The following is a 461,373-nucleotide window of genomic DNA, read 5'->3' on the forward strand; positions in this document are numbered from 1 at the left end:
CGGTTCGAATCCGGTATCCTCCACAATTCATGCGTAACAAATTGATTATCAATTTGTTACGCATTTTTGTTTTGTGACAATTTTGTCCAATATTTCAGACTGCTTATATTCAGAAATTACTACTGAGATTATACCTAATTAGCGTCTGATTTAATTTTTCTTTCCGCTTAGTCGCTCTTTGTGCTTCTACTAAGGAGACTCTGTAGTTTAATAGTTCATCCATCCTTACACCTAATGCAATTGCGTATATCTGAAGTCTAATTTCTGGGATAACGGCCTTATCAGTCATTTTGATATTCTTATCCCTGTAGTATGTGCTTCTCGCAATGCCCAACTCCTTTATAAAGCAAACTTCTTTTGTTATTAGTCCCTTGAGTTCTGTTTTCACCAGAGTACCAATTCGGTACTTATAGCCACTTCTTGATATTCTTATTATTTTGATGTTCTTCATAGTCATTTTTTATTCAATTACGAGTGAAATACTATTTGTTTATTGATGAAAGCGGAGACGCGAATATTCTTAACCCTGATCCAAAATTCGATGTATTCGTACTTTGCGGAGTACTTTTCAATTCTACTGACTACTTATGGTTTGATGCAAAATTCAAGGAACTGAAAAAGAATTTTTTTGGTACCGAGGGTATCGTTTTTCATTCTTATGAAATTAGACAGCTAAAGGGTCCTTTTGCAGCCTTATCCAGCTCTGAAATAAAAAGTAGATTCTATTCGGAAGTAGGAGAAGTCATAACTCAAAGTCGATATACTGTCTTTGCCTCGATAATTAAGAAGAAAGAGTATAGGGTTAAATACCGAGGAATTAATGAAGCTTATGAATCCTCACTTATGTTTCTTATTGAGAGAGCTCTTGGATTCATAAAGTTACAGCCGGGAAGACATCAACTCATTGTCTGTATTGAAAAGCGTAATGAACAGAAAAACAGGATTCTACTAGACTACTTTGAAGGGTTTGTTGATTACGGAACCGAATTTTATAGCTCAGATGATATGCAAGTCTGTAACAGAAGTATTGAATTTAGAGATAAAAAGGATCTTGTTACCGGCTTAGAGCTGGCTGATATTTGCGCTTATCCAATAGCTTGGAGAGAGTTGAACCAGGGAAGGAAACATCTTACGTTTGATTTGATAAAGAGCAAACTTTTCAGGAGTAAATATGGAAATGTCAATGGATATGGCATTAAAAGATTTCCCTAGCCCTTAATTGGTCAATAAAAAAGACTGCCTTTTGGACAGTCCCTAATTGTTTTCTAATTTCGCATGACCGCCAAGTCTAACGAAATAATATTTTATTGTTTAAGTGATGGCCTAAATATAGGCTAATTAAATCATTTAGCAATAATGATGTTATGCGAGATCCAGAAATAAGAAAGGTCTTGAGAAACTCGATTCTTAAAGACTACTTGTCAGACCCTAATTCTAAAGTGGTTGAGGAACTAAGGCTTAATCCAGCCTCCGCTCAAATTGACATAGCTGTCTTGAATGGAAGTATTCATGCCTTTGAGATAAAAAGTGCTTCAGATACCCTTAATAGACTTCCTTCTCAGTTAGAGGCATACTCTAAGGTTTGTGATTATATCTCTATAGTCACTGAAGTTAAATATGTTAAAAAAATCATGGCTATGGTTCCAGATTGGATTGGAGTTACTCAATGTGATGATACTGGTTGTCAAATAATGCGAAAACCTCAAAGGAACAGTTTGATTCAAGGTTTTTATTTAGCTCAACTACTACGTATTGATGAAATCAAACAACTTCTTGTTGCAAATGGGGTAGTATTTAACCACGGCAGGAGAAAATGGTATTTGAGCGAATTGCTTGCTAATAGCCTCGCTGTACAAGACTTGTCAAACCAAGTGAGATTAACCATGAAGTCAAGAGAAGGATGGAAAGAAGATTCATTGAATTTGGCTCATTAGGGTAATGTGATGGCTCAACGATATGTTAATCCATTTCTCACTTCCCCCAGCACTCGAATCTGGACCAATTTGAAACTTAGAGATTTTTAAAATTTCCTTATCACCCCAGCAAAATGACTTTCCAGGAAAGTATTGAGAATTAACGAGGTTGATGCTGTGCTCAATATATTGGCCAGTTCCCAATTCATGATTTTCACTCTTTTTACCACGATAGATTATATAGTTGCTTTCAGTGGAATACTTAATACTACAGGATGGTGTTGGAGCATCCTTTCCTGATTGGGGGAAATGATAGGGATGTCTTATACCATAATCTCCATATCTAATATTTAAGTGTGACTTCTCCTGAATTGAATTAAACAACTTCTGTTCCAACCTCTCCAGCAGGTGTGGCTCTGGTCTGTCTGTAAATTCATTTAAGTCTCTTGGGAAGACACCAGAAATTACTGCCACTTCGATCAGTTTTTCCGCATTATCAATCTCCTTAATAAGTCTAGGTACAGTGTATTCATAAGACAGGACTTCGATAGCTGTTATATGACCGCAGTCTACAATAAGCAAGACTTTGTCAATTGGAGTTTTGTACTCTTTCAGAAATTCATCAAAATCTGATAGGACCTCTTTTTCATTACTTTCATATAATTTAGCACGGAAGGCAACTTTTATTTTATTTGTTGTTAGTGTCTTAAATAACTCCTTTCTTTCCTTTGACATGTTTGGAGTAAAGACTGGTAGAGCATTGATCTTATAAACCTTTATAAGAGCTCTAAACAAATTATAGAGGTCTTCATTTGATTCCTTAAGTTCTGGATTTGAAAAATCTATCAGAATTTGATGATTTGGTTGGTTCCAATGAGTTTTTAAGCTCTCTACTAAATCACTCAAACTCATACCATCAGGAATAATCTCTAACACTGGAGAAATATTAGCCTTAACTTCTGGAGTAAGCTTTCTAAGCGACTTAAGCTCCGCTCTTTTTGTTATGAATGCAGGAAAGTACTTGTGCATGCTACATTTTTCTTAATGTAAATAATAAGAAATATAGCAATATTTTCCTTTTTCCTAGATTGACTCTTAATGCGCATAAAATAGGATACTTTTTGTCACAAAATTTGTCACACTTTTTGTATTAGACTTAAAAGATAGTCCTGACTATCAGGTAATTAGAAAATGGTTCGACTTGTCACAGGACTAATTACTAATTGTAACTAATTGATTATCAGAATGAAAGAAGATAAAAAGATCAGAATAGAAGAAATCCGGTATCCTCCACAGCATCAAAAGCCTTGCAGAAATGCAGGGCTTTTTTCTTTAAAGCACTGTTCTGAATCCTCCCTTATAATTATTAATCCGATAGACATCGGTACTGTCCATTATGCCAATGAGGCGATGCTATACATATAACGTGTAGTTTTCCCTTACCCCTAAAAGATCGTAGTGTATACAGAACCTTCTGAGTTGTAGAGAGTAACCAACGGCACTTTATATACAATTCTCCAGTTACTCATCACTATTCAAAGTTGAAGAGTAAAGAGAACTTATGCCGGGCAGAATTATTAAAAATCCTAAATACTTACTCTGTTGAACAGTAAAGCTTATTTTGCCAAAGGAACTTCTCACCTGGGACTATCAAAATCTGGCAATTTATAACCGAGAAGATTTGTAGTTTCTTTCTCCTCATCTAGAGCGATTAAAATCTCATCTGATTGGTTAACCGAAATAACCCTAGTATTCTTCTCCAAGCTTAGCAAGGCAAGAAAATTTCCATCCCAATCCAAAACATAAACGCTATTCCCAAGCAAGGCATCGTCACCATCTTTTTCATAAGAGCGACCGCTGTAGAGAAGATAGATAAAACTGTTGGTCACTTCTACATCTATAAATGCCATTTCATTTTTATCGGATACAGTAACCCCAACCAACTCGGCATCACCCGAAGCAAGTTTTCCCGAATTATCAAAAACCTTAGGCTCACGTACATGTATTTTTAAGAGAGAAGTGAGGTGCTCTGAGTACTCCATTAAATCAATATTTGGACCATACATTGAAGCAAATACGATCCTATTGTCCATTGGCCTTTTCTTCATTAACCCTTGATGGGTTAAGTTCCATAATTTCTCAGGTAAGGCTGTTTCCTTCTCAAAGGGATAGTCGATAGCTGATTCAATATGATTGCCAAATCGATCCACTACGTCAAACCTATTTCCAAAATCAATTACATATATTGAGTCAACATGGGCAAAATTAGATGGATTATAGCCCAACTCTGCTACTTTGTTTAAAGTGACATCTTTGTTTCTAAGTGATTTTAAATCCACTGAGTAAATTGCTCCACCGGCATTAGGGACAATAATTTCTAATATATCTGCATTCTTACTATTAAGGTTTGCATTAGAGTAATCAGGTAACTCTTCCGGTCCTTGGCCTTGTACGCCAAACTCAACTAACTTCTCTGCTGTTCGGATATTGTAAACAGAATAATAGAATGGGCCCGGGAAGATTTTATTAATGATCAATAGCGAGTCCTTTAATATAAGATCGCGAATGGGCGACAACTCGTTTCTTAAGAAATCCCAACTATTGTCAGGTGAGAGCTTGAACACTTTCGGCACCTCAATATCACTCTGATCAAAAAGAACCTTCTCTTCTTTACATCCAAAAAATAGTATTGCTATAAAAATATATGCCTTTTTCATAATATGACCCCCGCCTAAGACGGGGGTATGAGGTTTGATTTAAGTCTATTCAACGATCTCTTCCTCTTTCTTGATTTCTGTACCTGGTATTTTAATCTCGGTACTGCCATATTTAATAATGTGGCAAGTTGAAATTGATACTTTACATTCAGTCGTCCCAGGACCTTCCTCCTCTTGTGCAAGTATTATTGAGCTTAAAAGCAACAAAGCACTAAAGGACAAAATAAGTTTTTTAACTTTTTTCATTCTTTATTAATTAAAATTAAACATGATATAGATGGATTGCATCCTGAGTAGACCAGACAGCAATCGCATGTGTTTATCGTTCGTGAGCCTTATGGCGAGATGAACTTCCCTTGCTATTCTAGAAAAGCATATGACCTAAAAATCTATAATTATTTAATTAAAAACAATAAATAATTTTTTTAATAGAAAATTATTTAGATCACTAAGTATTTAAAAGTAATATATTATTTCATTTATCCTAAATAAACAATTGTAAATTAAGTTTGTCTGTAGACTTGAAAGGACTTCACCAAGAACCAGTTGGATGCCAGTAAATTCAGAGAACGTAATCGACTAATTATTAGACAACAGTGTTATTCCACACAAACTTTAAAACATGCGCCTTGCTCTCCTGAATTTCTCCAGATAATAAGGGGAATACAGGTTACTTTCAGTAACACCAAGTGAGGTAGAAGCATGAATAAACCAAACCTCAGAACGTCCGCCTACTCTACTTACAATACCCGCATGGTTTATTTGTCGTTTGCTTTTACCTGTGGCAAAAAACACCATGTCTCCAACCTTTAATTCATTCATTTTTACCTTCTTGCCTTGCTTGGCCTGGGCTTCTGAAGTACGAGGCAAACTAACTTTTACACTTCTAAAGGAATGATAAAGCAGTGCCGAACAGTCTATTCCCACTCGGGTGGTTCCTCCATACTTATATGGCGTACCAATGTATGAGCGGGCTGTTTGCACCACAGTCTCTACTTTTTTAGAACGGGCTAAATGACCGCTGCAACTCCACAACGAAAATAAGACAAGCAGAAACAGGGTTTTTGAAACAATTGATAAGCGCATGAAACTTATGAGGTATGTGGTCAAATTTAATTCTTTTCGTTTTAATTGGGCTTTTCAGCCAAGATCATCTGCGCATTCCTTAAATTAACAAGAGATAGCAAAAGCCGGAAAACCCCTCTGAACAATGAAGTCACTAACATACACATTTTGCATATCGCTGCTATTGGCCCTACCCTTAGAAAGTCATGCACAACGCAAGTGGAAAGAATCGCTGTATTCAGAGATTAATGACAGTAATTTTCGCGACTTTAAGTTATTTCAGAAGCGGCTTGATAAAGAGAAAGTAGACTACCCTTTACTGCAAGCGGCCCTATTTTATGTGACAAACGAAGCCCGTATAGAAAAAGGACTTAACCCTGTAAACCATCAGCCCAATTTGGAGATTATGGCCTATAATCATTCATATCATATGGCCAAAGACGATTTTTTCGATCATACTCACCCCAAAAACAAAAAACGCAGAACCCCGGAAGATCGGGCGGCCCTAGCCGGTATTAAAAACCCTAATATTGCGGAAAATATACATGCAGTTGGTGGCCGGCAGTTTGGTACATATATTGAATTGGCCGATCACATCGTTCAAAGTTGGATAGACTCGCCTCCTCATAGGGCCACTTTGTATTCCGAAAATGTGGTAGAACTCGGCTGTGGTATTTACTACTACGAGGGCAAATGGCAGAAATATAAGGATGTGTACAAACAAGGGAACGGTTTTTGGATAGCTACACAAAACTTCCAATTGTTCACAAAAGTGGAGAGTAAATCGTCAAAAGATAAAGGACCTAACTAAAGATGAAAAAAGTGATTTTGATAGGGCTGCTAACGGTATGTTCGGTGGCCCTGAGTGCGCAACAGTTAAACCCTAAAGATGCCTCGGCCATAGACTCTCAGGTATCTCAATTCCTGACTCTTATAAAGCAACGTAACTATACACAAGTGCTGGATTTTATGTATCCGCCTGTATTTGAGCACACCTCTAAAAAAGATATGTTTCAGGTTTTTGAGCTACTGGAGCAATCGGGTATTGAGCTGAAATTCAAAAATATGGAGGTACTCGATAAGAAAGCTCTACCAACAGTAAAAGAAAGTAAATACGCTCTTATTAAATACAACCTTGAGATGGAGCTTCCGCTAACAACAGATGATTTGAGAGGGATTGCTCCCTTGCTGGTACCTGCCCTGCAAAGCAATTTTGGCAAGGAAAACGTGGTTTATAATAAGTCTCAAAACTACATTAATGTGAAAGGCCAGAAGTTCCTAATGGGTATTCATGACCCCAAGTACAACAAGTGGCTGTTTCTTATATATGACGACAGCTTCAAGTCGGCTATTGAGAAAACTATTCCGGCAGAGGTTAACAAAAAAGCCGCTGCAGTTGCTTATTAAACCATTTTGAGCCAGGGACAAATAAAAAGACCATCCGTATGATGGTCTTTTAGCCAAACTCTATCTCAATATGAGAAATGAGTAAATCAGTTGATGGCCGGGCTCATTTGTACCCCTGCCAATTTCTTTGCCCTTACTTCCAATCGTTGTTCTTCCAAAGGCTCATGCAACTGCTCCAGAAGCCCCATAAGCTCAGGAGTATGAATTCCACTTCTTAAGGCCTTTAGGTCGTAATGCACGAATTTTGACCATAGAACTGCCTTAACCTGATCCATAGTCTCGTTGTACATAATCATCTCAGCCTGAACATGTTTTTCTGAAAAATCGATCAATTGACTCTGAATTTTCACAGACTCCATAACCAGAGCCGGTTTCATGTAAACTATTTCTGAGTGACCAACCACCCACGACTTCCCCTCTGTTCTGGCCATTCGGAAAATATCCAGATCGTATTCACGAATGAGATGATCTTCTCTGGCGTTGATCATATAGTCCAGGTATTTGGAGTTATTCAAGTGACCAAAAGGATCACAATCCTGAAATCGAATTATGGCTGAAGAAACAGGTTTTTTATTGTACATATGCATGGTCATAATTTACAGACCAGTCGGTCTATATTTGATGAAAAAAATATTACGAATTCAAAATCACTGCTATAAACTTTTTCTGTAATAGCAGATACTTCACATCCTTATGTGCTTTGCTGAGCACATAGGCACCTTCAAACATGGCATAGAGCTCTTCTGCCTTTTGTTGGGCATTATCTACCCCTCTTCGTTCGAGGTATCCGGCCAGATCGTTCTGCCAACCCACAAAGACTTTCGCACAAGCAGCCCTAATGTCATCGTCTATAGAGCCTGAGGCCATGGCCACAGCTGCAATTGGGCATGCATCCTCAAAATTAGATGCCGTTAGTTCTTCAACCATCACGTCAATCATGGCCGCCAGACCCTCTTCTGCAGGCTTTCCCCTCAGAGCATTGCCATACTTGTGCATTTGGCTTTCTCCTCCATAATAAACCGCCTCGCGAATAAGCTCGTCCTTACCATTTGGAAAATGATGGTACAAGCTGCCTTTAGGCACGGCTACCTGTTTAAGAATCTCATTGATTCCCGTACCAAAATAACCCTTCTTCCTAATCAAGTCGGAAGTAATACTAATCAGGCGTTCGCGGGTATTCATGTTGTAAATATATACAATTAGACCAAAAGGTCTATTTATCGTTTCAATTTCTTCATTGAAGTATGGCCTTTGAACCTGGGGGGTGCATCGGTTGTGTCTCTTTTTCAAAGCCAACTTGCAGGCAAAGACCAAACAAAAAACCCTGACTTCTTCCAAAGTCAGGGTTCAATCTATTGTTTATCGAGTAAAAAGGTTATTTCACCTCTTCATACTCTACATCGGATACATCGCCAGTTCCGCCTCCGGCACTACTATCTGCAGTTTGTTCGCCACCAGCCTGTTGCGCATCGCCTTGAGCTTGCTGAGAAGCAGCATACATTTCTTGAGAAGCTCCTTCCCAAGCCTTGTTCAGTGCTTCAACAGCTGGGTCAATAGCATCCAGGTCTTGTTTCTGGTGTACCTCCTTCAACTTGGCCAAAGCCTCTTCAATTGGCTTTTTGTTGCCTTCAGAAAGCTTATCGCCATATTCCTTCAACTGTTTCTCTGTCTGGAATATGAGGGCATCGGCAATGTTTAGTTTTTCAACCTTCTCTTTTTCTTTTTTATCTGCCTCGGCATTGGCTTCAGCCTCTTGCTTCATCTTTTGGATCTCCTCATCGGTAAGTCCGGAAGAAGCCTCAATTCTGATTTTTTGCTCTTTGCCTGTGCCTTTATCTTTGGCCGAAACGTTCATAATACCGTTGGCGTCAATATCGAAAGTTACTTCAATTTGAGGCACTCCTCTTGGGGCTGGTGGAATACCATCCAAGTGGAATCTACCAATGGTTCGGTTGTCTTTGGCCATAGGTCTTTCCCCCTGAAGCACATGAATTTCAACTGAAGGTTGGTTATCGGCCGCAGTAGAGAATACCTCCGATTTTTTAGCCGGAATGGTAGTGTTCGACTCAATAAGCTTAGTGAACACTCCGCCCATGGTTTCAATACCCAGTGAAAGTGGGGTAACATCGAGCAGAAGTACATCTTTTACCTCACCGGTTAAAACACCACCTTGAATAGCCGCACCAATGGCCACCACCTCATCGGGGTTAACCCCTTTAGAAGGCTTCTTTCCGAAGAATTTCTCAACTTCTTCCTGGATTTTAGGAATACGGGTAGAACCACCCACAAGAATTACCTCATCGATATCAGAAGTACTATAGCCAGCGTCTTCCAGAGCTTTCTTAACAGGCTCCATAGACCTCTTCACGAGGTTATCTGCCAACGCCTCGAATTTGGCTCTTGAAAGGGTTCTTACCAAGTGTTTCGGAATACCATCCACCGGCATAATGTATGGCAGGTTAATTTCTGTAGAGCTGGAAGAAGACAACTCAATTTTAGCCTTTTCGGCCGCCTCCTTGAGTCTTTGAAGAGCCATTGCGTCTTTTCTAAGATCTATGCCCTCATCTTTAAGGAACTCCTCGGCCAGCCAATCGATAATTACCTGATCAAAGTCATCACCACCCAGGTGTACATCACCGTTGGTAGACTTCACTTCAAATACACCATCGCCCAACTCAAGAATAGAGATATCGAAAGTACCGCCACCCAAATCGTAAACGGCAATTTTCTGATCCTTATCTTTTTTGTCTAAGCCATAAGCCAGAGCTGCGGCCGTTGGTTCGTTAATAATTCTCTTCACCTCCAAACCGGCAATCTGACCGGCCTCTTTGGTGGCCTGACGCTCTGCATCATTAAAATATGCCGGTACAGTAATTACTGCCTCTTTTACTTCTTGCCCTAAGAAATCTTCAGCTGTTGACTTCATTTTCTGAAGTATCATAGCCGAAATTTCCTGGGGAGTATATTTTCTGTCACCAATCTTTACCCGTACGGTGTCATTGCTTCCGGATTCAAGCTCGTAAGAAACGTTTTTTGTTTCTTCTCTCATTTCCGAAAACTTCTTACCCATAAATCGCTTCACTGAGCTGATTGTGTTTTTTGGGTTAGTGATGGCCTGGCGCTTGGCAGGATCACCCACTTTTCTCTCTCCATTACCATTATCCAAGAATGCCACAATTGATGGCGTGGTTCTTCTGCCTTCACTGTTTGGGATCACAACAGGCTCGTTACCTTCCATCACCGCAACACATGAATTGGTAGTACCTAAGTCTATTCCAATTATTTTTCCCATGATCTATCTATAAATATTTTCTAGTTCAAAAATCCGCCACGTATGGAACAAGGGTTATGCCAATTGATTTTTTGTGACAGACGGTGACACATTGACAGAAAATAGAGCCAGGTGCAGAAAGATATGCTGACAATGGTTAGTTTTGAACCCAAATGATGAGGCTCTTCTATTATCTGTTTTTAAAACCTGTCTCCTTACTACCCTGGCCACTGCTATATGCCTTCTCCGATTTTGCATATTTGTTACTCTTCCGTGTATTCAGGTACCGTTCTAAAATAGTAACCAACAATCTTAAACGCTCATTTCCGGGTATTTCCGAAGAAAAGCTAAAAGAAATAAGAAGTGGATTCTACCACCATTTCTTCGATGGTCTTTTCGAAACCTTCAAAACCTTCTCCATGACCAACGAGGAGGCACTGGCCCGTTTTAGGGTTATAAACCCCGATGTAGCAGACCGCTATCAGGCCGAAGGACGCAGTGTAATTATGGTAGGCGGACATTATAACAACTGGGAGTATTTGGCCATGTCAGTCAATGCCTGTATGGTCATGCAAACAGCCGGAATTTACCAGCGCATAAAAAGTAAATTCTTTGAGAAGAAGATTCTTGAAAGTCGCAAAAAATTTGGAATGCACCTGTTCTCCCGAAGCCAGGTACAACAGGGCGCACTGGACAACTGCTCCACTCCTTTGGCTATTTTCTTTGCCATAGACCAATCGCCAACCCTGGCTAAGAAGGTATACTGGACTACATTTTTAAATCAGGAAACGGCTGTGGCTTTTGGCCCGGAAAAATTTGCCCGGAAGCTCAACGCTCCAGTGGTTTATTTCCAAATAGACAAGATAAAGCGCGGCTACTATGAGGCCACTTTCAAACTTTTGACAGAAAACCCACTGGATGAGCCGCATGGCGCCATTACTGAAATGCATACTCAGGCACTGGAGCAAACCATATTGAACGAACCCAAATATTGGCTATGGAGCCATAAGCGCTGGAAAAGAAAGCGCAAACCCGGTGAATGACATTTCTTACTTCCTTGTGCCAAGCAGTATAATTTAAGTACTTTTGCACCTCAATTTCAACGAGATGAGTTTAGCGCAGGAGATAGAAAAACGGAGAACCTTCGGCATTATCAGTCACCCCGATGCGGGAAAGACCACTCTTACGGAAAAGCTGTTGCTTTTTGGAGGTGCCATTCAAAAAGCCGGAGCCGTAAAATCGAGCAAGATTGATATGCATGCCCGCTCCGACTGGATGGAGATTGAAAAACAGAGAGGTATATCTGTGGCCACCTCGGTAATGGCTTTTGAATACGAAGGCACTAAAATAAACCTGCTCGACACCCCCGGTCACCAAGACTTTGCTGAAGACACCTACAGAACCCTTACCGCAGTAGATTCTGTAATAATGGTGGTAGACTGTGTTAAAGGCGTGGAGATTCAGACTGAAAAACTTATGGAAGTATGCCGCATGCGAAGCACTCCCGTAATTTCTTTCATTAACAAACTAGACCGTGAAGGAAAAGACCCTTATGACCTGCTCGATGAAATTGAAGGCAAACTGAATATTGAGGTGCACCCACTAAGCTGGCCCATTGGTATGGGAAAAAGCTTTCAGGGTGTTTATAGCCTCTATGATAAAAGCCTAAGGCTGTTTAAAGGCGGGCAACAACTGCACGAAGAGGCCACCAAGTTCTCTGACATTAATTCGCCTGAACTGGAGAAAATTATTGGCGAACGCTATGCCCAACAGTTGAGAGAAGATGTTGAAATGCTCACCGAGCTTTACGGCCCACTGAATGTAGATGATTACCTGAGTGGTAAGGTGGCCCCCGTCTTTTTTGGCTCAGCTGTGAATAATTTTGGAGTGAAGGAATTGCTAGACACCTTTCTAAAGATTTCTCCTAATCCAAAACCGAGAAAATTAGATGACGAACTGGTAGAACCTACCGACAAAGAGTTTTCAGGTTTTGTGTTTAAGATACACGCCAACATGGATCCAAAACACCGAAACCGCATCGCCTTCTTGCGCATTTGCTCAGGTAAGTTTGAAAGAGGATCCAACTACTATCATACCCGGCAAGACAAGAAATTTCGCATATCGCAGGCCACTGCCTTTATGGCACAAGACAAAGAAACCATAGATGAGGCTTACCCGGGTGATATTATTGGTCTGTATGACACGGGTAACTTTAAGATTGGCGATACACTTACCAATGGCCGAAAAGGGGTTTACAGAGGCATACCTGCTTTTTCTCCCGAAATTTTCCGAGAGGTAATCAATAAAGACGCCATGAAAACCAAGCAGTTGGAAAAAGGACTCAACCAACTGATGGATGAAGGCGTAGCCCAGTTGTTCAACTTTGAACTGGGCTCAAGAAAAGCAGTAGGCGTGGTTGGACAACTTCAGTTCGAAGTAATTCAATACCGGCTAAAGCATGAATATGGGGCATCGGTAGAGTTTGCCCCCATGCAGCTCTATAAGGCTTGCTGGATTTCTTCCAAAGACCCGAAAAAGCTCAACGAGTTCATTAACTCCAAGCAAAGACACATTGCACGAGACAAAGACGGGAAACTCGTGTTTATGGCCGAATCTAAAGCATGGTTGCAAATGGTTCAGGATAATTTTCCCGATATTCAGTTCCACTTTACCAGCGAATTCTAATGGAAAAAATAGTACAACCATTATACGAAGACAATCACCTGCTGATTGTGAACAAACCGGCAGGCTATCTGGTACAAGGAGACAGTACCGGAGACAAAACCCTCTTAGACTATTGCAAAGAATACATTGCCGAAAAGTATAATAAACCAGGGGCGGTGTTTTTGCATCCTGTTCACCGGCTCGATCGTCCGGTTAGCGGGGTATTGGTTTTTGCCCGAACCTCCAAAGCACTGGAGAGGATGAATAAAATTTTTGCCAGCCGAAAAGTGCAAAAAACTTACTGGGCCGTGGTGAAAAAAAGACCCAGCCAAAATAAAGGCAAGCTGGTGAGTTGGCTAAAGAAAGACGGCCTGAAGAATACCGTTACGGCCTATGCTGAACCGGTAGAGGGATCGCAAAAGGCCGAAACTAATTTTAGGGTCATGGGCAAACTGAACAATCACTACCTCATAGAACTTGAACCTTTAACAGGCCGGCCACATCAGCTCAGGGTACATATGGCAGAGTTTGGTTGTCCCATTCGCGGAGATTTAAAGTATGGGTTCCCCAAACCCAATCCAGACAAAAGTATCAACCTGCATGCCCGAAGGCTCTACTTTGAACATCCGGTAAAAAAAGAACCACTTATTATTATGGCCGGGCTGCCCAACGATCAGTTCTGGGAGCAATTTCTTACGCTGGATGACGTAAAGGTGAAGGACAAATACATAAACAACATGTTTTCCTAAGCGGCTCCCTTTAGAGTATTCAATACCCAAGCAGGCGCTTTGGCAACACCTTCGCACACAGGGAAGCCCACCCACAGCTCATTGCCAAAATCTATCCTGAATAGGTTTTGGCAACCATGATGTTTCAAACATCCATTATCTTAGTTTCAAAAGCCCGAATGAAAAAGACTCTTCGTATAGCCAGCATTGCCTTTGTAGCCCTTATTGCCCTGCTTTTTGTTTTCTATCTCTTGAAAAACGAAAAAGAGCCTGAGGGGCAAACCGGTCCTGAGGCCGATGAGCTGGCTATGAAAATGATGGAGTCGTTGAATTATGAGGCCTGGCAAAATACTACCCACATTGGCTGGACTTTTAAAGGTATTCACCACTATGAATGGAACAGGCAAGAGCACATTGTGAATGTGCAGTGGGACGAGCACGAGGTGATACTAAACCCTACGGATAAATCGGGGATAGTACAGAGCGGTGAAAACTATTCTTCACAGCAGATCAACGAATTGATTGAAACGGCCTGGAATTTCTTTAACAACGACAGCTTCTGGCTTTGTGCTCCGTTTAAGGCTTTCGATCCCGGAACAGAAAGAAGTATAGTAACGCTCAAAGATGGAAGACAAGGCTTGAAAGTCACCTACACCTCAGGTGGCTCTACGCCTGGAGACTCCTATGTCTGGATTCTGGATGAAAACAATCGGCCAACATCAGTCAAAATGTGGGTTTCCATTTTGCCATTGGGTGGAATGGAGTTCACCTGGGAGAATTATAAGACTATTGCCCCTGGTGCTATGATTGCTCAGGATCATTTTCTGTATGGAAGTGTGAATATTACCATCGATAGTCTACGCTAAATCGGGGCAATTCAGAATCTTATGCCATCGATGTAGCCATAGCGTATGGCTTTTAGAATCAATCCAGCCATATTCTTTACCTGAAACTTAGCCAGTAACTTCTCGCGATGTCCCTCAACTGTTTTTTCGCTAATACACAGCTTCTCCGCAATCTGACGCGGGGTAAGCTCTTCGGCAATCAAATCAAGAACTTCCTTCTCTCGCCTACTCACGTCTATCACCGGTTTTTTTGTTGGGCTTTCGAATAAATCTTAGCCACAAGCTGTGATCTTCACAGCGTCTTTTAACAACCATTTGTGAAGACACAAATGGCCTCTATAAGGCACTAAGTCACTGTCGATTTCAATCACTCCGTTTAACCCTTCCCATGGTTATTCTTCAGAATCCCATTGGTGTGGAGCCCAGATCGGTAGGAGGAAATTCTGGCATGAGCTCCTGGCAACCTATTTAGCAAGAGGACTCACAACTGCAGGTAGGTAAATGGTTTTTAAATGGCCAGTTCCAACCAAAACTGGCAGAATAATTGTCTATCTCAAATAAAATTGAATCCTATGAAAAAGTATACAATAAGCCTAATACTCTTATTCGCGGCCTTTTTAGTACAGGCACAAGATTCCAAAAACTTTATTGACCAGAACTACATTGAAGTAACCGGAGTCGCTTTCAAAGAAATAACACCAGACGAAATTTACCTGTCTGTTCAACTCAACGAAAAGGACAACAAAGGCAAAGAATCGTTAGAAACTCTGGAAAGAAAAATGCTACGCACCCTGGAGAAATTAGGCATTGACCTAAAAGAACAAGTTACGCTCAAGGACCTCACCAGCAACTTCCAATTCTACTTTTTAAGACGAACCGATGTGTTTGCCTCAAAAGAATATACTGTACAAGTGAAAACAGCGGCCCAGGCCGGAGAAGTAATCAGCCATTTGGCCGATATCGGTATTTCTAATATTGGCCTTGAACGCGTGTCATATTCTAAAGAAGACGAATTGAAAATGGAGGTTAAACTGATGGCTCTTACAAATGCCCGGCAAAAGGCCTCCATGCTTGTAAACGCTCTAGACAGACAACTTGGCACTGTACTTCATATTCAGGACTACGACAACCCCGGCATTTCCAGACCAAGAGCATATGAAATGAAAATCGATGCAAATTCAGATGCTCTATACGGATCAAGAGCGGCCGATGCCATTGCCTTTGATAAGCTGAGGGTAGAAACCAGTATTCAAGTAAAATTCGCCATCGATTAGCATAAAAAGAGGCTGTCTCAAAAGCTACTATTTTCGTCATTCCCCGCTTGAATGGGAATCTCTTTCGGCCTACAGAGTTAGTTTGGGGAGATTCCCGATCGCTGTCGGGAATGACAGTTAGCTTTTGAGACAGCCTCACTTAATTAGTGGGCTTCTTCATCATGTGCCACACTTCCCAACAGAGCTATTCTGGCCGGTTTACCCGGTAAGTTAAGTTCTTTAGCAAGCTCCAACGTTTCCATATCATAAACACTCAGCTTACCTTCAATTCCATTGGTTATATATAGAAACTCCTCTGAGGCTGAAAAAACCGGGTTGCCCACAGAACCACTGGCCGGAAAATCGATAGGTAATACCTTTGAACTGAGCGTCTGAAACGACTGCCCATCAAGCACCTTCACTAAACCATCGGAGTAAATCACTACCAGCCGCTCCCCGTGCCAGTCATATGCAACTCCATAGAGTTTGCTACTTTCTTCTATGGTCTTTATTTCGCCTGCTTCGAGGTCAATTTCGTAGAGGCCAGTTCGGGAGCGCACCCCAATAAACTTACCACTTGCTTCGCCATAGAGAACCGTGCCAATCCATCCGGTTCCAAACGAAGCCGGGTTCGGAATAACCCGTTGCGCCCCATCATCATCTACCTGTAATATACCTTCTCTACAACCAAAAAGCACCGTTTCTCCATTTCCGGCCTCACCATGTATACCTCCTGTCTGAATGGTTGACGCATGAAGTAAATTACCCTGCATGTCTACAATCTTCACTCGCTCAGGCAAGGTGCCCGCCACGGAGCCATCTTTTTCCGTTACTGCAATTGTACCGTTCTTAAACAAAGCAGGAGCACCGTGATGTGCCACTCCAACGCTAAAGTTTCGGGTAGTAGGTGCCGTATGCAAGGTACTTTCTTTAGCGTGATCTATTGTGCCATCACCATCGTTGAAAATGAGCATATCATCTCCTCGGCCGTAAAAGTGAACCGGCCTTGAACCTTGAGCTTTGGTTAGAGCCCATTTAGGAGAGCCTTTAATGTGGGCATGATCGTCATGAGCCTCTACTCCGCTATCGAAAAAAGAAACCAAATTATCGTCTGTGTTAATTACAGCCGCGAAGCGCTTACCGGGGCTGGTATAAAGTCGACCGGCTGCAAACTGCCCGGCATGGACTTCAATTTTATTGGTTTTAGGGTTAAGAAAATAATAGTCCGGTTTATCCTGGTCGGAAAGTAACACTCTGATAAACGGACTCTCATCTACAATTGGATTCGGCTGCTCAGAATCATCGTCCTGACAGGCACTAAATACCAGAAAAAGGGCAGCTAAATAAAGAATAGGTTTTTTAAACATGTTGTTCTTAGGTTTTATAAATGCAACTATGTTGCAAACATAACTAAACAACACTAATGCAACTATGTTGCATTTAACAATTCGTCAAAAATTTATCCGAAAGGCCAATTCAGATCTGACCCGCTTGCTCATCGCAAAATTTTTTGGGACTAAACTGAGTGTAGAGGCAGAGTTTTGCCTGTATTAGTCAACTCTTCAAAGCTTGAATATTTCTACCAATTAGGATCAATGGGCGGCACTCCCTTAAATCGCACAACTTTATCTCCGTAAATGGGATCGTAATAATGGCCGTTATTCTGGTAGTCTTCATTCCAAACTTTACTCCCATCTGCATCGAACGTATAGATGAATGGAGAAAGAAGCAACCTTTCCAAGTGCCATCTTCCCTCTTTACCGGAAGGTATTTCTTCACCATTTCCGTAGAGCATCAGGCCGCCATCGGCATAAACTTCATGGCCCGGATGTGTTTCTCTATATTCATGGCTCACGTTCATGAGCTTATGGCCTAACTCATGGGCTATGGTTCTTCTACTGCGGTCTCCTCTAGAGAGGTTAGAAATGGTGATCACTCCTCTCAGATGGCGCGGCAGGTTTTTACCGTAGGAATAGGTTGGAAAAGACAGTCCCCCTGTGCGGACAGACTTCACTGTCCAGTTTCTCCCTTCCGACACCTCCAAAAACGGGTAGAAAACATCTTGAAGAGCGATGAGGTAAATGGTCCGGTCATTCTGTGAGTCGGGCTCTACAATAGCATCGAACGCTTCGCGGGCATGCCCGGTAAGCCTGGCCGGGTGTCGCTCCATATGTTCATAGGTATTTACATACTCAGTTACCGGCACCCCGGGAACTTCATTGGCTTGAATAGCCAAATAAGAAGGGTCTATTTCTCCGGTTTTTACAAACAACAGGTTTAACTGCAGGCCTGTTGGTTTGTAGATTTCTTTGGCAGCCAAAAAACTCTCCAGCATAGAGGCCATAGTCACCTTCTTATAATCGGGATCGAAATTAGAAGGAAAGTAAATCCCTACGTCTACGGTTGGTTTGCCCGCCTCAACATTCGCATTTATCCGATCTAACGACAGAGTGTCAAGTTCCTGCCACTTTACCAGTGACGCTATGGCCGGCCTGACCTCCTTAGTACCGGAGTCACCGGACTGGCAAGAAGATAAAGCCACGCAAATGATTAAAAGAAATAGGAGCGGAAGTTTTTTAGCATTCATTCTACCAAGTTAAAAACGCATCTGAAAATCCGAAATCTAAATTATCTATATGGCGGCCCTGCCAACCAAGCCACTACGGACTGTCTAAGACCTTGGGTGATTGGAGTTACTCTATGAAGTATAAAGGAGGGAAATATTACTACAGTTCCCTTAGTTCTGGGTACACTTACTGCATTCTGATTGATCATGAACTGAAGGTCTCCACCTTCATATTCCTCAGAACCGGATAACTGAACTGAAATACTCAACTTTCGATGCGAGATTTCACCGGCACCAAAATCCATGTGCCAATCAAAGAAGTCGCCAACACCGTATCTGGCCAGTTGGAGCTCATGGTGAAAGCCGAGCAAATCATACCCATATCGTTCATGGTTGCACCGTATGCCTAACTCTCCCAGCCTATGGTAAAGCCAAATACTATCTGGTTGTTCCTTAACAAAGGTTACCTTGGTCTTCCGTAGTGTGTCATCTGTTCCTTCCTTAGTTCCACTCAGCGTAGCCTTTTCCTCATTCTCAGAGTCCCACATGCTTTTTATTCTCTCTATGTCACTAGCGGTAAAGAACCCTTCATAATAGACAATCTCTGAAAAATTAGGTCTTGTGGGTTGGTTAAATGGAAATACTATGGGGTTCATGGTGCTTATAAAGTGTCCAAGCTATCTAATTTAAAACATTAGCAACCCACCATCCGGATTTATATCTCAACGGGTCGTCTTATAGGCCCTTGTTCGAACAAATCATAGGCAAACAGGCAATTAGTATTGGGCATTAAATCGTATGAGCACAAAAAAAGAGGCTGTCTCAAAAGCTTTAAAGCTTTTGAGACAGCCTCTTTTGCTCTAAATATTGCTTAAGTAATTACTCTTCGATTACTGATTCGGCCAGTACCACCACTTTGTTGTTGAGTACTTCAACCACTCCACCGTCAATAATAACTACATCTTCTTTGCCGGAGGCTTTAATTGTTAGTTTACCTCTGCCCAGTGCAGAAATCATTGGGGCGTGTCCGCTTAATACCTGAAACTCACCATCGCTTCCGGGAAAAGTTACCGCATTGGCTTCTCCTTCGAAAACCTTCTTATCGGGTGTTACAACTTCTAATAGCATAGCCACAATTATTTAGCAGCTTCGGCCAACAGTCTTTCTCCTTTAGCTCGGGCTTCTTCAATGGTACCTACCAGGTTGAAAGCCGCCTCAGGAAGATCATCGTGCTTACCATCGAGGATTTCGTTAAATCCTTTGATGGTATCTTTAATATCAACCAATACTCCTTTAAGACCGGTAAATTGCTCGGCTACGTGGAATGGTTGAGAAAGGAATCGCTGCACTCTTCTGGCTCTTGAAACTACAAGCTTATCTTCATCAGAAAGCTCGTCCATACCAAGAATAGCAATAATATCCTGAAGCTCTTTGTATCGCTGAAGAGTCTCTTTTACTCGCTGAGCACAGTTATAGTGATCTTCACCGAGAATATCCGGAGTCAGGATTCTTGACGTTGAATCGAGCGGATCTACCGCAGGATAAATTCCCAGCTCAGCAATTTTTCTTGAAAGTACCGTGGTAGCATCCAAGTGAGCAAAGGTAGTTGCCGGAGCAGGGTCAGTTAAGTCATCCGCAGGTACATAAACAGCCTGAACAGAAGTAATTGAACCATTCTTTGTGGAAGTAATTCGCTCCTGCATGGCACCCATTTCAGTGGCCAGTGTAGGCTGATATCCTACCGCAGAAGGCATACGACCAAGAAGGGCCGACACCTCAGAACCTGCCTGAGTGAAACGGAAAATATTATCGATAAAGAACAGAATATCTTTTCCTTGACCTTCGCCATCTCCATCACGGAAGTATTCGGCAATGGTTAGTCCGGAAAGGGCTACACGGGCTCTTGCACCCGGAGGCTCGTTCATCTGACCGAACACGAAGGTAGCTTTAGACTCTGCCAATTTTTCTTTGTCTACTTTGGTCAAATCCCATCCGCCTTCTTCCATAGAGTGCATAAAGTCTTCACCGTAGGTTACAATGCCAGACTCGATCATCTCACGAAGCAAGTCGTTTCCTTCCCTTGTTCTTTCACCCACACCGGCAAATACAGATAGTCCTGAGTATGCCTTTGCAATGTTATTGATAAGTTCCTGAATCAATACGGTTTTACCTACACCGGCACCACCGAACAATCCAATTTTACCACCTTTAGCATAAGGCTCAATCAGGTCGATTACCTTAATACCGGTGAAAAGTACTTCTGTAGATGTAGAAAGATCTTCGAATTTTGGAGCAGGTCTGTGAATAGGCAGCTTTTTGTCTCCTTTTGGCTGATCTATACCATCGATGGCCTGACCTACCACGTTGAACAGTCTACCTTTAATGTCATCGCCAATAGGCACTGCAATTGGTGAACCTGTATCTACAACGTCCATGCCTCGGGTTAAACCTTCAGATGAATCCATCGCAATGGTTCTCACTCTGTCTTCACCCAGGTGCTGCTGGCACTCCAACACCACTACCTGGCCGTTTTCTTTTGTTACTTCTAATGCATCAAGGATGTTTGGCAATTTGGCGCCTTCAGCATCGAAGCTAACGTCTACAACGGGGCCAATTACCTGCGTGATCTTTCCAATATTCGCCATCTGTTAATCTTTATAGAAAGGAAAAATGGGGTTATTTTTTCTGGGTGCAAAGGTAAGCGGATTAACTTTTAAACCAAAAGGTTATGTTGAAAATAGAGGGCTTAATTTGAGAGCTTTCTACGCCCTCAAAAGAATACGAAATGTAGTTCCAATATCTATCTGAGAGGACTTTACAAAAATCTTTCCCTGATGGTAATTTTCAATAATTCGCCTGGCTAGGGCCAGACCTAAACCCCATCCTCTCTTTTTGGTGGTATAACCCGGCTTAAACACATCGTTCAGCTTGCTTTTGGGTATGCCCTTTCCATTGTCTGAAATATCTACAAACACCTCATGAGTAGAATCGCGACCAATCACCACCTTAATTTGACCAATGCCACTCATAGCGTCTACTCCATTTTTCACTATGTTTTCTACCACCCATTCAAACAAAGGCTTGTTTATTTGGGCCATAAGGTTGGGTTCTTTTGCCTCTATGCTCATGTGCACCTTAGACGACAAACGGGGTTTAAGATACGCAAGGCAATGATCTATAACCTGCTCTACAGGCTCGGATTTTAAAACCGGCAAGGAGCCAATGTTAGAAAATCTGGCGGTTATTCGTTCCAGACGTTCAACATCTTTGTCCAATTCCTGCACAAGTTCTTGTTTGTCTTTCAGCTCGGGCATAGCTTTGAGGTATTCTAACCAGGCCATTAATGACGAAAGTGGCGTACCCAACTGGTGGGCCGTTTCTTTAGCCATTCCCACCCAAACCCTGTTCTGTTCGGCCCTGCGGCTATAAGAAAATGCCAAATAGGCGATAAACGCAAATATGGCAATCACACTCAGCTGTATGTACGGATAGGCTCTCAGCTGCCGCAAAATATAGGAGTTGCGGTAGTAAACGTATTGTATATCGGCCAGACTACCATCTGTGGCATTGCGAACCATAATAGGGAAAGGTTCATTTTCGCGCTTCATTTTCTCAAGCGTCTTCTCCAACTGCCGCTCTCGTTTATAGATAGAAGCCGTAGAATCAACAACATTTCTGGAGAGCAATATTTCTTGCGAGGCGGAGTCGACCAGTATCACAGGCAAGGTGTTGTCGGGGGTAATAATGTTGGAAGAGATGAAAGTAAGCGCAGATTCATCGACCAGAGAGGAGCCTGAAAACTCAACGGCCTCTGCCCAAAGCTTTATTTTTTCCTCCTCTCCTTTTTTTAGGCGATCTACCAACTCATTGGTGTATACTATTGAGCCTGTGCCAATAATAATGGCCACCAAAAGTATAAACCATTTGATTTTAGACTGATTGGTGTAAAAGTCGATCTTCAATGAACCTTTAAAAGGGTTATGCATACAGGAAAGTAATGAAAATATGCATTTCGAAAACGTTCAGGAGCAGGGCATGTTTTAAGAAGTAGCATTTTTAACAATCCCCAAATCGGTTTCAATTGATAAAACTTCAGCAAAACCTTGCTGGTCAGTGGCTATTAACTCACCTACGGCCTAAAAAAAGAAAGAGGCTGTCTCAAAGCTCCAAAATTTGCTATTCTAAACTTGTCTACCCGCAGACAGGCAAGTTCAGGGTGACGCTCAACCGGCTTCTGAGACAGCCTCTTTTTGATTATTCTGTTGAATTAGTTTCCTGAAGTGGCTGCCCTTATTGGAGTACCCTTGTAGGCATTAGGGTCTACATTTTTTAAGTCTCCTCCAAAAGTAGTTTCTAATGTTTCTATAAGTATCGAAGTCATTAGGGCATTTCCTCTTGGGTTAAGGTTTAGTCCATCGGCCGAAAATATGCCGAACTTGGAAATACCGGGAAAGAAATTCACCCCTTCAATATCTACTCCATTAGGCTTTCTGTTGAGCAATAGGTTGAGACCCTCATAGAGCTTCTCATAATAGGCATGTGTATCGATGAGAGCCAATCGGCCATTAGACTGAGCTACTTTGTTGGCTATTACCTGGTTATAGGCTGCAATTCGGTTGGTTATGAGTTCAATATCTTCTTCTTTAAGATACTCCTCCTCGCTAAGTGCATTGCCTGGCAAATGACCTTTGGTGGTTCTCAAAAAGTTTTCTGCGGGATAGAACACACGCTCTTCTCTCTTCAGATGCCTTACTTTAGGTATGGGCTGCCCATTAGAATAATACGCTTCCGGTAAGTCTTCATCGATAACCAAAATACCCCAATTGAACTCTCGGTCTGCTGCAAAATCCAAATAAGGTCTTCTGTCTTCAAACGGGATATTCGGATTCTGTCGATAATAATTATCAAGGCTCTGATTGTATTGGGAAGCCTCGCTTCTTATTCGGTTAAGTTTGGGCGTACCTTTCACGTATGGAGTAAGGTCGAACCTTAACTCTATGAAGTAGGGCAGCTTGAGCAGGTCGGGCAGATTGAAAACAGCCCCTTTGGTATTGGGGTTTGCCTGCAGGAAGGCATCTACCACCTCATTGAACTTACTTTCGAAAAGAGCTACGGAAGGCATGTCTCCCGGATTATAGTTGCTGGCGTCTGTCAACGATGCAGCCCCCTCTGCTCCCTTCATGGCGTAGGCCAATACATCTTCATAGCCCAGATTGAGTACAAAGAATGTAGGGTCTTGGGCTACGGCAGCCTGAACCACCGATGTATTGCCCACATTGAATGATGCGATGAACGGGTTGGAAGTATTGGTCTCTGTTAAATCCAGTAACTGTGCCTTAGGAAAAGAAAAGTTTAATATCTCTCCACCGGCATTGTTATAGGCAAAGGCCTCGCCTTCTGTAGTTGTCCGCTTAAAATCGGTAGTATCAGCAGTTGGGTAAAACAAGTCGTATTGCCCCACCGTTTCGCTCAAAAGTGTATTCTCATATATGTTAAATCCATTAGTGCTTTCTACGGCAGGCGAAAAGTTCTGCCAGTTGGCACTGCTGTTTCCCTCAAAATGATTTAGAAAAACCTGTGGCAAAGAGTATTGAGCAAATTCTGTGGTTAAGGCACCATTGTGTACACCACTCAGTAGAGTACCTCCTACAAAAACGGTTTTAGAAATGTCGGCACTCTCGAGCTGGCCAACGGTTTCTTCCGGAGGCTCAGGAAATTCATAGCTGCAACTACCCACTACCAAAAGCAAGGCTATAGCTGCTAAAATATTTCGGTTCATTTTAATTGTTCTCATTGCTCAGCACTTTAGAATGGATCAAACCCAAAAGACAAATAATAGAATGCGGTAATCTCCGGACCGCCAAATGCATTGAACTGTGCATTGTTGAGCACATTATTTCCACCAAAACGAATGGCCCCATAAATCTTCGGAATTCTGTAGGTCATCTGAAAATCGAAAGTATTGTAGCCCGGTATACGGCCGTCTACAAAGTTGCTTTCCCAATCGTAAGCCGAACGATACCTCCAGGAAACTTTGCCTCCGAAGTTCTTACTTATCCGGTCGTGACCAAGGGTGAGGTTAAGCTTGAAAGACGGTGTATTAAAACCGGGGGTAAGTGGGTCGTCAGTGTTCTGAATTATGTTGGCAAAAGTAGTATTGACCACAAAGTTGGTCCCTTCATCGCTGGTTACATCATAAACCAGTTCAAGCCCCTGAGTAATAATTGCGTTTCTGGAGTTGTCAGAAACATAGTATTGATCGCTTGTACCAGGGTTGTTGGCTTGCTCTGCCGCCAAAGTCAAGTCGGTAAGCGGACTGGTCCTTGGCTTAATTACCCGGGTAACTCCAATAAAATTACGGTAGTGGTTAACGTATAAAATAGCTTCGAACAAGCGTTTGGACTCTACCAAACTCCTGAAGCCTACCTCGAAACTGGTAATGGTTTCGGGCTTTATGCCATTGAACTGATCAGTACCTATAATTCCATCTTCCAGAATGCTCAGGTAGCGGTATTTCAGACTTTCTACATTGACCTGCCCATTGGGTTGAGCCAGTATTCTGTTAATCTCACTTCCTATGGCCTGATTGTATTTATTGAGTGCGCTTTCTAAAAAAGCATTGTTCTGTAGATCGTACTGATCGACTACCTCGGGCAAGCCTCCTACAATGGTGAGGTCTCCAAGGTTCTGGTTAAAGAACTGCTCGCGGATGTTTGGCAAACGTTGACCGCGCTGCAGGGAGCCACGCACAAAGGTATTGGGCTTAATTTCTCTTACTGCCGAAATACGCTGGCTGGTAATGATGTTAAAGTTCTCGTTTTTATCTACCCGCAAAGAAGCAGTAGCATCGGTGCGGCTGTCTATCTTATGGCTCATTTCTGCAAAGGCTCCATACTCAAAGTTAGTTACGTCATTGCCAATACTATCTGTAAAGATGGTCCCTCTCGACTCCGGGTCATACATTCTGGCACTGGCACCTACTTCGAAAGAATCGAAAAAGTCTTCCCAGGCATTGAGCTTAGCACTGGCCTCTACGTGATACAATCTTGACTTATCGAAAATCCTGGCTCCGTTTCGCGGATCAATGGAGTTAATGACTACCTGACGCAGCGAATCAAACCGCTCTGTACCCGGTTTGTACCGGCTCTCATAGCCACTGCCTCCGGGAAAACCCGAGTCTGCTATATTTCTCACGGTTTGGTAATTGCCTCTTCCGGCAATGTAAAGGTTTCTGTATTGGTTATACCAGGCAGCATCGGGTTTAGCTGTCTGAATCATTACTTCGGCCAGCCGCCCAACATTGTAGGTATTTCCGGCATCTTGCATGGTGGTATACCCTCTAATATTGAACTTCTCGTTGGTTACTTCCACCTTATGTTGCTGAATCTCAAAGTCACGCAGGGCTATTCGATCGTCTCCGGTAATCATGGTTGAAGCTTTGCCAAAAAAGGAAGCCATCACCAATTCAGTCTTAGGGGTAAGTTTAACGTGAAGTGAACCATTAAGCTTTATGTTCTGTGCGTTATAGTTCACCAGGTCTTCTTCTCTGTATCCTTTGCGGGTCACGAAAAAGGCCGTATCTCTTAAGGAAACCTGTGTAAGGCCATCCATATTGGGTGGGGTTACCCTCACTGGTACAACCAAAAGTGCCGCTCTATCGTCTCCATAATGGTTAACCACATTGATACTCTGGTTGCTTATGGAGTGGGTATCTTCAAATGCAGCTCCAGGGCCAATATTATCATAGTTCACAGCCTTAAAGTCTACCCCCGAAAGCACTGAGCCGTTCACTTTAAAGCCTACTTTGTTTTTTATAGCATTAGCATAGCGAAAGGATGCTTCTCCTAAAAAGTCGGTTCCAAGGCTAATAAAGCTCTGATCGTACGGATCAGAACCTAAAGTGGCTCCTTTCACCTCAAAACTCAACCCACGATAATCAAAAGGATTTCTGGTACGCATATCCAGCACACCGTTAAATGCTCCTGGACCATATTTAGAAGTGGTTGGGCCGGGAATAAGCTCTACCGACTCAATGTCCAGTCCACTGGGGCCCACAATATTGCCAAGCGAAAAGCCAAGCCCCGGTGCCTGACCATCAATTCCATCAGTAAACTGTCTGAAGCGAAGATTGGTATTGGAATTAAACCCTCGGGTATTAACGGTATTAATTACTATACTCTGAGTAGCCACATCCACACCTTTGAGGTTAACCACGGCATCATAAAAATTGAATGAGGCTGTATTGGTGAGCTCCTTCACGGTCAGCTTTTCAATTTGAATAGGAGACCGGAGCTCCTCTTCGGTTATTTTTTCGGCCGAAAAAACCATTTCTTGTAGCACCACATCGCCCGGCTCCAACTGAATAATGAGGTTTTGCTCGGCTTTCACCAGGTTTATCTGCTTAGGCAAATAACCTACTGAAGTAATTTCGAGAGTTACCGGAAACTTAGATATGGCCAGGGTAAATAAGCCGTTCTCATCGGCCGAAACACCAACTCTTCTATTGGCATATTCCGGCCCAATTAGCTTAATACTGGCGTAGGGCACAGAAGCCTTGGTCTCTTCGCTCACTACTTTGCCCGATACCAACTGCGCCCAGCTCTGGTTTTGCATGAGCAAACCACAAAAAAAGAGCGCAATACAAAGAGAGAAGCGAGAGGCAAACGGCAGTTTAAATTGCAGTAATTTCTTCACTTTAATTAGTTCTTAGTCTTAGGATAGTTGTTCAATATTGCTGAAAATTAGCGTATTAGATAAGATTATTGATGAGTTGCCAAATTTTAATTTAGGCGGAAACAGAGCGACTTTCTCATGGCACATATTCCTGAAGTTAAGCTGAGTTTTGGTTAATAATTATAGTACACAACGCACTTTCTGTGGTTTGAAACACAGGGAGTAAAAAAATTTGATCAACGGTTACTTAAGAACTCCTTCAGACACTGGTGCATTCACAAAAAGGAAAAGGCTATCGGGAGTAAATTTCTACTTCCCAGATAGCCTTTTCTTGGATGATACAATAAGGGGTGGTTACACCTTCATGGTAAACCACTTTTTCATAATCTTCCAGTTTACTTTTACTCCATACATCAGAATTCCAATTCTGTAAATTCTTCCTGCCACATAAATGGCACCTACAAAGCCGGCAATAAGCAGTACCATAGACAAAGCCAACTGCCAATCGGGAACACCAAATGGTATTCTGGCCATCATTATAATTGGTGAGGTAAACGGAATTAAAGAAAGGGTTATGGCCATTCCGCCATTGGGATCGTCTAGCACAAAGAACATGGCCATTATAGAGGCAATAATGGGTATTACTATTGGGAACATAAACTGCTGTGCATCTTGCAGGCTATCTACAGCAGAGCCCACTGCCGCATAAAGCGCTCCGTAGAGAAAGTATGCTCCAAGAAAATAAAAAAGAAAGCACAGTAGAATCTTGGTTACGGGCACCGTGGCAATCATGGCAGTTATTTTGGCAGCCATTTCCTGCTGTTGAGTAAGGGCCTCTTGAGGAACCTGCTGCGAAGCCGCCTCCATGAGCACATCACTGTTTCCCGCCAAAATACCCAAGCCTACCGTAGAAAGTGTAGCAATGAGCACTATCCAAATGAGCAACTGAGTGAAGCCCACAGCTCCCACTCCAAGTACCTTGCCCATCATAAGCTGAAAAGGTCTTACTGAAGAAACAATTACCTCAACAATACGGCTGGTTTTTTCATCAAGAACGGATTGCATAATCTGCGATCCGTAAACGAATATGAACATGTAAATGAGAAAGCCGGTACCATAGCCAATGGCAAAGCTTAAACCACTGTTACTTTCTTTGGCTTCCCCTTCTTCTGTAATGTTATATGTCGTAAGGTTAGCGTTTACCTGAAGCTTACTGATAATGTCCTGATCCAACCCTGATCTTTGAAGTTTCAGATCTTCCAGGCGGGTTTCAATAGAACGCTCCAGACGTTCCATGGTGCGAATGCTTGGATTGGTTTCTGAGTAAAACTGAAAACCTTCAAACCGAGTTACTGAAATGTCAGACAAATCGAGCGATGGAATGTAGAGCAACCCAAAAGCGCCCTCCGTCTGAAAGGTTTTCTTTCGCTCTTCAAGGTCTCCGGTAACATAGGTAAAATCATAGCCACTGGCATCGAATACCTCTGAGAAATAGCCGCTCTCATCTAATACCAAAATCTCATCGTGCCGGGAGTCTTTGTCTTTGGTTGAGAAATAGACAATGGCAAAAATTATGGTTGGCAATACCAGCGGTGTCAGAAGGGTGGCCAGAAGAAACGACTTCTTTTTAACCCGAGTTAAATACTCTCTTTTAAGTACTAAGAAAATCTGTTTCATGATTGACCTCCTTTTACAATGTTGATGAATATATCGTTGATTGATGGAATGATTTCCACGAAGGAGTGGACTTCTATTTTGTTGATGAGCTCTTTAAGCAATTCGTTGGGCGACTCTCCATTTTTAGATTCAATTATGGCCTTATTGAGCCCCATATCTGACACCTCCTCTTTGAGTACGGAAAGGCTAACACCCGACTGAAGGGTTCCTTTAAAGGTTACCTCATACTGATTGAGTTTATAGGAGTTTCGGATATCGTTCTTAGGACCATCCAGTATTTTCTGTGATTTATTGATAAGCGCAATATGGTCGCACAGCTGTTCAACAGATTCCATTCGGTGGGTGGAGAAGATTACGGTAGCACCTTTTTCTCTAAGCTCAAAAATTTCGTCTTTTATGAGATTGGCATTTACCGGGTCGAAACCTGAAAAGGGCTCATCTAAAATAAGTAATTGAGGCTCGTGCAACACAGTGGCTATAAACTGAATTTTTTGTGCCATACCTTTAGATAGGTCTTCTACCTTTTTGCCGGCCCAATCGTATAATCCGAGCTTATCGAGCCAGAATTTAATTCTCCTTTTTGCTTCAGGGGTAGACAACCCTTTGAGCTGAGCCAGATAGAGTAACTGCTCCCCTACCTTCATTTTTTTGTATAGCCCTCGCTCTTCGGGCAAATATCCTATTACGCCAATATGTTTGGGTTCAAGCTTTTCTCCGTTGATCAAAACCTGACCTTCATCGGCCATAATTATTTGGTTAACAATACGAATGAGGGTTGTTTTTCCTGCCCCATTGGGACCTAGCAAGCCGAATATTGACTGCTTAGGAATGCTAATGCTAACGTCATTGAGGGCAGTATGCTCTGCATACCGCTTGGTGACATGATTGGCCTCTAAGATGTTCAAAATTGTTGAGTTTTAGTTGGAATAAAAGTTAGTACCTTTTGAGTGCTTACCCTAAAAAGCCCAATCTAATTTGAACAAATAAGAAGAACTGACACAGATGAATAGCGTAAGCGGAATATCTTACCGCTTGGTGGCATATGGTGTTTGCGAATATCAGTCGTTGGTAAAGACCACACTGCCCATGGAGAGATCTATATTGAATGTAAGAATGTTTTGGGCTCCTGTATTATAGCCGGGGCTCACAAATACGTTTTCACGAACTTTTTCGTATCCTGAAGGAAGCTTAAGCTTTCTGTAGGAGGTATCTTTCATTCGAACAATTACTGGAACTTCGTTAGAAGGCAGGTTAATGGTTAGGCTTCCGGCCCCCACTCTGGCCCATATATCACTCGAAACCTGAGGTTGTTCTTCAAAGTCCAGTACCAACGAACCAAAACCCACTTCGGCCAGAATACTTCTTGCACGAGCCAAGTCAAGGCGTTCAATTTCAACATCTCCTAAGTCTACAGACACCATGAAAGTATCCATTTCCATACGGTTTTGAACTTTGGAGAGATAGCCAACTTTTACATGGGCATTACCGGAAGTAATACGGCAGTCTTCTACGGCAATATCGGAGAGGTCTATATATGCCTTACCTACGCCATAGTTCAAATCGAGCCTGTATGGCCTGAAATCGGTAAAGTAAATGTTCCAGTAGTTTTCCTCATCGGTAGTCTTCTTACCGAATATTTTGGAGAGTTTGGCACCAAAACCTTCGTTTCCGTTGTCTTTTAAGCTAAGCCAGGTGTGCAGGGTACTGCCCTCCATGCGCTGTCCGAAATCGGAAGAAATGTAGTCTTCATTGTGATGCCCCATAATATTTATGGGTAATTCACCCAGCCGGGTTCTTATTTCGCAGGTACCGGAAGATGCTTTGAGCAGAAAGTTAACTTTCTCGCACGCTGGGTTTGCTTCTACAGTAAAGTGTTTCTTTGTCTGTGCCAGCCCTTCAATTCCAACTGCTCCTATAATGGCCAACAGAAAAAGTATTTTTTGCATGCTCTTGCTTACGGTTTGTTTAAACGTTGGGTTGCAATCAATTACAAACCGAATAATACGGGAATTACCTGAAAATAGTTAGAAGTTTTTTGTGGGGCTAAAAAAAGCAACCTGTCATTCCTGAGTTGGAGGGAATCTACATAGAAAAGAGGCTGTCTCAAAAGCCGCAAAGCTCGTCATTCTGAACTTGTCTACCGACAGGCCAGTTCAGGGCGACACACACCTGGCCTTTGAGGCAGCCTCAATATAATACGTTAAAAGAACTCCTTAATCTTCTCGAAGAAGCCTTTTTCTCCTTTTCCCGGATTAGGCCTGAAGTTATCGGAGTGCCTTAGTTTTTCCAGAGTTTCCGTTTCCTCCTTCGATAGGTTTTTGGGAGTCCAAACATTTACATGAATGAGTTGGTCTCCTTTGCCGTAACCATTAATATCTTTTATCCCTTTGCCACGAAGACGTAAAATTTTGCCACTCTGAGTGCCCGGGTCTATTTTAATTCTCACTTTACCGTCAATTGTGGGCACCTCCATACTGCCACCGAGGGCAGCATCTATAAAGCTCACGTACAGGTCATAAACCACATTGTTGCCGTCTCTTTTGAGCTGCTCATCTTCTATTTCTTCAATTACAATGAGCAAGTCGCCCGGAGCTCCCCCACCGGGGGCCATATTTCCTTTGCCCGACATAGACAACTGCATGCCTTCGGCTACACCGGCCGGAATTTTAATAGGAATAACCTCCTCTTTCATTTCCAGTCCGGTACTATCTACACCCGGAGGTCTTTTATCGATGGTTTGTCCTGAACCGTTGCAGGTATGGCAAGTGCTGGCCGACACCATTTGGCCAAGCATAGTATTTACTACTTTCTTCATTTGGCCAGAGCCTCCACAGGTACTACAAGTTTTGTAGGTTACTCCTTCGGCATTGACCAAACGGTTTACTTTTATCTTCTTCTCAACACCGTTGGCTATTTCATCGAGGGTGAGCTTTAGTTTAATGCGCAGGTTGGTGCCTTTTCGCTGTCTTCGGCCTCCGCCTCCTCCAAAGAAACTTTCAAATGGACTTCCCCCGCCAAAGATATCTCCAAACTGGGAGAAGATATCTTCCATATTCATGCCGCCACCGGCTCCACCAAAGCCACCACGCATACCTTCATGGCCAAATCTGTCGTATTGAGCTCTCTTTTCTTTGTTGCTCAAGACTTCATAAGCTTCGGCAGCTTCTTTAAACTTTTCTTCCGCCTCTTTATCGTCCGGGTTTTTATCCGGGTGATATTTTATTGCCATCTTCCGATAGGCCTTCTTTAGCTCATCGTCAGTAGCATTTTTGCTTACGCCCAGTATTTCGTAGTAGTCTCTTTTTGCCATATTAAGCTCCTATCACCACTTTAGCGAAACGAATTACCTTGTCTCCCAGATAGTATCCTTTCTCTACCGTGTCTATAATTTTACCTTTCAATGATTCGTCTTCCACCGGAAACTGTGTTACTGCCTCATGTAAATCGGCATCGAAATCGGTTCCCTTTTCTGTCTCCATTACCTTCAACCCTTTAGACTCGAGGGCCTTAAAAAGCTTGGATGAAATAAGGTCGAAACCTTCTTTAAGCACTGCCACATCTTCCTGATTTTCGTTGGCCTTTTTCGCTCTTTCAAAATCATCTATTGTTGGCAGAAGTTCCTTAATAAGATCGGAAGAGGCCGTTGAAATTAACTCTATTCTTTCTTTGGCGCTTCTTCTTCTAAAGTTCTCGAACTCTGAATATAGCCTTAGGTATTTGTCTTTGGCTTCATCGAGTTCTATAGCGAGTTTCTCCTCTGCCGAAAGTTCTTGTTCCTGCTCATTTTCCTGTTCCTTCTCGGCTACAGCTTCTTCAGTGGCAGTTTGCTTTTCAGCTTCCAATACTTCGTTCTGTTCTTGCTTATTATTCGCTTTCTTTTCCTTTGCCATTGTTTACTTTGATAAACCGCGTGCGGTGGTACAATTTTTTTGCCAAGCCCGTGAAAGGTGTCAATATGGCATAAAGCCTTTATTAGGGCAAAGACTCCGTTGTCAGGTTAGGCATTAAGCCTCTTCCAGATGAGGTCTTTGAGCTGCTGTAATCCTTGCTGGGCCACTGAAGAAATGAACACACTTTCTATGTCTTTGGGGAGAAGCTCCTCCATTTCATTCATCATTTGCTCATCGAGCATATCGCATTTGGAAATGGCCAGTATTCTTTCTTTATCGAGCAGTTCGGGGTTGTACTTCTTCAGTTCGCCTAGCAGAATGTCATACTCCTTTTGAATGTCAGTGGCATCGGCAGGAACAAGGAAAAGAAGGATCGAATTTCGTTCTATATGTCGAAGGAAACGAATTCCCAGGCCTTTTCCTTCGGCTGCTCCTTCTATAATACCCGGAATGTCGGCCATCACAAAAGACTTATGGTCTCTGTAAGACACCACGCCCAGATTGGGCACGAGGGTAGTGAAAGGATAATCGGCAATTTCCGGCTTGGCCGCAGAAAGCACCGAAAGCAGTGTTGACTTTCCGGCATTGGGGAAGCCAACCAGTCCTACATCGGCCAGAAGTTTTAGCTCCAATACACAGAGAGCCTCTTCTCCCGCTTCTCCTGGCTGAGCAAAACGGGGGGTCTGATTGGTCGCTGTTTTGAAATTTTCGTTGCCCAGGCCTCCACGACCTCCCTGAAGAAGGATTCTTTCTTCTCCATCTTCGGTAATTTCGAACAGAACCTTTTCTTCCGGTTCTACAGTCTTGGCCACAGTACCCAGCGGTACATCGAGAATTATGTCGGCTCCATCGGCACCCGTACTTCTTTGTCCTCCTCCGGGCTGACCGTGTTCGGCAAATACATGTTTTTGATACCGCAAGTGAAGCAGGGTCCACATTTGCTTGTTGCCACGTAAAATAATATGGCCTCCCCGGCCTCCATTGCCGCCATCGGGGCCTCCCTTAGGAACGTGCTTTTCTCGTCTGAAATGTACCGAGCCGGCACCTCCATTGCCCGACTTACAATAAAGCCGTACGTGATCGATAAAATTGGAACCTGCCATTGATTGATTTATTCTAATATACAGACTTACTCTCAGATGCTCTAGGGGTACCTGCATTGCCCCTCATCACCCAAACGAGTAAGGTCTTTACTGCCTATCGAAGGGCCTCTATGGCTGACGATATCTCTTCAAAGATTCCGTCAATGGTGCCTACCCCATTTATTTTGCTGGCCTTACCTTGTTTTTCGTAGAATTCTGCAACCGGTAAAGTTTTGTTGAGATATTCCTGAATTCTTACGTTTATCTTTTCTTCATTCTGGTCGTCTGCCCGGCCAGAGGTTTTTCCTCTTTCCAACAATCTTCTCTTTAACTCATCTTCAGGCACATTCAGCATGATCATCTGATCGATCTTTGTGTTGCGGTTTTTCAAAAGCTCGTCAAGAGCCTCGGCCTGAGCCACAGTTCGGGGAAATCCATCAAAAATAAAGCCCTTAGCATCGCTATTGGCATTTAAGAAGTCATCGACCATACCAATTACAACCTCATCGGGCACAAGTTTTCCATTGTCCATATAAGACTGTGCTTTCTTACCAAGATCGGTCCCCTCGCCCAGATGTTTTCTGAATAAATCGCCTGTAGATATATGTTTAAGTTGGAAAGTATCAATGATTTTCTGACTCTGCGTTCCCTTACCCGCGCCCGGAGGGCCAAACAAAACTATGTTAATCATGAAGATTGGTTTTTTAGAAAGGCACAAATATAAAGCATAATCACTAGTCGAGCCTCAATTGATAGATATCTTTGAGATTTCTCCCTAAACCATCATAGTCGAGTCCGTAGCCAACCACAAATTTCTCAGGAATCTCAAACCCAACGTATTTAACGTCTACTTCTCTTTGTAAACATTCGGGTTTCAGTAAAAGCGATGCCACCTCTACACTGGCCACTCCGGCTTGCTCAAGTTGATGAATAATGCCTTCCATGGTAATACCGGAGTCTACAATATCTTCTACCACCACCACGTGTCGATCTTTTACGGACTGACTTAAGCCCAAAAGCTCTCTGGCTTTTCCGGTACTTTGCATACCGGCATAAGAGGCTACCTTTATAAAGGTGATTTCGGCCGGAATATTTACTTCTTTGAGCAAATCGGAGGCAAACATAAACGAGCCGTTTAACACTCCTATAAACAGGGGACATTTATCGGCATAGTCGGCCGATATGCGCTCTGCTAAATCGGCAATTTGACTTTGAATTTGATTGGAAGAAATAAACAGCTCAAACTGTTTGTCGTGAATGATCATTCGGGTGGTGGGTTTTACAGGCGTTTCATTAAAGTTGAATATAACTGAATCATGCTCACAATATCGCTTTTATGTACCAGTTCATCGGGACTGTGTACATTATCTTCTGGTGCGCCTACAAAGCACCAGTCGATGGGATAAGGCGAGGCTTGGAGCTCTTTGCCATCGCTGCCCCCGGCTCCTTCTACCTCTAACTGGTATGGAATACCCGATTCTTCGGCCAACTCGATGATACGATTGACAAAAGACCTTCTGGGAATACTGCGGTCTCGCATAGATATAGCCACTCCCTGGCCATGCTCTACTCCTTCGGTTATCCAGGTAATGTCTGAAATAAGGGCCTGAGTAACCCCCCACTTTTCAACCATATGCCTGGCCAAATAAGACACCGAACCTCCTCCGTGTTCTTCCCAACAGCTAAAAATTATGAGTCCGTCTTCTAGTGTTTCGGCAACCTTGAGTGCATTGAACACCCCGAGCCGGTTATCGAGATAGCACGATTGTACATATTCTTCTGACTCTCTAAAGTCGCACTTAAATACGAGTTCTGTACCGCGCTGTATACCCCTGGCAAATTTATAGTGCAGGTCTCCATCATTTTCTACCAGCTCACACTCAATTGGGCCAAGTGCATCTTCTCCAACCAGCTTATAGCCTGTTTCGGCCTTAGGCCCCCCAATAGGCACTAGCTGGTCTTGATAGCGAACCGTAAAGCCAATGCTATCCATATGGGCATATATGGCTGTTCTTGGTTTTCCAAACTTTAGAATAAGGCAATCTTGAAATTCCGGACCATGAATTATCTCCGGCTCTACTTTCCAGAAAGATTTATTTTTCTTCACGTATTTGAGAAGAAAGTCTTTCATGGCTATCTCATTGCCTGAAGGGGCATGTATCCGGCAGAGTTGGTGAAGCAAGGAATAATCGAGCTTATGCATGGTGCAAAATTAGGACTAGCCGTAAGATTATTGGTCTGACGCTGAATAAAAGTATAAATTGCCGCAGATTTTAGGCTCATGTTTATTCTAGACAGGCAAAACTCTATCGCCAACCAATATTTAGCCGAGATACGCCATGTAGGGAGTCAGAGCGATATGCTCCGCTTTCGCCATAACATGAAGCGCCTGGGGCAACTGCTGGCTTACGAAATTTCTAAAACACTTCTTTACGAAACCCGCCCCATTGAAACTCCTTTGGTGAAAAGCCAAGCTCATTTTTTGGCCGATCAGGTGGTGGTGATAAGCATTCTGAGGGCAGCCCTCCCCTTTAGCCAGGGTTTTCAAGATGTATTTGATTCGGCTGAATTTGGTTTTATTGGCGCGGCCCGAAAACCTCATTTGGCCAATGAACCGGTTGAGGTAGCTCTGGACTATTTGGCGGCTCCCGACCTCAACAATAAAGTAGTGGTAGTGGTTGATCCTATGTTGGCCACCGGAAAATCGATTGTAAAAAGCATAGACCATTTGTTGCAAAATGGCACACCTAAAAAGCTACACATTGCCACTATTATTGCAGCACCAGAAGGAGTGGACTATCTGCAGAGGGAACTCAACACTCCATACGACCTATGGTCATGTGCCCTTGATGAAAAACTCAACGAAAAGTATTATATCGTGCCCGGATTAGGAGATGCCGGAGACCTGGCCTTTGGCCGGAAACTGTGAGTTGAATGCTGTTGGATATTATTGTACTTGTTCTTGGTTTGGTACTGCTGATTGCGGGCGGAGACTTTCTGGTAAAGGGAGCATCGAGAATCGCACTCAGGTTTAACGTGAGTGCCATGGTTATTGGGCTCACTATTGTGGCCTTTAGCACTTCTGCCCCTGAGTTGCTGGTGAGTCTTAATGCTGCTCTCAAAGAGGCTCCTGATTTTGCCATGGGCAACGTGGTAGGCTCCAACATTTCTAACCTTGCCTTGGTGCTGGGCGTTGCCTGTCTGTTTGGCTATATACCCATTCACCGAGGAACAGCCACCAGAGACTGGCTCACAACCATGGTTGCCAGCATTTTACTCTATCTGTTTGTACTCGATCAGAAATTAACCTCATGGGAGGGTGGAATACTCTTTGGTTGCCTGGTGATTTACCTTATTGTTCTACTCATCAAAACCAAGAAAGATCAGGTGAAGCTGGATTATACCATTGAGCCGGACAAAGACACGACTTTTGAGAAATTTAAAGACCTTCTTTTATTAGCCATTGGAGGAGCCTGCCTCTACTTCGGCTCCAACTGGTTTATTGATGGTGCGGCAGACATAGCCACTGATCTTGGGGTTTCTCAGCGTATTATAGGACTCACCATATTGGCTATTGGCACAAGTTTACCGGAGCTTTTTACCTCGGTAATTGCTGCCAAAAAAGGAGAAACGGACTTGGCTCTGGGCAATTTACTTGGGTCCAATATCTTTAATATACTCTCCATTCTTGGTATCACAAGCATGATTCATCCGCTGGATGTTAACCAAATCATTATTTCTAGCGACATGCTGTGGATGCTCGCAATAAGCTTGGGTATTTTGCCGCTTATGCTACTTCGCAAAAGACTGGGAACACCTTCCGGCATCATCTTGTTGCTCTTTTACGTTACTTACCTGGTGACGATTTTGTAGTATGTTGGCAACCCTTATCAATTATTTGTGGCTTTACTTTCTGGCCTGCCTAAAATCCATTCTGCCCCCTTTGCTCGGGCCAGCCTTTGGGCTTAGCAACCTGGAAATTATTGTAATTACGGTAGCCGGATTGATGACCAGTGTGGTGCTTTTCAACTTTTTAGGAGAGCGGATTAAAGCTCAGGTTATCCCCATCTTTATTAAAAAGCCTAAGAAGTTTTCGCCAAAGAGCCGTAGAATGGTCAGAATATGGAGAAAGTATGGTATAGTTGGGGTGTGCTTTCTTACCCCACTTGTTCTTTCCCCACCGGGTGGGGCACTTCTTGTGGCCACGGTTGGAGCGCCACGCAGACAAGTATTTCTCTATATGCTAATCTTTGGGATTTTTTGGGCGGTTGTCTGGACCTTCTCGGTAGACTGGTTAATCCAAATTGGTTTGGTGGGTAAACGTTGAAAGGTTGCACGGTTGAGAAGCAATGAAATAGAGGGTTTAAAATAACCTGAGTTCGATGTAAGGAAGTAGTAAAATATTCCCTCTTAGGACGTCATTGCGGAATTTTCCTCTGAAAACTTCACATACGCAAAGGAAAATATCCGCAATCTCATTTGGGCTCTGTTCAGATACCGGATAAAACAGGCCTTTTTGAGAGCTTAAGACCTGTTTTTCCGGCATGACGTTCTTTTCTTACGTCAAATTCAGGTTAAAATAACAACCAAACAGATCTTACCCCTTGCAACTCTATTCCTGGTCTTCGTCAGGAAGCATCTCAATGTCTTGAATGAGTACTCTTTTGGAAATTGCCTGTCCGGTTGTTGTGGCCGCCAAGCCGCCCAAAGCGGTTTCCTTATAGCGGGTTTCCATGCTTTGCCCCACTTCCCCCATTGCTTCCACGCACTCATCTACAGGAATTACTCCGCTTACATCGGCCAAGGCTATTTGTGCCGAGCTATTGGCAATAGCAGCCGCACTGGCATTTCGAACCACACAAGGCACCTCAACAAGCCCCGCCACCGGATCGCAAATAAGGCCCAACATACACTGAATAGTAATGGCCACTGCATTGAACACCTGATCTACCGAACCACCCAGGCAATATACCATGGCTCCGGCCGCCATGGCGGCCGCACTACCGGTTTCGGCCTGGCACCCCCCCACCGCTCCGGCAATAGAGGCTCGCTTTTCCATAATGAGGGCAATTCCTGCACTCACCAGCAGCCCCTCGTGAATCTTACGATCATCTACTCCATGAAGCTCCTGAAAAGTGACCATAACCCCGGGTATTATACCAGAAGCTCCTGCTGTTGGGGCTGCAACAACGCGTCCCATGCAAGAGTTTACCTCTTTGGCCGCCAGAGCTCGTGAAATAAGTACCTGAAACTCTTTAGAAAGGAGAGGCTTAGGATAGTTGAAAACCTTCTTTGCACCATTGTTGATCATTCCCGAGCGAGAAGTCATGTCTTGAGTGAGACCGGTTTGCACGGCCTCTTTCATTACGGTATAGGCGTTGGCCAGGCCATCCCAAATTTTCTCTTCGCTGGCTTCTTTTTCAGATACTTCATACTCTATAACAGCCTGATGCAAGGGCATTTGGTGTTGCTCACAATACTGTTTCCAGCCTTTAAAATCTTCAAACAAAAAGCACATGGTTTCCTCCTTTGTCACAAAGCTAACGAATAGATAGCAAACGATTGAATAATGGGCACCCAGTCGGTCCCGGAGATTGTTCGCTAGCCGTCTTCCATAAGAAAAGATACAGTTCATTCACCAGCCCAACTGAGTATGACAGCAGGGGCTACTTACTATCGGAAACAGAGCATCCTTTTGGTTTTCCGTAAACCCATTCTCAAACACTGCCAACCAGACGCAACCCTATGGAAACGGTAAGCTCTACCAAGCATTGAAGAATTGAAAAACGCGGCTTTACTAGCGGAAACAATTTCTATCTTTGCGGCATGGAATTACAGAACGATCTACTGATCAGAGCGGCAAAGGGTGAAAAAGTTGAGCGGACACCGGTTTGGTTGATGCGTCAGGCAGGTAGAATCTTACCGGAATACAGAGCAGTACGCAACAAACTTAGCGGATTTATTGAGCTGGCTCAAACGCCCGAGCTCGCTGCGGAGGTAACCATTCAACCAGTAGATATTCTTGGTGTTGATGCTGCTATTATTTTCTCCGACATTCTGGTAATTCCGGAGGCCATGGGACTACCCTACGAAATGGTGGAAAAAAAGGGACCAAGGTTCCCCAAAACCATCTCTACCGATGAAGATCTAAAGGCGCTCAAAAAAGCTGATGCCAAAAGCGACTTAGGTTATGTGCTGGAAGCCATTAAAATCACCAAAAAAGAACTTAATGGCAGAGTGCCTTTAATCGGCTTTGCCGGTGCTCCATGGACAATTTTTTGTTACATGGTAGAAGGACACGGAAGTAAAACCTTCTCCAAAGCAAGGAGAATGCTCTATAACGATCCGCTAATGGCTGATCAGTTGTTGAAGCTAATAACCGACTCTACCATTGAATATTTGAAAGCCCAGATTGAAGCCGGGGCCGACCTTGTGCAGGTGTTCGACTCTTGGGCAGGCATACTGGGGCCAGAACAATACCAACGCTTCTCCATGAAGTACATTGCTGAAATTTGCGATGCGATTACCGAAGTGCCGGTTACGGTGTTTAGCAAAGGAGCGTACTTTGCCAGGTCTGAAATGCGTCACCTGAATTGTGAAACTATTGGGCTAGACTGGAACATGGACATTCAAAGCTCTCGCAGATTAATTGGCGAAAACAAAACCTTACAAGGTAACCTCGATCCGTGTGCTCTCTACGCTCCTGATATTGAGATTGAAAAGGCTACTAAGAAAATGCTCGATGAGTTTGGTACGGGCAGACACATTGCCAATCTAGGTCATGGGGTATATCCTGATATCGATCCGAACAAGGTAAAAGTCTTCATTAATACAGTGAAGGAATACAGTGCCAAGCTTAGGTCGGCTGAAATATGAGTGTCCTGAGCCTTCTGTTCATTACGATCCGTTAGCTTCTTCTGCCCAATTATTGAGCAGATAGAAGTCTCTGAATTAATTTCTGTCTTAGGCTTACTTGATTGTGGTAGTTGAATATGGTGCTTATGACGGCCGGAAAACCATCAACTATAAAATAACCCTAGACGAGGTATCAGTCCTCAATCCATAGTTTTCATCATCGAGAATTAAGTCCTATCTTCCTCATCAAAATTCCTTTTTATGAAGAAGATAATACCAGTCCTACTTTGCCTTTTAAGCTTATTCGCTACTTCAAATTCATTCTCTAACAACAACCCTGAGGAAAACGCTTTAGCCGATAAAGTACTGGAACTAGCAAAAAATGTTGAGCCTAAAGTGATTGAATGGAGACACTGGCTACACGAAAATGCAGAGCTTTCAAATCGTGAATTTAAAACCGCGGCTTATGTAGCCACACACCTCAAAAGCCTTGGGTTAGAGGTGCAAGAAGGGGTTGCCAAAACCGGAGTAATAGGTATTCTCAAAGGAGGAAAGCCCGGTCCGGTGATAGGGTTACGTGCCGACATGGATGGCCTTCCTGTAAAAGAACGGGTGGATTTGCCATGGGCTTCCAAGCAAATAGGAGAATATAATGGAGTGGAAGTTCCGGTAATGCATGCTTGCGGACATGATACCCATGTGGCTATTTTAATGGGAGTTGCAGAAGTGCTAAGCCAAGTGAAGAAAGATATTAAAGGCACTATCAAATTCATTTTTCAGCCTGCTGAAGAAGGAGCCCCTGCCGGAGAAGAAGGGGGTGCCGAACTCATGGTTAAAGAGGGCGTAGTCCAGGGTATGGATGTTATCTTTGGGTTACACATTAATGCACAAACCGAAGTAGGCAAAGTAAATTATCGCCCAAATGGAATTATGGCAGCCGTCAACAGTTTCGACTTACACATCAAAGGAAAACAAACTCATGGCTCCACTCCCTGGACAGGAGTTGATCCGATAGTAACGGCAGCACAAATCATTAATAATGCCCAAACTGTGGTGAGCCGAAGCCTGCCTCTTACCAAAGCAGCCGCAGTACTTAGCTTTGGCAAAATTGAAGGAGGTGTTAGAAATAACATTATTCCTGAAGAGGTGCATATGGTGGGTACTATTCGAACGCTCGATGCCCAAATGAGAGAAACACTGTTTGCTACCTTTGAGCGCATAGTAAAGAACACTGCAGCCAGCAATGGTGCTGAAGCTATCCTTACTATTAACAAAGGCTATCCGGTTACCTTCAACGACCCGGACTTAACGGCCCTTATGGCCGACACGTTTGTAGAAGTAGCCGGTGCCGAAAATGTGAATGCTTCTATGGATGCCATTACCGGAGCTGAAGACTTTTCTTTCTTTCAGGAACAAATACCGGGTTTGTACTTCTTTATTGGAGGAATGCCCAAAGGGCAAGATCCGGCCAAATCGGCACCTCACCATACACCGGACTTTTATGTAGACGACTCAGGTATGCTCACAGGCATACGACTTATGAGCCGTTTGGTGGTGGATTATGCGGAAAAGCAAAAGTAGCTTAGGGCTTACTTTTTACCCGTAACGCCCACTAAAGACTCTAAGTCGGCCAGCAGGCCAATGGTCAGGTTGCTATCGTCCAGATTGTTCACATCAACCTGGCCGTCACGATACTTGAACAAAGTCTTGAATGGCGATTTTGGTAACTCTACACCCAGGGCAACGCTGTAGTTGAGTCTGATTTTCTGCTCGGGATTGATTTTTTCGCTAAAGTCATAATAGGCGTTTGACTCCAGTATAATGGAATAATTGTCGAACACGGGAATGTTGTAATAAAGGTTGGCATAAACCTGACCAGAGAATTCATTTTCGCCATCGGCACCAATTCTCATGTTATCAAATTCCTTATAAATCTTTCCACCCACATTAAGCACAGGCTTCAGGCGTAATCGATTACTTCCGTAAGTCAGGTCTACCAAATTGTCGATTAGCTTTTCATAAGAAAAATTAAAGGCCATTCTCCCGCTTGTAAAGGTCTGGTTGCCCTCTACCCCAAACCGGGCCATCATTTGGGCATCGCTGGCTCCGGAAATATTGAAGTTGATCGGGTAAACATACAGGTAGTTCAACGAGTCTTTTGAGTTGGTACTTACTCTACCCTTTGCGTAAAAAACCAATGGTTTCTTATCGTTTCCTTTGCCTGAGCCAAGAGCATAACTCTGATGAAAACTGAAGTCGGCATTGAGTTCCAGCTTACCAATATCGCTTTCACTTTTAGGCGTAAAACTCCAGTTAAATGAGTTATTGGCATAGGCATATTCACCTCCCGAAGCAGCAAAGTACATATCCATAATACTCTCATTCATCTCGATTTTGCCTAATGATTGCTTCTCCAAATCGGGCTTGCTGATGGTATGCACACCGTTGGTCAGAATTAGTTTTATATCTGCTTTAGAACTCAGATACACATTGGCCTGAGTATTTTGAAGCAGAACGAGTTCATATTTGGAAATACCCGATATCTCTACTTGTATGTTTTTGTTCTGAAATCGTGTTTTCACCGCAATATCCGGATTCTGAAAAAGCTCCTTGCCATTGGCGTAGAATGCAAAGCTATTCTGAGTAGAATCGAAGTAGTGCAGCGTTTTTATTTGGTTGATATTAGCATCGATACCCAGATTGCCAATGAGAATATTGATTTTAGGTGGATTTGGAGTATCTACCACGGTTTGGAAAGTGTATTGTGCATGCGCCTGTACACACACAAACAACAGAAGTGCTATAAGCTTTTTCATGATTTACCTGGGGCCTGTGCTGTAATTATTAGAAACGTAGTCGATACAATCTTTCACCACAGACCAGCTTGCAAAGATGGTTGGGTTTAAGATGACATCGTACATGTATTGATGGTAGGTGGTGCCATCGTCCGTTACCGGAATAGCCTGAATATTGGACTTTATTTTATTGAGAAAGACACTTCTGTGAGTTGGCTGAAACCCATTGAAGCTAAAGTTTTCGAAATCACCGTCAAAGTCGCTCACAGCTTCCAATGCCGGCTTCACCACCTGGGATTTTACGATATCGCGTGTTAATGACATATGGTTGAAGTTTAATATTCTTTCAATTTAAGAAATAAAAGCAGAGTTATTGGCACAAGTTCTATACTCTCCAATGAAGCAGGAGGCTATATGGCTGCAGCTTCATTTTCCATGCGCCTGGCCACCAGGGTAGTCAGGCAACTGGCGCTGTTGAGCTGATCTTCCCAATACATACCATGTGCCCGAATGCCCGAAAGCATAATAAATCCAAGCAAGTTGAATCGCTTTTTAGGCAATACATTGAAGGGCAAGTTTTGTGGCAACAAGGCCTCAGCAGTTACCGATTGTTCGGCTTCTCCTTCCTGGTGGTCTTTTCTAAAATTTGAAGAGAGAATATCGGCTTGAGAATATATATTGTACCAGTGCCGAAGCGTAGTAGATTTAAACTCACGTTCTTGGTAATAGCTCTTCCAATAAAGCCTCACAAAATCGAAAGGACAGCCTATGGTTACCAAATGGGTCACCTTATCGGCAACTCTGAAGCTAGTAGCGCCCTTCATTGGAAAAAGTGTGTCCAAAGCCACCATAGTTCCAAAGCTATAGGCCATTACCGTCACCTGATCGTAGTTTTTATCTTCTTCGGCTACCTTTTCGAGAAGTTCTTCAAATTTACCCGTAAGGTTGAGCCGGTTATGTCCTGTGCTAAAGTATCGGATCATACACACCAGCTCGGTAGCCATTTCGGTTATGAACAATTTAAAATCGGGCATTACCAGATAAAAAAGTGCAAAAAACCCGATCAGGTATTCGGCTTTGCCGCGCATAACACCATATACCGAGTCTATAAACTGACCAAGCCTATTGTTCTCTATAAAGTCGTTGAATTGAGGTAGGGCTTTCAAGTCCACCATATCGCCAATGGCTACAGGAAATGAAGCCACCAACAGCAACCCAAAAGAGGCCAACAGGGCCAATATTGAAGCTGCATACAGAAATTGACCCGAGCTCCCTTCCGAAATACCACCTCTCCTTTTTACTATTCGCCTCAGTGTGTAATAAAACACTTTCGGCACATTTAAAAAGAGAATTGCGCTGAGTACAAAGGTTTTATGAATAAGACTGGTTTTCTTAAAACTGGCTGTTAGCTCTTCGATATAACTGAACTCGTAGATATCGATGACATGCCTACTTTCTTGTCCAAGTTGTTCGTGCACCGCAGCCACCTGCGCTTTGAGTCCACCATCAATACCAAAAGATTCTTCCCGAATTTTGATGGAGTACTTCTTTTTCTCGTTGGGCTCATTGATATCTACCGCTTTCACATATCGATGGGCAAAGCTTGCAAGTGACTGGTCGGTAAAGCTGGAACCCAAGCCCGGCATGTATATAATGGCCTCCATAATGAAAAAATTAGACCATAAATTAGGAAATTACCGTCAGGAAATACGCTGCGCCACCTTTATATTTTCGCACTTATCTACTGAAAATCAAAAGATTACCCGAATTAGGGTAGCGCTTACTATTTTAAAGCAACTACTGGTAGTCTTCTCTGGCCGGGCTAAAGACATCCAGTAATTGGCAGTCGGTTATGGCCCTTCCCGAATGTGTAGCATTAGAAGGTATAATGGCTACATCGCCTGCTTTCATTAGCTTGGTTTCCCCCTCAAGAGTTAGTTCAAACTCTCCTGAAATAACTTGTGCCGCCACTTGCTCGTGAACGTGTGAGTGTTCGGGCAATTCGCTCCCGGCCTTTATCTCCCAATAGGCCAAGGTCATGTTTTGAGTATGAATCATCTTGCCGGAAAAGCCGGGCAATAGTTCTTTAGATGGGATATCTTTTAGATTAATGAAGGGCATTAGCTGAAGATATTTTGTTCATTGGCCTCTTCCAGCAAATCGTCTTTATTGATTGGCACAACCCCTACATGTTCGCAAACCAAACCACCTCCAAGGTTGGCCAATGCGGCTGTTCTCCTGGCGTCTAATCCGGCTGCCAAGCCACAGGCCACAATGCTTATTACGGTGTCTCCGGCACCTGAAACATCCGATATCTGCCTAACATGGGCGGGTATCAGGTGGTTTTCTCCATTGTCTTTAATAAAAACTCCATGTTCTGAAAGGGTAACCATAATCATGTGTGCATTTAAGGCACTTTGGAGAGCCTGAGCGGCTGATTTAATGGAGTCAATGTCTTTGGGGTCTACATCTACTTTGAGCCCTTCTCTCAACTCCTTTAGGTTGGGTTTAAAGAGGGTAGCGCCCTTATAATCCAGAAAATTGCGCTTTTTAGGATCTACCACCGTTGGAATTCCCAACCGGTTGGCCTCACTAATGGTTTCGGCTATAATGGTCTTGTTAATGACTCCTTTGTCATAATCCTCAAAAATGACCACCTGGCACTCGGGCAAGAGATTTTTAATATGAGCTAAAAGGCTCTTCTGCTCAATCTCGCTCATGTCTTTGTCAGATTCCGTGTCTACCCGGAGCATTTGGTGAGAGCCGGCCAAAATTCGTTCTTTCACTGTAGTCACTCGTTCAGAACTGGTAATTACCCCTTTGTCGGGAATTCCCCTTTCCCGAAGTCGTTCTAAAAAGAACTCTCCATCGGGGTCATCTCCCACAATAGCGCAGGGAATGGGGGTGGCTCCTAAAGACTGCACGTTCAACGCTACATTGGCCGCGCCACCCAGTCGCTTTTCCTTACTTTTGGCCAATACCACCGGCACAGGTGCTTCAGGCGAAATGCGGCTTACCGAGCCCCAGATGTAGGAGTCTACCATAACATCGCCAATTACCAGTACCTTCAGTTTGCTGAAAGCTTCGAAAAGAGATTCTGCGCTATTAAAAGTCATTTATTGCAATTTAGCTAAAGTGGTTTTCATTCGGCTAATGGCCTCACGCAGCTCTTCTTCAGAAGCTGCATAGGAAAGTCGTATACAGTCAGGGTCGCCAAAGGCGCCTCCCGTTACCACAGAAACATGAGCATTTTCCAGAATGTACATGGCCAAATCATCGGCATCTTTTACCGTAGTTGTACCATCGCTCTTCCCAAAGTAGGCACTCACATCGGGAAAGAAGTAGAATGCTCCTTGCGGCATATTGGTTTTAAAGCCCGGTATTTGGTCTAAAAGTTCCTTCACCAGGTTTCTTCTTCTCAAATACTCTTTGGTCATTTGGCGGGTTGGCTCCAAATCGCTGGTAAGGGCAGTGAGTGCCGCACGCTGGGCTATTGAACAGTTGGCCGAGGTAAACTGCCCCTGGATTTTGTTACATGCTTTGGCCAGCCAGGTGGGAGCACCAATATAGCCCACTCTCCAGCCGGTCATGGCAAAACCTTTGGCCATACCATTTACTGTGGCGGTTCTCTCCAGCATTCCGGGCAGAGCTCCTATACTGGCATGGGCACCGGTATAGTTGATGTGTTCATAAATTTCGTCAGACACTACAACGAGGTTCTCGTGCTTGAGCACCACTTTGGCTATGGCCTCTAACTCGGGCTTGGTAAACACTGAGCCGGTGGGGTTGCAAGGCGAAGAAAAAATCATGGCCTTAGTTTTAGAGGTAATGGCTGCCTCGAATTGTTCGGCAGTTACCTTAAAATCGTTTTCTATTCCTCCTTTTACTAATACCGGCACACCTCCTGCCAGCTCAATCAGAGCCGAGTAACTTACCCAAAAGGGTGAAAAAACTACCACCTCATCGCCTTCATTGATGATGGCCTGAAAAATATTGGCTATAGACTGCTTGGCTCCATTGGAAACCACAATTTGGTCGGGCGTATAATTCAGTCCGTTTTCCTTCTTGAATTTCTCGGCAATTGCTTCGCGAAGATCCAGGTATCCATTTACGGGGGGGTATGCAAAATACTTTCCTTCATCGATGGCCTTTTTGGCTCCATCCTGAATATGCTGTGGTGTTTTAAAATCTGGCTCTCCCAAGCTAAGGCTAATTACATTGATACCCTTTGCTTTGTATTCTCTGGCCTTGGCTGCCATGGCCAACGTGGCCGACTCGGCCATGTTTTTAATGCGGTCTGAAACAATGTTCATGTCCTGTTCTAATCGTAAATGGTTCTTGTTAATATGCTGCGGCCCAGAGTTACCTCATCGGCATACTCCAGTTCGCCACCAATTGGTATTCCTCGTGCAATAGTAGTGACTTTTATGCCCAAAGCCTTCAACTTTTTGGTGATATAGAAGGCTGTTGTGTCTCCTTCCATAGTAGGACTCAATGCCAGTATTACTTCCTCCACTTTAGGATCGCTTTTTTCAATACGGGAAAAGAGGGAGTCTATGTGTAAATCTTCCGGCCCAATACCTTCGATTGGTGAAATTACCCCTCCCAAAACGTGGTACAGTCCCTTATATTGGTGGGTATTTTCTATGGCCATTACATCTGGCGTATCTTGTACCACACAAATAGTGGTAAGGTCGCGAGTAACGGTGCGACAGGTGCAATCGGTAGTATCTGAGATTATATGGCAGGTGCCGCAGTACTGAATATCTTCTCTAAGCTGCGTGAGGGCCGTAGTAAGGTTTTCGGTAGATTCTTTTTCTTGTTTCAGTAAATACAATACCAACCTCAAAGCTGTCTTTCTACCGATTCCGGGCAGCTTGGAGATTTCTTCTATGGCATTTTCTACAATTTTTGGGGGGAAGTTCAAGATAGTAGCGGGCAAAAATTACATAACTGTTGCGGTAATCCCCGCCTCTAAAATACTTTCACACATGGGTCTTAACTCTTTGAAGGTGCCATGTTTTACCGTGCACTTACCCTTGTAGTGAATCAGGAGTGTACACTGTTCGGCCTGTTCGGCAGAGTGCTTACACACCTTCATTAAGATATTGATTACATGCTCAAAAGTATTCACATCGTCATTGAAGACCACCAAATCGCACAGGTCTTCTTCAATCACCTCATCCAATACCTCTACGCTTTCTTGCTCTTGGTAGCTTAATCGCATATCTCTAAAATTTGGAACAAATTTAATGAAAATCATCTGCATAACCAGTTGGTGGCGATTGGTTAATCGGAAATCAGTAGTCTGGTTCTTCTCCGTCATTGCGTGGCAAGTGCGGCTGCGGCAGTCTCTACCATAAAGGTGCACCGTGTAAAACAAGTAGGTTGCTTTGTCGCAACCTGCTGCCAGTGCAAAGTTTGTTTCTCGCAACGATGCAACGGTTACAGCAATACCCCCGATTTCTGATGAACTGTTTTCTCATCACTGATATACTGATATCTTTACCCCATGAGTCCTACGCTTGTCATTGCCCTAATTGGTGGCTATTTTCTGATGTTGATCGTGATTGCCCGATTGACTTCCAGAGGTGCCAATACACAGACTTTCTTTACGGCCAACCGACAAAGCCCCTGGTATTTAGTGGCTTTCGGTATGATTGGAGCCTCACTTTCAGGAGTTACGTTTATCTCCGTTCCGGGGGAGGTGGGTAATAGTTTCTTCTCTTACTTTCAGGTGGTAATCGGTTACTTGCTGGGCTATTTTGTTATTGCCACAGTGCTTATGCCATTGTACTATCGCCTCAACCTGGTTTCTATTTATGGCTATTTGGAGCAACGCTTTGGCTTCTGGTCGTATAAAACCGGGTCAGGATTCTTCTTGCTTTCGAGGGTAGTAGGTGCAAGTTTTAGGCTGTTTCTGGTAGCTATAGTATTACAAACGGCCTTGTTCGATGCCTTTGGTGTACCTTTCTGGGTGAGTGTTATGGTGACCATACTGCTCATTTGGGTCTACACTTTCAAGGGTGGGATAAAGACTATTGTATGGACAGATACTCTGCAAACGCTGTTTATGCTCACCGCAGTGGTTGTTACCATTTTCATCATTACCAAAGAACTGGGCTGGTCTATTGGCGATGCCATTGCCCAAATTGAGGCAAGCGAAATGTCCAAAATCTTTTATTGGGACTGGAGTAGCGCCAGGTTCTTCCCTAAGCAGTTTATTTCGGGTGCCCTTATTGCTATTGTAATGACAGGGCTCGATCAGGACATGATGCAAAAGAATTTGACTTGTCGCAATCTTAAAGAGGCTCAAAAAAACGTATTTGGTTTTAGCGTGGTACTCATTTTTGCCAACCTACTCTTTCTTGGTATGGGCGCATTACTATTTATGTATGCCAATAACAAGGGAATTGAAATTCCTGCCAGGACCGACACCCTCTACCCACTTTTGGCCTTAAACCATTTAGGCACTTTTGCCGGAGTGGTCTTTTTACTTGGAATTATTGCCGCAGCATATTCCAGTGCAGACTCTGCACTCACTGCCCTTACCACGGCTTTTTGCGTAGACTTTCTGAACTTCAAAAAGAAGGAGGAAGAGGAGAAGAAAAGAACCCGCCTTAAGGTTCACATTGGTTTCTCGGTGCTTCTGTTTCTGGTCATTCTCATTTTCAACGCCATTAACGATGACAGTGTCATTAATTCCATTTTCAAAGCTGCTGGCTACACCTATGGCCCACTTCTAGGCCTTTTTAGCTTTGGACTTCTTACCAAAAGACAGGTGATAGATAAATATGTGCTTCCGGTTTGCCTGGCGGCTCCCTTGCTTTCTTACTTTATAGATTTAGCTAGCGGAAGCTGGTTTGGTTTCTTTATTCTGGCATTGAATGGAGCACTGACTTTCATTGGGTTGTTCTTCATTTCGAAAAAACCTTAGTGCCCCTGGTGGCCATTTGCCGCCAAGATAGGGCCAGCAATAGCCTACAGACTCATACCACTTCGGCCAATCACCCCAACCTGATCTGGAACAGGCAGATATTCCTTTAATCTAAGGCACAAACCTCTTATGCATGTATTGAAATTCTTAGACTCTAATGCTTTAACTTAAAGCCATATGAGAACTGCAGCACTAAGAATACCCGCCTTCCTTTTAGTTGCTTCGGGCATTATCTTCATTAGCCTATGGCTCATGACATCTCCGAATTTCATTAGCAACCGTTCTTTGCTGGCCGTTGGCAGTTCGATAGACATAGCTCTTATTATTCCTTTGATCTACTTTCTTTTTATCAGAAACAGTTCCTTTCCGAAAATCACGGTCGTCCCTGTTTTTATATTAAGTCTTATCATGGCCTTTCAGGTTATTCCAGACGACTACCATGCTACTCTCAATAGAATTAAAATGTTGGTAGCGCCTATTGAGTTGGGTGTTATTGGTTTTCTTATTTACAAAGTCATTCAGTTAAATAAGAACCTCAGCCAAACAAAGGGTGGACTTCGTAATTTTCCTGAACGAATGAAGGCAGTTTTGCTCGATATGAAGGCCAAACCGGTTCTTGCTAATATAGCCAGTTCAGAATGTTCACTTTTCTATTACACTTTTGCAGGATGGGCGAAACCCCAAGCATTGGCTTCCAATGAGTTTAGCTATTATCTCGAGTCAGGATACAAGTCGGTTTTTGTTTTGGTACTCTTTCTTTTGCCGGTAGAGACTTTCGTTTTGCATTATTGGTTAATGATCATAAGCCCAACACTGGCCTGGATTCTCACAGGCATAAGCATTTACAGCCTGTTCTTCATTTTCGGTGATAGAAACGCGATGAGACACAGACCCATTGTTTTGGATCAAGATTCGCTTTCAATCAACATTGGAATACGCTGGAGTTTTGAGCTACCCTATCACCTAATAGATAAAATTGAACTTAGAGAGGGCGATGCACACAGTGAAAAATTTGTCAACCTTAGTTCATTTGGACATGGCAATGTGGTTATCTCTTTAAGAGAAAAGCTACACGTTCAGGGAATCTACGGCATCAAAAAAAGCACCGATAAACTGGTGCTTTCTATAGATAGTGAAGACAAATTCTTTGCGTCTCTTTCCAAGAGAATTACTGCGTAATTTTCTTCCTCAGCTTAATTTTGGCTGCGTTTCTCCTTCTTCTCATGTTCAGTATTTCAACAGTAAGCGAGAAGAACACGGCAAAATAGATATAGCCCTTTTCTATGTGTTTGCCTATACCTTCCAACACCAGCATAAAGCCTATGAGAATGAGGAAAGACATGGCCAACATCTGAAGTGTTGGATGTTTGTTAATAAAGGCACTGATTTTACCGGCAAAGGTCATCATTACAATCATGGCCAACACCACGGCCACAATCATAATAATGATGTGTTCCGTAAGCCCTACAGCGGTGAGAATAGAGTCGAAAGAAAACACCATGTCAAGGGCCACTATTTGTAAAATAACCTTGCTCATAGTAGTAACGGTTTTGGTTTCCGACTCATGATCGGCTACCTCCAGCGACTCATGAATTTCAGTAGTACTTTTACCAATTAGAAAGAGACCACCCACAATTAGAATAATATCTTTTACGCTCACGGGGTGCTCCATTACGGTAAGCACGGGCTCGGTGAAACCAATAATCCAACTAATACCCAAAAGTAAACCCACGCGCATAAGAAGCGCCAGGGCCAAACCAAGGTTCCTGGCGGTTGCCTGCTGTTTCTCGGGCAATCGGTTAGAAATTATGGAAATAAAAATGATGTTATCGACCCCCAACACGATCTCCAAAAAGGTGAGGGTTAAAAGCGCTACTATTCCTTCAGAGCTTAAGAGTACTTCCATTGCGTTTATTCTTCTTTCTTAAATTTACTATCGCTGGCATAGGCCAGAATTGATTTATTAATGAATCGCCTAACCGGCTTTTCCAGGTCTTTCTGCCGCCTATCCAGTGTTACATGGAGTTTTATGACAATGGCATCTTTTTTTATGGAGTCTACTTTCAGGCTAAACTTCTCCAGGTTAATGTTCTTAAACTGTGCTTTTAGTGCCTCAATAAGGTAGCTTTCGAAATGGTCTATGTTGGGTAAGGCTTCCGGTAACAGCTCAAAATCAAAGCTCAGTTTTTTGAAATTTTTCTTTGAGCTATTGATAACATGCGATGAGGCCATGGTAGAATTGGGAATGTACACGATCTCATCATCATCGTTGAGCAACACAACATTCATAAGGGTAATGTCTGTTATGCGCCCGCTATCTTCGCCCACTTTAATGTAATCATTGATTGAAAACTGATTGGAAAACATCAGAATGAACCCATTAATCATATTTACCAGATACTCTCTAGAAATAATGGCAATAGCGGCTGCTACTATGCTAATGGAGGTAAAAAACTCATTTACCTCTATGTTGAAATAATATGGAATGGAAATAATAAGTATAACCCCATACAAAATGGACGCTATACGGTTGATACCCACAATATAATTGTCGCGAAAATCGCTCTCTTTGTTCTGTCGTTTTAGGTAAAGATATACCAGAGAGATTCGCCCAAAAGACACTAACAGCACACTGGTAAGATAAAAGAAGAGAGTAGGTAAAATACGTCCATCCAGTTTCAGTTGGTCATAACTATCAGGAAACCTGTATCGCCAAACCAAGCCAACCACAACCAGAATAAGCTTAATGAGAAAAAACAATCGCTTTTTCCCTTCTTGCCTGGCCCTGTCAAGGGGTCTGTTAATCTTACTTGCCTTTTTCAACAACTTCATGCTTACACGGGGCGAAATTACCGAATTTCGGCTAATCAAAGAGACAATTCAGCAGAGGGATCCCAAAACACCCTATCGAATTGCTGTATCTTATCGCCAATCACTTCTACGCCTTCGGCTTCCAGCCGTTCCTGCATTAGGCTAGGCGTTTCAAAATGATGCTTTCCGGTCAATATTCCTGTTCGATTCACCACCCTGTGAGCGGGCACATCGCTGAGCCCATGTGCTGCATTCATAGCCCATCCCACCATTCGGGCACTGCCTTTAGTCCCCAGGTAGTTGGCAATGGCTCCATAGCTGGTTACCCGGCCTCTGGGTATAAGCCTTACCACCTCATATACATCATTGAAAAAATTTGAATGGTCCTTTGCCATGGTTTGAAACTACAAAAAAGTCCTGCACATTGAGCACAGGACTTTCAAATTCGTAGGTATCAGTCTATGGGCTACCCTCCTCCGGCAAAAAAGCCCAAAAGGCCCATCATGTTGAGCAACACCAGTAAAATGGTGATGGGACAAACATAGCGGATAAAAAACACAAAGATGCTGGAAGCCAACGAGCCGGCCTTCCAGGTTGGAGACCCTGTATCCAGCTCGCTCACAATTTTATTCACAGGCATTTTCCAGGCCACATAAATGCAGGTAACCAAGGCTACCAACACTATAAAGAAAGTGCCAAAGAAAAAGTCTAGTATGTCTTGAAATCCCGTATACTGGTGTCCAAACATTACTATCTGCATTTTACTAAAGAAAGCGGAGCCGCCTTGAGAAAGTGCGGAAGGAATACCCACAATAAATAGCAGGATACCCACCACCCAAGCCGATTTGTTTCGGCTCCATTTCTTTTCATCCATAAAGTAAGAGGCGGGCACCTCAAGCATAGAAATGGAAGATGTAAGAGCCGCTACAGTGAGTAACAAAAAGAAAAAGGCTCCAATAATGGCACCACCGGGCATACTATTGAAAATCTCAGGCAATACCTGAAACACCAGTGTGGGCCCGGCTGCAGGGTCTTTTCCAAAAGCGAAAACGGCAGGGAAAATCATAAAGCCCGCCAACAAAGCCACTCCTGCATCCATTAGTCCCACCCATAGGCCTGAACTAATAATACTGGTCTGTTTTGGAAGGTACGAACCGTATGTAATCATAATTCCCCAACCAATGCTCATAGAAAAGAAGGCTTGCCCCAGTGCTACCAAAAAGGTATTGGCGCTTATTTTTGAGAAGTCAGGGTTTAGGTAAAAGTCTACGCCCTTCATGGCTCCCTCTAAAGTAAGCGACCGAATGGCCACTACTGCAATGAGCAAAAACAACATAGGCATAAGCACTTTAGCGGCTTTTTCTATGCCTCCGGAAATACCTCCCTTTACTATAAAAATGGTGACCAAAGTAAATAACCCCATCAGTGGAATGGTGTTCATTGGGTTAGAAGCAAACTCCTGAAAACTACCCGTATCGCCACTAACAGACTTGAAAATATAGCCTATGGTCCAACCGGCTATGTTTCCATAATAAGAAAGCACAAAGAAGCTGACGCAAAGTGCCAAAATAGCTCCAAGCCCCATAAACAGAGGGTTGGCCCCAGTGTCTTTAAACGCACCAATAGTGCCTTTTTTTGTCATTCGCCCAAACCCCATTTCTGTAAATAGCAAGGGCACGCCAATGAGCACTACGCAAAGCAAGTAAACCAAAACAAAGGCTCCGCCTCCATTTTGGCCCGTGATGAACGGAAAACGCCAAATATTACCCAAACCTACTGCCGAACCGGCAGCTGCCATGATAAATCCGAACTTGGATCCCCACTGACCGCGATTTCCATCGCTTAAATTAACGGCCATATAAAAAAGTTTACGTTGAGAATAGAAAAGTTTTAACAAAGAATATTCTCCATTTTCCACCTAAAAACCAAGCATATTTTATAGTAAGCCCTAAAACCAAAGAGAAAACTGTTTAAGACGACTGCAAACGGTTGCACATTATGACACCGATTCAATTAAAACTTGAGTTTCTGCTTAAAAAAATTAGTTTGTCCGGCTTCATAAGAATCAAAACTGAACAATCGCAAATACTAACAGTCAATTATATATGGCAGAAAAAAGAGAAGAATTTAGTAACCGGTGGGGAATAATTCTAGCCGCCCTGGGTATGGCTATTGGTGCCGGAAACCTCTGGCGGTTTCCAAGAATAGCCGGAGAACATGGGGGTACCTTCATTATTTTATGGATGTTTTTCCTGGTGATATGGTCTATTCCCTTGCTGATGGCCGAACTGGCCATTGGTAAGCACTACCGAAAAGGAACACTAGGGTCGCTGGGTTCTTTAAGCGGAAAAAAATTCAATTGGATGGGCACCTTCGTTACCCTGGTAACAGTAGGTATTGCCTTTTACTATTCGGTGGTTACAGGCTGGTCGTTGCGTTACTTTTTGCTCAATACACAAAACCTGGTAGACTACCTCTTTGGATCGGGCGCTATGAACGAAAAGTTTGCCGACCCCAGCGTAAACTTTATGGACAACTTCTGGGCAAGTCTTTCCAACTCCAGCTGGGAGGCAGTTTTATGCTATATGCTCACCATTACTATAGCCATTTGGGTTTTGGGCAAAGGCATTAAGAAAGGGCTCGAAAGAACCAATAAAATATTAATACCAACCTTATTTATTCTTTTGCTGGTGGTTGCTGCCTTTGCCATTCAAATGCCAGGTGGAGTGCAAGGCCTGGAATACCTCTTTACCATTGATGTAGAGAAGTTTAAAGATCCAATCATTTGGATTGAAGCCATTACCGACTCGGCCTGGAGTACCGGAGCCGGCTGGGGTCTGATGATTACCATTGGCTCTTTCTCGAGACAGAAAGAAGATGTAACCTTGAACACCTTCTTAGGTGCTTTTGGCAACAACACAGCCGCTCTTTTGGCAGCTATGGCCATTTTGCCGGCCGTTTTTGCCATGGCAGCTACGCCTACTGAAGCCATTGATTTCTTACATGGTGGAAATACAGCTTTGGTATTTACCATCTTACCACAGCTGTTTGCCCAAATGCCAGGAGGCCCATTCCTTTCATGGATATTCTTTGGGGCCTTTGCTATGGCCGCTTTCAGTTCCATTTTGCCAATGATGCAACTGATTATAAAAAACCTGACCGACTACGAAATACCCAAAAAGAAAGCGGCCATTATTGCTGGTGCGGCATGTTTTATTGTTGGATTCCCTTCGGCCTGGTGGCTCGACTTCTTCGAGAATCAGGATTGGGTTTGGGGCGTTGGCCTTTTGGTGAGTGGCATTTTTATATCCTTCCTCATTATCAGATATGGCCCCATGAAGTTCAAGAAAGACTTCATCGATCAGAATTCCGACTTCAAGGTATCTAAGCTATACTTTGCTGGCATGATCTACTTCAACTTTATAGCTGGCCTCTTTCTGGTTTATTGGTGGATGGATCAGGGCTACAGCGAATACCCGTGGTTTGATGCCGAAGGCAACTGGAACTTGTTCGACAGATTTAGCAATGCAACCATAGTTACGCAATGGGGAATAGCCCTGCTTATTGCTGTGGTGTTTAATGGATGGTTTTACAGAAAATTCGTGAAAAAATGAGTGGAGAAGCAATAATAGGAATGATTATATGCCTTTCGATTACCCTGGGGGGATTTTTAGTTTTTTTAAAAATTGCGCTCAGTGCCGATAAGAAAGAGAACGTTAAAAACGAAAATTGACGTTAACCCTGAATGCATTTCAGGGTCTACTAAGAAGATGCTGAAACAAATTCGGCCTGACAACGAAATGTTTTAATTCTTGATTTGATCGGCCACAATGGCAATCCCTTCATCGAAAGAATGAGGCTCGTACCCAAGCACGGTGCGGGCCTTTTCTATGAGCAGCCCGGTTTTTGGGGGCCTTTTGGCTGTTTGACTGAAGCTGCTGGCATCGGCACGCTGCATAGTACGCATATCGAGGTTAAAAAACTGTGCTGTTTTTACGGCCATTTCATAAGGATTGAGCAGATCTTTTCCACAAATGTTGAATATTCCGGAAGCTTTCTTTTTGGCAATAAGATAGCAGCCCATCGCTAAGTCCTCTGCAAGTGTAGGGCTCCGCAATTGGTCATCTACCACCTTAATCTCCTTGCCTTCTTCCAGGCTCTTTTTTACCCATAGAATAATATTGCTACGGCTCATATCGTGGGCAATACCATACACTAAAACGGTTCGGGCAATAGCATAGTCAATGGTAGAGTTCTCCAATAATTTTTCGGCTGCCAGTTTACTTTCGCCATAGTAGCTCACCGGATTGGGCACAGCCTCCTCATCATAGGGTCCATTTTCACCATCAAAGATAAAGTCGGTCGACAGGTGTAGTAAAAAGGCATTGTTATCTGCGCAAGCTTCAATTAGATATTTTACAGCATTTACATTCTGATCCCAGCAAGCCTCTTTTTCCAGTTCACATTGGTCTACGTTGGTCATGGCGGCCGTGTGAATAACTACCTCGGGGCGGTGCCTGGCTACAACTTCCCGTACTTGCTCACGGTTAGTTATATCCATTACATCAAACTGGTAGTCATCTTGTGCATAGGGAAGCCGATTGGCCCCGCGAGCAGTCGCAATAAGCTCATCTTCTCCACGGTCGAGTATCAGTTTTACGAGTTTTTGACCTAGCAACCCATTGGAACCGGTGATGAGTATTTTCATGATTTAATCTTTTTGTGGATATTCTATGCCGTATTTTTTGGTAACCTCCCTCTTGGGTAGTGTTATTACTTTCACATGCATGCGAATATCTTCCAGCGGCTTATCGCGCAAATTGGTTTTGGTAGCAGCAATTTTATCAATCACTTCCAACCCTTCTACCACCTGACCAAACACGGTATATTGTCCGTCAAGGTGAGGAGCCCCTCCTTCGGTAGCATACACTTCTTTGGCCCAGGCCGGATAACCCGGGTCAGTCTGGTCGCCAAATTCCTTCTCAATTACATCGATAGAATTGAAGATTAGTCGCTTATAGGCCAGTCCAAAATCATAGGTAGAATCGGTTTCGCTCAAACCTCTGTGATACTCCACCTTTTCCGTTAGTTCCGGAAAACGTTCCGAGCGTAGCATTCGCGCAAACAACCCACTGAGCTTAAGCTCCTGCCTTCGCTCTGCCCGGGCTTTCAACCCTTCTTCATCGAATATTTCGCCATCTACAATGTAAAACTGAGAGCCGCTCGATTTTTTCTCAGGGTTTACGGCATCGCCTGTTCGGGCAGCCGCCAAAGCACCTTTTCGGTGAATATATTTTTCAGGAAGAAATTCAGCCTCGAGTGAATAGTCTACCGATTCACCTGCTACTCCGGTCGAAACATCACCTGTTTGAATCATGAAGTTTTCAATAACCCTGTGAAAAATCACGGAGTCGTACTGACCGTTCTTAGCCAGCTTCAGAAAGTTTTGCTTGTGAATGGGGGTATCATCGTACAACACGGCCGTCATATCGCCATATGGTGTAGAAATAACCACCAGTTCATCTACTTCTTTGGGGGAGCACGCCAGAACGCTCAAAAGCAACAGACTTGCCCAAAAAGCTTTAATACTTGTTTTATTGTTGGTTGCTGTAGTCATAGCCATACTTTTCTGCAATTTCTTTCTTGGGCATTTCTTCCACCGATACGTACATCCGAACGTCATCTACCGGTCGGTCTCCGGGCTTGGTTTGAACCCCCGCAATGGAGTCGATTATGTCTAAACCGGAAATTACCTCGCCAAACACGGTATAGTCTCCATCCAGAAAAGGCGTACCTCCAATGGTTTTGTAGGCTCTCTTCTGTTCTTCAGACATTTCAGGTCTATTGAGTTTTCGGCCGGTGGCTTCTTCGAGTTGGTCTATGGTGGCCAATAGCTTCTTTTTCAACTCAGCGTCTCCTCCTTGCTCATAGGCCTGCTGATACTCTCTGTTCAGGTCGTGATCGGGTAAGGCAGAACGCAAGTATTGAGCTGCGCTGCCAATGGCTTGCAAGTTGGGGCCGCTAAATTGCCCGAGAGAGGCATCGTCTAGCACTTGTCCCTGAACCACAAAGAACTGGCTTCCGCTGGAGGCTTTTTCGGGGTTCACAAAATCGGGTTGCCTGGCGGCAGAAAGGGCTCCCTTCTTGTGAAAAAACTGAGGAACAAATTCGGCCGGAATAGTATAGCCGGGGCCGCCACTTCCCAAATTCTGGTCGGGAGCCGCATTTTTCGATTCGGGGTCTCCACACTGAATCATGAAGCCCTGAATAACCCGGTGAAATAAGAGGCTATCGTAGAATTTTTCTTGTGCGAGCTTAATAAAGTTTTCTTTGTGCTTGGGTGTTTTGTCATACAAAACAGCCTTCATTTCGCCAAAATTGGTTTTAATAGTCACCAGGTAGTCATTGCCTGAAAGGTCTGCGGCTTTGGTAGTTTCACTGCCCGACTTTTCTCCTGAAGAATCGCAGGCCATTGTCAATAGAAAAACGGCCACTACGGCTAAAAAAATCTTCTGTCTAATCATGGTTCATTGTTCGTTTAATCTCCTCTAAAATGGCTTTCCCTCCCGAAGATAATACTTCATTGGCAAGTTCGGAACCTAGCCTCTCGGGAGTAGAAGCGTGTGTTTGGTGTTGTTTCACAATTCTCTTTTGGCCATCGAGGCTGATTATGCCTCCGGACATTTTCAGGGAATTATTCTCCAAGGTTGCGTATCCGTAAACCGGTATGCTACACCCTCCGTCCATGGTTTTTAAATAAGCTCTTTCGGCCAATAGGCAAGTTTCTGTGTCTGGGTGGTTGAGCACCTCCCTTACCTTGGCGCGTTTTTCGGCAGACAGGGTACTGTGAATTTCTATGGCAACACTACCCTGACCCACCGCGGGAATAAACTCATTGACCGATAGCTTGTGCTTTATTTTATCGTCATACCCCATCCGATGCACTCCTGCATAGGCCAACAAAAGGGCATCGCAGGCACCTTCTTCCATCTTTCGGATTCTCGTTTGTAAATTTCCTCGAACGGCCACCGTTTCGATGCCCGGGTAAAAATGACGAAGAGTGGCTACTCTCCTTGTGCTGGAGGTTCCCAAAACCAACCCCGGACTACTCAGATCAACTGAGGGCTTGTGACTAATGATCACATCGTTCACTTCTTCTCGCTCCATAAAGGCAATGAGTTCAAAACCTGACGGGAGCTTTGATTGCATGTCTTTAGCACTATGAACGGCTATATCGATTCGGCCATCGGCCAATTGCTCTTCAATCTCTTCAGTGAACACCCCCTTGCTGCCAATCTTGGCAATGGAAACATCGAGTATTTTATCGCCTTTGGTTTCAATGGTCACTATTTCTGTTTCGAGCCCTGCAGCCTGAAGTTTTTCTTCCACGTGGTAGGCCTGCCAAAGTGCCAGTCTGCTTCCCCTCGTTCCTATCTTAATTTTCATCAGGCCTTGAGTTTAGAAATGGTGCCTTTCTTTTTGGGTTGGTTTCTTTCGATGTAAGCCACTATTTGCTCGGCAATGTCTACACCGGTTGCTCTTTCTATACCTTCGAGGCCGGGAGAACTGTTGACTTCCAAAATAAGTGGTCCGCGGCTCGACTGTAAAATATCTACTCCGGCTACGGAAAGCCCCATGGCATTGGCGGCTTTTACAGCTACCGATTTTTCTAAACGGCTAAGTTTCACCACCTCGGCTTTGCCACCCCGGTGCAAGTTGCTCCTAAATTCACCTTCCTGACCTGTGCGCTTCATGGCTCCTACTACCTTACCATCGACTACGAAAACGCGTAGGTCTGAGGCCTTGGCCTCTTTAATAAATTCTTGCACAATAATACGTGCTTTAAGTCCGTGGAAAGCTTCTATAACCGACTGAGCAGCTTTTCGGGTTTCGGCCAAAACTACACCCAGCCCCTGGGTTCCTTCCAGAAGTTTAATAATCACAGGTGCTCCGCCTACATGATCTACAAGGCTGCGTTCTTCTTTGGAGTAGTTGGTAAAAGCGGTACGAGGCATGGGCAAACCTGCTCCACTGAGCAACTGTAAGCTTCTTAGCTTATCGCGAGAGCGAACAATGGACTGGGAGTAGGTGGTACTGAAAACTCCCATCATTTCGAACTGACGAACAACAGCAGTACCGTAAAAGGTTACAGAAGCCCCAATTCGGGGTATTACGGCATCAATATCGTCCAGAACCTCACCCATATAGTGTACTTTTGGACCTGTGGGTTCAATGGTAAGGTCGCACTTGAGGTGGTCAATAACCCTGGCCTCATGCCCTTTTGCTTTGATAGCCTCCACCAGCCTGCGTGTGGAATACAGGTGGCTATTTCTTGAGAGTACTGCTATCTTCATTTTTGTATTTCTTTTGGTACGAAAGATTCTTTTTTCTTACATCTACAACAAACCCCATTCTCAGTAGTTTTCGGCCCAAAAGCACTGGATACTTCATTTTACTTCGGTCCGAAAGGGAAAACTCGGTTTGTATTTTATGGCCAAAAAGCTCTACCAGGGTAGTTACTACAAAGCGCTCTTCCATGGTGCCATTGGAGCTTCTGATCTTCTTCTTCTTAAAATTGGTGGTTGAAAATGTTCTTGCTCTCTTTTCCTGAAGCCTGTTACCCTGAATATTAAAGGTGAGAACTTTTTCTCCATTAATGGTTTTCACCTTCACCTTAGAACAGTTAATGGCCGATGTGTAGGCTCCGGTATCAACCTTGGCGTCTACATCAAACAGGCCAAAATCGGGTAAATCGATCTTATCGACACGGCCAATGGTCACCGAACGTTTGAACATTTAAAGATTTTTGGCTCTCGCAATTTGGGCAATGGAAAGCGATAAATCAAGGAAGAGAATTTTCGGATTGGCATTTCGCTCCACATGATACTGCGCTTCATCGAGCTTAGGGCTTAGTATGGCTATTTTCGGGGGTACAAATACAGCCGAAAACTTTTCTACAAAGCCGCGCTCGGTTTCGGGCAATCTGGAAATGGCCTCTGCGCTAACCCCTTTAAGGAGCGTTTCGCGCATAAAGCGACTGGCCACCGCAAAAAGGCCCACCTGAAATTCCTTGCCTTTTTTCTGAAAATCATCGGCCAACTGTATGAGCGACTCAAAGTTGTATGAAAAACACTGGCGCATCCAGTCTTTAAAGTAATCGGCCACTTCATTGCCGGTTCCGCCAATCTCCAGGAGGGCCTTGCGCATATTGCCTTCGGCTCTGTAAGCCAATTGGGCAATCTCCTCTTCCGAAAGGTCTGTTTTTTGAGCTAATACCTGCTTTATATCCTCATCGTCAAAGGCAGGAATACGTAGCTGCTGAGCCCTGGAAAGTATGGTGGTTAAGAGCTTGTTGGCATCGTTAGAGACGAGAAGGAAAAGCGTATTTTCAGGGGGTTCTTCCAGTATTTTCAGAATACCGTTGGCGGCATTCACGTTCATTAGTTCGGGCAACCAAATGATCATTACTTTGTACTTTCCCTCAAATGACTTTAAGGATAGGGCCCTGACTATATTGCGGCTTTCCTGTCGGGGAATCATGAGCAGCTTGTTTTCCCAACCAAAGTGATTGCTCCAGTCACTCACATTGCCGTAGGGATTTTGCTGCAAAAAGGCCCTCCACTCTACCAGAAACTTTTCGCTTGTAGCATCTTCTCTTTTCAGTTTTGGTGTGGCTGCCGAAGGGAATACAAAGTTTACATCGGGGTGAATGTATTTACTATTTTTTATGCATGAGGGGCAGTTACCGCAGGCGTCTTCGGCCCCAGAGTTTTCGCAGTTGACATAGGTGGTGAAGGCAAGTGCCATGGCTAAATTGGCAGAACCTTCGGCCCCTACAAATAACTGGGCATGTGCCACGTGGTTGCCCTGAACTGCCTCAATGAGCTGTTGTTTAGTATGCTTTAAGCCGGGTATGTCTTGAAACCTCATGATTTATCCCAGGTTCTATATGGTGCTGTTTCTTCAAAAACGTGAGCAATAATGGCCTGCTCAGTGGCATCGTAGGTTTTGCCGCGTCTTTGCATGGCAGCTTCGGCCACCTCGGCAAATTTATTGAGTCTGAAGGTAACTAAACCTCCGGTTCCGCCCCATGAAAATGAAGGAATGAAATTTTTGGGGAACCCCGCACCAAAAACATTGGCTCCAACACCAACCACTGTGCCGGTATTAAACATGGTGTTGATTCCGCACTTGGCATGGTCGGCCATCATTAAACCACAGAATTGGAGCCCTGTATCATCGAACCGGCCGGAACCATAATTCCAAAGCCGCACCTTTGCGTAATTGTTCTTAAGATTGGAGGTGTTGGTATCTGCCCCAAGGTTGCACCACTCACCAATAACAGAATTGCCCAAAAAGCCATCGTGCCCCTTGTTGCTGTAGCCAAAGATTACTGAGTTGCTCACCTCTCCGCCTACCTTAGAATATGGGCCAATGGTAGAGTCGCCTTTTATTTTGGCCCCCATATTTACGTGAGACCCTTCACAAAGGGCAAAAGCTCCGCTAATAATGGCCCCCTCGTGCACTTGTGCATTCTTACCAATATATACCGGCCCATTTTCAGCATTGATAATAGCCGCTTTTATGGAAGCTCCTTTTTCGATGAACAGGTTCGGAGGGTTATAGACTATGGTGTGCGGATCGGTCACCGGCTCGGAGTTGCGGCCCGAAGTGAGTAGCTCGAAATCGGCAATTATTTCATTTCGGTTTTCTGCAAAGATTTTCCAGGTACGATCGATGAGAGTGAACTCTCCTTCAAATTCTACCGGGCGGCCTCCGTCTCCGTTTCTGGCCAATACTTGTTTATTTGCCACCAATTCTTCACCGGGCTGCAGGGCACTTATGGCTTCAATAAGGGCCTTGTTGGCACATAAAGCACCGTTTACCTGCACAGCAGAGGAGGCTTGCGCAAATTTAGCGCCCAGGTACGGCAGTGTTGAGTAGCTGCAAGTAAAGCCTTGCACTCGCCACTTGTCGGCAAGGGTTAAAATTCCTACCCTTATTTCGGCCACCGGGCGAGTAAAGGTAAAGGGAAGTAATTGGGTTCTTATTTCGGGTGAATCGAAAAGCGCAATGTCCATGCACAAAAATAAAAAAGTCTCCATCTGAAAAAATGGAGACTCCAAATAATGCTTTATGTATTTTTAGCCGACTACTTTTTGTAACGCTTGTTGAATTTCTCAACACGTCCTGCAGTATCAACAAATAGCTTCTTACCGGTGTAGAAAGGGTGCGAAGCAGAAGAAACTTCCACTTTAATAACTGGGTAAGTGTTACCATCTTCCCACTCAATGGTTTCACTAGAGGTCATTGTAGACTTAGTCAAAAACTTGTGCTCACTAGATGTATCGTAAAATACAACGGTGTTATAATCAGGATGAATGTCTTTCTTCATGGCTTCAAAATTATATCTCCCTCAAAAAGGACTGCAAATGTAGCGACTTGCCATTTATTTCACAAACTTTTCAATTTAATAATCAGGCAGTTATTTACAACTTTTTAAAACAAAGCCCTGATAGTCTTACAACAAGGCCCGGGGTTTTGGGCTCAAAGGTCTTAAATTTTATTCATTACGGCCGATACTACCCGGTCGCAACGGCTATTGCCAAATTCAAAAACCGCGCTAGTCATAGACTGTTTGAGTAGGTCGTCTTTGAGCATTTTTTTAGCACGGTGCAAACGCACCTTCACATTACTGTCGCTCAAATCGAGCAAACGAGCAATTTCTTGCCTGGGAGTTCCCTCCAGTTCATGTAAAATAAACACCAGCCGATACTTCTCCGGCAATCTGTCTATTGTTTGTTCTAAAATAGCCCTGGTTTCTCCTCCAATTACCTTCTTTTCAGGGCCGGGTTCAGGGGCAACTATTTTGTGGGTATGATCTGTAGTACCAGCAGCCTCCATAAACATGGCCTGCTTCCTTTTTCTGAGTTTTTGAAGCGCTTCATTCATTCCAATTCTGATTAGCCAGGTAGAAAAAGCTGAGTTTCCTCTAAATTCATCGAGTTTTAGGTAGGCCTTCAGGTAAGCTTCCTGCATAATGTCTTCCACCTCACTTTCGGAGACTATATAGCCTCTTACCACCCGATAAAGAGTCTGATTGTACCTGCGCATGAGTATCTCAAACAATTCTTTTTCTCCGCTAAGTATTCTCCCTATTACTTCCGTGTCCGTCAGCTTTGCGGTGGTCTGTCGAGAAAAGGATATAGCTCTCATGGCTCTTTTGGGTTGTTTTCGGCCATTAGATGCCGGCAGTACAACTTGGTTACAAAATTTTGTAACGGATTAGTTCCTTTTTCATCTAAAAGGAAACTTCAAACAAAATTGAAATGACAACCCATCAAAATTTGAACTCCTTTGTAAAGATTCAACAATGGCTCAAATACACCTTTGGACTGGTGCCCATAGCTGCCGGAGCCGACAAGTTTGTAAACATACTGACCGACTGGACCCAATATGTGTCGGGAGGACTAGCCGATATACTGCCTGTGAGTGCCTCCACTTTTATGGTTGTTGTGGGTGTAATAGAGATAGTTGCAGGCTTGGTGGTACTTACCAAAACCGAAATTGGCAGCTATGTGGTAGCCGCCTGGCTAACACTTATTGCTTTGAGCCTCATTTTTTCAGGGCATTATATAGATGTGGCCGTGCGCGATATAGTGATGGCCATTGCAGCACTTTGCCTGGGCCAACTAACTCAAACCCTTGAACAAACGAAACAACAGGCTACCTAAAATACTCTCTCTAAGTGGTAGGTTCCGAAGGCTGTTTCGTGCACCGGAAGGCATGGTTCTGCTTTAGTCACAAATTATGGATAGCATGTTTCCGGTTTTACAGTTCTGCCAACAATTCCGATAATCTATGTAAGAATTGTATGCATTGAGACAGCCTTCTTACCTCCAACACTCACTAATCCCGAAATGACAAATCAAATGAAAATAATTTCGGACAAAATTGTCTTAAATAAAAACAGCCATTACATTTGGGCTAAAAGTAAGTCGCGAATGTTTTCAAAAGCATGTGAATACGGAATAAGGGCAACTCTATACATTGCTCAAAAGTCGCTAAACGGTCAAAGAGCAAGCCTTAAGGCCATAACTCACGAGATAGATTCACCAGAAGCTTTCACGGCCAAAATCCTTCAGCAACTCGCCAAAGCGCAGGTAGTTCGTTCGGTAAAAGGCCCACATGGTGGCTTCGAAATAGCGAGAGAAGACATTGATAGCATGCGGCTCAGCGAGATTGTTAATGCCATAGATGGCGACAACATTTACAAAGGCTGTGGCTTGGGCCTAAAGGCTTGTAATGCTCAAAAACCCTGCCCTGTACACCACAAGTTTACGGCCATTAGAAATGACCTTAAAACTATGTTGCAAGAAACACGCCTCCTGGAGTTAGCCACCAGCCTGGAAACCGGACTTACATTTTTGAAACGATAAAATTTAATTCAATAAAAGATATAAAGGTCTTAATATCTAAAATATGATTACATATGACTTATTATCAACTAACTGAAACCGCAAACGGCAAAGGCCTAATTCATCAATATCTGACTCCATGAGAACCATCATCAGCCTCATAGATATTCAGCTACTGGTAGATAGCTTCTATGAGAAAGTGCGTAAAGACACGCTTCTTGGGCCCATTTTCAACCGGCAGATTGAAGACCGCTGGCCTCAACATTTAGAACGGATGTATACTTTCTGGCAAACTGTGCTGTTGCAAGAACATACTTACCACGGCAGCCCATTTGCTCCACATATGCGTTTGCCCATTGGTGAACCACATTTTACCCGGTGGCTCCAATTATTTTACAAAACCATTGACGAGAATTTTGAAGGAAGCAAAGCCGAAGAGGCCAAATGGCGCGCTCAAAAAATGGCCGAGATGTTTGTGGTGAAAATAGATTACTATCAAACGAGAAACTCAAAACCCTTGCTATGAGTAGCAAAGTACAATCACCCGTTTCGGTAGCATCAGTCTTTCTGTGGATTGGTTTTGTCTGTGCCATCAGCTTTATGGAGGCCTGGCTCAAGTTTAGGGCACCGGGAATTACGCTGCCATTGGGTCTTGGTATAGGACGTCTGGTATTTGGCGCCCTCAACAAAGTGGAGTGGGTATTTGCTCTTTCGCTACTTTTCCCGCTCCTGTCAGGGCGCAAATTCATGAAAGCGAGCACCCTTTTGTATCTGCTAGCCATTATTATTCTCATTGTCCAAAGCCTATGGATGCTTCCTACCCTCGATGCCCGGGCAGAGATGTACATACAAGGAATTACCCCACCACGCTCTAACATACACTTTTACTACGTGGGAGCGGAGTTTGTAAAAGTGGCCTCTCTATTTATATATGCTATAACACTCTTTAAACAAAACCACTCAAGAACGCCTTTTACTCAGGAGAGTACTCAACGAACCTATTGAATGAAAAGAAAACCATTGAAGCGAACCCAGGCCCTACAGCCCCTTAGCCGGGAGCATCATCAAGGGCTATTGCTCTGTTGGAAGATTAGAAAAGGTCTTGGCACCGGAGTAGACCCTTGTCGAATAAAGGCCTACGTAGACTGGTTTTATGAAAATTACCTGTTCACTCATTTTCATCAGGAAGAGCAATTCGTTTTCCCACTACTGGGCAATGAACACGAGCTTGTAAGAAAGGCTCTGACCGAACACCGAAGGCTCAATCGGCTATTTTCGCAAAAGGAAGACCTTACAAGAAACCTTAGCCGTATAGAAGAAGAACTTGAACAACACATTCGATTTGAAGAACGAGTGCTCTTTGAAGAAATACAACGCACCGTTAGCACAGAGCAATTGCAATCGCTTGAACTAAGCCATCAAGAAACCGGATTTCAGGAAAATAACTCCGACCCCTTTTGGCTTTAAGGCCACGCTGTATTACAGCTGCACAAAGTCGGCCATCCAACACTTTTGCCATTCAATGCTGTAACCAAAACCTACTTTCTGTATCCAATGGTCACTTATAATAACAGAACAGACCATTATGAAAACACTTCTCAGATCACAAACAAGACTGCTGGCCATAGCCATTTTTCTCTGCATTGGTTTTGGCCTGAAGGCACAGGAAACACCAAAGCTAAACGACACTGAAATAGCCCATGTGGGTGTTGTGGCTAACCAAATTGACATTAGCTATGCAGAAATAGCCAAATCCAGATCCAGAAATAAAGCCATAGTGAACTTTGCTGAAACTATGGTTCGAGACCATAAGGCCTTCATTGAACAGGCCGAAAAGCTGGTTACTCGATTAGGGGTAAGCCCTCAAGACAATGCAGTAAGCCAGTCTCTGCTTGAAGGAGCCAAACAAACCCGCGAAATGCTGATGACCAAAAGCGGAAAAGCCTTCGACAAAGCCTACATCGATAATGAAGTGGCCTATCACAAAATTGTTATTGATGCCCTCAAAAACCTACTAGCCGCTCAGGCAAGCAACGATGAGCTTCGCTCTTTTCTTGAGGGCATAGTTCCTGCCCTTGAGGGGCACTTGAAGCATGCCGAAATGGTACAAAAGTCTATTTAAGACCCACTACTAACTGCTGGGGCTTCTCAGCCCATTGATTTCCAAGACCCGGTTCAGCTCCCAACCAACTACTCATCAAGTAGTTGTTCATTGAGAAAAGTGTCAACGAACCGCGTCCGCTTATCATAGCTGAGAGCCCCTCTTTTCTTTCTTAATCATAAACTCATATTTGCATGAAAACTTTGTTCAGCCTGGCAGCTATTGCCTTAATTAGCTATTGTAGCCTTTGGCCACAGGCCTCCCTAAAAAAGGGACAAACTCCTCAAAATCATACCGTTGAAATAAAGCAACTCAAATTCATACCTGATTATATTGAGGTTAATAAAGGAGATACTGTTACCTTTATTAACAGAGATTATGTTCAACACGATGTTACTGAAGAGAAAGCTAAGCGGTGGACTTCCGGGATTCTTAAAAAAGATGAAAGCTGGAAAACAGTTGTAAAAGGCGATGAAGACTACTTTTGCACTCTTCATGTCATCATGAAAGGGAAAATAAGAATTAAGAAATAGCACCAACTCACCCATGGAGCACGGTCGGACTGACACTTTTGACATAGAAGCCCAACCCTCACTTCACCTGCTGGAGACTGATTCTACAAGCAGGTCAGAACTATTGAGTGCCATAGTCAATTATGGAGAGGTTTTTCTAAACACGCTTCAAGAACGTAAGGCCTACGAGCACTCTGCTCACGAGCGTAAGGGAACGGACGACTTCTTTGAAATAGATCAGGCCAGATATTCTATAGAAGATATTTTGCCTTTTTTGGCTCAACGCCTCGATGTTCCCGGTATTAACACTGCCTCCGGGGGCCATATGGGTTACATTCCGGGGGGAGGTATTTACGAATCGGCCTTGGGAGATTATCTGGCGGCAGTAACCAACCGCTATGCGGGAGTATTTTTTGCATCGCCCGGAGCTGTGCGCATGGAAAACGCCCTAATTCGCTGGGCTGCAAGATTAATTGGCTATACGGACAGCTTTGCAGGTAACCTGACTTCTGGCGGAAGCATGGCCAACCTTATTGCCGTTTCTACCGCCCGAGAGGCTCAAAACATTAAAAGCCGACAGGTAGATCAGTCGGTTATTTACACCACCCAGCAGGCTCATCACAGCCTGCAAAAAGCCATTAGACTTTGCGGCTTAGAGGAATGTGTACTTCGCTTTGTTGAGCAAGATCTCCAATATAAAATGGTACCTCAGGCTCTTGAGGCACAAATTCAAGAAGATATAACCAACGGGCTGAAGCCATTTTTAATTATTGCCAATGCCGGTTCCACCGATATTGGTACCGTAGACCCACTAGACGATATTGCCCACATAGCTCGCAAATACAGCCTGTGGTTTCATGTAGATGCGGCTTATGGTGGCTTCTTTATGCTCACCGACTACGGCAGGCAAATTATGAAGGGTATAGAAAAAGCCGATTCGGTTATTCTCGACCCACATAAAGGACTATTCCTTCCATATGGTTCTGGAATTGTATTGGTTAAAGAACAGCGACACCTTGCTCAAGCCAACCGCTACGAGGCCAATTACATGCAAGACACCAAGGATTATCATGAAGAAACTTCTCCGGCAGAACTCTCACCAGAATTGAGCAAGCACTTTAGAGGTATGCGAATGTGGCTACCCCTAAAGCTGCATGGTACAGCCCCTTTTCGTAGCTGCCTTGAAGAAAAGCTGGATTTGGCACGTTACCTTCACGCTCGGCTAAAAGACCTCGGTTTTGAGGTAGGTCCTTATCCAACCCTTACCACCGTCATTTTCAGGCATGTTCCCAATGAGCAAAATGCCAATGCCTGTAACACTGCTCTGGTGAAGGCCATTCACAAAGACGGTCGTATTTTTGTTTCCTCAACTAGCCTGAAGGGCCATGTTTATCTCAGAGCTTCCATTCTCTCGTTCCGAACTCACCGAAGAGAGGTAGATCTTCTGATCCAAATTCTGGAAAAAGAAAGAGCGCTTCTTGAAACACAGCCTTAATTGAGAGCTTTATTCATTCAAAGCACTCCGCTTTGGTATATATCTTATATTTAGGTTGAATAGCAGTCGCAGGCCAGAATAGTGGACGAATTACCATTTTTGTGCTGTTTCGATTGGCTATACACCTAACTTCGCATCGATTATACGATATGAAAAAAACTCTTCTTTCAGCACTGTTCCTTTTTTTGGGCACCACCCTTTGGGCTCAGAACAATTATATTCCCTACAACCGCGATTACTACCACCTGATTGACCGGTTTCAAATTAAGTATGCTGAAAAGGGCAATCTGTTGCAAACAAGCTTTAAGCCCATTCGCAGAGCAGAACTGGCCACATTTCTAAAAAACATTAGCCCAAATGTGGAAGAAATGTCTTTGCAAGACCGGTTCAACTACGAATTTTTAATGAACGACAACTGGAGCCTTACGGCATCTGAATACAATGAAAACGATAAGCATTGGTGGAACCTGGCCTATGAACGAAAATCCGACCTGTATGTATTAAAGAGTCAGGACTTTACTCTTCGTATTAACCCCGCTCTTACCTTTAGCCTGGGCAAGGATTCTGAAGAAGACCAGACACTCTTTACAAACACTCGTGGTATTGAGGTACAGGGCGATATTGACGGGCGGCTAAGCTTTTACACCATGCTCACTACAACCCAGGCCCGCTTTCCGGACTATGTCTACGATTATATAAGGGGGAATAGGGCTTTTCCCAACGAGGGTTTTTGGAAAGATGGAGAAGGCAATACCCGAACCTGGGATTTTTTTCATGGTAGAGGATACCTCAACTTTAACCTGACTAAGAGTATTCACTTGCAGGCCGGCTACGACAAACAGTTTATCGGCAATGGCATACGGTCTATGGTATTGTCCGATTTTTCTAGCCCTTTCCTCTTTGGTAAAATAACAACCCGCCTGGGGCCTGTTAGGTACACCAACCTTTTCGCTGAACTCACAGAAGATATTGTTTTTGCCAACGCAAACCCCGGAGACGGTAGCTACCCAAAAAAATTCATGGCTTCACACAGGCTCGATGTAAACCTATTGCCCAACCTGGAGATTGGTGTGTTTGAAACTATTATGGCCGACAGTGCCAATATTAACTACTTCAATCCGGTAATTTTTTATCGCTATATAGAACAACAGCAAGGTAGCCCTGACAACTCTTTGGTAGGTCTGGATTTTAAACTGAACCTAAAGGGGCAATATCAACTCTATGGGCAGTTCATTCTCGATGAATTTGTAATCAGTGAACTACGTTCTGGCGATGGTAGCTGGCGAAACAAATTTGGTATTCAGTTGGGAGCTAAATACATCGATGCGTTCAACATTAGTAACCTGGACCTGCAAGCAGAGTACAACGTAGCTCGCCCTTATTTCTACGCCTACGAGCGCCCGGCACTCAGCTACTCGAACTATCGCAACCCATTGGCACACCCCCTGGGAGCCAATTTTAAGGAGATTATTTTGGCGGGTAGATATCAACCCCTGCCCCGGTTGTACGTGAGTGGAAAACTCATTTACAGCCAATATGGCGAAGACGGAAATGGCATGAACTATGGAGGAAACGTATTGGCCGACACGGACGATCGTATTGGAAACAACAACATTCGTATTGGCCAGGGTATTGGTACTAACCAAACCTACATAGACCTCACCGGAAGCTACATGCTATTGCATAATGTATTTGTTGACTTAAAAACCATTTACCGCAACAAGACCAGCGACCTGGCCTCGCGCTCATCCAATAGCTTCATAAGCTTGCTTTCTTTGCGCTGGAACCTGCCTCAAAGAGAACATGAGTTCTGAGAATGTCATTTATTGCCTAACTTGCCCGCCAATTAGCGCATGAGTACATACGGACGCATTATTTCATTTGCCAAACCCTACCATCGGTACTTTCCGCAGTATGTGGTACTGGCTCTTTTGGCTATTATTTTCAGTCTTACTAACCTGGCTCTTCTGGAGCCGCTGTTTATTGTAATCTTCGATACCAAAGGGGCAGAAGCAATGCAGGCTTTGGCAACGGTCGGAGAGTTTGAGGTAAGCATAAATTATGTTAAAAGCCTTTTCTACCATAAGCTTCTGGAAGTGAGAGAAGCTTATGGTAAAAGTAGTATGCTCATTTATGTGAGTATTGTTATTGGCATCTCTGCTTTTCTGTCCAACCTCTTCACATACCTTTCCAATGTAATTATGGGCTACCTCAGGGCAGAGGTCATCCAAAAAATTAGAGACAAGGTATTTCTGAACACTTCCGGTTTGCACATGGGCTTTTTTGCCGGTGAACGAAAGGGAGACATAATGTCGCGCATGACCAACGATGTGCAGGAAATTGAAGTCACTCTGGTGAGCTCCATTAAAGTATTTTTTAGAGAGCCAGCCACCATTATCGTCTATCTCATCTTCTTATTTGTCACCTCTGTAAAGCTTACTCTGTTCACACTGGTCTTTTTTCCGGTAATGGGTTTTGTGATCTCAGAAATAGTAAAAAAACTCAAAAAGAAAGCCATTATGAGCCAGGAGTCTCTGGCCCGAATTGTGAATCTAATGGATGAGGTTTTTGGAGGCATGCGGGTTATCAAAGCCTTTAATGCCAAGGCTTATGTGAATGACCTTTTTAATAAAGAAACCCACCAATACAAGCGCATTAGCATGTCTATGGCGCGCAAAAACGAATTGGCCTCTCCCATATCACAGTTTTTGGGCATTATTGTAGTAGCTACTTTGCTGGTAGTAGGCGGTAACCTCGTGCTCAGTGAAAAAAGCGATCTTGAGCCAGAGCAACTCCTTACCTATATTATAGTCTTTAGCCAAATTCTTAACCCGGCCAAAAGCATTTCTCAAAGCATAAGCAATATTCAAAGAGGCCTTGCTTCGGCAGAAAGGATTTTTAGGCTTATCGATGAAAAACCAAAAATTCAGAACCATCCGCAAGCCAAAATCCTCAACAGCTTCAACCAGGAAATCAGGTTTGACAATGTGAGCTTCACCTATGAAAAGGAGCCCGTACTTAAGAACATCAACCTAACCATTAAAAAAGGGGAAACTGTGGCACTGGTGGGCTCTTCTGGAGCCGGAAAATCTACGCTAGCCGATTTGGTACCGCGGTTCTACGACCCAACCGATGGGCAAATTACCATAGATGGTGTGCCGGTAAGTGAAATAAATATTAACTCGCTGAGAGACCTAATGGGTATTGTTACCCAGGAGTCTATACTCTTCAACGACTCAGTGGCCAAAAACATAGCTTTTGCCAAGCCCAATGCTCGCGAAGAAGATATTGTGCAGGCCGCTAAAATTGCCAATGCCCATCAATTCATTACGGAATTGGACGAAGGTTACCAAACCAGCATTGGTGAACGAGGTGGTAAGCTTTCAGGAGGCCAAAGGCAACGCATTAGCATTGCCCGGGCCATTATGAAAAATCCGCCCATTCTAATTTTGGACGAAGCTACTTCAGCACTCGATACTGAATCGGAAAAGCTGGTACAAGAGGCACTAACCAACCTCATGAAAAACCGAACGTCTTTGGTAATTGCTCACAGGTTAAGCACCATTCAACATGCCGATAAAATAGTGGTAATGGATAAAGGCCGTATTGTAGAACAAGGAACCCATCAGGAACTTATTGCTTTAAAGGGCATTTATCATAAGCTGATCAACATGCAGTCAGTTTAGATTAATTCAAGCATTTATTGGCTTATTATTGGCCAATTAAACTATATTAGAGAACCTTACACGAAATGGAGAATCAGGAACTTATTGTTAATGAGTTAAAGGAAGCCGCCAAAGTGCTGGACCAGTTTCTTTCTAACTCAACCAACATTGAGGCTATAGAAACGGCCGCACAACTCATGGCCGATGCTATATTGGAAGAAGGAAAAATATTTAGCTGTGGAAACGGAGGCTCTCACTGCGATGCCATGCATTTTGCCGAAGAGCTTACCGGACGGTATCGGGAAGACCGCAAGGCCCTTCCGGCCATTGCCATTTCAGACCCCAGCCACATATCATGCGTTTCTAATGATTTTGGCTATGACGCAATTTTCTCGCGCTATATAGAAGGCCTGGGCAAACCGGGCGATGTACTCTTAGCCATAAGCACCAGCGGCAACTCCAATAATATTTTACGGGCTGCCGCCATGGCCAAACAAAAGAAAATGAAAATTGTAGCCCTAACAGGCAAAAATGGAGGCGAACTGGCTGAACTGGCCGATGTGGAAATACGGGTTCCGCATTTTGGCTATGCCGATAGAATACAAGAAGTACACATTAAGGTAATACACATAATCATTCAGTTAATAGAAAAACACACCGTTGGAGTTATCTAAAGGATATGGAAGTGCCGTTTTCGGGGTCGATGCGCAAATCATTACCATCGAAGTTAATATAGTTGATGGCACTAAATTCTTTTTATCGGGTTTACCAGATAGTGCGGTTAAAGAAAGTGAACACCGTATAGAATCCGTATTTAAATACTTTGACTACCGCATGCCTCGCAAAAAGGTGGTGGTAAACATGGCTCCTGCCGACATTCGTAAAGAAGGCTCGTCTTACGATTTACCCATAGCCCTAGGGGTCCTTAAATCGTCAGGACAAATTGTAGCCGATGATCTGGAAAAGTATGTGGTTATGGGAGAACTCGCCCTCGATGGTACTCTACGCCCCATCAAAGGAGCCCTTCCTATAGCCATTGAGGCACGTAAACATGGCTTTAAGGGCTTTATTCTTCCTCAAGAAAACGCCAACGAAGCAGCTATAGTTAATAACTTGGATGTGATAGGTGTCCACAATCTTGTAGAAGCCATAGAGTTTCTGGACGGATCGCGGCCCATAGCCCCCATTATTTACGACACACGCGAGCACTTTTTTAATCAGCTTAACGACTATGAAGCAGACTTTGCTCATGTGCAGGGGCAAGAAAACATAAAGAGAGCCTTGGAAATTGCCGCTGCCGGGGGTCATAATGTAATAATGATTGGCCCTCCGGGAGCTGGTAAAACCATGCTTGCCAAGCGATTGCCTTCCATTCTACCTCCCTTAAATCTTCAAGAGGCACTGGAAACCACCAAAATCCATAGCGTGGCCGGAAAGTTAGGATCGAATGCTCAGCTAATCACTCAACGCCCTTTCAGAAGCCCTCACCATACGGTTTCTGATGTGGCTCTGGTGGGTGGCGGTGGAGTACCTCAGCCAGGAGAAATATCGTTGGCACACAACGGGGTGCTATTTCTGGACGAACTTCCTGAGTTTAAACGTACGGTTTTGGAAGTAATGCGTCAGCCCTTGGAAGAGCGAAGAGTAACCATTAGCCGGGCCAAGCTGTCAGTTGACTTTCCTGCCAATTTCATGCTCATAGCCAGTATGAACCCTTGCCCTTGTGGCTACTATAACCATCCGGAAAAAGAGTGTGTTTGTGGTTCTGGCCAGGTACAGCGCTACCTCAATAAAGTAAGCGGCCCCTTACTGGATCGCATAGATCTCCATGTTGAAGTAACTCCTGTCTCTTTCGATCAGATGACCCAAAATCGGAAATCAGAAAGTAGCGAAGAAATTCGACAACGTGTGATTGCCGCCAGAGACATACAACGTGAGCGGTTCAAAACCCTGGGTATTCACTCCAATGCCATGATGGGCAGCCAGATGGTTAAAGAAGTCTGCCAAATTAATGAGGCCGGAAAAACCCTGCTCAAAACAGCTATGGAAAGACTAGGCCTTTCGGCAAGAGCTTATGACAGAATATTGAAAGTGAGCCGCACTATTGCCGACCTTGACGGAAAAGAAAGCATTGGTATTGAACATTTGGCAGAAGCCATTCAATACCGCAGCCTCGACAGAGAAGGCTGGGCCGGGTAACCTAGCAAGCCAGGGAAGATACTGCTACAACGTATTTCAGGTTTCTTTGTACGGCCTTATTTGGAAATAAGCAATTAGAAAGCAAACAGTCTTCTTAAACCAGGCAAGACCTAAGTTAAGAAGACTGTTATCCAAATCGGCCCCAACTAACCTTGATTTATTTTCTTATTGAGAAAATAAGAAAATAGAAATCCTGACCCAAGCATTAAAAACAAACTTACAAAGTATGGTCCGGGATTATCTCCCCTTTTATCCATCCATCCTAAATCGTTCATCAGGGCTTCGAGGCCAAAACCTAACATAATACCCAAGGCTATACATATACACACAATACCCAACACTACTATAAAGAAGTAGTTTTTCTTTCTGGGTTCAATGTTAAACAGCTTGGCATCTGCCCCCTTTTCTATAAGTAGTACTCTCTCCTTATGCCGGGTGTGATAGTAGTAATAGATTAGAGCCACTGCCCCACCGATGGTTAATATCAGAAATACCGCAAACACTGTACTTGCTTCCATAATTGTTATTTTTCGTTCTGCCAGCTTTGATGCCGCTTCCGCTGAGTAGGTTACAGTTTGGGCCGGTATTTCTGCTCATGAAATAATTCGTAACTTCCACTTGTTCTGCCTGCAAACCTTATGGTGATTTCTTTTTAAATCGTAATGCACCCCCTGCTATCCCAGGGCTTATTTACCCAACTGTGTCAGGCAAACTTTTTAAAGAAACCCTAAAAATCTACTAGGCCTGTAACCTTATTCTTTCAAATGTAGTCAAACGCAGTAAAGTGAAAAGCCACAATGAATTATACGCAATGGAACTAATCATCGCTAGGGTAAAACAGGGCGATATGGTTGCATTCAATGCACTCATTGATGAGCACAAGGCAATGGCTTTTACTTTAGCTATAAAGCTTTTGAAAAACCGGGAAGATGCTGAGGAAGTAACTCAAGACGCATTTGTCAAAGCATATAAGAACATATCCCAGTTCGAAGGAAAATCTAAGTTTTCTACCTGGTTATATACCATAGTATACAACACTGCTCTTACAAGGCTGCGTAAAAAACAGATCAGCATACAAGAATTAGACTCGCATACCGTAGAAAATTCGGCTGAAGCCAGTGAATCATCTGCTTCCTGGAATACCTTACGAAAAGATGAAAGAAGCAGCTACATTCAGCAAGCGCTACACCGACTGGTTGAAGAGGATCAGGTGGTGATCACCTTGTTTTACCTTAATGAAAATTCACTGGTAGAGATTTGCGAAATCACAGGTTGGGAATTATCCAACGTTAAAGTTAGATTGCACAGAGCAAGAAAAAGGCTACTTGCTCAACTCGAAAAGCTATTAGATACAGAGGTTAGGTCATTATTATGAGTAAGTTCGAACTTTCAGATGAGCAGCTAAAGCAACTTCTTAGAAGCGAAGGGTTAGAAGAGCCTTCACTGAGCTTTAACCGTAAAGTATTGGAGCAAGTGCAGGTCTATGAGCGCGCCCGATCCATTCGTACGCCTATGTGGGTTAAGGTTCTCTTTGCCCTATTTATTGTTGTGCCAGTTGTACTCATCATTACAGTTGGCGGTGTTAATTACCAGCTAGGAGAAGGTAGCTTTTCGTTCAATACAATTCAACTACCCAGAATAAACATAGACCTAAATTATCTCTACTATTTTGCACTTCTTGTGGCTGCCTTGTGGTTATCGGTGGTCTTCTACAAAATTCTGGACAAGTCGAATCACAGGGTTAAAAACGGTTAATAGTTTTTCAGGAACAGGTCAATTATACAACTTGTGGTATTGTTCATGCCATGAGAACCTGCTACTCCCTAATTGTCATGTTGGCCACAACCCTGTTATTACAAGCACAGGAGAGCCAACCCTTGAGCGGTGTAGTATTAGATTCTAAAACTGGTTTCCCTGTGCCATACGCCAGTATTCTCATCAAGAATAAGCAGCAGGGAATGGGAGCCACAGGCAAGGGTACTTTTAGACTACATCTCTCGCTGGGAGATACCCTTCAAATATCTTCAATAGGCTATGAAACTCTCACTATTGGCCTCGACTCTTCAAACACCAATTTTTCGGAGGTAAGTATATTCAAACTCAACCCGGCAGTGTATGATCTTGACTCTTTAGAAATTTTTGAGCTAAGCGATCATTTCTACCTAAAGCGTCCAAAACGCGACACTTTAGACATTGGAGTGAGTCTACCCGCTGTACCAAGAGACTGGAGCCGCCCTCAAACACTACCTCTCACCACTGGTGAAGCAGGAGTTATTATTACCGGTTTTCTCAACAGTTTTGACAAAACACTTAAACAAAAACAGATTCTCAACGAGTTTAGCAAGGCCGATGCCTTTAGGAAACAAAGAGCAGCCGAAAGAGAAAAATACTTCAATAAAGAACTTGTAAAACGAGTAACACGCATAGACGACCGTGTAATTGACGAGTTTATGGAGTTTTGCAATTTTCTGGATGGGCAAATCATTGGTAAAACCGAATATGAAATTACACTTCTTATATTAGAAAGGTACAAGGCTTTTTTAAGAAGGTAATTAAAACAAAAGGCATTGCACTATAGTCAGCTTTAAGTTGCGTTCAGGTCACTCAGATTCCTCTAGCCTTATTTACCCCTTGGCTTTGGTACAATTTTCGTAATATCGAACATTAAAGAAAGAGCTTATGAAAGTTTTAATGTCTATGCTTTTCGGATTTCTGATGGTTTTGCCGCAGAGCAACGAATTGAACAAAGCAGCCGGAAATTGGGAAGGAACTATCACAGCACCTGGTGTAAGCCTCAAGATAGTCTTCCATATTGTCAATAGCGAAGGAAAGCTTAGTGCTACTATGGATAGCCCCGATCAGGATACCTACGGACTTAAAATGGATGAGGTAGTCTTTGCCAATAATAAAATTAAAATGACGATTCAACAGTATGGAGGCCAGTATGAAGGCGAGTTGAAGGACGACAAGTTTGTTGGAAAATGGTCTCAGGGAGGTCAATCCATAGACCTAAACTTAACCCGAATTAAAAAGAAGGGATCGAGCTGATACTCAGCTTAAATAAACAGTATTGTTAAAGGTTGGCGAAATCAATAAATTGAAATCGTCAACCTTTTATTTTATGAAGAAACTTACCTATGGGCTCACCTTTCTGGTTTTTGCCCTCTTTATTGCGCAACCACTTTTCTCCCAGATTGAGAAAGCTCCTCCCAGAGCGGAAGGAGAAGGCCCATTCAACAAACTTATCATTAGGGGTGTAACGCTCATCAATGGCAACGGAGCTCCTCCCACGGGACCGGTAGATATAGTAGTGGAGAAGAACATAATCAAGGGTATTTACAATGTAGGTTACCCTGGTCTGCCCATCAATGAGCGTGGTCGTCCTAAAGCAGCTCCGGGCGATAAAGAACTGGATGCCGAAGGCATGTACCTTCTTCCAGGGCTTATTGATATGCACGGACATATTGGTGGCACCGGACAGGGAACACCAGCCGAATATGTATTTAAGCTATGGCTCGCTCATGGCATTACAACCATTCGAGACCCTTCTGCAGGAAACGGATTAGATTGGGTGCTGGAGCACAAAAAGAAAAGCGCCAACAATGAAATAACCGCTCCTCGCATTTTTGCCTATACGGGCTTTGGCCAGGGAGCAAAAGAACCCATATCGACCCCCCAGCAAGCCAGAGAGTGGGTGCGGCAAAACGCTGCCAACGGAGCTGATGGCATTAAATTCTTTGGTGCTGCTCCAGACATTATGCAAGCTGCATTGGAAGAAAATAAAAAACTTGGGCTTCGGTCGGCCATGCATCATGCACAAATGGATGTAGTGCGTTGGAATGTCCTTAATTCTGCCAGGGCCGGACTTACCTCTATGGAACATTGGTATGGACTGCCCGAAGCGATGTTTACGGATAGGAAAATTCAGAATTACAGCCTGGATTATAACTACCGAAACGAGCAAGATCGTTTTGGAGAAGCGGGCAGGCTATGGAAACAAGCCGCTCCCCCGTATTCTGAAAAATGGAATGAGGTAATGAATGAACTTATTGCTTTGGACTTTACCCTGGATCCTACATTCAACATATATGAAGCCAGCCGTGATCTCATGAGAGCATATACGGCCGAGTGGCACCAGACCTACACTTTACCTTCGTTGTGGGATTTCTACCGCCCCAGCCGCAGGTCGCATGGTTCTTACTGGTTCTCATGGGGTACGGAACAGGAAGTGGCCTGGAAAGAAAATTACAGGCTTTGGATGACCTTTGTGAACGAATATAAAAATCGAGGTGGAAGGGTTACAGCCGGATCAGACTCAGGGTTCATTTACCAACTCTATGGCTTTGGCTTCATTCGCGAATTAGAGCTCCTGAGAGAAGCAGGTTTTCATCCTCTCGAAGTAATCATGTCGGCCACACTTAATGGAGCCGAAGCCTTAGGCGCAGACGATATGCTGGGTTCAGTAGAAATTGGAAAGTATGCCGACTTTGTGATTCTGGAAGAAAACCCACTCGAAAACCTGAAGATGCTCTATGGAACAGGCTTTATTAGGTTAAATGATAACAATGAGGTTGAAAGAGCCGGTGGAGTTAAATACACCATTAAAGACGGAATTATATACGATGCCAAGCAACTTCTGGAAGATGTAAAACGCATGGTAGATGAAAAAAAGAATGGAATGACCTTTAAACTTACTCACAAATAGATGAAAAAATATATTTCTACAGGGCTGATTGTATCAGCCTTTTTTTGTCTGGCATCCTGTAAACAATCCAAGCCGGAGGTTTACACTCCCGAACACTTTCAGGCTCTATCATTATTGGGAGACTCTCTCAAAATTCCTGAAAGGTCTGTAGAAGCAGAAGCCCGGCTCATGGCCAATTTAGATGAAGCCAAGGCCAATTACCTTGCAAATCCAACGGAAATGAATACCATTTGGCTTGGCCGAAGATATGCCTACCTGTCGGACTATAGAAAAGCCATAGAAGTGTTTAGTGAGGGTATCGAAGCTTTTCCTTCCTCTTATAAAATGTATCGTCATCGTGGCCACCGGTATGTGAGTCTTCGTGAGTTCGACAAAGCCATTAGTGATTTTGCCAAAGCTTATGAACTTATGCCCAAAGACACCATGGAAACGGAACCCGATGGGGCACCTAATGCGCTCAATATCCCGCTTTCTAATACACAGTTCAATATTTTATATCACTATGGCCTGGCCCACTATTTAAAAGGTGAGTTCGATAAAGCAGAGCCTATTTATAAAGAGTGTATGGAATACTCCGATAATCCTGACCTGAAAGTGGCTACTATGGATTGGCTTTACATGACCTTGAGAAGACAGGGTAAAACAGAAGAAGCCAATACCCTTTTGAATTCGCTGAACAGCGATTGGGAGATTATCGAAAATGACAGCTATATGAAAAGGCTGCTCATGTACAAAGGAGAGCTAAAGACAGAAGAACTATTTAAAACAGACAATGCCGATGTGGCTTTGAGTCTGGCTACTCAAGGGTACGGTGTTGCCAATTGGTATCTTTATGAAGGTGATACTGCTACTGCTAAGCGCATTTTTAAAGACGTTGTTAATGGTACAAGCTGGGCTGCGTTTGGCTATATAGCAGCAGAGGCCGATTTGAGCCGGTTGCAATAGTTATTATTGTAAAGAAGTGATAAAAAAGGAGGGTGTATTAACACCCTCCTTTTTTTATATCTAAAGTTTTAAGACTCAATTCTAGTTGCCATAACCGGTGTTCTGCACAAGACTAGGGTTTGCATCCATCTCTCGCTGTGGTATCGGGTATACCATTTCAGGAGCGTTATAGGCAAAGCCATCGGCTGTTCCTTGTAGTCTTTTCAAGTCGTGAATAGCCTGTCCTTCATGAGCCAATTCCAGCTTTCTTTCCAACAGAATATCTGGCAAAGTAACTACCAACAAACTAGGCAGGTTTACTCTGTTTCTGATTCTGTTAATATCAGCCAATGGAGTTGCACCTACATTGGTACCTTCTCTGAAGTTCGCTTCTGCACGGGTTAGGTACATTTCTGCCAATCTTACCATGGTTACATTACCAAACTGGTTGTTCCACTTACCACTTCGCATGGCTCCGTTACCCATATAGAATAAGTCAAGGCGATCATCTAGCGGATCGTACAAGTCTAAGTGGGCCTGTAGTATATCTACATCACCATCTCTACCACCAAAAGAAGGAATAGAGAAGAATGTATTCATACTGTTCACCCCATCCTGATTATTCACTTGAATAGCAAAAATATCTTCGCTGGAGTTATTGTCATTGTTAAATGCACCCGCATAGGTGTTGGTGAGCGAGTAGTTACCGCTGGTTATTACTCTATGCGCAGCATCTCTTGCATTCGCATAATCTCCCATTTGAAGATATACTCTCGAAAGTATGGCTGCAGCCGCAGCATCGGTAGCGTAAATGCCATTAGAAGAAGGCAACAGGCTTTCGGCCGTTGTAAGGTCACTTATTACCTGATTGTACACCTCCTGAACCGTGTTTCTAGGTACCTGGCTATCTTCACTGATGGCCCTTGTTGGCTCTAAAACCAGCGGAACACCAAGGTTGCTGTTCACATTACCGGCCGAGTAAGGCTGTGCATAAAACTTCACTAGTTCAAAGTATAGCACTCCTCTGATAAAGAGAGCCTCTCCCCGAACTCTGTCTCTATCGGCAGCATTTACCACATCAATAGCCGATAACACGTTGTTGGCGATGTTAATGGCGCTGTAAGCCTGAAGCCACTCACCTGTAACATCGGCATTATTCACGGTCATAGACTTGTTAAAGATTTCTCTTGGTCCGTTAAAAGTACCGGCCCATCTAATCTCTCCATTGGCCGCTAGCAATTCTGAATCTCTCAGAATATTGCCACCAAACAAACTTCCGTTACCCAGGTCGTTGTATGCACCCACGAGCACGGATTTCACGTTGCTATCAGTGGTAAGTGCCTGTCCTTCATCTATACTCTGTGCAGGAGACAAATCAAGTTTGTCATCGCACGAGGCCAGGCCAATAGCAATTACCAGTGCTAAAAATTTATGTATAACTGTCTTTTTCATTTTGTTTCTCTTTACGTCCATCATCTTAGAATCCAACATTAAGACCGAAAGTAAGTGTCTTAGCCTGAGGCGCAGAGTAGAAATCGTTACCCTGGTTGATGTTACTAGATCTGTAATCTGTGTTTACCTCTGGATCCCAACCGGAATAGTTGGTAAATGTAGCCAGGTTGATTCCTGTCATGTAAATTCTCAAGCTTCTGAGGTTAGCTTTCTCCAACACGCTTGAAGGCACATTGTAACCAAGTGTCACGTTTTTCAGGCGGAGATAATCACCGTCTTCCAAATAACGGCTTGAGGCCTGTACACCATTACCATACGCCAATCTGGCTTGTGGTACCATGGTGATGTCTCCCGGCTGTTGCCATCTGTTCAGCTGATCTCTGGTTTGGTTATCGAACCAGTCTCCATTAGCAGACTGGAACCCTCCACCACCATTATATATCTGGTTTCCGGTTACAAACTGAAGCAGAATGCTCAGATCGAAGTCTTTGAAGCGGAAGTTGTTGGTTAAACCACCAATCCAGTCTGGGTTAGGATCTCCCAAAACAACACGTGCTGCAGCGTTGAAGTCGTTGGTTGTTTCTCTTTCAGAACCCGGGGTATTGAGATACCAAAGGGCATCCCCATTGTCTGGGTCAGCACCGGCAAACTCTCTTCCATAGAACACACCAATTGACTCACCAACCTTTACAACGTTCAACCATCTTGAGCTACCTGAGTCAATCAGTTCCTGATCTCCATCGAGTGCTTTTACTCTGTTTCTGTTTCGGGCAATGTTGAAGCTGGTATTCCACTCAAAGTCAGTTGTTCTCACATTGGAGGTGTTCAATACAAACTCGAATCCTTTATTTTCCATTTCACCAATGTTCTGCAACTGGCTATTGAAACCTGAAGTACCAGGAACCGGTACGTTCAACAGAAGGTCTTCTGTGTTCTTCACGTAGTAATCAATCTCTCCCGAGATTCTATCTTCGAACAAACCGAAGTCGATACCTACGTTGAATTGTTTGGTAGTTTCCCAGGTAAGGTCAGGGTTAGGAATTTGGGTAGGCTGCAAGCCTGAATCGCCTGCATAGGCCGATCCTCCATAAAGACCCAAGTGACCAAAGTTACCGATACCGGCATTACCTGTAGCCCCATAACTGGCTCTCAATTTCATGAAACTAACGGCTGAAACATCACTTAAGAAAGACTCTTCAGAGAGTATCCATCCGGCCGAGGCTGCAGGGAAGAAACCGTATCTCTCGTTCTCACCAAATCGCGAAGAACCATCAACACGACCACTTACTGAGAAGAGGTATTTATTGTTGATTTTATAGTTTACTCTGGCAAAATAAGAGAGGAATGAGAACTGAGTTAGTGTTGAAGTACCGCCTGTAATTTCGGCCGCACTAGCCACTTTTTTCAGATCGTCTACGGCAAAACCTGTTCCGGTTACGCTGGTCACATCGGTACTTGAATACTGATACTCCGAACCTGCTGTTACACTTAGGTCGTGGCCATTGCTCAAAGATTTATCAAAATTGGCATAAACCTTAGAGGTATTGTTGAGCACTCGCACCCAACGAGAGAAGCCTTGACCATCTACCGATTGGCCGGTAAATGTTCTTTTTCCCCAGAATCTATCTTCGTTTTGATCCAGGAGGTCAATGCCATATTCGGCAGTCACCTTAAGACCCGGCATTACATTGTATGTGGCATACACGGCACCGATGTTTCTGAAAACAGTGGTAATAAACTCAGCGTCTTCGTTCTCAATTAACCCATTGTAATAGGTTGTGGTTGGCCTGTCGTATAATTGACCATTGAGGTCTCTTACAGGAGTAATTGGTGCCAAAGCAACCAACTGAAGCGGAGTGGCAAAAGCGTTGTCATCGGCAACCCTGTCGTTAATGGTTCTGGCCAAAGACAAGTTCATACCAAACTTAAGCTTATCGGTAGCCTGATGGTCCAGGTTAATTCGGCCAGAGGTTCTCTGGAAGTTGTTTCCTATAAGAATACCATCCTGATCTGAGTAGCTTCCGCTAATATAGAATGAGGTTTTGTCTGATCCTCCACTAGCCGACACATCGATGAGCGTGCTAGTAGCATCCTGGAAGGCAAGGTCTTGCCAATCTGTATCGGTTTCATTGTTTCTCCAGTCAGACCAACCGGAATAGCGGTCAAATCTACCTTCCGCAAATTGCAACCATGATCCGGGATAATCAGCCGGATTATTAATCGGGTCGAAGCCTTCCAACAAATCAGAATTATATGCTGCCTCGGTGAATAGCTCAATATACTCTTCAGCATTGAGCCAGTCCTTTTTACCGGTGGGGCGGCTAAACCCTTGTTGAATATTGAGGTTCACTCTTGTATTTCCGGCCTTACCTTTTTTGGTTGTAATAATTACTACTCCATTGGCACCTCTGGAACCATAAATTGCTGCTGCAGAAGCATCTTTCAGGATTTCAAGAGACTCGATATCATTGAAGTTGATATCGGCCAGCGGGCTGGTTTGAGAAGAAGATGAGGATTGGCTCTGGGTAGTTACTGGCACACCGTCAATTACATATAGCGGCTCGTTCGAACCTGTAATGGAGGTAGCCCCACGAATTCTCATCTTAATGCCCTGGCCTACTTTACCGTTTTCGCTTTCAATAAAAACGCCTGCGGTACGGCCCTGAATGGCCTGTTGAAAGTTGGGTACTGGTGTGTTTTCAATTTGCTCGGCCTTTAGAGATACAATGTTACCCGTAAGGTCTTGCTTAATTTGCGAACCATAACCCACTACAACCAGCTCACCGGCAGATGTTACACTTGGCATTAGCTGTATGTTAATGTTGGTTCTGTTTCCCACTTGGCTTTCTTGAGTAACAAAGCCCACAAAGCTGTAGACAAGAATTGACTCTGCACTTGGAACTGTTATACGGTATTGCCCATCGGCATCAGTAAATACCCCTTGGGACGTTCCCTTGATTTGAATGGTTACGCCAGGTAACCCTTCCCCCGTTTCATCGGTCACCTTTCCGGTGATCGCCCTACTCTGTGCCCAAAGCCCGGAGGCTATAAACACGAGAGCAAAAAACATCAGTAGTTTTCTCTTCATAATTCAGTGGTTAGTTTACATAAATGGTAAAGGCATCAGAACACTCTAGAAAAAAATGCCCTGAGGCGTTGTTCCATAACCTACAAGATTACAGAATTTTAAATAATTAGACATTGAAATAACAATTAATTTCCAATGTCCCCCGACTGGAATGTAAAATAAAATTTTATAAAAAAAATTAATGCAAACGGTTCCTTCTTGCTATAAACAAAAAAAGCGCCCTTCAGGCGCTTTATTTAAGTGGTTGGAAATTGTTTATCCTTTGCGTTTGGCCGCCTGAATTTGGTCGGCTAAAAGTCTTATGCTCTCTTTCAGATAGGGGTCTTTGATATCGTCCAACGAACGATCTTTTACCTTGTTGGCCTCCAGCTCGGTAAGAGAAGCACCAATCTTTACCTGGGAAGCTCTGCGTTTATCCAGATCTTCCTGTTCCTTCTTTCGCACCTCATAATTCAATGATACTTCAGTGCGTTTTCTATTCTTTTGAAGCTCCTGAATGTCGAACTGAAGATCGACCAGGGTTTGCTCTTCTTTGAGTCTCTTTTGATGTTGTCTTTTCAGAGCGGCTATCATGGCATCATTTACATAATTCATGGGCTTGTAATTGGCCGCTTCTATTTTATCCCACGGCAAGGCACTGGGTTGAGAGCTTTCTCCAAAGTCTTCAGCACTGTAGAGCGATGGAAACTCAATATCAGGAGTAACACCTCTGTGCTGTGTACTGCTACCTGTAACCCTATAAAACTTGGCAATCGTGAATTTTATAAGGCCCAGCTCCTCGTCTTCAGCTCCACGAATAAAATCGTTGAGACCGCGTACGTTTTGCACGGTTCCTTTTCCATAGCTCTGCTCACCTACTATTATACCTCGCTTATAGTCTTGAATGGCTCCTGCAAAAATCTCAGAAGCTGAAGCTGAAAAGCGGTTGATCATCACATTAAGAGGGCCATCATAGAACAATTCCGGATTTTCATCGTCCATTACCTCTTTACGGTTTTGAGGGTATTTAACCTGTACTACGGGGCCTTCCGGAATGAAAAGACCGGAAAGGTTTATGGCTTCGAACAGGGCTCCTCCTCCGTTGTTTCTCAAATCGAGCATTACACCATCTACTCCCTCCGCTTGTAGTTCTTTAATGAGGCGCTTTACATCGTTGGTGGTACTAGTGTAGTTATCAGGATTATCCGCCATTTCATCGGCATTCAGGTAGAAATCTGGTACAGTAATAATTCCCAGCGTAAATTTTTCTCCGTTTTCTGTGAGTTGAACTACCTGGCTTTTGGCCCTGGCATCGTCTAGATTTATCTTGTCCCTCACCAGGCTCACCACTTTGGTTTCGGCTCCGGGGCTGGCTCCGGCCGGAAGTAGTTCAAGTCTAACCAAGGTTCCTTTTGGTCCTCTTATCTGACCGGCCACTTCATCAGACCTCCAGCCAATTACATCAATCATTTCGCCATCGGCACCCTGGGCCACGCCAACCACACGATCGTCTTTGTTGACCTGGCCACTTAGAAACGCAGGGCCTCCTGGTCTCAGCTCTACAATCTTGGTGTAATCATTATCTTGCTGCAATGTGGCTCCAATACCCTCCAACGACTTTTTGCTCTGCATCTCAAAATCTTCGGCATTAAGGGGTGTATAGTAGTTGGTGTGCGGATCGAACGACTCGGTCACCGAGTTCATGAATATTTCAAACACATCATTACTGTTATACTTTTCTACATTGCTTTTAAAGCGTTCGTAGCGTGTTTTAAGTACTTCGGCAATTTTGGCATTGTCAGAACCCGAAAGTTTAAGGTTTAGGGCCTGATTTTTAAGTGTTTTTCTCCAAAGCTCGTCTAACTCGGCCTCCGTTTTGGCATAAGGCATATCGCTTCTGTCGAAGTGAAAAATTTCATTCTTCGAGAAGTCGAACTCATAACCGGTATTGGCCAAGGCATATTTAAGTCTTGACTCAACCCTATTCTTATATATATTGAATATGTAAAAGGCAGGAACGAGATTTCCTCTTTTCAGGTCGTCATCCAAGCTAAACCGGTATTTTTCAAACGATTTAATATCGCTGGCCAGAAAGTAATTTTTATTGCCATCGAGAGCCTCCAAATAGTTATCAAAAATGACTGACGAAAGGGAATCGTTAAGGTCTACATCGCGGTAGTGAAGGTAATCGAGAATCTGTATTATGATTCTCGCTTCTTTCATGTGCGACTGAGTAGGTTGTAAATACTTGGTGGAATCTATTTTTGCCCATGACACCTGGAGCAGTAAAAGCATTAGGCCGGACATCATCATCTTTCTCATCATCTTCATATCAACGCAGTTAGGTTTCAAACGTTTCCAAAGGCTTCCGTACAATGTATGAATTTCAACCGAAAACTAGGATTCATTTTTATGGAGTAGTACAATTATAATACCATTGAACATCTTAGGAGTTTCAGTGGAGAACTCCTAAGATGTTAAAATTTCTAAACTTACTGGCAACGAAGCGATTTAGAGGGGTTAACTGTCGCAGCCCTTACCGACTGGAAGGTAACTGTGAGCAGAGCAATGAGCAGGGCGGTTACTGCCGAGAGCACAAACCACATCCAATGAATGTCTACTCTATACTCAAAGTCTTTGAGCCACTCGTTCATCAAATAATAGGCGACTGGAATGGCCAGAACTATGGCTACTAAAATAAGTTGAGAAAACTGTCTGGATAGCAGCAGAACAATACCACCAACACTGGCTCCCAGTACTTTTCTAACTCCAATCTCCTTGGTTTTTTGCTCGGCAGTAAAGGCCGAAAGACCAAAAAGGCCAAGACAGGCAATAAATATGGCCAACCAGGTGAAGCTAAACACCAGGCGACCAAACTTTTCATCGGAGGCAAACTGCTGCCCGAATTCTTCATCGAAAAACTGATATTCGAGAGGGCTGTTGGGAAATACCTCTTCCCAAGCCGAACGAATGGCCCCTACAGCATCGCTGGTTTGGCTGGCATTGAATTTTATGGCCAGATTGCCTCCACTGTTAGGATTATAGAACATGGCCAGGGGCTCAATCTTATGCCGCATACCGGCAAAGTGAAAATCTTTGACGACTCCGATTACGGTTCTCTCCGTTTGGCCAAACGTTATTTTCTTACCGACCGGGTTGTCCCAGGCCAATTCTTTGGCCATGGCTTCATTAATAAGAATGGATTGTTGTTGGTCTGATGGCATCTCTCGGTTATATCCTCTGCCGCTTACTATTTCCATGCCCATTAACTCCATATACTTATCATCAAAACCAACGACCGAAATAATCCAGGTATCTTCCTGAGGCACTCCTTCGGGTCTTACACTATTTCTGCCAAAGGTTCTACCGGGCATATTCCCTGTTCGGGCTGTCCCCAAAATCTCAGGCCTCTGTTCGAGCGAATTCATGAGTACCGGCAACGACTGCTGCAGGCTGGGGTGACCCACATTTAGCGTAATAATTTGTTCGGTGTCGAAGCCCTTATCTATATTTCTTTGATGCTGCAACTGATCATATACAATGGTGGTACCAATAATCATGGCTATGGAAATGGCAAACTGAAAAATAACCAGCGACTTGCGTAGCACTACTCCTTTGGCACTTGTCTTAAATGAGCCTCTTAAAATAGCTATTGGGTGAAAGCCGGAAAGAAGCAAGGCCGGGTAGCTCCCGGAAAAAATCCCTAATACGAACACAAACAACAGGGCTCCTAGTATCCACTGGGGGGTGGTTATAAAGTGAATGGCTAAATTGCTTTCTATGGGCAGGTTGACAAACCCTCCTACCAGACCAACCAACACCAGTGCAATGAGAAAAGAAAGTACACAAAGCACAACGGATTCAATCATAAACTGACCTATAAGCTGGCCTCTAATTGCTCCAAAAACCTTGCGAACCCCAACTTCTTGTGCCCTATTGGCACTACGTGCCGTAGAAAGATTCATAAAATTAAAGGAGGCTATGAGCATAACAAAGAGGCCCACTGCGCCTAAAGTATAGACATAGCTAATGTCAGTTTTATTGAGGTTATAGTTTTCGAAGAGAATTCCGCTAGACTTGAGATGAACATCGGCTAAAGGCTGGAGGGTAACCTTAAAGTTTTCACCAACATCGTTAGCCCGAATAAGTTCCTCCATTTTCGCCTCTACGGTCTTCTCAGAATCCGGACTGGCCAGCTCTACATAGGTAACCATACTAATGCTTTGCCAGGACCTCAGAAACTGAGCAAAACCAGAAGTCGTATCGGCCTGTTGCATGGAAACCACTACATCGAAGTCGAGGTGAGAGTTATTGGGCACGTCTTGCATTATGCCCACAATCTCCAACCCGGTCTGATTGCCCACATCTATACGTTTGCCAATGGCCGGTTCGGAACCAAAGGTTTTCCTAGCCATAGACTCAGAAAAAACCACTGTGTTGGGCTCAGTGAGCACTTTCTCGGCATCACCATCCAGTAGCTTAAAATCGAACATTGTGAAAAGCGAAGGCTCTGCAAAGGCAAAGTTTTGAGTATAGTACCCTTGCTGTTCGTAGGTAATTAGCTGCCTTCCCTGAGGAATCATCCGAACTCGTTGTACTACTTCAGGGAAGTTTTCGTCCATGGCCTCACCCAGGGCAGGTAGGGTAATTCCCACCAGATTGCTACTCACTCCCAGAGCCTCATCTATAGTGAGTACACGAAAAATATTTTCTCCTTTGGAGTGGAACTTATCATAGCTAAGCTCATGCTGCACAAACAAAAAAATGATAATGCAACATGCCATACCAACCGATAGCCCCACTATGTTGATGACCGATGTGCCCTTGCTCTTGAGGAGACTTCTTAGGGCTATTTTGAGATAGTTTTTTAACATGACCTTTTATTTAAGAAAACAACTTGAAAATTACGCTTGTAGTAATATACTATATTTATGTAAGCGGTTACTTATTAACTTCCAAAGAAATGGCTTTTCTTGCTAAATCAATAGCTCTTTGCAAGGCTTCATCGGCTGGCACTTCAATGTGTGGCTTTACACCTGTTCCCTCCCAGTTTGTTTTTGTCACGGGGTTTATGGCTCTGCCCTGAGGCACGTTCACATAAAACCCACCCGTTATTACCATTGGACCTCCCGGATGGGCACCGCCTCCTGTCACTTCTCCAATAACAGTGGCTCTTTTTAAATGCTTCAGGTCATAAGCAAACTCTTCCGCAGCTGAAAATGTATAACTACTAGTGAGTATATAGATAGGAACATTAGGCCGTGTTTTGCTAACCATTCCCGGGTCTGACCAGGTTTCGGTAAAGGTATTGGAAGGCCTCCAATAAAACGTATTGAGATGAGTAGCCTCGCTGAAAAGGTAGCTGCAAATGAAACGAATCATAGATGGCGATCCGCCTCCATTCTTACGTAGATCAAAAATGATGGCATCGGCTTCAATGAGTTTTGCCATGGCCGGCAGAGCCACTTCTTCGGCAAACCGAATATCAGTAAAACCACGAAGATCCAGGTAGCCAATATTTCCTTCAAGCACCTTTACCTCTTCAAAACCATGATTTGCCAAAGGCTTTCTTCCTCCATAAGGGTCTCTATTGCGAATGGCTTCTACCCGTGTCGGATCATATGCCACTCGTAGGTGCTTGTCGTTCATTACCGAACGCAAATCTGCCTCAAGCGCCCGGCAAAGAGCCTTAGGGTCTGTTAGCTCACTGTAGATTCCTTTGTTAAGGTTACTCATGAGCAAGTCTTTCATGGCCGCCCCCTTTTCAGGGTAGACATAATTGTTGTACATAATATCTGCGAGGCGCTCCACTACGCTGTGCTTGTCAAAATCTTGACCATAGACTGACAAAGCAAAGCACATAAAAATGGTTGTTAGTTGAGTTTTCATATTGACACAATTAAGTAAGTGCTTACGTATTTTCGAGCAACAGGTTGGTTTTGGTAACAAACATTAACACAACGGAGTGTGGGAACACCAAACACTTTCCCTGTTGAGTGAAGCCGAAACATCTACACTACTTTTTTGAGCAGGGAAACTTAACCAAACCAACAGATCCTTCGGCAAGCTCAGGATGAAAAAAGGGCATCGAACACTTTCCGTGTTGAGCGAAGCCGAAACATCTACACTACTTTTTTGAGCAGGGAAACTTAACCAAACCAACAGATCCTTCGGCAAGCTCAGGATGAAAAAAGGGCACCGAACACTTTCCATGTTGAGCGAAGCCGAAACATCTACACCTTTTTTGTGAGCACGGAAAACTCAATGAAACCGACAGATCCTTCGGCAAGCTCAGGATGGGAAAGGGGCACCAAACACTTTCCCTGTTGAGCGAATCCGAAACATTTACACCACTTTTGCGAGTACGAAAAACTTTACGAAACCGACAGATCCTTCGGCAAGCTCAGGATGGGAAAGGGGCACCAAACACTTTTCTATGTTGAGCGAAGCCGAAACATCTATATCACTTTTTGAGCACGGAAAACTCAATGAAACCGACAGATCCTTCGACAAGCTCAGGATGGAAAAGGGGCACCAAACACTTTTCTATGTTGAGCGAAGCCGAAACATCTATATCACTTTTTGAGCACGGAAGCTTAACCAAACCGACAGATCCTTCGGCAAGCTCAGGATGGGAAAGGAGTACCAAACACTTTTCTATGTTGAGCGAAGCCAAAACATCTACACTACTTTTTTGAGCACGGAAACTTAACGAAACCAGCTGATCCTTCGGCAAGCTCAGGATGAAAAAAGGACACCAAACACTTTCCATGTTGAGCGAATCCGAAACATCTACACCACTTTTGCGAGTACAGAAGGCTCAATGAAACCCGGCAGATAAGTACACCTATAAAATCACTACTTCATTGGTCGTAGCCGCTCGTTAATTGACTTCTTATCCAAGGCCTGCTCAACAGCTTCGAGACTTGCGAGTATATCTTTCGATTCTCGGAGTAGTTCATCATTCGCGCGCTTAATCTTCTCCCAAAGTGGATCCATATCTTGAGCCAGCTTCCTGCCTTTTGCAGAGAGCTTCAACAACCGCTTCCGTTGATCCTGTGGGTCTTTCCGCTCATTTACCAAGCCTTTCTTAACCAGTATATTTGCCACTTGGTTTATGGCCGGATGGGTTTGCTGCAGCATGGTAGACAATTCTGTTACAGCCAGCTCCTGGCCATCTTTAAGCGCATAAAAAACGGCAAACCACCTGGGTTCAAAATCAAAGGCAGACTCTTTATATATCTGTGCTACATCGCGAGCAAGTCGCTCACTCAGGTTCTTAAGGCGGGTAGCCAGGGCCAGACTACCCAGTTCGTTGATTATATTTCTTTCCAATTACTTTTTCTTTTTGGGGGCAATAAACGGCACTCTTCTATCCCTTATCAATTGCATCAACTCGTTGAGCTTCTCATTTATACCGGCACCTTCAGACATAGCCACATCGGCCTCCTTCATTACATCTATGGCTCGCTTTTTCTGGCCATCCGTCACCGGGGGTTCAATGCCATCGATAGTACCATAGATATGCAAAAGTTGAGCTTCTACTTTATTTGGAAAATTAATTACATCCTGAAAAGTCTTTTGGTTGGGCTGAATGAGCTTTTCTTCCATAGCATCAATGTCTTCAATAAGTGCGTTCGCCAACTCATGAACATCGGCAAACTCTTCACTATCGATACGCTCTTTGAGATCGTTTACCTGAGCTCTCACCGACCTAATGTTAGTAGCCACCTCTTGCAGTTTGTCAATTTTTTCCCTCAAACTATTCAAAAGGCGTTGTTGCTCGCCATACTGGGCGGGGGTTGCTTCCCATCTTGGATCAGGCTCAACCACCAGCTCTTTTTTCACCACCTTATTTCCGTAGGTCATCACCATGGTATACTTACCCGGTGCCACCCGATGACCTCCTGCTCCAAGCCCCATAAACACCCCTTCTACTCCTTCCGGATTCAACACTGAAAGATTCCAGTTAAGCCGATTCATGCCCGATTTCTTACGGAGCTTCTCCTGATTTTTATCGGCATTGCTGGCGAAAGTTCTTACCACATTGCCTTCTGCATCGCTAAACTCAACCTGCAAATCGACAGTATCCTTATTGTCTCTGATATAGTACATAATAGAGAAGCCCGGATAAGGATTTTGGCCTATGCTGGCATTTCCTGTTCTGAAGGCATTGTCTCGAATGGCATTTTCCGGCTGATAAACGTAGAAGTCTGCACTTTTTGCCTTATCTAACTCATACAAAGGATTGAGATCGTCAAGCACCCAAAAAGCCCTGCCTTGGGTAGCCACAATCATGTCATTTTCCCTAATCATCAAATCTGTAATTGGAACAACCGGCAAGTTTAATTGAAACTTGCTCCAACTCAGTCCTCCATCGAAAGAGACATAAAGGCCTGTTTCTGTTCCTGCATATAGTAAGTCCTTTTTGTTAGGATCTTCACGAACAACACGCACGTGAGCATCTGGTTCAATACCTTTCACAAGCCGGGTCCAGGAGACTCCATAATCGGTAGACTTGAATATGTGTGGGGTGAAGTCATTGAACTTGTATCGGTTATAGGCAACATATACTGTTCCCGGTTCGTGAGGCGATACTTCAATCTGGTTGACCATACCTTCTTCTACATTCGGTATGCTAATGTTCTTCCAGTTCTTACCTCCGTCTGTGGTCACATGTAAAAGGCCATCATCTGCCCCTGTGTAGATTACATCTGGTGTATGAGGAGACTCCGCCACATAATATATGGTGTGGTAAATTTCTCCACCGGCACCCTCATTGGTAATTGGCCCACCTCCCCAGCTTATGTGGGTAGAATCATTTTTGGTAAGATCTGGGCTTATCTCCTCCCAGGTAATTCCTCGGTTACTGGTTTTTAGTAGTTTATTTCCGGCATGATAAATAACACCCGGGTTGTGCCTGGAGGCAATGATGGGCGCATTCCAATTGAATCTGTACTTAATATCGGCCGGATTGGTACCTAAGCCCTGAAAAGGGTAGGCCATAACATCTTTGGTTTGCCTGGTTTTGGCATTCCACTCATCGATAATGCCCTGGTAACAACCTGAATAAACATACTTAGGGTCGTCCGGATCGAAAGCTGAATATGCGCTCTCGCATCCACCAACTGCAAAGAAATCATTATTAGTAATACCTCCGCCATCTACACGAGAGGCAATGGATACGGAGCTATTGTCTTGCTGCCCACCATAGATTCTATATGGAAACTGGTTATCTACATTTACTCTATAAAACTGAGCAGTGGGCTGATTGCTTTGAGTAGACCAATTTTTTCCTCCATCAATGGAAACATTAGCACCACCATCGTTGGCGTTGACCATGTATTGAGGGTGTATGGGGTTAACCCATAATTGATGGTTGTCTCCATGGGGAGTATTGAGATTCACAAAAGTTCTACCGTTGTCAGTAGACTGTACTAGTGGTGCATTCATTATATACACACTTTCTTCATCGGTAGGGTGCGCCAAAATGTGCATATAGTACCACGATCGGGCTCTTAACAATCGGTCGGGATTAATCAGTCGCCAGTTTTTACCTCCGTTGTCCGATCGGTACAAGCCACCATTATCTGCTTCAATAATAGCCCACACTTTATTGGGGTTGGCTCGTGAAACAGAAACTCCAATTTTGCCCATAACGCCTTTGGGAAGACCTTCGGTAAGTTTACTCCAAGTAAGCCCCCCATCGGTAGACTTATAAATACCGCTGCCCGGCCCTCCGCTTTGCACTTTCCAGGGAAATCTTCTATGATCCCAATAAGCTGCATAAATAATTCTTGGGTTGGTCATGTCCATACTCAGGTCGCTAACACCCGAATTGGCATCTACATAATGTACTTTAGTCCAGGTTTTACCACCATCTGCCGAACGATAAATACCTCTGTCTTCTGTTGCCCCATATGGGCTGCCCTGCGCTCCAACAATTACTAAATCAGGATTTCTCGGGTCTACTACAATTTTTGAAATATGCAGGGTCTTCTCCAGCCCCATGTGTGTCCAGGTCTTTCCACCATCGGTAGATTTATACACCCCATCTCCATGGGAGGTCATAACACCTCTTACGGGAGCCTCACCCATTCCCACATAAACCACATTAGGGTCTGATTCTGCCACCGTAATAGCGCCAACCGAGGCAGTATTGAAAAATCCATCAGATACATTGAACCAGCTTTCACCAGCATTTTCAGTTTTCCAAACGCCACCCGTAGCACCCATAAAGTAGGTCATGGGGTCTTGAACAACTCCTGCTACGGCAGTTGCTCGCCCACCTCTAAAGGGACCAACCAAGCGAAACTCCATAGCGTTGTAGAGCTCAGATGCATACATTGGACCATCGGGTTCCGTTTTGTTCTTTTTTCTTTTCTGAGCCTGTCCATTAGTAGATAAACACAAGAGGCAAGCAATTAGCCACAAGAGAGGGCGTAAGGTTTTCATGATGAGTTTGTTTAAGGTTGAGCGTTTAAGTTAAGGATAGCGCTTCACATTTACCAAGCAGAAATTGCTGGCTTGTCTTTGTATATTGGTAAAAAAACTCATGAGGCTTAAAATCCTATTTCCACTCATTCTCAGCTTTGTTCTACCAGGCTGCTCTTCTCCACAACAGCAAACGTTATCTACTTCGGTCGAACGTTTTGAGCGCGAAGGATCTTCTATCTTAAAAGGTGTGAAAGTACCGGCAGGAGCCGATATGTATTTTGCCAGCGGTATTGTGGCCAACCCAAAAGATGCCAGCCTACCCAATGGCGATCCCAACAGGTTTGGCGACACCTACGAGCAAAGTGTGAGTGCTTTAAAGCGAATTGAAGCATATTTAGGCGAAGAGGGCCTAAGTCTGAAAGACGTGGTTGCTATGAAAGTTTATGTAGCACCCGATCCGCAGAATGACCATAAACCAGACTTTGACGGTTGGTTTAAGGCTTATGCCGAATTCTTCAACAATGAGACCAACCCCAACAAAGTGGCTCGGTCGACCATTGGGGTATATACTTTGGTGAACCCGGATATGTTGATTGAAATTGAGGTGAGGGCGGTTTATCATTAAGCAATTTGAAATATATGTTGAAAAGGACTCTTCTTTATATTCTACTCATAATAAGCTATTCTGGACATTCCTTAATGTCTCAAGATTTCACAAAAATAGATTGGATATATCTCCCTGAACCCACCGATGACATATCCTTTCCAGTTACTCTGAAGTTCAAAAATGATAGTCTCCATCTCTACAATTTCGGTTCAGATAGAGTATTCAGCATAGGTTGCCAAAGCCATTTTACTCAGTGTGTAGTTGAAACAGACTCTCTTCAAATCACCAATACCAAGGAAGAGCTTTTCATCCAATCGAAAGCTCTTAATTACAAGTTCAAACCCTTAGAAACCATCAAAAAACAGGTTGTTAGTGAGCCAAGCATAACAATGGATAATCTGATTAATCAATCATTCACTTATGGTACAGAAAGATTACAAATTGTCTTTATGGACTCTCTATTCGACCAAGGTATAGTAGGAGCTGAATACCGGAATTATGTAAAAAGCTACGTACTTTTTACCAAGAATGGTCATGGACTTACCTTTTATGATGACGGCATTTGGGCTATACATGAAAGATCTGGAATTAAAATACTAGTCCTTCAAGGAATGATGTTTCCAGTAGACTGGTACATACTAAAGACAATAAACTCGAATGGAATGAGCCTTTTGAAATCCAAAGATTCAACGGAAATCAATTTCAGCAAAACTGCTAATTCTCCTAATATTGATTTAAACAAAATATTAGATTCTGAATGGGTCATTTCATCTTTCGAAGAATATAAAAAAGAATTTCACACAATTTCCTATTCTTTTCAAGACCCTAACTCTCCTATTCCCATATCTCATTCTGACCTTATAGGGGCAAAAATTCAGCTAGAGTTTAAAAGGAATGGCAAATACTCAGTAACTCGACAACAGGAGTTACTCGATTATGGGGACTGGCTGACTGTTCCCGGAAACTCCAACTTGATTCAAATTATATCCAGAAATGACTCTCAAGTTGGAGGCATTCAATATTGTCGATTCATAAACATTAAGCACTCAAGCCAAGAAGAACTACAAATTTATACCGAATTGGGAATTCAAGTAAAGGATAACATTAAGCATATTCCAATGTTGCTTACCTTCAAAAAGAAATAAATAACTCAATATGAAAAAACTACTGCTTACCACTTTTCTAATTTCCTGCTTCACCAACTTCCTGTTGTCTCAGACCTACAACTTGTACGAAATTTCTTTTGACAACCGGGTTCATCATGAAGCCAGAATAAAGGCCAAATTTTTAAAGCTGGAGAATAAGGTTCTGGAAGTACGTATGAGCCGCAGCTCTCCCGGGCGTTATGCGGTGCATGAGTTTGCCAAGAACGTCTATTCCGTAAGGGCCACAGACAGTAAAGGCAATGAACTACCGGTAACAAGACCCAATCCGCACCAATGGAATGTATCGGGTCATGATGGTACAGTAGTTTTTGAATACACCCTTTATGCCAACCGGGCAGGTGGTACCTACTCAGGCATTGATGAAACTCATGCTCATCTAAACATTCCGGCTACGTTTGTTTGGGCAAGAAATATTCGCCATCGTCCGGTCCGGGTAAAATTCAATCTGCCCGAAGGTTCTAACTGGAAGGTAGCGACCCAAATGAAGGATCTGGGCAATAATACCTTTGAAGCAAAGGATACATATTACTTTATGGACAGCCCTGTAGAAGCTGCAGATCTTCATATGCGTGAGCGCAAAATAGATGGTCAAAACATCAGGTTAGCTTTGCACACTACTGCTACTGCTCAAGAAGTAGATGCTTATTTTGAAGAAGTAATGAAGATAGTGGAGCAACAAAAAGCTGTATTCGGTGAGCTTCCGCGGTTCGATTACGGTGAATATACTTTCCTTTCTTGCTATGTTCCCAATGCCAGTGGCGATGGCATGGAACACCGAAACTCCACCTTTGTAGTGAGTAGCAAACCCCACGATCGCCCATTGGGCAACACCTCTATGGGAACTATGTCTCACGAGTTTTTTCATGCCTGGAATGTGGAGCGCATTCGCCCTGCCTCGCTAGAGCCCTTTGATTTTGAAGATGCCAACATGAGTGGCGAACTTTGGTTTGCTGAGGGTTTCACCAGCTATTACACCAACCTTTTCCGAGCCCGGTCGGGCAACATGAGTGCCGAAGACTATGTAAACGGACTGGGAGGCGCGGTCAACTATGTGATGAATGCTCCGGGTAGAAAGTATTTTAACCCTATTGAAATGAGTTATAGAGCTCCTTTTGTGGATGCCGCTTCTTCTATAGACCCAGACAATAATGCCAATATTTTTATTTCATATTACACCTATGGTTCTGTACTTGGCTTGGCCTTAGACATGATGCTAAGAACCCAAGACAATGGCAAATCGCTCGATGGCTACATGAGGCATGTGTGGCAAACTCATGGTAAAACAGAGATAGGTTATAGCGTGCGAGACCTGGAAGCACGCCTGGAGGAATATGCTGGAGAGGCATTTGCTAAAAGCTTTTTTGCCCAATACATCTTTAAAAGCGAAATGCCGGACTACGCTGGTCTCTTCCATAGAATGGGAGTTATTTTCGAAGACCCCAACCCGAACAGCCCAACGCTTGGTGCCTTCGTACGAGTGAACAATGGTGTTGGTCGTATGGTACAAAATGCCATAGTAGGTAGCCCAATGTACGAGGCCGGTATTGAGAGCGAGGATGAGATAATTAGTATTGATGGCAAGCCTCTGGCCGATTTTAAAGGACGAAATATTGACGAACTAATTGGAGACAGAAAGCCGGGAGATGTGGTAGAGGTAGAAATAGACCGATGGGGTAAGCGAATGACAAAAAAAGTGACACTTGCCGCAGATAAAAACTTGCGCACCCGATGGGATAATAATGCCGATGCCGCTGCTCAAAAAAGAAGAGATGAGTGGTTAAAGGCTAAATAGTACAGAGTATTGGATACAAAGTACCCGGGACAAAGGCTCTGGAGTAATTCAGAGCTTTTTTTGTTATTCAATAATCTCCGCAGAAAATAAAAAAGCCGTCTGACCGCTTGGAGCGGCCGGACGGCTTCATTTAACTTCCATTGCAGAAGTAACGGGTCATTATGATGTTGTTCATGCTGAGCGAAGCCAAAGCATCAGCCAAGAATACCACCTGGCCGATCCCTCGGTTACACTCAGGATAGAAAAAGAGCGGACCCTAAAGCTCCTCCACCTTCTCAATATTTACAAACTCAATTTCCTTATCGGGGTTGAGTTCAACACTCACTACCGAATCTTTGGTAATCTTGCCGGCCAATATCTGCTTACTCAGCTCATTCAACACTTTTCGCTGAATCACTCGTTTCAATGGCCTGGCACCAAACTGTGGATCCCAACCGAGTTCTCCCAGATAATCAAGTACTTCATCAGTCGCCTCAATTTCAACTCCATTTTCATGTAACTGTTTTTGAATGAGTCCGAACTGGATTCTAACAATCTGACGGATATTGTCTTTGTTCAGTGGCATAAACATAATGGTCTCATCGATCCTATTGAGGAACTCCGGTCTCACTGATTTCTTCAGTAAGTCAAACACCTGAAGCTTGGTTTCATCGATAATGTCCAGCACATTCTCTTCATTAATCCTTTCAAAGTTTTCCTGAATAAGACCTGAACCAATATTGGTAGTCATAATGATGATGGTATTCTTAAAGTTCGCCACACGGCCTTTGTTATCCGTCAATCTTCCATCATCTAGCACCTGCAACAGAATATTGAAAGCGTCCGGGTGAGCTTTTTCAATCTCATCGAGCAGAATGACAGAGTATGGCTTTCTGCGCACGGCCTCTGTGAGCTGACCACCTTCATCGTAGCCTACATAGCCCGGAGGTGCTCCAATCAATCGCGATACGGCATGGCGCTCCTGATACTCTGACATATCGATTCGCACCATATTGTTCTCATCGTTGAACAGGTATTCCGCCAGTGCTTTGGCCAGCTCCGTTTTACCAACCCCTGTTGTGCCGAGAAATATAAAGGAACCAATCGGGCGTTTAGGGTCTTGCAATCCGGCACGGCTTCTTCGCACTGCATCAGACAGAGCGGCAATCGCCTCTTTCTGACCGGCTACTCTTTTGCCCAGTTCTTCCTCCAGGTGCAGTAATTTATCGCGCTCAGATTGAAGCATCTTAGAAACCGGAATGCCAGTCCACTTGGCAACTACTTCCGCAATATCTTCAGAATCTACCTCCTCTTTGAGCAGAGATTTTTCACCCTGCATTTCTTTCATCTTTTGTTTATACTCCTCGAGCTTTCGTTCGGCCTCAGTAATTTTACCATAGCGTATTTCGGCTACTCTGCCAAAGTCTCCTTCACGTTCGGCTTTCTCAGCTTCAGACTTATACCTGTCTATATTCTCCTTTTCGGCCCTAATGCCAACAATCACTTCTTTCTCATTCTCCCACTTGGCCTTGAGGCTATCGCGCTTTTCTGAAAGTTCGGCTATCTCTTTCGAGAGCACAGATTCTTTGTCTTTATTCTTCTCTCTGCGAATAGCCTCCCGCTCAATTTCCAACTGCATAATCTTGCGGTTCAGTTCATCCAGTTCTTCAGGAAGCGAGTCAATCTCAATTCTCAGTTTAGAGGCGGCCTCGTCCATCAGGTCAATGGCCTTGTCCGGAAGAAATCGGTCTGAAATATATCTGCTGGAAAGTTCCACCGCAGCGATCACCGCATCGTCCTGAATTCTCACCCCATGGTGAACCTCATATTTCTCTTTAATGCCTCGCAAGATAGAAATGGCGTCTTCCTGGTTGGGTTCATCTACAATTACCGACTGGAACCTTCGCTCAAGAGCCTTGTCTTTTTCGATATATTTCTGGTACTCTTTGAGTGTTGTGGCCCCAATAGCATGGAGTTCTCCCCTGGCCAAGGCGGGTTTTAACAAGTTGGCGGCATCCATGGCCCCTTCACCACCGCCTCCGGCACCAATCAAAGTATGAATCTCATCGATAAAAAGAATAATCTCTCCATCAGAATCCTGCACTTCCTTGATCACCGCTTTGAGCCTTTCTTCAAACTCTCCTTTATACTTGGCTCCTGCCACCAACAAACCCATATCCAGAGAAATCAGGGTTTTGCTTTTCAGATTTTCAGGCACGTCACCATCTACTATGCGCTGAGCCATACCTTCTACAATGGCGGTTTTACCAACTCCGGGTTCGCCCAGTAAAATAGGGTTGTTTTTGGTGCGTCTGGAAAGAATCTGCAGCACTCTTCTTATTTCCTCATCGCGGCCAATCACCGGATCGATTTTTCCGGAACGCGCCAATTCGTTCAAATTCTTAGAATACCTATTGAGTGACTGATATTTGGCTTCGGCATTAGGGTCTGTTACCGAATTGCCACCCCTCAGCTCTTTAATAGCCGCAACCAAGTGCTTTTCTGCAAAACCAAGCTCCTTGAGTAGAATACCTACTTTTTCCTTCCCTTTGAGCAGGCCAAGCATAATGTGCTCAATAGCTACAAACTCATCGCCAAACTCCTTCAAATGATCCAGAGCCTTAGTCAAAGCAGCGTGGGCATCGTTCGATAAGTAAGGCTGTTGACCACTCACTTTCGGGTAGCTATTAATTATCTCCTCAAGCCGAGCATCCAACTGCCCCTTGTTTACGCCTAACTTCTTTAATAAGAATGATACTACATTCTCATCGGTTAGCAGTATGGCCTTCAGAAGATGGCCTGGCTCAATGGCCTGCTGTTGATTTCCGCTGGCTATCTCTGCTGCCTTCTGAATGGCTTCCTGCGATTTGATTGTATATTTCTTAAAATCCATTGTTCTATTTTTTTCTCCTCCATGAGCATCTATGCTCGTGGGCACTGCATCAAATGATAATCCAAGCCAATAAATCGGAAATTATGACCGAAAAAATGGCCCCAAAGGCTCTAATTCGGCCATATTGTCTTAGATTCGCAGCAAAATAGTATTATGGCCCGAGTTAAAATTGAGCTACCCGACCGCTTCATTTTCAAGACCTCTATTCTGGTAAGAATTTCTGATATAAACTATGGTGGCCATTTGGGCAACGACAGAATATTGGCCATGATGCAAGAGGCTCGCTATCAATTCTTCAACTCTTTGGGTTATAAAGACGAGAAAAGTATTGAAGGCATGGGCACTATTCAGGCCGATGCGGCTGTGGTCTATAAAGGAGAGGCCTTTCATGGCGACCAAATAGACATCCAATTGGCTATTGACAACATTACAAGAAAGAGTTTTGATGTGTACTACCACCTTTGGTGTGGTGAGAAAGAAATTGCGCGAGCAAAAACAGGTATTGTAATGTTCGACTATGACCAGGGTAAGGTGTGTAATATACCCGAGGGCTTTCTGGCTAAGATTCAAAACTAGAGTGCTACCTTTGTAGCATGCAAACTCCCGCTAAGAAGCAAGACATACGCAAACTAAGCCTGGAAGAAATTCAAGACTTCTTTGTTTCTATTGGCGAAAAACCATTTCGTGCCAAGCAGGTATATGAATGGCTTTGGAAGAAATCGGCCAAAGATTTTGACCAAATGACCAACATTTCGCTTTCTATCCGGGAGCTACTCAAGGAGCGGTTCGAAATAAAGCATATTAAGGTAGATCAGATGCAGCGCAGTGCTGACGGCACCATTAAAAATGCTGTAAAACTGCACGATGATCTGATTGTTGAATCGGTACTTATTCCTACAGAAACCAGAATTACCGCCTGCATCTCTTCTCAGGTAGGCTGCAGTCTCGACTGTAACTTCTGTGCCACGGCCAGGCTAAAGAGAATGCGCAACCTGAGTGCCGATGAGATATACGACCAGGTGGTGGCCATTAAAGAAGAAGGAGAGCTGTACTTCGACCGTCCCCTGACCAACATTGTGTATATGGGCATGGGCGAGCCCCTGCTCAACTATAAAAATGTGCTGGAATCTATAGAAAAGATTACCTCTCCGGAGGGTCTGGGCATGTCTCCAAGAAGAATTACGCTTTCTACAGTTGGCATTCCAAAAATGATCAAGCAGTTGGCCGATGATGAAGTACGGTTTAACCTGGCGGTTTCATTGCACTCGGCCATTGATGAAACTCGTACCCGAATGATGCCTATTAATGAAAAAAGCAATTTGGCCGAGCTGGCTGAATCGCTTCAATACTGGTACAGCAAAACCAAGCGCAAAGTAACCTTTGAGTATGTGGTTTGGAAAAACATTAATGATGACGAAAAGCATGCCCGCGCTTTGGCAAAGTACTGCGGCAAAGTGGCTTCTAAGGTAAACATCATTGAGTATAACCCGATCGATGATGGAGAGTTTCAACAAGCAGACCCGGCCAGCCTGGACATGTACAAACGGATTTTGGAAGAGAAGGGAATCGTTGTAAATGTGCGCAGAAGCCGTGGAAAAGACATTGATGCGGCCTGTGGACAATTGGCAAATAAGAGTTAGAAGCAGGAAAGCCTGAAGCTCTACCTGGGAGGATGGTCTTTAGAAATTAGATAAACCAACGGTCAACCTATATCAGAACAAGACAAAGACTTCGATACCCGTTAGCCGATAACTATTAACTAGTCTTTGCTGGCATTAAAAAGCTTCTGTTTCTCTTCTTTGGTTAGAGCATCGTAGCCTTTTTCAGAGATTTTATCCAGAATAGCATCTATTTCTTCCTGTGCACTTTTAGACTTAGCCTTCTTCTCTGATTTACCCGAGGTTTTAGAGCTTGTACTTCGTCTGGTGTTTTTGTAGCTCACCTTAATTTTTGGCTGCGGTTTGAAGAGACTCTTCACCCATACCATAAAACTCACAATTGGCCTGCTCCAGTCATTGCCTCTTTGTAACTGCCTAACGCTTATATAACCTACCAGTGCGCCCCCTAAGTGAGCTATTTCTCCCCCTGCATTCGAACCGGTGCTTTGTATAAATGAAAGTAGAACTATTGCTGCCGCAATGTATTTTAGGCGAACGGGCCCGAGAAGTAACAAATGAACAGTATAGTCGGGGTAAAATGTGGCCGCACCAACCACTATTGCAATAACTCCTGCAGAAGCTCCCAGTAGATAGGAGCTGTCTACCACACTCTCAAAATATGGAAGAAAATTATAGGCGACTAGGTACAGAACACCTCCGCCAATACCGCCCCAAACATATAGACCTAGTAATTTATTCTGACCTATGTACTCACTTATGATTCTACCGAACCAGTACATACACAGCATATTCCAAAGAATGTGAAAAAACTGTTTGTGGAAGAAAAAGTAAGTAATTATGGTCCAGGGTTGTCTCCACAATTCATCGGTATTGGAGGGTAACATAAGGTGGTTCGATATTGCAAAGTAAGCTGATCGCTCTCCGACCAAGGTGAGCAATACCCCAAGCACCCCTACACCCACAAAAATCACCACATTAATGATGATAATCTGGTTAAGAATATTGCCCGACCTGAAGGCTATCTTAAAATCGTCTAAAATGCTATTCATGTTAGTAGAAATCTCTCCTCTGCTTTTTCCAATACCTCACCATAAAGAAGGCAATCAGTGCTCCTCCGATATGGGCCAAGTGAGCCACGTTGTCGCCCGGAGCCCGCTGTAACTCTGCAAAAACTTCGTAAAGAATATAGACAGTGACCAAATACTTGGCCTTGATGGGAAACGGTATAAACAATAAGAAAAGTTCGGTATTAGGAAAGAATAGGGCAAATGCAGCCAAAATTCCGAAAACCGCACCCGAGGCGCCTACCATACTATAGGTGCCAAACATTCGATAGATATCATATGCGTATTTCTTGGATTGCGCAATGATTTCATAGTTGTTTGGATTTCTCTCATAACTATCAGCATGGTTATAAAGCATTGACTTTGATTTTTCTGATAACCCATCTGCATGCTCACTAATAAAAATCACAAAGCCCCCGGGGCTTGGATTGGCAATGTATGATTCATAGTCACGCTCTAAGCCCCGAACTTCCCAGTAGTTAACCCCAGTATAAAATAGGCCTGCCCCTACTCCGGCAACCATATATAAAATCAAGAATTTCTTCTGCCCTAGAAACTGCTCAAGTAGTGGCCCAAAGATGAAAAGGGCAAACATGTTTCCGAAAATATGCCATAAATAAAGCCCTTTACCTGGAACGATTACTTGATGAAAAAACATGTAAGTCACAAATTGAAAGGGTTTGAAGGCTGGATCCCCAATATAATAGAGCCCAAACAAGTCGTTGAGAGAGATTCCCTTTCTAAGGAAGAAATAGCTTATGAAAAATAAGCCTATATTAATAATCAGTAAATTCTTTACCAGGGGTGTAAGTCTTCCAAACATAAGTTCTAGTTAAAAAACTGGTCTATCTTATCTAATTCCAGAATGAACGTTGTCTTTCTGCCATCGGGAGAATAATTAGGGCTTTTGCAGGCAAAAAGCTGGTCTATTATAGAGCTCATCTCTTCGGCACTGAGAGTACTACCTACCTTAATAGATGAACGCTTAGCAATAGCCCGGGCTATATTCTCATCATTTGATATACTCAATTCCGACTGGTTTAGTTTAAACTGCTCTATAAAGCCTTCGAACAACGCCTTTTCATTCACCGATTTTAAATCGGCCGGAACTCCATTTATTACTATGGAGTGGTCTCCAAAGTCGGCAAATTCAAAGCCAATCGCATTCAACTCTGCCTGAATGTCATGTACCAAGGCAAAGTCGGCCGCATTGAGCTTAAGGGTTTGCGGAAAAAGCGCCTGTTGTGACGCCCCGTTTCTTCTGGATATGTGATCTAAAAACTTTTCGTATAAAATGCGCTCATGGGCGGGTTGTTGGGCTATGAGCATAAGCCCCGATTTCACCTGAGTGGCAATATACTTTTTATGTATCTGAAAATAAGACTTCTCCGGTTTAGCCACAGGCGTACGCTCCGAAATCGAGTTGGCCGCACTGCCCAGAGTTATCGTACTTTGAGTCTCCGGGTGTATTTCCATTTGGCGGTTACTCTCCTCCTGTTGAGAAATTTCCGTTTTCAAACCTTCATAGAGCTTTTCCCAATGGCTGGCATTGGTCTTGCGCTCAAAGGTTTTGAACTGTGCATAGTCCCTCTCAGCGGCCTTCCCACTTTGTTCAGGAGGAGAATTTTGGGGCCGGAAGCTTGCAAAATTCACATCGTGTGAGAAGTCAATAGCCGGGGCAATGTTGTGGGTTCCCAACGCTTGCTTAACTGCCGCCCTCACCACAGCATAGACGGTGCGCTCATCGTCAAACTTAATTTCTGTTTTGGTAGGGTGTACATTGATATCGATATGCCTGGGGTCTATTTCAATAAATAGCGTATAAAATGGAAAGCTACCTTCGGACAATAACTGCTCAAAGGCTGTCATTACGGCATGGTTGAGATAGTTGCTTTTAATAAAGCGGTTATTAACAAAGAAGAACTGCTCTCCTCTTGTTTTCCTGGCAAATTCGGGTTTGCCCACATAGCCATGTACTCTCAGTAAGTCGGTGGTCTCCTCACAAGCAGCCATTTGGTCTTGATATTTTTTGCCGAATATGCCCACCACCCTTTTACTAAGCTTTCCTGCCGGCAGTTTATACACCTCCATATCGTTCTGATACAACGACATGGCCACCTCGGGGTTGGCCAAGGCTACCCGCTGAAACTCATCGACAATATGCCGCATTTCGACCGCATTCGACTTGAGAAAATTTCTACGGGCCGGCACATTAAAAAAGAGGTTTTTCACGCAGGTAGAAGTACCCACAGGCGTAGAAACCGGTTCCTGTTTTTTGATTTCAGAGGCTTCTATCTGTATGAGGGTACCCAATTCATCTTCTTGTCTTCTGGTTTTGAGCTCTACCTGACCCACGGCAGCTATCGATGCCATAGCCTCTCCCCTAAAACCCATGGTTTTAATAGCAAAAAGATCTTCGGTAGAGCGGATTTTTGAGGTAGCATGACGTTCAAAACACATGCGTGCATCAATGTGCGACATACCCACACCATTGTCTACTACCTGAATGAGCGCTTTTCCTGATTCCTTTATGATGAGCTTAATATCTGTTGCCTTGGCATCAATGGCATTCTCCAACAGTTCCTTCACTACAGAAGCAGGTCGCTGAACAACCTCTCCGGCAGCTATCTGATTGGCTATGTTATCAGGAAGTAATTTAATTATGTCGGACATCTATCGCAGGGCGTTATCGCTTAAAACGCCTCCAAAGATAGAACGGAATGGTTAGTAAGACCAGATAAAAGATTTCTATACCCACATAAACGTAGCCGGCAATCATCATCACCAATATTACCATTATGAGCAGACGGAGCATTACCGTTTGGTCTACACCACTGCCGGTGGCATGCTTCATGTTTTTTCGAAAAGAACCTTCTATTTTCGATTTATAGCCCGGGTCTATGGTTTCAGTATCGCTCAAACCCATCTCCGCTTTTATGCGGGCGGTACGGTTCTCGATGTCCTCTTTAATAGGATCGTAGTAACGCGGTTCGATGTGAAACCTCTGATATCTGGCTTTTTTGAAGAGTCCTGGTAAGTTCATTATAATCAATACTGCCCCCTCAGCGTTCTGTTAATACGTAAAAATATAGTTTATTTGTTCTTACTAAAAGCCTAACGCCTTCATGTTTAAAAAAGTTATTCTACACCTTTTTGTTTGTAGCCTCTCTGTAAGTGCGCTTTCGGCACAAAAATTTTATCATACCATAGACACTGTAGCACAACAGGCCTGGGCCGATAGTGTATTTCAGTCGCTTAGCCCGGAAGAACGCATTGGGCAGTTATTTATGGTAGCGGCCTATTCCAACAGAGATCAAAAGCACGTAGAAGAAATACGCGGGCTCATCGAAGAGTACAACATTGGCGGACTTATCTTCTTTCAAGGAGGGCCATACCGTCAGGCTAAACTTAGCAATGAGTACCAGGCACTGGCCAAGGTACCACTGGCAGTAGCCATGGATGCAGAATGGGGTGTTGGTATGCGACTGGACAGTGTGTATGACTTTCCTAAACAAATGACACTTGGTGCTATTCGGGACAGAAAGTGGATTTACGAAATGGGTAAAGAAGTAGCCAATCAGTTCAAAATCATGAACATGCACATCAATTTTGCTCCGGTGGTAGACGTCAATGTAAACCCCAAAAACCCGGTAATTGGCTATAGATCTTTTGGCGAGACTAAAGAAGAAGTGGCCCTCAAAGGCATTGAGTACATGAAAGGCCTGCAACACCATGGTATTATGGCCAATGCCAAGCACTTTCCCGGCCATGGCGATACGGAGGTAGACTCTCATTATGATTTGCCGGTGATCACCCATTCGAAAAACCGAATGAGCGAAACTGAACTCTATCCTTTCAAAGCCCTTATGAACGACAGTCTAATGAGCGTAATGGTAGCTCATTTGCAAGTTCCTGCCTACGATAGTTCGGAAAACACACCCACTACTCTTTCTAAAAATGTGGTAACCGACCTGCTAAAGGGGGAACTTGGCTTTGAAGGCCTGGCATTTACCGATGCCATGAACATGCAAGGGGTAGCTAAATATTACGATGCAGGCGAAGCCGATGTAAAGGCTCTTCAGGCCGGAAACGATGTAATTCTGTTTCCTCTCGATGTACCCAAAGCCATAAAGCAAATACAAAAAGCCTTGAAAAAGGGCACCCTCACTCAGGCCATGCTCGATGAGAGGGTAATGAAAATACTTAAAGCCAAGTATTGGTTTGGCTTAAATGAGTATAAGCCCATTGATACAACTAACCTTAGCAAACGCATAAATAACGATTATGCCATTGCTCTGAACAAATTGCTCTATCAAAAAGCCATAACAGTTGTAGACAATAGCGATTTACTCATACCCACTATAAGCGTAGACAAAAAGTCGTTTGCCAGCATAAGTATTGGAGAAACTAATGCCGATGTTTTCCAGAACATGCTGAACAGGTACACAAAGGTTACCCCTTTGAGTTTTGACTCGCTCAGCAACCAGGCCCTAGACTCGGCTGCCCAATTTAGCCAGGTAATTATCGCCTATCAGGGCATAACCAACTCGCCACGCAACCAACATGGTGTAGACACTCAGACAGTAGAATGGATAAAGGCCTTACAGAAAAAGACCAATGTAATTGTGGTAGTAATGGGCAATGCCTACTCCCTCCAATATTTTGAAGGGGTTAAAAACCTGATTTGTACCTATGAAAACAATGATATTACGCAACAAGTAGCCCCACAAATAATTTTTGGTGCTTTGAGGGCAGAGGGCAAGCTACCCATTACGGCAGGTTCTAGCTTTAAAGCAGGTACTGGCATCGAAACACTCACCACCGGCCGGTTGAGCTATGGCCTTCCGGAAGAAGCAGGCATGAGTTGGGACTCACTGCGCAAAATTGACGGCTTGATTGAGCAAGCCATTAAAAACAAGGCCACTCCGGGGGCTCAACTACTCATTGCCCGAAAGGGTAAGGTGGTTTATGAAAAACAGTACGGTTTTCAAACCTACAACGAAGAGCGGCCTGTTGACCAGCATACCATCTACGATATTGCCTCAGTAACCAAGGTGGCCGCCACTACCCAAATCTTAATGCGTTTATACGATGAAAAGAAGCTGGACATTAATAAACCGCTGGGTTACTATTTGAAAGAACTAAAAGGCACCAATAAAGAAGGGCTTATTATACGAGATGTTCTTGCCCATCAGGCCGGCCTTAAACCCTACATCCCCTTTTGGGAGAAAACGGTTACCAAAGGACAGCTCAATACCGATTATTTTACGGATGCCCGGGGGCCAAGCCATAACTATCGTATACAGGAACACAATCTGCCCGTTTCGCTCAACGACTCCATTTGGAAATGGACCGTAGAATCGAGCCTGCGCGAGCTCCCCAAAAAGAAAAAGAAATACGACTACCTCTATTCCGACCTGGGTTATACCCTCATTTTTCGCCTTGTGGAAAAGTTAATCGATGAGCCGGTAGAAGACTACCTCATGCGCGAGTTTTATGCCCCTTTGGGAATGAGCCGTACTATGTACCAACCCCGAAGCAAGGGGTATTATAAAGATGTAGCCCCTACGGAAGTAGACTCTTATTTTAGAAACACCATAGTTTGTGGCGATGTGCACGACCAAAACGCCACATTAATGGGTGGCATTGCAGGCCATGCAGGCCTCTTTAGTACGGCAAACGACCTGGCCATCTTGTTGCAAATGAACTTGCAAATGGGATATTATGCCGGCAAAAAATACTTTGAGCCCTGGACTATACCCATCTTCACCACTCCTCAAAGTGTAGAAAACCGCAGAGGCATGGGTTGGGACAAACCCATAACGGGTACAGAAGAAGGCCCTACCAGCAAATTTGCCTCTGCAAGTACCTTTGGTCATACAGGCTTTACCGGTGCTGCCATTTGGGCCGATCCGGCCGAAGAATTGGTTTTTGTCTTTCTGTGCAACAGAACATATCCGGACAGCTCTAATTTTAAACTGATAGAAGAAAATATACGCACCAGAATACAAGACATGGTCTATCAATCCATTTTGGAACCTTAGGCACACTTTGTGAGTTTAACCACCAACTGCTTAGAGAAACTTAATGAAAATCGGAATTGTATGTTACCCCACCTTTGGTGGTAGCGGGGTTGTAGCTACTGAACTGGGCAAAGGGCTGGCTAAAAAAGGGCATGAAGTACACTTCATTACCTACTCTCAACCCACTCGCCTTGATTTTTTCAACGAAAACCTGTTTTACCACGAGGTAAATATTCGTTCTTATCCACTCTTCAAATACCCCCCTTATGAGCTGGCTCTAGCCAGTAAGATGGTAGATGTGGTAAAATTCGAAAAACTGGATTTACTTCATGTGCACTACGCTATTCCGCACGCCTCGGCTGCCGTTTTGGCAAAGCAGATATTAAAATCTGAAGGCATTGAAATTCCCATAGTAACTACCTTACACGGGACCGACATAACCCTGGTGGGTAAAGACCCTTCTTATGAACCGGTGGTTACATACAGCATAAACCTCTCTGATGGTGTAACTGCGGTTTCTGACGACTTAAAAAAAGATACCTACAAACACTTTAATATTCAGAGAGAAATTAAGGTAATCCCCAACTTCATCGATCTGGAAAAATTTCAGCGGCAGCGAAAAGATCATTTTAAAATGGCCATTTGCCCCAACGGAGAGAAGTTGATTGTACACACATCCAACTTCAGAAAAGTAAAACGGGTTGATGATGTGGTGAGAATATTTAAAAAAGTATCCGAAACCGTTCCGGCTCGCTTGCTACTAGTGGGCGATGGGCCCGAAAGAGGCCATATAGAAGGGCTTTGTCGCGAACTCGGAATTTACGATGAAGTACGGTTTTTAGGAAAACTAGAGGCGGTAGAAGAAGTACTTTCTGTAGCCGACTTATTTTTAATGCCTTCTGAAAAAGAAAGCTTTGGTTTAGCAGCTCTCGAAGCCATGGCCTGTCAGGTTCCTGTTATTTCTTCTAATGCCGGAGGAATTCCTGAGTTGAACATAAACGGTCAAACGGGCTTTACCTCTAACATTGGCAACATAGAAGAAATGACCCAAAATGCCTTGCACGTGTTGAGCGAAGAACATCTGGAAACGTTTAAGCGAAATGCTTTAGAAAGAGCTAAAGAGTTCGACATTGTGAAAATACTCCCTATCTATGAAGAGTATTATAGTCACATTGCATCCACCGTGTTTTCTGCGGCAGGCCAATGAAGATAGGCATTATAGGTTGTGGTTGGCTGGGGCTTCCACTGGCAAAGCACCTGGTGGCCTCAGGCCACTCGGTAACAGGCAGCACTACCAGCCAAAACAAACTCCCGATACTGGCAGCAGAGGGCATAGAACCTGTCTTGTTAAAGCTTGACCCTATGCCAGTAGGCGAACATTTTCAGAAGCTGCTATTGGCTGATGCCCTCATTATTAATATTCCTCCGGGGAGAAAAAAGAATCCTCCTCACTTCTATGAGGAGCAGATAAAGTACCTGAAATACATGCTGGCCAATAGCCCGGTTGAGCAAGTACTGTTTATTAGCTCAACCTCCTTTTATCCAAACACCAACGGTACCGTAAGTACCCGTACAGCCCCAGACTTTGCAAGAGGCTCTTCCCTGGCCGTAGTCCAGGCCGAAAAACAAATACAACAAATTGGACAACGCCTAACCATTCTTAGATGTGGGGGGTTAATGGGAAATGATAGAATTCCGGGTAAGTGGTTTGCAGGGAAGCACACCACCGGTAGAGATACTCCGGTAAACTACGTGCTCCAACAAGACGTAATTCGAGTAGTTACGGCTATACTGAACAAAAGCATTTCCCACGACCCTATAATGAATCTGGTTTCTCCCGAGCATCCAACCCGAAGGCAGGTTCACGAAGCCATGGCTCGCAAATACAATTTTGCACCACCTGTTTGGGAAGAACCGCATACAATACCTTTCAAAAGGGTGGAGAGTAATTTCAGCAATTTTGGTTTAAAATCGCCTTTGGAGTTTTAAGCAGCTTCTATCAGCTTCAAAAAAGCCTCCCCTTTCTTTAACTGCTGACAAGCCTTAATTTGATTGAGCCTCCTCTTAATTTGTTCGTACCGATCGAACTCTTGAATAGCTTCCTGAAAACCTCTTTGGTACACCTTGGGGGAAAGTACCATTCTTTTACCATTGACTGCCATCGTTTCTTAACTAGAATAAGCTGCTGAAAGTTTTCCTAGGCACTCAACGAAAGATTGGCAAAAAAAGGTTCAAAAGGGAAAAATAAAATAAAGGCCACCTGCAATTCATCCGTTACAGATGGCCAAAGTACTTATTGCCAGGCCGCCAGTATAACACCAACTATGGTATAAGCCACAATATGATAGCCTGAATCGATAAACATAAGAGCAGCCGACTTTTGAGCAAATAAATAGTTCATACAAATAGTGGGCAATAGAAAGAAAATACCCGTCATAGCGCCATACATAGCACCGGTAGAAACGGTCATCGGGTTGTTAGGATCTGTGCCAAAACCAAAAAAGAATATGGCCATACCCACAGAAATTATGAGGGCCAAAACAAACGAGATTCCAAAGGTTTTGCCCATGTTGGCATTCTTTAGTTCCTCTTCAGAAAGGCCAACGCCTTTTTGCCAGGCCTTACCGAAAATTGGGCCATACCAGATAGCCCCCAAGGCGAAAAATGCAACGGCCGCTACTACAACAGCCAGCCAATTAATAGCAGAAAAATCCATAATGATATGATTTAGTTAAAGATGATTCACTTTTTAATTTGAACACCCGAGTAAAAGTCGTCTGACTTACCATCGGTGTCCCAATCCAGGAAGCCTTCAAACAGCCCCTTCCCATCTTTCCACTCAAAATAATAGCTGGTCGTTAAGCCTTGAGAGGTTAAAAAAAGCGAATCACCTTTCAATGCCCACTGACCAGAGGTTTTCTGCAATAAAGTACCATCCAATTCGGTGTAAACCGACTCATAGGTTCCATCTGCCTTGTAAGTTGTGCGTATTGGTTGAATCTGAAGAATCTCTTCCCATTGACCGGCCGGCACAGAAAAAATTGAATCAGGTGTTCCGTCCAGCGCATCGATATCCACTCGCAACGACTCATTGTACCATTCGCCCAATAAGTATTCTTCACGGTTGTTGCTCGAACAGGCCGCTAGAACCAATGCCAGCAACCCTAGAAATTTTGACCTTTGACCCATTTCTAAAAATTTAGGGAATATACGGATTTCAGCCGATTATACCCTATTTAGTCCGTTAGCATTTCAATTAAGTCGTTCGCTTCAAGAATTAGCAGAACATTCTTTGGGTACTCCAACTCTTCCATAAAGTAGGGATTCCCGCTAATGAGAATTTGCTTATCGCCAAACTTCTCGGAGAGTTCATAAATATAAGCCTGAGTATCTAGTTTAGATGCCGGGGCTTTTACAAACGTAAATAGCACATCCGGCTTTGTGATCTGAGCCACTTGCTGCAAATCTTTGAATGGAATATCGGCCCCGAGATAGATACACTGCTTGCCTCTGTTTTTGAGAATGTATGTAAAAAGTAGAATGAGCAAGTCGCTAAATTCCGATTTGGGCAAAAACAGCAAATACTTCTCAGAAGACTTAGAGCGCACAATCAGAGAGTCTATGGCCACTATAATTTTCTGCCTTATGAGCTGGTATATAAAGTGTTCCTGGGCTGTAGAAACTTCTCCAATTCGCCACATTACACCAATTCTTTTGAGAAACGGATATATCACCTTAATGAGCACCTCTTCAAAACTGCGCTGCAAAAGGCTACTACTCATTATTTTTTCGAAACGTTGCTCATCTAACTCCAACATGGCCAAAACCAATTCATTGACGGCCGCATTCAGCATGTTATCTTCTTTGGAGTTTAGCCCCTTCCCGGCTACTTCTTTCAAATGCGCATTAAACTCGGCTCCGGTCATGGCGCAGATTTGCGAAATTCTAAAACCATGTTCGAGCAGGAGAGTTACATTGAGCAGGTACTTGAGCTGGTCTTCATCGTAATAGCGAATATTGGTTTCCGTGCGTTTGGGGGTAAGCAATTGATAGCGCTGCTCCCAAATACGTATGGTATGGGCTTTTATGCCTGAAAATTTTTCTAAATCCTTGATTGAGTACTTGATCATAGGTAGCTCCCAAGTGACAATATAGACAGAAGTCTACCTATTTATCAAGAAAATGGTAGGTTAGAGAAGCCTTCTACTTAATTTCAAACTTAATGTCGATCTGAAAAAAGCCCTCCTGGGGTTTACCGTTGTAGCTGGCCGGCCTCCATTTTTTATAGGATCTAATTACGCGTATGGCCTCAGAATCAAAAGCTTTACCCAGCGACTCCAACACTTTGAAGTTTTCCGTCTGTCCTTCTTCATTCACTTTAAAAAGAAGTTTCACATAACCCTGAATGGAATCTCCCAAGTGCTGAATAGGATACTTCAGCTGGCTATGGATATGGCTCATTAGTGCATCGGTATCTGGCAAAGGGCTAGCCCTAATGAGTATGTTCTTATCCACCAAATGATTGTCGTTCTGTGTAGGGCTTTGTCTGGGTATTTTTTTATTGCTTCGTATATTAGTTGCGGCAGGTACTGATGATAAGGTATCGGCCAAAACAGAAGGCTGAACTCCCGAACTATCGACAACCACTGGTTCTTCGGTAGCTACCGTATCTGCAGGGATCACAAAAGGCGTTTCGGTCATTATCTCCGGTTCGGGGGTTGTTTTTTGAAACAGCTCCGGATAAACCACATAGGTTGAAGTAGCCACTACAGCCACAGAAACCGTACTTACTACAGCCGATTTAACAGCTGCCGTACCTTTGAGTACTGCAGAAGTGATTTTAGCTCCGGCCAAAACCTTGGAGTTCGCCACCACCTTACCAAAGTTCATGGTGCTTTTAATTTCAGCCGGACTCGGCATCTTAGCCTTACTTACAAACTTGTACTTCATCGTGTACCTTGTCTAAATAACTTTTTCATTCGCTTCAACACCCTGTAAGTTCTGGTTTTGGCATTGCCTTCCGTGATATCCAAAATAAAGGCAATCTCCGCAAAGCTCTTTCCTTCAAAAAACCTCATTTCCACAAGTTCAAGATCTTTGGGTTTAAGTTTTTCCAGAATATCGGGCAACAGGGTAAGCCAGAGTTCTTTGTCGTTTTCTTCCAGCTCTATTTCAAAAGCAATATCATGCGTGGTGTAATTCTCCAGGCTCACCATCCTATTTTTCTGCTTAGCCCTAAAGTAGTCATAACAACAGTTAATGGCTATTCGGGTAATCCAGGCAGAAAACGGATAGCCTTTATATTCGAACTTGTGAATATTGGCCAAGGTCTTGCTAAAAGCCTCCGAGGTAATCTCGCCAGTTAGCTCCACATCCTGAACCCTGGCAAAAACCAACCGAAAAATCTGCTCATAGTACTTCTCATACAAGGGCTTAAAGTAGGTCTTGTCTTCCTTCGACTTCTCTATCAGCTCTATTTCAGTAAGCTCAGAATATTTTGTTTTGGTCAATGTCTCGATCAGGGTAGTAGAGTCTTCGTTTGAGATTTTGCTAGAATAACGCCCGCGCCATTAAAAGAAACAGTCGGTAAATAACTAATTGAGGTTGGTATTGCAGCCCCATGTTAGTAATATATGTTCAAGTTAAACCAAAAATGTAAGAGTGGCGTTGTGTAAGAACTCGAAACCGGAGCAGCACCCCTGTGGCTGCTCAAACAACCAATAGCGAAGACTAAAACTCATGAAGGGATATCGGTTCTCAAAATACATTCCTCAAAAAGCTCAGGGAGAATCTGCTTTCGATAATCTGCTGAATATTTTTCTGCAGCTAGTCAGTATTACCGGTGGCGATGTGGCTGAAGCTCTGGCCTGGTTGACCAACCTGGACAAACAGTACAACCTGACGGATGGCCAATATGGAATGGGTGATTTTATTGAAGACCTGAAAGACAAGGGATATATTACCGAAGAAAATCAGGAGGGTAAGTTTGAGGTAACCGGAAAAACCGGACAACAGATTCGAAAATCGGCCTTGGAAGAGATCTTTGGTAAGCTTAAAAAATCGGGCAAGGGGCAACATAAAACTAACTTTTCGGGTACTGGTGATGAACTAGGCACGGACAGAAGGCCCTTTGAGTTTGGCGACTCACTTCAGCAAATTGCCATGACCGATTCCCTGAAGAACGCGCAGATCAACCATGGGTTCGGAGACTTTTTAATGACCGAAAACGATCTGGAGGTAGTAGAAACAGAGTATAAAACGCAGACATCTACCGTACTGATGATCGATATCTCTCACTCCATGATCCTTTATGGAGAAGATCGTATTACGCCCGCTAAAAAAACAGCCATGGCACTGGCCGAACTGATTACCACCAAGTATCCAAAAGATACGCTCGATGTAATAGTATTTGGTAATGATGCCTGGCAAATAGACATTAAAGACCTGCCCTACCTGCAAGTAGGGCCTTACCATACCAATACAATTGCCGGCCTTGAGCTGGCCATGGATATTTTGAGGAGAAGGAAAAATGCCAATAAGCAGATTTTTATGATTACCGATGGCAAGCCTACCTGCATGAAGGTGGGTATTAAGTATTACAAAAATGCTTTTGGCTTAGACCCAAAAATTTTAAACAAAACCCTAAACCTGGCTACGCAATGCCGAAGGTTACACATTCCTGTTACCACCTTTATGATTGCTTCAGACCCATATCTGAAAGAATTTGTACAGGAGTTTACCAAAACTAACAACGGCAACGCCTACTACAGCAGCCTGAAAGGTTTAGGACATTTGATTTTCGAAGACTACAAACGCAACCGTAGAAAAAATTTCTAGCATGAACTACAAAGCATTGACCCCAGATAAATTACTGAAAATAAAGACCCTGGGCGAATTGAAGGCCGCTGGCTACCGCAGCCAGTCGGTGAAAGAAGAGTTAAGAGATAACCTGATTGACAAGCTGAGAAAAAAGGAGCCTACGTTTGAGGGCATTTGGGGCTATGAAGACACCGTAATCCCGGATATTCAACGGGCAATTCTCTCCATGCACAACATGAACCTTCTGGGTCTCAGAGGGCAAGCTAAAACACGCATTGCCCGACAAATGACTGAACTTCTCAATGAATACATTCCCGTAATAAAAGGAGCTGAACTGAACGATGACCCACTAATGCCCATTAGTAAGTTTGGCCGTGAGCAGGTGCTGGCCAACGGAGACAACACCGAGATAGACTGGTTACACAGATCCGAACGATATGCCGAAAAGCTAGCCACTCCTGATGTATCCATTGCCGACTTAATTGGAGATGTCGACCCTATTAAAGCGGCCTCTCTCAAACTCCCCTATTCTGATGAGCGCGTGATTCATTACGGACTGGTGCCGCGTTCGCACCGGTGCATATTTGTGATTAACGAATTGCCCGATCTTCAGGCTAGAATTCAGGTGGCCCTTTTCAATATTCTGCAAGAAGGAGATATACAAATTCGAGGGTTTAAATTACATCTGCCTCTGGATATTCAGTTTGTGTTTACAGCCAACCCTGAAGATTACACCAACCGAGGCAGCATAGTAACACCCTTAAAAGATAGAATTGATAGTCAGATTATTACACACTACCCAAAATCGAGAGACATAGGCAAGCAAATTACCGTACAAGAGGCGCGCATAAAGGCTCTTCAGAAAGAAATAGTGGTGGTAAACGAGCTGTCGCAAGACCTTATCGAACAGGTGGCCATTGAGGCCAGAAGCAGCGAATACGTAGACGAAAAAAGTGGTGTTTCGGCAAGACTCACTATTTCTGCCTACGAAAACCTAATTAGTGCTGCCGAACGAAGGGCTCTCCTAAACAATGAGCCACAGACTTATGTAAGGGTTTCTGACTTCATAGGCATTATACCGGCCATAACAGGAAAGGTAGAACTTGTTTATGAAGGAGAACAAGAGGGAGCAGGCCTGGTGGCTCATAGCCTGGTGGGTAAAGCCGTTCGCACTTTGTTTACAGATTATTTTCCTAAACCGGACGATAAAAAAAAGGAACAAAAAAGTAATCCGTACAAGAGCATTATCGACTGGTTTGGAGAAGGTTACACACTAGACCTTCCCCATGATTTGAACCAAACAGAGTACGCAAAAGCCCTAAAGGCAATACCCGGCCTGCAGGAATTGGTAAAGAAACATCACCCTAAGGCAAACAAGCATGAACAACTTTTTCTAATGGAATTTGTGCTGCATGGTTTGGCCGAGTACAGTAAACTCAGCAAGTCTCCATTGGATACCGGCACACGATTCAAAGACCTGCTCAGCAGCATGTTTTCAATGCCCGATTTTGATGACTTTGACGAGGACGAAAACGATAACTAAGGCATTGGCATAAAACGAGGCTGCCTCAAAAGCTTCAAGACTCGTTATTCTGAACTTGTCTACCAACAGGCAAGCAAGTTGAGGATGACGCTCACATGGCTTTTGAGGTAGCCTCTTTCTTTTATTTACGGAGACATGGCCTTGTCTAGTCCCACTCCTCTTAGCTGTTGAATTTCATTGTAGATAATATCTCCTGAAGATGGCCGCGAAGCCTGGGAGTTAAAAATCCTTCCCTCTTTGTCTACAAGTATATACCTCGGAATGCCCTTGATTTTGTACAGGTCAGTGATAGACGTATCCCAACCCTCACCGCCAAAGAGGTTAACACCTTTGTCAATCTCATACTTTACCACATCTTTCTCCCACTTTTCCTTAGCTTTTGGGTCATCGATAGAGACATACAGCCAAACCACATCATCGGCATCTTTCAAGCGCTCTTTTAGTTTCTTGGAGCTGGGAAACTCGGCAATGCAAGGCCCACACCAGGTAGCCCAAACATCTATATACACCACTTTCCCTTTAAAATCGCTCAATGAAACCTCTTTGCCCTCTATGGAGGTATATGTAAAATCGGGAGCCGGCTGCCCCTTTCTGAGTGGCTCCCATGAAGCATAGAGAGGAATAATTTCATCAGCTACTTCTCCATTGGGATAATTGGCCAGAAACTCCTCTTTAACCTCCCAGGCCCCATCAATACCCAACGACATCAGCAATTGACTTACATAAGAGCCCAATATGTATTCTTTAAACTTAGGCGGAATTTCTGCATTATCGCGAGTGCGTTCGTAGAGTTTTACCCAGTTGGATTGGTCGCTATACCAAGGCACCTCCTCTGTCCCAAGATCGGCAGCGCTGTGAGTAACATACCCGGAAATAAGATTACCAAAAGTCAATGACACCACTGCGCCATCGTCCATTTTAAAGGCCTGTTCATATCGGTCTTCTATAGGAGCTTTAAATTCCGGATCCTCAGGTTTTTTAATTCTGTAATTATAGTAACTCTCAAAAGAGCCAAGTTGCATAATATATCTGGCCCAGGCATCGGCCATCATTGCTGTTTTAAATTCACCTGTCACCTCAGTACTCTCCGCAATCAGGTTTTCCTTTTTGACCTTCACTTCGTGCATTGCCGATTGAAACTCTTCCCATGGCAGAGAATATATACCATGCTCCAGCTCTTTTTCAGAGACCGCCTTTTTCAACGAATCGTCCAGAAGACTCATCTGATCCATTAGTTTCATAAAAACAGCTCCATCGCCATCATAGCTAAAGTCAAATTCGTCTTCTTGCTTATTCACTTTCAAAACCAGGTCTTTGCCCGGCTCTAAATACAAAACCTTAAAAAACTCACCTCCCAGCACAACCATTTTAGGGCCCTTCAGAGGTATGGAAATGTGCTGATCATTAGCTCCTTCCTCAAAATGAAACTTAATCTCCGGCTCGGCCATAAAGCTCGATGCCAGCCGCACATAGTATTCTTTTTTAGGGTCTGCTTCTTCTACCTGAATGATAAGTGTCATTTCATTCTTAGGTTTGTGCTGGCAGGCCGAAAAAATCAAAACGATCAGTATAAAAAATAGGTTTAGCTTAAACATAGGGATGTAATTGTGTGAAAACATTCTATAAGTTATTAATAATCAGGCACAAGAAAAACTCAAAAATCAAAATCCAAATGCTTTGAATCCAAAAGAATTGAGCATACTTGCCCGGCAGGGCGAAGGACAAAGTCTGGAGTTTAAAAAAAAGGCCAACCACCCCGATAAGATAGTGAGGGAGTTGGTAGCCTTTGCCAATTCTGCAGGAGGTGTATTGCTTTTGGGGGTAGATGACGATGGCACTCTCAGTGGAACGCGGGATATTGAGGATGAGGCATTTGTGATTGAGAAGGCTATTAAAGAGCTCATCAGGCCTCAACTTCCGTATGAGGTATCGCTTGTTGCTCTCACCGAAAAAAAGGGAGTGGCCGTATTTAAAATTCCGGAAAGTCGGAAGAAACCTCATTTTGTAAGGGAGCACCCCGGCACACGAAAAGGAGTGGCTTATGTGCGGGTGAAAGATGAGAGCATAAAGGCTAGTCGTGAAATGCGTGAGATTATGCAAAGGAGGCTGCGCAACAAAGACATTCAATTTACCTATGGCGAGCAGGAAAAAGTTCTGCTCAACTATTTGGCCGAGCATGAACACGTTAGCCTGATTGATTTCGTTAGGTTGGTGCGCGTGCCTAAATTTGTAGCCTCCAGAACTCTGGTACGGCTGGTATTGGCCAATGTTATTGACATTGTTCCTACCCCAAAAGGAGATATTTATATGGCTAAAACAACTTAAATCATGAGAAAGATTACTGTTTTAATTCTGGTTGTAGGCTTTTTTTTCTCGGCCCTTAACACCTCTGTGGCTCAGAGGAGAAAAAAGGAAAAATACGATGTAAAAGCGGCTGCAACTACCATAGCTGATTTTAAGAAAGCCGATGCGGGCATTGCGGCCTTCTTCAATAACTCCTATGGCTACGCGGTGTTTCCCTCTATTGGCAAAGGAGCCATAGGGGTTGGAGGCGCAGCCGGTAAGGGAGTTGTCTATCGCAATGGTGAAGTTACCGGAGGGGTGAACATGACCCAAATTTCTATAGGTTTTCAGTTTGGCGGACAAGCCTACAGTGAGGTGATCTTTTTTGAAGATGCTGATGCCTATACTCGATTCATTGAAAACGAGCTGCAATTGGCCGCCCAGGCATCGGCTGTTGCACTAAAATCCGGAATAAGTGCGAATGCCAAATATACGGATGGGGTAGCCGTGTTCACTATGGCTAAAGGAGGTCTGATGTATGAAGCCTCTATTGGTGGACAGAAGTTTAAGTTTATTCCGCTCGATAAAGTGAGATAAAATTGAGTCGTCCGACCGCTTTGAGAAGCAGAACGGCTCCATCCCAAAATAAAAGCCACTCTTTTCAGAGTGGCTTTACGGATAGAAAACACTTGTTAAACTAGACTATATCACAAGTTATTTTTCGTAAGTCACAGCCGTGCCGCTGGCGGTTACCATTAGCATGCTTGCGTTATGACCAATGGTCTCATAATCCAAATCAATGCCCACTACCGCATTGGCTCCTAAAGATTGAGCGTTGTATTGAAGCTCCTTAAGAGCCCCATCTTTTGCTTCTCTCAAAACCCGCTCGTAAGTGCCCGAACGCCCTCCTACCAAGTCCGTAATACTGGCAAAAATGTCTTTAAACAAGTTGGCACCTATTATGGCTTCGCCCGTTACTACTCCATGATATTTGGTAATGGTGTGTCCTTCTATAGAAGGGGTTGTAGATAAAATCATCTGTTAGCTATTTTGTTTACTTTCTGGGTTCTCTTTAGCAGAAAACTATGACTGATTATTCGTGAACCGGTCAATTAGGGTTTGATGCTGCGGATAAGCGGACGATAGTTCGGTGCGATCGGCCAATTCAAAATCTTCGAACTCAAAGCCGGGAGAAACAGTACAACCCACCAACACATAATCTGCCTCTATGACCTCTGCTGCAAACCAGGTGCCACGCGGAATTACCAACTGAAAGCTTTGCGACCTCTCCAGGTCAGGCCCCAACACGTGCTCAGAGGTAGTGCCATCCTTATGAATAAAATGCACCTTTACTGATCCTCCGAAATGATAATGCCAGATTTCATCTGACGCCAACCGATGAAAGTTAGAAACACTTTCTACGGTCAATAAAAAATAAATAGACGTACCAAATACCCTCCCTGTTTTGTACCGGTCCGGAAGCTTAGTTTCATGGAGTTTTTCTTTAGATCGATAGGTTTCTGCAAAAAAACCTCCTTCGGGATGCTTTTCAAGATTGAGTTTTTCAATCCAATACTGCGCGTTTTTCATCTATACATGAGTTGAGAGGCTTGAAAGATGCTAAATGAAACGCAGATTTGCTAGGCCATAGAAGAGGCCATCAGTTCCAAAATGGTCAGTTGGTTTCGGGCTCTGCTTAAGTTTTCCTTTTCGTGGCTCACTTTATAGTAAATATCTCCGTTGAGGTAGTCGGTTAAGAAACGAACGGCCATAATATAAGTCATATACAGACCACCAAAAGGAAGTGACTCTATCTCTATGGGTTTTAAAACCCCGCTGCACGCTTCCACAAAGGGGTTGACAATGGCATGAAAACGCTCCTTGCTAAAGGATAGACTTTCCAGGTTCTCCCTGTTTTCCGGCACATTAAAGAGCATAGACCTTAGCATATCTCCCAGGTCGAACAAGGCATATCCGGGGCCAACCGTATCGAGATCAACCACTTTTAAAAATCGGCTGTCGGGTTTAGAAAGCAGACAGTTGCCGGCCTTGGCATCATTATGACAAATCCTGAGGGGCAAGCCCTCATCCACCAGTTTATCGAAGCGGGCCGCAATCCAATTGAATTGTTGCACCTGCCCTACTTCGGCCAGTACGCTTTCCAATCGCCCTGCTGCATTAGCTTCTAGGGCTGCCTGCAATTGCCTCAAACGAAGGTGGAGGTCATGAAAATGCGGAATACTTTCTGTGTACTTTTCAAGGGGCTGGGAGCCAAACTGTGCGGTAAAGCATCCAAAACCTGTTGAAACCTCTCTCAACTCATTGGGTTGTAATTCATTGGGAGAATAGCTGTTGGGTACAAATTCCTGCAGGCGCCACCAGTGTTCTCCATCGAATTCATGATAGTTACCTCCGGTTCCCCGCAAATGTTTAGCAAAAAGTTCGGGGGCATGGGCTAGTAGGGCCCTCAGGTTGCCTTCAATCACCTGTGGTGTTTTAAAAACGCTGGTATTTAAACGCTGGAGCAAATATGACTTACCTTCTGCCTGAACCAAAAAAGAGTCGTTAATGTGCCCCAAACCAAAAGGAGCAATCGAATCGACTGCTCCTTGTAAGGCAAAGTATTGTAAGCCCTTTAGGGCATTTTCCATCATTTTATTTCTTTCGGGTATAGTCCATCGGCAATCATCTTGTTGATTCCCGCAACCACGTGTTCCTTATCTTCCTTGTAGGTCACGCCCAACCAGGAGGCCGTAGTTGGCACTACCTTCACCACAGCCTTGCCCTCTTTCATTAAGTTACCAACCTCTACGGGCATAAAGCATTCGGCTTTTGGGTCTTCATTGTTTTGCTGCACAAACTCAATAAACTTTTCTTCGAAGAGGGGCAAAACCGAAGGAGGAAACCCAAAGAAATTCATAGATACATAAGTGTTGGGGCTTAATTCATGCCGCTGGCCACCCTCCTGGTAAGAAATAACTCCATTTTCTTTACCAATTGCCAACGTCTCTTTAATACCAATGAGATGCATATTATCATCGACCTGACACACTCCACGGTTTACGGTGCCATGATCTGAAAGTGTGTTTTCCAATTTATAACCCATTATGAGGTACTCATTGTCCTTGAGGTTTTTCATGGCGTCCACTACCTCAGCAAAAGACTCTTGCCCATAGTAATCATCGGCATTAATTACCACAAAAGGTTCATTGATGAGGTGCCTGGCAGCCAACACCGCATGAGTAGTTCCCCATGGCTTTTTCCGATTGGCCTCATAAGCTGCCGTGTGCTTAGTATATTCATTCTGAAAGGCGTACTCCATTTTTATCTTGCCTTTGAACCTTTCCTTATAGTGGTTTTCAAAAGCTTCTTTCAGATCTGTTCTTATAATAAACACTACTTTGGTAAAGCCTGCCTCAATGGCATCGTGTATGGAGTAATCCATTATGATTTCACCATTTGGGCCAATACCGTCTAGCTGTTTGTTTCCTCCATAACGGCTACCCATACCTGCTGCTAATACCACTAGTGTTAAATCCATAATGTGCTGTTAAAAATTTCTATTATTGTTGGTTCGAAAATGAACAAAAACTTCAGACAAATCAATTTAAGCTTTGATAAAATCTGTCGGGGTTTTAATAAAATGAAGTTAATCTTGTAAGTTGAACACCGCCCAAGAGGAATTGAGGGGGCATACTCAGGTATTCCTTGTTTCTCAAAAGGCCAACCACTTTTTATTTGCAGCTATGAATATTTCCACCATCGACTGGATCATTATTGTTCTTTTCTTTCTTGTCTTTTTGGCCATTGGTTTAAAGGTCTCTCGCAAAGCCGGTTCGTCTTCTAAAGAGTTCTTTTTATCGGGCCGTAATATGCCGTGGTGGTTGCTGGGTGTTTCTATGGTAGCCACAACATTTTCGGCCGATACGCCTAATCTGGTGACAGATATTGTAAGACAAAACGGTGTGGCCGGCAACTGGACCTGGTGGGCCTTCCTTATTACCGGTATGCTCACGGTATTCATTTATGCAAAACTGTGGCGTAAATCTGGGGTTCTTACAGACCTGGAGTTTTACGAAAAACGCTATTCCGGCAAAGAAGCTGCCTTTTTAAGAGGCTTCAGAGCCATCTATCTAGGTGTATTCTTTAATGTAATGATTATGGCCTCAGTGTCTTTGGCGGCCATTAAAATAGGAGAAGTTATGTTTGGGCTGGAGCCCTGGAAAACAGTGGTATATGCCTCGGTAATCACAGTAGCCTACAGTTCTCTTGGCGGGCTTCGTGGGGTAATACTCACAGATTTCCTGCAATTTTTAGTGGCCATGGTGGGCTCGGTGGCGGCAGCCATTTACATTGTTAACCTACCTGAAGTTGGCGGCCTAACTGCCTTGTTGGAAAAACCGGAGGTTGCTTCTAAGCTCAACTTAATTCCAAGTTTTTCGAATCGTGAGCTCTTCATTACCCTCTTAGTAATTCCGCTGGCGGTTCAATGGTGGAGCGTGTGGTATCCCGGAGCTGAACCTGGCGGAGGAGGCTATATTGCTCAAAGAATGCTTTCGTCAAAAAATGAAAAGCATGCCGTTTCGGCTACCTTTCTGTTCAACATAACGCACTATGCCCTTAGGCCATGGCCTTGGATATTGATTGCCTTGGCCTCATTGGTAGTGTACCCCGATTTGGCCTCAATTCGAGAGGCCTTTCCCTCAATTAGTGAGGGGAAGATCGGACATGACCTAGGCTATTCGGCCATGTTGCTTACTTTACCCAAAGGACTTTTGGGTATTGTCATTGCTTCGCTTATTGCGGCCTATATGTCTACTATTTCAACCCACCTCAACTGGGGCTCTTCATATGTAGCTTTCGACTTTTATCAGAGGTTTGTAAAACCGGATGCGACAGAAAAGGAACTGGTAAATGTAGGGCGTATTTCTACTGTGGTGCTTATGGTTCTGGCGGGCCTTTTTGCTTTGGTACTCACCAGTGCCTACGATGCCTTCCAGATTCTCTTATCCATTGGTGCCGGTACCGGTTCTATTTTTATTTTACGCTGGTTTTGGTGGAGAATTAATGCCTATTCAGAAATTGCAGGAATGGTGGTTTCATTTATCCTGGCCCTGTTATTTAAGTTTGGCCCTGAGTCTCTTACCTCTATTCCCAGCGAATACCAGTTGCTGCTTAGCGTAGGCATTACTACTCTTGCCTGGGTGAGTGTAACACTACTTACCAAACCCACCGATTACCAAACCTTGTTACAATTCTTCAATTTGGTAAAACCCTACGGCATTGGCTGGAACGGGCTGAAAAAACAAGCCTTTGATAGAGGTGAGAAACCTGCTGAGGGCACCGGTAAATTTAGCGTAGACCTTTTGGCAATCTTCCTGGGAATTATCATCGTATATGCTGCTCTCTTCTCGGTTGGCATGTTCATTTATGGCGAAACCCTGAATGCCGTAGTGCTATTGATCATTGCTCTGGCAGCTACCCTGTTGTTAAGAAATGCCTGGAAGAAACTGAGCTTCTAGCCTCCACGAGCTCCTTAGCAAGGGAGGGTTAAAAAAAACGATAGGACATTGGCCTCCTGTTCAAGTTTAAGTTTGATTGTAAAAGTTGCGGAAGAACCTCTAAGACAAAACTCAAGGTGAGATCGAAGTTCTTACTTGAGCAGGAATTGGGCGATAGGTTAGAGTTGGTTTGTTCAAAGTGCCGTGAGAAACGGCCCGTTCGAATTAAGGCACTAAATGCTGTAATTGACCCTTTCTGGATGATTCTGTTCGTGAGCATATTCCTTCTTTCTGATTACCTTCTCGTGAGTTTCCTCTATGAAAATTATTGGAGACCAGATGTTCTCCTATTCAATAAATCCATCTCTCTATTGTTTTTTGGACTTCTATTACCCATTGTCTTACTGATTTTCATTTTAAAGAGAATCGCAAACTTCAAGGATTACTTAAACCGTCATAACTCAACCATCTCCTTGGTAAAGAAGACCATCAAATAACAGAATCAGAGATAAAGAATTGAAGGAGTTTGACTACCACCCTCTAAGGTCTAATAATCAACAGATTGAGTTTGAGATGGAAAACGCTATCAAAGAAATTCAAAACTATATCTCGTCATGAGTCTGGCCTCACGCAGCCAGCAGGCTGCAGGTATACAGGCTGGACGAGGTCAAATTATTTCTATGTTAATAGTGATCGATATGCTTGTTTGCTCCGAATATTTACTAATTTAAAACAACGTTCTATTCATTGTTGATTTCCAAATTGTAGTATGCCGAGAGCGAAGAAGACCGACCGGAAGATATTTGTTTTAGACACCTCCGTTATCCTTTACGAACACATTGCCATCATGAATTTTGAGGAGCACGACATTGGGCTCCCCATTACCGTGCTTGAAGAACTGGATCAGTTTAAAAAGGGAAACGACACCAAAAACTTTGAAGCCCGCGAGTTTACTCGTTTGCTCGACAAGCTGGCTAAAGACAAGTCGCTCCAGGACTGGATTCCTCTAAATGGAAAAACCCGCGGCAGTTTTAAGGTAGTAATGGAGGCCGGAAGCGGTGAAAGTGCCCTCGATGCTAATGTGATTTTTGGAGAAAAAAAGAACGACCACCGAATACTCAATGCAGCTTTGCGACTCAAGGAGGAACATCCGGACCGTAAGGTTATATTGGTATCTAAAGACATTAACCTGCGCATGAAGGCCAAGTCTATTGGCTTACCGGCCGAGGACTACGAAACCGGAAAAATTAAAAATGTCGATTCACTTCGCAAAGGCAAGATTGAAATTGAGAAGATCGACTCTGAACTCATCAATCATTTGTATGAAGATGGCACTTTAGCACCCAAAGAGGTTCTTAAATCTAAGAAGCCGCAGCCCAATCAGTATTTTATACTCAAGAGCGATAAAAACTCGGTATTGGCCTATTATAACTCAATGGAACAAACCATTGAGAAAGTAGATAAACGACCTGTATCCGGAATAAAGCCCAAAAATGCTGAGCAAACCTTTGCCATTCATGCCATTATGAACCCCGAAGTAAAGCTCGTTACTATTCAGGGAGTGGCGGGTACCGGTAAAACGTTGCTTACCCTTGCCGGAGCCCTGGAACAGCGCAGAGAGTACAAACAAATATATCTGGCCAGGCCCATAGTACCTTTGAGCAACAAAGATATAGGGTACCTGCCGGGAGACATTAAGTCTAAGCTGAACCCCTATATGGAGCCTCTTTGGGACAATCTAAAGTTTATTCAAAACCAGTATAAGGAAACGGACAAAGAGTTTAAGGCCATTACCGAAATGGTGAATAAGGAAAAGCTCTTGATTACCCCATTGGCTTATATTCGAGGTAGAAGCCTCTCGAATATCTTCTTTATAGTAGATGAGGCTCAAAACCTTACACCGCACGAAATCAAGACTATTATTACCCGGGCCGGTGAAAACACCAAAATTGTGTTTACCGGAGACGTTCATCAAATAGATACGCCCTATCTCGATTCTCAATCCAATGGGCTTTCATATCTCATTGACAGGGTACAAGACCACCCTTTATACGCTCATATTACACTTGAAAAAGGTGAGAGATCGGAGCTGGCCAACTTAGCGAATGAGTTACTCTAGGTTTATGAGGCTCTAAACAATCGGCTAAAAGGGTAGTTGGAATCTGAATAGTGCTGATTGCTCCTCTAAACCGACCGTGTCCTTTTCAACACAAAAAACCTAATGCCGTCACCTACAATTAGCCGGCCCACCCGGACAGTTGTGTACTATTTTCAACCAAAGGGTGTACGATAATCGTACACAATTTTTCGTTCACAATCGTACAATCATTTATTAAGCGTTGATTTTCAGTGACTTGCAAGTATTGGCACAGCGCTTGACTAAATAGTGGCATAGGTCAAAAAATGAAAAACAACATTAACAATACGGTCATGAATAGCTCAAAGGTCAATACTCAAAATAACTCAAGAAGAACAATCAAGAACATCAGCTCACTAATTGCAATGGCTTTAGCCATGGTCACTCTGTTTCAGGCAAGTGCTGATAAACCCGGTAAAGCAGACCTTAGAATGTCTGCACTGGAAAGCAGCACCTTGCTAGAAATTGAGGCTTCTTTCAATGAGGCAGAAGAGATGAGTCTGGAAGAAATTGTGTTGGAAGAACTTGCCTTAGAATCTACTGAAGGGGTGAAGGTTTTCGATAGCAATGGTGAACTTCTTGCCTCTGGCAATCCTACAACAGATTCTTCTTTGAGAGGCTTGGTGAACAAAGCTGACTACTTAGCCAGTTTTGGCAGCAAAAAATACTACCGCCTGGCGGAATAAAAAACACAGTTTTAGTTAGGGTTAATTTTGGTTGAAGCCAGTCTGCAAAGACTGGCTTTTCCTATTCTGATACCTCGAACAAATCGTGAGAGGGCCAGCTTTTCACTAGCTTTATTCCTTCCCGAATGGCCCATCGGCTGGTACCCGGAAAACTCCCTCTTCGTGGAGTAGTATTGGCCACAATTACCCATGAGTATCCTTTTTCATCGCGGGTAAGCAGGGCCGAGGTTCCGGAAAGTGTTCCGGTTCTCCACCAGTGCTCTCCTCTAGTGCTTCTCCAGCCAAGTGGCTGGTTTATGCCTCCTACTCCATTGACCATCTTGTTAATCAGATCTTTGCTAAGAATGTCTTTGTATCTTCTTGAATAACCGTCTACCAACACCAGCACCCTCATTAAGTCTACCGAGTTGGCCAACCAGCCACCTGCAGGTCCAAGCATCTCAATATCATCGGCACCATAGGGCTTATACACCATTTTACCGGAGCCGGTAAATGACAGTTGTTGGTTGTCTACACTGTAGTCGTAATACTTTACCTCGTTTTTCTTACGGTCTTTCTCAAAGTTGCCGGCAATGGCCATGTTTTTAATACCGTTGGGCTCCAAAATATGGTCAATTACCCATTCTTCATAGTCATCGCCTGTTACTTCCTCTATAACCCTGCCCAAAAGACAATAACCAAAATTGGAATAGTCGAAGCGTGTACCGGGCCTGTAAGGCAAATGTCTTGTGAGTACAAACCTTACCACATCATCGAACTCTATGGGGTAGCTCACCTTATCCATCTTGTGGATTTTATGGGGAATAAACATAGGGTCTCCGTAGGTGATGAGGCTCCAGCCCCCGGTATGATTGAGCAGGTGCTTTACTTTAATTTGATATACGTTCCGGTTCTGTATCTTATCGTAAGGTTTCCCCTTTAGAATTCCTTTTTCGCCAAACACATAGTCATCTAAGGAGAGTTTGCCTTCATCTACCAATTTGAGCACTGCAATGGCTGTAATAAGTTTGGAAACAGAGCCTATTCTAAACCGGTGATAGGGCTCAACTTTTACTTTATTTTCTTTATCGGCATATCCAAAACCTTTGGCATATACCAGTCGCTCGTCTTTAACCAGTGCTACCGTGGCTCCTTCAATACGCAGGTTTCGCATAACCCGGTTTACCATAGAGTCCATTGGAGCGAGAGCAGGAAGGCTGGAGTGCTTATTAGTGAGAGGCACCCGGGCAGGTGCTTCAGTGATTGATTCAGGCTTATACGGGGTATTGGGCTTTCTTTTTATTGCGGTGAACAGGAAAACCGCAACTAGTAAAAAGAGTGCTGAAATCAGCCATTTTTTGTTATGCATAGTTCGTTTCGACCTTTTCGAAAGCTACAATTATAAGAAATAAAAGCATGAAAAAAGACCGCAGGTCTTACGGTCTTTCTTAAACAATATATCACTCTACTTTCAACTATTTAATTTCATTTAGCGTCCAGTTATAATCCATATGATTTACATCGGCATCGGCATTTATTTTGGTCTTGGCGTATCGGTTCAAAAACTCTATCAGGCTTTGTCCTTTGGTAAAATCTCCTTTAAACCAGTTGAAAATTTGTGAGATAGTAACTTTGTCTTTAGCGATTTTGTTTCGCACCGAATCGTTGATGAACTGGCGAGCTTGTTCATCGAGTTGCCGGTCTATTTTTTCGGCCACAAAAGCTTCGTTTCTTAAGGGAGGGCAGGAAAAGGAAGCACAGTTCACTGCAAAGTGTATTCTTGGCTCTTCAAAGTCTTTTCTCAATATTTTGTGTTCTATTCTGTCCAGGCTAAAGTCTTCACCCCCAATTTGAAACCACTTTTTTGTCCACACTGTGTTTACGGTAGGTATGGCTAAGGTTGGGTTCAAATCTTTGATGCTTTCAATGGGGTAGTTGTCTACAATTAACTTCACCGTGAAGGCATTATAGGCGTTGATCCAATAGGCCAGTTTTTCTTTGTCGGTCCAGCTGGCAGATGGAGGGTTGTTGCTTAGTTCCCGGGTATAGGCGTTGAGTTTATCTTTGTCTTTCAACATGCCCTTATAGTTTACAAAACCTTCTTTATTCACGTGTTTTTGAAGTAAGTCGGTCCACAGGGAGTGATTGGGCTTTTGTTCGTTGGCGCTGGCAAAACTATTCTGCTTACCGGTGCAGGCCATTAACAGTATTATCACCAATAGAAGGAGTATATTCTTGTTTCTCATAACTCTCATTTGAAAGGATAACTGATATACGCAGTAAGTGGTTGCGACAGACTTAAATGCGACCAGTAAAGTGTCGGCTTATTGACCTCTAAGCTACAATGAAAAACGGTTGCCTGACTGCATACTACAAGACAGGAATCAGCTCTTGAAAGTAATATGTAGCTTTTTCGCCTATTTGTCGGTTGATGTCGTACGTTTTGGCCACTACCTCCTTCTTCTCGAAGGCAATGGGTTCTTTAAAAAGTGGGCCTTCAAATACAAAGGTGTGAAACTCTCCATTTTCTCCGCAAGGGTCTACGTTGGCGGGCAAATCATTCAGAAAGGATTCATTGAGCTCTCTGCCAACAAAAGAAGCATCAAGTTTGCGCCCGTCTACGGCTACCACGATTGTGCGAAAACCCAGACTCAGAAACTCACGGACTAGTGTAGGGGTATGATGTTGCCATAGAGGGAAATGAGCCTTCATGCCCTCCTGTTGCAATTTGTTTTCTCGATAGGTCTTTAAATCTTCTAAAAAAATGTCTCCAAAAACAGAAGTACTTATTCCCTCGGCTTTAAAAGCCTTGAGTTGCTGTTGCATGAGGGAATCATATTCATGCATAGTGGCTTGTGCCGATAATTCTACTATGCGAAGGGGTAGTCCTATGGCTTGGGCCTGAGTTTTCAATAGTTCATCTCTTACTCCATGCATAGAAATACGCCTGGTTTGAGCATTGACTGTAGTTAATAAAGCACTTATGTTTAGTTGAGGGTCTTGCAAGGCACGGTAGAGTGCCAGGGCACTGTCTTTTCCTCCACTCCAATTAAAAAAGGCTTTTATCTGCTCCATGTCTCGGGTTGTTCAGCTTATCTCTAAAAAGGCGTATCCATTATGGTATTCAACACCCCCTATGGTCAGCTCCATTTTACTGTTGTGCAAGGGGCCATTCACTACAAAGGTGTGATATTCTCCATTCTCCCCGCAGGCATCGATACCCAGCTGCCCAAATTTATTCAGCAGCTTATGGTCTATGGTTTTACCCAAAATAGCATCGGCCCATTGTTCCTGGCACGAGACTATAAGGCATTGCATATTCAGTTCGAGCATTTGCAGTACTAAATCTCTTCTGCCCTTTTTCCACAATGGTAAATAGGCCTGAAGCCCGGCCGCTTTAGAAACTTTTTCTTCCCAGCTTCTATGCTCCTCTATATCTATATCGCCATATACGGCATGGGTAAGATCATATTCGGATTTCACGGCTTGAAGCCTGGCCACAAACCTGCTCTCATAGTTTGTCCATTCTGTCTCAATAAAAGTTATAGGTAGCCCTATGTTCATGGCCTGCATTTGCAATAGCTCTCTGGGAATACCATGAGACCGCGAGCGTTTTCCTGATTCGTTGAGTACATTGAGCAATACTTTGGGGCAGCCCCCTGAGGTGAGCGCTTTGCAGTAGGCAAGGTAGCTGTCCTTTCCTCCACTCCATGAGCAGAGGAAAGGCCAGCTAGGGTTGGACGACAATCGGCTCACTTAAAACCGAGCGGTTACTCCCAACGAAAAATTAACCGGACGGGTAGTGAACCCATAGGTACCCACAAAATCTTCGTCCAGAAGGTTGTATACTGCTCCCGATAGGAGAACATCTCCACCAAATAATTCATGAGAAATGTTGAGGTCCAACATATTGAATGCCTCTAGTTCTACTAAAAAAGGATCGGAGAAAATAGCCGCCTGACGTTCGCCAAAACGATTGTAAACTACACCAACTCTGGTTCCTTGCTGAAAACGGTAGGTAGCACTGAGTCCGTACTTCTGACTGGGTATTCTGTAAAACTGCGAGGGGTCTCCAAAATTGTAGTCGGCATAGTGAGCTGAAACTTGTAATGGCTCAATTATTTGCCAGGTAATATCTGCTTCAAAACCATCAATTTTACGCTCTCCCGTCACATTTTCATAACCACCGCCAATGTAGTTGCCCTGATTGTCGAAGCGAGAAACAAAATCGATAGCGTTCTCTTCCGTTCTGTTGAAGTACTCCGCATTGAGTGTGAATTTATCTGACAAATAGAGAGAGATACCAAACTCTAACGATTCGGTAGATTCGGCTTCAAGATTTGGGTTTCCGTAAAAGTTGGCAAACAATTGAAACAGGCTGGGAGCAACAAAAGCTGTTGAGTAAGAACCAAAGAGCTTTAACTTGTTTTCCTGATCCAGATTGAAGGTATAAACAGGATTAATCATGTACACAAGGTTGCTTCCATATTCGCTGTTGTTGTTTAAGCGAAGACCGGCATTGAGAGTAAGCCGTTCAGTGAGGTCGGCTGAAGCGTTAACGTAAGGGTCTATATTTGACTGGCCGGGCTGTTCATCACCATTTTCGAATTCGTAAGACTGATACTGCACTCCGGCAATGGTTTTTATTTTACCTGCAATTACATACTGGTTGTTTAAGTCCATTTGCAGGTTTTTTCCTTTTGCTACTGAAGGAAAGGCCGAAATAAACTCTCTTCTGATTCGGTTGAAGTTGGCTTTGAGACTTATGGTACCTCCATCGTACTTGTATTCCGGATGAACCCCAAAACTCACCTGTCTAATATCGAAACGATTGTCTCCATCAGAAAACGCTCCGTTGTCATACTCCGCTTCCATGTTTTCATAGGCCAGATTGGCCTCTAGCTTAAAGGATTCATTGAACTGATAGCCTAATCTGGTGCGGCCGGAGTACCTGAAAAATCCGTCATTCCCAAACTCCAGATTGGGGTCATTATCCTCCGCAGCACTTATACCTTCGCTGGTTGAAATTCCCCCTGCGGCCAAATAACTAAGGTTCCCCTCTTTGCCCTGAACCGTAAGGTTGGAGTTTGCTGTACGGAAAGAACCTACATCGTGAGAAAGCGTAGCTTTTGGTGAGTCACCATTGGCCTCTTTTAGTTTGATATTAATCACACCCGCAGCAGCATTGGTACCATAAAGCGTACTGGCTCCTCCCTTGAGTACTTCTATGTATTCAATGGCGCTGGCATTGAGTAATCTGAGATCGTAGTCATTGGCAATTGAAGAGGCATCATTAATGGGCAACCCATCGATGAGCACTAGTGTATGGCGATTGCGGCCTCCTCTTATGCTATATTCCAGGTTGCTACCAGGAGTTCCAAAAACACCATTCACGTTGATCCCCGGAAGTGCATTAATGAGATCGGCTACGGTGCGGCCAGCCATGTGCTCAATATCTTTGGCAGTAATCTTATAAATTACTTTTCCGGATTTTTCGATTGGTGTCTCAAAACGATTGCCGGTTACCACAACCTCACCGAGGTCCTTGGCCTTGTTTTCCTGAGCAACCATGGTGTGGCCGGAAACTGCCAGTAGAGCGCCCAATCCGAGAATTTTAGTCCATTTCATTTCCATATAGATTATCTAGTTGTTTAAGTAGTTCTTCAACAGTTTTAAACGATTTTGCATCAAGAGTCCATGTCCATGTCTCTTTGTGCTTGTTTACCCTAATCACTATTTGGGCTTCGCCTTCGGCAATCTGATGACCTGCTCTTTGTAAGGCTCTCTTTGTCCAGGTAACACCGGGTTGAGCACCTTCTACCTCTACTTCCAGACCCGGTAAGACCAAAGGCTTTTCAAAACGTGCCAATTCATGATTAAAAACCAACCCTTCGCGGGCAAAGGCCTTTTCCAGCTTCCCTTTCAACACCAGGTCTTCGGGAGTACCTTCTTCTACCGAGTGGCTATGAACAAGCCATAGTCTGTCGGCATAACCAATGGCCGATTCGATGTCGTGTGTAGAAAGAAGAATTGCTTTATTGGCCTCTCTGGCCAGCGATTTGAGTAAATGAAAAATTTCTATTCGGTTAGGAGAGTCCAAATGAGCGGTGGGTTCGTCCAGAATAATCAGGTCGGTTTGCTGAGCCAATGCTCTGGCTATCATTACTTTTTGTCTTTCACCATCACTCAATTCGCCAATGTGCCTATCAGCAAAAGGTAGTGTTCCGGTCACCTCTAAAGCCCATCGAATTATTTTTTTGTCGCCTTCGGTAAGGTTGCCCATCCAACTGGTATATGGAAAGCGCCCAAGGGCAACCAGTGCATAGGAAGTGAGGTTACCAGGGCTAACCCTATCGGTAAGTACCAGCGCCAGTTGCCTGGCCAACTGTTTGGCCGACACCTCTAAAAGCCTTGCTCCGTTGAGCCAGGTTTCTCCTTCCAGCGGTTTTTGAATGTTGGCAATGGTTCTTATGAGCGTAGATTTGCCACTACCATTGGGACCCAAAAGGCAGGTAAGCTCTCCTCGGCCGAGCGTTAGATTCAGGTTTTCCAGAACCTTGCTTGTTTTTGCCTTGGAAGCATAGCCTACGCACAACTGCCGAGTACTTAGTATCTGCTCTTTCATTAAAAACTCGACTTTAGGTTTCTTCTTTTCACAATGATCCAGATGACTATTGGAGAACCAATCATAGCGGTGATTGCATTGACCGGTAGCACCGTAGAACTACCCGGCACCTGAGAAATAATGTCGCAAAGCAGCATAAGAATAGCACCAACCAATACACAACATGGCACCAGAACACGGTGGTCCGATGTGTTTAAGAAGCTTCTGGTTAAATGGGGAACCGCTATTCCTACAAAACCAATTGGTCCGCAAAAACCGGTTATAGCTCCTGCTAAAACACTGGTTACCGCAATAATGAGCATTCTGGAGATGCGCACATTAAGCCCCATACTTTGTGCATAGTCTTCTCCCAAAAGCAGCACATTGAGTGTTTTGGAAAGAAGAAAAGTGGCCACAATACCCAAAGCCACAATAAGGCTCAGAACACCAAGCTGGTGGTTAGTAACTCCTCCAAGACTACCGAAAGTCCAGAGTATATATTCCTGTATTTGTTCCGGATCGGAGAAGTACTGCCATATGCTTACTACCGCTATGGTAATGTTGGCCACCATGATACCGACAATGAGCATAACAACATTGTCACGAATTCTATAGGAGATGGCCAAAATGATGAGTAATACCAGAAAAGCACCTATGGATGCCGCCAGAACAACCAGCCAGCTTCCTCCGATACCGAGGGAACGAATGGCAAAAGCGGTAGTAGCACTGCCGGCCGCCAACATTATAGCCGCTACTCCCAGGCTGGCTCCTGCTGTTATTCCTAATACCGATGGTCCTGCCAGCGGATTTCTAAAGAGTGTCTGCATTTGAAGCCCACCAACCGAAAGCGCTGCTCCCACCAGCACTGCGGTGATTGTTCGTGGTAACCTGATTTTGAGGATAATATTTTGCCAGGCTTCATTGTCTACCTCAAACCCCAAAAGAATTCTCGCTACTTCAGTTACAGGTATAGACACTGAACCCAGAGCAAGATTGAGCAAAAAAAGACTTATCACTGCTGCCAGAAGCAGTAAGAAAGCCTTAAGGCTAACAAGGGGTTTGGAATACATCATAGGACTGGAAAAATTGACTAACGAAGTGGTGCGTAATAGACCAACTCATGGTTGGGTAGCAGCTGTGGATGAAAAATCTTTACGATATCCTTGAGTATGACGTGTGGCTGAACAATGCCTGACTCATAATAGTCGTTGCCTCCACCTTCTGTATATTTGCCATATACATTGTATACCTTGCCGGTTTTAAATGCTTTGAAGTCTGCATAGCGACTATCTCTTTGAAGCACCTCTCCGAGTGTTTTGGCATTGCTGGGCACCATCCAGTAGTCGGCTTTGAGACCATAGGCATATACCGTTTCAAAATCGAGCTTGATACTTCCCGTAGACTCATTGTTGCTCCACGGATAGGCTACCTTGGCGGTTTGCAACATTCTGTAGGTGAAGCTATTTCCTCCGGCTACATACCAGGCATCTCCGTTGGCAATTCCGGTAATGGTAAGGGGAGATTTTTCTACTTCATTCTCAACCAGGTTTAAGACGCTCTGGTACTCCTTTACTATTTCTTCAAAGTAGGCATTGGCCTCTTTCTCCTTGTTCAACAACACAGCCACCAGTTTTAACCATTCTGCCCTACCCAAAAGGTCTTTTTCCTGCCAATCGGCATTGAGCAACACGGGTATGCCCGCACTTTCTAACACCTGGTAGTTATCGTTCTGAGAGTTAGGATAACCCACTCCCAACAATGCCTGAATACCGGATGCAAGCACAATTTCTGTATTGAGCATGCCGGAAGGGGCTAGCTCTATGGCCTCTCCTTTGCTAACAAGTTGTTGAATCGTATTACTTGAAACATACTGCGCAGTTTCTACTCCTTTTAGGTGGTCCAAAGCATCTAGCACTTCAAACATGGCCAGATGGGTTGTTGAAAGTGACCCCAATTGCTGCACCGGAACCTCAAGGGTACGATTAGCCGCAAAGCCGGCTGGTGCCGGGGTGCCTCTCAGCACTAGGGCATAGACTATTGTATCGACAAAATCATTGTAGTGCCTAAAAAGCTGAAGCTCTTTCCAATGGCCATGGTATTGTACATCAAAGCCAATGGCATAGTCTATGGCTACTTTCTCAGGGAAATAATCTTTGTTCGGATCGAATAGGCCAGAAGCTTTAGAGTTCGAATCGCTCGAACCGCAGCTTAAGCATAACAGAAAAACGGCAAACCACGGCAAAGTATATACCGCCCTGCGGTGGTTCAGAATAGAGATCAGTTTTTTCATACTATAGGCTTTTCCTCAGAAAGCGTTTTAGTGAACATTCACAATGGCAGGTCTTCTGACTTTCCCTATTTTGTCGGCCTTCCCATCCCGATATATCGAGAAAGTGGCGTTTTCAACAAAACCTAAAAATGGGATTACAGCAGCTGGGACTGTTCAGGACTCTCACCTGATTCCCTTTTAATTCATACCGAAACCTTCAGCATGAAACCCTTGCGGTAATGCAAAGGTAGAGAAATATATTTTAGATTTGGAAATGCGATTAGTTACTCCCCTTACCCTACTGCTGATTTTTCTTGCCCTTAGCCCGGCATTGGCCCAAAAAACCGTGGAGCACTACCCCAGTGGAGAAAAAAAATACCAGGGCCGGATGGCCGATGGTAAAAAAATAGGCACACATACCTATTGGTATGAGAATGGCCAAAAAAAGAAACAAGAAAAGTACAACGAAAATGGAGTGCTCGTAAGACTGCGCGAATGGAATGAAAATGGGGAGCTGACTAAAGATGAAAAACCTGAAGAACTAATGGCAAAAATGAGGGTTGAGCAGTTTGCCAAAATGAACTGGATTGAACTCCAAGAAGGTGTTTCCTTCTACAAAATAAAAGGAAACAACTCGCCAAAAACCAGTAGCGACCTTACCAATTATATAGTGCATTACGCAATTTATTTAGAAGATGGAACTGAAATTGAAAGCTCACTATATTCTAATACGCCCATTCCGGTTAACCTGGAAAAACACAACATGATTGACGGGTTTGTGATTGGCCTGAAGCACTTTAACGAAGGCGACAATGGTTTTATAAAAATACCCCATCGGTTAGCCTATGGTTCTGAAGGCACCAAAAACATACCCGCTTACTCCACCCTTGTCTTTCAGGTTATTGTAATGAAGGCCGAATAGCAGAAACTAAAAGCCTTGTGAGGTTTGCCAATCAGAAATACTAATTCGCGCTTCGGAGTAGAGGTCATACACCGCAATAGTTACCGAACTGCCGTAGTCCTGCCCCCAAAAAGGATGCTTGTTGATAAGGTCTCTTGACTCTACATATTCCGGATGATAGGTTGCCTCCAGATCGTCCCAAACAATAAGCATATACTCATAACTCAGTTTGCTTTCACGGCCCTGTTCCAGCCATAGCTCAAACTGGCTTTCATCGAGAGAGGCAGGGTATTCTTTGCTTTCGAACATGATTAAATTTTAAAACACCTTGAACAGACCGCCAAACATAAGCATTTAATTTGGCCTACAGATTCTTAAGATTTCTCTTACGATAGGGAAGTCTAAAATCAATCTTCATACTCCAAGAAATAAAAAGTGCCCCCGCCAGGAGCCTGCAATCACCTATACATCAATCAGTTATCATAAATTTATAAAATAATATCGTCAACGATTCAATTCAATTAGACCACATCAGCCACAATACCAACTAATAGAAAGGTTTATTTTTATGTAAATATTCGTACTATAAGCACGGTTATATAAAATTTTATAAACTACCATTTAGCAATGGTTTAAAATAAACTATATATTCGTACTGTGAGTACTAGCAATGCATCTAAAATAAACCAACTTCTTAAAATACAACCTAGAGGCACTGTACTTCTTGCCTCATGGCTTGTGGATAGGGGATATAGTTTCGACCTACAAAGAAGATACAGAGCAAGTCAATGGTTAGAATCTATAGGATCAGGAGCAATGATACGTACCGGAGATCATGTAGATATATCTGGTGCTCTTTATTCGCTTCAAACTCAATTAGGCCTTTCTACACATTTTGGGGGGAAAACAGCCCTGGCCATGCAAGGTAAAGCACATTACTTAGAGCTTTCCAGTCAAAAGGTTTATCTGTTCGGTACCAAAGGAGAAAATATACCTACCTGGTTTCGCAAATATGACTGGGAAAGCCAAGTTAAATACTTCTCTACTGAATTTTTGGACAGTAAACATGGACTCATCGAGTTTCAAGTAAAAGAGTTTACTATAAAAGTCTCGAGCCCTGCGAGGGCAATTTTGGAGTGTCTATACCTTAGTCCGGAAAAGCAAGATCTGGTAGAATGCTACCAACTCATGGAGTCATTGAATAATCTGAGGCCTAAACAGGTGCAGCAACTGCTGGAAAGCTGCTCGTCTGTAAAGGTTAAACGTTTGTTCCTCTATTTAGCTGAAAAATCGGGACATAGTTGGTTCAATCATCTTCAGCTTGACAAAATAGATCTGGGAAAGGGTAAAAGAAGCCTGGTAAGGCATGGGGTCTACGTACCCAAGTATCAAATCACCGTACCACAAGCACTAGAAAATGAGGGATCAATATAAAAGACAAGTCGATCTTTTACTTCAGGTTCTTCCGGAGGTAGCCAAAGAAGACTGCTTCGCCCTACATGGTGGAACAGCCATCAATCTCTTTGTCCGGGAGATGCCCAGATTATCAGTTGACATAGACTTAACCTATATTCCTATTGAGGATAGACAAACCTCTCTGGAGAATATTTCAACCGCACTAATTAGGATAAAGGGCAATGTAGAAAAGGCTATTCCTAAAGCTTTTATAATACATCAAAGTGCCGATTCAAAACTTCAGATATCTAATCAAGGTGCACAAATCAAAATTGAAGTAAACTCCATCAACAGGGGTGTTCTCAATACTCCTGAAAAACGGATTCTATGTGATAGAGCCCAGGAGGAGTTTGATGCATTTTGCGAAGTACCAGTAGTTCCATTTAGCCAGCTTTATGGAGGCAAGATTTGTGCAGCTCTAGATAGGCAGCATCCAAGAGATATATTTGATATCAAACTACTTCTGGAAAATGAGGGGCTGACCGAGGAAATCAAACCTGGTTTAATTCTGACCATTCTTAGTAGTAAAAGACCAATCCATGAACTTCTTAACCCTAACCTGCTCGATCAACGGGCGGCAATGGCCAACCAATTTGAGGGCATGACTGCCGAGCTATTCCCCTATAATCAGTATGAAAGTACCAGGCAAAAGCTTATTGGCGCAATTCAACAAATTCTGGATGACCGGGACAAACAATTCCTACTAGGTTTCAGCAAAGGAGAGCCAGACTGGAGCATTTATAACTTTGAGCAATTTCCTTCTGTTCAGTGGAAATTGCAGAATCTAATAAGGCTTAAGGAAGATATTCCTAAGAAGCATCAAGAACAACACAACGCCTTACTCTCTCTATGGCCGTAAGAGTTCATGCGCTTTTTATCTAACTTTTAGGAAACCCTCTTTATGAAGATCGTTTAAGAAAAAGTAGCCCTGCTAGGAATCGAACCTAGATCTAAAGTTTAGGAAACTTCTATTCTATCCATTGAACTACAGGGCCAAAAGGACTTCAATTTTCTGCAATAGACCATCAAATTCCAAGACAACAAGCAAGAAATTCAGAGTTTCCTTAGTACCGCGCGTCTTTAAGGTAGTTAGGAAAAATGGTAAAGTGTCGCTTCTTCACCTTTTCCATTAGCACCTCTCTAAACTCCTCTATATTCGTTTTGTTAACTGCAGAAATAAATACAGAAGCATCTTCCCCTTTAGCTATATAGGTGCGCTTCAATTCGTCTAGTGTAGGCGGAGGGTTATCCATTTCTTCCCTCATCTCCTCATCAATAGTTTTGAACTGATCTATTTTATTGAAAACCAAAATGGTGGGTTTATCTGCCGCACCAATATCTACCAGCGTTTGGTTAACCGTAGCCATCTGATCTTCGAAGCCGGGGTGCGAAACATCTACTACGTGCAATAGAATATCGGACTCCATTACCTCAGCCAAGGTAGACTTAAAAGACTCTATAAGGTGTGTTGGTAGCTTTCTTATAAACCCAACGGTGTCGGACAAAAGGAAAGGAATCTGATCAATAACCACCTTTCTCACTGTAGAGTCAACCGTAGCAAAGAGCTTATTCTCGGCCAATACATCGGCTTTGGTCATTATCCTCATTAGGGTAGACTTCCCCACATTGGTATAGCCTACTAAAGCCACTCGTACAATGGTGCCTCTGGACTTGCGCTGCACCTCGTTTTGCTTTTCTATTTTCTCCAGTTTCTTTTTGAGAACTGCTATCTGATTTCGAATCATTCGCCTGTCAGTCTCAATTTCTTTTTCACCGGCTCCTCCTCTTGTTCCCGTACCTCCACGCTGCCTTTCAAGGTGAGTCCACATACGGGTAAGGCGGGGTAAAAGGTAGGTAGAACGAGCTAACTCCACTTGCGTTTTGGCCTGAGCCGTTTGAGCCCTTTCCAGAAAGATATCCAGTATGAGTAAGCTTCGGTCGTAGATTTTCACCTTCAGGTCTTTCTCCAGGTTCCGCAATTGCGATGGGGTAAGATCATCATCAAAAATCACTACCTGTACTTCTTCAGCAATCACGTAGGTTTTGATTTCTTCTAGCTTGCCTTTCCCGACAAACGATCGAATATCCGGTTTGTCCATCTTTTGAGTAAAAGACTTCACCACATTCAACCCTAGCGTTTCGGCCAAAAAAGCCAGTTCATCCAAATATTCTATCACGGTTTCTTCCGGCTGGTCCCTGTTCACCAGAGCTACCAGCACAGCTTTATCGTTTTCTTGCGGTCTTGTTTCGAATCCTCCCATAAATAATGCCGCAAGTTACCATTAATCGAATCATTTGTGAAACAGACCTTTAAAATCAGTCAGTGGTCGAAACAAAGGTTTAACTATAAAATTTGCACCTAACTTTATTTCTCTCTAAGCACATATTGAACATATTTGAGTTGATAATTCCGTTATGAAGATTATAGAAACCGGCTTTGATGGCTTATACGAACTAGAACCTAATATTTTTGGCGACAAAAGGGGTTATTTTTTTGAATCGTACCGAAGAGAACTTTATCAGGAGCTGGGTATTCGGGAAGATTTTGTTCAGGACAATGAGTCATTTTCCGTAAAAGGCACCCTTCGGGGACTCCATTTTCAGAAGCCACCACATGCTCAGGCCAAGTTGGTTAGAGTTATTCATGGTAAGGTGTTAGACATTGCTCTGGACATTCGCAAAGACTCGCCTACTTATGGAAAACATCACACGGTTTTACTTGAGGCCGAACGTCACAATATGTTCTTAATTCCTGCAGGGTTTGCCCACGGTTTTGTTGCGCTAGAAGACTCTGTCTTCTTTTACAAATGCTCCAACTATTACCACAAGGAGTCTGAAGGAGGCATTCTCTGGAATGACACATCCCTGGGAATTGACTGGGGAATCAGCAACCCTATAGTTTCAGAAAAGGATCAAGTTTTACCTAACTTTGCGGCCTATAAGCAAAGTCCTGCATTTTGAGCCTTTTTTCATTTTTGCGCAATAAGAAGTCTGCTCCCAACCTGGGCGGTATTACTACCGATGTGCACTCGCACCTCATTCCGGGCATAGATGATGGTATTCAAAGCATTGAAGAAGGCCTTGAAATTTTGCGTACTATGGAAGCTCTGGGATATAAAAAGGTGATTACCACCCCGCACACTATGTGGGGCACTTACGACAATACCCCAAAAAATATACGCTCAGGCCTTAAAACCATGCAAGAAGCTCTTGAGCAGGCAAATATCTCTATTGAACTTCAGGCGGCTTCTGAGTATTACCTGGACGAGCATTTTATGCAAAAGCTTTCGGCCGATGAAGAGCTGCTTACTTTTGGTAAAAACTATATACTGGTTGAAACCGGTTTTATAAATGAGCCCCCTGAGCTTAAAGAAGCAAGCTTTCATTTAACCATGAAAGGGTATAAAATGGTATTTGCTCATCCGGAGCGCTACCTCTATTTACTAGAAAAACCACAGCTTATTGAGGAACTTTTAGATCGGGATATCATTTTTCAGTTGAACGCCATTTCTTTAACCGGCTGTTATTCTAAACCTGTTCAGAAACTAGCCGAACGACTTATTGATATGAAGGCTATACGAATGGTTGGAACCGATTGTCATCAAATAGGACACATAGAACTACTAAAAACAGCTAGCACTACCAGGTATTGGAAAAAGCTGCTCGAGTTAGACTTATTAAATCACCAGCTATAGAATGAAAGTATTTGTAACGGGAGCTACCGGTTTGTTAGGAAGCTTTATATGCCGTGAGTTATTGCAAAAGGGGCACCAAATCAGAGCCGTAAAGCGTGCAGCAAGTCAAATGACTCTGCTAGAAGATATTGCGGGGCAAATTGAATGGGTAATTGGCGATATGAACGACACCGTATTTCTGGAAAGCGCTCTTACCGGTATAGATGCTGTTATTCACGGAGCCGCCATTATATCTTTCGACAAGCGGTTTGAAAGCAAAATGTACGAAACCAACGTTTTGGGTACTGCAGATTTAGTAAACACTTGTCTCAAATTAAATGTAAAAAGATTTTTACACGTGAGCTCTGTAGCCGCCATTGGCCGAAAGCCCAATCAACGTGAGATTACAGAAAAGGACCGTTGGGAAGGCACCAAATATGATTCCATTTATGCCCGTTCCAAGCACCTCCAAGAGCTGGAAGTTTGGAGAGGAGCCCAGGAAGGGCTCGAGGTCAAGATAATTAACCCCTCAGTAGTTTTAGGACCCGGTCTTTGGGGGCAGGGAGGCAGCACTTCGGTTTTTCATTATGCCTACAACGAAAAGGCCTTCCATCCGGCCGGACATGCCAATTTTGTTGATGTACGCGATGTAGCCGAAATAGCCGTTAAACTTTTGGAGTCTGACATTCACGGAGAACGGTTCATTCTCAATGCCGGGTCATTACCCTACAAAGAGTTTTTTGGCACCATTGCCAGAAGCTTCGGAAAGAAACCTCCGGCTAAAGAAGTGAAACCCTGGATGCTGCGCGTGGCTGTAGCTCTTGAGTTTGTACGCTCAAGAATAACCGGAAAAGAAGCAATGATTACTAAAGACACGGCCATTTTGAGCAGAAGCAGATTCCATTTCAGTAATCAAAAAATAAAAAAGACACTGGGCGTAGAATTTAGATCTTTCGAAGAATCGGTAGACTGGACCATTGCCGAACTCAAAAATCGCTATCAACTGTAAATCAAATAGTTGAACGGTTATCCCAATGAATTCGGGAAAATTTTAATCGTTCTGTATGGATTAAATGTGCCGTAATTCGTAGTTTAAGTAAACCAATTGACGTAATGCAGGAAGACTATCCGAGTAGAGAAGAGGAACGTGGGTTGATTAGCAAGTTTGAGGAGCTTCTCAAAAACAAAGGTTTTCATTTCTTCGACATCGAAGAATATGAGACCATCATTCATTATTACCTGGAACGACTACAGTTTGGAAAAGGGCTAAAGGCCGGACGAATGGCCCTTCAACAATACCCCTTCAGTTTAGAGATTAGCATCTTAATTTCTCAATGCCTTGTGGGCAAAGAAAAATATGACGAGGCCCTTAAGGTAATTGAAGAAGCCGAAAACCTTCATCCCAACGACCCGGAATTGCTGACCGTAAAAGGCAACATTTACTCTATTTTGGGTGAGTTTGAGAAGGCCGTTGAAATTCTGCTTTCTACGCTCGATGGAGCAGAAGATAAAGCAGAAGTTTACTACAACATAGGGCTCACCTATCAAACCAATGGCAAATACGAAGTCGCCATTGATTTTTATAAACAAGCCATAGAGACAGACATCAACCACGAATCGGCACTCTACGAATTGGCATACTGCCTGGACGTTACAGGTAAACTGGAAGATAGCGTAGCCTACTATAAAGAGTTTATCGACAGAGACCCCTATTCGGCTTATGCCTGGTATAATCTGGGCATTGTATATAATAAGCTAGAAAAGTTTGAAGAGGCCGTAAAGGCCTACGATTTTGCCCTGGTAATTGACGACACCTTCGCTTCTGCCTGGTTCAATCTGGGTAATTCATATATGAATCTGGAGCGTTACCAAGACGCACTGGAAGCTTATAAAAACACCCTCAGCAACGAGGGGCCATCTTCTGAGGTTTACTGTTGCATTGGGGCAGCCTACGAAAAAATGGAGCAATACGAATACGGAATTAAATATTACCGTAAAGCTTCTAAAATCGATCAGTTTTATGAAGATGCCTGGTATGGCATAGGTTGTTGCCTTTCGGCACAAGAAAAATACTTCGAGGCCATACACTTTTTAAACAAGGCCCTAAAGTTAGATCCAGAAAATGCTAACTACTGGATGGCCGTGGCCACTGCCGAGTATAACATTGGCAACGTAGTTTCGGCCATAGAGGCCTATCAGGAAGCGGCCATACTGGAGCCTGTAAATAATGAAATTTGGCTCGACTGGTCATTTATTCATTACGAGCAGGGCGAAATGAAAAAAGCTATCTCACTCATTGATAGAGCCTTGGAGGAGGTTCCTGACGATGCTGAGCTATTATACCGCATGGTGGTTTATCAAATCACGGCAGGTCATTACCGCGAAGCCTTTACTTATCTAGAAAATGCCTTAATTTTGGACTTCGAAAAACACGAAGTGCTCTTCGAATTTTTTCCTAAACTGGAAACGCAAAAAGCGTTATTCAAGATTATCGATCAATACAGAAGTAAGAATTAAATGCATTACTTTTTAACAGACGTGCCTGAAAGGGCACAAAAACCACGGGAGAAAGGTTTCACTATGGCTATGGACAAAGGCCTTAGCGTGAGACAGGCCGAGGATTTCATCAGCGTTTGCGGTGACTATGTAGATATTGTGAAGTTGGGCTGGGCCACCTCTTATGTGACACCTAATTTAGACGCTAAACTCAACGTATATAGAGAAGCAGGTATACCCTTCTATTTTGGAGGAACTCTGTTCGAAGCATTCATTGTGAGGAATCAATTTGATGATTACCGAAAAGTGCTCGACAAATACAATATGCCCTTTGCCGAAGTTTCTGATGGCTCCATTGAGCTGGACCATGATGTGAAATGCGAATACATAACCAAACTGGCAGAACAAGTAACCGTTCTTTCCGAAGTAGGCTCCAAGGATGCTGAAAAAATTATCCCTCCTTACAAGTGGATAGAACTGATGCAAAAAGAGCTGGATGCAGGAGCATGGAAGGTAATTGGCGAAGCCAGAGAAAGTGGCAATGTAGGCCTCTTTAGATCTACAGGCGAAGTAAGATCCGGCCTAGTACAGGAAATCCTTACCAAAATTCCTTTCGAAAAAATTATTTGGGAAGCACCTCAGAAAGCCCAACAGGTATATTTCATTAAACTAATGGGAGCCAACGTAAACCTCGGTAATATCGCTCCTGAGGAAGTTATCCCTTTAGAAACCCTGCGTTTGGGACTACGGGGCGACACGTTCGATCATTTTCTCGATCGCAAAGTTTAACCCATGAGCAAGCTCATAAATTACATTACCCTCTACCTCAAAGGACTAGCCATGGGGGGAGCAGATGTGGTTCCGGGAGTTTCCGGAGGCACCATAGCTTTCATCACAGGAATTTATGAGCAATTGCTCACTAGTATTAAAAGAGTAGATGCAACCGCGCTTGGCTACCTTAGACGGATGGACATTAAAGGGCTTTGGAAATACATAAACGGCTCTTTTTTGCTCACCCTGTTAGCTGGTATCTTCACCAGTGTAATCACCTTAGCCAAGGTTATTACGCATTTGCTTAGCGACAGTCCCATACAGGTATGGTCGTTCTTCTTCGGACTCATTGTTATTTCAGCCCTCATTATTCTGAGAGAAATAAAACAGTGGAGTTTTGGAGTGGCCATTGCCATCGTTATTGGTATTGGTATTGCCTATCTAATCACATCTTCTACCCCGGCTGAAACCCCTGAAGGAAAGTGGTTTTTATTCATAGCCGGTGCGGTGGCTATATGTGCCATGATTTTACCGGGAATTTCCGGATCATTTATTCTCTTGCTATTTGGCAAATATGAATATGTGCTCACGGCCATAAAGGAATTTAAGGTGGTAGACATTATCATCTTTGCCTTAGGTTGCATTGTTGGGCTCCTAAGCTTTGCACGCCTGGTAAGCTGGCTTTTTAATAAGTTTCACAACATTACGGTAGGCGTACTATCAGGCTTTATGATTGGTTCTCTCTATAAAGTCTGGCCATGGAAAAAAGCCGTAGAAACTTATGTAGACAGGCACGGTGAGATTAAACCGCTCTATGAAATAAACGTAATGCCTAACGACTATCTGTCCCAAACCGGTATGGAGCCTCACTTTGTTGAAGCTCTTGGCTTCGCAGCAGGTGGTTTTCTGCTTGTTTTGGCTATAGACAGAGTGGCAGCATATTTAAAACCCGGTAATTGATATGAAACGTTTTGGACTGATTGGCTATCCACTAGGTCATTCTTTCTCCAAAAAGTATTTCAGTGAAAAGTTTGAGAAAGAAGGCCTGCAAAACCTTGAGTATGAACTCTACCCCATAGAGTCAATTGAAGAGTTGCCTGAACTTATCAAATCGGAGAAAGGGCTTTCCGGCTTAAATGTTACCATTCCTTATAAAGAGCAGGTAATTGCATATTTGGACGAAATAGACCCAAAAGCCGAGCGAATAGGCGCTGTCAATTGCATTAAAATTCAAGGGAAAAAACTGATAGGTTATAACACCGACTATAGCGGCTTTAAAGAGTCACTTGTCAAATTTGTAGGCCCTAACCCAATACCTGAAAGAGCATTGATTCTGGGAACAGGCGGAGCATCTAAAGCAGTAAAAGCTGCTTTAGAAGACCTGGGCATCGAACACCAATTCGTGTCCCGAAATCCTAAGGAAGGCCAATTGAGCTATGACCTTCTCAATACTCAATACTCCATACTCCATACTACGAAGCTCATTATTAACACCACCCCACTGGGCATGGCCCCCAATACGGACACATTACCACCACTACCATACGAACAACTTACCAAAGAACACTTTCTATATGATCTGGTTTATAATCCGCTAAAAACTGCTTTTATGCAAAAAGGAATTGATGCCAAATGCTGGGTAAAAAACGGACTGGAAATGCTCCACGGACAGGCAGAAGCGGCTTGGGAGATTTGGAATTCCTAAGTATCTTCTGCCATGAAGAGAGCCCTACTTCTTACTCTATTTGGATTTCTGATTGAAAAAAATTCGACATGCCAAGAGACAAAGTATGAACAATTGGCATTGAACTATTTTTTCGAGAATATTATTGAGGAAGAGAACTATCAACAATTCAGGCTATTCCTAAACCCAACAACCTCAAAAGCTGATTTTGGTCTCTATGATTTTCCTAGATGCTTCAAGGACTATTTGAACGATGTAAAAACATCTAAAACTTACCAGAGTGAAACTGATATTTTCTTAGTCACTGAAGCTAGTTGGAATATTAAAACGAGTAGTTCAACTAAAATTTCTAAAAGGAAAAGATATATTGAAGTGTCTAGACATTTCACTTTAGTTAAAGGGAAAACCGTTGTTATCTTGAGTGTTTATAGGCCATCTGGTTGTGACAAATATTTTATTGAGTTCGACAATTACGGAAACTACCAAAGACACTGTCAGGGAGGGTATGTTTATTAACTAATATGGACTTCAAAATCACTTCTGAGTTTGAGCCAACTGGCGATCAGCCCAGGGCCATTGAACAATTGGTTACCAATGTAGAAGCGGGTGAGCCTTATCAGGTGTTGCTGGGGGCTACCGGCTCTGGTAAAACCTTTACCATTGCCAATGTTATCCAGCAAACACAAAGGCCTACACTCATTTTGAGCCATAATAAAACCCTGGCTGCACAACTCTATGGAGAATTCAAACAGTTCTTTCCTGAAAATGCCGTGGAGTACTTTATCTCCTACTACGACTATTATCAGCCGGAAGCCTTTATCCCTAACAGCAACCTCTACATAGAGAAAGATCTTTCCATCAATGATGAAATTGAAAAACTGAGACTGAGCGCCACCTCCTCATTGCTCACAGGCAGAAGAGATGTAATAGTGATTGCTTCGGTTTCCTGCATCTATGGTATTGGTAATCCGGATGAGTTTGGCAAAAACGTAGTTCGTCTTCAGGTGGGCGATGTGGTGGCCCGAAACCAGCTACTTTTTGCCTTGGTCGATATCCTCTACAGCAGGACCGAAGCAGAGTTCAAACGAGGCACCTTTCGGGTAAAAGGTGATACCGTAGACATTTTCATTGCCTATGGAGACTTCGCCTATCGCATCTACTTCTGGGGCGATGAAATTGAGGCCATTCAGCAGATTGACCCGGCTACCGGAAAGAAAATATCGGATGAAAAGATCATCACTATATTCCCCGCCAATCTATTCGTAACAGGCAAGGAGGTATTGCATACAGCCATTAAAGAAATACAAGATGACCTGGTAGAAAGGCTAGAACAGTACGAAAAGGAGAGACGTTTTCTTGAAGCCAAGCGATTGAAAGAGCGTACCGAATTTGACATTGAAATGATGCGTGAACTAGGCTATTGCTCAGGAGTAGAAAACTACTCCCGCTATTTCGATCGTAGGCAAAAAGGTCAGCGCCCCTTCTGTTTGCTCGATTATTTTCCGGATGACTACCTTTTGGTAATAGATGAGAGTCATGTAACCGTACCACAAGTTAGGGCCATGTGGGGAGGAGATCGTTCAAGAAAAGAAAATCTGGTAGAATACGGTTTCAGGCTTCCTTCAGCACTCGATAACCGCCCACTAAAGTTCGATGAGTTTGAAGCACTTACCAGCCAAGTGATATATGTATCGGCCACCCCCGGAGACTATGAGCTCAATAAAACAGAAGGAGAAGTGGTTGAACAAATTATTCGCCCCACCGGCCTACTTGACCCAATTATCGATGTTAGACCTAGTGTAAATCAAATCGATGATTTGCTAGAGGAAATTGATGACCGGGTGAAAAAAGAAGAACGCGTACTAGTGACTACCCTTACCAAACGTATGGCAGAAGAACTCACCAAGTACCTGGAGCGAGCCCGGGTAAAGGTTCGCTACATACACTCAGAAGTGAATCCGCTAGACCGGGTAGAGATATTGAGAGAACTTCGGTTGGGTATTTTTGACGTACTCGTAGGGGTGAACTTGCTACGCGAAGGGCTGGATCTGCCAGAAGTTTCTCTGGTGGCCATTTTAGATGCAGACAAAGAAGGCTTTCTGCGAAATCAGCGTTCGTTAATACAAACTATAGGAAGAGCCGCCCGAAACGAAAACGGAAGGGTAATTATGTATGCTGATGTGGTGACACAATCTATGCAAGAAGCTATTGACGAAACCAACAGAAGAAGAAGCATTCAGACAGAATACAACAAGGCTCATGGCATTACTCCAAAGACAGTTCGTAAGTCTAAAGAGGCCATTATGAACCAGACCAGTGTGGCTGATTCAAAGAAAAACAAGAAGAACTATTATGCTGAGCCTGAGGAACACTCCGTAGCAGCCGACCCCGTAGTGGCCTATATGAGCAAACCGGCTCTGGAAAAAATGATCGAAAAAACCCAAAAGTCCATGGAAAAGGCTGCTAAAGAACTAGACTTTATGGAAGCCGCCAGATTGAGAGATGAACTGAACGAACTGAAAAGTCTCTTAGAAAAAAAGTAGAATAATAAGTCACTATCTCCTGTGACCTTTCAAGACTCTTGCGTCCAATGCATGAATTTTGAATAGAAAATGAAAAAGTATCTGATCATCTCCTTACTGGCAATATCTGTATTGGCCTGTAACCAGGAGAAAAAGCAACTCTTATCTGAAAACACCACCTTGCTAACCAAGCTGGATAGTGTTTCCAGCGAGTTGGAGAGTGCTCAAAAAGCCTCGGCCACCCTTATGACTGCCATTAGCTTAATGGACTCTATTAACCTTAGCAGGCAAATGCTGAAAGTAACTCTTGAAAACTCCGATCAGCATGAGGATTTTCTGGAGCAGATGACCGACCTCAAAGACTACATTGAGCAAACAAGTTTGCAAATCAGCAAATTGGAAAAAACGGTGAAAGAGTCTCGCTCAGCTCAAAATGCATATTCGCAAACCATTAAAACCTTGAAAGCCGATTTGGAGCAACGTAAAGCAGAAATTACTACTTTAGAGGCTCAGTTGAAGACTGAAAAGGATAATAACCAAAAGTTGATGGTTCTGAACAATATGCAGAAAGAAACCATCAGCAATCAAGATGCGGAGATTGCCGCAAAAGCTTTGGAACTTGAAATGTTGAACCAGCAGATCGCTGATTTGAGAGCTAGCTTTAAAATTAGTGAGGCCGATGCCTTCTACACACAGGGCGAGGCTTATGCCTTGGCTGCACAAAGAACAAAGTTGGCTCCTTCCAAGAAAAAGAACAGCTATCAGCTGGCTTTAACGGCCTACCAAAAGGCTTATGACCTTGGTAGACAAGATGCCAAAGTGAAAATCGATGCCATAAAGACCAAGCTGAATTAATCGGCCGGTCAGGCATACAATTAACGTCATTCCGGGAAATGCTTCGGGGTTGGTCTTTCTCTCAGTAGAGAATGACAACATCCTCTGACGAAGCCCCCGGAATGACGTTTTCTTTTTTCCCCTTTTTCAAACGATTTACTGAATAGTTAAACGCACCGAACAAAAAACAACCTATTCATTATTATTTTTCGTCATACAGATATTTTTTGGTTCAAAAATGAACCATTAACTAATCATAAATTGGAAAATGATGAAAAAATGGCTTCCGGCATTCGCCCTCCTTATTTTACTGGCTCTTGTTTCACTTTTTGATAGTGGTACGCTCACAGGTTTTGACGACCCCAACATTAGCGGTGCCGATACGGCCTGGATGTTGGCCGCCACGGGCCTTGTGCTGCTCATGACTCCCGGGCTGTCATTCTTTTATGGTGGTATGGTGAGTCGCAAAAATGTGATCTCTACCATGCTTCAAAGTTTCATTTGCATGGGTATTATTACCCTTGTTTGGGTTTCGGTAGGGTTTAGCCTTGCTTTTGGAGACTCTATTGGTGGAGTTTTCGGAAACCCCATGACGTTTGCGTTTTTTAATGGAGTAGGAGCAGCTATCCATCCCGACCTTGCCCCTACCATTCCCTTTGTTTTGTTTGCCCTGTTTCAGATGAAGTTTGCCATCATAACTCCCGCATTAATAACTGGTAGTTTTGCCGAACGCGTTCGGTTCTCGGGTTTTTTACTGTTCATCATTCTGTTCAGCCTTTTTATCTACTGCCCTTTGGCTCATATGACATGGCACCCCGATGGACTATTGCGCAGGTGGGAGGTTCTTGATTTTGCAGGAGGAACAGTGGTGCACATGTCTGCCGGGTTTGCCGCCATTGCTGCAGCCATAATTTTAGGCAAGCGAAAAAGCCACGGAGTAGCACATAAGCCATACAATGTGCCATTTGTGCTTCTGGGAACAGGCCTTCTTTGGTTCGGTTGGTTCGGTTTCAATGCCGGTTCGGCATTGGGTGCCAACTCCTCAGCGGCACTAGCCTTTGCAACCACCACAGTGGCTTCGGCAGCGGCCATGTTGGCTTGGGTGTTATATGATGCGCTTATGGGTAGAAAAATATCCGGAATGGGTGCTTCGATTGGGGCAGTAGTGGGCCTCGTAGCTATTACTCCGGCAGCCGGCTTTGTTACCATTGGTCAAAGTGTTTTTATAGGGGTATGTGCGGCCATTGTCTCCAATATTGTAGTTTACTATAAGAACAAAACGGGGATTGACGATACACTCGATGTATTTCCTTGTCATGGCGTAGGTGGTATTGTGGGCATGATACTAACCGGAGTATTTGCTCAAGAGGTAGGCCTGGTCTATGGAGAAACCACTACTTTCTTACGTCACCTGGCTTCAGTATTTCTGGTAGGAGCCTTCACCTTTGGGCTTTCATACGCTTTTTTCAAGCTCACCAACCTGATAATTCCTATGCGCGTAAGTGAAAAGGCTGAAGAATATGGGCTAGATATTACACAGCATGCCGAAAGCCTTTCTAAAAGTACCACTACGGAGCAAATTACGGTTATGATTCGCGAAGCAGCACAACAATAGGCTTTAGAATTACTCTGCAACAAGGGTCAAAATCCTTGGCTGCAGAGTAATTAATAGTTGCTCTTAGGTGCTCCCAATTAGTCGTAACTAGATGAGCGCGTCTGAATATTCTTTGCAGAATTTTATTTTAGGGTTACTTACTTAAGTCGCAAGAAGTATATTTCTGAACCTTGCCTCCATTTGTGTCCTCACAAATGGCTGTTAAAAGACACTGTAAGGACACAGCTTGTGGCTAGTATACTGGATCTAACAAATGCGATCTAAATGAGTAACCATATTTTATTTTTAAATTATTGAGGAAAAATACACACTAAGCATTTTTTTAAGCAAAGGACAATCATGTTAATTGGCTCAGCCTTTTTGCTTACAGGATGTTTGGATGATTCATTAGAGATGACCAAATCACAGAAGGTTTAGTTTTAAGCCCAAGCTCAAATTATGGAGTTTTGCACAATGAAGCGATGAACAACGTAGAACAAAATATGTAGCGTAAGCTATTACGAAGAAGAAATACTACCCGCAATAGCTTTGAGAGTTGTTATCAACAATGTGATAGAGGCAATTGAAGGTGCTTTGACAACCGGTTTAGCGCATAGAATTATGACCAACGACTGGGATTGGGATACGGGAAAAATATCCGAAGATGAAGCACTTATTGGTATGCTCATCGGTGCTGTAACTGCGTCTGGAGGATTTCTCGGAAGAATGGCGGCACGTACCTTGCGCATATTGTAATATAAATCAAAGTTATGAAATGGTTAATTGTAATAGTAGGGGTTATCCTATTAGAGATGATAAGGATAACTGTTTTTAAGAATGAGCGGTCGAGCCAAAAATTAAAGCAAATACTAGTGTGCCTTCTTGCCATTCTTGCAGGAATTTTAACACCTTTCTTCATTGACAGCTTGACTTTAATACTCATAATAGAGGGGATGATAGTCTTATTGACAATATCCACCATTTATAAATTAAACATAAAAAAAGAGCAGGCTTGAGCCTGCTCTTTAATCATTCGCGAAGCAGCACAACAATAGGCTTTAGAATTACTCTGCAACAAGGGTCAAAATCCTTAGGCTGTAGAGTAATTAATAGTTGCTCTTAGGTGCTCCCAATTAGCACTAGTTTGGCCTTGTCCAGTTTAACTACGTCTCTCAAGAATGACCGGTAGTCTTCGTAGCGGTCCGGTGCATAGGTACCATCATTGAGTTGAAAATGCCTTACATAGGTAAGTTCATTCGTTTCATGGTCGAATGAGTACTGGGCTTTGTAATAACCAAACTCCGTTGTCAGGTCCTGGTCTTCTCCGGGAAACTCAAGCCTGTATCCTTCCGGAAGTTGAATTTTCACCGTATCGACCGTGAGCTGCCCACGTTGTATTCTCAATTCAGCTTTCCTGTTTTCACTCTTTGGAGGAGCTTCGTTCAGTCTGCTCAGAATATTTGGCGATATGAACATTCTTTTACCACTGGCTGCTCCAAATTTTCTAACCTGAAAATTTATTTTTTCAGTATACACAGGCTCCTCACCCATGCGATTGTCCTCTATCGAAAAATCTCCTAAATCGAATGTAGGAAGGTCAATGCTATTGAGCAGATACTTCCTCTGGTCTTCTTTGCCGTCCCTGGCGAGGTAAAACAAGTTTCCATAGTACACACCGGTGTAGTCTGTTTGGGCTTTCACCTGAGCATTACCATCGGTGTCCATGGTCACCCGTATAGTTCTGCTTATCAGGTTATCTTCTGCCGTATACTTTGGCGTCTTTACAATTTTACCTTTGCCTTCATCTGTTATCAAGAGGGCGTGTCTGTCATCTGTAAAATCCCCTAAGTAGTTAAACGGAGCCAATTGATTGGTGCACTCCAGCCACACAGTGTCTTTCTCAAAAGGCACCGCCAAAATCACATGATTAAATCTCGGGTTAGGAAAATCGACATGAATGTCTCTCTCGTTTTCTCCGGCCTTTATGATTACATAGTTCGATTTTATACCGGCATGTTTCAGCAAACTGTAAGTGTAATTAGTAAGTGCCTTACAGTCGCCATATCCCGTTCTAATGACCTCTTTGGCAGGAAACGGCTGATACCCTCCAATACCCAACTGAATACTTACATAGCGTGTATTACTTTGCATATATTGGTAGATTTTACGGGTCTTCTCCCTAGGGTCATCGATATTGGCAACCAACCGACTGATTTCTGCTTTCACTTCATCCGTCAGTTCATCTCTTCCCTTATTTAGTTTGGCCTGCCATTCTCCATAAGCCTCCCAACTGCTCATGTCGCCAGAGTAACCTTCCATCTGAAAAGTAGAGGGACTAATAAGGGCATGCGGAATCATTGAATTCAGGGTTGAGCTCATATATTCCTTTTTGAATGGCTCAAGGTTCCTAATCTCCCAAAGCATCTCTTTATTGCCTTTATCATTTATGGTAGAAACGGGTTCTTCGAGGCCATTAAAAAGCTTATAACGCAGCTCATACAGAGCCGGAACCACCGCTTTATAAGAAGCATACTCTACACCTATACGCTGCCCAAAAGAGGGTATAAAATTAGGAAACCACATGGTACTTGAGTATTCGAATTCAAACTCGTAGGCCATCGTAAAGGGGAAATCATAAGGTTCGGGCTCATAGTACTTCACCCGAGAATCATCCAGTTCACCCGAATCGGATCCGCTGAAGTCCTGTATTTCGTGGTTTTTAACTCGCTTTAGCAGCTTACCATTTTTGTCGTAGTAGTTAATGTTAATCCCCTTTATCTTCCTCAGTTTGTCATAGACCTCATAAAAATAGCCTAAACTAACAGCATCTTTATTGAAAATGGTAACCACAAATTCTTCTTTGTGATTTGCCGTTTTTTCATCTAAAATCTCTACTTCTATGCTTCTTTTTCGAATGACTGCATCTGAACCTTTGCGCAGGTTTTCGGGTATGCTCTCCACAGCATAATTCTGTGCATTGGCCTGCACCAGGCCAAGTAGAAAAAGTAAGGTAATCGCGAGCCTCATTCTGCCTTCTTTTTCAACACTATCTGCTGCTCTTGTTTCATCACAATTAGGTTGAAGAGTTCTTTCAACCCGGCATATTCTTGTGGTAAATAGACTGTTTTGGCCAACTGCAGCCTAATCATCACCTGAACTTCGTCTCCCTGAACCCCACTAATGAACATAAACTTTCCTCCGCCATCCGGCAATACAAGGTTTTGAGATTCTGGTAACTCTTCTACTTCAAACCCTTCGGGTAGCTTAAACTGAAAGAGGTAGGTATCCATTAAAGGCGCAGGCAGTTCAACAGGAAATTTCCTGTTTTCCAGTTTAAATGGGTTCTCCTTTACTGTCTTAATAATGAATGGGTTAAGGAAAATCTTGTCTCCAATCATATTCACATTGTCTTCAAGAGTGAAATCGTACTTAAGTACAAGCTCCTTTTCCGGGTTGGATTCGTTTTCCAATACTGCGTTTTCTATTTCCCCGGCCTCGTAGTCCTTAATTTCGTCTTCCTCCTCGGTCTTTTCATCTTCTTTTTCTTCGGTGGTGTTCTGCTTCTCCTTTTTCTCATACACAGACTTCCTTATTCGCGAAGCAGCCAACCCATAGAAATTCACCTCTACTTTTCCTTCCAACACATCATCTTCGTTGAGTCTAAATTGCCCCGATACAGTTTTGGAATCCATTTCATTATTGGTTCGAAGGTCAATCCATTCGAGACCTCCTTTTCGTACCATAAGTCCTTCACCATTTAGCGCTCTGGGAGGTAATACATTGTACGGTCGATATTTGTCGGTAGCATCCAGTAGAATACGCTCTCCATCCATATCAACACAAATAACCATGTAGTTGAACTGCTTAACAAGGGGTACGAACTGCTTCAAGTAGCCATGACCTCTTGTACTAAGAACTACAGGATAGACTTGAAAACCGGCTTTAGTTAAAAACTGGGCTAAGGTTACATTAATATCCGCGTTGTCTCCTTCAGCAGCTTCCCACAACTTTTTAGAACGGTCTACCACTCCGTAAGCAAAGCGTTGATTCCATTTAAAATGATCTCTTACGTAGTTGAATATCTCCACAAGACTTTCTTTGTTGGCTGTCCAGCCTTTTTCTTCCGGATAAATTTGGCGTAATGGCCCGGTGTTATACACTACATCTCCCAATTGACTGGACTCGTACAAGGTTTTGTTAATATCGTTCCAGTCGGTCATGTAGGTTTTATTGATGTAGCCGGGGATGTTAATCGACTTAATCTCATAGTCTATTTTAGACCTGTAGTTTTCCAGCGTAGAAATGTATGGTTCTCTTTTGAGAGCCGGAACATCTTTCATTACGATATGATTGACCCCTGAGGTATTGTTTACATAGGCAGCCGGATGGTATCCCTGAAAATTGGGTTGGTATATACCAAAAGAAGGAATGTCTATTTTGTATTCGGAGTATCTAACCGGAATATTGGTCTGAAATACCCATGCCGGAAGATTCACAATGTCTCCTGTTTTGCGGCTGTAGCTATACTCTATAATAGAGCCTACTTTAACATCGGGAAACGACAACTTCTTGAGCCTGCGATCATCATTGATGGTTTCATCTACCCAGTCTCTTCGTTTAATGTCTGTAGTCACCACTTTGCCATCTACCAGGTTGTGGGTTGCGGCCTTAAGTTTGGTGATTTCAGACTGTCCTCTCAAATAAGGAAGCGAAACGTTTCCGTATTCAAGACCTTCTTCTTTTAAGATTTTTATGCGCACATGCACCTCAAGCATCATGCTTAGGTCAGACTGTACCATAAACGCATAACCTTTATCGAGTAGATAAACGGCCACAGCCCCGGAGTCTTTCGGATAAACCGTCATGGCAAGATCTTCGACACTAACATCTCCAAACTCAAATTCTTCGATCTGCGCGTGTAAATTGAGGGTAAATAGGCCTGCAAAGGCCATTACCGCTAGTATTCTTTTAAGCATAGTTAAGATTAACTTATTATTGAAAAAATTAAATGGCTATCTAATGTAATTGAGATGACCATAAAAAAACAATTCTTTTTTAGGAAAAATAAAGGCCACACATTTTTGCGTGGCCTTTTGCACATCATTTAGTTGAGGTTATTTTCCCTCAGCATATCTTCGGCTCACTTCCTCCCAGTTTATTACATTGAAGAAAGCAGAGATATAATCTGGTCTTCTGTTCTGATAGTTGAGGTAGTATGCATGCTCCCAAACATCGAGTCCAAGAATTGGCAGACCACCACAGCCTACATTGGGCATGAGCGGGTTGTCCTGATTGGGCGATGAGCAAACTTCTACTTTTCCTCCCGAGTGTACACAAAGCCAAGCCCAGCCCGAACCAAAGCGAGTTGCTGCTGCTTTAGAAAAAGCGTCCTTAAACCCATCGAACGAGCCATAAGCCGAGTTGATTGCATCGGCTAGCTCACCAGAAGGTTCGCCTCCTCCATTGGGCGACATTACTGCCCAAAACAGGTTGTGATTGTAGAAACCTCCTCCGTTGTTTCTAATGGCCGCATTGTCGCTATGATTAGCCAAAAGGTCTTCAATGCTTTTGCCTTCCATGTCGGTTCCGGATACTGCATTGTTGAGGTTATTTGTATAGCCAGCATGGTGCTTGCCATGATGAATTTCCATTGTTCTTGCATCTATGTGCGGCTCTAGCGCATCATAGGCATAAGGTAATTTTGGTAGTTCAAATGCCATGTTGTGTAATTTTATGATTCAACAAAAATTTAACTTTTATCTCAGTTGAGCAAAAAACTGCTTAAGCAGGCTCTCGCTCTGGTTTTCTAACAAACCCCTCACCACTTCTGTTCGCGGGTGAAGTAAATTTTTAGGGTTCAGGGTAAATCCTCTTTTTTGATCGCTTGCACCAAATACCAATTTACCCAGTTGAGCCCAATACAAGGCTCCTGCACACATGTTGCATGGCTCTAAGGTAACATACAAAGTGCATTCATTCAGATATTTTCCACCTATGGCATCGAAAGCAGCCGTTATGGCCAGCATTTCCGCATGAGCCGTAACGTCCGTAAGCTGCTCTGTCATGTTATGCGCCCGGGCTATAATTCGGTTTTCGGCCACCACTACTGCACCCACAGGTACCTCCCCTTTTTCAAAGGCTATATTGGCCTGCTTTAAGGCTTGTTTCATAAAGTGTTCATCAGAGTGGACGCTCAATTCCATAGGCTTCGTTTTCAAGTCAATATTAAGCCCAAATGCTAAAACAATTACTAAATTTGCCACTCATTTTTAACAGAAGTCCATGCTGAGAACACATAACTGCGGAGAGCTTAGAATAGAACAGGTAGGAGAAGAAGTAACTTTAGCCGGTTGGGTACAAAAGGTTAGAGACAAGGGAGGCTTATTGTGGATCGACCTTCGCGACAGGTATGGTATTACTCAGCTAACGCTTGAGGAAGGGAGATCTTCGGCATCGGCCATGGAAACAGCCCGAAAACTGGGGAGAGAGTTTGTGGTGCAAGTTAAAGGCAAGGTGGTTGAACGCTACGCCAAGAATGACAAAATACCCACCGGAGCTATTGAAATTGATGTGCAGAGTCTCGAAATTTTGAATGCCGCCAAAACCCCTCCTTTTGTTATTGAAGATGAAACTGACGGAGGTGAAGACCTTCGAATGAAATACAGGTACCTCGATTTGAGAAGGGGCACAGTAAGAAGAAAACTGGAACTGAGAAGCCAAATGGCCATTGCTGTAAGAAACTACCTGGCCAATCAGCAGTTTGTAGAGGTTGAAACCCCAGTGCTGATTAAGTCTACGCCAGAAGGCGCCCGAGACTTTGTGGTTCCTTCACGCATTAATCCGGGTGAGTTTTATGCTTTGCCACAGTCACCTCAAACCTTTAAGCAATTGCTTATGGTTTCAGGGTTCGACCGATACTTTCAAATTGTAAAATGTTTTAGAGACGAAGATTTACGTGCCGATCGTCAGCCAGAGTTTACTCAGATAGACTGTGAAATGTCTTTTGTAGAACGTGATGACGTGCTCAACACGTTTGAAGGCATGACTCGCCACCTATTTAGCAGCATTAAAGGTGTAGAACTGGGAGAGTTTCCGCGCATGACTTATGCTGAAGCCATGAGCAGATATGGCAGCGACAAGCCAGACGTACGCTTTGGAATGGAGTTCGTTGAACTCAACGATGTAGCCCAAAACAAGGGGTTCAACGTATTTGACCAAGCCGAATTAGTGGTGGGCATATGCGCCAAGGGCTGTGCAGATTATACCCGCAAACAACTCGATGCACTCACCGATTTTGTGAAGAGACCTCAAATAGGTGCCAAGGGGCTGGTGTACGTGAAGTGTAACACCGATGGCACTTATAAGTCTTCTGTAGATAAGTTTTATTCACAACAAGATTTGGCAGAATGGGCTCAAAAGGCGGGAGCTCAACCGGGCGACCTACTGCTTGTGCTTTCGGGCCAAACGGCCAGTACACGAAAACAAATGAATGAACTGCGCCTACATATGGGCTCAGAGCTGGGACTAAGGAACCCCAATGAATTTAAGCCGCTTTGGGTTGTAGACTTCCCTCTACTGGAATGGGACGAGGAAACCGAAAGGTTCCATGCTATGCACCACCCTTTTACTTCTCCTCTCAAAGAAGACATTCAGTTGCTAGACACTGACCCGGGAAAAGTAAGAGCCAACGCCTACGATTTGGTGATTAACGGAGTAGAAATTGGGGGTGGATCTATTAGAATTCACGACAAAGCCACTCAGCAACTCATGTTCAAACATCTGGGCTTTAGCGATGACGAAGCAAGAGCACAATTTGGCTTTTTAATGGATGCATTTGAATATGGTGCCCCTCCCCATGGAGGAATCGCCTTTGGTTTCGATAGGCTTTGTGCAATGTTTGGTGGTTCAGAAACTATAAGAGATTACATTGCCTTCCCGAAAAATACATCAGGAAGAGATGTGATGATAGACTCACCGTCTGCCATAAACAGTGAGCAATTGGTCGAGTTAGGACTGACTTTACGCTAGAAGCCTATCAACTATCAACCGAATGGTATAATTTGTAACTTCGGTCGAAGTCATGTCAATTAACTTTAAACTCACTCCGAAGTTCTACATGCGCCTTAGTATGGTGCTGGCCATACTTCTGTGGCTTATAGCCTCGTTGATTGACGTTTTACAAGTATTTGCGATTAAAAATGGAGTAGAGTTGGGTATTTCGCCCAGCATCCCCCTCCTGCTGATGGACTTTTTCTATGTGTTCATCATTGTTTATTATAGGTTCAGAATACGAAAAGTAGATAGCGGCAACTTTGTAGATCTGCTTTGGAGAGTTTTTGCGATAGGCCTGGTTACCACCATCATCTCCCTGGCTTTTAGGCTGTTTTATGACTCCATTGCCGATACCGTATTGGCCAAAAACGAGTTTCTAAACGTTTTCATCACTAGTGTCAATACCGCCATCATTTCGGTATTTCTCATTTCTACTTTTACGGTTTGGAAAAAGCTCATTCTATATCAGAAGTCAAAAAGGCTGCTCTTTTACTGGCATGCGTTCGAACTACTTGTGGTTGGGTCTATATTCTTTAATCTAACCGGGCTAGAGCTGGAAGAAAGTCTGATTTTTAAAATAGTCTTTGCGGCCATGGCCCTCATGTCTATCATTCTCTCGGGAAACCTAAAGTGGGTAGCCTACCTTAATTTTAAGCAAAAGTGGAAGAGCATATTACTCATTGTGCTCATCACCATCTACATTTTCTACTTCTTTGCCGAACTCTATGTGCCTCCGGCCGAATCCATGGATTTCCTCAATCCCATCAAGAGTCTATTTGTAATTACACTATTCACCTTTTTGCTATTCTATAGTGTATTTTCGCTTCTGGTTATTCTCTTTAATCTGCCCACATCGTCTGTATTCGAGCGCAAAATGGAGGAAGCCATTAACTTCCAACGGCTCAGTCAATCCATTCAAAGTGGCGAAAATGAAGAGCAAATCTTCGATATTCTACTCACCTCATCGATGAACGCTGTATATGCCACAGCCGGCTGGATAGAAGTGAGTAAGGATGAAAGCACAGTGCATTTTATAAACAAAAACATTAGCCGTGAAAGCATTAACCGGGTGAAGGAACAGGTAATGAGCAGCAAGAGCCGCACCGTAATGAAAAACCCTCTTAGCAGCTCAAACACCGATACAGACCGCATTTTAGTAACTCTCAAAAAATCCAGTTACAAATCGGTATTTGTTGTGCCAATAACGGTACAAAATAAAGTAACCGGATTTATGTATCTGCTCAGCGAGGTGAGCGATGGCTTTAATAAGGAAATGATCAACATCATTAACACCTTTGCAAGCCAGGCCAGCATTTCTATCGAAAATTTTCGGCTCATGGGTGAGGCCATTTCTAATGAACGCTATAAAGAGGAGCTGGATATTGCCAAACGTGTGCAGCGAGCTCTACTACCGGAAAAGCTAGACCATGACGAAAACTTTAGTATTCACGCCTTTACCATTGCCGCTGCCGAAGTTGGGGGCGATTATTACGATACCTTCAGGCTGAGTGATCATAAGTTTGCCATAGTAATAGGAGACGTATCGGGCAAGGGAACCTCGGCTGCGTTTCACATGTCTCAGATGAAGGGCATCTTTCAATCGCTAGCCCAAATGGATCTGCCGGCCGATGAATTTTTATTTAGGGCCAACAAAGCTTTAAGTCAATGCCTGGAGCGAACCTCTTTCATTACGCTAACCTATTTTATTCTGGATACCCATAGCAAAACCATGCAGTTTTCGAGAGCCGGTCATTGCCCAACACTATACTATAGTAAAAGAGATAAAGTAGCGCAGTATTTCCAGAATAAAGGACTCGGACTCGGCATTTTGCGCAATGATAGCTTCCGAAAGTTTATTCATATTAATGAACTTGCCTTTGAAAAAGACGACATTTTGGTGCTTTACACAGACGGCATTTCAGAAGCCTCCAATGCCCAGGGCGAAGAGTTTGGTTATGACCGAATGAAGTCGCTTCTGGAGAAAAATGCACATTACGATCCGGTAATGATTCAAAAAATATTTATTGGCAAACTCTATGAGTTTTGCGGAACAAAAGACCTCAATGATGATTACACCATGGTAGTGATCAAGTTTAACTAATACACGTAGAATAAAAGGACATGATCAACATTAATCGAATAGAAGAAAACAATTATCTGCTCATAGCCGTAGAAGGAGATGCAGATGCCAGCTCGGCTATAAACCTTGACAAGGCCATAAGAGATGCATTTGACGAACACCACCAAAATATACTCATTGATTGTACCAATCTTAACTACATCTCTTCTGCAGGGCTTGGCGTGTTCATGTCTTATATAGAAGAAATATCAACCAACTCAGTCAACTTTATCTTATTTGGGCTTTCTGAGAAAGTCTTAAAGGTCTTTGCCATTTTAGGGTTAGACCAGTTATTAACGATAAAAGAAAATAAAGAAGAGGCACAAAAAGCACTCAATGGCATATAGTTTCGACATACCGAGTAGCAAAAACAAACTCAGGCTCATGCGCAAGTTTGTCACAGATGTGTTGTACTCGCACAACATACCTGAGATAGAAGTAAACATGATGGTTCTGGCTGTAGACGAGGTTTGCGCAAACATTATTATCCATGGGCTGCAATCGAACCCACTGGAAAGCGTTCGGCTAAACATTAAATTCGAGGCCTCCGGTGTGTGGTTTGAGATTGTAGATAAAGGAGACACCTTCGACATTGTGAATTACAACGAACCCAACCTGGAAGACCTTATTAAAAAGAAAAACAAAGGTGGTATTGGCATTATGCTCGTTAAAAAAATAATGGATGATATAGAACTCCAATCCACCAGCGATGGAAACAAATTAAGAATGTTTAAAAAACTGGAAGCATAAGTTTCTGTGGTATGCGTGTAGTTTTCACCTGTTTTCTGCTGGCATTTCCCTTTTTCTCCCTTAAAGCCCAGCAAAGCATTGTAGCAACAGTAGACGATGAAGCCATTTCGGCACAAGAGCTGCTCTATGCCTTTAACAAAAATCGTTCAAAAGCTCAGTCCATCGCTTACGATTCGCTCTACAACTACCTACAACAGTATATAAACTTTAAGCTGAAAGTACGAGCTGCGAGAAATGCAGGGCTAGATACCGCAACCGCCTTTCAGGAAGAGCTCAAAGGATATATAGCTCAAGTAAGAAAACCCTACTTAGACAACCCCGAGGCTGAAGAAGCACTATTAAAAGAAACCTACCGCAGAATGCAAACCGAAATTAACGCGGCACACATTCTGCTTAAATTATCGCCCACAGCCTCTCCAGCCGATACCCTCAAAGCCTATACCTTCCTGGATAGTTTAAGAAATACCATTGGTTCAGCGGCCGAATTTCAGGAAATGGCCAGAAGATTTTCAGAAGACGGGAGTGCTCCTACTGGCGGACAGTTGGGGTGGTTTGGAGCCATGCATATGGTTGCCCCATTCGAAGATGCCGCCTATGCTACAGAAAAAGGCAAAGTATCCAACGTGGTAAGATCCAACTTCGGTTACCACCTTGTATACGTAAACGATAAGAGACCCAACCGAGGAAGGGTAAAAACATCACACCTGTTCTTTTCAAAGCAAAGAGGTTCTGAAGCAGCTAAATCAAGGGCCGAAAGCATCTACGACTCCCTAAAAAACGGTGCTGACTGGAACGTGATGGCACGAAAATACTCCGATGACCAAGGCACCAAATTCGAAGGTGGTAAACTGCCTTGGGCGGGAAGCAGGCAATTGCCCGATGACTATTTGGACATTGCCTTTGAACTGAACACCCCAGGAGAATGGACAACACCCCAGGAAACCCAATTTGGCTGGCATATCGTGAGGCTCGATGATAAGCAGCCCCTAGAGCCATATGAAGTAAAAAAGGGAGAAATTAGCGTGCTGTTGAAACGCATGGGTCGCAGTGTGCTGGAAGAAGACAAGCTTTTAAAAAAACTGAAAAAAGCAAGCAACTTCACTCAGTCCAAAGACTCTCTGGAAATAATTTTTAACCAAATCAGTGGATTAGACAAAGAGCAGATACTGTCAACAGAAGTGGCAAACAAGCTCCTATTTACCCATGGCGGACGCCCGGCAACGGTTGCCCGGTTTGTAGATCAGCTCCCCGGTTTCAATGTGCGCTATACCAAAGACCAGTTCATTGAATCGTATTTCAGGTTCGAAAAAAACTTTATCATAGCCCATGAAGACTCCATAGCTCCAACTAAATATCCCGAATATGGCTTCTTACTCAAAGAATATGAAGAAGGGCTTTTGCTCTTCGAAATAATGCAGCAAAAGGTATGGAATAAAGCCGTTGGAGACAGCCTTGGATTAGAAGCCTATTATCAGAAACACAAAAAGAAATATAATATAGATGAACGCGTTCAGTGCCTAATCATCAGCAACTACGAAGCTTCTGCACTCCAACATATTTTATCTAAGAAAGTACCCGAAGAGGCACTGAAAAACCCTGAAGAGTTTCTCTCCCAACTTACCGAATCTGAAACAGAGGCGTTAAAATTTGCTAAAAGAAATCTATTGGTGAGCGAATTATCTAATTTTGATCCTGCGAAAAACCAACCTGGCGATTGGTTGATTTCAGAACAAAACAATGCCTGTCTTTATTTAAAACTATTGCCGGCAGGCCCTCAACCGCTCAATGAAATTAAGGGTTTAGTGATGTCGGACTATCAAGAACAACTGGATAAAGAATGGGTCAAAAAGTTAAGGCAAAATGCCAAAGTAAAAATTAACAAACAGGCTCTGAAAGCCTTGGTAAAATATTGAAAAACGCAACCTACATAGTACTAACGTCCTTGCTTGTGGTGCTCTCATGCGACTACTTTGTAAGCGATAGCCCAGGCACCGGCAATAGCCAAACATTGGTAGCCAGCGTAGGTAACTCTTTTCTTTTCGAAGCCGATATTGCCAACCTTATAGAACCCGGTATGTCGGCCGAAGATAGCGCTAGAATTACCGAGCAATATGTGAACAACTGGATCAAAAAAGAGCTCCTTATTAGAGAAGCCACTAGCAATGTTCGAATCGATCAGTCAGAAATAGAGAGAAAAGTGGCCGACTATCGCTACACCTTGCTTTCATATGAGTATCAGAAGCTAAGAGTACAGCAACTGCTAGATACAACTGTGACTGATGAGGAAATACTTGCCTACTATACCGAAAACCAGGAGAATTTTGCCCTGCGGCAAAACATTATCCGTGGCCGGTTTATGAAAGTGAACAAACAAGCCCCTAAAAAGGCCGACATTCGCAGATGGATAAAATCATCGAGACCCCAAGACCTGTCTGCCTTAAAAGATTATGCCTTTCAATTTGCAAACAATTATTCATTAGAAGACTCAACTTGGATTAGGTTTGATGATATTACTAAGAACACCCCTTTTTCCACACTCACCAACAAGATTCAGTTTCTGAAAAACACCCGATATACCGAAGAAACAGATTCTCTCTATCTTTACCTCCTCAAAATTGACGACTACAAAATTTCTGAGGAGATATCCCCGTTGGAGTTTGTGAAGCAAGACATCAAGAATATACTATTGAACAAGAGAAAAGTAGCGTTGGCCAAAACTCTGGAAAACGAAATTTTTCAAAAAGCTAAAGAAAATGAAGACTACAAGATATATCGCTAAGGTGGCGGTGTTGCTTTTGGCGTTCTCCATGAACCTCAAGGCACAAACAGGAGAGGTAGTGGATAAGATCATTGCCAAGGTAGACGATAAGATTATCTTGAAAAGTGAGCTGGAGTCAGCTTACCTCCAGTTTTTAAGCAGCCCAAATGCATTGCAATTCGATGGAGATGCCCGCTGCATGCTCCTTAAGGAAATGGTAGAAAGTAAAGTGATGCTGGCCATGTCCGAAATCGATTCAGTAGTTGTTGACGAATCTCGTCTGGATTATGAAATGCAGTCTCGAGCTCAGCAAATTATGCAACGCTTTGGGTCAGAAGATGCCATTCGGCAAGCCTACAACAAATCGCTAGACCAGATCATGAGCGAGTTGAGACCCGATATTCGCCAGCAGCTTTTAATCCAGGAACAAGAAGCCAATGTAGTTTCTGATGTGACAGTTACACCCAATGAGGTAAGAAAACTTTTCAACAGCATACCCAGAGACAGTTTGCCGCTTTACTCCATGGAGTATGAAGTGGGAGTGATAACCAAAAACCCTGAAGTAGACCGAGAGGAAATAGAAAAACTCAAGAAAAAATTATTGGGTATACGCGAAAGAATTCTGAAAGGCGAAAGCTTTGAAATTATGGCTACGCTGAACTCTCAAGGCCCCACAAGTGCCAATGGAGGCAACCTAGGCTTCAACCAGCGTGGCACTATGGATCCTGCTTTTGAAGCAGCAGCACTGGCACTTAAGCCGGGAGAAATAAGCATGCCCTTTGAATCTTCGTTTGGTGTCCATATCGTTCAACTTATTGAAAAACGCGGAAATGAATACAATAGCAGGCATATTATCTTAATTCCTAAGCCCACTCAAGACGATGTGAAAGAGGCCGTTCAATACCTCGATAGCCTAAGAGAGGAAATTCTCGCCAAAAAAATCACTTTTGAGGAAGCCGCAAAGCAATACTCAGACGATGATCAAACCAAAGTAAACGGGGGCTATTTTGCAGGCCAATTTGGCTCTTTGAGAGTGCCTGCCAACAGCCTGGATCCGGAGTTGTTCTTTGAAATAGATAAAATGAAGGAAGGAGAAATTTCTAAGGCTAGCACCGTTCAGGTGAGTGCCGATGAGCAAATTGCCCGTATAATTTATTTCAAAAAGAAAGTACCTCCACATAGGGCCAACCTAACTGACGACTACGAAAAACTGAAGGCTGCTACCACTCAAATGAAAAAAGCTCGAAAACGGCAAGAATACCTTCAGGACAAAATGAAAGAAGTATATATTGAAGTAGCTCCGGAATATAACCGCTGCGGTATAATAAAGAACCAGTAAATATGAGCAAGACTTCAGATGTGGCCCTGGCCGATAAGTTCTTCGAAGATTTTCAGAAGCTTAAATCAGAAATTTCAAAAATCATTATTGGACAAGAGGAGGTAGTGAATCTATTGCTAGCTTCCATCTTCTGTCAGGGGCACAGTCTCCTTGTTGGTGTTCCGGGTTTGGCCAAAACATTGCTCATTCAAACTATATCTTCTGCTTTAGACTTAAGTTTTAAGCGCATTCAGTTTACGCCAGATCTTATGCCATCTGATATTCTCGGAGCAGAAACCATAGACAAAGACAGGAATTTTAAGTTTATAAAAGGACCCGTATTTGCCAATATTATTTTGGCCGATGAGATTAACCGTACACCACCCAAAACTCAGGCCGCACTTTTGGAGGCCATGCAAGAATACTCTGTGACTGTTGCAGGACAGTATTTCCCATTAGACCGGCCATTCTTTGTGTTAGCTACACAAAATCCAATTGAGCAAGAAGGAACATACCCCCTGCCCGAGGCGCAGCTCGACCGCTTTCTGTTTAACATTACGTTGACCTACCCTAGCTTTCAGTCGGAGGTGGATATTGTGAAAAACACCACCAGTGACGATACCAAAACTGTAAATCATGTTCTTGGGGCTGAAGAAGTGATTAATTACCAACACTTGGTAAGGCGAGTGCCCGTTGCAGACAATGTGGTGGAATATGCAGTAAACCTTGTGCATAAAACCCGATTCGAAAGTGAAAGAGCACCTCAGATTACCAAAGACTATATTGAGTGGGGAGCTGGTCCCAGAGCTTCTCAGAGCCTTATAATTGCCGCTAAATGCAATGCATTAATCAATGGAAAGTATTCGCCCGATATTGAAGATGTAAAGGCCGTAGCAAAACCGATACTCAGACACAGGATTGTGCGAAACTTCAAGGCCGAAGCAGAAGGCCTGACCATTGACAAACTTATTGACCAACTGCTTTAATCAGTCGTAGAAATAAAATCCACGTTTTGTCTTTCGACCGTGATGGCCGGCATCTACCTTTTGTTGTTGAATTCTGGAAGGTCTAAACTTGGCATCCTGATGAAAGGCATTGAACATAGACTCTGTCACAGAGTAGTTGGTGTCAACACCAATAAGATCCATTAACCGAAACGGCCCCATTTTAAAGCCGCTGGCCTCCATGAGCCTGTCAATTCCTTCTACATCACTCACGCCTTCTTCCAAAACCTTGAGACCTTCCACATAAAAGTGTCTAGCCACTCGATTTACTATAAACCCAGGGGCATCTGCCGCTCTTACAGGCACCTTGCCAATTTTGATGGCTAGGTCGTATACAAGCCCAGCTACCTGAGCGTCAGTAGCAGCTCCTGAAATCACCTCCACCAACTTCATTATGTGTGCCGGATTAAAAAAATGCATACCCACTACATTTTGTGGCCGCTTTAGAACGGAGGCTATTCTCGTAATAGGAATAGAAGATGTATTGGTGGCCAGTATGGTTTGGTCGCTGTTTATTTCTTCCAGCGCACGAAATAATTGTTGCTTTACATCGAGTCTTTCAACGATTGCCTCAATGATTAGATCGGCCAATAAATCTGCCTGAGTATTTACGGTTTGAATTAGTGATAGGCAATTCGCTTTATCTTGAACTGATACCTTTCCTTTTTCAATGCCCTTATCCAGGTTTCTTTCTATCCCTTTTAATGCCTCGGGCAGCGAGTCTTCATTGACATCATATAAAAGTACCTCAAACCCTGCCATGGCACAAACTTGGGCAATTCCCTGCCCCATTGTCCCTGCTCCTACTACCGCTATCTTTTTTATTTGCTCCAGCTTCATTACAAGGCATTAAACTGACGAAGAAACCTGATATCGTTTTCTGTAAAAAGACGAAGGTCTTTAATTCCGTACCTGAGCATAGTAATACGTTCAATACCCATACCAAAGGCAAATCCGGAATATACCTTAGAGTCAATTCCACAGTTTTCCAACACATTCGGATCAACCATTCCCGAACCTCCAATTTCAACCCAACCGGTATGCTTACAAATATTGCAGCCATCGCCATGGCATATTTGGCAAGAGATATCTATCTCTGCACTAGGTTCGGTAAAAGGGAAAAAGCTTGGCCTAAAGCGAATTTGTGTTTCCTTACTGAACATTTCCTTGGCAAAGTGATAAAGCGTTTGCTTAAGATCGGCAAATGAAACCCCTTTATCTACATAGAGCCCTTCCATCTGATGAAACACGCAATGTGCCCTGGCCGAAATCGCTTCGTTCCTAAAAACACGCCCTGGAGATAGTGTCCTAATTGGAGGTTTTTCGGTTTCCATAACCCGTATCTGGACGCTGGATGTGTGCGTGCGCAGAGCAATATCAGGGTTCTTTTCGATAAAAAAAGTATCCTGCATTTCGCGTGCCGGATGATTCTCCGGAAAGTTTAGTGCAGTGAAGTTATGCCAGTCGTCTTCTATTTCCGGCCCGGTAGAAACATTAAATCCTATTCTTTCAAATATCTGTATGAATCTATTCCTTGTTGCCGAAAGAGGATGTATTGAGCCAAACTCTCCGGTTATTGGGGGTAATGTAAGATCCGGATACTCCTCCACTCCTCCACCTGAGTCGTTAAGGGCATCAATAAGTCGCTGAAACTTTTCTTTGGCCTGTGTTTTTAAATCATTTACAGCCTGCCCGAAAGCCTTCTTTTCCTCATTGGGAACATTTCTCATCTCCGCAAAAAGATCTGCGATTACATTCTTTCGTCCTATAAACTTTAATCTATATTCCTCCAGTTGTTCCTGGCTGGTTGCCACAAACGACTCAATTTCTTGTGAAAGCTGTTTTACTTTTTCATTCATAGGACCTCAGGCTCAATTTTCTCACAAAAATAACAGGACTTCATTACATACTGGTCTCGAAGGACTATTTTTGGGTTATGCAGACAAATATTCTAGTTACCGGAGGGGCCGGCTACATTGGTTCGCATGTTACAGTACGGCTCCATGAAGAAGGATTTAACCCGATTATTCTTGATGATTTTTCTAATTCTGATAAATCGGTTCTTGATCGATTGAAGAAAATAACCGGCAAGAGTTTTACCTGCTACGAAGGCAGCATTTTAGATGAGCCTCTGCTAAATAAGATTTTTTCAGAACACCAGATAGCCGGAGTGATTCATTTTGCTGCTAAAAAGGCTGTAGGCGAATCGGTAGAGAAACCATTGTTATACTACAGAATTAACGTTGCAGGGCTTGTTACGGTACTTGAAGCCATGCATGCGCACAACTGCAACAGTCTGGTTTTTTCCTCTTCATGCACTGTGTATGGCGAACCCGATAAACTACCAGTTACTGAAGAATCTCCCAAAAAGCCCGCCAGCAGCCCTTATGGCAACACCAAACAAATAGGTGAAGAAATTATCGAAGATGCCGTTAAAAGTGGCATGGCGCTGAAGTCTATTGCCCTTAGGTACTTCAACCCTATCGGGGCTCATCCTTCAGCCGAAATTGGAGAACTTCCTCTGGGAGTACCCAACAACCTGGTTCCGTTCATCACTCAAACTGCAGCTGGAATCAGAGAAAAGCTTACCGTTTTCGGTAACGATTATGACACGCCAGATGGTACGTGCATAAGAGATTATATTCATGTAATGGACTTGGCAGATGCTCACGTTCAGGCCATTGCACACCTCAACTCTATTGCTGAAACGAGTCACTTTGATGTTATCAATGTAGGTACAGGAAGAGGCAATACAGTATTGGAGGCCATAAAAGCTTTTGAAAATGTAACCGGCCTTTCCCTGAACTACACCATTGGTTCAAGAAGACCAGGCGATGTAGAGAAGGTATATGCAGAAGTAGAAAAATCAGCAAAAATCCTGAATTGGAAAACCAAGTACTCTTTGGAAGAGTCCATGCGCGATGCGTGGAACTGGCAAAAGAGGCTTTCAGGTCTTTAACCTATAAAGACTACCAGTAAACGATAAAAAATTGCTTTTAATCGAAGCCTAAAGCACTAATTTTGAGTAGATTTTAAGTTTGAATAAAATTTGAACCATGAAAATAACAATTGTTGGAACCGGATACGTGGGTCTTGTAACAGGAACTTGCTTCTCTGAAGTAGGTATCGATGTGACCTGTATAGATATCGATGAGAAAAAAATAGAAGGCTTAAAAAACGGGAAAATGCCCATTTACGAGCCCGGTCTGGAACCAATGGTTAGCAATAATCTTGAAAAGGGGAGGCTGCATTTTTCAACCAGCCTGAAGGATAATCTTAAAGATGCTGAAGCCGTGTTTATTGCCGTGGGTACACCTCCAGGAGAAGACGGAAGTGCAGACCTTAAATATGTGTTGGCTGTAGCTCGCGAAATTGGTCAGCATATGTCTGATTATCTTGTAGTGGTTACCAAGAGCACTGTGCCAGTTGGAACAGCCAAAAAAGTAAAAGACGCAGTACAATCAGAGTTAGATAAGCGAGGCGCCAACTTGTCCTTCGATGTAGCCTCAAATCCGGAGTTTTTAAAGGAAGGTGCCGCCATTCAAGACTTTTTAAAGCCCGACAGAATAGTGGTTGGGGTAGAGTCTGAAAGGGCTCGTAAAATTATGGAGAAACTCTATAAGCCTTTCCTACTGAACGGACACCCTACGATTTTTATGGACGTACCTTCTGCAGAAATGACCAAATATGCAGCCAACTCCATGCTAGCTACCAAAATTAGCTTTATGAATGACATCGCCAACTTGTGCGAAATCATGGGAGCCGATGTGAACATGGTAAGAAAAGGTATTGGAAGCGATTCTCGTATAGGCACTAAGTTTATATATCCTGGAGTAGGTTATGGTGGGTCATGTTTCCCAAAAGATGTAAAAGCATTGATAAAGACAGCTCAGGAAAATGGCTATAACATGCGGGTTCTTAAGGCTGTGGAAGATGTAAATGAAAATCAGAAATCAGTTCTGGTGTCTAAGGTAAAGAAACACTTTGGAAATGATTTGAGTGGAATGACCTTTGCCATTTGGGGGCTGTCTTTTAAACCCAAAACTGATGATATGCGGGAGGCTCCTTCTATAGTAATTATTAATCAGCTTCTCGAGGCCGGAGCAAAAGTCAAGGCATTTGACCCGGTGGCAATGGAAGAAGCCAAAAGAGATTTGGGGGACAAAATCACCTATGCGAAAGATGAGTACGACACGCTTGTAGATGCAGACGCACTTCTTTTAGTCACTGAGTGGCCCGAATTTAGAATACCAAATTTCAGTGTTGTAGGTAAGCTCTTAAAGAACAAAGTTGTCTTTGATGGCAGAAATATTTATGACCGTGAAGAGCTGAGAGAAATGGGCTACACCTACTACGGAATTGGAATACATTAAGTAAATAGAATTATGAAAAGAGTATTAGTTACAGGTGCCGCTGGTTTTCTTGGTTCACATTTATGTGACCGTTTCATCAAAGAAGGCTTTTATGTGATCGGAATGGACAACCTGATCACTGGAAACATGGAAAACATTGAGCATTTGATGCCTTTAGAGAACTTCGAGTTCTATCATCAGGATGTATCAAAATATGTCCACATTCCAGGTAACTTGGACTATATACTCCATTTTGCTTCGCCCGCCAGCCCTATAGACTACCTCAAAATACCTATACAAACACTCAAGGTTGGTTCATTGGGTACTCACAATTTGCTTGGGTTGGCGAGAGCCAAAAATGCTCGAATGCTAATAGCCTCTACCTCCGAAGTGTATGGCGATCCTTTGGTTCACCCTCAAACCGAAGAGTACTACGGCAATGTGAATCCCATAGGTCCTAGAGGAGTTTATGATGAGGCTAAAAGATTCCAAGAAGCAATGACTATGGCCTATCACACATTTCATGGTTTGGAAACTCGCATTGTGCGAATATTTAATACCTATGGGCCAAGAATGCGATTGAACGATGGTCGTGTACTTCCAGCCTTTATTGGCCAGGCACTTCGAGGAGAAGATTTAACGGTTTTCGGTGACGGTAGTCAAACCAGGTCTTTCTGTTATGTTGATGATCAGGTTGAAGGAATCTTCCGATTACTAATGTCAGATTACCCTTATCCTGTTAATATAGGCAACCCGGACGAAATCACGATTGCACAGTTTGCCGAAGAGATTATTAGTCTAACAGGAACCAGTCAAAAAGTGATATACAAGCCGCTTCCCAAAGATGACCCGATGCAACGAAAACCGGATATTACAAAAGCCAGAGAGATTTTAGGCTGGGAACCCAAAGTAGGTCGAAGTGAAGGCTTGAAAATTACCTATGATTACTTTAAGTCCCTTTCCATAGAAAAGCTTCACAAAAAAGAACACAAAGACTTCGCAAAATACATCAAGTGAAACAACCTTTAATGAACTTCTTGGGTCTCACCTATATGGTGAGACTTTTCCTATTCATTAGCCTTGGCACTTTATTGCCGGGTTTTATTCTTTTGGGACAAACGGACAGCTCAAAAAATGTAACTCAAACATTGAAGTTATCTGGCTCTGTACTTGTAAGCGGAGGAGAGTCCTTGCCATACTGGTGGGTCAACCAAAATTCGGGTAGGCTACAGAGAAACTCTTCCAACCAAATCCATAATCAACTTTGGTATTACGGAGAATATAAGCTGCCGCTGGACCTTTTATTTTTTTGGGATACAGAGGTTTCTACCAGCCTTGCCCAAGATATTAGGCCAAGCATTATTCAAAGCAATATTGGCTTTCGTTCTTCTTTTATCGAGCTCAAAGCCGGTTTAGACGAGGAGTTTTTTGGGGAATATCAACACCGCCTATCATTGGGAAACCTCATTAACAATACCAATGCCAGGCCAATTCCCAAAATCTCCATAGCCACGAATGGCTGGCAACCCTCTCCGCTCTTCCCTAGAAATATTTATTATAAAGCTTACTTGGCTCACGGATGGTTTGAGAAAGATCGTGTTCAAAGCGGAGCATTTCTGCACCATAAATCATTTCACCTGCAAAGTCGGTTAGCCAAAAACCGATTGAAACTTGGAGTTGGGTTAATTCATAACGCACAATGGGGAGGTAAAAATCTTACTACCGAATATTCTCAACCCACAGGATTTAAAAACTATACGAGAATATTTTTTGGACGCAACGGAGGTGAAGACGCCCTGCAAACAGACAGGCAAAATGCCCTTGGAAATCATCTAGGCACCTACGAGATAAACGGAAGTTATCAATTTAAAACCTTTACCCTTCGTAATTATTGGCAGTTCATGTGGGAAGACACTTCAGGACTAACTCCTTGGAATTGGCGCGATGGCCTGGTAGGAATAGAAGTAGATTTTTTGAATACTCCTTGGCTCAAACATGTATTGCTGGAAATAGTTCGCACTAACGACCAAGATGCTGTAAAGTTTGACAAGGGTGGTAACATGTTTTTTGAGCCCGATGATTTTCTGAACAATGGAGTATACCTCTCTGGGTGGACATATGCCGGTCAAGTTATTGGTAGCCCCCTCTTTATTCGTCAGCAACTGAGTTCCGGAGGCTACACTAGAATATTCAACATGTTGAATGCCTGGAATTTTGGAGTTTCTGGAGAAATAAAAAAAGTAGAATACCACGTGAAAGTAACTAACTTCTCGAATCAGGGAAGACGATTGGAACTCATTGACCCTCCTCTTAAACTTTGGTCAGTAGATCTTGCACTACTACGAAAACTAAACGAAAAATCCGAGCTAAGCGTAAAAATCAATTTTCAGGAAGGCAATATAGGAGGTGGTAAGAACCTGGCTGTTGGACTGAGTTATTCGTACCTTCTACTTCACTAGTAAGCCTTTTCTTGGCCTTTCGCTATTCCAAAAAGTGTAAGGAAAATAATTTTAATATCTAACATGAAAGACCAGTTCTGGAGATAAAACCTATCCAGTTTAACCCTTGAATTCATTTGAAAATAATCGGTTATTTCACCCCTGTATCCCATCGCTTGAGCTAAACCCGTTACACCGGGTTTTGATTCGTGCCGTTTGGCAAATTTGTAGACTTTATCCTTGTACTCGTTATTCAAAGACAGAGGGTGAGGTCTCGGTCCAACTACAGACATTTGTCCTAAAAAAACATTGATAAACTGCGGAAATTCATCTAATGATGTCTTACGCAAAAAAGAACCGAAAGAGGTAGTTCTTGGGTCATTCTTTGTTGCCCAAATATGATCAGCTTCTTTATTGATCACCATTGTTCTGAACTTTAAGCATACAAACTTTTCCCCTTGTTTTCCTTCCCTCCATTGCTTGAAGAACACTGATCCATTACTCTGTAGTTTGATAATCAATGCAAACAAGGGAATCATCCATGAAAGTACCAATATGATAATGGTAGTGGAGAAAACAACATCGAATAAACGCTTCACAAAGCGGTTGAAAGCTCGGTCTAACGGCAAGTTATTCACATCAATCACTGAGATTGACTCATACCTGCGAAGAACAAAAGTTTTAAGTATGTCGGTCTTTAATTCAGGTAGCAGTTTTACTTTTTTGGCATATTGATCGGCAGTTTGAATCACCTGATCTTTAACTACCTTGGGCAACCGGTCACTTAGGTATACGAAATCGTACTTTTCTAGCCTGTCTTCCAATAACCCCTCCAGTGAACCCAAAAAAGGATACTTAGTTCGTCTGCTAGGCACATCATGCACAGAGTAAATTCCCTCACACCTTATTCCGTAATGTGGCTTTCTTTTTAGTAAATCATATAGTCTAAACCCAAGTTTATCGTACCCAACTATGGCTGCATGACGAATATTTCCTCCAAAAGCCCTGTATCTGTCTAACACCAAGTGAACAAAAACCCGATATATTGTGAGCCACACGAATAGAAAAAGCACCAGAGCCATGATAAACTGCCGGTTAATTTCTTCTTCAGCCACAAACAGCCACAAAAGGGAAATGATTGAAACAAAAACGAATACACTTGTGAAGGCCTTCTTGAATGTGCTGTAATAGCTCACAGCTCTTCCAATCTTAAAGTCCCTGTTCAAATAAGAATATATTGGCCAGCCAAGAATATATATCAGAAAGGCATAGAAGTAGGTTTCTTCAAGCCTAAAAGAACCAAATGCGATAAAAAGCGCAATAAAGAAAATAGCACTTAATACTAATACTTCACCAGCAATGAACAGTGGAGGAAAGTACCGATGAAATCGCTTTTTCACAGTGTGTTTTTATGATATGCCAAGAACAAAAATAACAATCGAAAGATTGAAAGTAAGATGTCTTGAAAGATTTAATACGATTTTAATACAAAAGTCACTCCAAGTTCAATACCTAAATTATTGTAAAGCTCCCCTCTATCTACTGCTAAAAGTCCATTTATGAATACCGGTTTACCAAGTAACTTGGTTTCTTTTGAGGCTTCTATCATACTATAAAACTGCCACTTGCCTCCAAGGAACACATATTCAAAGTCATTATTTTCTATGATTCCGTTCCAGGCAAAGCGCCCTTCATATAAACCTGCATAAGTTCCAAAGTTTTCCGTGGCTGTAAGCATTACTCTCAGACTTAAGCTTTTGTCAGGCTCCAATATTGCACCGAAATGATAGGCCTTTAACCGGTTATTGATGATTTCATTCTCGTAGTTGGGAAACACTCCCAAAAACTGACCGCTCCAGGCATATGTTAGAAACAATGGATTAGAGATAATTCTTCCCTTGTGTGTCCAGCCTGACTGATACAGCCAATTATTGAAGTAATCATCGCGGCCTCCGAATTTATATCCGTGATTGTCCTCTATGGTTTGAACCTCATCCGTAGCGTCAGGTAAACCCGGGCCGCTCTGAGACATTGACCTTACCAGTTCGAAGTATATTTCGCTCACTAAAAACTTTGGTGGAAGCATTAATCTAACCCCTGCGAGAAAATCTTTGAAGCTGATGTATTGAATACTACCTAAATCTTCAAACGGCTTTTGGTAATTTAAACTTAATCGCCAATCGCCCAGCTTTTTATCTATGGTCCACTCAGTAGTTCCTAAGTGATTACCCAATCCATTGGCCTCGCCTCCGGTACCACCATGAGGATTAGGTATTCCGCTACCTAAGAACACTTTCTTAAAGTCTTTTAAACTGGAGGGTTGCTTTTCTCCTGAAGGATCTGTTCCTCCATATTGAGCAGAGTGAATCAACGATGAATAAATTTTCAGCCCAATATGTTCTTCCAAATCCAGAACAACTTCAAATTGCTTCTGATGAAGAAGGGGTTGGCTTATGTATCTGTCCTCTTCAAACCAACCGTGACTAACGAAACCACGAAACTTAAGATAACCGAAAGTCAAGGGGAGGTTGATGAAATCGCGAATTTCGAAGCCAATTGTTGGTAGAGGCAAAGCATTGTATCCGTTGGAAAGGCTACCTGTAGTCAACCGGTTGTTTTGAATTCCACCAATAATTCTAGGGTTTACGCCTGCCCATAGCGAAAACCTGCGAAAAGAAACACTTCCATAAGCCTTGTATACATCACTATTCCTTAATCCGACTCCAAAATTAGCAGACCAATAGTTGTTTATTCGTGTTCGGTAATTACCATCTACCTGTATAAAAGCGTCCTGTTTATTGGTAACAGTACCCCACCGATTGTGAACCAAGTAGAAAGGGTTAAATTCTTCTGTACTTAGGAGAACCCCAGTAGATGCCTTAAGTAAAAGTGAGTCAGCCGCTTCTTGCGCCTGCGCCAGAGTGAAGCAACTGAACCAAATTAGACCAATGTTTAAAAGAAAAGCACTTATACGTTTAATCAATTCTTTTTACTTTTAGTCGCAATATAATACGTCAAATATCTTAATCGGGTATGCGAGCAAGAGTCTATTCTATATTTGAAAAACAACCATGTTAATCAACCTTTCCAAAAGACTAATTTGTCTAACCTTTGGTTTGTTATTAATATTTAGTTGTAGCCCTGAAGAACTGCCGATTGAAATTCCATTCTACTTCTACGATTTCGAATCTGACTATACCAATATAGACAGTGTGTATGTTTCTGAATTCGATGGTGATAAAGTATTAGGCCCATTCAATAATTCTGGATTTTCAGTTCAATGGCAAGGCCTTCCCAAGCACGACTATGTCAAATTGACCTTTGATCTTTACATCCATGATACATGGGAAGGAAACTCTAATGACTCTGGTACTGGCTTACCTGATCATGATGCCTGGATCATTGAGTTTGATCCTCACAAGAATGTTAAGTCATCAGAAAAAATCTATTTTGAAACTACTTTTTCAAATGGTCCTTGTGAGCCTGGTTGGTGCTTTGGCCAGTCATACCCAAATGAATTTCCATTTTACCATGATGCAAGAACTGGGGCAGCAGTGAAATATATGCAGGGAAGATGTCTCTATGCTGATTCACCTTATGGTACATCTTTGTATAAAATTGAAAAGATATTCCCTCACCGAGAAAGCTCAATGGTAATTGCTTTCTATGACAGGCTCAAACAGGATGCCCCATTCCCACCTCTTTGTGAAGAGAGTTGGTCTCTTGACAACTTAAACATATCATTAATCAGAAGGTAAATTGATGAGAAAAAACATTTTCCTGATCCTTGTTGCTATCCACACTATTGCTTTTGTGAAAGCACAAACAATCCCCGTTGGCTCTCCTGTGATAGAATCCTACCTCAGGAGACAACAGCTCTTAGGCAAATTTGACTCATCATTTTCATTTAATTATAGGCCTATTAACCTTTCAAAAAATGGCTTGAGTATTGACACAGCGGTCTTTAATAAATACGACTACTTTAAAAAACTGCCGAACAGTAAGGGAGACACTCAAATAACTCTTCTACCTGCCAGTCTAAATCTGGCCTTCGACAGCGACCATCCTGATAGTAGAAATGATGGCGCAATGATCCGGTCCAGAGGTATACAAACATTAGTTTCTGGGGGAATTTATACTGAGGTTGGTCCACTGTCGATACAAATCAAACCTGAACTTGTCATTGCAGAAAATAGAAATTATCAGGGGTTCCCTTTATGGCCAAGGCATTACGAAAGTACCTGGCAAATCAGATATATATGGTTTAATAGTATAGATCAGCCAGAGCGATATGGCACAAATACATACACAAAACTAACCCCAGGCCAGTCAAGTATACGTCTTAATAAATGGGGGTTATCCCTTGGCATATCAACTGAAAATTTGTGGTGGGGACCTGCAATAAGAAACAGTATTATGATGAGTAATAATGCGGAAGGGTTTCCTCATTTCACTTTTAATACACAAAAGCCAATTAAGACTCAAATTGGCTCGTTTGAATGGCAATTTATAACAGGAAAGTTAGTTGGCTCTGGCTATAAGCCTCCTGCTCACGATGTTGTAATTAGAGGAAGAATTCTTTACAGCCCTAAGCCCGATGATTGGAGATATTTTCAAGCCCTTTCCCTTTCTTATGCTCCTAAATGGATAAAAGGTCTTTCATTGGGAATGACACGATGGGTGCAACAATATAATGAGAATGCAAAGTCAACTGGAAGTTACTTTCCTGTTTTCCAGAACCTTTTTCGTAAAAATGATAGAGAGGAATTTGGTTTCAATCTGGCACAGGATCAAGCTTTTGGCATCTTTGGAAGATGGATTTGGTTTGATTCTAATGCAGAGTTTTATTTTGAACTTGCCAAGAATGATGCGCCAATAAATTTTAGAGATTTATTGGTAGATACAGATCACTCAAGAGCGCTGACTGTTGGAGTAAGTAAGTTGTTTCCAACCATAAAAGAAAACGAGTTTTGGCAGTTTAATTTTGAGTGGACACAAACATCTCAAACTGAGAGTAGACTATTAAGAAACTCTTTGAGTTGGTATATCCATGGAAGGGTAAGACATGGCTATACGAACAATGGAGAAGTATTAGGGTCTGCCTTAGGCCCTGGGGGAAATGCTCAGTACTTAGAGGTTTCCAAGGTTAAGGGTTTCGATAGAGTTGGGGGGGCAATAGAGCGCTTTGTACACAACAATGACTTCAACGTATTTGCTTTTTCAGACAATTTTAGTTCAGCCACAATCAAAGATTTTACCAGATATTGGGTGGATTACAGTGTACATGCTTTTTATGAAAAGAGGTTTGACAGGTTCTTTCTAAACGCATCTCTGTTCTACACTTACTCTCTAAATTATCAATGGGAAGTGCTTTTTGATCCAAATGATCCACATGCATTTCCCGATACACCAGGAGTAGATAGGAATAACTGGAATCTAGATATTAAACTATCGTACTCGCTGTTTTAAGCGCTCTTGCCAAGAATCATAAATTTCTTGAAAGGTAGTTTTTAAGTCCTTGGTTATACTCCAGGCAGGGTAGTGCGATTTCATTTTAGATAAATCTGAGATGTAACAAATGTGGTCTCCTGACCTGTTTTGACTGCTATACACATAGTTCATAGCCTTACCAGAAATGGATTCAATAAGGGCGAAGGCCTCTAAAATAGAAACTGAGTTTTCTCTACCTCCTCCTAGATTATACACCTCCCCTTTTTTAGGGTTTTCCAAAAAGCACTCAATGAAGGTGGACACATCATGAGAATGAATATTGTCTCTTACCTGCTTTCCTTTATATCCAAAAATCGTGTATTGCTTACCAATGATATTGCACTTGATTAAATAGCTAAGGAAGCCATGAAGTTCCACTCCACTATGATTGGGGCCTGTTAAACAACCTCCACGTAGGCAACATGTAGGCATATCAAAGTATCTACCATACTCCTGAACCATTACATCAGCCGCCACTTTAGAAGCCCCAAAAATGCTGTGCTTTGATTGATCTATAGTAAAGTTCTCTTTAATGCCATTGAAGTATTCCTTATCTCCATAGTCCCAACGAGTCTCATGCTCAACCAAACTGAGATTATTGGGAGCATCGCCATACACTTTGTTAGTAGACATGTGTACAAACGGAATCTGAGTAGAGTATTTTCTGGTAGCCTCCAAAAGATTCATGGTGCCAACAGCATTAACATCAAAATCATCATAGGGCCGCGAAGCGGCCAAATCGTGACTTGGTTGGGCGGCCGTATGAACAATAGCATCAGGTCTTTGATCACCTATAAATTGTTCCAGATCTCCCCTATTTCTTATATCGATGTTAAAATGCTGATAATTCTTATACTTTGTTACCAACCTTTTCGCATTCCATTGTGTATCGCCTCCTTCACCAAAGAAATCTGCACGCATGTTATTGTCAATACCAACAACTTTCCAGCCTCTATGGGCAAAATGAGACACTACCTCACTACCTATTAAACCAGCCGAACCGGTGACTAATAATTTTTTCATTTAATTGAGTCGATATGGTTCTCGATAAAACAGCTTAAATTTTAAGTAGGTAAAAATAAATTGGCTGTTGGTTATGAAATATCTTTTTGCCAACCTTTTAGGTTCCATAAGCAAACGGAAAAACCATTCCAGACCATTTTTTTGCATCCAAGATGGCGCTTGCTTTAATGTACCAGCATGAAAATCGAATGCTGCCCCCACTGCCATCATAGCTGCGTTGACCTTTCCTTTGTGATTGGCAACCCAGAACTCCTGTCTTGGACAGCCTCTTCCAACCAAGACAATGTGTGCTCTACTATCATTGATTTTCTTAATATCTTCCTCATCCTCTTCATCAGTTGCCTCTCTAAAACGGTCTTGGTGTACTCCACAAATCACTACGGATGGAAATCTTCTTTCAATGAACCGTTGAAATTTATCCAAAGTGTCCCCTGTACTCCCAAAAAGGTAAACCCTAAGCCCTTTTTCATTGGCTTTTTCAAGAACTCGCAAGGTCAATTCGGGTCCATATACCCTATCCTTCATCCCCAACTTATAGAAGCTATTGAGTGCCCAACGAACCGGCTGGCCATCGGGAACAATCAGGTCAATCTTGTTAATGATTCTTTTTAGACTTTGGTTTTTTACACTTTCCATCAAACCATGCACAGCCAAAGCCGATACACCAAAGCTAGTTCTCTTTTCAGCCCAATATATTATAATGTCTGATGCTGAATCATAGTCAACATTGGCATACTCAGGCACAAAAAGCTTATGTTTTGTATAATGCTCTAACATTTACAGTGTCCAATTATAAGGTTAAACCCTTAGCTGTCTGCTCAAGAATCTTTCTGGTCTCTTTTGCCCATGAACTCCAATTGAGCTGAGATTCAAACTTCTTTCTGGCATTAATCGAAAAGCTCCTATACAACCTCTCATCACCAATAAGACTTTCGATTGTATCTACATAGTCACTAGTATCTGCGTTATGAGGGAGTAAAAAACCAGTTTTTCCATCTTCAACTATTGAGGAAACACCTCCTGTGTTTGTAGAAACAACGGGTAAACCAAAAGCCGCTGCTTCACAAAAGACTATACCGTATGTTTCGGCTCTTGTGGGCATAAAGTAAATATCAGCTTCTTCATACAACTGCCTCATCTTCTTTACATCTTCTTCAATATTTTTATTCAAAAATGGGATAACTTTCATATTGGGATGTTCATGGGGGGGAACACAACCACAAACGGTTAATGAAACTTTGTACCCTTTGTCCAATAAAGATTTAAAGGTCTTATATACAATTGCTCCTCCTTTCCTATTCCAGTCTACCCCTATGAATAATAAATTGATTTGGTCTTTTAATGATCTGGAATTCAAAGACAGATCATTATCCATGTCCATATTGGCTCCCAATTGTGTTACAAACACAGAATTTGCACCATAAAAATCCACAGCATATTGAGCCGCCCATTCCGAAGAAAAAACCTGAGAGGTTGAATTATCAATTGCCAACTGTTCAATTCTATTGCCCAGTTTTTTTACTAGTGGAGAAATTCCTTTTTCATCATGATAGTAGCTCCATAGCTGACCAAAGGTGGTATCTGAAAAATAGCAGATAGGAATGCTCGTTTTCAAGTAGGCAATCTCCAATGAAGCCACCGGAGCAAAAAGAACATCAACATTTAAATGTTCTAATTTCCGTTCAAAAAACCTTGAGTATGCTTTGCTTCTAGCCGGTAAATGAATGCTTTTTGTTTTAGTACCATATCGAAAAAGATGATAAACTTTGAACAGAAGAATACTCAGGTTCATTTTGACAGTGTCTATACGGTTTAGTCTAATTGGACCCAGAGCATTCACTTCCTCAAACTGTTCGTTTAGCGCCTGGTACATTCTATAATAAATGCCGGACCAACTTCTTTTATCTTCTGGATCAAGTGCTGTAATAAACCCAATACGTAAGTTACTTTTCAAGCTATTCTGATTTGACATCTATTTCTCTACTTCTGAGTCAATGCACTTTTTACCACTGTGTGAAATGTTTCGGCAAATCTATCTTTTGAAAAGGCCATAGCCCTTTTGCTACCCTTTTTTATCCAAGACTCCCGTGATTCTTCATTTTTTAATTGAAGCATACATTTAACGAGTGAGTCTACATCATCCATATCGAAAATCAAAGCAGAAGAATTTGCTACTTCCATTAGTGCACCTTGATTTGAAATTATAACCGGTATTTCTGACCTCATTGCCTCAATTACCGGAATTCCAAAGCCCTCCTCTCTGGAGGGAAATACATAGGCAAATGCATTTTTATATAAAGTACCCAATTGATGATCTGGCACAAACCCAGGCATCAACACTCTATTACCAATTTCCAACTCATGTATTACATTCAAAATCTTGGAATAGTCATCATGAAAAATTCCGACACCCCTACCTCCAGCCAAGACCAAATAGAAGTCTTTAAAGTATTCTTGCTTTATTAATTGACTGAATGCACGAACTAATACATCAATGTTCTTTCTGCTTTCAAAAATACCAACATGAAGAAAGTATTTTGCTCCTTCAGGTAGACCAGAGATATCGGGTTTTTCTTCTGACAGAGATAGCTCTTTAGGAGCCTGATAAACCACCTGGAGTTGATGTTCATCCGTGATAATCCTTTTTACCTTATCTCCAATATAGTTTGTTGTGACTACTATCCGTGTATCACCATCGAGTCCTGCTTTTACAGATTTCAAAAAATAAGTTCTCCACAGCGGGTTATAGTTTCCCTTCAATTCCCAATAAAATGTATCATGAAAAACGGTAATGCTTCGGGCTCCAAATTTCATATATGGCAAGAGATAATCTAGAGTTACCACCAGATCGACTCTTTTGAATAGGATTAGAGTAGGCAATACAACTTGCTTCCAAAGAAAGTATAAAACGTGGTTCAGGATTTTCTTCAGTGGATTAACCTTTCCGCGAAGAAAGGTTGTCCCATTGAGCTTCCTCCAATTAGGATAAATAATGTATTCGACCTCCGACTGGTCCAATTCCTCTAAACCAGCTAACAACTGAACTGTATAGGTTCTAATTCCTGTTAGTGCCTGGATTAAGTGAAAAGAATCTATAAGTACCCTGGGCCTATTCTTCATCTGCTCATCTCAAGTCTCCCAGTGCTCAAACCCTCTTCCCTAACTGGCCTTCTAAATTTTTGATATAGGGTCTCCGCATGACCTATTAGCCACCATGAAATTAGGGAAACATAGATATAAGCTTCTGCATTAGCCGTGAAGAGTGGCAATAGCATACCAAACTTAACAGAAGCCGCTACAAATGGGATAACCCCATCCCTTCTTGAAGGCGAAAGCCTGAATGCTCTCCACGAATTTCTAATACCATAATACAGCATACCGATATAGAGAAGCATACCAATGACTCCCATTTGCACACCATAGATCAGATATTGGTTTTCACCTCCAACTATCAGGTCCTTTTCAACCCCTCCTGCATTTCCACTCATAGCCAAACCAATACCCATAGGGTTTGAGATTATACTGTTTACTGCATTCAGCCAATCTACTATATGTGTGAGACTTGATGAGTTCTGGAATGTTAAGGTATCCACCACAAAATATAGAATATCATTCGCAGCAAAGAATACTATGTAGACACCAATGACGACTGATATGCTCAAAGCAACACCTATTAGCTTATAATATCTCAGCATCAGAGCCATAAACCCTAGCAAGAGAAAAAAGGAAGCAAATGATGCTCTTGAGTAGGCAAATAATAGACAAATAAATGCGCAAAAGAGGAAGCCCAAGTATTTGAACTTATTCGACCTATATGGCACCGAGACCAGATATATTACACCAATAGATGCCACAACTAACATAGAAGCAGCCAACTCTAATGGATGTGCAAAGAAGGCACCATACCTAGGCCGCCCTCCTTCAGCTTCAAAAGTCCAGGCCAAGCCGTAACTACCTTGTGGCTCCTCTCCAGTGAAAAAGGTATTGTACTTAGCATATCCAGCAATGGTATGAAAATGAGTGCCAATAACTTTTTCAAAAGTCACTAAAACGCATGCCAGAATAGTAGTAATGAATATGACCTTAACAACCTTATTCCACTCACTGAAACTGATATTGACATTACGCCCAAAACAGTAAAAAATACCGATTAGGAATATATTCTTAAGGTAAATAGCACGATTGGTTACTGTTGCCTCACCCAGGCCCAGAGCGAAAAAGAGTATTGCCAGCCCAATAAACGCCAGAAAAATTTTGTCCAAGCTCGAAATGTCCCATGTCTTATCCAGAAGTCTCTTTTGGCCAAAAATCCAAAGTCCAAAAGCACTAAAAATGATAACCTCCTTAGAATATTGAATCAGCTTAATTATCAGAGGTGATTCAAAAGCATCGAAATTGCTGGTTAGGAAAAGAGCATAAACCGGAAAGAAAGTGACGGCATACAAAAAGACACTTTGTAGATTCCCCCTTATTACCTGATGTATCGTATAGCCAAAAAAAGCTATATAAAGTATAAGAAGTATGGCGGCAACTAAAATCATCAGATCGACTCAGGCTAGAACCAAATTTATCAATAAATCAATGACTGAGCACTGAACTATAGATATTAAGTAGGTTCGAATATCCTTTATCCTTTGAATACTTTTCGAAATAAGACTTAAGAGCATTTTTTCCAAAAGATTCAACCAAATCTTCGTCTTTATCCAGTCGTTCTACGGCCTTGAGGAAATCCTGGGTATGGTCGTATTTCAAACCATTAAATTCATGCTCAATCATGGAAGACATGGCTCCTGTATTTCTGGCGACTACTGGCTTCTGATGAGAAAATGCTTCAAGTATTACCATAGGCATTCCCTCGTAATACTTAGAAGGGAACAATACTGCTTTACACTTTCTCATGTGTTCTAATACTACATCCCTCTCCTGTTCACCCAAATAATCCACATTCCGGAATTCTTTAAATATTGCAGGTTCCTCAGCCTTACCTATGAGTATGAACCGAGAGGTTTTGTTATGCTTAAATAGCTGCAGCAAATCCTGAAGACCTTTCGAATCATTGAGTCTTCCAACAAAAAGGAAGAATGAGCCATGCTCGATATTCGTTCCTGCCTGAGTTAAAAAGTTAGGTTTAACTACAGCTTTTGCCTCTGGTAGACCTCCCGATACTAGCTTCTGTTTCTGGAACTCGGTAAGGCAAATGTATTTGTCAATTAAATTGTCCCAGGTACCCTTATTTCTATGATGCTGAATAACATGTGCCTGAGCAGCAGTTGCCAGGTATGAACCCCGATAGCACTTGTACTGAATAGAGTGATAAAGACTCTTATTGATGCACAGCTCACAGACCTCACCTTTCTGGAATAGTAGACTGTTGGTGCATATCATTTTATAATTGTGCAGGGTTTGAACCACAGGGATTTTCCGTGACCTACATACCTCATAAACAACGGGGGTTATTATTGGGAATGTATTATGCACATGGCAGACATCAGGTTTTTCAGTATCGAGTAGTTGCCCAAATTCATCAGCAATCTTTGTTGAAGCATTCAGGGAAAGTAACATTCTAATCCTCTCAAGTTTCGAAAAGCTATCTAAATCGGAGTTATCCTTAATGAATTGGACTACTTCATGGCCATTTTCCTCCATGACTAATTTCTCTTCATTCAGTACGGCTTCTTCACCTGTTTTTCCCTGGTAGATATTATGAACCTGAACTATTTTCATTAGCTAAATCAAGTAGTCAGACCATCTCGGATACCCCTAATGACAAACTTAAGTTTAGTAAATCTCCCTTTTATGAGAAAATAGAGAGAAAATCCAGCGAGTTTTATTATCTGATACCCCCATGAACCAATCAGGTTAATTCCACGAGCATATCTTCGTATCATATAAAGCTGATTTCTGACATTCTGATAGTGAGAAAATGGAGAAACATTACCTTCACCATGCTTGTCTCTATTAGAGTCGGACATACCTGCCTCATGGTAAATTATAGAATTGGGTTCAAATGCCATTTTCATTCCCAAATTTCTAATTTTTAATGACCAATCAGCATCTTCATGATAAATGAAGAACTTATCATCTAGCAATCCGATTTTTCTGATTACATCTGCCCAAATAAGAAAACAACACCCGGTAATCCAGTCGGTATATAGCAAATGATCAAACTGGCCCTTATCCTTGACGCGTTCCCCCCTGGTTTTAGTCAAAGTGAAAAAGGAAACATATTTACCCCCTGCATTCCAAATAATGCTGCGGTCATAGTTGTACATTATTTTCGGTTGAATGGCAGCTAGGTTTTCAGAAATTAACCTATTTGTCAAATATCTAATGAACCATGGGGTAACCACAGTATCATTATTCAATAACATAACCAAATCATGGTCTACATCTAATGCGTACTGGATACCTAAGTTATTACCGCCAGTAAATCCTAAATTCTTACGGCTTTCTATTAAGGTAACTTCTGGAAACTTCTCCTTCAATCTGTTTCCGGATCCATCACTTGAACCATTATCTATTAGAATGATCTCAAATCTTGGATAATTTACCGTTTTAAGTGATTCTAGGCACTGAGCAGTTACATAAAAACTATTCCAATTAACAATAACTATGGCTATAGATAGAGTATCCATATTTATAGGCAGCCCATCCTGAAAAATATCTTGGTTAAATGAAAGCAGAAGATGAGCTAGTTAATTGGTAAAAATGAATAAAAATAGAAAGTAAATATATACATGACCAATTAAATCTCTTTCCTAAGAAGAGTTTATATATTATGCCTTATACAGCATTTTTATATATGTAAAAATTTAGATTTTTTATTCTTTTTCAAAATAATATAATGCTAATTGAATATAATTTAAACATAAAACAATTATACACATGAAAAAAATTATTTACTCATTTGTTGTTTTGAGCCTTTGTGCATTAAGCAATTCTTTATTTGCTCAAGACCATTGGTGCTGGACATGTAATCCGGCTACCTATGGCTATGTAAGAATTGGCGTAAATGCTCCATTTACAACCAAGCAACTTTATGTTCAAGCGAACAGTACAGATGCAATAGCAGCATTTGATAACATCAACCAGTTCGGAAATGGTGTTATGATTACAGCAGCAGAAGACCCACTACGGGTTAGTGGTTTCAACAACTATTCGGGAAATTACCTTATAGTCAAGAAAAATCCATCAATCCCTACTTCCGCAAATGTAGGAATAAACAAATCTAATCCTAGCACGCTCTTTTCTTTAGATATCGCTGGTTCAGTACAATCTTATGGGTATTTTACATCTTCTGATATCAGGTCTAAAAAGAATATATCATCAGATATAGCCAAATACCTTGATCTATATAAGATTAAAACTTATACGTATAGCTACAAAGATGATCCAAGCAATCGGTCTCATTTCGGATTAATGGCTCAAGAAGTCCTTAACACATATCCCAATTTGGTAGCAGGTAATGAACAGGAAGGGTATAGTGTAAATTATATTGAAATGATACCTCTCTTAATCAGAGGGCTACAAGACCAAAAGCAAACTATTGATATGCTCACCGAAGAGGTCAATTCTCTAAAAAAGAACCTCGTTTCTTTGCGGAAGGAAAACAGTATAGTGTTAGAAGAACAAAAGATGATCATCTATCCAAACCCTTCAAGTTCTTCAGTTAAAGTTACGTTCAATACTTCATTCGATGGGAACGCATCACATATAGAAGTTGTAAACCTCAACGGAGAAATTATTCGAACTATTGAGAGGGCTGGGAAAGATACTATTGAGATTACCAGCGAAAACTTTCAGAAAGGGGTTTATTTTGTGAGATATATCTCGAATGGTGAGCTTAAAGAAACCAAGAGATTACTAATAGAGAAATAAGAATAAAAAAGAGACAGGAATTTAGCCCCTGTCTCTTTTAATTTTATTCCCTTATCTAACAGGTCTATCAGATCTACCCTTTTTTCCAAAAATCGTAGATCCCACTATCCAGTTCATACTCCTTCCATACAAACCGCTCCCTATTGGGTTGCAACTTTGCCCAGTTCCACATTTCAGCCAACCCTTCTCTTAAACTGGTTTTGTCTTTAAACCCCAGAATTTGAACAGATTTCTGCCAACTCGGATGCGCATTTTTTACTTCATGCCGCTTCTGTAAGAATTGCACCTCACCACCTCCCATTACGTCAATTAAAATTTCAGCAGCCTCTTTGATGGTATATTCTATGGCAGAACCAAGGTTAATAATTTGTTGTGACGCTCTTTCGTTTACAGCCGCATTCCACAATGGTTCCACAAAATCATTGATACTGCTAAATGCTCTTCTTTGACTACCGTCTCCAAAAATTGTAAGAGGTTGATCGTTTAAACGTTGGTACATCCAGATTCCCAACACATTGCGATAGACGTCCCAGATATTCTGTTTGACTCCATAAACGTTGTGCGGTCTAATAATGCACCAATCCAGACCATGTTGCTCACCCGCTACCTGAATGTCCATCTCACAAGCATATTTAGCAATACCATAAGGGTCTATTGGTGCGGGCTGATGAGATTCCTCAAAAGGTGGTTTTCCATTACCATAAACGGCCATTGAACTAGTAAAAACTAACCTTTTTACACTATGTCGTATACACTCATTAATAATATTGGCTGTAGCCAGTAGGTTATTCTGATAGTTGTACTTTCGAATAAATGGTGAAAGCCCTTCTGCAGCGTAAGCAGCCAGGTGGAAAACGTATTCAGGTTTATGCTTTTCGAAAACCTGTTTTACCTCGGTAGACGAGCAGTCAAGTTCATAAAAGGTTACCTTATCAGATATATTCGATCGGTATCCGCCACTCAGGTTATCAATCCCTACTATCTCATATTCGGGTTTATTTTCAACTAGCCAGTCTGCCAATCGGCTTCCAATCAGACCTGCCACACCAGTGACCACAACACTCTTTTTCATTCAGATACTTTATCAAAGTATGGTATTAAACCAGAGAAAAGATTTGTCTTACTCTTTTCTACAAAACTTTCATGAAAATCTTAGTCAAAATCCGCAATAGCAAGCTAATCCAATTAAATTTGATTTTAGTGGTAGCCCCACACTAGTTTATGTTTTTATAAATCACTGAGTAATTTCCGTTTCATGCGTTTTGATATACCTAACACCAGTGGTTCTGACCTAGAGAAGTACTTCAATTCTAATGATAAAAGATTGATTCATAAATGGAGTCACTATTTCGATATCTATGAACGCCATTTTAGTCGGTTCAGAAACAAACCTATTGTGATCTTAGAAATTGGGGTTTTTCAGGGGGGCAGCCTCCAAATGTGGAAAGACTATTTTGGAAGTCAGGTAGAAATCCATGGAGTAGATATTAACCCCAACTGCAAGTCCTTAGAAGAAGAAAACATTCACATTCATATTGGCTCTCAGACAGATCGTGCTTTTCTTCAAAAGCTAAAAGCTCAAATTCCAATGATAGATATTTTAATTGACGATGGCGGACATACAATGAAACAACAACGCATTACTTTTGAAGAAATGTATACCCACGTGAAAGAGGAAGGGGTATATGTCTGCGAAGACTTGCACACTTCCTATTGGCTTGAATACGGAGGGGGGTTAAGAAGGCGAAAAACCTTCATTGAGTTCAGTAAAAGGCTTATAGACCAACTGAATGCTTATCATAGCAGACAAGCAGGGTTTAAGCCTGACTCTTTTACACGAACTACTGACTCAATGCACTTTTATGATAGTGTACTTGTTATTGAAAAACGCCAACGTCCCAAACCGATGGATCTAAAAAGTGGGGTAGAAAGTTACAGTCACAATTACCATAGCAACAAAGGTTCAGTACTCAAGCATAAGATTCTTACTCTTATAAACAAGATCCTTCGTTTTTTTAGGTTACCTGGTTTTATTTGGAAGTAAAATTGGATCTAACCTCTACCTTGCCAATTAAGTAGTGGTGTATCCAATAATTGAAAACTTCTGACACCATTAAAGCCAATGCCATACCCAAGCTACCATAAAAATAAGCTCCTGCCGTACTCAACAAGAGCATAACTAAAGCCGTAATCCAAATAGCCTGGGCCAATATTTGTTTTCTATCTGTTACAAGAATTTTAATCATATTAGGTATGTTTAGCATGCCCATAAATGGCAAAAATGACAAAATCCGAGTGAGTTTAATAGCTAATGTAACTCTGTTACCCGTAAGAAACTCAATGATCCATGGTGCCGAAACTGATACAATCACCCCAACTGCAAGTGTAATTAACATTCCGTTGAAACAACTACGTTTTACATATGATCTATATGCTCCCCTATCTGCTTCATATAGACGGGTTGCTTTCTGTAAAATAGATTGAGTGATAAAAACAGGGATCATGCGCAGCAATACTGAAATTCTTTGAGCAACCGCGTAATAACCAAGCTCCGTATTTGTAACAAAATTGCTAAGCAAAATAAAACCTCCATTTACCAGCACATAAGAAGCAATCGTGGAGGAAAAAAACTGAAAATTATCCAAGAGCCTAGAAAAAACGTTGGACAACTCAATCCATTGAAAACGAATGGACTCATATCGGTAAATGAAAGCAAGCAGAACCAGATTAACAGCTACTCCAGATACTCCCAAAATAAAATTAACCCATTTAGCATCATCTGAACCTTGAACCACTAATACAACGAGAATTAAATACAAAATTTTAGCAATAGCATTGCTCTTAGAAATCCACGACAGTCGGTCAAAACCCTGTAATATGAACATTGGATAAACAGCATCATTGAGCAACAACACGGCAGAAAACAGAAGTATGGTGGAGTATTCAGAGAAGAAGCCCAGTAATGTTGTTAAAACGTACATCAGTAGAACCAAGAGCAAGGACAAAACAAGCCTGGTAACGACTACTTCATTGATTATTCTTTGTTTACGTTCCCGGTCTTGCTGCACCAATGCCAACTGCTTAGGCACATTAAGTCCAAAACCATAGTTCACTATTATACCAAACAGCATGGTAACCGTAAGTGCGAGACTAATGAGTCCATATTGATCTTCCCCTATCCGCTTAAAAAGAAAAGGGGTTAGTATAATAGTCGTGAGGAGGTTAGCTCCTTGATTGAGAGAGAGGTGAAGAAAATTGGAGAAGGTATTTCCTCTAAGGATTAATGTGAAGCGATGTACTATCGAATTCAAACCTCTAATTATTTATTGCACCTCTTCTAGTGCGCTCATAAATATTTCTCTGGAAAGAACATAGGCAATCATTAGAAGACCTCCTAAAGCACCGCCAATGATTAGTGTCTTTAGAAGATTCCACCGGTTGTTGGGTAATGGATACCTTGGGCTATCTATAATTTGAATAAGAGGCATTTGGTTGCGATGAGCCACCTTAGCCAGTTCCAACTGTTTTACTATTTCCTGATAGATAGCACTATTGGCCTGTACATCGATCATTGCCTTTTGGTAGGGTACCTGATAAGTTTTATAAAGTGGGTTTGGGTTTGGAATATTTTCATCAACCTGGGCCAGTCTCATCAACGAAAGGTCCAACACGTTCTTAACACTATCGGCCTGGTACTGGAGAACTTTCAAATTGGCGGCACTCTTTTGCGTTTTAGTTTCCAAATAGAACTGGTTTACATTGGCCACATGTGTTTCCGTAAACACCTTTGCGAGTGTCTCATCTTGGTGCTTAAAACCCACCTCTAAAATGGCAGCTCTTCTATTGGGTTTACCTACAGTTAAAAAATTCTCACTGACAAGTTTCACTGATTCTCTGAGCAAACTGTCTTGCTTTCGACTAAAGGCTTCTCTTGGCACCTGAGAAAAATCCTTAATGTTTACTCCAATTTTCATCCACTTTTCGGTGAGCTTATTGGAGTGAGCAAATCTCTCGACTACTTGAACACGCTCTTCATCAATAGTAACTTCTGAAAGAAGGGTTTTTTCAATCATTCGCCTGGACAAGTATAACTCTTGAATATTATCCATTTGAAAGAGCACACTACCTTCAGTAAGGGCGCCAATGTTAACACCGGCCAATGAAGCAAGAGAGCCTAATTCTCCAATTCCTCCGCTACCATCTTTGTCCAACACAAAAGTTGTTCTAGCCGTATACACTTTCGGCTTAAGGTAGTTGTATGCGACTACCAGCAAAAGAATGCATACGGTTCCCACACCTATCTTAAGCCATTTAGATAGAACAAAGTTTGTCCAATAAACAAATCTTCTAATCAGGTAGCCCAAAGAAATCTTCGGCTCATCTAAATACTGATTTTCCGAGTTCATCTTAGTTGCTGATTTGATTTATGACTAAAGCTAGCGTTGCCAGGCTACTGGTTATAGCCAGAACATCCTGAACCCTCACGGGAACAGCCAATGGTTTCGTTGGTACAATAATCTCAGCTCCAGGAGCTGGTTTAGGATAAAACTTCATAAAGAGGAAGCTTCTTGTGCGAGCTACTTCGCCATTGGCATAAACCACATAAGTACCTTTCTTTTTGGCTCTAAAATCGAACCCTCCCGCACTATTGATGTAGTATTTGAGAGACTTCCCTTTTACAAACCTGGTAGTTGTAGGGTATAAAAGTTTACCTCTCAGCCTCACGGTTTCTGATTTTTTAGGAATGATCAGTACATCTCCATCCTCTAACAGCAAATCTGAGACAGAGCCTGGCTCATTAATGATTGACTGTAAATCAATTCCTATGGCCTCTGCTTGCTTCAGCTGAATATTGTCTGTAAGCGCATTTCTTTCAATAACCTCTTTCAGGCGCTCTCTTTTAGCAAAAGAGGAAAGGTTTTGATTAGATTCTCTCCTTTTCTCCAACTCTGCAATGTCCTCATTTATACTTTTTAGTAAAGACTGTTCGGCCTCAGTTAGTAAATCAGGAGTTTTCTGAAACTTAGCCTCCAGCTTGATGAGTTGATCAATTTGTTGCTCTATATCGGTTGGTTCTTCATAAAACTCGGTCTTACGGATGAGTGTTGCTCCTTCTACGAAGGCAAACGCATTTATTCCCCCGGCACGATTTACTAAATCGGAAATACGTTCGCCTTGTGTGCGAATGGCATATTGGCCTGGCGACCTTACCTGACCTTCAATTGTAACCAGCTGCTGCTTTTTGTAGTTAGGGTTTCTCCTCACATACACCTGATCGTAAGGCGAAAGAATGAACGATTCCGCCTCTGTTGCCAATCCGCTTTGATCTACTGTAAAAGCGAAGGTTTTAGAAATACCAAATCCATCAGAGTCGTCAGAATATAATCTTCTGGAAACTTCAATACTCCCTCCAAAGGCCGCATTAGAAAGCCCCCCGGCCATGAGTAAGGCATCTTTGAGCGATGTATTATCGGCAAAGCCGAGCACTCCGGGTTTATTTACTTCTCCCAACACTTCAATAAAGTGCTCCTCTTTTAATTCATTCTTAGAGAAAACGGTAACCACATCTTCTCTTTGCAGAATAACGGTTTGGCGGTTTTCCAACACATCGCGTAGATTGACGGAGATAGTTTCGAACGTCAAATCCTCTTTGGCGCGTCTAATAATTGCCCTATCGAGAAAAGCATCAGGCCTAAGGCCATCACTCTTTTTAATTAGATCGGCCAAACCAAGGTTATCGGTAATGGCGTAGTTTCCGGGACGGAAAACGGCTCCTTGGATAACCACCCGATTAGTATAGCGATTGAGGACTGTTTGAACGGTATATTCATCTCCGTTTTTAATGGTGAAAACTTCGTACTGATCGCTTAATATATCGGCCACCCGTTTTTGGCCATCACTAATACGTTTGAGTTTAATAGTGCCATTCAGAGCGTTCTCCGTAAAACCACCGGCATAATTCAACAAATCTGCAAGTGTTTCACTTTCCAAGAGTTCAAACTTACCTGAAACTTTGACTGCCCCAGTCAGGGTAACTCTATTTGTATAGGGAGGAACAAGAATTACATCTCCACTTTCCAAACGGTTATCACCTTCTGCATAACCTCTTTGCAGATAGTCGTAAATATCGATGGATGAAATCAGCTTGCCTTTTCTGAAATGCTTTACTTGTCTCAAAGAACCATTTTCCGTAATACCTCCTGCTGCATAAAGAGCATTAAACACCGTATTAAGCGCGCTAAGGTTGTATGTTCCAGGAATTTGAACTTGCCCAATAACATTGACGCCAACACTTCTAACCTGTCCAAGCGACAAACTTAGAAAAGTATTTGGCTGCTCACCTTTCATGCCTCCATAGACCGTTGCAAACCGTTGCCTAATTTTTCTTTCTGCCTGCTCAACGCTAAGACCATTGAGAGCAATAACTCCTAAATTTTCTAAAATAATTGTACCCTCTGGAGTAACCTGTGTTTGGTAATAACTCTCCGAGGCACCGTATATATCGATAAAGAGCTCGTCTCCCGGACCCAATACATAATCTTTGGGTGTTGGTTGGTTCAAATTGGTTTGAAAAGTCAAAAAGGAGCCTCTTCTAAAAATGTCTAAACCGTAAATACTTGTAGCGCCCTTATCTACCATCTGAAGTGAGTCTACGTATGGCTGCCTCATTCTTACATCTCCTACAGGATTTGCCTTTGCCTGGCTTGCCCTCATGGATTTCACCCGGCCAAATCGCTCATTGAGTAGAGCAAGGTCTTGAGCATTTACTCCCTGCGACTGCGCCAACGTAAGAATATCGGACTCACTGTAGCCCATGGCCTTTGCCTGTTTCATCAGGCTTTCAATCTGCTGGTCAGAAAGACTAGAAACTTTAATGGTAGAAAAATCAGGCAGGGTTTGTGCCATTAACCCGCTGAGGGAAATGAGTGCACATATTAAAAAAAGAAGTGGGCTGGATAAAAGACGTGATCTCATTCTTGCTTGTGAACTACATCGCAAGATAAGAGATTAGTTGATTTTGACAGGAAGGAATTGGGGTATTTGTAGCCCTCTAAGCAATAAGAAATGAAAAGGCGGTAAAATTGGATTACCCGGAATTGCGTATAGAAATAACTTTTGCCTCTTCTCTTGAAGCCCGGTTTCTTTCCCTAAGTTCTTCTTTACGTTTTTCAATCGCAGATTTAAAAATGAGGTCCAGTATGGTGCCTAAAGCAATCACGGTCACCAATATGGAGGGAATTACCACAGCATCGGAAAAGTCTTTAAGCACCAATGCCAATAGAACAAAAATAATATTTACCGTAACCAATATACCTGTAGCTTGGGCATGGTTGCAGCCTAACCTTAATAGAATGTGATGAACGTGTGTGCGATCCGGATGCATGGGTGATTTGCCTCGAAGCACTCTCTTCACAAACACTCTGAAAGTATCGGCCAATGGCAGTATTAAGACAGCTACTGCAGTACCAATAGAGCCACCGAATGCAAATTCGCTTCCAGCATTAGTATGGTTAAAGTCGATGAATCTGATGGTGAGAATAGACAAGAAAAAGCCGATGAATAAAGAGCCGGTATCGCCCATAAATATTTTTGACGGAGCCCAGTTATAATTCAAAAAGGCCAACAAAGCACCGCACAATGAAAGTGCAATTAAAGCAAAACCAATCTGTTCGTTGAGATAAAAATAAATACCAAAGAACAAGGTAGATATTATGCCCACCGAACCAGATAGACCATCAATACCATCAATTAAGTTATATGCATTCGTAATAACTATGACGGTGAACAACGAGAGAAGATAACTGACGGCAATGGGCACTTCAGTTATTCCGAAAAGATTATAAAGAGAGGTAAATCGAATATCACAAACGGCTATTATAATCATTGCCGCAGCGATTTGACCAATAAGCTTCTGGTAGGCCCGGAGATTAATTAAGTCGTCCCTAAACCCTATCACAAACATTATAGAAATGGCGCTTACTACATACTTAATATCTCTCAACACCTCAAAAGGCGCCCAAATTAGAATTGAGAGGGCAAACCCAACAAAGATGGGAAATCCACCCATTGCTGGTGTCTGAACCGTGTGAATCTTTCTCCCTCCCGGATCATCCAAAAAGTTTCTTCTCTTGAAAAACTTAATGAATACTGGAAACATTAAGAATGTTAAGAGGAAGGAAGTGCCAGTTATTAGTAATATCTGTTCCAATAGATTTTTAAATAATAACAGCGAAATTACTCAGAAAAGAATAAAATCTCATCATCCTTTTGTTTTGTAAACTCGTATTCAAGAGTTCTTTCTAATCCTTGTTTCAAAGAGAATGGTGCTCTAAACACGCTATGTACCTTTGAAGAATCAAATTGAGTAGTAGCGCAAAACTTCTTCACCCTGACGGAATTGATGGATAGTTTTTTGCTGCTTATAAACGCCATAAGGTCAAAGAAATATCCTCCAAGCATACCTAATGCATATGGAATTCTTTGTTTAGGAATGTCAATATTGAGTTTAGCCTCAATTAAAGACACCAACTCAGTCATGTTGAGGTCAGGTTTGTCTACATAATTATAAACGTTGTATCCGGAAGCTTTAGTGTCCAGACACTGTTTGATAAAACTCACCACATTGCCTACATAGGCCATAGACTTCTTGTTTTGCCCACTGCCAATCATCAGGAATCTTCCTGAGGCTATTTGTTTTAAGAGGTTATAAACGTTTCCCCTATTCCTTTCACCAAAGATCACAGTTGGCCGTATGATCGTCACCGACTTACCCTCAGGATTATCATCATACCACTTCTTTATCACTTGTTCGGCTCGCCATTTGCTTTTCCCATAGTGGTTAAAGGGGTCTTCAGGATGGTCTTCGGCAGGATTGTCTTTGTTAAGGCCATAAACAGCCACTGAACTAGTAAAAATCAATCTTTTGATCCCACACTTATCCATAAAATCAAGAACGTTTTTGGTCCCTTGGACATTAACATCATAATACACCGAAACTGGGCTTACATCATCCCTGTGTTCTGCCGCCAAAAGCACAACAGTATCAAAGTCTGAGTCGAGTGATGCTAAGTCTTCAACGTTGCGAATGTCACCGATGATGGTATGCTTATTAAAAAAAGGGCTAGGGTTTTTGTCAAAATTCTGTAGTGAATTGACACCTAACTCTTTAATTAAATAAGAGCCAACGAAACCCGACCCCCCCAATATTAATGTCTTACTCATTTACTATGTCTTTATATGTGGAGGTCAATTGCTCAATGAACTTGTCTCCATCATGATTTTTTAAATATCTGTTTCGAGACTCACGCCCCATCTTTACTCTTAACTCCTTATCCGAAAGGATCTCTAAATACGCTGCCAACATATCATCGTCTCCTACTTCAAACAGAAAACCGTTCACTTCATTGGCCACTAATTCGGGAATGCCACCAGTGTTTGATGCCACTACCGGCAACCCGGCACTCATTCCTTCAATAATCGACAAAGGTAATGCCTCAAAATTTGAAGACAACAATAAAACATCACACTGACTGTAAATCTGGCTCATGTCTGAAATACTCCCAAGAAACCTGACTGTCCTAATTTTTTCTCCCAGCAGACCAAGGGCCCGAGACCTGAAAGTATCAGAGTCGGTATCTTCACCGCAAAAGGTCAACTCAAGCTTGGAGGTATTCATTTTTGCCCAGGCCTTGATAACGGTATGGTGGTCCTTGGCATTGTCAATCCTAGCTGGCATAACGATCCTTACCTTGTCAGAATCTTCAGGTTTGGAGGAAAGGTAATAGTCATTAGCGGTGTTCAGTTGAACAATTGCCTTCTTACTTTTTCTGGTAATAAAGAATTGCTGCTTGACATCATCACACACACATATGAAGTGATTTCCTGATACCAGATACCCAAACACCTCCATTCCGTAAATCAATAAGCTCTTGAGAACCCCTTTGCCTCTCCAACCCCAACCATGAATGGTGTAAATGCACTTTTTTTTCTCAAGTGCTGCCGCTACTCTGCCAAGCAAGCCGGCTTTAGCGCTATGGCAGTGAATAAGATCCGGATTGAATTGCCTTATTATTCCACGGAGTACTCTGATATTCCTTAAATCAGATTTGACATTGAAGTCACTTCTCATGTTTTCAAGAAATACGCATTCCACATTACAGGCTTCAAAATGTTCTATAATGGGGCCATGATTCCCAAAGACTACCTGGATTTCGAACTGGACCTGCTCTAAGTTTTTTACAATATTGAGTACGTGAATCGGGACTCCGGCAAAATCGGCATTGGTGATTATAAATAGCAGCCTTATTTTTTTACTCATTCTATATCACTATTTCTGCGTCCAGAACCTTTCAATCAATCTGCTTGAGCTGAAAGAGTCCGCGTATTTTACTATGAGTACGAGGTTGATATTTTGGTACGATTATGAACTGGTATATTGGTCAAAAACTTTCTCGTATTGCTTGTGTACTTTACTCATCTCAAACCTTGAAGACACAGAATCATTTGACTCAGACCTGAAGGCATCAGATTGATAATAAGATTTATGTTCAATAATTTCTGTGATACAGCCGCTCAATGAGGCAGGATCATTGTCTATGATCTTTCCATATTTATCCAAAATGAGTACGCTGTCCCCGACATCAGTAGAAATACACGGAATCCCGGTCGTCATAGCTTCACATAGCACCATCGGGAAACTTTCACTTCGAGAGGTAAGCGCATAAAGGTCTAGGGCATGATACAGGTTCTCGATCTTTTTCACCTCATCCATGAGCATTGTTTGGTCCAGTAAATTGAACTCTTCAAGTAAAGCAACCAAGCCTTTGTTGTTCTCATTTACATCAGATCCAGCAAGGATTAGCTTTACACTTACCTCCGGGTTTTTTGATTTAAAATCAGCGATTCCTCCCACAAGTAGCTGATGATTTTTTATAGGATCAAATCTTCCAAAATTACCGATCACAAGAGCGTCCATGTCTATACCCAGAGACTGCCTTGCTTGGTCTCGGGAGTTTTTGGTCACCATACTGAAGCGGGTGAGGTCTACCCCGTTTGGGATAACCAAGGCGTTTTTCATTTTCAGACCAAACTTCTTGTGGTAATTATACCCACGGTTTGAAACGAAAATAAAATTCCTCATTAAGCCAAGGTTGGCTATCAGCTTAGTGAGCCTAATAGTCGCTTTTGTAAAGAATTTTTCGTTCTGATAATCTTGCAGGTTATGATGAATATGCCCGAAAACGTTCTTTTTGAAAGGGAACAGTAAGCCCCCTAGCACGATCGACTTGTAAAGCCAAAAATTGACCACATCTGGTTGTATCTTTTTAAAAAAGCTTTTTACCTCAAAAAGCCTGGAAAACAAGCTCAGGTTAGGTTCAAACTCAAATACAACTACATTGGAGTTTTCCCGAACCAAATGTCCATAGGCTACGGTCTTGGACAGCATAACGATGTACTGAGTATGGTCTTTAAGCTCTTTACTGTTATATAAATCAACCAAAACCCTTTCAGCTCCACCCTGCCCAAGGGACGCAATTACATGGACGATTTTCATTTTTGGCTGAACTGATTTTTCCAATCAGTGATTTTTTTTGCTGGCAAGGTAATATTCGTTTCAAAGCTCTGTATCATGCCATTCAGGTTCTGAAGGTTAGATCTGGAAATAGTAGGCAAACCAGTGTCCCTAGCAATTTCCTTGGCACGATTATCTATCTCTATGATTAAAGTTCTCACGTGGAATTCAAGGGCTAGTATACCAGCATGTAGTCTGGTCCCTATATAATCCAATTCGTCACCTTGCTTGTAATACGCTATGAGAGATTCCAGGTCTCTTTTGATAGACTTCCCTTTATAGCCCAGTGTCTCTACATATTTCTGGTCTCCCTTTCCTTGCGGCCAGAAAATTACGTTTTCAGGCCCATAGTTTTCCATCAAGGTCTTTATCAGGAATGAATCCTTTTCAGGGTCTTTGTCATAATCAGTAAGTGAGAAAACACACTTTTTACCCTTGGTTGAGCGGTATTTGTATTCTTCTCCTTCTACTAGAAACCAAAGAGTAGGGCAGACAGTATTGACGACATTTTCAAACCCAAGGTCTGTTTTTAGCTTATTCGCAGTCATTCTGTCTCTAGTAGAGTGATTGTGGTTTTTGCTCAAAATCTTATTAGCGATGTACTTCGACCAGAACCCTTTACTCCCCATTTCATAAGATCCCCATCCTACTCCAAACAGGACTAGATTTCGGTAGTACAGCATTCCTGTCAGACCCACCTTAAAAGAAGCAGGAGGAAACATCCTGAACCACAGCAGGTTACTACCTCCAACAAATACGTGATCCACTTTCTTGAACATACCTCTGTCAGACCACTTTAAGTAGCTGTGAGAAGACCGCCTGATGATTTCACAGCCTTCCCCAAAGATTGATTTAAGCTGTTTAACAACAGCTCGGGAGATTATTAGATCACCCACATTAGGACTATTTCCGTCATTATAAATTGACGGATCCAGCAACAGAACTTTGGTCATATTTTGATTCTGAATTTAACATGAAGACGAAGCCATAGAAAAACCAAAAGAAATAGGTTGTGAATAACTCCCTCTGAAAATTTATTGATACCCCAACTATGAGGATGGTAAGCATGACTTGGGCAAATGAAACAATTCCTTTTTTTCTTAGCGAAAACAGTACCTTAAAGAAGTTTAATAAAATCACTGCGAAAAAAGCAAAACCTACAAATCCGATTGTCGCCATTAAGTGGAAAATCAAACTATTGGCATTGTCGTCTTTGTAATAGTAGAGCCCCAGTATGTCACTCATTGAGTCATTTACCCTTTCAAAATTGCCTACGCCCACCCCAAAAACCGGATGTTCAGCTGCCATCAAAAATCCGCTATAAGATAGGCCAACCCGGGCACCTACACTACTTCCGCCACCCGCTGATTCTCCAAAGCCTGAAACGGCAATTTTCGATTCCAGCAATACAGTACCAAGCTTCCAAGCCGCTTGAAATTCTTCCGTTTGGGTAAGCCAGTATATACCAACCACCAGCACCAGAAATGCAGTCAGGCGCTTGTATAAGGACAGGTTAGTCAGGTACTTCCAGAAATGACTGAAGAAAACAATCTGGCAAACTACGAGCATTAACCAGGTAGCCTTTGAAAAGGTAAATAGTCCAATAACAAAGCAGGTAAAAAACTGAATTACGAGAATGCGTCTGATGGTTTTTCTCTTATCAATCTTTAGGCCGTAAATGCAGAACAGACTGGAGAAAACCAATATGTTTCCGATCACATTTGGGTTAAAAATCTGAATGGTGCCAATAAGGTCTGGGTTCATCGGGTTATTATAGGCCACGATTCCCGAGACAATCACCCCAAAGTTGAAAAATACAATGACCCAACCCCTGTAAAAGAGTGAATAATAGGCTGAAAACCATAAAATGAGGATGTAATAAAACACCCTTAATCCTTCGAACAAATCGACAAACTCAAGCCCATATCTCGAAGCATTCAGAAGTGATGACAAAACATGCCAGATTCCGATCAGCACCAGAGGTACATTCAATTTGGACCTGTAAACCTCATATAACTCAGGACGCTTGCTGATGATAACCTCAAACAGAAGGGCCAAAAGCAAAAAATCACCAAAGCTCAGGCCAAAGAAATAAAGGCCGTCATAAGGAAGGTTTTTACCTATCCCAATAAGGAAGAATGTAAGAAGTACCAGGACCTTCCTCAGCATTTGAGCTTTAGTTTTCGGTTTTGATGTATTTGAAATTCAATGTATTAAGATAATCAGACTTGTTGGTTAGCCAGCAATCGATATGTCCCCAACAACACCTCCTTATCCGACTCTCTGAGAAGCTCATACTTAGTACCATAAACACGGGAAGGAGAACCCTGTACCACTCTTGGTTTCAGATATGCGAGTGATTCAATGATCTGCTCATCCAGCTTACTCTTATCGAGCTTTAATTCGAGCACCTCCCTGATTTGATGCTTCAGACTTAGCGGAGATTTGCAAGGAAATATAGTGGGAAAATGATTGTAAAAGTTTTTGGCAAATACAATGGCTTTTCTACCGTATAAAGCCGCTTCGTAGGCAATGGTACCCGTCAAAGAGAATATCAATTCCGCTTTTTTCATAAGCAGCGGTGTTGGGTAGCTGTAATTGATTAACCTAACCCCGGGGATTGAACGTATTTCATTGTAGTAGTCAAGGCTCTTTCCGTCTACATCCGTAGGGTGTATTTTCACATACAGGTAGTAATCTGCAGGCAGGCTTCGGGCAATGATTCTTATAGTCTCGATTTGATTTGAGAAAAAAGATGCTTGAACGTCAATAGATGATTCCGGTTGGGTATGAAGTGCATACAAAGCAAACCTGGCTTCTGTATCCACTTTCTTGACATAAGGCTTTATTAACTTAAAAATGAACAGTCGATATCGCCTTCGCAGATACATGGTAAGAATCTGCAAGATCGTGTACCTGTTAAAATTATTTCCCCAGTCTGCAAACGATCTTCTCAAATTGTAATAGAATGCTCCTAGATGATTTGGAATTAACTTCAATACATCCATAAAGGATCTGGTGGCAATTTTAAGCTCTGCCTTTTCCTTCCCCTCACGAAACTCTTTCAAGAAGTCAGCAGCCCAGCTTTTGTCTTCTTCAACATTCTCACGCCTCAACTCAATAAGGTCGTCAGTATAAATGCTGGTAGAAAAACCATACAGGTCATTGGGTATTCTTATTCTCGTAGCAATGGTGCACTGGATACCTTTGGTTTTACATACCAATGATCCTAAAATCTGAGGTGCCGTATCCCGCCAGGTAGTAGCGATTCCCGGTTTGTGCTGATCAATGAAATCAGCGATTCGATGTTTTATGTGCCCGAGGTATTGAATACAAAAATCGTAAGATTTTGTTGAAAGGTTTCTGTCCATTAAGATGATGTCGTTGACCATAAGGTCCGACACTTTTTCCACTTCACTAAGCTCAAGTTTCAGTGAGCCAATGTCCTTGTTCTTCTCAAACTTAAAGCCCTCGTTTGCATAACAGATATTATCTTTATTGACGCCATTCTTTTTGAGAAATTCATAATCAGCATTGAGGAAAACAATCCATAACGTCTCAAGATCATTTTCTTCAAAATATAAGGCCAGGCTTAGAAAATACTCAGCAGGATACCCTATTAAAACAATTCTATTACTCATTCTTTTTTGTTGTGAAATAGGCTCTCTCTTGCTTGAACACAAATAGAAATGTCAAAAGCAAATACAATATGGAGCAGGTAAGTTGAACGTAAGCAGCTGTATAAATATCCCCCTGTTTTAATAGTAAAGAGTTCAAACCTACAGAACAAACGGCTGTAGAAAATGCAATTATAGTCATGTAAAAAGTTTGCTTCAAGTAAGTTCGATAGGTCAAATATATAGAACTCGATATTCTCAAAAATTCGCCAACTATGAGGATCGTAAAAACACCAGTGTACTCTAGGTATTTTCTTGCTCCAAGAAGAATATAAATGTAGTCTTTAAACCCGATCAACGAAAGTGTCATTATGAGGAGTATAGTAATAAAAGATGCCCTAAATTTCCTGATCGTAGCAAAGTTGGATTTTCTAGCCTCTTCAAAATAGAGCAGAGGATAATAAAGCAAAAACAAGGATGTAAAGGCCTTTATTAGTCTGAGTACCCTACCGGCAATGGAGTAGTTAGATAGATCAACTTCAGTAAAAAAGAGCTTTATAAATACCTGATCTGAATACTGAAGGGTCCAAGACAATATTTCCGTTAATGCTATAGGAACGGAATACTTTAACCAATCTTTTAATGTGATTGTCCGGTCTTTAAAGCCTAGATGAGATGACCTGCTAAAAGTCCCGTTGACTATATAAACAAGAGCATAACTAAACCCTATAAGCCCTAAGACTTTCTTATAATCGTTGTCTCCAACCTGAAAAAAAAGTAAAAGTGAAGCCAGCAAGATCAGTGCATAACCAACCTTGTAAAGGTTCATCGTCCTGATATTTTTCACAGAACGATAGAAATAGGTACGTTCATTGAACAGCACAAGAAATATGAGTGAAGAAGTATAGAAGTCGTTCAGCACCACACCTATCGCCAGATACAGGGCGAGGGTAACTCCCAAAAGATATTTACCGAGGTGTTTGCTTAGATGAGGAAGGGAGTTTAAGTTTTCATTGAACCTTAGGTAGCCATGATGCATCCCAAGGATAAGGACAGAAGATATTAAGGCAAATATATTCTGATAGTAAGAAAAAAGCCCTAATTGGTCCTTAGTAAGCTTGGTATTGATTATGAAGTTAACTACATAATTCAGTGCCAGGAATAAAACACCACCACCTATAAAATTTTTAAAATTTTTAAGGTGTGTACTGCTTTGAAACTTCTTTAGCAACAACACCATGTTATTAAACACAGAGGTTTTAGGCAACTGTCCAGCCTCCGTCCACTACAATATTGGCTCCTGTCATGTAGCTGGATTTATCAGAAATTAAAAACTCAATAGCACCGTTATAGTCGGTTCTGTCTGCCATACGGTTCAAAAAATTACGCTTTGCATAAGCACTCACAAATTCATCATCATGGTTGTCAAAAACCCCTCCGGGCGTAAGCGTATTGACTCTAATATTCTTGCCTCGGTAATAAGAAGCAAGATACCTGGTAAGGTGAAGTACCGCGGCCTTTGAAACGGCATACGACACCGGAGATGAAAACCTTTCATCGGGGTTGTAAATGTTCTTAACATTATCGTATAAGGACTGGTCTGCCGCCTTGAGGCCATAAATAGAAGCCACATTGATGATATTGCCCTTACCTTGTTTCAGAAAAATTTTACAGGCTTCTCTACACGACAAAGTCATTCCAACTGTATTCCCGTCAAGTACACTCATCAGAGTTTCTTTCGTATAATTTTCAAAAGAATCATAAAAGCCTGGCGGTTTTACCTGGGCGTTGTTAATGAGTGTATCAAGCTGCTTATAATTGTCTGCTATGACTTTAAAAAAGTTGACAATAGACCCTTCATCATAAAGATCGATTCGACATGTTTCTGGTCTTGCGTATCCCTCTTTTTCCATTTGATCAGCAAGGAGATTACATCTTGATATATTCTCATCTCCTATGATAAGTGTAACGTTATTCTTTGAAAGAAAATTAACGTATTCAGATCCTAAAATACCTGTTGAGCCTATCAGAGCTACTGTTTTTCCGGCAATACTCATGTCTAATAATTCCTAAATAATCTCAAATATTGTATTAGTGACCCTATCATTAAAGGGATCAGATATAGGGGTGTGATTTTTATCACCAAGCCTACCTATATAGTCTTTTAGCATGTCTAAATACATGTCGTTCCTCTCAAACGATCCAAAAGTAAAGTTTTGAATCGTTTTGTCATCAACACCAGTAGTTGAAATGGTGTTTTTGAATAAATCTGCCCTTATGTTACCCTTCTCACCCGATATCAGAATGTCTCTTTTATAGCCCCTGAATAAGTAGTCCAAGTGAATATTGACCAGTGTTCCGGAAGATGAAATGTAGGAGATCTCAGCCACGTCATCAGCATCTACCGTTACATTGCCAACCCGTTCTGAAATAAAGGCCAATTTACTCAAAGGTTCACCAAACAACAGATCGGCCATGTCTATTTCATGAACCAAATCTAACACTACCCCTCCTCCCTGTTCTTTATGAGCCGAGTACACTTCAAGATGGTTTTTTCCTGGTCTCCAGTCTGGGAGATACTGACCTACAAAAAACCTGGCAAAAAGGGTTCTGCCTACCGCTTGGTTATTCACAAGCTCCACTAGTTTTTTGACCACAGGATGAAACCTCATATTGTAACCAATCATAGCCAGTGAAGAATAGTCACCCGATCGTTCACGGAGCCGAGCCCAGTCTTCTTTTTTATGTACCAAGGGTTTCTCGCACAAAAAACTTATGTTATTGTCAATAAGAGTATTCAAAAGCGAGATGTGCTCTGAGGTAGGTGTCGCCACGATCACCGCATCTGGTTTCAGCTCGACCAATTCCTTGGGGTCAGTAATTTCCGGCAGATTGAATTCATTGCCTGCTGATTTCGTTCTCAACAGGTAAATATCATCAACACCTAAACTCAACAGATTTTGGGTATGCCTTCTACCTATAGAGCCAAAACCGGCTACTAAGACCCTCATTGATAGCTGCCATACTTTATCCAAGCTTCTGCCACATACCAATCCATCATGTCATCTATACATACGGACCTTTCAATTGGCATCACATATGGTACGATGTCCTCTCCATACATAACTCCTTTTTTGATATGTTCTCTCCTGAAAATGTAAACCGCTCCATTTCGCATATAAGCAGTTGGATCATAAAGTTGTCTGGGCACCCCTTCAGGCTCATTTCTCCAGATAGGCTTTAACAGTCCGTTCTCAATTTTCTTCATGAGAATTGGATGGAACTGGTTGGCCTCCTGTACACTTACTACCGAATCGGGATTTTTCTCAAAAAAGAGGTCGATACAGTTATCAATATCCTTGCTCAACCTCAAAGGATTGGGGGGTTCTAGGTAAACCACAAGGTCGTAAACGCACCCATCTTGCTCTTCGGCAAACTCAAGTGCATGCTGAATCACACCAATTGCCCTTGCTGTATCTGTAGCCAAATGATCCGGTCTAATGAATGGCACTTCGGCTCCCAATTCTTTACAAACTGTTGCAATCTCTTCGCTATCTGTAGAGACAATCAGCCTGTCGAGCTTATCAGTGCTTTTGGCAGCATCGATTGTATAAGAAATCAGAGGCTTACCGTTAAGATCTTTAATATTCTTACCAGGCACTCCCTTTGATCCTCCTCTCGCAGGAATCAGCCCAAGTAATTTCGGCTTGTCACTCACCACTCAATATTTTTAATGTCTTATTATATTCTTCCCACTGCCCGGTGTCAAACCATGAGTTTTCACTAATAGGATAGACACCTACTTTACCTCCCTTGGTCTTAACACTTTCCATCAAGTGGGTAATATGAAAAAACTCGCCATCCGGAATCAGGTCTAAAACGGACTTATTCAACACATACATTCCTGTAGAAATCAGGAAGTTGTATTCAGGCTTCTCACGTATCTCCAGCAGCTCACCACCCTTGTCGATTTCACAAATACCATACGGAATTTTGTAATGCATCATTGAAGAAACCAGGGTAACCTGATTATTACTTTCTTCATGTAACCTTACCAACTCGGCATAATCGGCATTGATAATGATGTCACAATTGCTAACGATAAACCGATCTGGTAAGTAATCCTGTAAAAGTTTCAGGCTACCGGCAGTACCTAGAGGTTTTGGTTCGTCAACAAACTGAATATTGTAGTCTTTCTCAATATCGTTGAAGTATGACCTGATAATCTTAGACTTGTGATTCAGTGTCATAAAATAATCCTTGATATCATGCGCCCTGAATTTGTCGATGATCTTCTCAACTATTGACTTATTGCCTATAGGAATAAGCGGCTTTGGCAGGATGGTGGTAAAAGGTTTGAGTCTCGTGCCGAATCCACCGGCCATAATGACCACCGGTAAGTCCAGCTTATCTTTTTTAATTGACTCTACTTCAGCCCCAAAAATGTCGGTCCAGAACAGTAGCTTTACTGGTTGTTTTGCATCATTGACAACCGGAATACAGGTAATCTTATGCTCAATCATTAAGGACTTAACATACTGAATATCATATCCCTCTTTGACCAGATGTGGTACCTTGTTACAAACCTCTGTCACTTCGGTATCCAAGCTTTTTCCTGCAAGTATCCACCTCCTGATATCGCCATCCGTTAGAGATCCGATCAGCTTTCCTTTCTGCGAAGTCACAAAAACAGATTTTTCTGAAGTTGCATTCAGTTTCTTCATTGCCTCCAGGGCACTCAAATTTGCTGCAACTATGAAATCCTCCATATTTCTTTTAGACACAGTTATTTCAATTGTGATTTTAAATAGTCTTCCAGATTTTCTTTAAATGAAAATTGATAATGTTGCTCTTCTGTTCGATCAAAACCTGCGATGTTTTCCCATGGCTTATCCTGGGTGAATATAGCGGGCAAGTGTTTTCCTGAGATTTTCTCACAAAGGCTGATCAATTGCTTGATTGTGTATTGATCATTGCTAAAGAGATTGAAAGTACCAGGTGTAAAATCATCTATGATCTGGTGAAAAACACTTGCAGCATCTTCAATATTCAGATAGTTTCTAATCATACTTCCATCGTTATTGAATGTCAGAGATTCGTCATTAAGAAACGACTTAACCAGATAATTTATGATGCCTTTAGGCTGAGAGCCACCGTAGAGGTTTGGAAATCTTAAAATAATCAGCCTGTTTTTATCCACTCTTTCATTGAGTTGCCATTCGGCAAACGCTTTACAGGCCCCGTAAACTGATTCAGGGTTCTGACGTTCGTTTACTTTTATGTTATGAGAGTAGCTTCCATAAACTGCTACACTGGATATGTGTATAAGTCTGGTTTCGTTACCCTCAATGGCTTCTGCCAAATATTTGATCCCTATGCTATTCAAATCAAAACACAATCCGGAAGGTCTAGAAACCTGGCCAGTGCAGTTAATTATGAAATCCAGTCTCCCTTCCCTGATTAAAGTTGATGATCGAGGATCAAGGAGATCATAATGTATAAACTCGATATCAGGATCAGCTGGTGGTTGAATATCGCCACAAATCAGTTTCAGGTCAGTATTGGCCTTCAGGTCTTCAATAATAAACCTTCCTAAAAAGCCGCTTCCACCTAAAACAAGAATGCGCGATTTACCCTTCATAGAATACTTTTTGAATCTTCCCTTCAAATGATACATTCTTCAGAATATCTACTATTCTTTTGGCCGAATCTCCTGTCCCATAAGGGTTTTCAATGCCGCTGACAAATTCTCTGAATTCTGTATCATAGAGTGCCTTTCTGATACCTGCCTCAATGGCTTCAGAGTTATTAGGAACGTCTATCACGTTTTCGGCTCTTTCTCTACCCATCTGTCTATTACCTATGTTGACGGCAGGAATTTTGAGGCTTGGAGTTTCGTGAATTCCTGAACTAGAATTTCCAACCAATGCCCAGGCGTTTCTGTACAGGTTTACAAATTTGACAGTTGGTAGGCTGGGATACCACTTTATACCCGAGGCTTTAACCTCTTCAATGATCTTGGAATACCCGGCATCATTGTTTGGCAGAAGGGCCACACATTGAATATCGAGGTTTTTAACCGCCTTAATCGTTTCTCTGATTTGCTGATGTGAAGAAAGACTCTCTGTAGTTACCGGATGTTGAATCATAAGCACAAAAGGCTTAGAAAAATCCAGGTCAAACTCCTCCTCCAATTCTTCTTTAGGCAAATGAGGTGTGCTCATGAGTACATCAATAGAAGGACAGCCTACAACATATATATCTTCAGGGTTCTCACCTAGTTTCACTAATCTGTCTCTGGCATCCTGAGTAGCAGGGAAGTGAATATGAGAAAACTTACTCATGGCATGTCTGATACTCTCATCGATACTACCAGTAACTTCACCACCCTGTATATGCGCCACAGGGATGTTCATATGTGCAGCAGCCACGGTAACAGCAAAGTTGCCACCTATGTCAAAGCCAGACAGCACTACATCGGGTTGTGCTTTCTCCAATTCATCTACTACAGCCGTCAATACCCTAGCCATTGCTTTCACCATTTCTCCACCAGAATCTTTGCCCTGAGGGTCAAACATATCAATGGTCGCATCGATCTTGAACCCATCATCTTCGATATAATTCAAGTCTTTTCCGTGAATGTCCAGTAGGCAAATTCCAGTTACTACCAGGTAAATTTCAAAGTAAGGATCAGCTTTCAGCTTTTCCAATATAGGCTTGTAGCGGCTATAATCCGCTCTCCGTTCAATGAGTACAAATACTTTTCTCATTTTATTTGGCTTTTTTTCAATAATGTATCGTTGGGAATGTCTTCGGTTGCTTCCTTTCCCAGAATATCCTCATAGTCTTCTGCAAGTATCTCACCAGTTCCAGGTCTCTTTACCCATAGGTTGTCTTTGGTAAATTTTTCACCTTTCCTTACATCCTTTATGGTTACTACACTTGCGTATGCAAAATCAATTGTGGCTTTTTCTTCATCTACCGGGCCTTTCTTGCCCCCCCTCATGCTTTTCATAATCCTAGATTGCTCAATCAGTTCATTACAGGCTTCAGGATCCATTGAACATACAATATCTGGTCCTATACGGTCCATACTGTCAGTAAAGTGCCGCTCCAGTATTGAGGCTCCTAAGGCAACTGCTCCCAGACAGGCCAAGTTACTAGTAGTATGATCTGATAGTCCATAAACAATTCCGGGAAAAGATTCGGCCAGTTCCTGCAAGGCTCCCAGCCGTACTATTTCAGGTGGTGTAGGATATACATTCGTGGTATGCAATACTGCGAATTGTACTCCTGCCTCACTAATAACATTTAGTGCCTTGGCCACGCTTTCGATTGTATTCATTCCAGTGCTGAGAATCATAGGCTTGCCAAATGATGCAATATGCTTAAGCAATGGGTAGTTATTGCATTCACCTGAACCGATCTTATAAGCGGGCACGTTCATACTGTTCAATCGATCTGCCGCAGCACGCGAAAAGGGAGTACTGATAAAAATCATTCCTTTTTCGATAGTATATCGTTGTAATTCACGCTCTTCTTCTTCATTCAGAGAGCAAGAATCCATAATCTCATAGATTGACTCCTTGGTATGTCCGGGAATCACATTCTTGGCAATGCTACTCATTTCGTCTGCCACAATGTGCGTCTGGTGCTTAACCATTTCAACTCCTGCGGAAGCTGCTGCATCCACCATTTCTTTGGCTACACTAAGAGATCCACCATGGTTAATACCAATCTCTGCTATCACAAGAGGGTCATAGTCATACCCAATTTTTCTTCCAGCAATTTCTATATAAGGGCTGCTCATGTCAGAATTGATTTAGATGTTATAAATATGAGCTTTGTACTTCTTGAGATTATCAGTTTTCGAGAACCATTCACAAGTCTGTTCTAATCCCATGCGAATAGAGAATTTAGGTTCAAAATCAGTCAGACTCTTAATCAGCGTATTGTCTCCCCATAGGCGAAAAACTTCAGATTTCCTGGGTCTCACCCTTTCTGAGTCCGTAATAAACTCAATGTCAGATCCCATTATATCCTTGATCATGGAAAGCGTGTCGATCATTGAAATCTCAGAGTTAGTAGAAATATTAACCTCTTTACCAATAGACTCATCAGATTGGGACAGGGCTAGGAAGCCCTGACAGGTATCTTTCACATAATTAAAATCTCGCGTAGGACTTAAATCACCCAGCTTCACTTGCTTTACACCATTTGCAATCTGTGTTATAATAGTTGGAATGATTGCTCTAGCCGATTGTCTAGGACCATAGGTGTTGAATGGTCTTGCAATGGTCACCGGAAGTTCAAATGAATTGAAAAAACTCATCGCCATACTATCGGCTCCGATCTTGGATGCAGAGTATGGCGATTGAGGTTGCTTAGGATGCTTCTCATCAATTGGTACATACTGTGCTGTTCCGTAAACCTCAGAGGTAGAGGTTACAATTACTCTTTTATTGCCCTGCTCTCTCGCAGCTTGACAAATATTCATTGTGCCCCTGACATTTGTATCGACATAACTGTCAGGGGAATGATAAGAATATGGTATTGCTATGAGCGCGGCCAAATGAAAAATTTCATCTACATCCTTACAAATCTCTTTGCAAAAATGTGGGTCTCTTATATCTCCAGATACAATCTCTAGGTTATCATTCGAATCTATATCTTCCAGCCAACCCCAATAGTTAAAAGAGTTATAATAGGCCAAGGCCTTTACTTTGTAGTTATTAGCTAAAAGTGTCTCAACCAAGTGCGAACCAATAAAACCATCGGCACCTGTCACTAATACTTTTTTCATATACTTAATATCAAATTATAGGCAAGAAAGTTAACGATATGATTTAAGGTCTAAATAAGTTGTTGATAATTGAGACTGCATTAGGTCGCTTTATAATCAAGTATGAAATGAGACTAAATATTGATTCATTTTCATTTCTCATACTCGATAATCCTATTTTTAGTCATAATAAATGGCTTTCGAAGAAGGACGATTCCTACAGCAAATACAAATCCTACAAAAGTACAACTTACAAGCAAAAGTGTTCTATTAGGGCCATATTTCTCATTTGGTACTCTTACAGGGTCAATTATTGAGAATACAGGCGTGTCTTTCTCAAGTTGCAACGCAACCTGCTCTTTTTGGCTAGATAATTCTATGTAAACTGAATTAAGAACATCGTAACGAGTTTCTAATCTCATTAGAATATTTTGAACAAATTTGGACTTTAAATTTTGATTTGACTCGTTAAATAAGGCGAGACTATCTTGAAGTTCATGTAATTCTTTTTGTCTTTTCTTCCATTGTTCTACTGTAAAATCATAAAGATTTTTTGACATTTCCGTCTTAAACAAAGTAATTCTTTTTTGCAATGCATTAACAGAGGCCAAAGCAAGCTGAGCTGCAACCATAGGGTTTCTTTCAGTTACCACTAACCTTACATAACCATCCTTTTTATTGTATTCTAAAGTTATTATATCCTCTAGCTTTTTAACCAATTCATTTTGCCGATTATCCAATAATAAAAAACTGTCAGAATAATTTAGTTTTTGATAGTCGGAATTTTCTGTTTCGGATTTGAAGGAGTCAATTATCAAACCAGGAAGGCCTAAAGAATAACTAATCACTTTTTCTACAACACTCTCTTTTCGTCTACTTAAATAATCACCATACAGAATGGTGTCTTCATGAACTGAGATATTACTATTCAATACTTCCAATCTATATGGCAAGGATGAAACGATTCTTGGATATAAGTCAGTAGGAATTTCATTTGCACCTGTTGCCGAGTTTAAATTGATCCCTGCCAAAGCGGCTAGTCCACCTATAGATCCTGAAGTTTCACTTTTTGTCTGTGGAACAAATGTTGAGCTTGACTGATACTCATTAGCAGAAAAAAGGGCTAAGAATAAGCCAAAGACCGAGGAAATTAGCGTAAACTTTAGAATGAATTTTCTTCTTTGCCAAAGAAGAGCCAACAAATTAATTATATCAATTTCTTGATTGGTTGAATTCAGTTCTTTCATTAATTAGATCTTATTTGTTGAACCAAGAAAACAATTGTTGCCAAACTTGAAGTTATCGCTAAAACCTCTTGCAGAGAGGTGGATCTTTTTTCAGCCTTTCTAGCCACAAATATCGTAGTCCCAGGCTCGATCTTGGGATAAAATTTAAAAATCAAGAACCTCTTTACACCTTTTCTTTCTCCATTGGGATATTGTACATAACTTCTTCCTCTTTTGGCAGAGACCTGAAAACCTCCCGATTGGTAAATGTAGTCTTTAAATGAATAGGAATCATCGTACCTTAAATTTAATGGCGATGTTACTTCACCTGCTACTCTTACCGTTTCGAGCCTTCCTGGGATGGAAATAACGTCACCAGGGCGCACTATGAAATCATATTTAGAACCCTTGTTGGCCAATATTTGATCTAGATCTAGGGCTACTGGTTCTTCATTCTTGATAGTTATATCTTTTACCAAAGAATCCTGCTTAGAAACGTCTTCGATGAGGTCTTTCTTTATTCTAGAACCTACAGCATCTGTTTCGGATGATATATTAGATCGATTTTCGATCTTATTTAATCTTTCTATCAATCTTTGTTGACTTATATTTTTCAACTCCGAGTCGCCACTTAATAATTTTGATCTAAGTTGCTGAAGGTATTCCTGTGAAATCTGATCGCTTGATTTGGAAGATGAAAATTCAGTTTTTCTCACCAAAATTGCTCCTTTTGGGTAAGCATATTGAGTCAACCCATGAGCTCTTTCAATAATATCTGAAATGCGTTCATCTTTTCTTGCAATTGAGTATATGCCAGGCGCCACAACTTCTCCCTCTATCGTTACTTGCTGTTGCACATTATAACCTGGGCTTTTTCTAATATATACTTGATCGAATGGTTGTAAGACTAAAGTACGATCTTCTTGATTTAAGGCTAATGACTTATCGATCTGTACATTAATGATCTCAGCCTGTGTATTGAGATTAGCATCTTTGTTTCTTCTAGATATCTCAATTATTGAGCCTGACGCTCCTTCTGTCAATCCACCAGCTAAAACGATCAAATCTTGAATCGTCATGGTATTGAAGTACTGATAAACACCTCCCTCGGCAACTTCACCTGAAATCTGTACATAATATTCTTCTTTGAGGTCGTAGATTGAACTAATGCGTACAAGGTCTTCTCTTTGCAAGTCAATATCAGGAATCTCTCCTGACATTAAAGCACCAAGATCAAAAGGAAACGCGTCTTGTGAAAAGTCTTCATTGGTTCTGTAGATAGTCGCTCTATTCAAGAAAGCGTCTCCTCTCAGTCCATCTGCCTTTTCAATCAGTTGCATTAAAGTTAAACCTTCAGTTAATTCATATTCCCCTTCTCTATAAACTGCTCCCTCGATCTGAACTCTATTTTTATAACGGTCTAGAATAGGAGTTACTTGAAAGACGTCTCCATCTTTTGGTTCAAAAGTAGAGAACTCGCTTTGATTAATATCAACCACTTCTCTTTCCTTTTCCCCATTTCTTCTGGCGGTGATTAGACTAGTATAAGCAGTATTTTTGAAGCCACCGGCATATTCCAGCACGTTCTCAAACGTCTCATTTGCCTTCAATTCAAAAAGTCCAGGTCTTTTGACTTCACCTTCCAACTCGACTCTTTTTTGATAAGGCTTGACAATAATTACATCTCCATTTCTCAACCTTTGATTGCCTTTTTGAATACCTGTATTTAAGAATTCATATACATCAATAGTAGATAATAATTGCCCGTTTCTAATGAGCTGGATATTTCTAAACGTACCTTGTTCAGTTGGTCCACCAACAGCATGCAAAGCAGTGTAAACAGTGGAAAGGGAGTTTAGTACATAGTTGCCCGGTGTTCTTACCTCACCCACAATGGTCACGTTAATGGTTCGTACATTTCCGACACTGATCTGTGAGAATATCTTACCCGGATCGTCAGGAGGTAAGACTAGTCCTCTATAAATCTGAGAAAGTCTTTCTGTAATTCTTTTTCTAGCATCAATAACAGTCAATCCATTGATATAGATAGGCCCTAAGTTTTCGGGTCTGATAAAGCCTTCAGGTGTGACATTCAAGGTCAAGTAAAGTTGGCTAGCTCCCCAAAGATCTATGATAATCTCATCTCCTGGTCCTATCACATAATCTTCTGGTGTTGGAATATTGAGGTTGGGAGCAAAAGTTAAATTATCGGTTTGAAATAGGTCGAACCCAAAGATCTTTCTTTGGGTTTCGGTCAATGTTTTTGAATTTTCAGAATTGGGCAGCTTTCCAAATACTTCAGTTTCATCAACAATGATTCCTTGTCTACCTCCAATTCGAGAATCTCCTTTAGTAGTAGATTGAAGTCCACCTGACCTTAAGCTTTCTACTCTTCTTCTGAGTTTAGCGATCTCTGATTCAGGCATTCCCCTTTGACGAGCCAATGCCTCCAATTGTTGTTCTGTGTATCCAGAACTCTGAGCTTGTTTGATATAGGCCTGGATCTGTGAATCAGATAGATCATCAACATTGATGGTTGTTAGATCTGTTCCAGCTAGGCCCTGTGCTTGAACATCAGGTTGAGCACCTAAAATGAGAACAAGTAATACTGTTAATAAAATATATCTCATATCAACTTGCTAATTTAACTTTTGATCTGGCCACTTCTGCCACCAAAGAAAAGCCTATGGATTCAATGGAAAGGATCAATTTATTTCCTTTGATCTTTAATAGCTCTCCTGCCTCTCCTTTTAGAGGCCCTTCGGTAATTTCAATTTTATCCCCCTCCTCAACCAAGGTATTCAAACCTTCAGAATCTGGAAATTCGTTTAAAAAATTAATGATCCCTTGAATTTCCTTATCTCTTATCACAACGGGTTTCCCTAACCAAAAAACAGAGTTGACTATTCCTTGATCCTGTAGAATTTCTTGACGCTCGATTTCTGTCACCTGAGCAAAAACGTATGATGTAAAGAGAGGTTCTTTCACCTTCTTCTTTCGGTCAGACCATTGTTTTAAAACCGTACGTGTGGGGCAATACATTTCAAAACCTCGATCTGACAAACGCTCTGCCACTTTCTTCTCATTCCGAGGCTTGGTGTAAAAAGCTGTCCAATATTTAATTGAATCGTTACTCATTCCAAAGGAGTAAATACTTTTCTTTTTCAAAGTCTAAAGATTGTGCTTCTTCTTCAGAATAGCACAAATATTGAATTTTCTTTTCGACCAACCTCTCAGCTTTGGCTGTTAATTCAGAGAGAAAAGCCCTATCTGGATTACCGATCAGCACCAAACTCACTACCTTTGATTGTTTCCCTCTTGCCAGTTCTCCTGTCAAATAAACTTTCTTAAGATTTCCCAATTCATGAATCACATGATCCAACACCTCATTGAGCCCAGTCTGCTTGAGAAGAATACTTCTTACCTCATCATACAAACTAAACTTTTGATTGGCCTTGTAATATTTTTTATTCCCAATCACTTCAGAATCTAACATCCCTGCTTCTTCAAACCTATTCAACTCGATTCGAACGGCATTGGTACTTTCATTAAACTCCTCGGCCAAACCTCTTAAATAGGATTTACTCTCCGGATTCAAAAAAAGCCTTAAAAGTAGTTTAATGCGAGTTTTGGATGAAATTAGGGCTTCTAACATTGTGGCTGGATACAGCTTCGCCCGGTCAGTCACAGGCGCAACCTAGCATTGAGTAGTAAAACTACTCAATATTAGATTTTCACAAAAATAAAGTAGAATATTTTTGATATCAACCATTAATCAGGCTCTCAATCCTTACCGAAAGCTTAAGACTTGCTCGATAATAGTATTTTGCTGTTCCTCAGACATTTCTGTATGAATGGGTAATGAAATTACCCGCGAGCAAAGATCCTCAGTGTTAGGCATATCTCCAGCCTTGTAACCGAAATATGAGTAGGCTCTCTGCAAATGGTTAGGAACAGGATAATAAATCATTGATGGGACTTCCTTTTCGGCTAAGTGCTCCACCAAACCATTCCTATCAACTCCATCGGCTAATTTTAAAGTATATTGATGGTAAACATGTGTGCTAAAATCGGACTCCACGGGAGTGGTTATCCAACCGACCTTGGAAAAAGCCTGAGAATACTTCTGAGCAACTCTATAACGAGCCTCGTTATAGCCATCCAAATATTTAAGCTTTACCTTAAGAATAGCTGCCTGAATACTATCTAAACGCGAGTTTACCCCTATCGAATCGTGATAATATCTTTTGCTCTGTCCATGATTAACTATCATTCGGAGCTTTGCGGCTAAATCATCGTCATTGGTCATTATAGCACCACCATCACCATAGGCTCCAAGATTTTTGGAAGGAAAGAATGACGTTGCACCAGCATCTCCCATTGTACCGGCCTTAGCTATTCGCCCATCCGAGAACGTAAATTGAGCACCAATTGCCTGAGCAGTATCTTCAAATACTTTTAAGTCATGGTTCTTAGCAACCTTTAAAATTCTCTCCATGTCTGCACACTGTCCATACAGATGTACAGGAACGACAGCTACCGACTTATCTGATATCTTCGCCTCCAGATCTTCAATGTCGATATTAAAGGTATCCGGATACACCTCTACAAATACTGGCTTAAGCCCCAGAAGTGCAATTACTTCCACCGTAGCTACATAAGTATAAGAAGGCACCAGAACTTCTGCCCCTTTTGGAAAGTCGTATGCCATCATGATCACCTGAAGGGCATCCGTACCATTGGCACAAGGAACAACGTTTTTTACGTGTAGATACTTCTCAAGATTACTTTGAAAGTCATGAACCGCAGGCCCATTTATGAATGCTGAGGAATCCAATACCTCCTCAACTTCTTTCTTTACCTCTTCCTTTATTTTCTCGTATTGCCCAACGAGATCTACCATTCTTATAGGCTGCATTAGACTTTATAAAATTCTCGATACCATTTAACAAACTGACTTACACCATACTCTAATGGTGTTTGAGGCTTATAACCAAGGTTATTGACTAAGTCTTGCACATCGGCATAGGTTGCCGAAACATCACCTGCCTGCATGGGCATAAAATTTTTCTTCGCTTCCATGTCTAGAGTCTCCTCAATAATCCTTACAAAATCCATTAGCTTTACTGGTGAGTTATTACCAATGTTATATACGGTGTAAGGAGCCTTTGCAGTCCCAGGGTCAGGGTCTGCCCCACTCCAGTTCGGGTTCCCTTTTGGAGGATTGTCATTAACCCTAATTACACCTTCTACAATATCATCTATGTAAGTAAAATCTCTCGACATTTCCCCATTATTGAAGATGTTAATGGGTTTTCCCTCAAGAATGGCCTTAGTAAATAAGAAAAGTGCCATATCGGGCCTTCCCCACGGACCATATACCGTAAAGAATCTTAAACCCGTAGTCGGTAAGCCAAAAAGATGGCTATATGTATGGGCCATGAGTTCATTGCTTTTCTTACTGGCCGCGTAAAGGCTTATTGGATGATCTACATTGTGATGTATTGAAAACGGCATGGTCTCGTTCAACCCATAGACCGAAGAACTACTCGCATATGACAGGTGCTTAACTTCATTGTGACGACAAGCTTCCAGAATATTCACAAAGCCTACAATATTGCTATCAATATAAGCTCTTGGGTTTTCAAGGCTATACCGCACGCCTGCCTGAGCAGCAAGGTTAATTACTGTATCAAATTTTTCAGTTGCAAAAAGTCCATTAAGATTTTGGTCATCTTCTAACTGAAGTTGGATAAAGCGGTAGTTGTCATGCTTAGCACTTTGTATAAGCTTTCCATACTCTATTTCATCAGCGTCAATACCTGTAATATTCAGACGCCCGTGTTTGACCCTTATGTCGTAATAATCATTTACAGAATCGAGCCCTACAACCTGATCACCTCTTTCTAATAACTTTTGAGCGAGGTGAAAACCAATAAATCCTGCCGTTCCTGTTATTAATACTTTAGCCATTATAATCGAGCGGTAACTTTTTCTTTGGGTAAACAGGACTTAACGTCATAGGTAAGAGGACTACCCTCTAGCCTTTCAATTAACTCTAATGAGAACTGCTTATGAGCTACGGCCAGAACTACTCCTTCGTAATGCTCAGTAGTAAGAGTCTTTTCGTCAATTAACTCTATGCCATATTCCTCTTGAACCTCTTCTTTGTTTGCCCATGGATCATAAACATCTACTGCGATGTCATAATCTTTTAATTCCTTAATAACATCTATTACCCTGGAATTACGAATATCAGGACAGTTCTCTTTAAAAGTAATTCCTAAAACCAGTACTTTAGACTTATTCACTACTCGACCAGCCTTCATAAGTAGTTTGACCATTTCGCTGGCCACGTAGGGGCCAATAGAATTGTTTAGCCTTCTACCTGCCAATAATATTTGAGGATAATAGCCTGCCTTTTTTGCTTTTTGAGCCAAATAATACGGATCTACACCAATACAATGTCCTCCTACTAAACCCGGCCGAAAAGGAAGAAAATTCCATTTTGTGCCGGCCGCTTCCAAGACATCTACAGTGTCTATGCCCAGCTTGTTAAAAATCATGGCCAGCTCATTTACAAAAGCAATATTGATATCTCTCTGAGAGTTCTCAATCACTTTAGCGGCCTCGGCTACTTTAATAGATGCAGCTTTGTAGGTTCCCGCTGTTATCACAGACTTGTATAGCTGGTCTACTCTTTCAGCAATTTCAGGAGTAGATCCCGAAGTTACTTTCAAAATCTTGGTAACGGTGTGTTCTTTATCACCCGGGTTGATTCTCTCGGGGGAATAACCACAGAAGAAATCTTTATTAAAGGTCAGGCCCGATACCTCCTCTAAAACTGGCACACAGTCTTCTTCTGTTGCACCAGGGTATACCGTTGATTCGTAGATAACTATGTCTCCTTTCTTAAGAACTTTACCTACGGTTTGAGATGCCTTTAAGAGTGGTGTCAAATCAGGGTTGTGATCGTCATCAATGGGAGTTGGAACCGTAACAATGTAGACGTTACAGCCCGCAATATCTTCCAATTCGCAAGTGTTGAAAAGCCCTTTGGCAGCCCCATAGCTGGACAGAACCGACTTAAGGTGATCACTTTCAACTTCTAACGTATGATCTTTACCCGAATTGAGTTCGTTTACCCTTTCTAAACTGATATCAAAACCAACAACCTTGTGCTTTTCTGCAAATGCAACTGCCAGGGGAAGACCAACATACCCGAGGCCAATTATTGCGATTTTGTCGTTCATGCGGAGTTTAAATCTTATTACAAATTAGAAACGTACACAACAGGTTGTTACTGTTCAATCTACGTTGCATGCAAATCTAGAAGAAAAATCCGGTCTCTTTAAGGAAGGAATCATAAATCATGATAGCAGTATTAAATCTGCTAACAGCTGTCTTACTTTGCTGAATAATTGTAAGGCTTAACAAATCATTCCAGCAGCCACTGTTTCGTTGGTATTTTCATCGACCAATATTAGAGCTCCCGTAGTTCGGTTTTCAGCGTACTTATCTGTTATCAAAGGTTTGTTTGTCCTGAGAGTAACGTTAATTATATCATTGACTGATACGGTATCGACACCTTCTCTCGTAAGTGAATTCACATCATACTTAAAGTTCAGGTTTTTAACCATAGCCTTAACCTCGTTGTTAGAGTGCATCAGGGTGTACCTAGACCGCGGCTGAGGGCCTTTTCTGGAAAACCAGCAAAGTGTGGCTTCAATATCCTGCTGAAGTTTGGGAGACCCGGTTATTCCTGTAATCATATCTCCACGGCTCACGTCAATATCATCGGCCAAGGAAACAACTACGCTCATTCCTGTAGTGGCTACAGAAAGCTCTTCATCCATTAAATGAATCTGTTTAACTGTCGAAGTTTCACCCGAAGGAAGGACTACAACACTATCCCCTACTGCAAGTTGACCACCTGCCACCCGTCCGGCATAGCCTCTATAGTCATGGTAAGTATCATTTTTAGGCCTAATGACAGTTTGAACAGGGAAACGAACCGCAGCAGAAGTGGTTTTAGAAACATCTATTTGTTCCAAAGTAGAAAGAAGGGTTTTCTCTTCATACCAAGGCATATTTTCAGAAGGGTTCACAACGTTATCCCCATGCAGTGCACTTATGGGTATGAACGAAATCCCTTTTACATTCAGTTTGCTGGCAAAACGCGCATACTCTAATTGTATGGATCGGAAAATCTCCTCGTCATAATTCACCAAATCCATCTTGTTGATACAGACTACCAAATGGGGAATTTGTAAAAGGCTAGCAATGTAGCTGTGCCTAAAAGTCTGCTCCACAAGTCCCTTTCGTGCATCGATTAAAATGAGAGCTACATTGGCAGTCGAAGCACCTGTAACCATGTTTCTGGTATACTGAATATGTCCGGGTGTGTCGGCAATGATAAACTTCCTTTTGGGAGTTGCAAAATATCTGTACGCCACGTCTATTGTAATACCTTGCTCCCTTTCATCTTTCAGGCCGTCTGTTAACAGCGCCAAATCTGTATGATCCAGACCACGCCTTTTACTGGAGTTTGCCACATGCTCTAACTGATCTTCAAAGATGGATTTACTATCATAAAGCAATCGGCCAATTAATGTGCTCTTACCATCATCTACACTACCTGCGGTTGTAAAGCGCAGTAACTCCATGTCCAAATACGAATTCTCCATTAGAAATATCCCTCCTTTTTTCTGTCTTCCATCGATGTTTCCGAGCGCTTATCGTCCGCTCTGTTCCCTCTCTCTGTTTGTCGTGCAGCAGCTACTTCCATAATCACTTTCTCCAGCGTATCTGCATCAGATTCAATGCCCCCTGTTATTGTTATGTCTCCTAAGGTCCTAAACCTCACTTTTTTGTTGTGTATGGTTTCTTCTTCTCCAACATGTAGATGCTCTGAAACAGGGAGCCAAGTATTGTTACGACAAATTACATCGCGATAATGGGCCAGGTATAGCGATGGTATTGCAATATTTTCCGCTAGTATGTATTGCCACACATCCATCTCTGTCCAGTTAGATATGGGAAAAACCCTGAAGTGTTCCCCCTTGTGTTTTTTCCCATTGAAAATATTCCAGAGTTCAGGCCTTTGATTTTTAGGATCCCATTGTCCAAAGTCATCTCTATGCGAAAAGAAGCGCTCTTTGGCTCGTGCCTTTTCTTCATCGCGCCTGGCTCCACCCATTAGCGCATCGAACTGATGTTCCTCAATGGTATCTAATAGAGTCGTTATCTGAAGCCAGTTCCTTGAAGCATCTTTGCCGGTTTCTTCTTTAACCCTGCCTTGATTAATGGATTGCTGGACAGAACCTATAATAAGGTCTACACCCAATTGCTCAACCAACTCATCTCTAAATTTTATGGTCTCAGGAAAGTTATGTCCGGTGTCGATGTGCACAAGTGGAAAGGGTATTTTAGCCGGCCAAAAAGCTTTTTTAGCCAAATGAGTAACTACAATTGAGTCTTTTCCTCCTGAAAAAAGTATGCCTGACTTTTCGAACTGAGAGAAAACCTCACGTATAACATAAATGGCCTCTGCCTCAAGCTCTTTCAAGTGATTGAAGTGCGAGGTACTCTCCTTAAGGCTTATTCTTTCTATTTGTTCTATATCTCCTACCATTTTTGTAGACTATTAGAGTCTGCAAACATAGTATATATTTGCAATCAATTGACAGTATGAGAGAAATTTTAACACTTGTATCTAAAGAATTTCGTTCTGAATGGCGGCAGAAGTATGCTCTGAACGGAATGATACTCTACCTGGCATCAACCATTTTTGTCTGTTACATGAGTTTTAGTCTAAAAACAGGCACTATTCATGCACTAAGCTGGAATGCTCTTTTCTGGATAATTATTCTCTTTACAGCGGTAAACTCTGTAGCAAAAAGCTTCATTCAGGAAGCCGATGGCCGAATGCTGTATTATTATTCTTTAGTAAAACCTGAGTCCATTATCCTATCTAAGATCATATACTACTCGCTATTAATGATGGGCCTCTCCTTAATTGGTTTATTCTTCTATTCGATGGTTATGGGCAACCCGGTAAATGACCTTGCTATGTTTTTGTTGACCATAGTGTTGGCCTCTTTTGGTTTAGCAACTGCCCTTACCATGCTTTCCGGAATAGCTTCTAAGGCCAGCAACAGCAGCACACTTATAGCGGTACTCAGCTTTCCGGTGATCATTCCCATGTTGCTGCTCATTATCCGATGCTCTAAAAATGCACTTGATGGAATTGAACGCTCTGTCTACACCGATCAGTTGCTTACTCTGATTGCCATAAATGCCATTGTTGTTGCGGTTTCCTACCTGTTATTCCCCTATCTTTGGCGATCATAAGCAAACGGTAGTTGACCATGAAAAAGAAGTGGTGGAAAGTACTCTGTATAGTTCTCCTTATCTACTCTATACTAGGCGCTCTTTTATTCGATGCCCCGCGACTGGCCATTCTAAATGAAACTATACGAAACCTACATTTTCATGTCACTATGTGGTTTGCCATGATTATTCTGTTGGTTACCTCGACCATTTATGCCATTAAGTATCTGCGCTCCAATCGGATTGACCACGACACTCTTTCGGCAGAGTTTGCCAATGCCGGAGTATTGTTTGGCATTCTAGGCATAGTAACTGGTGCTATTTGGGCCAATTTTACCTGGGGCGAACCTTGGAGTGGTGATGCCAAGCAAAACAGTAGTGCCATAGCATTACTCATCTACCTGGCTTATTTGGTACTTCGTAACTCCCTTGAAGATCAGCAGCAAAAGGCTCGGGTAAGTGCTATATATAATGTCTTTGCTTTTGCCGCCCTTATACCACTACTGTTTATTCTACCCCGTATGACAGACAGCTCCCTACATCCGGGCAATGGTGGCAATCCGGGCTTCAACGCTTATGATTTAGACAGCCGGCTCCGCATGGTTTTTTATCCGGCTATTCTGGGCTGGACCCTTCTGGGTGTTTGGCTTGTATCTCTCAGAGTGCGTATTAAAAGAATTAAAATGGCTTTAGAAGACTAAAATCATGAAAAAACACCTTGTAACCCTCTTCCTACTTATCTCTTTAAGTTCATTTGCTCAGAATGGAGCCTACAGTATTAACCCTGAAGACTACAACAATACCTCTGTAGAAATGGCAGATGTAATGCGGTCTAATGGAAAGATCTATGTAGTGGTGGCTGTAGTAATGACGGTCTTTCTGGGCCTTATTATTTACACCATCTCGGTAGACCGTAAAATCTCCCGTCTCGAAAAGGAGGTTTTCAGTGAAAAAGGTTAATTCTTAGGCGTTTGTGTTGTACTTTTGCGCCAGTTTAAGCAACCGAGGAGGAGATGAAAAAATCTAGTATAATTGGCCTGGTGGTTATTGCCATTGCTGTGGCTATAATTATTTCGACAGCAGGTGATGCCAGCTCTTACGTTACGTTCGATGAGGCCTATGCCATGGCCGCCAACGGAAAAGCCGAATCAATCCATGTAGTGGGGGAGCTCAAAAAAGCCCCTAACGGCCAGGTGGTTGGCGTTCAGCCAAGTGAAGACATGCTATCGGTAGAGTTTATTTTGGTTGATGATAACCAAAAAGAACAAACCGTTTACCTCAATCAGCCCATGCCTTCAGATCTGCTCAAGTCGGACAAAGTAGTGGTTATTGGAGGCTATAAGAACGATATGTTCATAGCCGATAAGGTATTGCTCAAGTGTCCTTCTAAGTACGAAGAGACTTCGCTCTAAGAACTGCCGAACACTGTAACCCATAGGCTATAATTTTCGTGGTCTATGCCGTCACTATCCCTCTTAAAAGGACATTGGTTCACAGAGAGGTGTTAAACCATAACTCCCAACAGATAACCCTAAACTTTAGCTCTTGATTTCAGCAACTGTTCATACCACTATCGGCAACATTGGTCACCTGTTGGTAATCGTCTCTTTTGTTGCCTCAATTATTGCGGCTTTTGCCTACGGAAAAGCCTCCCTAAACAATGAGATAGGCAATACTGACTGGATTAAATTTGGAAGAGCCTCTTTCTGGACTCACGGCTTGGCCGTTTTAGGAACAGCTGTTACTCTTTTTCTCATAATCTACAATAACTACTTTGAGTATCATTACGCCTGGTCTCACGCCTCTAAAGATCTCCCTGTTCATTATATGATTGCCTGTTTTTGGGAAGGACAGGAAGGAAGTTTTCTAATTTGGTCTGTATGGAATGCGCTTCTTGGCTTCATTCTCATAAAGACTAACAAAAAATGGGAAGCTCCAGTAATGACGGTGTTCGCCCTCGTTCAGGCATTCTTGGCTTCAATGATTTTAGGCGTGGTTATTGGCGACCTTAAAATCGGCTCATCACCTTTCTTGCTCCTTCGCGATGTAATGAATGAACCCGTATTTCTGGTTAACCCAAACTATGTTCCTGAAGACGGTACCGGCCTTAACCCATTGCTTCAAAACTACTGGATGGTAATACATCCACCAATGACTTTCCTCGGATTTGCCTGTACACTTATCCCTTTCTCTTTCTGTATTGCCGGGCTATGGAGAAAAGACTTTAAAGACTGGATAAGACCCGCTCTGCCCTGGACTATTTTCGGTGGAGTAATACTGGGTACGGCTATCGTTATGGGCGCCTACTGGGCTTATGAAACGCTCAATTTTGGAGGATATTGGAACTGGGACCCCGTAGAAAACGCAGTGTACGTACCCTGGCTAGTGTTGATAGCCAGCATGCACACTATGATTATCTTTAAAAAGAACCACACGGCTCTAAAAACTTCCATTGTCTTAGTGATTGCCACTTTTATACTTATTCTCTACGCCACCTTTTTGGTGAGAAGCGGTATACTTGGCAATACATCGGTACACTCTTTTACCGACCTGGGTCTTTCCGGCCAATTGCTCATATACCTGCTATTCTTTTTGGTGGCGTCTATTGCCATTGCTGCAAGAGTTTGGAGCCAGCTCCCAACCTCAGACAAAGAAGCCTCTGCTTACTCGCGAGAATTCTGGATCTTTATTGGGGCCCTGGTGCTTTGCCTGATGGCTTTCCAGGTTTTGGTACCTACCTCTTTTCCTGTATTCAACGCAATTGTAGAGTTCTTTGGCGGAGTATCTTCACTGGCCCCTCCTGCCAATCAGGTAGAGTTTTACTCCCAATGGCAGGTTTGGTTTGGGATAGGAATAGCCTTGCTTTCAGGTACCGGTCAATTCTTCTTCTGGAAGAAAATGGATAAGGAAAAGCTAAAATCAGCTATGACTTTCCCCGTGCTTATTTCCCTTGTTATTTCGGCACTCATTTTTGTTTTAGAAGACATTTACAACCCAGTATATATTGTTGTGCTTGTGGCCGGAGTATACTCCGTTGTTTCTAACCTTAAAATTATGCTCGATCTCGTGCGCTCCGGAAGTTATAAGCTCACAGGAGGATCAATAGCTCATATTGGTATTGCCATGATGTTGGTAGGCATCATGTTTTCCGAGGGCTACTCTCGTATAATTTCTAAAAACACCACCATTATCAGCCGTAATTTTACTGAAGAGCAAAACACCAACAACGTGGTGCTGTTCTTGAATGACCCCAAGCCCATGGGGGGATACTCTTTGCTCTACAAAAGTGAAGGACTCAAGGCCGAAGGCATTCCGGGTTATGTAAAAAAATCTTGGCTCGACAATACTGAAAATTCTCATTACAAGATTACCCGGGCTGACATTGTAGTAGATGGTACTACTTATGCCCAAAAAGGCGATACTTTATACTTCCGTACTCCGGAAAACACCTACCACGAGATTGAATACACCTCTCTGAATTCTGGCAAGAAATTCACGCTCTTTCCCAGAACGCAGGTAAACGATGAAATGGGACAAACCATTGTTTCTCCCGACATTAAAAAGCAGTGGAACAGAGACTTGTATACCTATGTAGCACTTCAGTCAGACTTTGACGATGAAAACACAGTGTGGAGTGAAAAAGACATACATACCATTCGCCCCGGAGAAAGGTTTTTCATAAATGACTATGTAGCCGTTTTTCAAGGGCTTGAACGACTGCCCCGAGTAAACTACTTAACTATGGGGCCTAATGATGCAGCAGTTAAAGCCAATATTGAGGTGTTTGTTGAAGAAGGAGAAAAACTCTATCTGGAGCCTAAGTTCATTATTAAAGATAAGAACGTGGGCCGGCCACCCGAAGTAAATCAAGAAATAGCCTCAAGGGTAACCTTGGAAAACATTAACCCGGAAGATGGTTCCATAGAACTGGGCATAGAAACTACTCAAAAGGACTGGATCATCCTTCAGGCTATTGAAAAGCCTCAGATTAACATTCTTTGGATAGGTACCATTGTGATGATTATTGGTTTTATTGTGGCTACCAGAAGAAGGTACATTGAGTTTGCCAAGATGCGCGATAAGGGTATGGCCTAATTTACCCAACCTTTTCTCGGTGTCAACAGGCTCTAGTCTTACCCGGTAATACGGGTGTTTTTTCTCATTCTTAAACTCAGAGACACTTAAAGCACTTGCTGTTTAAATAATGTCATTTCCGGTTGCTTCCATTTTTCTCTATTTTAAAAGAGCTAAATAGGGTTTATGAGCAACAGAAGATCATTTTTTCGAAAGACATTCCTTACGGCCGGAAGCCTGTCTCTGACTACATTTTTTCAGAAGTCATTGGCCGAAGACGTATCAGACGCATTAATAAGTCTCAATAACCTTTTGCCTGAAAGGGCTGCACAAGACGAAGAGCTCTGGAAACGTATTCAGCAAGCCTATACAACCTCAAGCAGCATTATTAATTTAAATAACGGAGGAGTGAGCCCGCAGCCTAAAGTTGTTCAAGAGGCTGCCAATAGATTTTACGCCTATTGCAATGAAGCCCCCTCGTATTATATGTGGCGCATACTCGACCAGGGAAGAGAACCCCTTCGAGCTAAACTTGCACACCTGGCCGGAACTGATGCCGATGAACTGGCCATCAACAGAAACACAACCGAAGCAATTAATACCGTCATTTTTGGACTTAATTTAAAACCGGGCGATGAAGTAATTCTCACTAAATATGATTACCCAAACATGATGAACGCCTGGAAACAGCGCGAAAAGCGAGACGGTATAGTGTTAAAATGGCTAGACTTTGATATTCCTATTGAAAGTGATGAAGAGGTTATTAAAAAGTATAGAGAAGCCATTACTCCAAAAACCAAAGTTCTACACATTACGCACATCATTAACTGGACAGGTCATATTATGCCCGCCAGGAAACTCTGCGATTTAGCCAGAGAAAACAACCTCTATTCTATAGTTGATGGTGCTCACTCTTTTGCTCATCTCGATTTCAAGATTGGCGACTTGGGTTGCGACTTCTTTGGTACAAGCCTGCACAAATGGCTATGCGCCCCCTTTGGTACCGGCCTCTTATACATCAACAAAAACAAGATCAAAGACGTATGGCCACTGCTCGGAGCACCAGAAGGGCAAGAAGATAACATCCGTAAGTTTGAAAACATTGGTACGCGCTCTTTCGCCATAGAGCAAGCTATTGGTTCAGCTCTAGACTTTCACCAGGCCATTGGTTCGGCCAGAAAGGAGGCCCGTCTTAAATATCTCAAACAGTATTGGGTAGATCAGGTTAAAGATGTAGACAAGGTAAGGTTCTACACCTCCGCCAAACCGCAGTTCAGTGGTGCCCTTTTCAACTTTGGTATTGATGGAAAAGATGCCGGGCCAGTGCATAATTCTCTATTCAATACGCATAAGGTGCATACCAGCCCGGTGAAGTATGAGAAAGTGAACGGACCAAGAATCACACCTCACATTTACACAACCAAATATGATCTGGATAGGCTGGTTGAGGCAATAAATGCGGCTACCATGTCGTAAAGAGCTAGTAATATTTTCGTTCTTATTTCGGAAATTAGTCTAGAAATACCCAACACACATTCAATGAATCAATTCAAACTCACGCTATTGGGGCTCTTTTTGAGCACTACACTCTGCCTTAAGGCGCAACAAGAGTTCATAATCCCTCTGAACAAAAGCATTAGTTCAGACAATGCCGCTGATGGAATAGATGTAGACATCTGCTATGAACTTTTAAACCGACATATAATTTTTCGAGAAGGAAAAGAATATCCAATTGTACCTCCGAACACCAATGCTCCCTTAGCTTATGGTCTCTCTGATTTTCGATATGCTGTTCAGGGAATTAAAAATCAATGGGTTTACTTAATCGAAAACTACGAATCAGATAATCCACTATTCTATTTTGACAGCAATAATAATCTGGATTTCACGGATGACGGTGAACCCAAGATGTTCGTCAAAGACAGTCTTCTCGTCCTAAAAGATGGTCGCCTCAAAGCAAGATTTGTCCCCTTTGAAATTCAAGGACAAAACCGACTGTTATTAAAATTACTCATTCAACAAAAAGAAGACATGTCAAAGAGTGTGATACTTGCTGAAAATGAAAAAGCCATCCACTCCAATTACTGGTATTACGAACTGGTTTCTGATTTGGCTAAAGGCAATTTTAACTATAAAGGGATCAGCTATTCGATTGAAGTGCATGATTTTGACGGAGATAATAAATTCGGAACAAAACAGGATCTGATATTGACCAAAGCCTCTTCAGGAACGGTAAAAGATTATTGGCATTACAACAAAGGAGAGTTCAGATTGGGAGAAACATCGTTTAAAATTAAATCCATTTCTCCAGATGCAAATTCCTTAGTGATTGTAGAAAATATAGAGAACTCGGCTCCTCAGAAGTACAATCTGGGAGATAAAATCGATAGACTCGAAGTTGAGACCTTAACTGGAAGAACGGAGTTGAAAAGTCTTTTTCAAGACTACCAATATACCCTCCTCGATTTTTGGGCAACATGGTGCAAACCTTGCATAGCCGCTATGCCAGAACTGGAAAAATTGAAAGAAGAGTTTCCCGATTTTGGTGTAATTGGATTTGCAGCAGATAAAAAGAAACTAGTAGCGCGGTTTGAAGAAAGGAATCCACACTCTTGGGTAAATATTATTGTACCAAGTGAGTTAGAGTTCCGGTTCAATATTAGAGGATTACCAACCTACTATATAATCAATAGTGAGGGTGAGATTGTACATTTCGCTAAGCATATTAATCAAATCAGAAGTTTTTTGAAAAACAACCTCAATTAGCCTACGGTTTAAACCATGGGCTAAATGGGGGATTCACATTTCCCAAAACCATTTCAATGGTTTTACTACAATGATTACCTTCGTCTTGTGGCATACAGAATTGCAATTCTAGGAACGGGCAATGTGGCGTGGCATTTAGCCAGAGCACTTGAAAACGCAGGTCACATTATTACGCACATTTATAACCGCGATGCAGAGAAAGCCAAGAAATTCGGTTTAGACTATTTCAGCGCATCTACCGGCAACTCTTTGAGTCTATCTAGCATCAATGCAGACATTTTCATTCTTGCAATTTCCGATGACTCAATAGAAGAAGTTGCCTCGAACGTTAGTCTGCCCGAAAACGCCATACTTTGTCACACTTCAGGTTCTAAACCTTTAAAGGTACTTGGCTATGCCCCTACTGAAAACATCGGAGTGTTCTACCCTCTTCAGACTTTCAGCAAAGGGAAGAAGGTAGATTTTAACAATATTCCGATTTGTCTAGAAGCTGAAAACCGGTTTACACTAGAAGCGCTGAGAGCCCTTGGTAATTCAATTAGTTCCAAAACTCAAGAAATCTCCAGCCAGCAGAGACAGGCAATTCATTTGGCTGCCGTGTTTGCCTGCAATTTTACCAACCACATGTTCACCGTAGCGCAAAGCATTTTGGAAAATCAGGAAATGAGTTTTGAAATCCTTAAGCCCCTGATTGTGGAAACCCTCAACAAATCTTTTGAAATTGGTCCGGAACGGGCTCAGACGGGCCCTGCTATCCGCCAAGACCTCAAAACTCTGGATCTTCAGTACGACTCTCTGAAAGCCGATCCTGAATTGGCCGAAATTTATCGGCTTATCTCCCAACATATTATCGATTACTACGCCAACTGAAATATCTTTGCTGCGTAAACAAGCGCAATGCAAGTCGCTAAGCTTTTCCGACCATCGTTTATCTACAACTACCTTAAACTCATTAGAGGAATTAACCTTCTCATTGTTGCGCTTACCCAATACCTTACGGCACTTTTTCTTTTGAGCAACAAGGGGCACTGGTGGGAAATACTAACGGATGCTAATTTTTTCCTGATGGTATCGGCCACCGTAATGATTACAAGTGCCGGATACCTCATAAACGATTATTACGACATAAAAATAGACTTTGTAAATAAGCCCGACAGGGTAGTAGTAGGGCGTGCGCTGAGAAGGCGTTGGGTAATTTTAGGTCATAGTGCCCTAAACATTTCGGCCATTGCCATTGGTTTTTACATATCCATTCCCATTGGCCTCATTATGTTCGGAGCAGCTTTTCTTCTCTGGCTATACTCCAACCAACTCAAAAGACTTCCTTTTGTAGGTAATTTTGTGGTGGCCATTCTTACCGGAACCACTCTGATTCTAGTTGCTGAATACTTCCACGAGAGAGCCTACATCATTGCCTGCTATGCCATTTTCTCAGCCTATATAACCTTGGTCCGGGAAATAATAAAAGACACTGAAGACATGAAAGGCGATGCCCGATTTGGTTGTAAAACCATCCCCATTGTACTTGGAGTGGCCAAAACCAAATGGATTATTTATGCCATAATGGTCGCCTTCGAAATCACAGTCATCATTCTACTTTGGAACTTGTCAGTGATTCTTCCGATCATTCTCGCAATTACTTTGCTACTTTTGGGGCTCGGTGTTCAGCGAGCCGATACCGTGAAACAATTTCATAACCTCAGCACTTACTGCAAAATCATTATGTTGCTTGGAGTGCTCAGCATGATCTGGATATGACAAAAAAAAGACTTTCAATTTTTGCCTCAGGCAGTGGTTCCAATGCCGAAAAATTCTTTGAGTACTTTCAAAATCATCCGCAGATCGAGATCGCTTCGGTTTTCACCAACAACAAGTCTGCAGGGGTTATAGAACGGGCTCAGCGGTTCAATATAAAGCACCATGTTTATAATCGCTCCTTTTGGCAAACCGGTGAAACTATTGTGGAGGTACTGGAAAGTGAAAAAATAGACTTCATAGTGCTTGCAGGCTTTATGCTACTTATCCCCAAGGCACTGGTTGCCAGATTCCCCAACCGCATATTCAACATACACCCGGCTCTACTTCCTAAGTTCGGGGGCCAGGGAATGTATGGTATGAATGTGCACAAGGCCGTGAAAGCCGCAGGCGAAACAGAAACCGGACTCACTATACATTATGTGAATGAGTACTATGACGAGGGAGCCATTATTTTTCAGGAAAGCTGCACCATAAACCCTACCGATTCGGCAGAAGAGATAGCCGCCAAAGTATTACGTTTAGAGCACAAAAATTATCCGAAAGTGGTAGAGCAAGAAGTTCTCAAATCGATATAAAATCCCTAGTTTTGCGACTTACTAAATCCCCCTTCGAAAATGTCGCAGGTAAAAATCCAATCCGCATTAATCTCAGTTTTTTACAAAGATAATCTGGCTCCTATTATAGAGCTTTTAAAAGCCAACGGTGTAACGATTTACTCCACCGGAGGAACTCAAAAATTTATTGAAGACCAGGGAGCAAAAGTCATCCCTGTTGAGGATTTAACCAGCTACCCATCCATTTTCGGAGGAAGAGTAAAGACCCTTCACCCAAAGGTTTTTGGAGGTATTTTACACCGAAGAGACAATGACGGAGACCTTGCTCAGGCTAAGGAATTCGAGATTCCTTCTATAGACTTGGTGATTGTAGACCTTTACCCCTTTGAGGAAACCGTAGCTTCAGGAGCAGCCGAACAGGACATAATCGAAAAGATTGATATCGGTGGGATTTCCCTGATTAGAGCAGCTGCTAAAAATTTCAAAGATGTATTAATCGTTTCCAGCAGAGAACAATACCCGGCTGTAGAGGCTCTCCTCAAAGAAAAGGAGTGTGCAACCGATTTGGCTGATCGAAGAAAATTTGCTGCTGAAGCCTTCGATATTTCTTCTCATTACGACTCGGCTATTTTCAACTACTTTAACCAGCAGGAAGGCCTTGCTAAGTTTAAGGTAAGCCAAAGAGAAGGAAGACAACTGCGCTATGGGGAAAACCCTCATCAGGAAGGGCACTTCTATGGTCCGCTCAACGAGCTTTTCGATCAGCTCAACGGTAAAGAGCTTTCTTATAACAATCTGGTAGATATTGACGCTGCCGTTTGCCTCATCGAAGAATTTGATAGTTCAGAAAATGCCTTCGCCATATTAAAGCACACAAATGCCTGTGGGGTGGCCATTGGCTCAGATGTAAAAGATGCTTATCTCAAGGCCTTTGCGGCCGATACTGTGAGTGCTTTTGGAGGCGTTTTGGTTTCTAATCAAACCATAGACCTTGCTGCTGCCGAAGAATTGAACAAACTTTTCTTCGAAGTACTAATTGCCCCGGGTTTCGAGCCGGAAGCTTTGGATTTATTGAAGGGCAAGAAGAACAGAATATTACTTGTTAAAAAGCAAAACCTAACAGCTAAAAAGCAATATAAGAGTTTGCTCAACGGTGTTATTGTGCAAGATAGAGACTTGGTAACTGATCAAGCGGTCGATTTTAAAACCGTAACTAAAAAGCAGGTAACCGAGGCGCAAAAAAGAGCTTTGGTATTTGCCTCCAAGGTTTGCAAGCACACCAAATCGAACACCATAATTCTGGCCACAGAGAATCAAATGTTGGCAAGTGGTGTTGGCCAAACATCCAGGGTTGATGCGCTCAAGCAGGCCATAGAGAAGGCCAAATCTTTTGGTTTTGAGCTTCAGGGAGCCGTAATGGCCTCAGATGCCTTCTTCCCTTTTCCCGACTGCGTGGAAATTGCCCATGGCGAAGGGATAGAAGCCGTAATTCAGCCCGGAGGCTCCATCAAAGACGAATTGTCGATAAATTTCTGCGATGAGCACAACATGGCCATGGTGTTTACAGGCACAAGACACTTTAAACACTAATTTTGATTAGGCTAGCTTTTAACGAATCATTACATTAGTCCAATTATTTAAACAAGAAGGAGACCAACTCAAATGGGTTTTTTCGATTTTCTAACCAGCGATATTGCCATAGACCTTGGAACAGCCAATACGCTTATTATTCACAGGGACAAGATAGTGGTAGACGAACCGTCTATCATTGCCATAGATAAGAACACCAATAAAGTTTTGGCCATTGGCAAAGAGGCCATGAACATGCACGAAAAGACGCATGAAAACATCAAGACCATCAGGCCTCTGAAAGACGGTGTGATTGCGGATTTCGAGGCAGCCGAAATGATGATCAAAGGGATGATCAAAATGATCGACCTGAAGAAAAGAAGCTTTATGCCTTCTTCTCACCGAATGGTCATTTGTATTCCTTCAGGCATTACCGAAGTAGAAAAACGTGCGGTTAGAGACTCTGCCGAACACGCCAACGCCAAAGAGGTATACATGATTTATGAACCTATTGCTGCGGCCATTGGTACAGGTATTAAAATAGATGAGCCGGTAGGCTCTATGATTGTTGATATCGGGGGAGGTACTACAGAGATTGCCGTTATCGCATTGAGCGGTATAGTGTGCGACCAGTCTATCCGTGTAGCGGGCGATACTTTTACCAAAGACATTTTGGACTACATGAGAAGGCAACACAACCTTCTTATTGGTGAGCGCAGTGCCGAAAAAGTAAAAATAGCTATAGGCTCTGCCCTAACCGAACTGGAAGATGCCCCAGAAGATTACGAGATCAGAGGTCGTGACTTGATGACGGGAATTCCGAAGGTAATTAAGATTTCCTACTCAGAAATTGCTTTCGCTCTGGATAAGTCCGTTTCAAAAATTGAAGAAGCAGTGCTCAAAGCTTTGGAGATTTCACCACCAGAACTCTCTGCCGACATTTACGACAGAGGTATCTATCTGACAGGTGGTGGTGCCATGCTGAAAGGGCTTGACAAGCGTTTAGCTTTGAAAACCAAGCTACCAATACACATTGCAGACGATCCGCTTAGAGCTGTAGTTCGTGGAACAGGCGAAGCCCTGAAAAACATCAATTCATACAGAGCAGTGTTAATGACATAATCTGAATGAATGGGTCAGCTACTTTCATTCCTATATCGGTTTAGGGCATTCTTTACATTTTTGCTCCTTGAGTTAATATGTATATGGCTAATTGTTCGGCATAACGATTACCAGCGAAGTAGCTTCAACAGCCTGATGTCGGCCACAGTAGGCACCATCAATGAGTCTACCGGCAACATTTCCGAATACTTTAGTCTAAAAAAAACAAACCAGCAGTTGGCTGAAGAAAACGCCCGACTGAGGTCCTTGCTGCTCTCTTTAGAGCCGCTGCCCACAGATTCGTTGGCGGGTAATCTCATACCGGTCGATTCAGCCGATACTACCGCTCTTTCTTTTGAGTTGATTACTGCCGAAATTATTCGAAACGATATTCGCAGTACTAAAAACTTCTTTATGATTAATAAAGGAGCCAAAGATGGCATTGAAGAGGGTATGGGAGTAATCAACTCACTGGGAGTAGTGGGTAAAATACGAGGAGTGAGCAAGGAGTTTTCAGAGGGTATTTCGTTACTCAACATTAAAAACCCAACCTCAGTAAAACACCAACCTTCAGGAAGAATGGGCACCGTGCTTTGGGAAGGGGTAAACCCTAAAACTGCCCGACTGCTCTACCTAACCCCCGATGTACCCGTAGAACCGGGCGACACCATTGTAACCTCCGGCTACAATGCCATTTTCCCAAAAGAAATTATGGTAGGTACGGTTAGAAGCAGTGAGCCTGATAAGAATAATACGTACCTGAATATTGAAATAGACCTAAGTGTAGACTTTGGTAGCCTTTCGTTTGTTTACATTATTAAAAACCATAAAAAGCCCGAACAGGATTCGCTCATAAACTTAAATCCCGAAATCATCAATGAGTAAGCACATTGTTCTACTTACGGTATCGTTTATACTGCTTATGCTGGTGCAAATACTGGTGTTCCGAAACTTTGTGCTCTTTCAGATTGGGTTTGCTTTTGTCTATCTCCTTTTCCTGCTTAGCTTACCCATGGAGGTGGGTTTTACGGCCGGTATGATATTGGGGCTCATTAGTGCCCTCATTCTTGACTTGTTCTACCAGTCGTTGGGTATTCATGCTTCGGCAGCAGTATTTATCATGTTTGTGCGTCCTACATGGCTAAAGGCCGTACTCCCTCGTGGAGGGTATGAACCAAACGACATGACCACCATTGGCACTTACGGATTACAGTGGTTTTTGGGCTATGCCACACCCTTAGTGCTGGTTTATTGCCTGGTAGTGTTTTTTGTAGAAGCCGGTACCGCACAATTGTTTTGGCATACCGTAACAAAAGCTCTGGTTTCTACGGTTATAACATTGGTATTTGTGGTATTTGCGCAGTATCTTTTTTATCCAAAAACCAATTAACCCATGCTCGAAAATAGAAGACTGGTTATTCAGGGTCTGTTTATTTTTGTAGGCTTGATTTTCCTCATCAAGCTCTTTGCTCTTCAGGTGGTAGATAAAACATACCAACTCAAAGCCGATCGCAATATTATTCATACCATAACCGAATACCCCTTCCGGGGGCTCATGTATGATCGTGAAAAAAGACTCATTGTTTATAATGAGCCTATTTATGATTTAATGGTGGTTCCGCGCGACCTTTACATTGGAGACACCGCAGAGTTTTGCCAACTCTTTGACATTACCGAAGAACAATTTCGTACTAACCTGCAGAAGGCCAAAGAATACTCCGGAGTTAAACCCTCTGCCCTACTCAAAAAAATACCGCACGAAAAATATGCCCAGATACAGGACCATATGTACAAGTACTCGGGGCTATATGTAAACCCCAGAACTGTAAGAAGATATACCAAGCCTATTTTGGCCACACAAGTAGGTTACATTGGAGAAGTGAGTCAGCGAGACCTGGACAGAGACACCACCAACTATTACAAGTCTGGCGACTACAAAGGGCTTACCGGCCTGGAACAGTACTATGAAAAGGCCTTACGAGGAGAAAGAGGAGAAAGCCGTAAGCTGGTGAATGTAAACGGTATAGAAAAAGGAAGCTACAAAAACGGTGAGCTGGACATCCCTTCCGTACCGGGCAAAAACCTCATCACCACCATCCATCTGGAACTTCAGAGCTATGCCGAAAAGCTAATGGCAGGTAAGCGTGGTAGTTTAGTAGCTATTGAACCCTCTACAGGAGAAATTCTTGCTATGGTTTCGGTGCCATCGTACGACCCCAATCAGCTGTCTGGCAAGAATTTTGGCAAGTACTTCGAGCAAATTAAAAATGACACAACAGGCCCTCTGCTCAACAGGGCTATTCAGGCCAAATACCCTCCGGGCTCCATATTTAAAACTGTGCAAGCACTGATTGCTCTCGATGAGGGAGTGATTAAACCTAATGAACCCATAATTGTTGACAGACTGCGACTGGGAGACCATGCACCGCTAGGCCCATACGATGTGGCTCGCGGTATAGAGTTCTCTTCTAACAACTACTTTTGGGAAGTAATGAGGCGAACTGTGAACCAGAACGTATCGAGCAGTAAGTTTACAGATACACACATAGGGCTGGACAAGTGGGCAGAAGCAGTAAGACGATTTGGCTTTGGCAGCCCTTTGGGGCTAGATATTCCTGGTGAAATTGGTGGTACAGTACCTGATGCTGAATTTTATCACAAAAAGTACCCTCGCGAAAAGGGAAGCTGGGCCTATAGCACCATCTACTCTCTTTCAATTGGGCAGGGAGAGCTGGAGGTAACTCCTCTTCAGGTGGCCAATCTGGCTGCCATAATTGCCAACCGTGGATATTATGTTACGCCCCATTTGGTGAAAGCTTATGAAGAAAATGGAGAAATCACAGAACTGGAATATGAGAAACACTATACCGGGCGTGGCGATGAGTACTACCCCGCCATTGTTGAGGGCATGGTTCGGGCTGTAAAGAAAACAGCCGGGCGGGCTGTAATCCCCGATATACCAATTGCCGGAAAGACTGGAACAGCCGAAAATGGGGTGAAGAATGAATCGCTTGATCACTCTGTATTTATGGCTTTTGCCCCTGCTGATAACCCCAAAATTGCCATTGCAGTATACACAGAAAATGCCGGATGGGGTGGAGGCGCCTCGGCAGTAACCGCCAGCCTGGTTATTGAAAAATACCTGCGAGGTTACATTAAAGAAACCTGGGCCAAGAGAGAAGATTATATCCTTAACAAAAAATACCTCATAGGCTTACAACAAGAGAATTGAGAAGAGAAGGCGGACTTTTTGGCGATTTAGACTGGCTGGTGGTCTTTCTTTACTTCACCCTGGTTGCACTGGGCTGGACAAACATATATGCCTCTGTATATGACCCGGTACAAGACCAGAACATTTTCGATCTGAGTCTGGAATCGGGCAAGCAGCTCCTTTGGATAGGTACATCAGTAATACTGATTGTTGTCATCTTGCTTCTCGATTTCCGTATTTATGAGTCGTTTGCTCCTATTCTTTACGTGTTCATGATCTTGCTCCTGGCCGGGGTTTTGGTTTTTGGTCGCGAGGTAAATGGAGCAAAGGCATGGTTCGAGATAGGTTCGTTTCGGTTGCAGCCTGCAGAGTTTACTAAACTGGCCACGGCTCTTTTTATGGGCCGATACATTGCCACAACCAATGTAAAACTCACCGACTTTAGTACCCAGGTGAAGGCTCTCCTTATGATTCTCATTCCCATAGGCCTCATACAGCTTCAGCCTGACACCGGTTCGGCTATGGTGTTCGCTGCACTGCTCATTCCACTATACAGAGAAGGTTTTCCTGCCATATATCTTATTCTGGGCATCTCTGCAGCCGTACTCTTTATTTTAACCCTTTTGGTTCCTCAGCCATATATTTTCATTGGTATAGGTTCGCTCACTCTCTTACTCATCCTTTTTCAGGAAAAAAGCCGTAAGAGAATACTGTCGACCATTGCCCTAATGCTGGTCATCAGCTCATTTGTTTTTGGAATAGACTATTTTCTCAATAACCTAATTAAGCCCTATCAGAGGAGCAGAATAGAAGCCATTTTTCGGCCCGAACTGGTGAACCCAAAGGCTGAAGGCTGGAACCTGGAGCAATCTAAAATTGCTATTGGTTCAGGCGGCTTTTCCGGTAAGGGTTTTTTAGAAGGCACCCAAACAAAATTTGGCTATGTACCCGAACAAAGCACCGACTTTATTTTTAGTACCCTGGCCGAAGAACATGGCTGGTTGGGCTGCGCTGTACTTATTTTCTTGTTCATAGCCTTGGTTATGCGCTTGGTTTTTATAGCCGAACGACAAAAGTCTAAATTTGCCCGGTTCTATGGCTATGCCGTTGCTGGTATTATATTCTTTCACTTTACCATCAACATTGCCATGACCATTGGTCTGTTTCCCGTTGTTGGAATCCCTCTGCCATTTATAAGTTATGGTGGGTCATCCCTATGGTCGTTTACCATTATGCTCTTTGTGCTGCTCAAAATAGATATGCACAGAGCACAGGTGCTTTCAAGACATTAGGGGAATGACAACATCCAAAGGACAAAAGTTATCTGAATTTGAAATTGAAAAGATTTTAGGGAAACCTATAAAGCCCGACATCAAGTCCAGAAAAGCATTGGGTAGCACATCTTTCTTTTTGAAGAAATTCGAGAGCCACACCAAAAAGAGTTCTCTTAAAGAAAACCATAAGTGTGCCTTCCAAAAATATGAGCAGGGCCTATTGGCACGTGTATTTCACTCTGGCAATGTAGAAAACCTCATCTTCAGATTTGATAGCGTTTCACAAGTACTATTAATCAAAGGAAAGGAGATCATTGATCCCAAATGGTATTCACCAATGGCTTGGCTTCTGAAACTAGGTGTTCCTTTAAGACTAGCACGCTACTTTACTGTAAATTCAACAGATTACTCTATTAATGAGATGACACTGATCATTAAATCTGAAGATCACCTATTGGAGATGACAACCAACGGGTGGTTTTATGAAGGTCAAAGAAGATTTTTTGAACCTCTCTTTTCCAAGGAGGTCTTTAAAGAGATTCATCTCTAGCTTGTAAGCTTCCCCAAAGTTTGTCTGGTTGAAAATAGAGTTTTACCCCAATTGTCCTAAAGCCAATGGCTTCTGCGGCATCACTTAGGCCCATCATGCTACTGCCCTCTCTTGTGGTTTCACACAGGTCACGGAGCCTTTGAATTGGGATTGTTTTTTTGTGGTGCTTGGCTACTATTTTAAGACATGTAGGGCCACAGTCCTTTTGATCTTTTTGTTTATAAATAGGAAAGTTCAAATTCAATTCTTAAGGTAACTATTAATCGTTTTATCCAATAAGTCTCCCTCCGGTCCGGGTGCATTCGGTTCAATTACTTTGCCTTGACTATCAAGAATGATATACCTAGGAATAAAGTCTATCCCTAAGTCCTTTATCAATTGTTGCTCCTCCGGGTTAATCAATAAATAGCTATGCTTGTATGTTTCCAAGCCATGACTTAAAGAAGCTGTCCTCCATTTTTGCTGGTCTCTATCCATCGATAGGTAAATGAACTGAACACCTTTGTCTTCGAAAAGAGCTCGTTTTTCTTCAGAGTATGGCATGGCTTTTCTACATGGGGCACACCAGCTTGCCCAAAAGTCTAAATAGAAGAGTGTTGAATCTCTAGCTTCTTGAATCAAATCAGATAAGCTAAACGTGGTACCTGCATTGGACATTAACACCAAATCAACAGTGGCATTCATCTGTTTATCGTAAGCCAATAGGAATCTGCTCTCGAAAGATTCTACAAATGCAGAGTCCTTATGTTCTTTCAAAAATTTTGAGAGGTAGCCCCTTACATTCAAATTCCCTTCTTCGTAAGAAACCATTTGTTCAAGGCAAATTTCACGGGCATATTTTAACAATTCACCCTCCAAGTAATTTGGCATTAGATCATAAGCCTTTTTGTAATTGACATAAGATTTATTTCCCGATCTAAGCTGTTCACCTTTTAGGACAAATTGATTTATTAAGAAGCTCAAATAATCGCGGGCAAATGGACTTTCTTTAAATAGACCTGTTTGGTAAAGATTTGAATCGAACATTTTGTCATAAATCTCAGGTCTATTAAACTGACTGGCAAGATACCTCAGTCTTAATTGTGCCTCATGTCTGTTAATTTCATACTTCAAACTTTGGATAGCTTCTAATTCGGGATCATGTATTTCTTCCAAAGTTGTAGGTGTGGCCTCCAATTCATAAATCAGGTTTTGAACTAATTTGTCATAAATTTCAGGATAACTCTCCAGAAGTGGTTTATTTACAGATACTCCAAATCTTTTGACAACGCTTAAGCCATGATCGACACCCTTAAAGGCTAAACTAGAGTCTACAGATATAAATAAGTTAAACAGTGAATCAGTCTCCAATAAACCCTGGCTTCTTTCTTCAATAATCTTTTGTGCATTCAATCTGTCCGTAGATTTGACTTTCAACTCAGAAGAATCCAAATCTATCCTTAGTGTGTCTCCATTCGAAATGAACTTAGTTTGTCGATAGTCAACTAATGAGTGAACAATGGCTCTTGTAGGTTGATTCAGTTTTAAAGAAATAGTATCGATACTTTCATAAGTTACGATCCAATTATCCGATTGATGCGCTACAGAATCTAACAGCTCAATCGAAATAGGAGACTCCGTTGAATTATTGACAATAACTATGGCTTGATTTGGTGACTCTACCAAATCAATTTCCGGAAGGTTCTTGTTCGGCTTTTTGTCACATCCTGTAAAAAATATCAGGAGAAGTAGGGGCAGAAGAAAAGCTTTCTTATTCATGTGTGTCTATGACACATCATTATAACTATTTTTTTAGTAGAAAGCTAAGCTAGTCCTCCAAAAGCAGAACATTGATCTGTATGCACCGCAACTTCCTCGGTGGATTCAGATGAACCACTTTCTTCAGTGGCCCTTTTAAGGAGACACTGAGGGAGATAGAATGTGTAGAAACCCTCCAAAAGTTGATATCCACCATTACTCGAAGGTCCATAGGCTCATTTTAACCTTTGTAAGTAAACTTTTGGAGGGGTGTTACACCGCGAAAGTCCCTATTCGATTTCTTTGCGTTTTATTTGATTAATCGAACCGAAGTTTATACTAAGGAGTAAGATGAATTCCGTTCAAACAATCCATGTCCTCTTCAGAAGACCCTGAGGATGGTTTACACCATTAACTGATTTCTAGTCAACTGATAACTGTCTTACGCAAACCTTCGCTCCAGCACGCCCATAAAAGCCTCCACTTCTTCGCTGTCCATATCCCAGCCATCATTAAAAGTATTGGCTATATTTAGCGCTTCCTGAAGGCTTTCTGCTTCATCGATAGCTGCAAAGGCCTGTTTCATTCGACTATTATCCCCATGAAAGAGGTTGTTCTGAAACATAAATTTCTCATTCAAAGTAAGGCTGGCCTCAATTGATTTATTCACCTTTCTCTGCAGCTTTTCCGCAAGAGTCTGGCTTTTATTACCTTTTTCAAATCTGTCGTTGAGCGTTGTCGCTGCTTTTTCTTCCTTCTTTTCAACGGCAAGCTCTTCCGCCACAACTTTGGAGGCTACATTAGCGGGAACTTCCGGCTCAGTAGGTTTTTCTGGCTTGGGTTCTTCTTTTTCATCAAACAGATTGTGTAGCAAATGACCAGCATTGAGCTTTTCCAGAAAAGCAGGTGCATTTACCTCTTCCTTATTCGATTGATTGAGCCCATCGTAGATCTGCAAAACACTGGCTTTTGTATCAAAATCACCCATCTGATCCACCAGCTTTTTAAAGAGTTCCCGGTTGTTCTTTATGTATTTAAACTGTCGTTTAAAATCCTGAGGTTTAGCCAATCGCTCCAGCACCGTTTCTAAAAACACCCTGGGTTCAAACACTATGAGCACGGTATCGGCAATTGCCTGATTAAGTATGGGTTCTAAATGCTTTCTATCAATACTGATGTGATTGGAAAGCACATTCATAAAATCCTTTAAGGCCGCCTGTACTTTCTCGTGCTTAAAATCGAAATACGGGCTTTCCAAGCGCTCTACCTCTTTGCGCCACTGATTAAAAAGCGATCGGATGATGAAAGAGTTGACTTGTCTTGAATTGGTGAGAGAAATCAACTGCTCTCCATCTATTTTTGTATAATTTTGAAAAGTTTTATCGCAGATAGATTCGCCAATTTTCTGGCTCACTGTTAGTACTTCTGACTGTTTTAGTTGATAAAGCATGTACGGCAGTTTTTCAAAGTTAAATTAAATCATAATGCCCAAAATCCTGATCCGAAATCTGAATAATAAACTGATTGATGTTCCCACTAGTAACGATTCAATCCTCAAAATTATTCATGACCATCAGATTGATTGGATGTTTGCTTGTGGTGCCAAAGGGAGGTGCACATCTTGCCGTATGGTCATTCATTCAGGCCAGGAGCACTTTTCTGCTCCTAATGAGGCCGAGCAAAAGTTGATAGATTTGGGTAGATTAAAAGAAAACGAGCGCTTGGCCTGTCAAAACACCCTAAATGGCGATATTGAGGTGAGTGTAGCTGAACAGAATAAGTTTCCACATTTAACCTATACGGACTGATATGTTTCTTGAGCCACAGACCAATATTTCCGGAGAGCATACCACGGGAAGCATAGAGGTAATATGCGGCTGTATGTTTTCAGGCAAAACGGAAGAACTAATCCGCAGGCTTAGAAGAGCCACCATTGCCCGCCAGAAAGTGGAAATTTTCAAACCGGCACTGGATACTCGTTACGATGAGCAAGATGTGGTTTCGCACAACAAAACAGCCATTCGCTCTACCCCCGTACAGTTTGCTTCAGACATTTTGCTGCTGGCTGGCGACAGCGATGTAATTGGTATTGACGAAGCTCAATTTTTTGACAAAGACATTGTAGATGTCTGCCGTAAACTAGCCAATGGAGGCAAAAGAGTAATTGTTGCAGGCCTTGACATGGACGCCAACGGGCAGCCTTTTGGACCTATGCCCTATCTCTTGGCTATTGCCGAGTTTGTAACTAAACTGCACGCCATTTGTGCTGTGAGCGGGTCTTTGGCTTCTTTCTCCTTTAAGCTTACCGATAGCGACAAAACTGTTGAACTGGGAGAAAAAGATATTTATCAGGCCCGAAACCGTAAATACTTCTACCAGGGACAAAAAGAAAAGCAGCACAAGAAAAAGTGAAAAGACTGGCTTTACTTATGGGTGCCTTTTGGCTGATAAGTCAGGTAATTTCTCTGGCTCAGAGTGCTATTCCTGTACTCGGTTGGCAAACACACTTTAGCTATACGCATGTAAAGCAAGTAGTGGTGGGATCAGAGGCCATTTTTGTGGCTACTGAACAGGCTATTTTTAGTATTGACAGGGAAGAGTTGAGCCTGACCAAGCTTAACAAACTAACCGGCTTATCCGATGTAGGCATAGGTGCCATTGGCCTGCTCTCCGATGAAAAAACATTGGTGATTGGCTATAAGAACGGCAACATCGATCTGGTAGGCCCGTCCTCTGTCCGTAATATTAATACGGTAAAAAACTTCCAGACCACCCTTTCTAAAAAATACCATTCCATAAAAGCCCACAATGGCAATATTTACCTGGCCGGAGATTTGGGTATTATAGTGTACAACCTAAGCCGGAATGAAATTAGCGAAGCCTATCAGAACCTGGGGCAAAACGGAAGCCCTCTGGCCATCTACGATCTGCATTTCGATAATGATAGTATATATGCCGCTACGGCCGATGGTCTGCTTTCGGCCAGCCTTGACAACGGTACCAACCGGCAAGACTTTAACAACTGGAAGAGGGCGCTCACAGGAATAGGTTTCGAAACCATTGCCGAGACCAATGATGGGCTTTTTGCCGGTAGTGAAACCGATTTGTTTCAGAAAACATCGGCTGGTTGGCAGTTTACAGAAAATTTCCCCTCCACCATTGTGCGCCTGGAAGGCACGAATGAAGAATTATGGATTACCACTCATGATCGAGTATATCAGCTCAATGGATCACAGCTTACCCAATCGGTGGCCGTTTCAGCATCGTCAGGCCGAGTAAATTATTCTGCGCAGAACCCGCCCTTTATCTGGCTGGCTACTTCCCAAAAAGGACTTTTGAGGGCTATTCCTTCCCAGTCAGATTTTGAACAGTTTATGCCGGCCGGGCCAATGGGCGATACTCTGCACAACGGTCAGTTTAACCAAGGAAAAATCGCTTTCAATAGCAGCTCTTTCAACAACTGGGTTTCCGGCCAAGGCTTCATAGGTGAGTTCGATGTCGAAACCAACCTTTGGGCCAATTATTCATTCATATGGAACAATGAACCAATCCAAAACATAGTAGATGTAGAAAGAATTGGCGAAACCTCATACGTGGTTTCGTTTGAACACGGGCTGCTAGAATGGACCGGAGTAAATGATGTTTCGCAACCGGGAACGAGTGCCCAGGCACCTCAGCCCAATGCCCAAAATGAATACAGAGCAACCGCGGTAACTTCAGACAACAACGGACTTTTATGGCTGACACTGCATGATCGAAGCCCCTCGCTCTTCTCATTCAACCCTTCTACCAATACCTGGCAAAGCTATACTCCGCCCCACGATTTGGCGCGTTATGCCATTGATGTTTTTGTGGGACCAACCGGACTCAAATGGCTTACCATAGACCCTGATTTTGGTGGAGGAATCGTAGTATACGATGATGAATCGGGGCGTTCCAGACATTTAAATCTCAACGGAGGGCAAGGCGGCTTGCCCAGCAATGAGATTACATCGATTCATTCAGATAATGACTTGTTTGTTTGGGTCACCACCAGTCAGGGCATGGCCTTCTTCACCAATCCGGGTGCTGTGTTAAACAATCAATCGCTTACGGCTTCAATACCGATATATCAAAACCGTCTGTTGCTTCGCAATGAGTACATTACCGATATGGTAGTTGACCCGGCCAACAGAAAGTGGTTTGCCACCAGAAGTAATGGTCTCTGGCTATTCTCCGAATCGGGCGATGAGCTGATCTATCATTTCACTATCAACAATAGTCCACTGCCTTCCAACCACATTGTTTCTCTGGCATTGGCGCCACAAACGGGCGAGTTGTTTATTGCCACTCCTTTGGGTATGGTTTCTTTTAGAAGTGACGCCACATTAGGTACCGATAGGCATGAAGATGTAGTGGCATACCCTAATCCTGTTAAGCCCGGGTTTGAAGGTTCAGTAGTAATAGAAGGTTTGGTGAATAATGCTTTTCTGAAAATTACAGATGTATCAGGAAAGCTGGTAAAAAACTTACAGGCCAATGGCAGTACAGCCATTTGGGATGTACGAGATGTAAACGGCACCAGGGTAAAAACCGGGGTCTATCTGGTGTTTAGTACCAATGAACTTGGAACAGAAACCTATGTAACTAAAATAGTGGTTATCTAATGCTATACCACACCAAAGGGCTTGTGCTGGGCACAATTAAGTACAGCGAAACCTCCATTATCGCGCGTATTTTTACGCAAAACTACGGGATGCAGTCCTACATAGTGAATGGCGTAAGGAGCCAAAAGGCCCGGGGCAAAACGGCCCTCTACCAACCGCTTTCTTTGCTCGACCTGGTGGTGTACCATAAACCCGGCAAAGACATTCAGCGCATTTCTGAGGCCCGCTTCTCTCTCAGCTATCAGCAATTGCCTTTCCATCCTACCAAAAGGGCAATAGGCATGTTTCTGACAGAAGTATTTGGTAAAGTGCTACGAAACGAATCGCCTAATGAAGAACTCTTTCTTTTTTTGGAACAGTCGCTAATACTATTCGACAACCAATCTGAATACCTCAACAATTTTCATTTGCAATTACTTCTTAAAGCCAGTGCATTTATGGGCTTTGGCCCCGCCAACGGAGCCGACCTTATTGACCAACTGGCTGAGGCCGGATATCATTTTAATTTAGTAACAGATGAGCTCGCTCTGCTCGACCAGCTCATGCATGAAAAAATGGGAACCCATATTGGTTTGAGTAATGCCTTGAGGCGCGATTTGCTCGACCATATTATTAAGTTTTACCAGGTTCATACAGATAGTCTGAAGGAAATAAAGTCGATAGACGTGTTGAAAACGATAATGAGTAGCTGAAATCGACACTTTATGTTTAATTTACAAGTCAAATATTATTCTCATGAGCTCAATTCTATATGATGAAGTGCCATCGCTAGACCTTGCACATTTTACTAATGGAAGCCCGGAACAAAAAGAGGCTTTCGTTCAAGATCTGGGAGCAGCCTATAACAACATTGGTTTCGTAGCCATTAAAAACCATGGCTTAACCAATGAAATGACCGAAAAACTCTATGCGGCCATTCAAAAGTTTTTTGCTCTGCCCGATGAAGTGAAGCAGAAATATGAAGTACCGGAACTAGCGGGCCAGAGAGGCTATATTGGCAAAGGAAAAGAACATGCGAAAGGCCGAAGCACTGGAGACCTGAAGGAGTTCTACCACATTGGTCAGGAGGTAACCGATGGTGACCCTATAAAAAATGAGTATCCGGACAATATATGGCCTGAAGAAGTGCCTGAAATGGAAGCCATTGGTAAGGAAGTGTACAAAACTTTGGAAAATGCCGGGGTAAAAATGCTTCAGGCTATTGCTCTTTATCTGGGTTTGGACGAACACTATTTTGACCAAAAAGTGCACAACGGAAATAGTATTTTAAGACCTATCCACTACTTCCCAATTGAAAATCCGGATGCGGTTCCGGCCGATGCAGTTCGTGCCGCTGAGCATGGCGACATTAACCTGATTACATTATTGATGGGAGCAAGTGCTGATGGTCTGCAAGTGCTCAGGAATGATGGTAAATGGATCCCTATTACTGCCCTACCAGACCAACTGGTAGTAAATGTTGGCGATATGCTTTCCAGACATACCAACAACAAGCTTAAGTCTACCATTCACAGAGTGGTTAACCCTCCGAAAGACAAAATGGGTACATCGCGGTACTCCATACCTTTCTTTATGCACCCAAGGTCTGAAATGGATCTTACTTGCCTGGAGAGCTGTATAGATGATGCACACCCTAAGTTGTATGACGATATTACTGCGGGCGAGTTCCTAGAGCAACGTTTGGCCGAGATTGGCCTTCGAAAAAAATAAGAGGAAGTGCCAGCGGTAAAACGCATTCGATACTTCATCTTTCTAAAAGATGTATTCATTTTGGCCATTAGCGCATTTGGTGGCCCACAGGCACATTTAGCCATGCTTCTTAAAATAATGGTTAAGAAGCGTGGCTATGTTTCTGAAGAAGAACTCATGGAGCTATATGCTCTCTGTCAGATATTACCAGGGCCTACCTCCACACAAACCATAACGGCTATTGGGTTTAGAATTGGTGGTGCCAACCTTGCCTACCTTACCTTGCTGGTTTGGATGTTACCTGCAGTAGCTATAATGACTACGGCAGCCATTTTAGTAGACAGGTATCAAACCAAGAACTTTAGCCTGGAATTTACCCGGTTTATACAACCTATGGCCGTTGGTTTCATAAGTTATGGAGCCTACGTTATTGCCTCAAAAATGGTGACGACCAAAACTGCCGGGGCTCTAATGGCACTCTCCGCTATAGTCACCTACTTTATTTCCAAACCTGCCGCCCTGCCAATTGTGTTGGTTTTTGCCGGTACGCTCACCGCCTTTAAGTATAAAAAACAAGAAATAGAAGTTAAGGAAAAGGTGAGAATAAAATGGGGCAACTTTACCCTTTGGGGTTTGGTACTCATTGCTGCCGCTTTGTTGGGTGCGTTCACTCAAGACCGTATAGTCCTACTGTTCGAAAATTTCTATCGAAACGGAAGTCTCATTTTTGGAGGTGGGCAGGTACTTATTCCATTTCTTAACAAGGAATTCGTAGAATTTAAAGGCTACCTGAGTTCAGAAGAGTTTCTTTCCGGGCTGGCCATGGTACAGGCGGTTCCCGGCCCTACTTTTTCGGTGAGTTCGTTTGTGGGGGCTCTCTCCGTTCGCGATCTCGGCATCGGAGGACAAATACTAGGTGGCTTTATAGCCGCCTGCGGCATATTTCTACCGGGTACTTTTCTCATTTTCTTTGTCATCCGCTTTTGGGACAGCCTCAAAAAATATAGAGTTGTGCGAGCATCGTTAGAAGGTATTCATGCTGCTAGTGCGGGCATGGTTGCTGCAGCAGCCTTCTTGCTGTTCGAGCCTATAGATAACTCGGTAATGAACGTTTCGGTAGTTATTGGAACCTTCCTTCTGCTCACCTATACAAAGGTGCCTCCTCCATTAATCATTCTGGCAGGATTACTGGCCGGTTTTCTAATATAAGCGTCCTATTTATAGTCCAGATATAGAATGCCTGACTCAACCGTCATTTGGACGGGAGCATTCATAAGTAGGGATATGTTTCTGTTTTCGTGTCCTCCGGGAAAACCAAAGGCCTTGGGTATGTTCAGGTTGTAGAAATATGAAGCGATGAGTGCATAGCAGTCTCTACTGAAATAACCTGCCGGATCGTTAATGTGGCTAAAGTCTCCTACAATAAGTCCGGCCAGTCGATCTAACTTACCCGTTCGCTTTAGTTTATTGAGCATACGGTCTACGGCATATAAGCTTTCTCCTACTTCTTCCAAAAATAGAATCTTTCCATCACAAACCATTTCATTGGCGGCCCCTATAGACTCATAAATAAGACTTAGGTTCCCTCCGGTAATGGCTGCCATGCACTTGCCTTCCGCTGAATGCCTCATAGGGTTCAGCTCAATGGCAAACTGCTGTTCCCCAAAAAGCAGATTTTTAAGGGCTACATCAGAAGCATCGTCTTGCCCAAGGGTGTAGGCCATGGGGCCGTGAACAGCCGCTATACCCAACGAAGCCATTTGCAACTGAAAACCGGTTAAGTCACTAAAACCAATTGTCCATTTCGGGTTCTGAGAAAAAGAGCTATAGTCTGCCTGATCTAAGATTCTTGTGGTTCCATACCCCCCTCTGGCAAAGCAAATAGCTTTAACATCAGGATTGTCCATAGCCCATTGTAAATCGGCCAGGCGATTGGCATCGCTCGCTGCAAAATACTCATCTGGGTCATTAAGAAACTGCCCTTTGCATACATCAAGGCCCCAGGAGGCTAATATTCCAAGCCCCGGTTCAATAGGCCTCTCTAGTCTCTTAGCTGTAGCTACAATGGCTATTTTGTCGCCTGGTTTTAAAGGGGCAGGTTTCATAGAATTGAAGGTAAAAAAAAGAGGCTGTCTTCTAAAAAACAGCCTCCATTATCATTTAAAATTTTATTCTAGTTATTTCCGGTAGGAGCCGCATTGCCACTTGGCTCTTCTTTTGGCATTGGCACACCTAATTTCTTAAACACCAACTCTGTGATGTTTAGAGACTCGTCAGCAGCCAAAACAATACCTGCCGAATTGGCTGCAACCCTTGAGTTTAAAATAAGAGCGAACCCGTTTTCTTTTCGAACAGCCTCAATGGCGTCCTGCACTTTTGCATATACAGGGTTCATTTTCTCAGCCTGCTTCATAGCAAAAGCCTGATCGGCCTGAGCTCTGAATTTTTGCAGTTGCTCCTGAAGGTTTATGAGTTCATTCTCCCTCTCTTGCAATACTACCTGATTGGCATTAGGCTGCTGAGCCATTTGCTGTAATTGAGCATATTTGGTTTGAATATCTTTCTGCTTAGCATCAATTTGGGCTCCCAACTGAGCTTCGTAGGTTTCTAATTCTGAAGAAATAGTTTCCATCTCAGGCATGTTGAATACTATATATTCAAGGAAGGTATATCCAATCTTAAATTCCTGAGCCTTTGCAACTGCCGCTACTGACAGAAAAGCAATCATCACTATTAGTTTACGCATCATAATCCTTATTTAATTTCTTTAATTTCTCTTTTTCTGTGCTCCCAGTTCTTCCAGTATAAATTCAGTATAGTCATGAACCGGGTTGCTGTAAATTATACCCACATCGGCTGCCTTATCAAAGATATAGTCCAGTCCGTGTTTTTTTCCAATCACCTCTACGGCCAGGTTCAGCCGGGTACGCAAAGGTGTTAGCAGTTCGTCTACCTTTTTGTAGTAGAGGCCATCAAATCCAAAAAGCTCTGTATTTTTTTGAAGCGCTTCCTGGCTTTTAGCTTCTATGGCCTTTTTTCGCTCTTCAATCATAGCCGGAGTGAGCAATACTTCATTGGCTCTTAGCTCGGCTCTCATCTTTTCGAGCTCATCGTACAAACTTCGTACCTCTTTGTCGTAAGTCTTTGCCAGAGCCTCCAGCTCCTTTTGTTTTTCTGCGTATTCAGGAAGCTGACTAAGAACGTATTCTGAATCGAAATGGCCAATTTTCTGCCCAAATCCGTTGCCTTGAGCCAGCGCAAAATTAGAGATTAATGTCAATAATGCTAGGGTGGAGAAAATTTTGTGCATGGGTTACCTAATTTGTTGTCCGATAGTAAAATGCACCTGCGACCCACCCAAAACGGCTGGCGATAGTGAATTGTCCTGATCGAAGCCATAGGCCCAGTCGATACCCAAAAGTCCGAAGGCCGGCAAGAATACTCTTGCACCAAATCCGGCAGATCGGAACAAGTCTCTTGGCGAGTATTCGCTAAAATCGATCCAGGTATTTCCGGCTTCTCCAAATGCCAAAAGGTAAATGGTAGAAGTTGGTGCCTTAGATACCGGGTATCTCAGTTCGGCCGTAAACTTGTTGTAGACAATACCTCCCCTAAAACCGGTTACAGGGTCAACAGGGTCTATTGAGTTATCCTCATACCCTCTTAACGCTATAATGTCCTGTCCAATTATAAAGTTGTTTGCCCCATTTAATCCATTACCCCCTAGGAAGAACCTTTCGAATGGTCCGGAGTCTGTTCTTTTGGAGTATGTGCCAATAAAGCCAAGATGAGCTCGGGCATTGATCACAAACTTTGGCCCGACAGGTATGAACATAGACCAATCGAACATCCACTTGTGGTATTCTACAAATTTATAGCGTCTACTTTCATCCGCCCCATCTACGTACCGGTCGGAATCGGGGTTAAGGATGGACCATGGGGGGGTGGCATTAATGGCCAGGGTAAATTGAGATCCATACGATGGGAAGGTGGGCTGGTCTATATTACCTCTTGAAATAACCGTATTAAAGGTTAAACTGTTGGATTGACCGCTTGAAAACCCGAGTGTATTCCCAAAGTTAGAAACCTCGTAGAACTGATACCTTATGCTATTTTGTATTTGAAAATAATCATCGGGCCACCTAAGTCTTCTTCCCAACCCTACCGAGAAACCTGAAGCTTTTAAGAAACCGTCAGTCTCATTGGTTCTAAAGTTGATGTTTCTATTAACTGTTCGGTTAAAGCTAATGGTGAAGTTGTTGGGTTTTCTTCCTCCCAACCATGGTTCAGAAAATACCAGACTGTAGTTTCTAAATCTTCGGCCATTGGACTGCAACTGAAGGGATAGTTTCTGCCCGTCTCCACTCGGATACGGCCTCCACTTGCTCCAGTCGTTTATGTTTTTTACTGAGAAGTTGTTGAGCGATAGCCCTACAGTACCTACAAAGCCAAACGGCCCTCCGAAACCTCCCGAAAGCTGAATTTGATCGGACGACTTCTCTACCAAATTAAAGACAATATCTACCGTACCATCCTGAATGTTGGGAATGGGTTGGGGATTAATTTGCTCCGGATCGAAATAGCCTAATTGACCCAGCTCTCTAATGGTTCTGATAAGTTCTCTACGGCTATACTTCTGCCCTGGTAGAGTTCTGATTTCTCTCAACACCACGTGGTCAGAGGTACGGTCGTTGCCTTTTAGTATAATGCGCTTAATTGTGGCTTGTTCTCCTTCGTACATACGCATCTCAAGGTCGATCGAATCGTTTTCTGCTCTTACCTCAACTACTTCTAACCTAAAGAACAAGTAGCCATCGTCTTGATAAAGAGAGAGTATATCATCACCACTATCGCTATCAAACTGGGTCCGTTTTTCAATCCGCTCTTTGTTGTAAACGTCTCCCTTCTTGATTCCCAATTTTTCAGTAAGAAATTCATCGGTATACTTAAAGTTGCCCACCCAGTCTATGTTCCGGATGTAGTACTTATTTCCTTCGTCTACCTTAATACGGAGGTCTATGTACTCATCGTTCAGGACAGTTACCTCATCTTCAATTACTTCTGCGTCTCTATAGCCTTTTGAATTGTAGAAGTTGATGAGCGACATTTTATCTTCCTTAAAGTCGGCCTCAATGAATTTGGAGCCCTTTAGAAAATTGAGCTTTACGTTTTCATTAATAAACTGCTTAAAGTCTTTGTTAGTCACTGTTTCGGTGCTGTCAACAAAGTTGCCAATGGTTTTTGGCGAGGTGTTGAACACTTGTTCGAAGAATCGGTTGATGAGCCAAAAACGGGGCTTTTCTTTCGTGTTTTTTAAAGCTTTTTTAAGGCGAGAGTCCTCAAAATCAGTGTTTCCTTCAAACTCTATTTTATTTATTTTGACTTTGCTTTTTCGGTCTACTACAAAGTTCAACTCAATACCATCATTCACTATGGAATCTAGTCTTTGCTCTGTTTTAACGGTGGCGTTGAGGTAGCCTTTTTCAACAAAGTATTTCTTTATAACCAGTTCTGAATTTTTGATGAGAGGGGCACTGGCTACTTTTCCATTTACATCGAGCTGGTCCTTCAGTTCAGACTTTTGTCCGGCACCAACACCCTCAATACTGAAACGCAGAATACGTGGGCGCTCTACAATTCTTACTTCTATGTAGGCCCTGTCTCCTTCTGTTTTGGTGAGCCAAAACTGCACATCGGCAATAATGCCTTGAGTCCAAAGTTTTTTGATGGCATCTGAAACCTGACGCCCCGGAATGGTAATCCGATCTCCCACTTTAATACCGGCAAACGAAACCAACGCTCTTTCGTCAAGCACATTGAGTCCGGTAAACTTTATTTCTGCTACTTCAAAAACCTTAGGGTTGGAATAGTCGATTTGTACACCTTCGCCAGCATTGACTCCATACCTTACCTGAGACAATGCACTGGACATGGCCAGAATCAGGAAGCTGGTAGCCACCAATATTTTTCTCATTCCCAAACTCACTTCTTTATTTGCTCGCTAATCTTTCCAAACCTTCTTTCTCTTTCTTGATAAGAAACTATGGCCTCATATAAGTCTTTTTTCCTGAAATCGGGCCACAACGTTTCTGTAATGAAAAACTCGGTATAGGCCATTTGCCAGAGCAAAAAGTTGCTAATACGAAGTTCTCCACTTGTTCTGATCAACAACTCAGGGTCTGGAATTCCCGCAGTTGCCAAATAGTTATTAATTATATCCTGATTTATGTTTTCAGCTTTCAGTTTTCCTTCTTCTACTTCGAGGGCTATTTTTTTCATGGCTTGGGCTATATCCCACCGACCGCTATAGCTCAGGGCCAAAATAAGTGTCATCCGGCTATTTCCACTGGTTTTGTCTATGGCTTCTTGTAGCTCTCTTTGGCATTTGGAGGGCAAGCTTGCCCTGTCTCCAATAGACTCAAGCCTGATGTCATTATCCATCAGCGTTTTAATCTCTGAGCTAAGGGTGGAAACCAACAACTCCATAAGGGCCGTAACTTCAAACTTTGGGCGATTCCAGTTTTCTGTAGAAAAGGCATAGAGCGTAAGGTATTTTACACCGAGCTCTGCGCAACCTTCTGTAACATCTCTTACAGACTTTACTGCACTCTTATGCCCAAACACCCGGGCAGCGCCTTGTTTTTTGGCCCAGCGGCCATTGCCGTCCATAATTACTGCAATATGCTCCGGAAGATTGTCTTGCCTGATTTTTTCTTTCATCTACACACCTCTAAAAAAATCAAGCGCGAAGGTACAAAATTGAAACAGCTTTCTAAAAGCTAATGTACTCTTTGTCAATCAGATTAGAAGAATGGCTTCCAACACACAATCTTATAGAAGGTATAACTGAGCGATATGGATGTATTAAACATCCAATCATTGTCGTTGGGGTTTCCTCCCCGGTAGTCTTTAATGTTCGGTGTGGCTTCAGATACATTGTCTAGCATATCTGAGCCAGTACTTATGGCCGAAGTGGCAATACCCAATACCCACCGCCTGTCTAATCGTAATTTTACTCCTACACCTACTGGTATGCGCAAATTAATACCTGTGTCGTAGTTATTGAGAAAATTATCTTGTCCTTCCATTCGGTAAAGGCCTGCCCCAAAAAACAAATAGGGAGTCCAGAACTGCTGAAGTTTTTCATTCCTGTAGTTAAGAAAATGATACTCAATGAGCAGGTCGGTTAGAAAGAAACTACCTTCAAACGAAGCTCTCCTGTTGGCTGAAAACACGTCAAATGCTTCATCATCTGCCCCTTTCAACTGACCAATTCCAGCCGAAATGCGGTAACTCACCCCCTCATTAAGGTGCTTTCTGATGAAGAACTGCCCACCCAAAGATCCATTGGAGAAATCGTATTTTCTCACCACATCGCCCAGGTAGTTATTTGTGCCCACTTCCAAACCAATTTCAGACAACTGAGCCTTGGCTGCGAAAGGGATAATAAAAAAGGCAATGATGAACAGATACCTTACAATGGACAGATTATCCGTACGATATGGCTGCAAGCTAGACAACTGATGAAATAGGTTTTAGATGAGTCGAGTTAAATATTGTTAAGTTAATTTCTGGCATCGAGGCCCCAATTTAGCTTTTGTCTGAGAGTGTCAAAATATCTTGTCTCCGGAAAGCGTACCAATTTGGCCTCAAACTCCTCTCTCTTAACGGTTATTTCCACCGAATCGTCTACACTCTGTGATCGGGAATCTAAAGAAACCATGAACTGACGAGATCTTCCTTCAATTTCAAAAGTTATCCGGCTTCTGTCGGATAGAATAATCGGTCGTACATTCAAATTGTGTGGACTAACGGGAGTAAGAATAAAGTTTTTCATGCTGGGGTGTACCAATGGCCCTCCGCAACTCAAAGAATATCCTGTAGATCCGGTGGGTGTGGCGATTATGAGACCATCGGCCCAGTAGCTGTTCAGGTAATCTCCGTCCACATATGTGTGCACCACAATCATGGATGAGGTTTCTCTTTTAACAATTGTCAGCTCGTTTAGCCCAAAGTTAAAGGGTTCAAAAAGCCCTTGATTAGATTCTACATGAATGAGCGACCGTGATTCGATATCGAAGGTGCCGGCTACGAGTTTTTGTAGGGCCTCTTGTACTTCATCGCGCGGGGTGGTAGATAAAAAGCCCAACCTCCCGAGGTTTATACCTACTATGGGGACTTCCCATCGGTCGGTGTAAGTTACCGTGTCCAAAATGGTACCGTCTCCCCCCAAACTCAACACAAAGTCGAAACCGGAGAGGTCTTCTCCTCTTCTGAATGATTTGACTGCGGGTAGTCTAAAATCTTTTTCTGCCAGATCGCTCAGGTACTCGGCAGAAACGCCAACCTCAATACCATCTTTGTTTAAAAAATCGATAATGTCTGAAATACAGCCCTGGGCTTCAGGCCCTGTGCTTTTTCCGTGAATGGCTATCTTCATAGTGGGTGTTAAATGTTGAGATACTTCATGAGAAGGTCGAACCGTTCTTTTTCGTTCGATTTAGATTCTTCTTCCTGAAATCTGCCTATGATTTTATATCCGAAACGTTCAAGAGAGGCAACAATGTGAGAAACTTCTGTCTGATTTATCTTTAACGTTACCCGAAACATACTGCTGTCGGCAATATCTCGGCTCACTGCAACACTCAACACTCTGGCATTTTCACCCTCCACCAGCCTAGAAATTTCCGCCAGAGAATAGTCGCGATAGTTAACGAGCAACACCAAAATAGCTCCCTGATCTTGCACGGCTGTTGAGCTAGCAATGGCACGAATGGTGTCTTCTATACCCACAACCCCCATAAAACTCCCAGCAGAAGATAATACCGCTACCATTTGAGAATCGAAATCGGAAGCCATCCGAATTACATCGTAAAAATGCTGATGCTCCAGCACCACGCAACCGGCATCTTCCAGGTCGTACTCGCTGATTGCCTTTTGAGGATCATTGTCTTCAAGAATAATATCTTCTGAAATGAAGCCTAGAAAACGGCCTTTCTCAATAACAGGCAGCTGGTTGGTACGTAGCTCTTCCATCCAAACAATGGCCTTGTTGCCATCGTCTGTCGGCTTTAGAGGAGGAATCATATGATTAATAAGATCTGCTGCTACCATGAGTTTTGGTTAGTTCAACAAGCCGTTCAGCACTAAAGTTCTGCTGTTAGAACACCGCGGTTCAAACAATATTATAAAATCTAACCCAATTTCTAAGCATCTGCAAACCGTATTCTGTCAGAATGGCCTCCGGGTGAAATTGAACGCCACAGGCCATTAGATTCAGGTTTTCCATGGCCATTAGCTCTCCTTCACTAGTGCGAGCAGTGGCTACAAAGCCTTTGGGCACCTCAGCAAGCACCAGCGAATGATAACGGACCACCGCTAGCTTTGAAGGCAACTGTCCGAACAAACCGGTGCCACTGTGTTGAATGCTGGAAATTTTGCCATGCATGGGCCTTATGGCCTTCACAAGTTGAGCACCATAGTGTATACCCAAAGCCTGATGCCCCAGACAAATTCCTAATACAGGACACTTACCTAGGTAATATTTAGTCAAAGCCATTAACTGACCGGCCGTTTGAGGCTTTTCGGGTCCGGGAGAAAGCACCACCCCCTGATACGTTTCTGATACTATTTCCTCGAACGGTTCATCGTTTCTCTTAACAACCACCTCAAGACCAAGCTGCCGGAAATAGTCTACCAGATTGTAGGTAAACGAATCGTAATTATCAATTAGTAAAATCACACCGGAGAAAGTAGTGCTTTTATTGAATCGAGCATTTCCTGAGCAAATGGCAACACCACATCCAGTGAGGCTATGAGTTTAGGGCCCAACTCAGTAAGAAACGGGTAAAGCACTAACTCTTCGTTTTGGCCAGGCAATTGAAGACCAAAATTACTGACTAACCACAGGAGAATGCTCACGCCAATCGCCCATTTTACAAGGCCTAGTATGGCTCCTGCAAACTTATCGAATCCACCCAAAATGGTCATGTCTATCATTTTTTTAAGCAACTTACCCAGCATGTTCACCAGAATAATAATGGCCAAAAAAATGACAAGAAAAGAGATGAAGGGCAGCAGCTGATCAAAGTCTTGCAAATACTCCGACAGATACACCATGCCTACTTCCATGAGTTTAAAGCCTCCTATAATAGCCAGCACAAAAGCCAACACACCTATTATTTCGAGCAGAAGCCCCTTCTTGAAGCCAAGAACAGCTCCAAAAATCAATGGAATGAGCAAGATGATGTCGAGGGTTTTCAACTATTGACTAAGCAAAGTTTTAACCATGGTAGAAATTGCCTTGCCTTCTGCGCGACCGGCCAAAGCCTTGGAGGCTACACCCATTACTTTGCCCATATCCTGTGGACCGGAAGCACCAACCTGAGCAATTATTTGTTCAAGTTCCTGCTTTAGTTCAGCTTCTGTTAGTTGTTTCGGAAGGTATCTTTCAATTACCTCGGCCTCAGCCATTTCTACAGCATACAAATCTTCTCTGCCCTGCTCTTTATAAATAGCTGCTGAGTCCTTTCTTTGCTTCACTGCTTTTGCCAATAGCTTCATCTCGGCATCGCCAGAGAGTTCACCGGAGCTACCCTTATCGGTTTCAGCCAACAAAATCATTGATTTAATGGCACGAAGAGCTTTTAGCTCGTCCTTATTCTTGGCCAACATAGCTTGCTTTATGTCGGCATCAATTTGCTGTTTTAGGCTCATGGCAAAATATTCTTGAGAGTTTTGAAATCATTAACTTGCGCGCAAAGTTATGCAATAAAGACAATTTGAATGACTAGACTAAGTGTGAACATCAATAAGGTAGCTACCATTCGCAACGCCAGGGGAGGAAACAACCCCAATGTGGTTCAAGTGGCCAAAGATGCAGAACGTTTTGGTGCTCAAGGAATTACAGTTCACCCAAGGCCAGACGAACGCCATATTACGACCCAAGATGTTTACGACTTAAAACAGGTAGTAACCACCGAATACAATATTGAAGGGTTTCCTGATGAACGCTACCTAAAACTCATAGAAGAAGTACGTCCCGAGCAAGCCACACTGGTACCGGATCCTCCTAATGTGCTTACTTCTAATGCTGGTTGGGACACTATTGGCCGAGCAGAGGAGCTCAAGCCTATCATCGACCACATAAAAGATCTTGGTGTGCGAGTGTCAATCTTTGTAGAACCGGAGATAGATATTATGGAAGGAGCTGCCAAACTTGGAACAGACCGCATTGAGCTTTACACAGAAATGTACGCTACAGCATACCGAAAGAACCCTGAACAGGCTATTGCAAAATACGCAGCTGCGTCCAAAAGAGCCCATGAGTTGGGCATTGGTATTAATGCTGGCCATGATCTGGATTTGGAAAATCTTAACTATCTGGTCAAGACTATACCCCATATAGATGAAGTATCCATTGGCCATGCGCTCATCTGTGATGCCCTGTACTATGGCTTGGAAAATACTATTCAACTTTACTTAAGAGAACTAAATATATGAGCACTCTCAACCACAAGATTCTGGGCGAAGGAGAGCCTTTGGTTATTCTTCATGGTCTTTTCGGCTCATTAGACAACTGGATGACTCTCGGAAAAAAATGGGCGGAGTACCAAAAGGTCATTCTGGTTGACCAAAGAAATCATGGCAATTCTTTTCACCACAATGAGTTTAACTATGGTGTAATGGCTCAGGATTTAAAGCAGCTTTTAAATGAGTTAAACATTACCAAATGTACATTACTGGGCCACTCCATGGGCGGTAAAACAGCTATGGAGTTTGCTGTGGCATTTCCCGAAATGGTTGAGCGTCTAATTGTAGCCGATATTGGACCAAAATCATACCCTGTTCACCATACAACCATTATAAAAGCGTTTTACTCAGTCCCACTCAAGAATCTGAGTTCCCGAAATGAGGCCGATGAGCTGCTTAAGGAGCAAATTCCGGACTTCGGCACTCGCCAATTTTTGCTCAAAAACCTGGCGAGGAGCAAGGAAGGCTTTAGCTGGAAAATGAATCTGGATATTATTGCTAAAAACATTGAAGAGGTAGGAAAGGGCCTTAATCAGAATGCTCGCTTCGAAAAACCCACATTGTTTATAAGAGGCTCTAAATCCGATTACGTTTTAAATGATGACCTTAATTTAATTCATTCCATTTTTACCAACTCAAAAGTAGAAACCATAGAAGGTGCTGGTCATTGGTTACATGCTGAAAAGCCTACAGAATTTTTTGAAATTGTAAATGCCTTTTTAGACTAACATGGCCACAGGAGTAGTATACTTAATTCCCAATATCATCTCGCAAAACACTCAAACAGAGGTGATCCCCGCGCAGGTACAAGATGCCATAAAAGCTACTGACATTTTTCTGGTAGAAGACCTAAGAACCGCCAGAAGATACGTGAGCAGCCTACAACTTGGCCTAACCATAGAGAATCTCGACTTCAGAATTTTAGATAAGAAAACCACCTTTGAACAGTGTTTCGAAATTGCCCAACTTGCCCTTGAGGGCAAAAATTTAGGCGTTATTTCGGAAAGCGGTTGTCCAGGAGTGGCAGACCCTGGCGCCAGACTGGTTCACATGGCACAGCAATTAGGAGTGGCTTGCAAACCATTGGTAGGGCCATCGTCAATTTTGATGGCGCTCATGGCCTCTGGTTTCAACGGCCAGTCTTTTGCCTTTCATGGCTACCTGCCCATAGATAGGAAAGCTCGCCAGCAAAAAATAAGGGAGTTGGAGAAGGAGTCCAGAGAAAAGGATCAGACACAAATATTTATGGATACCCCATATCGCAACGAGCCTCTCCTAATGGATATTCTTAAAGTAGCCCGGCCCGATTCGTTTCTTTGTATAGCTCGAGATATTACGGGCGAAAAGGAGCTTATTAAAACAAAACCCGTTGCCAAATGGAATGCGCGCGAGATAGAGCTCAAAAAAATTCCTACTATCTTTCTCCTATATGCCAACTAGAGAATTGTAAAAAGCTTTCACAGTTCTATACATACTCTTATTTTTGCAGCCTTAAAACATTCTAATATGCCATACCTATTTACCTCAGAATCAGTATCGGAAGGTCACCCAGACAAAGTAGCAGACCAAATCTCCGATGCGCTGATAGACAATTTTCTGGCTTTCGATCCGGACTCAAAGGTAGCTTGCGAAACATTGGTTACCACCGGTCAGGTAGTTTTGGCCGGAGAGGTAAAGTCCAACACCTATCTCGATGTGCAGAGAATTGCCAGAGATGTGATCGAAAAAATAGGTTACACTAAGGCAGAGTATCAATTCGACAGCAAATCTTGCGGTGTACTATCGGCTATTCATGAACAATCCGAAGACATTAACCGTGGGGTAGATAGAGCTTCAAAAGAACTGCAAGGCGCAGGCGACCAAGGCATGATGTTTGGCTACGCAACCAACGAAACGGAAAACTACATGCCTCTTGCTCTGGATTTGTCTCACAAGATACTGCAAGTGCTGGCAGACCTTAGAAGAGAAAACAAAGAAATTACTTACCTGAGACCCGATGCTAAATCGCAGGTTACTATAGAGTACAACGATGACAACACCCCTACTCGCATCGATGCTATTGTGGTGTCTACACAGCACGATGATTTTGACGAGGAGGAAGCTATGCTGGCCAAAATTAAATCTGACATCATCAACATTCTGATCCCACGAGTTAAAGCTCAATTGCCAGAAAGAATTCAGAAGCTGTTCAACGATGATATCAAATACCACATCAACCCTACAGGAAAGTTTGTTATTGGAGGGCCACATGGAGATACAGGTCTAACCGGGCGTAAAATTATTGTAGACACTTATGGCGGTAAGGGGGCTCATGGTGGCGGTGCATTTTCTGGTAAGGACCCCTCTAAAGTAGACCGGTCTGCGGCTTATGCAACGCGACATATTGCCAAAAACCTTGTGGCAGCCGGAGTAGCCGATGAAGTACTTGTTCAGGTGTCCTATGCCATTGGCGTAGTTGAGCCAATGGGCATTTATGTGAACACTTATGGTACTTCTAAAGTCCAAATGAACGATGGCGATATAGCCAGAAAGGTTTCCGAAATTTTCGATATGCGTCCTTACGCCATCGAAACCAGGCTCAATTTAAGAACACCCATGTATTCAGAAACAGCCGCCTATGGCCACATGGGAAGAAAAAACGAAGTAGTAAAGAAAGTATTCATCAATTCTAACAATCAGCCTCAGGAGTTTGAAGTAGAACTATTTACCTGGGAAAAATTAGATTATGTAGATAAGGTGAAAAAGGCATTCGGCCTGTAAAATAAAGAGGCTGTTTCAAAAGCTCTAAAACTCCCCATTCTGAATTCAATCAGAATCTATGAGTTCTATAATGAGCACTGTGAAGACCCTGCAACCTGCCTTTACATAAGGCAGGCAAGTTCAGGGTAACGCTCATTTAGCTTTTGAGACAGCTTCTTTCATTTTCTGTTATAGTTGGGCGACCTAGTGGGCTAGCATTTTTTCCTTATGCCGCTTTATCTGTCTTCTAAGTGCCTCCGTACAATGATCTGTGGCCGCCTCAAAAGAACCATTGGTTTTTTGGGCAAATAACTGTTCGCCCGGCACATTGAGCTTAATCTCTACAGTTTTGTTTTGTACACCCTCATTATTCAATCGAAGAATTACCTCGGCATCAATAGTCCTCTCATAAAAGGTATCCAGCTTGTCTAGTTTCTTTTGGATAAAATTGATCAACTTGATGTCTGCATCGAAGTGGAGTGATTGAACTTGTACTTTCATGATGATATAATTTTAAGGGTTAAACTTATGCCTTTGGGTGGGCCTGATCGAAAACCGACTTCAGCTTGTCCAAAGAATTATGTGTATAAACTTGAGTTGCTGCCAAACTACTGTGCCCCAACAAATCTTTCACCGCATTCAAATCGGCACCTTTGTTCAACAAATGTGTGGCAAAGGTATGGCGCAACGCATGAGGGCTCTTCTTATCCAATGACTGTACCTGACTAAGATACTTCTTCACTATTCGGTAGACCAGCATCGGATATGCCTGCCCTCCATTCTTGTTAACGATCAAAAACGAATCGCTATCGTGAGAAAAGGCATGATTTTTCTCAGTTATATAATTTTTTAACAAACTGTTCAATGAACGGGATATAGGAATTATACGCTCCTTATTTCTTTTACCCAAAACCTTTATGGTAGACTGGCCGGGGTTAAAGTCTGAAACCCTTAGACCTAAAAGTTCTGAGAGCCGAATGCCAGTTCCGTAGAGAAGCTCTAGCAACAGTTGCTCCATTTGGCCCTCCAGTGAATCGTCAAAAACTAACCTATTCAGAAAATCGGAAAACTCCTCCTCATTCGCAAAGCCGGGTAGTTCTTTTTTTACTTTTAACGACTTTATCTTGACAGTCGGATCTTGTGAAATAGTATCTCTCTTGAGCAGATACTTATAAAACGATTTAAGTGAAGCAATCTTTCTGTTTACACTTCGGGGAGAAGTACCGCCATCCATCAAAGACAAAACCCAGGCCCTAATCATTAATTGATTGGCTTCGGTTATGTTTTGAACTTTAAACTTACTTTGGCAGAAAAACTCGAATTGCTTTAAGTCGTTTTGGTAAGACTTAACAGTGTGTTGGCTGTAGCGCTTTTCGTAGGATATGTATCTAAGGAAGGAATCTACCATGCCAGTACTGCGTCATTACACACAGTACTAACATAGCAATTTATAACTACTAAAGAAATGGATTAGTAGTTTTCTTTGGCGTACATTTTTTGCTTGTAAGCCGCTTTGATTTTCTCGTTTCTGCGGGTGACAGAAGGCTTCTCGAAATTCGTTCTAGATCTCAATTCTCTTAGAACTCCGGTTCGCTCAAATTTCTTTTTGAAACGCTTGAGCGCCTTATCGATTGATTCGTTTTCTTTTACGTTGATAATGATCATAATCTAAACACCTCCTCTCAAATGGAGCGCAAAGTTAAAGAAAGGATTTACAGATTCCAAGGAAGGTAGAATGATTTACCGAAGTATCTGCCTAGAAATCACCAGTTTTTGAATTTCGGAGGTGCCTTCACCAATTGTACACAATTTGCTGTCTCTATAATACTTCTCTACCGGATAGTCCTTTGTATAGCCATATCCACCAAAAATCTGAACAGCCTCATTGGCAAAAGATACCGCACACTCAGAAGCATAGTACTTGGCCATGGCCGACTCTTTGGTTACCGGCTTGCCATTATTCTTTAAGTGAGCCGCCTGGTAGGTTAGTAGCTTGGCACATTCTAGTTTAGTAGCCATGTCGGCCAATTTGAACGATATGCCCTGAAAATTAAAGATTGGCTGATTAAACTGATGCCTTTCTTGTGAATAGGCCAAAGCAGCTTCAAAGGCTCCCTCAGCTATCCCCAAACTCAGGGCAGCAATGGAAATACGACCTCCGTCCAAAACCTTCATAGCCTGAACAAAGCCCTCTCCTTCTTTACCTAACATGTTTGTTTCAGGTATCCGGCAGTCTTCAAAAATCATCTCAGCCGTTTCAGAGGTTCGCATACCCAGCTTATCCTCCTTCTTACCCGCTTTAAAACCAGGGGTTCCTCTTTCTACCACAAAGGCAGTCATTCCATGCGAATCGCCAACTTCTCCGGTTCTCACAATGACCACAGCCACATCTCCAGACTTGCCATGTGTAATCCAGTTTTTTGTACCGTTAATTACCCACTCGTTGCCATCTTTTCTGGCCGTAGTTTTCATGTTGCCGGCATCTGAACCTGTGTTTGGCTCGGTCAACCCCCAGGCACCAATCCACTCAGCTGTAGCCAGCTTTGGTAGCCAACGTTGCTTTTGCTCTTCATTGCCAAACTGTAAAATGTGTCCGGTACACAAAGAGTTATGCGCAGCCACAGAAAGACCAATTCCCGGGTCGAGCTTAGCCACCTCAGAAACCACTGTAATGTATTCATCATAGGTAAAACCAGAACCACCATAGGCCTGGGGTACCAACACTCCCATTAGGCCCAACTCTCCAAACTTCTTGAAAATATGAACCGGAAACTCTTGCTTATCGTCCCACTCATTGCGAAAAGGGGCTATTTCTCTCTCTCCAAAGTCTTTGATCATATCAGCAATCAGTCGCTGATTCTCGTTCAATTCAAAATCCATTTCCCTTATAGTTTGTCGAAAATTACCAAATTTGAGTTACCAAACAAACGATCGTTAGGTAGAATAGTTTAACGATAATTTGGAGAGCTTTAACTTTGAAAATCAGACATTCAACTAAATTGCACCTGTAATTAAAACATACTCAATTAGCTTCGTGAAAAATCCTATCATGAAAAAAATATTGATCACGGGAGGGGCTGGGTTTATTGGCAGCCATGTAGTTCGGCTCTTCGTGAACAACTATCAAGACTATTATATCTTCAATCTGGATGCGCTCACCTATGCGGGTAATCTGGAAAACCTCAAGGATGTACAAGGGGCGTCTAATTATACCTTCTTAAAAGGTGATATTACAGACGCTGAATTTCTGGACGACTTGTTTGCTACCCATCGTTTCGATGGGGTCATACATCTGGCGGCAGAATCGCATGTAGACCGGTCTATTGCCGACCCCCTGGCTTTCGTTAAAACCAACATTATAGGTACGGTCAACTTGTTGAACGCTGCCAAAAAACACTGGGCAGACAACTTGGAGGGCAAAAGGTTTTATCACATTTCTACTGATGAGGTCTATGGATCGCTGGGTGAAACAGGATTCTTCTTAGAAAGTACTCCTTACGATCCTCAATCGCCCTACTCTGCCTCAAAAGCAGGGTCTGATCATTTTGTAAGGGCTTATGCAAATACCTACAAATTGCCCGTGGTTATTTCCAATTGTTCCAATAACTATGGCCCTAATCAGTTTCCGGAAAAATTGCTACCGCTTTGCATACACAATATCAAAAATAACAAGCCTCTACCCATTTATGGCAAAGGGGATAACATACGAGACTGGCTGTATGTGGTAGACCATGCCAGAGCCATCGATGTGATCTTTCACAGGGGTAGGCTGGGCGAAACTTATAACATTGGTGGGTTTAATGAGTGGAAGAACCTGGACATTGTAGAACTTCTCTGTGACGTAATGGACCGCAAGTTGGGCCGTACCTTGGGGCAGTCCAGAAAGCTTATCACTTTTGTGAAAGACCGGGCCGGCCACGACAAGCGTTATGCCATAGATGCTTCGAAAATTAAAGATGAACTGGGATGGCAGCCCTCGCTGCAGTTTGAAGAGGGTTTGGAGAAAACCGTAGATTGGTACCTGGCCAATGAAGAATGGTTGGATCATGTAACTTCGGGTGCGTACCAAAACTATTACCAAAAACAATATCAGATATGAAGGGAATCATTTTGGCCGGAGGTTCCGGCACCAGACTATATCCGCTTACATATACTGTAAGTAAGCAGCTAATGCCGGTTTATGATAAACCCATGATCTATTACCCTTTGTCTATACTCATGCTGGCGGGTATCAGAGAAATACTGATTATTTCAACCCCTCACGACTTGCCTAACTTCATTAAATTGTTAGGCGATGGTAGCCGCATTGGTTGCTCGTTTAGCTATGCGGAACAGCCCAAACCGGAAGGTTTGGCACAGGCTTTTACCATTGGAGAGGAATTCATTGGCAACGACAAAGTAGCCCTTATTCTGGGAGATAATATTTTCTATGGATCGGGTTTGCCAAAATTGCTGAAGGAAAATGCCGATCCGGAGGGAGGCATTGTTTATGCTTACCGCGTAAACGATCCGGAACGTTACGGAGTGGTGGAGTTTGATAAAGACATGAACGCCATTTCCATAGAAGAAAAACCACAAAACCCAAAGTCCAACTGGGCGGTACCGGGCTTGTACTTCTACGACAATCAGGTGGTTGACATTGCCAAAAACCTAAAACCCAGTGCCAGAGGTGAGCTGGAAATTACCGATGTAAACAAAACCTACCTGAATATGGGGCAGCTCAAGGTGAGCACTATGGACCGTGGAACGGCCTGGCTGGATACCGGAACGATTGATTCGCTGATGCAGGCGGGGCAGTTTGTTCAAATCCTGGAAAAAAGGCAGGGTATCAAAATCTCATGTATCGAAGAAATTGCCTACCGAATGGGTTATATCTCTTCAGAAAAACTAGCAGAAATTGCCCGGCCTCTTGAAAAGTCGGGATATGGCGAGTACCTACTCGGTTTACTAAAGCAGTAAACTACTCGTTGTAGAGTACAGTGAGTACCACATGTGCCACAGCACCCAATACGTCTTTTGAAATTACCGAAAGATTGTCTTCCTGTGTGTGGTGATATGGCCCAAAGTCATTGACATTTTTCCGATAATCAATAATGTCAATCATCGGTATGCGCGCATGTTCATTCACAAACTTATGATCGTCAATAATCAGTCCCATGCCCATCTCTTTGACAAACAGGTTGGAGTAACCCAGTTCATGGGCAATATCCCATGTTCGGGATAACACTCGGCCGGCATTCTGCTGCGAAACACCATCGTAGTAAAACGTAGATCCCTGAGCCCCTACCATATCCAGAAGAATACCGTAGTATGCCGTATAGTTTGGATTATGCTTGTTTTTGCTCCAATACTGAGACCCCAAACAATACCAAGACTCTTTACCATAGTCTCTGGGATTGGCCACATCGCTCATGTTTTCGTGTTGCCCCCAATCTTCCCCATCAAATAAAATCATATCAACTCCAACAGCAGGAGGGTTATCGCCACTCATTATTCGAGCTATTTCCAGTAACACGGCCACACCACTTCCGCCATCATTGGCACCATCTATCTTTATCATATCATTGTTTGGGTCCTTATCGCCAAACGGCCTGGTATCCCAGTGAGCTGCCAACAAGATTCTCTTTTTTGCACTAGGGTTAAACGAGGCGATAATATTCTTAAGCTGAACCTCCGTTCCGTCATAAACCCTGTCTTTGAATGCCTGCACAGTCACTTTACCACCATATCCTTCAAACTTATTTACAAACCAATTGGCTGCATGCTCATGAGCCTCGGTATTTGGCACTCTGGGGCCAAACTCCACCTGCTGCTCCACAAAAGCATACAGTGAATCCTTGTTGGGTCTGGGAGCCTCTTTTAAGTTCAGGCTTGCTTTTGCTACAGAAGTTTTGCTTCCCGTAGAGTCGCAAGAAAAAGTAATAGCGGCCAAAAATGCCAACAGCAGTAAACAGGCTTTTTTCATAACATCTTATTCTTGAGGTAAAAATAAAGGCATTTCTGGTTCTGAACGAATGAAAGAGCTATTTGATATGAAATAAAAAACCTCTATTTTTGCAACACTTAATGGTTACTTTCCAGAGGGGACAGCAAGTCCCCTCTTTCATTATTGACTATGAAAGAACTAACAGACCAAATAAAAACGCTTGCAGAAAGCCATTTGAAAGACGACAGCTACTTCATTGTAGATGTGATTTCCAAAGGTGTTTCGGGCAAAACAAAGATTTTGGTGCTGTTAGATGGAGACCAGGGAGTAACCATAGATGATTGTGCCGAATTGAGCAGAAATTTGGCTGAAGATATTGAACTGGAAGATCTTATAGATGTGGCCTATGTACTGGAAGTTTCTTCACCGGGTCTTGACCACCCGCTTGCATCGCTAAGACAGTTCAGGAAAAATGTAGGTCGCAAACTGAGGGTCAGACTGAAGTCAGGAAGCCAGATAGAAGGCAACCTTCAGGTAGTAAACGAAGCCGCCATAGTGTTGGCTGCAGAAAGTAAAGAGAAAAAAAAGAAAGTGGTAGAAGAGAAAGAGATTTCCTTCGCGGATATTGAAAAAGCCAATGTGTTAGTGTCATTTAAGTAAAGAAAATGGACAGTGGAATTTTAATTGAGTCTTTTGCAGATTTTGCAAAGCAGAAAAATGTCGATAGACCTACCATGATCAGAATTCTGGAAGATGTTTTCAGAACAATGATCCGCAAGAAATTCGAAGTAGACGATAATTTCGACATCATCATTAACGCAGACAAAGGAGACCTTGAAATATGGAGGTTTAGAGAAATCGTTGATGACGACTCTGAAGATATTTGGGACTATGATAAGATTAGTCTCACCGAGGCCAGAAAAATTGAGCCTGACTTTGAAATTGGCGAAGAAGTAGCTGAAGAAATCAAGCTGGAAGACTTTGGCCGAAGAGCTGTAATGACCGCTCGTCAGACACTAATTCAACGAATCAAAGACCTGGAGAAGGACATTCTGTACCAGAAATACAAAGACTTGGTTGGCGAAATTATTTCGGCCGAAGTTTATCAAATTCTGGGTAGAGAAGTATTGCTGGTAGATGGTGAAGGTAATGAGCTTTCACTGCCTAAGAACGAGCAAATTTCTAAAGACAGATTCCGTAAAGGAGACAACGTAAGAGCCATTGTAGATCGTGTTGAAATGATCAATGGCAACCCGAAAATTATCCTTTCCAGAACATCTGGTGAGTTCCTCGAAAGACTATTCGAAAGCGAAGTTCCGGAAGTATACGATGGCCTCATTACCATTAAGAAGGTGGTTCGTGAGCCCGGTGAAAGAGCAAAAGTAGCTGTTGAATCTTACGATGACAGAATAGACCCTGTAGGAGCTTGCGTGGGTATGAAAGGCTCCAGAATTCACTCCATTGTAAGAGAGTTGCAAAACGAGAATATTGATGTGATCAACTTTACCGACAACATGGAGCTCTACATTGCCAGAGCTTTGAGTCCGGCAAAGATATCGAGCATGAAAATACTGGGCGATGAGGGACGTGTATCTGTGTATCTCAAACCAGACCAGGTGTCTTTGGCCATCGGAAAAGGAGGCCAAAACATTAAACTCGCTTCTAAGCTGGTTGGCTTAGAAATAGATGTATTCAGAGAATTGAGCGACTACGAAGAAGAAGATGTTGATCTGGACGAATTTGCCGATGAGATTGACAGCTGGATTATCGATGAGCTCAAAAGAATTGGCCTTGATACTGCCAAAAGTGTTTTAGCCCTTGCTCAAGACGATATTGTAAGAAGAACTGAGCTGGAAGAAGAAACCGTAAAGTATCTATTCGAAATCCTTAATAAGGAGTTCGAGCAATAGTAGAATTTTATAAAACCTTAAAAAGAGGGATATTTGAGTATGTCAGAAGATAAAATGATGAGGCTAAGCCAGGTGGCAAGAAAACTAAACGTGGGTAGAAACACCATCGTAGATTTTCTTTCTGCTAAGGGCTTCGCGGTAGATAGCAGCCCTAACGCCAAGATATCTGGAGAGCAATATGATATGCTGGCCAAGGAGTTTGCTGCATCGGCCCATGAGAAAGAAGAGGCCTCTCATCTAACCATTGGGACGAAACATGTAGAAGACATGGTAATCGACTCCAGTGGTATAACGACAGAACCATTTAAAGAAAAGGAGCCTGCCAAAAAAGAAGAGCCTAAGAAGGCAGAGCCCAAAGCTGAGGAACCTAAAAAACCAGAGGCCAAGCCAGAAGCTGAAAAGCCTGCTGAAGAGGAAAAGCCGAAGGAAAAGCCGAAGGCCGAACCGGTAGCCGAAAAACCGAAGGTTACTGAACAACCCAAGGCAAAGGAGGAAGAGCAAGAGGAAGAAGAGCGAAAACCCGGACTACGGGTGCTAGGCAAAATCGACCTTGATGCCGGTAAGAAAAAGCCCGAACAAAAGGCTCCTGAGAAGAAAGAAGAACCTAAACCTGAGCCAAAGAAAGAGGAGGCTCCCAAGGTAGAAAAAGCTCCTGAAGCCCCTAAGAAGGAAAACGAGCTCATTGAAGCCAAAGCCGATTCACTAAGAGGACTGAAGGTACTGGGTAAAATAGAACTGCCGGTAGACAAGCCCAAGAAGTCGAAAGATGACGACAAACAAAATCAGGGCGAACACCGCGGCAAACGACCAAGAAAGCGAATTCAACAAACTAAAGTTGAGCGTGCTTCTAAAGGCGCCAATGACAACCGAAGAGGAGGCAACCAAAGAGGAGGCAAACGCCAGGCTCCGAAAGAAGAGCTTACCGATAAAGAAATTCAGGAACAAATTAAGGAAACACTTGCCCGTTTGAGCGGAGGTGGAAAAGGTGGAGGAAAAAGCCGCTCCAAGTACCGAAAGGAAAAGAGAAGTGCTGCTGCCGAAGCTGCCGAAGAGCAAATGCTCAAACAGCAAGAAGAAAGCAAAATTCTTAAGGTTACTGAGTTTATCTCAGCCAGCGATCTGGCCAGTTTAATGAACGTATCGGTAAACGATGTGATTTCCACCTGTATGTCTTTGGGAATGTTCGTTTCCATAAACCAGAGACTGGATGCAGAGGCCATAACCATTATTGCCGATGAGTTTGGCTACGATGTTCAGTTTACTTCGGCCGATGATGAAGTAGAAGTACTGGAAGAAGAAGACAGCCCGGAAGATCTGCAAGAAAGAGCACCAATTGTTACCATAATGGGTCACGTAGACCACGGTAAAACTTCATTGCTCGATTACATTAGAGACGCCAACGTAACTGCCGGTGAGGCGGGTGGAATTACCCAGCACATTGGTGCATATGATGTAGAAACCAAAGATGGTAAACGAATAGCATTTTTGGATACACCAGGTCACGAAGCCTTTACGGCCATGCGTGCTCGTGGAGCTAAAATCACTGACGTTGCCATTATTGTAGTGGCTGCAGACGACAACGTTATGCCTCAAACCAAAGAGGCCATAAATCACGCTCAGGTAGCGGAAGTACCTATTGTTATAGCCATTAACAAAGTAGATAAGCCCAACGCAAACCCTGACAAAATCAGAGAAGAACTAGCCAACCTGAATATTCTGGTTGAAGACTGGGGAGGAAAGTACCAATGCCAGGAAGTTTCGGCCAAAACGGGTCAGGGAATTGATGAGCTTCTCGAAAAAGTATTGCTCGAAGCAGAACTTCAGGAGCTAAAAGCCAACCCAAATAAGAATGCCGTAGGAACTGTGATAGAAGCCTCTCTCGATAAAGGTAGAGGATACCTCGCCACCCTTATGGTACAATCAGGCACAATGAAAATTGGCGATGTTGTGCTGGCAGGGTCGCACTATGGCAAAGTAAAGGCCATGTTCGATCACCGTGGCAACCGACTCAAAGAAGTTGGCCCTTCTACCCCGGTTCAAATGCTTGGTTTAGATGGCGCCCCTCAGGCCGGAGACAAGTTCAACGTAATGGACAGTGAGCGAGAAGCTCGCGAAATTGCCAACAAACGTGAGCAGATACTCAGAGAGCAAAGTGTAAGAACCAAAAAGCACATTACACTCGATGAGATTGGAAGACGTTTGGCCGTTGGAAACTTCAAAGAACTCAATGTAATTGTGAAGGGTGATGTGGACGGTTCTGTAGAAGCACTGAGTGATTCCTTGCTTAAGCTCTCTACAGATGAGGTTCAGGTAAACATCATTCACAAAGCCGTTGGTCAAATCTCAGAGTCCGATGTACTACTGGCCACCGCTTCAGATGCCATTATTCTGGGCTTCCAGGTGAGGCCATCGGGAGGAGCAAGAAAACTCGCTGAAACCGAAGAAATCGAAATCAGACTTTACTCCATCATCTACGATGCCATCAACGAGATCAAAGATGCTATGGAAGGCCTGCTGGAACCAACTGAAAAAGAAGTAATCACGGGTAATATCGAAGTCCGCGAAACCTTCAAAATATCTAAAGTGGGTACTGTGGCAGGATGTTATGTAACCGATGGTTATGTGAAACGAAATAATCAAATCCGACTAATCCGCGATGGTATTGTAGTATATACCGGAGACATCGGCCAACTGAAGCGTTTCAAAGACGATGTAGGTGAAGTAAAAGCCGGTTACGAATGCGGGTTGAGCATTAAAAACTTCAACGATATCAAAGTAGGAGATATAATTGAAGGCTTTGAAATTCAGGAAGTAAAAAGAACGCTCTAATTATAAATTAGGAGTTTCTACAACTGTCTCAAAAGCAAATTGGAACTTTGAACAATCGTCAAAGACCGGTGCTTTTGAGGCAGTTTTTTTTACTACTTCACCGCAGACCAGCTCAGAGAATCAATGAGATTGTGTATGGAGGCCTCAATAGCTTTAAGCCGTTCCGGTGCGCCATCATAATCGACCACCGTTTTCTTCTTGCCCCCATTGTAAAAGCTTACAGTAGTGGTTGGCAAATCCTTTCGACTGGATGTGTATTGGCTCTCCAATTCCATAAAGCGGTTTTCTACAAACAAACTTAGCAGCTCATCCAACCGTGCCTCAGGCAGCCGAGCCTCAAAGCTTCCTTCAAGAGGAAGAAACTTCCGGGCATTTAGTATCACCTTTCCTGAACTGAAAATTGAAATATCATAATCAGGGCAAGCACCCATGCAAGCTGTTTTCTTCATGAAAACAACAGGCAGTTCGCTTCCGCTATTTTCGGCCGATTTGCACCCAAATAAAATGAGCATTAAAAAAACAAAGTGCTTTTTCATAGAGAACCAGTTATAGTATTAACTTAATACAATGTATGTAGTTTATCAGTTTAAACGTCAAATTTTGAATCAGTTTCATACAGAGTGTACCGAATGATTCAATAGGCGTTTTTCTTAATAGCACTCAAGAAAGTTAATTGAACATTTGCCATGAGAAAAATATTTGTTCTGCTACTAAGTTTAGGGATACCTCAACTCAGCCTTGCCCAGCAAGCCGAAAGGCTAGATGTACAGATACCCGTTATTTGTTACGCTTCAGATGAGAGCCCCGGAACACGCATTTTTCATAACCCGGCTCACTATGCTCGCTTGCGCAATGCCCTGAACCATGGCAACAGCACCCGCCAAAGGGCCGATATTCGGGTAGAATACAACGGATTCAGTGAAGAAGCCAAAGCGGCTTTTCAGGCTGCCGTAGACATTTGGGCAGGGCTAATCTCCTCCCCGGTCCCTATTCGAATTAATGCCACCTGGCAGAGCCTCGATGAAGGTGTACTGGGATCGGCCATCTGGAATACCGCCTTTCGCAATTTCGATGGTGCCAAGCAACTAAACACCTGGTACCCGGTGGCACTGGCCGAAAAAATGGCCCGCCAAGAGCTCAACAGCCCCAACGAGCCCGACATTGTTGCCAATTTTAACAGTCGCGCACCCTGGTATCTCGGCACCGATGGAAACCCCGCCCCCAATCAGTTCGATCTGGTCACTGTAGTACTGCATGAGATTGGTCATGGTCTTGGTTTTGTAGATAGCTTCAATTACTCCGAAGACTCCGATCTGGGCTCGTACGGAATTCAGGAATTCCCTTTTATTTTCGACTTGAGTGTGGAAAACAGTGCCCGGGAGTCGCTCATACAAATGGGCAACAACACGGTGGCCTTAGGCAATGCACTCTCCAGCAATGCCGTGTATTTTAACTCACCCACTTCTGAAGCCAGTACAGGTACAAGACCAAGGCTATATGCACCAAACCCCTATGATGCCGGATCAAGCATAGCCCACCTTAATGAAAACACCTATGCCTCGGGAAATGCCAATTCACTAATGACTCCTCAAATTGGATTCAACGAGGTGATGCACGACCCGGGCCCCGTAACACTGGATATGTTTGGAGACATGGGCTGGGAACTCACTTATATAGACAGCATTGATAGGCCAAATACAGAAGACATTACCTCAGATACCTACACCATTACAGCCAAAGTTTTCAGCGATATCGGATTCAACCCCAATGAGGTTCGCCTGTTTTACTCAACGGATGGCTTTGTAGCCAACAGCAGTGAGGTTCAAATGACGAGTACCAACAACGCCAATGAATTTAGTGCGCAAATACAGTCGGCTAAAACAGAAGGCCAGGTGTACACTTACTATATCACCGCGGTTGACGATAAAGGCCGACAGTTTTCGAGACCCAGTGTGCTGGTTCCTGAACGATACCTTAGGTTTCAATCGGGAAATGATAGTGAAGCCCCCATAGTGTCGCACACTCCTCCCAATTTTATCCGAACCACCGATCAGGGGGTTACCCTGGAAACTACGGTAACAGACTTTTTACCGGTAGACGTAACCCTGGAGTACGCAGTAAATGGTGGGACTTTGCAAAGCGCAATATTCAGGCTGGCTAACCAAAATCAGAATTTATATCGTCTTTTCTTAGACCTCTCTTCACTTAACCTTGCCGATGGAGATTATATTGAATACCGAATAAAAGCTACTGACCAGGCCGCTGCGCGCAATGAAACTGTTTTTCCGGCAACAGGTTTTACCAAAGTAAATGTAGTAGCCACTGCAGAGCCCCGGCACTTCTATTTCAACGACTTTAACAACATCTCGGAAGCGGCCGAAGACTTTTTTACCAGCGCCAACTTCTCTATTCGTGAAGAAGCCACATTTGAAAACGGAGCCATTCATTCAGATCACCCCTATGCCGATGGCACCGGAAGCAACAACGAAAGCAATTACACCTTTGAGCTAAAAATACCCATTATTGTCAACGAACAGAATGCTAAAATGAGCTTCGATGAAGTAGTACTGGTGGAACCCGGGGAAGCCAATTCGGAGTTTGGCGACAACGGATTTTACGACTATGTAATAGTGGAAGCTTCTAAAAATGGAGGAGAAACTTGGCTACCCCTGCTTGATGGCTATGATAGCCGGGTGCGCTCCAACTGGTTTTCGCGTTACCAAAGTAGTTTAGTAGACAACAATTCTACCGCTGTTGGCGAGTCTTCCATATACGCCAAACGAGAAATTGACTTATTAGCCAGTGGCGATTTTGAGGGTGGAGACGAGCTTCTCATTCGTTTCAGGCTGTTTGCCGATGAAGCCGCTCACGGCTGGGGTTGGGCTATAGACAACCTGAACATTCAAATGGATGTGGTACCACCAACTCTGAGGCATCAACACTTCAACTACGCATCAGAAAGTAACAGTCTTAGTTTCGATGCCCTGGTAACTGACAATGTGGAGGTAGATAGTGTTGCTTTGTATAGCGAAGTGAACGGACAGCCACAACCAATCATTCAGATGACTCACCTGGGGAGCAATCTCTACCGGGCATTGGTAGATATTACCGCCTTAAACGAAGGTGATGTAATTGAATATAGAATTGCAGCTTTTGATAGCCGCTCTCCTATAAAGAATGCTTCATTCCTGCCCGGGCCGAACGAGTTCTTCTCAATACCCCTTATTAACTTTGGTAACCCCGTTACAACCTATTCCAATAATTTTAATGAGGCCTCTGAAGATTTTGTAGGCAATTTCTTTGGTATAGAAACGCCCAGTGGGTTCAGCAACGGAGCCATTCATAGCCGGCATCCCTACCCTTCCAATTTCGGATTGTCCGGCAGTACTACTTTTACATATACGCTCAAAAAACCAATTACAGTGAGCGCAACTATGCCATATATAGCCTATGACGAAATTGCCTTGGTAGACCCTGTGGCCGATTACGCGGCTTTGGAAGTTTCTAAAGATGGAGGACAAACATGGCTGGAACTCAGGCGATCTACAGCCAATACAGAGTCTTCGGTTTGGGGCAATGCATTTGCGGCCGGCACTCCTCCTGAGCCATCAATGTTTAGAACCCGGTTAGTAAAACTTACAGACAATGCCCAGGTAAATGCGGGTGACGAAATACTACTAAGGTTTAGGTTGGAAAGGCGCGGCACCAGAGAAGGCTGGGGTTGGGCCATTGACAATTTACAAGTTCAAAACGACCAGATTACGGCCATTGACAATACTGCATTTAATTTGGGCACCGAAATATTTCCTAACCCGGTAACCGGAGACCTGCTTTACATAAAGAGCATGGAAAGTAGTGGTTCGATTGATATTAGCCTTAAAACCATGAATGGCCTTGAAAAGCTGAGTGCCAAAGGTGTTGAACTAGATGATTCACGGCAAACGGCCATAGACATTTCAGGCTTGCCTTCGGGTCTTTACATTCTAAGGGTGGTACAGGGCAGAAGCTCCAAAGTATTTAAAGTGTTGAAACTGGAATAATCTGCTTTGGAAAGAATAACTTGAGCTCCGATTGTTTACTTGATTAGGGCTCAATGTTCGTTTTCTACTTTTTGGGTTGGCTCACAGCTATTGTATTCATTATGGGTATGATTAAACCGTGGTGGGTTCTTTGGTGGCTTGCCACTAAAAACCGCTACAAAGTTCTAGCCTACTACGGAACCCTATTGCTTGCCTTATGGCTACTTTACTTTTTCACACAATAACACTCTTTTGCCCTCTACATCTGTTAGAGCAAAAATGTAATGATTACCTCCGTCTTTAAGCCCCGTTTTTTTCCTGATGTCTTTGACAGAAAGAGGATAATTGCGAACAGAGATATTGGCTTTATACTCAGGCAAGCACTTCTTCAGTTGCTTCTTGTTCAGCGATATCTCTTCCTTTACCCTGAACACACGACCGGGAAAATTTTTCACCTCACTGTGGTGAGTATAGAGGTGGGTATTGGCATGAAGTTTAAGAAGGCCAAACTGCTGTGCACATGACTTAAAAGCTCCGGCCTTTAGAATGCTGGCATTTGGCTCATACAAAAACTGCCCAATGCTGCCCAATGCAACATCAGTCTGTTCTTCATCTTCATAGGTAAACTCAAGGGCTTCATTCTCATGCAAGCCTGACCGAAGGTTTATGGCCTTTATGTTTACCCGATCTCCCCCATTTTTATGCATTAGAAACAGTAGTTCCTTTACCTCGTTGTGAACAGCTACTACATGCACTTCTTTTACACAACCTAAATCGTTGACAGCCTTTTTAATGTCCAACATGGGAGAAACCTTTAAAAGCAATTGCTCACAACGGTTCATCAACTGCGGAAGCATTTCGACTACATTAGGACTGTAGTGCTCTAAAAAAACTACTTTTTGATCGTTTCCATCTCTTCGGGCGGGATCGAGATAAATGAGGTCCTGACTTTCTAGTTCATCAATGGCTTTTTCGGCCTGCTGCTGAAGGGTCACAATATGACTTCCTAAAACCCTGAAGTTATGCCTGACCAGCTCATGTAAATAGGCATTGCTTTCTACATGCACGGCATATTCAAAGTGCTGAGATATAAAGTAAGTATCTACACCAAACCCACCGGTCAGATCGGCCATACGCGTTCCCCTAACCAGCGAGGCCTTGTAACGGGCCGTTCTCTCTGAGGAACACTGCTCCATAGAAATGGCCGGAGGAAACAAAATACCCTCTTGAGCATACCAAGAGGGTATTTTATATTTAGCTTTTTGTCGTGAGGCTATTTGCTCCACCAAATCGCGCATGGCGATCTTGGGAAATGGGCTTTTTTTGAGCGATAACGATACCGGGTCTTCCGACAAATGCTCTTGAATAAAAGCCTGTACCTCCGCTAAAGCCAGCTGCTCTATCAAGCTATCTTGAGTTGTTTCTGAAGGTATTCTACAATCTGTACGGCATTGGTTGCCGCTCCCTTTCTAAGATTATCGGCCACAATCCAAAGGTTGAGCGTATTAGGTTGACTCTCATCTCTTCTAAGTCGGCCAACGAACACCTCATCTTTTTTATGAGCCGTAAGCGGCATGGGGTATACGTTGTGCTTAGGATCATCTTGCAAAACCACCCCTTCGGCACTATTCAATAAAGCTTTAACCTCTTCCATGTCAAAGTCTTCCTTAAACTCAACGTTCACCGACTCAGAGTGTCCTCCAACAGTGGGTATTCTCACCGTAGTAGATGTTATACCAATGGAGTAGTCATTAAAAATCTTGCGGGTTTCGTTCACCATCTTCATCTCCTCTTTGGTGTATCCATTGTCCAGAAATACATCAATATGAGGCAATGCATTCATGTCGATCTTATGAGCATAGCACATGGGCCCATCAATACCCTGCCGTTCGTTCATCATCTGATCTACAGCCGCTTTACCGGAGCCTGTAACCGACTGGTAAGTAGAAACAACAATACGCTTAAGGCCATAGCGCTTTCTCAGGGGTTCCAGTGCCACCACCATTTGAATGGTAGAACAATTGGGGTTGGCAATAATTTTATCTTCTGCTGTAAGCGTTGAGGCATTAATTTCCGGTACAATCAGCTTATGATCGGGGCTCATTCTCCAGGCCGAGGAGTTATCTACCACGGTTGTTCCGACAGCAGCAAACTTAGGAGCCCACTCCAAGGAGGTACTGCCTCCTGCAGAAAATATGGCAAAATCCGGAGCCTGAGCCACCGCATCTTCCATAGTGATTACAGTGTATTCCTTACCCTTAAAGGTTTTCTTTGTTCCGGCCGAACGGGCAGAAGCCACCAATAGCAGCTCATCAAATTGAACATTTCTTTCTTCTAGAACCTCCAGGATTTCCCCTCCCACAAGTCCGGTCGCACCTACAACTGCAATCTTCATAAAATCAATTCATTAACTATTTAGACTTAAAGTCGAAAAACGCGTCAAATTTACTACTTTAGTGTACCTGAGCACAAAAAATGAGAAATTGTTTTCTCCTTACTTTTCTACTCTGCACACAGTATGCTATTGGGCAGATAGGCAGTTTTCCCTATTCACAGGGATTCGAGAATGCATTTACCACCGGCAACAACGTAGAATTCATTACTGACTGGACAGGTAATGAGGTGTCTACCTCCAGCCGTATCTTTCAGGGAAGTGATGCACGAAGCGGCAGTTCCTCCCTACACATTATTCCAACATCTACTTTTAGTGGAGAAGTATTAATTACTCTCGACCTTACCGGAATTAGCAATCCGAAAGTCACTTTTTATGCCTATTCCAAACAAAATGGAGCCAGTTCCACACGACCGGTATTGCTTTCTTTTTCCACCTCTATTGATGGTGGAAACAACTACTTGGACAACACCAGTATAGGTGATGAGACCACCTTTCCTAACAATAACCTAACCAGCTACACTGCCTATGAATATGAACTACCTACGGCAGCAAACGGTGAAAACAATGTAATTGTACGCATAACGGCCAGCAGAGGAGACGGAAGCGGATCGGCTGCCGAACTCGTAATGGACGACTTTACCATTGAGGAGCAAGTGCTCCCTTTGGCCATTAGCAATACTACGGCCATTGACGCCAATACGGTGGAGGTAACTTTTAACCAGCCGGTGGAGCAGGTCACTGCCGAAACTGTCGGAAACTACGCCATAGACAATGGCGTGTCGGTAACCGCAGCTTCCAGAAGTTCTTCCCAAGTGGTAAGGCTTACTACTTCCGGCATGGTAAACAACAATTATACCCTTACCGTGAACGGTGTGGAAGATGAAGCAACTAACACGGCTGCCAATAACCTGCAGAGTAGCTTTAGTTATGTGGTTCCGCTGGCTATTGAGAGTATTAGCGTGGTAGATAAAAACACACTGCTGGTAGACTTTAATCTAAATGTAGAACAAACCACAGCAGAAACCCTTAGTAATTACGGTCTGGACAATGCCATGGGCAACCCAAGCTCCGCGGTAAGGAATAGTGTTTCTAATGATCTGGTAACCCTCACTTTTAGTACCGACCTGGCCGATGCCAGTTACACCCTAACCGTTGACAATGTCACAGATGAGTCTACACTAGCTACAGCCAATAACCTTACCGGTACATTCAGCTATCTCAACTTGGCTGTGGAATCGGTTACGGTCAACTCTTCTACTAGCATTACCATAGATTTCAATCAAAACTTGAACACTCTTTCGGCCGAGAACACCACCAACTATAGCGTTAATTTTGGAAGAGGGAATCCAACCAGCGTAGTACAAAGCATTACAGACGCCTCGATAGTTACCTTAACCGTATCTCCGGGCTTGGTGAATAATACCTATGAGATTACAATAAACAATGTGGCCAATGCAGCCGGCAACTCGGTGGCGACCAACCTTACGGCCAATGCTTCTTTTCAAACCCCCACTTCTACCAGGCAAATAGTAATTAATGAAATATATGCCGATCCCTCGGGAGCCAATGCCCCAAGTCCGGTGGTCCTACCCTCTGGTTCGTCAGAAGAGTTTGTCGAATTGTTCAATACAAGTAGCGAGGCCATAGACCTGACCGGCTTTGAGCTTTCGGGAGGCACCATTGGTAACCATGTGCTAAATGGAGGTGACTATGTAATACTTACCTCTTCCAGCAATGTGGCCAGTTTTCAACCATTTGGCAACGTGGTGGCTGTTTCTTCATGGAATGCCCTCACCAACACTGGCGAAGCTCTTGTGTTACGGGACAACCTGGGCAACCTAGTCGATAGCCTGACCTATGACCTGACCTGGTATAGAGACAACAACAAAGCCGATGGTGGCTGGAGTTTGGAGCAAATAGATCCGGAAAGACCCTGTAGCGATGTAGACAATTGGAACTCTTCCATAAGTGCGCAAGGAGGCACGCCAGGTACGATAAACTCCGTATTCGATAACACTCCTGATAACAGCGCTCCGGGTATAGTCAATGTGTTGGCTAACTCCAATCAAGAAATTGTGGTGTTGTTCGATGAGTTTATCGATCCGGCTTCCGTGAGTGGAGCAACGTTCGGGCTCAACCATGGAGCGGCCGTTTCTTCGGCCACACAAAACCTTCCGTACGGACGCAGCATTACCCTGAGCCTTAGTCCCGCGATGAACTCCGGCAATATTTTTACCCTTACAGTAAATGGGCTCACCGATTGCGCAGGAAACGCAGTGGTCAATGGCACTTTCGACTTTCTGTTCGACAATGAAGCACCTGTATTGAGCCGATTGGTCTATAAAACTCCTCAGCAAATAGACCTGATTTTCGATGAGCAACTCAATGAAAGCATTGCCGAAACAGAAACTAACTTTAGCATTAACCAGGGAATAGGCAACCCTTCGCAGGCTACTTTAAATAACACACAGCGCAACAGGGTTAGCCTAACCTTTGGCACTACCCTTACAGAAGGAGACTCTTACACCCTCTCCTATCAAAACCTGGCCGATACCTTAGGCAATACAATTACAAACAGCAACGAAGTGTTCGGCTTTGTGAACCAAATTGACACAGTGATAGTGGTGAGCAGCCAGCTTCTAGATGTGTATTTCGAGGCCGATCTGAATGAGTCGGCTGCGGAAACAGTAGGCAACTACCTGGTGAACAGAAGTATAGGAAACCCTATTAGCGCGGCTCTAGACAACAGCAACCCCAGGTTGGTGCATTTGGTTTTTGACAGCTCATTTCCCGAGAATACAACTACGGAAATATCTTTCGAGAACATACAAAACTCTGGTCTGGCCTACCTTCAGCTTTTCAATACTCCTTTTGTATATGACACAGACGACCCCGATATCGATTCGGTAGTGGTTGTAGACCAGAATACCTTACAGGTCTATTTTGATGAAATATTGGATGAAACCAGTGCTGAAACCATTAACAACTACTCCGCAAACAATGGCATTGGCACCCCTGCTCAGGCTATACTTCAACCAGGAGGCACTTCGGTGGTTTTAAATTTTGCAGTGGATTTTGAGCAGGAAGTCAAAAACGTACTTACCCTAACTGCTATAGAAGATTTAGCAGGAAACGCCATTTCAACCAACCGAAACTTTGATTTTACTTTCGACCGGTTGCCGCCAAGGCTTGTGGGGGTTGAACTGCTCTCTCCCGTGGTTTTGGCGGTTGAATTCTCAGAAGAGGTAGTCAAAGCGGTGGCAGAAAATGTGAACAATTACTCGGTCAATAATGGTATAGGAAACCCCATTCAGGCGGTTAGAACCGAAAAAAACACAAGTATTGTTGAACTAACCTTCAGCAACCTGGGCAACAATGCCAGCAACACGCTAACCATTTCTAATATCTCCGACCTGTTTAACAACGATCTGCCGACCAACCTTACGGCAAGTTTTTCTACTTTGCTACCCGAATTTGGTCGCTTCATTGTATTGAGCGACACAAGTATTCAAATTCAGTTCACAAAACCTCTTACAAAGGCAAGTGCCGAAAGAATCAGCAACTATGGATTCGATAGAGGTCTTGGCCCCTTTAGCCTGGTTCAAAGTAGCACAGATGCCTCCATTGTTACTCTCTATTTAACCACAAGGCTTGAAGAAAACCTCAACTACCGCTTAGTTATTAACAACCTTCAAGACCTTGACGGAAACACAGTGCCGCCAACCACTTTCGATTTTACATACAATGATCTTATTACACAGGTGAGCCTCATTAACGCCAACACTTTGGAGGTGCTCTTTGAAGTGGATGTGGATGAAACCCTTGCCGAAACCAGCACCAATTACTCCCTCAACAAAGGAATTGGCAACCCCTTGACTGCCGTTAGGAGTTCGACCAACAGCAAGCGGGTTACCTTGTTTTTCGATAAGGCCCTGACCGAATCGGCTACCTACCAACTTACCATACAACGCATAAGAGACATATACGGAGACGTGGTTCCGGCCAGCAGAACTACCCTGCTCTACGATGTAACTCCCCCGGCCATTAGCGCTGTAAACTCTACCTACAACAACGAAATAGATGTAATATTCAACGAACCACTCGACAGGGCAACAGCCACCAGCCTCAACCATTACTCCTTGAACAACGGGGTAGGGCAACCGGTAAGCATTCGTCTTTCAACCGATGCTACCACCGTAACACTCCGTTTTGCCAATAGCCTCGTAGACGGTTTGAACTATACACTCACCGTAGACCGGGTAGAAGACCTGCAAGGCAAAGCCATTACTGCCTCTACCTTCGACTTTACCTTTAGTTCCCCAATATCTCCGGCCTTCAGAGACCTGGTGATTAATGAAATCTATTTCGACACACATTTTACTTCGGGCATACCCAATTACGAGTTTATTGAGCTTTATAATAGAGGTACCGAAGCCATAGAGTTGAGAGACTTTGCCATAACCGATAAGCGAGATACGGCCTACCTGACCAGTTATGTACTTCAGCCCAATGCTTACCTTACAGTTTCTACTCAGGCCGGTAAAGTAAGCCTGCAAAACTTTGGTCCGGCCATGGGAGTAAATCGCTTTCCTTCACTTTCCAATACAGGGGAGACCATTGTTTTTCTGGACAGAGACAAGAATGTTGTCGACTCACTGAGCTACACAAAGGCCTTTTACAATGACAACACCAAATCATCTGGAGGATACACCGTAGAGCTCATTAACCCCAACAAACCCTGCTTTGACCAAACCAACTATGCGGCATCGGTTCACCCAAACAAAGGCACTCCCGGAGTCCAAAATTCGGTGTACGACACCACTCCCGATACTACGCCACCCTTATTGCAAAGTGTCTCTGTAGTTTCAGGCACCCAACTGCGCCTTACATTCAATGAATCAATGAATTTGGCCTCGCTTATACCGGCCAACTTCACGTTGGAAGATGGCATAACCGTAAGCTCCATAACACTCGAAAACACTTTTGGAAGTCAGATACTGCTCAACCTAAGTGCTCCTTTCCAAACCGGAATATCGCGTACCATCACACTCAGCAATATTCAGGACTGTACAGGAAACACTCTTTCCACACAAGGTACCTTCCTCAAAGGATCTACACCGGAGGCTAACGAGCTTTTGGTAACGGAAATAATGGCTACACCTGCCCCCAGCAACGGGCTTCCGGTAAGGGAATACTTTGAAATTTATAACAACAGTAGTGAGGTGATGGATTTGGGTCAGGTAATTTTTAAAGATGACAACGGCACCTACCGTCTAAGCAGTTTTAATCTGCAACCTGCCGAATACATTATTATAACCAGCAACTCCGGGGCTACCGACTTAGCCGTTTATGGACACGTCTTGGGAGTTAACTCCTTTCCTACCCTTACTGAAAAAGATCGCATACGGCTGGAAAACATCCATAACGAATTAATCTTTGAAGTTGAATACGACAAAACCTATTACCAAAACGACAGTAAAGACGATGGTGGGTTTAGTATAGAAATGATTAATCTGGCACCGGCCTGTTTCGATAAAGCCAATTGGATAGTGACCAACTCTTCTGTTGGGGGTACTCCTGGAGCTCAAAACTCTGTATATGACAATTCGCCAGATACTACGGCTCCAACCATTACGCAGTTCACAGTGGTTTCCTCAACTACTTTCGATATTCAGTTTAGCGAATCTATGAATGTGGCCACACTGGTTCCTGCCAACTTCACCTTTTCAGGAGGGCTCAGTTTAAGCAGCATTACTCAAACCGAAAAGTTCGGCCGAAAAATTAGGCTTACTCTTTCTACTGCCTTTGCCACCGGAACACCATATACACTTTCTGTTAATAACCTGAGCGATTGTGCTGGCAATACACTGCCACAGCAAATCCTTCAGTTCAGCCGGGGTGCCACACCTTCACCAGGCCAACTCATTATTACTGAAATAATGGCCAACCCCACTCCAGCTCAAGGCCTTCCGGAGGTAGAGTATCTTGAAATACTCAATGTTTCGAACCAAATACTATCGCTAACCGGAGTAATATTAGCCGATGCTACCAACTCAACCCTGTTGGGTAACATGAATATAAGCCCGGGAGAATACGTTCTACTGGCTCCATCTTCAACTGCCAGTCAACTCAATGGTTACGGAAAAGTTTTGCCAGTAACCAATTGGCCCAATCTCAATAATACTGCCGACCGCCCGACACTATATACGCCAGGCGGGGTAGAAATACACCAGGTAAACTACAATTCCAGCTGGTACAGAAGCAGCACCAAGGCCAATGGCGGATATTCTTTAGAAATGATAGACCCTGACTTTCCATGCCTTGAGGGAGCAAACTGGATAGCCTCAGACAACCCAAACGGAGGAACACCGGGAGCCTTAAACTCTGTTGATGGCGACAACCCCGACCTTACCGGCCCTAGTTTGCTGCAGGCCGTGGCTGTTACCAAAAGCGTAGTGCAATTAACCTTTAGCGAAAAGTTAGAATCATCCACCGTGGCCCTGGACCGCTTTAGTGCCGACAATGGTTTATCGTTTATCTCCGCGCAACTGGATGAAACCAAAAGAATTGTGACCCTGGTTACGGCCACAGATTTGGCCGATAATAGCCTTTACACCATTACGGCAGACAACATTACAGACTGCACGGGGAACCTTATACAAGCCAATGGCAAATCCGCCACGCTCATTATTCCGGCCAAAGCCGAACCACTAGACATAATCGTGAATGAGGTACTCTTTAATCCGGTAACCGGTGGTCATCGTTTTGTGGAATTCTATAATCGGTCTAACAAATACATTAACCTAAGAGGCTGGAAGATTGCCGGCCTTACGAACACCCGGGTAATTACAGACAAAGACCTGTTTATCCATCCGGGGTCCTACTTTGTGGTAACCTCAAACGGAGCAAACATTAAGAGCCAGTACCCCTCAGCCGATGAGTCTACCTTTATTGAAATTAGCTCAATGCCCAGCTTACCAACCAACGAGGGTACCGTGTTTATATACAATTTAAACAACCTGCAAATTGACCATTTCGCTTACAGTGAAGATTATCATTCTCCCTTGTTGGATGATGTGGATGGTGTATCGCTGGAAAGAATTCTGTTTTCGGGTGGTTCCAACGACAAAAACAATTGGTTCTCGGCCTCCTCGACAGAAAATTACGCTACACCCGGTTATGAAAATTCGCAGGCGCGCACCCCTCAAAACCAGATAGGGGCCGTGAGGGTAGATCCGCCAACCTTTGCCCCCGATGTAGCCGGAGCCAAAAACTTCACCACACTCAACTACGCCTTCGACACGCCCGGCAACACCCTGAACATTAGAATTATCGATGCCGAAGGACGCATAGTAAAAAGACTAACTCAAAACACTATTGTGGGCAAGGAAGGATTCTTTACCTGGGATGGCACCACCGAAGACGGAGGCAAGGCCAGAGTGGGATACTATATGGTGCTCATGGAGGTGATCTCAGCAGAGGGAAAAATCAGTTACATAAGAGACAAGGTAGCTATAGGTTCAAGACTTTAGTATAGCACAATTGACAAACTAACAATTGTTAGCCTAATGTTATGGATATTATAACAATGTTACCTATCTTTCTGTTAACCAACTAAATGAGACCACCAAAGAATCAACTAAATGAATTGCTTAATCAATGAGACTATCGATCGCTATATGCGAAAAGGTCGTAGAATGGACGTAATTGCCCGATACATACGGCTAAAGTACAAAGTAACCATCGAGAACTCCGCGTTATCCAAACGTTTAGATCTCATCAACTTAAATTACTAAAACTTAAAGGCTCATCACGAGCCTTTACTTTTGAAAAGTAATTTGGCCGAACCCGCCCATCACAGAATTAACACCCCAAAAAAGAGCAGTTCACCACACGAAAACTCAATTTTAGCTGTTTTTAAAAAACATATTTATTCTTTGTAAATGAGTTGGGTCAACTTATTTTAGCGCAAATTTTTTTCGACACTAATTCAATAACAATATGAGCCAGACGGAGAAAACAAGGTACTCAGAAAGTGAGCTAAAGGAATTTGAGGCGCTCATTCTTGATAAAATAGAAAAGGCCAAAAATGAACTGGCCGAATTGAAGAAAAGTCTTACCAAAAGTGGTGACACCGGTGAAGACATAACCAATAACTCTACAAAAGTATTGGAAGACGGTGCAGACACGCTGGAAAAAGAAAACCTTAACCAGTTGGCGGCACGTCAGCAAAAGTTCATTAACAACCTGGAAAATGCTCTTATTCGCATTAAGAACGGAACCTACGGTATATGTGTAGATACCGGCAAGCTAATTTCCAAAGAGCGTCTTAAGGCCGTTCCGCATACCATGCACTCCATTGAAGCCAAATTGGCTCAGCGCAGCTAGTGGACTTTTTGGCCAACCATATTGAAGCGCTCATTTTCTGTGCTCCCAAACCCATTAAGGCAGAAGACATACAGGCATGCCTAAGCGAAATGTTTGAGGCCGATGTTCCCATGGAAGATATCGATAAAACCATATCTTCCATACAGGAAAAGTACGCAGCCGATGCATATGCCTTTGAGGTAATTAAGAGCGGGGGAGGCTATCAGTTTCTTACCAAGCCGGCCTATCAGGCGAGTATTGGCATATTACTAAAGCAGCAGTCTAAAAGAAGACTCTCGGCCTCTGCTCTGGAAACCCTATCCATAATTGCCTATAAACAACCCGTCACTAAATCGGAAATAGAACAGATAAGGGGAGTTAACTGCGACTATACTGTGCAAAAACTGCTGGAAAAAGAGCTCATCGAAATCAAAGGCAAAGCCGAAAGCATAGGTCGACCAATGCTCTACGGTACCTCCGAGAAATTTATGGACTACTTTGGCATTAACGACCTGAAAGAACTACCCACCCCCAAAGATTTTGCCCAGAACGACAACGAAATAGGCAGCCCCGAAAAAGAAGAAGAGCCCAGCATAGAAGAAGATTAACTACCTTTGCCCAAAACTACAGTAGTGATACTGCACAAGAATTATGGGCAAAAAACCATTCAGACCAAAAGGCCACTCCGGCCTCAAACACAAAGCCTCAAGTAAACAAGCTGCTCCGGAAAAGAACGTGATGGAAGCTTTTCCTATGCGGCTCAATAAATACATTGCCAACTCCGGGCTATGCTCCAGAAGAGAAGCCGATAAACTCATTGAACAGGGAGAAATTACCGTAAATGGCAAAGCAATCACCGAAATGGGTTTTCAGGTGCAAAAAAATGATGTCGTGCGGCATGCAGGCAAGGTGCTAAAACCCGAGAAGCCCGTATACGTGCTTCTGAATAAACCCAAAGGCTATATTACTACAACCTCCGACCCGGAAGGCAGAAAAACCGTAATGGAGTTGGTAAAGAATGCCTGTACGGAGCAAATATTTCCTGTAGGAAGGCTAGACCGAACCACTACGGGCCTGCTTCTTTTTACCAACGATGGAGACTTGGCTAAGAAACTCACCCACCCCTCCGGTAACATTAGAAAAATATACCAGGTAACCTTAGACAAGCCCCTTACTAAAAACGACTTCATTGCTATTGTTGAAGGCTTTGAGTTAGAAGATGGCCCTGTGCGGGTTGACGACCTGGCCATATTAGACGCTACCAAAACGGTAATAGGCATTGAGATTCATATGGGCCGAAACCGAATTGTGAGAAGAATTTTCGAACACTTTGGCTATCGTGTAGAAAAACTCGATCGAACCGTTTTTGCGGGCCTCACTAAAAAAGACCTCCCCCGTGGAAAATGGAGGTTTTTGAGTGAAAAAGAATTGCGCTCGCTTAAATAAAAAATAGTATGCATGCATACTATTTTTTCGTGGTTTGTTATATTCGCAAAGATGTGCAAACGATTTCTATACCCATTAATAAAAAAAGCCTCACGAGGAGGCTTCTGGGTTGTGGTGCTGAGTGGATTCGAACCACCGACTCACGGATTTTCAGTCCGATGCTCTACCAACTGAGCTACAGCACCTGAATTGGAGGCACAAAAGTATACAAAAAGTTAAAGCGTGCAAAACATTTTCAATAAATTCAAAATTCAAACAGAATCGCCAACAAAGCCCATTTAAAACATGGAATACTTGCCACAAATTGCCTTTGTAGTAGTCATTGCGGTGGCTACCTACCTCCTCTACAAACGAATTACACAAATTCGTAAAAACATATTATTGGGTCGCAAAGAGAGTAGAACCGATCAGCGGCCGAAACGCTGGAAGACCATGTGGCTGGTAGCTTTTGGGCAAAAGAAGATGTTTAAAAGAATTGTCCCTGCCTTTTTACACCTGCTCATATATGTCGGCTTTCTGGTCATCAACCTGGAGGTGCTAGAGTTTGTAATAGACGGCCTGGCCGGAACTCACCGAATTTTTGCTCCGCTTTTGGGCGATTTCTACACGGTGCTTATCAACATCTTCGAGTTTCTGACTGTTGGCGTTCTGGTTTCCTGCATTGCCTTCTTAATCAGGCGCAACATACTCAAAGTAAAACGCTTCCATTCTCCGGAAATGAAGAAATGGCCAACACTTGATGCAAACCTGATTCTCGTCATCGAGATCATACTTATGTTTGCCATTCTTACCATGAATGCTACGGATATGCTCATTCAGGGACAAGATGAACACTATGCACAAACCGGTAAATTCTTCTTTAGCTCGTTTTTAACTCCCCTGTTCGAAGGCTTAAATGTATCCACACTTATTCTCATTGAGCGCTCGGCATGGTGGTTTCATATTGTAGGCATTTTGGCTTTTGCAGTGTATGTAACTTACTCTAAACACCTGCACATTGCCCTGGCCTTTCCAAACACCTGGTACTCCAACCTTAAAGCCAAAGGACACATGGAAAACATGCCTGTGGTAACCAATGAGGTGAAAATGATGCTGGGCATGCCTGTGGAAGGTGCAGAAAACCCGCCAACTGAAGTAGCCAGATTCGGAGCCAAAGATGTGAATGACTTGAGTTGGGTGAATATAATGAACGCTTACTCCTGCACCGAGTGCGGCCGTTGTAGCTCTGAATGCCCGGCCAACCAGACGGGCAAGAAGCTTTCTCCAAGAAAAATAATGATGGACACCCGCGACCGTGCAGAAGAGGTTGGAGCCAGTTTGGCCAAAGGTGGAAAAGGCCTGGAAGATGGCAAGTCACTCTTGGGTGACTACATCACCAAAGAAGAAATTAACGCCTGCACCAGTTGCAATGCTTGCGTAGAAGCCTGCCCGGTGAATATTGATCCACTTTCCATCATCCTTCAAATGAGAAGGTATGTAGCCATGGAAGAGTCGGGTTCGCCAGCCAGCTGGAACAGCATGTTCCAGAATGTTGAGACCAATTTCGCACCATGGAAGTTTGCACCAACCGATAGGTTCAAGTGGGCAAAAGATGTGAAGAATGATTAATCCTTTTAAAAGAGATACGACTACAACGAAGAAACAACAGTTCTTCAGCAGCACTGATGCCTGGGTATTTGCATCTCTTTGGGGTTATGATACCCAATTAAAGGATATAGACTTAAATGAAATTGCAGCCAGAGGTGATTTACTAAATCACTCCGTTCTTGAACTAGAAGAAATTGTTTTAGCGCTAAATAAGCTTCAACAAAAAGGCCTGATAGTTATCCAAAATGAAAAGCTAGCAATTACCAATGAAGGAATGTCGATCAAGGAAAGAATTGTCAAGAAAAGAGGCGGACTGTTTTCTATAATTCCAAATACAGAAAGCATCTTAAATTCTCCAAGAACAAAGCTTGAAAGCTATTCTGCTGAGAAAATTTCATCTTGCGAGTTCCTGCTCAGGCGTGAATATGCCTATGGAGTTAGAAAAGACTAAAATGATAGTAGCGATATTGAAAATAAACCAAATGGACCTCAAAGTCCTATCTCCTGACTTACTATGTTTCGCTTTATAAGCATATCGATCTTAGTTCTAAGCCTGTTCAAGCCTTGGCCTGAACAGCAGGAATCCTTTGCCCAAAGGCTTTCTGATGCAGCCTTAGCTTTGACTCAAGACCGTGTTGTTTATGATCCCTCTTATTTCAGCATTGATTATCCGAATGGCGATGTACCTGAAGGCAAAGGAGTTTGCACTGATGTGATCATTAGGGCTTACAGGAAATTGGGCATTGACCTACAGAAGGAGGTTCATGAAGACATGAAGGCCAACTTCAATCTTTATCCTAAAATCTGGGGTTTGAAAGGCACAGACAAGAATATAGACCATAGAAGAGTGCCAAATCTGATGACATTTTTTGAACGGCATGGCACTACCAAATCTATCAGCAACAATCCTGAAGATTATAAGGTTGGTGACATAGTTTGTTGGAACTTGGGAGGCGCCATAACACATATAGGCCTAGTGGTGGAGCCCACTTCGGCAAAAGACAACAACAGGCACTTGATTGTGCATAATATTGGAGGAGGACAAGAGCTTTCAGATTGCTTGTTCGATTATAAAATCATAGGACATTATCAATATACCGGTCCCAAAACAAATTGATTATGAGTGAGAATAACTTATCCGTGCCAACTATGGCCGAAATGACCGCCAAAGGTGAAACCCCTGAAGTTCTTTTCTGGGTGGGTTGTGCCGGTTCTTTCGATGACAGATATAAAAAGGTAACCATTGCCTTCATAAAAATTCTAGAAAAAGTGGGCATCTCTTATGCCGTTTTGGGCGAGGAAGAAACCTGTACAGGAGACCCGGCTAGAAGGGCCGGTAACGAATTCCTCTTTCAAATGCAGGCCATGGCCAACATTCAGGTACTGGATGGCTACGGGGTGAAAAAGATTGTAACCGCTTGCCCGCATTGCTTCAACACTTTGAAAAATGAATACCCCGACCTGGGCGGCAACTATGAGGTCATTCACCACTCCACCTTTCTTCAGCAATTAATCAATGAGGGCAAGGTGAAAATGAAAGGTGGTGGAGAATTTAAAGGGAAGAAAATTACCTACCACGACTCATGCTACTTGGGCAGAGCCAATAATATTTATGAGGCGCCACGAGAGGTGCTGCAAGCATTGGATGCCGAGTTGGTTGAAATGAAAAGATGCCGAACCAAAGGCCTTTGTTGTGGAGCTGGTGGGGCGCAAATGTTCAAAGATGCTGAGCCAGGCAATAAAGAAGTAAATATTGAAAGAACAGAAGATGCCTTGGCCACCGGTGCCAACATTATTGCGGCTGCTTGTCCTTTCTGTATGACCATGATGCGAGATGGTGTTAAAGGTAAAGAGAAAGAAGACAGTGTAGAGGTCTTGGATCTTGCAGAACTAATCGCAAAAAATGAGGGGCTTTAGTAAAAAAGAGAGGGGCGAAAGCCCCTCAACTATTTATTATTAAACTAAACTCACTCGCTTGAACGCTAGCCGTATGCCTGAACAAGGAATGAATCTCTTAAACTAGCGTTTTATGCCAACAGTACAAACTACAAAACTCTGTATGCATCTAATTACTGCTAGATGGTTAAATAGAGGCCTATAGAAAAGCTGGGGCTGGCCAATACCCTTCTTCCCGAGGCCGCAAAACCTACAGCAGTAGAAAGTCCAAAACTCTCTTTTATCCTGTAATTGAGTTCCGGAGTAATGGCCAGGTATTCAATATTGTTAGAGAAAATTCCATTGGAAGGAGTTTCTACATCGCTGCCATTGTTGAAGGTGTTGACACTATACACTTTTAAAGCTCCGGATAATCGGCTTGTAAGACTATGCCCCACCTCAACACCCCAGCGCCATTCATCGCTGAAATTGTTGCTCCTGTTATTAAACGCCAGTAAGGTGTTGACATAGCCCTTTCCCTGATTAATGCCCCGACTCGCCTCCAGGCTTATCATTGTATTAAACTCACCGTCTCCTGTTTGCAGCACCCCTGTTTGGCCCCCGGCATCGTTTCCAAAAGGCAGCCCGAAAGTAACCGAAGCACTCATTACAACAGGTTTATTAGTAATGAGACCATATTTGAAACTAATGTCCGTATCGCCAAACGAGTTTACCGCATCTCCGGGAGCTATTTGATTACCATTGGCATCTACCTGCTCATTGAGGGTAGCTCTTGAAAAGAAAGGCACATAACCAATCACGGTAAGCTTATCCGTCAATCCGTACTCTCCATACAAACTGGTAATGTACACACTAGCCGTGGCAATGTCTATTATCTCCCCATTAGGAGCATAATAGCTTCCTGAGCGAATGACATATTGGCTCCATTTAAAATACCCCTTTCCTTTTGGCGAAGGCCATCCGCCACCCGCAAAGCTCAATTGCACCAGCAACCCTAGCCCTATTATTAACACAATCTTCTTCATATCCACCTATTCAATTTTCTAATCGGCCTGCACCAAATACAGCCCCAAAGGGCTTACAATACACTAACACATGGTTGTATGAAAACAAGCGCACATTATCTATGCTGGTCTCATACACCTGCATACCGGAATTAGACTTTAGCCTACCCATCTCAAAGCCGCCCGTTACCGACCTTTCGTTATTCGATAAAAACACAAAAAGTCCGGGTCCGTTAGATGAACTAAAGTTTTGAAGAAAGGTAAGGCGCAGCTTATCATCTACCTCCTCCAACACAAACTGACCATTTACGCTGTAATCGTTTACCCCCATAAACCTACCCATGCGCTGGTTATTCCCAACTTGTGTTTCGGAAGCCGCTGCCACATCAATAGAATCGGCTGCGCCATTGTAGCTTGCTCTAATGCGCACGCTTCCCGGCATAATGGCTTCGGCAAGGCCCGTATCATCTACACTTATCACTTCAGGGTTACTGGAACTCCACGAAATCATTGAAGCTTCCATTTCTCCAAAACGATTAAAAAACTCAGCCATTAACTGATAAGATTCTCCAACCGCAATGCTCTGCAGTCGCGTATTAATGCTCACCCTTTCCGGCACCAATAGCTCATCTACCACATCGGTGCCCACACAGGCCGTCAGAAGCGTAGTACAACTGACGATTAAAAAAAGCTTTTTACTTTTCATGAACTGTTTAACCCAAACCGTGGAATTTTTGTGACAATCAATTGGTTGCAAATGACAACCGAACGACATTTGACAAGTTAAAACCACTAGCATCGTTTACCTATGACAACTGCTTTTGACCAACTGAACGACAACGCACGCATCTGGATATTCCAATCTTCGGCACCTATTGACCCAGGTATTGAGCAGGTTCTGCTGGATGAAATTGATGCCTTTTTGAAAAAATGGGCTGCTCATGGCGCTGATCTTATGGCTTCTGCCACCCTATTACACCGTCAGTTTATTGTGCTGGGCATCGATGAACAGTTCAACATGGCCAGCGGCTGTTCCATAGACAGTATGATGCGGTTTATGCAAGAACTAGCCGAAAAGCACAACCTGAACTTGTTCGACCGAACTCTGCTGGCCTTTCTGAAGCAGAACAAAGTGGAGACGGTAGAGTTAAAAGCACTAAAGTCGCTCATAGCACAAGGCTATTTTGAAAATGGTGTGTTATTTTTCAATAATACCGTTCAAACCAAAGGCGACTTACAAAAAAACTGGTTGGTAAAACCAGAGGAAAGTTGGCTCAAAAGATACTTTGATAGTGCAAAAAGCGTATTATAAGATAGCTTTTGGGAATTTTGCCCTAATTTACCACATATGAAGACGAAAAGCTTCTTGATGACTCTGGCCACGGTAATCGTATTGCTGGGCTGTAGTTCGAGTAAAAACTTTCTGGGAGTACAAGAAGAGCCTAAAAAGGTGGCTCCACGCCCTTCAAACCCTTCTGTAGGTCAGCCCCAGAATGCTGCCGATGTATTGGCCAAAGAACCGGAAAAAACCACTCCTAAAATTCTGCGAAGCTATGTTGAAGACCAGAATTACACACAGGCCATTAAAGAGTTTCAGGCGGCCCTGAGCCAAAATCCTGATGCCGCAGATATTAACTTCTACACAGCCGAATCGTATCGAAAACTTGGCGACCTCAGAGCCTCTACCCCCTATTATGAAAAGGCCATTGCCGGAGGTTTCGAAGATGAAGAATTGGAGCTAAACTATGCTCAGGCTCTGAAGGCCAGCGAAGAGTACGACAAAGCTCGTGAGGTACTAAGCAACTATCTTAACTATGCTTCTTTGGAAATTTACCGCGACAGAGCCCAAAGAGAACTAGCCAATTTGACCAAATTGGATAGTATCAGCCTGTATGTTCGAGATGTAGACCTCAAACCACTCGAATCCATCAACTCCGATCAATCTGAATACAGCCCGTTTTTCTACAACAACAAACTCTATTTTGTCAGTACCCGGGAGGCTACTACCTTCCAACGCTATGGCCTTCCTTTTAGCGATATATTTAGCGTAGACCTCGATGGCCTGAGTCCAAAAGCAGAAACGCTGAGCAAATTGCCCGACCTGTTTAACTCTGCTAATATTAACGAAGGTCCTATAGCCTTTTCACCCGATGGAAACACCGTTGTGTTCGCCAAAGGCAACCCTGAAGGCAAGAAAGAAAGAAGAAGTGTAGACTTATATGTGGCTACAAAACGCAATGGTGAGTGGTCTACCCCAGCTCCGATGCCCATTAACAACCCTCTGGCCTGGGATACCTCTCCTGCTTTTAATCAATCGGGTACAACTATTTATTTTGCCTCCGACAGACCCGGAGGCTACGGTGGCTCGGATATCTACAGAGCAACCATTAACGCTCGCGGCCGCTGGGCCGATGTTACCAACATGGGACCAGATATTAACACAGCCGGAGATGAAGTCTTTCCTTACGTTTCACCAGACAACAAACTCTATTTTGCCTCCAATGGACATGCCGGTTTCGGTATGCTCGACCTGTTTGTTGCTGAAAATAAAGGAGGCGTAATTACAGTAAAAAATATGGGGCCATCCTTCAACTCCAGTTCCGATGACTTTGGGCTTGTGTACAGCGACTTTCCGTTCGAAGGTTTCTTTAGTTCCAACAGGCCGGGAGGCAGTGGTGGAGACGATATTTATAGCTTCGTAGATAACTCAAGCGATTTAAAAACCATCACTTACACACTCAAAGGCACAACCTACCGCATTAATGAAGACAGCACACAAAGCATATTGGGTGATGTTCGTGTAAAGCTACTCGATGAAAATGAGCAACTGGTAGACGATGTACTTAGCAGTCGAGGAGGGTCATACAGTTTTAAAATTGACCCGGAAAAAAACTATACCATCATTGGCGAAAAGCAAGACTACTTCACCGCACGCAAGTTCTTTTCTACCGTAGGAGAAGGCATTCCACAAGAGGAGCTTGTTGAACGCTTCAATGAAAAAGTATTCAATGAAGATATTGCTCTGGATCCAATAATTCTCGAAAAGGCTATTGTGCTCCAAAATATTTACTACGACCTCAACCGTGCTGAAATCCGAAGTGATGCAGCGGTAGAGTTGGACAAATTGGTTCAGATATTAAAAGATAACCCGAACATACGTATTGAACTGAGCTCCCACACCGATGCCCGTTCAGATGACGACTACAACCTCGACCTCTCGCAACGCAGAGCACAAGCAGCGGTAGACTATATTGTTTCCAAAGGTATTTCGGCCGACCGTCTGATTGCCAAAGGCTATGGAGAGTCGCAGTTGGTAAATGGGTGTACCAATGAGCGAATTGATGAGTGTACGGAAGAGGAACATCAGCAAAACCGAAGAACAGAGTTTAAGGTAATAGAATACGAAAGAAACTAGCCTGACAGGTCACCCACTTCATGGTGTGGGTAGCTTTGGCCTGACCAATACGTATTCAAATACCGTTCGTTTGGAGCAAGCCTTCCCCTTTTCGTGGGAAAGACGATAAAATTTTACTTTTGAGGCAACCTCTTCTTATTTTTGAGCCACTAACCATTCGATAATGAGCGACAGATATATGCAAAGGGGCGTGTCAGCGTCTAAAGAAGATGTTCACAATGCCATCAAAAACCTCGACAAAGGCATTTTCCCCAATGCATTCTGCAAAGTGGTTCCCGATCTAATTGCCGGAGACCCCGATTATTGCAACATTATGCATGCTGATGGAGCCGGCACCAAGTCTTCACTTGCCTATTTATACTGGAAAGAAACCGGAGACCTAAACGTATGGAAAGGCATTGCCCAAGATGCCATAATCATGAACATAGACGACCTGCTTTGCGTAGGTGCCACCCAAAACATATTGCTCTCTTCTACCATTGGCCGTAACAAAAATCTGATTCCGGGAGAAGTCATATCCGCCATTATCAATGGCACTGAAGAGGTTCTTCAGATGATGAGAGACAATGGTGTAAACATAATATCGACCGGTGGAGAAACAGCGGATGTGGGCGATTTGGTGCGCACAATTATTGTAGACAGCACCGTAACGGCCCGTATGAAGCGAGCGGAGGTAATTACCAACGAAAATATTAACCCCGGGCAGGTTATTGTCGGCCTGGCCTCATACGGTCAGGCCAGTTATGAAGAGGAATACAACGGTGGAATGGGCTCAAACGGGTTAACTTCTGCCAGACATGATGTGTTCCACCACTCCATAGCCGAAAAATATCCGGAAAGCTTTGACCCCTATGTACCCAAAGAGTTGGTTTACTCGGGCTCAAAAAAACTTACCGACCCTGTGGAGGGCTCTCCCTTAGATGCCGGTAAGTTGGTCCTTTCTCCCACCAGAACCTATGCCCCTATAGTAGTAGAAATACTTAAAAACCTCCGCCAGGAGATTGGTGGAATGATACACTGTAGCGGTGGAGCTCAAACCAAAGTGCTTCACTTTGCCAAAAACGTACACATTGTTAAAAACAATCTTTTCCCCATACCTCCACTATTCAAGCTCATTCAATCAGAAAGTGGTACCGAATGGAAAGAAATGTACAAGGTTTTTAACATGGGCCACCGAATGGAAATCTATATTGATGAAAAACATGCCAACGACATTATAGCGATTAGCAAAAGCTATAATGTTGATGCAAAAATTATTGGCCATGTTGAAAGCTCTTCTTCCACCAGCTTAACCATTGAAAATCAGGGCCAAAAGTTCTCATATTAAGCCCTAAAATTATGGCAAACCGCAGTGTTTAGCTATATTTACAATTCTCGACCTAATGTTTAACATTTAGTCGTCACCTAAACACTACAGACTTGGTATTTGAATCTTTCAAAAGATTTCAGAGGCTTGCCTTTGCAAGTGTGCTTATATTGCTTTGCTATGTTGACGAGCTGTCAGGTCAAACGGCCATTACCAGCGCCACCTTCAACAATGTAACCACTGGCCTTACCACTTCCAGTTATACTGCCACTTCCCCTTCCGATGCCAGTGGAGGAATTTCTCCCAACACCACCTATACCGTTCGCTATGGTCAAACGCAAAACCAATTCATTACCAGCTATACACTAGGTACCACCACCTACAATAACTTTGTACTTCCTGATACGCTAATTATTCAGCGCACCGATGCCGGCAGGCAGCTCATCATCTTTTATGAATATGGCAGTTTAGATACCGGTCCAAATCCGGATGAAATAAACATTCAACCCGAACAGCAGGACAATGAAGAGGCTCTCTATCAAAGTGGCCTTTCCAATGCCGGATACGACAATATATTGGTAAACTCAGCCACCAACTTTGCCAATGTGGAGCGGGTAGATGTGATCTACTTTTCGGGCATTGTAACCTCTACTCCGGCCAACGCGGTTTTTCCCATAGTAGAGCGAGGAGGAAATGACGACATCCGCGTGGCAGCCATTAGAGGCTTAGATGCCAACGGGGTACCCAACGACTATTACCCAACAGTGGTTAGGGTGAGAGATAATGATGGAGACTGGGGTAGTCTTGGACAAAACCATACGTCTATTGTTATGCGAAGACAAGACGCCACGTCCAACCCACTACCACAAACCGTATTAGGGTCACAGGTACTCCATGGCACAGCCATAGACTTTACAGAGTTTGGTATTGGGGCTGACGAGATCGTTTACGGATACTCCATTTTTGGAGATGACGTCACAGTAACAGGCAGCGATCTGGTAGACTTCAGCAACGCAACCAACTACCCAACCAACACAGGTTCAGGTTCCGGACTAGACCTTATTGCCGGTATTTCTACAGCCGTGGCCAGTGACGATAATCTAAGAAAGGCCACCGGGCCGGGAGGCTACAAAGCAGCACTCAACACCTGGCTCAAAGCCAACGTAGGAGTTACCACTTCCACTGACGGAAGTAACGTAACCGACTGGCAAGATCAGTTCTTGGGCGACCATGACGCTACCACACTGGGGACCTCGCCAACTTACCGAGATGGCACAGCCAGTGCTCTTCAGGATATTAATTTTAACCCCACTATCGACTTTCTGTCGGCCACTGAAACCGGGCTTCAAATAGCCGATAATACAGACTTCAACACCGCAACCTCTTACGAAAGAAAGAGCATTAACATAGCCTTTCGTACGGGAGATGACGTAACCGTAAAGCAGCAAATATATGAGCAGGGAGGCGCTACCCGCGGGCTCAACGTTTACTTAAGAAGCGGTACCCTTTACGTTGGAGCCTGGAACGAAGCTTCTGACGGAGCAGGTTCCCCGTGGTCGTTCAATACCGTATCGTCTTCCATATCTACAGACACAGAATACATTGTCACTATAGAGCTAGATGGTAACAACACCACTACCGGCAGTATGAGGGTTTATCTAAACGGCCAATCGATAGGTACTCTTTCAGGAGTTGGTCTGCTTTATGCCCACGGTGACGACATCGGAATTGGCGATGTGGCCGGAGGCTCTCTTTATGATGATGGCACCACGGCAGCGGCATCGTTTTACGGTAGCATACCAGAAATTATTTATTGCAACGAGCCCAGTGGTTTCAGCAGTTCGCAGCGCAACCGAATCGAAAGCTATCTGGCACTGAAGTATGGCATAACCCTAGACCAAAGTACTCCTGTAAACTATGTAAACTCTGCAGGAAGCGTGATTTTCAACACCACTATCAACGCCTCATCGGGTGGATTCTTAGAATACAACAACGACATTGCAGGCATTGGCAGAGACGATGAGTCTGAGTTTATACAACTAAGCTCTCAGAGCGAGAATTCCGGCAGCATTGTACGCATGGATAGAAACAGCGCCATTGGTACGGACGATACCTGGCTCATTTGGGGTAACGATGGTGGATCTACAACACCAAGCAGAGCAGTGACCAAGCCCGATGTCATCAATGAGAGACTTCCACGTGTTTGGCGCGTGGCCGAAGAAAACTCTGTAGGTGTTACCGATGTATCGTTTGATTTGACAGGTCTTGGCTTAGGGACTAATGCAGATGATTTTTCGCTGCTGATAGCCGGAGCATCTTCGGGAGGAGATTTCTCCAGTGCTACGGTAGTTACAGGAGGCACATTCAGTGGCGATGTAATAACCTTTACTAACGTAAACCTCTCCGATCTTCAATACTTTACTTTGGGAACTCAGTTTTTTATCTGTACTCCCGGCAATGTGCAAGACGGACTCTCTCTTTGGCTAAAGGCCGATGCCGAAACCTACAACACCGGAACCACAGCCGCCACCAACGGCCAAACCGTAGAAACCTGGGGAGACCAAAGCAGAAATAATTTTGATGCGACCAACGATGGAGGCACAACTAACAGAGCACCAACCTGGGTAGAAACCGATGTAAACTTTAACCCGGGTCTAAACTGGGGAGCCGGTACCAACGATATAGGGTTCAACCTGGGGAGCAATTACATTTTTGCTCCGGCCGCCAATGGCGGAGCCCATATGTTTTCATCCGTTCAACCCGAGAATACGCTTACCGGGGGCGACCGAAACAACAAATGGATTGTTAACTTCGGAAGCGTCAATGCATCAGCATACGGAATAGCGGCCTATGCCGACCGGGGAAATATAGTCGCTGATGGTAAGGACAACTTCAACATTTCTCCGACAGCCAGCAACTTTATTGCTGAGGGAGACATCAATACCAATGCCGGAACTGCCGACACCAAAACCTATAAAGTAGATGGTTTTACAGAAAACACGAGCACTGGGGTAGATATAGATATAGACGACTCCGGCATATCAGAGGCCAGCACTCATGGCTCTAATCAGGGCCCTGTATCCATTGGTCGTCAATCTCAGTCCAACGGGCTCGATAACAACTCCGGACGTAGGTTCTTTGGAGACATGCAGGAGGTAATTGTATACAATGAAGATATCTCCGAACTGGATGCTCAAAAAATACGCAGTTACCTGGCCATTAAGTACGGAACAACCCTGACCAATGACAACGATGCCGATGCCGTAATCAACGAAACCATATCGGGAAGTGTGGTTGAGGGAGACTATGTAGCTTCCGATGGCAGCACCATTGTATTCGACTATAGCGATGACACGGGTTTTGTTTCAAATATAGCCGGCATAGGGCGTGATGATGACACCTGCCTGGAGCAAAAGCAGTCAAGATCTGTCAATAGTGATGCTATACTAACTGTAGGCTTGGGTGAAATAGCCACTAACAATGCCTCTAACCCTAACTCTTTTGCCAGTGACCTTAGTTTCTTTACCTGGGGCAGCGATGGAGCAAGCACCGAATATGCCAGCAGAACCACCAACGGAACTCCCGGCACGGTAACGGAGCGAATGCTCAGGGTATGGAGAGCACAAGAAACGGGTACTGTTGGGGCCACAGATATATCCTTCGACCTTACCGGACTAACCGGATACTCCACAGACGCTGGAGATTACCAACTCATTGTAGCCAATGGAGGCGACAACACCTCTTTAGAAGCAGGTTCAACCATTACGGGAGGAACATTCAACGGCACTGTATTAACCTTCAACAATGTGAACCTTAGCGATGGAGATTACTTTACCTTGGGAGTAGCCTCTGAGCAATGTGGCCCGGGAGGAGTTTCTACCAACCTCCAGCTCTGGCTTCGGGCCGACCAGGGTACCAATACCACTACCGATGCCTCAGATGTGACCAGTTGGGGAGACCAGTCGGGCAATTCTTTCAATGCCTCAGCTACTAACGCCCCGGTATACAACGAGAACAATTTAAACTTTAATCCATCCATTGACTTTACTGCGGCCAACTCAGACAACATGCAAATTGCTGACGGAACTAACCAAAGCCCCGATGAACAAGCTGTATTTCTGGTGGGCTCCATTGGGTCGGGCTCTGATAGCTGGGCACCGTTTGTGATGAAAACAGCCTCATTCGACTGGCCTAATGGTTGGGGACTTGCCAGAAACAACAACACTACCGAAATCTATTATCACAAAGACGATTACACCAGCAACAACAGCGGAACCGACTATGCCAGCAGGAGCATCACTTATGATCAAGCCAATATTCATGTGGCTTTTAAAGACGCTACCGACTACAACTACAGTCTTGATTTGGGTACAACCGACACAGACTTACCCGGTTCTACCTATCAAAGCTCAAACAATGTAATTTTCCTTGGGGCCTCTCCAAGTGGTTCCGGAACCTCCAACAACACTACACCAAATGCCTTTCTAGACGGTAGTATATCCGAGGTAATTATGTTTAATGATGAACTTACTGCCACGCAAAGACAGCAGGTGGCCAGCTACCTGGCCATTAAGTATGGTATTACACTAGATCAAACCACAGCTACCAACTACTTGTGGTCTGATGGAACTACGGTGATTTGGGATGCCACTACCAATGCCGGCTTTAACAATGACATTGCCGGTATAGGAAGAGACGACATAAGTTGCTTTAGCCAAAAACAATCGCGGAGCATTAATTCAGATGACATAATAGCCATTGGTTTAGGGTCTGTAGAAACTTTAAATGCCGATAACATTAATGTATTTGACGACAACGGAGACTACCTGGTATGGGGCAATGATGGTGGAACCACTGCCCAGGCTACTGCCGAAACTTCTGATGTACCCGCCACTATAGCCGAGCGCATGGAGCGCATTTGGAGAGTTGAAGACACGGGCAACGTAGGTGAAACCGAAATACAGTTCGACCTCAACGGATTGGGTTATGGCACTGATGCCTCGGACTTCCGTCTGCTCATTGCCGGGAGTGGAAGCGGAGGAACCATGTCTGGAGCCACGTTGGTTTCAGGAGGAACCTTCAATGGTACAACCTTAAGTTTTTCGGGCATTGATCTGGCCGATGGCGAGTATTTTACTTTGGGAGTGATAGAACAGTGTGGTCCGGGTGGAGTGAATACCAATCTGGCCCTTTGGTTAAGAGCCGATCAGGAAGTATACTCCGATGCCGGCACTACCCTTGCCTCCAATGGCGACAACACCTTGCAGTGGAACGATCAAACTACCTTCAACAGAAACGCTTCCGAAAACAATGGTGGTGGAGGATCTGTAATTGAACCAGTATATAACACCGAAGTAATCAACTACAACCCTGCCATATTCTTCTCTGACCAAAACACCACCAACAACTCCTATTTACAAACAGGCACATCGACCAACACTGTAGATGGCGACATGTCTTTGGTTGCCGTGTTTACCACCAACCAAAACCAGGGAACCAATGATCAGATTGATAACACCCCGGCTTTAATCGGGGCAGAAGACAATACCGCATCGGACGACTACGGGCTGGGGGTTTACCAGGGAGAGGTAGTATTTAATGCAGCCAACACCAACACATTCACTGCCCGAAGTACCACCACATATAATGATGGCGAGCCCTATATTGCTACCGGCACACGCGTGCAGGCAGCATCTGGTGCAGTAGCTCTTTATGTAAACAGTCTCAATGTAGGCAATGGCACTTCCGATGCCGTGGCCCTGGATGAACCAGATTCCTGGGCCATAGGAAATCAGAAAGACTATGACAATGAGGCTCAGTTTCAGGGTAACATTGCAGAGGTAATCGTGTTCTCATCGGTATTAACAGCCGAAGAGTTGGCTAGAGTAGAAAGCTACCTTGCGCTAAAGTATGGCATTACCCGAACCAACAACAACGATAACGATGGCACCACCAACGAAATCATTTCCGGTGCCATTCGGGAGGGTGACTATGTAGCGGCTGACGGTGGAGTTGTTTGGGACTATGCCGCCAGAGGAGCTACATACTTTAACGACATAGCCGGCATTGGGCGCGATGACCTTTCATGCTTTAATCAAACCCATTCAAAAAGCGAGAATAATGATGCCATTGTAGACATAGCCATTGCCTCGTTTGTCGACAACGACTCCTATTTTATTTGGGGAAATGACAACGCGCCCATCGAATCGCCCAATAACAACGAAAGGCCGGCCGGAATTAACAGCCGCCTCAACCGTGAATGGCAGGCCCAGGAAACCGGCACCGTGGGCACCGTATCCGTTACTTTCGATTTACAGGACATAACCGGCACACCACTGGGTGATAATAACCTCACTCAAGTGCGCCTGATGATCACTACCGATGGAGATTTTAGCTCTGGTGTAACATTGGTTTCTCCAGCGTCCATTGACGCAGTAAATGAAACAGTAACCTTCAATGTGGATTTTGATGGTACAACCGGTTATTACTTTACCTTAGGCTCTGAAGAAGTAGATGCTCTGCCAATAGAGCTCCTTCGCTTTGATGTGCGCAACCATGTAGATGGTGTAGAACTGAGCTGGATTACTACCTCAGAAACCAACAATGCTTACTTCACAGTTCAACGAAGCACTAATGGCCTTGATTTTGAAGACATTGAGCAAATAGAAGGAGCGGGCAGCTCAGAAGAAGTGAATCGATATAAATACCTGGACAATAATGTGAGGGCAGGGAAATATTTTTACCGACTGAAGCAAACTGATTTTGGAGGAACTTTTAGCTACAGCGAAATTCGAGGAGTTCTGGTGCCCGTTGAAAAAAACCTTACACTAACGATCTTCCCCAACCCTAATAGTAGCCGACTACTCAACTACCGATATAGCGTAGACTCTAACGCCACCAGGATACAAATCAGCATTTTTAATAGTCAGAGTCAGGTGGTTGTTGACCATACAGAATCGGTGACCGGAGAGACCCGTCAGCTCGATATTAGCGGATTGGCACCCGGCCTGTATTTTGTTCGTTTGAGAGCCGGAAGCCAAACACTGACCAAGCAGCTTATTGTAAGATAAAGCAACACGAGTAGTCGACCAAAACGACCAAAGAGTAGAAATATTACTTTGGGCTATTGTTATGTCTTGAAATTTACCCATCTTTACAGCCCTTTCACCGATAATTTTTTGCAGATCACCACTAATAATCTGCATTTCGACTCGACCCAAGAATTCAGACCACTTAATGAATAATAAACAAATGGTTGAAGACCATGGTGGGAAAACTACTCCCTATCCGTGGCCAAAAGGAGAAAAATGGCTACTAAGCTGTTCAAATACTACTTGCTTTCACTTTTCAATGCAACAAGGGTTTCTTTAGTCACTCTATTTGCACTGAGCGGCCTTTGCATATCTTTTGCGCAGACCGGCATTTCCACCATCAACACTACCAACATTACCGGTACTTCTACCAACTACACTGCCACCGCTCCCAGCGATGCGGCCGATGTAGGAGGAAACAACGTAGTGGCCAATAATGAATACCGCGTAAATAACGGGCAAAACAATAACATCAGAGTTACCTCATATGTGGTTTCGGGTACAACATATGACAACTTTCTTGTGCCCGATACAGTGGCCATTCGAAGGACAGACGGTAGCCGGTTCATTAACATTTGGTACGAACTCATAAATCCAATTCCCGTACCTGGCGGTGGGCTAGAAGACATTGACCTTGGCCCCGATGCTGTTGAAGATGCTGACCTTATCTATAAAAACAGAAATATTAACTCGGGCTACGACAACATTCTTGTCAATGAAGATGATGAAGGAGCAGGAACCATTCAGGCACAGACCGAACGAGTGGACATTATTTGGTACACAGGTATAACCACTTGTGAACCGGACAATGCCATATTCCCGGTAATTGAACGAGGAGGCAATGACCGTTTCCAAATGGCTGCCATTACCTCACTCGATGCGAATGGCGATCCGGACGAGTTCACTAGTCTGGTGGCTGTTGAAGATGCCGACTGGCCGGGAACAGGCTCTTCTTTTGACAACTTTCTTATTCTCAGGAGACAAAATTTTGGCGATGACCCACTTCCACTTCTGGACATTGGTACCAACAGGGGGCAGTCGGCCCAAACGGTGCAAGGTGTAGCGGTTTCGTTTACGGAGTTGGGCATTACAGCCAATCAGGTGGTATACGGATACTCGCTTTTTGGCTATGATGTAAGTGCAGCCTCTCATGACCTGACCGATATCTCTACCTTTCCTTCTACCACCCTGGCAAGCGAGGGCGGGCTAGACCTGGTAGCCGGAGTAACAGCAGCCGTATCTTCAGACAACTGCCTTACCCCAGCCGTAGGCCCCGGAGGCTATAAGCAACCATTGGCCACCTGGCTTAAGGCTAATGAAACCGATGAGGTGACCAATAATACCGAAGGTTCGTCCGTGTCGTTGTGGGAAGACCACTGGACCGGTGGTCATGACTTTTCTACCGGAGCCGGAACACCCACCTACCGACTCACCACCAGCCAAATCAATTTCAACCAAACTGTTGATTTTACCACTTCCTCAACCTCTCTAACCACAGGAAACAACGAAGACTTCAACTCTTCTTCGTTCTACACTAAAAAAGGTATCAACATTGCCTTTAGAACCGGTAATGCATTCGGCTTTACCAACCGCCAGGTGATTTACGAGCAAGGCGATGAAACTCGAGGCATAAATATTTACATGCGTTCAGGCAACTTGCATGTAACCGCCTGGAACCGAAACTCTGACGGGTCGGGTGCTCCCTGGAACAATGGAGCCAACGTAACTACCATTTCAAGCAGTACCTTAAGCGCCAGTACGGAATACATTGTTACTTTAGAACTGAACGGAAACAGCTCCGGCACCGGTACTCTCACGGCCTACTTAAACGGGCAAAGCATAGGAAGTATTTCTAATGTTGGGCTCCTATATGATCATTCCAGTGGAGACATTGTACTGGGTGGAGCCGGAAGCGGTGATGGCACCCAATTCGATGATACCACTACAGATACCAATGTAAACTCATTCAGAGGTCAAATCTCTGAGTTCATTTACTGTAATGAACCCAGCACCTTTCCGGTAACCCAAAGAAGAAGAATTGAAAGCTACCTGGCCATTAAATATGGTATTACCCTAGATCAGTCTACAGCCATCAGTTATTACAATTCCAATGGCAACATAATATTCAACACCTCAGCAGCGGCCTCTATTGGCGGCTATCTGGAATACAACAACGACATAGCCGGAATTGGACGTGACGATGGCTCTGAACTTGAGCAACTACAATCAAGAAGCGAAAACCTCAACTCCATCATTACAATGAGTCGATCCACATCTTTCCCTAAAGACAATACCTGGTTGATTTGGGGAAATGACGGAGCCGCAGTGACCGATACCGAAACTTCTGATGTACCCCCAACCGTTCAGCAGCGTATTGAGCGAATATGGAGGGTAGCCGAAACCAATTCTTCCGGTAATGTGACCATCTCGTTCGATCTTTCTGAATTATCAGTCTCAGGCAGTCCGGGTCAAGATGATTACAGCCTTATTATTGCCGGCAACTCATCTGGTGGAGCCTTCACAAGTGCGCGAGTCATTACGGGCGGTACGGTATCGGGCAACACACTAACCTTTGAAAATATAGCCTTTGAAAATGGTGAATACTTCTCTCTTGGAACCGGATTCATTACTTGCGGGCCGGGAGGAGTTACTTCCAACCTAAACTTATGGTTGAAAGCCAACCTGGGACCTAATACCCTGACCAACGGGGCTTCCGTTACTACCTGGGCCGACAGGGCTGGAAGCAATGATGCCACTGATGCCGGTAACCCACCGAGCTTCCTTTCGAATGCTATAAACTTTAATCCGGCTATTGATTTTGATGGAACCAATGACAGACTGGACGGTTCCGCTGGTTTCTATTCAAACGGATACTACCTTGTTTTAACCCCAACAAACGACATTGACAATACGGTATTCCAAACGCCACTAGGTTTCGATGCAAGCACTGCTTCTGCCAATGTAAACCTGGGTGGTTTTATTATGGGTAATGCTTTCGGCATTGGAGATATACTCAGTCACGCCATTGGAGTAACCGGTGGCGGAACTCGCCACGTGCGCTACTACAACAACTCCAGTTACGTGTTTAACGGAGGCGAAACGCTGCTCTTCCAAGTGAGAGATAATTCCGGAGCTACTTCGAATGACATTTATCTCAATGGGGCCGTTATTACAGACGCCTCAAACTCTTCCGGTCTGGTCAGCGTAAGCGATGAAGCCTATTCTGTTGGCGACCTTGAACCCAACAACGGTGCCGGGCCGGCCTCTGCCCTATTCTATGGAAACATAGCTGAGGTAATCTCTTACAACGCCAGACCAACTGATGCCGAAAACGACAGGATTGAGTCCTATTTGGCTCTAAAGTACGGTATTACCCTTGACCAGTCTACCGCAAGAGATTACGTAAACTCATCGGGCACCACTATTTGGGACGGAACTTCGGCCAACGATCTATACGATAGTGATGTTGCCGGTATTGGTCGTGACGACAATGCATGCCTTGAACAGAAACAGTCGAAAAGTATTAACAGTGGCTCTATAGTTACCATGGGTCTGGGAGAAATTAGCACCTCTAACGCCTCCAATACGAACAGCTTTAGTGCCAACAACTCCTTCCTTATTTGGGGAAATGACGGTGGAGCAGCCAACACTCCATTTAACACCGTAAGTCAGTTGCCGGGCAATGTGACCGAACGGTTAGGAACTATTTGGAGGGTTGATGAGACCGGAACAGTAGGTGATGTCTCCATCTCCTTCGATCTTACCGGACTCACCAGCTACACTAGCCGAAATAACTCTGACTATCAGCTCATCATAGGGCCAAACTCGCTCACTCCGGGAACCTCAGATCTCTCTTCGGCCAGCACATACTCAGGCGGTGTTTTCGATGGAGACGTAATTACTTTTAACAACATAGATTTTGGTGATGCAGAGTATTTTACCCTGGGTACAGCCAGAGAAAGTTGTGGCCCTGGAGGTGTAACCGCTGCTGCCGGTTCAATGAGCGACAATATTGAGCTCTGGCTCAGGGCCAATGAAGGGACCAATACCACTACTGATGGAGCCAACATAACCAGTTGGAGTGACCAAAGCGGCAACGCACGAGATGCTGCTACAGCCAATTTAGGCGGCTCTAGCCTGGTATCACCTACATTCGAAACCAACGAATTTAACTTTAACCCGGGTATTCGCTTCTACGACCCTAGCTCAACCAATGGAGTCTATATGCAAACCTCGGGCAGTCATTCTGTAAGTGGCGACATGTCTATTATTGTTGTCTTTAAATCAGGTCAGGCCTTTGGCTCTTCTACTGACTTTGAAGATGCTCCGGTTTTCTTAAGCACAGGAACCAACTCAGTTACCACCGATTATGGTGTGGGTATAGCCTCTGGCCGACTGCACGCCAACCTGGATAACAACTCAACATTAACCGCTCGATCGGGAACCTCTCCTTTGTATAACACTTTAGAGCCGTTTATTACAACCGTAACGCGGGAGCAGGCCGCATCGGGAGCTGTAAACCTATATGCCAATTCGGCCAGCGTAAACTCACTGTCTAATACCTCCTCTAATACGGCTCTTAATGCAGCAACCACCTGGGCCATAGGCAACCACGTGGACGGAAACGTGAGCTCTCAACTCAGTGGACGTATTGCCGAGGTACTGGTCTTCAGCGAAATTCTTACTGCAACTGAGCGTCAGCGAATAGAATCTTATCTGGCACTGAAGTATGGAATTACACGCGATGTAGCTTCGCTGGGCGCTTCGGAACAAGACTATCTGGCCTCAGACGGAAGCACCATTTTTTGGGACTGGAGCGAAAACACTAGCTACAATAGCGATATTGCAGGCATTGGTAGGGATGATGGAAGCTGCCTGGCGCAAACCATCTCCAAAAGTGAAAATGACGATGCCATGGTAACCATGCAAGTGGCCTCTTTCGGAACGGATAACTCCTTCTTACTTTGGGCCAACGACAATGCAGCCATTGAAAACCCGGACAACGAAGAGTTTAACCGGGCCAGTTATAGCAGCAGGCTTAACCGCGAGTGGAGAGTGCAAGAAACAGGCACCGTGGGAACTACAACCATTACCTTCGACTTATCTAACGTAAGTGGTCCTTCCGGGCTTGCCACAAACAACCTCAACCAGGTGGTAATGTTGGTAGATTCAGACGGGGATTTCTCTAGTGGCGAAACCGCCATTACATCTAGCTCCGTTGATGCGGTGAACAAAACCATTACCTTCCAATACAACTTTACTGACGGGCAGTTCTTTACCCTGGCCTCTTATGAAGCATATGCCCTTCCAATTGAGCTACTTTCTTTCAATGCCTCTGCCATTTCCGATCAGGTATTCCTTTCATGGACGACCAGTTCGGAAACCAATAACTCTCACTTCTCTATAGAAAGAAGTACCAATGGTGAAACCTTTGAGTCCATTGGTGAAATTGAAGGTGCCGGAAACAGTGCTATGGTAATACGGTATAAGTTTACTGACCGCTCTCCGGAGCCAGGTAGAAACTTCTATCGACTCAAGCAGTACGATTACAACGGAAATTATAGCCATACTGAAACCAAAAGCGTTTTAATAATCCACAATGCGGAATATCGACTGAGCATAAGACCAAACCCAGTTAGAAAAGACGAAAAAGTTATCATAGAATATAAAGTTCCATCAAACACAACAGCCCATCTGTCCGTTATAAGCATGCAAGGACAGGTGCTTATTAGTGAAAAACTCAACACTGATAAGAGCGAGTACACAGCTGAGGCAAGTATTTTCTCGCAAGGAGTATACTTGGTAACTATAAAAACAGCAGAAGGCAAAAGGCTAACGGAGCGGTTAATTGTGACCAATTAGCCAAATTTGCCCGAAATTACTTCCCACCATGAAGTAGCTGTTCCAATATTGGGAAAAAATTGCTGGTCAATTGTTTTAGAATTCCCATTAAATCCTCCATTTTTGTGGCTCTGACCTCAACCTATCCTTTTTGGCACAGAATTGCGTACCTCAACCTTGCAGTTTCAAAGTGCCGTGTACAACCATAACCATATTAATTTGAATACTGCTTTTGATTAAAGCGAATGACTGAGGTAAGACTAATGGTGCCCTTTGGTGCCCACCTAAATGTTGGACTACTCACCATGAGAAGAGCGTTTTTCTTACTCAGCTTATTGCTATTGGCCTTAGTTTCCAAAGCTCAAACGGGCATAAGTGCCATTAATGTTACCTCTGCTACTCCAACTAGCTCCTCATACTCACAAACAGCTCCCAGTGATGCGAGCAACGACATTCAGCCGCTTTCTTCTTACACCATTAACAATGGTCAGGGTAACAACCTAAACATTAGTAGCTACACCGTTAGCGGAACAACTTACAACAACTTCCTAACTCCCGATACGCTGGCCATTAGACGAACAGACGGTAGCCGGTTCATTAATATTTGGTATACATTAATCACCGACCCTAACCCGGGCGGCAGCCCCACGTTTTCCTTAAACCTGGATCCTGAGGCAGTAATTGACGCTGACGAAATCTATAAACTAAGGTCGGTAAATGCCGGGTATGACAATATTTTGGTAAATGTGGATGATCAGGCGGGTGGTAGTATCCAGGCTCAAACCGAGCGTGTAGATATTATATGGTACACCGGCATTGTAACCTGCGAACCTGACAATGCTATTTTTCCTGTAGTAGAACGTGGCGGAAATGATGAAATAAAAGTAGCGGCCATCACTTCACTCGACATAAACGGAGACCCCGATGGCTATTCCAGCATGGTGTTAATTCAGGATTCGGATTGGCCGCAAGCAGGCCAAACCTTTAACAACTACCTTATTCTACGAAGGCAAACGGTGGGGCAGAACCCACTGCCGCTCATTAACATTGGTACTTTTGTCGGCCAGACATCGCAAACGGTTCAGGGAGTGGCCGTTTCATTCACTGAGTTGGGCATTGCCCCTAATCAGGTAGTTTATGGTTACTCTATCTTTGCTTCAGACGTAGACGATGCTGTTCACGATTTAACAGACATTTCAACCTTTCCTACCAATACAACTGCGGCCAACTCAGGGCTCGACCTTGTGGCCGGAGTAACCGCGGCTGTTTCTTCCGATGAGTGTCTTACTCCTGCGATAGGCCCCGGAGGTTACAAAGCCGCACTCGCCACCTGGCTAAAAGCCAATGAAACGGATGATGTAACTACCTCCACAGAAGGTTCTACAGTTACTGACTGGCAAGACCACTGGATTGGCAATCATGACTTTACTACTGATGGAACAGCCCCGCTTTATAGAAGCACATCTTCTACCATCAACTTTAACGAAACGGTAGATTTTACCACTACCAACAGAGGCCTTACCACCACGAACAATACTGATTTTAATACCTCTACCTTCTACACTCGCAAGGGAATCAACTTTGCGTTTAGAACAAATACCACCGACATTACTACCCGACAGGTGATTTATGAGCAAGGTGGTGCTTCAAGAGGGATTAACATTTACATTGAAAGCGGAAGTTTGCATGTGCATGCATGGAACAGAAACAACGATGGTGCCGGTGCACCTTGGAACACTTCGGACAACACCATTAGTACTTCTATTGCAGCCAATACAGAATACATTCTAACCGCAGAGCTTGATGGCAACAGCTCTACTACCGGTGCACTCCGAGCCTATCTCAACGGACAAAGTTTTGGTACACTCTCTAATGTAGGGTTACTTTACACTCATACGGGAGACATCACTTTTGGCCGTTCCGGTGGTGGAACACGCTACAGCAACGGATCGGAAAGCAACAACAATAGCTTTAGTGGCGAGATTTCTGAGTTTATTTACTGCAACGAACCCGGGTCGTTCCCATTGGCTCAACGCAACAGAATAGAAAGCTATCTGGCCATAAAATATGGCATTACGTTAAACCAAAGTTCACCCTACAACTACGTGAATGCAGCAGGAGAAGTAATATTCAACACTACTCTGAATGCCTCATTAGGTGGCTATTTAGAGTTCAACAGAGACATTGCCGGTATTGGCCGAAACGATGCTTCTGAACTTGACCAGAGAGAATCGCGTAGCGAAAACTTTAACTCTATTGTGACCGTGAACAATGGAGGCTCCTTCTCTTCAGACAATACCTGGTTTATTTGGGGTAACGATGGAGGCGATGCCAATGACTTGACTCCGGCAACAGATACTCCTCCACTAATCTCAAATAGAATTGACCGTGTATGGCGTGTTGCCGAAACCGGAGAAACCGGAAACAACAGCATTAGCTTCGACTTAAACGAAATTACATTTAGCGGCAGCCCAGGAGCAACAGATATTAGCCTTCTGGTAGCCAGCAACTCTTCGGGGGGTAATTTTTCAAGTGCAACCATACTCACTGGCGGAGTAATTGTAGGCAACACCATCACTTTCAGCAACGTTAACCTGGCCGATGGTGAGTACTTTACACTGGGCACCGGTTTCATTTCGTGTGCACCCGGTAATGTAGACACCAATCTTTCGCTGTGGTTAAAGGCCGATTTCGGCACCAATAGTACTTCTGGTGAAGTTACCTCATGGGCCGATCAGGCCGGTAGCAACAATGCCACCGGAACTACCGGAACCGTTCCAAGCTACTCGTCTAATACCATTAACTTCAATCCTGCTCTGGACTTTGATGGAGTTGATAACGTACTGACAGCCAACGCAGGCATGTCTACTCATGGCTACTACCTTGTTTTGGTACCAGATAACAACATTACCAGTGCCTCAGGATATCAGGTGCCTTTAGGTTTCGATGATTCTTCTGTGTCGCCTTCGAGCAGTATTGGAGGGTTTGCCATTGGCAACCTGTATGGTAGCATCGATGATATTATATCGCATACCGTAGGTAATGGTGCAGTGGGTTATGGTCGTCAGGAAATCAATAACCTTAAAACATTGAGCTCGGGTATTCCGCTAATGTTTGAGGTACGCGAAAACTCAGGAGCCTCTCAAGCCAATATTTCTCAAAACGGGCTGGCTGTTGATAACAACAACGGAGGAAGCTACCTGGCTGCAACCAATGAAGAATATGCCATTGGACGGTTTGAAACTCCTAACGACTTTAGTCTTACCGGGTTCTTTGATGGTAAAGTAGCTGAAATCATCTCCTACTCGGCCAGACCCAGTGATGCCGAAAGCGAGCGAATTCAATCCTATCTGGCCATTAAATATGGTATCACTATTGACCAGACTACCGGTCAAAACTATGTAAACTCAGCAGGCTCTACCATTTGGGATGCCACTACCAATGCCACCTATAACAATGACATTGCGGGCATTGGGCGCGATGACAACTCATGTCTTGAGCAAAAGCAATCGAAGAGCGTAAACTCAGGCAGCATAGTTACTATAGGCAATGGAGGCATCTATACAGACAATGCCACCAACCCGAATAGCTTCTCAGCCGACCAATCATTCCTTGTTTGGGGTAATGATGGAGCCGACCCGGCACAGTCTAACGCCAATACATTAGACGTTCCCGGCAACGTAACAGAGCGTATGGAAACCATTTGGAGGGTAGATGAAACAGGTACTGTTGGAAACACCTCTGTTTCGTTCGACTTAACAGGGCTGGGCTATTCATCTGTAGCCTCAGACTTCCAGCTTATTGTTTCTTCCAGTGCTACTATGGCCTCAGGAACCACTATCTCTGGAGGAACATTCAATGGCAACGTACTTACTTTCAATAATGTAGACTTTGCGGATGGCGATTTCTTTACGCTCGGAACAGCCCGCACGGCTTGTGGCCCCGGAGGAGTGACAACCGATTTGGCCTTGTGGCTTAAAGCCAATGAGGGCACCAGTACAACTACAGACAACACCGATTTGGCCTCATGGAACGACTTTAGCGGAAACAACAGAAATGCTGTAGAAACCAACATGGCGGGTGGAGCTCCGGTAGAGCCTACTTACCAAACCAACGAAATTAACTTTAACCCTGCTATTCAGTTTACTGATCCTAGTTCAAACAATGCCTCCTTCATGTTGACCACCAATGGAAACAATGTGAGCGGAGACTTTACTCTCATTACAATTTTCGAATCGGGACAAAGCGGTGGTAGCACTACTAATTTTGAAGATGCGCCAATATTGTTGGGTGCGGGTACTTCGGGCACGAACCTGGACTATGGATTAGGCTTCTCCGGAGGACGAATACATCTTAACGCTGCCAACAACCAGTCACTTACTGTGCGAAGTACTTCGGGAACATCTTACATAGACCTGGAACCTTATATGGTTACCGCCACGCGGGTTCAGTCGTCCGGAGCAGTGGCACTCTTTATCAACTCGGCCACAAACGCCACTGCTACAGGGGGCACCAACTCCTTCACCAACCCCACTGCCTTTGGTATTGGTAACAACCCGGACCCCACCGTTGGCTCGCAATTCAATGGAAGAATAGCCGAATCAATCGTATTCTCTGATGACCTAACGAGCAACGAAAGGCAACGGGTTGAATCTTATTTGGCACTTAAATATGGTATAACTCGCAATACCACGGCCGATTATTTGGCTTCTGATGGAGGAACCATTTGGAGCTATACTTCCGATGCGGCTTACAATAGCGACATTGCTGGTATAGGAAGAGATGATGGCAGTTGCTTGGTTCAACTGAAGTCGAAAAGTGAAAACAACGATGCCCTGGTAACCATGTCCATTCCTTCGTTCTCTGCAGACGATTCGTTCCTTATCTGGGGCAATGACAACGCGCCTATAGAAAACCCTGACAACAGAGAATTTAACAGTAGTCAGGTAAAGAGCAGGCTAAATAGAGAGTGGCATGTACAAGAAACCGGTACAGTGGGCAACATTACCCTCACTTATGACCTTTCGACCATTTCCGGACCCTCAGGAATTGGAACGAACAACCTCAATCAGGTAAGGCTTATGGTCGATGACGATGGAGACTTTACTTCGGGTGTAACCCTCATTTCTCCTTCGTCTATAAACGCTGCGGCAAAAACCGTTTCGTTTACTGTAAACTTTACCAACGGACAATACTTTACCCTGGGATCAGAAGAGGTGGCTGCACTGCCTATCGACTTAATTTCGTTTTCTGCCCGACTGCTTGAAATCAATACTGTTCGACTGCACTGGACCACTGCTGCAGAGCAAAACAATGCCTACTTTACAGTAGAGAGAAGTCAGGATGGACAGAATTTTGACGCCATAGGTATAGTTGAAGGTGCGGGTGAATCTTCGAGCATCAGAACCTATCAGCTTACTGACCACAACCCACCGCAAGGACTTACCTACTACAGGCTCAAACAAACCGATTTCAATGGAGATTCTGAATACTCAGAGCTAGTCTCTGTCTTTATTGAGTCCAGCCTTAATCACCAATATGTGCTTTACCCTAATCCGGTAAGTCTGGGTGAATCGGTGACTATACGCTATACGGTAGACAGGAATCAGGAAGTATTTATAGAAGTACTGGATATGAAGGGGCGTTCGCTTTACGGGCAAGAGCAGCTTCTTTCCGTCCGGGGTAGTTCATTGAGCATCCCTACCAAAGGGCTGAACCGGGGACTGAACCTTATAAAGATTACCGATAGCAACGGTCATACCACCACTCTCAAACTGCTGGTCGAATAGTTATCTTAAATCTTTTCGGACAAGTACCCGACTAAACACCAACTGACCATAAAAGTTTTCTTCCTGTAGGGTCAAGAAGCACTTGCTCAGTTTCTTCTTTATGGGTAACAACTTACTGGCCTGCAGCCTACTGAATAAACGAAAAAACAGAATCATTAAACGCACCAGAAGCTTTTGGCTTGTGGTGACGGGAATATCAAAATCTGTAACAATGAGTGTGGCTTCGGGAGTCATTAGCCGGTCTAGCTGAGTCAGAGCCTTTTCCAGATGGGTTTCGTCAAAACAGTCGAGAAAAAAATTACAGACCACCAGATCGTATTCACCACTGTGGGTAAAAAAATCCTCTGGTGTGTACCGCACATTCTGTAGCCATGCCCCACGTTTTTGAGCTTGTTTCAGCATAAGTTCTGAACGATCTAAGAAAGTAACTGAGCGGGCAAGTTGTAGCGATTGGTGTTGCAAAAGCTTCCCTGTTCCTCCACCAGCTATCAGCACGCGCTTGTCGGCACAGGTATTGCCCAAAAAACAAGTCTGTGCCAACAAAATAGACTCACCAAAAACCAACTTGGCCAAAAAGTCATAGATGGGAGCCACTCCATCGAATTTGTTGTGAGTCATAGCCAGAGAATCAGGGGTAAAAAGAAAATTCCATCGGCCAGCACTCTGTATAGTTGATACCGGCCAAAGAGCCTTTGAAAGGCCAGCAAGATAACAAGTACCAAGGTCATAGCGAGAAGCACAAGTTCTTCATAAAATATGGCCGGCCAATTGGCCATCATCCAAAAGGCTATGAGCAAAACGAGTACTAGCAAGACAATTGCTGATTGGCGCACCGCTCTTTTGCCTCTTTGTGTAACTATAGAAAACTGGCCATCTGAAAGGTCAAGCGAAAACTCATAGAGAGGAATCACCATAAGATTAACCAATGCTAAAAGGAATATTTGCAAGATCACCAGCATTTCGTGCCTATTTACCTGCTCGGCAAGGCTCAAAGGGGCTAGAGAAACACCGGCAGTATATATAAGAGCAGCCAGGTACTCTTTACGTAGCGAGTGTTTTGAGAAATGCAGATAGGCAAAATAAAGGGCCACCAATATAACCAATACACTACCAAACAAGATCGTGCGTTGCGGAAGACGAAACAGATTCCAAAGGCCTAGCCCAAACGCTACCAGCACACCTATTATCAGTTCCTTTTTGTATTTGCGATGAAAAGCGTGCCGGGGGTTAAGCACTGGCAACTGCGAGTGCATAGCATCTTTGAGGTGATCCAAGGTGTAAATAAGCCAAATGGCAATGGCCAGGCCAATAACCATTGACACAGTTAGTGCTACTCCTAAAAGGTGAGCCACAAAAAAGCTCATAACCACCGCTCCAGCCGTAATGTCTAAACTCAGGTTTTGTACAAAATGAATAACTCTACCCATAAGCCTGCACTGTGGAGCTTTTCTTATATGATCATAAAAAAACCCCGAAACAAGTCGGGGTTTAATTTATCATAATTGTTCGAATCTATTGTTCTAGCCCTGAGCAGCCAACGCTTCGGCACCACCCACAATTTCGAGAATCTCTTTGGTAATGGCCGCCTGACGCGTTCTGTTATAGGTTAGCTTCAGCTCTTTAAGCAGTTCTGCTGCATTGTCTGTAGCCTTGCCCATGGCAGTCATTCGTGCACCATGCTCAGAAGCATTAGATTCCAAAACAGCTTTGTAGAACTGAATCTTCAATGACTTAGGTATTAATTCTTCAACAATAAAGTCTTTGGAAGGCTCATAGATGTAGTCTATGTTGGTGGTCGTGTTCTCTTCACGCTCCAGCTCAACTATTGGCAAGAACTGTTCTGTTCTTACAATTTGAGTAGCCACGTTTTTAAACTCGTTGTACACCAAATATACCTTATCATAAGTGCCATCTGCATAGGCCTGCATTGCGTATTCAGCAGCTTCTTTTACCGTATCGAAAGTAAGATCGCCAAAAACACCCCAAAACTGATTGATTACAGGGTACTCTCTTTTCTTAAAGCTATCGAAAGCCTTTTTACCAATTGGCAACACCTCGATATGCTTTCCGGCAAGCTCATTCGAATTAATCAGGTTTCTGCAGGCTTTAACAATATTGGAGTTAAACGCACCACACAAGCCTCTGTCTGAAGTAACCGGTACAATAAGCACCTTATTTACTTCGCGCTCCTGAGCATAGGTATTCATGCCTTCTTCTGTATTACCAGAAGATACGTTGGCCAAAAGCGCAGCTAGCTTTTCTGAATATGGCCTGAGCTGAATAATGCGATCTTGGGCTCTTCTCAACTTTGCAGCCGCCACCATTTTCATGGCTTTGGTAATCTGCTGAGTAGAGGATACCGACTTTATCCGCTCTTTTACTTCTTTTAAACTTGCCATAGTCTATTCTTGCCTGGGTTTCCCCAATTTGAATTAATATTTAGATGAAAGCTCTTTTGCCACCTGCTCTATAGAAGCAATGGCCGAATCGTCTAGCTTACCGGCCTTTAGGGCATCTAGTGCCGCTCTATGACTGGTTCTCATAACGGTTAAGAACTCCTTCTCAAACTCTCTTACTTTCTCAACAGGTACTTTGTCTATGAGACCTTTTGTAGAAGCATAGATAATAGCTACCTGCTCCTCAACCGGTACCGGAGAGTATTGTCCCTGCTTAAGAATTTCCTGGTTTCTTCTACCTCTATCGATGGTCAGTTTAGTAGCCGCATCTAGGTCTGAACCGAACTTGGCAAAAGCCTCCAGTTCGCGGAACTGAGCCTGATCGAGCTTTAATGTACCGGCTACTTTCTTCATTGACTTAATCTGGGCTGAACCCCCTACCCTTGACACTGAAATACCTACGTTAATCGCAGGACGCACCCCAGAGTTAAAGAGGTTGGTTTCCAGGAATATCTGTCCGTCAGTAATTGAAATTACGTTGGTTGGAATATAGGCAGAAACGTCACCGGCCTGAGTTTCGATAATTGGAAGGGCTGTTAATGAACCACCACCTTTTACTTTACCTTTCAAAGAAGGAGGAAGGTCGTTCATAGCTGCTGCAATGTCATCATTGGCATTGAGCTTAGCGGCTCTTTCCAAAAGTCTTGAGTGAAGGTAGAATACATCACCAGGGTAAGCCTCACGTCCCGGAGGTCTTCTTAATAGAAGAGATACTTCACGGTAAGCTACGGCCTGCTTAGAAAGGTCATCATAGACCACCAATGCCGGACGACCTGTATCTCTGAAGTATTCACCAATAGCTGCACCAGTAAATGGAGCAAAGAACTGCATTGGTGCAGGATCTGAAGCGGAAGCCGAAACAACCACGGTGTAGTCCATGGCCCCACCTTTTTCAAGAGCAGCAACCACACCGGCAACGGTAGAGGCCTTTTGACCTACGGCCACGTAGATACAGAACACCGGCTCACCGGCTTCATAAAACTCTCTTTGGTTAATGATTGTATCAATAACCACGGCAGTCTTACCTGTCTGACGGTCGCCAATAACCAGCTCACGCTGACCACGACCAATCGGAATCATGGAGTCAATAGCTTTGATACCTGTTTGAAGAGGCTCGTTTACCGGCTGACGATAGATTACCCCCGGAGCCTTTCTTTCCAAAGGCATCTCAAAGGTTTCACCCTGAATAGGGCCTTTACCATCGATTGGGTTACCCAAGGTGTCAACCACACGGCCAACCATACCTTCACCTACCTGAATGGAGGCAATTCTTCCGGTACGCTTAACAGTGTCGCCTTCTTTAATTTCTGCTGATTCGCCAAGCAATACAGCACCAACATTGTCTTCTTCCAGGTTCAATACCAAAGCATTTAAACCATTGTCGAATTCCAACAATTCACCAGACTGTGCTTTAGACAGTCCGTAGATTCTGGCAACCCCATCACCCACTTGCAATACGGTGCCTACTTCTTCCAATTCAGCCTCCGATTTAAAGTTAGAGAGTTGCTCTCTTAAGATTGCTGAAACCTCATCAGGTCTTACATCTGCCATTTTATAATAGAATTAATGTTATAAATCTTTGTTAAAACGCTTTTTCGTAGTGGTTTTTAGTAAACTCTACTCGCAAAGCCTTAAGTTTAGAGCTTACCGAATCATCGATCTGACGATCACCAATTTTCAATACAAATCCGCCAATTAGCGACTCGTCTACCTTTTCAGTAAGTTCTACCTCTTTATTAGAAATTTTCTTCACCACATTTTCGAACTCCTTCCTCAATGCATCGTTGAGCGGGAAGGTAGTGGTTACCGTAGCTTCTTCTATGCCTTTATGAGCATTGTATTGATGATGAAACTCCTTAGCAATACCTACTAAATAAGCCTCTCGGTGCTTTTTTGTAAGTATCTTGAAGAAGGCCATAGTTAACTCGCTTACCTTTCCGGTAAACACTTTGTTGAGCACGGCCAGTTTTTTGTCGTGTGTAATGATAGGGCTCTTCAGCATCAAAACCAGATCTCTGTTTTCAGAAGCCAGGTTCACCAACAACTGCATGTCGTTGTTTACCTGCTCAAGCTCACCTTTCTCCACAGAAAGATCGAGCAGTGACTTGGCATATCTGGAAGCTATTCTATATTCAGACATTAGCCTGGAATTAGTTTAAATTCAAATCTTTAACATACTCATCGACCAAAGCTTCTTGAGCCTTCTTATCGCTCAACTGCTTTCTGATGACCTTTTCTGTAATATCCAGAGAAAGGGCGGCTACCTGAGTTTTCACTTCTGCCAAAGCAGCTCTCTTCTCATTCTCTATAGTTGCCTTAGCATCTTCAAGCATTTTAGCCGTGATTTTGCTGGTCTCTTCTTTTGCTTCCTCTTTAATAGAGTTAGCCGTTGCCATTGCTTCTTTCAAGATAGCGTCTCTCTCAGCTCTTGCTTCAGCCAAAAGTTTTTCATTATCGGCCTGCAACGCCTGCATATCTTTCTTAGCTTGTTCTGCAGCCAATAGAGCACTTTCAATAGTTTGCTCACGCTCTTTTAAGCCACTAAGAATGGGTTTCCATGCAAACTTACCCAAGAAGATAAGTAGCAAAATGAAAGCTATTGTTTGAAGAATAAATAAACCGGTATCTGGTATTAATAAGTCCATTTCTGTAAGTTTTAAAGAACGACTTTAGACCTGCCTAATGCAAAGCCTAAAGTCATTCAATGGTTTTTAAAGTGCCTCTACAATTGAGTTGTTAGATGCAATCAAGAAACATGCAACAACACCGAAAAGAGCAATTACCTCAATAAGGGCGGCAATGATCAACATACCAGACTGCAATTTTCCAGCAGCTTCTGGCTGACGAGCCATACCTTCCATAGCGGCAGCACCAATTTTTCCGATACCCAAACCTGCGCCAATCGCTACAAGTCCAGCACCAATACCTGCACCTAAAAGAGCAGTACCAGCAGTTAATAAAATAGCTAACATAATTTGTCTATTATTAATGAAACAATGGTTCTAATTAATGGTGGCCGTCATCTACTGCCTGACCGATGTACATCGATGAGAACAGTGTAAACACATAGGCTTGAATAACGGCTACTAATATTTCAATAAGGGTAATGATTACGGAGAAGAGTGTTCCCACAAAACCAACTACCAAACTGTTCAAAATAAACCCTAAGCCCACAATAGAAAGCACTACAATGTGACCTGCCGTAATGGAGGCAAACAATCGGAGTGTAAGTGAAATTGGCTTAGTGAAAATACCAATTACCTCTACCACCAGAATAACCGGCCTGATAGGTAGTGGCACACCAGGGGTCCACAAAATGTGCATCCAATAGGCTTTTCTACCATTGAACTGGGTGATAAAGAAAGTAAACAAGGCCAAACACATAGTTACCGCTATGTTTCCGGTAAGGTTGGCCGCTCCAGGTGTAAGACCTAATAGGTTATTGAATAGTATAAAGAAGAACAGCGTAAGCAGGTAAGGCATAAAACGCTCATACTTATGCTCGCCAATGTTTACTTTGGCAATATCGTCTCTAATGAAAACGATTACGGGCTCAAACAAAGATTGAATACCTTTTGGTGCAGCAATTCCCTTTTTGTAGCGTTTAGCCACTGTAAAGAACACTCCAAATAGCAAAATCATGCTAATGATGAGCGAAGCCACATTCTTTGTAATAGATATATCCAGAAAACCGGACTGAGTCATTCCTTCATGCTCATTGCCGTGCGCTTCTTCCTGCTCATGAGCACCCTCCTCACCATGGCCGGCATCCTCATTGTGAAAACCAGCTTCTTCATGATGATCTTCTTCATGGCCTTCGTTGTCATGTGCCGAAGAAGCACTATAACCTTCGGTTAACTTGTAAAGCTTGCCATGGTCTATGTAATAACCACCATGTGGTTTTGGCTGATGATGTTCGTCATAGAAATCTGACGACATAAATACTTTTAGACCATCTTCATAGTCGTATACAATTACGGGAAGTGGGATGGTTACATGCGTATGACCGAGGGTAATGATGTGCCACTGGTAGTCATCTTTAATGTGGTGCATAATGAAGTCGGTCCCTCCACCTTCTTTTTCTTCGTCTCCACCACCTGAAGCGGCCCATAAATTTGAAGAACTTGCTAGACCAAAAATTGCTGCTAAGAAGCTAATGATCAATAAATTGGGAATGTTAGTTCTGCTTTGTTTCATCATTGTTTTTCGCCCTCTCCCGAAATCGCGCGCAAGTTAGAGAGAATGGTAGTTATTTCAAACACTAAGTAAAATAAATAGACTGCAAAAAAATTGACCACCCACAACACGCGGTCTTCAATGCCCATATAAAGGGTAATTCCGATAAAGGCCATACTCAACAGCATACGCAAAACTGTGAGTCCCAGAAAAATATTGGGTCGAGACTGAGCATCCATGGTGCTCATGCCCCAGTGAGCGATAGCCACTACTATCATTCCCAGCACACCTGAAAAAACCATGATGGACCAAATGTACGGATGCACAAGGGGCTTTTGTGTTCCAATTTGCTGTACAAGAAGCACAAGCCCACAGAGCACCAAGCTAAATACAAGAGATTCAACGATTTGGCGACCCAAACTTTTCATGGCCGCAAAGGTAGGTGTATTTGGTTCAATGTTCTAGGTTTTAAGATTAAAGTTTGGGAAACTTTAATCTTAACCTGAACTCGATGTAAGGTCTTCGAAAAAACTTACGTGTACACCCTAAACCAGCATTCCTGAATCTAAAGGAAACTGCTGGTGAGATGCCGGATAAAATAGGCCTAGTCTGAATTTAAGGCCAATTTTTCCGGCATGACGTCCTTTATTATATCGAATTCAGGTAAACTAATCTTTCGGAAGCGACCGATACAGTTGATATATGGCTCCCGTGGCTCCAACAAGTACCATTAGAATGACAAACAGCGAACGACCATCATTCCACCACTCGTCCATTTTATACCCCAGCCAACCACAAATGCCAATGGTTACAAACAGTTGTAAGCCAAGTTGCGAGTATTTAAGGTATTGATTAGGCTCTTTTGATGGCCTTTTCTCCGGCACGGCTCTGGGGGGTTGATATTTGAATTTCTTTGGCTAAATGACCCATTTTGCAACCTCCATTGAAAGTAGCTCCGGGTTCTACTACCAATTGGTTGGTAAGAATGTCTCCGCTAATTACTGCCGATGGCTTTAAGATGAGGAGTTCAGAAATTTCTATGTTCCCCTTGATCTTCCCGGCCACTTCGGCCGACCTTGCCACCACGCTTCCGTCAACATAGGCTTCAGCACCCATTACAAATTTGGCTTTGGCTTTTACATTGCCATATATTTTGCCTTCAATGCGAATATTACCTATAGATTCCAGGCTGCCTTCTAACACAGTTTCTTTACCAATTATATTGCTGGTTTGGCTAAGGTCTTCATTGGTTTTTTTGTCTTCTTTAGAAAACATGGTCGGTTCTTGGTTTAGTTGATGATCTACTGGTCTAGAAAGATATAAACTCTTCCGGATTTACCGGTGAGCCATTGTACCACAATTCTATATGTAAATGTGGACCACTGGTAAGTTCGCCTGTATTACCAATAATTGCAATAATGTCTCCTGCAGAAATCACATCGCCCACCTCTTTTGTAATGGCCGAATTGTGCTTGTATACAGAAATTAGGTTTTCCCGGTGCTGGATCGCAATCAGGTGGCCATCCGTTTGTGTCCAACCTGCAAAAATTACGGTTCCATCAGCTATCGACTTTACCGGTTCATCCTTTTTAGAAACAATGTCTATACCGTAGTGTTTATCGCGAGGGTCGAATGCTTGTACAATGTAGCCACTAATGGGCGGAAAAAAATAGATACTTCTTAATTCTACATTGTCAATATCAGCTGTGAGAAGAAAATCGCCCCCAACCCGCTCAAATTCGCTTTTAAAAGCACTGTCTATTTGCTCCAGATTTTCAATATCAGTAGGTTCTCCCGCCGAAGCCTGGGCTGTCTCAGGAATTTCGTTGGTGGTAACATCGCCCTGCAGCACCTTCTTAATACTTTGTATAAAACGGTCTCTGCTATCCAACTCATAGGCCAGAGAGTCCAGCGTAAAAGTCATCTCCACCAACTCCTGTCGGGTTTGGCGTTCGGCATAGCGCGGATCGAACCACTGCTTAAGTATGGTGGTAACCATGTAAAAGCTCAAGGCAAACACTCCTACAAGGCTCAGAAAAGCAAAAAAGATTATTTTGGCATAAGTGAACTTATAGGTTGCCTTTTCAGAAAAGTTTTCCTCATTCTGAATAATCAGGATATGCCGGGCATTGAGCCAGTTAGAAAGAGTCTTCTTAAATCGCGCCACTTATACAAAAATCAAGGATGACAAAAATATTCATTAATACTCAACAGCGAGCGTAATATTGTATTATTTGCTCATTAATTTCGTTGCTTTGTTGGTTAATCATCTGCCTTGGAAATCAAGAATTTACATATTATCAGGTTTTGTTGTCTTCTCCTCATTATAGCCCTCTGGGGGTGTAACTCTAAAGGATACCAAAACCTGAACGCCCGATACAATGGCTATTTCTATGCCGATCAATACCTAAACGAAGTATACCAGGCTTTTGAAGAACGATATGCCTACAACTTTGATGAGATACTGCGCATATTTCCTCAAATCGATTCGGCCATTGTAAAAAGCAATAAGGAAAAACTGGACGATGCCTTCAAAAAATCAAGCCAAACCATCGAATGGTGGAAAGCCAGCGACTGGGTAGACGATAGCTACCTTATTATCGGTAAGATTAGATACCTGAGAGCGCAATGGCAATTTGCCATAGAAACTTTTCAATACATCAATCAGAATAGTAACGATGACCCTACTCGCCAAAAGGCTCTCATTGCCCTAATGAGAACTTATATGGACATGGGTAATTATGACCAAGCTGAGGAAGTAGCCGGCTTTCTCGATCTTGAAAAACTCGAGCCGGAAGTACGCGCAAGCTATTTGCTCACTAAAGCTTTTTTGTTTCAGCAACTCGATGAGTATGGCAAAGTAAAGGAACTACTCACCGAAGCCCAACCCCTGATCAATGACAAAACCTACTCTCTAAGGGTAAACTTTATTCTCGGTCAGTTGGCTCAACAGGCCGGTGAATACCGTAATGCTTACCTGTACTACGACAATGCCCTAAAAGGCAATCCTCCTTATGAGGTAATGTTTCATGCACGCCTGAACAAACTCATAGTCTCGGGTTACTCCAACCCCAATAATGTCGATGAAGCTTACAAAGTATTTGATAAGATGTTGCGTGACGGCAAAAACAAGGAGTACATGGATCATATCTATTATACCATGGGGCTGCTGGAGCAACACCGAAACAAGCTTTCTAAAGCCGTAGAAAATTATAGAGCAGCCACCCGGGTAGAACAACCGAACAACCGACAGCAGGGGCTTGCTTTTTTGCGACTGGCCGAAATTCACTACGACCATTTACTGGATTTCAACCTGGCCAGTGCCTACTACGATAGTGCCGTAATGAAACTCCCCAAAGACATTGAGCGCTTTGATGAGATTAGTAAAAGACAAAAGGTGTTGAAAGACTTTGTCACACAACTCAATATTATTGAGAAAAACGACAGCCTGCTCACGTTGGCTCAAATGAACCCCATCTCGCTAGAAGCCTATTTGGGAAGATACCTCGATGCAAAAGAAGCCAAAGAACGCGCCAAAGAAAGAGGAAACAACAACGCCAACTCTACCGGGCTGAACCGAACCGATGACAGCAACTATCAGGCTCCCGATGGCAGCAATACCTGGTACTTTTATAACCGGCAAGCCGTAGGGCAAGGCCAGCTTGAATTTCAACGGTTATGGGGCAACCGCCCACTGGAGAACAATTGGCGCAGATCGCTCAAACAAACCATTGGCTTGTCTTCTGCTGCGCAAACAGACAACGATATTAGTGACGACCCTAACAAAGGAGCACCACAGCCAGATCTAAAAAGCAGCCGTGAAACGGACATCGACAAATTAATGGCCACTGTACCGTTTTCGGAAGAGGCCCAATTAAAAGTACACAAGGAGATTCAGGACGCATACTTTAGCCTCGGCCGTATATACAGGTTTGGTCTGGCGCAAAACCAAAAGTCTATAATCACCTATGAAAAGCTGCTGGAGCGCTACCCTCAAACGGAGCACAGACTTGATGTCCTCTATGCTCTCTTTACCCTTTACGAACCCTTAGATGCTGCTAAAGCTCAGCACTACAAGCAGAGTATAATTGAGGAATTTCCAGAAACACTCCTCGCTAAAACACTCATAAACCCTAACTACCTGCAAGAAAAAGCAGCCCGTAACCTGGCCTTACAGCAAGAATATGCGAGAGCCTACGAGGCTTATGAATCGGGTGACTATATTCTGGCCGACCAGCGGCTTAGAGCAGCACTTGCTTCTTTTGAAGATGTGGACTTTTTGCCGACAGTGGAACTGCTGGCCGCCATATTAAAAGCAAAAACCGAAAGTATTGTTTCGTATGAGCAGGCACTGAAAGACTTTATTGCCAAATATCCGGAAGAACCCCAGAGCAAATATGCTCAAAACCTTCTGGCCGCCATTGCCCCAACCAAAAACCAATTATTCAATAACCTAAACAATGCCTTTAGCGAAGACTTTCAACAGGTGCATCTGGTTGCTTTTACGTTCAGCGAATCTGTATTTAAAGCCGATAACCTAAAGCAGATTGTAAACACGTTCAATCAACAGAAATTTGAATCGCAGCGCCTCTCGTCCAGCTACCTTAACTTTAGTCCGGTAAACAAAACCGGTATCCTTTTCATTAACTCCTTTAAGACGAAGTCGGCCGCAGAAATATACAGAAAGCTACTAGAAGAAGAGTTAGTAAAGCAAGGCCTGAAAAGCGATTCAAATTTTCATAATTTTGCCATTTCAAGAGATAATTTCACACAATTGTTTCAGAACAAGGCGTTAGAGGAATACCTTACTTTTCATCAGAAATTCTATAAATAAATGAGTGCTCAAGAAAAACCAAGCAAGAAAAAATCGTGGCTCAAAAAACTAGTAGTAGTTTTTTGGGTTGGCTTTACTTTAGCCATAATTGGTTTTCCGGCCTATTTATGGGCTGTGAGCAACAACGTAAACAATTGGTTTGGCAGCTTGCCAAGCTATAGCCAGCTAGGAAACCCCGAGCAAAACCTTACCTCGCTACTCTTTACAGCCGATGGTGTGCAGTTAGGTTCCGGATACTATCGGGATAACCGCAACCCTGTAAGTTATGACGAGTTGGGAGATAACCTGGTGCATGCTCTGCTGGCCGCAGAAGATATTCGCTTTAATCAGCACTCGGGCATCGACCTGGAAAGTATGTTCAGAGTGGCCTTTGGAGTAATCACCTTTAGCCCCAAAGGCGGTGGCTCTACCATTACCCAGCAATTGGCCAAAAACCTGTTCAATACAAGGGTTATTAAAAAAGAAGACAAGGGTAAGCTGGAAGGAATAAACGGGTTCCTTGACCAACTCATTTATAAAACCAAGGAGTGGATTTTGGCTGTGCGACTAGAAAGGTCTTACACCAAAGAAGAAATTATGGCCATGTACTACAACACCGTGGAGTTTGGAAACAACGCCTTTGGTATTAAGTCGGCCGCCAAAACATACTTTAACAAAATGCCTAAGGAGCTTTCGGTAGACGAAGCAGCTGTATTGGCGGGCATGCAGAAAGGAGTAACCACCTATCGGCCTGATATTAACCCGGAAAACTCCAAACGCAGGCGAAATGTTGTTTTAAGTCAAATGGTCAAATATGGGTTTTTGGCCCAACAAGCCTACGATACGCTGCGAACCAAAGACATTAATCTCGATGAGTTTCGCCAACAAGACCACAATACTGGGCTTGCCCAATATTTTAGAGCAGAAGCGAGTAAGGATTTACTTGAGTTGTGCAAAGCGCTAGGTTATGATCTTTATGGCGATGGTCTAAAAATCTATACTACCATAGACTCACGCATGCAAGCTTATGCCGAAGATGCAATGGATAGTGCAATGCAAAGAATTCAGAATAAATTTGATTCACTGCTTAAAATTGAAGGCCGTGACCTTTGGATTGATAATAGGGGAAGAGAAATTGAGAATTTCTTCGAAGAAAACGCAGTACCAAGATCCGTTGCCTATAGAAACTTGGTTAGAAAATATGGCAAGGAATCTGATTCTGTAGACTACTACATGAATCGCCCTAAAAAAATGACTGTTTTCAGCTGGGGAGGAGATATAGATACAGTCCTTAGCTCCAGAGACTCTATCAGATATTACAAGCAGTTTTTGCAATCAGGATTTCTGGCAACAGAACCAAAAACAGGAGCTATTAAAGCTTGGGTTGGGGGAATCAATTTCCAACATTTCAAATACGACCATGTAAGATATGGTAAGAGACAACCAGGTTCACTATTTAAACCTTTTGTTTATGCTACAGCCGTTGAACAAGGTTATTCTCCCTGTTATACCTTTAAAGATGAGGCTGTAGCTATCCCTACAGGAAATGGTGATGAGGTGTGGAGTCCTTCGAATTCAGAAGGTAGGTTTAGTGGAGAAGAAATGACCCTAAAGTTGGCCATGGCAAGATCAGTGAATTCTATCACCGCCAGAGTGATGGAAATAGTTAAGCCTAACAAGGTAGTTGATATGGCCAAACGACTGGGAATAAAAAGCACTATTCCTCCGTACTATTCAATTGCCCTGGGAACGGAAGATGTTTCACTTTTCGAGTTACTGGGAGCTTATGGCACCTTTGCAAACAAAGGAACACATATAGAACCCTACTACATAAGCAGAATTGAAGATAAATATGGCAATGAAATTTACCGTCATGTGCCTAGAAAGAGTAAAGCCATCAATGAAGATGTTGCCTATGTAATGCTGAATATGCTTCAGGAAACTGTTAAATCGGGTTCCGGTCAAAGACTATCCTGGCAATATGGTCTGGTTGACAGAGGGCAAACCAAAAACAACATTGGAGCCAAAACCGGTACTACTCAAAACGGTTCTGATGGATGGTTTATAGCCGTAACCAATGAAGTTGTGGCCGGAGCATGGGTTGGCGGTGATGAAAGACCAATACACTTCACCAAATGGTCAGATGGTCAAGGTGCATATACCGCATTACCCATTGTTGGTAGATTTCTGCAAAAAATTTATGCGGACAACACATTAAGTATTGAAAAAACGTTTTTCGAAAGACCTCCTAATTTGAGTATAGAAGTTGATTGTCAGAAATTTGCCGATGTGCTCACTACGACCGATACCTCCAATATTTATGACGATGATATTTACTAATTTCGGCCTATGGAGGTCACGCGCATCGTTCCTGGAGATGTACTGAAGCTTCCCGATAATCCGGGGGTATATCGTTTCTTCAATGAAGAGGATGAACTGATCTACGTAGGCAAAGCCAAAAGTTTAAAAAAGCGGGTTTCAAGCTACTTCAACAAACAAGCCGGGGTAAACCGAAAAACCAGACGTCTGGTATCGGAAATAAAAGCCATTGAAGTCACCCTTGTCAACTCGGAGTTCGATGCGCTTTTGCTCGAAAATAGTCTGATAAAACAAAACCAGCCTAAGTACAACATCCTTCTCAAAGACGACAAAACCTTTCCCTACCTGTGTGTTTCCAACGAAAGGTTTCCTCGCATATACAGCACTCGCAAGTTTATTCCCAGCAACGGTACATACTTCGGGCCTTACGCCAGTGTAAAAGCCATGAACAATGTGTTGAGGCTCATTAATAACCTCTTTACCCTACGCACCTGTAGATACGACCTGAGCGAAGAGAATATTACCAAAGGAAAGTTCAAAGTATGCCTGGAATACCATATTGGCAACTGCAAAGGTCCATGTGAAGGCCTGCAGAGCGAAACAGACTATCTGAACGACATAGACCAAGCGGTTAACATACTTAAAGGCAACCTTTCTGTTCCCAGGCAATATTTTAAAGAACATATGAATTCTGCTGCAGCACAACTGGAGTTTGAAGCAGCACAAAAATTTAAGGATAAACTGGAATTGCTGGATAGGTTCCAGTCCAAATCGCTGGTGGTTAACCCCAAGATTGCAGACCTGGATGTATTCACCATTGTTGCCGATGAAAAGTTTGCCTTTGTAAACTACCTGAGAATTAAAAACGGCACCATTAACCTATCGCTAACCTCAGAGATTAAGAAAAAACTAAACGAATCGGACGAGGAGATTCTAACTCTTCTGATCGTGGAACTAAGAGATAAATTTCAGAGCTCTGCCAGAGAAGTACTCACCAATAAAGAGCTGGATATAGCCTCCGAAAATTTTAAAATGATATTGCCCCAACGGGGAGATAAAAAGAAGTTGATCGAACTATCACTAAAGAATGCTCTGTTCGCCAAAAAAGAGAAATACACTTCGCTAGAAAATGTGAAAGACAAAAGCAACCGGGTACTCAAACAACTGCAGGCAGACCTATCGCTTCGTGAGTTGCCAACCCATATTGAATGCTTCGATAACTCCAATATTCAAGGTACAAACCCGGTAGCCAGCATGGTTTGCTTTAAAATGGGGCGACCCTCCAAAAAAGATTACCGACACTTTAAAATTAAAACTGTTGTTGGGCCCGATGATTTTGGGTCTATGAGAGAGGTTGTTGGCCGCAGGTATTCGCGCTTGCTCAAAGAAGAAGCTCCTCTGCCCAAGCTCATTGTAATAGATGGTGGCAAAGGACAGCTCAATGCGGCCTGTGAGGCGCTCAAAGAACTCAACCTATACGGACAAATTCCGATCATAGGAATTGCAAAACGCTTAGAAGAACTCTACTTTCCGGAAGACTCATTTCCTATTCACATCGATAAAAAATCAGAGTCACTTCGGCTCATTCAAAAGCTAAGGGATGAAGCCCACCGCTTTGCCATCAATTTTCATAGAGACCTGCGAAGCAAAAACAGCTTCAATTTTGAGCTGGAAGAAGTAAAAGGATTAGGGAGGGTAACGGTGGACAAGCTGCTCAAGGAATTTGGTACTATGAGCAAAATAGAGCAAGCTAGCGAAGAAGAACTTATTGCCCTTGTTGGCGAAGCCCGCACCCGGCTTATTAAAAACTTCTTTAACCAGAAACGAGAAGCACAATAGGCCAAGGCCTATAACAAAAAAGGGAGCTTATTGAAGCCCCCCTTTCTTATATTCTGTTTGACTGAATTCTTAATATTCCCAGAGGTTATGCATTTTCTCTAGCAACTCATGTCTCTTTTTCATGGCTTGCTCAATAATGCTGTAGTCATAGTCAGATCGGCCAAAGAGCGTCTGTATATTATCATCATCAGCATTTTGAAACTTAGTAATGTATGAGCTAAACAAGCGTAGGTCAAAGGCATGAGCAAAGTTTATATTTCTATCGCGCGGATTCTTTGGGTTGTACCAATAAGCCGCATTTTTATTTGACTCCGCGTACACCTTTTCAATGTAAGCTACCAACTCCTGATACTTCACTCGAACAATTTCGCGTTCCGTTCCGGCAACTGTAGCCTTAGGTGGCGCAACTAGCGTAATAGAAACAATATCCCACTTGGCCAAAGACTGATTTCTATCGAATATGAGATCTTCTTCTATAAGCAAAACATCTAAATCTCCCTTATTTGCCGGATCGAGAGGTTTGGCCTCCGCATTCTGCTGATACTCCGCATCAATAATAGAGTCTAGACGGGCATCGGAGTAGTTGGCGTAAATGCCACCGTCCCGCGTTTTAAGCTCTGCCCTGTCTTGAGCCCTAAAAGCCTCATCATAATTGCCCAAAGCTGTAGACATATCCTTCAGGTTATTCCTAAAGTCTGCCTCAGAAAGAATCACCTCATCATCGAAGCCTTTGGCTCCGGTTTCGAAAGTTGCGTATGGAGTAATACCCACCTGCTGATCTAAGGCCTGGCTCTTGGCTTCATAGTAGTCTTCTATGCCTTTAAGAATAATCTCAGTAATGCGAGACTCTTTGGCGTTCCAGGCCGAATTTAACTTTTCGTTAAAATTCATCTTGGACCAGAGTCTTATACTCCACATTACGTCTTCATCGCGAATGGGCCGTACCGAAAACTCGTTATTGAGTTTTCGGGCACTATTAAGGCCGGCAACTTTAGTAGTGCTTTCTATGGTTTGCAAAAATTTGGCAGGGTTTGTTCCACTGCCCTCGTCCTGAGCGTTCAAGACTGTGACAAAACACAGTACTAATAAAATTGCTAAGCCTTTTTTCATTTTAGTTAATATTTATCGTTACGTCTCCCGTAAAACGAATCGGAATCTGCTCTTCTTTATAGTTGAAGCGAACAATTTCTTCAACATAAACCACTATTCTGTCTCCTGAAGCCATTCGGCTAACCAATTGAGACAGATCCACTCTCGACATGGGCTTATCAATAGGAATAACCCCTTTTGTGGTTTTTCCACGGGCCAGGGTTACACTTCCTTTGCTCACCAAGAAAGTAGCATCGTCTTTATAACGCTCGGCAAAATCGGGGTCAGACTGTAGCAACAGGTTAATTACTGTTGGCTTCTCGTCCATACCATTCTTTGCATCATACGGCTGTCCGTTAGGTCTTACTTCAAGTCTTGGAAGCGGTACAGGCTTGGCTTGAAATTCTCTTGAACCAATATAGAACCCACCGCTCGAAACATCAATCTTCAACTCACGCTGAGTAGGCACTACCAGTATTTCTCCTTTCTGGCTACCTGAATTAAAGGTTCCACCGGTTACTTTGAAAGATGGCTGATAGGCTGGCCCCAAAGCCGGCACATTAATGTTCAAGTTGTTGGCACAACCCAGGTAGAGAACCTCTACTGATGCACTTCGTACATCAATTACCGGTTTGGCCACCTGATATTCATGTCGCTTAGTTCTGGTAATGGTTCCGCCAGAACCGTCCTGAGCGGTTATTTCAACTTCGAAAAACTTTTGTGCCAATCCGTTGGCATCGTACTCACTATTTTGCGCTGAAGCCGGAATACTAATTATTCCTCTTCCGTTGACTACCGGTATATCCTGTCCATTCACTTTGATCTCCGGTTGTAGCTTAGAGTTACCCAGCGTTAAAAAGGCCTGAGCACTAAAGTCTAGTCCGGCTGTCACAATATTTGACTCAGAAAGCACTGTAGCCTGAGCATAGTCTATCCCCGCAAATGCACCCTTTAAAAACTCCTTTTGAGAAATCTCAGCAGAAGCTGTTCCTGAAGAAGGGTTTTGTCTTGGCGTAGTTCTTGGAGTAGGCGCTGCCTCATCTTCAGAAGAAGAATTATCGGGCTGACTGGCAGGTTGAGTGTTAGTCACCACCAAATCGGCCAATGTAGGAATGCTATTAGGGTCTGTAGAAACAGCCGTTCCTACCATTCCTTTTAGCTTATTGAGTGCCTCTGACTCTTTACTGAAAATCTGATTTTTGTAGAAAGTAAGCTGCGCAAGAACTGAAGCCAACGGAGCCTTATAGAAGTTAAAATGGGCGTAATCTTCTTTTTTTGCCTCGGCATTGTTTTCGTAAAACTTAATGTCGTTGGCATCAATGGCTATAGACTTCATCCACTCCGGGTTCATTCCTCCTTTACCCAACAAACTGATAATCTCATTTACTTTGAGAGGGTATTCATCCAGTCTTCTTTTAAGCTCCTCAGCATTCTTTTTATTCACCAGATAGTTAGAGGGCTCTTCGTATTTTTTAAGCGTAGACCGCTCGTATATTTTAGAAGTGTCTCCTCCGGTAGATACTTTACCGAGTTCCAGTTTCAGATTGTCCAGATAGTTAGCGAGGTCAAGGGTATACAACCGTACCTGCTCGGCCACTTTTTGCACAGCCACATCGCCATCTTTTTCACCTTGATTGGTTACATCGTTTTGGATGCTGGTAAGTACATTCTGGTTGTAGTCCATAAAGGACTCATTAGAAACTTTGAGTCCGTTTTCTATAAGAACGAACTTTTCCAATACCGTATCCTTAATCTGCAAGGCGAGAAGAGCTGTTAGCACGAGATACATCATGCCAATCATCTTCTGCCGTGGGGTTTCTTTACCTCCTGCCATAATCGATCAGGTTTAGTTATTGGTTTGTTTCATTGCAGAAAGCATTGCACCATATACCTTGTTCAGCGAGGTAATATTGGTGTTTAGCTGAGCCATTTGGGCTTGGAATTCTTCCGTAGCCTTGGCCGTGTTCATGGCTCCTTTAATCATGGTTTCCATGTTAGAAAGGTAACCTTTCATATACTTAGCTACAGACTCCGTATCGGTAAGCTCGGCCTTGTAGGCACCACTAAGCGCCTGCAGTTGTGTTGCAGCCTCTTTAAGCTGAACCTGATACTGCTCAGTAGCCGCCTTAAGCTGTGCCTGATTGGCACCAGAACCTTTTACGGTGTTGGCTACTTCAGCAAAAGCCGAAGCGGCCTGGTTAGTAGACTGGTCTATCTTAGATAAAGATGCTGCAGCCGTTTTCGCATTTTTAGCGTACTCATCAGTTGCTACAGCGGCATTAGACATACTGGCCAGTTGTTTGGCATTCTGAGCCAAATTGTCCATTCCTTCTTTCAGGCTTTGAAGGCCGTCTTTGCTTATAGCCGCCTGCTTAAGCATTTTTTCAAGGGTAATATCGTCTTTCTTTTCTGGGGCACCACCGCCTTTCACGGTCGCATGGTATAATTCTTTCGTATAATCTGTGGCTTTGGGTTCAAAGGCAGCGAAAGCAAAGATTAGAGCTTCCGTACCAAGACCAATAATTAGCATAAGAGTAGCACCGGCCCATCCATTCAATTTGAACATGGCACCTACAATTACTACAGAGGCACCTAGACCATAGATTTTCGGCATTACGTTGCCGTAGAAGTTTTGGGTAAATTTACTAGCCATTTGTTTTATCAGTTGGGTTGAAGATCAATTTGATAGTTGTTGTTAAAGCGGGTTATTTTGACCGAGGTCGTCCATAGCACATCTAAATCCAATTGAAGCAGAGGCCACGTCTCGGTATTCAAAAGTTCTTGTTCCGGTTTGGAGGTAATAGGAAATATCATTCCAGGCTCCTCCTCTTACCACCTTCTTTCCGTAGTGAGGGCTGTCTTTTTCCGATAAGGTATCGTATAAAAACATTGGATTCAGATCCCACACCAGTGGATTGTATACAGGAGAGAAGTCGTCTCTACACCATTCCGCTACGTTGCCTGCCATGTTATACAAGTTGAATGGGTTAGGCAAAAATGAATTTACCGGAGCAGTGTATGGGTAACCATCGTCTGCATAGGCGCCTCTGCCTGGCTTAAAATTGGCCAGAAAGCAACCATCGCGGTTTCTGGTATACGGACCACCCCATGGGTATTTCACAATTTCTTTTCCTCCTCTGGCTGCATACTCCCATTCTGCCTCTGTAGGCAGTCTAAAGTTGGGATATCTAAATTCCATTGGGGAAGTATCTACAAAAGTGCTCGACTCAGGACCACTAGCTGCTCCTCCTTGGGGGCCTACGGCTCCTAACGGGCCTGCAGCTCCGGCATTCGGGTCGCCTTGATTTTTCTTTTTACCGAAAGAGAAGAGTCCACCCCCTCCTTCATTTTTGGCTTGCTGGCCATTGTTCAGGAAAATGGTTCTCCAGGCAGCAAATTTTTCAGCAGCATCCCAGCTAACTCCTACTACAGGGTAGTTGTCAAAAGAAACGTGCTGGTGATAATATTGAGTCATTCGGTCGCCATAGTGGTATGTAAACTCCTGCTCCCAAACTTTGGGGTTAGGAACTACCGTGGCTAAAAATTCGCGGGTGTAGTATCGATCGCCCTTTTCGGCCAAATCGGCCACATGGTATAGAAATTGGCGATACTCATTGTTGGTGATTTCCTCAGCATCCATAAAAAAGGAGCTGACAGTAATTTGTCTGTTGAAGTTAATTTGTGAGGCTGCCACATCTTCATCGGCCTGGCCCATGTAGAATGTTCCCCCAGGTATTTGAACCATTCCGTAGGGTAGTTCCTGATACCATCCTTCTCTGTCGAGCACACCCAGCAACTGGCCTTCATCGACCAACGCCTGCTCTTTTCCTCCTCCACTTAGAAAGCCTTCGAACATACTGCACCCAGTGTTCAAAGAAAGAAGTGCCATAAATAACAGACCCAGTATAGACTTCTTCATTGTTTTAGTTTTAATCTATTTGCCAGTTCAAAAACAAGCCTCATTTGGCAAATAAAGCGCGAAAATTAATATTTTATTGTTAGTATTCCACCCACAGGTAGAAAATTCTACAATCCTTAATCTTAAGTAAACTTTTGTTTAGTAACGGTATCTGGGGGTTCTTATGATGTTCCTTCCCAGATTTATTCCGTTGCCCTTGCTGGAAAATTTATAAATGAGCATAATCTCTTGAGAGGTCGGCTCTTTACTATTTCTATCAGCAAGAACTAAATCCAGCGCATATCCCAACGCCAGGCTTCGATCTTTTAGTATGCTGTAGCCAATCATTACCGATGCCGATTCTGATTGACGGTAAGCAACACCGGCCCAAAGCTGGTCATTGTAGCGTCCTACAACGCTCAAGTCCCATGAGTAGGAATCAAATCCTACAGATTTCAGCAATAAAGTCGGAGTGATCGTAACCTCTGGGCTTAGTGCATAATCGTAGCCCGCTGTTAAATAGTAGTGTCGAATTAATTGATTGGCAATTTGATCTTGTCCAAAATCAAATTTTGGTTGAAGTAAGTGATTTGTACTGAAACCACCAAAAAAATTTCCTTTTCTGTAGAGTATACCCATGCCGAGATCCGGCCGCAACTGAGATTCCTTTCCGGTTAAACCCACCAGGTCATCGCTCGGATCGACCAGCACTAGCTCATCGAAATCAAGGCCGCTGGAAAAAAAGCCTGCGTTGAGCCCAATGCTCAGTGAGGCATCTCCCTGAAGAGCAATGTAGTAAGACCCTGACAGCTTGAACTCTATGTTATTGGAGGGGCCCAGATTGTCGTTCACTAAATGAACGCCCAACCCACCATTCCACCATTGTGATAGAGTGCTGTAGCTAATAAATTGGGTATTTGGGGCGCCTCCGGGGTTTATTGTGCCTTCGTACCCAAACCACTGGGAGCGATGAATTGCTGTAAGTGTATTGGCATTGGAAAGGCCCGTAAAAGCCGAGTTGTAGTACATGGGATTAAACATGTACTGGGTAAACTGAGCATCTTGTTGTGCTCTTAGGCCCACAACGAGGAGGCTGAAAACAATGGCAATGAAGGCCTTTCTTGACATAATCAGGTAACGCGAAAGTTAAATGATTTATTTAATCACTTTCCCAATAATACAAGAAAACTAGCTTTTGCCCTTACGAGTTGCGAGAATTACAGATTATTTGCCTTTTTAATGTACAGCTCCAGTGCTCCTGTCATAGACGGTGCGTTGGGCTGAGGAGCCTCAATATCTATAATAAGGTTGGCTTCTCGGGCAGCCTGTGCTGTAGTTGGGCCAAAAACTGCAATTCGTGTATCGTTTTGTTTGAACTCCGGAAAGTTTACGAACAATGAGTTGATTCCACTTGGGCTGTAAAACGCTAAGATGTCATACGTAACATCGTCCAGGTCAGACAAATCGCTGGCCACTGTTTCGTAAATAACAGCTTCTGAAAACTTGAATCCGTTTTCTTCCAAATAGCCCGGAATATCGTCTTTTCTAATGTTGGAGCAAGGAAACAAGTATTTCTCGTTTTTATGCTTTTTAAGAATTTCTATAAGGTCCTGAGCGGTACGTGAACCGGTAAAAATCTTTCTTTTCCTAACCACAATGTACTTCTGCAGGTAATGAGCCGTTTGTTCCGATATACAGAAATACTTCATATCTGCAGGAACCTCAATTTTCAGGTCTTTGCAAATGGTAAAGAAGTGGTCTACGGCATTGCGGCTGGTAAATATGATGGCCGTATGATTTAAGATATCAATCTTCTGTTTTCTAAACTCTTTAGCAGAAATCGGATCGACCTGAATGAAAGGCCTGAAATCAATCTTTATTCCGTATTTGTCTGCTAAAGTATAGTAAGGAGATTTAGGATCTGAAGGCTTTGGTTGAGAAACGAGGATACTTTTTACGGGTTTTAGCCTTTCCTCATACGTGCTATTGGACATATTCTTCCCTGCTTTTTAATCTAATCTGGCTTGTCAAACTAACAGATTCAATCCTAGCAAAGTAGGTATTAATTCTGTGCTGCAAAGGTAAGAAAATATATATAAGTTGCTACTGGCTCCCAGGTTACGAATTTTTAAAAAGAGGTTGAAGAATCTGAAAACCAGATAAAAGGCCAAAGTAGCCAGAATAAGTTTGACTGTAAATTCAGGAAATGAAAACCTTCCGAAGAGCGAAATGGCCAATATGAGGTACATTACCACAGAAAGACCATTGTTCATTAGCTGAATCTCAGAAAAATGCCTGGACTGATCGGTGGGAATGCCAAAAAGCCAACCAAACCAGGCCACAAACAAAAATTTGAGAAAAAACAAAAACTGAATGGCCATAGCTGTTAGTAGCCAAACCAACAGACCTTTCCCCATAGATTCTATGGCCAACCATGGAATCGTAGCCTGCACGGATGGAGTGAACAGATAGAGGCAAACTGCAGCAAAACTAAAATTGAGCGACAATACCGCGGTGAAGTAAAAATTTTCGGTGCTGAACAAGCGTATGCCTGACCCAAAGTCGTCTCGCAGACGAGTTGAGAAAAAGCGTGCATAGCTATATACCGAAGCAAACAGCTTTGGATACACTACCCTGGAAATGGCATAGATAACAAAAAGAGCCATGGCCATGACTATGGCCAAATCGCGGTAAAAGAATTGAATGCTGCTTGTCTCTTGCATTAAAATCTGGTGGTAAACCCAAAGTGTATTTTGGATTGGCTAAAGTTAATGGCTCCGGTTGAATCGGCCGTGCCTAAAGCATAAACAAAATTGAAAATGCCGGTTCCGGTAGCAAAACTAATACCCGCGCCCATTCCCAAGGCCCATTCTCCCCTGTTGGCGTTGGCATTGCTCACAAAGTTTTGCTCCAAATAGCCCACATCAGAAAAGAGCAGCAAGTAAGAAGAGTCTTCCAAAAAGTAGCGATACTCCAGATTGCTATAGGCAAAGCCTGTTGCAAAAAAATAACTCTCATTGAAGCCTCTTATACTATTGAGCCCGCCCAGCCGATAGGCATCGTTTCTAAAAAGGTTTTTAGAAGATAAATAACCCCCATGCAAAGTGGCATAAAAGATAGCCCTGGAACCCAAAACCAGATATTTTTCTACATCCAGATCGTACTGAAGTTGCAGCGTTTTCATGTCAACATCGGTATACAGTTCATTGGGCAGTTCTGCATTTTGTCTGATCAGCTTATTACCAATGCTTGTGTTCAACTCCAGACTTAAGCCTCTTCGGGGAAAAAATACATCGTCCAAGCCGTTGTAGCTATACCTCAAGCCATAACGGTTTAGTCTAAAATCCAGAATATCCGGAAGTCTATGGCTGTCGGCATAGGCCGAAGTTGCTATAAGATCGGTAGCCACCAAATGAGTAACTACTCCCAGGTTGGCATTAAAGCCCAAGTTTATGTTTAGGTCCAGGCCAAGTACTCTCCGGTTAAAAGTAGAGTCCTGTTTAAGGAAATCGAACTGGCTGCGTAAAGACAAAGCACTACCCAGCAGGTGGGGTTGGTCAAAATTGAACTTCAATGTTTGGGTTTCCTCACTCAACCTTCTCCAGTGCAAGCCAATGTGTCTGCCCGAAGCAAATGGGTTGTACAAGTCGAGATCGAACTGGCCGGTAACAAGTAGGCCTCCGCTACGGCTGTTGTTAGGCAAAAAACCAATAATTCCATCGAGCCTGTTTACGGGTCTTTTTTCCACAGAAAGAGTGACTCTTGCCTCGCTATTCTGAAAACTGAGCAGAGGAGGTCTTGTAAGCTTTACATAATTGAGCTTTCTCAACCTTGGTACTATTGCATCTACCAGCTGTTGGTTGTACGGTTGCCCCAGGTGTATACCCAGATAGGCCATGGCAAACTTTGGTTTTAAAATTTGAGGCTGCTCAATGCGCACAGAATCAAAGTTTATTGGTGGGCCCAAATCTACCTGCAGGGTAGCAGAAAGGTAATTTTGCTCAATACTAAGCGAATCGTACTTAATAGATGCAAATGGAAATGCGTTGCGCTCTGCAAACCGAAGTATTCTCTTTTCCAATGCCGCCAGTTGGCTAGGGTTAAATGGTTTGTTGTTGAAATGCCGTTCCCGCAGGTTTAGTTTTCGCCAAAAGTCATCGGCCAAATTTCCCTTTCTTAGTTCCAACCACTGAAAACGTGGGCCAATAATCATTTCTACCTGCAGGGTGTCTTCTTTAGAGGTGAATTGCTTTGGATGAGCCAAGAGGTATCCTTCCTGATGAAGAAGTTGTACCAGTTTTTGAACTTCTTTTACAGCCGCAACACTATCGACCAGTTGACCGGAATAGTTATAGGTGTTCAGCACAACTTGTTCGTTGGCCGAAGTTGTGACTACTAACCTTACCTGCTGAGCCTGCACCGACAGCAGGGACAGAAAAAAAAGCAGGAAGCAACTGCAAAAAGTAAGTCGGTGTATTGGCATAGCTTATATTTAGGCGAAAATTACAAAACTTTGGCCGGCCTCTATCTACACATTCCTTTCTGCAAAAAAGCATGTCATTATTGCGACTTCCACTTTACTCAATCGCTCAGGCAAATTGACGATATTGTGGATGCTATTTGCAAAGAATTGGTTCTACAAAACGAGTTTTTGGGGAAAGACTCTATATACAGTATCTATTTTGGTGGTGGCACCCCATCCTTACTCGAGCACCACCACCTAAAACAGATTATGAAGGTAATTAAGTATGAATATGACCTGGCCAGTAATATTGAAATTACCTTAGAAGCCAACCCCGATGATTTGAGCCGAGAAAAGTTGCAGGCATTTTATGACAATGGTGTAAACCGACTGAGCATTGGCATTCAAAGCTTTAACAACGACCATTTAAAATGGATGAACCGACAGCACTCCGGAGAAGAGGCCATGGAAGCTGTTTATGAAGCCCGGCAAGTGGGTTTCGAAAACATTAGTGTTGACCTCATCTATGCCGTGCCATATGGCGACCATAGTATTTGGGAAAACGACCTGAAACAGGCTTTGCGACTTAGGCCGGAACATATTTCTTCTTACTGCCTTACCATTGAACCCAAAACGGCTTTTGGCAAATGGCTGGAACAAGGCAAGCTCTATGAGGTTGAAGAGGAGTTTGCGGCCGAGCAATTTGAAATGCTCATTGATACACTACGCCAATATGGTTATGACCAGTACGAGATTTCTAATTTTGCCCAACCGGGTTACGAATCGCGGCACAATAGCAACTATTGGAAGGATGAAAAGTATTTGGGCGTTGGTCCTTCGGCACATTCATACAATGGAAAGTTCCGAAAGGCAAACGTAGCCAATAACGCCAAGTATCTTCTGGGGCTATCGGAAAACAAAATTCCATTTGAAGTAATACACCTGAGCAAGGAAGACCAGGCCAATGAGTATATCCTTACTTCGTTGCGTACCAAGTGGGGGTTAAATCTCAATCATCTCAAGAATAAATATGGTGTAGACTTGCTAATGGTTCACAGAGATTACCTGAATAAACTTTCTTTGCAGGACCTTCTTTATGAAGAAGATGAACACCTGATTCTTACCGATTCGGGGAAGCTACTGGCCGACAAAGTGGCCTCCGACCTGTTTATTGAGTTGAATCCTTAGCCCTACTTTCTTGTTGTTCTACCTCTTTCAGTACCTCATCAAAGGTTCCCTGAGCATACTGCGGAAAGTATTCATCTACAATGGTTCGGATGAAATTCACATCCAAGCCGGCTCGAATGTAGTTTTTTAGAAGGCTAATTTCTACTTCACGAGTTTTTTCAGGCCCTAAATCCTCATTCACCACTTTTAAAATGTCCTCAGCCAGTTCGGCTACGTTTTCCAGCTTTCCTGCCCGGAGTCGGGCGGCACCAATGAACCTATAGAAAGCAAAGCGATTTTCTGCTTCCAGAATTTTTCGCTGTGGGTCGTTTTCAGCCAAAGACGAGGGCACCAGGTTGTACCGCTGACCAAAATTGGTCATAAGTCTTTCGGCATGTTCCAATTGCCTTATGCGCGAATGGAGCTTGGAGAGGGCTTCATAAAGTTCAAAACTTATAATCTCCGTGCCCTCCTTGTTCATGGCATATTCAATTACCTTAAAGTTGTATTGCGGCTCCAGATAACGCCAATTGTAGTAGTCTGTCAGCTCACCGGCATCCAGCAGGCTATCCCATTCGACCAATTTGCCCCGCTGATAAGAGGCAAAGCCGGGAAAATTGGTTCTGAATTCCTCCAGTTCTTTTTTCAGGCTTATTAAAACCTTTTCTTTTTCATCTTTTAATTTTTGACCCTCTGCATAGCGCTGAAAAAGAAAGGCCATGTACACCCCCACAAAAACGACTAATAGTTCAAGCAACAGCCACTTTACTTTGTCACTGATTTGAAATAGCTTTCTAATAAACATTGATGTAGCTTTACCCAAAGGTTCAATTATTTGTAGTTTCAGGCAAATGTAAACCGACTGAAACGGTAGATTTACCAACTGAAAGTGAAGGTTTTAGCCATGAGAAAAAGTGAAAAGGGAAGAAAAGGACAACCTGAGTCATTGGGCGATGCAATACAGGAAATGCTAAAGTCTTTTAGAATTGAAGAGAAGTTCAATGAGGCAAATTTGGTTAACTCTTGGGAGAAGATCATGGGTGCTCCTATAGCCAAGCGAACCACTAAGGTTTACATTCGAGACAAAAAGCTTTTTGTTCATATTAACTCTGCTCCTCTTAAGCACGAGTTGAGCATGTCTCGTGACAAAATTCTGGTACTGATTGCCCGGGAACTTGGTAGTTCCATTGTCAATGAGGTAATCATTAAGTAAAATAGCGACCATATGGTCTCAGAAGAATAAGAAGAGAGGCTGTCTCTCAAGCCTTTCAAAATCCTGCTCAATGGTAGAACAAAATCTGTCGACTCCGGAGACAGCCTCCTTCAACTGATAAATATGGCCTTGGCCTAGTTTTTCTTTATCTCTTGTTGTAGTTCTGCCTTTTGATTCTGAGGCAGCTTTACGGTTTTAATCATGTTGTCCTCTTTCACAAATTTGTTGAGTGCTGCTACAATAGCTTCTTTCGTTATGGCGTCTGCCCGCTCATTGCCTGTGAGTATGTTTTCCATATCTTCCCCGGTTTTCAGGTAAGTGGCTATCATGCTCTGCCAGTAGGAGTTCTGTTTAATTTGTTCCTCAAAGTTCTGTTTTCTGGCGTTAATCACTTTATCCAAATCTTCCTGAGTAAAATTGCCCTGTTTTATGTTTTCCAGCTCTTGTATAGCGGCCTGAACCAGCTTGTCTACATTCTCCGGCTTGCAGGGAAATGAAATTGAAAATGAAAACGTGGAGTTAGGGTACTGAGAAGATGAGAAGGATGCCCCGGCACCATATACTCCACCCATTTCTTCCCTAAGGGTTTCTATCATTTTATTGGAAAGAATACTGGCCGCGGCATTAAGCAGACCATTATTTTCCAGGTTGTAATCAAAGTCTCCGCTAAAAGTGATGTTTACCTGGCTCTTATCGTCTACCCCCACATATATATTCTTCTCGTGCTTTCCACTAATAATCCGTAAACCCAAATCTTTATACATTTCTTTAGAGCCTTTGGCTGGCAACGAAGCCACATATGTTTCCAGATACTTTCTAAAGGAAGGCATGTCTACATTACCCACAAATACAAATTTAAAGTCTCCACCATTGGCAAATCGCTCTTTGTAAATCTGTACGGCCTTATCCAGTTCAATTTTATCGAAACTCTCAGCCGATGGAAACTCAACTCTCGGGTGGTTATCGTACATAAAGCGCTGGCGCTGCACAGAATACTGAAGATCGGGGCTAGCACTAAAGTTTACATAGAGGTTCTTTGTTCTGGAAAGCCAACTGTTAAACGCAGATTCATCCATACGCACATTGGTAAACCTTAGATGTAGAAGCTGAAAAAACGTTTCCAAATCTTTAACGCTAGAAAAGCCTGAGAGGCCTTCTTCGTAAGAATTGATGTAGGGTTGCACCGAGGCTGTCTTTCCGGTTAAAAACTTGCCCAAATCTATAGCACTGAAATCGCCTATACCCATTTCATTCACGATGGCCGCGGCATTTGAGGCCGACCAGTATACATTATCCGGGTATAAGGAAGTTCCGCCAAACGAAAAGGCCGTCATCCGCACTTCATCGTTTTTAAAGTCTGTAGGTTTAATGAACACTTCAGCACCGTTGCTTAGTGTAATGTGTGTGATGCCCGTGGTTTCATTGGTTTGTTCTGCAACAATTTTACCCGGTTTTGGTGGGGCATCCATCAATGCAGAAGCAATAGCCTCTTCCTCATAAGGCTCTATGGAGTCATCCTCTACTATGGCATCCAGCAGAGCTGTCATTTCTTCGGCCGAAGGAATGGCCGCAGCATTTTCGGTTTTGGCTTGTACCTCAATGGTTCGGTTGTCATTGTGCCACCAACTATCGAGCAAGCCATTGATCTCTTTAAGTGTAATAGTGGGGATAATCTGCTCGGCCATTTCTCTGGTTTGTTTGGCACTTAGCAATGGGCCTCCATTTAAAAAATGGTTGAGATAGCCTTGTACTAAAGACCAGGACTCCCGCTTGTCTGCCTCTTTTTCAAAACGATCGAGTGAATTGGCAAATGAAGCCAAAGTTCTATCCAATTCGCCTTGGGTAAAGCCGAATCTTCTCACACGCTCGTTTTCTCGAATAGCCGCCAGAAGGCCTTCGGTAAACTTATCTTCCTTCACCTGAATGGAGATGGTATAATCATTTTTGCCCTTGCCTAAAGCGCTGCCATATCCACTGTAGCTATATTGGAAGGGTGGATTTTCTGACTGCACAAGCTCTCTTAGGCGTTGGTTCATCATTTGGCTAAAGAAACTGTATACTAAAGACTCTCTGAGGTCGGCAAACGTATTGCCAGTTTCCTTTTCGCCCGGTTGAATAAAGTTGATGGTAATGGAGTTTGAGGTAGCCTCATCGTCTGAAGCAATGGCTACTCGGGTGCCTTCAAAATCGGGCATGGTATAGTAAATGCGCTCTCTGGGCTTTTCAGGCATTTTTATGTCTGAAAAGTACTCCTTAATCATCTGCTCCATTTCGGCCACATCGAAATCGCCTACAGCAATAAGAGCCATTAAGTCTGGTCGATACCAATCTCTATAGAACCTTTTGGCGGCATCATATTCAAAGTTCTCCAATATTTCAGGCTCACCAATTGGCAATCGCTCTGCATAGCGCGAACCGGCCAGGGTAATTGGCCAAATCTGTTGACGCATGCGTTCATAAGCTCCCAGCCTCAATCGCCACTCTTCCATCACCACCCCTCTTTCTTTGTCTATCTCTTCATTGTCGAAAGTAGCCTGATGTGCCCAGTCGCTCAGCACCAGCATGGCGTTCTTCACGTTTTCCGGTTTATCTGAAGGAATAGGCAGCATGTATACGGTTTCATCAAAGCTGGTATAGGCGTTTAGGTCGCCCCCAAATTCAAGACCCATCTTTTGCAGAAAATCTACCAGCTCATTCTTTTCAAAGTTCTTCGTTCCGTTAAACAGCATGTGTTCGGTAAAGTGAGCCAAGCCCAGCTGGTCATCGTCTTCCACGATGGAGCCTGCTTTTACGGCCAGGCGAAATTCAATACGATTTTCCGGTTTAGGATTAGAGCGGAGATAGTAAGTAAATCCGTTATCTAACTTACCGATTAGTACATCGGGGTCTGTGGGTAATTGTTGGAAGGGAAATAAATGAAAGGGCAGCAAAAGTAAGAGGGCTGCCCAAATAGTTGAGAGTCTTTGACTTGTTCTTTTCATTGGTATCGTGTTTAACTAGAATGTTAGTGAAGATACCAATTGTTCAATAAAGATGAAAAAATTTAACTTTTTTTGTTCGATTGATCTCAATCTACTTCTTGTCGGTGTTTAGGTCTTGTAGTATTTTCTTTAGGAATCTGGACTCTTTTAGGTTGTTGAGTCTTTGTTGCAGTTCTATGCGCTGGGCTACAAACAGGGTGGTTATGAACAACATAAACAAGGTAAAATCTGTGGTTACCGTACGAAACATAGAAACAAGCACAATCACTATGGCCAGAATGAGCAGTAAAACGGAATTAGACCGTAGATACCATTTTAATTCACGCTCCTTTTCTTTGCTATGAAAGCGTTCGGTCTGAATTTTCTCTTTGTTCATTATTATTCGCTGATAAGGCGAAATGGACTTCCAGCGGAGCTCCTCTATTCTCTGTTCTATCTTCTCAATCGTCTTCATGTTGTGTTAACCGTTAAAGACAAAACTACTTCACATTAAAGTAATTTTCAAATAACATTAAGTTAATATACGATTGAATTACACTTGAGTTAACCGGGATTCAGCCTGACGGAAAAAGGTTTTCTGGAAAACAAGTATGCCCAACACCCCCACCAAAATGGCTACATCGGCCATATTAAAAATGGGTAAAAGGGCTACTTTTTTTCCTCCCCAAAGAGGAAACCAATCGGGTAGATAGCCTTCCCAAAAATCGAAGTACAACATATCTATAACCTGCCCATGAAACCAGGGAGTTATGGAGTTGTACGGGGCGTTGTCTAAAAGTGCTCCGTAGAATACAGAGTCGACCAAGTTGCCGATTGCCCCACCTAGTATGGCTGCTATACACCAGAGAAGGCCTGCATGATATTTAGTTTTGGTGAGCCTGAATAGACCATAGGCAATAAAAAGAATGGCCAGCAGACGAAAAACAGTCAAGGCGAGTTTGCCATAGCCTGCTCCAAAGCTCAAACCAAAGGCCATACCTCTGTTTAGTACATAATGTAACTTAAACCATTCGCCCAGCAGGTTGATTTCTCCGGCCGGGCCCATGGTCATGTTATAATGAACCAGCAGCTTTACTGCCTGGTCTATTGCAACAATTGTAAGTGTGAGTACAAAATACTTATACTGTCTCAAAATGAAGCTATCTCACTCCAATGCTGACGGTAAGCGTCCAATCGTCTACCTCCAAACTTTGAGCATCAGATACCTCCTCCAGTATCTCCAGACTCAAAGCCTGAGTTTCTGTACAGATATATTCTGAGTAGGCTCTGATGGCCTCGTCTACAAAACTATCGGACTTTTGAATTCGGATGTCTATTTTGTCTTGCACATCGAGTCCCATATCTTTTCTCAGGTTCTGCACACGGTTTACCACATCTCTGGCAATTCCTTCCATGCGCAGTTCATCTGTCAAAGTGATGTCAAGAGCCACCGTGGTCTTGCCTTCGGTAGCCACAGACCAGCCGGGAATATCCTGGCTCTTTATCTCCACATCTTCCAGGCTCAAGGTTATTTCTTCACCGGCAAGTTGCAGCGTAAAACTGCCTTCCTGCTCAATTGCGGCTATTTCCTGTTTCCCCCAGGCATTGACTGCCGCTGCAATGGCTTTTACCTTAGGCCCAAACTTTTGACCAATGGAACGGAAGTTTGGTTTAATGCTTTTTACCAAAATCCCACTGGTATCGTCTATAAACTCTATTTCTTTTACGTTTACCTCTGACTTTATTAACTCGGCTACATGCTCTACATTGTGCCTGGTTTTGGCATCAAGCACCGGAATCATAATTCTGGAAAGTGGTTGTCTCACCTTTAACTTTTCCTTCTTGCGGAGCGAATGGGTAAGTGACGAAATGGTTTGAGCGAGTCGCATCTGCTCTTCCAAATCCAGATTAATACACGCCTCATCGGCCTTCGGGAAATCGGCTAGGTGTACTGATTCCTCCTTGTCCTGACCGCTCACTCCGTTGAGGTCCTGATACAGCCTTTCCATATAGAAAGGAGCTATAGGAGCCCCAAGCTTGGCAATAGTGGCCAGGCAGGTATATAGTGTTTGGTAAGCTGCCTTCTTATCGTCATTGTATTCCCCTTTCCAGAATCGCTTCCTGTTCAGTCGTACATACCAGTTGCTCAGCTCATCGGTTACAAAATCCATGATCATTCGAGCTGCTTTAGTTGGCTCATAGGCCGAGTAGGCACTATCTACCTCATTAATGAGTGTATTGAGGCGCGAAAGAATCCACCGATCACTCTCCGGTCGTTTGTTTAGGGCAATAGGGGCGTCTTCAAACCTGAAACCATCCAAATTGGCATAAAGGGCAAAGAAGTTATAGGTATTGTACAGCGTTCCGAAGAACCTTCTCTGTACTTCACCCACCCCCTCAATGTTAAACTTGAGGTTGTCCCAAGGGTTGGCGTTAGAAATCATGTACCAACGGGTGGCGTCTGGTCCATACTCACCGATGGTCTTAAACGGATCTACGGCATTGCCCAACCGCTTGGACATCTTGTTGCCGTTTTTGTCTAGCACCAAGCCATTGGCAATTACATTTTTAAAGGCCACATTTTCATGTAGCATTACGGCCAGAGCATGCAGAGTAAAGAACCAGCCTCTGGTTTGATCTACACCTTCTGCTATAAAATCGGCCGGAAAATTCTTTTCAAAAACATCTTCGTTTTCGAATGGGTAGTGCCATTGAGCATAAGGCATTGCCCCGGAGTCGAACCATACATCTATGAGGTCCGGTTCGCGGAACATTTTCTGCCCTGAATCGCTCACCAGCACAATATCGTCTACATAAGGCCTGTGCAGGTCAAAATCTTCTCCAATTTGCTCGGTCATGTACCCGGCTTCTATGGATTTTTGCACTTCCTCTCTCAGTTCGGCCAATGAACCAATACACTTTTGCTCTTTCTTATCTTCAGAAACCCAAATAGGTAATGGTGTTCCCCAGTAGCGCGAACGGCTGAGGTTCCAGTCTACCAGATTCTCCAGCCAGTTACCAAACCTTCCTTCTCCGGTAGAGGCCGGTTTCCAGTTGATGGTTTTATTGAGCTCCACGAGCTTGTCTTTATAGGCCGTGGTTTTTATGAACCAAGAATCCAAAGGATAGTAGAGTACCGGCTTGTCTGTTCTCCAGCAGTGCGGATAACTGTGCTCGTATTTTTCTACCCTAAAGGCTCTATTTTCTTCTTTTAGTTTGATAGAAATGAGTACATCGAGCGACTTTTCAGGCATCTCTTCTTCTTTGTAGTACTCATTCTTCACATACATGCCGGCAAAGTCTGTGATCTCTTTCACATACTTTCCTTGTTTGTCTACTATGGGCACCTCTTTGCCCTCTTCATCTCTTACAAATACTCCGGGTAGGTTGTACTGAACAGAGGTTCTGAAGTCATCGGCACCAAAGGTTTTGGAAATATGTACTATTCCGGTACCATCTTCGGTGGTCACAAAATCTCCAATAACCACAGTACATCCGGGTTTTGGTAGAGGAATGTAAGGCATCAACTGCTCGTAGCTGGTCCCTGCAAGTTCTTTTCCCTTAAACTCATCGATTACCTCATAAGGGATGAGCTTGTCGCCTTCTTTATAGTCTTCCAGCTTTAGGTCGCGAGCTTTCGGGTTGAAGTAATGACTCAGCCTATCCTTTGCCAGAATTACATTGATGGGTTGGAAGGTATATTGGTTGAAGGTTTGAACCTTCACATAATCTATATTAGCGCCTACGGCCAGACCGTTGTTTGCAGGTAAAGTCCATGGAGTAGTGGTCCAAGCCAGGAAGAAGTCATTCTCCGTTCCTTCAATCTTGAACATGGCGGTAATGGAGGTGTCTTTTACATCTTTGTAGGTTCCGGGCTGGTTAAGCTCGTGGGAACTAAGGCCAGTACCTGCTGCAGGTGAGTATGGCTGTATAGTATACCCCTTGTATAACAAGTCTTTGTCGTAGAGTTTTTTAAGCAAACTCCAGAGGGTTTCTATATAGTCGCGCTCAAAAGTAATGTACGGATTGTCCAGGTCTACCCAGTAGCCCATCTTTTCGGTCAAATCGTCCCACTCATCTTTGAATCGCATTACTGTTTCGCGACATTTCTGATTGTACTCTTCAACCGATACTTTTACGCCTATATCTTCTTTCTTTATGCCAAGCTCCTTCTCTACCTGAAGTTCTACAGGCAAGCCGTGGGTATCCCAGCCCCCCTTTCGCTTTACCTGAAATCCCTTTTGGGTCTTGTACCTACAGAAAATATCTTTAACGGTACGAGCCATTACGTGGTGAATACCGGGTGTACCATTGGCCGAAGGTGGACCTTCAAAAAAGGTAAATGTTGGCTGTCCTTCTTTCAACTCAACCGACTTATGAAAGATGTGGTTGGTCTTCCAAAACTCGAGAATATCTTCACCAACTTTGGCAAATTCAGGCTGCTTGTATTCTGTGTACTTCTTCACACCTACTCCTTTTTCAGTTGTTAGCGTATTACTTCTTGGTGGTTCCCACAAAGGGGTCGTTTTCTTTGATCAACAGGTTTTGTGTATCTATTTCTTCGTCTTCATCTTCTATGTAGAACTCATAGTGTTCTATAAGGGGATGAAAGTTTTGGTTTCGCTTACCACTATCGAACACCATGAGCAAAGCCGGCAACAACGTGAGGTTGGTAAACATGGCAAAGAAAAGTGTCAGGGAAGTGAGTAAGCCAAGGGCCACTGTTCCTCCAAAATCGGAAAAGACAAAGATTACAAAACCAAAAAACAGAATAATGGAGGTATAGAGCATGCTAGACCCTGTTTCTTTTATGCTGTTGCTTATGGCAATTGGCACAAAGAATTTCTTGGCAAACAACTCTTGCCGGTATTTGGCCAGAAAATGAATGGAATCATCTACTGAAATTCCAAAAGCTATGCTAAAGATTAATGCCGTACTCGGTTTTAACGGAATGCCAAAGTATCCCATAATTCCGGCTGTCATAATCAGAGGAATGAAGTTGGGAATGAGCGAAATGACAATCATTCGAATATTGGCAAAGAGTATGGCCATAATAATGGCAATAATGACGAAGGCCAACAGTAAACTGAACCTCAGGTTTTCGATGAGAAACTGATTGCCCTTAACGAAGAGCAGTGTTGAGCCAGTTACAGCCGTTGAGATTTCCTCATCGTCTTTAAACACCTTGTCTATTTCCGGTTCAATCACGTGGTTAATGAGCGAGTCCATTTTATTGGAACCTATATCGGCAATCTTCAGGCTCACGCGCATTACCTGACCGGTTGTGTCTACAAAAGAGCTCAGAAAGCTGGCATTATCGCTCTGGTTGGATAGATAGCTTAGAATTACGTTTCTGTCGCTGGGGCTCGGCAAACCGTAGAAGCGTTCGTTGCCATTATAAAAAGCTTGACGCACTGCCTTGGCAAAAGAGACGATCGATACCGGAGACGACACATTTTCCAACGGCTCCAGAGCCTCTTCGAGCTGATCTACCCTTCTGAGGTTTCTGGCATTTATGGTCGATTTGGGTCGTCCGAAATCAATTATAATCTCCAGCGGCATCACCCCGCTAAAATTGTCTTCAAAAAAGTAGAGGTCTTGCTTGAGCTGAGATTTCTCGGGAATATCATCGACCATATAGGCCACTGAATAAAGCTTGGTAACACCCACTATGGCCACGGTAAGAATAACAGCTGTGGCTGCAAAAACCCTGTAGCGATGGCGGTGTACCAGCAAGTCGAGCAGTACCAAAAACCGACCTACAATTTTAAACTCAAGGTGTTTTAACTGATTGGCCTTAGGGGCCGGCAAATAGCTGAGAATACCCGGAATGAGTACTATACTTACTACAAACGTGGCAAGGATGTTAATTCCGGCTACCAGCCCAAATTCCTTCAATAGCTTAATATCGGTGGTCAGCAGCACCAAAAAACCGATGGCCGTGGTAAAATTGGTGATGAAGGTGACCATACCAATTTTGCGCACCATTCGGCTAAGCGCCTTTATTTTGTTGCCATGTTTGGCAAACTCCTGATGGTACTTGTTGAGTAAATAAACAGCATTGGGTATACCTATTACAACTATTATGGAAGGTATAAGCCCCGTGAGTACCGTTATTTTGTAGTTGAGAATGCCCACTGTGCCCAACACCCACACTACCACCACACTGATAACAATAAGCGGTACCACTACTGAGGTCCACGACCGGAAGAACAAAAACAGAATTAGCGCTGTAATGCCCAAAGACAATACAATGAAGAGCCTCAGTTCATCATTAGTCTTTTCTTGCATTACGGTTCGCACAAAGGGCATTCCTGAGTAATGAAGTTCTATTCCGGTTTGCCGGGTAAACTCTTCTCCCATGGCCTGAATATCTCTTACCAACCCATTTCTGTCTTTGGAGTTGAGCACCTCGCGCTTCATATTAATGAGTATGAGCGTGGCACCATTCTCCGGATTCAACAGTTGTCCGGTATAAAACTTGAGCTTCAAAGCTTCGGCCAGCAGCGAGTCTAGCTCCTGCTGCGTTTTTGGATAGTCGGGAATTAAGGGCTGCAGATCGAAACTCCTCTTCTCAGTGTTTTTGACCACATTTTGGAGCGCTGCCAGAGAAATTACATTGCTGATACCTTCAGTACTGGCTATACGATCATTGAGTCTCTTATAGGCATTAAAATTTTCCAGCGCATAAATGGCACTGTCTTTAGCACCAACTACCAGAATGTTGCCATCTTCTCCGAACTTTTCTTTGAACTCTTGAAAATACCGGTAGTTCTCATCCGTGCTCGGCACCGCGGTGTTAAAGTTAAAGGCCATCTGAACATCGCGAGCCATAAAGCCCATAAAGGCTGTTACAAGAGCCAGCGCGACTATCAGTATAAACCTGTATTTCAGTACAATATGGGGGAGTTTAGACCACATTTTCGAACAAGATCACAAAGGTAATATTTTCCCCTTTCAATCATATCCACAGGCCATGTTATTCGGAATAAGTGCTCTATATTTTACCGGGCAGGGCTATACCTCCAATCTTTCGGTACAAATTCATGGCGTTAGAGTCGGTTAGGCCCGATACAAAATCAAGTAAAGCCCTAAGGGCAAGGTACACGGTAGGAGCCTGTTCAATTTCGTAGCGGGTATCTTCGGGCAGCAATCTGTAGCACACCTGCTCTTTTCTTGTTTGTTTGCCTTTTTGAATAGAACATGCCGCTGGCACAAAAGCCTCGAGCAAACCATTAATTACTGTAAAACCGGCCGCTTCAATTTCCAGCACTGTTCTGGATCGGTAAATATTCTGAACCGATATCTTACTTATTTGTGCCAGGTGGTCGGCAGCCGGAATGGCATCTGTAAGTGAAACATCAAATTTTCCGCTCAAAATATCTTCTTCACTATCAAGAAACAGGGTCTTGCATTGATCTATCAGCTCGGAAATAGCCAAGGCCCTGAGCACCGCAATTTGCTCTCTTTTACTCCTTATAGTATATAGCTTATTTCTGTCGAACCTCTCACCAATAACCTGTGCATACAATTCAATGGTATCTTCCTGGCTCAGCAGCCCCAAATTGCAACCGTCTTCAAGGTCTATGACATGGTAACAAATATCATCTGCCGCCTCTACTAAAAATGCCAAAGGGTGCCTTGTCCATTGCTCCTCTGCTAAAGCCTTCAGCCCCAGCTTATGTGCCATTTCCTTAAACAGGTCGGCTTCCGATACATAAAAGCCATACTTCTTCTGGCTTCTTCTGGGTTTGAGTGCATCGCTGACCAGAGCCGGCCTGGGGTATTTAGTAAAAGCTGCAAGGGTTGGAGCAGTTAGTTTTAGTCCCTGATAGCCCGATTTGTTGAGCAAACGAAAGCCTTGAGCATTTCCTTCAAAGTTTACGAGATCGGCCCATTCCTTTTGGGTAAACTCACTTTCTAAAAGTTTTGCATTAAGCAAGAAGTACTCCGAAATGGCCTGCTCACCGGAATGGCCAAACGGAGGGTTACCAATATCGTGAGCCAATGAGGCTGAGGCTACAATAGTTCCAAAATCATTGGCCGATATTTGCCGGGCCATTTCAGGCCTGCGCTCAAGTACCGAATCGCCCACCAATCTACCCAGAGATCGCCCAACACTACTTACCTCCAAACTATGCGTCAATCGATTGTGAACAAAATCATGTTCGGGCAGGGGGTGAACCTGCGTTTTGTCTTGCAGTTTTCTAAACGGATGGGAGAAGATTATTCTATCATAATCTCTATCGAACAGGGTTCGGGCCTGTTGAATGCTTTTCTGTTCGCTCAAATCCAATAGTTGCTGCCAATGCATGGGGTAATTTTTTGGTGAAGGCTAATTTTTGCTCACAATAATGCTAAAAAATAAAAGAAGGTAGAACCCCGGAAGACAATTCAACCAAAATGATGGCCATCTGCAATCCTTTGCAAAATTAAAGTGGCTTTTAAGGCCTTAAAACAACTGATTACCGGGCAGGGTTAAGTAAAAGTTATCGAACAACGCTAAGCCTCAGAAGCTAACTATTTGAAGAGGCAACAGATATGTCGTGTATGTTAAATTTTGCAAACGTTTGCGTTAATTTTAACTTTAACATACTATGAATTGAAGTGCAGTAATTGTACTTTAAGCATTCGATTGCACTTTTTTGGCCGTTTTTGGCCACTAATCAAGTAAACTTAAAAATGATTGTATGAAAAAGTTTTTACTACTCCTTCTTGTATTGTCGGTGGGTTTCCAAGGGGCACTGCTGGCACAAACAAGAACGGTTACCGGTAAGGTAACTGGCGGGGATGACGGACAGGGAATCCCCCGTGTGAACATTACGGTAAAAGGAACTACCCGTGGTGTGCCGAGTGGTCTTGATGGTACATATACCATTGAGGTCTCTCCAAGTGATGTACTGGTGTTCTCTTTTGTGGGTTATATCACTAAAGAGGTACCTGTAGGAAACCAAACTACCATAAACGTAACGCTCGACCCTGACTATGCCGAGCTGGAAGAAGTGGTAGTAGTAGGTTATGGGTCTCAAGAAAAGAAAGAGATCACAAGTTCGGTGGTAGCTTTGGATGCCGAAGACTTTAACCAGGGTAACGTAAACGACCCAACTCAACTACTCCAGGGTAAAGTTCCCGGTTTGAGTATCTATAACAAAGGAGGCAACCCCAATGGTGGTGCCACTATTCGTTTAAGAGGTATTTCAACTGTTGGAGCCAACGTGCAACCACTCGTGGTTATCGATGGCGTAATTGGAGCTTCTCTTGACAACGTAGACCCTAACGATATTGCTACAGTAAACGTTCTTAAAGACGGTTCTGCAGCGGCTATCTATGGTTCCAGAGGTTCTGCGGGTGTTATCCTTGTAACAACCAAGTCTGGCAACAGAGGTGGTGGTCTGCAAGCTTCTTACAACGGATATGTTGCAGCCGATGAGGTATTCCGATTCCAGCCGGTAATGACTCCGGATGAGTATGTGGCCACTGGTGGTAACGACCTTGGCTCCAGAACCATCTGGCAGGAAGAAATTACCCGAACCGGTATTTCTCACGTACACAACATTGCTGTTTCCGGTGGTTCTGAAAACACCACTTTCCGTGTTTCTACCAACTTCAGAAATATTCAAGGAGTATTGAAGAAATCTGGTTTCGATCAGATCAACGCCCGTGCTAATGTGAATCATTATGCACTGAATGACAGGCTGAACATTCAGTTTAACCTCTCTATGACTAATAGAGATCAAAACTTCTCGTTCAACGAAGCCTTCCGCTACGCGGCACTCTTCAACCCAACAGCTCCTATCAGAAACCCTGACGGTAGCTACTTCCAAGCCATCTTGTTCGACAACTTCAACCCTGTTGCTATTATCGAGCAAAATGTGAACCTGGGTAAGAGAAACAACCTGAACTTTAACACTCAAATGAGCTACGATATTTTGGACAACCTAACCTGGTCTGCCAACTATGCTCAGCAGTTCACTACATTCACCGGAGGTACTTTCTATCCTTCTAACTCACTATTTAGAGGATTCGACCGAACCGGTTTAGCTTCCAGAAGAACCGATGAGAGCAAGTTTACTTTGTTCGAAACCTACGGAACTTTTGTAAAAGACTTTGACAATGCCAACCTGACTATATCTGCCGGATATTCCTTCCAGGAAGAAGTATTTACAGGCTTTGGTATGGAAGCTGGTAACTTCCCAAGCAACGATCTTGGATACAACATTATTGGTTCTTCAGGCAACATACTTGGCGATGGTGCCAACGTAAGCTTATTTAGCTATGAGTCTCCTGAAAACAGAATTATTGCCTTCTTTGGTAGAGTGAACTTCAGCCTCGACAACGGTATTTTTGTAAATGCATCCGTAAGAAGAGAGGGTTCTACTAAGCTAGGTGCCGAAAACAGATGGGGTACTTTCCCTGCCTTTGGTGTTGGTGCAGACCTGTTGAACTACTTCGACATTGCAGCCTTCAGCCAACTGAAGCTTAGAGCCGGTTACGGGGTTACAGGTTCATTGCCGGGTCCTTCAGGATTGGCGCAAGACCTCTTCTCTTATGGCTTTGGCGGTGGTGGTACCGTAAGCTTTGTTAGAGCTGGTAACCCAGATCTAAAATGGGAAGAGAAAGCAGAGATCAACCTTGGTCTTGACTTCGGTCTTCTTGGCGGACAGTTGAGTGGTAGCCTAGATGTTTACTCAAGAGACATCAACGACTTCATTCTGGAAAGAACTGTTGATCCAGCCGTTTATGGAACAGACAGGCGTTATGAAAATGCTGGTAAGTTAAACACTAAAGGACTTGAGTTTGCCATCAACCATGCCGGTATTGGCAGTGGCGATTTGAACTGGTCTCCTGGTGTAGTACTTTCTACTTACAGCACTACTCTTGAGGAGTTTGTAATTCCGGAGCAAATGATTGCCAACCTGGGTTCTCCTGGTCAGAACGGTACCAACATGGTAAGAATCGCTGTAGGCGAAAAAATTGGCCAGATCTGGGGACCAGTATTCTCAGGAAATGTGGATGCTGAAGGTAGACCAGTATTTGTAGACCTTAACAACGATGGCAACCTGAATACTGACCAAGGTAACGCTTTGGATGATGACGGTGACTTCCAGCAACTAGGAAACGGTATACCAACCCTTGAAATTGGTTGGACCAACCAATTGAGCTATGGCAACTGGGATCTGAACGTATTCTTTAGAGCAGCCTTCGGTCATAGCCTGGTAAACACTTTCAGAGCTTTCTATGAGCCAATCGACCTGGGTGCTATTAACTCTTACAACAGAACAAAAACTGACTTGCAGATTCCTGAGCTTCAGGTGGCTCAATTCAGCTCACTCTATGTAGAAAAAGCTGACTTCTTCAGACTTGATAACGCCACTTTAGGATACAACTTCGATATGTCGAACAACTCTATGTTCAGCAAATTGAGAATGTACCTGAGCGTTCAGAACGCTTTTGTGATCACCAACTATCAGGGTATCGATCCTGATCCTTCTTTGGTTGACATTAACGATGGAAATGTTTTGGCTCCTGGTATTGACAGAAGAAACAACTACTTCACCAGCAGAACATTCACTTTCGGTTTGAACGTTGGTTTTTAATCAGAAAAGAAAAAGAATATGAAATATACAATTAGAATTCTGGCACTTGCGGCAACCATCTTTACCGTTGGCGCTTGTACAGATTTGGAAGAGGAATTGAAAGATTCGTTTACCGAAGACTTCGATCCGAATAACCCCGGTGTTGGGGTAACCAATAACGTAAACAAAGCACAGCCAAACGATGGCCTTGGTGCTGCATTTGGCAGGCTAATAGGTAGCTCTGCCGGTCATGGAGGATACTTCTCTATACAGGAAGTTTCGACAGACGAAGCTGTAATTACCCAAAAAGGTGGTGACTGGTTTGATGGTGGTATCTGGCTGGATATGCACAGACACCAGTGGCAATCTACTCACCCCGCACTCAATGGAGTATGGAATGAGTCTTACGGTGGTATTAACGAGTGTAACCGTCTTTTAGCCGATGGAGGACTCTCTCCTGCTGCCGTAGCACAGCTTAAAACGGTACGTGCCTTCTTCTATTGGAGATTGATGGATTCTTTCGGAAGAGTAAAAATTGTTACTCAGCCGGGAGTTGATGCCCCACAGGTAGACAGAGTAACTGTATTCAACTTTATTGAAAGTGAACTTCTTGCCGCACTTCCTGACCTTCCTGAAGGAAGACAAGAGTACGGTAGAGTTAGCAATCTTGGTGCTCAGGCATTTCTTTCCAGACTTTACCTGAATGCAGAAGTTTATACTGGTGTTCCTCGATATGCTGATGCTATTATAGCAGCCGATGCCGTAATTAACTCAGGGGTTTATAGCCTTACCCCAGACTATGCCGATGTTTTTGCTCCGGACAACGTAGATGATCCTGAGCACATTTGGGTATTGCCTTACGATGAAGCTACTCAGGGAGGCATGAACTTCGCTCAGATGACCCTTCACTATCCTAGCCAGTTGACTTACCGTTTGGCTGAGCAGCCATGGAACGGTTACTCTACTTTGGAAGAGTTCTACAACTCTTACGAAGATGGCGATGAGAGAAAAGAGAACAACTTCATAGTTGGCCCTCAGTATGATGTAAATGGTGCCCCAATTCTCGATTTGGCCTTTGATGCTGCCGATCCTGATGGAGCTCCTATCAACTATACGCCTGCCATCAACCAATTGGCCCCTAACGGAAGCCGTCAGGCAGGTGCCAGACTTGGTAAGTTTAGCTTCAAGCTGAAGCAAAGAGCAAACATGGACAATGACTATCCGCTTTTCAGATATGCTGAAGTTCTTTTGAACAAAGCTGAAGCCATTGCCCGATTAAATGGAAACTGGAGCGATCCTCAGGCCCTTCTTTTGGTAAACCAAGTGAGAGAAAGAGCCGGTGTAGATGGATTCGCTCAAATGGATGCCAGCACTTTCCTTGCAGAAAGAGGACGCGAAATGTTCCAGGAGTCTCAGAGAAGAATAGACCTGATCAGATTTGGTCGTTGGGGAGCTCTATGGTGGGAAAAACCTGCTCACTCAGACACATATAAAAATGTGTTCCCTATTCCAAACGAGCAAATCAATGCATCGGGTGGTACGCTTACTCAGAACCCCGGATATAACTAGAATTTAGTTTAAGTATTTAGTAAAATGGGTTGCCGTTGAGGCAGCCCATTTTTGTATGAAAAAGTCAGTATTACTTCTATCGATTTGTGCCCTTTTAGGGGCTTGCAAAAGCAAAACATCCACCCTATTTGAGAAAGTAGAGGGTAAAACAAGTGGTATCGCTTTTGAAAACAGACTCGAATATTCCGAAGAGCTGAACCCCTATACCTACCGCAACTTCTTCAATGGCGGAGGAGTAGCTCTCGGAGACATCAACAACGATGGCTTGCTCGATATCTTTTTTAGTGGCAACATAGTAGAGAACAAGCTCTACCTCAACAAAGGCAATTGGACCTTCGAGGACATTACCGAATCATCAGGAACAGCAGGTAAAGGTTTTTGGTCTACCGGAGCCACTTTTGTAGATATCAATGCCGATGGCTGGCTCGATCTATACGTTTGCAAATCGGGTCCTCCAAGTGACGATCCAGGCAGAAAAAACGCCCTATACATTAACCAGCAGGATGGCACCTTTAAAGAGTCTGCAGCCGATTTCGGTCTAGATTTTAATGGCCTTTCTACCCACGCTGCTTTCTTTGACTACGACAAAGATGGCGATCTGGACTGCTACCTACTTACCAATTCCCTTCGCTCTTTGGGTGTTGGACAAGATATTATTGAAGGCCAGAGAGAAATACCCAGTGCCGAAAATGCCGGCAACAAACTACTACGAAACGACAATGGAAAATTTACCGATGTAAGTCGCCAGGCAGGCATCTATAATAGCGACATTGGCTACGGACTTGGAATAACACTATCTGACTACAATCAAGATTCCTGGCCCGACATTTTTATATCCAACGACTTTTTTGAAAAAGACTACCTCTACATCAACAATCAGGACGGCACCTTCACCGAAAGTTCAGAGCTCTATTTTGAAAGCCTCAGTATGGGGTCTATGGGAGCCGATGCCAGCGACCTGAACAATGATGGCCTGCCGGAAATAATGGTCACAGAAATGTTGCCGGCTACCCTACCCAGAAAAAAAACCAAAGCCACCTACGAGTCGTGGGATAAATATACCCTCAATACCTCCAAAGGATATTACCATCAATTTCCCAGAAACGTGTTGCAAAGAAACCTCGGCAATGGTCAGTTTCTGGAAATTGGAAGATTTGCCGGTGTAGCCGCCACAGAGTGGAGTTGGGGAACTTTAATTTTCGATGCAGACAATGATGGCCTCAAAGATATTTTTGTTTCTAACGGTATATACAAAGACCTGCTTGATAGAGACTACCTTAACTACATGGCCAACGAAGAGCGCATTCGCGCTATGATTCGCAACGATGAAGATGTGATAACCCGCCTAATTGATGTAATGCCTTCCAAGCCTGTGACCAATGCCCTTTTCCAAAACCAGGGAGACTTTCAATTCCAAAACATCAGTGAAACCAGTGGGCTGGAAGAACCCACTTTTAGCAATGGCAGTGCCTATGGAGACTTAGACAATGATGGAGACCTCGATCTGGTCATTAACAATGTGAACATGCCGGCCTTCATCTATAAAAACAACAGCGATACAGCCACTCAACGCTCCATACAGTTGCAGCTTAGCTCAAGCCTAAAAAGCAACCGTTATGCCATTGGTGCCTTTGTTCAGGCATGGGTCGGTCAAGAGCAGTTTTCCGGCTACAACTACCCTTCACGAGGCTTCCAGAGTTCAGTAGACCCCAAAATACACCTCGGAGTAGGCAGCCATGTCATATTAGACTCGCTAAAGGTCACCTGGCCAGAAGGTCGTATTACCACTTTGTATCAGGTTAAAACCAACCAACTGTTGCAATTAGACGAAGCTAATGCTACAGCAAAATCGGCTCCAACCCCACCAGCCAAACAAAGCCCACTCATTTTAGCCCAAAACCCGTTCGAATATACTCATGTGGAAAATGAGTTCATAGACTTTGACCGGGAGCGCCTGCTTATAGAAATGTATCAAAACGAAGGCCCTGCCATGACCATGGCCGATGTGAATGGAGACGGAAAAGAGGATGTTTTCATAGGTGGGTCGAAAGACATAAGCGCAAGACTCTATTTGAGCAACGGCAACCGCTACCAACTCTCCAGCCAGGCCACCTTCGAAGCAGATAAAATTTCGGAAGACGCCTCTGCTGTTTTCTTCGATGCCAATGCCGATGGACATATAGACCTCTACGTGACCAGCGGAGGCAGAGCTTTTAGTCGCAGTTCCTCCGCTCTGATGGACAGGCTTTACCTAAACGATGGCCAAGGAAACTTTAGCAAAAGTCCCTCTCCTTTGCCATTTACAAACTATTTCAGCACCAGCACCGTAGCTGCGGGCGATTTTGATGGTGACGGAGACCTAGACCTGTTTATTGGCGAACGGTTCGATCCTTTCTACTATGGTGAAGCTGGCAGAGGCTTCATCTTTGAAAACGATGGAAGAGGAAACTTCAAAGATGTAACCCAAACGGTGGCAGCCGAACTTCTGAAGGTAGGCATGATTACCTCATCGAGTTGGACCGATGTAGATCAGGATGGAGACCTTGACCTGATTGTGGCAGGCGACTGGATGCCGGTGACTCTTTATGAGAACAACAACGGTCACTTAACCCGCTCAAATCGGTTGGCACCGCTTAGAGGCTGGTGGCACACCTTACATGTGGCCGATGTTGATGGAGATGGCGACATGGATATAGTGGCCGGAAACCACGGTGAAAACACCTTCTTAAAGCCAGGTACCCGCATGTACATGCACGATTTCGACCAGAACGGAACCAAAGAGCAAATATTCTGCGAGCCAATCAATGGAAAATACTATCCCTTGGCCGACAAGGATGAACTCATTAAGCAAATACCTTCGCTCAAAAAACAGTTAGTGTATTTTGAAGATTATGCAGAAAAAAGCATCGACCAGTTATTTAGCCCAGATGTGCTTTCGCGTACCTCCATCTACGAAATTGACGAACGCAGATCAGGCATTTTCTACAACAACAATGGCGACTTCACTTTTATACCCCTGCCCAAAGAAGCCCAGTACTCTCCGGTATACGCCATCGCTACGGACGATATAGATGCCGATGGCCTCACCGACATTATTCTGGGTGGTAATCAATACCTGGTAAAACCCCAATTCGGACGATACGATGGACTCAAAGGATTGGTGCTGCTGGGCACAAAACAAGGCTTTAACAGTAAAAAAATTGAGTTTTTGAATATAGATGGACAAATTAGACACATCAAAAAAATGTCAGTCAACGGCAAAGAAAGTTTCATTTTCATCATCAACAACGGCCCGTTAAAAACCTATGAAAAACAATAGAACGCTATACTTGATGATGGCCCTGCTACTTACTCTGGGCCTTGGCGCCTGCCAGTCTGATTACAGCAAAATGCTCAATGAAGAAATGGCCAAAGGGGTGCGCAATGACTCGCTCTTCTTTGGTATTCATTTTCAGCAGGCCAAACGCGACTTTTATGAACTCTGCTGGAAGAAAAACCAGGAAGGATTGTTCACTGCCGGTAGCAGAGGCAATTATGTACAGTACAATCTGCCTCCAGACAGCATTCATTCGGAAAAAATCGAAATGTTCTTTTACCCACAGTTCGATAGCAATGAGCAAATTACCGGAATGGACTTGGAGTATCGCTATGCCGCGTGGGCTCCCTGGAACAAAGCCCTCTATGCCCCGGAATTACTCCCCAGAATTAAAGACACCCTTATGGCCTGGTATGGCGGCAATGATTTTATAGCCGTTGAAGGAGAACAGCCGCAAGAAACTATTTGGGTGAAAGTTGATGGCAACAGAAGAATAGCCATAAAAACCAAAGACGATGAGATCGTACGCGTAAAAATGACAGACCTGACGACAACCATAGACGATTAATTTTTTAGCCATGTTCAGAAAGAAAACACTGCTTGCATACACTCTATTAGCCCTCGGATTTTCTGCCTGTCAGAACAAGCCCGAAGAATCACAAACACCACGTTTCACGCTAATGGAAGCAGAAAACACAGGCTTTCAGTTTGAAAACAAACTCACCTACGACAGCGAGTTCAACATATATACCTACCGCAACTTCTACAATGGCGGAGGAGTGTCGATCGGAGACATTAACAACGATGGTCTTCCCGATATTTACATGACAGCCAATCAGCTGCCCAACCGCCTGTTTCTTAACAAAGGCAACTTTCAGTTTGAAGACATTACCGAAAGCTCAGGCACTGCCGGCCAACGGGCCTGGTCTACAGGCGTCACCATGGTCGATGTAAATGCCGATGGCCTTTTGGATATCTATGTTTGTAATTCTGGCGATGTAAAAGGCGACAATAAAGAAAACGAGCTTTTCATCAATCAAGGAGACCTAACCTTTGTAGAAGCGGCCAAAGAATATGGCTTAGCCGACCCCGGCTACACAACCCATGCTTCATTCTTTGATTTCGACAAAGACGGAGATTTAGATGTATACATACTCAACAACTCTTACCAGGCCATTGGCAGCTTTGATTTGCGAAGAAATGAACGACCCAAGCGCGATGTGCTTGGAGGAGATAAACTGATGGAAAACCGGGACGGAAAATTCTACGACATAAGCGAAAAAGCCGGCATCTACGGTTCGGTTATTGGCTTTGGACTTGGGGTGACCGTGGGCGATGTAGACGGTGACGGTTGGGACGACATATACGTATCTAACGATTTCTTTGAAAGAGATTACCTATACATAAATCAACAAAACGGCACCTTTACAGAAGTGCTCACTCAGCGCATGAACTCCATTAGTGGGGCCTCAATGGGAGCTGACATGGCCGATATTAACAACGATGGCAGCAACGACCTGTTTGTAACCGAAATGCTACCCAACGATTATGACCGATTGAAGTCTGTTACCACCTTCGAAGACTGGAATCGCTATCAATACGGACTGAACAATGGCTATTATCACCAGTTCACTCGCAATACCTTTCAGATCAATACCGGAGCCGGATTCTCAGAACTCGGGCGATTGGCCGGGGTAGAGGCCACCGATTGGAGTTGGGGTGCCCTCATCTTTGATATGGATAATGACGGCTACAAAGACCTCTATGTGGCCAATGGTATTTATCAGGACCTTACCGACCAGGACTACCTGCAATACGCCTCGAGCGAAGAAATAATGAGCTCCATGATCAGCAAAAACGGAGTAGACTACAAAAGCCTGATCGACATCATCCCTTCCAACCCCATTCAAAACTACGCCTACAAAAACCAGAATGGCCTAGAGTTTAAAGATGTAACTAAAGCGTATGGATTAGCTACACCGAGCTTTTCGAATGGCTCTGCCTATGGCGATTTGGACAATGACGGAGATCTGGATTTAGTGGTGAACAATGTGAACATGCCCTCCTTCCTCTACCGAAATAATACCAAAGAAGGTGACGGGCACTACCTTTCCTTTTCGCTTAAAGGTGAAGGAGCAAACACGCTGGCCATAGGCACCAAAATATGGGTAACTGCGGGTGAAGATCAGTACTACGTAGAGCAGCAACCCACCAGGGGCTTTCAGTCCAGCATGGATCCAAGGCCTTTTGTAGGGCTAAAAACAGGTCAAAACCTATCGGTAAAAGTGCTCTGGCCTTCCGGAAAGGTAACCCTTCTCAATGGCGTTTCACCCAACCAGCAATTGCAACTGTCAGAAGCAGAAGCCACTCCTCAACCCAGCGAAACCGATGAAAAAGGAACCCCCGCTATATTCTCGCAAGCCCCTTTAAACCTGCCATTTGCCCACAAGGAAAATGCCTTTGTAGACTTTGACATTGACCGCTCATTGTTTCTCATGAAGAGTACCCAAGGGCCAAAAATGGCCGTAGCCGATGTGAATGCCGATGGCTTTCCCGATGTGTTTGTGGGCGGCAGTAAAGAAGAAGAGGCCGTACTGCTACTCGGTTCGGCCAACGGGTTTACCGTAAATCGCCAGCCCGCCTTTGCCAAAGACAAAGTTTCAGAAGACCTGGAAAGCGTCTTTTTCGATGCCGATGGCGATGGTGACTTAGACCTGTATGTGTGCAGCGGAAGTATAGAGTTTTCGCAAAGCTCATCGGCCTACATCGATCGGTTATACTTCAACGATGGCCGGGGCAATTTCTCGGCATCCAACCAAATGCTACCCGGCAAAACCCGCTATGTAAGCTCTAGTACGGTCTCTGTTTTAGACTATGACGGTGATGGTGATTTGGACCTTTTTGTGGGAGAGGGCAGCCGCCCAATGCAAAACGGAGTTCCTGGCGATGGCTTTTTGCTCGAAAACAATGGTCAGGGAGTTTATACTGATGTAACCTCCGAAAAAGCACCAGAATTTAAAAGCCTGGGCATGATAACGAGTAGCCAGGCAGTAGATGTGAATGGAGATGGAGCTACAGACCTGATAGTTGTGGGAGAATACATGGGTATTGAGATATTTCTGAATACCAACGGCCAATTCAGAAAAAGCACCCCGGCCAACCTGGCCCGATTAAAAGGCTGGTGGAATGTAGTGCATGCAGCCGATGTTAATGGTGACGGCCGCATGGATTTCATAGTAGGCAACCATGGCCTCAACAGTCGTTTCAAGGCCTCAGAAGAACAACCCATTGCTCTATTTGTAAAAGACTTTGACAACAACGGTACCCTGGACCCTATTCTATCTAAATACATGGCCAATGGCAAAGCCTATCCCTATGGATTGCGCCACAATCTTATCGACCAGATTAAGAGCCTCAAAAAGGTATTGCCCGATTATAAGACTTTTAAAGACATGAGTGTAAGGGATATTTTCACTCAAGCGCAAATGGAAGGTGTTATGGAAATTAAGGCCACCGAAATGACCAGCGTACTCGTGCTCAACAAAGGCCAAATGAACTTTGAAGTGACCGAATTGCCAACAGAGGCACAGGTAAGTCCGGTATATGCCATTGCCACAGGCGATTTTGATGCCGATGGAGATACAGACATTTTACTGGGCGGCAACCTCTACTCGGTTAAGCCCGAGGTAGGCCGATACGATGCCAGCTACGGTACCTTCCTTAAAAACACAGGTAATGGACGTTTTGTGGCTGCCAAACCACAAGAAGGCTTCCTTGTGGAGGGCGAAGTGCGCGACATAGAGGTATTCGAAAACTTTGTGTTAATAGCCAGAAACAATGCAGAATTAATGAAACTCAAATTCGGAAAAAACTAAGGCAGCTTCATGGCTAACCCAACCAACGTATTGAAAACACTGAGAAAGAATACCCTGACCCTATTGGGGCTGGGTATTTTACTCTCTTTTTGCGGATGCAAAACCGATTCGCAATCAAAGAAACCCGTGCTTTTCAAAAAAGTACCCTCAGAAAAATCAGGCGTTAGCTTCCGCAATACGCTCACCGATAGTCCCAATTTCAATATTATAGAATACCTCTATTTCTACAACGGAGGAGGAGTAGCCACCGGAGATATTAACAATGATGGCCTCATAGACCTATACTTTACCGCCAATCAAGCACCCAACAGGCTCTATCTGAATAAAGGCAACTTTGAGTTCGAAGACATTACCCAAAAATCCGGTATTACCGAAAGCGGCACATGGTCTACAGGAGCCGTAATGGCCGATGTAAACGGAGACGGATTTCTCGATATTTACCTTTGCCAGGTAGGAGACTACAAAGAAGCCAAAGGCAGTAACCAGCTTTTCATTAACAACCAGGACGGCACCTTTAGTGAGCAAAGCAAAGCCTATGGTCTCGATTTTGTAGGCTTTTCTACGCATGCCGCTTTTTTCGATTACGACAGAGACGGAGATCTGGACATGTACCTTCTCAACCATTCTATCAAAAATCCGGAAGTATTCGTACCCGTAAATGAGCGAAGCAAAAGCAGCCCCGGAGGAGACAAACTCTACCAAAACCAGCTCGCCCAGGGCAAAAAAGGATTTGTAGATGTAACCGAACAAGCCGGCATTTATTCCAGTGTGCTGGGTTTTGGCCTTGGCCTGGCTATAAGCGACATTAACAAAGACGGTTGGCCTGACATATACGTGTCTAATGACTTTACCGAAAACGACTACCTATACATCAATCAACAAAACGGCACCTTTAAAGAACAACTCGAAAAGCACATTCAACACACCAGTCGCTACTCAATGGGCAACTTTGTGGCCGACATTAATAACGATGCTCAAGTAGATATTTTTACCACAGACATGCTGCCCGAAGACCCCGAGATATGGAAAAAGTCCATTGGTGAAGATAAGGTGGAAGTCTACAGAATTAAAGAACAGTTTGGCTATGGTGACCAGTATGTGCGCAACACACTGCAACTTAATTTGGGCAACGGCATGTTTTCAGACATTAGCCTATTTGCAGAAAACTTTGCCACCGATTGGAGCTGGGCACCACTCATTTTCGACATGAACAATGATGGTCTTCAGGATATTCACATTACCAACGGCATTTATAAACGCCCTAACGACCTGGACTTTGTAAACTACCTGAACAGCAACCCGGGAGCAATGGATGAAGACCAAATGGAAAGGGCCAGAATTAACTCCCTGCCCACACTAAAAATACCTAACTATGCAGCCCTTAATGCAGGTAACGGACGGTTTAACACCCAACCTTTCGAATTCGATTTGGGCTTCGATGAGCCCACCTACTCCAACGGATCGGCCTATGCCGACCTGGACAATGACGGTGACCTGGACCTGATAATCAATAACATTGAACAAGAGGCCTTGCTCTACCAAAACACCCTGACCGAAAACAACAGCTATCTGAAAATTCGCTTTGAAGGGTCAGAACACAATGCCTTCGGTATTGGCGCACAAGTATACATTCGCCTGCCTGAAACCACGCTTTTTCGCGAAAACTTTAACTCCAGAGGCTTTCAGAGCAGTGTAGCTCCGGAGCTTCATTTTGGGCTGGGCAAAAACACAATGCCCGTGTCGGTGGAGGTGATATGGCCCGATGGCAAACGTCAGCAGTTAGACCACGTATCTCTCAACCAAACTTTAACCCTTCACTACTCAGAAGCCAAAACGGCTAGTGAAAGTAACACGAGAGACGAAAAAGCTCTCTTTTCTACCCACGCCTCATTGTTCGACTACCGGCACCGGGAAGATGAGTTCAACGACCAATTGCGCGAGTACTTAATGCCACGAAAATTCAGTACCGAAGGCCCCGCACTGGCCATAGCCGATGTAGACGGTGACGGGCTGGAAGACATCTACCTGGGAGGTGCCAAAGACCAACCGGCAGAACTTTGGTTGCAACAACCCAATGGTCAGTTTAAGCGTAAGCTGGCCACCATTTTTGAACGTTTACAACGTGCAGAAGACATTAACGCCAGATTCTTTGATGCAGACAACGATGGCGATCAGGACTTGTATGTGGTGAGCGGAGGAAATGAATATGAAGACGGGCAGGTATTTAACTTCGACAGGCTTTATCTGAACGATGGACGAGGCAACTTCCAGTTTTCTCCCGGAGCACTCAATCGAATTGGAAGTCAGGGCAAGGCTCTTGCCATTGCCGATTTTGACGGAGACGGTGATCAGGATGTTTTTGTTGGGGCCAACGTAGTGCCCGGAGCTTATGGAAAAGACCCACAGCACTTTCTGCTCATTAACAATGGCCGGGCCTATTTTGAAGATCAGACTAACCAACGCCTCCAGGCGCCCACAGAGCTGGGCATGATTAACGCTGCCGAGCCCATAGACTTTGATGGTGATGGAGACATAGACCTGGTACTAGCCGGAGAATGGACCGGAATTACGCTTCTGCAAAACAATGGCAGTGGCCAGTTCGAAAAAGCATCGATTCCTGACTTTGTCAATACCCAAGGTTGGTGGTTCAGCCTCCACGTAACCGATGTGAACAATGACGGTCTTCCTGATATAGTAGCCGGAAACCTGGGCCTGAACACTAAACTAAAAGCATCGGAAGAACGCCCTGTAACTTTATCAGTCAATGATATTGACGGCAATGGACAGATAGACCCTATTATTTTTCATTACCAAAATGGTAAACAAACACCTTTCGCCTCCAGAGACGATCTCATAAAACAGGTTTCCAAGATCAAAAAGCTGCACAGCAACTATGAAGATTATGCCAAAAACTCTTCGCCCGAAACGCTTTTGGGAGAATACTTTACCCAAGGCTATGTAAAAACAGCTAAAACCTTCGAGTCAGTCGTTTTCCTTAATAAAGGCAATAGTCGTTTTCAAAGAATCAGCCTTCCGGCCACCGCTCAACTAAGCCCCATAATGAGTATCGTTTCAGGCGATTACAACGAGGATGGTCATACCGATCTTTTACTCTTTGGTAATAATTACAGCTTTAGAACTGACCTGGGCAAAGCCAACGCACGGCCTATTACGCTTTTGCTTGGCCAAGGAAATGGCCATTTTGAACACACCCACGATAGTTATCTGAACAATGCATCGACCTGGGGAGAGTTTAGAACAGCGGGAGTAGTAGTAGTTAATGGCAAAGAGACCGTTCTGGCCTTGCGCAACAACGATTACTCCGTGTGGCTGCAGCCCGGCTTTGATTAACGGTTTCACTTTTTTAATCGAAAATGCGGAGATTGAAAGCTCAACACTTTCTATCTCATGAAGAACCTTTGCGCACTACTTCTGGCCACACTACTGGCGCTAAGCTGCAAACCCACTGAATATGGTTTTCATAAACGCGATATAAAGGCCGCCCAAAAACTTTACGGCTTAACCTTTGAAGGAGACGGCTTAAACACCATGTATGACTATTTGGGGCGAAACAAACGCGGCTATATGGAAATGCGCGAGTTCACTATTGAAAATGAAACATTTCCGGCCGTAGCCTTCGACCCACACCCATCGGGTTTTATGGCTCCTGAGGGAGAACAAAGAAGGCTCGCCTTTGAGATACCCCAAAACATAGCTCTGCCCCCCACGGAAGAAGAAATTGCTTTTATGAGTATAAGCGAACTAGCCTCTCTTATAAAAAGCAGACAATTAAGCTCTGAACGGCTCACCAGCATATACTTAAAGCGTATAGAACAATTCGATGGCCAGCTGCAAAGCGTAATTACCGTTACCCGCGAATTGGCCCTGGCCCAGGCTCGCAAGGCCGATGCAGAAATAGCAGCCGGTAAGTATCGTGGTATTTTGCACGGTATTCCCTATGGAGTAAAAGACCTGATGACCGTTGACGGCTACCCCACCACCTGGGGTGCCGAACCATACCGCAACCAGCAATTCGACTATACAGCCACGGTTGTAAAAAAAATGGAAGAACAAGGTGCTGTGCTTATAGCAAAGCTGGTTTCAGGTTCTTTGGCACGGGGAGATGTGTGGTTTGGGGGAAAGACCAAAAACCCCTGGGACTTATCGCAAGGTGCCAGTGGTTCTTCTGCCGGGTCGGGTTCGGCCACTGCTGCCGGGCTGGTGGCCTTTAGCCTGGGCACCGAAACTCTGGGCTCCATAACTTCGCCCGCAGCCCGCAATGGCGTAACCGGCCTGCGCCCTACTTATGGAAGAATAAGCCGCCATGGAGTTATGAGCCTCAGTTGGTCTATGGATAAAGTCGGGCCCATTGCCCGTAGTGCTAAAGACTGCCAAATTGTTCTCTCGGCCATCTATGGTTTCGACCCCTTAGACCCCAGCACCAATACCATTCCGCTAGACACCCCCGGGCCATCTGTAAAGGATCTGAAAATTGCTGTTTTAATGAGCGATCTGAAGAACGATGAAAGCGCTAACGGCCATAATATGCTCCAGGCACTTAGTGTGCTTGAAAAAGACCTGGGGCAATCCTTCGATACTCTCTCTTTACCAACCGACTTCCCCTACGCTGTTTTCGATATTATTCTGAGAGCCGAGTCAGGTGCTTTTTTTGACGAGCTGGTGCGTAGTGGCAAAGTAAACGACATGGTGGAGCAACACTCCGGCTCAAGGGCCAATTCCCTGAGGCAATCACGTTTTATTCCGGCCGTAGAATACCTGCAGGCCAACCGAGTGAGGCGACAACTGATTGACCATATTCATAAGCTTTTGGAAGGTTATGATGTTATTCTGGCACCTACCTTTCGTAGCCGGCAAATGCTCATTACCAATCTTACAGGGCACCCGGTAATTACTCTGCCAACCGGTTTCGATGAAAAAGGCCGCCCCACCAGTATGACCTTCATTGGCCAGTTGTATCAGGAACAAACCATTTTGCAGCTAGCGCAACACTATCAGGAACTCACTTCTTTTGAAGAAAAGAAACCTCCGTTGTTTTTTGGCGGGCAGCAATAGCTTTTTGAGCCATAAGAGCACATATAATTGACAGGTTTTGAGGGAATTAATGAATCGGCAGACAAATAGGTCGCTTTATTGACGATTTCACTTGAACATGTCCCTGATACTCATAACATTTGTAATCCTAAAGAAAGGATTGTGTGATGAAAAAGTATTTTTTGATAGTACTTGCTTGCTCGCTGGCAGTGCTTGCCTGTGATAACGGAGTTAAGGAAGTAAACATAGAGTCCGATGTGTATCATCAGACCATGGACAAGCTCTCTGAGATAATTGTCCACGATATATTCTCTCCTCCGGTGGCCAGTAGAATTTATGCTTACCCGAGCATTGCCATGTATGAAGTTCTGGCGCAAAACAACCCCAGCTATAACCCCCTGGCCGGACAGTTGACCGAGCTTACTCCAATACCCCGGCCAACGGAAGAAATTTCTTACGAACTGGCGGCCCTGGAGGCTTTTATTAAAATTGGTACGGCCCTAATATTCTCAGAAGCCGATATGGATGCCTACCGCGAAGAACTTTATAAAGAGCTTAAAAAGGGAGTAAACAAGCAATACTTTGAAGCTTCTTTGGCCTATGGTGGTCAGGTAGCAAAACATATTTTAGAGTGGGCCGATGGTGATATGTACAAACAAACACGTACCTATCCAAAATTTACCGTAACCAACGACCCCACCCGTTGGCAGCCAACACCTCCGGGCTATTTTGAAGCCATTGAACCTCACTGGACTAAGATTCGTCCGTTTGCCATAGACTCATCTACTCAATTTGTACCGGAGAGGCCCACTGCTTTCAACATGGAAAAGAACAGCCCCTTCTACAAAGAAGTGATGGAAGTATATGAAGTGGGTAAAAACCTGAGTCAGGAACAAAAGGAAATTGCATCTTTCTGGGATTGTAACCCATACGTAATGAATGTAACAGGCCATGTAATGGCGGCCACTAAAAAAATTACTCCCGGTGGTCACTGGATTGGCATTGTAAAGATTGCCTGTAAAAAGGCAGAAACCGACCCCATGAAAACAGCCGAAGCTTATGCGCTCACTTCCATAGCTCTTGCCGATGGCTTTATAAGCTGTTGGGACGAAAAGTTTCGCTCCAACCTGATCAGGCCGGAAACGGTAATTAACAAGTACATTGATGAAGAATGGGTACCCCTTTTGCAGACGCCTCCATTTCCGGAGTACACCAGCGGACACTCCGTTATAAGCAATGCGGCCGCCACAGCCCTTACATCTATTTTTGGCGACAACTTCTCTTTCAGAGATGATACGGAAGTAAAATACGGACTCACCGTGAGAGAATTCGACTCCTTCTTCGATGCTTCTGAAGAGGCAGCCATTAGTCGCCTGTATGGAGGTATTCACTACATGCCGGCCATTGAAAACGGTGTGACTCAGGGCAGAAAGCTTGGCGACTATGTGGTGGACAAGCTTAAACTAAGAAACGAAGCACTGGCCGAGAATAACGAATAATTCAATAGCGACCCCTATCTGGCAAGCTGTCTTAAAGCCTTGTGTACATTACCCAATGCGAGCTTTGAGACAGCTTCTTTTTTTACCTTCAACTTTACCCCTCCTTTCTATGATTTTAGCCCCTATGTGCTTATACTTATAGTTGCTTGAATAACAGCATGTTGCTTCGTCAGGCTACTGACTCTGATTGACCGGTTTTGCTTTTCGGTGGGTCGGGTCAAAACCAGTGATTGTATGGAAAGTATTGGATTAGAGCTATGGGATAAAATCATCATAGCCGTTTACCTCGTAGGCATTGTGATCTATGGTATTCGAAAAGGTAAACAAGAAAGCTCAGAAGACTATTTTCTGGCAGGAAGAAATATGGCCTGGCCCATTGTGGGCATTTCACTTTTTGCAGCCAATATAGGATCCAACACCCTAATTGGACTCACCTCCGATGCCTTTCAGACCAATGTGGCAGTATATAACTACGAATGGATGGCAGCCGTGGTGCTGGTAATTTTCGGACTGTTCTTTCTGCCCTTTTACCTAAAGTCTCGCGTGTATACCATGCCCGAGTTTTTGGAGCGCAGATACGACACGCGAACCCGCTACCTTTTTTCGGGTATCACCATAGTGGGCAACGTTATTATCGATACCGCCTCCGGTTTATATGCCGGCAACCTCATTTTAAAAATTATTTTTCCTGACTATCCTTCCTGGATGATTATTGCCTTTCTGGCGGTTGCTGCCGCTGCCTATACTATTCCCGGAGGCCTATCGTCCGTGGTTCATACCGAAGTTATTCAGGCCATACTTCTAGTTTTTGGTTCCTTTCTGGTTACATACTATGCCTTCGATCAGGTAGGTGGATGGCAAAAGATGATTGACGGCCTCAATAATTTGCATGCCGGTGGCCTGTTAGAAAAAAATTCCGATGAAGTTTTAAGCCTCATAAGACCCAATTCCGATGAAGCCATGCCCTGGCTTGGGCTGGTGCTCGGTGTACCCTTACTGGGCTTTTATTTTTGGGCCAACAATCAGTTTATGGTACAGCGGGTACTATCGGCCAAAGACCTGAACCACGGCCGTTGGGGAGCTCTATTTGCAGGGCTTCTCAAACTTCCTGTATTATTTATAATGGTAATTCCCGGAGTATTGGCCATTCTACTTTTCAAAGACATGGACATAAGTTTTCTCAATTACCAGATACCTACCGAAGGTGGGTTTGCTACTTGCGAGAACCTGAGTGACTGCCCCAATATGACATACCCTGTGTTGATTTATAAATTACTACCCACCGGTATTCTTGGGTTGGTTATTGCCGGGCTCCTTGCCGCCATGTCGTCAAGTATTTCGGCCACGCTCAACTCGGCCTCCACACTCATTACCATGGATTTTACCCAAAAGCTAAGGCCCAATATGAGCTCTAAACAACTGGTACGGGCCGGGCAGATAGCCACCTGTGTGTTGGTGGTTTTAGCCGCGGCCTGGGCTCCCATGATCGAGAGCTTTCAGTCGCTCTGGACCTATCTGCAACAAATTCTTGGTTTTATATCTCCACCCATTGTGGCTGCTTTTGTAGTAGGACTTTTCTATCGGAGAGCCAACGCGCAAGGAGGGTTCTGGAGCCTCGTACTCTCCTATTTATTGGTAATTGGCTGGATCATCTACTGTTTCTCTAAGTATGAAGGCATTAGTACCGATGCCACCGGGGTGCACTTTCTCTATGTGGTACCAGTGCTTTTTGCCATAGCCATAGTGCTTAACGTAGGAATAAGCCTGGCCACAACTCCACCCGATGCTCAAAAAGTGAGCGAGATGATTTGGACCTCTCAGATTTATAAAGAAGAAACTAAAGAACTGGCACATTTGCCCTGGTATAAGAACTACCGAACACTTTCTGTACTGTTGCTTATTGCCACAGCCATAATAGTGATTTGGTTTGCCTAAAGAAAGAGGGAGCAACATGCCCAATTGCTCCCTCTCTTCGTGGTATCGGTTGCAGCAATTAAACCGGTTTATGGTGAAGGAACATAAATATTAAAATACTTTTGGCCGCCTCTATGGCAAAGCTATTCTGCCTATGTACAACCCTACTGCCCATATTACTCTCAAGGCCTTGGAAACAAAGGTTTTTGGCAAAGAGAATGGCCTAAGAACACCCTTTGAACAGCGGTTAATCGCGCTGTTTTCGGACATTTACAGTCGCTTCGAGCAGCTCTATGGCCAGCACCCTTCCTTCGAACCGGCTTTGGAACTACTGTTGCAGAAAATGTTGGCCGCCTACAAAGCCCGGCCCAAGCACTTACTGGAAAGTGATGCTCATCGCGAAGCTAACCCCGGTTGGTTTTGCAACCAGGAGACCACATCCATGATGCTGTATGTAGATCGCTTCAACAATGATTTAAAGGGATTACTGGAAAAGATGGATTACTTAGAAGAGCTGGGGGTTAACATGCTTCATCTGATGCCCCTCTTCGATAGCCCTAAAGTAAAAAATGATGGTGGTTATGCTGTAAGCAATTATCGGCAGGTAAATGCCCGGTTTGGTACCAATGACGATTTGGTGGAGGTGGCCAAAAAACTTAAGCAGAGCAACAAACTCTTAATGCTCGATTTTGTGGTAAACCATACTTCGGATGAACACGAGTGGGCCGTAAAAGCCAAGGCTGGAGACCGCTTTTACCAAAACTTCTACCATACGTTTAGAGATCGTACCATTTCGCTACTCTATGAGCAGGCCATGCCCGAGGTTTTTCCGGAAAGTGCTCCTGGCAACTTTACTTTCAACAAAGAAATGAACTGTTGGGTAATGACCGTATTCAACGAATACCAGTGGGATCTCAACTATTCTAACCCTTATGTGTTCGTGGAAATGCTCGACAATGTGTTGTTTCAGGCTAATATGGGGGTGGATATCTTTAGGATGGATGCCGTGGCCTTTGTATGGAAACAGATGGGCACCAGTTGCCAAAACTTGCCGCAGGCTCATATAGTGCACCAGCTTTTTAAGCTCTGTAGTCAGGTGGTAGCTCCGGGAGTCGCTTTTTTGGCCGAGGCAATAGTGAGCCCTGAAGAAATTGTAAAGTACTTTGGCACCAGCAATGTATGGAGCAATGAACACGACATGGCCTACAATGCCACACTAATGGCTTTACTATGGAACTCTCTTGCCACACGAAACACCCGAGTAATGAAGGCCAGCCTGCGCGACAAGCCCAAAAAACCCAAAGGCACTACATGGGTGAACTATGTACGCTGTCATGACGACATAGGCATGGGCTTTGAAGACCGCCACATTGCCGAATCAGAATACGACCCTGCCGCACATCGGAAGTTTTTAACACGGTTCTTTACCGGAGACTTTGAGGGTTCGTTTGCCAAGGGCTTGCCTTTTATGTATAACCCTAAAACAGACGATGCCAGAATTTCAGGTAGCATGGCCTCATTGGCCGGTTTGGAGCAGGCCCTTCAAGAAGGTAATGAATTAGGGGTAAAAAGAGCCATTGCCCGCATTAACCTACTACATGGCATTATTCTTTCGTATGGTGGCATTCCGGTTATTTATTCTGGCGATGAAATAGCCATGCTCAACGACTATTCCTTTTTGGAAGACGAATCCAAAAAAGATGACAACCGCTGGGTGCATCGTCCCAAAATGGATTGGGCGTTAGCCGAAAAACGCAAGAAGCCTGATACACCCCAGGCACAAGTCTTCCGAACCCTTCAACACATGATTGCCCTAAGAAAGTCCATCGATGAGTTTGGAGATCATAACAACTTTAGACTCATTGAAACTTCCAACGAACATGTTTTTGCTTTTGAAAGAAGCTGGAAAGGAAAAAGCACCGTGGTTATTGCCAATTTTAAAGACGATGGCCAATATGTTTACTCCCACTTAGTTTTCCCGCAAACAATGGTTAATCCCTTTGGTATGAAAGATCGGCTTAGTGGCAACCAGTTGTTGATCGAAGAAGGGAGGCTGCACTTTGAACCCTATCAACTATACTGGCTTACCAATGGCTAAACCTCAAAAAACTAATGATGAGTCATTGCTCCTGTATGCACAAAGGGTTTCAGGAGGTAAAACAAGGAAGTAAAGCATGGACTTGCTGTAAAAGGGAAAATAAGGGGTGGTGAAGCTCAGCCCAATCGTCCTTAATCTTCACTGTGTTTTTGATTAAAAGAAGTGCCACATTCGAATCATTGCAAGACTTTGTGACCAAACACTTATTTTAAGGTAAGAATTATAAAACCATGACGAAACTCTGGGGAATAGATTTGGGAGGAACCAAAATTGAAGGGGCAGTACTTAAATCGAAAAACGATCCAACACCAATTGTCCGAAAAAGAATTAATACTGAAGCCGACAAAGGCTATGAGCACGTGCTCAACAACATCAAAAGGCTGATAGATGACTTAGCCACAGAGGTTGGAGAAAAACCCACCATTATAGGTATTGGAACTCCCGGAGCCATAGACCCTCCTACCGGTTTAATGAAGAATAGCAACTCACAAAACCTCAATCATAAACCTTTCAAGAAGGATTTGGAAGCCCTTTTAGGAATCCCAACAAGAATGGCCAATGATGCCAATTGTTTTGCTCTGGCCGAAACATTAATGGGAGCTGTTCCAGACGTGGACCCAGAAGCCAAAGTCGTTTTTGGGGTAATTATGGGTACCGGCTGTGGCGGTGGCGTTGTGGTTAATGGCCAGGTAATCAACGGCAAGCAAGGTATTGGGGGTGAATGGGGACACAATTTCCTCGATGCTTCCGGTGGTCCTTGCTATTGTGGCAAATCCGGTTGTACCGAAAAAATCATCTCAGGTACAGGTTTAGAAGATTTTTATGAGCAGCAAACCGGCACTCGCAAAAGGCTGAAGGAAATTCTTCCGGCTGCCCGAAGCGGTGAAGACCACAATGCTGTCAAAACCCTGGATAGGTTGGTTCATTTCTTTGGCTTGGGTATTTCAACCATTATCAATGTGTTAGACCCTGATGTTATAGTTTTAGGAGGTGGCGTTGGCAATGTAGATGAGCTCTATACACGAGGCGTGGAAGAGGCGGCCAAATATGTTTTTAATCCAAGAATGGACACTAAGATTGTCAAACCAAAACTAGGAGATAGTGCGGGGGTATTTGGCGCAGCGTTTCTTTGTGAATGACCAAAATCAAAGGACTTATTTTAATTTAGCATTTTGATTATCTCATTGTAAAATGAATCGATGAGTTCTTCAAATGGCTGCTCAGAATCAGACATTTTCTCAAATTTTTTCTTAATGTCATTTGAAATGTGAATTACAAATTCCCCTGTTCTAAGGTCAAATACTGTAACGCTCCCTGATAAAGTTATACTTCCAGAACCGTTTAGTTTAGAAACCTCCTTTCTCCTTATCGGGGAGCGAATAATTATCAAGTCTGTATTCTTGAATCCGCTTTTTAACTCGAGTCGTTGAACTTCGCTTATATTCTCAAAAAGATTAGCTTGAGTATCAACAGTTTTCGACAAATCGATATATAAATAGTTTCTTGCTAACTCATTCAAGCTTGGTTCATTTTGAAGTTTAGATTCAATTTCCTGTTGACAACAAACATTGAATGTTGCCGAAAAAATCTGTTCAAACAATTTATTTGTCTGCGATGTATTTCGATCCTCATCAAAAAGGGGTGTAAAAGAGACAGTAACATTGACCCCAATAGTATACTTTTTATTGACTTTCGTCTTTTGACAAAAGGCAAGACCTGGTACCATCAAAACTAAGACTATGAGTACTTTTCTAAAGTTCATATCTCCTTCTATTGTATCTAGTGTATAAGTTAAGCGGTTCCCTAAATCAAATCAAAGACACTAATCAAATTAAAAATAAGAATCCAAAATTAGATGATATTACAAGTATGCTATCCCTTGGAGGGATGGCATACTTAAAAATCAAAAAAGGCCGTCAGCCCTTGAAGGGCTAACGGCCTTAAACATCTTAGTGCTTACGTCAACTATCTATCCTTTGTATCAATCTTAGCTCCTTCGGGCTTAGTGGTAGCATTCTTTACATGTTCTTCCAGCCAGGAATCCATCTCCCACAACATGTGCAGAATAGACTCTTTGGCAGCATAGCCATGGCTCTCAGCCGGCAGCATCACCAAACGAGCAGTGCCTCCATGACCCTTAATAGCATTGTAGAAACGAATACTCTGAATTGGGAAAGTACCCGAGTTGTTATCTGCTTCTCCATGAATGAGCAACAATGGTTCGTTAACCTTGTCGGCATGCATAAATGGCGACATGTAATTATAAAGTTCCGGAGCCTCCCAGTAGCTTCGCTCTTCGCGCTGAAAACCAAAAGGCGTGAGGGTTCGGTTATATGCACCACTTCGGGCTATTCCTGCTGCAAAGAGGTCGGAGTGAGCCAATAGGTTAGCCGTCATAAAGGCACCATAGCTATGGCCTCCAACCCCTATTCGGTTTCGATCGCCAACACCCATTTCTACCACCGCATCAATGGCCGCTTCGGCATTCATTACCAGCTGCTCGCGGAAGGTATCGTTGGGCTCTTTATCGCCTTCTCCAATAATGGGAAACTCCGTGTCGGCCATTACCGCATAACCTCTCAAAACCCAGAAGATTGGCGAACCAGAACTCACTCGTGTAAAGGAATAGGGCGTGCCTCTTACCTGTGCGGCTGTAGCTACTGATTTATATTCGCGGGGATAGGCCCACATGAGCACAGGCAGCGGTCCGTCTTTGTCTTTGTCATAACCGGCAGGGGTATAAAGCACTGCCGTAAGGTCTACTCCATCTTTTCGCTTGTACTTAATAATTTCCTTATTCACTGCCATCATTTCGGGCTGCGGATGAGGGAAGTCGGTTATGGCAGTGAGTGTGCCTTTCTTTAAATCTCGAATAAAGTAGTTCTCCGGTTCATCTTGCGACTCGCGAATGGTTATAATCCGATCGGCCTTCTCCGAAATAATATCGATTGGTCTTTCATAATATGGGGCTTCTGAACGGAAGAGTATTTCCTGTTTTTTGGTCTTGAGGTTAAACCGACTTAAAAAAGGACGGTCTCCTTCCGGTGAACCACCCACGCTGGTCATAAAAACATCGTCTTTATCTAACTTCAACACATTGCGGCCATACTGGTTTTTCACAGTCATTGGATTGCCCGGATCATTGTATCGGTCGGTTGTCGCACGCTCAATAATTACATGGCCCGGCTGGCCGGGTTTAGAAGGGTCTATGATGGTGCTCTTTTCCATTCGGTTGGCCCACCACTGTTCATTCAACCAGGCGCGGTTCTCATCGCCCCAAACAATACCACCATACCGCAGTGAGGTGCTGGCCAGCTTGGTTGGCTTGCCATTAAATGGTGCCGATTGCATGTACACAATATCTCGCTCTTGCACTTCCAGATTGGGGTCTCCACCATCATTGGCTTCTGCCCAGTAAAGGGTAGCCGGCTTATCGGCTCGCCAGTTCACACTGCGCATCCCTTTGCGCGTGGCATCAAAACCCTTTGGCCTAACCTCATCTAAAGGAATTTGGGCCAATACTTTTTTATTGTTACCGTTGGCACTCCAAACCTCATAGTTGAAGGGAAATCTGGAAGCCGGAACTAAGTAAGAAAAAGGTTTTTGTATGGTTTCTACCAGCATATACTCTCCATTCGGAGATATGTCGAAGCTTTTAATAATAGCCGGCTGGCCCACTTTAGAAGATTTCCCGTTCAGATCGATACGTTGGAGCTGCACGGTGGTGTAGTACTCAAAAAGCTGTTCGTCATAGGCATTCTCGAGCAAATCCTGATAGGTTCTTGAGGCTGCCTCTGCTCCGGCTGTTTCCTGAATTACCGGCCCTTTAGGCGCACGGGGTTGGCGAGGAGCTTCACCTCTACCTTCCACTATGGTGCTTACCATAAGCGACTGGTTGTCAGGCATCCACTCAAAAGCCGATACATAGGCATTGTTCACAATGGGAGCTGTGAGTCTTCTGGCACTACGGCTTTCCAAATCGGCCACCCAGAGTTCAATGCCGTTTTCAACGGTATGGGTAAAGGCAATCTTTTTCTCATTTGGCGACCACGACACGTTGCTAATGGCCGGGTTTGCGGGCATATTGGCAAAACTGTAAGTTTCGCCAGTAGCAATGTTCTTTAGGCTTAAACCGGTCAGTGGGTTTTGTCTGCTCCTTCCATTGGTGGCCGGGTTAATGCGCGTGCCTCCTATGCGCAACTCTGGAGCTGCCACCTCTTCAATGCTGGGGTAGCCCGGTCGTTCCATCAAGAGCATCCATTGTGCCTTCGAATCGATGCTCACTGCCGGAGTAGCAGGTGCATCAATAAGTTTAGCGATAGCCTCCGGAGGACGCTGATAACCATTTTGACCCTTAGCGTCAGGGCTTTGCAGCAAAAGGAAAAAAGCCAACAGGCCAATTCCCGATAATGTTTTTATGTACTTTCTCATGGTGGTTTGCTTGATTCTGTTAGTCAATTTAGTAAGGCTTAGCATAAAGCACAGATTAAATCCACAGAGCTACATTTCTTAGGTATGAAAGGCGCAACAGCCACCAAAGACTCTTGAGCAATACTATGTGATCAGGTTTGTACGAAATACTTCGTAATTATTTTTGAAATACGAAACCATTCGTATATAATTGTTCTACGAAATAAATCGTAGTATGAAGATCGTAGTCTGGCTATTCTTATTGATGAACCCCATCTGGCAGCAAACTGACAGTAAAAATCAAATATTGAAAGACTGGATTGCTACGCAAAACCAGGGAAGCGATAAAGCCATTAACACCTTTATTGACCGTTGGTTTTCTGAAGAATTAAAAGCAGGTATTACCGACCGAAGCAAACACGTAGCCTTCTACCGACAGATTATTGATGAATTTGGTGAGATACAAGAGACCGTGTACGAGGTAATGGAGTCTACTCCTACAAAACTCAAAGTGCAACTATTAAAAAAGAATACTCCCTTTTTGCCGGAACCTTCACCGGAAAACATTCTGGTGGTGGAAATAGACGTGCAAAAAAATCATCCCAACCGGCTGGCCCGGGGCTTGGGTATGGGTGCGCTCATATGCTACATAAAACGTGATTAGAACCAACAAAGAACATGATTAAACCTACTGAAAGCGAGCTGGAAATTCTCAACATACTATGGACAAATGGCCCTAGTAGTGTGCGTGAAGTCAACAAAAAGATCAATGAGCAAAAAGAAGTTGGCTACACAACTACTTTGAAACTTATGCAGATTATGACCCAGAAAGGGCTAGTTGAAAGAGATGAAAGCAGTCGTTCTCATATATACTCCGCTAAGATCAAGGCTCAAGATATTCAGGAGCAAATGCTAGACAAACTGTTGAACACCGCATTTGGAGGCTCAGCCAGTAAACTTGTTCTCAGCGCACTGGGATCGGGCAAGGCATCCGCCAGAGAATTGGAAGAAATAAAAGCACTCATTCAGAAGTTGGAGCATGATGGAAATCAATAGTAACATACTGGAGGCCATTGGCCTTGGACTGGTTCATTCGCTTTGGCAGGGAGCTGCCCTGCTATTCGTTGTTTTACTAGGGTTGGTATCCTTAAGAAATAAAAAGGCAAAAACCCGATATACCCTTGTACTAATGGGCATACTAGCCTTACCAGTTTTACTAGCAGGCAATCTATACTTTTTCTGGCCGGCAAGCCCTGTGGAAAACTCAGGCACTATAATCGCTTCAGAAATCCGTTTTTCTCCTAACATTATCTCTGACTTTCAAGCTTTTGCTCAAAATCCACAAAGCTCTTCTACCGTTTTATGGATTAAGGAAAATGCCCCTACCATAGCTGTAATCTGGATTGTTGGAATGGCCTTCTTTCTTCTTAAAGTATTGGGCTCATTCATCTGGATGAAGAGACTTCTAACCAAGGCATTTCCACTCGAAGAAACCTCCATAAACAGCCTTATTTGTAATATTAAGCTGGTTTTAGGCATCAAGAAACCCCTTCAAATTAAGTCTAGTTCATGGATTAAAAGTCCGGTAATTTTGGGCTTTTCCCGGCCAACTGTTCTCTTTCCTATAGGATTAATAGAAGGTCTTTCGACAGAAGAAGTGGAGGCCATTCTTTACCATGAATTGGCTCATTTAAAGAGAAATGATTTTGTTATCAACATCATTATCAACGTTTTACAAATAGTGTTTTTCTATCACCCTGCCTATTGGTGGATGAAAAGCCAGCTTGACAATGAACGCGAATACGCCACTGATGAATTGGCGCTTAAATATTCAGAAAAGAAACTCCCCATGATCAAGGCTCTGGCTAAGGTTCAAGCTTTCAGCATGAACCAACCCGGCCTTGCCTTCGCGGGAAACTCAAAGAATCAGGTCCTTAAACGCATTAACATTATGATGAATTCAAAACAACAACCCAATTGGCTGAGCGCCATTTTTACCATAGCCCTATTGCTGGTCGCATTTGGCTTAATGAGTGTTCAAGATATTAAACCCAAAATCGAAAAGAAGGAGAACAGCAGTGCCCTAAGTGAAGTGCAGATCGATTTGAACCCACAAATTGAAAAGTCAGATCCTACCTGGCCTGCAAAGCCTATCCTAATTGATCTGGATACTCAAATACAGGATAATGACAGCACTGCTGTTTCCAAAGCTATTTTGGAATTGGTCAATAATCCCAATGACTTCAGTTTCGAATTCGATGAGCAAGGCGAGGTATTGCAGATAACAAAGAGTGGTAAAGAGTTAAAAAGGTCTGAACTCTCCAATTATAAGATAGCCTACGCTAAGCTTCTAAAACTCGGATTTGCTTTACCTAGAGGTGCTGTAGAGGCTAAGATTGAACAAATACAAAATGAACTGAGGAAAAAGGAGGAGGAATTACTGAGAAAACTTAAAGAGACAGAGCACGGTGAGCAAAGTGCCAAATCCAGCGAGTATGTTCTTAAGTCTCAATCGTATGAAATGCTGGCCTTAGAGCATCAAGAATATCTAGCAAAGATTGAGCTACTAGAAAAATTAGGAAGTGAACTCACCGCATCACAAATACAACAAATTAACGACTATAAAGTAAGGGTTACGGAGCTGAAAGCCATAATGAGCGATATATCAAATATTGAGAAAGCGTTGGAGCAAAATCACCAAGCTCAGCATGAGTTTGACAAAGCGGAACAACAAAAAATTAAGTCAGAATTTGAAAAAAATCTGACAGCCCGACCCATAATTGAACTCAATGGCGAGCTAAGGAGTGACCTTCAACTTAATGACATCAATCTAAATAATGTCAAGCAAATCAGTGTTATTTCGGGGGAGTCTATGTATTCCATCCATTCTAGAGAAAATCTTGAGGGTTATAATGGAATTATTCGAATAGTAACTAATGGCTCCGATTCCAAGACAACATTAAAGTATATTAAAGGAAAGCCAGTTATTGAATTGAATGGTAAACTTCTGAAGGGAAAAAGCTTAGACGATCTAAACCTTGAAAATGCTCAAAGCATTGAAGTATTGAGCGGAAATAGTTTGTATAAATTCTATTCTAAGGAAGAGTTAAAGGGTTACGAAAGCATGATTAGAATTTATACAAATCAAGATGAAAACGCTCCTTTCCATGCCATTTCCATAAGTCCCGATAACAGTAAATACTTTTTCAATGATGATTCCCTGCGTGAGGTAATGTATGATTTCTACATCCTTGAAAGATTAAGTCGCTCTAAGGGAGTATTGATTGAATATGGGGGTAATATTGAGAAAGGTTGGACCTTGGAGAGCCTGAAGAAAGACAAGCTTTACGAAATCAAGACGATAGAATTACTTAAGAATAAGGAAATGGAAAGCCACTACTCCAAAGAGCAACTAAGTGGAGTTGATGTCTTGCTAAGAGTTAATGCAAAGAACTAAACCAAGCCGCCTTGTGCGGCTTTCCTAATACCTCCTTCTCTCAATCCATTTTTGCCTGTCAACTATTGCCTTGATTTTCTATATTGAAGGTGCAGTCAGCCAACGCGCTAATTTTTAAGCTGGCTGCATTTACCTTTTCAATAAAAACCATGAAAAACAAACGGCAAACCGCCCTTGTGGCTTTGCTGCTTCTGCTGGCACATTTGGCCTGTGCCCAAGAATGGCAAAACCTAATTGGCGACAACCTCAACAACTGGAAAAAGCTCGGAGGCAACGGCACTTATGAGCTACAAAACGGTATTATTACCGGTACCACTCAAAAAAATACTCCCAACACATTTCTGGTTACCCGACAAGAATACAGCGATTTTATTCTGGAATTCGACATTTGGGTAGACCCCGCCATCAACACCGGGGTTCAAATACGAAGCCACAGTATAGAAAGCTACCAAAATGGTCGTGTCCATGGCTATCAGGTAGAAATAGACCCGAGCCCTAGGGCCTTTTCAGGTGGTATTTACGATGAAGCCCGCAGGCTATGGATGTACCCCATTTCCAGAAACCCCAAAGCACACAATGCTTTTAAAAATGGCGTGTGGAACCGGGTGAGAATAGAAGCCATCGGCCCTTCAATCAAAACCTGGATCAACGGTATTCAGTGTGCTGACCTGGTTGACGATATGACAGGCAGTGGTTTCATCGGCTTGCAGGTACATAGCGTGGCCGAGCAAGATGCCGGCAAACATGTGAAATGGAAAAACATGCGCATTCTTACCAAAAATCCGCAAAACTATACCCGAGAAACCGACCCCTCAGTGCCTCAGCTCAGCTACTTGATCAACCAACTAAGCGACAGAGAAAAAAGAGAAGGTTGGCGTCTTCTATGGGATGGCAAGACCTCAGCAGGCTGGAGAGGAGCCAAACTTGATCATTTCCCCACCAGTGGCTGGAATATGGAAAACGGTGAGCTCTCAGTAGCCGAAACAGGTGGAGCAGAATCAGCCGCAGGTGGAGACATTATTACTGTAGACCAATTTGCCAATTTTGAGCTGGAACTTCAGTTTATGCTCACAGAAGGAGCCAATAGTGGAGTCAAATACTTTGTAGACCCTCAGCTTAATCAGGGAACCGGTTCGGCCATTGGCTGCGAATTTCAGTTGCTTGATGACCAACGACACCCTGATGCCAAAATGGGAGTAAATGGCAACCGTACCCTGGGAGCTCTTTACGATCTCATAGCTCCTGAAAACCTTTCCATTCCCGGTCGCGGAAAACAGTTCAAAGGCCTCAATGTATGGAACAACCTGCGCATAGTCTCTAAAAACGGAAAAGTGGAACACTGGCTCAACAACGAAAAGGTAGTAGAGTACGATCGGTTCTCACAAATGTTCCGAGCCCTTGTAGCTTATAGCAAGTACAAAGACTGGAAAGGTTTTGGGCAATGGCCAAAAGGCCACATTTTATTGCAAGACCACGGCAATGCCGTAAAGTTCAGGAGTATTAAAATCAGAGAACTTTAAGTCATGGAAAAGAGCCTTAAAACAGAAACCCGAAGGGAGTTTATCAGGAAATCGGCATTGGCAGGTTTAGCATTCAGTATGCCTGCTTACAGCTATTCGAGAATATTAGGCGCCAACGAAAAGGTGCTCACGGCCACCGCAGGTATAAACAGCAGAGGTAATGCCCACATTGCCGCTGCAGCCAAATACCCTTCAAAAATGGAGATTATAGCACTTTGCGATGTAGACAACAGAACATTTGCCAAAGCATTCCAAAGTCATGAATCGCTGGAATCTAAAAGTGTTACCCTATACTCAGACATTCGAAAACTGCTCGAAAACAAAGACATAGATGCCGTAACCATTGCCACACCAGATCACTGGCACGCTCCAATGGCCATTATGGCAATGAATGCCGGAAAGCATGTATATCTGGAAAAGCCATTCAGTCATAATCCGCAGGAAGGTGAATGGCTGGTTCAGGTGCAGGCAAAAACAGGCAAAGTGCTCCAAATAGGAAATCAGCAGCGTTCGGCTCCTACCTCCGTAGCCCTTAAAAAAGAAATAGACAAAGGTACCATTGGCCGTCCGTACTATGCCAAAGCCTGGTACTCCAACAATCGTGGGTCCATAGGCACTGGTAAGAAGATAAACGTACCCGAATGGCTCAATTGGGAACTATGGCAGGGACCAGCACCAAGGAAAGACTACAAAGACAATTATGTGCACTACCACTGGCATTGGTTTTGGCATTGGGGTACGGGCGAAATCAACAACAACGGCTTGCATGAACTGGACATTGCCCGGTGGATGCTCGGAGTGGACTTCCCGGACAAAGTGATCTCTCAAGGCGGGCGATTTGCCTTTCAGGACGACTGGGAGTTTTACGATACCCAATTGGCAAGCTTTTATTACGGAAAAGACAAAATGATTACCTGGGAAGGCAGGAGCTGCAGAACCTTTCCATTAATTCATAACAGAGGGCGAGGCACCGCTATTTACGGAACCGAAGGCTCTGCCATTGTAGACCGTGACGGTTTTGAGATATACAACAAGGATGGAAAACTCATTGCATCAGCAAGGGAAGAAGAAAAATCTGCCTCTACCGACCTGGTAGGTATTGGCGGTTTAGACGGCTACCACATGAAGAATTTTCTGGACGCCATAACCAAAAGTCAAACTATCAACTCCCCGGCCAATGAAGCCCATAAAAGTACTCTAATGTGTCATTTGGGCAATATGGCTCAAAGGTTTGATGGAACACTGGAAATTGATAGCTCCAATGGCAAGCCGAAAAATAAACAAGCCATGAGTTTATGGGGAAGGGAATACGAAAAAGGCTGGAAGCCTGTGATGTAATTCTCAAGATCTCGACACAAGCTAACCCTGCTCAATAGCCTCTAGCCGGAATCGGTGTCCTCACCGATTCGCCTGTCAATGTCTTGGTGAGGACACCAAGACTGGCGTAAGGTTAGACAGATGCTTCTAGTGCCCCCATCAAAGTCTCTCATAGAGGACTTTGATAGACACTGCTTCATTCCCATCCCGACTATGGCAGAAGTATCCGTCAGCTTAGAACGTTTGGACAGATACTTCGGCTTCGCTCAGTATGGAAAGGGAGTGGCTCTGGTTTTGTTCAGCATAGAAAGATGACTTGACTCACTAAGCTCTGGCCGGAATCGGTGAGGACACCGATTCGCCTGTTAATGCCTTAGTGAGGACACCAAGACTGGCATTAGGTTAGACAGATGCTTCTAGTGCCCCATCAAAGTCTCTCATAGAGGACTTTGATAGACACTGCTTCATTCCTATCCAGGCTATGGTGGAAGTATCCGTCAGCTTAGAACGTTTGGACAGATACTTCGGCTTCGCTCAGTATGGAAAGGGAGTGGCTCTGGTTTTGTTCAGCATAGAAAGATGACTTGACTCACTAAGCCCTGGCCGGAATCGGTGTCTAAACCGATTCGCCTGTCAATGTCTTGGTGAGGACACCAAGGCTGGCATTAGGTTAGACAGATGCTTCTAGTGTCCCATCAAAGTCTCTCATGGAGGACTTTGATGAACCCGGCTTCATTCCAATCTAGGCTATGTGGAAGTATCTGTCAGCTTAGAATGTTTATGCAGATGCTTCGGCTTCGCTCAGCATGGAAAGGGAGCGGTTTTGGCCTTGCTTAGAATAGAAAGATGACTTTACGCACTAAACCCTGGCCGGAATCGGTGAGGACACCGATTCGCCTGTTAATGCCTTGGTGTGGACACCAAGACTGGCGTAAGGTTGGACAGATGCTTCTAGTGCCCCATCAAAGTCTCTCATAGAGGACTTTGATAGACACTGCTTCATTCCTATTCAGGCTATGGTGGAAGTATCCGTCAGCTTAGAATGTTTATGCAGATGCTTCGGCTTCGCTCAGTATGGAAAGGGAATGGATTCGGTTTCACTCAAAATAAAAAGCTGGCCTTGCTCATTAGGCTTTAGCCAGTACCGGTGAAGATGGCAAAAGGCTGGAAGCCCGTAGTTTAAACACCTATAATTTCTCTTTACATCCCGAGCGAAGCCGAGGGATCTGTTAGGCGAGAATGCTTGACTGATCCCTCCTAAAAGTCGGGATGAAATTCTAGGCGCTAACTGGGCAATCCTGCTTTTCTGGAAGAAGTACCCAAAGGACGTTTATTTCAATTTACTAAAAGCAAATCACCCCAAAGTATACTCATCCTTCCAGCTCACAATCTTATTATTGTGGATGGCATCGAGGGCCATTTGCACCACCATAGCCGCATGCCCACCAGTAACCACATTAGAAAGAGGCTCTTCTCCGGTAACTATGGCCTCCTGAAAATCGAGCAAAGCCTGTAAAGTTGGGTCTTTATGGTCCAGATTAAATTGATAGCCCGGTCTGTTGTCATACGCTTTAATGGTTGCCCCTGAAACTCCGTCCACATTACCATACTGTTTCGGTTCGTTGGGTTCAGCAAAAAACCACGCCTTGTCATAATCTATCTGAACAGTTCCCTTCTTACCCAATACTTTGATCTGATAATCTCCCAAAGAATTGATGGTGGTGCAGGTGTATTTGGCCTTTACTCCACTTGGGTAATCCACAATCAAGTGTACATTATCGAAGGTTTCTCTACCATCTTTCCAGTAATCAATTCCTCCCGAACCCATGACACGGCTTGGCGTTTCTTTCAGCAACCAATTGGCAAAATCTATCTGATGAGAGCAAAGTTCCGCCACCAAGCCTCCAGACCATTCTTTATACATGCGCCAATTAATAATGCGCTCAAACTTCGGATCGGGAACAGGTCTGCGCCAGTCGCCATTTCTATTCCACTGGCACTCAATGGCCGTTATTTCTCCAACCAACCCATTTTGAATTTTTTCCACCAGATGTGTATACAGGCGCGAGCTGTGGTATTGATGGCCAGTTTGGAAGATTTTATTAGAAGCCCTGACTTTAGCAGCTACCTTTTTTATGTCGCTGTAGCCGCGAATCATGGTTTTTTCACAGTAAATATGCTTGCCTGCATCTAGCGCGTCCAAGACCACTTGCGTGTGCACGCCAAAAGGAACGGCAACCAGCACGGCATCTACATCTTTCCTATCCAACAATGCTTTATAATCCGCGTAGCCTTTAGCCTTAGGAGCCATCTTCAAGGCATTTTCCAATCGGAAAGGCAACAGATCAGAGCAGGCCACAACTTCCATATCAGGCACTTGCCTGAGCAAAGACATAAGCCCGGTGCCGCGGTCTCCGGTACCAATTACTCCCACATTTATTTTGTTGCGCATAGTATATGCTCCTACCGAGGAACCGGCCAGTGCAAGCCCCAAAGAGGCCGCTCCACCGGTTGCAATAAATTTTCGTCTGTCCATGAGTTAATAGGCAATAAGCTGTTTATCGAATACATAGTAGATGAAAAGAACATGCTGGCACCCGCAATTTCATGCGATATGCGAGACACTAATGAAATGGCATGCTCTTCTCAACCCAAGCAAAGCTTAATATAAGAGAAATGTAAGGCCGGGGAAAGCAAATCCTTTTTAATTGACTTGTCATTATTTGTGCAACAATTTCAGGGTTTCCCTACTTTTAAAGCTATGGGAAAAAAAGTTCTGATTACCGGAGGTACCGGGCTGGTTGGCTCCCACCTTATTCCCTTGCTTCAGCAAAATGGTCATGAGGTTGCAGTGCTCAGCCGTAGCAAAGATACCGGCAAACCATATCCTGTTTTTGAATGGGACTATAACAACAATTACCTGGAAGAGGGTGCATTAGAGGGCGTTGAAGCTATTATTCATTTGGCCGGGGCCGGAGTGGCCGACAAACGATGGACCAACGAGCGAAAGGAAGAGATATACAACAGCCGAACCAAAACCTCTTTTTTACTTTACAACATGCTCAAGGAGCGGCCACATCAGGTAAAAACCTTTATTTCGGCATCGGCCATAGGGTTTTACGGAATGGATACCGGCAGCAGTATTCTTAAAGAAACGGCTCCGGTTGGCCACGATTTTTTAGCCCATGTGACAGATGCCTGGGAAACCTCAACAGCCAAAATCACCGACCTGAACATTCGGTTGCTTCAGTTGCGCATAGGTGTGGTTTTGAGCGAAAAAGGAGGAGCGTTGGTAGAAATCCTCAAGCCCCCTGTAGCGGCTCCATTGGGCAAGGGCAGCCAATACATGAGCTGGATTCATATGGAAGATCTTTGCAGAATGTTCGTCTTTGCCCTGGAAAATGAGGCACTCATAGGCACATACAATGCCGTGGCGCCCCGACCTGCCAGCAACAAAGAATTGACCCGGGCCGCAGCCAGAGTTTTTGGAAAAACCTTTGTACCCATTCCCGTACCCGGCCTTATTTTAAAGCTAATGTTGGGAGAAATGGCCGGTATGGTGTTGGGAGGTAACCGGGTGAGCTGTGAAAAAATCATGAAAGAAGGTTTCGATTTTAGTTTTCCAAAACTAGAGCAAGCCCTGCAAAACCTGAGGAGTAAGGAGAAAGGTTAAAGCATTAAAAAGAGCCAATGCCAACTAATTTCAGCGTAAATTAAAAAAACCTTGAGGGGTTGCCTTCGTTTATTGGGAGGCTTTCATCTATTTTTAACTAAAACAAGAACACAATGACAAACGAAGATAAAATTAAGCAGGCCTTTAAAGACCGCGACTGGAACGAGATAAAAACCCACGATTCCTGGGTAATTTTTAAAGTAATGGCCGAAATGGTCGAAGGTTTCGAAAAACTGGCCAAAATTGGCCCCTGTGTATCCATTTTCGGATCGGCCAGAACCAAATCAGACAACCCGTACTACAAAATGGCCGAGGAAATAGCCGCCAAGTTGGTGCGCCATGGCTACGGGGTAATCACCGGTGGCGGACCCGGTATAATGGAAGCCGGAAACAAAGGAGCTAAAAGTGAGAAGGGTAAGTCAGTAGGGCTCAACATAGAACTGCCTCACGAACAAGGCAACAATATGTATATAGATCCGGACAAGCTGATTTCGTTCGATTACTTCTTTGTAAGAAAAGTCATGTTTGTAAAGTACTCCCAGGGTTTTATTGTAATGCCAGGAGGCTTTGGTACGCTCGATGAACTTTTCGAAGCCGTTACGCTGATACAAACCAATAAAATTGGGCGCTTTCCCATTGTTTTGGTGGGAGAAGAGTTTTGGGGAGGCTTGTTCGACTGGATTAAAGGCACCATGCTAAAAGCGGGAAACATTAGCCCTGAAGATCTCAATCTGATTAACATTGTGGAAACCCCAACAGATGCTGTGCGGGTAATCGATGAGTTCTATTCTAAGTACTTGCTGTCTCCAAATTTCTAATGACCAAACACATTCTTTTCGATTGTGACGGTGTACTCATTGACACGGAAATTGTAGCCGCAGAAGTAGTCACCCGATGGCTCAATCAGCAAGGTGTAGTCATAGATACCGAAACGTTTATCCATCAGTTTACCGGAAAAACGTTTAGCGATATTCTAGCACTTTTGGTGGACTCCGGTAAGCTAGCACCTCCGTTGGAAATTAAGAAAGCCGTGGCCGCCATGGACACCGAAATAAGGGCTAACATGAGACCTATTTCAGGTGTCGAAGAAATGCTGGCCAGCGTTCCGCTTCAGGCAAGTATGGTTTCCAATAGTGCTACAGACTACGTGCTGGAAGCCATTGAAATGTTAGGTGCCGAAGCAGTATTCGGACAACGCGTGTTTTCGGCCGAGTTGGTAGCCAAAGGAAAACCAGACCCTGCCGTTTATTTATTGGCCCTACAAAAGTTGGGGCTAAAGCCCAGCGAAGTGGTAGTGGTTGAAGATAGTGTGGCCGGAGTGAGTGCCTCGGTGGCAGCAGGCCTGCGCACAATTGGTTTTTTGGGCGGCAGCCATGTGCGCAATGGCCATGGAGCAAAGCTAAAAGCCCTTGGGGCCGAACAGTTGGTATCAAACCACGAAGAACTGCAAAAGCTGCTACAACAAGTTTAAACTAAAACCAGCCAAACTTTAGTGCAATGCCATAGTTCATACCTTCCAGTGTAGTAGCGGAAGCAATAGGTTGCTGGTTGGTCGAATAGAAAAGCCCGGCACCAGACACATCTCTGTAGCTAGCTCCAATATTTATGCGCATAAAGGAAGTCACATTTATTTCGAGCTCCAGGCCGGGTTCGAACACAAAAAAAGCTTCGGCACTTTCTACATTGGCCACCGGGTTGGTAGTGCGAGAAGAATACTCATAACCCCCGGCACCAATCGTTAGAGGTATGTTGATGTGTATGGGCTTGTGGGGAAAAAGAGCATACTCGAACACCAAACCACCATAGCCCCCGGTAAACATATAGTTTCCGCCCAACTGTGCATCGGGCTGCCGCACGGTTTGAAAACCATGGCCTGCCACGCCCATTCCAAAGTGGGGACTAAAAAAGTAAGAAACCCGGCCGCCTGTAAGTATACCTGCACGATCATCTATTTCTGTATAACCCACATAAGAAGCCAGTGACATTCGGAACTTTCGTTCTTTAGGAAGAGCCTCCTCTTGTTTCTCTTTGGCTTTTGAGTTGCGCTTATTTTGTAATGCCATTTGATCCCAAACGGAGTTCTCCTCTGTATTGAAAACCTTTTGCTTCGGCACAAAAGGACTAAAATCCAGAACCTGAGGCCCGGCTACCACAAACACAGCACTCTTGTAAGGTTTTGGATATTGGTAAGTGAAGTATTTAGTTGTTTGCACAAATAGCCTGCCCTGCTCGGGCAATACCGGTTGGCCGGTGCCAAGGCCATATATCACCGAATCGGGTTCTACGGGGTTTTTAGGTCTGTTTACGGAACTGTCTTGCAGGGCTTTAGGAAAATACTGCCGCTGACCAATTGCCGCAACCTTGCCGGTGTCTTTTATCACAGGCTCTCGGTTCGGCAACTTCTTACGCAAGAGAACCTGACCCTGCATAGTACGAGCCTCCATTTCTTGTCCCGTAAAAAGCGTTTGGAGTACTTCAAGAAGTGAGGTGTTCTGTTTATTAATGGAAACCCTCCTTTTTACATCAAAGATTTCCGGGGAATACACGAAAGAAAGGTCTTCTGTTTCCAGAGACTTCAGAATGTCTTCAATAGAGGTATTGGTATAGCGAACGCTAACCTTTCGCTGAAGTAGTGAGCCTGACTGAGCGGCTATATCGTTCAACGATAATATGAGAAACAAAAAGAGGGCCGCGGATCGCATAAACAATGTATTGTGCAAAGCTAAGAGAAATGAGCCTGTAATTCACTGACAGTGAACTTACAGGCTCGCTTTTAAGGATTGCTAATGTTAAAATTTTCCAAACTTAAGGCTAAATGCAGTACTAAAGCCTGTAAGGGCATCACGGTCTAAAATGGCAGCACCACTATCTCTGTAGCTTAACTCAATGTCAGACGTCACACGATACTTGAGTCCTACACCCAAACGAATAAAAGGCAGCAGGTTAAATTCCACATCTACACCGGGTTCAACCACAAAAAAGGCTTGCGAATCTTCAGAATCGTAAAAATCGAAGTCTCGTCTGGACTCTACATAAGTAAGCCCACCGGCACCCACTACCAATGGAAAACTAAGGTGAATAGGGCTATGAGGCATAGCGATGAACTCTAGTAAAAGGCCACCATAGCCTCCGGTAGTCAGATAGCGATTATCTAGTGTGGCGTCAAATCTTCGTTCCGAAATAAAGCCTGTTCCGGCAAGACCAATACCAAACTGGTGGTTGATGAGCCAGGCCCCCTGCCCACCTACGGTTATGGCATCGGCATTTTCTATTTGAGTATAACCCACTGTGACGCCTCCGTAACCACCATTGGAGCGAATGCCTCCGTTGTTAAAAAGGGTTCGGATTTTCTGATCTTCTTGAGCTTGGACACTCAACGCTACGAAGAATGTCGCGGCCATAAATATGGCCTTGGTTAATTTGTTGTTCATGATATTTCGAGTTGTAAATGTTATTGGCAGCTTCCCCCACTGACCATGTAGGTTCCCTGCTTGTCTTCAAAGCTTAGGTTAAACAATATTTCCAATGTCCTGAGTATATTCTCCAGTCCTTCCTGATCGTAACGTGCGGTAAGTGTGCAGTTTCCGAAAGCTTCATTACTGAGCTCAAAACGGGTATTATACGCATTGGCTATGTCTTGGAATACCTTGCTCATGGGCGTGTTTTCGAAAACAAGCCTCCCTGTTTTCCAGGCTTGAAAGTTAGGATTGGTGTTGGTGGTTTTCTCCAACAAGCCCCCGGCACCTAAGGACACACGTTGGCCGGGTTCAAGAACTACTTTTTCAAGTGGACTGGTAAAGCTCACCTTGCCTTCTACCAACACCAGCTCAAGGCTGGAAAACTCTGCGGCTGTTCGAAGGTTAAAGGAAGTGCCCAGCACTCTTGTTTCTGTTTGGTCGGCCTCTACCACAAAAGGAGTCTCCTGGTTGTGTTCTACTTCAAAAAAGGCCTCTCCTTTAAGTTTTACCCGTCTTTCGTCACCGAACTGAGTAGGATAAACAAGCTGTGAGCCGGCTTTTAACGCTACAAGAGAACCATCGGGGAGAGTAAGGGTGGTTTGCTCGCTGGCTTCAAACTCCTGCCACTCCAAGGGCCTATATACAAAGGTTTTTATGAGAAAAGCAGCGGTCAAAAAGAATACAAGAGTGGCCGCAATCTTCCAGAAGAGCTGCTTTTTGTAGGTAGTTCTTTTGCCCAGTTTTGATTGTACCGCCTGCCAGTTTTCTTCAAGATCTATGCTATCTAGCAAAGAATATGACTGGGCATTGGCCCATAAGCTCTGCAGATGATCAATATAATCGCGGTTTTCCGGGGCCAAAGACATCCATTCCCTAACCTCACGGTTCTCCTTCTCGGAGGCCGTTCCTGAAAGGTATTTGAGTAGCAATTCCTGCGATATGTCTTTTGGTTCTTTCATGCTTTTCATAGGTATGACGCGCGGCATTTACTCCACACGTACGGACGATTCAAAATTTTTTTTATTACTCAAAACCACCAGCATACAAGTACTATAATGGCCTTAAGATAGGGGTACACCTCTTCGCGTAGGCGTTTGAGCGCTTTGCTTATTTGTGTCTCTACGGTGCGTTTAGAAATATTAAGTTCATCGGCTATTTCCTGATTCTTCTTACCCTCAAAGCGATTCATCTTAAAAATAAGCTGGCACTGTTCGGGTAGTTGGCGTATGGCTTCAAAAACCTTTTCTTCCAGTTCGGTCTGGAGCATAAGCTCTTGGCTATCTAGGGTTTCCGGGTTGGTAGTAAGAAGTATTTCGCCATGATGTCGCTCCCTGACCTTGTGTGAGCGCCAGTAGTCGATGCAGCGATTGCGAACCGACTGGAAAAGGAAGGACTTGAGAGAAGTATGGAACTGAATTTTACTCTTTTGTTCATACAACCTCACGAAGACATCCTGTACCAGATCTTCGGCCGCCTCTTTATCCACTGAATATTTGGTGGCAAAAAGCACCAGGCCTTTAAAGTATAAATCAAAAACCTCACGAAAGGCAGACTCATCGCCTTGGGCCAGGCGTTGCTGAAGGGCGGCATCTTGAGTGTTTGACATGATACAAAGAAGCGGAAAATTGATGAATGCCTATTGGAAAATTCAAAGCCTTTCTATTACTTTGAAATTCAAAGTACTTTTGATATGTCTAATAAGTATATAGAGGATATTGCCGAAATACGCCAGATGATGGAAAAATCATCACGCTTTATTTCGTTGAGCGGACTTTCAGGCATTTTGGCTGGCATTTATGCCTTGATTGGTGCCTATATAGCCTACGAGCTGGCCTATACCAGTAACGACTTAATATACAAGCAACTGGTAGTAAGAGACGTTCGGGGCAATCTTACCTGGCTTATGGTAGATGCTTTGGTAGTTCTCATACTGGCTGTTGCCACCGGTGTTTACCTTACCAATAAGAAGGCTAAAAAAGATGGGGTAAAGAGCTGGGACAAAACCACACAACGCCTACTGATTAATTTGTTCATTCCCCTGGCCACCGGAGGTATACTGGTGATTATTTTCTACTACCAAGGCCTTATTGGCCTTATTGCACCCACAACACTCATCTTCTATGGTCTGGGACTTATTAATGCAAGTCATTATACTTACCGCGATGTGCGATTTCTTGGCATTTCTGAAGTAGTTTTGGGGCTAATAGCAGCATCTGTAGTTGGCTATGGATTGCTCATTTGGGCTATTGGTTTTGGTGTGCTACATATTTTGTATGGAGCCATTATGTACTTTAAATACGAAAAATAGGGTGGATATCCACAACCTGAATAAGGCTTTTGAAAGTAGGGTGCGACTGGGCATAATGTCGGCACTAATGACCAACGATGCGCTGGACTTTAACCGATTGAAAGAACTCTTGGAAGTGACTGACGGGAATCTGGCCAGCCATTTAAAGGCCTTGGAAAAAGAACTGTATATAGAAGTGAATAAAAGTTTTGTGGGCAGAAAACCCAACACGCAATACATGGCAACCCGGGCAGGCAAAGAAGCCTTTAAGGCACACATCGATGCCCTGGAGCAATTGATAAGAAACAGTATGTAAAAAATTTATTCAATCACTTTGTAATTCAAAGTACTTTTAAATAAAAAATGAAAAACAGCACAAACAGTACAGTATTTGATAAGATCAACTACTCCTTTAAACACTCGGTGAGTATTAAGCTTCTATCAATTGGTTTTCTTATAGCCATTCTACTCATTCCCAACCATATGATTAAGTCGCTCATAAGTGAAAGAGAGATACGTCAAAAGGAGGCTATTCAAGAAATTTCCGAGAGCTGGGCTTCGCCCCAAGAAATAACAGGACCTATTCTAACCATACCCTATGAGTCGGTTGTAACGATTTCCAATAGCAAAGAAGCCGTCATTGTAAAGTATGCGCACTTCTTGCCTGAAGCCCTCAACATTGAGGGACAAATGGAACCTAAATCGAGGAAAAGAGGCATTTATAATGTGTCTCTTTACGCTTCACAACTCAAGATAGATGGATCGTTCAGTACTCCCGATTTTTCTAATTTCCTGGGCGATACCGATAAAGTTTTATGGCACATGGCCACCATTAGCATGGGAATTCCGGACATGCGCGGAATACAAAATCATATTGTGCTTCAATTGGGCGATAAAGCTCTCACAATGGAGCCGGGCATCCCCCAAAAAATCAATCTGGATATTGAACAATCTACCAACCCCAAAAAAACTGTTTCAAATGATTATCAGAATGGAGTATCTGCCAATTTAACCTGGAACCCCGAGTGGAGAAGTATCTCCTTTTCTACAGAGCTCTCCCTGCATGGCACAAAAAGCCTCACCTTTAATCCTATAGGCAAAACTACGCTTGTCAAAATTCGTTCTACCTGGCCGCACCCAAGTTTTAACGGTCAGTTCTTACCAGACGCATATACAACTTCAGAAAATGGGTTCAATGCAGAGTGGTCTATTTTTGATCTCAACAGAAACTATCCTCAGCAGTGGGCTGACAAACAGCATCGCATTTACAACTCCGGTTTTGGGGTCATGTTGTTTCAGCCGGTAGACAACTATCATCAAAATATGAGGTCGGCAAAATATGCTGTACTGATTCTCTTTCTCACCTTTCTTGCCTTCTTTTTTATAGAAACCCTAAATAAAACTAGAATTCACCCCATTCACTATATCCTCGTAGGACTAGCGCTCACCATATTTTACACTTTACTACTTTCCATTTCGGAGCACCTTCAATTTGGTCTGGCCTATCGGATCTCGGCCGTTGTGGTCATTGGCATGACTTCCCTGTATTCCAAGTCTATACTTAAAAGCAAGCGATTGGCCGTAATTATTCTTCTATTCTTCAGCATCATTTACACCTTTGTGTACATAGTGTTGCAATTGGAAGACTATGCTTTGCTGTTTGGCAGTATTGGCCTTCTATTGGTGCTTGGTGTTTGCATGTACATGTCAAGAAATATCGATTGGTACAACCTGAAACCTAAAGAAACCATAAATCATGCATGAGCAAAAACTTAAATACCTATTGAAAACGCTGTTGATAGCTATTCGCATTTATTGCTGGTTCAGGCAAAAAAAGAATAAAGAAAGGCTCCTGGCAGCCTTTCTTCTAACGCCTGCCCTATTCATGCTTATTCCAAGCTATACTTTTGGGCTTACTCTGCTGCAGTCATTTCTATTTCAAGCCATGTTGGTCTATGGTTTATTGAGTGTCATCTGGATTATTAAGCACCATTATCGACTGGCAGGCATAAATTTCATCATCTACTTTCTGCTCTTGGTGAAAATCAGTGGTCCCATCAACAAAACATACAGAATTGATCAGGGTGAAGAAACTTTGAAAGTGCTACAGTTCAATGTGCTTTCGGTGAATGACAAATACACAGAGACTATTGACCGGGTTATTGAACTGGCACCTGACTTTGTCTCTTTTCAGGAAGTAAGCCATCAATGGGCAGAAGTTCTAGTGACTTGCCTTGCTCAAGATTACCCCTATTACAAGGTGGTTGAACATGAAGATCAGGGACAGGGCATTGCGGTGTTCAGCAAGTATCCTTTGCAGGATGTTGAAGAAATTCATGTGACAGCCACTGCCAACATTACCGGCAAAATTCTGGTGGGCGATGAAGCCATCAACTTTCTGGCTTTACATACCAAATCTCCTACCACCAAACTGAAATGGCATAACAGAAACAATCACCTCAAATGGGCGGAAGACTATGTGAAGGAGCAACCTGGGGAGTTTCTGGTATTGGGAGACTTTAACACGGTGCCATGGGATAACCGAATGTTGAGTTTTCAGTCTTCGACCGAGCTAACAGATAGCCGCAAAAAGCTTACGCCAACTTACCCAACCTGGAATCCATTTGTAGCACAAATACCCATAGACTACATCCTCCACTCCAAGGGAATAGGCTGCGACTCGCTCGATGCGGTTAGAATCACTTCTGACCACAAAGCGATTATGGGGAGTTTTTTGGTGGCTGGTAGGTAACGATTCCAGGCTTCACTTCGAGTGAAGCCTGGAATTTCACCGCCCAACAGAAAGGATGGTAGCCCTTTCTTCATGATGCATACTACCATCCTTAAACTAATGCAGCGCCCTTTCCTATCCTGAGCTTGCCGAAGGATCGGCCCAGCCTAAGGTGGCATCTCTATATTCATATTGCAAACAGGAGTGCTCTAAAACTTTGAGGGCAAATAATCATCAGCGTCCTCTGCGAGAGATACTGATGGCGATACGAGCGGCTATTGCAGTCATTGTTTTAATATTCATCTGGCAATGCTTTTCTCCTTGAGTCTATCCTAAAAAATCAATTTTGATCAAGATTAAATAAGTGGTGTTCTAGCATCAATTTGTCATTGCATTCCTGTTTTCTAATTTCTGTTCAACTGATAACTACTTCTACGAAACTTTAATCATTCCACCTCAGTTGTAATTGCGTTGGTAAATCCAGACCTTTGTGGATTCTGCTCTGGCAGCCTGCTCTGATGGAAAAATTCAAAGAAAATGCGACAATAGAACCTGCTCCTGTAGACATCTCAGGTCATGAAAATATTGAGGTTTTTGGTGCCAGGGAGCACAACCTGAAAAACATTGATGTTACTATTCCGCGCAATAAGCTTGTAGTCATTACTGGTATTTCCGGATCGGGCAAATCATCCCTGGCTTTCGATACCATCTATGCAGAGGGGCAACGCAGGTATATGGAAAGCTTTTCGGCCTATGCTCGTTCATTCATTGGCGATATGGAAAGGCCCGATGTTGACAAAATCAATGGTTTGAGCCCTGTAATTTCCATTGAGCAAAAAACTACCTCCAGAAACCCCCGCTCAACAGTTGGCACACTGACCGAGATTTATGATTTTCTAAGGCTTTTGTATGCCCGTGCCGGAATAGCCTATTCTTACCTGACCGGTAAACCCATGATTCGCCAGTCGGAAGACCAGATTATCGATCACCTGATCAAGAATTTCGAGGGTAAGAAGTTGATCATTCTGGCCCCTGTGGTAAAAGGCCGAAAAGGCCACTACCGCGAGCTTTTCGTTCAAATCCGCAAAATGGGTTTCACCAAAGTGAGGGTGGATGGCGTGGTGATGGACATGGTGCCCAAAATGCAGGTAGACCGTTACAAAACACACGACATTGAAATTGTCATCGACCGTATAATTGCAGACCCAAAAGACCGCTTCCGCATTGCCCAAAGTGTGAAAACCGCCATGAGCCATGGCAATGGAGTGATGATGATTCGCGATGAAGAAAACCAGATTCATCATTTTTCTAAATACCTCATGGACCCGGAAACGGGGTTGTCGTACGATGAACCTGCACCGAACAACTTTTCCTTCAACTCTCCATATGGTGCGTGCCCTACCTGTAATGGCTTAGGACAAATAGAAGAGATAAGTAAAGAGAGTGTGGTGCCAGACCCCAACTTAAGCATCAGCCGGGGCGGGCTGGCTCCGCTGGGCGACTATCGCGACATTTGGATATTCAAAAAGCTCGAAGCCATACTCAAGCGACACAAGGCCAACCTGAGCACTCCCATAAAAGACTTACCCGAAGGGGTGCTGGAAACCATTTTATATGGAGACGATGTACCTGTTGCCGTTAGCTCCAAAAAATATCCGGGAACCAACTGGAACACCAAGTTTGAGGGAATAATTAAGTTTCTGGAAAAGCAAATGGAAGAAGGCACTGAAAAAACACGTCAGTGGATTGCCGACTTTATGACCGTGAAAACCTGCCCTGAATGCAACGGTGCAAGGCTAAAAAAAGAATCGCTTCACTTTAAAATTGCCGATAAGAACATTGCCGAATTAGCCGAAATGGACATTGAGTCCTTAGGCCACTGGCTGGTAGGCCTTGAAGAACGGCTCACCGAAAAGCAAAACCAAATTGCTCCGGAGGTATTAAAAGAAATAAGAAAGCGAACAGGCTTTCTGCTCGATGTTGGCCTGGACTATCTTACACTCAACCGTCCGCTTCGAACCCTTTCCGGTGGAGAAGCACAACGTATTCGTTTGGCCACACAAATAGGCACTCAGCTAGTGGGAGTACTCTACATTATGGACGAACCAAGTATTGGGCTGCACCAGCGAGACAATGTGAAACTTATTAATGCCCTAAAAAACCTACGCGACATTGGCAACACCATTATAGTAGTAGAACACGATAAGGACATGATGTTGGCCTCTGACTTTATTATAGATATAGGTCCGGGAGCCGGACGTCATGGAGGGCAAATAGTGGCAGCCAATGACCCCAAAACCTTTTTGAAAGAAGGAGGAACCACCGCCAAATACCTTAAGGGCGAAAAAGCAATTGAAATACCCTCGCAGAGAAGAAAAGGCCTGGGTAAAATGCTCACCCTGAAAGGAGCCAGCGGAAACAATCTCAAAAAAGTAGACCTGAAAATTCCTCTGGGTAAAATGGTGTGCATTACAGGGGTTTCCGGTAGCGGTAAATCTACCCTGATTCACGATACCCTCTTCCCTATCCTGAACCATCATTTCTATAAATCGCGTAAATCGCCCCTTCCTTACGAAGGTATTTCCGGGTTGAAAGATGTCGATAAGGTGATAGAAGTAGACCAGTCGCCTATAGGTCGAACCCCAAGGTCGAACCCAGCCACCTATACCGGAGTATTCTCAGATATACGCACCCTGTTTACAGAACTTCCTGAAGCCAAAATCAGAGGCTACAAAGCAGGTCGGTTCTCTTTCAATGTGAAAGGTGGGCGCTGCGAAACCTGTGAAGGTGCCGGAATGAAGCTGATCGAAATGGATTTCCTACCGAACGTACATGTACCTTGCGAAACTTGTAAAGGAAAGCGTTATAACCGCGAAACACTTGAGGTTCGATTCAAAGGAAAATCTATCTCGGATGTGCTGGATATGACCGTAGAACAAGCCGTTGAATTCTTCGAAAACCAACCCAAGATTTTGAGAAAAATTCAAACATTGAATGATGTAGGCTTAGGATATATCTCATTAGGTCAACACGCCACAACTCTTTCAGGTGGTGAAGCCCAGCGGGTAAAGTTAGCCACAGAACTTTCTAAAAAAGACACGGGCAAAACACTCTACATTCTGGATGAGCCCACAACCGGCCTCCACTTTCAAGACATTCAACATCTGCTCGATGTACTCAACAGGCTTGTAGACAAAGGCAATACCGTTTTGGTAATTGAGCACAATTTAGATGTAATTAAAGTAGCTGATCACATTATAGACCTTGGCCCTGAGGGTGGCGACAAGGGAGGTCAAATCATAGCTCAAGGCACTCCTGAAGAGGTCGCCAAAAGCAAGAAAAGCTATACCGCTAAGTTTTTGAAAGAAGAACTAACCGCCCAAACTAAAGCCGGCAAGGCTTAACCCCCTTAAAACGGGAAGGAAATACTGGGGTAATCCTGAAACGCACTCCTCCAAGCTAAACGAAACCAGAGCGGCTCTCTTTCCATGCTGAGCTTGCCGAAGCATCTCTCTAATCTCATGCTAGCCTTGGTGTCCTCACCAAGACATTGACAGGCGAATCGGTGAGGACACCGATTCCGGCTAGAGTTTAGCGAGTAAAGTCATCTTTCTATGCCGAACAAAATCAAAAGCCGATCCCTTTCCATACTGAGCGAAGCCGAAGCACCTGTCCAAACGTTCTAAGCTGACAGATACTTCTGCCATAGTCGGGATGGGAATGAAGCAGTGTCTATCAAAGTCCTCTATGAGAGACTTTGATGGGGGCACTAGAAGCATCTGTCTAACCTTACGCCAGTCTTGGTGTCCTCACCAAGGCATTAAAAGGTGAATCGGTGAGGACACTAATTCCGGCTAGAGTTTAGCGAGTAAAGTCATCTTTCTATGCTGAACAAGGCCAAAACCGCTCCCTTTCCATACTGAGCGAAGCCGAAGCATCTGTCTAACCTACTAACTTGGTAGATTCCTCCTCAAAGTCCGGATTAGAAATGGGAACGTAAGAAGTAGCTACAAAAAAATAGTGCTGCCGCAACCGCGGACAGCACCATCTTCAACCAAAACATTAAAATCAACACTGTATCTAACACCTCAACGTCAGGCTCGTTAGCCTGACTTCAACCATCGATTTTAATTGCCTTTTTCTGACTTTATAACGGCAGCTAAGAACTGCTATTATAACCGTCTTCTTATTATTTGCTCTTTTAACACTTTTTGACACACCAATGTTCCCACAAAAACTCACAAGTATGCGAACCGAAACATTTTGCCCTATGTTATGCTTCCAAACCCACAGGCTATGAGCAGCTTTGAACATCTCCACCTGGAGATTCCGAAGTCCGACAAGCAAAGAATCGTAATAATAGGCGGAGGCTTTGGCGGTATTCAACTGGTAAAAACTCTTCAAAAATCCAACTTCCAAATTGTACTTCTCGATCGGCACAACTACCATACATTTCAGCCCTTGTTGTATCAGGTAGCCACAGCCGGTTTAGAACCCGACTCTATTGCGGGAGCTTTGCGCCAGCTTTTTGCCCGGCACAAAGACTTTTACTTTCGTATGGCTCGCGTTACCGGGATAGACTCGGAAAGAAAGGTAATTAAGACCCTGGTGGGGGAGTTAGAATATGACCTTCTGGTAATAGCCAACGGATCTAAAACCAACTATTTTGGCGATAAGGAAATGTACAATCGTACGTTTCCGATGAAGCAAATTCCACAGGCGTTGGATTTGCGCAGCCACATGCTTCAAAACTTTGAACAAACAGTGCTTTCTAAAGAAGATGAAGAAAAAGACCGTCTGACCAACTTTGTAATTGTGGGTGGAGGCCCTACCGGTGTGGAAGTAGCGGGGGCATTGGGCGAGCTCAAAAAGCATGTGTTGCCAAACGACTATCCTGATATTGACTTCGACATAATGAAACTGCACCTGGTAGACGCAGGCCCAAGACTGCTGGCGGGCATGTCTGAAAAATCGAGCGCCAAGGCCGAGTTATACCTCAAAGATTTTGATGTTGACGTTAGGCTTAACACTCGCCTGGTCTCTTATGATGGTAGAGATGTGGTGCTAACCGATGGCACCGTTATTCCGGCCAAAACTGTCATATGGGCTGCCGGGGTTACGGGCAATATTATGGACGGTTTGCCAAAAGAAAGCATTGGCGGTGGACGAATAATTGTGAACGAGTTCAATGAAGTAAAGGGTCTGCAAGATGTATTCGCCCTGGGAGATATTGCTGGTATGTATACTGCGCAAACTCCTAAAGGACACCCCATGGTGGCTCCCGTGGCCATTCAGCAAGCCACTAACCTCGGCAAAAACCTTATGCGGGCACAAAAAGGCAAATCGCTAAAACCGTTTGTATATAAAGACAAGGGCTCAATGGCCACCATTGGCCGTAACCGCGCAGTGGTAGACCTCCCTAAGTTTCATTTTGGTGGCTTGTTTGCCTGGATGGTCTGGATGTTCATTCACCTAATGTCTATTGTGGGTTTTCGAAACCGATTGGTCATTTTGGCCAACTGGGTGTGGAATTACCTGACCTACGACCGCGGCACCAGGCTCATCATTCGTACCTTTGTTAGAAACAAAGACTACAAGCCGGGAGATACGCTCTGATTTCCAGCCATATTGGTTGTTTACCTCTTGCAACAATGCTTTGTTTTGATTGGGCAGGTTTGCTTATTTTTCGGGTTCTACCATGGGCAAGAAAAGACTATACTGGATTCTCCAAATACTCGGCTGGGGGCTCTACTTTGGCTCCAACTTTATCTCTCAGGGCTTAGATCCCTTTGAGCTGGGAGAAAAGGCCGTACAAAACCAGCGCACCGAGTTGGCCATTCATAGCCTATTCTTTTTTCTTACTACCCACGTCTTCATCAGAAACATAATTATTAAGCGCAAGTGGGTACAAATCAACATTGCGCGGGTAATTCCCAGAATTTTAGGTGTCATTCTTTTGGCTTCTATACTGGCCAACCTGCTCACCTTTCTCATGTACTATGTGTTTGGCACCCGATCGTTCAACGACCCAAGCCTGGTTACCGAGGTACTCCTACTCTTTGCCACCTCCATTGTGCTTTTCATTCTATGGTCTACCGTATACTTTCTCTATCACTACCTGGAAAGTAACAACCGTTCGCTCAAGTATGAGGCGGCCATGAACGAAATGCACCTCAACCAACTCAAAGCACAACTCAACCCGCATTTTATTTTCAATGCCCTTAACAGCATGCGGGCGCTGGTAGACGAGGAGCCCGCTAAGGCCAAAATTGCCATCACTCAACTTTCTAACATATTGCGCAACTCGCTCATTACCGATAAAAAACGAGTAGTAAATTTTAGAAATGAGCTGAACACCGTAAAAGACTACCTCGCTCTTGAGGGTATTCGGTTCGAAGAGCGTCTGAAAGTAAGGTATCGCATAGACCCCAGCTCCGACCGATTCGATGTACCCCCCATGATGCTACAAACCCTGGTGGAGAATGCTATCAAACACGGGGTTTCTAACCTGATGGAGGGTGGGCTTATTGAAATTCAGTCGGCAGTACATGATAGCATACTGGTTATAAAAATCAGAAATAGCGGCCAATTGCTTCCGAACAGAAAAAAAACCAGCACCAGAAGCGGTGTAGGTTTGGTGAACACCAAAGAAAGGCTGAAATTGATTTATGGCGATGCCGCCACATTTAATATTTATAACGAAAATGATAAGTTTGTTGTGACTGAAGTGAAAATACCTCAGCGCATTTAAATATAAATTCTATGAGAGCACTTATTGTAGATGATGAAAGACTGGCTCGTAAGGAGCTTACCAATCTTTTGCAGGAATTTCAGGAAATAGAAATTGTGGGCGAAGCCGTGAATGCTGAGGACGCGGAAGAAAAAATTAATGCCTTAAAGCCCGACCTGCTGTTTTTAGACATTCAAATGCCCGGTAAAACAGGTTTTGAACTGTTGGAATCGCTCGACTCTGTCCCGGATGTTGTATTTACCACCGCATACGATGAGTATGCCCTAAAGGCATTCGACTACAATGCCATGGACTATCTGCTTAAACCAATTGAGCCAGACAGACTCAAAGAAACGGTTCAAAAACTGATTAACCGCAACAGCAAACCCAAGGCCACTACCGAAAACAACCCTCAGAAGCTGGGACCAAGCGATAGGGTGTTTGTAAAAGACGGAGACAAATGCTGGTTTGTAAAGCTGGAGAACATCCGCCTGTTCGAGTCAGATGGTAATTACATTAAAATATACTTCGACAACTATAAACCCATGATCCACAAGTCGCTCAATGCACTGGACGAAAAGCTGGACGACCGTTCGTTTTTCCGTGCCAGCCGCAAACACATTATTAACCTTACCTGGGTAGAAAGCATAGAATCTTGGTTCAATGGTGGGTTAATGGTTGTGCTGCGTGGAGGCGATAAAGTAGAAGTGAGCCGAAGACAAGCCGCCCGCTTTAAAGAAATGATGAGCCTTTAGTGCTCCAATAATCGTGTGGAATGGAACCTGACCCTGGCGGAAACGTCAGGGTTTTTTTTGTGGAAAATCAAGTTCCGGAAACCCTGAAACCTGAATCCCCAAACTTGTTGAATTTTAGGCGCACTTTGATAGTTTATATTTTTTAGCGAAATTATTTCACCTAAATACCCGAAGACTCTCAAAGACTAAAAAAGAAAGCGACCCGTAAAGGCCGCTTTAAATGTTTTCACAACGGAATAATCCTTATTGTGACTAGTATTCAAATTGTATTTGAAGCTACACTTAATTTTTTAAATATAAAATAGCACACGATGAAAAGAATATTAGGACTGGATCTGGGTACCAACTCAATTGGTTGGAGTTTAGTAAGACTTGATTATCAAACTAAAAAAGATACCTATTTAGGGTCTGGTGAAATCTTAGGAATGGGTAGTCGCATTATCCCTATGAATGAAGCTGCACTCTCAGATTTTGGTAAAGGGAAAACCGTTTCTCAAACTGCCGAAAGAACAAAGTATAGAGGGATAAGAAGACTGCGACAAAGACATCTACTAAGACGGGAAAGATTACATAGAATACTGAATATACTAGGTTTTTTGCCAAAACATTACGCACAAGAGATAGATTTTGACAATCGCTTAGGTCAATTCCTTGACCACAGAGAACCCAAAGTTGCCTATCGAAAAAATAAAAATCAAAAGTACGAGTTTCTCTTTAAGAGCTCTTTTGATGAAATGATACAGGATTTCAAGAAAAGCCAACCTTCATTGTTCTATAAAAAAGACAGTGGTGAGGAAACCAAGATCCCGTATGATTGGACCATTTATTACTTGAGAAAAAAAGGGCTTTCTGAAAAACTAACCAAAGAAGAACTTGCCTGGGTTATTCTGAATTTTAACCAGAAGAGAGGCTATTATCAGCTGCGTGGGGATGAAATAGACACTGAAAAAACAAAACAAACAAGACAATACTTTATCACTGAAACAATAACGTCCATTGTTGATACTGAACAAATCTATAAGGGGCTGAGTATTTTTCAGATTTCCCTGTCAAATGGAGAGGTAGGCAAATATTACTCAAAGAAAAGACCTAGTTGGATTGGAGAGGAAAAGAATATCATTGTAACCGTTGAACTTGACAAAGACGGAAAAGATAGATTGAACGATCACGGTGAAGTAAAAAGAAAATTCACTATTCCTTCAGAAGAAGATTGGGATAAAAAATGGCCATTAATCAAAGCTAAAACAGAAGATGATTTAAAAACTAGTGGCAAAACCGTTGGATGTTATATATACGATAAACTACTTCAGAAACCCAATCAGAAAATTAGAGGCAAACTGGTCAGAACCATAGAACGAGACTTTTACAAGTATGAATTCTCCTCAATATTGAAAAAACAAGTAGGCCTGCAACCTGAGTTGTTTACGGATGAATTGTTTGAAGCATGTGTAAAGCACCTTTACCCTAATAACATCCCCCATCAAACAGATTTATTGAAGAGGGGCTTTGTACATCTATTTACCGAAGACATCATTTTTTATCAACGTCCACTAAAAACGAAGAGATCTCTAATTGCTGAATGTAAGTACGAGAACCGGGTTTATAAAGACAAAGAAACCGGAGAAGAGAAGAAGCAATGGTTGAAATGTATTGCAACGAGCCACCCATTGTATCAGGAGTTTAGATTATGGCAATTCGTTCAAAACCTAAAAATCTATGAAAGAGAAAAACGAGTAAACGGGCTTTTACATGCTGATGAGCATGTAACAAATGAGTTTATTTCTTCCATTGAAGATAAAGTAAAACTCTTTGAGCAACTCAATGACCGAAAAAACATTAAGCAGAGCACTTTCCTCGGGTTTTTTAAAAAAGACGGAAAGAAATTAACAGAGAAAACCCATCGCTGGAATTACGTAGAAGATAAGGAATATCCATGCAATGAAACGCGCGCAGGTTTCATCACTGTTTTAAAGAAAAACAAAGAATTTAACTGGCAAGAATTTCTGACTCAGAAAGTAGAGGTTGAATTATGGCATACCTTGTACTCAATTAATAAAAAAAATGAGTTAAAGAGTGCATTGGAAAAATTAGCTAAGCGACTGAATGTTGAGGATGATATCCTTAAACCGTTTCTTGATTTCCCTCCTTTTAAGAAAGAATATGGAGCCTTCTCTTTCAAAGCACTTAATAAACTGTTACCACTTCTACGCTCTGGGAATCATTGGAGTGAAGAGCAAATTCACGAAAAGGTAAAAGACAGAATTGATAAAATACTCACTGGTGAGGAGGACGATTCTGTTGATAATAAAATAAGAGAGCGTTTACAAAGCTTCAATTCGATTGAAGATTTTCAAGGATTGCCAATTTGGCTTGCTTCCTATGTGGCTTATGGGAGACACTCAGAAGTTGGCGAGAGAATATACTGGAAAAAGCCAAGCGATATTGAACGACTAGCACAACACTCGCTTCGCAACCCAATAGTGGAACAGGTCATTAACGAAACTTTACAGGTAGTAAAAGACATTTGGAATCACTACGGAAATGGTGAAGAAAAATTCTTTGACGAAATCCATGTTGAGCTTGGCCGGGACATAAAAAACACCAAAAAGGAAAGGGAACGATTGACAAAACAAATAACTGAAAATCAGAACACTAATCTTAGAATCCGAGCAATATTAAAAGAGTTAATGGATGATCCAAAGGTTGAGGGCGATGTAAAGGATTACTCCCCAAGCCAACAGGAGCTACTCAAAATATATGAAGAAGGCGTGTTAACAGCCTCTGCAAAACTACCTGACGATATCGAAAAAATCAGCCGAAAAGCTGAGCCCACCAAAACAGAAATTCAAAAATACCGCTTGTGGATGGATCAAAAATATCGTTCCCCTTATACGGGAGAAATGATTCCATTGAACAAACTATTTACCCCTGCTTATGAAATTGAACACATTTTGCCACAATCAAGGTATTTCGATGACTCGCTAAATAATAAGGTGATCTGTGAGGCTGTCGTCAATGGCAATCCTTATAAAGACAATCAAACTGGATACGAATTTATCTCGAAAAATGAGGGGCGAATCGTACACGAACTATCCACGACTCAAAAAACGGTGAAGATTTTCACGAAACTGGAATATGAAAGCTTTGTAAGCAGATATTTCACAGGAAAGAAAAAAGCCATTCTTCTAATGCCGGATATTCCTGAATCATTTACCAATAGGCAATTGAATGACTCCCGTTACATCAGCAAAGTTGTCATGAAACTCATGAGTAACCTGGTTCGAGAGGAAAATGAAGAAGAAGCCACTTCAAAACATGTAATACCTGTTACTGGAAAAGTGACTGCGCAACTTAGGAAGGATTGGGGATTTAATGATGTCTGGAACGAATTAATAGCCCCACGTTTCCAACGAATGAATGAACTGACCGGAACCAACGATTTTGGGTATTGGGATGAAAAAGGTGGGAATAAATTTTTCCGAAATAACGTACCTGACGAGCTGAAGAAGAATTTTGACCCTAAACGGATCGACCATCGCCACCATGCTCTAGATGCTCTTGTGGTTGCTCTAGCCGATAGAAGACATGTGAATTACCTGAACAACAAACATGCTCAAGAAAGGGGAAAAGAAAGGAAAGATTACCGTGCCAATTTATGCTTTAGGAAATATGATGATTCAGGCAAAAACTACAATTGGACCTTTTACAAACCTTGGGAAAGCATTACCAAAGAACTTAAAGACAAGCTGGCCACAACAGTTGTAAGTGTGAAGCAGAATAAAAGAATCCTTACTAAGACCAGTAATTACTATGAATCCTTTAAAGATGAAATGGGGAGTTTAAGAAGAGATAAATCAGGTCTACCCAAAAAAGGACTAACAAAACAACTTGATGGAAAACAGGGGAGTGATAACAAGCGAAACATTTCACTCAGGAAGGATTATCATGACCCAATGCCTTATGGAAAAATAGAATTAGCCTTTGATGTTTTAAATATTTATGACGCCCTCAACAAAAGAGATTATATAATTGATGAAGCAATACGTAATCAAGTAATCAGACTGATTTCGTATTATGATGGAAAAGAAACCTTAGCATCAAAAGAATCTAAAAAGCATTTCAAGCAGTACAAGAAGGCAAAAGCTGACTTAGATAAGTTTCAATCAAAAATAGACAAGCTAAATCTTGAAGAAGAACCTGATCAAAAAGAAATATCCTCGTTAACCAAAAGAATAGTCGAAAAGGAAGAGGAAGTTCTCCATATAAAAGAAACACTCATTATTGATAAAACAGGAAATGCAATAGATAAAACTCATTATCAAATAAAAACGGAAAAATATGGGAAGAGACAGCCGTTGGCAAAAGCATTATCAGGGGAAACCTACGATGCTGTTGTAAAGTCAATTTTTAAAGTAGCTGATTATCAGTTACAACTTGATTTAATTGATCACTTGAACAGCTATTATAGTGAAGGGAATTTAGATTTTGCATTTTCACCGGATGGAATTGATAGGTTTAATAGAAATAGAAAAACGCCTATTTACTCTGTACGACTAGCAGAGTCAGGAAGTAGTAGATTTGAACTTGGCGAAAAAAAAGGGAACAATCATAAATATGTTGAAGCTACAACAGGGAATAACATATATTTTGCTGTTTACAAAAACAGAGAAAGTGGTGAAAGAAAGTTTGAAACTATCCCACTAAGAGAATCCTTTGAAAGGTTAAAGCAAGGAGAAAAAACACCAGCCCCTAGGCTTAATAAAGATGGCTACAAACTATTATTTACTTTGAGTCCAGGAGAAGTTGTATTTGTCCCGGATGAAGAAGAAAAGGAAAACATAGAGCGTGTTGATTTTTCAAACTTGACAAAAAGTCAAATTGGCCGCTTGTTTACTGTTAATGATTTTTCAGGATACACGATTTATTTTACACCAACCTCATTTGCTAGAGCTATTGGACCAAAGGAATTGGATACTAGTTATGATCATAAGTTGTCAAAAGTGGTGTTGGGAGATCAATCTGTCCCGATTAAAGACCATTGTTGGAAACTAGAAGTCGATCGTTTAGGTAACTTGAAAAGAGCAAGATAGAGTCCAATAGAACATTTATCTCTACACATAACCTTGAAGATCTTAAGCAAACGTCTAGGCCCCTGCTTAACTAGCCTATGAATTTATACACAATAATCCATGCAACCAGAGAAGCTATACCACATTTACAACCATGCCAATGGCAACGAAAACCTCTTTAAGGAAACAGAGAACTATAATTACTTCTTAGGGCAATGGTCTAAATATATCGAACCTATTGCCAACACCTTGGCCTACTGCTTAATGCCCAATCATTTTCATGCTTTGGTTTTAATGAAGAGGCAGGAGGAGGTAGAAGCAACTTTTGGAAAGTTTAGAACTTTTCAAAAGTTCAAGGTTCTTAACCATAATTAAAAAGACACGGCACATGCAAACAGAAAAGTACTATCACATTTACAACCATGCCAATGGAAGAGACAACCTTTTTATCTCCGTAGAAAACTATGAATACTTTCTTAGGCAGTGGACCAAATACATTAATCCGATTGCCAACACCCTGGCTTACTGCCTAATGCCCAACCATTTTCATTGTTTGGTTCTGATAAAGGATCAAGACGAGATAGAAGCATCTTTTGGAAAGTTTGAAACTTTCCAAAAGCTAGAGTACCGCCTAAGTAAGCAGTTTGCAAGTCTATTCAGCAGTTATACACAGGCTTTTAACAAACGGCATAACCGAAAAGGAAGCCTCTTTAGCCCCAACTTTAAAAAGAAGGAGATTACTTCGAATGACTACACCTCCAAAGTAATTGCCTATATACACACCAACCCTATTCACCATAGGTTTGTACAAAACATAAAAGACTGGAGGTTTTCAAGTTATCAGAGCATTCTATCGGATAAACCTACACAAGTCAACCGACAAGAAGTGCTTAATTGGTTTGGTGGCAAAAACGCATTCGAAGACTTTCATCAGTCATATATAAACACATTACCAAGTGAAATAGATATGAATATTTAGACGCTAACCTTCCAAAAGTTTAGGGTTTTTGGAAGGTTCAAACGAACCGCATATGATAAAACGCACACTCTTATTTGGCAACCCGGCTCACCTTTCTACCAGCAAAAACCAATTGGTTGTCAAATATCCGAATGACGACCAAAAGAAAACTATGCCCATTGAAGATATAGGTGTGGTTTTATTGGAACATCCTCAAATCACCATTAGTCATACATTGATAAGCAAGCTTTTGGGCAACCAGGCGGCCATTATCACCTGTGATGCTCATCATTTACCTCAAGGTTTAATGTTGAATTTGAATACGCACCACAAGCAAGTTGCACAAATGAGCAGTCAGCTAGCCGCTACAGACTCCTTAAAGGGCAAGTTGTGGAAACAAACCATTAAGGCAAAAATCCGGAACCAGGCGGCATTGCTCAAAGCCAATGGTATTCCGGCAGAAAACATGGAACACTGGGCAAGAAAAGTGCAGAGCGGTGACCCAGATAACCTTGAAGGAAGGGCTGCAGCATATTACTGGAAAAGCCTTTTCACTGACCTTATAAAAAACTTTAAAAGAGGCCGTTTTGAAGGAGAGCCCAACAATCTTTTAAATTATGGCTACGCTATTCTGAGGGCCTCCGTTTCACGCTCACTGATGGTCTCGGGTCTTTTGCCCACCATTGGCTATCATCATCATAACCAGTACAATAGTTACTGCCTAGCGGATGATGTAATGGAACCATACAGGCCTTTTGTGGATCAACTGGTATTGGAATTAGTAAGAACCGAAGACAACTATGCTGAACTCACCCCAGCTCTGAAGCAAAAGCTCTTACAAATTCCTGTTCTTGATGTGAAGATAAATGGCTTAACCAGTCCATTAATGATAGCGCTGCAACAAACTACATCTAGTTTGCAAAAGTGTTATTCCAAGGAATTGAAGGAAATCAAATTCCCCAGCTTTTGAGTTTTGACAGGCTTAATCAATATAGAGTCATGTGGGTAATGGTTCTCTTCGATCTACCGACAGAAACTAAAACCGACACCCGCAATTATCGGAAGTTTGTGGATATGCTGGAAAAAGATGGCTTCACTCGTTTTCAGTTCTCCATTTTTCTCAGGCATTGCTTAAGTATGGACAATGCAAAAGTTCATATGAAAAGGGTGAAAATGAACCTTCCACCCAAAGGACATGTGGGTATTTTTCATATTACGGATAAACAGTTTGGCATGATGGAAGTATTTATCTCGGCCAAAAAAGAAGAATTGCCCCAGCCAACCCAGCAATTAGAGCTTTTCTAAAAGCGAGAACCCCCTAGCTAAGTCTCTGAAAATATGAGGCTTAACTTGGGGTATCCTCAGCTAAGATACAATTTGAATGCTAGTCACAACCAAGCGGACACGGACTAGCAACAGCACCAGCCTCAGCTAAGATACAATTTGAATGCTAGTCACAACAACAGGTTGGGGATAACCTTTAAGGCGGAACCTCAGCTAAGATACAATTTGAATGCTAGTCACAACACTACTCTAGCCGAACCAACCAGTCCACAACCTCAGCTAAGATACAATTTGAATGCTAGTCACAACGGCCGGCCAGCCGGGCATTCAATATAGCCACCTCAGCTAAGATACAATTTGAATGCTAGTCACAACGAGTAGATACACAATTGCTCGATGATCAGCCTCAGCTAAGATACAATTTGAATGCTAGTCACAACGCTCCGATCATGGTTTAAAACCAATAAATCCCTCAGCTAAGATACAATTTGAATGCTAGTCACAACTGGTATATGTTCTATGCCACTGGGCAAGAACCTCAGCTAAGATACAATTTGAATGCTAGTCACAACGCGGTTCGGATCCGAGAGTCGAAAAAGATTCCTCAGCTAAGATACAATTTGAATGCTAGTCACAACATGAGAGTCTATTGGGTCTAAGAGAGGCTTCCTCAGCTAAGATACAATTTGAATGCTAGTCACAACAGGTTGTCTCGAACGAAAACCAAATTGCCTCCTCAGCTAAGATACAATTTGAATGCTAGTCACAACCGGCCATGCCACCTTTAGAAGCAACAAGTTCCTCAGCTAAGATACAATTTGAATGCTAGTCACAACCGTCCCCTGGAGAATAGTCTGGGACGAATGCCTCAGCTAAGATACAATTTGAATGCTAGTCACAACCAGTTATAACGCATGGATTATCAGCCTGAACCTCAGCTAAGATACAATTTGAATGCTAGTCACAACTCAACAAACCTTCAGACCTGGGCTATTCAGCCTCAGCTAAGATACAATTTGAATGCTAGTCACAACTGCTTGGTGGTTTATGGCTTGGTTTGCCCACCTCAGCTAAGATACAATTTGAATGCTAGTCACAACCCAGTAGGCTAGAGTATTCATTCACCACACCCTCAGCTAAGATACAATTTGAATGCTAGTCACAACGCCCCTCAATCAATAGACTATGACGGAGGTCCTCAGCTAAGATACAATTTGAATGCTAGTCACAACCAGCCTTGCTTGTTTGCTAAGGTCTTCATTCCTCAGCTAAGATACAATTTGAATGCTAGTCACAACCACCAGGTGGTTAGGCTGCACAAAAATGCTCCTCAGCTAAGATACAATTTGAATGCTAGTCACAACAGGCAGAACCGTTGATCATTTTGAAAAGCACCTCAGCTAAGATACAATTTGAATGCTAGTCACAACTATTACTGGATTAGATTCTACCCAGTTAAGTCCATAGGCTCCCTCACCCCAAACCCAAACAATATTTGGATTGCGTAGATAATCTTCCAACTTTATTGAGCAAACTTGCAAATGCTTTATATTGAAGAGTAATGAAAACGCTGCTTCTCCTTGTCAGTTTCTTTTGGCAAACGGCACAGCAACCGATGGTTGTTGATAGTGCGGTACAACAAAAGACCATTCACCCTATGGTTGAAAAGGGTGGGTTTCCGGTAGATGCCGATTCTACCATCTTTCTGTTTAAAGGTATTGGCCCATACTCTCTGGAAGAACGGGCAGCCCGCGTACGCGAGAAGCTCACCGCACTGGAAAACGTAAACCTGGATATTACTCCGCTTAAAGTGGAGTATAATCAGGAGGTTAACGACATTCTGTGCCAAGACCAAATTATACTTAGTATAAACGATGCCGATGCGCAGGCCCTGGGCCTTAGCCGCAGAGCTACCACAGAGTATTACAAAGACTTATTGAAGAATGCCCTTACTCAGGAAGAAGAAGGCTTTAGTAACCTGCTATTTGTAAATATTGGTATAGCCCTGCTCATTATAGGGCTGTTTATTTTTGGTTTAAAGTACTATAACCGCCTGTTCAGACTGCTGGCTTTTAAGCTACAGGCACAAAAAGGCAAGGTTTTTAAAGGCTTTAAGGTAAAGCAATATGAATTGCTCACTGTAGAGAAGCAACTGCTTATAGCCGGTTGGCTGCTCACTGTGGCGAAATATGCCCTACTCCTTTTTATTATTTATCTGCTGCTGCCGGCACTTTTTGCTCTTTTCCCATGGACCCAGGGCCTGGCCAATAAGCTTATACACTATGTGGTAGACCCGCTGGTTGCCTTAGGCCACAAAATAGTGGGATATATCCCTAACCTGCTGTTTATCATAGTTATAGTGGTTATTTTAAAATACTTCCTCAAGTTGCTTAGCTTCTTTAAAAAAGAGGTAGCCACAGGCAGACTGGAAATTAAGGGCTTTTACCCGGAGTGGGCGAGCCCCACTTTTAATATTGTGAGGGCTATCTTTATTGCTCTTGCTTTTATTGGTATTTGGCCCCTGTTGCCCATGAGCAACTCAGAGATATTCAAAGGGGTTTCTACCTTTTTTGGTTTGTTAGTAGCATTGGGTGGTGCCGGAGCATTCTCTAATATTATTGCCGGGTTGGTGATTACTTATATGCGGTCGTTTAAAATTGGCGACCGTGTAAAAATTGGTGAGGTAATTGGCGATGTGAAGGAAAAGGCTTTACTCAACACTAAAATAAAAACCATTAAAAACGAGATCATCACCATTCCCAATTCGCAGATGATCAACAGCCACACCATAAACTACACCACCGCCAATGAAGAAGAAGGCCTTATATTGCATACCACAGTAACTATTGGCTACGATGTGCCGTGGCGCGAAGTACACAAGCTGCTGGTAGAGGCCGCTCTGGCTACTGAGCATATAAAGAAAAAGCCACATCCGTTTGTGCTGCAAACCAGCCTGGACGATTTCTATGTGAGCTACCAGCTCAATGCCCGTACGCGTGAGATTCAGAAAATGGCACTAATTTATTCGGAGCTGCACAAAAATATTCAGGACAAGTTTAATGAGGCTGGGGTAGAAATTATGTCGCCACATTATGGCGCGCATAGAGATGGTAATCAAAGCACCATTCCGCAAAGCTATTTGCCGGAAGATTATAGAGCCCCTAGTTTCAGGATCAAAACTGAAGAATGAGTTTTAGAAAGAAGCTTTATATAATCATATTCGGTACAGATACACCAGCAGGTAAGGCTTTCGATGTCGGCCTGCTGATTGCTATTCTCATTAGCGTATTGGCCGTAATGCTGGAAAGTGTTTACAGCATTAACCAGCGGTATGGCATATTTTTTAAGTATCTGGAGTGGTTTTTTACGGTAATTTTTAGCTTGGAGTACATTGTGAGAATCTACGTAACCGACAAAAGAAGAAGGTACATCTTCAGCTTTTACGGACTCATAGACTTACTGTCTCTACTGCCCACTTACCTTAGTTTCTTTTTTGCCGGAACACAATATCTGCTCATTATCCGGGCTATGCGATTGCTGCGTGTATTCCGAATTTTAAAACTTGGGCGCTTTGTTGGTGAGGGAGAACAACTGGGTAGGGCAATCAAAGCCAGTAGACACAAGATTACGGTATTTATGGGTACTGTGCTTATGCTGGTAATCATGCTGGGCACGGTAATGTATCTGGTGGAAGGTAGAGAGAATGGTTTTAGCAGTATTCCGCTGAGCATTTACTGGGCCATTGTTACGCTCACCACTGTGGGTTATGGAGACATTGCTCCGCAAACCATTCTCGGCCAAACCATAGCTTCTTTTGTAATGATTTTGGGCTATGCCATTATTGCTGTTCCCACAGGAATTGTTACCGTAGAGCTTCAGAAAGACCAAAACAAACAGAAAGAAAAAGCATGCCTGAAGTGCGCCTCGAAAGGCCATGACAGTGAGGCGCTATTTTGTAAATTTTGTGGAGAAAAGCTGCCGGTATGAAAAAGCCTGCAACTACAGAAGCCTATAGCCCAAAAGAGGAACTTGCCAATGCCCTTTCGCATGGTTTAGGCATATTGGCCGGCATTGGTGGAATGATTTACCTGTTTACTAAGCATCAGGAGATTGATTCCTCGGTGTTTTGGAGTTGTCTGGTTTTTCTGCTCTCCGTGGTCACGCTTTATCTGGCTTCAACACTCTACCACAGTGTGAAGAGTAAGAAACAGAAACTTCTGTTCAAAAAACTCGATCATATTTCTATTTACCTGCTAATTGCCGGCACCTTTACTCCCTTTTGTTGGGGGGTGCTGGGCCACACAGCACTGGGCAAAAACCTGCTTTGGGCCATTTGGCTAATTGCGCTTGCGGGTATTGTTTTTAAAGTTTTTTACACGGGTAAACTAGAAAAGCTCTCGTTGGCCTCTTACTTGGGTATGGGATGGCTGGGCTTCGTGATGTTCGATGAGCTGGCCACCGTGCTTAATGCTCAGGTGGTAAACCTTATGCTTTGTGGTGGGCTGTCGTATACGACAGGAGTCATTTTTTATGTCATGAAAAAGCTCCCCTTCCACCATGCCATATGGCATCTATTTGTGTTGGGGGGAACAGGGTTTCATCTGTATGCCATTCTTACCTACGTGGTGGGTTAGTAGCCCTATTCGTATTGTACATAGTTTTCCCACTTTTCAATTACCGCCCTGAAATCGTCCGGTAGCTCTGAGTCGAACTGCACAAACTTACCCGATACCGGATGCTTAAAGCCTAGCGATTTGGCATGGAGGGCTTGTCTCGGCATGAGCTTAAAGGCATTTTCTACAAATGCCTTATACTTAGAGAATTGAGTTCCTTTTAGCACTTTATCGCCTCCATAGGTAGCATCGTTAAACAACGGATGGCCAATGTGCTTCATATGTGCCCTAATTTGGTGTGTTCTGCCCGTTTCCAGATTACACTGAATGAGGGATACGTACCGAAGATCTTTCAGTACTTTATAGTGTGTAATGGCATTTCTTCCGCGAGAACCATCTTCAATGGCCACTGTTACTCGTCTGTCTTTTTCGCTTCTGCCCAAATGCACATCTATGGTTCCTTTCTCTTGTGCTGGCACACCCCAAACCAGCGCATAGTAGGTTCTTTCTATGCTATGATCGAAAAACTGTTTGGCCAGGCTATTCATAGCCTTATCGGTTTTAGCAATTACCAGAAGGCCCGAGGTGTCTTTGTCTATCCTATGCACCAGTCCGGGGCGTCCATCATTACCTTCCATGGTGGGCAACTGCTGAAAGTGGTAAGCCAATGCATTCACCAAAGTGCCTGTCCAGTTATTATAGGCCGGGTGCACCACCATACCCGCTTCCTTATTTACGACCAGTATATGATCGTCTTCGTAGGCAATATTGAGCGGAATATTTTCAGGAACTACATCGGTGTCACGCGGTGGCTCCGGCAGTTCCACCACAATTTCATCGCCCGGATGTACCTTGTAATTGGGTTTTACCTCTTTACCATTTACCTTGACAAAACCATCTTTAATGCCCTGTTGCACCTTATTGCGGGTTACGTTGGGTAGTCGGTCCATCAAAAACTTATCGATACGATACGGCTCCTGGCCTGGGTCGCACACCAGTCTGTGATGCTCAAAAAGCTCTTCCTGTTCTTCCATTCAGCTACAAATTTAGGTCAATAATTGACAATCGCATTTGAGAAAATTCTATTCACCTCTCTTCTCGCTTGTTTATATGGGTGCCCAACTCAGAAAGATTAACCAATTGGCGTATTTTGTATGTTTGCCTCATGAACTTTTCAGTGATCAACGAACGGCTTCCGATAGAAAAATTACTTCACCCGATTGCTGAAGAGAACCAGGTAGACTTGCGAATTCTACGGTTGGATAAAACCCACCCCAAAATTTCGGGAAACAAGTGGTTTAAGCTGAAGCATAATTTAATGCAGGCCAATAAAGAGGGCTTCACCTCCCTTCTAACTTTTGGAGGAGCTTATTCGAATCATATTTATGCCGTTGCTGCAGCAGCTAACCTCTTCGGGTTTAGGAGCATTGGCCTAATTCGCGGAGAAGCTCAGCAGTCTCTCAACCCTACCTTACAATTTGCCCAAGAACAGGGTATGCAACTGAGGTATGTAGATAGAACCAGCTACAGGGCTAAGGACACGCCTGAGTTTCTAGAGAGGCTCAGAGATGAGTTTGGCTATTTCTACCTTATTCCTGAAGGGGGAACCAATACGCAGGCCATCAGAGGCTCACAAGAGATAGCCGCACACATTCCCGAAAGCTTCGATTATTATTGCTTGCCTGTTGGTACCGGAGGCACTATGGCGGGCTTAATAACGGGCTTGCAAAATAGGGGGCAGGTTGTAGGTTTCAGTGCCTTGAAAGGTTCTTTTTTGGCCGGTGAAGTCAATCGTCTGTTAGAATACTGTGGAGCTAAGCACCACCACAATTGGTTTGTACAGAACAATTACCATTTTGGAGGCTATGCCAAAGTAAAGCCAGAGTTGATGCAGTTTATAAAAACCATGGAGGCCGAATTTGACCTTTTACTCGACCCTGTGTATACCGGAAAAATGCTTTATGGTATGCTGGATATGATTCACAAAGGAGAAATTAAGAAGGGCTCTAAGGTGCTGGCCATCCACACCGGGGGGCTTCAGGGTAGAGCTGGTTTTGGACTCTAACCCATTAGGTCTTCAAATACCTCCTTGAGTTTCGAAAACGGCTTTATGTTTACCTTTTTGCCCTTTAGGTCTAGCCCTTTGGTGTTGAACTTTGAAATATAGATTTCTTTAAAACCCAGCTTTTCTGCCTCGGCAATTCTACTCTCAATACGATTCACGGCTCTAATCTCCCCTCCCAGGCCAACTTCTGCGGCAAAGGCCACTTTATCGGAGATGGCTATGTCGTGATATGCGCTTACCAGAGAAGCACAAACGGCCAGGTCGAGGGCAGGCTCATCTATACGTATACCCCCGGCAACGTTCAGAAATACATCCTGTGCACCAAACCGAAGGCCTCCACGTTTTTCAAGCACAGCCAATAGCATGTTGAGCCTCTTGGCATCAAAGCCCGTTGAACTGCGTTGTGGCGTGCCGTATGTAGCTGAGCTTACCAACGATTGTATTTCTATAAGCAATGGCCTGTTACCTTCAATGGTGGCACCAATAGCTATGCCGGTCAGGTCATCAGCCTTCTGAGAAATAAGAATTTCCGATGGATTCGAAACCTGACGCAATCCATTGGTTTGCATTTCGTAAATACCCAACTCAGATGTAGAGCCAAACCGGTTCTTCACAGTCCGCAAAATGCGGTACGAGAGGTGCCTGTCTCCTTCGAATTGCAACACCGTATCTACCATGTGCTCCAACACCTTTGGCCCGGCTATGCTTCCTTCTTTTGTAATGTGACCTATTAGAAAAACAGGTGTTTGGGTTTCCTTGGCAAACTTCATTAACTCTCCGGTGCACTCCCTGACTTGCGACACAGAGCCGGCTGCACTTTCTATTCTTTCAGTATGTAAAGTCTGGATAGAGTCTATAATAAGTAAATCAGGCTTTATATTTTTGATCTGATAGAAGATGTTTTGTGTATTAGTTTCGGAAAGTACAAAACATTGGTCTGTTTGAATGCCTATGCGCTCTGCCCTCATCTTAATCTGTTGCTGGCTTTCTTCTCCACTTACATAGAGTACTTTCTTCTTGCGTGCGGCCAAGGCCAACTGAAGCATGAGTGTAGATTTACCAATGCCTGGTTCGCCACCAATGAGCACCAATGAGCCGGCCACAATACCTCCTCCCAACGCCCTGTTCAGCTCGTTATCGTAGGTAATGAGTCGCTCTTCCGAGCTTTTTTCTACTTCCCGAATATTCACTGGTTTTTGATGCACGCGTGCGCCCGAATCTTCGCGCCACGAGGTTTCAGCTGTTTTGGTTTTGGAAATAACTTCTTCGGAGTAGGTGTTCCACTCGTTGCAAGAGGGACATTTGCCTATCCACTTGGCGGAAGAGGCACCACAATTTTGGCAGATGTATACCGACTTTGCTTTAGCCATAAGTATTCAATATAGTGCATCTGAACTGGAGCATTACTGCAATAGCTCGGAAATGTCTTCGGCTGTCAACTTCTTAATAAAGCTCTCTTCGGTGGTTATCAACTCGTTGGCAAGCTTGAGTTTGTTTTTCTGCAAAGCCAGAATTTTTTCTTCTACCGAATTGCGGGTTATGAACTTATAGGTAAATACCGTTTTCTTTTGTCCAATTCGATGAGCTCTGTCAACCGCCTGCTCTTCAATGGCAGGGTTCCACCAGGGGTCTAGTAAAAACACATAGTCGGCCTTGGTCAAATTAAGACCCAACCCTCCGGCCTTTAGTGAAATAAGAAAAACCTTTATATGGTCATTCTCCTGAAACTTTTCTACCTGCCCCTGCCTGTCCTTGGTTGACCCATCCAAATAAGCAAATTCTATCTGCTTGTCCTCAAGATACTCGCGTATAAGTCCCAGGTGCTTAACAAACTGACTAAATATGAGAATCTTGTGGCCTTCGCTAATAGCCGACTCAATCATATAAGTAATGTCTTCCAGCTTGCCAGAGTCTCCGGTATAGTCTGGCTCTACCATTTTGGGATGATTGGCAATTTGCCTGAGTTTGGTAAGTCCCTGTAGCAAAAGCAATTGGGACTTTTTGATACCACTTTTTTCAATAGTATCGAGTATTTGGTTGCGATAGTGCGATTTTACCTCCTCGTATCTTTCTTCCTGCTCCGGGGTCATTTGACTATACTTCACACTCTCAAACTTTTCAGGCAAATCTTTGGCTACCTGCGACTTTTGTCTGCGGAGTATAAAGGGCTTAATAATGACATTGAGTTTGCGCGTTTTTTCCACATCGGCCTTCTTCTCAATGGGTAGTTGAAACTCGTTTTTAAAATATTTGGCCGTACCGAGCAGGCCTGGGTTGATGAAGCTCATCTGAGACCACAGATCAAAGGTGCTATTTTCTAAAGGTGTACCGGTAAGAATAAGCCTGTGTCTGGACTTGAGTTTGTTTACTGATTTGGCAATAAGCGAATCGGGGTTTTTTATGGCCTGCGACTCATCGAGAATAACGTAGTTGAAGTAATAACTGGAAAGAATGTCTATATCGATACGGGTGATGCCGTATGAGGTAACCACCAAGTCGTAATTGGCAAATTGTTCGGCATTTTTGTCTCTTCCGGTACCGGTATACACCAACACTTTGAGTTCGGGGGTAAACTTAGATGCTTCAATTTGCCAGTTGTAAATAAGTGATGTCGGCATGATTAGCAGCGATGCCTGCTGCGAGATTAGCTCTTTTTGAGCTTGCAATAGGGCCAGTGTCTGAACGGTTTTACCCAAACCCATATCATCGGCAAGGCAACCTCCAAAGTTATACTCTGAAAGAAAGCGCATCCAGTTATAGCCCGCCTTCTGGTAGGGCCTTAACGTACCGGCAAAACCCTTTGGCACTTCATAATCTTCTATTTCTTCAAACCCTTGCAGCTTATGAAGCTTTCTATTCATGCTCACTTGAGCTAAGTTGCCATTGTGCAGGTCTTGAACCAGTGAGAGGTGGTGTTTTCTGAGCTTTAGCACCTTGCTGTCTCCTGTTTCTTCCATAAAGGCAAACAGTTCTGCATAGTCTTTAATCCATGCTTCCGGAATTACAGCAACTTCACCATTGGGGAGTTTTATCTCTCTTTTTTGCCGGTTAATGAGTTTGCGCAGTTCCTGAAAGGAGATTTCGAACTGACCAAAGCGCACAATGGCCTTAATATCGAACCAGTCGATTCCCTCTTCTACCTTAATTTCCAATACCGATTCTCCAACAAAGTATTTCTTTCGCTCGGTATCGGTTTGTTTGAGCAAAATTCCGCGCTCACTCAAAAACTCGCTATGCTCATTGAGCCAGTTAAAGGCCTGAGATCTCGACATTGTTGCCCTTCCGTTCTGGATTTTAAGACCTCTCTTTTGTAATTCGTTAACGGTTTCAGTCTCCAGGGCTGCATTGCGACTCACTTTGTGGAAAATGTAAGAACCGTTTTGCTTTTCCAGTTTTACTGAAGCCGTTGGTTGCTTCTCGTAAGAGAATTGGTATGGCCCGTAGTTGAATCCCAGTTTGAATAGGATCTTTGAATCTTCCTGGTCTTGAACAGCCGAATGGCCCGAGGGTTTATCGAAAAGAGTTCCATTACTTGCCTGAACAAGTTCTGAAAAATTAATGACCGGCTGAGTCTCATACTTTACTGAGTTGATCTCAAAACCTTTGGCATACACATCGAAGCTAGCCACCAATTGGGTCACGAATTTTTGATAATAGGTTTCTTCTACCTTTTGAGGAATTACAATGAATTTCTTGTTGAGAAATGGCTTGAGTTTGTTGCCATCAATGTTTTTTTCGAAGCTAATGAGTTTGTCCTCTACCACCATCCAGCCCGGTTCTGAACAAACCAGGTAGGCTCCTTTATATTGCCAGTCCAGTTTTTCGCCATACAGCTTAATGGTCGGAAAATAATGGGTATTGTCTTCGTTTCTTCTAAAATGAAAAAGTACCGAGGCCTTTTCTTCTATCCAGTGAATTTGCTTCCAGGCCGGCTCACCATCACGGCCCATTTCAAAAATCATTTTTCCTCCCAGCAACTCCAGAATTTTGGCCCTTCTTATTTCCAGATACTGCTCAATTGTTTCCTGCAGTACTTTGTCTCCACGCTCTTTATCATATACTTTCAGAAAGAAGTCTTCCGGTTTGGTCTTTTTCTTATAGAACTTAAGTACCACGGCCTCCTGCTGTATTTCATCCATTAGCTTTATGAGCTTGTAATCGTTCTCATCAAGTCCGGAAGCAAACTCCGGTGCATTTTTGGACGATATGTTCTGATGTTGCAGGGTGAGCCTTCCCTTATCATCGAGCTGTATAACAAAAGACTCGAACAAGTACCCTAAATACTCGTGCTGATAAAGGGAGTATATTAACTGGAAAGGTTGAGCTGTAGATACCTTCATTTTTTGTTTAGACCGATTCGCAAAATAATGCTTTTAGGCCTTTCTTAAAAAACGAATTGTGACGATAGTAGAAATTAATCGAGGAACTCTATGGGGTTCAGCCTACTGGCCAAAATGGCTGGCCTGTAAGCGGTAGCCATAGTTATTAGGGTAATACTAAACGTAACCAGCAAAACATCCGTCCAAACCACTTTTACGGGATAGGCCGAAACCACTGCATTGGCCATACCTAAGCCTACCAGCCCGTAGCGGTCTTGCAAATAACAAAGCGAAAGCCCAAGCACGAGCCCAAAAATGGCTCCTACAAAAGCTATAATTATGCCCTGCTTTAAAAATATTTGTCGAATGATTTTATGAGTGGCTCCTACGGCAAAAAGAATGGCCATGTCTCGTCTCTTTTCAATGGCCAACATGGAAAGAGAGAAGAAGATATTGAAAGAGGCAATGAGTGTAATGAATGAAAGAGCTATGTAGGCAAAAAGCTTCTCTATTTTGACCGCTCTCATAAGATCACCGTGTTGCTCATCACTGTCAAGTATGGAGTACTCTTCACCAATTATTGACGCTACTTGCTGTTCTATTCTGCTGGTATTGGCCTCCGGTTTCAGGTAAAGCTCAAGGGCGGTGTACCGGTTGTCGTAGTCGAGTAATCGCGATGCTACCGGATAGGAAACAACCATTAGCCGCTCATCTATGGCCGCATCGATACTCACTATGCCGGAGGGTTTCACGCGTAACCTTCTCACCGAATTGGTAGAAGGTAAAGCTCCGGGTCTTAGGTTTCTGGGGTAAATGAGCTCAATGCGGTAAAAATCACTTTCTATTAATATGCCCAGCTCGGCCGAAAGACCAGCACCTAAAACGGCATATTCCTGATCTTGCTCTCTAAGCATTGTCTTGCCCCGCCAAAGAAAGGAGTCTAGCTTGCCGGTTTCCATAAAACTTTCTTCTACACCCCTTATCTGAACCACAGCTTGTTTGTCTCGATAAACGGCTACGGCATTATCTTCTATAATTCTGGAAAGTGATGATACCCCGTTAAGCTCACGGATTTGTTTGAGCTGCTCCTCGCTCAAAGAAAAAGACTTGCCGGTCTTGGGCACCACCTTCAGGTCGGCATCATAAGTATGGTACACGGACCGAAGTACATCGCCCAATCCATTAAAAACGGAAAGCACCACAATAAGAGCCATGGTGCCTATGGCTACACCAATCATAGATATCCAGGAAAGAACCTGAATAAAGTTCTTTTTTTTGGAAGTGGTAAAGTACCGCTTGGCTATGAAGGTAGATACATTCAATCTTCTTCGTCTGTAGGGTCTGTTTCCGGAATATCGAGCGAATCAATGAGTGAATCCATTCTGGAGGCATACTCGGCCGTACTATCAAGGAAAAAGGCTAATTCGGGAATCACCCTAACCTGTTTACCAATGGTGCGACCAAGTGCTCCTCGTACTTTGCTTTTATTTTCTTCGATATGATCCAGAATCTGATCGGAATGAATTATAGGAAACACACTCACAAATATTTTGGCAAAGCCAAGGTCGGGGCTCATTTCCACATCGGTAATGGTCACCAGCTTGCCGGAAAAGGCTCCTGAAAATTGGTGCTGAAATATTTTACTGATTTCCTCTTTGATTAATTTGGAAAACTTCTGCTGTCTTTTTGTAGCCATTGTGCAAATATCTGATTTATTGATTGATTTTCCTTCAAGTGCTTTTTTTACCTTAGCCTTTTCAAAAAAAGAATCGGTTGTTACGCTACTTCAGACAGAACGATCCTTTCAGGGTTATAGGTATTGTATTATTTATACTAGCCTCTCGGGCAATAGCTTTAGTTGGTCTAAAAGCCGTTCCTGACCCTGTAGCACTAACGGTGGCTTTCCCCTCCGACCTGTTTGTAGGAGCCGCGGGGCCGCTTTATGGATTACTGCAGTGGGGGTTGGCATTTGTGTTCAACAGCCCTTTGCTCAATATGTTTCTGGCATCAGCATTTGTATTGGTAAATGCCACCACCCTAAACGCTTTGCTTATCCGCAATTCGGCCTTCGAAGAAAACACTTACGTACCGGCAGCCCTCTCCACCATACTTTTTAGCTTTCATCCATCAGTGCTTTGGCTAAGTGCAGAACTAATAGCCTCCACGTTTTTCTTACTGGCTCTTGTTTATTTGCAGCGGCACCTCCGCTATAGAAACAGTGACGAGACCGTACTAACGGCCGGTATTTTTCTGGGACTAAGTAGTCTGTTCTACATTCCTTTTGCCTGGTATGTTGTCCTGGCCTTGCTGTTGTTCCTATTCTACTCCGGCACTTTGGGCAGGCGGTATCTTCTTCTTTTTTGGGGCTTTGGCCTTACCTTAATTGGTACATGGATGGTTTTTCTTTTTCAGGAAGAGGGGGCTAATTTTTGGCTGCTCTATGCACCTGTCTTAGTGGACTTTGACTTTAATCAGCCTCTTGTTCTCAATGCTCTTATGGGACTCTGCCTGCCGGTGGCCTTTAGTTTTGTTGCGAGCACGAGCAACTTAGCGGGTATGGGTATGACTAACCTGCAAATAACACTCAAGCGTGTTTTTACCTGGATAGGGATTTTCGGAATTCTTACTTTTTGCTTTCTATCGAGAGGTCAAATAGCAGGAATAGTAACCCTTACACTGGCTCTAGCTTATTTTTGTACGGAGTTCTTGCTGCACATTCAGCGCAAATGGCTTGCAGAACTCTTTTTTCTGAGCCTAATAGCCCTCTCGGTCATCATGCTGTTTTTACAGCCTTTTTATTGACAGGCAATTTTATCAACTCTACGCTGGTGCCTTCCGCCTTCAAAATTGGTTTCGATAAAGGTGTTCACTATACTTTTGGCCAAATCCAGATCTATGAAACGCGCGGGAATACACACAACATTGGCATTGTTGTGCTGGCGAGCCAGTGCAGCAAGCTCGGTGTTCCAAACTAAAGCACCTCTAATGTTTTGGTGTTTGTTTACCGTCATGCACACTCCATTGCCGCTTCCGCAAATGGCAATACCCAACTGAAACTCTCCACTTTCAATGGCCGAAGCTAGTGGGTGCACATAGTCAGGATAGTCAGTAGACTCTTCGCTATTCGGACCGAAATCTCTCACCTCGTGGCCCTGCTCTTCTAACATCTGTTTTACTTGCTGCTTATAAGCAAATCCGGCATGATCGCCACCTATTCCTATTTTCATTATGATTCGTAAAGTTCTCGTTCCCGTTTTTTGTTAATCCTTTTAGATATAACAATGCTTATTTCATATAAGAGGCTCAATGGAAGAGCTATAAGTATCTGGCTCATTACATCGGGCGGGGTTATAATAGCCGAAAGCAAAAGAATAACCACTATAGAATGCCTTCTGTAGCGCTTCATTAGATCAGGCGTTACAATGCCTGCCTTAGACAGAATATAGGTAGCCATGGGTAGCTGAAACATAAACCCGCAAGCCAATACTAGTGTGGCTATAGTATTGAGAATTGAGGTTATATCAATGTTGTTGTCGATGCTATCTACCAAAGAGTAGTTGCCCAGAAAGTTTAAACTGAGTGGGGTAACAATGTAGTAACCGAACAAAACACCTGTTATGAATAGAAAAGAAACAGCTAAAACCACACCTCTTGAAGCACTACGCTCGCTGTGCCGTAAACCGGGCTTCACAAACCTCCAAATTTCCCAAAAAGCGTAGGGAAAGGCTAAAACCAGACCTATTACCAACGAGGACTTAATGTGCATGGTAAACTGCCCCGTAATGGTTCTGTTTTGGATATCGATGGGAATATCTCCCAAGCATAACACCGGAGTTTTAAAGAGCTCTGCTAAATAGCACAGTTGTTTGTATGTCCAGAAATCAGAATATATAGGAGCCAATATTACTCCTTTCCAAACAAAGTCTTTCGCCAAAAAAGCAGCAACGGAAAAAACCACAATGGCCACCACCGAACGAACCAGGTGCCACCTTAGTTCCTCCAGGTGATCAAGGAAACCCATTTCCTTGTCATCATCGTGAAGTTGATCTAGTGCCAATTATGCTTTGAATAACGGATACGAACTCATCCAGTGGTTAACTTCTTTTTTCACCGAAGATAAATTCTCTTCGTTTTCTGGGTTCATTAAAACCGCATCAATCAACTCAACTATTCTCAGCATATCGTCTTCAACAAGGCCTCTGCTGGTAATAGCCGCTGTACCAACCCTCATTCCCGATGTTACAAAAGGCGATCGGTCGTCAAACGGAACCATATTCTTGTTGATTGTTATATCGGCATGACCAAGTGCTGCCTCTGCCAGCTTACCGGTTAGCCCTTTGGATCTAAGGTCTATCAGCATTAGGTGATTGTCTGTTCCACCCGAAATAAGGTTATAGCCTTTTTTCACAAAGGCAGAAGCCATAGCTGCTGCATTCTTCTTTACCTGAACTATGTAGTTCATGTAATCGTCAGAAAGGGCTTCTCCAAAGGCGACCGCTTTGGCTGCTATTACATGCTCCAGTGGTCCTCCCTGAGTACCGGGAAACACCCCTCCGTCTAAAAGCTGAGACATCATTTTGGTCTCACCTTTTGGTGTTTTAAGCCCCCAAGGGTTTTCAAAGTCCTGCCCCATCATAATCAATCCACCACGAGGCCCTCTCAAGGTTTTATGAGTAGTGGTGGTTACAATATGGCAATGTTCTATAGGGTCATTCAAAAGACCTCTGGCGATTAATCCGGAAGGATGGGAAATATCGGCCAATAAAAGTGCTCCAACTGCATCGGCAATTTCTCTAAGCTTAGCGTAATCCCAATCGCGGCTATAGGCCGAAGCACCACAAATAATCATTTTGGGCCTTTCTTTTTTGGCCGTATCCTCAACTTTATTCCAGTCTATTAGACCGGTTTCTTTTTCTACACCGTAGAACGATGGCTGATATAGCTTTCCGGAAAAATTTACCGTTGAACCATGTGTAAGGTGTCCGCCATGAGAAAGATCAAACCCGAGAATCTTATCTCCCGGTTTCAAACAGGCCAGCATCACTGCGGCATTGGCCTGTGCTCCTGAGTGAGGCTGCACATTGGCCCAGGTGGCACCAAATAGTTCTTTGATTCTGTCGATAGCTATGTTCTCAACTTCATCTACCACTTCACAACCGCCATAGTACCGCTTACCAGGTAGCCCTTCAGCATATTTATTGGTGAGCACGGAGCCCATGGCCTCCATCACCTGATTAGAAACAAAATTCTCTGATGCAATAAGTTCGATGCCTTTGGTTTGGCGTTCTTTCTCCTTGCTAATTAAATCGAAGATGATGTTGTCTTTGGCCATGCGTTCTTTTTGTGCCAAAAATAGTCTATGGGTATTGAATTAACAATTTAGAAGAGCAGTAAGAATAGGGGCTTAAAAATTAGCTAGGCCTGCTTATACTTTTGCTGTCTCAGGCTAAGCACCTCAAAGATAGAGCCTATGACCTGAGCTTGAGTAAATGGTTTGCCAATGTAGCCATCAAGCTTGTGCTTTTTTATACCCTCCATTACCTCATCGTGTGAAAAAGTGGTATAAGCCATAATGGGAACAGGGTGAGCTTGAAACTTTTCTGTTTCTCTTATTAGGTCGGTACCTTTGAATCCATCTATAACAGGCATGTGCAAATCCATAAGCACAAGGTCTATTTTTTCTTCATGGAAAACCTTTAGACCTTCTTTTGCAGAAATTGCCCTGAAACATTTGGCACCAAATTTTGATAGAGTCTTTTCAGCTACTATTAGGTTGATGGGACTGTCATCGATAACCAGCACTTGTTGGTCGGCCAATAAGGTGGCTGATTTTGATTTGTTCATTTTTGACAAAGCGGCAACCTCCGGTTCTTCCAGCGATTGAATCTTGTTGTCAATTAAGTAGTACGATCTCATTCCCATAACATCTCCCTTGTATATTATTAGTGATCGAAAACCGAAATTGTCACCCTTTAGACAGAAGTTTTTCTGAAATTTTTTTTCAAATAAGATATAAATAACAATTAGTTTTTATAAATCGAGAATTTTCAGAGAAATGGCAGGTCTGAAAAAAAAAATGAAAAAAAACTCCCTGATTTGGGTGACATTTTACAATTCTAATCACTAAAGAATGAGAGCATGAGTGAAAACTCGTTGATCTTGCGGCTTCGAAGAGGTGATAGGGACGCATTAGAAGAGATTTATCGGTCGTACCGAGTAAGTTTCATCAAATGGATCACCTATTCACACAAGTGTACAAAAGAGCAGGCGGTCGACATTTTTCAATACGCTATTCTCTCCTTCTATGAAAACGTTCTAGAAGACACTGTTGAGGAAATCAATGATGCAGGTATAAAAACTTATCTGTATTCCATCGGCAAAAACAAGTTGTTGTCAGATTCCAGAAGAGACTCACGGCTATCTTTCAACGAAGAGCTTGAAGACAATTTGCTGCTAGAAGAAATTGACGATCAAACGCAAGACCGAGAAGGTAAGCTTGAGAAAGTCAGGAGCATCATCGAAACTCTGCAAAACCCCTGTGCTGACATTTTGAAATTGTTCTACTTCAACAATTTATCCAACGATGAAATCGCTGAAGTACTGGGCTATAAGAATGGCAACACAGTGAAAAATTTGAAATACAAGTGTATTCAAAGAATTAAAAGACTGTTAGAATAAAATTTTATGAGTGATTTTGAATTGATTGAGAAGTACCTCTCCGGGAAACTCTCAGCGGAAGAAAAAAAGGCTTTCAGGAATAGGCTCCTCAACGATCCCGCCTTCAATCAAGAATTTCAAGAGCTCAAAGACATTCGTCTGAGCGTAAAGCAAAAAGCACGTCAGGACGTAAAAGACCTTTTCAATGAGTTTGAAATGCGCATTGAAAAAGAAGAAACAACCAAAGATCAGACTGTTATGAAAAAAGTAATTTCAATCGCTGCGAGCATAGTGCTCATAGCAGCAATCACCTATGTTGGGTTAACCAACAGTTCCTCCCTCAACAACCAAGAATTATACGACAAGCACTACACAACTTACAACAACTTGGCTGGACAAGTGAGGGGTGCGGCTACTGAGGCGCTGACGCTAGAGCAGCAAGCCATGGTAGCATACGATGCAGGAAATTTTGAAGCTGCGACTGAAGCACTCTCACAAGTTGTAACCATGCAGCCAAGTGCCATGAACTATTTCTACCTCGGTGTGAGCCAAATGGAAATTGGCGAGTCTGAGGAGGCTATCAAAAGCTTAAACTCTGTTGTGAATAACTTCTCAACATTCAAAGAGCAGGCCAGATGGTACTTAGCTCTGGCTCACCTAAAAAACAACGATGAGAAAGCTGCCTTAGGGAACCTTGCTCATATTTTGGTGAACAAAAGCGAGTACAAAGAAAAAGCTGAAGCTATTTTGGAAGACATGGGCTTAAGCTTTGACGAAACTGAAATGGACAACGGTCCGGTAGTTCAGGTAGAACAAAGACCAAGAGAAAGAAACACTCCTGATGGCTCAGATGTTGACAATACTCTAGGTCAAAGAAGATATCAGTTCGGTGTTGTTACCAATTTGGCTGGCGACAAAGAATTTCAGTTCATGACTGATGACCCAATTGAAGATCTAACCGAGGGTGACTTGGCGGTCTTCATGGTGTTCGAAAAGTCAAGAGGAAAAGGTCGCTCTAAAATGGGATGGGCATTCGTTCTTGACAAAATGTAAAATACTCTCTAATCACACACATATGCACGCGAGGAAAAGGGCTTAATAAGCCCTTTTTCTATTTCTATACCATATGAGCAAGATTAGAACGGCTACAATCACAAAGCCCAGAAGCCAATACATGATATTCTTACTTGCTCCACCATCATCGAAATACATATTGCTACCCAGGTGAATAAAGCTAGCCCAATAATAGGGATGGCAGGAATAAGAATCGTTAGCCTCAAGATATCCCAGCTTCATGTTTCTCAAACTCGTATTTAAGTCGTTGCGTTGCTCAAGAAACCCATTGTAGAAACTAACCATTTGTTCTGAGGTAATTTTGTCGTTAACCTCCCACAGACTCATTACAATATTGTCAACTCCCACTATTGCGAAGCCCCTCGCAATACTAAAAGTACCTTCTCCTTTTTCGCTGGTACCTGTTCCGCTTTCACAAGCACTTAAAACCGCAAGACGAGCATTCAGGTTGGCCAGATAAAGCTGACTAGTACTTAATAAGCTATCTTGACCATTAAAAATTAAGCTGGATTGAAACCGGCTAATACTATCGGCCTTACCATGAATAGCCAGGTGAATTATATCATAGTCTGAGGCTTCTTCTAAAAACTTGCTCTTGGATCCTTCCATACCAAGGTAGTAGGTGCCATCAAACCGTGCCCGAAGAAACTTAATCTCCGTATCGGTACCTGGCAGCGCTGCAAATTGTGACCTTAAGGGCTGACTACTACTTTGTACACCACTATAACCCATGCCCAAAATGTTTTTGGTAGCCTTCTTTTCAAAAGACCCTAACTTAAGGTTGTTAGAAGACAGAGCGTACCTGACCTTATAGTCTCTTACCAAATATCTGTATGTTTTATAGCTGTCGTTTTGCGGAGCACGGGTTATAAGAGCTTCAAAAGGTATTCTTGTCAGCAGCTCATCAGGTATAAGTAATATTTCTTCCGCTTTGAATTGGTTCAGAACAGGACTTACAAGCTTCTTAAACAGAAAATAGGAAGACGCCTCAAAGTCTTTCATTTGAGCAGTGATATCGCCACCATTAAGGTTAGGTGGCCGCGAAACGATGGCTATCATAGTTTCAAGATGGGAAGTCAGCTCTGAGTCGTAGGGGCTTCGTCTAAAGACCACCTTGCCCGATGCGTCAAAACCAAAAACATAAATATTTTCTTTACCCACAAAGTACTCCATAAGTAACTGGCCTTTAATAAGGGCCGGAGCGCTGGGTTCAGACTCGTACTGAAGCAACCCACTCACATAGTTGTTCTCAATACTATCTTTTATCCTCAAAAGGCGCTCCTGTAGAACTAATATCTGATCGTTCACTTTAATAACCGAGTCACTCGTTACAGAATTATCCAGCGACTCATACAATTGGTTCTTTAGCTCTTGAAGTTCATTACTAATCAGGAAGTACTCCTCCTTGAGGTCGTAAGGAACATTGGAGCCAACCAGGCTTTGGTAGTTTTTTGATTGTTCGAGAAACAGATTGGCCTTGCTCAATTGTGCATAGTAAAAACCTTTGTGGGTATAACGGTCATCTTTCGTAACCATGTACAACTGGTAAGCTGCACTAATTCCCGCTTCGTACAAGTCTTTAAAAAATTGGCTTAGGTATAATTTTCCTTCGGCCTGATATAAATCATTTCGGTTCTTCTGAAGTTTAAAGTGAGTGTTATCTACATAATCCAACGCAGCCTCAAGGTAGTCTACAGAATCTTGTCTACTCATAGAAGACAATGCCTGAGCCTTTTTGGTAAGTACAGTTAAGGTCTGAAATGAAAACTTACTGGCCGAATCTGTCTTAGGAAAGGCGAGAATATCGTCCGGATAATTAAGCTCTGTATTTCTCAAGGCCGAATCATAGTTGAGTAGGGCTGAGTTCCAATTGTTCTGAGAAGCGTAAAAGTCTCCAATGTAACGGTAGTGTTGAAACATGTCGGAACTGGGAAAGTTTACCAAAGCCTTAACCCTTTCGAGCGACTCTAACATGAGCTTACGGGCCTCGTCTACTTTTCCCATGGCTATCATATTTAAGCCAACCGAAAGCAGCGCGTTCGCCTTAAATATACCTCTTTGAGCCCCTAGTCGGGCATCAATGTTCGCATCGAGTACTTTTTGAAAGTATTTGTTAGACTCTACCGGCTGATCTAGGCCATTATACAACAAACCCATCAAATAGGTAAGGTCCAGATAGGCCGTGTAGTTAACATCTTTAGGAATAGTGGTATAGGATTCCATGGCAATATCCAGAGCCTTTTGAAATTCCCTTTTCTGATACAGCACCCAGGCCAGATCGTATAAAATACTATGCTTTGTGCCATCATATATTTTTCGGCTGTTTTCTTCCAGATACTTATAATTGCTTATGGCGTAAGCCAAAGCCATGTCATACTCACCTTTTGCCAGATAGATACGAGGATAGTCCTGCCGTATGTATAGTATTTCATCTGGATTGAAATTGTCTTTCTGAACCGCTTCCTCAAAATCTATTCTTACTTTAATATACTTGAGTAGAGTATCTACATTGGACTTGGAGTACCAATAGGCGTAGAACTTATAGTCTAAAATATCCTGATAAATAGCACTATCATATTCCGCTGCCTTTTCATAAAGTAACTGAGCAGAATCGAGAAAGTCGATGGCCCTGTAATAGTCATTCCAGCGGTGCTCAATAACTCCGGCATTCAGGTAGGTTTCGCTCCATAGAATGCTACTTACCGGAATGTGGTTTATTAGGATTTGTTTGGCACGCTTTAAAGTTTCCAAAGACTTTTCCTTGGCCAGATACCTTCTTTGTGTGTCGGCCAGATTGTTTAGCGCAACCACCGCAAGCTCATAATCCTCATTCACAATGGCTCTCTCATAAATAGATTCGAATGAGGCTGCCGCCTGCTTATACAGCTTTACTGCCTCCGACTCACTCACATCGCGAGCGCGCTGAAGCAGTGGCTTCACCCGCTCTATTTCATTGTTTTTGTAATCATGCTTTTTCTGGAACTTAAAGTCTTGCCCATGTAGGCCTGAGGCTGCAAGAATAATTAACAGCAGCATCGGTATAAACAGACATAACCATCTTATGAAAAGATTGGCGCGCATTTCGTTGTGAATAGGTGAATTATAATGAAGATAGTTACTTTCGAACCAATCAACAAAACGGAAACATGCTAAGCCAACATTATTCAATTATGTTAGTTTTAGCTTAAATGAGAATCCGTTTGTCTACACCGGTACAAAAGCCACTTGATCAAGTAGTTCAAGGGTTTAACGAAGATCTTTTCAAAAGACTCAGTCCTCCGTTTCCTAAAGTAAAGGTAATTCAGTTCGATGGCTGTCGCAAAGGCCATATTGTAGCTCTCAGGCTAGATTTCTTGCTTTTTAAACAGTGGTGGACAAGTACAATCACTGAAGATCAGGAAGATAGTGGGCAGTTTTACTTCATTGATGAAGGCACAAAAATTCCTGCCCCCTTAAAACATTGGAGACATAAACACTTACTCGAGAAAAATGGTGAGGGAACCATAATCACTGATGATGTTTATTACACGACCGGTTTATGGTTTTTGGATATTCTGCTTTATCCCCTATTGGCAATACAGTTTATTTATAGAAAACCAATATACAAGAATATATTCGGCAAAAACTAAGGGTGAACATATTTCGTATCTGTTTAATAGGTAACTCAAACACAAAGGGTATGAAAGGTTGGATACTGTTTCTTCTTCTTTTTATTTCAATTCACCTCAATGCCCAAAACCCTCTTGGCTTCTATCTGTCGGACAATAAAGATTTTGTTGAACTTAGCTTTAAAGAGGAAAGTAATCTAATCGTTATTCCCATTCTTGTTAACGGAAACGGCCCATACAACTTTATTCTCGATACCGGTTCAGAGTCTGGCCTAATATTCGATCGTTGGGTAATCGCTGAAAACAATCTGGTGAACGCCAGAAAAATACCCATTTATGCTTCCAACGGGAACAAAGTCACAGATCTGCTAGTGGCCAACGACCTTAAAATACAAATGACAGGCGTAGAAGCTTCTCAGCAAACCATGTTGGTTTTGAAAGAGAACAACCTGGACATTAAGGGTATGTTGGGTATAAATGCTCACGGGGTGCTGGGTTCAGAGCTCTTCAATCGCTTTGTGGTAGAAATAGACTATCAGAACGAAAAAATCCGCTTGTACAAACACGATAATTTCAAAGCGCCAAAAGGTTATAAACGAATGGATATTGAGGTTAAAAGCTTTAGACCCTACATAACCGTAGACATCAAACAAAAAGGAAAAAAAAGGCAAAAGTTCAACCTGCTGATTGATTCTGGTGCTAGCAGTGCTCTTTTTCTCGATGAACAGCGACATGAACAAATTGATCTTCCAAAGAAAACCTTAGATCATACGATAGGAAGCGGAATTACAGGCTTGTTGTCAGGAAAAATAGGCCGAGTAAAGAAAGTCTGGCTAGGCAAGCATTTCAAATTTAAAAACGTAATCACCTCTTACCCTCAACAATGGAAAATACAAACAGAAGTGAGCGATAGAGACGGAACCATTATTCGGCATGGTACTCTGGGTTCTGATATGCTTTCCAGATTTAATGTTATTTATGATTACCTGAACGGAGCAGTCTATTTTAAGAAGACCAAAGAGTATAAGGAGGAGTTTAAGTTTAATCGCGCAGGCTTCACCTTTACCGCTTTAGGCAAAGAACTCAATCAATATTTTATAGCCGATATAATTCCAGATTCTCCTGCAGAAAAAATTGGTCTCCAACCAAATGATGAAATCATAGCTATTGGCAATAAACCGGTGTTTTTCTATACTTTCTCTGAAATAAATGGTTTTCTAAGGGGCGATACAGGCACCAGCTTCGATATCATAATCCGTAGAAACGGAGAGCTGTTTAAAAAGACCCTTCGGTTAAGAAAGCTCATTTAATGAAAACACGAAGGCCTTTCCGATGGTCATATTCTTTCTCTACTCCTTGCTGTTGATTTTGCATTAGAAAGAAACAGCAAGCAGCACGAATGCGCTGCCTACTGTTTTACCATGATCAGAAAGGCCTTTCATATAAAAGACCGGGTCGTCATAGACGAACACCAGTCTTCCAACTAATTTTATTTAGGGTCGAGTATATTATTTACTCTTACCAGTGCATCTTCCAGATGCAGTTTAGACATGCTGTCTGACGTTCTTGGAATGGCTGCTCTAATAGCCGATTGAAGTGCTTTCAATTCACCTCTGGCTACTGCTCTAATGTCTGACTGCGAAGCGTCTATGCTTGGAGCAAAGCGCGAAGACTGTGCTTCTTCTGTAAGCAATGTCTCCAAACGCTCAATGTGAGCCCTCTGCAAGTTTCTTCTATAAGTATCTATTGCGCTACCTCTTCTTAGTTCAGACCAAATGCCGTTGCGAACATCGCTGAAGAGCTCGGTAATAGTGTAAGCATCAGAGCCATTGAGGGCAGCATTCTCTATTACCCGGCCAAGCTTTCTCCACTCAAGAAGGCTGTAGAGTGTATTTACCTGCAAAGACCTCATGCTTTCTACAGCACCATAGTCCTGCAATCTGCCCAGAATCTCATTGTCCAACATCCACTTAGGTGTATTGAATAGCTGGTTGTTTAAGAACTCTACCGCTTCCTTCTGCTTAGCTTTAGGAGCATGAGTATACACCATTCCATCCTGATCGGCAGTCTTATAATCTTCTTTTACACCACCCACATAGCGGCCCACATGGCCCATATAGCGATTAAACTGAGACCTAACCTCACCATACATTTCTTCTAGTTCAGAGTAATCCGAACCCTCTACATAGGTCCAGTCTCTGAGGTTTTTCATAATACGCTTGAGGTTCTCTATACCATAGTTGCTAGCTCTCATTGCATCGTCACCCAAGTCTTCACTCTGAGCCGTGTAATCGTTCGGATTGCCCTGACGCCCATAGCGATAAAGCGGATCTCCGTTCTTCTCTTCAATCCATCTTCTCAGGGTTGGCAATTCATCTTCAGGGGTTTTAGCATCTAAAATAGGCCTGTAACCCCAGGCAATGGCATACTTATCGTAAATACCAATATTTGGCATTAAGGCCACCCCTTTATCTTCAGGCTGAGCTATGTAATTGAAGCGGGCATAATCCATAATTGATGGTGCAGTACCCATTTTGGATGTAAATGAAGCCGACCTGAGCGAATCTACCGGATAGGCATAGCTGGAGGCAAAGTTGTGTGGCAAGCCCAGGGTATGTCCTACTTCATGAGAAGACACAAAACGAATGAGTCTACCCATTACTTCATCATCGAACTCAGGCGATTGTGCCATTGGGTTAATGGCTGCGGTTTGCACAAAGAACCACCTTCTTAGCAGGGTCATTACATTGTGATACCAGTTGATATCGCTTTCCAGAATTTCGCCTGATCGTGGGTCAGAAACGTGCGGACCGTTGGCATTAGGAATTGGTGAAGCCAGGTAACGCACGGTAGAATAACGAACATCTTCCGGGCTCCAATCCGGATCTTCTTCCGGAGATGGGGCCTCTTTGGCAATAATGGCATTTTTAAAACCAGCGGCTTCAAAAGCTACTTGCCAGTCTTCCACCCCTTGCTTTATATACTTTACCCACTTTTTAGGTGTGGCTCTGTCTATGTAATAAACTATTTGCTTTTTAGGCTCTACCAGCTCGCCTCTTTTAAACTTCTCTATGTCTTCCTCTTTAACTTCCAGTCTCCATCGATCCAGGTATCGGATAGTTTTCGATTGCTGAACGTCCAAACCATAGTCGGTTGTACCCCTGGCAAACCATCCTACTCTTCTGTCATAGAGCCTTCTTTTCATTGGTTCTTTAGGCAACAGAATCATAGAGTTGCTCATCTCAACCGTAATGGAACCATCGTCATCGGCCGAAGGCGAGTTGCCGGCCAGATAGGTTTTTACATGTCTCAACTCAATATTTTCCGGGTAGCTGCTTACCCGAGTTATGTACGACCGATCGTTATCAAGTCGGGTAACTCTGTATTGCGTTCTGTAAAAGTTGGGTAAGCCCATTGTTTTGTTATCCCCGGTAAGCAGGGAGGTTACATCAATCACACTTCCGGCAGAGTCTTTAGCATGAGCTTTAATAGGAAATGACGCCAGTATTGGGGCAAAATTGGAGTTCAAAACTGCTTCGGCAATGGGCAGTGAATCTGCTGCCGTAATGGTAGTAGAAATAATTCTTACCTGAATTCTGTCTTGTACTTTCTCCCATCGCAACATTTGAGTGTTGGTTTTTCCTCCACCAAAACCAATGCCTGAGGCTGTTTTGGCAATTCGGGTAACCATGAGCATATCTCTGCCCAATAAGGCATCGGGTATTTCGAAGTAGTACTTATCGTCTAACTTGTGTACGTTGAACAGTCCTTCATCGGACTCAGCGTCTTTCGTAATTACTTTTTCAAAAGGTTGAATCCCTCCTTTTTTGGGTGGTGCCTTTTGCTCTGGTGGAGGGGTGCTGGCTTTTTGCTCCTCCTGTTTCTTTTTGTTCCTCCTCTGAGCATTGGCATCATTCAATGAGAATATCATCGCTGCGGCCAACAACAAAGTGAACAAACTCTTTGTAGTTGTTTTTAAAGGTCTCATGTTAACAATAGTTATCTTCACTGATATCAATATTGAACATTAAACTTAAGCCAAAAAGCAACAGGTATTTTTCATTTTATTTAAGTGGTCGATACAACAGGGGAACAGATAGAGTATTGAAAGAAATAGTCATAATAGGAGGGGGTCTATCAGGGCTCATATCGGCCATTGAACTTAACAGAGCAGGCTTTTCAGTTCGCTTATTCGAAAAAAAGAAGTATCCCTTTCACAGGGTTTGTGGGGAGTACATATCCAACGAAGTATTACCTTATATGAAACGTTCGGGTTTACTTCCAAAATCTGTAGAACCTGCTCAGATCAATCGTTTTGAATTTACCTCCATTAAAGGCAAAAGCCTCAGGCTCCCTCTCGATTTAGGTGGTTTTGGACTTAGCAGGTACACGTTGGATCAACACCTGGCTCATTTGGCCATAGAGGAAGGCGTACAACTTATTCAGCAGGTGGGTGTTGTTTCCTGTGAATTCGAAGAAGAACAATTCCGTCTTCAGACCTCTGATGGCCAGGAGCTCACTGCTCCATTAGTTATTGGGGCTTATGGCAAACGATCGCTGCTCGATACACGTCTGCAACGATCTTTTATTCACCAAAAAACCGATTTTCTGGGAGTGAAGTATCACATTCGAACTGACTTTCCCAGAGATCAGATTAGCCTACACAATTTTGAGGGTGGTTATTGCGGAATAAGTGCCATAGAAAACGGCACCTATAATCTATGTTATATGGGCAGCCGCGATAGGCTGAAAAAGTATGGGAGCATAGAGGCCATGGAGCAAGCTGTTCTCTTTAAAAACCCTTTTCTCCGTTCTATTTTTCTCTATTCAGATTTTGTTTTGGAAAAACCCGAAGTCATCAATGCCTTTAGCTTTGCTCCCAAAAAGCCAATAGAAAAACACATACTAATGGCAGGAGATGCGGCCGGGCTTATAACCCCGCTTTGCGGAAATGGTATGGCCATGGCTATTCATAGCGGAAAAATATTGTCTGATTTGGTCGCAAAGCACTGGCCACACAGCACCTTGCAACGGCCTTTGCTAGAACGGGAATATACCCATGTGTGGAGTGCGCTTTTCCGCAAGCGTCTTTGGGTGGGCCGGAAAACTCAGCAACTCTTTGGTTCTACCTGGAGTTCAGAGTTGGCTGTTAATGCAATGAAACACCTTCCGTTTTTGGCCAAAGCGATAATGAGAAATACCCACGGTAAGCCTTTCTAGTACAGCCCTACTACGTTGAGAACATGAGAGCTGTGTAAAAAGAAATAGAGAAAGAAGCCTCCCAGGCAGGTAGCACTTATGAAGTTGAGTCTCATGGTATTTGTAAAATTAGCCATGGAACTATCCTTTAGCACCTTCAAATACCACCAACCAAAAAACAGGAGTACAGGAAGCATAGCCAGCAAAAAATGCCAGGCATAGAAGAGTTGCCAATAGGCCTGAAAATACAGGCAAAAGGCCAGTGTGGCAACAGCAAAGCAAATGGCCGTAAAGTGAAAGGTACCTAAAATGCCTAATCGTATGGAAAGCGTGTAGTCGCCTCTTTTACTATCCTCCCGGTGCTGATATACCTGTGTCATGGGGTAAGAACCCCACAGAATAGCCGATGCCAGCAAACCCGGTATTAATACGGGTGCCTTAAACAGACTGGAAAAAGCAAAGTCGTTAAGGCCTATGTAAACCGTCCACACCACCCACGCCCCTTGAAAGAACCCCGCAATGAACCAACTTAAAAAAGCGAACTTTTTAAGCCTAATCATCGGGTGGCTATAGGCTCTTGAGACACCGATGTACACCACAAGCATAGCCGCCAAAACCCAATTTCCCCAAAAAAACCAAAGCGTCAGAGCCAGGCCGAGAGTATCGAACAAGTTGGCCATGTACAGCACGTTCCTGTCTACCTTTGGTGGGTTTTTAAGCCCCCCAATACTCCCCTCGTCCTTATCGAAATAGCTATTGAAGGCATTACTGGCCGGATAAATGAATATGTGAAGGATAATAAAAAGCCAGAGTATAGCTTCTTCGGAAAGGTTGTGGCTTATAGAAAGGGCCAACAGGAAAATAGGCAGCAAAAAGTAAGAGAATGGAAGGCGTAAATGAAGCCAGGTAGCCTTTTTGAACATATTAATCTTTTGTCTGAACAATTTAGCATAAAACGACTATTATAGAATGTGGGCAGTAAGATTATCTCCATTGGCGTTGCCAACCCGGCACATTGCATAGAACAACAGCAGGTATACCAATTTATGGGGAAAGCCCATGGATTTACCGGTTCGGCATTAAACAGGCTTCAGGCACTCTATAGAGCCACCGGCATAAGACAGCGCTACTCGGTAATAAGCGACTATCAACAGGCCGACTCCAGAAAGTGGAACTTTTATCCAAACTCTGAGCAACTGGAGCCTTTTCCTACCACAAGTCACAGGGCCGACCTTTATCGGAAAAATGCTGCCCGGCTTTCGGTTCGGGCCACTCAAGAGGCCCTGCAACAAACGCATTTGGTTGCCTCAGACTTCACACACCTCATCACAGTAAGCTGCACCGGCATGTATGCTCCCGGCCTGGATATCGACTTGGTACACGAGTTGGGACTCAATACCTCCATTCAACGGAGCTGCATCAACTTTATGGGCTGCTATGCGGCCTTCACGGCCATTAAACTGGGAGACCAAATTTGCAAAGCCAATGAAAACGCCAAGGTACTTATTGTAGCTACGGAACTGTGTACCATTCATTTTCAGAAATCGGGCGATGACGATAACCTTTTGGCCAATGCCATTTTTGGCGATGGATCGGCCGCATTGGTTATGTCGTCTCAAAGAGCCGACAGTCTCCAACCTACGGTGCTGAGCCCGGAAGCATTTTTAAACGATATTTATCCGGAAGGTGCCGATGAGATGGCCTGGGGCATTGGCAATTTTGGTTTCGAAATGAAGTTGAGTGCCTATGTGCCCACGCTTATTGAAAAAGGAATAGGGCATCTGGTAACCCGCCTTCTGGCAAGCACCTCTAACCAACGGATTGACCACTATGCGCTTCATCCGGGTGGGAAAAAAATTCTCGAGGTTATAGAAAAGGCTTTAGGCATAGAAAAGCATGCCGACTGGGCCGGTAGAAAAGTGCTGGCCGAATATGGCAACATGTCTTCCCCCACCATACTATTTGTTTTGAAAATGCTTTGGGAAAGTCTCGACTCCAACCACAAAGACCACCGGGTGCTGGCTCTGGCCTTCGGCCCGGGACTCACCATGGAATCAATGCTTTTGCGACTTGTTTAATTTTCGGAACTCCTGATTGTACAATAAAAACCGACCTGCGTTAGGGTTACTTTTCAATAAAACCCGCTGACGCCTCAGCGCATAGTCGTAGCCACTCGGTAAGTTGGTTTTGAGGTTCAACAATCCTTGCGGAAACAGAGGCCTGCCCGTAGCGTCCACAAAACTTTCTCGCTTTAACGAATCGCCATAAACAAACAAGAAAGGAGAACGACCCCGCACATAAGGCGATCGCTGAAAAGCCCGATCGAGTGAGTCCAACTCTTGCTGTGAAGGCAGAAAAATGTCTCTGTTAAAAGGATAATAGGCCAAAGGGTTCTTATAGTCAGACATTACCTTAAGTATAAAGGCCTGAGTAGCCTCTTCGGTGCTTTGCCCTTTGGCCAAAAAGCCGGTGCAAAACCACAGAACAAAACAAATCGGTAAGGCCCTAACCATAGCCATTAATTTAATCATTATGTTTAATCCAAAGAAGAAGACGCCCCGAAAAGCCACATGAACAGGTATAAACACCGCGCTTACAATGAAGAGCTTATGGATGACCTCACGGCAGGAGGTCCTTCAATGGATCAAACGCTTCGCGAACTAGAGACCATTAACAGGTGGTTAGGAGGTAACTTTGTGACCATCGATGGCCTGGTAAAACTGCTGAAGAAATCACCTTCTCGTCCTTTAGTCATTGCCGACTTAGGTTGCGGTGGTGGAGACATTCTCAAACTCGTGGCCAGGTGGGCTTCCAAAAAGAAGCTCGAAGTTGAGTTGGTGGGCTTTGATGCGAACCCTCACATTATCGAATATGCCAAAGAAAACTGTAAGGAGTTTAAGAACATTCGGTTCGAAGTGCAGGATATCTTCTCTGAAGAATTCAAACAGCGGGAATTTGATATCATTCTATGCACGCTTTTTACACACCATTTTACGGAAAAACAGCTAACAGGTATTTTCAGGCAGTTTAAGTCTCAAGCGAAAATTGGGGTTGTCATTAACGACTTGCACAGACACCCGCTGGCCTATCATTCCATTAAGCTGCTGGTGAACCTATTTTCTAAATCAGAAATGGTGAAGAATGATGGGCCACTCTCAGTGCTTCGAGCTTTCAAAAGAAAAGAGCTGGTTCAGCTAATGAACGATGCAGAAATTGACCGCTTCACCCTCCAATGGATGTGGGCTTTTAGATGGCAGTTGGTTTTTTGATGCAGTGATAAGATATTTCTATTCAACATGCGGTATCTAATATTCTTCCGTTTTCTATAACATATGAAGTGGGTAGTAGTTTTTCTTTTATTTTTTCCTCTCGCCATCATAGGACAAACTGAGAGTGTTTTTGTCAAAGAAAAGCTTCTCACTCTAAAAGAGATTAAAAACGGAGTTCTAAGAATAAGAACAGAATTAAAGGCATCCTCTCAGGACACGGTCTTGATTTACTTAGAAAAAGTTGAGAGGGGGAATGTCACAAACCTTCAAACAATTGAGTCTGCATATTCTTTTCCATTGGAAATCACTCAAAACTTAATTAATGACCAAGTAGGCATTCTCGTTAAGTATGACTTAGCGGTAAGAAATGGAAATCAGTTTCTTTTTCAGCTGAACGAGGAAACAGATAGACTTGAATCCATTAATGGTTTTTGGAATCTCGGTACAGTTCAAACGGTAGAATACGAAGGAAAAATTTTCAATTACTCTTACGCCTCTTGTGGTTGCGCTGATAATTGTTGGAAGTCCATACTTTTTGAAATCAAGGACTTCAGTTTGAAGTCCATATCATCTCTAGCATGCGATTGTCAAAATTTAATCAAGACAAATGGTGCTGAGGATATTGAGACTTTAGCTAAGTGTAAAGAGTTCAATACTCCTGAAAAATTTGAAAGAATTCAGGAGTATTGGAAGTCATACATAGTCGAAATTCAACGTTAAAGTTGGCCAGTAAACCTTATCCCACCCAACTCACTTTATCTTCAATGGGGTTTCTTCTGCCTTGAGGGGCGAATCCTTCTTTTACCGTTCCAACATAGAGAAAGCCCAAAAGCCTGTCTTTAGCTTCTAACCCAAAAAATGCCTTAGCCTCCTCGTAATAAGTAATGCCGCCAGAGCCCCAATAACAACCAATACCATGGGCGGTGGCTGTCAGATACATGTTCTGCACGGCCATAGCCACAGCAGAAATTTCTTCTTCCAAAGGCAGTACTTCTTTAGCATCGCGGCTCATGCCAATGGCAATAATATGCGAGGCCAATAGGGGTTTAGTGGCTAGTTTCTCTCGCGTAGTTTCATTGAATGTGCCTCTTGCCATGCTTACGCGTTCATATAGCTCGGCCTGAAAGGTAGCCAGCTTTTGTAATCCTTCACCCTTAAAAACTACAAACCGCCAAGGCTCGGTAAGCTTGTGCGTTGGAGCCCAATTGGCATTCTCCAGCATCTCTTTAATGATGGCATCGTCAACCGGCTCATCAGTATATTGCGCAGGGTAAATAGAACGTCTGTTTCTTATTAAATCGTTAACCGATTGGGTATCGAACTTTGTCATATCAATGTTTGAATTTCAGGTTTAGGCCCACATAAAAACTTCTTTCCGGGGCAGGTTGAAAATATCGTTGTCCAAAAGCATTCAAGTCGTTGCCCAAGCTGTATTCCTCATTGAACAAGTTGTTCACTCCTACAAAAAACTCATAATCAGTATTTGGGTTTGCTCTTTTATAGCCAACTCTGGTATGAAACACCTGATAGGCACCGGAGTAAACTGTGTTCTCATCATTTAAAGGAATTTCATCCGAATACTGATAAGTTAAATTGGCGTAAAAACCACTTATCAGGCTGAAATCGGTCATCAGCGAAAGTACATTCGGTGCCGTTCCGGTCAGGGCATTTCCGCTCAGATCGTCACCACCATCTACATATTCTTTGAACTCAAAATCGTGATACGTATAGGCCAATCGGCTATTGAAGCTTGTAAATCTGGTGGAAGGCTGAGTCAGCCAATTCCATTGCAACGCAGCCTCCAAACCTTTTTGGTCTATCTGACCTGAGTTTTGAAATAGCACCACTCCATTGCCGTCAGTTCCTGTCGTTATGGATTCGTCCAGGTTGAACATGAACAGCGCCACATCATAAGAAAGCCTTCTGTATACCGCAGCACCCCGAATATTCAGCTCATAGTTAATGCCAATCTCTGGCTGTAAGGCTGTGTTAATGCTGCCTTCATTGGTGCGTACCTCCGTAGTAGTTGGTGGAGAATAGCCATGCGATACCGACAAGTGTGTGCTAAAGTTTTCTGCCCAAGTCTTACTCAAAGCCACTCTTGGACTAAACACCCGATCGAATTCCTTTTTGAATTGGCCGGGCGAATTATTGATTTTGTCCTCCACCCGATTGATATCATAATCAATGTGGTTTAAACTTGCGCCAACCGTGAGCTTCAGGCTTTCAGTCAGATTGAGCTTCACATCGGCAAACCAGAAAGAAAGCTTGTTGGTGAGTTCATCTCTAAAACGAATGGTGTCCGCTTCGCCCCCCACATTCCCGAAATTGCTGCCATCGAAGCAGGCTACTTGAAACTCGTTTCCATAGGTAACGGAAGACCTTCGGCCTAAAAAGCTAAAATCATTCTCTAGCTGAACACGAAACCCAACACTGTTTTCCTGGTCTCGCTTATAATCCAGGTTGAAGGGGTTCTCAAAGTTGCGGTTGTAGAAGTAGGCATTTACATCGCTGCGGAAGTTTTCTGAAAACTCATATTCCTGCCCTCCACGGATAATGAAATACTGATGATCTATGGAAGCATTGAAAGCCTCGCTGCCCGGTCTGGCTTGTCTTCTGTTTTCAGCGAGTTGAGTTGGGTTTAGGCCTCCGGGAATTTCATAAAATAGGTCGGAATAAAGGATTGACGCTGAATACGCCTTGCGCTCGTTGGCGAAATGCAGCAAATCTACTTCGGCCACATGCCTTTGCATTGCGTTGTGATCGCGGTAACCATCGCTGGTTTGAAAAGCATATTTGCCGGTGATGCTCGTTTTTTCGCCCAGCCAGTTTGATTGAACACTGGAACGGAAGCTTCCGAAAGAACCAGCCGTTAACCCCACTTCCGTAGCATTGGAAAGCTGAGACAAGTTGGTGCTTTGCAGTTTGATCACTCCGCCATTTCCGGCACCATAAGCACTAGCCGCAGGCCCTTTAATGATTTCCATGTTGCCCACATTCGCCAAATCAAGCAGATTCAGAAATGTGTTTCCCCCTGGTTCGGTAAATGGAATGCCATTCCAATAGACTTTCACATTCCTCACTCCAAATGGAGAACGAATGGAGCTTCCTCGAATGGATATCCGATAACTGGCACCAGCTCTTTCTTCGAACCGCACTCCGGGAAGCGTATTCACTGCCGAAACTAACGAGAAGTTATCGAATCGATTCAAATCCTTAGCGTCAAGCCGAGCAATGCCTCCGGCCATTTTGGAAAGCCTTTCACTATCGGTGAAGCCCTCCACAAACACATCGTTCAACAGAGTGGTTTGCACCTCAAGCACCACCGTAAGACTCTGCTTAGGCTTTAGCAAGATTTCTTTAGTCTCTAAACCAACATACTGAACCGTCAAGCGCATAGGCTCGGCCAGCGGAATGTTTGCCCTACCCTCCTTATCGGTTAGCCATAACTGGCCGGTGTTAGTGCTTATCATGGCTGCTTCCACCGGTTTCAGGGCTTCCGTTAAAATAAACAGCTGGCTTTGTGCCCAGATTACCGATGGTGTAAAAGCCATCAGATAAACCAAGAGCATTAGGCCATATCTTCTTAAATTCATGGGCATACTTTTCAGACTAGTCGGCAATAAAGGTTTAAGGCACTAAACAAGTGGCTTTTGCTCACTTTACAAACGGCTATTTCATTAATCGGTAAATGCTAACATTATGATTAAATCAACACTATTCAGCTTATGCCTGCTGATTGCTTTTTCTATTCAGGCTCAACAGGATGTTTATTTTGCCTCTACCCCTGCCTTAACACCAGACGGTAGCCAAATAGTTTTCTCTTACGAAAGTGACCTGTGGAAAGTGAGCAGCAGCGGTGGAACAGCCACTCGCCTCACAGGCATGGATGGTGTGGAAGAATACCCCAGAATAAGCCCGGATGGCCGATGGATTGCCTTTTCTTCTAACCAATATGGCAATGCCGATATTTATCTGATGCCGATTGATGGAGGAGAAATCCGACAACTTACTTATAACTCTGCCAACGATGAAGTAGAAACCTGGTCGTGGGATAGTCAAACCATTTATTTCCGGTCGGGGCGATATAACCGAACGGCTGCCTACACAGTAAGTGTGCAGGGCGGAACTCCAAAACGTCTTTTTGAACACTACTTCAACTGGCCTCACAATTTGGCCATACACCCCGATGGGCGAGTTTTCTTTAATGAGAGTTGGGAAAGCAGCAATCAGGTACATCGTAAGCGCTACAAAGGCACCTTTAATCCGGATATTAAAACCTACAACACCAAAACCGGGACCTATGAGGAGCTAACCGACTACGAAGGCAAGGACATGTGGTCTACCATAGACAAAAATGGCAACATCTACTTTGCATCGGATGAATCGAACGGACAATACAACCTGTATGGCTTTGTGAATGGCACCAAAACCCGACTAACCAACTTCAACACCTCCATTAAAAACCCCCAGGTAAATGCCAACGGTGGGTTTGTGGTTTTTGAAAAAGACTATCAGATTCATGTATATGATGTGTCCCGAAAGAGAAGCCAAAAAGTAGATATTTCTGTTTTCAAGAATAACACGCTGGCTCAGGAGCAGGAGTTTTCTACCGATGGGAATATTTCAGAGTTCGATGTTTCTCAAGACGAAAAAAAGCTGGCCTTTGTGAGTCGCGGAGAGCTCTTTGTCTCTGACATCTCCGGCAAGTTTGTGAAGCAACTAAAGACCAAACCTGAAGAGCGGGTGGTTGAAGTAAAATGGCTGAAAGACAACAAAACTCTATTATATACCCAAACGGTGGGCGGATATACCAACTTATTCACCATAGATGCTGCCACTGGTACAGGTGAAAAACAGCTTACGTTTGATAAGGGCTCTAACCGCAACCTGGAACTTAACCCCGACCTTACCAAAGCAGCCTACTACAGTGGTATTCGGGAGGTTAGGCTGTTGGACCTGGAGACATTGAAAAGTGAAACGGTGGCCAACGAAGAGCTATGGGGCCTATACAACCCCCAGCCACGCTTTTCTCCTGATGGCCGATACCTCACCTTTACTGTTCGCAACGATTTTGAAGAAGACATTTATATATACAGTCTCGAAACCCAAACCACACACAATTACACCAAAACAGGGGTGCCAGAAACCAGCCCTTTTTGGGGGCCTGAGGGCAAGTACATTTATTTTGTGAGTAACCGCACAGAGCCAAGCTACCCGTTTGGAATGAGAGACGCCCGTATATATCGTGTTCCTTTAGTTAGGCATGAAAGAGACTTTAAATCGGATGAGCTAGCCAAGGTTTTTGAGGAAAAGAAAGAAGAAAAAACCACTGACAATGACGATTCTAAACCCCAAACGGCCATTGATTTCGAAGCCAATGTGCTAAGAGAAATGGAGCAAATTGGCCCCTACTTCGGAAGTCAAAGCTCTCCTTATGTTGTTAAGTCTGGCAATAAAACGCATATTATATACCGGTCTAATCACGATGAAGCCCGGAATGCGCTTTGGGTAACCACCTTGGAGCCTTTTGAACGACCGAACACAGAAAAAATCAATGGTTCGGCAAGCGCAGGCGGAATTATTCAGGTAAAGAAGAACCTTTATTTAAACAATGGGGGCCAAATAGCTAAACTGAACCTGAGCAACCAGAAAATCACCCCTATCGATATAAAGTTCGATTTCCGGAGATCCTTGCAAAGCGAGTTCAAACAAATGTATTACGAAACATGGGCAGGCATTGAGCAGAACTTTTACAATGAAACCTTTCACGGAGAAGATTGGAGCAAGTTAAAAGATCAGTACGCCCGGTTTTTACCGCACCTAAATAGTCGTACCGAATTGCGCACCTTGCTCAACGATTTGCTGGGCGAGCTTAATTCTTCGCACATGGGTTTCAACTCTTTTGGCAGAGATGAGAGAACTTATTACCGAACCTCAAGCCTGAACCTCGGGCTGCTGTTCTCGAACGATAATCCTTATGAAGTTGCCCACATAGTGTCCGAAGGGCCAGCCGACTTTCCCGATAAAAACATCAGACCCGGAGACCTGATTACGGCCATCAACGGTGAAACCATAGACCCGGGCATGAACCGAGAATACTACCTGGCCAAACCCTCTATAGATGAGGAGGTACATTTAACGCTCAACCGAAACGGCAATACGATTGAAGTTAAAATTCACCCCAACAGTACGGGCAGTCTTCGCGCCAACCTATACGATGAATGGATTGCCGGTAACCAAAAGGTGGTAGACTCCAAAACTGATAAGAAAGTGGCCTATGTGCACATGAAGAATATGAGCGGAGGTTCACTGCAGGAGTTTCTCATTGAAATGACATCCGAAGCCTATAACCGAGATGCACTCATACTGGATTTGCGATACAACACCGGAGGAAACGTGCACGATGAGGTACTAAAATTCCTTTCGCAAAAGCCTTATCTGCAATGGAAGTTTAGAGAGGGTAAGCTGACTCCCCAAGGCAACTTTGGTGCAGGAGCAAAACCCATGGTTTTACTCATTAATGAGCAAAGTCTCAGCGATGCAGAAATGACCGCCACAGGATTTAAGGAACTGGGGCTGGGCACTATAATTGGCACAGAAACCTACCGTTGGATTATTTTCACCAGCGGGGCAGGTCTGGTAGATGGTTCTTCGTATCGACTGCCAAGCTGGGGTTGTTATACTCTCGATGGCAAAAACATAGAACAAGTTGGAGTACAGCCCGATATTTATGTGCGCACCACTTTCGAAGATCGGGTAAAAGGTCGAGACCCTCAGCTGGAAAAGGCCATTGAGGAAGTACTCAAACAGCTTAAAAATTAATGCCCTCCATCAGGGTTTTTGAAAATACCGCTCAGCTCCATCAGGCTTTTGCACATAAAAGTATACGGTTGCTGCGCATAGGCGAAAAGAAGGTTTGCCTGGCCAGGCACGGGCAGGCTTTCTTTGCCTTTGAACACCTGTGTCCGCACCAAATGCACCCTCTCTCCGAAGCACAAATTACCGCATTTGGAGAAGTTGTATGCCCGCTTCATGCCTACCGCTTCCACTTGCAAACCGGCAGCGAAGCCAACCAAAAGTGCAGAGATTTAAAAACCTTCGAAGTGGAAATAAGACAGGAAGGTGTGTTTATCAACCTGTATTAAGTTCTTTTCCGTTTCAATTCAATTGTATATTTTTCGTTTTCGTGGCAAACGCAGCATATATCTTATCACCAACAACGCCCCAAAACAGGTATGCCTCTATCGACATTCTTCGTGGAGTAGCCGTACTGGGCATGCTCACTATGAGCATTCAGAGTTTTGCTATGCCTATGGCGGCATACATTAACCCCAGTATTTACGAGAGCTTACAAAACAACGATTTGTATGTGTGGATTGCCAGCTATGTGTTTGCCAACCAAAAGTTTCAGGCCATTTTCGCCATGCTTTTTGGAGCCAGTATGGTTATGCTTTCCCAAAAAGCTCAACGTGAAAACTTAAGGTCTACCGATCTGCAAAACAGGCGTTTCATTTACCTTGGTGTATTGGGTCTATTGCATGCTTACCTGCTCTGGTATGGAGACATTCTGTTTACACTGGCCATTTGCGGCCTGCTCATGTTTATTTTTCGAAGGAAAAAATCGGCCACACAATTGAGGGCAGGTGTTATCTTTCTGGTTATTGGCTCAGTTATTAGCCTAATTATTGGCTACTCCGTACCCGTGTGGGAACCCGGAGAATATGAAGCAGCCAAAGAAGAAATATGGGAGCCATCGGCCACGACTATTTCAGAAGAGATAGACTATTATACCAGCCCTTGGGAACGCCAAATTCTTTATCGTGCACCTCAGGCTTTTAAGGTGCAAACTTCTCGGTTTGTGTTCCGCGATTTTTGGAAATATAGCGGCATGATTCTATTGGGCATGGCCCTCTACCGAAGAAAAGTGTTCAAGGCCAAGCAATCTTCGAGCTATTATTACAAACTTATTGGTTATGGCTTTGGCCTGGGTCTACCTCTGGTTGTGGTAGGAGCCATGTTTCACTTCAACTTCGACTGGGATTTTAGGCTTAGCTACTTCTTCATTTCTCAGCTCAACTACTGGGGCAGCATACTGATGGCATTGGGTTACATTGGGCTCATTATGCTGCTGTGCAAATCTTCTACCCGGGGTTTTATAGCCCGCAGACTCGCAGAAGTTGGCCGCATGTCTTTAACCAACTACATATTAATGTCCATCATTTGCTCATTTATCTTTTATGGGCACGGCCTCTCTTTGTTTGGAGACATAGATCGCTCATTGCTGGCCGTGCTTGTTCTGGGCATATGGGTAATTATTCTATTTTTCTCTGCCATTTGGCTCAGCTACTTCCGCTTTGGCCCACTTGAATGGCTCTGGCGCTCGCTTACATATGGCAAAGTTCAACCCATGATAAAAACCTAGCCGCTGTAATGGCCAGCATCAATGAGGTCGTCTTGATCATGAGCCCTAACGGCAAAGTTGAAGCCTTTGTGAATTGAATAAGCACCGTACTCTCCATTCTTATTAAGCGCTAGAAACCCAACCTGAAGGTTTTTGTAGTCGTTAGGGTATTTTTTTACAATTCGGTTTACCGCCTGCTCACAGGCTTCTTGTGGTGAATATCCTTGCCGCATGAGCTCTACAATCATATGTGCTCCACATATTTTTATAACAAACTCACCGAGTCCGGTAGCAGTGGCAGCGCCCACCTCATTATCTACAAAAAGCCCTGCTCCAATAATTGGCGAGTCTCCCACCCGGCCATGCATTTTCCAGGCGGCTCCACTGGTAGTACAAGCTCCGGAAAGATGGCCGTTTTCATCTAGTGCTACCATGCCAATGGTATCATGGTTTTCGATATTAATTTCTGGCTGA

The 461,373-nt window shown here is 43.3% G+C and carries 385 protein-coding genes, 3 tRNA genes, 1 CRISPR repeat array and 1 riboswitch (2 of these 390 cut by a window edge); of the genes, 185 read left to right on the top strand and 203 right to left on the bottom strand.

Annotated elements, in window-relative coordinates:
* A tRNA-Ala gene (locus IE164_RS01540) sits at positions 1-23 on the top strand (it extends 51 nt beyond the left edge of the window).
* Positions 24-109: 86 nt separating this feature from the next.
* On the opposite strand, the gene IE164_RS01545 is transcribed toward IE164_RS01540, so the two are convergent.
* A complete protein-coding gene (locus IE164_RS01545; RefSeq protein WP_189628424.1) occupies positions 110-451 on the bottom strand; it encodes a hypothetical protein in 342 nt (113 codons plus the stop codon).
* A 23-nt stretch (positions 452-474) separates the two neighbouring features.
* Between IE164_RS01545 and IE164_RS01550 the strand changes: the two genes are divergently transcribed.
* A complete protein-coding gene (locus tag IE164_RS01550) occupies positions 475-1,212 on the top strand; it encodes a DUF3800 domain-containing protein (protein ID WP_189628425.1) in 738 nt (245 codons plus the stop codon).
* 152 nt (positions 1,213-1,364) lie between these two features.
* On the top strand, positions 1,365-1,934 hold the full coding sequence (locus IE164_RS01555) for a sce7726 family protein (protein ID WP_189628426.1): 570 nt from the start codon (positions 1,365-1,367) through the stop codon (positions 1,932-1,934).
* Here the strand turns inward: IE164_RS01555 and IE164_RS01560 are convergent.
* The 4 genes from IE164_RS01560 to IE164_RS01575 all read right to left on the bottom strand — a co-directional run bounded on the left by IE164_RS01560 (position 1,914) and on the right by IE164_RS01575 (position 5,716).
* Positions 1,914-2,942: a beta family protein gene (locus IE164_RS01560; RefSeq protein ID WP_189628427.1), complete on the bottom strand. Its 1,029-nt coding sequence runs from the start codon at positions 2,940-2,942 to the stop codon at positions 1,914-1,916. The genes IE164_RS01555 and IE164_RS01560 overlap by 21 nt on opposite strands.
* A gap of 608 nt (positions 2,943-3,550) precedes the next feature.
* Entirely contained in the window at positions 3,551-4,630 is a 1,080-nt protein-coding gene (locus IE164_RS01565) for a BF3164 family lipoprotein (protein ID WP_189628428.1), read from the bottom strand.
* Between the two features lie 45 nt (positions 4,631-4,675).
* A complete protein-coding gene (locus IE164_RS01570) occupies positions 4,676-4,876 on the bottom strand; it encodes a hypothetical protein (protein WP_189628429.1) in 201 nt (66 codons plus the stop codon).
* A 369-nt stretch (positions 4,877-5,245) separates the two neighbouring features.
* A complete protein-coding gene (locus tag IE164_RS01575) occupies positions 5,246-5,716 on the bottom strand; it encodes a C40 family peptidase (protein WP_189628430.1) in 471 nt (156 codons plus the stop codon).
* A gap of 124 nt (positions 5,717-5,840) precedes the next feature.
* Between IE164_RS01575 and IE164_RS01580 the strand changes: the two genes are divergently transcribed.
* Together IE164_RS01580 and IE164_RS01585 are read left to right on the top strand one after the other, a co-directional pair.
* Positions 5,841-6,506, top strand: coding sequence for a CAP domain-containing protein (locus IE164_RS01580; protein WP_189628431.1), 666 nt, complete (start codon positions 5,841-5,843; stop codon positions 6,504-6,506).
* Between the two features lie 2 nt (positions 6,507-6,508).
* Positions 6,509-7,102 carry a hypothetical protein gene (locus IE164_RS01585; RefSeq protein WP_189628432.1) on the top strand — a complete coding sequence of 198 codons (594 nt, stop codon included), beginning with the start codon at positions 6,509-6,511 and terminating at the stop codon, positions 7,100-7,102.
* Between the two features lie 86 nt (positions 7,103-7,188).
* Here the strand turns inward: IE164_RS01585 and IE164_RS01590 are convergent, their stop codons facing one another.
* The 3 genes from IE164_RS01590 to dnaK form a co-directional block, all read right to left on the bottom strand.
* A complete protein-coding gene (locus IE164_RS01590) occupies positions 7,189-7,683 on the bottom strand; it encodes an acyl-CoA thioesterase (protein ID WP_189628433.1) in 495 nt (164 codons plus the stop codon).
* Positions 7,684-7,735: 52 nt separating this feature from the next.
* On the bottom strand, positions 7,736-8,392 hold the full coding sequence (locus IE164_RS01595) for a TetR/AcrR family transcriptional regulator (RefSeq protein ID WP_189628434.1): 657 nt from the start codon (positions 8,390-8,392) through the stop codon (positions 7,736-7,738).
* Positions 8,393-8,477: 85 nt separating this feature from the next.
* Positions 8,478-10,394 (bottom strand): molecular chaperone DnaK, encoded by a 1,917-nt coding sequence (dnaK, locus tag IE164_RS01600; RefSeq protein WP_189628435.1) that lies wholly within the window; start codon positions 10,392-10,394, stop codon positions 8,478-8,480.
* Between the two features lie 152 nt (positions 10,395-10,546).
* Between dnaK and IE164_RS01605 the strand changes: the two genes are divergently transcribed.
* The 4 genes from IE164_RS01605 (at position 10,547) to IE164_RS01620 (ending at position 14,631) form a co-directional block, all read left to right on the top strand.
* Positions 10,547-11,416, top strand: coding sequence for a lysophospholipid acyltransferase family protein (locus tag IE164_RS01605; protein ID WP_189628436.1), 870 nt, complete (start codon positions 10,547-10,549; stop codon positions 11,414-11,416).
* 64 nt (positions 11,417-11,480) lie between these two features.
* Entirely contained in the window at positions 11,481-13,058 is a 1,578-nt protein-coding gene (locus tag IE164_RS01610) for a peptide chain release factor 3 (RefSeq protein ID WP_189628437.1), read from the top strand.
* Entirely contained in the window at positions 13,058-13,786 is a 729-nt protein-coding gene (locus tag IE164_RS01615; protein ID WP_189628438.1) for an RluA family pseudouridine synthase, read from the top strand. Before IE164_RS01610 ends, IE164_RS01615 begins: the two co-directional genes overlap by 1 nt.
* A gap of 158 nt (positions 13,787-13,944) precedes the next feature.
* A complete protein-coding gene (locus IE164_RS01620) occupies positions 13,945-14,631 on the top strand; it encodes a hypothetical protein (protein WP_189628439.1) in 687 nt (228 codons plus the stop codon).
* Between the two features lie 11 nt (positions 14,632-14,642).
* On the opposite strand, the gene IE164_RS01625 is transcribed toward IE164_RS01620, so the two are convergent.
* The gene (locus tag IE164_RS01625; protein WP_189628440.1) at positions 14,643-14,843 is read right to left on the bottom strand and encodes a response regulator transcription factor; all 201 of its coding nucleotides are present in this window, start codon (positions 14,841-14,843) and stop codon (positions 14,643-14,645) included.
* A gap of 339 nt (positions 14,844-15,182) precedes the next feature.
* On the opposite strand from IE164_RS01625, the gene IE164_RS01630 reads away from it, so the two are divergent.
* On the top strand, positions 15,183-15,884 hold the full coding sequence (locus IE164_RS01630; RefSeq protein ID WP_189628441.1) for an SIMPL domain-containing protein: 702 nt from the start codon (positions 15,183-15,185) through the stop codon (positions 15,882-15,884).
* A gap of 143 nt (positions 15,885-16,027) precedes the next feature.
* Here the strand turns inward: IE164_RS01630 and IE164_RS01635 are convergent, their stop codons facing one another.
* The 17 genes from IE164_RS01635 to IE164_RS01715 all read right to left on the bottom strand — a co-directional run bounded on the left by IE164_RS01635 (position 16,028) and on the right by IE164_RS01715 (position 35,954).
* Positions 16,028-17,230, bottom strand: coding sequence for a YncE family protein (locus IE164_RS01635; RefSeq protein ID WP_189628442.1), 1,203 nt, complete (start codon positions 17,228-17,230; stop codon positions 16,028-16,030).
* 212 nt (positions 17,231-17,442) lie between these two features.
* Entirely contained in the window at positions 17,443-18,450 is a 1,008-nt protein-coding gene (locus tag IE164_RS01640; RefSeq protein WP_189628443.1) for an ImmA/IrrE family metallo-endopeptidase, read from the bottom strand.
* A 41-nt stretch (positions 18,451-18,491) separates the two neighbouring features.
* Positions 18,492-19,085 carry a 2OG-Fe(II) oxygenase gene (locus IE164_RS01645; protein WP_189628444.1) on the bottom strand — a complete coding sequence of 198 codons (594 nt, stop codon included), beginning with the start codon at positions 19,083-19,085 and terminating at the stop codon, positions 18,492-18,494.
* A gap of 223 nt (positions 19,086-19,308) precedes the next feature.
* Entirely contained in the window at positions 19,309-19,557 is a 249-nt protein-coding gene (gene atpC / locus IE164_RS01650; RefSeq protein ID WP_189628445.1) for an ATP synthase F1 subunit epsilon, read from the bottom strand.
* An 8-nt stretch (positions 19,558-19,565) separates the two neighbouring features.
* The gene (gene atpD, locus IE164_RS01655; RefSeq protein ID WP_189628446.1) at positions 19,566-21,074 is read right to left on the bottom strand and encodes a F0F1 ATP synthase subunit beta; all 1,509 of its coding nucleotides are present in this window, start codon (positions 21,072-21,074) and stop codon (positions 19,566-19,568) included.
* A gap of 117 nt (positions 21,075-21,191) precedes the next feature.
* A complete protein-coding gene (locus IE164_RS01660; RefSeq protein WP_189628447.1) occupies positions 21,192-22,415 on the bottom strand; it encodes a sensor histidine kinase in 1,224 nt (407 codons plus the stop codon).
* Positions 22,416-22,696: 281 nt separating this feature from the next.
* Positions 22,697-24,223 (bottom strand): hypothetical protein, encoded by a 1,527-nt coding sequence (locus IE164_RS01665; protein ID WP_189628448.1) that lies wholly within the window; start codon positions 24,221-24,223, stop codon positions 22,697-22,699.
* Positions 24,224-24,234: 11 nt separating this feature from the next.
* A complete protein-coding gene (locus IE164_RS01670; protein WP_189628449.1) occupies positions 24,235-27,123 on the bottom strand; it encodes a TonB-dependent receptor in 2,889 nt (962 codons plus the stop codon).
* 333 nt (positions 27,124-27,456) lie between these two features.
* Positions 27,457-28,779 (bottom strand): ABC transporter permease, encoded by a 1,323-nt coding sequence (locus IE164_RS01675; RefSeq protein WP_189628450.1) that lies wholly within the window; start codon positions 28,777-28,779, stop codon positions 27,457-27,459.
* Positions 28,776-29,684, bottom strand: a complete 909-nt coding sequence (locus tag IE164_RS01680; RefSeq protein WP_370298736.1) for an ABC transporter ATP-binding protein — start codon at positions 29,682-29,684, stop codon at positions 28,776-28,778. The genes IE164_RS01675 and IE164_RS01680 overlap by 4 nt, the downstream gene beginning before the upstream one ends.
* 153 nt (positions 29,685-29,837) lie before the next feature.
* A complete protein-coding gene (locus tag IE164_RS01685; RefSeq protein WP_189628451.1) occupies positions 29,838-30,725 on the bottom strand; it encodes a toast rack family protein in 888 nt (295 codons plus the stop codon).
* A 254-nt stretch (positions 30,726-30,979) separates the two neighbouring features.
* Positions 30,980-32,089: a molecular chaperone DnaJ gene (dnaJ, locus tag IE164_RS01690; RefSeq protein ID WP_189628452.1), complete on the bottom strand. Its 1,110-nt coding sequence runs from the start codon at positions 32,087-32,089 to the stop codon at positions 30,980-30,982.
* 1 nt (position 32,090) lies between these two features.
* Entirely contained in the window at positions 32,091-32,669 is a 579-nt protein-coding gene (locus tag IE164_RS01695; RefSeq protein WP_189628453.1) for a nucleotide exchange factor GrpE, read from the bottom strand.
* 107 nt (positions 32,670-32,776) lie between these two features.
* Positions 32,777-33,772 carry a GTPase ObgE gene (gene obgE, locus IE164_RS01700; protein ID WP_189628454.1) on the bottom strand — a complete coding sequence of 332 codons (996 nt, stop codon included), beginning with the start codon at positions 33,770-33,772 and terminating at the stop codon, positions 32,777-32,779.
* 94 nt (positions 33,773-33,866) lie between these two features.
* The gene (locus IE164_RS01705) at positions 33,867-34,442 is read right to left on the bottom strand and encodes an adenylate kinase (RefSeq protein WP_189628455.1); all 576 of its coding nucleotides are present in this window, start codon (positions 34,440-34,442) and stop codon (positions 33,867-33,869) included.
* A 43-nt stretch (positions 34,443-34,485) separates the two neighbouring features.
* Positions 34,486-35,016, bottom strand: coding sequence for a hypoxanthine phosphoribosyltransferase (hpt, locus tag IE164_RS01710; protein WP_189628456.1), 531 nt, complete (start codon positions 35,014-35,016; stop codon positions 34,486-34,488).
* A gap of 14 nt (positions 35,017-35,030) precedes the next feature.
* Positions 35,031-35,954: a M20/M25/M40 family metallo-hydrolase gene (locus IE164_RS01715; protein WP_189628457.1), complete on the bottom strand. Its 924-nt coding sequence runs from the start codon at positions 35,952-35,954 to the stop codon at positions 35,031-35,033.
* Positions 35,955-36,032: 78 nt separating this feature from the next.
* On the opposite strand from IE164_RS01715, the gene upp reads away from it, so the two are divergent.
* From upp to IE164_RS01730, 3 genes are read left to right on the top strand one after another with little or no spacing between them, the layout of a single operon-like run.
* Positions 36,033-36,680: a uracil phosphoribosyltransferase gene (gene upp / locus IE164_RS01720; protein ID WP_189628458.1), complete on the top strand. Its 648-nt coding sequence runs from the start codon at positions 36,033-36,035 to the stop codon at positions 36,678-36,680.
* Between the two features lie 5 nt (positions 36,681-36,685).
* Complete coding sequence (locus IE164_RS01725) at positions 36,686-37,624, top strand: calcium/sodium antiporter (RefSeq protein WP_189628459.1); 939 nt, start codon at positions 36,686-36,688, stop codon at positions 37,622-37,624.
* 1 nt (position 37,625) lies between these two features.
* Positions 37,626-38,078, top strand: coding sequence for a hypothetical protein (locus tag IE164_RS01730; protein ID WP_189628460.1), 453 nt, complete (start codon positions 37,626-37,628; stop codon positions 38,076-38,078).
* 285 nt (positions 38,079-38,363) lie between these two features.
* Here the strand turns inward: IE164_RS01730 and sdaAA are convergent, their stop codons facing one another.
* Entirely contained in the window at positions 38,364-39,269 is a 906-nt protein-coding gene (sdaAA, locus tag IE164_RS01735; RefSeq protein WP_189628461.1) for an L-serine ammonia-lyase, iron-sulfur-dependent, subunit alpha, read from the bottom strand.
* Between the two features lie 308 nt (positions 39,270-39,577).
* Between sdaAA and hemE the strand changes: the two genes are divergently transcribed.
* Both hemE and IE164_RS01745 read left to right on the top strand, forming a co-directional pair.
* Positions 39,578-40,627, top strand: a complete 1,050-nt coding sequence (gene hemE / locus IE164_RS01740; protein WP_189628462.1) for a uroporphyrinogen decarboxylase — start codon at positions 39,578-39,580, stop codon at positions 40,625-40,627.
* A 240-nt stretch (positions 40,628-40,867) separates the two neighbouring features.
* Positions 40,868-42,187, top strand: coding sequence for an amidohydrolase (locus IE164_RS01745; RefSeq protein ID WP_189628463.1), 1,320 nt, complete (start codon positions 40,868-40,870; stop codon positions 42,185-42,187).
* A gap of 8 nt (positions 42,188-42,195) precedes the next feature.
* Here the strand turns inward: IE164_RS01745 and IE164_RS01750 are convergent, their stop codons facing one another.
* The 8 genes from IE164_RS01750 to IE164_RS01785 form a co-directional block, all read right to left on the bottom strand.
* Complete coding sequence (locus IE164_RS01750; RefSeq protein WP_189628464.1) at positions 42,196-43,422, bottom strand: hypothetical protein; 1,227 nt, start codon at positions 43,420-43,422, stop codon at positions 42,196-42,198.
* 3 nt (positions 43,423-43,425) lie between these two features.
* Positions 43,426-43,725 carry a hypothetical protein gene (locus IE164_RS01755; RefSeq protein ID WP_189628465.1) on the bottom strand — a complete coding sequence of 100 codons (300 nt, stop codon included), beginning with the start codon at positions 43,723-43,725 and terminating at the stop codon, positions 43,426-43,428.
* An 86-nt stretch (positions 43,726-43,811) separates the two neighbouring features.
* Positions 43,812-45,065 (bottom strand): hypothetical protein, encoded by a 1,254-nt coding sequence (locus tag IE164_RS01760; RefSeq protein ID WP_189628466.1) that lies wholly within the window; start codon positions 45,063-45,065, stop codon positions 43,812-43,814.
* Positions 45,066-45,198: 133 nt separating this feature from the next.
* On the bottom strand, positions 45,199-45,522 hold the full coding sequence (locus IE164_RS01765) for a cupin domain-containing protein (protein WP_189628467.1): 324 nt from the start codon (positions 45,520-45,522) through the stop codon (positions 45,199-45,201).
* The gene (locus tag IE164_RS01770) at positions 45,522-46,517 is read right to left on the bottom strand and encodes a bifunctional heptose 7-phosphate kinase/heptose 1-phosphate adenyltransferase (protein WP_189628468.1); all 996 of its coding nucleotides are present in this window, start codon (positions 46,515-46,517) and stop codon (positions 45,522-45,524) included. The genes IE164_RS01765 and IE164_RS01770 overlap by 1 nt, the downstream gene beginning before the upstream one ends.
* On the bottom strand, positions 46,518-47,714 hold the full coding sequence (locus IE164_RS01775) for a pyridoxal phosphate-dependent aminotransferase (RefSeq protein WP_189628469.1): 1,197 nt from the start codon (positions 47,712-47,714) through the stop codon (positions 46,518-46,520). It abuts the gene before it with no gap.
* An 8-nt stretch (positions 47,715-47,722) separates the two neighbouring features.
* Positions 47,723-48,328, bottom strand: a complete 606-nt coding sequence (recR, locus tag IE164_RS01780) for a recombination mediator RecR (RefSeq protein ID WP_189629261.1) — start codon at positions 48,326-48,328, stop codon at positions 47,723-47,725.
* An 18-nt stretch (positions 48,329-48,346) separates the two neighbouring features.
* Positions 48,347-48,628 (bottom strand): ATP-dependent Clp protease adaptor ClpS, encoded by a 282-nt coding sequence (locus IE164_RS01785; protein ID WP_189629262.1) that lies wholly within the window; start codon positions 48,626-48,628, stop codon positions 48,347-48,349.
* 285 nt (positions 48,629-48,913) lie between these two features.
* On the opposite strand from IE164_RS01785, the gene IE164_RS01790 reads away from it, so the two are divergent.
* Both IE164_RS01790 and IE164_RS01795 read left to right on the top strand, forming a co-directional pair.
* Positions 48,914-50,338: a sodium:solute symporter gene (locus IE164_RS01790; RefSeq protein ID WP_189628470.1), complete on the top strand. Its 1,425-nt coding sequence runs from the start codon at positions 48,914-48,916 to the stop codon at positions 50,336-50,338.
* A 177-nt stretch (positions 50,339-50,515) separates the two neighbouring features.
* Positions 50,516-51,517: a hypothetical protein gene (locus tag IE164_RS01795; protein WP_189628471.1), complete on the top strand. Its 1,002-nt coding sequence runs from the start codon at positions 50,516-50,518 to the stop codon at positions 51,515-51,517.
* Here IE164_RS01795 and IE164_RS01800 read toward each other — a convergent pair.
* The 4 genes from IE164_RS01800 to IE164_RS01815 all read right to left on the bottom strand — a co-directional run bounded on the left by IE164_RS01800 (position 51,507) and on the right by IE164_RS01815 (position 55,007).
* Positions 51,507-52,244: a TerC family protein gene (locus IE164_RS01800; RefSeq protein WP_189628472.1), complete on the bottom strand. Its 738-nt coding sequence runs from the start codon at positions 52,242-52,244 to the stop codon at positions 51,507-51,509. The two genes, IE164_RS01795 and IE164_RS01800, sit on opposite strands and share 11 nt — an antisense overlap.
* 5 nt (positions 52,245-52,249) lie before the next feature.
* Entirely contained in the window at positions 52,250-53,170 is a 921-nt protein-coding gene (locus IE164_RS01805) for a mechanosensitive ion channel family protein (RefSeq protein WP_189628473.1), read from the bottom strand.
* 35 nt (positions 53,171-53,205) lie between these two features.
* Positions 53,206-53,544 (bottom strand): MGMT family protein, encoded by a 339-nt coding sequence (locus tag IE164_RS01810; RefSeq protein WP_189628474.1) that lies wholly within the window; start codon positions 53,542-53,544, stop codon positions 53,206-53,208.
* Positions 53,545-53,615: 71 nt separating this feature from the next.
* Positions 53,616-55,007 carry a sodium-dependent transporter gene (locus IE164_RS01815; protein WP_189628475.1) on the bottom strand — a complete coding sequence of 464 codons (1,392 nt, stop codon included), beginning with the start codon at positions 55,005-55,007 and terminating at the stop codon, positions 53,616-53,618.
* Positions 55,008-55,254: 247 nt separating this feature from the next.
* Between IE164_RS01815 and IE164_RS01820 the strand changes: the two genes are divergently transcribed.
* Positions 55,255-56,763, top strand: coding sequence for a sodium-dependent transporter (locus IE164_RS01820; protein ID WP_189628476.1), 1,509 nt, complete (start codon positions 55,255-55,257; stop codon positions 56,761-56,763).
* A gap of 191 nt (positions 56,764-56,954) precedes the next feature.
* On the opposite strand, the gene IE164_RS01825 is transcribed toward IE164_RS01820, so the two are convergent.
* From IE164_RS01825 to IE164_RS01870, 10 genes are all read right to left on the bottom strand, one after another.
* Positions 56,955-57,857, bottom strand: a complete 903-nt coding sequence (locus IE164_RS01825) for an SDR family oxidoreductase (RefSeq protein WP_189628477.1) — start codon at positions 57,855-57,857, stop codon at positions 56,955-56,957.
* A 3-nt stretch (positions 57,858-57,860) separates the two neighbouring features.
* The gene (locus IE164_RS01830) at positions 57,861-58,766 is read right to left on the bottom strand and encodes a peptidylprolyl isomerase (RefSeq protein ID WP_189628478.1); all 906 of its coding nucleotides are present in this window, start codon (positions 58,764-58,766) and stop codon (positions 57,861-57,863) included.
* Positions 58,744-59,673: a peptidylprolyl isomerase gene (locus IE164_RS01835; protein WP_308440953.1), complete on the bottom strand. Its 930-nt coding sequence runs from the start codon at positions 59,671-59,673 to the stop codon at positions 58,744-58,746. The genes IE164_RS01830 and IE164_RS01835 overlap by 23 nt, the downstream gene beginning before the upstream one ends.
* Positions 59,666-60,595: a hydroxymethylbilane synthase gene (gene hemC / locus IE164_RS01840; RefSeq protein WP_189628479.1), complete on the bottom strand. Its 930-nt coding sequence runs from the start codon at positions 60,593-60,595 to the stop codon at positions 59,666-59,668. Before hemC ends, IE164_RS01835 begins: the two co-directional genes overlap by 8 nt.
* Positions 60,595-61,503 (bottom strand): 30S ribosomal protein S6--L-glutamate ligase, encoded by a 909-nt coding sequence (gene rimK, locus IE164_RS01845; RefSeq protein WP_189628480.1) that lies wholly within the window; start codon positions 61,501-61,503, stop codon positions 60,595-60,597. The genes hemC and rimK overlap by 1 nt, the downstream gene beginning before the upstream one ends.
* Complete coding sequence (locus IE164_RS01850) at positions 61,475-61,945, bottom strand: ATP-dependent zinc protease family protein (RefSeq protein ID WP_189628481.1); 471 nt, start codon at positions 61,943-61,945, stop codon at positions 61,475-61,477. Before IE164_RS01850 ends, rimK begins: the two co-directional genes overlap by 29 nt.
* Positions 61,946-63,079, bottom strand: coding sequence for a DNA polymerase III subunit (locus tag IE164_RS01855; protein WP_189628482.1), 1,134 nt, complete (start codon positions 63,077-63,079; stop codon positions 61,946-61,948).
* Entirely contained in the window at positions 63,076-64,230 is a 1,155-nt protein-coding gene (locus tag IE164_RS01860; RefSeq protein ID WP_189628483.1) for a GlmU family protein, read from the bottom strand. Before IE164_RS01860 ends, IE164_RS01855 begins: the two co-directional genes overlap by 4 nt.
* A gap of 71 nt (positions 64,231-64,301) precedes the next feature.
* The gene (locus tag IE164_RS01865) at positions 64,302-64,544 is read right to left on the bottom strand and encodes a type B 50S ribosomal protein L31 (RefSeq protein ID WP_189628484.1); all 243 of its coding nucleotides are present in this window, start codon (positions 64,542-64,544) and stop codon (positions 64,302-64,304) included.
* A gap of 161 nt (positions 64,545-64,705) precedes the next feature.
* Positions 64,706-65,365: an RNA polymerase sigma factor gene (locus tag IE164_RS01870; protein ID WP_189628485.1), complete on the bottom strand. Its 660-nt coding sequence runs from the start codon at positions 65,363-65,365 to the stop codon at positions 64,706-64,708.
* A 113-nt stretch (positions 65,366-65,478) separates the two neighbouring features.
* Between IE164_RS01870 and IE164_RS01875 the strand changes: the two genes are divergently transcribed.
* The 12 genes from IE164_RS01875 (at position 65,479) to IE164_RS01930 (ending at position 76,539) form a co-directional block, all read left to right on the top strand.
* Positions 65,479-65,883, top strand: a complete 405-nt coding sequence (locus IE164_RS01875; protein ID WP_189628486.1) for a hypothetical protein — start codon at positions 65,479-65,481, stop codon at positions 65,881-65,883.
* Between the two features lie 198 nt (positions 65,884-66,081).
* On the top strand, positions 66,082-66,588 hold the full coding sequence (locus IE164_RS01880) for an RrF2 family transcriptional regulator (RefSeq protein WP_308440954.1): 507 nt from the start codon (positions 66,082-66,084) through the stop codon (positions 66,586-66,588).
* A 118-nt stretch (positions 66,589-66,706) separates the two neighbouring features.
* A complete protein-coding gene (locus IE164_RS01885) occupies positions 66,707-67,093 on the top strand; it encodes a group III truncated hemoglobin (RefSeq protein ID WP_189628487.1) in 387 nt (128 codons plus the stop codon).
* Complete coding sequence (locus IE164_RS01890; protein WP_189628488.1) at positions 67,090-67,572, top strand: hypothetical protein; 483 nt, start codon at positions 67,090-67,092, stop codon at positions 67,570-67,572. Before IE164_RS01885 ends, IE164_RS01890 begins: the two co-directional genes overlap by 4 nt.
* A complete protein-coding gene (locus tag IE164_RS01895) occupies positions 67,573-68,034 on the top strand; it encodes a hemerythrin domain-containing protein (RefSeq protein WP_189628489.1) in 462 nt (153 codons plus the stop codon).
* A 118-nt stretch (positions 68,035-68,152) separates the two neighbouring features.
* Positions 68,153-68,689 (top strand): DUF4142 domain-containing protein, encoded by a 537-nt coding sequence (locus IE164_RS01900; RefSeq protein ID WP_189628490.1) that lies wholly within the window; start codon positions 68,153-68,155, stop codon positions 68,687-68,689.
* A gap of 173 nt (positions 68,690-68,862) precedes the next feature.
* Entirely contained in the window at positions 68,863-69,201 is a 339-nt protein-coding gene (locus tag IE164_RS01905; RefSeq protein WP_189628491.1) for a plastocyanin/azurin family copper-binding protein, read from the top strand.
* A 13-nt stretch (positions 69,202-69,214) separates the two neighbouring features.
* Positions 69,215-70,675, top strand: a complete 1,461-nt coding sequence (locus IE164_RS01910) for a pyridoxal phosphate-dependent decarboxylase family protein (protein ID WP_189628492.1) — start codon at positions 69,215-69,217, stop codon at positions 70,673-70,675.
* Positions 70,676-70,824: 149 nt separating this feature from the next.
* Complete coding sequence (locus IE164_RS01915; RefSeq protein WP_189628493.1) at positions 70,825-72,489, top strand: capsule assembly Wzi family protein; 1,665 nt, start codon at positions 70,825-70,827, stop codon at positions 72,487-72,489.
* A gap of 39 nt (positions 72,490-72,528) precedes the next feature.
* Positions 72,529-74,361: an ABC transporter ATP-binding protein gene (locus IE164_RS01920; protein ID WP_189628494.1), complete on the top strand. Its 1,833-nt coding sequence runs from the start codon at positions 72,529-72,531 to the stop codon at positions 74,359-74,361.
* A 65-nt stretch (positions 74,362-74,426) separates the two neighbouring features.
* Positions 74,427-75,014 (top strand): D-sedoheptulose 7-phosphate isomerase, encoded by a 588-nt coding sequence (lpcA, locus tag IE164_RS01925; RefSeq protein ID WP_189628495.1) that lies wholly within the window; start codon positions 74,427-74,429, stop codon positions 75,012-75,014.
* Positions 75,001-76,539, top strand: a complete 1,539-nt coding sequence (locus IE164_RS01930) for a YifB family Mg chelatase-like AAA ATPase (protein ID WP_189628496.1) — start codon at positions 75,001-75,003, stop codon at positions 76,537-76,539. The genes lpcA and IE164_RS01930 overlap by 14 nt, the downstream gene beginning before the upstream one ends.
* A gap of 146 nt (positions 76,540-76,685) precedes the next feature.
* On the opposite strand, the gene IE164_RS01935 is transcribed toward IE164_RS01930, so the two are convergent.
* On the bottom strand, positions 76,686-77,057 hold the full coding sequence (locus IE164_RS01935; protein WP_189628497.1) for a DUF6249 domain-containing protein: 372 nt from the start codon (positions 77,055-77,057) through the stop codon (positions 76,686-76,688).
* 293 nt (positions 77,058-77,350) lie between these two features.
* On the opposite strand from IE164_RS01935, the gene IE164_RS01940 reads away from it, so the two are divergent.
* The 6 genes from IE164_RS01940 to IE164_RS01965 all read left to right on the top strand — a co-directional run bounded on the left by IE164_RS01940 (position 77,351) and on the right by IE164_RS01965 (position 82,189).
* Positions 77,351-77,914, top strand: a complete 564-nt coding sequence (locus IE164_RS01940; protein WP_189628498.1) for an RNA polymerase sigma factor — start codon at positions 77,351-77,353, stop codon at positions 77,912-77,914.
* Positions 77,911-78,294 carry a hypothetical protein gene (locus IE164_RS01945; RefSeq protein ID WP_189628499.1) on the top strand — a complete coding sequence of 128 codons (384 nt, stop codon included), beginning with the start codon at positions 77,911-77,913 and terminating at the stop codon, positions 78,292-78,294. Before IE164_RS01940 ends, IE164_RS01945 begins: the two co-directional genes overlap by 4 nt.
* Positions 78,295-78,344: 50 nt before the next feature.
* Complete coding sequence (locus IE164_RS01950; protein ID WP_189628500.1) at positions 78,345-79,091, top strand: carboxypeptidase-like regulatory domain-containing protein; 747 nt, start codon at positions 78,345-78,347, stop codon at positions 79,089-79,091.
* A 127-nt stretch (positions 79,092-79,218) separates the two neighbouring features.
* Entirely contained in the window at positions 79,219-79,587 is a 369-nt protein-coding gene (locus IE164_RS01955; protein ID WP_189628501.1) for a hypothetical protein, read from the top strand.
* Positions 79,588-79,660: 73 nt separating this feature from the next.
* A complete protein-coding gene (locus IE164_RS01960; protein ID WP_189628502.1) occupies positions 79,661-81,244 on the top strand; it encodes an amidohydrolase family protein in 1,584 nt (527 codons plus the stop codon).
* Positions 81,245-82,189, top strand: coding sequence for a tetratricopeptide repeat protein (locus tag IE164_RS01965; protein ID WP_189628503.1), 945 nt, complete (start codon positions 81,245-81,247; stop codon positions 82,187-82,189). It abuts the gene before it with no gap.
* Positions 82,190-82,270: 81 nt separating this feature from the next.
* On the opposite strand, the gene IE164_RS01970 is transcribed toward IE164_RS01965, so the two are convergent.
* The 5 genes from IE164_RS01970 to IE164_RS01990 all read right to left on the bottom strand — a co-directional run bounded on the left by IE164_RS01970 (position 82,271) and on the right by IE164_RS01990 (position 92,576).
* Positions 82,271-83,620, bottom strand: coding sequence for a RagB/SusD family nutrient uptake outer membrane protein (locus IE164_RS01970; RefSeq protein ID WP_189628504.1), 1,350 nt, complete (start codon positions 83,618-83,620; stop codon positions 82,271-82,273).
* Between the two features lie 25 nt (positions 83,621-83,645).
* The gene (locus IE164_RS01975) at positions 83,646-86,708 is read right to left on the bottom strand and encodes a SusC/RagA family TonB-linked outer membrane protein (RefSeq protein WP_189628505.1); all 3,063 of its coding nucleotides are present in this window, start codon (positions 86,706-86,708) and stop codon (positions 83,646-83,648) included.
* Between the two features lie 255 nt (positions 86,709-86,963).
* Positions 86,964-89,018: a carboxy terminal-processing peptidase gene (locus IE164_RS01980; RefSeq protein WP_229838484.1), complete on the bottom strand. Its 2,055-nt coding sequence runs from the start codon at positions 89,016-89,018 to the stop codon at positions 86,964-86,966.
* 161 nt (positions 89,019-89,179) lie between these two features.
* The gene (locus tag IE164_RS01985) at positions 89,180-91,561 is read right to left on the bottom strand and encodes an ABC transporter permease (RefSeq protein ID WP_189628506.1); all 2,382 of its coding nucleotides are present in this window, start codon (positions 91,559-91,561) and stop codon (positions 89,180-89,182) included.
* Between the two features lie 67 nt (positions 91,562-91,628).
* Positions 91,629-92,576 carry a S41 family peptidase gene (locus tag IE164_RS01990; RefSeq protein WP_189628507.1) on the bottom strand — a complete coding sequence of 316 codons (948 nt, stop codon included), beginning with the start codon at positions 92,574-92,576 and terminating at the stop codon, positions 91,629-91,631.
* Between the two features lie 547 nt (positions 92,577-93,123).
* Between IE164_RS01990 and IE164_RS01995 the strand changes: the two genes are divergently transcribed.
* Positions 93,124-93,273 (top strand): hypothetical protein, encoded by a 150-nt coding sequence (locus IE164_RS01995; RefSeq protein ID WP_189628508.1) that lies wholly within the window; start codon positions 93,124-93,126, stop codon positions 93,271-93,273.
* A 272-nt stretch (positions 93,274-93,545) separates the two neighbouring features.
* On the opposite strand, the gene IE164_RS02000 is transcribed toward IE164_RS01995, so the two are convergent.
* Entirely contained in the window at positions 93,546-94,022 is a 477-nt protein-coding gene (locus IE164_RS02000; RefSeq protein ID WP_189628509.1) for a MarR family winged helix-turn-helix transcriptional regulator, read from the bottom strand.
* Positions 94,023-97,142 carry a VPS10 domain-containing protein gene (locus IE164_RS02005; RefSeq protein WP_189628510.1) on the bottom strand — a complete coding sequence of 1,040 codons (3,120 nt, stop codon included), beginning with the start codon at positions 97,140-97,142 and terminating at the stop codon, positions 94,023-94,025.
* 100 nt (positions 97,143-97,242) lie between these two features.
* Between IE164_RS02005 and IE164_RS02010 the strand changes: the two genes are divergently transcribed.
* From IE164_RS02010 to IE164_RS02020, 3 genes are all read left to right on the top strand, one after another.
* Entirely contained in the window at positions 97,243-97,749 is a 507-nt protein-coding gene (locus IE164_RS02010) for a RidA family protein (RefSeq protein WP_189628511.1), read from the top strand.
* Positions 97,750-97,823: 74 nt separating this feature from the next.
* Complete coding sequence (locus tag IE164_RS02015; RefSeq protein WP_189628512.1) at positions 97,824-98,876, top strand: hypothetical protein; 1,053 nt, start codon at positions 97,824-97,826, stop codon at positions 98,874-98,876.
* Positions 98,877-98,886: 10 nt separating this feature from the next.
* On the top strand, positions 98,887-100,689 hold the full coding sequence (locus IE164_RS02020; RefSeq protein ID WP_189628513.1) for a M61 family metallopeptidase: 1,803 nt from the start codon (positions 98,887-98,889) through the stop codon (positions 100,687-100,689).
* A 256-nt stretch (positions 100,690-100,945) separates the two neighbouring features.
* On the opposite strand, the gene clpB is transcribed toward IE164_RS02020, so the two are convergent.
* Positions 100,946-103,561: an ATP-dependent chaperone ClpB gene (gene clpB / locus IE164_RS02025; RefSeq protein WP_189628514.1), complete on the bottom strand. Its 2,616-nt coding sequence runs from the start codon at positions 103,559-103,561 to the stop codon at positions 100,946-100,948.
* Between the two features lie 153 nt (positions 103,562-103,714).
* Here clpB and IE164_RS02030 point away from each other — a divergent pair, with 153 nt between their 5' ends.
* Together IE164_RS02030 and rlmN are read left to right on the top strand one after the other, a co-directional pair.
* Positions 103,715-104,137, top strand: a complete 423-nt coding sequence (locus tag IE164_RS02030) for an acyl-CoA thioesterase (protein ID WP_189628515.1) — start codon at positions 103,715-103,717, stop codon at positions 104,135-104,137.
* 17 nt (positions 104,138-104,154) lie between these two features.
* Positions 104,155-105,201 (top strand): dual-specificity RNA methyltransferase RlmN, encoded by a 1,047-nt coding sequence (gene rlmN / locus IE164_RS02035; protein WP_189628516.1) that lies wholly within the window; start codon positions 104,155-104,157, stop codon positions 105,199-105,201.
* Positions 105,202-105,320: 119 nt separating this feature from the next.
* Here rlmN and IE164_RS02040 read toward each other — a convergent pair whose 3' ends face one another.
* From IE164_RS02040 to IE164_RS02055, 4 genes are read right to left on the bottom strand one after another with little or no spacing between them, the layout of a single operon-like run.
* Entirely contained in the window at positions 105,321-106,229 is a 909-nt protein-coding gene (locus IE164_RS02040; RefSeq protein ID WP_189628517.1) for a rhomboid family intramembrane serine protease, read from the bottom strand.
* 1 nt (position 106,230) lies between these two features.
* Positions 106,231-107,067 carry a rhomboid family intramembrane serine protease gene (locus IE164_RS02045; RefSeq protein WP_189628518.1) on the bottom strand — a complete coding sequence of 279 codons (837 nt, stop codon included), beginning with the start codon at positions 107,065-107,067 and terminating at the stop codon, positions 106,231-106,233.
* A gap of 5 nt (positions 107,068-107,072) precedes the next feature.
* Positions 107,073-108,917, bottom strand: a complete 1,845-nt coding sequence (mutL, locus tag IE164_RS02050; RefSeq protein WP_189628519.1) for a DNA mismatch repair endonuclease MutL — start codon at positions 108,915-108,917, stop codon at positions 107,073-107,075.
* A 13-nt stretch (positions 108,918-108,930) separates the two neighbouring features.
* Complete coding sequence (locus tag IE164_RS02055) at positions 108,931-109,287, bottom strand: hypothetical protein (RefSeq protein WP_189628520.1); 357 nt, start codon at positions 109,285-109,287, stop codon at positions 108,931-108,933.
* Between the two features lie 82 nt (positions 109,288-109,369).
* On the opposite strand from IE164_RS02055, the gene IE164_RS02060 reads away from it, so the two are divergent.
* The 3 genes from IE164_RS02060 to IE164_RS02070 are packed head-to-tail and all read left to right on the top strand — an operon-like array spanning position 109,370 to position 114,256.
* Positions 109,370-112,288 (top strand): serine hydrolase domain-containing protein, encoded by a 2,919-nt coding sequence (locus IE164_RS02060; protein WP_189628521.1) that lies wholly within the window; start codon positions 109,370-109,372, stop codon positions 112,286-112,288.
* A 43-nt stretch (positions 112,289-112,331) separates the two neighbouring features.
* Entirely contained in the window at positions 112,332-113,474 is a 1,143-nt protein-coding gene (bshA, locus tag IE164_RS02065) for an N-acetyl-alpha-D-glucosaminyl L-malate synthase BshA (RefSeq protein WP_189628522.1), read from the top strand.
* Entirely contained in the window at positions 113,471-114,256 is a 786-nt protein-coding gene (locus IE164_RS02070; protein WP_189628523.1) for an NAD(P)H-binding protein, read from the top strand. The genes bshA and IE164_RS02070 overlap by 4 nt, the downstream gene beginning before the upstream one ends.
* Here the strand turns inward: IE164_RS02070 and IE164_RS02075 are convergent.
* From IE164_RS02075 to IE164_RS02100, 6 genes are all read right to left on the bottom strand, one after another.
* Positions 114,253-114,408, bottom strand: coding sequence for a hypothetical protein (locus IE164_RS02075; RefSeq protein ID WP_189628524.1), 156 nt, complete (start codon positions 114,406-114,408; stop codon positions 114,253-114,255). The genes IE164_RS02070 and IE164_RS02075 overlap by 4 nt on opposite strands.
* A 152-nt stretch (positions 114,409-114,560) precedes the next feature.
* Complete coding sequence (locus IE164_RS02080; protein WP_189628525.1) at positions 114,561-114,983, bottom strand: DUF1761 domain-containing protein; 423 nt, start codon at positions 114,981-114,983, stop codon at positions 114,561-114,563.
* 26 nt (positions 114,984-115,009) lie between these two features.
* Positions 115,010-115,456, bottom strand: coding sequence for a hypothetical protein (locus IE164_RS02085; protein WP_189628526.1), 447 nt, complete (start codon positions 115,454-115,456; stop codon positions 115,010-115,012).
* A 47-nt stretch (positions 115,457-115,503) separates the two neighbouring features.
* On the bottom strand, positions 115,504-116,397 hold the full coding sequence (locus IE164_RS02090) for a MerR family transcriptional regulator (RefSeq protein WP_189628527.1): 894 nt from the start codon (positions 116,395-116,397) through the stop codon (positions 115,504-115,506).
* 73 nt (positions 116,398-116,470) lie between these two features.
* Positions 116,471-117,217, bottom strand: a complete 747-nt coding sequence (locus IE164_RS02095; protein WP_189628528.1) for an energy transducer TonB — start codon at positions 117,215-117,217, stop codon at positions 116,471-116,473.
* The gene (locus tag IE164_RS02100) at positions 117,214-117,777 is read right to left on the bottom strand and encodes an RNA polymerase sigma factor (protein WP_189628529.1); all 564 of its coding nucleotides are present in this window, start codon (positions 117,775-117,777) and stop codon (positions 117,214-117,216) included. Before IE164_RS02100 ends, IE164_RS02095 begins: the two co-directional genes overlap by 4 nt.
* A gap of 229 nt (positions 117,778-118,006) precedes the next feature.
* Here IE164_RS02100 and IE164_RS02105 point away from each other — a divergent pair, with 229 nt between their 5' ends.
* On the top strand, positions 118,007-119,104 hold the full coding sequence (locus tag IE164_RS02105; protein ID WP_189628530.1) for a vWA domain-containing protein: 1,098 nt from the start codon (positions 118,007-118,009) through the stop codon (positions 119,102-119,104).
* A gap of 1 nt (position 119,105) precedes the next feature.
* A complete protein-coding gene (locus IE164_RS02110) occupies positions 119,106-120,629 on the top strand; it encodes a P-loop NTPase family protein (protein WP_189628531.1) in 1,524 nt (507 codons plus the stop codon).
* A 125-nt stretch (positions 120,630-120,754) separates the two neighbouring features.
* Here IE164_RS02110 and IE164_RS02115 read toward each other — a convergent pair whose 3' ends face one another.
* Complete coding sequence (locus IE164_RS02115) at positions 120,755-122,149, bottom strand: TlpA family protein disulfide reductase (protein WP_189628532.1); 1,395 nt, start codon at positions 122,147-122,149, stop codon at positions 120,755-120,757.
* A 157-nt stretch (positions 122,150-122,306) separates the two neighbouring features.
* On the opposite strand from IE164_RS02115, the gene IE164_RS02120 reads away from it, so the two are divergent.
* Positions 122,307-122,954 (top strand): AlbA family DNA-binding domain-containing protein, encoded by a 648-nt coding sequence (locus IE164_RS02120; RefSeq protein WP_189628533.1) that lies wholly within the window; start codon positions 122,307-122,309, stop codon positions 122,952-122,954.
* Between the two features lie 3 nt (positions 122,955-122,957).
* Entirely contained in the window at positions 122,958-123,509 is a 552-nt protein-coding gene (locus tag IE164_RS02125; RefSeq protein WP_189628534.1) for a lipid-binding SYLF domain-containing protein, read from the top strand.
* Positions 123,510-123,626: 117 nt separating this feature from the next.
* On the opposite strand, the gene IE164_RS02130 is transcribed toward IE164_RS02125, so the two are convergent.
* Genes IE164_RS02130 through IE164_RS02145 form a run of 4 tightly spaced genes read right to left on the bottom strand, consistent with a single transcriptional unit; the run spans position 123,627 to position 126,453 of the window.
* A complete protein-coding gene (locus tag IE164_RS02130; RefSeq protein WP_189628535.1) occupies positions 123,627-123,950 on the bottom strand; it encodes a heavy metal-binding domain-containing protein in 324 nt (107 codons plus the stop codon).
* A gap of 45 nt (positions 123,951-123,995) precedes the next feature.
* Positions 123,996-124,502, bottom strand: coding sequence for a cupin domain-containing protein (locus tag IE164_RS02135; RefSeq protein ID WP_189628536.1), 507 nt, complete (start codon positions 124,500-124,502; stop codon positions 123,996-123,998).
* A 50-nt stretch (positions 124,503-124,552) separates the two neighbouring features.
* Entirely contained in the window at positions 124,553-125,566 is a 1,014-nt protein-coding gene (locus tag IE164_RS02140; protein ID WP_229838486.1) for a phosphotransferase enzyme family protein, read from the bottom strand.
* Positions 125,563-126,453, bottom strand: coding sequence for a nucleotidyltransferase family protein (locus IE164_RS02145; RefSeq protein WP_189628538.1), 891 nt, complete (start codon positions 126,451-126,453; stop codon positions 125,563-125,565). Before IE164_RS02145 ends, IE164_RS02140 begins: the two co-directional genes overlap by 4 nt.
* Positions 126,454-126,658: 205 nt before the next feature.
* Between IE164_RS02145 and IE164_RS02150 the strand changes: the two genes are divergently transcribed.
* From IE164_RS02150 to IE164_RS02160, 3 genes are all read left to right on the top strand, one after another.
* The gene (locus tag IE164_RS02150; RefSeq protein WP_189629266.1) at positions 126,659-128,434 is read left to right on the top strand and encodes a sodium:solute symporter family protein; all 1,776 of its coding nucleotides are present in this window, start codon (positions 126,659-126,661) and stop codon (positions 128,432-128,434) included.
* A 748-nt stretch (positions 128,435-129,182) separates the two neighbouring features.
* Positions 129,183-130,532, top strand: coding sequence for a PhoH family protein (locus IE164_RS02155; RefSeq protein ID WP_189628539.1), 1,350 nt, complete (start codon positions 129,183-129,185; stop codon positions 130,530-130,532).
* A gap of 284 nt (positions 130,533-130,816) precedes the next feature.
* On the top strand, positions 130,817-131,236 hold the full coding sequence (locus tag IE164_RS02160; protein WP_189628540.1) for a hypothetical protein: 420 nt from the start codon (positions 130,817-130,819) through the stop codon (positions 131,234-131,236).
* Between the two features lie 61 nt (positions 131,237-131,297).
* On the opposite strand, the gene IE164_RS02165 is transcribed toward IE164_RS02160, so the two are convergent.
* From IE164_RS02165 to IE164_RS02200, 8 genes are all read right to left on the bottom strand, one after another.
* Positions 131,298-132,584 carry a serine hydrolase domain-containing protein gene (locus IE164_RS02165; RefSeq protein WP_189628541.1) on the bottom strand — a complete coding sequence of 429 codons (1,287 nt, stop codon included), beginning with the start codon at positions 132,582-132,584 and terminating at the stop codon, positions 131,298-131,300.
* Positions 132,585-132,690: 106 nt separating this feature from the next.
* Entirely contained in the window at positions 132,691-133,461 is a 771-nt protein-coding gene (locus IE164_RS02170) for a DUF547 domain-containing protein (protein ID WP_189628542.1), read from the bottom strand.
* 124 nt (positions 133,462-133,585) lie between these two features.
* On the bottom strand, positions 133,586-134,290 hold the full coding sequence (locus IE164_RS02175) for a Dph6-related ATP pyrophosphatase (protein ID WP_189628543.1): 705 nt from the start codon (positions 134,288-134,290) through the stop codon (positions 133,586-133,588).
* Positions 134,291-134,302: 12 nt separating this feature from the next.
* Positions 134,303-134,971: a Dph6-related ATP pyrophosphatase gene (locus tag IE164_RS02180; protein ID WP_229838488.1), complete on the bottom strand. Its 669-nt coding sequence runs from the start codon at positions 134,969-134,971 to the stop codon at positions 134,303-134,305.
* Positions 134,972-136,843 carry a TonB-dependent receptor plug domain-containing protein gene (locus tag IE164_RS02185; RefSeq protein ID WP_189628544.1) on the bottom strand — a complete coding sequence of 624 codons (1,872 nt, stop codon included), beginning with the start codon at positions 136,841-136,843 and terminating at the stop codon, positions 134,972-134,974.
* Positions 136,830-137,840: an ABC transporter ATP-binding protein gene (locus IE164_RS02190; RefSeq protein ID WP_189628545.1), complete on the bottom strand. Its 1,011-nt coding sequence runs from the start codon at positions 137,838-137,840 to the stop codon at positions 136,830-136,832. Before IE164_RS02190 ends, IE164_RS02185 begins: the two co-directional genes overlap by 14 nt.
* Positions 137,840-138,892: a FecCD family ABC transporter permease gene (locus IE164_RS02195; protein WP_229838489.1), complete on the bottom strand. Its 1,053-nt coding sequence runs from the start codon at positions 138,890-138,892 to the stop codon at positions 137,840-137,842. Before IE164_RS02195 ends, IE164_RS02190 begins: the two co-directional genes overlap by 1 nt.
* Positions 138,893-138,909: 17 nt before the next feature.
* Complete coding sequence (locus IE164_RS02200) at positions 138,910-140,109, bottom strand: ABC transporter substrate-binding protein (protein WP_189628546.1); 1,200 nt, start codon at positions 140,107-140,109, stop codon at positions 138,910-138,912.
* A gap of 28 nt (positions 140,110-140,137) precedes the next feature.
* Positions 140,138-140,336: riboswitch (cobalamin riboswitch) on the bottom strand.
* Between the two features lie 26 nt (positions 140,337-140,362).
* Here IE164_RS02200 and IE164_RS02205 point away from each other — a divergent pair.
* Positions 140,363-141,010: an FKBP-type peptidyl-prolyl cis-trans isomerase gene (locus tag IE164_RS02205; RefSeq protein ID WP_189628547.1), complete on the top strand. Its 648-nt coding sequence runs from the start codon at positions 140,363-140,365 to the stop codon at positions 141,008-141,010.
* Positions 141,011-141,016: 6 nt separating this feature from the next.
* On the opposite strand, the gene IE164_RS02210 is transcribed toward IE164_RS02205, so the two are convergent.
* Positions 141,017-141,298: a hypothetical protein gene (locus tag IE164_RS02210; protein WP_189628548.1), complete on the bottom strand. Its 282-nt coding sequence runs from the start codon at positions 141,296-141,298 to the stop codon at positions 141,017-141,019.
* A 348-nt stretch (positions 141,299-141,646) separates the two neighbouring features.
* Between IE164_RS02210 and IE164_RS02215 the strand changes: the two genes are divergently transcribed.
* Positions 141,647-142,423 (top strand): type IV toxin-antitoxin system AbiEi family antitoxin, encoded by a 777-nt coding sequence (locus IE164_RS02215; protein WP_189628549.1) that lies wholly within the window; start codon positions 141,647-141,649, stop codon positions 142,421-142,423.
* Positions 142,407-143,303: a nucleotidyl transferase AbiEii/AbiGii toxin family protein gene (locus tag IE164_RS02220; RefSeq protein ID WP_189628550.1), complete on the top strand. Its 897-nt coding sequence runs from the start codon at positions 142,407-142,409 to the stop codon at positions 143,301-143,303. Before IE164_RS02215 ends, IE164_RS02220 begins: the two co-directional genes overlap by 17 nt.
* A gap of 64 nt (positions 143,304-143,367) precedes the next feature.
* Here the strand turns inward: IE164_RS02220 and IE164_RS02225 are convergent.
* Both IE164_RS02225 and hflX read right to left on the bottom strand, forming a co-directional pair.
* Positions 143,368-143,439: transfer RNA gene (locus tag IE164_RS02225), tRNA-Arg, on the bottom strand.
* Between the two features lie 69 nt (positions 143,440-143,508).
* Positions 143,509-144,705 carry a GTPase HflX gene (hflX, locus tag IE164_RS02230; protein ID WP_189628551.1) on the bottom strand — a complete coding sequence of 399 codons (1,197 nt, stop codon included), beginning with the start codon at positions 144,703-144,705 and terminating at the stop codon, positions 143,509-143,511.
* Between the two features lie 154 nt (positions 144,706-144,859).
* On the opposite strand from hflX, the gene rfbC reads away from it, so the two are divergent.
* From rfbC to IE164_RS02295, 13 genes are all read left to right on the top strand, one after another.
* Complete coding sequence (gene rfbC, locus IE164_RS02235) at positions 144,860-145,405, top strand: dTDP-4-dehydrorhamnose 3,5-epimerase (RefSeq protein ID WP_189628552.1); 546 nt, start codon at positions 144,860-144,862, stop codon at positions 145,403-145,405.
* The gene (locus IE164_RS02240; protein ID WP_189628553.1) at positions 145,402-146,139 is read left to right on the top strand and encodes a tyrosine-protein phosphatase; all 738 of its coding nucleotides are present in this window, start codon (positions 145,402-145,404) and stop codon (positions 146,137-146,139) included. Before rfbC ends, IE164_RS02240 begins: the two co-directional genes overlap by 4 nt.
* Position 146,140: 1 nt before the next feature.
* Positions 146,141-147,127, top strand: a complete 987-nt coding sequence (locus IE164_RS02245) for an NAD-dependent epimerase/dehydratase family protein (RefSeq protein WP_189628554.1) — start codon at positions 146,141-146,143, stop codon at positions 147,125-147,127.
* Between the two features lie 104 nt (positions 147,128-147,231).
* The gene (locus IE164_RS02250) at positions 147,232-148,635 is read left to right on the top strand and encodes a tetratricopeptide repeat protein (RefSeq protein WP_189628555.1); all 1,404 of its coding nucleotides are present in this window, start codon (positions 147,232-147,234) and stop codon (positions 148,633-148,635) included.
* Complete coding sequence (locus tag IE164_RS02255; RefSeq protein WP_189628556.1) at positions 148,636-149,403, top strand: phosphosulfolactate synthase; 768 nt, start codon at positions 148,636-148,638, stop codon at positions 149,401-149,403.
* Between the two features lie 3 nt (positions 149,404-149,406).
* The gene (locus tag IE164_RS02260) at positions 149,407-150,345 is read left to right on the top strand and encodes a polyprenyl-phosphate transporter (RefSeq protein WP_189628557.1); all 939 of its coding nucleotides are present in this window, start codon (positions 149,407-149,409) and stop codon (positions 150,343-150,345) included.
* A 1-nt stretch (position 150,346) separates the two neighbouring features.
* Positions 150,347-151,090, top strand: coding sequence for a shikimate dehydrogenase family protein (locus IE164_RS02265; RefSeq protein ID WP_189628558.1), 744 nt, complete (start codon positions 150,347-150,349; stop codon positions 151,088-151,090).
* Between the two features lie 12 nt (positions 151,091-151,102).
* Complete coding sequence (locus tag IE164_RS02270; RefSeq protein ID WP_189628559.1) at positions 151,103-151,585, top strand: hypothetical protein; 483 nt, start codon at positions 151,103-151,105, stop codon at positions 151,583-151,585.
* Positions 151,586-151,590: 5 nt separating this feature from the next.
* Positions 151,591-153,612: an excinuclease ABC subunit UvrB gene (uvrB, locus tag IE164_RS02275; protein ID WP_189628560.1), complete on the top strand. Its 2,022-nt coding sequence runs from the start codon at positions 151,591-151,593 to the stop codon at positions 153,610-153,612.
* 69 nt (positions 153,613-153,681) lie between these two features.
* A complete protein-coding gene (locus tag IE164_RS02280; protein ID WP_189628561.1) occupies positions 153,682-154,446 on the top strand; it encodes a coiled-coil domain-containing protein in 765 nt (254 codons plus the stop codon).
* A 247-nt stretch (positions 154,447-154,693) separates the two neighbouring features.
* Positions 154,694-156,040: an ammonium transporter gene (locus tag IE164_RS02285; RefSeq protein ID WP_373298944.1), complete on the top strand. Its 1,347-nt coding sequence runs from the start codon at positions 154,694-154,696 to the stop codon at positions 156,038-156,040.
* A 528-nt stretch (positions 156,041-156,568) separates the two neighbouring features.
* Positions 156,569-156,775: a hypothetical protein gene (locus IE164_RS02290; protein ID WP_189628562.1), complete on the top strand. Its 207-nt coding sequence runs from the start codon at positions 156,569-156,571 to the stop codon at positions 156,773-156,775.
* Positions 156,776-156,789: 14 nt separating this feature from the next.
* Positions 156,790-157,035 (top strand): hypothetical protein, encoded by a 246-nt coding sequence (locus tag IE164_RS02295; RefSeq protein ID WP_189628563.1) that lies wholly within the window; start codon positions 156,790-156,792, stop codon positions 157,033-157,035.
* A gap of 103 nt (positions 157,036-157,138) precedes the next feature.
* On the opposite strand, the gene IE164_RS02300 is transcribed toward IE164_RS02295, so the two are convergent.
* From IE164_RS02300 to IE164_RS02315, 4 genes are all read right to left on the bottom strand, one after another.
* Complete coding sequence (locus IE164_RS02300; RefSeq protein ID WP_189628564.1) at positions 157,139-159,046, bottom strand: transglutaminase-like domain-containing protein; 1,908 nt, start codon at positions 159,044-159,046, stop codon at positions 157,139-157,141.
* Positions 159,043-160,995 (bottom strand): DUF3857 domain-containing protein, encoded by a 1,953-nt coding sequence (locus IE164_RS02305; protein ID WP_189628565.1) that lies wholly within the window; start codon positions 160,993-160,995, stop codon positions 159,043-159,045. Before IE164_RS02305 ends, IE164_RS02300 begins: the two co-directional genes overlap by 4 nt.
* A gap of 138 nt (positions 160,996-161,133) precedes the next feature.
* On the bottom strand, positions 161,134-161,739 hold the full coding sequence (locus IE164_RS02310; RefSeq protein ID WP_189628566.1) for a superoxide dismutase: 606 nt from the start codon (positions 161,737-161,739) through the stop codon (positions 161,134-161,136).
* A 36-nt stretch (positions 161,740-161,775) separates the two neighbouring features.
* A complete protein-coding gene (locus IE164_RS02315; protein WP_189628567.1) occupies positions 161,776-162,222 on the bottom strand; it encodes a nucleoside deaminase in 447 nt (148 codons plus the stop codon).
* A gap of 79 nt (positions 162,223-162,301) precedes the next feature.
* On the opposite strand from IE164_RS02315, the gene aspS reads away from it, so the two are divergent.
* From aspS to IE164_RS02355, 8 genes are read left to right on the top strand one after another with little or no spacing between them, the layout of a single operon-like run.
* The gene (gene aspS / locus IE164_RS02320; protein ID WP_189628568.1) at positions 162,302-164,047 is read left to right on the top strand and encodes an aspartate--tRNA ligase; all 1,746 of its coding nucleotides are present in this window, start codon (positions 162,302-162,304) and stop codon (positions 164,045-164,047) included.
* Between the two features lie 52 nt (positions 164,048-164,099).
* A complete protein-coding gene (locus IE164_RS02325) occupies positions 164,100-166,172 on the top strand; it encodes a GAF domain-containing SpoIIE family protein phosphatase (protein ID WP_229838491.1) in 2,073 nt (690 codons plus the stop codon).
* 20 nt (positions 166,173-166,192) lie between these two features.
* Positions 166,193-166,537 (top strand): STAS domain-containing protein, encoded by a 345-nt coding sequence (locus IE164_RS02330; RefSeq protein WP_189628569.1) that lies wholly within the window; start codon positions 166,193-166,195, stop codon positions 166,535-166,537.
* Positions 166,527-166,940, top strand: a complete 414-nt coding sequence (locus IE164_RS02335) for an ATP-binding protein (RefSeq protein WP_189628570.1) — start codon at positions 166,527-166,529, stop codon at positions 166,938-166,940. Before IE164_RS02330 ends, IE164_RS02335 begins: the two co-directional genes overlap by 11 nt.
* A gap of 11 nt (positions 166,941-166,951) precedes the next feature.
* Positions 166,952-168,853 carry a peptidylprolyl isomerase gene (locus tag IE164_RS02340; protein WP_189628571.1) on the top strand — a complete coding sequence of 634 codons (1,902 nt, stop codon included), beginning with the start codon at positions 166,952-166,954 and terminating at the stop codon, positions 168,851-168,853.
* Complete coding sequence (locus IE164_RS02345) at positions 168,850-169,719, top strand: peptidylprolyl isomerase (RefSeq protein ID WP_189628572.1); 870 nt, start codon at positions 168,850-168,852, stop codon at positions 169,717-169,719. The genes IE164_RS02340 and IE164_RS02345 overlap by 4 nt, the downstream gene beginning before the upstream one ends.
* Positions 169,694-171,037: a peptidylprolyl isomerase gene (locus IE164_RS02350; protein ID WP_189628573.1), complete on the top strand. Its 1,344-nt coding sequence runs from the start codon at positions 169,694-169,696 to the stop codon at positions 171,035-171,037. The genes IE164_RS02345 and IE164_RS02350 overlap by 26 nt, the downstream gene beginning before the upstream one ends.
* A 2-nt stretch (positions 171,038-171,039) precedes the next feature.
* The gene (locus tag IE164_RS02355; protein ID WP_189628574.1) at positions 171,040-172,002 is read left to right on the top strand and encodes an AAA family ATPase; all 963 of its coding nucleotides are present in this window, start codon (positions 171,040-171,042) and stop codon (positions 172,000-172,002) included.
* On the opposite strand, the gene IE164_RS02360 is transcribed toward IE164_RS02355, so the two are convergent.
* The gene (locus IE164_RS02360) at positions 172,003-172,860 is read right to left on the bottom strand and encodes a 3-hydroxyacyl-CoA dehydrogenase NAD-binding domain-containing protein (RefSeq protein WP_189628575.1); all 858 of its coding nucleotides are present in this window, start codon (positions 172,858-172,860) and stop codon (positions 172,003-172,005) included.
* Entirely contained in the window at positions 172,860-173,879 is a 1,020-nt protein-coding gene (locus IE164_RS02365; RefSeq protein WP_189628576.1) for a phenylalanine--tRNA ligase subunit alpha, read from the bottom strand. The genes IE164_RS02360 and IE164_RS02365 overlap by 1 nt, the downstream gene beginning before the upstream one ends.
* A gap of 77 nt (positions 173,880-173,956) precedes the next feature.
* Here IE164_RS02365 and galE point away from each other — a divergent pair, with 77 nt between their 5' ends.
* The 4 genes from galE to IE164_RS02385 all read left to right on the top strand — a co-directional run bounded on the left by galE (position 173,957) and on the right by IE164_RS02385 (position 178,831).
* Positions 173,957-174,979 (top strand): UDP-glucose 4-epimerase GalE, encoded by a 1,023-nt coding sequence (galE, locus tag IE164_RS02370; protein ID WP_189628577.1) that lies wholly within the window; start codon positions 173,957-173,959, stop codon positions 174,977-174,979.
* 97 nt (positions 174,980-175,076) lie between these two features.
* The gene (locus IE164_RS02375; RefSeq protein ID WP_189628578.1) at positions 175,077-176,393 is read left to right on the top strand and encodes a UDP-glucose dehydrogenase family protein; all 1,317 of its coding nucleotides are present in this window, start codon (positions 175,077-175,079) and stop codon (positions 176,391-176,393) included.
* Between the two features lie 12 nt (positions 176,394-176,405).
* A complete protein-coding gene (locus IE164_RS02380; RefSeq protein WP_189628579.1) occupies positions 176,406-177,389 on the top strand; it encodes a UDP-glucuronic acid decarboxylase family protein in 984 nt (327 codons plus the stop codon).
* On the top strand, positions 177,386-178,831 hold the full coding sequence (locus IE164_RS02385; protein WP_189628580.1) for a capsule assembly Wzi family protein: 1,446 nt from the start codon (positions 177,386-177,388) through the stop codon (positions 178,829-178,831). Before IE164_RS02380 ends, IE164_RS02385 begins: the two co-directional genes overlap by 4 nt.
* Here IE164_RS02385 and IE164_RS02390 read toward each other — a convergent pair.
* Entirely contained in the window at positions 178,828-180,210 is a 1,383-nt protein-coding gene (locus IE164_RS02390; RefSeq protein WP_189628581.1) for an exopolysaccharide biosynthesis polyprenyl glycosylphosphotransferase, read from the bottom strand. The genes IE164_RS02385 and IE164_RS02390 overlap by 4 nt on opposite strands.
* 71 nt (positions 180,211-180,281) lie before the next feature.
* Entirely contained in the window at positions 180,282-181,793 is a 1,512-nt protein-coding gene (locus IE164_RS02395) for a capsule assembly Wzi family protein (RefSeq protein ID WP_189628582.1), read from the bottom strand.
* 88 nt (positions 181,794-181,881) lie between these two features.
* Here IE164_RS02395 and IE164_RS02400 point away from each other — a divergent pair, with 88 nt between their 5' ends.
* Positions 181,882-182,568 (top strand): hypothetical protein, encoded by a 687-nt coding sequence (locus IE164_RS02400; RefSeq protein WP_189628583.1) that lies wholly within the window; start codon positions 181,882-181,884, stop codon positions 182,566-182,568.
* Between the two features lie 4 nt (positions 182,569-182,572).
* Complete coding sequence (locus IE164_RS02405) at positions 182,573-184,279, top strand: capsule assembly Wzi family protein (RefSeq protein ID WP_189628584.1); 1,707 nt, start codon at positions 182,573-182,575, stop codon at positions 184,277-184,279.
* On the opposite strand, the gene IE164_RS02410 is transcribed toward IE164_RS02405, so the two are convergent.
* The 7 genes from IE164_RS02410 to IE164_RS02440 form a co-directional block, all read right to left on the bottom strand.
* A complete protein-coding gene (locus tag IE164_RS02410) occupies positions 184,259-185,323 on the bottom strand; it encodes an NAD-dependent epimerase/dehydratase family protein (protein WP_189628585.1) in 1,065 nt (354 codons plus the stop codon). The genes IE164_RS02405 and IE164_RS02410 overlap by 21 nt on opposite strands.
* Positions 185,324-186,100: a WecB/TagA/CpsF family glycosyltransferase gene (locus IE164_RS02415; RefSeq protein ID WP_189628586.1), complete on the bottom strand. Its 777-nt coding sequence runs from the start codon at positions 186,098-186,100 to the stop codon at positions 185,324-185,326. It lies immediately after the preceding gene.
* A gap of 13 nt (positions 186,101-186,113) precedes the next feature.
* Positions 186,114-187,277, bottom strand: a complete 1,164-nt coding sequence (locus tag IE164_RS02420) for a glycosyltransferase family 4 protein (RefSeq protein ID WP_189628587.1) — start codon at positions 187,275-187,277, stop codon at positions 186,114-186,116.
* Positions 187,278-187,303: 26 nt separating this feature from the next.
* Positions 187,304-188,443, bottom strand: a complete 1,140-nt coding sequence (locus tag IE164_RS02425) for a glycosyltransferase family 4 protein (protein ID WP_189628588.1) — start codon at positions 188,441-188,443, stop codon at positions 187,304-187,306.
* Positions 188,440-189,585 (bottom strand): O-antigen ligase family protein, encoded by a 1,146-nt coding sequence (locus IE164_RS02430; protein ID WP_189628589.1) that lies wholly within the window; start codon positions 189,583-189,585, stop codon positions 188,440-188,442. The genes IE164_RS02425 and IE164_RS02430 overlap by 4 nt, the downstream gene beginning before the upstream one ends.
* Before the next feature lie 316 nt (positions 189,586-189,901).
* On the bottom strand, positions 189,902-191,047 hold the full coding sequence (locus IE164_RS02435) for a glycosyltransferase family 4 protein (protein ID WP_189628590.1): 1,146 nt from the start codon (positions 191,045-191,047) through the stop codon (positions 189,902-189,904).
* A gap of 8 nt (positions 191,048-191,055) precedes the next feature.
* Positions 191,056-191,958: a glycosyltransferase family 2 protein gene (locus IE164_RS02440; protein ID WP_189628591.1), complete on the bottom strand. Its 903-nt coding sequence runs from the start codon at positions 191,956-191,958 to the stop codon at positions 191,056-191,058.
* Positions 191,959-192,208: 250 nt separating this feature from the next.
* Here IE164_RS02440 and IE164_RS02445 point away from each other — a divergent pair, with 250 nt between their 5' ends.
* Entirely contained in the window at positions 192,209-193,201 is a 993-nt protein-coding gene (locus tag IE164_RS02445; RefSeq protein WP_189628592.1) for a T9SS type A sorting domain-containing protein, read from the top strand.
* A gap of 73 nt (positions 193,202-193,274) precedes the next feature.
* Here IE164_RS02445 and IE164_RS02450 read toward each other — a convergent pair whose 3' ends face one another.
* On the bottom strand, positions 193,275-194,273 hold the full coding sequence (locus IE164_RS02450) for an NAD-dependent epimerase/dehydratase family protein (RefSeq protein ID WP_189628593.1): 999 nt from the start codon (positions 194,271-194,273) through the stop codon (positions 193,275-193,277).
* Positions 194,274-194,456: 183 nt separating this feature from the next.
* Here IE164_RS02450 and IE164_RS02455 point away from each other — a divergent pair, with 183 nt between their 5' ends.
* Complete coding sequence (locus IE164_RS02455; protein WP_189628594.1) at positions 194,457-195,245, top strand: class I SAM-dependent methyltransferase; 789 nt, start codon at positions 194,457-194,459, stop codon at positions 195,243-195,245.
* On the opposite strand, the gene IE164_RS02460 is transcribed toward IE164_RS02455, so the two are convergent.
* From IE164_RS02460 to cysD, 28 genes are all read right to left on the bottom strand, one after another.
* Positions 195,232-196,512 (bottom strand): oligosaccharide flippase family protein, encoded by a 1,281-nt coding sequence (locus tag IE164_RS02460; protein ID WP_189628595.1) that lies wholly within the window; start codon positions 196,510-196,512, stop codon positions 195,232-195,234. The genes IE164_RS02455 and IE164_RS02460 overlap by 14 nt on opposite strands.
* 12 nt (positions 196,513-196,524) lie before the next feature.
* Positions 196,525-197,607, bottom strand: a complete 1,083-nt coding sequence (locus IE164_RS02465) for a GumC domain-containing protein (RefSeq protein ID WP_189628596.1) — start codon at positions 197,605-197,607, stop codon at positions 196,525-196,527.
* A 1-nt stretch (position 197,608) separates the two neighbouring features.
* Entirely contained in the window at positions 197,609-200,107 is a 2,499-nt protein-coding gene (locus IE164_RS02470; protein WP_189628597.1) for an SLBB domain-containing protein, read from the bottom strand.
* A 181-nt stretch (positions 200,108-200,288) separates the two neighbouring features.
* The gene (locus tag IE164_RS02475; RefSeq protein ID WP_189628598.1) at positions 200,289-201,359 is read right to left on the bottom strand and encodes an MraY family glycosyltransferase; all 1,071 of its coding nucleotides are present in this window, start codon (positions 201,357-201,359) and stop codon (positions 200,289-200,291) included.
* A gap of 77 nt (positions 201,360-201,436) precedes the next feature.
* Positions 201,437-202,423, bottom strand: a complete 987-nt coding sequence (locus IE164_RS02480) for an NAD-dependent epimerase/dehydratase family protein (RefSeq protein WP_189628599.1) — start codon at positions 202,421-202,423, stop codon at positions 201,437-201,439.
* Positions 202,416-203,519, bottom strand: coding sequence for a glycosyltransferase family 4 protein (locus IE164_RS02485; protein WP_189628600.1), 1,104 nt, complete (start codon positions 203,517-203,519; stop codon positions 202,416-202,418). The genes IE164_RS02480 and IE164_RS02485 overlap by 8 nt, the downstream gene beginning before the upstream one ends.
* 102 nt (positions 203,520-203,621) lie before the next feature.
* Positions 203,622-204,755, bottom strand: coding sequence for a glycosyltransferase (locus tag IE164_RS02490; protein ID WP_189628601.1), 1,134 nt, complete (start codon positions 204,753-204,755; stop codon positions 203,622-203,624).
* A complete protein-coding gene (locus tag IE164_RS02495) occupies positions 204,752-205,726 on the bottom strand; it encodes a polysaccharide pyruvyl transferase family protein (RefSeq protein ID WP_189628602.1) in 975 nt (324 codons plus the stop codon). The genes IE164_RS02490 and IE164_RS02495 overlap by 4 nt, the downstream gene beginning before the upstream one ends.
* On the bottom strand, positions 205,689-206,942 hold the full coding sequence (locus tag IE164_RS02500; protein WP_189628603.1) for an O-antigen ligase family protein: 1,254 nt from the start codon (positions 206,940-206,942) through the stop codon (positions 205,689-205,691). Before IE164_RS02500 ends, IE164_RS02495 begins: the two co-directional genes overlap by 38 nt.
* A gap of 53 nt (positions 206,943-206,995) precedes the next feature.
* Positions 206,996-208,414 carry a capsular polysaccharide export protein, LipB/KpsS family gene (locus IE164_RS02505; protein WP_189628604.1) on the bottom strand — a complete coding sequence of 473 codons (1,419 nt, stop codon included), beginning with the start codon at positions 208,412-208,414 and terminating at the stop codon, positions 206,996-206,998.
* The gene (locus tag IE164_RS02510; protein WP_189628605.1) at positions 208,407-209,621 is read right to left on the bottom strand and encodes a lipopolysaccharide biosynthesis protein; all 1,215 of its coding nucleotides are present in this window, start codon (positions 209,619-209,621) and stop codon (positions 208,407-208,409) included. The genes IE164_RS02505 and IE164_RS02510 overlap by 8 nt, the downstream gene beginning before the upstream one ends.
* A 28-nt stretch (positions 209,622-209,649) precedes the next feature.
* The gene (locus tag IE164_RS02515; protein WP_189628606.1) at positions 209,650-210,447 is read right to left on the bottom strand and encodes an SDR family oxidoreductase; all 798 of its coding nucleotides are present in this window, start codon (positions 210,445-210,447) and stop codon (positions 209,650-209,652) included.
* A 12-nt stretch (positions 210,448-210,459) separates the two neighbouring features.
* Positions 210,460-211,401 carry a Gfo/Idh/MocA family protein gene (locus IE164_RS02520; protein WP_189628607.1) on the bottom strand — a complete coding sequence of 314 codons (942 nt, stop codon included), beginning with the start codon at positions 211,399-211,401 and terminating at the stop codon, positions 210,460-210,462.
* The gene (locus IE164_RS02525; RefSeq protein ID WP_189628608.1) at positions 211,398-212,108 is read right to left on the bottom strand and encodes an acylneuraminate cytidylyltransferase family protein; all 711 of its coding nucleotides are present in this window, start codon (positions 212,106-212,108) and stop codon (positions 211,398-211,400) included. The genes IE164_RS02520 and IE164_RS02525 overlap by 4 nt, the downstream gene beginning before the upstream one ends.
* Positions 212,101-213,159: a nucleotidyltransferase family protein gene (locus IE164_RS02530; protein ID WP_189628609.1), complete on the bottom strand. Its 1,059-nt coding sequence runs from the start codon at positions 213,157-213,159 to the stop codon at positions 212,101-212,103. Before IE164_RS02530 ends, IE164_RS02525 begins: the two co-directional genes overlap by 8 nt.
* A 17-nt stretch (positions 213,160-213,176) precedes the next feature.
* On the bottom strand, positions 213,177-214,031 hold the full coding sequence (locus IE164_RS02535) for an NAD-dependent epimerase/dehydratase family protein (RefSeq protein ID WP_189628610.1): 855 nt from the start codon (positions 214,029-214,031) through the stop codon (positions 213,177-213,179).
* Entirely contained in the window at positions 214,021-215,160 is a 1,140-nt protein-coding gene (neuC, locus tag IE164_RS02540; RefSeq protein ID WP_189628611.1) for a UDP-N-acetylglucosamine 2-epimerase, read from the bottom strand. Before neuC ends, IE164_RS02535 begins: the two co-directional genes overlap by 11 nt.
* Positions 215,157-216,200, bottom strand: coding sequence for an N-acetylneuraminate synthase family protein (locus tag IE164_RS02545; RefSeq protein WP_189628612.1), 1,044 nt, complete (start codon positions 216,198-216,200; stop codon positions 215,157-215,159). The genes neuC and IE164_RS02545 overlap by 4 nt, the downstream gene beginning before the upstream one ends.
* 12 nt (positions 216,201-216,212) lie before the next feature.
* Entirely contained in the window at positions 216,213-217,193 is a 981-nt protein-coding gene (locus IE164_RS02550) for an NAD-dependent 4,6-dehydratase LegB (protein WP_189628613.1), read from the bottom strand.
* Between the two features lie 131 nt (positions 217,194-217,324).
* Positions 217,325-218,419, bottom strand: coding sequence for a GNVR domain-containing protein (locus IE164_RS02555; RefSeq protein WP_189628614.1), 1,095 nt, complete (start codon positions 218,417-218,419; stop codon positions 217,325-217,327).
* Positions 218,419-221,028 carry an SLBB domain-containing protein gene (locus tag IE164_RS02560; protein ID WP_189628615.1) on the bottom strand — a complete coding sequence of 870 codons (2,610 nt, stop codon included), beginning with the start codon at positions 221,026-221,028 and terminating at the stop codon, positions 218,419-218,421. Before IE164_RS02560 ends, IE164_RS02555 begins: the two co-directional genes overlap by 1 nt.
* Position 221,029: 1 nt before the next feature.
* Positions 221,030-221,536 carry a UpxY family transcription antiterminator gene (locus tag IE164_RS02565; RefSeq protein WP_189628616.1) on the bottom strand — a complete coding sequence of 169 codons (507 nt, stop codon included), beginning with the start codon at positions 221,534-221,536 and terminating at the stop codon, positions 221,030-221,032.
* Entirely contained in the window at positions 221,529-221,918 is a 390-nt protein-coding gene (locus tag IE164_RS02570; RefSeq protein ID WP_229838492.1) for a hypothetical protein, read from the bottom strand. Before IE164_RS02570 ends, IE164_RS02565 begins: the two co-directional genes overlap by 8 nt.
* Positions 221,919-222,188: 270 nt before the next feature.
* Positions 222,189-223,301 (bottom strand): DegT/DnrJ/EryC1/StrS family aminotransferase, encoded by a 1,113-nt coding sequence (locus IE164_RS02575; protein ID WP_189629271.1) that lies wholly within the window; start codon positions 223,299-223,301, stop codon positions 222,189-222,191.
* A 14-nt stretch (positions 223,302-223,315) separates the two neighbouring features.
* Positions 223,316-224,371: an NAD-dependent epimerase gene (locus IE164_RS02580; RefSeq protein WP_308440955.1), complete on the bottom strand. Its 1,056-nt coding sequence runs from the start codon at positions 224,369-224,371 to the stop codon at positions 223,316-223,318.
* A complete protein-coding gene (locus tag IE164_RS02585; protein ID WP_189628618.1) occupies positions 224,371-225,651 on the bottom strand; it encodes a nucleotide sugar dehydrogenase in 1,281 nt (426 codons plus the stop codon). The genes IE164_RS02580 and IE164_RS02585 overlap by 1 nt, the downstream gene beginning before the upstream one ends.
* 177 nt (positions 225,652-225,828) lie before the next feature.
* Positions 225,829-227,085 (bottom strand): sulfate adenylyltransferase subunit 1, encoded by a 1,257-nt coding sequence (locus IE164_RS02590; protein ID WP_189628619.1) that lies wholly within the window; start codon positions 227,083-227,085, stop codon positions 225,829-225,831.
* Positions 227,085-228,032 carry a sulfate adenylyltransferase subunit CysD gene (gene cysD / locus IE164_RS02595; RefSeq protein ID WP_189628620.1) on the bottom strand — a complete coding sequence of 316 codons (948 nt, stop codon included), beginning with the start codon at positions 228,030-228,032 and terminating at the stop codon, positions 227,085-227,087. Before cysD ends, IE164_RS02590 begins: the two co-directional genes overlap by 1 nt.
* Positions 228,033-228,088: 56 nt before the next feature.
* On the opposite strand from cysD, the gene IE164_RS02600 reads away from it, so the two are divergent.
* The 17 genes from IE164_RS02600 to IE164_RS02680 all read left to right on the top strand — a co-directional run bounded on the left by IE164_RS02600 (position 228,089) and on the right by IE164_RS02680 (position 245,587).
* A complete protein-coding gene (locus IE164_RS02600; protein ID WP_189628621.1) occupies positions 228,089-228,751 on the top strand; it encodes a heme exporter protein CcmB in 663 nt (220 codons plus the stop codon).
* A 17-nt stretch (positions 228,752-228,768) separates the two neighbouring features.
* Positions 228,769-229,431, top strand: coding sequence for a cytochrome c biogenesis protein CcsA (ccsA, locus tag IE164_RS02605; protein ID WP_189628622.1), 663 nt, complete (start codon positions 228,769-228,771; stop codon positions 229,429-229,431).
* A 4-nt stretch (positions 229,432-229,435) separates the two neighbouring features.
* Positions 229,436-229,690, top strand: coding sequence for a CcmD family protein (locus tag IE164_RS02610; protein ID WP_189628623.1), 255 nt, complete (start codon positions 229,436-229,438; stop codon positions 229,688-229,690).
* Positions 229,691-229,743: 53 nt separating this feature from the next.
* The gene (locus IE164_RS02615) at positions 229,744-230,142 is read left to right on the top strand and encodes a cytochrome c maturation protein CcmE domain-containing protein (protein WP_189628624.1); all 399 of its coding nucleotides are present in this window, start codon (positions 229,744-229,746) and stop codon (positions 230,140-230,142) included.
* A gap of 133 nt (positions 230,143-230,275) precedes the next feature.
* A complete protein-coding gene (locus IE164_RS02620) occupies positions 230,276-232,825 on the top strand; it encodes a heme lyase CcmF/NrfE family subunit (protein WP_229838493.1) in 2,550 nt (849 codons plus the stop codon).
* Positions 232,826-232,990: 165 nt separating this feature from the next.
* The gene (locus tag IE164_RS02625) at positions 232,991-234,280 is read left to right on the top strand and encodes an aminotransferase class V-fold PLP-dependent enzyme (RefSeq protein WP_189628625.1); all 1,290 of its coding nucleotides are present in this window, start codon (positions 232,991-232,993) and stop codon (positions 234,278-234,280) included.
* Positions 234,281-234,343: 63 nt separating this feature from the next.
* Positions 234,344-235,570, top strand: coding sequence for a TlpA family protein disulfide reductase (locus IE164_RS02630; RefSeq protein ID WP_189628626.1), 1,227 nt, complete (start codon positions 234,344-234,346; stop codon positions 235,568-235,570).
* 24 nt (positions 235,571-235,594) lie between these two features.
* Positions 235,595-236,440, top strand: a complete 846-nt coding sequence (locus IE164_RS02635; protein WP_229838494.1) for a Rossmann-like and DUF2520 domain-containing protein — start codon at positions 235,595-235,597, stop codon at positions 236,438-236,440.
* Between the two features lie 27 nt (positions 236,441-236,467).
* The gene (locus IE164_RS02640) at positions 236,468-237,328 is read left to right on the top strand and encodes a geranylgeranylglycerol-phosphate geranylgeranyltransferase (protein ID WP_189628627.1); all 861 of its coding nucleotides are present in this window, start codon (positions 236,468-236,470) and stop codon (positions 237,326-237,328) included.
* A complete protein-coding gene (gene purN, locus IE164_RS02645; RefSeq protein WP_189628628.1) occupies positions 237,325-237,903 on the top strand; it encodes a phosphoribosylglycinamide formyltransferase in 579 nt (192 codons plus the stop codon). The genes IE164_RS02640 and purN overlap by 4 nt, the downstream gene beginning before the upstream one ends.
* A gap of 39 nt (positions 237,904-237,942) precedes the next feature.
* Positions 237,943-239,472, top strand: coding sequence for a bifunctional phosphoribosylaminoimidazolecarboxamide formyltransferase/IMP cyclohydrolase (purH, locus tag IE164_RS02650; protein ID WP_189628629.1), 1,530 nt, complete (start codon positions 237,943-237,945; stop codon positions 239,470-239,472).
* A gap of 72 nt (positions 239,473-239,544) precedes the next feature.
* Positions 239,545-240,573, top strand: a complete 1,029-nt coding sequence (locus IE164_RS02655) for a rod shape-determining protein (protein ID WP_189628630.1) — start codon at positions 239,545-239,547, stop codon at positions 240,571-240,573.
* 9 nt (positions 240,574-240,582) lie between these two features.
* The gene (gene mreC / locus IE164_RS02660) at positions 240,583-241,437 is read left to right on the top strand and encodes a rod shape-determining protein MreC (RefSeq protein ID WP_189628631.1); all 855 of its coding nucleotides are present in this window, start codon (positions 240,583-240,585) and stop codon (positions 241,435-241,437) included.
* Complete coding sequence (locus IE164_RS02665; RefSeq protein WP_189628632.1) at positions 241,430-241,942, top strand: Rod shape-determining protein MreD; 513 nt, start codon at positions 241,430-241,432, stop codon at positions 241,940-241,942. Before mreC ends, IE164_RS02665 begins: the two co-directional genes overlap by 8 nt.
* A 3-nt stretch (positions 241,943-241,945) precedes the next feature.
* Positions 241,946-243,784 (top strand): penicillin-binding protein 2, encoded by a 1,839-nt coding sequence (mrdA, locus tag IE164_RS02670; RefSeq protein ID WP_189628633.1) that lies wholly within the window; start codon positions 241,946-241,948, stop codon positions 243,782-243,784.
* A complete protein-coding gene (rodA, locus tag IE164_RS02675) occupies positions 243,781-245,055 on the top strand; it encodes a rod shape-determining protein RodA (RefSeq protein ID WP_189628634.1) in 1,275 nt (424 codons plus the stop codon). Before mrdA ends, rodA begins: the two co-directional genes overlap by 4 nt.
* Before the next feature lie 4 nt (positions 245,056-245,059).
* On the top strand, positions 245,060-245,587 hold the full coding sequence (locus IE164_RS02680; RefSeq protein ID WP_189628635.1) for a hypothetical protein: 528 nt from the start codon (positions 245,060-245,062) through the stop codon (positions 245,585-245,587).
* On the opposite strand, the gene IE164_RS02685 is transcribed toward IE164_RS02680, so the two are convergent.
* The 3 genes from IE164_RS02685 to IE164_RS02695 all read right to left on the bottom strand — a co-directional run bounded on the left by IE164_RS02685 (position 245,568) and on the right by IE164_RS02695 (position 248,774).
* Positions 245,568-245,831 (bottom strand): cysteine peptidase family C39 domain-containing protein, encoded by a 264-nt coding sequence (locus tag IE164_RS02685; protein ID WP_189628636.1) that lies wholly within the window; start codon positions 245,829-245,831, stop codon positions 245,568-245,570. The two genes, IE164_RS02680 and IE164_RS02685, sit on opposite strands and share 20 nt — an antisense overlap.
* Positions 245,828-247,345 carry a TlpA family protein disulfide reductase gene (locus IE164_RS02690; protein ID WP_189628637.1) on the bottom strand — a complete coding sequence of 506 codons (1,518 nt, stop codon included), beginning with the start codon at positions 247,343-247,345 and terminating at the stop codon, positions 245,828-245,830. The genes IE164_RS02685 and IE164_RS02690 overlap by 4 nt, the downstream gene beginning before the upstream one ends.
* Before the next feature lie 421 nt (positions 247,346-247,766).
* Positions 247,767-248,774, bottom strand: a complete 1,008-nt coding sequence (locus IE164_RS02695) for a DUF8457 domain-containing protein (RefSeq protein WP_189628638.1) — start codon at positions 248,772-248,774, stop codon at positions 247,767-247,769.
* 34 nt (positions 248,775-248,808) lie between these two features.
* Between IE164_RS02695 and IE164_RS02700 the strand changes: the two genes are divergently transcribed.
* The 6 genes from IE164_RS02700 to chrA are packed head-to-tail and all read left to right on the top strand — an operon-like array spanning position 248,809 to position 254,868.
* On the top strand, positions 248,809-249,132 hold the full coding sequence (locus IE164_RS02700) for a 2Fe-2S iron-sulfur cluster-binding protein (RefSeq protein ID WP_189628639.1): 324 nt from the start codon (positions 248,809-248,811) through the stop codon (positions 249,130-249,132).
* A gap of 1 nt (position 249,133) precedes the next feature.
* On the top strand, positions 249,134-249,736 hold the full coding sequence (locus tag IE164_RS02705; protein WP_189628640.1) for a thymidine kinase: 603 nt from the start codon (positions 249,134-249,136) through the stop codon (positions 249,734-249,736).
* Positions 249,733-251,970 (top strand): type IX secretion system anionic LPS delivery protein PorZ, encoded by a 2,238-nt coding sequence (gene porZ / locus IE164_RS02710; RefSeq protein WP_189628641.1) that lies wholly within the window; start codon positions 249,733-249,735, stop codon positions 251,968-251,970. The genes IE164_RS02705 and porZ overlap by 4 nt, the downstream gene beginning before the upstream one ends.
* Complete coding sequence (recO, locus tag IE164_RS02715) at positions 251,970-252,662, top strand: DNA repair protein RecO (protein WP_189628642.1); 693 nt, start codon at positions 251,970-251,972, stop codon at positions 252,660-252,662. Before porZ ends, recO begins: the two co-directional genes overlap by 1 nt.
* Positions 252,663-252,705: 43 nt before the next feature.
* On the top strand, positions 252,706-253,680 hold the full coding sequence (locus IE164_RS02720) for an isopenicillin N synthase family dioxygenase (protein ID WP_189628643.1): 975 nt from the start codon (positions 252,706-252,708) through the stop codon (positions 253,678-253,680).
* Between the two features lie 6 nt (positions 253,681-253,686).
* Complete coding sequence (gene chrA, locus IE164_RS02725; RefSeq protein WP_189628644.1) at positions 253,687-254,868, top strand: chromate efflux transporter; 1,182 nt, start codon at positions 253,687-253,689, stop codon at positions 254,866-254,868.
* A gap of 5 nt (positions 254,869-254,873) precedes the next feature.
* Here chrA and IE164_RS02730 read toward each other — a convergent pair whose 3' ends face one another.
* The 11 genes from IE164_RS02730 to IE164_RS02780 all read right to left on the bottom strand — a co-directional run bounded on the left by IE164_RS02730 (position 254,874) and on the right by IE164_RS02780 (position 264,375).
* The gene (locus IE164_RS02730; protein WP_189628645.1) at positions 254,874-255,764 is read right to left on the bottom strand and encodes a S66 peptidase family protein; all 891 of its coding nucleotides are present in this window, start codon (positions 255,762-255,764) and stop codon (positions 254,874-254,876) included.
* 68 nt (positions 255,765-255,832) lie between these two features.
* Positions 255,833-256,408, bottom strand: a complete 576-nt coding sequence (locus IE164_RS02735; protein WP_189628646.1) for an OmpH/Skp family outer membrane protein — start codon at positions 256,406-256,408, stop codon at positions 255,833-255,835.
* Between the two features lie 18 nt (positions 256,409-256,426).
* On the bottom strand, positions 256,427-256,969 hold the full coding sequence (locus IE164_RS02740; RefSeq protein WP_189628647.1) for an OmpH/Skp family outer membrane protein: 543 nt from the start codon (positions 256,967-256,969) through the stop codon (positions 256,427-256,429).
* 3 nt (positions 256,970-256,972) lie between these two features.
* Positions 256,973-259,633, bottom strand: coding sequence for a BamA/OMP85 family outer membrane protein (locus IE164_RS02745; protein ID WP_189628648.1), 2,661 nt, complete (start codon positions 259,631-259,633; stop codon positions 256,973-256,975).
* An 8-nt stretch (positions 259,634-259,641) separates the two neighbouring features.
* Positions 259,642-260,379, bottom strand: coding sequence for an undecaprenyl pyrophosphate synthase (gene uppS / locus IE164_RS02750; RefSeq protein WP_189628649.1), 738 nt, complete (start codon positions 260,377-260,379; stop codon positions 259,642-259,644).
* An 83-nt stretch (positions 260,380-260,462) separates the two neighbouring features.
* Complete coding sequence (gene porG / locus IE164_RS02755) at positions 260,463-261,179, bottom strand: type IX secretion system protein PorG (RefSeq protein ID WP_189628650.1); 717 nt, start codon at positions 261,177-261,179, stop codon at positions 260,463-260,465.
* 44 nt (positions 261,180-261,223) lie between these two features.
* The gene (locus IE164_RS02760; protein ID WP_189628651.1) at positions 261,224-262,099 is read right to left on the bottom strand and encodes an NAD kinase; all 876 of its coding nucleotides are present in this window, start codon (positions 262,097-262,099) and stop codon (positions 261,224-261,226) included.
* An 8-nt stretch (positions 262,100-262,107) separates the two neighbouring features.
* Complete coding sequence (locus tag IE164_RS02765; protein ID WP_229838497.1) at positions 262,108-262,773, bottom strand: CBS domain-containing protein; 666 nt, start codon at positions 262,771-262,773, stop codon at positions 262,108-262,110.
* Between the two features lie 61 nt (positions 262,774-262,834).
* Complete coding sequence (locus IE164_RS02770; RefSeq protein ID WP_189628652.1) at positions 262,835-263,401, bottom strand: anthranilate synthase component II; 567 nt, start codon at positions 263,399-263,401, stop codon at positions 262,835-262,837.
* Positions 263,398-263,922, bottom strand: a complete 525-nt coding sequence (locus IE164_RS02775) for a CvpA family protein (RefSeq protein ID WP_189628653.1) — start codon at positions 263,920-263,922, stop codon at positions 263,398-263,400. Before IE164_RS02775 ends, IE164_RS02770 begins: the two co-directional genes overlap by 4 nt.
* On the bottom strand, positions 263,923-264,375 hold the full coding sequence (locus IE164_RS02780; protein ID WP_189628654.1) for a GatB/YqeY domain-containing protein: 453 nt from the start codon (positions 264,373-264,375) through the stop codon (positions 263,923-263,925). It abuts the gene before it with no gap.
* A gap of 69 nt (positions 264,376-264,444) precedes the next feature.
* Here IE164_RS02780 and IE164_RS02785 point away from each other — a divergent pair, with 69 nt between their 5' ends.
* The 4 genes from IE164_RS02785 (at position 264,445) to metK (ending at position 267,951) form a co-directional block, all read left to right on the top strand.
* Positions 264,445-265,161 (top strand): pyridoxine 5'-phosphate synthase, encoded by a 717-nt coding sequence (locus IE164_RS02785; protein WP_189628655.1) that lies wholly within the window; start codon positions 264,445-264,447, stop codon positions 265,159-265,161.
* Positions 265,158-265,919, top strand: a complete 762-nt coding sequence (locus tag IE164_RS02790; RefSeq protein ID WP_189628656.1) for an alpha/beta fold hydrolase — start codon at positions 265,158-265,160, stop codon at positions 265,917-265,919. Before IE164_RS02785 ends, IE164_RS02790 begins: the two co-directional genes overlap by 4 nt.
* A 1-nt stretch (position 265,920) precedes the next feature.
* Complete coding sequence (locus IE164_RS02795) at positions 265,921-266,631, top strand: SAM-dependent methyltransferase (protein ID WP_189628657.1); 711 nt, start codon at positions 265,921-265,923, stop codon at positions 266,629-266,631.
* 66 nt (positions 266,632-266,697) lie between these two features.
* A complete protein-coding gene (gene metK / locus IE164_RS02800; protein WP_189628658.1) occupies positions 266,698-267,951 on the top strand; it encodes a methionine adenosyltransferase in 1,254 nt (417 codons plus the stop codon).
* Between the two features lie 183 nt (positions 267,952-268,134).
* Here the strand turns inward: metK and hpf are convergent, their stop codons facing one another.
* The 4 genes from hpf to IE164_RS02820 all read right to left on the bottom strand — a co-directional run bounded on the left by hpf (position 268,135) and on the right by IE164_RS02820 (position 270,810).
* Positions 268,135-268,431, bottom strand: a complete 297-nt coding sequence (gene hpf, locus IE164_RS02805; RefSeq protein WP_189628659.1) for a ribosome hibernation-promoting factor, HPF/YfiA family — start codon at positions 268,429-268,431, stop codon at positions 268,135-268,137.
* Between the two features lie 25 nt (positions 268,432-268,456).
* Positions 268,457-269,338 carry a tyrosine-type recombinase/integrase gene (locus IE164_RS02810; protein WP_189628660.1) on the bottom strand — a complete coding sequence of 294 codons (882 nt, stop codon included), beginning with the start codon at positions 269,336-269,338 and terminating at the stop codon, positions 268,457-268,459.
* A 62-nt stretch (positions 269,339-269,400) separates the two neighbouring features.
* Positions 269,401-269,595 (bottom strand): 30S ribosomal protein S21, encoded by a 195-nt coding sequence (rpsU, locus tag IE164_RS02815; protein ID WP_189628661.1) that lies wholly within the window; start codon positions 269,593-269,595, stop codon positions 269,401-269,403.
* 75 nt (positions 269,596-269,670) lie between these two features.
* A complete protein-coding gene (locus IE164_RS02820; RefSeq protein WP_189628662.1) occupies positions 269,671-270,810 on the bottom strand; it encodes an acyl-CoA dehydrogenase in 1,140 nt (379 codons plus the stop codon).
* A 169-nt stretch (positions 270,811-270,979) separates the two neighbouring features.
* Between IE164_RS02820 and rfbB the strand changes: the two genes are divergently transcribed.
* A complete protein-coding gene (gene rfbB / locus IE164_RS02825; RefSeq protein WP_189628663.1) occupies positions 270,980-272,029 on the top strand; it encodes a dTDP-glucose 4,6-dehydratase in 1,050 nt (349 codons plus the stop codon).
* Positions 272,026-272,889: a glucose-1-phosphate thymidylyltransferase RfbA gene (gene rfbA, locus IE164_RS02830; RefSeq protein ID WP_189628664.1), complete on the top strand. Its 864-nt coding sequence runs from the start codon at positions 272,026-272,028 to the stop codon at positions 272,887-272,889. The genes rfbB and rfbA overlap by 4 nt, the downstream gene beginning before the upstream one ends.
* A 1-nt stretch (position 272,890) precedes the next feature.
* On the opposite strand, the gene IE164_RS02835 is transcribed toward rfbA, so the two are convergent.
* The gene (locus IE164_RS02835; RefSeq protein WP_189628665.1) at positions 272,891-273,895 is read right to left on the bottom strand and encodes a M28 family peptidase; all 1,005 of its coding nucleotides are present in this window, start codon (positions 273,893-273,895) and stop codon (positions 272,891-272,893) included.
* 150 nt (positions 273,896-274,045) lie between these two features.
* On the opposite strand from IE164_RS02835, the gene rimP reads away from it, so the two are divergent.
* From rimP to infB, 3 genes are read left to right on the top strand one after another with little or no spacing between them, the layout of a single operon-like run.
* The gene (gene rimP / locus IE164_RS02840; RefSeq protein WP_189628666.1) at positions 274,046-274,516 is read left to right on the top strand and encodes a ribosome maturation factor RimP; all 471 of its coding nucleotides are present in this window, start codon (positions 274,046-274,048) and stop codon (positions 274,514-274,516) included.
* Between the two features lie 5 nt (positions 274,517-274,521).
* Positions 274,522-275,766: a transcription termination factor NusA gene (nusA, locus tag IE164_RS02845; RefSeq protein WP_189628667.1), complete on the top strand. Its 1,245-nt coding sequence runs from the start codon at positions 274,522-274,524 to the stop codon at positions 275,764-275,766.
* Between the two features lie 39 nt (positions 275,767-275,805).
* The gene (gene infB, locus IE164_RS02850) at positions 275,806-278,595 is read left to right on the top strand and encodes a translation initiation factor IF-2 (RefSeq protein ID WP_189628668.1); all 2,790 of its coding nucleotides are present in this window, start codon (positions 275,806-275,808) and stop codon (positions 278,593-278,595) included.
* 92 nt (positions 278,596-278,687) lie between these two features.
* Here infB and IE164_RS02855 read toward each other — a convergent pair whose 3' ends face one another.
* Complete coding sequence (locus tag IE164_RS02855; protein ID WP_189628669.1) at positions 278,688-279,131, bottom strand: DUF6438 domain-containing protein; 444 nt, start codon at positions 279,129-279,131, stop codon at positions 278,688-278,690.
* Positions 279,132-279,281: 150 nt separating this feature from the next.
* On the opposite strand from IE164_RS02855, the gene IE164_RS02860 reads away from it, so the two are divergent.
* Positions 279,282-282,635, top strand: a complete 3,354-nt coding sequence (locus tag IE164_RS02860; protein WP_189628670.1) for a T9SS type A sorting domain-containing protein — start codon at positions 279,282-279,284, stop codon at positions 282,633-282,635.
* Positions 282,636-282,835: 200 nt separating this feature from the next.
* Here the strand turns inward: IE164_RS02860 and IE164_RS02865 are convergent, their stop codons facing one another.
* Together IE164_RS02865 and IE164_RS02870 are read right to left on the bottom strand one after the other, a co-directional pair.
* Entirely contained in the window at positions 282,836-284,020 is a 1,185-nt protein-coding gene (locus IE164_RS02865) for a THUMP-like domain-containing protein (RefSeq protein ID WP_189628671.1), read from the bottom strand.
* Complete coding sequence (locus tag IE164_RS02870) at positions 284,017-285,009, bottom strand: aspartate-semialdehyde dehydrogenase (RefSeq protein WP_189628672.1); 993 nt, start codon at positions 285,007-285,009, stop codon at positions 284,017-284,019. Before IE164_RS02870 ends, IE164_RS02865 begins: the two co-directional genes overlap by 4 nt.
* An 80-nt stretch (positions 285,010-285,089) precedes the next feature.
* On the opposite strand from IE164_RS02870, the gene IE164_RS02875 reads away from it, so the two are divergent.
* The 5 genes from IE164_RS02875 (at position 285,090) to IE164_RS02895 (ending at position 294,822) form a co-directional block, all read left to right on the top strand.
* Positions 285,090-292,541: a lamin tail domain-containing protein gene (locus IE164_RS02875; RefSeq protein ID WP_189628673.1), complete on the top strand. Its 7,452-nt coding sequence runs from the start codon at positions 285,090-285,092 to the stop codon at positions 292,539-292,541.
* 111 nt (positions 292,542-292,652) lie between these two features.
* Positions 292,653-292,805, top strand: coding sequence for a hypothetical protein (locus IE164_RS02880; RefSeq protein WP_189628674.1), 153 nt, complete (start codon positions 292,653-292,655; stop codon positions 292,803-292,805).
* Between the two features lie 205 nt (positions 292,806-293,010).
* Complete coding sequence (locus IE164_RS02885; protein ID WP_189628675.1) at positions 293,011-293,397, top strand: TraR/DksA family transcriptional regulator; 387 nt, start codon at positions 293,011-293,013, stop codon at positions 293,395-293,397.
* Positions 293,397-293,984 (top strand): SMC-Scp complex subunit ScpB, encoded by a 588-nt coding sequence (gene scpB / locus IE164_RS02890; RefSeq protein ID WP_189628676.1) that lies wholly within the window; start codon positions 293,397-293,399, stop codon positions 293,982-293,984. Before IE164_RS02885 ends, scpB begins: the two co-directional genes overlap by 1 nt.
* A gap of 43 nt (positions 293,985-294,027) precedes the next feature.
* Positions 294,028-294,822: a pseudouridine synthase gene (locus IE164_RS02895; RefSeq protein ID WP_189628677.1), complete on the top strand. Its 795-nt coding sequence runs from the start codon at positions 294,028-294,030 to the stop codon at positions 294,820-294,822.
* Between the two features lie 112 nt (positions 294,823-294,934).
* Here the strand turns inward: IE164_RS02895 and IE164_RS02900 are convergent.
* Positions 294,935-295,007, bottom strand: a tRNA-Phe gene (locus tag IE164_RS02900).
* 100 nt (positions 295,008-295,107) lie between these two features.
* Here IE164_RS02900 and IE164_RS02905 point away from each other — a divergent pair.
* The 4 genes from IE164_RS02905 to IE164_RS02920 all read left to right on the top strand — a co-directional run bounded on the left by IE164_RS02905 (position 295,108) and on the right by IE164_RS02920 (position 298,326).
* Complete coding sequence (locus IE164_RS02905; protein ID WP_189628678.1) at positions 295,108-296,430, top strand: 4Fe-4S dicluster domain-containing protein; 1,323 nt, start codon at positions 295,108-295,110, stop codon at positions 296,428-296,430.
* Complete coding sequence (locus IE164_RS02910) at positions 296,423-296,860, top strand: hypothetical protein (protein WP_189628679.1); 438 nt, start codon at positions 296,423-296,425, stop codon at positions 296,858-296,860. The genes IE164_RS02905 and IE164_RS02910 overlap by 8 nt, the downstream gene beginning before the upstream one ends.
* A 63-nt stretch (positions 296,861-296,923) precedes the next feature.
* The gene (locus IE164_RS02915; protein WP_189628680.1) at positions 296,924-297,526 is read left to right on the top strand and encodes a DUF1287 domain-containing protein; all 603 of its coding nucleotides are present in this window, start codon (positions 296,924-296,926) and stop codon (positions 297,524-297,526) included.
* 2 nt (positions 297,527-297,528) lie between these two features.
* Positions 297,529-298,326, top strand: coding sequence for a (Fe-S)-binding protein (locus IE164_RS02920; RefSeq protein ID WP_189628681.1), 798 nt, complete (start codon positions 297,529-297,531; stop codon positions 298,324-298,326).
* Positions 298,327-298,484: 158 nt separating this feature from the next.
* Here the strand turns inward: IE164_RS02920 and IE164_RS02925 are convergent, their stop codons facing one another.
* Together IE164_RS02925 and IE164_RS02930 are read right to left on the bottom strand one after the other, a co-directional pair.
* A complete protein-coding gene (locus IE164_RS02925) occupies positions 298,485-299,330 on the bottom strand; it encodes a hypothetical protein (protein ID WP_189628682.1) in 846 nt (281 codons plus the stop codon).
* A 10-nt stretch (positions 299,331-299,340) separates the two neighbouring features.
* The gene (locus IE164_RS02930) at positions 299,341-300,015 is read right to left on the bottom strand and encodes a DM13 domain-containing protein (protein ID WP_189628683.1); all 675 of its coding nucleotides are present in this window, start codon (positions 300,013-300,015) and stop codon (positions 299,341-299,343) included.
* Positions 300,016-300,117: 102 nt separating this feature from the next.
* On the opposite strand from IE164_RS02930, the gene IE164_RS02935 reads away from it, so the two are divergent.
* The 6 genes from IE164_RS02935 to IE164_RS02960 all read left to right on the top strand — a co-directional run bounded on the left by IE164_RS02935 (position 300,118) and on the right by IE164_RS02960 (position 322,751).
* On the top strand, positions 300,118-300,621 hold the full coding sequence (locus tag IE164_RS02935) for a hypothetical protein (protein WP_189628684.1): 504 nt from the start codon (positions 300,118-300,120) through the stop codon (positions 300,619-300,621).
* A 36-nt stretch (positions 300,622-300,657) separates the two neighbouring features.
* Positions 300,658-302,724 carry a CHU_0125 family OmpA-like outer membrane integrity protein gene (locus tag IE164_RS02940; protein ID WP_189628685.1) on the top strand — a complete coding sequence of 689 codons (2,067 nt, stop codon included), beginning with the start codon at positions 300,658-300,660 and terminating at the stop codon, positions 302,722-302,724.
* Between the two features lie 163 nt (positions 302,725-302,887).
* Complete coding sequence (locus IE164_RS02945) at positions 302,888-304,051, top strand: AIR synthase related protein (RefSeq protein WP_229838500.1); 1,164 nt, start codon at positions 302,888-302,890, stop codon at positions 304,049-304,051.
* 140 nt (positions 304,052-304,191) lie between these two features.
* Positions 304,192-311,100, top strand: a complete 6,909-nt coding sequence (locus tag IE164_RS02950; protein ID WP_189628686.1) for a DUF8202 domain-containing protein — start codon at positions 304,192-304,194, stop codon at positions 311,098-311,100.
* A gap of 237 nt (positions 311,101-311,337) precedes the next feature.
* A complete protein-coding gene (locus IE164_RS02955) occupies positions 311,338-316,983 on the top strand; it encodes a T9SS type A sorting domain-containing protein (RefSeq protein ID WP_189628687.1) in 5,646 nt (1,881 codons plus the stop codon).
* 224 nt (positions 316,984-317,207) lie between these two features.
* Positions 317,208-322,751, top strand: a complete 5,544-nt coding sequence (locus IE164_RS02960) for a DUF8202 domain-containing protein (protein ID WP_189628688.1) — start codon at positions 317,208-317,210, stop codon at positions 322,749-322,751.
* On the opposite strand, the gene IE164_RS02965 is transcribed toward IE164_RS02960, so the two are convergent.
* The 12 genes from IE164_RS02965 to IE164_RS03020 form a co-directional block, all read right to left on the bottom strand.
* A complete protein-coding gene (locus tag IE164_RS02965; protein WP_189628689.1) occupies positions 322,752-323,369 on the bottom strand; it encodes a class I SAM-dependent methyltransferase in 618 nt (205 codons plus the stop codon).
* Positions 323,366-324,178, bottom strand: coding sequence for a hypothetical protein (locus IE164_RS02970; RefSeq protein ID WP_189628690.1), 813 nt, complete (start codon positions 324,176-324,178; stop codon positions 323,366-323,368). Before IE164_RS02970 ends, IE164_RS02965 begins: the two co-directional genes overlap by 4 nt.
* Before the next feature lie 93 nt (positions 324,179-324,271).
* Positions 324,272-325,150, bottom strand: coding sequence for an ATP synthase F1 subunit gamma (gene atpG, locus IE164_RS02975; RefSeq protein WP_189628691.1), 879 nt, complete (start codon positions 325,148-325,150; stop codon positions 324,272-324,274).
* A 33-nt stretch (positions 325,151-325,183) separates the two neighbouring features.
* Positions 325,184-326,758, bottom strand: a complete 1,575-nt coding sequence (atpA, locus tag IE164_RS02980; RefSeq protein WP_189628692.1) for a F0F1 ATP synthase subunit alpha — start codon at positions 326,756-326,758, stop codon at positions 325,184-325,186.
* A gap of 31 nt (positions 326,759-326,789) precedes the next feature.
* Positions 326,790-327,347, bottom strand: a complete 558-nt coding sequence (atpH, locus tag IE164_RS02985; RefSeq protein ID WP_189628693.1) for an ATP synthase F1 subunit delta — start codon at positions 327,345-327,347, stop codon at positions 326,790-326,792.
* 10 nt (positions 327,348-327,357) lie between these two features.
* Positions 327,358-327,852: a F0F1 ATP synthase subunit B gene (locus IE164_RS02990; RefSeq protein ID WP_189628694.1), complete on the bottom strand. Its 495-nt coding sequence runs from the start codon at positions 327,850-327,852 to the stop codon at positions 327,358-327,360.
* Between the two features lie 66 nt (positions 327,853-327,918).
* The gene (gene atpE, locus IE164_RS02995; protein WP_373298947.1) at positions 327,919-328,179 is read right to left on the bottom strand and encodes an ATP synthase F0 subunit C; all 261 of its coding nucleotides are present in this window, start codon (positions 328,177-328,179) and stop codon (positions 327,919-327,921) included.
* Between the two features lie 34 nt (positions 328,180-328,213).
* Positions 328,214-329,407 carry a F0F1 ATP synthase subunit A gene (gene atpB / locus IE164_RS03000; protein ID WP_229838502.1) on the bottom strand — a complete coding sequence of 398 codons (1,194 nt, stop codon included), beginning with the start codon at positions 329,405-329,407 and terminating at the stop codon, positions 328,214-328,216.
* Positions 329,404-329,811 carry a hypothetical protein gene (locus tag IE164_RS03005; RefSeq protein WP_189628695.1) on the bottom strand — a complete coding sequence of 136 codons (408 nt, stop codon included), beginning with the start codon at positions 329,809-329,811 and terminating at the stop codon, positions 329,404-329,406. Before IE164_RS03005 ends, atpB begins: the two co-directional genes overlap by 4 nt.
* Positions 329,812-330,051: 240 nt before the next feature.
* Complete coding sequence (locus IE164_RS03010; RefSeq protein WP_189628696.1) at positions 330,052-330,267, bottom strand: AtpZ/AtpI family protein; 216 nt, start codon at positions 330,265-330,267, stop codon at positions 330,052-330,054.
* Positions 330,236-330,658, bottom strand: coding sequence for a bactofilin family protein (locus IE164_RS03015; RefSeq protein ID WP_189628697.1), 423 nt, complete (start codon positions 330,656-330,658; stop codon positions 330,236-330,238). Before IE164_RS03015 ends, IE164_RS03010 begins: the two co-directional genes overlap by 32 nt.
* Positions 330,659-330,692: 34 nt before the next feature.
* A complete protein-coding gene (locus IE164_RS03020) occupies positions 330,693-331,550 on the bottom strand; it encodes a M23 family metallopeptidase (protein ID WP_229838503.1) in 858 nt (285 codons plus the stop codon).
* Between the two features lie 108 nt (positions 331,551-331,658).
* On the opposite strand from IE164_RS03020, the gene porW reads away from it, so the two are divergent.
* Genes porW through uvrC form a run of 3 tightly spaced genes read left to right on the top strand, consistent with a single transcriptional unit; the run spans position 331,659 to position 338,354 of the window.
* The gene (gene porW / locus IE164_RS03025) at positions 331,659-334,217 is read left to right on the top strand and encodes a type IX secretion system periplasmic lipoprotein PorW/SprE (protein WP_189628698.1); all 2,559 of its coding nucleotides are present in this window, start codon (positions 331,659-331,661) and stop codon (positions 334,215-334,217) included.
* Positions 334,218-336,536: a penicillin-binding protein 1A gene (locus IE164_RS03030; protein ID WP_189628699.1), complete on the top strand. Its 2,319-nt coding sequence runs from the start codon at positions 334,218-334,220 to the stop codon at positions 336,534-336,536. It begins immediately after the preceding gene.
* A gap of 9 nt (positions 336,537-336,545) precedes the next feature.
* Positions 336,546-338,354 (top strand): excinuclease ABC subunit UvrC, encoded by a 1,809-nt coding sequence (gene uvrC / locus IE164_RS03035; protein WP_189628700.1) that lies wholly within the window; start codon positions 336,546-336,548, stop codon positions 338,352-338,354.
* A 69-nt stretch (positions 338,355-338,423) separates the two neighbouring features.
* On the opposite strand, the gene IE164_RS03040 is transcribed toward uvrC, so the two are convergent.
* From IE164_RS03040 to IE164_RS03075, 8 genes are all read right to left on the bottom strand, one after another.
* Positions 338,424-339,464 (bottom strand): hypothetical protein, encoded by a 1,041-nt coding sequence (locus IE164_RS03040; protein ID WP_189628701.1) that lies wholly within the window; start codon positions 339,462-339,464, stop codon positions 338,424-338,426.
* 1 nt (position 339,465) lies between these two features.
* Positions 339,466-341,277, bottom strand: a complete 1,812-nt coding sequence (gene porM / locus IE164_RS03045; protein WP_189628702.1) for a type IX secretion system motor protein PorM/GldM — start codon at positions 341,275-341,277, stop codon at positions 339,466-339,468.
* A gap of 12 nt (positions 341,278-341,289) precedes the next feature.
* Positions 341,290-342,096 carry a type IX secretion system motor protein PorL/GldL gene (gene porL, locus IE164_RS03050; RefSeq protein ID WP_189628703.1) on the bottom strand — a complete coding sequence of 269 codons (807 nt, stop codon included), beginning with the start codon at positions 342,094-342,096 and terminating at the stop codon, positions 341,290-341,292.
* A gap of 42 nt (positions 342,097-342,138) precedes the next feature.
* Entirely contained in the window at positions 342,139-343,362 is a 1,224-nt protein-coding gene (locus IE164_RS03055; RefSeq protein ID WP_189628704.1) for an SUMF1/EgtB/PvdO family nonheme iron enzyme, read from the bottom strand.
* A 138-nt stretch (positions 343,363-343,500) separates the two neighbouring features.
* On the bottom strand, positions 343,501-344,469 hold the full coding sequence (locus IE164_RS03060; protein ID WP_189628705.1) for a PorP/SprF family type IX secretion system membrane protein: 969 nt from the start codon (positions 344,467-344,469) through the stop codon (positions 343,501-343,503).
* An 89-nt stretch (positions 344,470-344,558) separates the two neighbouring features.
* Entirely contained in the window at positions 344,559-345,335 is a 777-nt protein-coding gene (locus IE164_RS03065; protein ID WP_189628706.1) for a uroporphyrinogen-III synthase, read from the bottom strand.
* A 33-nt stretch (positions 345,336-345,368) separates the two neighbouring features.
* Complete coding sequence (locus tag IE164_RS03070) at positions 345,369-346,064, bottom strand: DUF4271 domain-containing protein (protein ID WP_189628707.1); 696 nt, start codon at positions 346,062-346,064, stop codon at positions 345,369-345,371.
* Complete coding sequence (locus IE164_RS03075; protein WP_189628708.1) at positions 346,064-347,824, bottom strand: BamA/TamA family outer membrane protein; 1,761 nt, start codon at positions 347,822-347,824, stop codon at positions 346,064-346,066. The genes IE164_RS03070 and IE164_RS03075 overlap by 1 nt, the downstream gene beginning before the upstream one ends.
* A gap of 30 nt (positions 347,825-347,854) precedes the next feature.
* Between IE164_RS03075 and hemW the strand changes: the two genes are divergently transcribed.
* The gene (gene hemW, locus IE164_RS03080) at positions 347,855-348,991 is read left to right on the top strand and encodes a radical SAM family heme chaperone HemW (protein ID WP_189628709.1); all 1,137 of its coding nucleotides are present in this window, start codon (positions 347,855-347,857) and stop codon (positions 348,989-348,991) included.
* On the opposite strand, the gene IE164_RS03085 is transcribed toward hemW, so the two are convergent.
* Positions 348,972-349,775 (bottom strand): hypothetical protein, encoded by an 804-nt coding sequence (locus IE164_RS03085; RefSeq protein ID WP_189628710.1) that lies wholly within the window; start codon positions 349,773-349,775, stop codon positions 348,972-348,974. The genes hemW and IE164_RS03085 overlap by 20 nt on opposite strands.
* A 99-nt stretch (positions 349,776-349,874) precedes the next feature.
* Between IE164_RS03085 and IE164_RS03090 the strand changes: the two genes are divergently transcribed.
* Entirely contained in the window at positions 349,875-350,183 is a 309-nt protein-coding gene (locus tag IE164_RS03090) for a DciA family protein (protein ID WP_189628711.1), read from the top strand.
* A gap of 134 nt (positions 350,184-350,317) precedes the next feature.
* Here the strand turns inward: IE164_RS03090 and IE164_RS03095 are convergent, their stop codons facing one another.
* The 6 genes from IE164_RS03095 to dgt form a co-directional block, all read right to left on the bottom strand.
* The gene (locus tag IE164_RS03095; RefSeq protein ID WP_189628712.1) at positions 350,318-353,164 is read right to left on the bottom strand and encodes a M16 family metallopeptidase; all 2,847 of its coding nucleotides are present in this window, start codon (positions 353,162-353,164) and stop codon (positions 350,318-350,320) included.
* Positions 353,165-353,255: 91 nt separating this feature from the next.
* Positions 353,256-353,618 carry a hypothetical protein gene (locus tag IE164_RS03100; RefSeq protein ID WP_189628713.1) on the bottom strand — a complete coding sequence of 121 codons (363 nt, stop codon included), beginning with the start codon at positions 353,616-353,618 and terminating at the stop codon, positions 353,256-353,258.
* Between the two features lie 78 nt (positions 353,619-353,696).
* Positions 353,697-354,296, bottom strand: a complete 600-nt coding sequence (locus IE164_RS03105) for a lipoprotein signal peptidase (RefSeq protein WP_189628714.1) — start codon at positions 354,294-354,296, stop codon at positions 353,697-353,699.
* A 7-nt stretch (positions 354,297-354,303) separates the two neighbouring features.
* Positions 354,304-357,609 carry an isoleucine--tRNA ligase gene (gene ileS / locus IE164_RS03110; protein WP_189628715.1) on the bottom strand — a complete coding sequence of 1,102 codons (3,306 nt, stop codon included), beginning with the start codon at positions 357,607-357,609 and terminating at the stop codon, positions 354,304-354,306.
* A 28-nt stretch (positions 357,610-357,637) separates the two neighbouring features.
* The gene (locus IE164_RS03115) at positions 357,638-360,064 is read right to left on the bottom strand and encodes an efflux RND transporter permease subunit (protein ID WP_189628716.1); all 2,427 of its coding nucleotides are present in this window, start codon (positions 360,062-360,064) and stop codon (positions 357,638-357,640) included.
* A 76-nt stretch (positions 360,065-360,140) separates the two neighbouring features.
* Positions 360,141-361,457, bottom strand: coding sequence for a dGTP triphosphohydrolase (gene dgt / locus IE164_RS03120; RefSeq protein ID WP_189628717.1), 1,317 nt, complete (start codon positions 361,455-361,457; stop codon positions 360,141-360,143).
* 376 nt (positions 361,458-361,833) lie between these two features.
* Here dgt and IE164_RS03125 point away from each other — a divergent pair, with 376 nt between their 5' ends.
* From IE164_RS03125 to IE164_RS03175, 11 genes are all read left to right on the top strand, one after another.
* Positions 361,834-364,740 (top strand): SusC/RagA family TonB-linked outer membrane protein, encoded by a 2,907-nt coding sequence (locus tag IE164_RS03125; RefSeq protein ID WP_189628718.1) that lies wholly within the window; start codon positions 361,834-361,836, stop codon positions 364,738-364,740.
* An 18-nt stretch (positions 364,741-364,758) separates the two neighbouring features.
* Positions 364,759-366,288, top strand: coding sequence for a RagB/SusD family nutrient uptake outer membrane protein (locus tag IE164_RS03130; protein ID WP_189628719.1), 1,530 nt, complete (start codon positions 364,759-364,761; stop codon positions 366,286-366,288).
* Positions 366,289-366,343: 55 nt separating this feature from the next.
* A complete protein-coding gene (locus IE164_RS03135) occupies positions 366,344-369,607 on the top strand; it encodes a VCBS repeat-containing protein (protein ID WP_189628720.1) in 3,264 nt (1,087 codons plus the stop codon).
* Positions 369,594-370,172, top strand: a complete 579-nt coding sequence (locus tag IE164_RS03140; protein ID WP_189628721.1) for a hypothetical protein — start codon at positions 369,594-369,596, stop codon at positions 370,170-370,172. Before IE164_RS03135 ends, IE164_RS03140 begins: the two co-directional genes overlap by 14 nt.
* Positions 370,173-370,182: 10 nt before the next feature.
* Positions 370,183-373,479 carry a VCBS repeat-containing protein gene (locus IE164_RS03145; RefSeq protein WP_189628722.1) on the top strand — a complete coding sequence of 1,099 codons (3,297 nt, stop codon included), beginning with the start codon at positions 370,183-370,185 and terminating at the stop codon, positions 373,477-373,479.
* A gap of 9 nt (positions 373,480-373,488) precedes the next feature.
* Positions 373,489-376,830: a VCBS repeat-containing protein gene (locus IE164_RS03150; RefSeq protein WP_189628723.1), complete on the top strand. Its 3,342-nt coding sequence runs from the start codon at positions 373,489-373,491 to the stop codon at positions 376,828-376,830.
* 57 nt (positions 376,831-376,887) lie between these two features.
* On the top strand, positions 376,888-378,552 hold the full coding sequence (locus tag IE164_RS03155; RefSeq protein ID WP_189628724.1) for an amidase: 1,665 nt from the start codon (positions 376,888-376,890) through the stop codon (positions 378,550-378,552).
* Positions 378,553-378,698: 146 nt separating this feature from the next.
* Positions 378,699-380,030 carry a vanadium-dependent haloperoxidase gene (locus tag IE164_RS03160; protein ID WP_189628725.1) on the top strand — a complete coding sequence of 444 codons (1,332 nt, stop codon included), beginning with the start codon at positions 378,699-378,701 and terminating at the stop codon, positions 380,028-380,030.
* A gap of 234 nt (positions 380,031-380,264) precedes the next feature.
* Positions 380,265-381,965 carry a sodium:solute symporter gene (locus IE164_RS03165; RefSeq protein ID WP_189628726.1) on the top strand — a complete coding sequence of 567 codons (1,701 nt, stop codon included), beginning with the start codon at positions 380,265-380,267 and terminating at the stop codon, positions 381,963-381,965.
* 133 nt (positions 381,966-382,098) lie between these two features.
* A complete protein-coding gene (locus IE164_RS03170; protein WP_189628727.1) occupies positions 382,099-384,042 on the top strand; it encodes an alpha-amylase family protein in 1,944 nt (647 codons plus the stop codon).
* 230 nt (positions 384,043-384,272) lie between these two features.
* The gene (locus tag IE164_RS03175; protein WP_189628728.1) at positions 384,273-385,181 is read left to right on the top strand and encodes an ROK family protein; all 909 of its coding nucleotides are present in this window, start codon (positions 384,273-384,275) and stop codon (positions 385,179-385,181) included.
* Between the two features lie 20 nt (positions 385,182-385,201).
* Here the strand turns inward: IE164_RS03175 and IE164_RS03180 are convergent, their stop codons facing one another.
* Together IE164_RS03180 and IE164_RS03185 are read right to left on the bottom strand one after the other, a co-directional pair.
* The gene (locus IE164_RS03180; RefSeq protein ID WP_189628729.1) at positions 385,202-385,804 is read right to left on the bottom strand and encodes a hypothetical protein; all 603 of its coding nucleotides are present in this window, start codon (positions 385,802-385,804) and stop codon (positions 385,202-385,204) included.
* Between the two features lie 203 nt (positions 385,805-386,007).
* Entirely contained in the window at positions 386,008-388,473 is a 2,466-nt protein-coding gene (locus tag IE164_RS03185) for a S9 family peptidase (protein ID WP_189628730.1), read from the bottom strand.
* 214 nt (positions 388,474-388,687) lie between these two features.
* Here IE164_RS03185 and IE164_RS03190 point away from each other — a divergent pair, with 214 nt between their 5' ends.
* From IE164_RS03190 to IE164_RS03210, 5 genes are all read left to right on the top strand, one after another.
* Positions 388,688-389,116, top strand: coding sequence for a hypothetical protein (locus IE164_RS03190; RefSeq protein ID WP_189628731.1), 429 nt, complete (start codon positions 388,688-388,690; stop codon positions 389,114-389,116).
* A 14-nt stretch (positions 389,117-389,130) separates the two neighbouring features.
* Positions 389,131-389,508, top strand: coding sequence for a BlaI/MecI/CopY family transcriptional regulator (locus IE164_RS03195; protein ID WP_189628732.1), 378 nt, complete (start codon positions 389,131-389,133; stop codon positions 389,506-389,508).
* Entirely contained in the window at positions 389,492-391,909 is a 2,418-nt protein-coding gene (locus tag IE164_RS03200) for a M56 family metallopeptidase (RefSeq protein WP_189628733.1), read from the top strand. The genes IE164_RS03195 and IE164_RS03200 overlap by 17 nt, the downstream gene beginning before the upstream one ends.
* A gap of 149 nt (positions 391,910-392,058) precedes the next feature.
* Positions 392,059-393,429 (top strand): 3-keto-disaccharide hydrolase, encoded by a 1,371-nt coding sequence (locus IE164_RS03205; RefSeq protein ID WP_189628734.1) that lies wholly within the window; start codon positions 392,059-392,061, stop codon positions 393,427-393,429.
* Positions 393,430-393,432: 3 nt separating this feature from the next.
* Positions 393,433-394,767 (top strand): Gfo/Idh/MocA family protein, encoded by a 1,335-nt coding sequence (locus IE164_RS03210; RefSeq protein ID WP_189628735.1) that lies wholly within the window; start codon positions 393,433-393,435, stop codon positions 394,765-394,767.
* Positions 394,768-396,100: 1,333 nt separating this feature from the next.
* On the opposite strand, the gene IE164_RS03215 is transcribed toward IE164_RS03210, so the two are convergent.
* Entirely contained in the window at positions 396,101-397,282 is a 1,182-nt protein-coding gene (locus IE164_RS03215) for a Gfo/Idh/MocA family protein (protein ID WP_189628736.1), read from the bottom strand.
* 225 nt (positions 397,283-397,507) lie between these two features.
* Between IE164_RS03215 and IE164_RS03220 the strand changes: the two genes are divergently transcribed.
* The 3 genes from IE164_RS03220 (at position 397,508) to IE164_RS03230 (ending at position 399,890) form a co-directional block, all read left to right on the top strand.
* The gene (locus IE164_RS03220) at positions 397,508-398,419 is read left to right on the top strand and encodes a TIGR01777 family oxidoreductase (protein WP_189628737.1); all 912 of its coding nucleotides are present in this window, start codon (positions 397,508-397,510) and stop codon (positions 398,417-398,419) included.
* Between the two features lie 113 nt (positions 398,420-398,532).
* Positions 398,533-399,237: an LOG family protein gene (locus IE164_RS03225; RefSeq protein WP_189628738.1), complete on the top strand. Its 705-nt coding sequence runs from the start codon at positions 398,533-398,535 to the stop codon at positions 399,235-399,237.
* Complete coding sequence (locus tag IE164_RS03230; protein ID WP_189628739.1) at positions 399,237-399,890, top strand: HAD family hydrolase; 654 nt, start codon at positions 399,237-399,239, stop codon at positions 399,888-399,890. The genes IE164_RS03225 and IE164_RS03230 overlap by 1 nt, the downstream gene beginning before the upstream one ends.
* 1 nt (position 399,891) lies before the next feature.
* On the opposite strand, the gene IE164_RS03235 is transcribed toward IE164_RS03230, so the two are convergent.
* The 4 genes from IE164_RS03235 to IE164_RS03250 all read right to left on the bottom strand — a co-directional run bounded on the left by IE164_RS03235 (position 399,892) and on the right by IE164_RS03250 (position 403,483).
* Positions 399,892-401,121 (bottom strand): STN domain-containing protein, encoded by a 1,230-nt coding sequence (locus tag IE164_RS03235; RefSeq protein WP_189628740.1) that lies wholly within the window; start codon positions 401,119-401,121, stop codon positions 399,892-399,894.
* 87 nt (positions 401,122-401,208) lie between these two features.
* Positions 401,209-401,850, bottom strand: coding sequence for a hypothetical protein (locus IE164_RS03240; RefSeq protein WP_189628741.1), 642 nt, complete (start codon positions 401,848-401,850; stop codon positions 401,209-401,211).
* A 20-nt stretch (positions 401,851-401,870) separates the two neighbouring features.
* A complete protein-coding gene (locus IE164_RS03245) occupies positions 401,871-402,836 on the bottom strand; it encodes a FecR family protein (protein WP_189628742.1) in 966 nt (321 codons plus the stop codon).
* Between the two features lie 68 nt (positions 402,837-402,904).
* Entirely contained in the window at positions 402,905-403,483 is a 579-nt protein-coding gene (locus IE164_RS03250; RefSeq protein WP_189628743.1) for an RNA polymerase sigma-70 factor, read from the bottom strand.
* A gap of 84 nt (positions 403,484-403,567) precedes the next feature.
* On the opposite strand from IE164_RS03250, the gene IE164_RS03255 reads away from it, so the two are divergent.
* The 16 genes from IE164_RS03255 (at position 403,568) to trhA (ending at position 426,325) form a co-directional block, all read left to right on the top strand.
* Positions 403,568-404,185 (top strand): hypothetical protein, encoded by a 618-nt coding sequence (locus IE164_RS03255; protein WP_189628744.1) that lies wholly within the window; start codon positions 403,568-403,570, stop codon positions 404,183-404,185.
* A 1-nt stretch (position 404,186) separates the two neighbouring features.
* The gene (locus tag IE164_RS03260; RefSeq protein ID WP_262891749.1) at positions 404,187-404,480 is read left to right on the top strand and encodes a winged helix-turn-helix domain-containing protein; all 294 of its coding nucleotides are present in this window, start codon (positions 404,187-404,189) and stop codon (positions 404,478-404,480) included.
* 47 nt (positions 404,481-404,527) lie between these two features.
* Complete coding sequence (creD, locus tag IE164_RS03265) at positions 404,528-405,928, top strand: cell envelope integrity protein CreD (RefSeq protein WP_189628746.1); 1,401 nt, start codon at positions 404,528-404,530, stop codon at positions 405,926-405,928.
* Positions 405,921-406,916 (top strand): endonuclease/exonuclease/phosphatase family protein, encoded by a 996-nt coding sequence (locus tag IE164_RS03270; RefSeq protein WP_189628747.1) that lies wholly within the window; start codon positions 405,921-405,923, stop codon positions 406,914-406,916. The genes creD and IE164_RS03270 overlap by 8 nt, the downstream gene beginning before the upstream one ends.
* 497 nt (positions 406,917-407,413) lie before the next feature.
* Positions 407,414-410,299, top strand: a complete 2,886-nt coding sequence (gene uvrA, locus IE164_RS03275) for an excinuclease ABC subunit UvrA (RefSeq protein ID WP_189628748.1) — start codon at positions 407,414-407,416, stop codon at positions 410,297-410,299.
* An 892-nt stretch (positions 410,300-411,191) separates the two neighbouring features.
* Positions 411,192-412,511: an NAD(P)/FAD-dependent oxidoreductase gene (locus IE164_RS03280; RefSeq protein WP_229838505.1), complete on the top strand. Its 1,320-nt coding sequence runs from the start codon at positions 411,192-411,194 to the stop codon at positions 412,509-412,511.
* Between the two features lie 82 nt (positions 412,512-412,593).
* A complete protein-coding gene (locus IE164_RS03285; RefSeq protein ID WP_189628750.1) occupies positions 412,594-413,646 on the top strand; it encodes a sensor histidine kinase in 1,053 nt (350 codons plus the stop codon).
* A gap of 11 nt (positions 413,647-413,657) precedes the next feature.
* A complete protein-coding gene (locus IE164_RS03290; protein ID WP_189628751.1) occupies positions 413,658-414,380 on the top strand; it encodes a LytR/AlgR family response regulator transcription factor in 723 nt (240 codons plus the stop codon).
* A gap of 311 nt (positions 414,381-414,691) precedes the next feature.
* Positions 414,692-419,470: a type II CRISPR RNA-guided endonuclease Cas9 gene (gene cas9, locus IE164_RS03295; RefSeq protein ID WP_189628752.1), complete on the top strand. Its 4,779-nt coding sequence runs from the start codon at positions 414,692-414,694 to the stop codon at positions 419,468-419,470.
* A 99-nt stretch (positions 419,471-419,569) separates the two neighbouring features.
* Entirely contained in the window at positions 419,570-419,824 is a 255-nt protein-coding gene (locus IE164_RS03300) for a hypothetical protein (protein ID WP_189628753.1), read from the top strand.
* Between the two features lie 13 nt (positions 419,825-419,837).
* Positions 419,838-420,428, top strand: a complete 591-nt coding sequence (locus IE164_RS03305) for a transposase (RefSeq protein ID WP_189628754.1) — start codon at positions 419,838-419,840, stop codon at positions 420,426-420,428.
* 52 nt (positions 420,429-420,480) lie between these two features.
* Positions 420,481-421,377, top strand: coding sequence for a type II CRISPR-associated endonuclease Cas1 (gene cas1, locus IE164_RS03310; protein ID WP_189628755.1), 897 nt, complete (start codon positions 420,481-420,483; stop codon positions 421,375-421,377).
* Positions 421,378-421,406: 29 nt separating this feature from the next.
* Entirely contained in the window at positions 421,407-421,712 is a 306-nt protein-coding gene (cas2, locus tag IE164_RS03315) for a CRISPR-associated endonuclease Cas2 (protein ID WP_189628756.1), read from the top strand.
* A gap of 54 nt (positions 421,713-421,766) precedes the next feature.
* Positions 421,767-423,121: direct repeats of the CRISPR family, unit length 36 nt; unit sequence CCTCAGCTAAGATACAATTTGAATGCTAGTCACAAC.
* Positions 423,122-423,252: 131 nt separating this feature from the next.
* Positions 423,253-424,881, top strand: coding sequence for a mechanosensitive ion channel family protein (locus tag IE164_RS03320; RefSeq protein WP_189628757.1), 1,629 nt, complete (start codon positions 423,253-423,255; stop codon positions 424,879-424,881).
* Complete coding sequence (locus tag IE164_RS03325; RefSeq protein WP_189628758.1) at positions 424,878-425,678, top strand: ion transporter; 801 nt, start codon at positions 424,878-424,880, stop codon at positions 425,676-425,678. Before IE164_RS03320 ends, IE164_RS03325 begins: the two co-directional genes overlap by 4 nt.
* Entirely contained in the window at positions 425,675-426,325 is a 651-nt protein-coding gene (trhA, locus tag IE164_RS03330; RefSeq protein WP_189628759.1) for a PAQR family membrane homeostasis protein TrhA, read from the top strand. The genes IE164_RS03325 and trhA overlap by 4 nt, the downstream gene beginning before the upstream one ends.
* 5 nt (positions 426,326-426,330) lie before the next feature.
* On the opposite strand, the gene IE164_RS03335 is transcribed toward trhA, so the two are convergent.
* Positions 426,331-427,338, bottom strand: coding sequence for an RluA family pseudouridine synthase (locus tag IE164_RS03335; protein ID WP_189628760.1), 1,008 nt, complete (start codon positions 427,336-427,338; stop codon positions 426,331-426,333).
* A gap of 131 nt (positions 427,339-427,469) precedes the next feature.
* Between IE164_RS03335 and IE164_RS03340 the strand changes: the two genes are divergently transcribed.
* A complete protein-coding gene (locus IE164_RS03340; protein ID WP_189628761.1) occupies positions 427,470-428,369 on the top strand; it encodes a 1-aminocyclopropane-1-carboxylate deaminase/D-cysteine desulfhydrase in 900 nt (299 codons plus the stop codon).
* Here the strand turns inward: IE164_RS03340 and radA are convergent.
* The 4 genes from radA to rbfA all read right to left on the bottom strand — a co-directional run bounded on the left by radA (position 428,366) and on the right by rbfA (position 434,384).
* On the bottom strand, positions 428,366-429,739 hold the full coding sequence (radA, locus tag IE164_RS03345) for a DNA repair protein RadA (protein WP_189628762.1): 1,374 nt from the start codon (positions 429,737-429,739) through the stop codon (positions 428,366-428,368). The genes IE164_RS03340 and radA overlap by 4 nt on opposite strands.
* A gap of 33 nt (positions 429,740-429,772) precedes the next feature.
* On the bottom strand, positions 429,773-432,709 hold the full coding sequence (locus IE164_RS03350; RefSeq protein WP_189628763.1) for a DEAD/DEAH box helicase: 2,937 nt from the start codon (positions 432,707-432,709) through the stop codon (positions 429,773-429,775).
* A 74-nt stretch (positions 432,710-432,783) separates the two neighbouring features.
* On the bottom strand, positions 432,784-434,010 hold the full coding sequence (locus IE164_RS03355; RefSeq protein ID WP_189628764.1) for an ABC transporter permease: 1,227 nt from the start codon (positions 434,008-434,010) through the stop codon (positions 432,784-432,786).
* Positions 434,007-434,384: a 30S ribosome-binding factor RbfA gene (gene rbfA / locus IE164_RS03360; protein ID WP_189628765.1), complete on the bottom strand. Its 378-nt coding sequence runs from the start codon at positions 434,382-434,384 to the stop codon at positions 434,007-434,009. The genes IE164_RS03355 and rbfA overlap by 4 nt, the downstream gene beginning before the upstream one ends.
* Before the next feature lie 77 nt (positions 434,385-434,461).
* On the opposite strand from rbfA, the gene IE164_RS03365 reads away from it, so the two are divergent.
* Positions 434,462-435,490: a hypothetical protein gene (locus tag IE164_RS03365; RefSeq protein ID WP_189628766.1), complete on the top strand. Its 1,029-nt coding sequence runs from the start codon at positions 434,462-434,464 to the stop codon at positions 435,488-435,490.
* On the opposite strand, the gene rpiB is transcribed toward IE164_RS03365, so the two are convergent.
* The 4 genes from rpiB to IE164_RS03385 form a co-directional block, all read right to left on the bottom strand.
* On the bottom strand, positions 435,484-435,915 hold the full coding sequence (gene rpiB, locus IE164_RS03370) for a ribose 5-phosphate isomerase B (RefSeq protein WP_189628767.1): 432 nt from the start codon (positions 435,913-435,915) through the stop codon (positions 435,484-435,486). The genes IE164_RS03365 and rpiB overlap by 7 nt on opposite strands.
* Positions 435,915-436,745 carry a twin-arginine translocase subunit TatC gene (tatC, locus tag IE164_RS03375; protein ID WP_189628768.1) on the bottom strand — a complete coding sequence of 277 codons (831 nt, stop codon included), beginning with the start codon at positions 436,743-436,745 and terminating at the stop codon, positions 435,915-435,917. Before tatC ends, rpiB begins: the two co-directional genes overlap by 1 nt.
* Entirely contained in the window at positions 436,746-438,020 is a 1,275-nt protein-coding gene (glyA, locus tag IE164_RS03380; protein WP_189629280.1) for a serine hydroxymethyltransferase, read from the bottom strand.
* A gap of 83 nt (positions 438,021-438,103) precedes the next feature.
* Positions 438,104-438,604 carry a response regulator gene (locus tag IE164_RS03385; RefSeq protein ID WP_189628769.1) on the bottom strand — a complete coding sequence of 167 codons (501 nt, stop codon included), beginning with the start codon at positions 438,602-438,604 and terminating at the stop codon, positions 438,104-438,106.
* 222 nt (positions 438,605-438,826) lie between these two features.
* Here IE164_RS03385 and IE164_RS03390 point away from each other — a divergent pair, with 222 nt between their 5' ends.
* A complete protein-coding gene (locus tag IE164_RS03390; RefSeq protein WP_189628770.1) occupies positions 438,827-439,366 on the top strand; it encodes an RNA polymerase sigma factor in 540 nt (179 codons plus the stop codon).
* Between the two features lie 6 nt (positions 439,367-439,372).
* A complete protein-coding gene (locus tag IE164_RS03395; RefSeq protein WP_189628771.1) occupies positions 439,373-440,398 on the top strand; it encodes a tetratricopeptide repeat protein in 1,026 nt (341 codons plus the stop codon).
* Positions 440,399-440,440: 42 nt separating this feature from the next.
* Here IE164_RS03395 and IE164_RS03400 read toward each other — a convergent pair whose 3' ends face one another.
* Entirely contained in the window at positions 440,441-443,455 is a 3,015-nt protein-coding gene (locus tag IE164_RS03400) for a CHAT domain-containing protein (protein ID WP_189628772.1), read from the bottom strand.
* Between the two features lie 152 nt (positions 443,456-443,607).
* On the opposite strand from IE164_RS03400, the gene IE164_RS03405 reads away from it, so the two are divergent.
* Positions 443,608-444,048, top strand: a complete 441-nt coding sequence (locus tag IE164_RS03405) for an SRPBCC family protein (protein ID WP_189628773.1) — start codon at positions 443,608-443,610, stop codon at positions 444,046-444,048.
* 50 nt (positions 444,049-444,098) lie between these two features.
* Positions 444,099-445,337 carry an aspartyl protease family protein gene (locus IE164_RS03410; RefSeq protein WP_189628774.1) on the top strand — a complete coding sequence of 413 codons (1,239 nt, stop codon included), beginning with the start codon at positions 444,099-444,101 and terminating at the stop codon, positions 445,335-445,337.
* A gap of 179 nt (positions 445,338-445,516) precedes the next feature.
* On the opposite strand, the gene IE164_RS03415 is transcribed toward IE164_RS03410, so the two are convergent.
* Positions 445,517-448,015 carry a zinc-dependent metalloprotease gene (locus tag IE164_RS03415; RefSeq protein WP_189628775.1) on the bottom strand — a complete coding sequence of 833 codons (2,499 nt, stop codon included), beginning with the start codon at positions 448,013-448,015 and terminating at the stop codon, positions 445,517-445,519.
* A 32-nt stretch (positions 448,016-448,047) separates the two neighbouring features.
* Between IE164_RS03415 and IE164_RS03420 the strand changes: the two genes are divergently transcribed.
* Positions 448,048-449,247 carry an NAD(P)/FAD-dependent oxidoreductase gene (locus tag IE164_RS03420; RefSeq protein WP_229838507.1) on the top strand — a complete coding sequence of 400 codons (1,200 nt, stop codon included), beginning with the start codon at positions 448,048-448,050 and terminating at the stop codon, positions 449,245-449,247.
* On the opposite strand, the gene IE164_RS03425 is transcribed toward IE164_RS03420, so the two are convergent.
* A complete protein-coding gene (locus tag IE164_RS03425; RefSeq protein WP_189628776.1) occupies positions 449,244-450,149 on the bottom strand; it encodes a UbiA family prenyltransferase in 906 nt (301 codons plus the stop codon). The two genes, IE164_RS03420 and IE164_RS03425, sit on opposite strands and share 4 nt — an antisense overlap.
* 48 nt (positions 450,150-450,197) lie before the next feature.
* Between IE164_RS03425 and IE164_RS03430 the strand changes: the two genes are divergently transcribed.
* Positions 450,198-451,304 (top strand): type III polyketide synthase, encoded by a 1,107-nt coding sequence (locus IE164_RS03430; protein WP_189628777.1) that lies wholly within the window; start codon positions 450,198-450,200, stop codon positions 451,302-451,304.
* Here IE164_RS03430 and IE164_RS03435 read toward each other — a convergent pair.
* Positions 451,281-451,757: a hypothetical protein gene (locus tag IE164_RS03435; RefSeq protein WP_189628778.1), complete on the bottom strand. Its 477-nt coding sequence runs from the start codon at positions 451,755-451,757 to the stop codon at positions 451,281-451,283. The two genes, IE164_RS03430 and IE164_RS03435, sit on opposite strands and share 24 nt — an antisense overlap.
* Positions 451,758-451,796: 39 nt before the next feature.
* On the opposite strand from IE164_RS03435, the gene IE164_RS03440 reads away from it, so the two are divergent.
* Entirely contained in the window at positions 451,797-452,495 is a 699-nt protein-coding gene (locus IE164_RS03440; RefSeq protein WP_229838508.1) for a methyltransferase domain-containing protein, read from the top strand.
* A 63-nt stretch (positions 452,496-452,558) separates the two neighbouring features.
* Positions 452,559-453,215 (top strand): hypothetical protein, encoded by a 657-nt coding sequence (locus IE164_RS03445; RefSeq protein ID WP_189628779.1) that lies wholly within the window; start codon positions 452,559-452,561, stop codon positions 453,213-453,215.
* Positions 453,216-453,231: 16 nt separating this feature from the next.
* Here IE164_RS03445 and IE164_RS03450 read toward each other — a convergent pair whose 3' ends face one another.
* Entirely contained in the window at positions 453,232-453,825 is a 594-nt protein-coding gene (locus IE164_RS03450; protein WP_189628780.1) for a nitroreductase family protein, read from the bottom strand.
* Position 453,826: 1 nt separating this feature from the next.
* Entirely contained in the window at positions 453,827-456,091 is a 2,265-nt protein-coding gene (locus tag IE164_RS03455) for a TonB-dependent receptor family protein (protein WP_189628781.1), read from the bottom strand.
* 106 nt (positions 456,092-456,197) lie between these two features.
* Between IE164_RS03455 and IE164_RS03460 the strand changes: the two genes are divergently transcribed.
* Genes IE164_RS03460 through IE164_RS03470 form a run of 3 tightly spaced genes read left to right on the top strand, consistent with a single transcriptional unit; the run spans position 456,198 to position 460,920 of the window.
* A complete protein-coding gene (locus IE164_RS03460) occupies positions 456,198-459,320 on the top strand; it encodes a S41 family peptidase (protein WP_189628782.1) in 3,123 nt (1,040 codons plus the stop codon).
* Positions 459,320-459,643 carry a Rieske (2Fe-2S) protein gene (locus IE164_RS03465; protein ID WP_189628783.1) on the top strand — a complete coding sequence of 108 codons (324 nt, stop codon included), beginning with the start codon at positions 459,320-459,322 and terminating at the stop codon, positions 459,641-459,643. Before IE164_RS03460 ends, IE164_RS03465 begins: the two co-directional genes overlap by 1 nt.
* A 41-nt stretch (positions 459,644-459,684) precedes the next feature.
* Positions 459,685-460,920, top strand: a complete 1,236-nt coding sequence (locus IE164_RS03470) for a DUF418 domain-containing protein (protein ID WP_189628784.1) — start codon at positions 459,685-459,687, stop codon at positions 460,918-460,920.
* Here the strand turns inward: IE164_RS03470 and IE164_RS03475 are convergent.
* Positions 460,917-461,373 carry the 3' portion of an isoaspartyl peptidase/L-asparaginase family protein gene (locus IE164_RS03475; RefSeq protein WP_189628785.1) on the bottom strand. 518 nt of this gene lie beyond the right edge of the window, so the window shows 457 of its 975 coding nt (coding positions 519-975); the start codon falls outside the window, past its right edge; the stop codon is at positions 460,917-460,919. The two genes, IE164_RS03470 and IE164_RS03475, sit on opposite strands and share 4 nt — an antisense overlap.

This window comes from Roseivirga thermotolerans (assembly GCF_014653175.1).
Lineage (GTDB): Bacteria > Bacteroidota > Bacteroidia > Cytophagales > Cyclobacteriaceae > Roseivirga > Roseivirga thermotolerans.

Bases quoted from the DNA above. Each gene is read 5' to 3' on its own strand.
- IE164_RS03160 (WP_189628725.1), top strand. From the start codon at position 378,699: ATGAAAAAGTATTTTTTGATAGTACTTGCTTGCTCGCTGGCAGTGCTT.
- IE164_RS01975 (WP_189628505.1), bottom strand. From the start codon at position 86,708: ATGAAGAGAAAACTACTGATGTTTTTTGCTCTCGTGTTTATAGCCTCC.
- rfbC (WP_189628552.1), top strand. From the start codon at position 144,860: ATGAAGATTATAGAAACCGGCTTTGATGGCTTATACGAACTAGAACCT.
- IE164_RS02625 (WP_189628625.1), top strand. From the start codon at position 232,991: ATGAGCAACAGAAGATCATTTTTTCGAAAGACATTCCTTACGGCCGGA.
- atpB (WP_229838502.1), bottom strand. From the start codon at position 329,407: ATGATGAAACAAAGCAGAACTAACATTCCCAATTTATTGATCATTAGC.
- IE164_RS03135 (WP_189628720.1), top strand. From the start codon at position 366,344: ATGAAAAAGTCAGTATTACTTCTATCGATTTGTGCCCTTTTAGGGGCT.
- IE164_RS03255 (WP_189628744.1), top strand. From the start codon at position 403,568: ATGTCTAATAAGTATATAGAGGATATTGCCGAAATACGCCAGATGATG.
- IE164_RS02285 (WP_373298944.1), top strand. From the start codon at position 154,694: ATGATGAAAAAATGGCTTCCGGCATTCGCCCTCCTTATTTTACTGGCT.
- IE164_RS01965 (WP_189628503.1), top strand. From the start codon at position 81,245: ATGAAAAAATATATTTCTACAGGGCTGATTGTATCAGCCTTTTTTTGT.
- IE164_RS02690 (WP_189628637.1), bottom strand. From the start codon at position 247,345: ATGAATAAGAAAGCTTTTCTTCTGCCCCTACTTCTCCTGATATTTTTT.
- IE164_RS02165 (WP_189628541.1), bottom strand. From the start codon at position 132,584: ATGCATAACAAAAAATGGCTGATTTCAGCACTCTTTTTACTAGTTGCG.
- hflX (WP_189628551.1), bottom strand. From the start codon at position 144,705: ATGGGAGGATTCGAAACAAGACCGCAAGAAAACGATAAAGCTGTGCTG.
- IE164_RS01875 (WP_189628486.1), top strand. From the start codon at position 65,479: ATGACAACCCATCAAAATTTGAACTCCTTTGTAAAGATTCAACAATGG.
- IE164_RS02190 (WP_189628545.1), bottom strand. From the start codon at position 137,840: ATGAAAGAGCAGATACTAAGTACTCGGCAGTTGTGCGTAGGCTATGCT.
- IE164_RS02020 (WP_189628513.1), top strand. From the start codon at position 98,887: ATGAAAAAACTACTGCTTACCACTTTTCTAATTTCCTGCTTCACCAAC.
- IE164_RS02785 (WP_189628655.1), top strand. From the start codon at position 264,445: ATGACTAGACTAAGTGTGAACATCAATAAGGTAGCTACCATTCGCAAC.
- IE164_RS03220 (WP_189628737.1), top strand. From the start codon at position 397,508: ATGGGAAAAAAAGTTCTGATTACCGGAGGTACCGGGCTGGTTGGCTCC.
- IE164_RS02145 (WP_189628538.1), bottom strand. From the start codon at position 126,453: ATGGATTTAACACTAGTGGTATTAGCAGCAGGTATGGGTAGCCGTTAT.
- IE164_RS02450 (WP_189628593.1), bottom strand. From the start codon at position 194,273: ATGAAAAAGAGTGTTGTGGTCACTGGTGTGGCAGGTCTGATTGGAAGC.
- IE164_RS03415 (WP_189628775.1), bottom strand. From the start codon at position 448,015: ATGAGACCTTTAAAAACAACTACAAAGAGTTTGTTCACTTTGTTGTTG.
- IE164_RS02665 (WP_189628632.1), top strand. From the start codon at position 241,430: ATGAGTAAGCACATTGTTCTACTTACGGTATCGTTTATACTGCTTATG.
- IE164_RS03175 (WP_189628728.1), top strand. From the start codon at position 384,273: ATGACGAAACTCTGGGGAATAGATTTGGGAGGAACCAAAATTGAAGGG.
- IE164_RS03350 (WP_189628763.1), bottom strand. From the start codon at position 432,709: ATGAAGGTATCTACAGCTCAACCTTTCCAGTTAATATACTCCCTTTAT.
- IE164_RS02535 (WP_189628610.1), bottom strand. From the start codon at position 214,031: ATGAAGGGTAAATCGCGCATTCTTGTTTTAGGTGGAAGCGGCTTTTTA.
- IE164_RS02200 (WP_189628546.1), bottom strand. From the start codon at position 140,109: ATGAAAAAACTGATCTCTATTCTGAACCACCGCAGGGCGGTATATACT.
- IE164_RS02135 (WP_189628536.1), bottom strand. From the start codon at position 124,502: ATGAAAAACGCGCAGTATTGGATTGAAAAACTCAATCTTGAAAAGCAT.
- infB (WP_189628668.1), top strand. From the start codon at position 275,806: ATGTCAGAAGATAAAATGATGAGGCTAAGCCAGGTGGCAAGAAAACTA.
- IE164_RS03320 (WP_189628757.1), top strand. From the start codon at position 423,253: ATGAAAACGCTGCTTCTCCTTGTCAGTTTCTTTTGGCAAACGGCACAG.
- IE164_RS02490 (WP_189628601.1), bottom strand. From the start codon at position 204,755: ATGAAAATCGTCCATGTAATTGCGTCCCTTGGGCAGGGTGGAGCTGAA.
- IE164_RS03195 (WP_189628732.1), top strand. From the start codon at position 389,131: ATGATTAAACCTACTGAAAGCGAGCTGGAAATTCTCAACATACTATGG.
- IE164_RS02210 (WP_189628548.1), bottom strand. From the start codon at position 141,298: ATGTTCGAAAGCAAAGAATACCCTGCCTCTCTCGATGAAAGCCAGTTT.
- IE164_RS03060 (WP_189628705.1), bottom strand. From the start codon at position 344,469: ATGTCAAGAAAGGCCTTCATTGCCATTGTTTTCAGCCTCCTCGTTGTG.
- IE164_RS02435 (WP_189628590.1), bottom strand. From the start codon at position 191,047: ATGAAAATAGTTCAGGTTCATAATATCTACCAGGGAAAAACAGGTGAA.
- IE164_RS03040 (WP_189628701.1), bottom strand. From the start codon at position 339,464: ATGAAAAAAGGCTTAGCAATTTTATTAGTACTGTGTTTTGTCACAGTC.
- IE164_RS01715 (WP_189628457.1), bottom strand. From the start codon at position 35,954: ATGCATAAGCTCGATTATTCCTTGCTTCACCAACTCTGCCGGATACAT.
- IE164_RS02735 (WP_189628646.1), bottom strand. From the start codon at position 256,408: ATGATGCGTAAACTAATAGTGATGATTGCTTTTCTGTCAGTAGCGGCA.
- creD (WP_189628746.1), top strand. From the start codon at position 404,528: ATGAAAAACAGCACAAACAGTACAGTATTTGATAAGATCAACTACTCC.
- hpf (WP_189628659.1), bottom strand. From the start codon at position 268,431: ATGAAAGTACAAGTTCAATCACTCCACTTCGATGCAGACATCAAGTTG.
- IE164_RS02485 (WP_189628600.1), bottom strand. From the start codon at position 203,519: ATGAGTAAAAAAATAAGGCTGCTATTTATAATCACCAATGCCGATTTT.
- IE164_RS02250 (WP_189628555.1), top strand. From the start codon at position 147,232: ATGCAGGAAGACTATCCGAGTAGAGAAGAGGAACGTGGGTTGATTAGC.
- IE164_RS01660 (WP_189628447.1), bottom strand. From the start codon at position 22,415: ATGCATAACCCTTTTAAAGGTTCATTGAAGATCGACTTTTACACCAAT.
- IE164_RS01820 (WP_189628476.1), top strand. From the start codon at position 55,255: ATGGCAGAAAAAAGAGAAGAATTTAGTAACCGGTGGGGAATAATTCTA.
- glyA (WP_189629280.1), bottom strand. From the start codon at position 438,020: ATGGCCAAAGACAACATCATCTTCGATTTAATTAGCAAGGAGAAAGAA.
- IE164_RS03290 (WP_189628751.1), top strand. From the start codon at position 413,658: ATGAGAGCACTTATTGTAGATGATGAAAGACTGGCTCGTAAGGAGCTT.
- IE164_RS03390 (WP_189628770.1), top strand. From the start codon at position 438,827: ATGAGTGAAAACTCGTTGATCTTGCGGCTTCGAAGAGGTGATAGGGAC.
- IE164_RS02125 (WP_189628534.1), top strand. From the start codon at position 122,958: ATGAGAAAGATTACTGTTTTAATTCTGGTTGTAGGCTTTTTTTTCTCG.
- IE164_RS03170 (WP_189628727.1), top strand. From the start codon at position 382,099: ATGTACAACCCTACTGCCCATATTACTCTCAAGGCCTTGGAAACAAAG.
- sdaAA (WP_189628461.1), bottom strand. From the start codon at position 39,269: ATGTGCTTTTTGTTTGAAGATTTTAAAGGCTGGAAACAGTATTGTGAG.
- IE164_RS01825 (WP_189628477.1), bottom strand. From the start codon at position 57,857: ATGAAAATACTCATCACCGGTTCCAATGGGTTGCTAGGTCAAAAACTC.
- rfbB (WP_189628663.1), top strand. From the start codon at position 270,980: ATGAAAAAAATATTGATCACGGGAGGGGCTGGGTTTATTGGCAGCCAT.
- IE164_RS02930 (WP_189628683.1), bottom strand. From the start codon at position 300,015: ATGAAAAGTAAAAAGCTTTTTTTAATCGTCAGTTGTACTACGCTTCTG.
- IE164_RS02355 (WP_189628574.1), top strand. From the start codon at position 171,040: ATGAGCAAGACTTCAGATGTGGCCCTGGCCGATAAGTTCTTCGAAGAT.
- IE164_RS03065 (WP_189628706.1), bottom strand. From the start codon at position 345,335: ATGTCCAATAGCACGTATGAGGAAAGGCTAAAACCCGTAAAAAGTATC.
- rpiB (WP_189628767.1), bottom strand. From the start codon at position 435,915: ATGAAAATAGGAATAGGTGGCGATCATGCCGGATTTGCTTATAAGCAG.
- IE164_RS02575 (WP_189629271.1), bottom strand. From the start codon at position 223,301: ATGGTAGATCTCGTTGGGCAATACGAGAAAATAAAGGAAGAGGTAAAG.
- IE164_RS03435 (WP_189628778.1), bottom strand. From the start codon at position 451,757: ATGATTAAATTAATGGCTATGGTTAGGGCCTTACCGATTTGTTTTGTT.
- IE164_RS01730 (WP_189628460.1), top strand. From the start codon at position 37,626: ATGTTGGCAACCCTTATCAATTATTTGTGGCTTTACTTTCTGGCCTGC.
- IE164_RS03165 (WP_189628726.1), top strand. From the start codon at position 380,265: ATGGAAAGTATTGGATTAGAGCTATGGGATAAAATCATCATAGCCGTT.
- IE164_RS02085 (WP_189628526.1), bottom strand. From the start codon at position 115,456: ATGGGTCAAAGGTCAAAATTTCTAGGGTTGCTGGCATTGGTTCTAGCG.
- IE164_RS01565 (WP_189628428.1), bottom strand. From the start codon at position 4,630: ATGAAAAAGGCATATATTTTTATAGCAATACTATTTTTTGGATGTAAA.
- IE164_RS01860 (WP_189628483.1), bottom strand. From the start codon at position 64,230: ATGGACATTGCGCTTTTCGATTCACCCGAAATAAGAACCCAATTACTT.
- obgE (WP_189628454.1), bottom strand. From the start codon at position 33,772: ATGGCAGGTTCCAATTTTATCGATCACGTACGGCTTTATTGTAAGTCG.
- IE164_RS03185 (WP_189628730.1), bottom strand. From the start codon at position 388,473: ATGAGAAAGTACATAAAAACATTATCGGGAATTGGCCTGTTGGCTTTT.
- IE164_RS02265 (WP_189628558.1), top strand. From the start codon at position 150,347: ATGAAACGTTTTGGACTGATTGGCTATCCACTAGGTCATTCTTTCTCC.
- IE164_RS03460 (WP_189628782.1), top strand. From the start codon at position 456,198: ATGATTAAATCAACACTATTCAGCTTATGCCTGCTGATTGCTTTTTCT.
- IE164_RS01570 (WP_189628429.1), bottom strand. From the start codon at position 4,876: ATGAAAAAAGTTAAAAAACTTATTTTGTCCTTTAGTGCTTTGTTGCTT.
- IE164_RS02270 (WP_189628559.1), top strand. From the start codon at position 151,103: ATGAAGAGAGCCCTACTTCTTACTCTATTTGGATTTCTGATTGAAAAA.
- IE164_RS01745 (WP_189628463.1), top strand. From the start codon at position 40,868: ATGAAGAAGATAATACCAGTCCTACTTTGCCTTTTAAGCTTATTCGCT.
- IE164_RS02280 (WP_189628561.1), top strand. From the start codon at position 153,682: ATGAAAAAGTATCTGATCATCTCCTTACTGGCAATATCTGTATTGGCC.
- IE164_RS03400 (WP_189628772.1), bottom strand. From the start codon at position 443,455: ATGCTGCTGTTAATTATTCTTGCAGCCTCAGGCCTACATGGGCAAGAC.
- IE164_RS02895 (WP_189628677.1), top strand. From the start codon at position 294,028: ATGGGCAAAAAACCATTCAGACCAAAAGGCCACTCCGGCCTCAAACAC.
- IE164_RS01545 (WP_189628424.1), bottom strand. From the start codon at position 451: ATGAAGAACATCAAAATAATAAGAATATCAAGAAGTGGCTATAAGTAC.
- IE164_RS03200 (WP_189628733.1), top strand. From the start codon at position 389,492: ATGATGGAAATCAATAGTAACATACTGGAGGCCATTGGCCTTGGACTG.
- IE164_RS02760 (WP_189628651.1), bottom strand. From the start codon at position 262,099: ATGAAGATAGCCATTCACGGAAAAAGCACAGGGCCTGAAGCCCAGGGC.
- IE164_RS01630 (WP_189628441.1), top strand. From the start codon at position 15,183: ATGAAAAAGTATACAATAAGCCTAATACTCTTATTCGCGGCCTTTTTA.
- IE164_RS02960 (WP_189628688.1), top strand. From the start codon at position 317,208: ATGACTGAGGTAAGACTAATGGTGCCCTTTGGTGCCCACCTAAATGTT.
- IE164_RS02155 (WP_189628539.1), top strand. From the start codon at position 129,183: ATGCCGAGAGCGAAGAAGACCGACCGGAAGATATTTGTTTTAGACACC.
- IE164_RS02480 (WP_189628599.1), bottom strand. From the start codon at position 202,423: ATGAGTAAGACATTAATATTGGGGGGGTCGGGTTTCGTTGGCTCTTAT.
- IE164_RS03150 (WP_189628723.1), top strand. From the start codon at position 373,489: ATGGCTAACCCAACCAACGTATTGAAAACACTGAGAAAGAATACCCTG.
- IE164_RS01790 (WP_189628470.1), top strand. From the start codon at position 48,914: ATGAGTCCTACGCTTGTCATTGCCCTAATTGGTGGCTATTTTCTGATG.
- IE164_RS02045 (WP_189628518.1), bottom strand. From the start codon at position 107,067: ATGTTTGGAAGACTTACACCCCTGGTAAAGAATTTACTGATTATTAAT.
- IE164_RS02150 (WP_189629266.1), top strand. From the start codon at position 126,659: ATGAATATTTCCACCATCGACTGGATCATTATTGTTCTTTTCTTTCTT.
- IE164_RS02545 (WP_189628612.1), bottom strand. From the start codon at position 216,200: ATGAGCAGCCCTTATATAGAAATTGCTGGAAGAAAAATTGGGTATGAC.
- uvrC (WP_189628700.1), top strand. From the start codon at position 336,546: ATGGAGGTCACGCGCATCGTTCCTGGAGATGTACTGAAGCTTCCCGAT.
- IE164_RS03465 (WP_189628783.1), top strand. From the start codon at position 459,320: ATGCCCTCCATCAGGGTTTTTGAAAATACCGCTCAGCTCCATCAGGCT.
- IE164_RS01870 (WP_189628485.1), bottom strand. From the start codon at position 65,365: ATGAGAGCTATATCCTTTTCTCGACAGACCACCGCAAAGCTGACGGAC.
- rbfA (WP_189628765.1), bottom strand. From the start codon at position 434,384: ATGGCTACAAAAAGACAGCAGAAGTTTTCCAAATTAATCAAAGAGGAA.
- IE164_RS02115 (WP_189628532.1), bottom strand. From the start codon at position 122,149: ATGACACTTATCATTCAGGTAGAAGAAGCAGACCCTAAAAAAGAATAC.
- IE164_RS03030 (WP_189628699.1), top strand. From the start codon at position 334,218: ATGAGTGCTCAAGAAAAACCAAGCAAGAAAAAATCGTGGCTCAAAAAA.
- uppS (WP_189628649.1), bottom strand. From the start codon at position 260,379: ATGAAAGAAAAAATCAGGCAAGACAATCTTCCGGAGCATATTGCAGTA.
- IE164_RS01555 (WP_189628426.1), top strand. From the start codon at position 1,365: ATGCGAGATCCAGAAATAAGAAAGGTCTTGAGAAACTCGATTCTTAAA.
- IE164_RS01895 (WP_189628489.1), top strand. From the start codon at position 67,573: ATGAAAAGAAAACCATTGAAGCGAACCCAGGCCCTACAGCCCCTTAGC.
- IE164_RS02880 (WP_189628674.1), top strand. From the start codon at position 292,653: ATGAATTGCTTAATCAATGAGACTATCGATCGCTATATGCGAAAAGGT.
- IE164_RS03090 (WP_189628711.1), top strand. From the start codon at position 349,875: ATGAGAAAAAGTGAAAAGGGAAGAAAAGGACAACCTGAGTCATTGGGC.
- atpE (WP_373298947.1), bottom strand. From the start codon at position 328,179: ATGTTAGCTATTTTATTAACTGCTGGTACTGCTCTTTTAGGTGCAGGT.
- IE164_RS02990 (WP_189628694.1), bottom strand. From the start codon at position 327,852: ATGGACTTATTAATACCAGATACCGGTTTATTTATTCTTCAAACAATA.
- IE164_RS03015 (WP_189628697.1), bottom strand. From the start codon at position 330,658: ATGTTTTCTAAAGAAGACAAAAAAACCAATGAAGACCTTAGCCAAACC.
- IE164_RS02970 (WP_189628690.1), bottom strand. From the start codon at position 324,178: ATGGGTAGAGTTATTCATTTTGTACAAAACCTGAGTTTAGACATTACG.
- IE164_RS02740 (WP_189628647.1), bottom strand. From the start codon at position 256,969: ATGCACAAAATTTTCTCCACCCTAGCATTATTGACATTAATCTCTAAT.
- IE164_RS02810 (WP_189628660.1), bottom strand. From the start codon at position 269,338: ATGGTAGATTCCTTCCTTAGATACATATCCTACGAAAAGCGCTACAGC.
- IE164_RS02765 (WP_229838497.1), bottom strand. From the start codon at position 262,773: ATGGTAGCAGCAGATCTTATTAATCATATGATTCCTCCTCTAAAGCCG.
- clpB (WP_189628514.1), bottom strand. From the start codon at position 103,561: ATGGATTTTAAGAAATATACAATCAAATCGCAGGAAGCCATTCAGAAG.
- IE164_RS01620 (WP_189628439.1), top strand. From the start codon at position 13,945: ATGAAAAAGACTCTTCGTATAGCCAGCATTGCCTTTGTAGCCCTTATT.
- IE164_RS02175 (WP_189628543.1), bottom strand. From the start codon at position 134,290: ATGGAGCAGATAAAAGCCTTTTTTAATTGGAGTGGAGGAAAAGACAGT.
- IE164_RS02635 (WP_229838494.1), top strand. From the start codon at position 235,595: ATGGGGGATTCACATTTCCCAAAACCATTTCAATGGTTTTACTACAAT.
- IE164_RS02945 (WP_229838500.1), top strand. From the start codon at position 302,888: ATGAGCGACAGATATATGCAAAGGGGCGTGTCAGCGTCTAAAGAAGAT.
- IE164_RS02365 (WP_189628576.1), bottom strand. From the start codon at position 173,879: ATGAATGAAAAAGTAAAACAGCTTTCACAAGAAATTGAGTCGTTTGTG.
- IE164_RS03445 (WP_189628779.1), top strand. From the start codon at position 452,559: ATGAAGTGGGTAGTAGTTTTTCTTTTATTTTTTCCTCTCGCCATCATA.
- purH (WP_189628629.1), top strand. From the start codon at position 237,943: ATGTCGCAGGTAAAAATCCAATCCGCATTAATCTCAGTTTTTTACAAA.
- dnaJ (WP_189628452.1), bottom strand. From the start codon at position 32,089: ATGGCAAAAAGAGACTACTACGAAATACTGGGCGTAAGCAAAAATGCT.
- IE164_RS01880 (WP_308440954.1), top strand. From the start codon at position 66,082: ATGAAAATAATTTCGGACAAAATTGTCTTAAATAAAAACAGCCATTAC.
- IE164_RS01615 (WP_189628438.1), top strand. From the start codon at position 13,058: ATGGAAAAAATAGTACAACCATTATACGAAGACAATCACCTGCTGATT.
- IE164_RS02170 (WP_189628542.1), bottom strand. From the start codon at position 133,461: ATGAGAAACAAGAATATACTCCTTCTATTGGTGATAATACTGTTAATG.
- IE164_RS01885 (WP_189628487.1), top strand. From the start codon at position 66,707: ATGAGAACCATCATCAGCCTCATAGATATTCAGCTACTGGTAGATAGC.
- IE164_RS01990 (WP_189628507.1), bottom strand. From the start codon at position 92,576: ATGAAAACTCAACTAACAACCATTTTTATGTGCTTTGCTTTGTCAGTC.
- metK (WP_189628658.1), top strand. From the start codon at position 266,698: ATGCCATACCTATTTACCTCAGAATCAGTATCGGAAGGTCACCCAGAC.
- nusA (WP_189628667.1), top strand. From the start codon at position 274,522: ATGGACAGTGGAATTTTAATTGAGTCTTTTGCAGATTTTGCAAAGCAG.
- IE164_RS01910 (WP_189628492.1), top strand. From the start codon at position 69,215: ATGGAGCACGGTCGGACTGACACTTTTGACATAGAAGCCCAACCCTCA.
- IE164_RS03395 (WP_189628771.1), top strand. From the start codon at position 439,373: ATGAGTGATTTTGAATTGATTGAGAAGTACCTCTCCGGGAAACTCTCA.
- IE164_RS03455 (WP_189628781.1), bottom strand. From the start codon at position 456,091: ATGAATTTAAGAAGATATGGCCTAATGCTCTTGGTTTATCTGATGGCT.
- IE164_RS02915 (WP_189628680.1), top strand. From the start codon at position 296,924: ATGTTTCGCTTTATAAGCATATCGATCTTAGTTCTAAGCCTGTTCAAG.
- cas2 (WP_189628756.1), top strand. From the start codon at position 421,407: ATGTGGGTAATGGTTCTCTTCGATCTACCGACAGAAACTAAAACCGAC.
- IE164_RS03245 (WP_189628742.1), bottom strand. From the start codon at position 402,836: ATGAAAGAACCAAAAGACATATCGCAGGAATTGCTACTCAAATACCTT.
- uvrA (WP_189628748.1), top strand. From the start codon at position 407,414: ATGGAAAAATTCAAAGAAAATGCGACAATAGAACCTGCTCCTGTAGAC.
- IE164_RS03410 (WP_189628774.1), top strand. From the start codon at position 444,099: ATGAAAGGTTGGATACTGTTTCTTCTTCTTTTTATTTCAATTCACCTC.
- dnaK (WP_189628435.1), bottom strand. From the start codon at position 10,394: ATGGGAAAAATAATTGGAATAGACTTAGGTACTACCAATTCATGTGTT.
- IE164_RS02640 (WP_189628627.1), top strand. From the start codon at position 236,468: ATGCAAGTCGCTAAGCTTTTCCGACCATCGTTTATCTACAACTACCTT.
- IE164_RS02040 (WP_189628517.1), bottom strand. From the start codon at position 106,229: ATGAATAGCATTTTAGACGATTTTAAGATAGCCTTCAGGTCGGGCAAT.
- IE164_RS03005 (WP_189628695.1), bottom strand. From the start codon at position 329,811: ATGAAAAGTTTGGGTCGCCAAATCGTTGAATCTCTTGTATTTAGCTTG.
- IE164_RS02705 (WP_189628640.1), top strand. From the start codon at position 249,134: ATGTTTCTTGAGCCACAGACCAATATTTCCGGAGAGCATACCACGGGA.
- IE164_RS01645 (WP_189628444.1), bottom strand. From the start codon at position 19,085: ATGAACCCCATAGTATTTCCATTTAACCAACCCACAAGACCTAATTTT.
- IE164_RS03280 (WP_229838505.1), top strand. From the start codon at position 411,192: ATGAGCAGCTTTGAACATCTCCACCTGGAGATTCCGAAGTCCGACAAG.
- IE164_RS02475 (WP_189628598.1), bottom strand. From the start codon at position 201,359: ATGTTTCCAGTATTCATTAAGTTTTTCAAGAGAAGAAACTTTTTGGAT.
- IE164_RS03300 (WP_189628753.1), top strand. From the start codon at position 419,570: ATGCAACCAGAGAAGCTATACCACATTTACAACCATGCCAATGGCAAC.
- IE164_RS03085 (WP_189628710.1), bottom strand. From the start codon at position 349,775: ATGTTTATTAGAAAGCTATTTCAAATCAGTGACAAAGTAAAGTGGCTG.
- IE164_RS02335 (WP_189628570.1), top strand. From the start codon at position 166,527: ATGGCATATAGTTTCGACATACCGAGTAGCAAAAACAAACTCAGGCTC.
- IE164_RS02060 (WP_189628521.1), top strand. From the start codon at position 109,370: ATGTTTAAAAAAGTTATTCTACACCTTTTTGTTTGTAGCCTCTCTGTA.
- mutL (WP_189628519.1), bottom strand. From the start codon at position 108,917: ATGTCCGACATAATTAAATTACTTCCTGATAACATAGCCAATCAGATA.
- IE164_RS02920 (WP_189628681.1), top strand. From the start codon at position 297,529: ATGAGTGAGAATAACTTATCCGTGCCAACTATGGCCGAAATGACCGCC.
- recO (WP_189628642.1), top strand. From the start codon at position 251,970: ATGCTATACCACACCAAAGGGCTTGTGCTGGGCACAATTAAGTACAGC.
- IE164_RS02110 (WP_189628531.1), top strand. From the start codon at position 119,106: ATGAACTACAAAGCATTGACCCCAGATAAATTACTGAAAATAAAGACC.
- IE164_RS02080 (WP_189628525.1), bottom strand. From the start codon at position 114,983: ATGGATTTTTCTGCTATTAATTGGCTGGCTGTTGTAGTAGCGGCCGTT.
- IE164_RS02655 (WP_189628630.1), top strand. From the start codon at position 239,545: ATGGGTTTTTTCGATTTTCTAACCAGCGATATTGCCATAGACCTTGGA.
- IE164_RS02070 (WP_189628523.1), top strand. From the start codon at position 113,471: ATGAAGATAGGCATTATAGGTTGTGGTTGGCTGGGGCTTCCACTGGCA.
- IE164_RS02425 (WP_189628588.1), bottom strand. From the start codon at position 188,443: ATGAAGAATAGGCCCAGGGTACTTATAGATTCTTTTCACTTAATCCAG.
- IE164_RS03230 (WP_189628739.1), top strand. From the start codon at position 399,237: ATGACCAAACACATTCTTTTCGATTGTGACGGTGTACTCATTGACACG.
- IE164_RS02330 (WP_189628569.1), top strand. From the start codon at position 166,193: ATGATCAACATTAATCGAATAGAAGAAAACAATTATCTGCTCATAGCC.
- IE164_RS01755 (WP_189628465.1), bottom strand. From the start codon at position 43,725: ATGTCATTAACACGCGATATCGTAAAATCCCAGGTGGTGAAGCCGGCA.
- IE164_RS02585 (WP_189628618.1), bottom strand. From the start codon at position 225,651: ATGAACGACAAAATCGCAATAATTGGCCTCGGGTATGTTGGTCTTCCC.
- IE164_RS02515 (WP_189628606.1), bottom strand. From the start codon at position 210,447: ATGAGTATTGCCGGAAAAACAGTAGCTCTGATAGGCTCAACAGGTATT.
- IE164_RS01850 (WP_189628481.1), bottom strand. From the start codon at position 61,945: ATGTTCAAACGTTCGGTGACCATTGGCCGTGTCGATAAGATCGATTTA.
- IE164_RS01665 (WP_189628448.1), bottom strand. From the start codon at position 24,223: ATGAGAACAATTAAAATGAACCGAAATATTTTAGCAGCTATAGCCTTG.
- porL (WP_189628703.1), bottom strand. From the start codon at position 342,096: ATGGCTAGTAAATTTACCCAAAACTTCTACGGCAACGTAATGCCGAAA.
- aspS (WP_189628568.1), top strand. From the start codon at position 162,302: ATGCTGAGAACACATAACTGCGGAGAGCTTAGAATAGAACAGGTAGGA.
- cas9 (WP_189628752.1), top strand. From the start codon at position 414,692: ATGAAAAGAATATTAGGACTGGATCTGGGTACCAACTCAATTGGTTGG.
- IE164_RS02195 (WP_229838489.1), bottom strand. From the start codon at position 138,892: ATGATGTATTCCAAACCCCTTGTTAGCCTTAAGGCTTTCTTACTGCTT.
- IE164_RS02875 (WP_189628673.1), top strand. From the start codon at position 285,090: ATGAGAAATTGTTTTCTCCTTACTTTTCTACTCTGCACACAGTATGCT.
- IE164_RS02405 (WP_189628584.1), top strand. From the start codon at position 182,573: ATGAGAAAAAACATTTTCCTGATCCTTGTTGCTATCCACACTATTGCT.
- IE164_RS03205 (WP_189628734.1), top strand. From the start codon at position 392,059: ATGAAAAACAAACGGCAAACCGCCCTTGTGGCTTTGCTGCTTCTGCTG.
- IE164_RS01725 (WP_189628459.1), top strand. From the start codon at position 36,686: ATGCTGTTGGATATTATTGTACTTGTTCTTGGTTTGGTACTGCTGATT.
- bshA (WP_189628522.1), top strand. From the start codon at position 112,332: ATGAAAATCGGAATTGTATGTTACCCCACCTTTGGTGGTAGCGGGGTT.
- IE164_RS01865 (WP_189628484.1), bottom strand. From the start codon at position 64,544: ATGAAGAAAGACATTCATCCTGATTATAACACCGTTGTATTTTACGAT.
- IE164_RS03190 (WP_189628731.1), top strand. From the start codon at position 388,688: ATGAAGATCGTAGTCTGGCTATTCTTATTGATGAACCCCATCTGGCAG.
- porM (WP_189628702.1), bottom strand. From the start codon at position 341,277: ATGGCAGGAGGTAAAGAAACCCCACGGCAGAAGATGATTGGCATGATG.
- IE164_RS02220 (WP_189628550.1), top strand. From the start codon at position 142,407: ATGAGGGATCAATATAAAAGACAAGTCGATCTTTTACTTCAGGTTCTT.
- IE164_RS02295 (WP_189628563.1), top strand. From the start codon at position 156,790: ATGAAATGGTTAATTGTAATAGTAGGGGTTATCCTATTAGAGATGATA.
- trhA (WP_189628759.1), top strand. From the start codon at position 425,675: ATGAAAAAGCCTGCAACTACAGAAGCCTATAGCCCAAAAGAGGAACTT.
- lpcA (WP_189628495.1), top strand. From the start codon at position 74,427: ATGGAGAATCAGGAACTTATTGTTAATGAGTTAAAGGAAGCCGCCAAA.
- rimK (WP_189628480.1), bottom strand. From the start codon at position 61,503: ATGAAGATAGCAGTACTCTCAAGAAATAGCCACCTGTATTCCACACGC.
- IE164_RS01810 (WP_189628474.1), bottom strand. From the start codon at position 53,544: ATGGCAAAGGACCATTCAAATTTTTTCAATGATGTATATGAGGTGGTA.
- atpD (WP_189628446.1), bottom strand. From the start codon at position 21,074: ATGGCGAATATTGGAAAGATCACGCAGGTAATTGGCCCCGTTGTAGAC.
- IE164_RS02940 (WP_189628685.1), top strand. From the start codon at position 300,658: ATGAAGACGAAAAGCTTCTTGATGACTCTGGCCACGGTAATCGTATTG.
- IE164_RS03095 (WP_189628712.1), bottom strand. From the start codon at position 353,164: ATGAAAAGAACAAGTCAAAGACTCTCAACTATTTGGGCAGCCCTCTTA.
- IE164_RS02680 (WP_189628635.1), top strand. From the start codon at position 245,060: ATGACAACATCCAAAGGACAAAAGTTATCTGAATTTGAAATTGAAAAG.
- rfbA (WP_189628664.1), top strand. From the start codon at position 272,026: ATGAAGGGAATCATTTTGGCCGGAGGTTCCGGCACCAGACTATATCCG.
- IE164_RS02185 (WP_189628544.1), bottom strand. From the start codon at position 136,843: ATGAAATGGACTAAAATTCTCGGATTGGGCGCTCTACTGGCAGTTTCC.
- galE (WP_189628577.1), top strand. From the start codon at position 173,957: ATGCAGACAAATATTCTAGTTACCGGAGGGGCCGGCTACATTGGTTCG.
- IE164_RS02720 (WP_189628643.1), top strand. From the start codon at position 252,706: ATGAGCTCAATTCTATATGATGAAGTGCCATCGCTAGACCTTGCACAT.
- IE164_RS03335 (WP_189628760.1), bottom strand. From the start codon at position 427,338: ATGGAAGAACAGGAAGAGCTTTTTGAGCATCACAGACTGGTGTGCGAC.
- IE164_RS02730 (WP_189628645.1), bottom strand. From the start codon at position 255,764: ATGAAACCTGCCCCTTTAAAACCAGGCGACAAAATAGCCATTGTAGCT.
- atpC (WP_189628445.1), bottom strand. From the start codon at position 19,557: ATGCTATTAGAAGTTGTAACACCCGATAAGAAGGTTTTCGAAGGAGAA.
- IE164_RS02030 (WP_189628515.1), top strand. From the start codon at position 103,715: ATGGCCCGAGTTAAAATTGAGCTACCCGACCGCTTCATTTTCAAGACC.
- IE164_RS01705 (WP_189628455.1), bottom strand. From the start codon at position 34,442: ATGATTAACATAGTTTTGTTTGGCCCTCCGGGCGCGGGTAAGGGAACG.
- IE164_RS01795 (WP_189628471.1), top strand. From the start codon at position 50,516: ATGAGAACTGCAGCACTAAGAATACCCGCCTTCCTTTTAGTTGCTTCG.
- IE164_RS01800 (WP_189628472.1), bottom strand. From the start codon at position 52,244: ATGGAAGTACTCTTAAGCTCTGAAGGAATAGTAGCGCTTTTAACCCTC.
- IE164_RS02520 (WP_189628607.1), bottom strand. From the start codon at position 211,401: ATGAGGGTCTTAGTAGCCGGTTTTGGCTCTATAGGTAGAAGGCATACC.
- IE164_RS03340 (WP_189628761.1), top strand. From the start codon at position 427,470: ATGAACTTTTCAGTGATCAACGAACGGCTTCCGATAGAAAAATTACTT.
- atpA (WP_189628692.1), bottom strand. From the start codon at position 326,758: ATGGCAGATGTAAGACCTGATGAGGTTTCAGCAATCTTAAGAGAGCAA.
- IE164_RS02380 (WP_189628579.1), top strand. From the start codon at position 176,406: ATGAAAAGAGTATTAGTTACAGGTGCCGCTGGTTTTCTTGGTTCACAT.
- IE164_RS02010 (WP_189628511.1), top strand. From the start codon at position 97,243: ATGAGGCTTAAAATCCTATTTCCACTCATTCTCAGCTTTGTTCTACCA.
- IE164_RS02415 (WP_189628586.1), bottom strand. From the start codon at position 186,100: ATGTTAGAGCATTATACAAAACATAAGCTTTTTGTGCCTGAGTATGCC.
- IE164_RS02955 (WP_189628687.1), top strand. From the start codon at position 311,338: ATGGCTACTAAGCTGTTCAAATACTACTTGCTTTCACTTTTCAATGCA.
- IE164_RS01970 (WP_189628504.1), bottom strand. From the start codon at position 83,620: ATGAAAAAGACAGTTATACATAAATTTTTAGCACTGGTAATTGCTATT.
- uvrB (WP_189628560.1), top strand. From the start codon at position 151,591: ATGGACTTCAAAATCACTTCTGAGTTTGAGCCAACTGGCGATCAGCCC.
- IE164_RS01560 (WP_189628427.1), bottom strand. From the start codon at position 2,942: ATGCACAAGTACTTTCCTGCATTCATAACAAAAAGAGCGGAGCTTAAG.
- IE164_RS01590 (WP_189628433.1), bottom strand. From the start codon at position 7,683: ATGTACAATAAAAAACCTGTTTCTTCAGCCATAATTCGATTTCAGGAT.
- IE164_RS01950 (WP_189628500.1), top strand. From the start codon at position 78,345: ATGAGAACCTGCTACTCCCTAATTGTCATGTTGGCCACAACCCTGTTA.
- IE164_RS01960 (WP_189628502.1), top strand. From the start codon at position 79,661: ATGAAGAAACTTACCTATGGGCTCACCTTTCTGGTTTTTGCCCTCTTT.
- IE164_RS03155 (WP_189628724.1), top strand. From the start codon at position 376,888: ATGAAGAACCTTTGCGCACTACTTCTGGCCACACTACTGGCGCTAAGC.
- IE164_RS02095 (WP_189628528.1), bottom strand. From the start codon at position 117,217: ATGAAGTACAAGTTTGTAAGTAAGGCTAAGATGCCGAGTCCGGCTGAA.
- IE164_RS02795 (WP_189628657.1), top strand. From the start codon at position 265,921: ATGGCCACAGGAGTAGTATACTTAATTCCCAATATCATCTCGCAAAAC.
- IE164_RS02350 (WP_189628573.1), top strand. From the start codon at position 169,694: ATGAAGACTACAAGATATATCGCTAAGGTGGCGGTGTTGCTTTTGGCG.
- IE164_RS01610 (WP_189628437.1), top strand. From the start codon at position 11,481: ATGAGTTTAGCGCAGGAGATAGAAAAACGGAGAACCTTCGGCATTATC.
- IE164_RS03225 (WP_189628738.1), top strand. From the start codon at position 398,533: ATGACAAACGAAGATAAAATTAAGCAGGCCTTTAAAGACCGCGACTGG.
- IE164_RS01750 (WP_189628464.1), bottom strand. From the start codon at position 43,422: ATGAAAAAGCTTATAGCACTTCTGTTGTTTGTGTGTGTACAGGCGCAT.
- IE164_RS03305 (WP_189628754.1), top strand. From the start codon at position 419,838: ATGCAAACAGAAAAGTACTATCACATTTACAACCATGCCAATGGAAGA.
- IE164_RS02445 (WP_189628592.1), top strand. From the start codon at position 192,209: ATGAAAAAAATTATTTACTCATTTGTTGTTTTGAGCCTTTGTGCATTA.
- IE164_RS02315 (WP_189628567.1), bottom strand. From the start codon at position 162,222: ATGGAATTGAGCGTCCACTCTGATGAACACTTTATGAAACAAGCCTTA.
- IE164_RS02400 (WP_189628583.1), top strand. From the start codon at position 181,882: ATGTTAATCAACCTTTCCAAAAGACTAATTTGTCTAACCTTTGGTTTG.
- radA (WP_189628762.1), bottom strand. From the start codon at position 429,739: ATGGCTAAAGCAAAGTCGGTATACATCTGCCAAAATTGTGGTGCCTCT.
- cysD (WP_189628620.1), bottom strand. From the start codon at position 228,032: ATGGTAGGAGATATAGAACAAATAGAAAGAATAAGCCTTAAGGAGAGT.
- IE164_RS02260 (WP_189628557.1), top strand. From the start codon at position 149,407: ATGAGCAAGCTCATAAATTACATTACCCTCTACCTCAAAGGACTAGCC.
- IE164_RS03440 (WP_229838508.1), top strand. From the start codon at position 451,797: ATGAACAGGTATAAACACCGCGCTTACAATGAAGAGCTTATGGATGAC.
- IE164_RS01940 (WP_189628498.1), top strand. From the start codon at position 77,351: ATGGAACTAATCATCGCTAGGGTAAAACAGGGCGATATGGTTGCATTC.
- IE164_RS02905 (WP_189628678.1), top strand. From the start codon at position 295,108: ATGGAATACTTGCCACAAATTGCCTTTGTAGTAGTCATTGCGGTGGCT.
- IE164_RS01635 (WP_189628442.1), bottom strand. From the start codon at position 17,230: ATGTTTAAAAAACCTATTCTTTATTTAGCTGCCCTTTTTCTGGTATTT.
- IE164_RS02205 (WP_189628547.1), top strand. From the start codon at position 140,363: ATGCGATTAGTTACTCCCCTTACCCTACTGCTGATTTTTCTTGCCCTT.
- IE164_RS02090 (WP_189628527.1), bottom strand. From the start codon at position 116,397: ATGATCAAGTACTCAATCAAGGATTTAGAAAAATTTTCAGGCATAAAA.
- IE164_RS03250 (WP_189628743.1), bottom strand. From the start codon at position 403,483: ATGTCAAACACTCAAGATGCCGCCCTTCAGCAACGCCTGGCCCAAGGC.
- IE164_RS03075 (WP_189628708.1), bottom strand. From the start codon at position 347,824: ATGCCAATACACCGACTTACTTTTTGCAGTTGCTTCCTGCTTTTTTTT.
- IE164_RS03145 (WP_189628722.1), top strand. From the start codon at position 370,183: ATGTTCAGAAAGAAAACACTGCTTGCATACACTCTATTAGCCCTCGGA.
- hemE (WP_189628462.1), top strand. From the start codon at position 39,578: ATGGAATTACAGAACGATCTACTGATCAGAGCGGCAAAGGGTGAAAAA.
- IE164_RS02300 (WP_189628564.1), bottom strand. From the start codon at position 159,046: ATGAGGCTCGCGATTACCTTACTTTTTCTACTTGGCCTGGTGCAGGCC.
- IE164_RS02695 (WP_189628638.1), bottom strand. From the start codon at position 248,774: ATGCTTTATCAACTAAAACAGTCAGAAGTACTAACAGTGAGCCAGAAA.
- IE164_RS02245 (WP_189628554.1), top strand. From the start codon at position 146,141: ATGAAAGTATTTGTAACGGGAGCTACCGGTTTGTTAGGAAGCTTTATA.
- IE164_RS02965 (WP_189628689.1), bottom strand. From the start codon at position 323,369: ATGACTCACAACAAATTCGATGGAGTGGCTCCCATCTATGACTTTTTG.
- ccsA (WP_189628622.1), top strand. From the start codon at position 228,769: ATGAAAAAGAAGTGGTGGAAAGTACTCTGTATAGTTCTCCTTATCTAC.
- atpG (WP_189628691.1), bottom strand. From the start codon at position 325,150: ATGGCAAGTTTAAAAGAAGTAAAAGAGCGGATAAAGTCGGTATCCTCT.
- IE164_RS01890 (WP_189628488.1), top strand. From the start codon at position 67,090: ATGAGTAGCAAAGTACAATCACCCGTTTCGGTAGCATCAGTCTTTCTG.
- IE164_RS03070 (WP_189628707.1), bottom strand. From the start codon at position 346,064: ATGCAAGAGACAAGCAGCATTCAATTCTTTTACCGCGATTTGGCCATA.
- IE164_RS02255 (WP_189628556.1), top strand. From the start codon at position 148,636: ATGCATTACTTTTTAACAGACGTGCCTGAAAGGGCACAAAAACCACGG.
- IE164_RS02530 (WP_189628609.1), bottom strand. From the start codon at position 213,159: ATGGAGGATTTCATAGTTGCAGCAAATTTGAGTGCCCTGGAGGCAATG.
- IE164_RS03130 (WP_189628719.1), top strand. From the start codon at position 364,759: ATGAAATATACAATTAGAATTCTGGCACTTGCGGCAACCATCTTTACC.
- rpsU (WP_189628661.1), bottom strand. From the start codon at position 269,595: ATGATCATTATCAACGTAAAAGAAAACGAATCAATCGATAAGGCGCTC.
- IE164_RS01575 (WP_189628430.1), bottom strand. From the start codon at position 5,716: ATGCGCTTATCAATTGTTTCAAAAACCCTGTTTCTGCTTGTCTTATTT.
- atpH (WP_189628693.1), bottom strand. From the start codon at position 327,347: ATGTCTGAATATAGAATAGCTTCCAGATATGCCAAGTCACTGCTCGAT.
- IE164_RS02055 (WP_189628520.1), bottom strand. From the start codon at position 109,287: ATGAACTTACCAGGACTCTTCAAAAAAGCCAGATATCAGAGGTTTCAC.
- IE164_RS01920 (WP_189628494.1), top strand. From the start codon at position 72,529: ATGAGTACATACGGACGCATTATTTCATTTGCCAAACCCTACCATCGG.
- hpt (WP_189628456.1), bottom strand. From the start codon at position 35,016: ATGATCATTCACGACAAACAGTTTGAGCTGTTTATTTCTTCCAATCAA.
- IE164_RS03270 (WP_189628747.1), top strand. From the start codon at position 405,921: ATGCATGAGCAAAAACTTAAATACCTATTGAAAACGCTGTTGATAGCT.
- IE164_RS02140 (WP_229838486.1), bottom strand. From the start codon at position 125,566: ATGATGGAAAATGCCCTAAAGGGCTTACAATACTTTGCCTTACAAGGA.
- IE164_RS02860 (WP_189628670.1), top strand. From the start codon at position 279,282: ATGAGAAAAATATTTGTTCTGCTACTAAGTTTAGGGATACCTCAACTC.
- IE164_RS03215 (WP_189628736.1), bottom strand. From the start codon at position 397,282: ATGGACAGACGAAAATTTATTGCAACCGGTGGAGCGGCCTCTTTGGGG.
- IE164_RS03405 (WP_189628773.1), top strand. From the start codon at position 443,608: ATGAGAATCCGTTTGTCTACACCGGTACAAAAGCCACTTGATCAAGTA.
- IE164_RS01905 (WP_189628491.1), top strand. From the start codon at position 68,863: ATGAAAACTTTGTTCAGCCTGGCAGCTATTGCCTTAATTAGCTATTGT.
- IE164_RS02005 (WP_189628510.1), bottom strand. From the start codon at position 97,142: ATGAAAACCTTACGCCCTCTCTTGTGGCTAATTGCTTGCCTCTTGTGT.
- IE164_RS01900 (WP_189628490.1), top strand. From the start codon at position 68,153: ATGAAAACACTTCTCAGATCACAAACAAGACTGCTGGCCATAGCCATT.
- IE164_RS02610 (WP_189628623.1), top strand. From the start codon at position 229,436: ATGAAAAAACACCTTGTAACCCTCTTCCTACTTATCTCTTTAAGTTCA.
- IE164_RS01695 (WP_189628453.1), bottom strand. From the start codon at position 32,669: ATGGCAAAGGAAAAGAAAGCGAATAATAAGCAAGAACAGAACGAAGTA.
- IE164_RS03140 (WP_189628721.1), top strand. From the start codon at position 369,594: ATGAAAAACAATAGAACGCTATACTTGATGATGGCCCTGCTACTTACT.
- IE164_RS02790 (WP_189628656.1), top strand. From the start codon at position 265,158: ATGAGCACTCTCAACCACAAGATTCTGGGCGAAGGAGAGCCTTTGGTT.
- IE164_RS02305 (WP_189628565.1), bottom strand. From the start codon at position 160,995: ATGCTTAAAAGAATACTAGCGGTAATGGCCTTTGCAGGCCTATTTACC.
- IE164_RS02550 (WP_189628613.1), bottom strand. From the start codon at position 217,193: ATGAAAAAAGTATTAGTGACAGGTGCCGATGGTTTTATTGGTTCGCAC.
- IE164_RS02565 (WP_189628616.1), bottom strand. From the start codon at position 221,536: ATGAGTAACGATTCAATTAAATATTGGACAGCTTTTTACACCAAGCCT.
- IE164_RS02885 (WP_189628675.1), top strand. From the start codon at position 293,011: ATGAGCCAGACGGAGAAAACAAGGTACTCAGAAAGTGAGCTAAAGGAA.
- IE164_RS01935 (WP_189628497.1), bottom strand. From the start codon at position 77,057: ATGGAAGCAAGTACAGTGTTTGCGGTATTTCTGATATTAACCATCGGT.
- IE164_RS01835 (WP_308440953.1), bottom strand. From the start codon at position 59,673: ATGATTAGACAGAAGATTTTTTTAGCCGTAGTGGCCGTTTTTCTATTG.
- IE164_RS03425 (WP_189628776.1), bottom strand. From the start codon at position 450,149: ATGTTCAAAAAGGCTACCTGGCTTCATTTACGCCTTCCATTCTCTTAC.
- IE164_RS01785 (WP_189629262.1), bottom strand. From the start codon at position 48,628: ATGCGATTAAGCTACCAAGAGCAAGAAAGCGTAGAGGTATTGGATGAG.
- IE164_RS01915 (WP_189628493.1), top strand. From the start codon at position 70,825: ATGAAAAAAACTCTTCTTTCAGCACTGTTCCTTTTTTTGGGCACCACC.
- IE164_RS01995 (WP_189628508.1), top strand. From the start codon at position 93,124: ATGTTGAGCGAAGCCGAAACATCTATATCACTTTTTGAGCACGGAAAA.
- IE164_RS01640 (WP_189628443.1), bottom strand. From the start codon at position 18,450: ATGAATGCTAAAAAACTTCCGCTCCTATTTCTTTTAATCATTTGCGTG.
- IE164_RS03385 (WP_189628769.1), bottom strand. From the start codon at position 438,604: ATGAGATCGTACTACTTAATTGACAACAAGATTCAATCGCTGGAAGAA.
- IE164_RS02465 (WP_189628596.1), bottom strand. From the start codon at position 197,607: ATGAACTCGGAAAATCAGTATTTAGATGAGCCGAAGATTTCTTTGGGC.
- IE164_RS02700 (WP_189628639.1), top strand. From the start codon at position 248,809: ATGCCCAAAATCCTGATCCGAAATCTGAATAATAAACTGATTGATGTT.
- cas1 (WP_189628755.1), top strand. From the start codon at position 420,481: ATGATAAAACGCACACTCTTATTTGGCAACCCGGCTCACCTTTCTACC.
- dgt (WP_189628717.1), bottom strand. From the start codon at position 361,457: ATGCATTGGCAGCAACTATTGGATTTGAGCGAACAGAAAAGCATTCAA.
- neuC (WP_189628611.1), bottom strand. From the start codon at position 215,160: ATGAGAAAAGTATTTGTACTCATTGAACGGAGAGCGGATTATAGCCGC.
- IE164_RS02410 (WP_189628585.1), bottom strand. From the start codon at position 185,323: ATGAAAAAATTATTAGTCACCGGTTCGGCTGGTTTAATAGGTAGTGAG.
- IE164_RS02910 (WP_189628679.1), top strand. From the start codon at position 296,423: ATGATTAATCCTTTTAAAAGAGATACGACTACAACGAAGAAACAACAG.
- IE164_RS02470 (WP_189628597.1), bottom strand. From the start codon at position 200,107: ATGGCACAAACCCTGCCTGATTTTTCTACCATTAAAGTTTCTAGTCTT.
- IE164_RS02340 (WP_189628571.1), top strand. From the start codon at position 166,952: ATGCGTGTAGTTTTCACCTGTTTTCTGCTGGCATTTCCCTTTTTCTCC.
- IE164_RS02440 (WP_189628591.1), bottom strand. From the start codon at position 191,958: ATGGATACTCTATCTATAGCCATAGTTATTGTTAATTGGAATAGTTTT.
- IE164_RS01945 (WP_189628499.1), top strand. From the start codon at position 77,911: ATGAGTAAGTTCGAACTTTCAGATGAGCAGCTAAAGCAACTTCTTAGA.
- IE164_RS02375 (WP_189628578.1), top strand. From the start codon at position 175,077: ATGAAAATAACAATTGTTGGAACCGGATACGTGGGTCTTGTAACAGGA.
- IE164_RS03240 (WP_189628741.1), bottom strand. From the start codon at position 401,850: ATGAACAACAAATTAACCAAGGCCATATTTATGGCCGCGACATTCTTC.
- IE164_RS01985 (WP_189628506.1), bottom strand. From the start codon at position 91,561: ATGTTAAAAAACTATCTCAAAATAGCCCTAAGAAGTCTCCTCAAGAGC.
- IE164_RS01855 (WP_189628482.1), bottom strand. From the start codon at position 63,079: ATGAGGTTTCAAGACATACCCGGCTTAAAGCATACTAAACAACAGCTC.
- IE164_RS02935 (WP_189628684.1), top strand. From the start codon at position 300,118: ATGACAACTGCTTTTGACCAACTGAACGACAACGCACGCATCTGGATA.
- IE164_RS01775 (WP_189628469.1), bottom strand. From the start codon at position 47,714: ATGAACATTGTTTCAGACCGCATTAAAAACATGGCCGAGTCGGCCACG.
- IE164_RS02505 (WP_189628604.1), bottom strand. From the start codon at position 208,414: ATGAGTAATAGAATTGTTTTAATAGGGTATCCTGCTGAGTATTTTCTA.
- IE164_RS02615 (WP_189628624.1), top strand. From the start codon at position 229,744: ATGAAAAAATCTAGTATAATTGGCCTGGTGGTTATTGCCATTGCTGTG.
- IE164_RS02310 (WP_189628566.1), bottom strand. From the start codon at position 161,739: ATGGCATTTGAACTACCAAAATTACCTTATGCCTATGATGCGCTAGAG.
- IE164_RS01815 (WP_189628475.1), bottom strand. From the start codon at position 55,007: ATGGCCGTTAATTTAAGCGATGGAAATCGCGGTCAGTGGGGATCCAAG.
- hemC (WP_189628479.1), bottom strand. From the start codon at position 60,595: ATGAAAATTAAGATAGGAACGAGGGGAAGCAGACTGGCACTTTGGCAG.
- IE164_RS02015 (WP_189628512.1), top strand. From the start codon at position 97,824: ATGTCTCAAGATTTCACAAAAATAGATTGGATATATCTCCCTGAACCC.
- IE164_RS02555 (WP_189628614.1), bottom strand. From the start codon at position 218,419: ATGAAAGAACTGAATTCAACCAATCAAGAAATTGATATAATTAATTTG.
- IE164_RS01685 (WP_189628451.1), bottom strand. From the start codon at position 30,725: ATGCAAAAAATACTTTTTCTGTTGGCCATTATAGGAGCAGTTGGAATT.
- IE164_RS02130 (WP_189628535.1), bottom strand. From the start codon at position 123,950: ATGATTTTATCTACAACCCCTTCTATAGAAGGACACACCATTACCAAA.
- IE164_RS03450 (WP_189628780.1), bottom strand. From the start codon at position 453,825: ATGACAAAGTTCGATACCCAATCGGTTAACGATTTAATAAGAAACAGA.
- IE164_RS02075 (WP_189628524.1), bottom strand. From the start codon at position 114,408: ATGGTACTTTCCCCCAAGGTGTACCAAAGAGGTTTTCAGGAAGCTATT.
- IE164_RS02835 (WP_189628665.1), bottom strand. From the start codon at position 273,895: ATGAAAAAAGCCTGTTTACTGCTGTTGGCATTTTTGGCCGCTATTACT.
- upp (WP_189628458.1), top strand. From the start codon at position 36,033: ATGTTTATTCTAGACAGGCAAAACTCTATCGCCAACCAATATTTAGCC.
- IE164_RS02105 (WP_189628530.1), top strand. From the start codon at position 118,007: ATGAAGGGATATCGGTTCTCAAAATACATTCCTCAAAAAGCTCAGGGA.
- IE164_RS02160 (WP_189628540.1), top strand. From the start codon at position 130,817: ATGAAAAACAACATTAACAATACGGTCATGAATAGCTCAAAGGTCAAT.
- IE164_RS03055 (WP_189628704.1), bottom strand. From the start codon at position 343,362: ATGAAGAAGTCTATACTGGGTCTGTTATTTATGGCACTTCTTTCTTTG.
- IE164_RS01770 (WP_189628468.1), bottom strand. From the start codon at position 46,517: ATGACTTTTAATAGCGCAGAATCTCTTTTCGAAGCTTTCAGCAAACTG.
- IE164_RS02590 (WP_189628619.1), bottom strand. From the start codon at position 227,085: ATGGAGAATTCGTATTTGGACATGGAGTTACTGCGCTTTACAACCGCA.
- IE164_RS02455 (WP_189628594.1), top strand. From the start codon at position 194,457: ATGCGTTTTGATATACCTAACACCAGTGGTTCTGACCTAGAGAAGTAC.
- IE164_RS02855 (WP_189628669.1), bottom strand. From the start codon at position 279,131: ATGAAAAAGCACTTTGTTTTTTTAATGCTCATTTTATTTGGGTGCAAA.
- IE164_RS03325 (WP_189628758.1), top strand. From the start codon at position 424,878: ATGAGTTTTAGAAAGAAGCTTTATATAATCATATTCGGTACAGATACA.
- IE164_RS03125 (WP_189628718.1), top strand. From the start codon at position 361,834: ATGAAAAAGTTTTTACTACTCCTTCTTGTATTGTCGGTGGGTTTCCAA.
- IE164_RS01955 (WP_189628501.1), top strand. From the start codon at position 79,219: ATGAAAGTTTTAATGTCTATGCTTTTCGGATTTCTGATGGTTTTGCCG.
- IE164_RS02600 (WP_189628621.1), top strand. From the start codon at position 228,089: ATGAGAGAAATTTTAACACTTGTATCTAAAGAATTTCGTTCTGAATGG.
- IE164_RS03180 (WP_189628729.1), bottom strand. From the start codon at position 385,804: ATGAACTTTAGAAAAGTACTCATAGTCTTAGTTTTGATGGTACCAGGT.
- mreC (WP_189628631.1), top strand. From the start codon at position 240,583: ATGGGTCAGCTACTTTCATTCCTATATCGGTTTAGGGCATTCTTTACA.
- IE164_RS02580 (WP_308440955.1), bottom strand. From the start codon at position 224,371: ATGGCTAAAGTATTAATAACAGGAACGGCAGGATTTATTGGTTTTCAC.
- IE164_RS03235 (WP_189628740.1), bottom strand. From the start codon at position 401,121: ATGCGATCCGCGGCCCTCTTTTTGTTTCTCATATTATCGTTGAACGAT.
- IE164_RS02820 (WP_189628662.1), bottom strand. From the start codon at position 270,810: ATGGATTTTGAATTGAACGAGAATCAGCGACTGATTGCTGATATGATC.
- mrdA (WP_189628633.1), top strand. From the start codon at position 241,946: ATGCTCGAAAATAGAAGACTGGTTATTCAGGGTCTGTTTATTTTTGTA.
- IE164_RS01830 (WP_189628478.1), bottom strand. From the start codon at position 58,766: ATGACTACAGCAACCAACAATAAAACAAGTATTAAAGCTTTTTGGGCA.
- IE164_RS02870 (WP_189628672.1), bottom strand. From the start codon at position 285,009: ATGAAGATTGCAGTTGTAGGTGCGACCGGACTTGTGGGAGGGGAAATC.
- IE164_RS03210 (WP_189628735.1), top strand. From the start codon at position 393,433: ATGGAAAAGAGCCTTAAAACAGAAACCCGAAGGGAGTTTATCAGGAAA.
- IE164_RS02780 (WP_189628654.1), bottom strand. From the start codon at position 264,375: ATGAGCCTAAAACAGCAAATTGATGCCGACATAAAGCAAGCTATGTTG.
- IE164_RS01675 (WP_189628450.1), bottom strand. From the start codon at position 28,779: ATGAAACAGATTTTCTTAGTACTTAAAAGAGAGTATTTAACTCGGGTT.
- IE164_RS03285 (WP_189628750.1), top strand. From the start codon at position 412,594: ATGGGCAAGAAAAGACTATACTGGATTCTCCAAATACTCGGCTGGGGG.
- IE164_RS01585 (WP_189628432.1), top strand. From the start codon at position 6,509: ATGAAAAAAGTGATTTTGATAGGGCTGCTAACGGTATGTTCGGTGGCC.
- IE164_RS03100 (WP_189628713.1), bottom strand. From the start codon at position 353,618: ATGAAGACGATTGAGAAGATAGAACAGAGAATAGAGGAGCTCCGCTGG.
- IE164_RS01805 (WP_189628473.1), bottom strand. From the start codon at position 53,170: ATGAAGTTGTTGAAAAAGGCAAGTAAGATTAACAGACCCCTTGACAGG.
- IE164_RS02745 (WP_189628648.1), bottom strand. From the start codon at position 259,633: ATGAGAAAAATATTGGTGGCTACCAGCTTCCTGATTCTGGCCATGTCC.
- rimP (WP_189628666.1), top strand. From the start codon at position 274,046: ATGAAAGAACTAACAGACCAAATAAAAACGCTTGCAGAAAGCCATTTG.
- IE164_RS01580 (WP_189628431.1), top strand. From the start codon at position 5,841: ATGAAGTCACTAACATACACATTTTGCATATCGCTGCTATTGGCCCTA.
- IE164_RS03115 (WP_189628716.1), bottom strand. From the start codon at position 360,064: ATGTGGTCTAAACTCCCCCATATTGTACTGAAATACAGGTTTATACTG.
- IE164_RS01765 (WP_189628467.1), bottom strand. From the start codon at position 45,522: ATGCCCTTCATTAATCTAAAAGATATCCCATCTAAAGAACTATTGCCC.
- IE164_RS02630 (WP_189628626.1), top strand. From the start codon at position 234,344: ATGAATCAATTCAAACTCACGCTATTGGGGCTCTTTTTGAGCACTACA.
- IE164_RS02360 (WP_189628575.1), bottom strand. From the start codon at position 172,860: ATGAAGCTGGAGCAAATAAAAAAGATAGCGGTAGTAGGAGCAGGGACA.
- IE164_RS02560 (WP_189628615.1), bottom strand. From the start codon at position 221,028: ATGAGATATATTTTATTAACAGTATTACTTGTTCTCATTTTAGGTGCT.
- purN (WP_189628628.1), top strand. From the start codon at position 237,325: ATGACAAAAAAAAGACTTTCAATTTTTGCCTCAGGCAGTGGTTCCAAT.
- IE164_RS01605 (WP_189628436.1), top strand. From the start codon at position 10,547: ATGATGAGGCTCTTCTATTATCTGTTTTTAAAACCTGTCTCCTTACTA.
- IE164_RS01760 (WP_189628466.1), bottom strand. From the start codon at position 45,065: ATGGAGGCCATTATATACATGCCGGGCTTGGGTTCCAGCTTTACCGAC.
- IE164_RS02495 (WP_189628602.1), bottom strand. From the start codon at position 205,726: ATGACCAAAGTTCTGTTGCTGGATCCGTCAATTTATAATGACGGAAAT.
- IE164_RS01980 (WP_229838484.1), bottom strand. From the start codon at position 89,018: ATGAAGATGATGAGAAAGATGATGATGTCCGGCCTAATGCTTTTACTG.
- IE164_RS02500 (WP_189628603.1), bottom strand. From the start codon at position 206,942: ATGCTGAGGAAGGTCCTGGTACTTCTTACATTCTTCCTTATTGGGATA.
- IE164_RS02325 (WP_229838491.1), top strand. From the start codon at position 164,100: ATGTCAATTAACTTTAAACTCACTCCGAAGTTCTACATGCGCCTTAGT.
- IE164_RS02925 (WP_189628682.1), bottom strand. From the start codon at position 299,330: ATGAAGAAGATTGTGTTAATAATAGGGCTAGGGTTGCTGGTGCAATTG.
- rlmN (WP_189628516.1), top strand. From the start codon at position 104,155: ATGCAAACTCCCGCTAAGAAGCAAGACATACGCAAACTAAGCCTGGAA.